A 372,222-nucleotide genomic window follows, 5' to 3' on the forward strand; every position below is an offset into this window, starting at 1 on the left:
CGTGCAAGCGTTCAGACGTGTCTGAGCCGATTAAACGCTGGCGGCGGTGCCAGAACAGCTTGCCCCATCCCCGCCAGTTCCCGGATGACGGCGCTTCGGGGTCTTGGGGAAACCGCGTGCGCCAATCGCCGGGCAATGGCAACCCGACGGCATTGGCCCGATCCAGCATCCAGACCAGCGGGATATTGGCAAGCGGTCTGGCCTCTTCGCGCCCCCGCAACTGACCCCCGATATCGCCGTGAACACCCTTGAACCACACCTGCTCAATATGGCCGGACCATCCGGGCGGGCAGGCCCAAAGCACCGGCGCATAGGCCATACGGGCCTCGTGATAGGCCAGTGCATGAAAGCCGTGTTCAATGGACGGGCCAAGCTGATCGCTGTGAAACGCATGCTGTTTTACGGTCAGGCGCCACAAAACCGGGACGTGCAGCCCAAGGGCCTTGACGGTGTCCCACACGCCAACCAGCGCAATCGGCGTTTCCTCGTGGCAGTGGATGCGCGCAATGTCTTGTGCGGTGGGGCTCTCGGGTGAATTTCGGTACAGGCGATAGGCCTGACGGATGTTCCGCTCTGTGGCGTGTTCGGCGCGCAGCAGGCCGATCCGGTCAATTACACCGGCCAAGGATCGTACAGCAAACGCGCCGCGCGAGTAGCCAAAAAAATAGATTTGATCGCCGGGTTTATAGCGCGAGGCCAGAAAACCGTATGCGCGACAGATCTGACGATTGATCCCGCGCCCGGTCAAGACCTGCGATATGCTGCGCCAGTCGGAAATCTGCAGCCCGGATTCGTAAAAGACAGACAGATCTTCGCCCGCGTCCTGCAAAAGCCGAAACAGCCGCCCGGCATTGGTTTCGTGCCCCGGCTCAAGTGACGACAGGGTTCCGTCCAGAATGATCACATGAATGCGTCGCCCGCGCCGCACCGACACTGACGACTGATCCGCCGCAAACCGTTTGCGAACCCAGCCAAGGACCTGATCACGCAGCCGCGACACGCGCATCGCGAAGCATCTCCCATACCCGGTGAGGGGTGAATGGCATGTCAGCCTGACGCACCCCCTGTTCCCAAAGCGCATCCTGTACCGCATTGGCAACCGCAGCCAGCGCCCCGACAGTCCCTGCTTCGCCGCAGCCTTTCATCCCCATCGGGTTGGTGGTTGACGGCACCGGTTCGGTTTCAAATCCGATCATCGGAATATCATCGGCACGCGGCATTGCGTAATCCATGAAGGACGCGGTGAGCAATTGACCGTCTTCGCTATGGACAACACGTTCACTCAGCGCCTGTCCGATCCCCTGCGCGACACCGCCATGAACCTGCCCCTCGGCCAGCATGGGATTGATAAGGTTGCCGAAATCATCCACCACCGAATAACGGTCAAGACGCACCTGCCCGGTTTCTGGGTCAACCTCGACCTCGCAGACATGCGCGCCGTTGGGAAAAGACCGCGCCTCCAGCGTTGCGCGTGCAGTAAAGATCAGCAGATCGTCGCGCCCCGCCTCGCGTGCCAGCTGCGCCGCTTCGAGCAGGGTGGGTGTCAGATTCGAGCTGCCTATGCGAAACTGCGCGTCGTCAAAGGTGACATCCTCAACCGCGACGCCCTGAAGATCAGCCAAAAAGCCGCAAAACCCGGTGATCATGGCGCCCACGGCTTTCAGGGTGACATTGGCTTGCACCGTCACCGACCGCGACCCGCCTGTGCCGCCCCCTTTTGGGATCAGGTCGCTGTCGCCTTGAACAAAACGAATTTTCGCGGCCGGGATACCTGTGTGGTCAGACAGAAACTGGACAAGTACGGTTTCGTGCCCCTGCCCGTTTGATTGCGTCCCAACATACATTGTGGCCCCTCCGTCCGCGTCAAAAGTGACTTTCACGTCTTCGGTAGGATCGCCCAGAATACTTTCGATATAGTAACACACGCCCTGTCCGCGCAATTTGCCGGATTTCGCCGATCTGGCGCGGCGGGTTTCAAACCCGTTGCGGTCGGCAAACCGGGCTGCGTGGTCTAGAACGCGGTCGAAATCGCCGACATCATAGGTTTCGCCAGTGGTCGTGTGATACGGAAATTGGTGCGGTTTGATAAAGTTGATCCGTCGCAGTTCCCACGGGTCGACGCCCAGATCGCGCGCGGCACGGTCCATCAGGCGTTCGATCAGGTAAATCGCTTCGGGCCGCCCTGCACCGCGATAGGCATCGACCTGGGTTGTATTGGTATAGACGCCTTCCACCCGCAGCCAGGAGGTTTGCACGTCATAGACACCCATCAGCACTTTGGCGAACAATTCGGTCTGGATCGCCTGGGCAAAATGCGAATTATACGCCCCCATATTCGCCACGCTGTGAACCCGGTACGCGGTGATCCGGTGTGTCTGGTCAAAGCCCAGCTCTGCGTGATGGCGCAGATCACGTCCGGCATTGTCGGACAGCATCGCTTCGGACCGATCCGACATCCAACGCACCGGACGCATCAATTCCCGCGCGGCAAAGGCCGTCAAGAAGTTTTCCGGATAGGGCATCGCTTTCATGCCGAACCCGCCGCCAGTGTCCGGATTGCTGACCCGAATATCGGCCTGCGGCATGTTGAGAACCCGCGCCAGATGGGCTTTGTGGCTCCAGACGCCCTGGGCATTCAGGGCAAGATGCAACCGACCGTCCACCATCTCGGCATAACAGCCGCGCGGCTCCATTGAATTCACGATGATGCGGTTGTCGTCCACATCCAAGCGGACAACGCGGTGCGCCGCCTCAAAGGCCTTTGCCGTTTCTTGTTCATTACCGATGCCCCAATCAAAGGCGCGGTTGTCAGGCGCGTCCTCATGCAACGCTGTCCCGCCTGCCGACAGGTCAAGATGCACCGGAAGATCATCGTATTCGACATCGATCAGCTCTGCCGCATCCTTGGCCTGTTGCAACGTCTCCGCGACAATAAACACCAGCGCCTCGCCGACAAATCGCACGCGATCCTTGGCCAAAAGCGGTCGAAACGGCGCGACCCCCTGCGTGCCGTCCAGGTTCGGCACGGTTGTCCCCCAAAGCCCCTGGGTGACACCCGCCGCTTCCAGATCAGCCTGTGTCAGCGCAAGGCGCACGCCATCCGCGGCGCGCGCGTCGGACACATCCAACGCCTTGATCCGGGCATGTGCCACTTGTGACCGGACCACATAGCCAAACAGGGCATCTTCGGGAACGATGTCGTCGACATAACGTCCGGTGCCTTTCAAAAAGCGAATGTCTTCGGTCCGGACGACGGATTGCGATTTGCCAAATTTTTCCATGCTGCTCTCGTGCCACGCGCCTGCGTCGGGTGTTACTCTTCTTCTGCGGTGCTATATTTCTGGATCACACCGGCTTGCGCGATAAAAAAGAAAAACAGCGCGCCGGTCAGGACGAAGGTTTCAAAATACACCCAAAACTCGGTTGTTTGCGTGCGCCAGACAATCTCGTTCGATGCGGCCAGCAGAAAGAAAAACGCGGTCATGCGTTTGGTGAGGATCATCCAGCCCTCATGCTCCATCGGCAGCAGTTCCCCCATGACTACCCGCAGATAGCTTTGGCCGCGCAGCAGACCAATCGCCAGCACACCGCCAAGCAGCAGATACACCATGGTGGGTTTCATCTTGATGAAGCGGTCGTCATTAAGCCAGACGGTCAAGCCGCCAAACACCACAACCAGAACCGCCGTCACAATCTGCATGCGGCTGATATGACCGGTGAGCCACCACAAAAGCCCCATGGAGGCCAGGATCACCGGGATGAAACCTGCGGTCACAATGATGAACCCGTCGTAATCTGTACCGCCAAAGGTGAACACCTCGTCTTTGAGATACAGATAGGCGATGAAAAAGCCGATCACCGGCCCCAGTTCCAGCCCTGTTTTCAGCCATTGCGGGGCGTTACGATGTGCCAAGCCCTACCCTCCTAATTCCACGATAACCGCCCCTATCGCGATCAGGGCCATAAGAGCAATCCTGCGCGGGCCGACGGTTTCTTTCAAAAAGACCCAGCCGATGAGTGCGGCAAAAACGGTTGAGGTTTCCCGCAACACCGCTGCCTCACCAACCTGATCCAGTCGCGTTGCCAACATAATGGAGCCAAAGCTGAAAAATGCCACCAATCCGCCAATCACACCTCGGAGAGCCAAAGGCCCAAGCGCGGGTTTGTGGTACATGTTGCGATATCGAAGTGCGGCAAGGATGGGCATGGCGATGCCATCAATCATGAAAAACCACGCCAGAAAGGTGAACGGGTCAGCAGTGGCGCGGATGCCATAGGCGTCAAAGGTGGTGTAAAGCGCCACAAACAGGCCGGTTGCTACCGCAAGCCCCAAAGCCATCGGCAATGTCGCCCGGTCAGCTTCGAGAAAGATCAGGTTGTACACCGCAAGTCCGAAAATCCCCGCCAGAAGAACACCAAGCCCCGCCCACTGGATCAGCGTAAAGCTTTCGCCAAACAGCAGATACGCGCCGATCACCGCGAAAAGAGGCCCCGTGCCGCGTACCACCGGGTAGACCACCGTGTAAGCGCCTTTGGTATAGGCCTGCGCCTGCAAGAGTTTATAGGCAAGATGAATGACAAAGGCCCCCGCAAAGATCACCCACATGTGCGGTTCCGGCCATGGCACCACAAACAGCGCAAACGGGGCCGCCATCAGGCAATAGCTGGCATCAATGGCCCCGCGCGACATCCACGGATCATGCCTGCCCTTTTGCAAGGCACCGAATATCGCATGAAGCACCGCAGCCAGAAGCGCCAGCATCAACGCAAGCTGATGACCTTGGGCTGTGCCTTCGAGTGAGATCAACCAGTCGCTGATCATATTACACGACCGACCGGTCGCGCATTACGCGTGGGGGGTATGGCTGCCGCGAACCTGTCCCGTTCTGCACGCACCCTGCGATCATTCGGTGGTTAACCCCGTCAGGGCAGCCGCAAATTCTTCTGGATCAAAGGCTTGCAAATCGTCAATCTGTTCGCCCACGCCAATGGCATGGATCGGCAGGCCAAACCGGTCGGCCAAAGAGACCAGGACACCGCCCTTGGCGGTCCCGTCCAGTTTGGTCATCACCAGCCCGGTCACGTCCGCCAGCTCTTGGAAGGTTTTGACCTGACTGACCGCGTTTTGCCCGGTGGTTGCGTCCAGCACCAGAAGCGTGTTGTGCGGGGCATCCGGATCTTTCTTGCGGATCACGCGAACGATCTTGGCCAATTCCTCCATCAGGTCGGCGCGGTTCTGCAAACGCCCGGCAGTGTCGATCATCAAAAGGTCGGCACCATCCGCCTGTGCCTGGGTCATTGCGTCAAAGGCAAGGCTTGCCGGGTCCGATCCTTCCGGCGCGGTCAGCACCGGCACCCCTGCGCGGTCGCCCCAGACCTGCAATTGTTCAACGGCCGCCGCGCGGAACGTATCGCCGGCGGCAATGACCACATGTTTCCCGGCAGCACGGAATTGGCTGGCCAGCTTGCCAATGGTGGTTGTCTTGCCCGAACCGTTCACGCCAACAACCAGAACGACCTGCGGCTTGGTTGGATACAGCGGTAAGGGGCGCGCCACTGGCTCCATGATGCGGGCCACTTCCCCCGCCAACAGCTCTTTGATTTCACGCACGCTAAGCTTTTTGCCATAGCGCCCTTCGGCGATATTTGCTGTCACCCGCAAGGCCGTGTCGACCCCCATATCCGCCTGTATAAGCAGCTCTTCAAGCTGTTCAAGCATGTCGTCATCCAGCTCGCGGCGCATTTCGCTTGGGGCCGCGCTGCGGCCAAGAATGCGGCCAAGCAGACCCGGCTTGTCAGCCTCCGGTGCTTCTTGCACAGCCGCATCCAGCCGCGGGGCTATAACATCCGTCCGAAACGGTGCCTCGCTTGGCGTGGGTTCCGGTTCCGGCTCTGACGGGGCAAGACCCCTGTCCTCTGGCGCTGGCGATAAATCAGGCGCGGCGCTGTCATCACTCACAGGGTCGAGCGGCGCGTCCGGTTCGGGTGATCCGCTTGGCCCATCATCGACGGGCATGTCGGCCGCGTCCTCCGTCGGGATGTCGGATATGGGCGGCGGCGTATCGGTCCTGGATGCGTCGGGCGGTGGCGCAACAGGGGGGGCCGGGTCGGGGTCTGAGACCGGCTCGCCTGGATCATCAACCGCGTGCGCAGGCTGCTCGGGGGTGTCGGGTTGCGTGCGCGGGGGCGTGTCCTGAACCAGAGGAAGATCCGGGGTCGTGGTTTCCTCCCCACCCTCGGAGACAATCGCATCCAATCCCTCGTCCAGTTTGGACGACGATTTGAAGAGTTTGCTTTTCAGCTTGCCAAAAAAGGACATACGCGGCCTTTGCGTTTCCAGAGATTAGTTCCTCAGTTAGTGGGTTGTCGCGAAAGATGAAAGGCCAGCAGCCGCAAAGCGTGACTTTGCACTGGTTGGATTTGGCCATTCGTCGAACAGCACCAGAGCCGTCCTTGCCCGACAGAACGGATCACAGAAAGTTTTCGGAGATATTATGGCAAAGTCATTTGTGAACCGCGGCTCTTGCAGATACGATTTCGTCTATGAAACAGATCTTGATAAGTGCCGCTGTGGTCGGCGTGTCGGCAGCTGCCGCTTGGGCGGCGGAACCGATGAACGCGGCCGAGTTCGAGGCCTATGTCACGGGCAAGACCTTGCACTTTGGTCAGAACGGTCAGGCCTACGGCGTTGAGGAATATCTGGACAACCGGCGTGTGCGTTGGTCATTTCTGGACGGGAAATGCAAAGATGGCGTGTGGTATGAAGATCGGGACATGATTTGTTTCGTCTATGAAGACACGCCAAACCCGCAATGCTGGTCGTTTTTCAAGGAAAGCAGCGGATTGAGGGCGGTGTTTGAAAACAACCCAAACGCCACAACGCTTTACGAGGCCCGGGAAAGCGATGAACCGATGGTGTGCCTCGGCCCTGACGTGGGCGTCTAAGACTGCCACTGGGGCCAATACCGGCGGTGATTGGAACAGCGTCAATGAAAAAGGCCGGTCCCAGAGACCGGCCTTTTCGCGTTGATGTTCAGTTGTTTTATTCGCGGCTGCCAAAGAGTTGCAGCAGGAACATGAACATGTTGATGAAGTTCAGGTACAGGCTCAACGCGCCCATGATGCCCGACTTCGCCATCCATTCGCTGTCGCCATGTGCGGCGTGCTGCAGGTAGGTGTTCTTGATGTTCTGCGTGTCATACGCTGTCAGACCCGCAAAGATCAGAACGCCCAGGATCGAAATCGCAAACATGATGGCAGGCGACTGCAGGAAGATGTTGACGATCATCGCCACAACCAGACCGATCACACCCATGATGAGGAACGCGCCCCAGCCAGAGATGTCTTTCTTGGTTGTGTAACCATAAAGCGACAGACCCGCGAAGGCGATCGACGTCACAAGAAAGATCTGTGCGATCGACATGCCGGTAAAGGCGACAAAGATCCATGCAAGGCTCAGGCCCATCACCGCAGCGAATGCGTAGAAGAACAATTGTGCGCCAGCGGCGGACAGTTTGTTGATCATGGCGCTCATGGTGAAGACCATGATCAGCGGCGCGAACATGACAATCCAGCCAAGGATGTTCGGCTGAAGCGTTGCCGGGTCACGGAAAACTGCCAACAGGTTCGGGCTTGTGCCAACCGCCCATGCGACAGCAAAGGTCAGCAACATGCCAATTGACATGGTCGCATAGACCTTATTCATATGCGCGCGCAGACCCTCATCAATCTGGGCGGCACGGGCGCCAGCAACGCCGGTCGTCCGGATTGTGTTAAACTCAGCCATTTATCCCTCCGAAATGAAACTCAGGTGTTCCCGCACTCACGAGAACGGATGGAACGAATATCGGGTGTCCGCCCCTGCTTTTCAAGCTTTGAGATGTGCAGGATGGTCTAAAAAGTATATCTGGATTGCATTTTTCGATAAAAACTTACCGAAACAGGCAAAATATTCAGCGTTTCCAGACGGAAGGTGCGTCCCAAACCGGGCGGGATGCCTCGGTTTTTGCGTCTTGCTGGCTGAGACCGACATCCGACAACAGATGCGGGTCCAATGTTGCCAGACACTTGCGGCTGCGACGAAGCGCCATAGCGGTGTTAAAGCGTGCCAAAATCGACCCTTTGGCAGTTTTTGCAGGTGCGTGGCCAAAACCGGTTCTATTCAAAGTCAACATCGCTACATCCTTTCCACTTTGTGATGGCCGCCGCCGAAATCATTAGCTTGCGTGATGGTTATGCGTCAGTTACGTTCATTTTTGAAACGAATGTTTTTGAAGACTTCCATCAAGGATCGTGATGAATGCGCAATTTGGACATCACAACGCTCAGATCATTTATCGCGGTCGCGGATTCGGGGGGCATCACGCGGGCGGCGTCATTCCTCAATCTGACGCAATCCGCCGTCTCCATGCAGATCAAACGGCTCGAAGACAGCCTCGGTGTGGCCTTGCTTGACCGACACGGACGCGGCGTGGCGCTGACGTCGACCGGGGCGCAGCTTTTGACATATGCACGGCGCATCGTTGAGCTGAACGATGTTGTGTACGGAAAGCTCACCAATACGGTCTGGGAAGGAGAGGTCGTTCTTGGGGTGCCGAATGACATCGTCTACCCCGCGATCCCGAATGTGATGAAAGCGATGCAGCGGGATTTTCCGCGTGTCAAAGTGCAGTTGATCAGCTCTTACACCAATGACCTGAAAGAACAGTTCGCGCGTGGCACCATTGATGTGATCCTGACGACAGAAACCAATCCGGACGGCGCTGCAGATGTGATGATGACTGTGCCGCTGCGGTGGTATGGTGCGCCGGGCGGTCAAGCCTGGAAGCTAAGCCCCCTGCCCATCGCCTTTGGCAATCATTGTTCCTTCCGTCCCGTGGCCTTGTCTGGCCTTGAAAAAAGCGGGGCCATCTGGGATCTGGTTTTCTCTTCGGACAGCGACCGGGCCATCGACGTTGCGATCAGCGCGGATTTGGCCGTCACCGCGCTCTTGGAAGGACACGAACCGCCGCAATTCGAGGCCGTGCCGGATACAGCCGACCTTCCCGATCTTGGTTACCAGTCGGTGGCTCTGTATCGCGGCACCGCCAGATCGCAGATCATCGACCCGCTATGCGAGTTGCTGCGGCGTGAATTCGCCGTGATCTCGGGAAATGACCTCAGACCGGCGGCGGAATGATGGTTAGTCCACCATCTGGATGACAACTTTGCCGGTCGACTTGCGGCTACGCAAAAGCTCCAGCCCATCGGCGACCTGATCGAACGGCAGCGTACGGCTGACATGCGGTTTGACTTTGCCAGCCTGATACCAGTCAAGCAAAGTCTTAAGGCTGTCTGTGACGATATCCGGACGGAATTGCAGATACCCGCCCCAATAGACCCCCAGAACCGAGAGATTCTTGACCAGAAGATGGTTCGACTTGATCTGGGGCACCGTCCCACTGGCAAATCCGATCGGCAACAAGCGCGCCTCGGGCTTGCAGGCCCGGAACGCGTCTTCGAACTGCGTGCCGCCAACCGGATCATAAACGACATCTGCGCCACCAAGAGCCTTGACCGTAGTGCGGATGTCTTCGGTTTTGGCATCAATCAGATGGTCGGCACCCGCCGCGCTGGCCGCGGCAAGCTTGTCCGCGCCCCGCGCGCACGCCACCACGGTGGCCCCCATAAGCTTGCCGATCTCGACCGCCGTCAAACCCACACCACCGGCGGCCCCCAACACGAGCAGCGTTTCCCCCGGTTGCAGCCGCGCGCGGTGGTCAAGCGCAAGGTGGCTGGTGCCATAGGCGATTTGAAACGCCGCAGCGTCTGTCATTGGCATGGCATCCGGCAGTCGCACCGCCCGGCGCGCATCAAAACAGCCATATTCAGCAAGACCGCCCTGCCCGCCAAACACCGCCACGCGATCACCAACAGCCAGACCGGCCACATCAGCGCCGGTCTCCTCGACCACCCCCGCGACCTCCATGCCCAGCGTGAACGGAAGCCTGGGGGTGTCCTGATAGGTGCCCTTTGCCATCAAAAGATCGGCAAAATTCAGACCGCAGGCATGAATCCGCACAGTGATTTCTCCGGCGGCGGGATTTGGCGTTAAGGTTTCCTTAATGCCTGGTGCGACATTGTGGCTGGTGACTTGGAACGCTTTCATAAGCTGGTCCTGCTGAAATTATCTTTTGATGGTCAAGGGTTACGCGCCGATGCTTGCCTTCGCAAGCGACCTGTGCAATTTGAGAGATACATTTCTGTAGCATCAAAAGAGACAAGTCCGTTAAGCAGTTTTATGCTTTCCCTAGCAAAATTCTTGCCCCAACTCCTGTCATGCTATAGCTTTGCAACATCAATAATCGGATAGGTTGTTTGTTTCCAGTACAGTTCGAATTGCGAAACACGGAACGCTATATAACACCAAGAAGACCTGATCGGTCGCACGAAAGGGAGCAAGATGGCACATCCTGTTGACGTACATGTCGGAAAACGGGTTCGACATCGGCGTTGGTTGGTCGGCATGACACAACAACAACTCGCCGAGAAGGTGGGAATCAAGTTTCAGCAGATTCAGAAATACGAAACCGGTGCAAACCGGGTCAGCGCGTCCCGGCTTTGGGATATCGCGGATGCCCTTGACGTGCCGGTCGCCTTCTTTTTCGAAGGCATCGAAGAGGCCCAGCAAGAGGACGCAACCGCATCATCGTCCGAAGCGGTGCCGTCAGACATTCTTGGCGATAAGGAAGCGCTGGATTTGGTCCGGTCGTATTACGCGATCCCCGAAAACCAGCGGCGTCGCCTGTTTGAACTGGCCCGCGTTCTGTCCGACGTCGCTTGAGCAGACCTGCCTCCTGAGGTAGCCCGAAACAAAGGGCAGCGCTCAGGAGGTACAACATGACAGAATTCACCAATGCCGAGGCCGATGGCCTTTGGTCCGTAGCAGAGCGCATCGCAGATGCCGCGCGCTCCGCGATCTTGCCGCATTTCCGTTCACGCGACCTGAGCACGGACAACAAGCTGTCCGATGGATTTGATCCGGTCACAATTGCCGACCGCGCCGCAGAAACCGCGATGCGCGAGGTTCTTGCAGATTTGCGGCCCGATGACGCTATTCTGGGCGAAGAACACGGCAGCGTTGATGGCACCTCGGGACTGACCTGGGTTTTGGACCCGATTGATGGCACCCGGTCGTTTATCAGCGGCACACCGACCTGGGGTGTGCTGGTGGCCCTGTCAGACCAGACCGGACCGCTGCTGGGATTGATTGACCAGCCTTATATCGGAGAACGCTTTATGGGCGGTCTGGGGCGCGCGCATTGGACCGGTCCGGGGCGCGACAGCCCGCTTAAGGCCGCAGCGACCTCTGACCTGGCTGATGCAACACTGTTCACAACCTTTCCCGAGATCGGCACAGCCGATCAATACGCCGCGTTTCACCGCGTCGCGAAAGAGGTACAGCTGACGCGGTACGGCTGCGATTGCTATGCCTATGCGTTGCTGGCAGCGGGGCAGATCGACATCGTGATCGAAGCGGGCCTCAACGCCTATGACATCCAGGCCCCGATTGCGGTGATCGAAGCGGCGGGCGGTTGTGTGACCGACTGGACAGGCGCGCCCGCGCATCATGGCGGCACCGCCCTGGCCGCCGCCACACCCGAACTACACGCGAAAGCACTGCATAAACTACAAGACACAAACCCATGAAAACGCTTATAAAAGACTGCTCATTTATCCTGACGATGGATGATGATGAAAGCGAGCTTTCACAAAGAGATATTCTGATCGAAGACGGGATCATCCGGTCCGTGGGCCATGACCATCCAAAGGCGGATCATGTGATCGACGGCTCGGGATGCGTCGTGACACCGGGGCTGGTGAACACGCATCACCATCTGTACCAAACCCTCACGCGGGCCGTGCCGGGCGGTCAGGACGCGCTGCTTTTTGGCTGGCTTCAGACGCTTTATCCCATCTGGGGGCGGTTCGGGCCGGAAGAGATGTATGTCTCGGCGCAGGTCGGCTTGGCCGAGCTGGCGCTGTCGGGTTGTACGTTGACCTCGGATCATCTGTATCTGTACCCCAATGGTGCCCGGCTGGACGATACGATCGCAGCCGCACAAGAGATCGGGATGCGGTTTCATCCAACCCGCGGCGCAATGAGCATCGGCGAAAGTGCCGGAGGTTTGCCGCCCGACGCTTTGGTTGAACATGAAGCAGACATTCTAAACGATTGTATCCGCGTCATTGATGCCCATCACGATGCGCGCGACGGCGCGATGGTCCGGGTCGGTGTGGCCCCGTGTTCTCCGTTTTCGGTCAGCCGCGATTTGATGCGCGACGCGGCGCTTTTGGCGCGGGACAAGGGTGTGATGTTGCACACCCATCTGGCCGAAAATGACGAAGACGTCGCCTACTCACTGGAGCAGTTTGGCTGCCGCCCCGGTCAATACGCCCAAGACCTTGGCTGGACCGGAGACGATGTCTGGCACGCGCATTGCGTGAAACTGGACGGGCAGGAAATTGATCTTTTTGCGAAATCCAGAACCGGAGTCGCGCATTGCCCGTGTTCGAACTGCCGGCTTGGCTCTGGCATCGCACCGGTGCGCGCCATGCGGGATGCGGGGGTTCCGGTGGGCCTTGGTGTCGATGGCTCTGCCAGCAACGATGTCGGAAATCTTGTATCCGAAGCCCGGCACGCCATGCTGTTGCAGCGGGTTGCCAATGGGGCAGATGCCATGAGCGCGCGAGAAGCGCTGTATATCGCGACACGCGGCGGGGCCGAGGTTTTGAACCGCCCCGACTGTGGACAGATTGCCGTCGGCAAACGCGCGGACATCGCCATGTGGGATGTGACCGGGATCGAAAGCGCCGGAAGCTGGGACCCGGCGGCATTGGTGCTGGCCGGACCGACGCGGGTCAAACATCTGCTTGTCGAAGGACGCCAGATTGTTGATGCCGGGCATGTCACGACGATTGATCTGCCCACCGTGATCGCACGACAAAACGCGCTCGCGCGGCAATTGGCCGGTTAAACGCCCAAGCCCCCTTTCCCCCGGCAAGCGATTTGTTAGTGTGCGTGCAAACCTATGCATTTTGAAGGGCCGAGCAGATGGCGCGCATCAAGACCACCCATGTGGGATCATTGCCACGCACGCAAAAAGTCGTCGATTTCATCTTTGCCCGCGAAAAAGGCCAGAACTACGACACAGCCGCCTTTGATGCCGCCATGACCGACGCCGCGGCACAGACCGTGCGCCGTCAGGTCGAGGCCGGGATCGACATCGTTTCAGATGGCGAGACATCAAAGATCAGCTATGCCACCTATGTCAAAGACCGCTACACCGGGTTTGACGGCGACAGCCCGCGCAACGCGCCTGCGGACCTCAAGCTGTATCCGACCTTTCTGGAGCGGCTCAAGGACGATGGCGGCACACCGACCTATGCGCGCCCGATGTGCGTTGGCGAGGTCAAATCCAAAGGCCAGGGAGAGCTGGAGACCGACATTGCCAATCTCAAGGCGGGGATGGCCGAACATGGCGCCGCCGAGGGTTTTATGAACGCAGCCTCTCCGGGTGTGATTTCGCTGTTTCTGCAAAACGACTATTACCCGACCCGCGACGCCTATCTGGCCGCGCTGGCCGACGCGATGCGCGAGGAATATCGCACCATCGTGGACAGCGGTTTGATGCTGCAACTCGACTGCCCCGACCTGGCCCTGTCGCGGCACATGCTTTTCACCGATCTGACCGACGCCGAATTCGTCAAGATCGCCGACGCCCATGTCGAGGCGATGAACCACGCGCTTGACGGAATCGACCCGTCCCGCGTGCGCGTGCATATCTGCTGGGGTAATTACGAAGGCCCGCATGTCTGCGACATCGACATGGATACGGTGTTTCCGACCCTGATGAAAGTGAACGCAAGCCAGGTGCTGTTCGAGACCTCCAATCCCCGCCATGCCCATGAATGGACCGTCTTTCGCGACCGCCGCGCCGAGATTCCGCAGGACAAGGTACTGGTGCCCGGTGTGATCGATTCGACCACCAATTTCGTCGAACATCCCGAGGTCGTGGCCCAACGGATCGAACGGTTTGCGGGCATCGTCGGGGCCGACCGGGTGATCGCGGGCAGCGATTGCGGGTTCGGCACCTTTGCGGGCTTTGGCGCGGTAGACCCCGAAATCGCCTATGCCAAGCTTGCCGCGCTCTCTGACGGGGCCGCGCGGGCGTCGGAGCGCGTTTGATCTATGATCGAACCGATTGTCTTTTTGCCCGGCATGATGTGCGACTCGCGCCTGTTCGAGCCGCAAATCCGTGCCTTTTCCGCCACCCACCCGGTGACGGTCGCACCGATCACCCATGGGCAACGGGTCGAAGAAATCGCGTCAAATCTGTTATCGGTGCTGCCGCCGAAATATGCTTTGGTCGGGCTGAGCATGGGCGGGATCGTTGCGATGGAGCTGCTGCGCCGCGCCCCGGATCGCGTTTTGCGCATCGCACTGATGGACACCAATTGTCTGGCTGAAACACCGCAGGTCGCAGCGAACCGGGAACCGCAGATCATCAAGGTGAAATCCGGCAAGCTGACCGAGGTGATGCGCGACGAATTGAAACCCAATTACCTCGCCCCCGGCCCGCGCCGCCCGCAGGTGCTGCAGACGGTGATGGATATGGCGCACACATTGGGGCCGGATGTGTTTGTGAACCAGTCCCGTGCCTTACAGCGTCGGCGGGATCAGCAATCGACCCTGCGCAAGATCAAGCAGCCCGCGCTGGTCATGTGCGGCGCGCATGACGCGCTTTGTCCGGTCAAACGGCATAGTTTCATGGCGGAACTGATCCCCCATGCGCGGCTGGTAGTGCTGGAAGAGGCGGGCCATTTGCCAACGCTCGAAGCACCCGACGAGACCAATGACGTGCTTTGGGACTGGCTGCATCAGCCCTACGTGCTGCGCTAGAATATCGAATGGGCACAGCCCATCCGACAAAAGCGAGGGGCGCCGCCCCTCGCGCTCCCCGAGGTATTTTAGGCCCAAAGAAGCGGCACGATCGGAATTGACCTGAGGGATAGGCGTGATTAGGTGGGGTTTGCGCGGAGGGCCGGACGGCCGCCCCTGTCACAAGGGGAGGAAAGTCCGGACTCCCTGAAGCAAGGGTGCCGGGTAACGCCCGGGCAGAGCAATCTGACGGAAAGCGCCACAGAGAACAGACCGCCCTGCATGCAGGGCAAGGGTGAAACGGTGGGGTAAGAGCCCACCGGGGGGCTGGCAACAGTCCCCGCATGGCAAGCCCCACCCGGAGCAATGCCGAATAGGGGGATCGCGCCGCGCGTCGGCAGGGTCGCTTCAGCCCAGATCCCCGGGTTGGCAGCACGAGGCCACTGGCAACAGTGGTCCCAGATGAATGGTCGTCCCTCCGTTCGCGGAGGACAGAATCCGGCTTACAGGCCCTCCGCGCGTTTTCGGGGCCATTATTTCTGGCCGATTTCGGCGGGAACTGACAGCTACGGGGTTGACTCGCCCGCGCGCCCGTTTAGAAGGCGCGTTCATACCGGAATTTACGAGGTGCCGCCACGGTGCAAGCCTCGATGCAGGAGACGATCCATGGCGAAGCCGACCACAATCAAAATCCGCCTGAACTCGACTGCGGGCACAGGTCATTTCTATGTGACCAAGAAAAACGCGCGGACGATGACGGAAAAGATGACAGTGCGCAAATACGACCCCGTCGTGCGCAAGCATGTTGAGTATAAAGAAGGCAAAATCAAATAAGCCTTCACCTTCACGGACAGTGAAGATTTGGCCGCGCGGGGTTTCCTGGCGCGGCTTTTTTGTGTGCCGCGAATGGCCGGTTGGAGGCCAAACTGTCCGATGCTGCACGTTGCTCCAAAGGCTGCTTTTGGATAAGTTAAGGTACTGCCGCGCATTGACCCCTTAATAATGGCGAAGGCGGTGGGCTTTGCTTGGAGGCAGCGTATGACACAGCGCCCTGTCATTCATTTGCGCGGTAGCGAAGTCTTTTACGGCGATACACTCCTTAAAGGTGTGTCCTCGGATGGCTTCGAATGTTTGGTTGACGACAAATACGGAATGTATGCCCAGAATGTGAAGGGCATTTGGTATTTCCAACAACACGGCGCGCGCCACACCACACGCTTTGTCACCGCAGATGCAAGTTGCTTTGAAGTTCTTGGTCACGGATATGCCGCTGACGCCGACACCGTTTTCTATTTTGGCATGCCGATCAAATCGGCGATGCCATCAAGTTTTCGTGTCGTGAGTGACCTTTTTGCGGCAGATGACGGGGCCGTCTATGTCGACAGCAGTGCGGCAGAGGGTTTTCAAATCTGGACCGATGTCGACGCAGCTAGCCTTCAGTTTTTCGATGCCGAAAAGGGATTTATATCGGAAATTTTTGCGGATCGGTTCCAGATGTATGTCTTTAACCATCATTTTGTTCAGTACGCCGATCCCCACAGCCCCCGCTACCGCAAGCAGAAAGAGGTGCTCAGGAAGAGGTTNTCTTCTACCATTTCAAAAAGCACGACGACCCCCGCGTCCAGTATAGCCTGCCCCTACACGATGATAGCTACCTGATCCTGCCAGACGCCGACCCCGGGACGTTCAAGGCCCTCAATGGCACCTACGGCCTCGACGAGACTCATGTCTATTGCCTCAATAAAAAGATCACCGCCGATACGGCCGCGTTTCAGGTTCTGGAAGATGCCTTTGGTCACGATTGTGCGGGTCTTTGGTACAATGGTTTCCACGTGCCCGCGTGCTGCGTTTCAGATGTGAAAATTCATACCACGGAACGAAGCACCTTCGCCTTGGACAAGGATCACCTGTTTTGTGTCAAGGAATGCGTCCGTATCGGAAAAAGTAAGGGCTATGCCCGTCAACTTCGACTTGAAAAGAAGGGAGACCCCGGAAGCTTCAAGGTTCTAAGCCCCGCGTTCGCCAAGGACAAAAACCAGGTCTATTGGTATGGCGAAGTGTGGAAGGCCCCCGATCCTGAAACGTTTGAATGGGTGATGGAAAACAGATGTTCCGAATTCGCCAAAGATCGCCATTATCTGTATCGGGCCGCCGGAAAAAAGGTGTTCAAGCAGGTCGACGGGGCATCTTTCCAGCTGATCAATGCGTTTTGGGCCAAGGACAAAAAAAGTGTCATCTACATGGGATGGGGCGGCGACGTCTTGCGCCATGCCGATTACGACAGCTTCGAGGTTCTGGATGATGCCGGTTCAGCCCAAGATGCGCGCAAACACTATTGGGTGAGCGGTGATGAGGTAAAGTCTCGGCCGCGCTAGGACCTCTTTACCTCGTCGGTCCAGCTGGCCACCAGCGGAATTGCCGCATTGCGTGTGTGATGAAAACTCATTTTGTGCGAGCTGACTGGAGCACAGCGTTACGTTCATTCGGACCAAGAGACCCACAAGCCGACGTTCAGGTTCAAGTTTTCAATGACCGCTTTGTCCCGCACACCCGCCATTCACACCCGCCGCTCTCCCATCACCCAGACGCCTTGCACCGCCCGGTCGTCGCCCATCATGATGGTTGGAAACACTGCCTCCCAAATGTCACGCGCCCGCGCGCTGCGTTGGGCTATGGCGGGGGTTGAGGCCAAGTCCAGCGTGATAAAATCCGCCTCGGTGCCCGGTGCCAGGGTCCCCACACGGTCCGCGATCCGCAAGGCGCGCGCCGAGCCTTCGGTCGCCAGCCAGAGCAGGGCAGACGGGTGCAGCGCCACGCCGCGCAATTGGGCCACCTCATAGGCGGCGGCCATTGTGCGGAGCATGGAAAAGGACGACCCGCCCCCGGTATCGGTGGCAAGGCCGATGCGCTGGCCCTGCTCTACCAGCCCGGCCATGTCAAAAAGGCCCGAGCCGATAAACGTGTTCGATGTCGGGCAATGCACCACGGCGGCACCAACCTCGCGCAGCCTGTCGCGTTCGCGCGGCTCTAGATGAATGGCGTGGCCATACAGCCCATTTGCCCCCAAAAGCCCATGGGTTTCGTAAATATCAAGGTAATCCCGCGCATCCGGGAACAGCGTTTTGACCCAGGCAATTTCGTCGGGCTGCTCGCTCAGATGGGTTTGCATCAGGCAGTCCGGGTGTTCCGCCCACAGCGCGCCCAGCGCGGATAATTGATCCGGCGACGAGGTGGGCGCAAATCTGGGTGTTATGACGTAAGACGCCCTGCCCCGCCCCTGCCACTGGGTCAGCAGCGCTTTGCTGTCCTCATAAGCGCTTTGCACACTGTCGCACAGGCCATCCGGCGCGTTGCGGTCCATACAGGTCTTGCCCCCCAGCACGCGCATCCCGCGCTGCTCTGCCGCCGTGAAATAGGCGGTCACGCTTTCCGGGTGACTGGTGCAATAGCTGCACATGGTTGTGGTGCCATTGGCCAGCGCAAGGTCAAGATAGCGGTTCGCGATATCGGCGGCATAATCAGGATCACCAAAGCGCATTTCTTCGGGAAAGGTGTAGGTGTTCAGCCAGTCGATCAACCGCTTGCCCCAACTGGCGATCATGGCGGTCTGCGGATAATGCACATGGGCATCCACAAAGCCGGGCAAAAGCAGTGCCGCGCCGTGATCGTAGCAAAGTGCATCGGGATAGGCATGTTGCAGATCCTCGGCCGTGCCACGGGCCAGCACACGCCCGTCCTGTACCGCCAAGGCACCGCGGGTTGTATGGCTGACGCTGTCGATGCCCTGAACCATCGGATTGCCCTGAAATGTCAGGGTCTGCCCCAAATGCACTGCGATCTTTGACATGGGTTGCTCTTTTTGATTTCGGTTCAATCAACTTATCTGGTTCTGTGTCCTTGGTAAATTCGGGCGGGGTTTATTCCCGGGCCGCCCTGTCGTATCGCGGGCAAACACCGTAAAGATAGCGCTACCGGACAGGTGAGGGGCAAGATGAGAGAAGACCAAATCACCCAAGCCCCCGAGGGCGAGGACGGCGATCAGGCCTATACGCTTGGTCGCAAGGACGTGACGCAGATCCTGCAGGCGGTTGATCTGAATGATCGGGATCAGCTGATTGCGTTGATGGAGCCGCTGCACCCGGCGGATATTGCGGACCTTCTGGAACAGATCAACGGGGTTGACCGGAAACGTCTTATCAAATTGTACGACAAGGCCTTTGACGGTGACATCCTGTCAGAACTCGACGAGTCGATCCGCGAGGAAGTCATTGGTCTGCTGACCCCCGAAGTGCTGGCCGACGCGGTGCGCGAGTTGGAAAGCGACGATGTTGTCGACCTTCTTGAAGACCTGGGCGAGCCGCAACAAGAGGCGATCCTCGGTGCGCTGGAAGACACCGACAGGGTGGCTGTTGAACAGTCACTGACCTTCCCCGAATACTCTGCCGGGCGCCTGATGCAGCGCGAGGTGGTGATGGCCCCCGAACATTGGAGCGTCGGCGAAGCGATTGACCACATCCGCAACACCGACAACCTGCCAGAACAGTTTTACCATGTGACTTTGGTCGATCCCAAGCTGCATCCTGTGGGCAATGTCACATTGGGCAAGTTGATGGGGTCGCGTCGCGATGTCTTGCTCAAATCCATTGTGGAAGAGGTGTTTCACGTCATCCCCGCAAATCAGGACGAGGGCGATGTGGCCTATGCGTTCAACCAGTATCACCTGATTTCGGCACCTGTTGTCGATGAAAACGACCGGCTGGTCGGTGTGATCACCATCGACGACGCGATGGCGGTGCTGGATGAAGAACACGAGGAAGATGTTCTGCGTCTGGCGGGTGTCGACAGTGAAAGTTCGCTTGCGGATCGGGTCACCGAGACGACAAAACGGCGGTTTCCTTGGCTGTTTGTAAATCTGATCACCGCTATTCTGGCAAGCATCGTCATCTCTCAATTCGAGGCGGCCTTGGCACAGATCGTGGCGCTTGCGGTGTTGATGCCCATTGTCGCGTCGATGGGCGGAAACGCGGGCACGCAATCCTTGACCGTGGCTGTGCGGGCGTTGGCGACCAAGGATTTGACCGGATCGAACGTCTGGCGCGTGATCCGACGCGAGGTTCTGGTCGGCTTGATCAATGGTCTGGCCTTTGCGATCATCATGGGCATTGTTGGCGTGGTCTGGTTCGGCATTCCAATGCTTGGCGTGGTGATCGCAGCGGCCATGGTGATCAATCTGGTTGTTGCGGGGCTGGCCGGGACGGTCATTCCTGTTGTGCTTGAAAAGCTTAGGATTGATCCGGCGCTGGCCTCGGGGGCCTTTGTGACAACGGTCACGGATGTGGTTGGATTCTTTGCCTTTCTGGGGCTTGCTGTGGTGGTATTGCTATGACGTTGGAAGACGTGAAATCTGCGGCGCGCAAGGCGGCCTTTGCCAGACGAGACGCCGCGCATCGGGATGGGCAACCGGGAACTGCCCGCCATCTGAGCGAGGTTCTGGCCGGTTATCGCGGCGCGCCGATTGCGGGCTATCTTCCGATCCGCACCGAAATTGATCCCTTGCCCGCCATGACAGAGGCCGCAGCGCACGGGGTGGTCTGTGTTCCGGTGATCCGCAAGGCACATCATCCCCTGGTGTTTTCTCAATGGGAGCCGGACTGCAGTTTGGTCGGCGGTCCGTTCGGAACGTCCGTTCCCGCGCAGGAACGTCTGATCACGCCAGAGGTGTTGATCGTGCCGCTGGTGGCTTTTTCCCGCGCGGGCGGGCGGCTGGGCTATGGCGGTGGGTTTTATGACCGGACCCTGGAAGCCCTGCGCGCCCACCGTCCGACGCTGGCCATCGGCTTTGCCTATGCCGCCCAAGAGGACCCGGACGTTCCGCTTGAGCACACCGACCAGCCGCTTGACCTGATCGTCACAGAGCGCGAGGTGATCGAGGTGGCCGGTTAGGTCCGGATCGGCCCTAATGTTTCGCGCGCGCAGCAAAAAGACCGGTTCGGACCAATTAAGGCGGTGTTAATGCGGCTTTTCCGCAGCTTCGCAGGCCAGATCCTGCGCGTCAGGCAATCCCCGTTTTCAGCCATGCCTCGGCAGAGTGCTCTTCTCCCAGATCGAACCCCTTGATGTCGATACCGGGAAACAGCGCGCCCTCAACCTCGGCGGCGGTTTTGATCCATGCGGCATCCGTGACAACCGCACAGCGGTCAAAGCGCCCAAGCAAACCAAACAGCTTGGGCATCCGCGCCATTTCGACCGCCAGAGCGCCAAAATCCGGAAACGCAAAACTGGTGATGCGGTACAGCATTGTTCCCGCATTCACGTCTTGTGACAGCTCCAGTAATTCGTCCAGACCGCGCGCCATTTCATCGGCGTCGATTTTGCCCGACAAGTCAATATCCACACGGTTCGGTTCGGGCTTGGTGATGGTCAGCATGTCAGTCCCCCTTGTGTAGGTCACAATTGAACAGGACCAGTGAAGAGGGCGCGATGACGCAGATCAAGCCGGTGATCCGGGTCTTGTCCGGCGGGCGGGCGACCTGAACGCATGGACGGGAATGGCAAAACGCGGAACATCGCGGCTGCTCAGAGGTTGATGAGGTGCCGCCGGTTAGGACGGCGGCTCAGAGCACAACCCAGACAGGAGACCCCGGACATGACCTTAAAAACGGTATTCTCAGCATCCACATTCGCCTTGGCCGTATCGGTCGGAATGGGCGTCGCACAAGACGCGGACGGCACATGGCGCGCCGATTTGACAGCGCTTAACCCAGATGCCACCCAGATGGCAGCCAGCGGCACAGCCACGCTCACCGTTTCCGGTGATACCCTGACCATCACGGTCGACGCCACCGGCACGGCACCCGGCATCATGCATCTGCAGCACTTTCATGGCTTTGCCGAAGGCGATGCGACATCCGCTTGTCCGGGTGCCGATGCGGACGCCAATGGCGACGGGATCGTCGATCTGATCGAGACAGAGCCGGTCGCCGGCGTGACCATGGTGCCCTTCCATGACGATCCCGCCAATCTGGAGATCGTCACAGAGACGTATCCGACCGCCGACGAGGATGGCCGCTACAGTTACGAGCAGACGGTTTCGCTCTCGGACCTCGAAGCGAGGTTTGCAGACGCGTTTCCGGGCCAGCAACTCGATTTTGATCGGCGTGTCGTGTTCCTGCATGGGGTGAGCGAAGACATGGATTTGCCCGAAACCGCACAATCCCTTGGCGATATTCCCGCGCATGTGACATTGCCGATCGCCTGCGGGACACTCGATCGCGCGGACGGATAACGCCGCAAGGGCCGAAGGATCGTTCAGACAACGCCGGGAACAAAGCTCCAGCTCGATCACAAGATCGGAGCGATGGCCAGTCTCTTAGCCCCGCCAGGTTGCCCCCGCCGGATCATCGGTGGAGCGCACGCGGTACATCGACGCCTCGCCCGTCATCGCAGGCGTCACGCCATGCGCAAGCCCCGGCGGTACGGCAACCGTATCGCCGGGGTTGAGCGCGGTCGTCCCGCCCTCCCAGGTCAGCCGCCAATGGCCGCGCATCGGCATCAGCACCTCGTGGCCGTCCACGGTGTAGCTGTCCCCGGGGACAGAGCAGCGCGTGATGAAATCCACCTCGAAGCCGGGCTTGTCCTTGAGCTTGGCCTCCGGGCCAATGACCTTGGCAGGCGCGCCGTCAGCCAGCGCCATCAGGTCCCAGTAGCGCGCGACATAGCCGGGCACGACCTCGGCGGGTGTCGGCTCGGGAAAGGCTTTCAGCTCCTCGTCGGTAAGTACCGGCATCGGCTTCACGCCGTCCGGCAAGGACTGCCCCGCCTTGGTGTCATACAGCGTGCCGTTCTCGCCCAGCACCAACCCGTGTGCCTGCGCGTCCTCGATCACCTGCGGCGCCCAGATCACGCCGCCGCCCGCATCGTCACCGCCCAAGATCGCCATGATCATCCCGTAATCGGTGCCGATGTTTTCGAACCCGCGAAAGATGCCGGTGGGGATGTTGAAGATGTCGCCCTCTTCCAGCACCACCTCGCCTGCGTCGCCCCAGCGGCCCCAGAAGAACCGCCAGCGGCCCTTGAGCACAAAGAACACCTCGGCGGTGCGGTGGCTGTGCAGCGAATTGCGGCACTTCGGCGGCTGGCCCGCCGCCCCGATGTTGAAGCCCGGCGTGTCGGTGATGTGAACATGCTGGTCCGCACTTTCAGACACACCGCCGCCGATGATGGTGAAGTTCTCTTTCTGGTCGCTGCCCGGCGTGTGCGCGTCGATAAAGGCAGTGCGGCAGGGGAGCAGATCGCCATAACGTACGATGCGGCTTTCCATGTCGAGCGGGGTCATATCTTGGTCCTTTCAGGTCAGCCCGCGTGGGCCAGGATCTGCATCCAGATCGCGGTTTCATCGTAAAGCGTCCATTCCCGACGCAACCCGCGCGGGCCGAACTCGGCATGGCTGATGCCCATGACATAAATGTCCGCCCCGGTCGGTGCCCCGAAATGGCCCCAGCCGTCATGTTTGCCGGTCAGCGACCACCGCACCGCAGCACGCGGTGGCATCATTGGGTCCTCAAGACCGATCTGATGGTTGATTTGAAAGCTGGCGGACGGAAACGCCGCGCGCAGGCCGAGCCAAAAGGCATCGACCTCTTGCGTGCCGTGAACACAGCGGCCACCCGGATAATCGGCCTGTACCGCACGGTCATACTGGTCCGGAATGACCGAGAATTCCGCATCCATAATGCGCGACAGCAGCATGGCGAAGGCCTGCCCCCACTGGTTGTCATTGCCCGTGCCGGTATAGGGCCCCTGCACATCAACCGCCGGGCGAAACGGCTGCGTATCGGGGTCAAGCATCGCCACGCGTTCCTGCGCCCAGTCTTTCACATCGAACCCCAGTTGACGCACCAACGCGCCATTGTCACGGATCAGCCATTCATCGCTGATCATATTGTTCTTGGCATAACAATCGGCCATCGCCCGGATGCGGACCGCGCGCCCGGTGGCCGGCCCGAAAGGGCCATCATTTCTATGCGTTGCGGTCGACAGGATACGGTGCGACGACAGCATCCCAATCTCGGGTGTGCCGGACCAGATCACATCTTCGCCCATCAGCGTGCGGTCGGGAAATTCATGCAGGGTCGCCATCGTCGCCTGCGTCATGCCCGGTTCGCCGAACGCGATCCCAGCCGGGGTGCGCACGATGACATCAGGGTGATAATAGTCCTTCATCCGCGCACCCAGCCCCCGATCTTCCCAGATTTCCCGTGTGATCCCAAGAATGTAATCGGGGAAATCCGCGAATTTGTCGTCAAAGCCTTTCATTGCAACCCTTCCGGTATGCGGGCCGATCCGCGCAGGATCAGCGGTCCGTCGATTTCTGTTGCCTCTGCTTTGGCGGATTTGCTTTCGATTTGGTTAAGCAAGGCGGTCACGGTGGCCTTGACCATCCGTCCGACGGGCTGGCGTACCGTGGTCAGATTGTAACCTGCAAAACGCGCCATTGGCACATCGTCATAGCCCACAACGGACACGTCCTCTGGCACCCGCAGGCCAAGCGAAAAGCGCAGGTGATCCATCACCGCAAACGCCATGTGATCATTGCCGACAAACACCGCATCAATGCCAGAGCGCACAAGCGCATCAATCGCCGTGCGGGCGGCCGCGTGATCGTATCGCCCCTCCTGCACGCCAATTACGGGATGGCCCAGTGCCTGTAGTGCGCCCAGAAAGCCTTCGGTGCGGTCACGCCCTGTGGATGATCCTTGCCAACCGCTGATATGGGCGATCCGGTCATGGCCACCCGCGACCAGAAACTCTGCCACCTTTCGGCCTCCGGCGCGATTTGCGGATGTGACCTGTGCAAGACGCCGGTCGACCTGCCCGCGATTGAACAGCACCACCGGAATGCCCGCATCTTCACAGCGCCGCGCCAGTGCATCGCCCAACCCGACACTGGCAAGAACGATGCCGTCCACCTGGTGATCCAGCATCTGTTGAATAACCCGGTCGGCATCCGCCTCAGTCGCGCTTTGTTTCAATGTGAAAACAAGAGTGTGGTAGCCTTCGTCCTGCAACACGCGGCTGAACCGTTCCAAAGCATCCGGATAAAACGGATTTCCCAAATAGGCGATCACCAGGCCGATGATCTTGCTCCGCCCGGTGATCAGGGACCGCGCCAGCACATTGGGCCGATAGCCCAGCTGTGCCGCAGCCTGTTTGACCTTGGCGATCGTGTCTTTACTGGCCGAAGCCCCTGAAAACACGCGGCTGACGGCAGATTGGCTGACGCCCGCAAGAGCCGCCACATCAAAGGATGTGACGCGCTTGCTCATCCTGCTGTCCAGCCGCCGTCAACCAATATGGACGTCCCCGTTACAAGCCCACTTGCATCGGACGCAAGAAAGACGCACGCCCCCATGATATCTTCGACCTGCCCGACCCTTGGAAGTTTGATTTTGCTATCAATCCACTCGCGTTTCTGAGGGTCATCAAAGGTGGCTCTGGTCAGGTCTGTCAGTATGAAGGTGGGACAGATCGTGTTGACGCGAATATTCTCCGGGCCCAGGTCGATGGCCATCGCCTTTGTCATACCCTCCACCGCGTGTTTGGTGCTGCAGTAAACGGCGCGATCCAGGCCGCCGACATGCCCCATCTGACTGCTGATCTGGATGATCGACCCGCCCCGGCCAATCATCTGTTTGGCCGCGGTCTGGGCCAGGAAATAGGCGGCTTTGACGTTGATCTCGCTCACCGCGTCAAAGTCTTCCGGTGTTGTGTCGAGCGTTTTGGAATGACGTGCCAGACCTGCGGAATTGACAAGAATGTCAAACGGTCCCTGCGCGTCGAACAGCGCCGCCGCAGCCCCCAGATCCGTCACGTCAAGCGCAACACCCTCGGCACTGAAACCGGCCTTGGCAATCTCTGCGGCGGCGCGATCAACCTGTTCGTGGCCACGCGCCGCGATCACGACATGCGCACCCGCCTCTGCCAAGGCCACAGCACATCCAAGCCCGATCCCCCGAGACCCGCCCGTCACCAACGCCCGCTTCCCATCCAGACGAAATGACGGCGTTTTGGGAAGTGTCACGTGGCGGTCCTCCGAGGCTTGCATAGGTGTGCAAAAACACGCTACCCGCGTGACCCGTGGCTGTCCAGCCCTCGATCACGACGGAGAGACGATGCCACGGAAGGTCGGAAAATCCCCATAGCGCGCGCGGCGCTCTTCTAACGGTTCACCGGGGGCTTGCCCAGCCCGAACCAACGTGCCGCGCGGTGCAATGTAACTGTCGATGCGTCGTTGCGGATCGGGCCGCCACGCAAGGTTGAAGGCGCAGAGCTTGGGAAAGAACCACGCTTCGGCAAAGGGCAAATGATCATACAGCCACCACGCCAGATCGCGCCAGTCGCGGCCCTGATCGTATTGGTCGGCAAACCACGGGATCACGATGCTGGCGCCTGCCACCTCGACCGCGGGCAGGTCCCAGATGTGGCATTCCAGAGGATAATCGTTGCGGGCGCAGTTCAGCCCGTGTTCGTTGCCAAACCGATTGAGCGTGGCCGAGCGATATCCGGACCGTACGGCAATCCGGCCAAAGGTCTCTTGCAGCGGATCAAGCAACGTCTCGCAAAATGCCCGCCCCCGCGCAATCGCCAGATCCGGCGTGTCAGGAATGTTCTGACGCTGATGAAAATTGCCGATTTCCGAATACAGGAATTCCCGCATGAAAAAGTGTCGCGACAGGCGCACGCGGCCCAGCGTTTCAAGGCTCCACATGGTTTGCGGGCGTCTCAATACCCGGTCCAGCGAAACGCGTTGTCGTCGTGGCGCAAAGGCGAAAACGGGTTATGCGCCACTTCCCAGATATGGCCTTCGGGGTCACTGAAATAACCGTGATAACCGCCCCAGAACACCTCTTGCGCGTCTTTCAAAACCGTTCCCCCTGCGTCAGAGACATGCGCCATAACAGCGTCCACCTCTTCGCGGGACCGCGTGTTGTAGCCCAGCGTCATACTGCCATGGCCCAACTGTGCCATGTCGATCCCAATATCCTCGGCCAGCTTTTCCAGCGGATAGAGGCCCAGCGTCTGACCCAGCAAGTCAAAGGCAATCACACCGTCCTGTGTCTCGACCCGGGCCCAGCCCAGCTTTTCGTAAAACGCCGCCACCGCGTCTGCATCGCGCACACCCAGCGTAATCAGCGATACCCTCTGCTCCATTTCAGCTCCTCCATCCGTGCAAACACATCAACGCCGATTTGCGCATATATGTCGAGCAAATCCACCAGCACCCAGTTTTCGCGGATCTTGCCGTTTTCCAATCGCCAGAAATCCAGACTGCGCAGCGTGATTTGCCTGCCAAGCGGCGGCAACCCCAACCAGCCATCCCCCGACAGCGTTTGGCACATGTCAGGCCAGCCGGTCACCCCGACATAGGCCCCTTCGGCCATGACATGATGCGTGGTCTTTTCGGGGTACTGCCCCCGATCCGGCATCGCGTTCAGGAACGGGATCTGATGACACCGGCGGAATTCCTCGATGCCGCAGGCGGTGCCAATGCCACAGGGGCCGTACCACATAAACTGCGGATGCCAGTAGCGCTCCAGCTCCATGACCTCTGGTCCGCCTTGTAAGGGATGGCGTATCATGGCGGTCAACATGTCGATCACATGCTGCCTGCTTGCTTCTGTCAGGGCCGCCGCATGCGGGCCACGCCCATCTTGTGTCATCGGGGCCGGCGCATGTTGAAACCGCCCGAGTTGCGGCACCATTGGCCACAGATCGGCCTGCATCATCATCTCGGGAATCTCCCAAACCGCCTGCATTTCAACGCAGGCTCCGCGTTCGATCCGGTAGAATTCGTGAAACCGCATCGTCGCAAAGCAGCCGGTTGCGGGGATACCAAGCCAATCCTGCACCCATTTCCCGGTATATGCCCCACAAGAGCCAACCCACATCGCGCCGTCCTGGTCGCGACCGGCGATCCGGATGACCTCTTGTCGCCGCAAGTCCTGCATGGCCTGTGCCAAGGGCAACAGCACCGCGTCGCAATAGGCATCGGCACCTTTCAATGTGCCAAAGGGATGGCACATGCGAAACACCGCCGCCGGTGCTGCCTTGGCCAATTCGGCCCGGACCGCATCGGGCTCAAAACCCCGCATCGCATCGAATACAGGCCCCATAACGCGTGTCGCAGTATCGTTATGTGCCATGCGCGTCTTCTTTTTCTAAATATGCAAAACCGGGGGCGCAGCCCCCGGACCTTACGGTGCCGACAGATCGCACCTTGGCTCAGGTGTGCCTGTCACTCTGCAGCCTCCCTATATGGTGCCGCTTCGCCGTAGGGCACATTAACACCACCATAGCGGCGCACCCGCACGTTGCACTGCTCGGCATGACCGACAAATCCCTCCAACATGCACAAACGCGATCCGTATTCGCCAATCAGCGTCGCCGCCTCATCGGTGGTGATCTTCTGATAGCTGTGCGTTTTCAGATACTTGCCGACCCACAGACCACCTGTGTACCGCCCGGCCTTCTTGGTCGGCAGCGTGTGGTTGGTGCCGATCACCTTGTCCCCGTTCGACACGTTGGTCCGCGCGCCAAGGAACAGCGCGCCGTAGCAGGTCATGTTCTCCAGATACCAGTCATCGCGGTCGGTCATCACCTGCACATGCTCTGAGGCAATGTCATTGGCGACGGCCAGCATCTCGTCATGGTCGTCGCACAGGATCACCTCGCCATAGTCGCGCCACGACACAGAGGCCGTGTCAGCCGTGGGCAGGATGGTGAGCAGGCGGTCGATCTCTTTCAACGTCTCTTCCGCCAGCTTGCGCGAATTGGTCACAAGAACCGCGGGCGAGTTATAGCCGTGCTCGGCCTGCCCCAGAAGATCGGTCGCGCAGATCTCGGCATCGACGGTGTCGTCGGCAATCACCATCGTTTCGGTCGGGCCTGCGAACAGGTCGATCCCCACGCGCCCGAACAATTGGCGCTTGGCTTCGGCCACAAAGGCGTTGCCGGGGCCGACGAGCATATGCACCGGATCAATCGTCTCGGTGCCAATCGCCATCGCGCCCACCGCCTGAATGCCGCCCAGCACGTAAATCTCGTGCGCGCCGCCCAGATGCATCGCCGCAATCACTGCCGGGTTCGGCTTGCCCTGCCAGGGCGGGGTGCAGGCCACGATGCGCGGCACGCCCGCAACGCTGGCCGTGGCGACCGACATATGCGCAGAGGCCACCATCGGGAACTTGCCGCCCGGCACGTAACAGCCCACCGATTGCACGGGGATGTTCTTGTGGCCCAGGATCACCCCCGGCATCGTCTCGACCTCAACGTCGAGCATCGAGTCGCGCTGCGCCTGGGCGAAGTTGCGCACCTGTTCCTGCGCGAACTTGATATCGTCCAGCTCACGCGGCGTCAGCTCTGCGATCAGCGCGTCGATCTCGGATTGCGTCAGGCGGTAGCTTTCGGGCGTGTAATTGTCGAACTTCTCGGCCAGCTCGCGCACCGCCGCATCGCCGCGTGTTTCGATGTCTTTCAGCGTGGCCTCAACAACCGCGCGCGTCTTTGCGTCGTCTTCGGCGCGCTCGGCCTCGGGTTTGCCGCGTTTCAGGTACTCAGCCATGTGGTCCTCCCAGATGTCGTGTTGTGCTCGAACATAGCAAGGGTTCAGGACCGCTCAAGCGATTTTTGCATACGTATGCAAATTGACCATGTGGAAACCGACGCTATCCGCCAACCGCGACAATCGCCTCTTCGATCAGCGTCAGGCAGTGCGGATCGGAAAAGCGGTGATCAACGCCCTTCACAAAGGTCAGATGCAGGTCGGGGCTGTCGATGTGATCCAGAAATGCCAGCGCCGTGTCGCGGGTGACGGCGGTGTCGTCCGTGCCTTGCATCAAGCGCACCGGGAACGGCATCGGCAATGGCGCACGCAACACCAGATGGTCGCGCCCGTCTTCGATCAGGCGCTTGGTTACTATGTAGGGATCGCCGTAATCCGACGGCAGCGCGACCGCACCATCGGTCATGATCGTCTCACGCTGCGCCTCGCTGAACCCGGCCCAAAAGCCGTCTTCCGTGAAATCAGGTGCTGCGGCGATGCCGACAAAGCCCTTCACGTTGGACAGGCGTTTGGTCAAGAGTGCCGCGATCCAGCCCCCCATGCTTGAGCCCACCAAAACCACCGGGCCATCCGCCACAGCGTCAATAACGGCATGCGCATCATCAGCCCAATCCCCGATGCACCCCTGCTCGAACACGCCGCCCGACACGCCGTGTCCGGAATAATCAAACCGCAGAAATGCGCGGCCAGTGTTTCGGGCCCAGTGCTCCAGATGCACCGCCTTGGTGCCTTCCATGTCCGATTTGTACCCCGACAGAAAGACGATGCACGGCCCCGTGCCATCGGTCTTTGCATAGCCCAGACGGCGGCCGTCGGGGCCTTCCAAAAATTCTGTAGTCGCCATAAACTTGCCTCTATGCCTTTTGTCGCAACGCACCCTAGCGCCTTGCTTTATCGTTGGAAATGCCCCGCAGCGCATCGCGCGACACCGCGCTGTGTCGCTGCTTTGTCGGGTAACTGTCGGGGTGGTGACGTGTTTGGCCGGGATCAGGACACATAGGTTTGTGCCTGAACAGTGGAAAGGATCAGGTCGTGATTGTCAGAAAGCTCCGCCTTGACCGTGGATTGTCACAAGAGCAACTGGCCGAAATGGCAGGGATCAGCACGCGCACTTTGCAACGGATCGAACGTGGTGCCCGCGCCAGCCCCGAAACGCTCAAGTGCATTGCCGCTGTTCTGGACACCGATTTTTCGTTGCTTCGAAAGGAACAGACCATGCCAGCCGAGCCAAACAGTCTCCCCCCATCAACCGGCTTAACCCCGGAAGAGCGGGACGCGATGGAATATGTGCGCGACATCAAGGGGTTTTACGGACATGCCGTTCAATATGCCGTTGTGATGGTGGTGTTGCTGTTGCTTAATCTTTTTACGAACCCGGATTATCTATGGGTCGTGTGGCCCGCGCTTGGGTGGGGCCTTGGAGTGGCCGTTCATGGAATGAACGTTTTCGAAGTTTTCAATGTCTTCGGCACCGAATGGGAAAAGCGCCAGATCGACAAACGACTTGGGCGCTAGGATGCGATGATCGCTTCGGGGCGCATAGCACGATGCGCCCCAACTGTTTCAGCCGCCGATATAGGCACCGGTTTTGGGGCGGTAGAATTTCTTTTGATTGTGGATGCGGCCCAACAGCTCGTTGATCCGCTTCATTGACATATCCACCCCGCGGGTGTCTTCGCAAGGACGCAGCGGGTCTTCCGCGGTCTCGATCAGATGGGTTCCGAGCGACCGCTTTGTATCGCGCAGCGCGGTTTCGATCAGATCAATGTCTTCAATCGTAAGTTCGAATGTCTTGTTGTAGCTGGCCATAGAGTGATCCTTGATGATGATGTTTCAACATGCGTTCGGAACAGTGTGCCCTATAAATTAACCCTCAAGACGCATTCGTCCAGCCCTATCTTTCGGCATAACTCATTCAAATAAAACGATTTTCAAACATACCTTTGCATACAAGCGGCGCGCATCGCACAACTGCGCGTCACAGCATCTTGACGCGCCGCAGCCCCGCTGCCAAAAGCCGCGCACGATACATAACCCGCAACCGGGCGTTCCGTGGGCGCCAAACTGACGAGGAGCTGCGCCAATGAGCCAGATTTCCCTGACCTTCCCCGATGGCAATTCACGCGACTATGATGCAGGGGTGACACCTGCGCAGGTCGCTGAGAGCATTTCCAAATCCCTGTCGAAAAAAGCCATCTCGGCCACCGTCAATGACCAGCATTGGGATCTGCAGTGGCCGATCCCGTCTGATGCGCGCATCGCGATCAATACAATGGCGGATGACACGCCTGCGCTGGAACTGATCCGGCATGACCTCGCGCATATCATGGCCCGCGCGGTGCAAGAGCTGTACCCGGACGTCAAAGTCACCATCGGCCCGGTGCGCGACAATGGTTGGTTCTACGATTTTGACCGGGAAGAACCGTTCACCCCCGAAGACCTCGGCGCGATTGAAAAGCGGATGAAAGAGATCATCAACGCCCGCGATGCCGTGCGCACCGAGCTTTGGACGCGCGACAAGGTGCGCCAGTACTACACCGACAACAACGAGCCCTATAAGCTCGAGATCCTCGACAAGATCCCCGAGGGCGAGGATATCCGCATGTATTGGCATGGCGACTGGATGGATCTTTGTCGTGGGCCGCATCTTGCCCATACTGGCCAAGTCCCCGCCGATGCGTTCAAGCTGATGAATGTCTCTGCCGCCTATTTCCTGGGCGACAACACCCGCCCGATGCTGCAACGCATCTACGGCGTGGCGTTCAAGAACCGCAACGACCTGAAACAATACCTGACCTTCCTTGAAGAAGCCGACAAGCGCGATCACCGCCGTTTGGGCAAGGAAATGAACCTGTTCCACATGCAGGAAGAAGCCCCCGGTCAGGTGTTCTGGCACCCCAATGGTTGGCAGATCTACACCCGGCTTCAGGATTACATGCGCCGCCAGCAGACCAAGGGTGGCTATGTCGAGGTCAACACGCCGCAGGTGGTGGACCGCAAATTGTGGGAAGCGTCGGGTCACTGGGAAAAATATCAGGACCATATGTTTATCGTCGAAGTGGACGAGGAACATGCCCGCGAAAAAGCGGTCAATGCGCTCAAACCGATGAATTGTCCCTGTCACGTCCAGATTTTTAACCAGGGATTAAAGTCTTATCGTGACCTTCCGTTACGTATGGCCGAATTTGGATCGTGTGCTAGATACGAACCTTCAGGTGCCTTGCATGGAATTATGCGCGTCCGCGGCTTTACGCAGGACGATGGGCACATTTTCTGTACAGAGGATCAGATCGAAGATGAAACAAAACGCTTTATCGACTTCTTATCAGACATCTACCGCGACCTTGGCTTCGAAAGCTTCAAGGTCAAATTCTCAGACCGTCCGGACATCCGGGCCGGATCGGACGAGACCTGGGACAAAGCCGAAGCCGCCCTCAAGAACGCCACGCTTGCCGCGGGTTGCGAGTTCGAGCTGAACCCCGGCGAAGGGGCGTTTTACGGTCCAAAGCTGGAGTTTGTGCTGACCGATGCCATTGGCCGGGACTGGCAGTGCGGCACGCATCAGGTGGATTTCGTTCTGCCTGAACGGCTGGACGCCATCTATATCGGCCAGGACGGCGGCAAACACCGGCCTGTGATGCTGCACCGCGCGACGCTTGGATCGTTTGAACGCTTCATCGGCATCCTGATCGAAGAACACGCGGGCAAACTGCCCTTCTGGCTCGCCCCGCGTCAGGTGGTTGTGGCCTCCATCGTGTCCGAAGCGGATGACTATGTCCACGAGGTCGTAGAGGCGCTGACCCAAGCCGGGGTGCGCGCCGAAGCCGATATTCGCAATGAAAAGATCAACTACAAGGTCCGCGAGCACAGTTTGGGAAAAGTGCCTGTCATTCTGGCCATCGGCCACCGCGAGGTCGAGGACAAGACCGTCACCGTGCGGCGACTGGGGGAAAAGCAAACCTCTGTAACATCGCTGACCGATATCGTGAGCAGCCTTGGCAAAGACGCCACGCCGCCCGATTTGTTGTAACAAAACGACACAGATCGCACCGTGTGGGGCCTCGTAATGTTACGGGGCCCCATTTTTTTGGGCGGAAATTACCGGAACAGGCGGGAATCGTCTCACCATGGCTCACTCCCACGTGATGCACATCGCCGTGAGTGGCGCGACCCGGCGTCGCAGGCCATTCTGCTGTCACCGGCGTTGCAGTCACGTCGCCATAAAACGTTCAAACATTTCACAACCAAAGGAAATATCCACATGTCCAACACAATGAAAACAGTCGCCATCGTCGGTGCCGTTGCCGCCAGCCTTGCCGCCCATACCTCTACAGCCACGGCGCAAGCCAAGGAAAAATGCTTTGGTATCTCGCTTGCCGGTCAAAACGATTGTGCCGCCGGACCGGGCACCACATGCGCCGGGTCGTCTACAGTGGATTATCAGGGCAACGCCTGGACCTTGGTCGATGCAGGCACGTGTAGCGAAATCGAACTGCCGGCCATGGCGGATGGTACGGAGCGCGTTGGCTCTCTTGAGGAACTGGAGCGTGATCGCCCCAGCTAACCCAAGCTGTGATATAAACCTGTAGGTCGGGCACTTGGCCCGGCTTGCCGATAGAAAGCCCGTGCCATGCCTGACGCCTCACATGATTTCCCCCACCTGCCCGCCGCCGCCGGCGTTGGGTACAAGGCGCAACATTTTAGCGACATTTTGAATGATCCTGCACCGGTGCAATGGCTGGAGATTCATGCCGAAAACTACATGGGCGATGGGGGCCGTCCGCTGGCGCAGCTGCGCGTTCTTGCCGAACGTTTTGCCATTTCGGTGCACGGGGTGGGTCTGTCGATCGGGGGCGAAGGCCGTCTTGACCGGGATCACCTCGCGCGGCTCGAACATCTGTGCGGCTGGCTCAACCCCGCCAGCTTTTCCGAACATCTGGCGTGGTCGACCCATGACAGCCATTTTTTGAACGATCTGCTGCCCCTGCCCTATACGTCCGCCACGTTGACCCGCGTCGCGGATCATATCGACGAGGTCCAAGAAGTGCTGGGACGCAAGATGCTGCTTGAGAATCCATCATCCTATCTGGCCTTTGACGAAAGCACCTATTCAGAGACCGATTTCCTGCGCGAACTCGTGCGCCGGACCGGGTGTGGGTTGCTTTTGGATGTGAACAACGTCTTTGTTTCGGCCACCAATCTCGACCACTCCGCTCAAAGCTATATCGACGCCTATCCACTTGATGCCGTTGAGGAGATTCATCTGGGGGGCCATGATGAAGACGCGGATGATCACGGCGCGCCGTTGCTGATAGACAGCCACGGTCACGCGATTGCAGATCCGGTCTGGGCGCTTTTGGACTATACGCTTGCGGCCTCCGGCCCCAGGCCTGTGCTGGTGGAATGGGACACGGATGTGCCGGATTGGTCTGTTCTGGCCGCAGAGGCCCGCCGCGCCGAAACTGCGTTGGGGCATGTGGTGGCATGACCGGCCAAACCGCCTTTCGCGCCGGATTGCTGAACCCGTCCCACCCCGTGCCTGACGGCCTGAGCGATGCACAAAACCGCCCCGCCAGACGCCGGTATGGGGTCTATCGCAACAATGTCACCGTCTCGTTGCGCGATGCGTTGGCCGAAGGGTTTCCGGCAATCGTCAGCTTGATTGGCCGCGAGAATTTTGACCACGTTGCACGCGCATATGTGCGTCAAGCCCCACCCACATCGCCGTTGATGATGCTGTATGGTGCGGGATTTCCCGAATTTCTAAGCAGTGTTCAGCAGTTAAAGCAGATCCCCTACCTTGCCGATGTCGCCCGCATCGATCTGGCCATGCGTCAAAGCTATCACGCAGCCGACAGCACCGGGATTGCACCCACAGCGCTGCAAGCGCTGGACGAACCAGCCCTGCTGCGTGCAACCTTTGCATTTGCGCCCGCGATGAGTCTGCTGCGTTCCGACTGGCCTGTCGGCGCGATTTGGCACTACACGCTGCGCGGCGGCGAACGCCCGGCAGGCGCGGCGCAGGACGTGTTGATTTTGCGCCCCGAATTCGACCCCGAGCCGTTTATCCTTGGCCCTGGCGCGGGTGATGTTCTGGCCGCGCTGCAGTCCGGTACGTCTTTTGGTCACGCTCTTGAAGCTGCGCCAGAGGCGTTTGACCTTGGTCGTCTTTTGGACCTTCTGCTGCGCCATCACGCCATTATTGGCCTTAATTAGAAAGCCTATCTTATGGATCGCCTCGTTTTTCTACATTCTTCTGTGTTTTCAGCCATCGAGCGGACGATGGATGATCTTGTCCCGCTTTTTGCCCGCTTTGTGTTTGCCGCCACGCTTCTTGGGTATTTCTGGGCGTCGGCCCTGACCAAGCTTGGCGATGGGATGATGGGGGTTTTCAGCCCGTCAACCGGGGCTTATGCGCAGATCTTCCCGCGACAGATGGAGGCCGTGGTTTATGACGTGTCCCAACTTGGCGTTTTCCACTGGGCGGTGGTGGTTGCGGGCACGTGGGCTGAGTTCATTTTGCCGCTGCTGATTGTCATCGGCCTTTTCACCCGGCTTGCCGCGATTGGCATGATCGGGTTCGTTGTTCTTCAAACCCTGACCGACCTTTACGGCCATGGCGGCATCGCGCATGCAGACACGTTGGGCGCATGGTTCGACCGGGTGCCGGACAGCTTGATCCTGGATCAGCGCGCTTTTTGGATGCTGATCCTTGTGACACTTGTGATCAAAGGGGCCGGGGCGCTATCGCTGGACCGCATCCTGTCGCGGCAGGTGCTGGGCGACACCGCCACGGTCTGACCCCTTGCGTCGCGCGCCCGGACCTTTATCTCAGAGGGTCAGGCACAAAGGGGCAGACATGTCAGATCGAACCATTCTACGGATCAGCGGACCAGATGCGCGGGACTTTCTGCAGGGGCTGGTGACAAATGATGTGAGCAAGCTTGACCAAGGGCTGGTCTATGCCGCGATGCTGACGCCACAGGGGAAGTACCGCGCGGATTTTTTCCTGCTGCCCATGGGGGACGCCATTGGTCTTGATATTGCGTCATCCCTCGCGCCCGGGATCAAACAGGCGCTGACGATGTACAAACTGCGCTCTGCCGTCGAGATTGAAGAGACCGACCGCCGCGTTTCGCGTGGGCTTGGCACGGCCCCCGAGGGCGCGTTTGCCGACCCGCGCGATGCGCGGCTAGGCTGGCGCGGGTATGATGGTCAGCCGGGCGACGCAAATGTCGATTGGGACGCCCTGCGCGTGGCGGCCGTCATTCCGGAAAGCGGCGTGGAACTGACGCCCGACAGCTATATCCTTGAAATGGGGTTCGAGCGTCTGAACGGCGTCGATTTCAAGAAAGGCTGTTTCGTGGGGCAGGAAGTCGTCGCGCGGATGAAGCACAAGACCGTGTTGCGCAAAGGGTTGGTGCAGGTCGCAGTTGACGGTTCGGCCCCAATTGGCAGCGAAATTCTGGCAGGTGACAAACCCGCCGGCACCCTGTTTACGCAAGCGGCTGATGCCGGGCTTGCGTATCTGCGATTTGATCGCGCCAAAGGCGACATGACCGCCGGTGACGCGCGGGTGCACTGGGATACGGACACGGCAGAGTGACCTGCGTTCCGAGAGATCGGACGACCCGTTTGCCTGTTTGATGCCCTCGCTCGGTAGGCGAGAGGGCTGGTGTTTCGAGAAGAAGCGGCGCCGCACCGTTTGGGTGACTGTTCTCTCATATATCCCCGATTCAACGGGCGACCTGTACCTGGGGGTGACCCAAGCCTGTTCAGAGACCGGTCTCTCATGGTCAGCCTTCCGGCAGATGAGAGAAATGCAAGTTTTGCGAAACCATGGATCGCCAATACCCTGCCGCGCAACGCGCACTCGGGACATTGGCAATACACGATGTTTGGTATTCGCAAACCTCGCGAGTCATGTGGTGTCGCGGCATGGGAGTGACCCTTCCCGCTCGATGCGCATCGTGGGCATGGGTATGTTCGACAGGTGGTTAACGACCCGACAATGGACCGTGCGGGGCCAAGACCTTTCGAAAGGTCTTGGCCGAGCCTGTGAAGGCTCGGGGGATGCGCTTTCGAAAGCGCATGTAAAGCCTGTTCGAACGGGCTTGCACGTCAGAGGCCAATCGTTTTGGATCTGAACACCGCCTGTGGGTCCGCGCCGATCTGTGTGTAGAACGCTGACGCCTCCCTGTTGCCCGCGTCCTGTGCAACCGTCCAGCGCGACAGACCACGCGCAGTCGCCCAGGTTTCGACCGCAGTGATCAACGCGCGCCCCAGGCCCAGCCCGCGCACCTGCGGTGCGATATACAGATGTTCGATCACCATCGCCGTCCTGTCATGGCGCAGCCCAGTCCGAGGCCGGTCTTCGGGCCGCGCGGCGACGTAGGACACAAGCCCCCAACCCGCGTCATGCGCGTAGAGCCGACCGCCCGTATCGCAGATGTCCTGCAGGACCGCCGCGTATTCTGCGTCGGTACCATCGCAATGATAGATGTCGGGCCGACGCTGCACATGATAGGCATGCAACGCACGAAACAGCGGCACAACATGCGTGATTTGCGGGCGAATGATGTCCATCAAAAAGGCCTCCAGGCGTATGCCGGAGGCCGTTTGTTCCTGTTGCGCCCCGGTCGGTTTCGGGGGATGTGCGCGCGGCTCCCGAGATCAGGCGCGTTCGGAATATTCCATAGTTTCGGTGTTCACCACGATCATTTCGTCCTGTCCCACAAATGGCGGCACCATGACTTTGACGCCGTTGTCAAGTAGCGCGGGTTTGAAGCTGTTGGCGGCTGTCTGGCCTTTGACCACCGGTTCGGTTTCCGTCACCTGACACGTCACCTTCTGCGGCAGCGTCGCGTTCAGCGCTTCGCTTTCGTAGAACTCGACCACGATCGTCATGCCGTCCTGAAGGAACGGGCGGCGTTCACCCAAAATGTCCGCCGGCAATTCGACCTGGTCGTAGGTTTCGGTATCCATGAACACCAGCATGCCGTCGCTTTCATAAAGAAACTGCATATCTTTTTGTTCCAGACGCACACGTTCGACCTTGTCGGCAGACCGAAACCGCTCGTTCAGTTTTGATCCGTTGCGCAGGTTTTTCATTTCGACCTGCGCAAACGCGCCACCCTTTCCGGGCTTGACGTGGTCGACTTTGACTGCGGCCCACAGGCCGTCATTGTGTTCCAGCACATTGCCGGGGCGAATCTCGTTACCGTTGATTTTGGGCATGGCTAAACTTTGGCAAAAGGTTGATCGTTCTGTGGCCACCCCTATATCTGGGTGATGCGAAGCTGTCCAGCCAACCAGATATCGTTTACCGCCGCGCGAGCCATGCACAAAGTGCATAAAAGGTATGCAAATCTAGGGTATCCGAATCGACTTTAATGCGCCATAAGGGGCTTCACGCCGGAAACACAAGACCCAATAATCACAGGACGTACCATGAAAGATTTCGTTGACGGTACCGCTTTCAACGCGGAGCAAGGTAATCGCGCACGCAAACTATTTGCTGCCGTGGTTCTGGCCGCGCTGGACGATGCGATTGCAGACGACAAGAAATACGGAAACGGGCCAGAGCAGATTGCACGTTGGGCGCGGTCGCGCGATGGCCGCGAGGTGCTAAGCTGCGCCGGGATCGACCCGAACGAACGTGTGGTGTCCGGGCTGATGGAATTTGTTGGAAAAGGTGTTCGTACCTCTGTTGCGCTGTCGCGCGAGGAAAGCGAACGCCGGAACGCTGCTGCTCAACAGGCCGAAGCGGCATAAAAGCCGGCCATATTGCAAAAAATGCGTCCGTTTCAGGACGCATTTTTTTTTTGCCTAATCGTAGTCAGTGATCAGCGGACGCGGTGCCGGTAACATCTATTCCAATTCCTGAGAAATCAGCATTCGGTGGATTTCCCGGCGCACCAATTTGCGCACATTCCGAGTGATCCTTTCGCCCAGCGCGCCCTGCAACTCCTGGCGGACGATATCTCCTACCAGATCGCGCAGCATCTGCTCGTCAATATCTATCGCGCTGGGTTCTGGTTGCTCTGGACTCGGCTCTGGTTCTTTTTCGACCGGATCATGCCTGCCAATCGCCTCGGGCCCGAACAAGGGCTTTCTGATATTCGGCCAGGGTGACGACGCATCTGGTTCAGCCTGCTCTTCGACTGCTGCCCTGTCATCTGCCGTGTCTGGCTGGGCGGTTGCGGACGGGTCATCGTCTTTGTGATCATCATTTTCGTGATCGTTCTGCGACCAGGCGACGGGTTCCGCGGCACCCTGCGCCGACTGTTCCATAGGTGTGTCGCGTTCTTCTTCGAATTCGCCGGTATCGCGCGCAACAAGCCGGCCCAACGCCGCAACCTTGTCCTCCAGCGTCAACAAGGGTGCGGCAGGTGTCGATGTCGCATCACCCGTTGGCGCGATGTCGCGATCCGGTGCGGGTGCAGCAGATGCAGGAGTGTCTGCCACGCTAGCCTCTGTCGGGTGTGCCGGACTGTCCGGAACATCCAACGCCTCCCAATCAACAGCGTCATCCGAGTCGTGAAATACATCGCTGTCATCCGGCGACGTCGCGGCAGCATCCTTGTCAGATGCCCCCAAAGCCGACGCGACTTCTTGTTCAATCAACCGCCCCAGCTCAAAGCGACCGCGCACAGCCTCAACCGGCGCGTCCTCTTCATCATCCGGAGCAACATGCACAAAGCGCGCGACATCAAAGTCATCCGCGTCAGGAAACGCGCGTTCAATGTCGCCATAATCGGCCAGCTTTGCTTCGCCGGGAATGTCATCAATCGGCTGATTGTCCGGCGGTGTGACCTCTTCCTCAGGCGCATCAACCCGCTCTGACAAAAACATCGGCTCCGAAGGCTTTGGCGGCTCTTCCACCCTTTGCGCCGGTGTCAGGACCAAACGATCCTGTTCCGCAGGCTTCCGAACAGGGGGTGTTGCCCGAGTTTCCTCGGCCACCAACTTGCGGATTGACGACAGAACATCTTCAATTTCCACGTTTGTCACGGGATCAGACATGGCTCACCACTGCTACCTCGGTTCCAAAGTAGCGCGACGTTCTGAATCGCACAACAGATACAAAGAAACTTAGTTTTTCCCTAGGGACTTCAGAACACGGTCAAGCTGCTGGCCCTGCTGGCTTTTCTGTATCGGGCTGTCCTTGACCAGGTTGTAATAATTTACCGGGTCGTATTGCTGGACGTTCAGGCTCAGGTCTGTCGCAGTCAGGCGACCCAATGTGGACAGAACTCTGTAGGCGGCAATATTTTCGTCAACCTGTGCCGAAATCTGCGCCGATCGGGCGTCCAGCAACTCCTGCTCGGCGTTCAGCACATCGAGCGTTGTCCGTGCGCCCAAGGCCGCTTCTTCGCGCACCCCACGAAACGCAACGGTGGCCGCGCGGACCTGCCGTTCGCTGGACACAAGACTGGCCCGTGCGATGCGCAGCTGCGCATAGGCATTGCCCACATTCTGCGCCGTTTGATCCACCACCTGAAGCAGCTGCCCACGGGTTGCATCCCGGTTTGCAATGGATTGTCGCACAAGCGATGTCAGCCGCCCACCTTGATAGATCGGACCACCGGCTTCGATTCCGATAGACCCGCCACGCGTGAACCGATCACTGTCCACCCCTTCGGTCACAGACAAACGCCCCGCAAGCCGCACCGATGGTTTCATCGCCGCTTTTGCCCGCAGGATGCTGAGCTCGGCAGCAGCAACCTGATGCTGAACGGACAGGATTTGAGGATGCTCGCGCACCGCGATGGCTTTGGCCGTGTCAACGGTATCCGGAAGCGTCGGAAGAGTCCGCGGCGTTTGCAGCGCCCCAGGCATACGCCCGACAACAGCCAGATATTCCTCGCGCGCGATGGTCAACGCACCTTGCGCCGCTGCAAGCTGGCTTCGTGCAGCCGCGAGACGGGCTTCTGCCAATGACACATCGGTGCGGGTGACCTCGCCCACTTCGAACCGCTCACGCGCCGCACGCAATTCCTGCGTGATCAGACGCACGTTGTTTTCCCGCAACGACACGTTTTCAATGGCACGGCGCACTTCCATGAAGGCTTCGACCGCAGACAGCAAGACCTGCTGTTCGACACTGACCAATTGCTGCCGGGTACTGAGCACGGATTCTTTAGCTGTCTCGATGGCCAATCGGCTGAGTCCATTGTCAAACACGGTCAATTCGGCGATCAGACTGGCGGACATGGTGTTCGACACGGTGCTGACGATCATACCACCGGTGGAACTGCTGCGGGACGTGCCGAACTGGCGGGTCGCATCCGACGCCCAGGACACAACCGGTCGCAGCGCGGCCACAGCCTGTGCAACATCTTCATCCGCAGCCCTGAGAACCGCTCGGTTCTGCTCAAGCAAACCACTGCTGTTATAAGCCCCGATCATCGCGTCGGCCAGCGTCTCGGCTTTTGCCACAGGCGCAGTCAATCCAACACCAATCGCCAGTGCAAACGCCGTTATGCTCGTCCGTATTGCCATTTCCGCTTTCCCCAAACACCTGTTGGTTTTTATCTTTTTCGAGACTGATCGCTACAATGAAAACTCGGCCTGTTTGACGAATCCCGGAATGACCGGCGCAGAGGCGTTGAAGGCAAACCGCCAGGACACCTCGTCCTCCAGCTTGTATCCGATTCGCGCAACCCCAAGCGCGCCCTCCATAAACACGCAGCCAATCCGCCCACCCTCTTTCAATTGAGACAGGATGGCCTCCGGAACGTCCGCGACACCACCCTGTATCACGATGGCATCATAAGGACCGTGATCGGACGCCCCCTGCACCAAGGGGCCTTTGTGCACGACAACATTATCCGCGTTCTGTTCGGTCAAAAGCGTTTGTGCCTCCGACGCCAGCGTCTCGTCCTCTTCCAGCGCGATCACGGCTTCAGCCATTTGGGCGATCACCGCGGACGAATATCCATAACCCGCACCAATATCGAGCACGAGCTCGTCTTTTTCGATGTTCAACGCATCCAGCAATTTTGCCAGGGTGCGCGGCTCAAGCAGCACACGGTTCGGCGCAATCTCGACATTTTCACTGACATAGGCTGCTTCAATCTGCTCGGACGGCACAAAAAGCTCGCGCGGCACGTCCAGCATGGCATCAATGATCGGAAACTTGGTGACATCGGACGGACGCACCTGGGTGTCGACCATCATCATACGTCGGGCAGCAAAGTCGCTCATATCCTAAACTCATTCGTTCAGTTGCACCCGCCAGTCTTGCCACAGCTGGCCGCCGTCAGCAATGCGCAGAACACGCGAAATACTGCCACATGGCCGACATGCGTCACCCACCGATAACCGCTTGACGCGCCCCGCGCGACATCCTAAGCAGCACATCACTCTGGCGAGTTGGCGGAGTGGTGACGCAGCGGATTGCAAATCCGTGTACACCGGTTCGATTCCGGTACTCGCCTCCAATAAGATCAAGCACTTGACGTGTTCTCACCGTCCAAAATCGCCATACACACTTGATGTACTCTTTTAGAGGTGTGTTGATGTGTTTTTGCGTGGCTGAATCACTGTGTTGGACAGAGTGTTATGGGTTACTGTGGGAACACAGTTTTCGCGACAAAGGTCTTCAACATAGTGTTTGGCACTCGAACCTAACCCCCTTGTAAAAACCAAAGCGTTGAGTCATCGAAGCTGGCAAACTGATCTAAAGCTGAGAAAGTGAAATACTTATAGGCCTCAATGACTTAAGGCACAAATCGGGTCGGAGCTGGATCTTGGAGCGTCTCCAGATAGCGGGCAATTGCGAGAAGTCCTGCAGGTGCTTTTTGACGGATGCCATTACCTGTGTCTAAACTCACGAGGTTGCCCTCAAGAAACTCATCATAGATCGGCATCTCAGTGCCTGGCAGGTAGCGCGTGGTGTAGCCATCAACGATGCTCATCACCTCAAGCACCGGCCAGACGCCATCTCTGCGCGCCGCAATCTGCGTCAGGTCAGGCGGCGCGGTCTCAAGCCCGGAGGCCAAAGGTCCATCACCCGTGCCGCTGCGTCCATGACAAGCCGCGCATTTGTCGAGATAGACTATTCGTCCACTGTTCGTGGATGTTGGAGTGCACGCTTGTAAAGCCAGCAAAGCGAGGACAGGTAGTAGGATATGCAGACGGATCATGGCTGACGTTTCCAAAAGTGGCGTCAGTACTCGGTCAGAACACTGGCGATCAGATTGTTTCTTCACACAGTGACAGATGAAGTGGGCACCGAGCAACAGACGATTTTGACGTCCTGCGGATCGCTCATACGGAGGGGTTAGACATCTATGTGATCGGTTTTTCCGCGACCAAATCAATCAGCGCGGATTGACCAGAATGGCCCCGCCCTTCCTGCACGTCACGCTCGTAGGCAGCAAGACGCAGTATGCGCCAGTCAGCAAAACTGTCGCTCAGCAACTTGGTCGTATACATATTCTCCGGGTTGGGTGGACCACCTGTACCAAGTTCTATCTGCTCAGGAGTATATCCATGAAGGACTAATCTTCCACCGGGCCGAACAGCTTGGCGAAGCGTTTCAAACTGCGCAATACGCTGTTCCGGCGGCATGAACTGAACATAGATGGCAAGGACGAGGTCAAAGGACCGAGACCAATCCCAACCATCCCAGTCGCTCACATGGGCATCTACGCGCACATCCGATTTCGCAGCCAGCTCAAGCGCCCTTCCGACAGCTGTGGGCGAAAGATCAAAGCTCGTGACCGCGAGCCCCTGCCTCGCCAGCCAAACCGAATTACGGCCCTCGCCATCTGCGACGCACAAACACGTGCGTGCGCCATCAATCATCCAAGGGTTCTCAACCAAAACTTGAGCTGGTTGCTCCCCGAAAAGGTAGTCGCCCGATTTTGCGTACCGTTCTTCCCACATTGCCTGGTTCCCTGTATTCACATGGTCGAGCTTGAGTGTTGCGTTTGTATAGAACCTTTGCGTCCTACTAAGACAACGGTCTTTATTACCAGCGCCGTCATGAGACAGGCGAATTCATCGCGCGGGCGTCCGTAAATCTGTTTCCTTTGCAAGCACGTACGTATGGCACGAAGCAACAAACCGCGTAAAACGCTCGGTTCAAATCAAAATGCGAGAGGCAATCGGCTATGGGATTCGATGGCGGCTGCGCTTGTGGGGCCCTCAGATATCAGATCACGGGCTCGCCCTTTTTGGCAGTGCATTGCCATTGTGAAAGCTGTCGCAGGGCGACCGGATCGCCGATGACCAGTTACTTTGGCGTAGGTCGGGCACAAGTGACATGGAAAGGCGCGCGCAGTTTTTACAATTCCTCACCGGGCGTCACACGCGGGTTTTGCGGTCAATGCGGCACGCCACTGCATTACATGAGCACGCGCTGGCCGGGAGAAATGCATCTACTCGCTGCAACTCTGGATGACCCAACACTGTATAAGCCAACCGCGCATGTGCATTGGGCGGAGCGTGTACCTTGGCTTATTTGGAACGATGGCTTGCCAAAACATGATGGGCGCGCACCATGACGCCAGCGTAAGCGGTGCGCCGTTCCCACACTTACGGCATTGCGCCTGATCTGCGAGTCATAGGCTTCTTTGGTTTGTGGGGAGTTTCTCGATGGGAGCTACAAGCGAGTTTTTGGCAAGTGTACCTCGTCGTGCGGATGGCAAGCGGAATTGGCCGCCTGAGTTGAAGGCGCGGATAGTGGCAGAGACGTTGATTGAACCCGTTGCGATTGATGAATATTATCCCACTTAGCACGCGCCATCTGCGCATCGGTCAGCCAGTAAAGATCGCTCGTGGCACCGCTCCTGTTTAAGAGCAGTGATTCAGATGTTCAGACCAAAATCAATGGGTCCTGACCCAAGCGTGAAAAGCGCCAGATCCTGTTCAACAAATGCGGACTTGCTCAAACTGCGATGTTCGGATGTGGAATTCTCGCCTTACAGAAATGAGCTATACATATTTGAAAATGGGTAAGTTGGTGACACTTAAGACGCAGCCTATCACGCCGATTTACGGGGCATGTGCGAGGCATCGCGGAAACATCACCTCAATACGCGGCGGTTTCTTTCGTTCCGGCTGAAAGATTTAATCCAATACCTCACATGCCCGAAACCCTTTTGCGTATTGAGGTTCGTGATGAGATTCACCAGTGGCACGCGGCCTATTGATCAAGCATCACCGATTTTCGCCCTTTTTTGAAATTTACCTTCTTTCTCAGATCGATAAGTGATTAAGCACACCGGCTGTTGGCCTGTCGCGGGTCGTCTGCGTGGGTATTTCATGGCAGCTCGGTGTCTTACAAGCTTGACACAATGCATTGCTGGGGCGAACATTTTGAAGAGTCCCGCCCACATTCTGCTGTGTGTGTATATTTAGTCGAAAGGAAGCCCATGTTTTCAAAAATCACTTTACGGATCGCGCTGGCTGCCAGTGTCGCGACCGCGCCAATCGCGGCATCGGCAAATGATGCTCTTATCGGGGGAATTGTGGGAGGTATTATCGGCGGGGCCATTTCCAGCCAACCGAAAAAACAAACGACAACCAAACGGGTTTACCGCCAAAAAGCACCTCGTAAAGCGGTGAATACGGCGCAGCGCGAGGCAAACCGTCAGACCCAGACGGCGCTGAACTATTTTGGATTCAATGCCGGCACTCCGGACGGAATTATGGGGCGAAATTCGCGGGCGGCTATTTCCGCGTTTCAAGCACATCTTGGATATGCACCAACAGGGCAGATCACGCAATTCGAGCGCGATTTTCTGATTTCATCCTACTACCGCGCGCAAGCGGGTGGTCCGGCCACCGCACAGATGGTGGCCCAGAATCCGCAGGGCGTTCGCGGGCTTTTGGTGGCGTATCGGGATGAAAAGCTGAACGGCTCGAGTGCCACGTCGTCGATCAGCGGTCATTATGGCATGCCTGCCGTTGTGGCAGCGGCCGTCAATGAAATCGCCAAAAGCTCTGATCCGTCCGCAGAACAGCTGATCCAGCGCAGCGGGTTTGTTCAATTGGCCGATATCAACGGGGACGGCCAGACAGATTACATCCTGGATACCTCGGTCACCGGATCGGCGTTTTGGTGCAATGCGCAAGCCTGCGCCGTGCGCGTATTCGCGTCCACTCCGGACGGGTATGAACGCAACGACTTCCAGGCCTTCAACGTCACGCCCGCGATGTTCTCTTGCACACGCGGCACATGCTCTAAAACCAATGATGGGACACAGCTTGCCACCGCGCAATTGATCCCGCAGCAGCCGCAGTCTGAACCGTCGCTTCCCAACACGCAAATGGCGGCAGCACAGGCCCCTGCAAATCTGGCCCCGGCTAATGTCGGCACGCCAGTCCCCACTGCACAGCCTGTCGTGCAAGGGGCCGCACCGGCACAAACCGCTCCGGCCACGGCAGCGCTTCCAAACTTCTTCGGAGGGGGCACTGCGCCGAACCAATCAATGACATCCTATTGTGCAAACGTGAATCTGATGACGAGCGCCAATGGCGGCTTTGTCACCGAAGCATCCTTCAGTGACCCGTCTTTCACCCTGGCCGAGCAAATGTGCCTGACCCGCACATCCGCTGTCGCCGCAGGCGATGCGCTCATGTCGAAGGTCAGCAATTTCAGCCCGGAACAAATAGCCGAACAATGCCGTTCATTTGGCCCGCTCATGAAAGACCACGTCGCTGCGCTGTCATTGAAACCGCGCGCGGACACAGTGGCGGGCACATCCGGGTTCATTCTTGCCAGCGGCATGTCCCCACAACAGCTTGCCGCGACTGCAAAGATCTGTCTTTCGGTCGGGTATCGCCTTGACGATATGGATGTTGCCATCGGCTCGGCCCTGTTGCTGGTGGCCTCGGGGGAACATGCCTATGGCGAGCTTTTGGGCCATCATCTGAGCCAGGGGGTCGGAGCCACAAAACGCATTGACCTTGCAGCAGAATGGTATGCGGCGACATTGACCGCGCTGGCGGATGGAGGCACCCCTGTTTTTGCCTCTGATCAACCCGAACGACTTGCGTTGCTGGAGCGCGCAACATCCGCGCTGAGCGGAGGTGCCGTCCGTCCTACAGAGTCCAACCCCAAAATTCCGGTACTCCTGCTGGAGCAATAACCGGTCTGGCTTCGGTCCCTGACATTTACAGCGGATCGAGGCCATTTTTACTCTTGAGGTGCCGCGTTCCAAAGGCTAATGACGCGCTACCAAGTCAAGACAGTGCGGTCGTGGCGGAATTGGTAGACGCGCAGCGTTGAGGTCGCTGTGGGGTAACACCCGTGGAAGTTCGAGTCTTCTCGACCGCACCAAAACAGACCTTAGGGTTTAGTAGCCCACCTATCTCTTTGAATAATAACGCCTTTTGAGTGGTTCTAGCACCCTCGAATCGGCAGTATGGAATGCGCTCGGTAAAGCATAGCTTCAGCACGAGTCGCCGGGCTTCAATCTGCCCTTTCTGCCATATTTTCCAAGGGTTTGAGAGGAAAGTCAGGGCTGGTTCTAGTTTTTCTTCGAACGTGCCCGCTGGCTCGACCTGATTTGTGATTTTCTCAGTCAGCACCGCACGCTGTCTCTCAATCTCAGAGAGCTTCGACTCGTAGGCATCAATCACGGCAGGATCACTTGCATCCAGAAGTCGCTTGATGAGTGCCTGCTTTTGCTTCTCAATATCCTTCAGCTTGAGCTTCGACCGGGTAACGATGTCCTGGGCCTGATCTTTTCTCATGTCCCACGCTTTGCGGAACATCTCACGCGCCAGTTGGATGAGACCGGGTGTCGGCTGGAGGGCTTTCACCAGATCACCAATCTCGTCTTCGATCTTATCCCTTGGAATGGATTTCCCGTAGTGATCGCACTCTTTGGTCTGGCAAAGATAATAGGCATAATTTTTATAGCGCCCCTTCGAATAGGATGAGCGCAGCGGGACATGGCATCCTGCACATTCGACCATGCCGCGTAGGGCAAAGCTGTCGCCGATATTCTTGCGCTTGGGAGCTTTGGCGATCCCCTCGCGCCTGGTCTGCACTTTCTCAAATGTCTCCAGCGAGATCAGCGCTTCATGCTGGGCCTTGAGCCACTGCACGTTGTAACGCTCGCTACAAATATAGCCTGCATAGATGGGATGGGTGAAGATATCTGTGACGCGTTGCTGCGTGAGAACGCCCTGATTGTTGCGCGGAAAGTCAGGGAACTGCTCAAGAAACCGCTTCACCTCAGCCTGCGTCTGAAACTGCCCTGAGGCATATCCCTCGAAAGCTTCTCTCACGATTGACGCGCAGGGCTCATCCGGCACCAGCAGTTTCCCGTGACCTTGCACAGTTTCATACCTGTATCCAACCGGGGCACGGTGCAGCCAGTACCCGGCCTGCATGCGCGCTGCCATTTTCTGCGAGACCTGCCGTCCGTTCTGCTTGCGCTCAAGCTCCCCCTGGGCTGCCATAATGGTCTCGATGAACGCGCCCTCAGGCGAGTCTTCAAACTTGAAGTTCAGACATTCAACCTCAGCGCCTCGTTGCTTGAAGGCGCGTCTGAGCTTGATGTGAAATTCTGTATCGCGGGCAAAGCGTTTCAGATCATCGAAGATGACAACAAAGTTTTGTTCAGGCTGTGCATCCAGAAAGCTCAGTAGCGCGACCATACCTGGCCGCTCCATAAAATCTTTGCCGCCGCTGATCGTATCCGGGAAGACCGCGACGACCTCATAGCCCTTTTCCTCTGCATACTGACGACAGCGTGTCTCTTGTGATGCGAGCCCATGCCCATCGGTTTCCTGCGCGCGGGTTGAGACACGACAATAGGCAAGGGCTAGTTTTCTTATGGTTTTTGCGTTCATGGCTGCTCCTTCTTGTTTATGGTTTTGGAAGAAGCCAGTGTTTCAGGCGCTGTATCGTCAATGCACAGGTAGTTTAGCACATCATCGAAGCCGATGTCGCTCCCATCTCCCAGCTTATCCCCAGCCTTGACGCTGAACCCCAGATCAACAAACGCCACCATGATCCGCCATAGGGTTGAGAGCAGTTCCTTTTGTTGATCCTCAGTTAGCTCCATATCACTTAGGTGATGTGCATAATCTCTCATCAGTCGTGCGTCCTGATCGAGCGGCCCGGCGCGGGAGGCCGGAAGGTGTGTCGGGGATGGGTGGTGTTTGGTCATTAGGTTTCCTCCTTATCATTCATGTGGTGTGTCAGCGCGGATGCGACCCCCAAGAGTCTGGCATCCGCGCGCTCTGGTTCATCGTCCTTCGAAGCGCTTAGGCCGCGCATTACGGGGACGCTGTTCTTTTGAAGTATCCCGCTCAGGTGATTTCTCAGTCGAGCGATCACGACGCAGGTCCAACATCTTGCCGCGCATCTCACGGGCGAGTTCGGAGACACGCAACAACTCGCTTTCTGAAAACGAATTGGTATCGCGCAGCTTGCCGTTCTGATCTTCGTAGGTTTTGGCAAGTGTGACAGAGTAATACTGGTCTCCATCGCGGTTTTCATTGCTCCACAGTACGCCTTTGAGGCGACCATCCCTGAGCGTTAAAACGGGTTCATTGGGCATAGATGTCTTGTCCATGGAAAGTCCTTTCTTCCTTGGTGGTAGGTTTGCGATTTGGGGTTTTTGGTCTCAGCTCATCCTGTGAGCACATGAGAACAATACATGAACATATCACATTGATACGCTCAAAATCAATGAAAAAGTGTTCTATACCAGCATATTAGCACCTCCTAATATCGGGACCTTGATTGGGCTTTGAGTCTCTGGATGTCCTGCTTCTTGCGTAGCGCTTTGAACTCTGTCCGGCTTAACGCCCGATCACTCAGCTCAGGAGCCAGGACCTGGAACCAGCCTTCATCAGGAGCCTGTTTGTGCGGCTCGGCGTAGGACGGATGAGGAGAGATCGGAACGCCGGATGAGCCCCGGCCTTGTGCTCGCGACTGGAAGCGTTCCGGCACATTGGGCACGATCTGCGCGTTATGCGAGACTGTGAATGCGGTTTTCGCTTTCCCCGCGTCTTTATAAAAGTCGCCCATTTCTCCCGGTACATCACCGTGGTGCCGATAAGCGTAGCTCACGCGATACGGGCCAAAGGACAGATCATTCTCAGACATCATTATCTCCTTTCAACATAGGACCAGGTCCCGCTGCGATATTGCGGCAGGTGCGCGAACTCGTTGGGAACAGGTTCCGTAATGATCTTGCGCCAGCGCTTGCCCCAGCGGGTCTGCACTTGGACGCGATCATAGGGCGGGTGATAGGGATTCGGATGATAGCGGCCCGCCATCCAGCGTTGTTCCCAATAGGGTTCGCGGCTGCCGATCACGCCGCCTGACAAACCATCTGCAAACAGGTAAAGGGCATTCTCAGGTCCAAAGCGCACCTCATCCGGCGTACGAATAGCACGGCGAACAAGACGCTGATGCGCCGCCTCGTAGGCGCTCTGCGCGATCTGCCCCGCTGCTTCAAACGGATCACTGCCAGCAAAGACCGATTGCAAGGTTGCGAGATGCTGCGTTTTTGCCCGTTGTTGGATGAGCGGGTCATCATGGTGAAGGGTTTCATAGCCGAGTAGGTTGGAGACCAGCTTTGCGGTGTTGTCATCCCGCACCCCGAAGAACAACTTTACCGCCGCGCTGGAGGCAATCAGTTGTGCGCCGCCCGGCATCAGCTTGTTGGCTTGTTCGAAGTCCTGAAACACGACGAACGGACGCACGCCGATGCCAGCACCGTCAGTGAACAACCGCACGATCTGGCTATAGCCGAACAGGCGACCCGCCTCATCGATCACCCATGTCTGACGGGGAGCCTCAGGGGCACGACGCTTGAGCGTCTTTGCACTGGCAAGGATCACCTTCACCATGGGAGCCCATGACTCGATCATATCTTCGGGCACCATCAGGTAGAGGTGATAGACCTGATCCTTGCGGCACAGGTCTTCCGGCGAGGCATCAAATGGTCCTGAAAGTGCATCCCGCAGACGATCATCGGACAGGCAGCCAAGGGCGGCTTCGAGTTCCCCAATAATGCCTCGGAATCCGCCACTCGTATCAGTGCGCGCCTCGTCGATCTCGGCTTCTACGCTCATGCATTCAGGAATACCGGAGAGATACATCTGGTAGGCAAAGTCGAGCCAGGGCTCCCCACCTGTCTTCATCAATAGCAAAGCACGATAGAGATCAGGCAGGGTTAATGTCCCGTTGAGTTTGGTGAGAATGACGCACAACGCCTCAGCAATCCGTGCAGCATTCAGCTCAAAGTACTTGGCCTGTGCAGCACCAGACTGCGGCAAAAGCCCTTCCAGCATGACCTTGATGTCCGAGATCAGAGTCAGGCTGGACCAGCGGATATGTGCGACAGGGTTCAGTTTATGCTGCGGCATGCCGTGCAGGCCATGCGGGTTGAGATAGAGGCAGGCTTTGCCGTCCGAGTTTTGGTCCTGCGAGGTAACCGCCAGTTCGCCTTTTATGTCGAAGATCAGAATGGTCTCGTTTGGCAGGACACCGGAGCAGATATTTTGCATCAGAATATCGCGCAGCTTGCCCGTCCTGGCACCTGCGGTCATGACATAGCCACCTGCAAAATCCAGCCAGAGGCGACGACCATAAGCTTTGCCGCAATAGATAGAGCCAGGCGTCCACTCGAACATGCCTGCGGCGACCATCTCCGCCTCAGTGGCAAGACTGGAAGAGCCAAACGGATTGGCGGCATTGTCGAAGTGATAGGACATAGCTTCTCCGTCACCGGAAGCAGAGTCCGGCGTTCAGCTTAGCAGGTTTAGGACTACTCAGATTGTTTAGGGCAGTAGGTCTGCGGATGTGTCACAGAACAGGGGCGCGGCATTCAGCCAGCATGCGACAACAGCACCACCCGTTAGATGTTCAGCCAGCAGGTCCACGCAAAAGGCCAAGAGGAACAGAGCGCCCAGCACATTTGCGCTATCGATATAACGGGAGTGGCGCGTCTCTTCTGACATGATCCGTCTGCCAGCCAGCGTTCCGATCTTCTTACGAACAACAACGCGCTGTTCAGTGTAGAACACATATGCAAGTGCCCGGCAGATCAATCTGGCTATCAATGTAGATGTCATGGCAAATCTCTCTTGGAACGGGACAGGGCTACAGTCCCAAGCCAAAGCCCGAGGCTGGCAAAGAGAGCATAGCTCAAAAGACGTGTAAGGTTGAAAAGAAAGTAGGCAAGCAGGCCGAGGAAGGCGAGACGGAAGAGCTCAACCCAATCAGCGCTGTAATGATGTCCCCCATACTGACCGACCCATCCAGCTCCCAGCGCGTAGAGTTGCGGTGCAAGCAGGAAAGCAATGGCAATGCCTGCAACGGCGGATAATCCACCAGCCGAAGATGCAAACACAGATGGTTGTTGAGGTTTTTGCGGTTGTCTCACGTCAGCCTCCCCAGAGGTTGAAGTTACATGAAGGCACTTACGCGCCGATGAGACTGTCCCGATAGAATCGCTTGTGAGTTCTGATGCTCACCAGTAACATAGCACATAGGGCCCTTTATGCAATGAGTATTAACGCTTGGGAATCGGAGGCTGCTCAGGCAGTTCATAATCGACCCCAAGGCTATGTAGCTTTTGCACGATAGCATCTTCGATCCAGGCAGTGCGATTGCCGTCACCAACCGTATCGTTGAGCACGTCTACTAGTTCGGGATTCAAGCGCACTTTGACTTCTTTGAACTTAGAGCCCTCACCGGTCTTTGCGGAGAAGCGCCGCTGCCGTTCACCGTGTTCTTCTCTTGCCTGGTCAAAATCCTCGTTCAATATTTTTTCTTTTATTATTTTATAGTTATGCAAGACCCTATCATAAAAAACACTGAGATCGCAAACCTCTTCAAGAGCGAAAAAGTGATCATCTCGCCCTGACACAACATCGCTGCGGAAGCAGACTTCTCGGACCGTCCATTCATCGGCCTGCGGCAGCAAACGGGCAAGCCAGTCGAAGCTGTCAAAGACGTGAGTGAGGTCAGCATCAGATATTCGGCCCCAGTACCGGTCTATTTTGGCAAAGCTGGTAATTCGGCCATGATTCAGAAGGGGAATAATGATCGATTCAACGCTTCCAAAGCTGCGATCAAGGTTGCGTGTTTCCTCTTGTGCCTGAAGATACCCACGAAACCTTTCAATTACATGTGCACGACCGTCTCCGTGCCGTAAGCAAAGTGGTAGGTGCGGCGTGTTCATCAAATCCTTTAGCAGCTTCTTCGCAAGTCTTTGACTAGTGTAGCGAGACAAAAACGCATCTTTTGCAATGAGATAGCGCTCACTATCCTCAGCTTTATGATCCATGCGGACTGTGGACCAATCCAGATCAGTCAGCCTGTCACGCTTAAGGGAAAAAATCATTCGGACTTATCGGCCACCCGCTTGTGCCGCCTTCGCTAATTGCACGTCGGGCCCTCTATATCAGAGTTCGACCTGCATGAACAGGGAGGCAACCTCATCTGACTGGATGCAGAGATATTCCAGCGTCTGTTGCTGGGTGGCATGTCCATAGGCTTCCATCAGGAGCGGTAGGACAAGATGCGGCGGGGTCTTGGTGTTGCCGCGTAGCTGATGATAGCCCCATGTCTTGCGCAAGGTGTGAGAGCCGTAGTTGCCTTGAAGACCTTCGTGCTGGCACCAACTTTTGACCATGTTGATGAACGGCGAGACCGTGAGGGCCTTGCGCGTTCTCTGAGAGATAAAGAGCGGGCAGTCGGGCTCTGGTTTCGGATGGGCCTTCAGCCAACCCTGGATTGCAATGACGGCGACCCCGTTCAGCATAATGCGCCGATACTGCCCTGTCTTGGACTGCATCAGGCTGAGACTGTCTCCGGCCTCAAGGTGGGCGATCTGTCCCACTTTGATGGAGAGGAGCTCATTCGCCCGGTAGGCCGTGTTGATCCCCAGCGTAAACAGGCACAGGTCACGCGGTTTTGAGGAAAGGGCTGATTTAATCGCCGCAATCGCTTCAAGGTCCCGAATAGGCTCAACCTTCGTGGTGCTGCCCTTCTTCGGATGGTTCGGATTGCGGAGTCTTTTCAACGGCATAGCTCAGCAGAACCAGCCGCTTACTCAGAAGTCAACTTTTATCCAAAACTTAACATACGGGAGTATTCACTGACTGGTCAATGGCTTCCCAGTCACTTAGTCGGGGCATAACCAGCCTTCAAATCAAGCTCTGATGCGGTCTTCGGGGAATAGCCCAACTTCTGGATAGAAGTTGATCTGGAGGGCGTGATCATGACCGAGAACCTACCTGCAAAATCCTTTCGCTTCGTGGACGGCGAAGGAATTGTCTATACAGCGTGCCTGCTGATTGTCCTGATCCTGGTACGGGCATGGGATGCAGCTCAGGCCGTCCTAGCGCCTGAAATGTTTGATGCATTTGTGCTCTACTACACCGCGCCCTCAAAGATCACCCAACTGGGGCCGTTCCTCTTCGCACTGGTGGTCATTGGTCACTACCTAAGCTGGATGACGAACATGCTACGGCAACGCCACGCAGATGAATTGCCGACACCCGGCACCGCGATCCTTCATCATCTGCTTCCCCCGTTTCTGTTCTATCGCCCTTTTGCGATCTTAAAGGCTTTGATGGGCGACAAGGCCAATGACACTGTCCTCAGCCTCTGGTGGGGTGGTCTATGGGGCGGAATTGCCCTCTACGCATTGCGCTTCGCCTTAACGCTAGAAAATGGCGCACCTGCCAGCATGATTTATTGGATGGTCACGCTTTTAATGTGGTTGCTTTTTGCCCTCAGCCTCGCCTGTCTTGCCTATGCGTGCCACATTGTGACGAAGCAGTGGAACACGGAGTAAACGGAGTACATGTCATCGCCGTCTGAATGGACACGTCAGCTTGACCGTTTGTCCCGTCATGCGATGGGGCAACGCAGCTTCATGAACGGCTTCCAGAAGATGACCGGATGCAGCAATGCGGAGCGGAATGAGATATTGCTGGAGAAGATGGACAGAGCCCGTCACGTGCTTTCGGTCCACATGACAGCCACCGGAAAGAAGCGCGAGCTATGATGTTTTAGCCGTTGGCACTCATTGCCTTCGCATCACGCGCGTCGCAAACACGCTTATGCGCGTCCCTTATGAGTTCCAGAAGTTTTGGCTGGGCACGTAGCTCAGGATAACCGGACAGAAAATCATGTCCGTCCCTGATATAGAGATGCCGCCTACGTTCGCTGACAGTCTGGATGCGATCATTTTCGTCTTGAGAGATCACACCGTCTTGAAGGGCCTCCTCAAGAACGTCATCATTCAAAAGGTGCGGCTTGGAAACACCATCCGTTGGCGTCAGGCTGCCCTTGTCCTGACGGAAGAAAAAGGTCTTGTCCTTGACGTCTCCGCTGTTGCCAAGACTAAAAGCAAGGTTGATCTCCAGATCACCGCGCTCCATCTGGTCGAAGCGATAGCGCATGGTTGGTCCGCGAAACTCACGCTTTAGAAAAAGTGTCACTTCTTCGTTTGCAGGGACTATGTATGGTTCCAGCGGCCCGTTCCATTGACCATTGAATTCGATTGTCTCGTCTGTCGCGGGCCTCTGCAATGTCGGTGTGGACATCAACATCGGACAACCATCCACGTATCGGAAGAACTCTACCTTCTTAAGTTTGAGAGGTTTTGAACCCGCCCCAATTGAAATATGGACGCTGGTGGAGATAAGCGGATTGTCCTCATTCTTGTCGCCTGAAACCAGATAAACCCAACTCGGCTCTGCACTGACATCAATGACAGGTTGCGCATCAATTCTGTCCTGCTCTTTCTTCCTCTTTTCGTCTATCCGCCAACCGATAATGAAGATCACAGTCCCTACGGTGATCAAACCCAACGCGACGATGATAGGCCAAATACTGTCTTCTGTCTCGTATGGAGGGATAGTTGCCGCAGTGAAAATCCAGTTCAGGAGTTCGATCAAGCGGTTGATGATGAACTCGCGAAAGTCCGGGACAAGCAGACCGACCCCCAGGATCACAAGACCGCTCGCAAACTTCGAGTAGACCGATCTCAGAATAACCCGCTCGATTACGATCTTGATAAATGCCTTTAGCTTTTCTCTCTTCACAGCAATGCCCCTCAAATAACAAGCACCAAACTAGCACGCCTCGGATATGTTTCGAAAGAATGGTCGCGTCTTTGACTGAAGTGTTGCACCGATCTACACCATGGCTGACCCAAGCGTTCAGATCATGGCTCTGCGTGAATTTGCAGGTTAGCGACGACCGCAAGATGTCCCCTGTAGTACAGGGGCCTCTTGGCAAGGGGACCCGCTGCGCGCCCCCGTTGCATCCCCCCGGCCGTGGCTCTTCCTGGGCATTGAACCCATTACAGAGCCAGCAGACCGTATCGCCGGTCAGCCACTCACAGGGCTTGGAGACGTCCCTCTCCACCTGCACCGAACCATGGATCAAAGGGCGTATCGCCGCCCCTTGAAACCCACTCGCAAGGAGACTTCGCTCTCCCCTGCACCCCATCGACTTGGGCGGCGTTCCTGCCCCCAAGACCCCAGACCACTTCATGGAGACGACATCATCGAGACCAAGGAAGGGAGCTGTCGCGCTGCCCTTATTTGGAACCATCCCATCGACCACGGGGCTGTCCGCCCCTTGGAGCCCCGACCACCCTTTCGCTGGCTGGAAAGCGCCTTGAAGATATACTTCAAAAGCTGCCCTGTGGATAACTTTGAAATCGAAGGTTTTGCTGATGCACGTGCAAGATGTGCCTGCTAGACTTGCAAAAATCACAACAATTTCCGGGCAGGATACACTTTGTACGAGAACGCATTTAACAAAATCGAAAGAGACCTTCGCGCGGAAGAAGGCATCGCCAACGAGCTGGATTACGTCGAACAGACCTCATGGGTGCTGTTTCTCAAATATCTGCACGACCTCGAAACAGAGCGCAGTGATCGCGCTGAGCTCGATGGTGAAGACTACACCCCAATCATTGATGGCGAATACCGTTGGGACACATGGGCCGCTCCGAAAAAGGATGGCGAGTTTGACCACAACGTTGCCCGCATCGGCGATGACCTGATCAAGTTCGTCGATCAGGAGCTATTCCCGTATCTCGCATCCTTCCGCCAATCCGCGACCAGCCCGCAAACAATCCAATACAAGATCGGCGAGGTCTTCACCGAACTGCGCAACAAATTCCGCTCCGGCTACATCCTGCGCGACGTGCTGGAAACCGTGGATGGCCTGTCCTTCAACACCCAAGCCGAACGGCACGAACTTTCGCAGCTTTACGAATCCCGCATCCGCCGCATGGGCAATGCGGGCCGCAACGGGGGCGAATACTACACACCGCGCCCGCTAATCCGCGCCATGATCAAGGTCACCGACCCCAAGATCGGCGAGACGATCTATGACGGCGCTGTCGGTTCCGCAGGCTTCCTCTGCGAAGCCTATGACTATCTGCGCACCGACAAGCTGTCGGCCTCCGAATACGAGACCCTGCAAACCAAGACCTTCTACGGACAGGAAAAGAAGGGCCTCGCATACGTCATCGGGATCATGAACATGGTCCTGCACGGCATCGAAGCGCCGAACTTGATCCACTCCAACACGCTCAATGAGAACGTGATGGATATTCAGGAGAAGGACCGCCACGACATCATCCTCGCCAATCCACCCTTCGGCGGCGGCGAGCGGCGCGAGGTGCAGCAGAACTTCCCGATCCGCACGGGCGAGACGGCCTACTTGTTCCTGCAACACTTCATCCGCAAGCTGAAGGCAGGCGGGCGCGCCGCTGTGGTGATCAAGAACACCTTCCTCAGCAACACCGACAACGCCTCCGTCGCGCTGCGCAAGGAATTATTGGAGGCGGCGGAGCTACATACCATCCTCGATTGCCCGCAAGGCACCTTCCAGGGCGCGGGCGTCAAGACCGTGGTGCTGTTCTTTGAAAAGGGCGCACCGACGCGGGACATCTGGTTTTACCAGCTTGATCCGGGGCGCAGCATGGGAAAGACAAACCCGCTAAACGACGACGATTTGACCGAGTTTGTGGAGCTGCAACGCACCCGCCCCAACGGGCCGAAAAGCTGGATCGTCAATCGCGCCGATCTTGACGAGGACACCTGTGACCTGTCGGTCAAGAACCCGAACGCGCCCGAGGCCGAGGCGCTGCGCAGCCCCGAAGTGATCATCGCCGACATGTTGGCGCGGGATGCCGAGACGGCGGACATTCTGGAGAATATCCGGGGGATGCTGTGAAGGCGGGGTGGGAAGAGGCATCTATGGGTGACCTTTGCGCACTTGTGCGCGGACCCTTTGGTGGAAGCTTGAAGAAGGCAATCTTTAAGCCCTCAGGTTATGCCGTCTATGAACAGCAACACGCAATCAGGGATCAGTTTGAAGATTTTCGATATTTTGTGGATCAAGCCAAATTTGAAGAAATGGCCCGATTTTCTGTCAACCCAGGCGACATTATCATGAGCTGTTCTGGAACAATGGGGAAAGTCGCGAAGGTACCCGAATCGGCCCCTGTTGGAATTATCAACCAAGCATTACTGAAAATTTCACCACTTGGAAAAATATATCCCGATTTCTTAATGTTATGGATGGAAAGTCCCGGTTTCCAAGATCAGTTGAGTTCAACCACCATGGGGGTGGCTATTAAGAACGTCGCTTCTGTGAAGACTCTCAAGGGAATGCCCATACCCCTCCCGCCGCTCGAAGAACAACAGCGGATTGTTGCGGTTCTGGACGAGGCCTTCGAGGGTCTGGCACGCGCCCGCGGCCACGCCGAAGCCAACCTCCAAAACGCGCGGGAGTTGTTTGATCGAGCGGTCTTTGAGCTTTTCGAAAACCTGCGCATAGAGCACCCGACACTTGAACTGAGCGAGATGGCCGAAAAAATCACGAAGGGATCATCTCCTAAATGGCAAGGTATTTCATACGTAGATGAACCAGGGGTTTTGTTCGTCACTAGCGAGAACGTAGGAAAAAATGAGATCGATCTCGCCAAGACAAAGTACGTTGAAAAGGCGTTTAACGAAAAGGACCGGAAGTCTATTTTGGCCAAAGGCGATGTGCTGACTAACATTGTGGGCGCTTCTATTGGTAGGACTGCTGTCTTCGAACTTGATGATGTGGCTAATATTAATCAGGCTGTTTGTTTGATCCGCTGCGATTCAAAGCGGCTGAACAACTACTTTTTGTCGTACCTGCTCAATTCTCCTTACTTCAAAGCTCAACTGCACGCGGGCGAAGTCAATATGGCCAGAGCCAACCTCAGCTTGACTTTTTTTAGAGAGCTGAAGGTTCCTGTGCCTCCTGTCGATATGCAGGAAGAAGTGGTGCAGGAGGTCGATGCACTTCGGCTGAAAACAGAGACCCTAGAGAAAGATTATCAATCGAAGCTCCAAGACCTCGACGACCTCCGACAATCCCTTTTGCAGAAAGCCTTCGCAGGCGAATTAACATGACTTGAGCGATAGATAAGATGAGCATTCACGACGAAACCGAAGCCGATACCCGCGCCGAGCGCATAGACCCCGTCCTTGCGGCGGCGGGTTGGGGAAAGAACGGCTCGAAGGTTCGCCGTGAGGTCATCTGCCCTGGGCGCATCCAGTCGGGCGGCACGCGCGGCAAGGGGCTCTCTGCCGATTACGTGCTGATCCACAAGGGTCAGAAGCTTGCTGTGCTGGAAGCTAAGCGCGCAGGCATCAGCCACCGCAACGGCGTCGGTCAGGCGAAGGACTACGCCACCCGTCTTGGCTCACGCTACGCCTACGCCTCAAACGGTTTGAACTGGTATCAGATTGACATGGCCAACGGGGCCGAGGGCGACATGGACTTGCCCTTCCCAACGCCCGATGAGCTTTGGGACCGCACCTTTGCCGATCATAACGAATGGCGCGAGCGCTTTGGTGCCGTAGATTTCGAGACAGATGGCGGCAAGTGGGAGCTGCGTTACTACCAGCACAAGGCGGTGAATGCGGCGCTTGAGACCTTGGCCAAGGGCGACCGTCGTATCCTCCTGACGCTCGCCACGGGTACAGGCAAGACCTCCATCGCTTTCCAGATCGCGTGGAAGCTGTTCCAGGCTAAGTGGAACCTATCGGGCGAGCCCACACGCCGCCCACGCATCCTGTTTCTCGCTGACCGCAATATCCTTGCTGATCAGGCCTACAACGCCTTTTCAGCCTTCCCAAATGATGCAGTCACGCGGATCGACCCCGACACGATCCGCAAGAACCGTGGCAAGCCACCGAAGAACGCCAGCCTGTTCTTCACGATTTTCCAGACCTTCATGACAGGCGAAGGGGAACCCGTTTACACACAGTACCCACCGGATTTCTTCGACTTCATCGTGATTGACGAATGCCACCGAGGCGGCGCAAAGGATGAAAGCGAATGGCGACGTTTGCTCGAATACTTCGAGCCGGCCGCTCAGCTTGGCCTTACAGCCACGCCAAAGCGCAAGCACAACGCCGACACCTACGCCTATTTCGGCGAGCCTGTTTACACCTACGCCCTGCGCGACGGGATTGAAGACGGGTTCCTGACTCCTTTTAAAGTGCGTCAAATGGCCAGCACCATCGACGAATATGTCTATGATGGCACCGATGATCTGGCTGCGGGCGAAGTTGAAATAGGTGAAACCTTCACAGAAGGCGATTTCAACACACGTATCATCATTCCTGAGCGCGAGCTAAGCCGCGTTCAGGAATTTATGTCTCAGATAGACCAACGCCAAAAGACCTTGGTGTTTTGCGCCACGCAAGAACATGCAGCACTGATTCGAGACCTGATCAATCAGGTGAAGAATGGGACCAACCCGAACTACTGCCATCGTGTCACTGCCGATGATGGTGCGGTCGGTGAGCAGCACCTTCGCGACTTCCAGGACAACGACAAAACGATCCCGACCGTGCTGACGACTTCGCAGAAATTATCCACCGGCGTCGATGCAAGGAACGTCAGGCATATCGTCCTAATGCGCCCGATCCGTTCCATGATTGAATTCAAACAAATCATTGGTCGCGGCACGCGCACCTATGAGGGCAAGGACTTTTTCACCATCTGGGATTTCGTCAAAGCGCACGAAAACTTCAACGACCCCGAATGGGATGGCGAACCGCTTGCCCCCGAGCCGCCGCGCGAACCACGCACACCACCCGCAGGACCTGAACCGGGACCAGGCGAACAGGGAGAACCCAACGGAGGTGGAGGCACGGAAGAACCACCGCGCGAGAAGATCGTGGTGACGCTCTCAGACGGCAGCGTGCGCAAGATCAAATACATCGCCTCTACAACCTATTGGAGCCCCGAAGGAAAACCGATTTCTGCGGCAGAATTCTTGGAGCGCCTGTTCGGCGATCTTCAAGGGATTGTTACGGATGAGGACCAGCTTCGAGCTGTTTGGAGCGACCCGGACAACCGTCAGCGCTTCCTCAATCAACTGTCAGATCGAGGTTATGACCAAGACCGTCTGAACGATATCCGTAGACTGGTTGATGCCGCTGATAGCGATCTCTTCGATGTGTTGAGCTATATCATGTTCACCAATCCTCCTAAAACGCGGCACGAAAGGGCCGACCACGTTCGCTCTGACGGGATGAAGGACGCTGATGGGGAAATGAAAGACCTCTTGCTCGCAATCCTTGGGGCCTACGAAGCGCGCGGCGAAGCGGAGCTGGCAACCAATAAGCTCGGAGCATTCCTGACGGCGCGCTATGGTAGCGTCAACGAAAGTAAAGCAAACCTCGGTGGCCTCGCGGCAGTCAAGGACGCCTTCCGCGCCATGCAAGCAACGCTTTATTCAGGTTAGAGCAAGCATGGATCAAACCGAACTCACAGCAGTAGTGTGCTTCCGCCCCCAAAATTTCGCATGGTTTTTGGGCGCTGGCGCATCGCGTTCTGCCGGGCTACAAACCGCGACTGATCTCCTTTGGGACATGAAGAGGCAATTCTATTGCCGTGAGGAAAACCAAGAGATTTCGCGTCAGGAGATGCAGGTTGAGGCGATCAGAGCAAAGATACAGGCATTTGTTGAGTCGAAAGGGTTTCCAAAACTGTGGGACGGTGAAGAATATCCCGTATGTTTCCAGAAGATATTCGGTGACGATAGAGAAAGACAGCGCAAGTACATTGCCGCAAAACTATCCGAGGATAATGTCTCTTTATCCGTTGGGCATCGCGTTCTAGGAGCCATGCTTGCGTCCGGTTTGACGCGGGCGGCTTTCACCACAAATTTTGACAGCGTTATTGAGAAGGCTGTTGCTGAAGTTGCCGGTAAATCGCTCGCCGCCTTCCATATTGAGGGCGCGAAATCAGCCAATGATGCGCTAAACAACGAAGAATATCCGCTCTATTGCAAGCTTCACGGGGACTTCCGATACGATAGCATTAAGAATATTCCGCAGGACCTGGCGGCGCAGAATGCGCAACTCTCCCAATGCATGGTCAATGCTGCCAATCGGTTTGGCTTTGTGGTTACCGGATACAGCGGGCGAGATCAGAGCGTCATAGGGCTTTTTAGAAACGCACTTGATTCCGCGAACCCTTTCCCGCACGGCCTGTTCTGGACGGGCATGAAAGGAAGCCAGCCGATTGAGCCTGTGCGGGAACTACTCGACGAAGCAAAGGCGAAGGGCGTAACGGCGGGGTATGTGCCTATCGAGACGTTCGACTCGTTGCTTTCACGCATATGGAGAAATGTGGAGGGGAAACCCCCAGAGCTTGACCGAAGGGTCCGGAAATCCGAAACGTCCGATGTCAGTATTCCAATGGTAAAAGCAGGTACGCAACCACCTCTGCTACGTTTCAATGCGCTTCCGATTAAAAAGCTCCCATCGAACTGCCTCCGTCTGAACTTTAGCAATCCCGTGGATTGGACCAGGCTACGCAAAGCCCAGCATGATACCGAGGGAGGCCTTGTCATCACCAAAGCAGCCGAGATTTGGGCTTGGGGAAAGCAGCGGAATATTAACGATCACTTTGGCTCCGTTCTCACATCGATAGATGACACCCCTCTGCCAGATGATCTTTGCGGTTCGGACACCCTACATCTTAGGGGGTTTATCGCCGATGCTCTTTCGAAGGCTTTGGCCCGCGGCAAACCGCTACTCGCCCGAACAAATCGCTCCGGCTCATGGCTAATCATCGACAGGCACAGCGAGGACGCAGGAGCCGTGGCCCCGCTTCAGAGCATTGTTGGAAAAACGTCGGGCGTGATCCCTGGGCTTTTCACCCAGCCAACGGAAAAACATCTGGAGCAAGACAGGGTATACTGGTCGGAAGCTGCCCGCATTTCGCTTGAAGTAAGGGAAAGCCGGAACTGGCTGACAATCGATCCCGACATCTGGATATGGCCGCCGAGGGCTCGACGGGATGCCACAGATTTCCTCGATAAACGAAAAGCCGACCGCTTTAATGACAGATACAACGCTCTTCTTAATGCCTGGATCGAGATAGCTCTCGGAACGAATGAACGGGCCGCCGAGATTGACGTAAGCTCCTTTGCAAGCGGGACCGAAAGCGAGAACCCGACTTTCACTATCGGAAGCCGCACGGCGTTTTCAAGGAGGCTTCCATGAGCGATGATAGTGAACTGGCTGGATATACCTGCCTTCCCGAGCCCGAGCTGATTTTTGACGGAGGCCGCACCCATGTGCATCCTCTCATGGGACTGCTGGCTCATGGACCTTACGGGCTCAAATTCGGAACGCTGCCCTCGGTTCGTTTTGCGCTTGTTGCTCCCGAGCAGGAGCTTGGCAAGCTGCACCGCCTGATCGGCGAGCTTCAATCGAAAGCGAGCCCTGTTGAAGCAAAAAACTACTATCCGGAGTACCCGGGGTTTGAGCAATTATTCCGGGCGCCCATTGCGAAGCTTGATGAAAGCCTGGTCCTTAAATTCCCTCAAGAGCTGGACGAATTTGCGAAGAAGCGGGCGAAGCTGGAGTTGGCGCAAGGGCTTTTTCGCTGCATATCAAAATTATCATCCCTGCGCAGTAACTTCGATGTTGCCCTCGTTTTGCTGCCTGACGACTGGGCAGCATGCTTTGAGGGGGAGAATTTCAACTTTCATGACTATCTTAAAGCATTCTGCGCCCCATCGGATATCCCAATACAAATAGTCCGGCAGACAAGCTTTAACCGTAGATGCCGGGCAAATGTCATGTGGGGTCTCAGTGTTGCGATCTACGCCAAAGCAGGAGGCATTCCATGGAAGCTTACAGGTCTGGCCCCAGATGAAGCATTTATCGGCATAAGCTACGCGATGAAGACCGATAAGAAGGCAGGAACACATTACAGCACGTGTTGTAGCCAGGTGTTTGATCCGGACGGGACGGGTTTCAAATTTGTCGCCTATGACACCAAGGACTTCACCGAAGACGCCAACAAAAATCCGTATCTCACATATTATGAGATGCAGTCGGTCCTTACGCGAAGTCTTGAGATTTATCAGCACGGGCACCTTGGCGCAGCGCCAAAGAAAGTAACGATACATAAAAATTCACCCTTTACCGACGAAGAAATTTTGGGAGCCTTCGACAGTTTTCGATCAGGGACGGAAATCGAGCTAATCCAAATTGTAAAGGGGGTGGATTGGAAGGGCGTCCGCTTCGGCGAAGGGTCGCCGCCCTCGCCGTATAATTATCCCATTCAGCGTGGGACATATCTTCCCCTGAGCGGAAATGAAGCCCTCTTGTGGACGCAAGGCAGCGTTCAGGGAGTTCACGTCCAGAGCGCTCGTTACAACGTCTATAAAGAAGGTAGACTCAAGCCGACGCCGTCGCCCTTACTTATCCGCCGCTTCTCAGGCGAAGGCGGTTGGCACGATACCTGTGCGGGCATACTCGGCCTGACAAAGATGGACTGGAACAACAATACCCTCTACAAGAAGCTCCCGGTCACACTGGTCTATTCCAAGGCCTTCGCTGACATCCTCCAGCAGAACCCTAAGATGGTCGACCGCATCTATGATTTTCGGTGCTTCATGTAGAAGCACGGGCTTGCCCGAAGTGGGTAAATCGGTCATACTCTCAGACGCTTACGGGCAGACTTCCTGCTGCGCATCGCGGCAAATGACAACAACGGTAGGCAGGCTGCTTACCTTCAGGTTCCCTTGCGGTATTTCCGGTTTTCCGGTGTATCGCCGACGCTCGCTTAAGAGTGCCCGTAAGCACCCAACCCAGAGTATAGACATTTGAGCTCGTTAGAAAAATTACAGAAGGCGCAAAGCCTCTCCGACCTTGCCAAGCTACTTGGCTTCACCCCGAAGGGCGTTAGCTACATCCTCTACAAGATGGACGCGGCCAAGAAGTACCGCTCCTTCGAAATCCCCAAGAAATCAGGCGGCGTCCGCACCATTCACGCCCCCGAGCCTCAGCTTGCCTTGCTGCAAACCCGCCTTGCGGAATTGCTCTATGCCTGTGTGCGCGAGCGAAAGCAGGAGAACGCGCGGTTCTGGTTTGCCTCCCACGGCTTCCATCAGGGCCGCACCATCATCTCCAATGCTGAGGTGCACAGGCGGCGGCGCTTCGTCTTCAATCTTGACCTGGCGGATTTCTTTGGCACCATAAACTTCGGGCGCGTGCGCGGCTTCTTCATTCATGACAAAATGTTTTCATTGGAGCTCAAGGTCGCCACGATCATCGCCCAGATTGCCTGCCACGATAATGCCTTGCCACAGGGCAGCCCGTGTTCCCCGGTGATATCAAACCTGATCGGAAATATTCTGGACTCGCGGCTGCTCGCGCTTGCCCGAGATGCCCGCTGCACTTACACGCGCTATGCGGATGATCTGACCTTCTCGACCAATGAAACGCTTTTCCCCACCGAGATTGCTGTGAACCTGCATGGCGCAGACTGGGAAGTCGGCACCAAGCTTGGGAAGGCAATTGAAAAGACAGGTTTCTTCATCAATCCCGACAAAACGCGCATGTCATTGCGCCAGTCTCGCCAGACCGTCACAGGACTGGTGGTAAACGCCAAGGCCAATATCAATCAGGATTACTACCGCGCAGCGCGGGCGATGTGTAATTCTCTTTTTCAGACGGGATATTATTTCCGCCCCGGCGATGATCCGGCAGATGCCACTGATAAGCTAGGCCCGCTGGAAGGCACGCTTTCGCACATCCATTTCGTCAAGGCGCGGCGTGATCGTCATCCAAAGATCAACAAGCTCGCCAAGGCCGCAGGAGATTTTCACCCGCCGCGCGCTCCGGAGGAATTGTACCGAAAATTCCTGTTCTACAAATATTTTGCCGCTCCTGCTGCGCCGCTAATCGTGACAGAGGGCGTCTCGGACATCACCTATCTGCAATGTGCGATCAGGGCTTTGGTTAAGAAGTTTCCCCTGCTGGCAAAGGAGGAGAATGGCAAGGTTATCAGGCTTCTGCACTTCCTAAAATCGTCGGGCACTTCGCGAGACCTCTTGAATCTCGGACATGGCGCTGCCGGGCAAGGAGCACTGATTTCACAGTACGAAAACGTCCTTAAGCGATATAAGCACAAGCCCATGGCGCATCCGGTAATTATCCTGTGCGACAATGATGATGGGCTAAAATCCGTGATCAAAAACGCGAAATCCAAGATTGGCAAAACGGTATCAACAACTACGACCGAACCCTTTTATCACTTAGGGCTCAACCTCTATCTGGTGAAAGTGCCGGAAGGAGCGCCGCCAGCCGATAAGGATATCGAGTCCCTATTTGATCCCACACTGTTGAAAACTATTCTTAAGGGAAAAAGCTTCAACCCAAAGAAGGAGCATGGAGACCACACCGAGTACGGAAAAGTTATCTTTGCCGAAGCGGTTGTACGGGCGAATGCGGGAACGGTGGACTTTTCAGGTTTTGAGGAGCTGCTTACTAGACTTGAAGATGTTGTGAAGCATTATGCGGCTCTGTTGACAGCAACAGCGGTTCCGGCAGCGGCAGCGCCTGGCGCAGCGGCGGCTCCTTAGTCCCCTTAACATTCCTTGGACAGGCGCACCCCGCCATGGCGGGGCCGGGCTGTCGTGAACCGAGCCTGTAGTCTAAGCCATCCGGCTTCCATCCCTTGCGCGGGACATAGTCAGCTTTTAAAAGGCTGACATTTTTCTTTCTATTGAAGTGGGGTTTGCAGCCCCCGGCCATCAAGACCTGAACGCCCTTTTGGGCGCGCGCGGCGCGTATCCCCGTCCTTCCGCATTCCTTCGTCATTTGTGCAGGGCGGGTGATCCCCCTCCCGCCGCTTGGGTCTTGACAGCCATCCCCCTGCTCATTGGCGCAAGCCTAGTTCGGTTGCATGCGCAACCAACTAACCAATGAAGGGAAAGTAAAATGAAAACAGATATTTATCAAAAGGTCACAGACAAGATTATCGCCGATTTAGAGCAAGGCGACCTGACATGGCTGAAGCCGTGGAACAACGGCAACATGGACGGGCGGATCATCAAGCCACTACGGCATAACGGGATCGCTTATAGCGGGATCAATGTTCTGATGCTCTGGGCGGCCTCGATTGAACAGGGGTTTATCTCATCCCACTGGATGACCTTCAAACAGGCGAAAGAACTGGGCGCAAATGTGCGCAAAGGCGAGAAAGGCAATCTAGTGTTCTATGCCAACACCATCACCAAATCTGAAGAGAAGGATAACGGCGAGACGGAAGAACGGAAAATCCCGTTCATGAAGGGCTACACCGTGTTCAATGTCGAGCAGATCGAGGGGTTGCCGGAACAGTTTTATGCAAAGCCCGAACCGGTCATTGATGATGTACAGCGCAACGAAGAAGCTGAGGCATTCTTTGCCGCAACCGGCGCTGTCATCCGTCATGGTGGTAATTCTGCATACTATAGCGGCGGCAGTGATCATGTGCAGATGCCGGTCTTTGAATCCTTCCGCTCGCCGGAAAGCTACTATGCCACGCTTGCCCATGAGCTGACCCACTGGACAAAGCACAAGACGCGGCTTGATCGTGAATTCGGACGCAAGAAATGGGGTGATGAAGGTTATGCCAAGGAAGAACTTGTTGCCGAGCTTGGCGCGGCTTTCCTGTGTGCTGATCTGGGTTTGACGCCTGAGGCTGGCCTTGATCATGCGGCCTATATCCAGAGCTGGCTGAAGGTTCTGAAAGATGACAAGCGCGCGATCTTCTGCGCCGCCGCGCATGCGCAGCGCGCAGCAGACTATCTGCACGCGTTCCAATCCAACCATCAAAAAGAAGGGGTTGCCGCGTAAGCGGCGACTTCTTCGCCTTGGAAGGCAAAGACATGGAAACGCACAATATCACGTGGCGCAGCATTGGGCTCGAGATCACCTTTACACCGGAAAAATTCGGCATGACTGATCATATCGAACTCAGAACCGAGGGACGGCATCCGCTGCCCGTGACTGAAACCGGATATCGCTCTCACTTCATGCCCTCGGGCACAGTCGAGGCGCACGGCGGCGCGGTCGCTTTTGTCACCTCATGGCTGGAGCATGAAGCAAAGCGCACCCGCTGGAGCGGCGCGCAGTTGTCACTTTTTTGAGGGTTAGGAAATTTTCGCGCTTGCTTGATGCGGGCACGAAAGGAGGAACGTCCCGTCCAGATGAGTGAGCCGACCTCAGTTCTGCGCTCGTCAACTTATCTTGACAACGGGGTATCATATTTGATAACATCAATGATGAGTTGGAAGATCACGTTCTATAGCGAGAAGGTGGAGAAAGAGACGCTGGCATTGCCAGCGGGTATTTTGGCCAACTTCCTGCGGATCACCGAGTTGATCGAGGAATTTGGTCCTGATCTGGGACGACCGCACACCGCGCCGCTTGGTAAAGGTTTGTTTGAAATCCGCGCCAAGGGCAAGGAAGGCATATCGAGATCAGTGTTCTGTACCGTGAAGGGACAGGAGGTCGTTATCTTGCTGACGGCGATTAAGAAGTCCAACACCCTGCCAAAACGGCAGATGGTGACGGCTAACAAGAGAATGAAGGAGGTTCAGGACAATGACTGAGCGACCAAATTTAAAAGAGATGCGCGTCAAAGCGCTGAAAAACCCCGAGGTCAAGGCGGAGTATGACGCCTTGGCGTCTGCCTTCGAGATGAAGCGGCAAATGATTGCTCTGCGCAAAGCGGCGGGGCTGACTCAGGAAGAGATGGCGGAAAGACTCGGCACCAAGCGCAGCAATATCTCGCGCCTTGAAAGCCTGAGCGCATCGAACTCACCGTCCCTTGCGACGATTGAGAACTATGCACGGGTTCTGGGATATTCTCTGCGCGTCGGCTTTGAGCCAGCCGCTGCACGCTAACCTAGCGTTCAAAGGTTGGACCATCGCGGGGACTATGAACGGCTTGTGATCTCAAATCGTCGAACCGTTGTCGATCCTGGCTCAGGGCAACGCGCTCTACTAGTTGCGAACGCTTCAACGCGCGTCTGTCTTCGAGATCACGAAACACTAGGTTATCCATTTGCTTTTGGTCGCGCACGTGAGCCTGCCATGCCTCCAACTCGTTTTCTTTTCTGATCCTGCCATGTTCGCCGCGCACACGATCCCAAAGTCCTTGCAGACCTGATCGAAACCTTGCCTGTCTTTGCTCGGCTTCAAATATACGCCTTTCGTTTTGCTTTGACTTCAAACGCTCGCGCTCAGCGCGTTGCCTCTTGACCAACTCGGCGCGAGCTTGATCCTGTTGTTCTTTCAGTTTTTGCTTTCTGGCATCCAGTTCTTCCTGCCAGCGCGAAAGGACAGGTTGCATGGTCTGTGCGATATGAACCTTCGCCTTATCAACTGAACGCAGGTCTTTGGGATCCCCCAGCTTATCTCTGACCTGCTTGGTTTTGAGCCCCGCCCATTTCGGCACAGCGAAGACCTCGCCGTGAACATCGACAGCGACAAAGCCGCGCCGATCACCACGCGCCAGCACATAGCCTTTTTCTTCGAGCGCATTGGCAAATGCCTCTTTGGTATCTGAGACCGCCCATGCCTCCTGAAACGTGCGTTTAATGTCGCGCGCATCTTTGCCTTGGCGTTTGGCTTGTTGCCATTCTGCAAGGGTAAAGTTCCTGGGATCACGGTTGCGCTTATCTCGGTATCCTTCCGGCAATCGCCAACCATGTTCTAGAAACAGGTCTTTGGAGACTTCGTTTAATCTGGTTTTGTAGAACGGTAGCTTGATGGCTTTCATTTCCATCACGTCGATGCGCGACCAAACCACATGAGCATGACGGCGTCCATCCTTCTCATGAAGGACAATTGCCCGCGCCTGATCGCTCAACCCCAGACATTCTTCAATCCGGTCAATGGCTTTCTCAAAATCAGCCACTGAGACCTTCTCAGTTTCGGGCGGGCTGAGACTCAGAGAAAACAGATATTGCTGGCAGCGCGTTCCCTTGGAGATCGCGTCTGCTTCCTGAAACGCGCCGTGAAGATCGTTTGCCGTGAAGCCCCGCAGATCATGAACCTCAACGTGATCATTGTCGCGATCATTCAGAAGGTGGGCCGCTAACTTTAAACCACCACTGCGCTGAGAAGCTTTTAGGATCACGAACAATCCTCGCAGTCATACCCAAGCGCCTTCATCAGTTCCATGCGGACAGCCAGAACAGCGGCGCAAGTTGCCATCAGTTCCTCTTCGACTTCTGGCGATAACGGCAGCGCGCCCATATTGGCAGCTTTGGCAAGCTGGTTGAGGTTGTTCGCTAGTCGCAGGTTCCCAAGCAACCCCAGCGCTTGTGCAAGGGCGGCATGATCTTTAACGGGTGCCTGTCCTCGTGTTTTGCGCGGCGACAAATCACCGTCAAATAATTTTGCTTTGATAAAAGGCCCGAGCGGCATGCCCGCCGCCGCCGTCTCCAGCGTTGCACGTTCTTCTTTGCTGAGGCGCAGGGAGAAGGGCGGCGGCGTTTTCTTGTGCGCAGATTTTGGCGAGATGTCTGAGAATTCTTGCCGGAGGTGGCTCATGGCTCCATCCCCGGCAATTCAACACCCGTAGTCGCTTCCAGAACCTGTGACATCTCTGGTTCTGAGTTGATGATCTCGGACCAATCCTCTAGCTCTTTTAGGAGTTCAGAGGCCGGAAATGGTTCTAGTTTGTTCTTCTGAGCTGCACCATTTCACATCATCATGTGATCCCCACCGAAGCGCAAAAATTGCAGACACGTGCGGATTTCAAAACCCACGGTCGCAGTCATAAGCATACCGATGCTCCATAGTGAAAGACCGGGCCTGTACCTTTTAAGCGGCCCGGATATTTGGCTCCTTTTCAAAGCTATCAAGTCAGGGATACCGTCAAATCCGCGCCCAAAGGTCCGTTGCAGAATGCCGTGCAATGATCGACAAACGTCTGGATCAGCCTTCGTTTTGGCCCTGGTGCGAAACCAAGCGAGATCGTGACGCCGCTTGTGCTGTCTGTGATTGGGAGGCACCGAACGGTGCTGCCCGCATATGTGGGCACATCCCGGGGCTTCATGTTCAACAGGGAAATCCCGATCTTTGATGCCACAAGCGAACGGACCATTTCAGTCGAATTCGCGGTTGCAATGATTCTGAGGTCCGCGCCGCCTTTTTCGAGAAGTTCCAGATAATACCCACGCGCTGCCGGACGGTCTAAAAGGATCAACGGCTCGGACACGATGTGCGACACCGTCACTGCATCATGTTGCGCCAGCGCGTGATCTTCGGGACAAAGACAATAGGTTGGCGCTTCAAGAAGCGGTTGCGACGCAATTTGTGGGTTTGGGATTTCTTCCACAAACAGGATCACATCGAATTGCCCGTCGATTAAGCCTTTCTGGACTGCAGTGTTGTCACCTTCGGTAAAGGTAAATGCCACGCCGGGATGCGCCGCCAGCATCTGCGCGGCAAGACCTGGCAGGAAAGCCGGTGCAACCGGCGCGTTGTATCCGATTGCCAAATTCCCCGACAGGTTTGCGTGCAGGTCGGATACATCTGTCAGTAATGTATCGTAGCGCTCCAGCAAATCACCAATGCGCCGTCCGACATCGCGACCGGCCGATGTGGGGTACACCCCCTTGGCCCGCGCGCGCGTCACCAGCGCCATGCCAAAGGCGGTTTCTGCCTGATCCAAAGCAGCGGCAATGGCCGATGGGGTCACATGCATGACCTCAGCGGCGGCCGTGATACTGCCATGATGCAATGCAGCGTGAACATAGCGCATGGCGCGTAAAGAGAGTGTCATGGGCAATACCTTGGAATTTCTGAGATTATACCTCGTTTAATACAATTTTTAAGAGGTTTGGAAATTTGCAAAGATATGAACGGCCAAGCATGGGGAAGCAGTTATGAAATCCAGAACCAAATGTGTCGTCATCGGCGGCGGCATTGCCGGCTGTTCGACCCTCTATCACCTGACCCAGGAGGGATGGTCCGATGTTGTGCTGGTAGAGCGGGATGAACTGACTTCGGGCACCACATGGCATTCCGCGGCGCAAGTGACCAATTTTGGCATGACCCAGACGATGGTTGGTCTCAAATCCCACTCCATCGCGCTTTACAAAAAGCTGCGCGACGATCCTGAATACCCTGTGGGCTATCACCACGGCGATGGCGGTATCCGTCTGGCAAATACCGAAGAACAGATGCAGGGCTATCGCCACTTTGCGTCCATGGCGCGGGGTATGGGCGTGGAGTACGAGGTCATCGACGCCGCGGAATGCGCACGTCGTCATCCCTTGATTTCAACCGACAACCTGCTTGGTGGGCTGTGGGACGGCGAAGACGGGGATATTGACCCCGCCCAATTGTGTCAGGCGCTGGCCTTTCATGCGCGCAAGACGGGCGCTGAGGTGTATCGCAACACGCCCGTGACAGGCTTGACCCAGCACAAGGACGACACCTGGACGGTTCACACCCAACACGGTGCGATTGATTGCGATATCGTCGTGAACGCGGGCGGCTACCGCGTGAACGAGATCGGCGCGATGATGGGGGTGCAGCATCCTGTGGCATCTATGGAGCATCAATATTTCATCACCGAAGACATCCCCGCCATTGCAGCAGCCGGACACCGTATGCCGCTGCTGCGCTGCCCGATATCAGACTATTACTCTCGTCAGGAAAAGGGCGGTCTTTTGGTTGGGTTTTACGAACAGGACTGCCGGAGCTGGGGCATGGATGGGATCAGCCCAAGCTTTTCGAATGACCTTTGTCCCGATGATCTGGACCGTGTCATGGATGTGCTGGAGGGCGCGTTTGAACGCATGCCGGCCCTGGCCGACGTGGGCATCAAGCGGATCGTGAACGGGCCGATCACCTACACGATTGATGGCGCGCCTTTGGTCGGACCCATTCCCGGCAAACGGAACGCCTTTTGCATTATCGGGTTACGCGCCGGCCTGGGCGAAGGCGGTGGCCATGGCTGGCTTTTGGCGCAGCAGATTGTGCAGGGCGAGGCGTGTTATGACACATGGGTGATCGACCCGCGCCGGTTCACCGGCCACGCCACGGTAGAAATGACGGCACTCAAGGCGATAGAGGATTATCAAAACGAATTCCGGTTTCATTTCCCCCATGAACATCGCCCCGCTGGACGCAATGCCAAGACAACACCGCTGACGCCGGTATTCGCCGCCGAGGGCGCGGAGTTCACCGTGGTAAACGGATGGGAGCGTGTCGACTACATCAAGCCGTCACCAGACTTTACGCCCTCCCTCAGCTTCAATTTCGATGAAACCTTCGACAGTGTCGCAGCCGAAGTGAACACCCTTGCCACAAATGTGGGGCTGGCCGAGGTCAACGGCTTCAACCGGATTGAGATCACCGGCACGGACCGGCACGCGTTCCTTGACCGTATGATGTGCGGACCTGTTTCAAAACGCGCGGGGCGCGTTGGATTGGGCTATCTGTTGAACGCGCAGGGCTGCGTCAAGGCCGAGGCAACCGTTGCCAACCTGCCCGCATCAGATCGCGGGCCGGATCGGGTCTGGTATGGATCGGCTGCCGCGTCGGAATATCACGATATGGATTGGCTGACCGCCCATCTTGACCCGGATGAGGACGTACAGTTACGCAGCCTGACGAATGATCACACCATCCTTGTTCTGGCCGGGCCGAAGGCACGGGCCGTGCTTTCTGATTGCGCGCGCGGCGACTGGTCTGCGGACGCTTTTCCGTGGCGGTCGGTGCGCGAAGGCTTCATCGGCTTTGCGCCCGCTGTGGTCATGGGGGTCAGCTTTTCAGGCGAACTGGCCTATGAGATCCACGTGCCCAACGCCTCGCTTTATGCCGCTTACCTCGCTCTGCGGGAGGCTGGCCGGGCATATGGGCTGTGCCTTTTTGGCGCACGCGCAATCGAGTCCATGCGGATGGAAAAGGGGTTTCTACACTGGAAAGCCGACCTGATCACCGAGTTCGACCCTTTCGAGACGGGGCTGTCCCGATTTGTGCAGCTTGATAAAAAAGACTTCGTTGGCAAGGCCGCCCTGCTGAAGCGGCAGGCAAACGGGCCAAATAAACGGTTGGTCACTCTCAAGATCGACACCCGCCACGCGCCTGCACATCCCGGTGCTTCGCTGATGCAGAACGACCAGGTGGTCGGCACGATCACCTCGGGCGATTACGGCCACCGTGTTGGCATGAACCTTGCCTATGCTTTCGTGGACCCCGATCTGGCAAGCACGGGTTCGACACTGGAACTGGACCTCTGCGGCGACCGGGTTGCTGCGCAAGTCAGTGATCCATCGCCCTATGATCCAGATTTCACACGGGTGCGAAGCTGATTGCTGAATTATGTCAGCATCGCGCGTCCCACCATCAGCGCGTGCGCCACGAACGAGCGACGGGCACACGCCCCTGTCATGGGACCGCGTTTTGGTCACAACAAACGCGTCACTTGCCATTTCAACTGCGCCAATCCGCATTTATAAACGACGCCAGCCACATGTCCCGCTGGACTCATATCTCAAAAGGCCGGGCGTTGGCCCGGAACCCGAATGGTTGAATGGAAAATTTCTGACGGTCTGACCGACTATGACGCCGCGGTGGCCGCGATGGAGGACCGCGTCAATGCGATCGCCGCGGGCCAGGCTGATGAGCTGATCTGGCTGTTGGAGCATCCCCCGCTTTACACCGCCGGCACCAGCGCCGACACCTCTGATCTGAAAGACCCGCACCGCTTTCCTGTCTACGCCACCAAACGCGGCGGGCAGTACACCTATCACGGCCCTGGCCAGCGGGTGGTTTATACGATGCTGAACGTCCGCGAACGGGGGCATGATGTTCGCTGTTTTGTCCAGGATCTGGAAAACTGGGTTATTGCCACTCTGGGCGAGTTCGGATTGACCGGGCATATCCGTCCGGGCCGGGTTGGCGTGTGGATCGACCGTCCGGACAAAGCCAGATTGCCTGACGGCCAGCTTGCCGAAGACAAGATTGCCGCAATCGGGATACGCATGCGCAGATGGATCAGTTTTCATGGCATATCCATCAATGTCGAACCAGATCTTAGCCACTTCGAGGGAATCGTGCCCTGTGGCATCACTGAGTATGGTGTCACGTCTCTGGTTGATCTGGGCATACCGGTGACGTTGGACAATGTGGACGTGGCCTTAAAACGCAGCTTCGACAGCGTGATGCACAGGCGCAGCAGTTGACTGATCCCAACAGCGACGCGGCCCGCCGCCAGTAGGATGGCGGCAAATCGGGTGTTTTGACTTAAGAACGCGGGTTAGCTTTTTGATAAACATTCAAAATTTCTGATAGGTTTCGATCGAAACCCAATCAGAAGCGATATGTAAGCTGCGACAATAAAGTTTGATCTAGGTCAAATAGATACGTTGCCGCCTGCCCAACGACCTTTTACAACGCCATGGGAACCTGAGGCACAGACAGCAAGAGTCGTGCCTCATCGTCAAATACATTCAGGAGGCAATTTATGGCAGACGCCGCCATTCACGGCCACGACCATGAGGACCAGCGTGGGTTTTTCACCCGGTGGTTCATGTCCACGAACCACAAGGATATCGGGATTCTATACCTGATCGCCGCGGGTCTTGCGGGCTTCATTTCAGTGGCCTTCACCGTCTATATGCGCATGGAGCTGATGAACCCCGGGGTTCAATACATGTGTATGGAAGGCGCACGCCTGACCGCAGCCGCCGTTGGCGATTGTACTCCGAACGGGCATCTTTGGAACGTTTTGATCACCGGTCACGGTATCCTGATGATGTTCTTTGTTGTGATCCCGGCCTTGTTTGGCGGGTTCGGCAACTATTTCATGCCTCTGCAAATCGGCGCGCCGGACATGGCGTTTCCGCGTCTGAATAACCTGTCGTTCTGGTTGTTTGTCGCGGGCACAACGCTGGCGATCTGTTCGGTGTTTGCACCGGGTGGGAATGGTCAGCTTGGATCGGGTGTTGGCTGGGTATTGTACCCGCCGCTGTCGACCAATGAAGGCGGCTTGTCGATGGACCTTGCGATCTTCGCGGTCCACGTCTCGGGTGCGTCGTCCATTCTGGGCGCGATCAACGTGATCACCACGTTCCTCAACATGCGCGCACCGGGCATGACGCTGTTCAAAGTACCGCTCTTCGCATGGTCGATCTTTGTCACTGCTTGGCTGATCCTTCTGGCTCTGCCGGTTCTGGCGGGCGCGATCACCATGTTGCTGACGGACCGCAACTTTGGCACAACCTTCTTTGACCCAGCGGGCGGTGGCGATCCGGTTCTGTACCAGCACATCCTGTGGTTCTTTGGTCACCCGGAAGTGTATATCGTGATCCTGCCGGGCTTTGGCATCATCAGCCACGTCATCGCAACCTTCGCGCGCAAGCCGATCTTTGGCTACCTGCCGATGGTGTGGGCGATCATTGCGATCGGGGCCTTGGGCTTTGTTGTCTGGGCGCACCACATGTACACTGTGGGGATGTCGCTGACGCAGCAGTCCTACTTCATGCTGGCAACCATGGTCATCGCGGTTCCGACAGGGGTTAAGATCTTTAGCTGGATTGCCACAATGTGGGGCGGCTCGATCGAGTTCAAAACGCCGATGCTCTGGGCCTTTGGGTTCCTCTTCCTCTTCACCGTTGGTGGTGTGACAGGCATCGTTCTGTCACAGGCTGGCGTGGACCGTGCATACCACGACACGTACTACGTGGTTGCCCACTTCCACTATGTGATGAGCCTGGGTGCGGTGTTTGCGATCTTTGCGGGGATCTACTTCTACTTCCCCAAGATGACCGGCAAGATGTACCCCGAATGGGCGGGCAAGGTGCACTTCTGGACCTTCTTCATCGGTGCAAACCTGACATTCTTCCCGCAGCACTTTCTGGGTCGTCAGGGCATGCCGCGCCGCTATATCGACTATCCCGAAGCCTTTGCGTTCTGGAACTATATCTCAAGCTGGGGCGCGTTCCTGTCCTTTGCATCGTTCCTGTTCTTTATCGGTGTGATTGTCTGGAGCCTTGTGAAAGGCCGCGCCGAGACCGCGAAGAACCCGTGGAACGAATACGCCGACACGCTGGAATGGACCCTGCCCTCCCCGCCGCCTGAACATACGTTCGAGCAGCTGCCAAAGCGGGAAGACTGGGAAAAGACCCACGCGCATTAAGGCGTCACCTTCAAAAGCCGAAAAGGCCTCAGCTTACGGCTGGGGCCTTTTTTCTGGCTTTCGCGCCGCAGCCCCATGACATGATCGCATCGCGCGTTACCTCGTTTCAGTGAAACAACACTTTTTTGCCTATGCCCTACACTTGGACCGAAGATTCGACAGATGCCTCTGAACTGCGCTTGTGGCCGCACAAATCCCTGCCCGCGCATGGGTTCGCGGCAACCATCCTTGGCATTTTCACCCTTTCCACGATCCCTCTTTACGGGCTTATCGGCACGGTCTTGCTGTGGGGTGTGTTGCCATTCATGCTGATGGCCCTGGGGGCGATGTGGTACGCGCTGCGACGCAACAATCGTGATCTTGAAATCATGGAGGTGCTGACATTGACCCCGGATGATCTGCACCTCACCCGGCAGACATTGAAAGGCGAAGCGCAGGAATGGCGCTGCAATCCTTACTGGACGCAGGTCAATATCCACCAAAAAGGCGGTCCTGTGCCCAACTACGTCACCTTGTCCGGTGCAGGCCGAGAGGTTGAGATTGGCGCGTTTCTGAGCGAAGACGAACGCAAAGCGCTTTACGCAGAACTAAATGACAAGGTTCGGCGCATCGCCCACCCTTGATCCGAGGCCCCATGGCACAGGTTCCCGCCGTTCCGAAATTCAAACGCGCGCAGCATCTTTTGCGCGCGTCTCTGTCTGGCGCGTTTGGACCGCCGGATGATCTGGTAGCGTCGGAAACCGCGGCACTGGCCCTGCGGGCGGCTCGTCTTCAACAGCAAACATCCGAGCAGGTCACCTTTCTGATCCCTCTTGTCGGAGCGCATCACGTCAAAGACTGGCCTGCGGTTGTGGATCGGCTGAACGCCACGTTGCGCAGCTTTATCAGGCAAGACAACCCAAACTGGACCGCGACCATTTGCTGTCAGCAAGAGCCTGACCTTCCGGATGACAAACGGATTGGCTTTCTGCCCTTCGATGATCCGACGCCTGGCAATGACAAGTGGCGCAAGCTGCGTGTCCTGGCGCAGTCTTTGCCTGCTTTGGCACCACGTCCGGGCTATGTGATGTCTTTTGACGCGGATGATCTGCTGCGGCAGGGCACCGTTACCGAAATGCTGAGACGCCAGAAACAGGGCGGATATCTGGTGCAATCCGGATTGGTCATGGACGTGGCCAAAGGGGATATTGCGTTGGCGGACAATCGCTCGCTTCTGACGCCGATGCGCAAACCTTTCTGGAAACTATGCGGCAGTTGCGCAGCCCTTTACCACGACCCCTCAGAGCCGACGTCCGGGGCCTTTCTGACCGAGATGACCCAACACGAACACCGGATGTTTCCCTATCTGTCCCGGCTGGCCGGGCAGCCGCTGACCCCGCTTGACCGTCCCTCTGTGCTTTACATGCTGAACCACGGCGACAATTTCGGCGCGCGGCGCGGGCGTGTCGGGTACAAAACCCGGTTCGTGCAAACCTACAAAATCCGCGACCCGCGCAAAATTGAGCAAATCAGGGACGACTTCGCCCTTGATCCCTAGGCGGCACTCAGGCGTTGGCCAATCGGTCTTTGACCATGGGGCCGACCGCCCCGAAATCCATTTGCCCGGTATATTTGGACTTGAGCGCCCCCATCACACGTCCCATATCGCGAATGGAAGATGCACCGGTTTCCGCCACAGCCGCATCAATCGCTTTGGCGACTTCTTCGTCGGATAGCTTGCGCGGCAGGAATTCATCAATCACGCTGATCTCGGACAATTCGCGTTCAGCCAGATCAAGCCGTCCCGCCTCTTCGTATGTTTTGGCCGTGTCTTTGCGCTGCTTGACCATTTTGCCAAGAATGCCAAGCACTTCATCGTCGCTCACCCCAACCTCGGCCCCGTCTCCCCGGGCTGCGATGTCGCGGTCCTTGATGGCTGCATTAATCAGACGAAGCGTTGACAGGCGCGCGCTGTCTTTGTCGCGCATGGCTTGCTTGATCGACGAAGTGATCCGAGTCCGAAGGTCCATGAATACCCATCCCCATGGTTAAACGAGCGCGCACCCTACGGGAGGAGCCCGCAAGACGCAAGCGGCCATCAAATAACGTAAGCTATTGATTTTAATATATATACCATTTTCAAGCCACCCTTGACCGCAAGACGCAGCACCCGTAGGTTCCAGACGATTTTACACCTGCGGAGTCGCGCCATGTCCAAGCTTTCAAACGACAAACCGACGGCGTGCCTTGCGCTGGCAGATGGGACGTTTTTCTACGGTCACGGCTTTGGCGCAACCGGAACATCGGTGGCGGAATTATGCTTTAACACGGCAATGACCGGCTATCAGGAAATCATGACCGACCCGTCTTATGCTGGCCAGATCGTGACCTTTACCTTTCCGCATATTGGCAATGTCGGCGTCAATCCGGACGATGATGAAACCGCCGATCCCGTGGCCGCGGGCATGGTTGTCAAATGGATGCCGACGCAAAGCTCCAACTGGCGTGCCACCGCAGAGCTTGGTGACTGGCTGGCGGCCCGTGGCCGCATTGCCATTGGCGGCATCGACACCCGCCGTCTGACTCGCGCCATCCGCCAGCAAGGCGCGCCGCATGTCGCGTTGGAGCACAATCCGGAAGGCACATTCGATCTGGAAGCATTGGTCGAAAAAGCCCGCGCGTTTTCGGGGCTGGAAGGTCTGGATCTTGCAAAAGATGTGACCTGCGCACAATCCTATCGCTGGGACGAAATGCGGTGGGCCTGGCCCGAAGGCTATTCGCGTCAGACTGCACCAGATCACAAGGTGGTCGCCATTGACTACGGGGCCAAGCGCAACATCCTGCGCTGCCTTGCAAGTGCGGGCTGTGATGTGACCGTTCTTCCTGCAACAGCCACAGCCGAAGAGGTTCTGGCACATAATCCGGATGGTGTATTTCTGTCGAACGGTCCGGGCGATCCTGCGGCAACCGGGGCTTACGCTGTGCCGATGATCCAGACGATCCTGAAGGAAACCCAGCTTCCGATGTTCGGGATTTGCCTGGGCCATCAGATGCTGGCCTTGGCGCTTGGCGCAAAGACCGTCAAAATGAACCACGGACATCACGGGGCCAATCATCCCGTTAAGGATAACGAGACCGGCAAGGTGGAAATCACGTCCATGAACCATGGCTTTGCCGTCGACAGCCAGACCTTGCCAGAAGGTGTTGTGGAAACTCATGTGTCGCTGTTTGACGGCTCCAACTGCGGGATTCGCGTGGCTGATCGACCTGTGTTTTCCGTCCAGCAACACCCCGAAGCCAGCCCCGGCCCACAAGACAGCTTTTACCTGTTTGAACGGTTTGCAGATTCCATGGCAAAGGCAAAGGCTGTCTCTGCCTAAGCGCTGTTAACCGCCGCTTAACCGATTAACGTTTAGCTGACCCCCGGACATATATTCGGGGACCAGCCGTGCAAAACCCAACACCTATCGCAGATTTGCCGTTCGTGCAGCCCAAGGCGCACCCGCCATCAGAGGATGTGGCAGAACAGGTTTTGCAAAGAGCCAATCAATTGGCCGCCAGCGCGCGCCGCCTTGATCCGGCAACAAACCCGCCTGACCCAAACCTGTCCAACCTACTGCCGCCCGAATTCTGCATTGAACACCGCGTTCTGCCCTGGGGCAAGCTGGGTGCTGCGACCCTTGTGGGCACGTCAATGGATGGCGACCGGACGCAACTGCGTGAAATGCTTGAGGATCAGATTGGCCCGGTGCTGTTCGGCACCGCAACCGAGGCCGATATTCATCATTACGTCACCGAACAACATCGCGATTACCTTGCGGATTTGGCGGAAAACCGGGTTCCCAGTGACCTGAGTTGCCGCGACATCAACAAACTGACAGTGCGCCGCGGCATTATGGCCAGCCTGTTTTTCGGTGTCAGCTTTGGAGTGATCTTTGTGTTTCCGAACGCGTTTTTTGTCGGCATCACGGCAGTCGCCATCACCAATCTGATCGCCTGCCAGATCTTCAAGATCTGCGTTTTCTTTGCGGGCTACAAGAAACCGGCCAAGATCACTTTGGATGTACCCCTGTCTGAAAAGCCGGTGGTCAGCCTGATGGTGCCGATGTTTCGCGAGGCCGCCATTGCCAACACCCTGGTCCAACGCCTCTCGCGCCTCACCTATCCAAAATCCCTGCTGGACGTGGTTCTGGTGCTGGAAAGCGATGATATCCAGACCAAGCAGATGCTTGCAGCCCAATCGCTGCCCAGTTGGATGCGGGTGATCGAAGTGCCTGATGCCTCGCTCAAGACAAAACCACGCGCATTGAATTATGCGATGATCTATACGCGGGGGGATATTATCGGGGTGCTGGATGCCGAAGACGCGCCCGCCACGGATCAGATTGAACGCGTCGTTGATACGTTTCATGCCGCGCCCAAAGATGTTGTCTGCGCGCAGGGCATTCTTGACTATTACAACCCGCATGCGAACTGGATTTCGCGTTGTTTCACAGTCGAATACGCCACCTGGTTCCGCATAATTCTGGCCGGTGCGGCGCGGCTTGGCTTTCCGATCCCGCTGGGTGGAACAACGGTGTTCCTGCGCCGCTTTGCGCTTGAGCATGTGGGCGGCTGGGATGCCCATAATGTGACCGAAGACGCCGATCTGGGCATCCGTCTGGCGCGTTTTGGCTATAAAACCACGCTTCTGCCCACAGTGACGCGCGAAGAAGCGAACAACCGGATGATCCCGTGGATCAAACAGCGGTCGCGCTGGCTCAAGGGGTACATGATCACCTATCGGGTTCATATGCGCAAACCGTTCCGGCTTTTGAAAGATCTGGGGCCGCGCAAGTTTCTTGGCTTTCAGTTCTTTTTCCTGACAACCATCCTGCAGTTCACGTTGGCACCGGTGCTTTGGGCGTTCTGGGTGGTCTGTTTCGGCATGTCCACGCCTTTCACAGACATCCTGCCGGATGGATGGACAGGGGGCCTTTTGGCCCTTTTTCTTTCGGCCGAGCTTATTTCACTGCTGATCGGGTTCGTGGCCGTGGCCCGGACCCAGCATGAAAAGCTGATGCCCTGGGTTCCGATGATGGTGTTCTATTTCCCATTGGGTGTGTTCGCCGTCTATAAAGCCGTGTCAGAATTGGTGTTCAAACCGTTTTACTGGGACAAGACCCAGCACGGCATTTCCAAGCCTGACCAGATCGGTGGCGACATTCACACCACGCATACCGGACCTTAATCCAGGGTTTGAGAGTCGAGCTTGAGCCGCGTAACAAACGCCACCGAAATATGGTCGCGCAACGCCTTGTAGGCGGCATCTTCATCCCGCGCCGTGATGGCATCGACAATCGCTTTATGCTCGGCCAAAGCGATTTCACCCCGCCCCTGCGCCGCAAGAGACGTTGTCGCCATCAACGCCATCGAGCGATGTACCAGATCCAGCTGCTGCACCAGAAACCGATTATGCGAAGCCAGATGGATCTGCTTGTGAAACCGCCGGTTTGCCCGCGCCAGCGCCGAGGGATCGTTCAACAAGGCCCGGTCATCATCGACCATGCTGCGCAGAACCTGAACCTCTTCTTCTGTCGCGTGACGGGCAGCAAGCCGTGCGGCCAGCCCCTCCAGTTCGGTGCGCACCACGTATAATTCGGCCATCTGATTGTGATCAAGCGATGCCACAATCAGCGACCGGCCATCGCGCGTCAAAAGAGATTGCGTCTCAAGCCGTTGTAATGCCTCGCGAATGGGTGTGCGCGACATGCCGAACCGTTCGGCTAGGTCGCTTTCAACCAGACGGTCGCCGGGTCGATACACGCCCACGTCGATCGCCTCGAGAATCGAGGAATACGCATCTTTCTGAGGTGTCTTTACTTCTTTCATACCGCGCCGCCTTTGCTGACCAGCGCCACGTTAACGGCGTCCTGACGAAAGACGCAAGTCTGGGCATTGCCGCGCCTCCAGGTCGGGCCTAGGTTAACGCTCATGGTAAAAGAAGCATTTGACCACGTGCGCCACTGGGTGTTCGATCTTGATAACACGCTATACCCGCCTGCGGTGCGTCTGTTTGATCAGATCGAGGTCCGTATGGTGAAATACGTGATGGACACCGTGGGTGTCGACCGGGACCAGGCCAACGCCTTGCGGGTGAAATACTGGCAGACCTATGGGACAACGCTGGCCGGTCTGATGCGCGAGCATGACGTCGATCCGGCACCCTACCTGTATGATGTCCACGACATTGATTTTTCGGTTCTGCCCAAAGACCCGGATCTTGCCGGCTATATAACCCAGCTTCCGGGCCGCAAGATTGTCTATACCAACGGCTCTGCCCCCTATGCGGAAAACGTCCTGAAGGCGCGCGGGCTGGACGGCATCTTTGATGCGATTTACGGCGTGGAACATGCTGATTTCCATCCCAAACCCGAACGCAGCGCGTTTGAAAAGGTTTTTGGCAAAGACGGGGTGAACACCAGCGCAGCCGCCATGTTCGAGGATGATCCACGCAATCTGGCAGCGCCGCATGACATGGGCATGCGGACCGTTCATGTGGCCGATGATGCAATCGACGCGCCACATATTCATCACCATACGGACAATCTGACAGAATTCCTTGCGCGGTTGTCCTGACGATTATCCACCGCCTTGCGGCAATTTGACAGTTTTGGTCAGGCATTTCGACCCTACCTCCTTTAATGACAAAAAGGAGTCTCAAATGTCTGTTTCCGATCCCAACCTGCGCGAACACCGCAGGCCGTTCTATTCCGCTGCCCTGACCGCGCTGAAAGAGGGGCAACCCGCAGCCATTTTTGTTCTGCTGGGCCTTTTTCTGACTGTTGTCGCGGCGGCGGTGATGACATGGGGCATCGTGGCCCTGTCGATGGTAGCCCTTGCCCTTGTGCCGATTGTCATGATCACGCTTGTGTTGATCACCGTCGGGAAATAGCACCGCGGGAAACCTGCCGCATCGCGTGTTGGGATGGTTCGGGCTAGACAGGGCGCGACCAGACCAAAACCCTGAGGGAAGACATGGATTACGATATCGTCGTTTCAGGAGGAGGCATCGCCGGATTGGCCGCCGCAGCGGCATTTGGATCGGATGGGTACTCTGTTCTTTGCATTGATCCCGCACCTCCAATCACGGATCGCGATGCAGAGGGGGCCGATCTGCGAACCACCGCCTTTTTGCAACCGGCCCGCGACTTTCTGGACGAAATCGGCCTTTGGTCGCGCCTTGAAAGCCACGCGATGCCGCTGCAAGTGATGCGCATTATTGATGCAGGCGGCGACGTTCCAGAACCCCGCGTCACCAAAGCCTTCAATGCATCCGACATTTCAGACCTGCCCTTTGGCTGGAACCTGCCCAATTGGCTGCTGCGGCGCGAATTCGTGGCGCATCTTGAAAGCATGGACACCGTAACCTTTCGGCCGGGCACAGGAACCGCCGCGCTGTTTACCCGAAACGCCGAAGCGCGGGTGACGCTGAGTGATGGCACCAAGGTCAGATGTCGCCTTGTGATCGCGGCGGATGGGCGCAATTCACCGATGCGCAAAGCCGCCGGAATCGGCGTTGAGACAACCCGGTTCGGTCAAAAAGCACTGGCCTTTGCCGTCACCCATCCGATCCCGCACGAGAATGTGTCAACGGAAATTCACCGGACCGGCGGACCGTTCACCTTTGTGCCGCTACCGGATCTGGACGGGCGTCCGTCATCGGCCATTGTCTGGATGGAAGAGGGCCCCAAAGCCCAAGCTTTGGCCGCGCTAGACACCGAAGCATTTGAAGACGCCATGACCACCCGCTCTTGCAGCCTGTTCGGGCCCTTGAAACTGGCATCGCGCCGCACGATCTGGCCGATTATCAGCCAACATGCCGAACGTCTGAGCTCTGAACGGCTGGCCCTGGTGGCCGAGGCCGCGCATGTGGTGCCCCCGATCGGGGCACAAGGTTTGAATATGAGCCTGACCGACTTGCGCGTTCTGCGCGACCTTATCCGCAAATCCGATGGCGATATCGGTTCGCGCAAGTTGCTGGATGCCTATCACCAGAAACGGATCATGGACATCCGCGCCCGTGTGGCCGGCATCACATTGCTGAACCGGACATCCATGCTCAGTTCACGTCCGCTGCGCGACATTCGGGCCAAGGGATTGGATGCGCTTTACACGCTCAAACCGGTGCGCAAAACGTTGATGCAACTGGGGCTTGGCGCGCGCGGCACCTAAGCCGCGCGGAAGCGCAAGCTTACGCCATTGATGCAATGGCGCTTGCCCGTCGGTTGCGGCCCATCATCAAAGATATGGCCCAGATGGCTGCCACAGCGGCGGCAATGGCATTCGGTACGGACCATGAACAAGGATCGGTCTGGCCGGGTGCCAATAGCATCAGCCTGGGCTTGCCAGAAACTTGGCCAACCGGTGCCGCTGTCGTATTTGTGCTCGGACGCGTAAAGCGCAAGATCGCAGCCGCGGCAGTGAAACATACCGGCCCGGTTCTCGGAATTCAGCGGCGACGTAAACGCGCGTTCTGTGCCGTGCTCGCGCATGACACGATACTCTGCCGGTGTCAGCATGGCATTCCACTCTGCATCGGTCCGCGTCACCTCAAAGGTGCCTTGCGAGGCCGTTGCCCCTTTGGCCGACGCAGTCAGGCCCAAAGCCGCGGCTGCTTTTAGAAAATGGCGTCTGATCATTCCGGCCTCCGTGCTGAGACCCTCAGATGGCCACTGGTGCCCGGTTTCTGCAAGGGCATCCGTCACACAATTGCGCGATGACGCGTGCCGTTTTGCCAGGTCGCTGTTTAGAAGCCCACCAGCACATTGCTTGAGACAGCAAGCCAAAGCACCAGAGCCGCGATTCCCCCGCCGACGGCATAGGGCCAGATCTGTTGCCAGATCGCGGTGCGCGGTGCGCTGAAGACATCCGCCTTCAATCGGCGCAGCAGTTGTGGCGGGGGCGTTTTGGGCGGGAGCGTGGCGAGAATAAACTCCGCCAACCGGGCGTGCCAAAGGGCAACCTCGGCCGCCGCCTCCGGCTCGTCTGCCAGCTTTGCTTCAAACTGTTCAGCCTCAAGTTCCGGCAAAAGGCACAGCGCATATTCCGCCGCCGTGACGGACACCGTCCTGTCTGGCATCAAACATGTCCCAACAGTGTTCAACGCTTTTTGCAACGACGCCCTGACGGTGCTGGCCTCTACATCAGACGCCGCAGCAAGATCGCCATAACCATCGCCATCCAGACAGACCCGTCGCAGCAAAAGCGCGCGTGCCGGTTGCAGATCCCGAAGGCAGGCGTCCAGCGTCATTGTGTCCTGTGTGGTTTCATGGTCTGTCCCCGGCCCTGTAAACAGATCCCGCGTATCCACCGTGTCAGTTGGTGAAAAGCGCACCCGTTTTATCGCAATCGCCGCTGCTCGGGCCTCGATCACCAGGCGCGCCATCGGGGCAAGATCACCGTCGCGAAACGCATCGGCATTCTGCCAGATCGCGGTGAAAAGATCCTGCAAGCAGGTTTCCGCCTCGGCGTGATCGTCAATCAGGTGATAACACAAACCAAACAACGCCCCGGAGGTCCGGGAATACAAAAGCTGAAAAGCCGATTGATCCGCCATTGCCACGCGTGCAAGCAAACTATCCGTCGTCTCTGGCACTGTCATGAACGAATTCCCGCGCCCTTTCCCTTGCTCCTCCGCCCATTATGTTGCACCACACGCGCAACACACCTATTGCAGAAGGATGTCCGCAACATGGCCGACGGGACGATCGACATCAACGCCAAACCCACCGAAGAAATCGTGGCTCGCGAGGTCTTTGGCATCGACTCGGATATGGTTGTGCACGGCTTCCCCGAGCGCACAGAGCGGGTGCCGGATATTGACAGCACCTATAAATTTGATCCCGACACGACATTGGCGATCCTGGCCGGATTTCGCAACAATCGCCGTGTGATGATCCAGGGCTATCACGGGACCGGAAAATCGACCCATATTGAACAGGTGGCCGCGCGTCTGAACTGGCCTTGCGTGCGCGTCAACCTCGACAGCCATATCAGCCGGATCGACCTGATCGGCAAGGACGCGATCAAGCTGGTGGACGGCAAACAGGTGACGCAATTCCAGGAAGGCATCCTGCCCTGGGCCTTGCGCAACCCGACCGCGATTGTGTTCGACGAATATGATGCGGGCCGCGCCGATGTGATGTTCGTCATCCAGCGGGTTCTGGAAACCGACGGCAAGCTGACACTGCTTGACCAGAACGCCGTTCTGACGCCGCATAAGTATTTCCGCATCTTTGCCACAGCCAACACCGTGGGGCTTGGCGATACAACGGGCCTGTATCACGGCACGCAACAGATCAACCAGGGCCAGATGGACCGCTGGTCGCTGGTGGCGACGCTCAACTACCTGTCGATTGACGCAGAGACCTCTATCGTCCTGTCCAAAGCGCCGCATTACAATTCGGAAAAAGGGCGCAAGACGGTCCGGCAAATGGTGACGGTGGCTGATTTGACCCGAACCGCCTTCATGTCTGGCGATCTGTCCACCGTGATGAGCCCGCGCACCGTAATCGCCTGGGCGCAAAACGCCGAGATTTTCCGCGATGTGGGCTATGCGTTCCGGGTGTCGTTCCTGAACAAATGCGACGAGTTGGAGCGCCAGACCGTGGCCGAGTTCTATCAGCGCTGCTTTGACGAAGAGCTGCCCGAAAGCGCAGCCAGCCTGAGTATCGCGTGATGGGTGTCGGATCGGCTGCGCCGATCCGATCCGCGNTCCGGGTGTCGTTCCTGAACAAATGCGACGAGTTGGAGCGCCAGACCGTGGCCGAGTTCTATCAGCGCTGCTTTGACGAAGAGCTGCCCGAAAGCGCAGCCAGCCTGAGTATCGCGTGATGGGTGTCGGATCGGCTGCGCCGATCCGATCCGCGCGCGCCTGCGGCGCGCGCGTTTTGCATATTTGGAAAAAGAAGACGCAGGGGCGGTTTTGTACAGCCACGCGGTGTATCCGCCTTCTGGCTTGTGACAATGACGGCTTTGCGGAACGATACGCGTTATGAACAAGCCAAGTGACAACCCCGCCGATCCGTTCAAGAAAGCGCTGGCTGAAGCCACCAAGGTGTTGGCCGATGATCCGGAATTGAGCGTCAGCTATTCGGTTGATCCCGCCGGACTGTCCGGTGATGCGATGCGATTGCCACAGGTCAGTCGCAGATTGACTCGTGACGAGGTGTTGCTGGCCCGGGGCACGGCGGATTCCCTTGCAATGAACCGGCGCTATCACGATGCCGGCACGCATTCGCGCTACAACCCGCAGGGCGAAATGGCGCGGGAGCTGTATGAAGCGATGGAAACCGCCCGGTGCGAAGCGATGGGCGCGCGCGACATGCCGGGAACGGCCGGGAATATTGACGCCAAAATCGGGCATGACGCGACCCGACGCGGGTATGACCAGATCACCGAAGCCTCCGACGCGCCGTTATCGGCAGCGGCGGGCTATCTTGTCCGGCATCTGGCCACCGGACGCGCGCTTCCCGAGGGTGCGCAGAACGTCATGGATTTGTGGCGTGGATTTATCGAGGATCAATGTGGCGGTAAACTGGACGACATAAACGACGTTTTGAACGATCAGGCGGCGTTTGCCCGCTTCACCCGGTCTGTCATCACCGATCTGGGCTATGGCGACCAGCTGGGCGATGATCCCGATGACATCGATGACGAGGCCGAGGATCAGGCCGAAGACGGGGCTGACGAAGAGCAGGAACCAGACAGCACCGGCCAGGACGACGATCAGGAACAGGATGCCGAGGCCAGCCCCGAGCAGACCCAAGAAGAGACGCAAGACCCGTCTCAGGCGCAGGTCTCGATGGACGAGATGGCCGATCAGGAGATGGGCGAAGAGGCCGAAATGCCCGAGGGCGAGGCCCCGCTTGAGCCGCCGCCCCCTGCCCCGATTTCCGAAGCCGACCCTGACTACAAGGTGTTCGACACCGCCCATGACGAGGAAATTCTGGCCGAAGAGCTTGCCGAACCGGTCGAGCTTGAACGGCTGCGCGCGTATCTGGATCAGCAGCTGGAGCCGCTGAAGGGGGCGGTAAGCCGATTGGCCAACAAGTTGCAGCGCCGGTTGCAGGCGCAGCAGAACAGGTCGTGGGAGTTTGACCTTGAAGAAGGCATCCTCGATGCGGGACGCCTTGCGCGCGTGGTCGCGAACCCAACAACGCCGCTGTCCTTCAAGGTCGAGAAAGACACCGAATTCCGTGACACTGTTGTGACGCTGCTTCTGGACAATTCCGGCTCTATGCGCGGGCGGCCGATTTCGATCGCTGCCATTTGCGCCGATGTTCTGGCGCGCACGCTGGAACGCTGTTCGGTCAAAGTGGAAATCCTTGGCTTTACCACACGTGCGTGGAAGGGCGGTCAGGCGCGTGAGAAATGGCTGAACGAAGGCCGCGAACAACAGCCCGGGCGACTGAACGACTTGCGGCATATCATCTACAAAAGCGCAGATGCCCCCTGGCGACGGACGCGCCCCAATCTTGGGTTGATGATGAAAGAAGGCTTGCTGAAAGAGAACATCGACGGCGAAGCGCTTGAATGGGCGCATAAGCGGATGATCCACCGTCCCGAGGCGCGCAAGATCCTCATGGTGATTTCCGACGGCGCACCCGTGGATGACAGCACCTTGTCGGTCAACCCCGCCAATTATCTGGAAAAACACTTGCGCGATGTGATCGCTATGGTCGAGCGGCGCAAGCAGGTCGAATTGCTGGCCATTGGCATCGGCCATGATGTGACCCGCTATTACGAACGGGCCGTCACCATCACCGATGTCGAACAGCTTGCGGGCGCGATGACCGAACAGCTTGCATCTTTGTTCGACAGCGACCCAAGGGCCCGGGCTCGGATGATGGGCATCAAAAAAGCCGTGTAGACGCGCGATGGTGTTCCGGCTTTGGCAAGCGACGCCTATCGTGTCGGGCGTGTGTGCCCCCAAAGTTCGAACACGGTGCAGGACGCAGTGAACGGCACAGAGAAAGGCCAAACCATGTTTCAGAGCTTTTCCGAAACCGCCTCGCCAGATCAGGGCCCGGCGCGGCTGTCCGCCCTCAGAGCGGTTTTGGAGCGGGAGTCCCTTGACGGGTTTATCGTCCCCCGCGCCGATGCGCATCAAGGCGAATACGTGGCGGCCCATGATGAACGGCTGTCCTGGCTGACAGGGTTCACAGGGTCGGCCGGGTTCTGCGTTGCGCTGAAAAAGACCGCAGGTGTGTTCATTGACGGGCGCTACCGTGTGCAGGTTCATGCGCAGGTTGCAGATGTGTATACCCCCGTGCATTGGCCTGAAACGTCGCTTGGATCGTGGATCGCGGATCAATTGCCCGATGGGGGTACCGTTGGGTTTGATCCATGGCTGCACACGGTGGCGCAATTGCGCGAGATGGAAACATCCGTTGGCACTGTCTCTTTGCTGCGCGTTGGCAATCTTGTAGACCGTATCTGGCAGGACCAACCCCCCCCCCNCGCGGATCAATTGCCCGATGGGGGTACCGTTGGGTTTGATCCATGGCTGCACACGGTGGCGCAATTGCGCGAGATGGAAACATCCGTTGGCACTGTCTCTTTGCTGCGCGTTGGCAATCTTGTAGACCGTATCTGGCAGGACCAACCCCCCCCCCCAAGCGCCCCGGCTTTTGTGCAGCCCGAAACCCTGACTGGTGACCCCCACGATGCCAAGATCGCGCGTCTGGCAGACACGCTGGGTGCGGCCAAACATGCCGTGTTGACCTTGCCCGACAGCATTTGCTGGCTTTTGAACATTCGCGGCGGAGATGTGCCACGCACACCGTTTGTGCACGGGTTTGCCCTGCTTCACGCCTCTGGTCAGCTGACATTCTTTGTCGATCCGGAAAAATGCACGAATATCGCCGATCACTTTGGAACCCGGGTTCGGATCGAGCCGGTGGATGCGTTTTTGCCGGCGCTGTCCTCTTTGGATGGATCGGTGCAAATTGATCCGGCCAGTTGTCCGGTCATTGTGGCTGACACGCTGCGCGAGGCGGACATTCCGCTTATCGAAGCGCCAGACCCCTGTGCGCTGCCCAAAGCTTGTAAATCAGCGGCCGAGCTAAGCGGCGCGCGGTCGGCACATTTGCGGGACGGGGCGGCGATGGCGCGGTTTCTGTGTTGGCTGGATGCGCAAACGCCAGGCACGTTCACAGAAATTGATGTGGTCAAAAGGCTGGAACGCGAACGTGTGGCAACCAATGCTCTGCGCGATATCAGCTTTGACACAATATCGGGTGCAGGACCAAATGGTGCGGTTGTGCACTACCGGGTCACCGAGGACACGAACCGGACCGTCGACACCGGGCTGTTGCTGGTGGATAGCGGCGGGCAATATGTCGATGGCACCACGGATATCACCCGCACCATCGCCATCGGTGCGGCAGGAGATCAAGAGCGATTGGCTTTTACGCTCGTCCTCAAAGGTATGATCGCAATATCGCGCTTGCGCTGGCCGTCCGGTCTGGCGGGGCGCGACATTGACGCTTTGGCCCGCGTTGCACTTTGGGAACACGGGTTGGATTATGCACATGGCACCGGGCACGGCGTCGGCTCTTATCTAAGCGTTCATGAAGGCCCGCAGCGTCTGGCCCGCGCCGGAACTGTGCCGTTCAAGCCGGGTATGATCCTGTCGAACGAGCCCGGGTTCTACAAAGAAGGTGCGTTTGGCATCCGGATTGAAAACCTGATCGTGGTGAAAGAGGCATCCGCGCTGGACAATCAGACGGTGACCGAGATGCTTGACTTCGAGACAATCACCTTCGCTCCCATCGACACGCGTCTGATTGATGCTACTTTGCTGACCGAGGCAGAGCGCGCTTGGCTGAACAGCTATCACACACTGGTATTTGAAAAGATCGGCCCGCTGGTGGACAGCGATGTTCGGTCCTGGCTTGAAACAGCCTGCGCACATATCTGACACACGGCAAAAGCGGTCACGGCACAGGCCGCACTTTATCACCAAAAGGGATGGAACATGCAGAAACATATTACAGTCAGGCCCGTTGAAGGCACTTGGGTTGTGCGCGCCGGTGGGGCGGTGATCGCAGAAAGCTCAAACGCGCTGGAACTGACGGAAGGCGACCGTCCCGCCGTGATCTATTTTCCTCGCTCCGATGTGGCCATGGCGTTTCTCGACAGCTCTGATCACAACACAACATGCCCTTACAAGGGTCGCGCGAGTTATTTCAACATCATGTCCAAAAGCTCGACCTTCGATAATGCGGTCTGGAGCTATGAGGCCCCGAAGGACGACGTGTCAGAGATCAAGGACCATCTGGCATTTGACGTCCAGGATGGCGTGACCGTCGAACAGCTTTGATGTCGGCATAGTCCGTCAACTGTGTTCTTCGGCGGCGGTTGCAGCCAGAGCCCGGTTATAAGCCTTCAGCGCATCGACATGAAAAAGCGCACCCTGCAGCACCGGGGTGCGATCAGGTCCGTCCAGACGCACCACCGGTAAAAACGCAACGCCCGATTTATCAAACAATGGCAGGGCGGTTTCGAGCGTGGCCTGGGCCTGCAGGTACAAGCCCTGTTCGATCATGGCATGACAGGCCGCTTCATCCGCCGCGTTTTCTGCTGTTGGCTTGCGCATCACGCCTTGAACCCGAAACATCGCCAAAAGATACGCTTGCGGCCCGGCGGCAAGATGCACCTTGCGACGTTCAAGCTGGGTCAAAAAGAACGACCGATCCACAAGCCGCGCCGAAACAGCCGTAGACATGGACACCGATATCATCACGGCCAATCCGGTTTGCCAGTCTCCGGTCAATTCGAACACGATCAGCGTGGTTGAAATTGGCGCGCCAAGAACCGCTGCGGCCACCGCCCCCATGCCTGCCAGGGCATAAAGCGTTGACGCGCCGGAATTGTCGGGGAACAGACCGGTCGCAATCAGCCCAAAGGCCAAACCGGTCAAGGCTCCCAGCATCAGCGACGGCGAAAACACACCGCCGCCCATGCGACCGCCCAATGTGATCGCGACAGCCACCACCTTGAGCATCGCAAACACAATCGCCTCGTGCCACAGCAACGCACCGGTCAGCGCGCGTGATGTTGTCTCATAACCGACACCAATGATATGCGGAAACCAGATAGCCAAGGCCCCCAGCATGACACCCGCAATCGCCGGGCGCATCAGGTGCGGCAGGTTCAAACGGGTCTGCAACCTTGTCCCCAGATCATCCGCCAGAAAAACCGAACGCATCATGGCAACGGCCACAAGGCCGCAGATCAGCCCAAGCAGGAAAAAGGCAGGCAACTCCAGATAAAATTCCACCGTGGTTGTGCCGGACAGGGTAAATTCGGTCACATCCCCGAAAACCAGGCGATTGATCACAGTGCCGGCAGCACTTGCCACAACAATGGGTGCAAAGGCATGAACCGCAAAATGCCGAAGCACAACTTCCAATGCAAACAGCGCCCCGGCAATCGGCGCATTGAAACTGGCCGAAACAGCCGCGGCCACCGCACAGCCCAAAAGATCGCGCCCGGTGATGCCATCGGCGCGGATTGTGTTGGACACCCAGGATGAAATCATCGCCGCGATGTGAACAACCGGCCCTTCGCGCCCCGAACTGCCCCCTGTGGACAACGTGATCCAGGAACAAACCGCCGAGGCAATCCCGGCCTTCTTCTCGACCCGCCCGTCATTCAGCGCCGCGCCTTCGATCACATCGGCAACCGTACGCACCCGCCCATCCGGCGTGAAGTAATGCAGAATGACCCCAACAGCCAAACCACCTAATGTGGGGATCAACAGCAGCATCCACCACGGCAAAGTGGCGGCATAGCTGTGAATGGTGGTGACGCTGGGCGTGCCATAAACCGTGGTCTGCAAGACTGAAATGGCAAGGCGGAAACCGGTTGCTGCCAAACCTGCTGCGATCCCGATCAAAAGGGCGATCAGCCAGAATTGAAACTGGGACGGTCCCTTATGGCGCAACAAATCCCAGCCGCGCCTGCCCTGTTTCTTCATTTCCAGAAATTGTAAATGCACAAGCGACGTCATACGCAGCGGCCCTCTCGGCACGTCAGAAACACGCCACGAACGGTTGTATTTCCAACGCTTAACCGAAGCGCCTTCCGGCTCCAACCCTTGGCCGATCAAAGCTTGTGACGGTCAATGTCAGAGTGCCCGCGAAACGGGTGTTTATCCAGCAAGAAGCGCCCGCGCGGCGGCGCGGGCCTCGTCGGTGATCGTATCGCCCGACAGCATGCGCGCGATCTCGCCCTCTCGGGCGGAACGATCAAGCGGAACAACCGTCGAGGTGGTCTGCGCATCGGCGACGCGTTTTTCAACCCGCCAGTGATGCGCACCCAACGCTGCAACCTGCGGCGAATGCGTCACCACCAGCACCTGCCCGCCATCCGCCAGCGCCGAAAGACGCCGGCCCACCGCATCGGCGGTCGCGCCCCCCACTCCGCGATCAATCTCATCAAAGATCAGGGTAACACCCGCGTCGCGCTGTTCTGACAGACAGACTTTCAACGCCAAAAGAAACCGGCTCAGTTCACCGCCCGATGCGATCTTGCCGATGGGGCCGGCAGGCGCGCCGGGATTGGTCGCAACCGAAAACGCCACTGCGTCATGCCCCTCCGGCCCGGCAGGCCCGTCTGTGATATCGGTCACGAACACCGCACGCTCCATCTTGAGCGGGGCCAGTTCTTCGCAGACCGCTTGATCCAGGCGCAAGGCCGCAGACACACGGCTGTGATGCAAGCCATCAGCAGCTTCAGAGAACGCGGCTTCGGCAGCCGCCACATCGGCCTGCAACTGGCCCAAGCGATCTGCGCCTTGATCCAGTGCCGCCAATCGGGTGCGCAATGTTTCGGCCAAACCGGCAAGGTCGTCAGGTGCGACATTGTGCTTGCGCGCCAACCCCCGCAAGGCAAACAGCCGTTCTTCTGCCGCTTCCAGTTCGAAGGGGTCAAAATCCAGCGTATCCAGACAGTGCGACACGCCACGCGCCGCCTCATCCAGCTCTGCCATGGCGCGGGCCAAAGCGGCAAGCGGGTCGTCCAGCTGACCCTCGGCTGCGTCGCTGACCCCTTCAAGCCATCGCAGCGCATCAGACATGGCCCCTTCGGCACCGTCCTGCCCCATGACCTGCGCCGCTCTGGAAATATCCTCGCGAATGCGTTCCGCCGCCTGCATCATACGCCGTTTGGCATCCAATTGCGCGTCTTCCCCCGGTTCCGGGGCAAGCTTGTCCAGTTCGTCAACGGCATGACGCAAAAAATCTTCCTCGGCCTGCGCCGCCTCATAGGCCGCCTCGGCGTCTGCCAATGTCTTGCGCGCGGCGGACAAAGTGGTCCAGGCGTTTTTGGTTGCCGACAAAAGCGCGGGATGATTGGCAAACTCGTCCAGCAGCGCGCGATGGCCCTTCGGGTTCAACAATCCCCGATCATCATGCTGGCCATGCAGCTCGACCAGGGTGTCGGACAGCGCGCGCAACATCTCGCCGCTGACACGACGATCATTGACCCAGCCCGTCTTGCGGCCATCCGCCGTATTCACCCGGCGGAGGATCAACTCGTCCGCATCTGCAAAGCCTGCATCCGCCAGAACGTCCCGAGCCGGATGCAGCAGCGGCAGATCGAAGACGGCGGTCACTTCGCCCTGTGCCGCACCGCTGCGGACAAGCTCGGCCCGTCCGCGCCAACCCAGAACAAACCCCAGACTGTCTAACAGAATCGACTTGCCCGCCCCGGTTTCGCCGGTCAGCACGTTCAAGCCCGGTTGGAACTCCAGCTCCAACCGATCAATGATCAGCATGTCTCTTATTTCAAGCGCGCGCAGCATTCTGTGCCGTCGGGTGCAGGATCACATGCACCACTCTCCGATCAAAGCCATTCACCCTTGACCATCTGGCGGTATACCTGACGCAGCCAGTTATCGCCCGTCGCCCGAAGCTCTAGGCCCCGCCCGGTCAAAAGCTTGAAGCTGTCTTCGTACCACTGGGTCGACTGATAGTTGAAGCCCAGGATCGCCCCAGCGGTCTGCGCCTCTTCGGTCAGACCAAGCGAAAGATACGCTTCGACCAACCGGTGCAATGCTTCGGCGGTGTGGGTCGTCGTCTGGAAATCCTCGACAACCACGCGGAATCGGTTGATCGCAGCCGCATAATGATCGCGCCGCAGATAATAGCGCCCAATCTCCATTTCCTTACCGGCCAGGTGATCAAACGCCAGATCGAATTTCAACACCGATGTCCGGGCATATTCGCTGTCAGGATAGCGTTCGATCACCGTTCGAAGGGCTTGCAACGCCTGGAATGTCAGACCTTGGTCACGCCCGACCTCTTCGATCTGATCATAATAACTCAGCGCCAGCAGGTACTGGGCATAGGCCGCGTCTTCATCGGTTGGATAGAAATCAATGTATCGCTGGGCCGCGCCCCGGCTGTTTTCGTAGTCTTTATTCTGGTGATAGGCATAAGCCTGCATGATCACTGCACGTTTCGCCCATTCCGAATAGGGATACAGTCGCTCGACTTCGGAAAAATAGAAGGCTGCATCTTCGGGATCACGCCGATCCAGCTCGAACTCTCCGCGTTCATAGATTTGTTCCGCAGTGAAATTCTCAATCGGCACGCCATCTGGCCCAAAGCCCGGACGCTCTGCATTGCCGCATGCGCTTAGCAACCCAATCAAGAGCCCCGCTCCGATCACAGCTTTCGCGTATCTGCCCGCTGCCATGCCCGTCACCTTCGTAAAACTGCCGTGGCTATCCATGCCACTTGTCTGCGTTCGGTCCTAGCACAGAAAATCCCAGTGCAAAACGCCTTTGAACCGCAATAGTTAGAGAGCAGTCATTACGTGGCGCAGCGCGCTCAGGCAACGGCGGGAATCTCATGGGCTTCAACACCCGCCCCGGGCAAGCGTGCCGCCAAAGAGGCATCGCATTCACGAATGCGATATCCGTCCGTTGTCGCGAACAATTCGCGCAGCAACATATTGGTCAAGGTATGTCCCGCCTTGTATCCTTCGTAATGCCCAAGAATCGGAGCCCCCGCCAGTGCCAGATCCCCCAATGCATCCAGCATTTTGTGACGCACCGCCTCATCGGCATGACGCAGACCGCCGGGGCTTAGAACGGTTTCGCCGTCAACGACGACCGCATTTTCCATCGTACCGCCAAGCGCCTTGCCCGCCGCGCGCATCGCGTCGACATCAGATGCCCGACAGAATGTTCGGCTGTCGCATAACTCACGCACAAAGGTGCCGTTCGCCAGATTGAGCGACTTGCTTTGTTTGCCAATGGCCTTGTCTGCAAAGTCGATATGGAAATCCATCGACAGCCCGGTGCCCGGCCCAAGCCGTGCCCAGCCCTGCGCTGTGTGCACTTCAACCATGCTCAGAACCTCGATCACGCGAATCGACGCCGACAAGGGCTGTATCCCGGCCGCCATGATGGCGCGCACGAAAGGTGCCGCGCTGCCGTCAAGCACCGGCACCTCTGGTCCGTCCACCTTGATCAAGGCGTTGTGAACCCCGCACCCTGCCAAAGCGGCCATGATATGTTCGATCGTGGATACCGAAACACCGGCCTCATTGACGATCAGGGTACATAATGGGGATTGCTCGGCATGATCGAACAGCGCGGGAATGCGCGCGTTGCCCAAACGGATATCTGTCCGCTGAAACACCACACCGTGATCAGCAGGGGCCGGGCATACGGTCATTGTGACCGGTAGTCCCGAGTGCAAACCGGTTCCTTCGAACCGGACAGATGATTGAACCGTCGTCTGCAAATGAACCTCTATCGGTTGCGTGCACACCCCCCAGCGCTGCACCTTCAAAACGTCATACAAACTGACTTAAGCTGCCTCAAATCAAAGTTTGTAACCGTCTGAAACACGGTCCAGAAAAATATAGGCGGAATCTTGCCTAAGGCCATAAGGCACTGATTTCAATAAAAAACGCCCCCAAATCCTGGGGGCGTTCCGTGCGCGGAAAGGCGCGAAATCAGTTGGCTTGGCGCCGCAAAAACGCCGGAATTTCGATGCGTTCCTGATCCGGATCGGCTTCGGGCTCTGCTGCGGGGGCCGCTGCACTTGTCTGGACCGGGGGCTGCGACGTGCGCCGCACGGGTGTTTCCTGCCCCTGCCCCGTCATACGATTGATCAGCGAATTGATCCCAAAACGCGGGCGTTCCGCATCCGCTGGTTCCGCTTCTGCCGGAGCGGCGTGGGCTGCAGGCCGTGCGCGCGAGGCCGCTGCCTGCAACCGCGCAAGGGCTTCGGCACTTGGCGTGCCCGGCGCTGGCGCGCGGGGTGCCACAAACTGCTCGGGATCGGCTTCGATGCTGTCTTCACGCGGGCTGAACTCGGCAACCTGGGGCCGGTAAGCTGGTGCAGGAAGCCCGTCTTCGTCGAGTGTTTCCTCGGGACGCGTCCGCTCTGTTTCGAAAATCGTCTCCATCTGCTCTTCGGCGGCCACCCGCTCGGCGTCCATGGTCCCGAACAAAGATGGCTCTTCCGCCGCTTCGGCAACGCGCGCGGCCACAGGCTCGGGCATCTGCTCGCTTTGCTCTGACTTCGCCTCTTCCTCAACCTGGGTAACCTGGGTCAACGGCGTCGCCAAAGACCGGCGCGGCACGGGAATGTCTGTCAGCACTTCGGTGGCATCAATGCCAGTGGCAACAACGCTGACGCGCATCATGCCCTGCATGTTGTCGTCCAATGTAGAGCCCACGATGATATTCGCGTCCGAATCGACCTCTTCGCGAATACGGTTTGCGGCTTCGTCCAATTCGAACAATGTCAGGTCGTGACCACCTGTGATGTTGATCAGAACGCCTTTCGCGCCCCGCAGACTGATTTCGTCCAACAGGGGGTTGGCAATGGCTTTCTCTGCGGCCTGAACCGCGCGATCCTCGCCCTCGGCCTCGCCGGTGCCCATCATGGCTTTGCCCATCTCGTCCATGACGGCGCGCACATCGGCAAAGTCGAGGTTGATCAGACCGGGGCGCACCATAAGGTCCGTGACACCCTTCACACCCTGATACAAAACGTCATCCGCCATCGAGAACGCTTCGGTAAAGGTTGTCTTTTCATTAGCCAGACGGAACAGATTCTGGTTCGGAATGATGATCAGCGTATCGACCACCTTTTGCAGCGCATCAACACCGTCTTCGGCCTGCTGCATCCGCTTGCCGCCTTCAAACTGGAACGGCTTGGTCACAACACCGACTGTCAGGACACCCAATTCACGCGCGGCTTGCGCGATGATCGGGGCGGCACCCGTTCCGGTGCCACCACCCATACCAGCGGTGATAAAACACATATGCGCGCCGGCCAGATGATCGACGATCTGTTCGATACTTTCTTCAGCAGCAGCGGCACCCACGGTTGCGCGCGCACCGGCCCCCAGCCCTTCGGTGACTTTCACGCCAAGCTGAATTCGGCTTCCGGAATGGCTTTGTTGCAGCGCTTGTGCGTCGGTGTTGGCCACGACAAAGTCAACGCCCTCAAGCGCCTTCTCGATCATATTGTTGACCGCGTTTCCGCCAGCACCGCCAACACCAAACACCGTGATGCGGGGTTTCAATTCTTCCTGTCCGGGCACCGAAAGGTTCAATGTCATCTATTTGTCCGCCTGCTACTGTCGCTCATTCAGAGCTTTTTCTGCACCTATTGCCGCAAGTATTATCGTCCAGACACCCGAAGGTCACGCAAAAAACACGAAATTGCCCCTAAATCTGGTCTAAAATCAAAGCCGTCTCGCGGAATTTCGCCAACTTGTCGATATATAGCGGAATTACTTCATCCAAACACAAGTCACCCGATACCACCCCACAGGATGCGGGTTTTCACGGATTCGTCATAAATATGGCCTGCTCGACCCTGCTTTTATTACCAAATCCTATAGCACACGCCGCGAAATTCTTCCAGCCCGGCCCAAATGAAAAGCAATGATTCCCCCGGACGATTGGTTGTGGCACTCCGCAATCATCCGCAGCTTACCAATTGTCCCGGAACCATTTTACCGCGCGCTTAAGAGATCGTGCCGGATAGCGATCCACCGGAATTTCGAAATCCCACCATTCGTCCTGTGGATGCGCTGCAAACAGGCACAAGCCCACCGCGGATGCAAATCCCGGCCCGGTGGCGGCTTGCGGCAACCCATGAACCCGCATCGGACGCCCAAGGCGCACCTGCTGGCCAAGGATCTTGGTCGCCAGCCCATCAAGACCGGGGATCTGGCTTGCCCCGCCGGTAAGCACGATTTGCTGGCTCGGCAGATGTTCAAACCCGGCAGCATCCAGACGCGCCCGCACCTCTTCAAGGATTTCTTCTACACGCGGGCGCATGATGCCAATCAGTTCAGCGCGGCTCACCGACCGCCGGTCGTGGTGCCAATCGCCGGTGTCACCACCGATTTCGATCATGTCGCGATCATCCATGCCGGTGGCCACAACGCCACCATGGAAGGTCTTGATCCGCTCCGCCACAGCCATGGGCACCTGCAGCCCCATAGAGATATCGCCGGTCACATGATCCCCCCCCATGCGCACGGCATCAGCGTAAATCATGTGCTTTTTCATAAAGATGGACAGCCCGGTCGCGCCACCGCCCATATCGATACAGGCCGCCCCCAGTTCCTGCTCGTCTTCGACAAGCGCCGAAACCCCGGACACGTAGGCCGAGCTTGCAACGCCTGCGAGCTCCAGATCACAACGCTTCATGCAATGCGCGAGGTTCTGGATCGCCAGCGCATCCACCGTCAGCATGTGCATATCGGTCGCCAGCTCCTGACCGATCTGACCGCGCGGGTCGATCAACCCGCTGCGATGGTCCAGCGCAAAATTCACCGGTTGCGCGTGCAGCACTTCGCGACCATGTCCGAAATCAGGCACGTCGCAGGCCGACAGCACGCGGGCCACATCCTGTTCATCAACGGTCGTGCCAGCCACTTCGACCTTGCCCGCCAAACCGTAACTGCGCGGGTCGGCCCCGGCAAAACAGGCAATGACGTGATCCACCCGGATTTGCGCCATCTTCTGCGCCGCCTGAACCGCTGTGCGGATCGCACGTTCAGTTTCGCCCATGGAATCGATTTCGCCAAATCGCACTCCGCGCGACCGCGTCGTGGCAGCCCCGATCACCCGAAACCCGGATTGCCCAGCCAAAGAGCCAATTGAATCGCTTTCAAGGCCACGATCCGTCCCGTCAAAGCGCAACACAAGGCACGCGATTTTCGAACTACCGATGTCGAGGATTGCAATCACACCTCGCTGCATCGCCACCCGCCGGATGTTTCGCATTGCCCGTTGAGACTCGTATAGCTCAATCATTCCACTGGTTCCCCTGCCTCAATCGCCCGGATGCGCAGCAACTCACGTACCGCGCCATCCGTCATTCTAAGTGTTGGTCGGGCGGGCAATCGCAGATCGACCCGCACGATATCCCGCTCCAGCATGTCCACCGCTTCGTCCATCGCAAGCACCCGTTCAAGCGCTTGAACCGCGTCCTCTTCGGGCAGCATGATCCGCTGATCCCGGTCCAGAACAACGTCCCAACGCCGTTCCCCCATACGCACCAAACCGCGCAGTCGCGGTGCCAAGGGTTCGACCGCATGGGCCAAATTCAACGCTTCCTCGACCCGCAAATTGGCCCCATCCCCGACGATCAGCGGAAGTTCCGGCCAATCCGCACGCAAAAACGCGGGCCCCACCAGAACGCCGTCTTCATCCAAAAGCTGCAACCCCCGGTCGTTGCGCCACAACACAACGGGAATGCGCTCTACAATATCGACCTGCAGAACATTGCCCTGACGCACATAAAGCCGCGCGGATTTTACCGGGGCCAAAGACACAACGGTTTCGCGCATGGCTTCCAGATCAAGGTCAAACGAACTGATCGGAAAATCGACCGGAAGCAGCTCGCGCACCCCTTGCGCCACCAGATCGCTGGCCCCGTCCACCGCCATCATATTCACCATGAACTCGGGGCGGCTTTCCACGTCAGAGCGCAGCTCGGCATAGGTGTCGACAATCATCTGCCGGTTGCTGTCGACCGACAGCCACCAGCTGGCAATCGCAAAAGTCAGCAAACATGGCAAACCAAACCGCAACAGGACCCGGAACAAGGGCGTCAGCATAAGACGCTCCATCCGGTATTTAAGCCGCGACGGGGCCGGATCGGGGCGCAGGTTCATCGGTGACATGACGCATCCTCAGCCATCCAGCGGCACAACGCGCCAAAACTCATTCCGACATGCGTGGCCTGCTCGGGCGTGAGGGACGTTGGCGTCATGCCGGGCTGTGTGTTGGTTTCCAACAGGATCAGCCCGTCCAGTCCGCGCGCCTCGTCCCAGCGAAAATCGGTGCGCGTCACCCCGCGACAGCCCAGCGCGTCATGCGCGCGGCGCGCGTAATCCAGACAGGCATTGGTGATCTCATCCGGCACCTCCGCAGGCACCACATGGCGCGACCCGCCTTCCTTGTATTTGGCGTCGTAATCATACCATCCATCGGTCAGGATATCGGTCACGCCCAGGGCGCGATCGCCAACAACCGTCGTTGTCAATTCCCGCCCCGGCGCAAAGGCTTCGACCATCACGGTCTGCGGCATCTCATCGCCCAGCGCCGGTGGCCCATTGGCCGCGTCGTGCACAAGATACACGCCGACGGATGACCCTTCATTATTCGGCTTCACTACATAAGGTGGGTCCATGACGTGACGCGCCTGCACATCCTGTTTCGTCGCCAACAGGCTCTCGACCACAGGCAGACCATGACGGCGATACACTTCCTTGGATCGTTCCTTATCCATCGCCAAAGCCGAGGCCAGCACCCCGGAATGGGTATAGGGCAGGCCCATCCATTCCAGCAGGCCCTGCACACAGCCATCTTCCCCCCATCGACCATGGAGCGCGTTGAAACAGACATCCGGAGACAAGGTTGTCAGAACAGAGGCAAGGTCACGACCCGCATCGACCTCATGAACCTCATACCCTTCATCCCGCAAAGCGGCGGCACATTCGCGCCCGGATGACAAAGACACCTCGCGTTCGGCCGAGGGGCCACCCATCAACACTGCCACTTTCGGGCTTGTCCTGCTCGACATACCCAAAATCGCCTCAAATCAGGGGGAAGCCCCCGCATCTGCCTGGGCCTTTGGCCCTTATAATTTTGCGCAACCTGCTCGTTGCACCGCCTCAACCTGCGAAGGTTTATCCTTCGTCAGACGGCATCGGTTCCCCGATACGTTTGATTTCCCATACTAACTCTATTCCAGAGTGTTGGAAAACCCTTTTTCTCACCTCTTCACCCAATCCCTCAAGCTCGGCTGCTGTGGCACCGCCCGTGTTGACAAGAAAGTTGGAATGCATCGGCGACATTTGCGCACCACCGCGTTGCGCACCGCGCATTCCGGCGTCATCAATCACCTTCCAGGCCTTGAGATCATGCACGTCATCCGCCCTGCCGGTCGAGGAAAAACCAGCCGGGTTGCGAAAGGTGCTGCCCGCGCTGCGATCCTTGGTGGGTTGCGTCTCGTCCCGTTTTCTCAGCTGTTCGGCCATTTTCGCGTGAAGCTCTGCCGGATCGGCCATTGCGCCTTCAAACACCGCTTCGATGATCACCGCCCCTTCGGGCAGCGCGCTTGACCGATAGGCAAGCTTCAGCTCAGAGGCGGGGCATGTCACAATATCCCCGGACCGCAAGACGGCACGGATCTCGATCAGGTGATCTGCAACATACGTTCCATAGCAGCCGGCATTCATGCAAACGGCACCACCAACAGCGCCCGGAATGGTCCGCAGAAACGTCAGATCGACGCCCGCATCCGCGGCCCTGCGCGCCACATGCGCATCCAACGCGGCAGCGCCAGCGGTCACACGGCCTCGTTCGACCGATATTCCATTAAATCCACGCCCCAAGCGCACCACAACCGCGCGCAATCCCCCATCGCGCACGATGAGGTTTGATCCAACGCCCATGGGAAACACCGGCATATCGGCAGGCAAGTCGCGCAGAAACGTGCTCAGATCGTCAGTGTCGGCAGGGTGAAACACCCAATCGGCTGGGCCACCAACGCGCAGCCACGTCAGTTCGGACAAGGGTTTTCCGGGGATCAATGTGCCCCGTACATCGGGTAGCTGTGTCATATCGGGCGTTTTGCCCTGACAGGGATTTGGCGTAAAGCCTCATTCCGCGCGGCGCGTCACCTGACGCACGATCCAGGCGATCAGATACCGCAGCGGCCAGCGAAACACGCTCGCCGCAGCCAGCGTGACCAGAAGCCCCGACACAACGCCGTTCTCCCAATATACCCAAACCAAAAGCGGGGCACCAACCGCCATCAGAAAATAGGCCCGACGCCAATGATTGTCGTTTGACGGCAAAGCCGCAAGAATGGCCGCCAGCACAATCCAGCTACAGGCAGCGCTCATCGAGATCGTCATTGCGGAAGCTCCACCTGTTGTCCCGTCAGTTTTTTCCAGAAGTATCTCAGCGGATTGCGATACATCGACACAAACGCAGCAGCCGCCGCCAAGGCCGGCCAAATGCCAATTCCCTGCGCGATCAGCACAATCAACACAGGAGCCGCAATCAACAACGCCACCCCCGGCACATATTGCAAACGCATCGGCAGCATCGCGACAATCGCGGAGGCGAAAACCCAAAGATTGCACAGCCAAAGAAGCATTGTTCTGACGTTCCGCTTGCTGCCGTTTCCATCACAGCGCGATTTTAACCAAAGCTTCTGGGCAAAAACGCGCCAGCAACAGGACAATCCCGTGGAATTGCAGCCTCTGCCACCCAGTCTGGGACCGTCGCGCCACACCAAAGAGACCGTGTATCAGCACTTAAGCGCTCAACCGCTCTGGCAACCCATTGGCCCAGGTCGAAATGGTGCCCGCGCCGAGGCAGACCACGATATCCCCCGGCCGCGCCTGTTCGCGCACAAGCCGCTCCAGATCGTCTTCGTTCAGGATGGCGCGGGCGTGGCGGTGGCCGTGGCGGATCAGCCCCGCCACCAGATCATCGCGCGACGCGCCCTCGATCGGCTCTTCGCCGGCGGCAAACACTTCGGCAATCGCCACCACATCGGCTTCGTTGAAACAGGCGCAGAAATCGTCGAACAAACTGGCCAGACGTGAATAGCGGTGTGGCTGATGCACGGCGATCACACGACCTTCGGACGCCTGACGTGCGGCCCTCAGCACGGCGGCTATTTCAACCGGGTGGTGGCCGTAATCGTCGATGATGGTGACCCCGTTCCATTCGCCCACCTTGGTAAAGCGGCGGTTGACGCCGCCAAAGGCGGCCAAAGCTTCGCGAATCTCGGTCTTTTTCATTCCCAGATGTCGCGACACCGCGACAGCCGACAGGGCGTTCGACACATTATGATCGCCCGGCATAGGCAGAGTACATCCTTCGATCACATCCTCTTCGGCCTGCAAGGCGATGTCGAAATGGGCAACACCTTTCTTATAGGTCAGGTTGATCGCCCGAACATCGGCCTGCGCATTGAACCCATAGGTGACCACCCGGCGGTCCGTCACCTTGCCGACCAAGCGCTGAACCTCTTCGTGATCGGTACAGCACACCGCCAGCCCATAAAACGGGATGTTCGAGACAAAATCCTGAAACCCTTCGCGCAGACGGTCGAAATCGCCCCAATGCTCCATGTGTTCGGGATCAATATTGGTGACCACGCCAATCGTCGCCGGAAGCCGGTTGAACGATCCATCGGATTCGTCGGCCTCGACTACCATCCATTCACCCTGGCCCATCCGCGCGTTCGATCCATAGGCGTGGATGATCCCGCCATTGATCACCGTGGGATCAAAGCCACCGGCAACCATCAGTTCCGCCATCATGGTGGTGGTCGTCGTCTTGCCATGGGTTCCCGCAATCGCAATGTTCGATTTCAGCCGCATCAGCTCGGCCAGCATATCGGCGCGGCGCACCACCGGCAGGCCGCGCAGACGGGCTTCGTCCAGTTCCGGATTTCCCGGTTTGATCGCGGTCGACACAACCACAACATCCGCCCCATCCAGATTTTCGGCGCGTTGGCCTTCAAAGATGCGGGCCCCCAGGTCGGCCAGACGGTTGGTGATTTTTGATGCCTTCAGGTCAGACCCCTGCACCGTATAGCCCAGATTGACCAACACTTCGGCAATGCCGGACATGCCAATGCCACCAATGCCGACAAAATGGATGGCCCCGATATCAACGGGCAGTTTGGTCGCGGCATTCATTCCAATGATCCTTCAGGGTCTTGCGGCCTGTGTCCGGCAAGGGTTTCCACCAGCGCGGCAAGATCGTCTGCCGCGTCCGGTTTTGAATAGCGAACGGCAGCCAGCGACATTTGCAAAGCGGCGTCCGGATTGTTCAGCACAGCCGCGATTTGTTCCGACAGGCTTTCGACGGTCAACATGCTTTCGGGAATGCGGATCGCGGCACCGGCCTCCACCAGCCCCTGCGCATTGGCCGTCTGGTGATCCCCAGTCGCCGCAGCGTAGGGCACCAGAATCGACGGGCGACCAATGACCGAGATATCGGCGACACTCGATGCACCAGAGCGTGAAATCACCAATTGCGCCTCGGACATGCGATTGGGCAGATCGTTGAAGAACGGCTGCACATCCGCCGTGATACCGTTTTCGGCATAATACGCCGCCACCCGCTCACCATCTTCGTCGCGCGCCTGATGGCTCACCCGCAGGTGCTGCAGCGTGTCCAGTGGCAATGCGGCAATTGCAGGCGGTACAACATCCGACAGAATCCGCGCGCCCTGGGAGCCGCCGATCACAAGGATCGACATCGGATACTCCCCTGGCGAAATATAGGCCGCCGCCGCCCGGTCCTTGATGCTCAGGCGGACAGGATTGCCGACATGCACAGCCGCAACACCGTCTGGCACGGCCGTTGGCCAGGTGCCGCAGGCCACCTGATCGACGCGGGTGGCAAAAATCCCGTTCACGCGGCCCAACACACCGTTTTGTTCATGGATCATCCGAGGACGCCGCAGCGCCCAGGCCGCACCCAAAGCCGGGATCGACGGGTAGCCGCCAAATCCCACAACCACGTCCGGTTTGTCTTTCAGCATCCGCGCCGCCATTGACGCCACACCACCGACAATCCGGAACGGCACCAGCGCCTTTGCTGTCACGCCGCCTCGCGCAAAAGTCGCGCTGCTGACCTGTTCGATCTCGGTCGAATGCGGAAATCCACCGGTATAGCGCGCCCCCCGCGCGTCGGTGGACAATTTCACCCGCCAGCCACGGCGCAGCATCACCTCGGCCAAAGCCTGCGCGGGAAACATATGCCCGCCAGTGCCGCCTGCTGCGATAACCAGATATGGTTTGCTCATAAATGCCCCACCCATGGATAGCAGGAGACAGACCCATCTGGCAGTGATTTGTCAACAAAGCGCAACGCGAAACACTCAAGATGATGTCTCTAGCGCAACCGTCCTCGCAAGATGTCGCCGATTTCGCCCTGTGGGCGGGTCCGCGTGAACGCCAGCAGCATCCCCACCGCAATGCCGCCCGCAATCAGCGACGATCCCCCGTAGCTGACAAAGGGCAGCGTCATGCCTTTGGCCGGCAACAAACGTACCGCGACCCCCATATTGATCATCGCCTGCACACCGAACATGCAGGCCAGCCCTGTTCCCGCCAAGCGGATAAACGGATCACGCTCGCGCATCAGGCGCATCAGCGACCGCACGACAATCGTGGCGTAAAGCGCAATGATGATCAGCACCAGAACCAGCCCGTATTCTTCGGCTGCCACCGCAATGATGAAATCCGTATGCGCATCGGGAAGCGACCATTTCACCTGTCCTTCACCGACCCCCACGCCAAAGAAGCCCCCTTCGCGAATGGCATTGGTGGCATAGCCAAGCTGCGTTGTCGGATCGACATCCGGGCTTAGAAACCCGTCAATCCGCCGCGCGAAATGTTCGGAATTCTGATAGGCCACGGTTCCCGCAAAGATCACCAGACCGGCCATCCCGATCAGCAACACCATCGGCGCACCGGCCACGAAATACATCACACCCCATCCAAACAGCACCAGACAGGCCTGACCAAAGTCCGGCTGTAGCGCCAGCATCAGAACGATGCTGACCGTCATGGCAAAGGACAGGGTTTTGCCCGGCGGCCCGCCCAGATCCTGACTGGCCGCCAACAGCCATGCGGCAACAATCACAAAGGTCGGCTTCAAAAACTCGGAGGGCTGCAGCGATCCAAAGCCGATGGAATACCACCGCACAGCGCCTTTTCCGAAATCGGTTCCGAAAAACGGCAGCAAACACAGGCCGATGAAGGCAAAAACGAAACCGATAACCGCAAATCTGCGCACCAGAACCGGGCTCAGCATCGACGTCACGATCAACACAATCAAAGCTGTCCCGCCAAAGAACGCCTGTCGCTGGACATAATGAAACGGCGCAAAACCATTGCGTTCGGCCAAGGGCGGAGAGGCTGCAAGCCCCAGCAACAGACCGATCCCGAACAGGATCAGAATGCAGGACAAGGACCACTTGTCGACCGTGCGCCACCACTTCGGCAACACAGGTTCCCCTGCGCGCGTCGGGACTGCGCCATAGACCATCTCTGTCATGGGTTCACCGCTTTATCTGCCTCAATCGCCCGGGTTGTCCCGGATCTATCGTTACATCTTACAGCATATGATTCGCCCAATCCAGAAGAATGATCCACACGCCATATCACTTGCGCATGGGCGCAATCCGTGGTGGGTGCGCCACATGCAGGTAAACACGCTTATTCTGGGGGCCGGAGCTGCGGGCATGATGTGCGCCGCACAGGCCGGGCCATCGACATTGGTGATCGACCACGCCAAGGCGCCGGGCGAGAAAATCCGCATTTCTGGCGGCGGGCGGTGCAACTTCACGAACATGCACACCGACCCCGCCCGTTTTCTGGGGGCCAATCCGCATTTCCACAAATCGGCCCTCAAACGCTACACGCAATGGGATTTTCTGGATCTCGTGGACCGTTACAAAATTGCGTGGCACGAAAAGACACTGGGGCAGTTGTTTTGCGACGACAAGGCGACCCAGATCATCGAGATGCTGCGCGCCGAACTGACCAAGGCCGGGGCAGAGCTGTGGCTCAAGACATCGCTGGTCGACCTCGACCATGATGGCACACATTACAAAGCCAGCCTCGACCGCGACGGCACCCGCCACACCGTCACCGCGCGCAATCTGGTGCTGGCGACGGGCGGCAAGTCGATCCCCAAGATGGGTGCCACGGGCCTTGCCTATGACATCGCCAAGCGCTTTGGGCATAGGCTCACGGAAACCCGCCCTGCCCTTGTCCCGCTCACCTTCACCGACCAGCGCTTTGCACCGCTGTCCGGGGTCGCCACACCCGTGGTCGCGCAAGCCAATGGCACCGCCTTTGAAGAAGCAATGCTCTTCACCCATCGAGGCCTCAGCGGACCTGCGGTGCTACAGATCTCAAGCTACTGGACCGAAGGTGACCCGGTCACGGTCAACCTGCTTCCCCACACCGATTTGGCTCAGACCTTGAAAACCGCACGCACAACCCACGGCAAACGCAACGTGACCACCGCGCTTGGCGATGTGCTTCCTGAACGGCTGGTTAGCTTTCTGGCAGACGATCTTCCGCTGGACGGCAATGTCGCGGATCTGTCGGACAAGCGCATTGATGACATCACGACACGCCTCAAACACTGGTCGCTGACACCCTCGGGCAGCGAAGGCTACCGCACCGCCGAGGTGACGCTGGGCGGTATTTCAACCGACCGGATAGACAGCAAAACCATGATGTCGCGCGATGTGCCGGGGCTCTACATGATTGGCGAAGCGGTGGATGTGACCGGCTGGCTGGGCGGCTATAATTTCCAATGGGCCTGGAGTTCCGGCGTCGCGGCAGGTCAGGCGATTGTTGCGTCATCTTGAAACCACCCTCAATCTGCGTCACATCTGCTTCCCCATGACGAGCGCCGAGATGACAGCACCCAAAGCCCCAAACGCCTTTCTTCGCGGTCCCTTGCGCGATCTGGCGAACCGGTTGGGCCAGGGCAGCACTGCGCCAAAGGCGCAGGAACGGATCTGGATCGACCCGTCACGCCTGACCTGCATTTACACCCGCAATCCGGCAGAAACCCCCGATTTTAAGCGGCGGCATTCGGGCATGGTGATTGACGGCGACTGGGATCTGAACGTCGAACCGATTGACGACTCTTGGAAAATCGCCGCATGCCTCGCCCATTTCCGGGACGGTGTATCTTGGAGCGACACAGATGTGTTCACGCGGATGCAGGCGATGATTGCAAAGCGGGGACAGTTCGACAGCTGCCGAACCATGGACGACATCCTCACCCGCTACGCGCAAATCGACCTCCTGTTCGACGCGATCCGCACTGACGGTTTCCGCGACGATACGATCATCAAACGCGGCACACCACGCCTGCCCGAAGGGGTGTTCATTCATATCGACCGCCATGGTGATCCGATCTTCGGTGCCATTGGCAACCACCGCATGGGCATCGCCCGCGCGCTTGGCCTAACCCGCATCCCGGCGCAGCTGGGCGTGGTTCATCCCGACGGCGCGCCGCATCTTGCCCGTTACAGAGACACCACATGAGCACGCTCAAAGAAGCCATCCGCGCCGGTGTGCATGTCAAAGCCCTGCGCGACATTGCCAACCGCCTGCGCTTTGGCCCGGATGCGCCGCAAAGCGATGAACTGATCTGGGTCCATCCCCGCGACGTGGTCAATTGGTACAAGCCCGACCCGCAAAACGGTGCCCCACGCTTTCGCAGGCGGCATTCCGGCATGGTCGCGCCCGGCGATTGGGACCGCTCTACCAAACCGTTCGGCAGCCACCTGAAGCTCAACAGCATCCGCAAGCATTTCGAAGACGGTGTCCCGTGGGAGGACACACCGCTTTTTGACTGGATGCTGAAAGAGATCGACATCCACGGGCGGATTGACGGCTGCTACACCCGCGAAGACCTGATTGCGCGCTACGAACGGCTGGATCGCATCTACGAGGAAACCAAGCACACGCGCCGCCTCCGCCCGCATGGGTCCGTCAACGACACGCGGCGCGAACATGGTGGTATTCTGGTGCACATTACCCGCGACGGCACGCCGTTGCGAGATGGCGGCGGCATGCATCGCTTTGCGATTGCCTATATCCTCGATTTGGAAAAAGTGCCCGCGCAATTGGGTGTCATCCACCCCGATGCGGTCGCCTCGGGTGTTCTGGCAAAACTGCGCGAGCCGCCCGATTAAGTCCCGTCAAGCGCCGCGTGCACCTGCGCCACGAAATCGTCACCGCGTTTCTCAAAGCTGTCATACTGGTCAAAACTCGCCGCAGCCGGGGCCAGCAACACAACATCGCCCGCTTCCGCCTCTGACACAGCGCGCTGCACGGCGGTTTGCATCGTACCACACGCCTCGGCCTCGACCCCTGTCAGTTGCACCGCAAATCCGTCCGCTTCGCGCCCGATCACATAAGCCTTGCGCACTTGGGTCAGGCCGGGGGCAAGCCCGTCCAGACCACCTTCTTTTTGCAACCCGCCGCAAATCCAGCGAATGTTTTTGAACGCCAGCAACGCCTTGAGTGCTGAATCCACATTCGTCGCCTTGCTGTCATTCACAAAGGTCACGCCGTTTGCTTCGGCCACGATCTGGCTGCGATGGGGCAAGCCGCCGAACGTGCCCAGCGCTGTCTCGATCGCGCGCGGGGCCACGCCCAGCGCGCGCACGGCGGCGTAGGCGGCACAGGCGTTCTGGTGGTTATGCGCGCCCGGCAACCCCTTGATGGGGCGCAGATCAATCGACGCCACCTGTCGCCCCTTGCGCCATTCCGTCAGAAAGCCCTTTTTCGCAAAAACCAGCCATCCCGGCCCGGTCAGCTTTTGCCCCGAGGACACCCGGATCACGCGATCATCTCCCGGCCCTTCGGCCAGTTGGTTGGCGATGTAGCGTCCTTCGTTCTCGTCCACACCGATCACCGCGCGATCCGGTCCGCCCTCGGCAAACAACCTGCGCTTGGCGGCAAAATACCCACCGAAACCCGCGTGTCGGTCCAGATGATCCGGCGACAGGTTGGTGAACACCGCCACATCCGGCGTCAGCGCGCGGGCAAGGTCGGTCTGGTAGCTGGACAGCTCCAGCACCACGACGCCGCCGTCACCGGGCGGATCAATATCAAGCACCCCGCGCCCGATATTGCCCGCCAATTGGCTGTTAAAGCCCGTTTCTTCCAGAATGTGATGGATCAGCGCCGAGGTGGTCGATTTCCCGTTCGATCCGGTGATCGCAATCACACGAGGCGCGGTGTCGAAACGGTCCCACTCGCGGGTCCCCAGCGAGCGGAAAAAAAGTCCGATGTCGTTGTCCACCGGCACGCCTGCATCCCAGGCGCGTTCAATCACCGGGTTGGGCGCAGGGTACAAATGCGGGATGCCGGGGCTGACGATCAGGCTGGCCACCGCATCGAACGCGCCGTCACGGGACAGGTCACGTGTCTCGAAGCCGTCCGCCTCTGCCGCCTCGCGCGCCTTGGGGTTGTCGTCCCAACAGACAGGCATCGCGCCGCCCGCCCGCAAGGCCCGCGCCGCCGACAGGCCAGACCGGCCAAGCCCAAGCACCGCAACCTCTTGCCCGTCAAATCCCTGAACCGGGATCATGCGTTCAGCTTCCGCAGGCGCGCTGTTACGGACAGCCCATGCGCCTCAAGCGATTCCGAGGTCGCCAAAGTCTCGGCCGCCGGGCCAATCGCCCGCAGCGCATCGGGCGACATCTTGGCCAGTGTGGTGCGCTTCAGGAAATCAAGCACCGACAGCCCAGACGAGAACCGCGCCGACCGCGCCGTGGGCAGTACATGGTTCGGCCCGCCCACGTAGTCGCCAATCGCCTCGGGCGTCCACTGGCCCAGGAAAATCGCCCCCGCATGGGTGATCTTGTCCGCCAACGCATCCGGGTCCGCGACGCACAACTCCAGATGCTCGGGCGCGATCCGGTCGCAGAGCTCTGCCGCTTCATTCAAATCCCTGACCGTCATGATGGCCCCGAAGTCGCGCCAAGACGCGCCGGCAATGGCCCGCCGTTCAAGCGTCTCAAGCCGTTTTGCCACCGCCTCGGCCACAGCCTGTCCAAAACCCGCATCGGTCGTGATCAACAACGATTGCGCGCTTTCGTCATGTTCCGCCTGGCTCATCAGATCCAGCGCGATCCAGTCCGGGTCGTTGTCACCATCGGCAATCACGAGGATCTCCGATGGACCCGCGATCATGTCGATGCCCACCTTGCCGAACACCCGCCGCTTTGCCGCCGCCACGAACGCATTGCCTGGCCCGGTGATCTTGTCCACCGGCGCGATGGTCTGGGTTCCATAGGCCAGCGCCGCCACCGCCTGCGCGCCGCCGATGCGGTAGACCTCGTCCACCCCGGCGATCCGCGCGGCCAGCATCACGAGCGGGTTCGCCACACCATCCGGTGTCGGCACAACCATCGCCAAACGGTCCACCCCCGCCACCTTGGCAGGCACCGCGTTCATCAGGACCGAGGACGGATAGCTCGCCAATCCGCCGGGCACGTACAGCCCCGCTGCCGATACGGGCGTCCAGCGCCAGCCCAGCGTGGCTCCTTGCGCATCGGTCCACATCTCGTCACTGGGCATCTGCCGTTCGTGGTAGGCGCGGATACGCTCTGCGGCTGTTTCCAAAGCAACGCGCTCCGCCTCGGGCACCTTGGCAATCTCGGTGTCAATCTCGGCCTCGGACACGCGCAACTGGTCTGCCGTAAGGTCAAGCCGATCAAACTTTGCCGTCAGCTCCAGAACCGCCGCATCGCCGCGCGCCCGCACGTCGGCGATAATGCCTGCGACTACGTCGTCTACATCTGGGCTGTCCTCGCGCTTGGCGGTCAGGATGGCCTGGAAACATGTCTCGAAATCAGGGTCTTTGGTCGACAGAAACTGTGGCATCAAAGCCTCCGGAAAAGGTGTCGGCAGACACTTAGACCGCAGCGCCCCAAGCCTCAACCCGGCCGGGCAAGATCGGCACCGTCCAAAGACAGGATCATCAGGACATCATCACGTGCGACACCGTCGATGATCACGGACCGGGGCCTGCGCCCAAAGACGTGAAATCCCATAGAGCTATACAACGCCCGTGCGGCAGTATTGTCCACATCCACCACCAGCTCTGCCTGCGCCACACCCACCTTACGCAGCTCATCCAGAAGAGCCTGCATCAAGGCGCGGCCATAGCCCTGGCGTTCGGCCTCGGCCCGCACATAAAGCGGGCCGATATCCGCCATGTGCCGCACCCGTTTCGGCCCGCCGCGCCGTGCTGCGACAAATCCGACAAGCCTTACAGTGTCATCATATGCCCCCAGCGTCAGCGATGTCTCAAGCATCCGCGCCACGTCTTTGTTCGGAATCGGGCGCACCTCTTCTGCACTGAACAGAAACGCATTTGGCACCCGCATCAACCCTTCGGCCCACAGCGCCCGATAGGCCGACAGGTCTTTCGGCGTCAGCCGCCGGATCATCATTCAGGATGGCCCGGCACTTTGCCAGAAACAGCCGCGTAAGGTTTGGTCACATCCCGCAGCGCCACTTCAAGGTCTTCAACAGACAGCCGAAGCGCGCCATCACCGGCCAGTGTCAGCAAAACGGCCTCTTCGGTGTCGTCATAATTCACCGCCAATATGGACAGGATGGTATCCGCATCGCCCCGCTCCACGCCCTGACTGGCCACACGCGACACATTTTCAATCGCCAGCACGGATTGCACCCGCTCGGGGGTCCGTCCGGCACGGTCCGCCAAGGGAATATCCTCCCAGCGGAAGCGATTGAGCAGGATACCAAACCGCTTTTGCTTGGGCTGCCACTGCATCTCGGTCGCGGGAAAGACCGCATCCTGACACAAGGCCGACAGCACCTGCAGATCCTCTTGATCCATCGCGACAAGCCGAAGCGGCCGCGCGTCCCCGTCTTCGAATGTGGCGTCTCTACTCATTGTTCTTTCACCCGCTCGATCCTGGCCCCGACGCCAGACAGCTTGCGCACAACATGTTCATAGCCCCGGTCAAGGTGGTACACGCGGCTCACAACCGTGTCGCCCTCAGCCGCCAATCCGGCAAGGATCAACGACACCGACGCACGCAAATCGGTCGCCATCACCGGGGCACCGCGAAGCCTGTCCACACCCGTCACTGTTGCATGCCCGCCCTGGACATCAATCTGCGCGCCCATCCGGATCAATTCCGGTGCGTGCATAAACCGATTCTCGAAGATCTTTTCCTCAAGAACACTTGTCCCCTCGGCCGTACAAAGCAGTGCCATCATCTGCGCCTGCAAATCGGTCGGAAACCCCGGAAAGGGCTCGGTTGTCACATCAACAGCGGACACACGCCCATTCCGGCGCGCAACTTTCACCCCGTTCGGCGTTTCCTCCACATGGATTCCGGCCTCGTCCAGTTTTTCGCAAAACGCCGAGACCAGATCTATCGTACCGCCCAGGCACTCTACCTCGCCACCACAAATCGCCGGGGCCAGCATATAGGTGCCAAGTTCGATCCGGTCGGTGACCACCCGGTGCGTCGCTCCGCCCAGACGATCCACACCCTGGATGGTGATCTCTGACGTGCCTTCGCCGTCGATTTGCGCGCCCATCTTTTGCAAACACCGCGCCAGATCCACGATTTCCGGCTCGCGCGCCGCGTTTTTCAGAACCGTGGTGCCTTTGGCCAAGGTCGCTGCCATCAACGCGTTTTCGGTCGCGCCGACAGACACAAAGGGAAAATCGACAAGACCACCGCGCAGACCACCCGCAGGGGCTTTGGCGTGGACATAGCCATCCCGCAGATCAAGCTCCGCGCCCATTGCCTCAAGCGCCTTGAGGTGCAAATCCACCGGCCGCGCGCCAATTGCACAGCCACCGGGCAACGAGACCTCTGCATGGCCGAACCGCGCTAGAAGCGGCCCGAGAACCAGAATCGACGCCCGCATCTTGCGCACAATGTCATAATCCGCCCGCTGCGAGGTCAGATCATGGCTGGACATCGCAAGCACCTGCCCCTCCTGCAACGCCTGCACCTCGGCACCCAAGGACTGCAACAACAGTGTCATGGTGCGAATATCGCTCAGACGGGGGGCATTGGTCAGCGTCAGCGGCTCTTCACTCAAAAGCGTCGCGGGCATAAGGGTCAAACAGGCGTTCTTAGCACCCGCGATTGGAATCTGGCCATTCAGCGGCCCGTTCCCCGTCACTATTATCTGGTCCATAGGTGTTAACTGCCCTCACTCGTTGGTTTTTTCTTTGTATTGATGTCATTTGCCCCCGCATCCACGGCCCGCGCGCGTGCCTGTGCCTTGCGCCGCGCCAGATTGGCTTTCAGCGCCGCCTTAAGCCTGTCTTCGCGCGCCTCAGCTTTGGATTTTCCGGATGAAGGTTTCTGCGTCATGCCGCCTTCCTATCGCAGAGGCGAAAAAGGGTCCAGATTGCCCTTGCACCGTTTCGGTTTTGCGTCTACTCACCCGCCACGCAAAACACCGCGCCCGGCGCTGCTGTAGCTCAGAGGTAGAGCACTCCCTTGGTAAGGGAGAGGTCGAGAGTTCAATTCTCTCCAGCAGCACCATCCAAACCTGAACAATATGCTGGATTTGTGCGATGGCCCACCGCATGATCGGGGCAGTTCATTTTGGATATGTGATTTTATGACACCGAGTGTTTCGGACACGGAGACACCGTCTCAGAGCGCCGCTGAACAAGAGCTGGAACAGGCGCGCGCGCGGCTTGATGCCGGAGACCGGGCAGCGGCACTGGCGATTTGCCGCAAATATTTATCGCGCGACATTTTGCTACCGGACGCCTGTGTCTTGTCCGTCTTGCTCCGCGACTTGGGAGAGACCGACGCGGCAGATCAGATCAGGAGTGTCGTGCTTGAAACGGTACAAGCCGAAGCGCGGCGCGACACAATTGCGACAGCCGGTGTTCTGTCGGGAACCGAGCTGTTGCTGTCCTTGGACGCCATTGACGAGGCGCTGGCACACTGCAAACAGGCTCATGCGCGCGCTCCGGATGATCAAGAGATCATGAACGCGCTTGTGTCGTTGTTGATCAATCTGGATCGGCTGGACGAGGCCCAGGCCGTCGCAGCGGCTTATTGCGACCGAAACAGCGAGAAATTTAACGTCCTCATACATATAGCGACAATTTTTTCGCATTTCGAGGCACGCGATTTCGCGTTGAAGCTTCTCAAGTTGGCCGAAGGTCAATGCACAGACAAAAACCAACGCGCCAAAATCGACTACTTGCTTGCGGCAAATGGCGCGGCCGTGTCGAACCTTGACCAACACGGCATGGCGGTGGGTCTTTTTGACGGGTTCGCAGACAGCTATGACGAGAAGTTGCAGACCCTTGAAAATAATGGCCCTGCCATGGTGTTGGCAGCGCTCCAAGATCTGGGTCTGCCCAAGCGAAAGACGCGTCGTGTGCTGGATGCGGGGTGCGGAACCGGGCTGTGCGCCGGTTTTCTACGGGGCTACGCCAAACATCTGATGGGCGTCGATATTTCTGTTGCGATGCTTGAAAAATCGCGTGCCCGAGGGATTTACGATCTGCTTGCGCGCACCGATCTTTCGATCCGGGCCACATATCCCGAGGATCAGTATGACATGATCGTCTGCGCGGATGTTCTGGTCTATTTCGGCGCGCTGGACACAGTGTTTGGGAATTTCCACGATGTTCTGGTGCCGGGCGGCTGGCTGGTGTTCACCGTCGAAAATGAAAGCGACCCGGCTGTGCAGGCGCGGTTCAAGCTGTATCCCTCTGGTCGCCATAAACATTCGCAGGACTACCTGTGTCAGACACTGACCCGCGTCGGCTTTCCCAAACCCAAGCTGATGCACCGCGTGCGCCTGCGAAACGAGATGACACAGCCCGTTATGGGCACGGTTGTCGCCGTGCAAAAATCGGCTTTGGCCTTCTGACAACATAGACGCCGACGTCTTGTCCGGACGAAACCGCAGGTCTGCCGGCAACACCTTGCTGGCAAGACCTTGCTGGCAACACAAGGCGCTGATACCTACGGCATGTTGTTCCTTTGGGCCATTTTCCATGCGCGCAGCGATCGCGACAGGCGAATATCATCTGGGTGGTGAGACCTTCATCAACCGCCATATTGAACACCTGTTCGGTGGCAATACCGTTGTGGTGTGCGGTCGTTTTCACGGCGACAACCCATATGGAAAATCCTATTTCGTGCGCCGTGACGGGTTGTCTGGCCGCGATGCGCTGGTCGCTCCGTGGTGGCTTTTGCGCAATCGTCTGCAGCACGGCACATCCCGACTGCCCTTCGGAGAAGCCAAAGACGCTCTGACGAAATTCCTTCGAGACGAAAAAGTCGACGTGATTCTGGCGGAATTCGGCACACAGGCGCTGGCGTTGGCTCCGCTGGCAAACAGCCTTGGTATCCCGATCTTTACCTATTTTCGCGGCACGGACGCCTCCAAGGCCATTCGCACGGAACGCATGCGCGCGGCCTATCGAAAAATGATGCCGCGGCTGACAGGCGTGTTCTCTGTGTCCCGGTTCCTTTTGGACAATCTGGAACGAAACGGAATCGTGCATCCCAACAGCAACGTGATCCCGTCGGGCGTCGACATCCGGAAATTTGCCCCGCAAGACAAGGTTCCGCTCAGTTTTCTGGCGGTCGGGCGTTTCGTCGAAAAGAAAGCCCCCCGGATCACGCTGCGCGCCTTTGCCGATGCCACCAGGGATTTGCCAGAGGCCCGGCTTGATTTCATCGGTGACGGCCCGCTGCTTGAACCGACCCGCGCCATCGCCGAAGATCTGGGTGTCGCCCAGAAGATCCGCTTTCACGGAGCCCAGCCGCACAACACGGTCCGTGACCGGTTGATGAGCACGCAGTTCTTTTTGCAACATTCCGTCACCGCGCGGGATGGCAACACCGAAGGCCTGCCAACCGCCATTCAGGAAGCGATGGCCTGCGGATGTATCACCGTCTCGACCCGCCACGCGGGCATCCCCGAAGCGATTGACGAAGGCGAAACCGGGTTTCTTGTGGACGAACATGACCAAGCCGGGTTTGCAGCCGCGATTGCCAAAGCGATTGCCGTTCAGGATTTGTCCGAGATGTCCAGACGCGCCCGCAGCACCGCGGAGGCGCGTTTTGACAATCATGTGCTTTTGAAGATTCTCGAAAAACACATTCTGGACACGCTGTCCGTCGCTGCTTGATGGACGCAGAAGACAGCTGAAAAGGGCCACTGATGCTGCTCTACCGCCTTTTGATGATGGTCCTCGCTGGCGGTATGGTCGGCAAGCTGTGCCTGCGACGCGACTGGACCACGCTGGGGGATCGGCTGGGGCGGTCCGGCCCGAAGGATGGGGTTGCACGGCTTTGGATACATGCCGCCTCCAACGGGGAACTGGGGTCGGTCAAACCTGTGATCGACGCGCTGATCGCCGACGGGTGGCATGTGCTGATCACCGTCAACACGCCCAGCGCACGTGATATGGCCATTCGTTGGGCATTGCCGCATACCGATATCCGCCTCGCCCCGGTGGACCTGCCCCATGTGGTGCAACGCATGTTCCGCGCCTGGACGGTCACGGCCTATATCACCGTCGAAACCGATGTCTGGCCCCAGCGCATCCTGACCTGTCCGGGGCCGGTTCTGGTGCTTGGAGGGCGGCTGACGGAACGGTCCGCCAAAGGCTGGGCGCGATTTGCGGCGCTGACCGCCCGTGTCCTTGACCGTGTCGACTACCTGTCTGCACAGGACGCCGCCTCGCAGACGCGGTTCCGCAAGCTGGGATTGCGCGACGCGGCAACCGGCCCGGTCTTCGATCTAAAAGCCCTTTATACCCCGCCGGAAATGCCCGTACCTGCCGATCTCGAAGACCAGTTTGATCGCCACAGCACATGGCTTGCCGCCTCGACCCATGCAGGCGAAGAGGCTGTGATCCTCGACGCGCACAAACGTGCCCGCGACTCGGTTCCGCAGCTCAAACTGATCCTGGCCCCTCGCCATCCAAAACGGGGCGATGACATCGCCGATCTGATAGAGGCAAGCGGGCTCAGCTATGCCCGTCGCAGCAAGGGCACGCCCCCGGACACCGCCGATGTCTATCTGGCCGATACGTTCGGAGAGATGCCGATCTGGTATCAGTTGGCGGGCACAACCTTTATCGCAGGGTCATTGTCCGATCGTGGCGGCCACACCCCATACGAGCCCGCAGCCTTTGCCTCGGCGCTGCTTCATGGTCCGGACGTGCATAACTTCCGCGCCGCCTATGGTCGCCTGCAGGACCATGATGCGGCGATTATGATCTCCTCGGCAGATGCGCTTGCCAAAGGGGTTGTTGCCTTGTCAGACCCGGCAAAACAGGCCCAGATGGGACAGGCCGCGCAAGCCGCATTGCGTCAGGACACCGATCTTGAAACACTCTTGCGCGACATTAACACCGCACTCGGTGCTTGATGTCCGCGCCACTGTGCCTATTCTTGATGGGTCACGAAAACAAACACGGCAGAGCAGCCGACAGAGACGCGCATATGATCCAGTTCACACTGAAATGCGAAAATGATCACCGGTTTGACAGCTGGTTCCAATCCGGCGCGGCGTTCGAAAAGCTGTTTTCGACCGGCATGGTCACTTGCGCGGTCTGTGGATCGTCCAATGTCAGCAAAGCCATGATGGCCCCGCGCGTCAGCACCAAGGACGCCACCCTGCCGACACCTGCCAAGCCCAAACTGTCGCAACCGGCAAGCCCGGCCGAGCAGGCACTGGCCGAGTTGAAAAAGCACGTGGAAAAAAATTCCGATTATGTCGGCAAAAACTTCGCCTCCGAAGCGCGGGCCATCCATTCAGGTGACGCGCCCGACCGCCCGATCTGGGGCGAAGCGCGCGGCGAAGACGCCAAAAAGCTGGTCGAGGACGGCGTCCCCATTGCGCCACTTCCGTTTACACCAACGCGAAAGACGAATTGATGGCCGTCCTGATTACAGGTGCCAATCGCGGCATCGGTGCCGCGCTTTTCGCCAAGGCCCAAGCGCGCGGGCATGATGTCATCGGGACCACCCGCGCAACAGACGATCCGACCTTGCGCCCTATGGATGTCACCGATCCGGACAGCGTCACCGCTTTGGCCGCACAGCTTGCCGAAACGCCAATTGACCTTCTGGTCTGCAATTCTGGTGTCTTTCTGGAAAAGGGCCAGCCCGCCGATCGCCTGACCGATACGCAACTTTGGGCCGACACATTCGCCACAAATGTCACCGGCGTGTACCTGACCGCGATGGCGTTTCTGCCCAATCTGGCATTGTCCAAAACCCCCAAGATTGCGATTATTTCCTCGCAAATGGGATCAAGCGAACGCGCTGGCGGTCAGAACTACGTCTATCGCGCGTCCAAAGCGGCGGCTGTCAATCTGGGGCGCAACCTGGCTGTAGACCTCAAGACCCGCAATATCGCTGTGGGCATCTACCATCCCGGATGGGTGCGCACCGACATGGGCTCCAGCGCCGCATCAATCAGCACCGAACAATCGGCCACCGGCCTGTTCGACCGATTTGACCACCTGTCCCTAAACACCACCGGGTGTTTTGAAATGTGGAACGGCGATCCGATGCCGTTCTGACCATACACGCACAGGCTTGATCATAAACCGCCCCGCAATGCGCCACCGCACGCGGCCTGCTCTTGCACCCTTGCGCCACCCCACGTAAAGGACCGGCAAGTTTGACCCCGGGGAGGCCAGAATGCCCATTCTCGTGATGAAATTCGGCGGAACGTCTGTTGCGACGCTTGATCGGATCAAGCGCGTGGCAAAGCGCATTGGCGTCGAGGTTTCCAAAAGCTACGATGTCATCGTCATCGTTTCGGCAATGTCGGGTGAGACGAACAAACTGGTGGGGTTTGTGAACGACACGTCTCCGCTGTTTGATGCGCGCGAATACGACGCTGTGGTCAGCTCGGGGGAAAATGTCACCGCCGGTCTTATGGCGTTGACACTTCAGGAAATGGATGTGCCGGCCCGCAGCTGGCAAGGATGGCAGGTGCCGGTCAAAACCACCTCGGCCCACGCCGCCGCGCGGATCGAAGATATCCCGCCGGAAAACATCTTGCAGAAATTCGATGAAGGCATGCGCGTTGCCGTGATCGCCGGATTTCAGGGCATCGGCCCGGATGGCCGCATCACCACGCTTGGACGCGGCGGATCTGATACCACAGCCGTCGCTTTTGCCGCGGCCTTCGGGGCAGAACGCTGTGATATTTATACAGATGTCGATGGCGTCTACACCACCGATCCGCGTATCTGTGAAAAAGCCCGCAAGCTGGACCGCATTGCGTTTGAAGAGATGCTGGAACTTGCATCGCTTGGGGCCAAGGTTCTGCAAACCCGCTCGGTTGAATTGGCGATGCGCTACAAGGTCAAACTGCGCGTGCTCAGCAGTTTTGAAGAACAATCAGACAAGGCCGGCACCTTGGTCTGCGATGAGGAGGATATCATGGAAAGCAATGTTGTGGCTGGTGTGGCCTATTCCCGCGACGAGGCCAAGATGACCCTGGTGTCAGTCGCCGATCGTCCGGGCATCGCGGCCGCGATCTTTACCCCGCTGTCCGAAGCCGGCGTGAATGTCGACATGATCGTGCAGAACATCTCGGAAGAGGGCCGCACCGACATGACGTTTTCATGCCCAACCGATCAGGTGGCGCGCGCAGAAAAGGCCATGAAAGACGCCAAAGAGCGGGGCGACATCAACTTCCACGACATTGTTGCCGACACAGCGGTCGCCAAAATCTCGGTTGTCGGCATCGGCATGCGCAGTCACACTGGCGTCGCTGCAAAAATGTTCGAGGTCCTCTCGGCAGAGGGGATCAACATCAAGGTCATTACAACCTCCGAGATAAAAATTTCCGTACTGATCGACCGGAAATACATGGAACTTGCCGTCCAAGCACTGCATGATGCGTTCGAATTGGAAAACGCCGCCTGATCACGTGACACAGCGCGTCACGCAGGCCGGTCCGCAAGGGGCACTACATGGTTGAGCGCGCCGAAAGCGAAAGCCGCAAACTGCTTGGGCGGCTGCGCGACACAATGGCCAACGAGACCGCCGGTCAGGAACGGTTGGATCAGATCACCCATCTGACCGCGGATTCGATGGGCACCGAGGTGTGCTCGATCTATCTTTTCCGCGATGAAGAAACGCTTGAACTGTGTGCAACGCAGGGTCTCAAGCCCGAAGCGGTTCACCAGACCCGGATGAAGCTGGGCGAAGGCCTGGTCGGGCGCGTCGCCCGAACCGGCAAAATCGTCAACACCGCCAACGCCCCGTCTGCGCGCGGGTTCCGGTATATGGCGGAAACAGGCGAAGAGATTTATTCCAGCTTCCTTGGCATCCCGATCCAGAGACTGGGAGAAAAGCTGGGCGTTCTGGTGGTGCAATCCAAGCAAGCCCGCGAATTTATCGCGGATGAAATCTATGCGCTCGAAGTTGTGGCCATGGTGCTGGCTGAAATGACCGAATTGGGCGCGTTTGTCGGCGAAGGGGCCGCGTTGCGCGCGCGCCACACCGAACCGGTCTTGTTGCGCGGCTCGACCGCACAGGAGGGCACGGCCGAGGGTCATGTCTGGCTGCATGAACCGCGTGTGGTTGTGACAAATCTGGTGGGGGATGATCCCGCACGGGAACGCGCGCGTCTGCTCGAAGCGGTCGAAAACCTGCGCATCAGCGTTGATCAATTGCTGGCAGGTGCCGTGGAAGACACCGAACAGGTTCAGGTGCTCGAAGCATACCGGATGTTCGCCAATTCCAAAGGCTGGCTGCGCCGCATGGAGGAAAACATCGACCGTGGCCTGAGCGCCGAAGCCGCCGTGGAAAAGGAACAATCCGACGTGCGCGCCCGCATGTCCCAGGCGAATGATCCATATCTGCGCGAACGCCTGCAGGATCTTGACGACCTGTCAAACCGCCTGCTGCGCATCCTGACCGGCCAAGGGGTGCAAACAGGGGCCGACCTGCCCGAAAGCCCGATCCTTGTGGCGCGCAATATCGGGCCCGGTGAATTGCTGGAATATGGGCGCAAGCTCAAGGGGATCATCCTCGAGGAGGGCTCGGTGGGCAGCCACGCGGCCATTGTCGCCCGTGCCCTTGCCATCCCGCTGGTGATCCACGTAAAGCGCATCCAGAACGAAGCGTTGAACGGCGATCATGTGATGCTGGATGGCGATCAGGGTATTGTCCATCTGCGCCCCGACGACACGGTGGTCACCGCGTTCCGCGATAAAATGGCGATGCAAGCCAAGGCGCAGGAACGCTATGCGTCGATCCGCGACAAATCGGCGATCACGCTCTGCGGCAAAACCATCCGGCTCGACATGAATGCAGGGCTGATGGCGGACCTTCCGTCGCTGGAAAGCTCCGGAGCCGAGGGCGTCGGTCTGTTCCGTACCGAACTGCAATTTCTGGTGCGCAGCCAGATGCCCAAGCGCAACGAACTGGCCGCCCTGTACGCTCGGGTACTGGATGCCGCCCAGGGCAAACGCGTAGTGTTCCGCACACTGGATATCGGATCAGACAAGGTTCTGCCCTATATGCAGGCGCAGGATGAACCCAACCCGGCCCTGGGCTGGCGCGCCATTCGGGTCGGGCTGGATAAACCGGGAGTGATGCGGATGCAGCTGCAAGCGCTTCTGCGCGCCGCCAATGGCCGCCCGCTGTCGATCATGTTCCCCTTTGTTGCGCAATACGAAGAATACACCGCCGCTCGCGCCGAAGTGGACAAAGCCATCGCCCGCGAAAGCAAGCTGGGCCACGTCCTGCCCGAACAGCTTGAAATCGGTGCGATGCTGGAAACCCCTTCCCTCGCCTTTGCGTGCAAGAAATTCTACGAGGAGGTCGAGTTTGTGTCGATCGGCGGCAACGATCTCAAGCAATTCTTCTTTGCTGCCGACCGCGAAAACGAACGTGTCCGACGCCGTTACGATACGCTAAATGTCAGTTTTCTGACATTCCTCGAAGATATCGTTGCCCGCTGCACGGCCACCAACACGCCCCTGTCGTTCTGCGGCGAAGACGCCGGACGCCCGGTCGAGGCCCTGTGCCTTGCTGCCATCGGGCTGAACGCCCTGTCCATGCGCCCCGCCTCTATCGGCCCGGTGAAACACTTGTTGCGCCGCTGCAATCTGGACGATGTACGCACGGTGATTCACGATGCACGCGACGCGGGCGAACAATCCGTGCGGCCTGCCGTTATGGAGTATTTGCGCGGACTTAGCTGACCGCTTCACGCCATCTGAGTGGCGGCATACAGCACATCTGGCCGTTTGAAGAGTCGGTATTTCAGGGGGTCATGGCCATGTCTCAAGCCCTTTGCTGACCGGACCGGTGTTCAAACAACCAAAAGAACCCGAACCGACCATTGCTCACGAATGCTTTCGAAAATTGGTGCACAAACGCGATCTTGATGCCGCCGCACTCGAAACAGGAAACAGGGTTCGGGCAAAGTCCTATCTTTGCCCGAACCCTGAGTTTACAATCCTCTGACTGCGCGCTTCAGCCCTTCTGGCTGATCAAAATCGGATGCTCCGCTTCGCGTGCTATCACAGTGATTGCGGGCGAACGGGTGCGCAATGGTCCGGTGCCGGATCATAAAGTGGCCCAAAGCGCCCCGTCCGCTCTTGCCCCGAAACCTGCCGGGAACATACTCAATTTGAGCTATTAACGTTAAGATATCGTGAAGCGGACGGGCGATTTACACAAATTACAGAGTTTTCAATGTCCGCTTCAGATCTTCCACCAACAGCGTCTCGGATTGACCGCTCTCAATCGCCAGACGCCGCAGACCGAAATGCACATGCGCCATTTCCTGATAATAACTGGTGAACGCATAATTTGTTGCCGCCCCCGCAGCAGCCCCCAGGATCGGCACGGTCTGCGCGGCAAGCTTTTGGCCCAGAACTGTCGCCAATCGTGGTGATACCGATTTCAGGATACCGTGAACAGCCGCCCCGGTCAGGGTCACACGGGTGCTGAAAAACGCGGTGTTCGCCCCGTCGTCGGCCTCTAATGGACCAGCGCTGGCAAACACAGTCAGGCAATCGGCAAGGACATCGGGATCATTGGGGTCAAAATCATACTCGGTGGCGATCCCCTGCACGGTTCGCAGCAAAACCGTTGTGGTCACCGGCAGCTCTGCCAGCGCCGTGGGCAACCCCCCGGCACCGCCAACAGCCCCCATCGCGGTTGTCACCGCTGTGTTGAGCCAGCCTTTCTGGTCCGGCACAAGCCCCCGCGATTGTTTCGCAGTGTGCAGCGCCACCATCAAAGCCCGTTCCGTCGCCCCCTCCAATCCGGTTTTCACCGGGTCAGGCAACCGCTCCAACAGGTTCTCGGCACGGCCGCCAATCATATTGAGGACTTGCATGCCAACGCCCCCTGCAGCCTTGTGACGGCGGGCAAGTTCGGCAATGGCGGTTTGTGTGTCCAGTTGGACAAGGTCAGATCCGGTCATAACCATAAGATTGGGGCTTTGGCCGCCCTTATCAAGACGCAGGTGTCACAGGCCCCTGAACGACATCCCAGGCACCAGGTTGCAAGGCCAGCCCCAGAACCCGCGCCGGGTTTGTCGGAGGCGGCATCAGCACGCCGCTTAAAGGCTGAAATCCAAAGCGCTGATAATATGGCGCATCGCCCACCAGCAGCACCCGTTCCCACCCGTCATTGCGCGCCTGATCAACGCTGTCGCGGATCAGCGCGCCGCCCAGACCTTCGCCTTGTGCGGTTGGGTGTACCGCGATGGGGCCGAGCAACAAGCTCTTGGCGTCCCCCACCTGAACCGGCCAATACCGGATCGCGCCGCCCAGAATGCCCTGATCATCGCGCGCCACCCGTGACAGCGCGCGCACCGGCTCTGCGGCGTCACGCAACCGATAAGACGACAACGCCTCTCGGCCCGGTGCGAAACACAAGTCATAGAGCGCTTCGACCTCCCACCAGTCTTGTTCGGTTTCCGGGTTCAGGGTGAACATAATCTCGGTCTGTTATTCCGCATGCACCCCCCGTGCATTCCGCTGTGAAACCGCCTATCACGCCGGGAAATGTTCGGCAAACAAGGAACCGGATCTCAATGTTCTACCGCCCCGAAGACGGCCACGGCCTGCCTCATAACCCGTTCAACGCCATTGTCACGCCTCGGCCCATCGGGTGGATTTCGACCCGCGGCTCTGACGGGCGGGACAATCTGGCCCCCTATTCGTTTTTCAACGCCGTGGCCTATGTGCCACCGCAGGTGATGTTTGCCTCGACCTCGGCCAAATCGGATCGTGGCGATACCAAAGACAGTGTGGCGCACATTCGGGAAACCGGTGTTTTTGCGGTGAATATTGTCGAATACGCGATGCGCGATGTGATGAACCAAAGCTCGGGCGCGTGGGACAAATCGGTGGATGAATTCGAACTCGCAGGTATCGACAAAGCCGAATGCGACACCATCGCATGTCCGCGCGTCGCCAACGCACCCGCAACGCTGGAATGCAAACTGACCCAGATCGTGCAATTGCCCGGTGAGGCGAATTTCACCGTGTTCGGCGAGGTCACTGGCGTGCATATGCGCGATGATTGCATCAAGGACGGGATCTTTGATGTGCTGAGTTTCAATCCTCTGACCCGCATGGGCTACCGCGATTATTCGGTGATCCGCGAGAAATTCAGCCTCAAACGGCCCGGAGAATAGGTCAGCACGCATTCCCAGGGCTCCGCCCATTCTCACCTCAAACCATTCCCCGGATGGTTTGTATGCCAGAGGAACAACCGGTTCGAATTGTTTCGCGCGCGAAACAAAAGGTCCGGTCCGGTCCTTTAACAAAAGGTTAATACGACATGGCACTCAAAAGACTTCTAACCGAATTTGGCATGGGATCATCGCTGCGGCGTCAGGATTATACCGAAGCGGCGTCGCGCGCCGTACGGGACGCGCTTTGGCACAATTCGATCAACCTGGCCGAGCTTTATGGCAAGGACAAATCCGAGATGCAGATCACGGTTGAGGTGGGTGTGCAGCAGCCCGATCAGATCGACATTGATACGCTTCGTACGCTTTTTCCGTACGGTCAGGTCACCGTCGTGCCGCGCACAGGCGGGCTTGACGTGCCGCGATCCGATGGTGGCACACCGACGGTCATTGCCAATGTCGCGATCTCGGTCGCGCTGGATGTGGAGGGCGCGGCATGAGCGATCAGCGCTTTATCATCGAGATGGGGATGGGCAACGACCAGTATGGGATGGATTACACCAAAGCCGCCGCCCGTGCGATCGAGGACGCGATCCGGCATTCGTCTATCCCGCTGTTCGAGGCCACGGGCCTGCCGCATGACCAGATGCGGGTGCAGGTGACCGTTGGTGTGGCTGATCCATCGCAAGTCGATTGTGCGGCCTTGGCAGAAAACCTGCCGCGCGGCCGGGCCAGTGTGCAGGCGGTCGAGGGCGGATTAAATGTGACCAACCCTGATAACGGGACCGTACTTGTCATGGCAACGGCTGCAGTCGAAGCGTTTTTGCCAATCCAGGTGTGAGCGATGCTTGTGGCGGCCATGCGGGACTTTGCTGCCGTTCAGCATCAACAAAACAAGGTCCGCTGTTCGCAAGGAGACTTTTTTCAGCACGGTCATTTTTGTTTCTCGAGATCAAACAATGACGCGAACTCGCTCCGCGACGAAAGTGTTACCACTGGAACGTTCGATCCGAAGCGATCAATGCCACTCGCTATGCGAGGCGCCACCCGCGTCTCGAAAGTCCAGATGAAGGTCAGGAACTCGCGATCAGGTAACTGCTCAGGGCATCCTTCGGCCATGTCGATCCGAACTCTGCCGTGGTTAGCGAGAACTCTTCGCGCGACTCCGCCCAATGCGACACGTCGCGGAACTCGAACCCATATCAAGAGATCAGCGCGAGGGAGACGGAGATCGAATGTCGATACAGTTGTGCCGTCCATGACCCACCGATCCCTTGTCACCAAATCGGCAACAATCACGCGTTGCTCCTCGCGGTCTCGGACTTGCCAGCCGGGCAGCCAGCGGACGTCTCGATCGTAGGATAGATACTCTAAGTCAAAGCGTTCCGATATCTTGAGAGAGAGCGTGCTCTTTCCGCCACCCGAACACCCCACCACGAGCACACGTTTCGCGGTTCGCAGCACTAAGGCCGCTTCAGGAATTGATACATATCTGGGCATTCCAGCGACTCCAATCCCGAACAACGCTCTAGGCGTATAGCAGCCATTTGCGACGGGTGCAGCATCGGTCACTCAGGGCTCGAAGCTGCCGTTGACTGGTGATGCCGCGCAATGATGCGGGCGTGCGGCTCTTTTAGAGCCACACGTTAATGGTCGCCGAGAATGCCGGTTTTTACACCGTAATCCACGGCCAGCGCGTAGTCCGGATCATCGTCGTTTTCGACAACAAGGTGGCCTGCCTTGGACAGCAATTTGTGGCAGTCGCGGCTCAGGTGGCGGAGTTGGAGTTGTTTGCCGGCGGCTTCGTATTTGCCTGCGACGGCTTCGATGGCTTGAAGCGCCGATTGGTCCACGACGCGGCTTTGGGTGAAATCGGCGATCACGAGGTCGGGATCGTTTGCGACATCGAAAATCTCGGTAAAGCCATCGGATGAGCCGAAGAACAGAGGCCCTTGAATCTCATAGACTTTCGCACCCTTCTCAGTCGTGCTGTCGCGGGTGATGGCGTGAATGCGGCGGGCGTTGTTCCACGCATAGGCCAGCGCCGACACGATCACACCGACAACCACCGCCACGGCGAGGTCTTCGAGGACGGTGACAACGGTGACCAGCAGGATGACGAACGCATCGGTCAGCGGCACTTTGCGCAGGATGGTCAGCGAGTTCCACGCGAAGGTACCAATCACCACCATGAACATCACACCCACCAGCGCGGCCAGCGGGATCAGTTCGATCAGGGGCGCGGCAAACATGATGAAGATCAGCAGAAACAGGGCTGCCGCGATACCGGCAAGCCGTGTGCGCCCGCCGGATTTGACGTTGATCATCGACTGACCGATCATCGCGCAGCCGCCCATACCGCCGAAAAAGCCGGTGACCGTGTTGGCGACACCTTGCGCGATACATTCCTGGCTTGCGCCGCCACGTTCGCCAGTGATTTCGCCGACAAGGTTGAGCGTGAGCAGCGATTCGATCAGGCCGATCGCAGCGAGGATGACGGCATACGGGAAGATGATTTCGAAGGTTTCCCAAGTGAGCGGAACCGTCGGGATGTGGAAGCTGGGCAAACCGCCCTGGATAGAGGCCAGATCGCCCACGCGCGGCACGTCAAGATTGAAGCCAATGACCAGAGCCGCGACAACCGCAATACCGACCAACGGCGCAGGCACAACGCGGCTGAGGCGCGGCATAAACCAGATGATCGCCATTGTCAGAACGGTGAGGCCCAGCATCAGATAGAGCGGCATACCAGACAGCCATTCGCCGCCCCCCATGCCGTGGCCGGTGTTTTCCACTGATCCCGGCACCTTGAACTGGCCCAATTGGGCAAGAAAGATCACGATGGCCAGGCCGTTGACAAAGCCAAGCATCACCGGATGCGGCACGAGTCGGATGAATTTCCCCCATCTGAGCGCCCCCGCGATGAGTTGCAGCACCCCCATGAGCACAACCGTCGCAAAGAGATATTCAACGCCGTGTTCCGCCACCAGCGCCACCATCACAACCGCCAGCGCGCCGGTCGCGCCCGAGATCATGCCGGGTCGCCCACCGATCACGGCGGTGATCAGACCGACGATAAAGGCGGCATAGAGGCCGACCAGCGGGTGGACACCGGCCACAAAGGCAAAGGCCACCGCTTCGGGCACCAGCGCCAGCGCGACGGTCAGGCCGGACAACAGTTCTATCCGGATACGCGCCGGGGTCAGACGCTCTTTCGGCATCAGACTGAGATCGGGAATGGCGAGGCGATTGGCAAAAGCTGCCAGCAGACCTTTGGGCATGAAGACTCACATACGGCTTGGGGGTTAAGGGACGGTTAGTGGGTTCGCGGGTAAAAAACCATTGTTGCAAGCGCGAGGCTGCTATGCGTTGCACGCATGTCACGGTTGTTCCAAGGTGACGGGGATGTGACAGTCGTGAAGGAAGGATATGTATGGCACAGCGCAAACTTGGGGTGATCGGAGGATCGGGGCTGTATGCCATAGAGGGGTTGACCGAGGCCGCCTGGCACAGGGTTGATACGCCCTGGGGAGCCCCGTCAGATGCGCTTTTCTGTGGCGTGCTGAACGGGCTTGACCTGGTGTTTTTGCCGCGTCACGGACGCGGACATGTGTTCAGCCCGACAGACATTCCCTATCGCGCCAATATCGACGCGTTAAAGCGGCTGGGTGTGACCGATGTGATCAGCGTCAGCGCCTGTGGCTCTTTCCACGAAGCAATGGCCCCTGGCGATTTTGTTATTGTGGATCAATTCATTGACCGGACCGTTGCGCGCGCCAAGAGCTTTTTCGGAGCGGGCTGCGTGGCGCATGTGTCGATGGCGCATCCTGTCTGCTCAACGTTGGGACAGGCCTGTGCCACAGCGGCGCGCGATGCGGGTGTGACGGTGCATGACGGCGGGACATATCTGGCCATGGAGGGGCCACAGTTTTCGACTTTGGCCGAATCACGGATGTACCGCGATCAATGGGGATGTGCGGTAATCGGCATGACCAATATGCCGGAAGCCAAGCTCGCGCGCGAGGCAGAGCTGTGTTACGCGAGCGTGGCGATGGTGACGGATTACGATTGCTGGCACCCGGAGCATGATGCCGTGGAAGTGACGGACATCGTGCGCGTTTTGACGGGGAATGCCGAAAAGGCCCGTGCCATGATCACCCGCTTGCCGGACCTGCTGGGGACAGAGCGGTCGGGCTGCACGCAGGGCTGTGATACCGCGCTAGAGCATGCCGTGATTACCACTCCGGAGGCGCGCGACCCTGACATGATGAAAAAGCTGGACGCGATCGCCGGGCGCGTGCTTTCTGGCGCGAGGACGTGATTTGCGGAGCATGTGATGCCGTTTGACCTTTGGCTGACATTTGTAGCGGCGTCGACCGCGTTGTTATTGATACCGGGACCGACGGTTTTGCTGGTCCTGTCCTATGCCTTGAGCCAGGGACGCCGGGTTGCTGTGGCGTCGGCCAGTGGTGTGGCCTTGGGGGATCTCATCGCGATGAGCCTGTCCCTGGCGGGGCTGGGGGCCATCGTGATGGCGTCGGCGACGGTGTTTACGGTGCTCAAATGGTATTGGTGCCGTCTATCTGATATGGCTTGGGATCAAACTGTTCCGCGCCGCGCCGGATGCCGGATTGCCGAACGCGCCTGATGCCTCTGGGGCGCGGACTGTGTTCGCGCATACCGCGTTGGTGACCGCGTTGAACCCGAAATCCATCGCCTTTTTCATCGCCTTTGTGCCGCAGTTCATCACGCCGACCGCCCCGTTGGGACCGCAATTTGCAATCTTGATCGCCACCTTTGTCGGGCTGGCGGCGCTAAATGCGTTTATCTACGCGCTCACGGCGGACCGATTGCGGCTTTGGATTGCAAAACCCGCCGTGATCACCGCCCTGACCCGTGCGGGTGGGGCCACTTTGATTGCCATGGGCGCTTTGACCGCCACGGCGCGACGCACAGCATGAGGACTGCATGACGCCGACCAAAACCGTTCGGGACTATATCCGGACAATTGTCGATTTTCCGCATGACGGAATCTTGTTCCGCGATGTGACAACGCTATTCGTCGATCCACGCGGGTTTCGGATGGCAATTGACCAATTGCTGCATCCCTATGCCGGTGTGCGGTTTGACAAGGTGGTCGGGCTAGAGGCGCGTGGCTTTATCCTTGGGGGCGCGATTGCGCATCAGTTGTCGGCCGGATTTGTTCCGATCCGCAAGAAAGGCAAATTGCCCGGCGCGGTGATCTCTGAGGAGTACACGCTGGAATATGGCGACGCGGTCATGGAAGTGCATGACGATGCCATTCAGGCCGGGGAAAAAATCTTGCTGGTGGATGATTTGTTGGCAACCGGCGGGACGGCAGAAGCCGGGCTTAAACTGATCGAACGACTGGGAGGCGAGACGATTGGCTGCGCCTTTGTCATCGACCTGCCCGAGCTTGGCGGGCGCGCCCGGTTGGAAGCGATGGGGATGGATGTGCACGCGCTATGTGCCTTTGACGGCGCATAGGCGCAGCCCCCTAAAGACACAAAAACCGCCACACCTCAAGGCCGCTGTGTGGCGGATGATCAGACGTTAAACGCGTCGGCCCAGTCGGGGTGTTTGCGACGTTGGGCATTCACAAAGGGGCACAGCGGCACGATCTTGAAGCCTTCGGCGCGGGCGTCTTCGACCAACCGCGTCACCAGAGCGAGCCCCGCCCCGGTGCCACGAAGCGCCTCTGGTACGCCGGTATGATCGGCGATGCGCATCGTCGGAGATGCGATCGAATAGGTCAGTTCCGCCTCCACCTCGTCGAGTTGAATGATGTAACGGCCCCTGGTGCCGTCTTCCTCGCGGGTGATGTTGAACTTAGACAATCGTGGCCTGCGTGGCAGCGCGCAATTCGTCCTCGGTGACACCATCGGCGGTTTCAACGATTTTCAGCCCGCCTTCGACAACATCCATCACACCCAGATTGGTGATGATCCGATCCACAACACCGGTCCCCGTCAGCGGCAGGGTACATTCCTTGAGCACCTTGCTGTCGCCGTGTTTGTTGGTGTGATCCATGACCACGACCACCCGGCCGACACCGGCGACCAGATCCATCGCGCCGCCCATCCCCTTGACCAGCTTGCCGGGGATCATCCAGTTCGCCAGATCGCCGTTTTCGGCCACTTCCATCGCGCCAAGGATTGCCATTGCGATCTTGCCGCCACGGATCATGCCAAAGCTGGTCGCGCTGTCGAAATAAGCGGTTTGCGGCAATTCGGTAATCGTCTGTTTGCCGGCGTTGATCAGGTCGGGATCTTCTTCGCCTTCATAGGGAAAGGGACCCATGCCCAGCATGCCGTTTTCGGATTGCAGTGTCACTTCGATACCTTCGGGAATGTAGTTGGACACCAATGTGGGGATGCCGATCCCAAGGTTCACATACCAGCCATCTTGCAATTCCTGCGCCGCGCGCGCGGCCATTTGGTTGCGATCCCATGCCATGATTTCATCCCTTCGGTTTTCAATGGCCGCACAGTGGCGGCGTCAGTCTTTGATATCGGTGAAGCCGACAGGCACGTCGACCAAAATCACGGTGCCCGCGGCACCGCGCACCACGTTCAGCGTCGCATCCAGGCCGTCAAGCAAGGTGGTCACCAGACGCCCCCCAACAGAATTGGCCGATGGAAAGCCGGTCTTGCCGGGGATGCCCACCCCGTCATCGGCGATGGTCATCCGCAACCCGCCCGCAGCCAGACGGTTGACGCGGAGTTCGAGATAGCCCTGATCCAACCCGTCAAAGCCGTGCTGAAACGCATTCGAGACCAGCTCGAATGTCATGAGTGCGACGCGAACCGCCGTTTCCAGGTTAACCTCAAGCGGTTCAACAAGCGAGACAAAGCGCACGCCGGGGCGGCCTTCGTTATGGGCAATCGTGTGCGAGATGCGCGACAGCAGCGAGCCAAGATCAATGCCATCGCGATCCGACTGGGTGTCGGCCAGCTTCATTTCTTCGTACACAAATTGCAAGCATTCGAGCCGACGCGGCAGCACTTCCAGAGTTCTGAGAACTTGCTGGCGGTCACGTTCGGATTGCGCGTTAAACAGGCCACCGCTCTGCACCAGAGAATTTACGATCAGGCCAAGGTCTTGGCTGACCCGCGAACACACCGCATCAAGATTAAGGCGCGCGGCGGCACCTGCCTGATCCTGTTCATCATCCCGCAGCTCTTTCTGGATACCTAGAAAGTAGATCGGTTGGCCGCTTCCATCCAGAATTGGGGCCATCAGCAACCGGTTTATGAAAGGTTCGCCATTTGCGCGGTAATTCAGGATGTCGACGCTGATATCCTCGCGCGCTTCGATTGCGCTGCGCAATTGGCGCACGGTGTCGGGATCGGTGTCGGGGCCTTGCAGAAAACGGCAATTGCGCCCGATGACGGAGGATCTTTGATAGCCGGTCGTGCGTTCAAAGGCGTCGTTCACATAGACAATCGGATTGTCCTGCGACAAAGGGTTCGAGATGACCATCGACACGTTCAACCGGGAAAAACCGGCCAACGCCTGACTGTCCTCAAGCACCGATGTCAATCGACGCCGCTGGGCAACGCGTTCCACTCTTGTGCCCTACCTTTTGTTCACGCGGCCGGACGCGGGCGGGTCGTGCGCTGTTCGATGCGCTTTTCGTGTTCGCCCTGGATGATGCGGTGAACATAGATGCCCGGCAGGTGGATGTGATCGGGGTCAAGCTCTCCGGGGCGCACGATCTCTTCGACCTCCAGAATGCAGACCTTGCCGCACATGGCCGCGGGAGGATTGAAGTTGCGGGCCGTTTTGCGGAAGACCGCGTTGCCTGTGGTGTCGGCTTTCCAGGCTTTGACGATGGACAGATCGGCAAAGATGCCCTCTTCAAGGATATAGGTTTCGCCGTTGAACTCCTTGTGGTCCTTGCCCTCGGCAATCACCGTGCCCACACCTGTTTTGGTGTAAAATCCAGGAATCCCCGCCCCGCCCGCGCGCATCCGCTCAGCCAATGTGCCTTGGGGATTGAATTCCAGCTCCAGCTCTCCGGACAGATATTGGCGCATGAATTCAGCGTTTTCTCCGACATATGAGCTGATCATTTTTTTGACCTGGCGCGTTTGCAGCAGGATACCGATGCCAAAGTCGTCGATGCCCGCGTTATTGGAGGCAAAGGTGAGGTCTTTTGCGCCGCTGTCGCGGATGGCGTTCAACAAAAGCTCTGGAATGCCACTGAGACCAAACCCGCCTGCCGCGACGAGCATCCCATCCGTCAGGACGCCATCCAGTGCCTCGGCCGCCGATCCATAGACCTTTTTCATCGACATTCCCCTTGTCATCTATATCGCGTTGCTTTTGGCAAGTCGTGCGGATCAAGTCAACGGGATCAGGTCATTTCCGGCCCTGTGCGAAGGTCGTAGGAGCGGCACCGTTTGTGTGCCGTGATGAGGCCGGTTGCACAGCAGGCCCCGACGCGGTTTTGCGTGGGACTTGCATCTGCGACGGGTCTGTGGATCTGGGGCGCGTCAGTCCTGTTTGGCGACCGGAGCCTTTTTCGCAGCAGGCTTTTTGGCGGCCGGTTTCTTTTTCGCAGTGGTCTTTTTGGCAGTCGTCTTTTTCGCCGTCGCCTTTTTGGCAGCCGGTTTCTTTTTACCGGATTTACTGGCTTTTTCTGCGATCAGAGCCATGGCCATGTCCATGGTCACTGCCTCTGGTTCCACATCTTTTGGCAGGGTTGCATTGACCTTTTCCCATTTCACGTAAGGCCCGTACCGGCCTTCCATGATCGCCACCATGCCGCCGTCCTGCGGGTGTTCTCCCAGTTCTTTCAACGGCTTGGCAGCGGCACCGCGTCCGCGACCGGGATTGGCGCGTTTGTGCGCGATCATTTCGACCGCGCGATTCATGCCGATTTCGAACACGTCCGCCGGATCTTTGAGATTGGCGTAGATCGGTTTCGCGTCCTCTGGACCTTTGTGCATGATATATGGCCCAAACCGGCCAAAATTGGCGCTGATCTCTCCGCCGTCGGGGTGTTCGCCCACCAAGCGCGGCAGGCTGAGCAGGGTAAGCGCCTTTTCCAGCGTCATTTCATCGGCTTGCCAGCCCTTGGGCAAACTGGCGCGTTTGGGTTTTTTGTTGTCTTCGGTAACTTCGCCACGCTGCACATAGGGGCCAAAGCGGCCGGAGCGCAGGGAAATCTCGTCGCCATTGTCTTCGCCCAGAACCCGGTCGCCTGCTTCGGCCGCATCGCCACCGATGGGGCGTGTATAGCGGCATTCCGGGTAGCGCCCGCAGCCGACAAACCCGCCCGAGCGCGAGGTTTTCAGATGCAGCTGACCTTCACCACAGAGTGGGCAGGAGCGCGGGTCGGTGCCATCCTCGCGGGGGGGATAGAGCTGTGGCGCAAGCGCGTCGTCCAGTACGTCAAGCACTTCGGTGATGCGCAATTCAGAGGTTTCCGAAATCGCCGCCGAGAAATCACGCCAGAACCGGCCCAGCAGATCCTTGTAGTCTTTTTCGCCCGCGCTGACATCGTCAAGCTCTCCTTCGAGCGCCGCTGTGAAATCATATTCCACATAGCGCTTGAAGAAATTCAGAAGGAAGATCGTGACGATACGGCCTTTATCCTCGGGGATCAGGCGGTTCTGGTCTTTGCGAACGTATTCGCGATCCTGAATCGTGGTGATGATGCTTGCATAGGTCGAGGGGCGACCGATGCCCAGCTCTTCCATCCGTTTGACCAAAGTTGCCTCGGTGTAGCGGGGCGGCGGCTGGGTGAAATGTTGCTTGCCCAGCACGGCCTCGTTTTCGGACAGAACGGCTGCACCGTTGCGGTTGGGGCCTTTTGCGCTGTCCATTGCTTCTATGACAGTGTCTGCCGCGTTGGGATCGGCGGTGCGGAACTCTTCGAAGTAGGATTTTTTCGCAAATCCCGCCGCTTCCCCTTCCGAGATTTGCGGCAGGCGCTTGTCGTCGTCATCGGCCGCGGCATCATCGCGGCCCTCTTCGTAGACCCGCAGGAATCCGTCGAACAGAACCACCTGCCCGGTTGCGCGCAGCACCACCTGGCCGTCATCGCTGCCCACATCGACCGTGGTCCGTTCAAGGCGTGCGGATTCCATCTGGCAGGCCAGCGTGCGCTTCCAGATCAGGTCATAAAGCTTGCGTTGATCCGCTTCGGTCAGTTTCAGTGAAGCCGCGTCGCGGGTCATGTCTGTGGGACGGATACATTCGTGGGCCTCCTGAGCGTTCTTCGCCTTGTTCTTGTAAATCCGTGGATTTTGCGGAACGTAGCTGTCGCCATACCGATCGGTGATCGCCGCGCGGGCCTCGTTGACCGCTTCGGGGGCCATGTCGATGCCATCGGTCCGCATGTAGGTGATATGCCCCGCCTCATACAGGCGTTGGGCGGCATTCATCGTCTGGCGCGCGCCCATTCCGAACTTGCGGCTTGCCTCTTGCTGAAGCGTTGAGGTCATGAAGGGGGCCGACGGGTTGCGCGTGCCAGGCTTGGCCTCGACCGATTGGACCGACAGGTCCCGGGAGGTGATCGCCTGAACCGCCAGCTCGGCCTGGGTTTCGTTTTCCAGATCGTAGCGGTCCAGCTTTTTGCCGGCGAGCACCGTCAGGCGGGCCTCGTAGTCCTGGCCGCGCGGTGTGGTCAGCAAGGCCTTGACGGACCAGTATTCGCGTGGATTGAACGCTTCGATTTCCATTTCGCGTTCGACGATCAGGCGCAGGCACACGGATTGCACCCGCCCGGCAGACCGCGCGCCCGGCAATTTGCGCCACAAAACCGGGCTGAGGTTGAACCCGACAAGGTAATCCAGCGCGCGGCGGGCGAGGTAGGCATCGACCAGCGGAACATCAATGTCGCGCGGATTGGCCATGGCTTCGGTCACGGCGGCTTTGGTGATTGCGTTGAACGTGACCCTTTTGACATCGGTCGATTTCTTGATCGAGCGCCGCTTGGTCAGGGCTTCTTTCAGATGCCATGAGATCGCTTCGCCTTCGCGGTCGGGGTCGGTGGCGAGGATCAGGGCGTCATCGGATTTCAGCGCCTCGGCGATGGCGGCGACATGTTTGCGGGAGTCATTGGCAATTTCCCATTTCATGTCGAAATCGTTCTCGGTATCGACCGATCCGTCCTTTGGCGGCAGGTCGCGCACGTGCCCGTAAGACGCCAGCACAGTATAATCAGAGCCCAGATACTTGTTGATCGTTTTGGCTTTGGCGGGTGATTCGACAACAACTACAGGCATGACGCTGACCTTTCCAAACAACCCGGAAGCGGCCCGGGTGGACCGCATATGGCGGCGCAAGATGTGGTGTGCAAGCGTGAATTGTCAATCGGGTGGCCCGGGGTGGCTTGTCGGTGCTGACGTGAGCCGAGCCGCGTTCAGGCGTGATGTTTCGCGGTGCACCGGGGCGCTATGTCTTGCGAAAATTGACGTATTTACAAGCAGTTCGCACTTAGCTGACCCGTGAAATGAGCCCACCCGGGTGACGGTGAACCCGCCCATCCAATTCCAGGTCGGTCAGCGCAGGCGACACCGCGCGGGATGTCGCACCCAGATCGCGGATCAGCTGATCCTCCCCAACCGGAGAGGGCCCGAGTTGATCGAGGATCTTTTGATGCAGGCGCGCCGCTTCTGCCAGCGTGTGCTTTGGTTTCGGCGGTTGTGCGGGCTGTTCCGGAATCGGCGCAACAAGCGGTTTTAACGCTTCGATAATGTCGTCGGCATTGCGCACCAGACGGGCACCGTCGCGTAAAAGCATATTGCAGCCGCCAGCGCGCGCGTCAAAGGGATGCCCCGGCACCGCCATCACATCACGCCCCTGATCCAGCGCGGTGCGCGCGGTGATGAGCGAGCCCGATTTTGGGGCGGCTTCAACCACCACAACGGCCTGTGCAATGCCGGAAATGATGCGGTTGCGCGCGGGAAAGTGACGCGCTTGTGGCTGTAAGCCCATAGGTTGTTCGCTGAGGCGAATCCCGCCCTGTGCAACGATATCTTGTGCCAGTTTGGCATTTTCCGCCGGGTATAACACATCGACCCCGCCCCCCAGAACCGCCACGGTTCCGGTGTCGAGCGCGGAAATATGGGCTGCAGTGTCCACACCCCGCGCCAGCCCCGAGACAATGACATATCCGGCATCGGCCAATTGACCGGCCAGCGCGCGCGCCATCCGGGTGCCAAGAGACGACGCGTTTCGCGCGCCGACCAGAGCGATCATCGGTTTTTCAAAAACGTCCGGCGTGCCCATCGACCAGAGCATCGGCGGCGCATCATCCAGATCGGCAAGCGCTTTGGGATAGTGGGCATCGCCACGACAGAGCAGGCTTGCGCCGACATCGCGTGCGGATTTCATCTCCGCCTGAACAACCGCGTCCGGGCAGGGTTCATAGGTTGAAACACCGGCGGCCCTGGCAATTTCGGGAAGATGCTCAAGCGCGGTTTCGGCGCAACCGTAATCGCCCATGAGCCTGTAAAACGTGCTCACGCCGACACGGCGGGAGCGCAAGAGACGGAGCCAGGCGACCTTTTGGTCTTCCGTGGTGGGTGGGATTAGGGGGTGAGTGGAAGAGTTGTGTTCCAATGGTTGCTGTCCCCGTCTTCTTGCAAGACCAGGAATAGCCAACCATTGGTTAATCAGCCGTAAATCACAGCCCTAGAAATTCTACAAAAACCACGCTCGCGACATAGCATGTTGTTTTCATAGTGAATCTTTATGCCTGAGCGCCGCCAACGGTCAGTCCGCCGATCATGACAGTGGGCTGGCCCACGCCAACCGGCACCCATTGGCCCTGTTTGCCGCAATTGCCCATGCCCGGATCAAGTGCCATGTCGTTGCCCAGCGCGCGGATCTGATTGAGCGCGGTTGCCCCATCCCCGATCAGGGTGGCCCCTTTGACCGGCGCGCCGACCTTGCCGTCTTTGACGCGGTAGGCTTCGGTACATGAAAACACGAACTTTCCGTTGGTGATATCGACCTGCCCGCCGCCAAATCCGACGGCCCAGATCCCGTCTTTCAGATCGGCCACGATCTCTTGCGGGTCGGCGTCACCGCCCAGCATATAGGTGTTGGTCATACGCGGCATCGGAATATGGGCATAGCTTTCGCGACGGCCATTGCCGGTCGGATCGACCCCCATGAGGCGCGCGTTCTGGCGGTCCTGCATAAAGCCCACCAGCTTGCCGTCTTCGATCAGAACATTCTTGCCGGATGGTGTGCCTTCGTCATCGACACTGATGGAGCCGCGTCGATCCGGGAGCGTGCCGTCATCCAGAACCGTGACGCCTTTGGACGCCACCTGCTGGCCCATCAAACCGGCAAAGGCCGAACTGCCCTTGCGGTTGAAATCCCCTTCCAGACCGTGCCCTACCGCTTCGTGCAGCAAAATACCCGGCCATCCCGGCCCAAGCACGATGTCCATCACTCCGGCCGGCGCGGGCACCGCATCAAGGTTCACCAAGGCAATGCGCAGCGCCTCGCGGGCCTTGTCCTGCCAACCGGCAGGCTCCAGCAAACCGTCGAGCATCACACGCCCGCCGCCGCCTGCGGTTCCTGATTCGCGGCGACCGTTCTGTTCGACAATGACGCTGACATTGACGCGCGTCATCGGGCGGGTGTCAGAAACAAGCGTGCCTTCGGGGCGCAGAATGGCCACTTCTTGCAAGGACGCGGCGATTGTTGCGCTGACCTGCACGACGCGCGGATCAAGATCACGGGCAAAGGCATCGATCTCGCGCAGGGTGTCGACCTTGACGGGGAAACTGTGCCCGGCGATCGGATCGGCATCGGTATACAGCTTGGTGTTGGTGCCTGACGGTTTATCCGCCAATGTGCCACCGCCCTCTCCGACGGCCAGCCTGGCGGTTTGTGTCGCGCGTTTGATAGCGGCCTCCGAGATGTCGGTCGAATGGGCGTATCCCGCAACCTCGCCGCGCACGGCTCGGAGGCCAAACCCTTCGGACGCATCATAGCTGGCGGTTTTGACCCGCCCGTCATCGAACATCAGCACTTCGGACCTGCGGCGCTCCAGAAACAATTCGCCGTCTTCGGCTCCGGCGACCGCCTCTTTCAGCAGCGACAAGGCCTTGTCCCGATCAATATGGGTTTCAAACGGTTGGAAAGACGACTCGGTCATGGAACCTCCGGGGAACAAATTTGATCTAGATCAAAGAAAGTGCGGTTTTGCCGCAAGCAAGCTTCTTTTCCTGATGAACAGAATATGGTTTTAAACATCGCCAAGACAACGGGCCTCCGGACGTGTGATGACATGACGCCGTCGGATTCCGAAACTCTATAATATTCGCAACCGATCAGGGTAAGACATGCAACTCAAATCATTGCTCCTGGGCTTGACTGCCGCTTTGGGCGCCGCACCCGCCTTTGCGCAGCAGACATTGGAAACCATCGGCCGTCCGGTCGATTCAGGTATCGGCTTTCAACCGGCCGCAACCGACCTCGCACGAGACCTTCAGTGGCTTGACGGTGTGATCCTTGTGATCATCACGGTTATTGTCCTGCTGGTGACCGGATTGCTGGCGTATTGCGTTGTACGCTACAACCGCAAATCCAACCCGAACCCCTCGACCTTTACCCACAACACTCCGGTCGAGATCGCGTGGACGATTGGTCCGATTCTGGTTCTGGTCTTTATCGGAGCGTTTTCGCTGCCGGTGCTGTTCAAGCAGCAAGAGATCCCGGAGGGCGATCTGACGATCAAAGTCACCGGGTATCAGTGGTATTGGGGCTATGAATATGTCGGCGAAGATCTGGAGTATGATTCCTACATGATCGGATCGCCGTTCACCGGCGGGGACAACCGCATGACGCCCGAAGTCGAAGCGCAGTTGATCGAAGCCGGGTTCGAGAAAGAGGACTTTCTTCTGGCGACTGACACATCTGTGATCGTACCGGTCGGCAAGACCGTTGTGATGCAGGTGACCGGCGCGGATGTGATCCATTCCTGGACGATCCCAGCCTTTGGCGTGAAACAGGACGCGGTTCCCGGCCGCCTGGCCGAGCTGTGGTTCAATGCGGACAAGGAAGGCATCTATTTCGGCCAGTGTTCGGAACTGTGCGGCATTGCGCATGCCTATATGCCGATCACCGTAAAAGTGGTCAGCCAAGAAGCCTATGACGCCTGGCTTGCTGTCTCGAAAGAGGCAGGCGGATATGTGGATGTTCGCACCGTTTTGACCAACTAAACCAAACGCGATGCGCGCAAACCCACTTGCGCGCATCGAGGGTCGCACGACCCACCCTGCCCTTATCTTGTTGAGACACACGTGACCGATACCAGCATCAACACCCAAGCGCGCAGCCAGGACACCGAAGCGCAGTTCAGCGATTACTACGCGCTGCTGAAACCACGCGTGATGACCTTGGTTGTGTTTACCGCCTTTGTCGGATTGCTGGCGGCACCGGCCCCGGTTCATCCGTTCATCGGGTTTTGTGCCATTTTATTCATCGCCATCGGCGGCGGTGCGTCAGGTGCGCTGAACATGTGGTGGGATGCGGATATCGACGCTGTGATGAAGCGCACCCAGCGCCGCCCGATCCCTGCGGGCAAGGTGACCGGGGATGAGGCCTTTGCCATCGGGATCGCACTATCGGCGTTTTCGGTTGTGTTCCTTGGGCTGGCGTCAAACTGGGTGGCTGCAGGGCTGCTGGCCTTTACTATTTTCTTTTACGTCGTGATCTACACGATGTGGCTCAAGCGCTGGACACCGCAAAACATCGTGATCGGTGGCGCGGCAGGCGCGTTCCCTCCGATGATCGGCTGGGCGGTTGCAACCGGCGGGATCAGCGTTGAATCGGTGCTGATGTTCTGCCTGACCTTCATGTGGACGCCGCCTCATTTCTGGGCGCTGGCACTGTTCATGCGCAAGGATTACGACAACGCGGATGTTCCGATGCTGACGGTCACACATGGCCGTCGCTCCACCCGCATTCACATTCTGGTCTATACCGTCTTGCTGGCGATTCTGGCGATTGCGGCCGGGTTCACCTCGATTGGCGGGCCTGTTTATCTGGCGATTGCGGTTGTTCTGAACGTCCTGTTCCTGCGCGGGGCCGTGCAGATCTGGAAGCGCGACGAGGAGATGTCGGAGGCTGACAATTTCCTTGCCGAACGCAAGTTCTTCAAACTGTCCCTGCTCTACCTGTTTGCGCATTTTGGCGCGATCCTGATCGAAGCCGGATTGGATAAGGTCGGGGTGTGGGCATGAGCCTGTCTAAACAACACGAACTGCACGAACGCCGCTATAGCCGCAATGTGGGCGTTGGTCTGGTCCTGGTGGGCGTGATTGCGATCGTTTTTGGCCTGACCGTCGTGAAAGTGACGCGCGGCGATTATGAACCTGCAGCAACGCAAACGGTGACACAATGAAGACACTTGATCCAAAGACCAAGACGGCCCTTCAAGGATTTGGAGTGGTTCTGTTCATGGGCGCGATGGCCTGGGCGTCGGTGCCTTTATACGATTGGTTCTGCCGCGTGACGGGCTATGGCGGTGCGACCAATGTCGCCGAGGCGGGCAGCACCGAGATTCTGGATCGCACCATCAAAGTGCGGTTCGACGCATCGCTTGAACGCGGCATGCCGTGGGAATTCGAGCCCATGCAGCTTGAGGTCGAGCTGCGTCTTGGGGAAGAAGGGCTGGCGTTTTACGAGGCCTATAACCCCACCGATCGCCCCATCGCCGGAACAGCCAGCTACAATGTGGCCCCGTTTGGCGCGGGACTTTATTTCTCGAAAATCGCCTGTTTTTGTTTTGAAGAGCAGATCTTGATGCCGGGAGAGCGGGTGGAAATGCCCGTCAGCTTTTTCGTAGATCCCGACATCATCAACGACTCGGACGCAAAACACGCGAAACACATCACCCTGTCTTATACGTTCCACGAGATCGAGATGTCTGAAGACATGCAGGCCATGCTTGACATCAACGCATCTGACAGCGGTTCTTTGAACTAACGCCTAGCCACGAGGGACAACAACACATGGCGCACGCAAAAGATCATGATTATCACATTCTGAACCCCTCTATCTGGCCATTTCTTGGCGCAGTTGCGGGGTTTGTGATGCTCTTCGGGGCGGTTCTGTGGATGCACGGAAGCGGGCCCTGGATGTTCCTTATCGGCCTTGTGGGCGTTCTTTACGTCATGTTCGGCTGGTGGGCGGATGTTGTCGCCGAAAGCCAGGTGGGCGATCACACGCCGGTGGTGCGGATCGGTCTGAAATACGGCTTTATCCTGTTCATCATGTCCGAAGTGATGTTCTTTGCTGCGTGGTTCTGGAGCTTTTTCAAACACGCGCTGTACCCGATTGATCCGGGCGGGATGAGCCCTGCGATTGACGGCCCGTGGCCCCCCGCCGGGATCGAGACCTTCGATCCGTGGCACCTGCCCTTGATCAACACGCTGATTCTGCTGTGCTCGGGTGCGGCTGCCACATGGGCGCACCACGCGCTGGTGCATGAAGACAACCGCGAAGACATGAAGTGGGGTTTGGTCATTGCCGTGGCTTTGGGTGTGATCTTTACCGGGCTTCAGGCCTATGAATACACGCATGCGGGCTTTGGCTTTGCCGGCAATATCTACGGGGCCAACTTCTTTATGGCGACCGGGTTTCATGGCGCGCATGTGATCATCGGCACGATCTTTTTGTTTGTGTGCTACCTGCGCCTGCGTCGCGGGCACTTTACCCAGGACAAGCATATCGGATTCGAGGCGGCTGCCTGGTACTGGCATTTCGTGGACGTCGTCTGGTTGTTCCTGTTTGCCTCCATCTACGTCTGGGGTGCCTGACCGCCGCGTTTGGTCGAATCCTGGGTTGAACCCGAACGACGACAAAGGATAAAGCAAGGCGCGCTGGTAAGGCGCGCCTTTTTCACGTCACGGAGCCTGTCGTGTCCCGATACATTGCCCCTTTGCTGTTTGGACTGGTCGGCACTGCACTCCTGCTGTGGCTGGGAACCTGGCAAATGCAGCGGCTTGCGTGGAAAGAGGGGATTCTGAATGAGATCGAGGCGCGCATTGACGGGCCGTTTCAGGACATTCCGCCTGTGACTGCGGTGCTGCCCGAACGCGACCGCTATCAGCCCGTGGCGCTGATCGGCACCATTGGCCGGGAAGAGCTTTTGGTGCTGGTGTCTCAAAAGCGCGTGGGTGCGGGGTATCGGGTGATTTCGCCCTATACCTTGAATGACGGGCGGCGGGTGCTGCTGGATCGCGGGTTCATCCCGGTGGATCAGCGCAATGCGGACAGGTCACGCGTGGACGAAACGGTTGAAGTGCAGGGCAATCTGCATTGGCCGGATGACCGCAACAGTTCAACACCCGAGAACGACATCGCTGGAAACACCTGGTTCGCGCGCGACATTGACGTGATGGCCGACGCGCTGAACACCGAGCCTCTTTTGGTGATTGCTCGCAACATGTCGCCACCTGATCCCGGTGTGACGCCCCTGCCGGTGGACACCAGCGGCATTCCGAACGATCACCTGCAATACGCAATCACCTGGTATTCGCTGGCCGTTGTGTGGCTGGCGATGACGGTCGCCCTTATCTGGCGACAACGCAAAGGCAAGGAAGGCACGGCCTGATGCAGTATATCTCGACCCGCGGCAAAGCCCCGGCGCTTGGATTTGAAGACACGATGCTGTCGGGCCTCGCCCGCGATGGGGGCCTCTATGTGCCCGAGACGATCCCGACGCTTTCGACAGACGACATTCGCGCCATGCACGGTCTGCCGTATGAGGAAGTGGCCTTCCGCGTGATGCGGCCCTTCGTGGGGGATGCGTTTACCGACGAGGTGTTCGCAGACCTGATCGCCAAGGCCTATGCCACGTTCGGCCACGACGCCCGCGCGCCCTTGGTGCAGCTGGGATCGGGGCATTTTCTGTTGGAGTTGTTCCACGGCCCGACGCTGGCGTTCAAAGACTTTGCGATGCAGTTGATCGGGCAGATGTTTCAGGAGGCGCTATCGCGGTCTGGCAAACATGTAACCATCGTGGGCGCGACGTCGGGCGATACTGGATCGGCGGCGATCGAGGCGTTTCGGGGGCTGGATGCGGTGGATGTGTTCATCCTCTACCCGCATGGCCGCGTGTCCGAGGTGCAGCGGCGGCAGATGACGACACCGATAGAATCCAACGTGCATGCGCTGGCGCTTGAGGGCGATTTTGACGACTGTCAGGCGCGGCTCAAGGATATGTTCAACGATTTCGACTTCCGCGATGGCGTGAAGCTGGCCGGGGTCAACTCGATCAACTGGGGCCGTGTTCTGGCGCAGGTGGTCTACTATTTCTCTTCCGCTGTGTCGCTGGGTGCACCGGATCGTAAAGTGAGCTTCACCGTGCCCACTGGCAATTTCGGCGATATCTTCGCAGGCTACATTGCCAAGCGTATGGGCCTGCCGATTGACCGGCTTGTCGTGGCCACGAACCAGAACGACATCCTGCACCGCTGCCTGAGCACGGGCGGCTATGTCACCGACAGCGTCACGCCGTCGATCAGCCCGTCGATGGACATTCAGGTATCGTCGAATTTTGAGCGCGCGTTGTTCGATGCCTATGACCGCGATGGCAATGCGGTGGCGCAGCTGATGGACGAGCTCAAGGCGGGCGGGTTCCATGTCAGCCAGGGCGCGATGCAGGTGCTGCGCGAGCATTACGACAGCGGGCGCGTGTCCGAGGATGAAACGCTGGCGATGATCGCCCATGCCAACAGGCATATGGGCGAGTTGCTGTGCCCACATTCGGCCATCGGTGTGCAGGTCGCGGAAGAGTTGAAGGACCCGAACGTGCCGATGATCACGCTTGCCACCGCGCATCCCGCCAAATTCCCGGATGCCGTGGAAAAGGCCAGCGGCATTCGCGCGCCCCTGCCCGAGCGGATGGCGGACCTGTTTGAGCGTGATGAGCGTGTCACGCGGGTGAAGAACGACCTTGGCCAACTTGAAACCCTTATCAAAGATCGGATCTCCTCTTGACCGTCCAGACCGCCACACTTTCTAACGGCTTCCGCATCGTGACCGAGCATATGCCCGGTCTCGAAAGTGCGGCTATCGGCATCTGGGTCACCGCCGGCGGGCGGCACGAACGGCCCGAACAGAACGGCATTGCGCATTTCCTTGAGCATATGGCGTTCAAGGGCACCGAGACGCGCAGCGCGTTGCAAATTGCCGAGGCGATCGAGGATGTGGGCGGGTATATCAATGCCTATACCTCACGGGAAGTGACGGCCTATTATGCCCGCGTGTTGCGCAATGACACCGGGCTGGCGCTGGATGTGATTGCGGACATCCTGCGCAATCCGGTGTTTGATCCCAAAGAGATCGAGATCGAGCGTCACGTGATCCTGCAAGAGATCGGTCAGGCTCTGGACACCCCCGACGATGTGATCTTTGACTGGCTGCAAGAGCGCGCCTATCCCGATCAAGCCCTGGGCCGGACCATTCTGGGCGAAACCGACCGCGTGTCGGGCTTTGCCGAGGGGGATTTGCGCACCTTTGTCACCGAACATTATGGCCCGGATCAGATGATCCTGTCCGCCGCTGGGGCAATTGATCACGACACGGTTGTCGCCCAGGCCGAAGCGCTGTTCGGCAATATGGAGGCGCGGCCGTCGCTTGTCGCGGACACGGCACAGTTTCAGGGGGGTGAAAGCCGTCAGGTCAAGGATCTGGAACAGGCGCATATTGCGCTGGCGTTTGAATCGCCCGGCTATCGCGATCCGAATTTCTATGTGGCGCAAGTGTATTCCGTCGCGCTGGGAGGCGGTATGTCAAGCCGCCTGTTTCAGGAGATCCGGGAAAAGCGCGGGTTGTGTTATACGATCTTTGCCCAGACCGGTGCCTATTCCGACACCGGTATGACAACGATCTATGCGGGCACAAGCGGCGATGAAATCCACGATCTTACGCATTTGACCATTGATGAAATGAAACGCGCAGCCGAAGATATGTCACCTGCCGAGGTGGCGCGCGCGCGGGCGCAGATGAAAGCCGGATTGTTAATGGGGCTCGAAAGCCCGTCATCGCGCTGTGAACGTCTGGCGCGCATGATCCAGATCTGGGGCGAGGTTCCGCCGCTAGAGGATACGGTGTCCCGGATCGACAGTGTCACCACCGGCGATGTGCGTGATTTTGCAGAGCAGCTGGTGCGCGAGGCCCCGGCGGCGCTGGCGCTGTATGGTCCGGTTGCGGAGGCACCTGATCTTGACGCGCTGCATCTACGTCGCGTGGCCTGATGCTTGGATTGCGGCGTAAACTTCGGCTCGACACCGAGCGGATGGTCTTGCGCCCACCGATGCACAGCGATTTCAATCCCTGGAGCGCGTTGCGGCTGGACAGCGAGGCATTTCTGGCCAAATGGGAACCCAGCTGGGCCGAAGACCACCTGACCCGGCGGGCGTTTACCAATCGGGTGTATTGGGCCAATCGCGCGATCACCAGTGGCACCGCCGTTCCGTTGTTCCTGCTGCGCCGCGAGGACAATATGCTCATGGGGGCAATCACACTGGACAATATCCGGCGCGGTCCTGCACAGGCCGGCACGTTGGGATATTGGGTTGGTGCCCCGTTTGCGCGCCAGGGATATATGCGCGAGGCGATTGAGGCGGTGGTCCACTATGCCTTTGATCGGCTAGATCTGAGCCGGATCGAAGCGGCGTGCTTGCCCGAAAATCAGGCGTCGCGTGGTTTGCTGGAAAAATCGGGTTTCAAATATGAAGGTGTGGCGCAAAGCTATCTGCAAATCGACGGGCGCTGGCGCACGCATGTTTTGTATGCGCAGCTTCGGATGGACCGGCGCGGCCGCACGGATGTCGGCTAGGCCCCGCTTTGCGATCCGGCTGTGCAGACGTGATTGAACATCCCGTGTGAGGCGGGTTTTCCTAGACCCGATCCAGAACAATGCTAGCTTTCCAGCAGGAGGGCTGATCATGTTTCTGAAACGTTTCGGACTTGCTGTCATCATGGCAGTCATGGCAACGGCTGTTGCCGCACAGGACAATCGGCGGCCAAGTCACTGTCTGGCGATTGCGGATGCCACGCCCGGTGCCGCCTTTGTGCAAAAAGCATCGTGGACGCAGCCCGTGCCTGACTTCAGCGTCCGGCTGCATTATGTTGGGCACGCGACATTCCTTTTGCAAACGCCGGGCGGGCTTAACGTGGCCACCGATTTTACCGGGTTTCTGGGAATGACCGAGATGATACCTGACGTGGTCACCATGAACCATGCGCATGAAACCCACTGGACGGCTTATCCAGACCCCGGCATTGACCACGTGCTGCGGGGTTGGGGCCCGTTCGGAGAGGGCATTGACCATCATCTGGACCTTGGTGAAATGTTGGTGCGCAATGTTTCGACAGACATCCGGTCGCGCCAGGGTGGTATCGAAGAGAATGGCAATTCGATTTTCATCTTCGAGGTTGAGGGCCTGTGCATCGGCCATCTGGGGCATCTGCATCATGAACCGAACGAACAGCAATACGCGGCGATAGGCCGGTTGGATATTGTCATGGTGCCGGTCGATGGCGGATATACCCTGCCCCGGGAAATGATGGTTCGGATTGTCGATCGGTTGAAATCCAGCATTGTGGTTCCGATGCACTGGTTTTCCGATTTCGCCCTGAACGCCTTTCTCGAAGAGGTGCAGGAGAGTTTTGTGATTGATCGCCGTGACAGTCCTTTTCTCGAAGTGTCGTTGCGTGACCTGCCATCGCGCCCTACGGTGGTGGTCTTGAGACCTGAAAGACTGCGCGACGCGTCAGACCCCTAATTTGGAGACCATCTATGCCCCGCGATTCGGCAGACCGGACATTTATCGAGACATTGTCCCAGCATTTCGCTGCGGATATGTTTACCCCGGCGGAGCAATCTTATCTTGATGAGCCTCGCGGCAGGTGGCAGGGCGCGGAGGGTTTTGTCGCCCGTCCGCGCAGCACCCAAGAGGTTGCCGATCTGGTCAAAGCCTGCGCAGAGGGTGGGATCGGGATCGTGCCATATGGCGGTGGTACAGGTTTGGTGGGCGGGCAGATCGCCCCCGCCAGCGACACCAACACCCCGTTGATCCTGTCACTGGAGCGCATGACCCGGATCAGGGCCATTTATCCGCAGGAGAATGTGCTGGTCGCCGATGCTGGCGTGATCCTTGCCAATATCCAGTCTGCGGCGGCGGACGCGGATCGGTTGTTTCCTTTGTCATTGGCGTCAGAAGGATCTGCCCGGATCGGCGGTTTGTTAAGTACGAATGCCGGTGGTGTGAATGTGTTGCGATACGGCAATGCGCGCGGACTGTGTCTTGGTCTGGAGGCTGTGATGCCGGATGGGTCGATCTGGCATGGGCTTAAACGACTGCACAAAGACAATTCCGGATATGATTTGCGCGACTTGTTGATCGGGTCCGAAGGCACATTGGGGATTATCACCGCCGCGTCGCTCAAGCTGTTTCCCCGCCCGGCGGCGCATGGAACTGCGTTTTTTGCCATCCGCGATGCGGATGCAGCACTTGGTCTGCTGTCTTTGGCGCGCGCCCAACTTGGTGAATCCATCAGTGGCTTTGAATTGATCCACAGGACCGGTTTGGATTTTCTGACCGAAACCTTACCCGATATCCGCCAGCCCTTTCCCGGTGCGCCGCCGGAATGGATGGTTTTGATTGATATTGGCCTGCCCCGCGGGATTGATCCACTGGCTGCGTTGGAAGAGCTTTTTATGTCCGCCGAGGCAGACGGCATCGCATATGACGCGATCATTGCCCAGTCCGAGGCGCAGCGACAAGAATTCTGGTCGGTGCGCGAACATATCCCAGAAGCAAACCGACGCATTGGATCGGTGTCCAGCCATGACGTGTCGGTGCCGCTTGGGGAATTGCCGAATTTCATCGCGCAGGTTGAACAGGCCATTGGACAGATCGGTGAATTCCGGACCAATTGTTTTGGTCATGTCGGTGACGGCAATCTGCACTTCAATGTCTTTCCGCCGCCGGGGCGGACGCGGAACGACTATCTAAAGGAACGCGACCAGATCAAGCGCGCGGTGCACGACATCACCCATGCGCTGGACGGCTCGATCAGTGCCGAACATGGTATCGGTCGACTTAAGAAAGCGGATCTGGCGCGCTATGGCGATCCTGTCAAACTTGCTGCGATGCGGGCGATCAAGGATGCGCTTGATCCCAAGGGCATCATGAACCCCGGTGCTGTTCTACCGTGAGGCCACCCGAAAGACGCAGCCATCCGTGACCAGTTGCGGCGGCGTCAGGCACAAGCCTTTCGCCGTCTGGAAGGCTTGCAGCACTTTCGGAATGTAAGACCGCGTCTCAGCATAGTCCGGCACACCTTTGTTGCGCAGCACCGCATTTTCGCCAGCGTTGTAACCGGCAAGCACGAGGATGACATCGTTGTCGAATTTCTCCATCAGGAAATCAAGAAACGCCACGCCCCCCTTGATGTTTTGAGCCGCCGACAAACGATCATCGACCCCGAACCGTTCTGCAGTGGCGGGCATCAGCTGCATCAGCCCCTGCGCGCCAACCGCGCTTTCGGCATCGCTGCGGCCCGCAGATTCGACAGATATTACCGCGAGAGCCAGCGCAGGAGAGACCCGCGTTCCCACTGTGTTCATCAAGATGTCCCGCCCATACCGTTCGGCGATGTTTTGCAGGTCTTGCAAACGGGGGGCTGCGACGCCTTGCCCTGACGGCGGATTGGAGAGCCGCACAAGGGCCGGATCAAGACGCCCCGGGGCCTGAGCATCCAGCGAGGGTGATATGTCATTCCAGAACCAGGACAACACATCCCCACCCCCGGCCCGTGGCTGGGCAGCCGGTGTTACAGGCACAGACGGGGTCACAGGTGCCTGCGGCGCAATCTGAACGGTGATGCGTTTCTTGGTTCCGGAACTTGGCGGCTTGACGCGTTTTGCCGAAAATTCCGGGAACGGTGCCGGTTCGGCCTGAATGTCGGACACGGAAAATGCCAAGGCGCAGACGGCCGTGATCAAAAAACGATTCATTTTCAGGTTCCTGCTCGATACCCGCTTTGTATGAGTATCGCACAATCTGATGCTCAACACCATTTCGTTTCTAATTCGGCTCCAATGGAATTCCGCGCCAACAGCCGGAGTACACCATTTAGAGAAAAATTAACGTATTTACTATTTTATTATCATTCTAAATCAATGGCTTAACGATTTATCCGTCAGTTTTTCACTAGGCTGCAAAATCGGACCAATCGCGTCAAACTGCTGCCCCAATGTGACAGCTATAACTACCCATCCAAGACGGAATGGAGCGAAAGAGAGAGCGCTCAACACAAAGTTCCGGGTTTGGTTAACGTGAGCAAAATTAGGACGAATGGAGACTACCATGATCAAGTTCATCAAAAACTTCCGCAAAGACGAAAACGGCGCCGTAACAGTTGACTGGGTTGTTCTGACAGCTGCGGTTGTTGGCCTTGCAGTTGCTGCCTACACAGCGATTGAAGACAGCAGCACCGGCCTGATCGGCGCGGCCGGTGGCGCGGTTACAGGCCAGAACGACGGCTTCGGCGCTCCGTAAGAGTTAAATGGGTTTGTCTGACAACCGTGGTTGTTGGCACCGCCATTGCTGCCTTGGTGGCAATGGCACTTCGTAAAGAAGACGTTCACACGATTTCTAAAACGATTGTCACTTCCCTGTTTTACGGTGTCAGCGTCCCGCAACTCTACTGGATAGCGATATCCCTCGGGAAAGATGCAGAGATTGCATCTTTCCCAGCTGCCGAGCACGAAGGAGTATAGCGTGACAAGTTTTTTAAATACGTTTCGCAAGGACGAAGACGGCGCAGTCACAGTTGACTGGGTTGTTCTGACTGCTGCAGTTGTTGGATTGGCCGTTGCTGCCTGGTCCACAATTGAAGACAGTTCGCTTGGTTTGATTGGTGCCGCTGGCGGTGCCGTAACAGGCCAGAACGACGGCTTCGGAAGCTAAAATGGCTCTTTGCTAAGATTAGGGTGCGCTCTCGCGCTCCCTTTTCGAGGGTGGGATACGTCGATCCGTCTCAAGAGGGTACCATGTGTGGTGCCCTTTTTTTATTTGAAACGGTCAATTTCTTTCTTCGGACACAATTGATCCAAGGCGACGCCACAATCCCTCGATACGTGTTTGGAAACAATTTGCTCCCTAAGCAGGTTTGTCTGCATTTGGGATTTGAAAGGAGACAATATGCGTATCGTCTTTGGCCTGGTCCTCTTGGCAGGTTTGGCGCTGGCCGGCTTCGCCGTTTATATGGCGCAGAACTATATCGGAGCCTACGAAAACGCCCTGAAACAAGAGCGTGATCGCGCGATCGAATCGGTGCCGACACAAAAGATTTTCGTCGCGACCCGAGCGATTGAATACGGTGAACAGATCACGCCAGAGGATGTCAAACTGGCGCATTGGCCAAAAGGGACATTGCCGGAAGATTTCTTTGACGAAGAAAAGCCAATCATATCAGAGGGCGAAAAGGCCCGTGTTGCCCTGCGGCGGATCGAACTGAACGAGGCGTTTATGGGCGTGAAAGTCAGTGAGCCGGGTGGCGATGCCGGTCTGACGTCCCGTTTGAAGCGTGGACAGCGGGCGTTTGCGATTAAGGTCGATGTGGCATCGGGCGTTTCGGGCTTTTTGCGCCCGGGAGACCGCGTGGATGTCTACTGGACAGGTCGTGTCAAAGTTATCGACGCCAATGTTCCAGATGGGGATGTGACCAAGCTGATTGAAACCGGTGTCGAGCTGATTGCAATCGACCAAACATCTCAGGTGGACGTCAACAATGCCACCATCGCCCGCACCGTCACTGTCGCGGCAAGCCCGCAGCAGGTTGCGGCTTTGGCGCAGGCGCAATCAACCGGCCGTCTGTCATTGTCGCTCTTGGGACGTCAGGATGATACGGTTTCTGGCGCGGTTGAGGTCAACCAACTGTCTCTTTTGGGGATCACTGCAACAGAAGAACGCGCCATTCCACAAGCTGAACAATCCTGCACAATTCGCACTCGGAAGGGTGGTGAAGTGATGGAAATCGCAATCCCTTGTACCAATTGACCGCGCAGCCACTTAATGTGGCGCGCTCTCAAACGGCTGTCTTTCGGAAGAGGCGCAACACATTGTTGCGCCTTATCCACATGAAGGGATGCACTGAAATCATTGATTCTTGCAATAAAACACGACTTGACGCACTTTGCTGTCAATACCGGGCGAAAAGACCCACTTCTGAGGCGTGTTCCGAAAGGCAGGTTACATGTATACGAGCAGACCCTTCAAGGCCGCCCTTCTGGGTGCGGTTCTTGCCCTCACTCCAATCGCGCATTTTGCAGCAGCAGAAACAGTGCGCGTCATCCGAACAAACACCGAAAGCGCGTTGAACGTCCCGATGAACCGCGCCGTGGTTGTTGAAAGCGAAGTCCCCTTTGCGGAGCTTAGCATCGCAAACCCGTCAATTGCCGACATCTCTTCCTTGTCGGAGAGGACAATTTACGTTCTGGGAAAAACACCCGGCACGACCACGTTGACCATTCTTGACGGCAACGGGCAGCTGATCACAAACGTAGATGTGAGAGTGGCACCGGACCTGAGCGAATTCAAAGAGCGTTTGCGGCAGATTATTCCGGACGAAAAGATCGAAGTTCGCTCTGCCAACGATGGCATTGTCCTGTCCGGCACCGTGTCCAGCACGGCACGGATGCAACGCGCCCTGGATCTGGCGCAGCGCTATGCGCCTGAACGCGTCTCCAACCTGATGAGCGTTGGCGGTGTGCAACAGGTTATGCTGAAAGTCCGGTTCGCTGAAATGCAGCGGTCCGTGTCCAAAGCCTTGAAATCCTCGGTTAGCCTGGGCGGTACAGTCCTTGACGGAGATCTTGGATTAGGAAGCGAAACAGGAACCTGGATCGACGGCAACAACACTTTGGGCCAGCCGGTTGACGTGTCACCGGGAACGGAGGGCGGTATTCTATTCGGCTTTACCTCTGGCGGGCTGGAAGTTGGAATTTTGCTGGAAGCGCTGGAATCCAAAGGGGTTGTGCGCACACTTGCCGAACCGAACCTGACGGCCCTGTCCGGGCAAGAGGCCAAGTTTTTGGCGGGTGGTGAGTACCCCGTTCCGGTGGCTCAGCAGGACGACCAAATTTCCGTCGAATTCAAACCGTTCGGCGTCGAGTTGAACTTTATTCCTCGGGTTATCGACGGGGATTTGATCAATCTGGAGCTGGAGGCGGCCGTGTCGTCGCTTGACCCCGACAGCGGTATTGATTTGGGTGCGATCCGCATTGACGGGTTCACACGCCGCGAGACGTCGACCACGGTGGAGCTGCGCGATGGCGAAAGCTTTGCCATTGCAGGTTTGTTGCAGGATGATTTCCGCGATCTGAACGGCCAGGTTCCATGGCTTGGTGACATTCCGGTTCTGGGTGCCCTCTTTCGCAGCGCGGAGTACCAACGCGAACAATCAGAGCTTGTCATTATCATAACCCCGCATCTGGTCACACCCACGCGCGGTGAAGCGCTTGCGCTTCCGACCGACCGTGTGCGCCCCCCCACCGAAAGCGATCTGTTCCTGTTTGGGCGGGTTGCCAATGATACCAGCCCACTGCGCGGTGCTGTTGGTGAAGTTGCCAAACAGGACTTTAGCGGCTCTTATGGCTATGTGATGGATTGAGGCGATGGCACTTCAGAAAAACCTCCGTATCCCTGCTGCTCTTACCGGTTTGGCGCTGCTTGCCGCCTGTGCTGGCAGTGACCCTGTCTACAGCGCATTCAGCCGCGAGGCTGGGGCGCTTGTTGATCCCGGGAATTTCGGCAACGCAACCATGAACAACATGCAAATCATGAATGGCGAGATGCGCTATACCTATGATTTGTCTCAGAGATTTGCCAGTGAGGTCATGACCACTGTCAATTTCGCCTTTAACAGTGCGGTTCTGGATTCCGGTGCGCGCGACACTTTGCGGGAACAGGCCCATTGGATTCGCCAGTTTCCCGAAGTGCGCTTTCGGGTCTACGGCCACACCGATGCTGTGGGCAGCGAAGCCTATAACAAGCGTCTTGGCCTGAACCGTGCGCATGCTGTGGTCAATTACCTGGCATCCCAGGGCATCGACAAGTCGCGGCTTGAAGCGGTCGTGTCATTTGGAGAAACGCAGCCCCTGATCGTCACGGAAGGTCGCGAGCGCCGAAACCGCCGGACCGTGACCGAGGTTTCGGGATTCGTGGGATCACATCCAACGGTTATGGATGGTAAATACGCCGAGATCATTTACCGCGAATACATCAACAGTGCTGTTCCCCGATCCCGCCTGTCGGGCATCCAGGGCAGCGACTTTGCCACCGAAGAATAAGGAAGCGGCCCCATCAGGGGCCATTCCATCGGCCTGAAATACCGTACAATTTCGGTATTTCGGCCCCAATGTTGCCAAGTTTTTCACCGACTTTCGGACCGTAGCAGTCCAACCCGACCGAGTCGGGTTCAATATCCGGGATGTGCAGAACGCACATGACTGATGTTGGAAAGTTGAGAGGAAACGAGGCAAATGACGAGTATCCTACCAAGCACACCGCAACCGGCACCGCTTGTCGCGTGTACAATAAGCCGGGATGTTCAGGAGTTTGATCTTCTGATCGAAGACATGGAGGCCGTGCTTGGCGAAGGTTGGGGAGATCTGGGATTCGATGAAGCCCTGCATTTCTTTTCACAGCCAGATGGCGAACAACTTGAATTTGTAGCCTTGGCCATAGACGCCGAAGATGAAGCGAATGTTGATCATCTATCGGCGATTATCGAGGCCGCCAAAGCGCAAAAAATCAAGGTTGTCCTGATCGCACATGACGTCACCCCGTCGGCTTTGCATCATCTGTTGCGTCAGGGGGCCGACGAATTTGTCCCCTACCCTTTGCCCGAAGGTGAATTGGCCGCCGCCATAGACCGTATGCGGGCACCGCCCATTCCTCAGATGGCTTCCGCAGATGGATCTCCGGTGACGCTTTCACATGATGGGGACGGCGTCATCATTGCCGTACAAGGCATGGCGGGTGGCTGCGGGGCGAGTACCTTTGCCACGAACCTGGCGTGGGAATTGGCAACCGTTGGCAAAGACAAGGACGCCGGGCCCAAAGTGTGCATTATCGATCTTGGCCTGCAGTTCGGAGCGGTGTCCACATATCTTGATGTGCAGCGCCGCGAATCCGTGCTTGAGCTGTTGACCGACATGGAATCCATGGATGACGATAGCTTTGCCCAGGCTTTGGAAACCTTTGAGGACAAGCTGCAGGTGTTCACTTCGCCGGCTGACCTGCCCCCGCTGGACATTGTGGGACAGGCGGAAATTCAGAAATTGCTGGATACTGCCGCACGTCACTTTGATTTTGTGGTGGTCGACATGCCGCCAAGCCTTGTTCAATGGTCCGAGACCGTTCTTTACGCAGCACAGGTCTATTTTGGCGTGATCGAGCTTGATATGCGTTCGGCACAAAACACGTTCCGTTTGAAAAGAGCACTTCAATCCGAAGATCTGCCCTTTGATAAAATCCGCTTTGTGCTCAATCGCGCACCGCGTTTCACAGATCTTCAAGGCAAGAGCCGTCTGAAACGGATGCAGGAAAGCCTTGATATCTCGGTTGATCTTCACATGCCGGACGGCGGAAAGGCTGTGGCCGAAGCCGGAGATCACGGACAACCTCTGGGGCTGCAGCAACCCAAAAACCCGCTCCGCAAAGAAATTGCAAAGCTGGCACAATCTTTGTTTGAAGTCGGTCAATCCGACGCCGAAGCCGCCTAGGGGAAAGACATATGTTTTCGCGCTACAAAAAAACCGGCGATGCGCCGATCGCGGCCGTGTCCGCCAAGGCACAGGCGGCAGCCGCCTCTGCTCCGCCGGATTCGGTTGACCCCAGCAAAGTCAAACGTCGCGTCATCTCCAAAAAACCAGGCGACGTGCAGCCCATGGATCGCGAGAAAAAGCGCAAAGAGCGGTTGAGCGAGATAAAGCTCGAATTGCACCGGGCGCTGTTGGACAACCTGAACCTCGCCGCGCTTGATCAGGCGACCGAAAACGAACTGAAAGAAGAAATCAACGCAATCACGTCCGAAAGCCTCCAGGAAAGAGGCATGGTTCTGAACCGTGAAGAGCGGATCTCATTGAACCAAGAGCTTTATGATGAGGTCAAAGGGCTCGGCCCGCTTGAAACGCTGCTGAAGGACGAAACTGTCAGCGATATTCTTGTCAACGGTCCGCAGCAGATCTTTGTGGAGCGCGAAGGTAAACTGCAACTGAGCGACGTTACCTTCAAAGACGAAAAACACCTGATGCGGATCATTGACAAGATCGTATCGGCGGTGGGTCGTCGTGTGGATGAATCGAACCCCTATGTTGACGCCCGCTTGCAGGACGGATCGCGTTTCAACGCGATGGTGCCGCCCATTGCGGTGGATGGCAGTCTGGTTTCCATTCGTAAGTTCAAGACCGACAAGCTGAGTATCGACGATCTTGTCAACTTCGGTGCCTTCACCGAAGAAATGGCCGTCTACCTTCAAGCGGCGGTTGCGACACGTCTGAATATCATCGTGTCGGGTGGTACCGGTTCCGGCAAAACAACAACGCTGAACGCGCTGTCGTCGTTCATCGACGACGCAGAACGTATCCTGACCATCGAGGACACGGCGGAACTTCAGCTGCAACAGACCCATGTGGGACGCATGGAAAGCCGCCCGCCAAATGTGGAGGGCAAAGGTGCTGTCAGTCCGCGCGACTGTCTGAAGAACGCGCTGCGAATGCGCCCTGACCGGATCATCGTTGGGGAAACCCGGGGCGAAGAAGTAATCGACATGTTACAGGCCATGAACACCGGCCACGATGGATCGATGACAACCATTCACGCCAACAGCGCCCGAGACGGTGTCAGTCGTCTGGAAAACATGATCGCAATGGCCGGTATTGAAATGCCGCTCAAAGCGATGCGATCGCAGATTTCGTCGGCTGTGAACCTGATCGTGCAGGCCAGCCGTCTTCAGGACGGTTCACGGCGGATGACGTCGATTACGGAAATCACCGGGATGGAAGGCGAAGTCATCTCGATGCAGGAAATCTTCCGCTTTCAACGTGTTGGTCTGACGCCAGAAAACAAGATCATCGGACATTTCACGGCCACTGGCGTGCGGTCCAACTATTCCGAACGCTTTAAGATGTGGGGGTATGATTTGCCGCCCTCCATTTATGAACCATTCAACGGGAACTATTGACCATGACACTTAGTGCAGAACCCATTGTCTATGGCCTGATTTTCATTGCCGTTCTGGTGCTGGTCGAAGGCGTCTACCTTGTCGCGTTCGGCAAGTCGATCAGCCTTAACAAACGCGTCAATCGTCGTCTTGAAATGCTCGATAGGGGCACAAAGCGCGAAGAGGTGCTGGCCAAACTCCGCAAGGAGATGGACCAGCATATGTCATCGCGCGGCCTGCCGCTGTATTCGATCCTGGCGGATCGGGCTCAGAAAGCCGCAATCGCCTTTACGCCCAAACAGCTCATTATGATTATGGTCGGCGTCAGCGTTGTGGCGTTTGTCGGCCTGACCATTGGCACCGAATCCGGGCTGGCCGTGCGCTTGCTAATGGGGGTCGCGCTGGGTGTGGGTGGTGTGTTCATGTGGGTGAACGGCAAAGCCAAAAAACGCATCGCGATGATCGAAGAACAGTTACCGGATGCGGTCGAACTGATGGTGCGCTCTTTGCGCGTTGGCCATCCGTTTTCGTCGGCGATTTCGATTGTGTCGAAAGAAATCAAAGATCCGCTGGCCACCGAATTCGGCATCATCGCTGATGAATCCAGCTACGGGCGCGATATCGGTGAAGCGTTGAAAGCCATGGCAGAACGTCTGGATATGCAGGACATGCGCTTTCTGGCGGTTGCCGTTTCGATCCAACAACAATCGGGTGGTAACCTGGCTGAGATCCTTGAAGGTCTTGCCAAAGTGATCCGCGCCCGGTTCCGCCTGTTTCGCCGCGTCAAGGCTATCACTGCCGAAGCGCAATGGTCCGGCAAATTCCTGTCAGCCTTTCCTCTTGTCGCTCTGGTCGTCATTCAGGTCAACGACCCCAACTACTATGACGAGGTTCTGGATCATCCATGGTTTATTCCGGCATGTTTCCTGGTCGGCGGGCTTTTGACGGTGAACCTTTTTGTCATGCGCATGCTTGTAAATATCAAAGTCTGAGGTCCGGATATGGAAGTCCTGAATGCAATAATCGTCGATAAACTCGGCCCTGCGGGACCGATGATTGCGATGGCGGGCCTTGGCGTCTTGCTATTGCTTTTGGCAATCCCGATGTTTTTCGTCTCCAACTCCAACCCGATGGACCGGTTGAACACCACATCGGGCCGCAACAAACTGGATGCTGAAACACGCGCTGTGTTGCGGGAGAAAGGCAAAAACGACAAGCTGAACAAATACGCGCAATTCCTTGAGCCGCAGAACGAAAAGGAATTGAGTGATATTCGCATGAAGCTGTTGCAGGCGGGGTATCGCGGCAAAGACGCGGTGCAATACTATTATTTCATGCAGTTTGCCTTGGGCATCGGCGGTCTGATCCTCGGTGTCGCTTACTTCACCCTGATCATGGATTCGTCTGAAGCGACAACGCAGCAGACCCTGATGTATACCCTTGGACCAGGTGCGGCCGGGTATATGTTCCCCAAATACTGGGTGACGAAACGGGTTCAGACCCGCCAGGAAGAGATCGAGGGCGGTTTCCCTGATAGTCTGGATATGATGCTCGTCTGCGTTGAAGCCGGGCAATCCATGGACCAGTCCATTGTTCGCGTTAGCAAAGAGCTTAGAGCGTCGTATCCAAGCCTTGCCGAGGAATTCGAGCTGGTCAGCTATGAAATGAAGGCCGGCAAAGACAAAACCGCGGTTCTGAACGATATGGGCGAACGCTGTGGTGTGCAGGATGTGATGTCCTTTGTGACCGTTCTGAACCAAAGTCAAAGCTTTGGTACACCGATTTCCGACGCGCTTCGGGTGTACGCGGCAGAAATGCGTGACAAACGGGTCATGCGCGCGGAAGAAAAAGCAAACAAGTTGCCCACCAAAATGACTTTGTGCACTATGATGTTCACCGTGCCACCGCTGTTGATCATCCTTGTGGGTCCTTCGGCGATGGGCATCCAGCAGTTGGGACAAATGGCAGGGCCGTAATCCTATGAAACTTGGCCGGTTTTGGGCCCTGTGCACGTGTTTTGGACTTGCCGCCTGTGGATCAGGCGGCTTTTCCACGTCAGACGACAGGGTGTTCGCGCCCAGTGTTGATCCGCGTGGCACCGCTGTCGATCCTTTGATTGTGGGGCATCGGCTGATGGCGGCGGGTGAATACGATCTTGCCCTCAGTTCGTTCCGGCTTGCTGCGGCGGATCGGGGTTTGACGCCCGAAATTGTCACATCTTTGGGGTCCGTCAACCTCGCGCTTGGTCGGCTTAATCAGGCGGAAGAGCTGTTACGGCGGGCGGTCAAGGATGACCCCGAAACGCCGGATGCCTGGAATAATCTGGGCGTGGTCCTGATTGAACGCAATAAAACCGCCGAGGCCGCGCAGGTGTTTCGTCGCGCCTTTGCGCTCGACAATGGCCAAAGTGTTGCAATTCGCGATAATCTTCGCTTGGCACTCGCAAAAATGGAAAATTCGCAGTATAAAGAAGATCAAGAACAAAAATATAAGCTTGTGCGGCGCGGCAGCAGTGATTTTCTGGTCCGTCCGACACAGTAAAGAGGCAGAGCAGTAAAAGGACGCAAAAATGCGCCATCCCTTTATCGTGACCCTGTGTGTGACAGGGGCGTTTGTCCTTTCCGGATGTGAGAAAGGTATCGACACAGAAGCCGTTGATCGCGAGTTTCAGGGCGTTAACGCCATTGATGGAACAAACCTCAATGATGTCATGCTGACGGTCTCTGACCCAAATGAAGCGGCATCCTATTTCCAACGCGCCAATCAAGCAGATCCAGATCGCATTGATTTGATGCGCGGTTTGGCGATTTCTCTTGTGCGCGCCAAACGGAATGTCGAAGGCGTTTCAGCCTGGGCCCGTGTCGTGGCCCATGAAGAGGCCACAAATACCGACCGCGTTGAACTTGCGGATGTCCTGATCCGCAACAACGAATGGGATCGCGCAGAAACCGTTCTGAACGCCATTCCGCCCACTCATGAGACATATAAACGCTATCGTCTTGAAGCGATGATTGCCGATAGCAATCAGCAATGGGACAAGGCCGACAGTTTCTACGAAACGGCCGTGGGTCTGACCACGACACCCGCCTCTGTGATGAACAACTGGGGGTTCTCAAAGCTGTCGCGCGGCGATTATTCAGGCGCAGAGCGCCTGTTCACCCAAGCCATCCAAAGCGACAACGCGCTTTTCACAGCGAAGAACAATCTGGTTCTGGCACGCGGCGCGCAGGGCAATTACGTCTTGCCGGTCATTCCCATGTCCCAGACCGAGCGTGCTGAATTGCTGCACTCCATGGGTTTGGCGGCTGTAAAGCGTGGCGATGTCATCACGGGGCAAGGCCTTATGCGGGAAGCGATCGAAACGCATCCGCAACATTTCGAGGCGGCAGCCCGAAGTCTCAAAGCGCTTGAATCCAATGTTGTGAACTGAGCGTCCTGATGGATATCTCGGCCTATTCCGCGTTGCTTTTCCTGCCATTCGCGCTTCCCATTTGCGTGTATGTGGCGTTTTCGGACATGCGCGACATGCGCATTCCAAACCAGATGGTTGTCTTGTTGTTTGTCGTTTTTGCGGTGGTTGGCCTTTTTGCCCTGCCGCTTGACGTGTACGCTTGGCGATATCTACACGTCATTGTGGTTCTTGTGGCGGGAATTGCCCTGAATGCCAGCGGCGTCATGGGGGCCGGTGACGCTAAATTCGCCGCCGCCGCGGCACCCTTCATTCAACTGGGCGATGTGCAGTTTTTGGTGGCGCTGTTTACCGCCAACCTTCTCGCGGCCTTTGTCACGCACCGCATAGGCAAATACACCGCGCTGAAAAACGCTGCCCCACATTGGGAAAGCTGGACAAATGCAAAATTTCCCATGGGTTTGGCACTGGGCGGCACATTGGCCTTGTATCTGTGTCTGGGGGTCTGGTTCGGCAAATGAACTGCCAATAACCCGTCCCGCCCTAGCCCTTGTGTTGCCACAATGACCTGACAGGTTTCCCGCAACTGTATCTGGCACAGCAGAACCGGGGCACAAAATGAACATGCAACCCAACGCCGTGATGGCACCCCCACCACCCAAGCGCATGGAAGACATGCAGCTGCAAGCGGTGATGATGCGTGACATCATGCTCAAGACGATCTTTCGCAAGAACGTCTCGACCACCACGGATATTGCAAAATCTGTGTGCTTGCCCGTGCCAATCACGCAAGAGCTGATCGACCATGCGCGCAGCCAATTGCTGCTGGAAGCCACCGGAACCCTGAACGCGAATAGCGGTTCCGAGATGGGCTATCAACTGACCGACGCAGGCAAGGCCAGGGCGCTCGATGCGCTGTCTCAATCGGAATATTATGGCCCGATGCCAGTGCCGCTTGACGTTTATTCCGAACAGGTCAAACGGCAATCCATCCGCAATATCCACATCTCCAGAGATCAGCTGACCGGTGCCATGGGGCATCTTATCCTGCCGGAAGATCTTTTGAGCAACCTTGGCCCCGCCGTAGGTGCAGGCCGATCCATTCTGATGTACGGCCCGCCGGGCAACGGGAAATCCTCTATCTCGAACGGCATCCGCGACGCGATGGGCGACAAGATCTATATCCCGCATGCCATCGAATATGCCGGACAGGTGATTACAGTCTATGACCCGATTGTCCATTCCGCCGCTGAAGGTGCGGCCAACAACACTGGGCTGCGTCTGACCAACAGGTTTGATACCCGCTATATGCTGTGCGACCGTCCATCGGTGATCACAGGGGGCGAGTTGTCGCTGGACATGCTTGACCTTGTCTACAACCCGACGGCTCGCACGTATCAGGCTCCGCTTCAGCTGAAATCGACCGGCGGCATCTTTATCGTCGACGACCTTGGACGTCAGGCCGAACCGCCGCAAAAGCTTGTCAACCGATGGATTGTTCCGCTGGAAGAAGCCCGCGATATTCTAGCCTTGCAGTCCGGTGAGAAATTCGAAGTGCCTTTCGACACGCTGGTGATCTTTTCGACCAACTTTCACCCAAACGAGATTTTTGACACCGCCGCCCTGCGTCGTATCTTTTTCAAGATCAAGATTGATGGCCCGGATCAAGCAAACTTCCTCAAGATTTTCTCGATGGTGGCGAAAAAGAAAAAGATCCAGCTGTGCGAAAAGTCACTGATTCACCTTCTCAAGACGAAATATCCCACAATCAACAATGTCTACGCCAACTATCAGCCGGTGTTCCTGATCGATCAGATGATTGCCGTGTGCGATTTTGAAGGCTGGCCTTACAAAATGACACCAGAACTGATTGACCGCGCGTGGGCAAATATGTTTGTGAAAGACGAACACATCGTCAAATAAGCGAAATTTGGCGATTGCCCCGATGGACGCGGCCTTCAGCTTCAATGGTTCATATTTTGCAAATTTCCGTCTTGACGACAGCCCATGTCGCCCGTAATCACGCGACGGTCTGGCGGTGTAGCTCAGTTGGTTAGAGCAGCGGAATCATAATCCGCGTGTCCGGGGTTCAAGTCCCTGCACCGCCACCATTTTCCTTAATGGTACCGAACATTGCGCTGAACGGGCAACTGCGGTCCCCGACTTCATATTTCCGTTGCGGTTGCGCATTTTTGACGTTGGTCAGCCTCACACCGTCTGAATAAATGCGCATGTCAAAACATCTGTCGTATCGGGGCTGTGCGCCAAAGCAGTTCCGGCACTGGAAAATTTCATATACGCGTCATTCATGGACATTATTCTTGTAACTGCGGTCATTGCATCGCTTTTTATGGTCATCGGTGCCGCAGAGCCGCTGGCCGCGCGGTTGCGCCTGCCTTTCACCGTTATTCTGGCGATTCTGGGCCTTTTGATCGGCACGGCAGCACTTTTTTTCCTGCGCACCGATTTGACCGATGCGTTGAACCCGGTTGCCGAAGCGATCCTTGGGCTGCCGATCAGGTCTAATGTTTTTCTTTACGTCTTTCTGCCAACCCTGCTGTTTCAGGCCACGTTGGGAATGAATCTGCGTCGGATGCTGGATGATTGGGTTCCGATCATGGTTCTGGCTGTCGTTGCTGTGGTCGTGGCGACATTAAGCGTGGGATACGCGTTGTCCTGGGCCAGTGCCTTGCCGCTTGCCGCGTGCCTTTTGATCGGTGCGATCGTATCGACGACGGACCCATCCGCGGTTGTGTCGATCTTTCGGTCAATTTCGGCCCCCCGACGCCTTTCCCGGATCATCGAAGGCGAAAGCCTGCTGAACGACGCCGCCGCTATTGCGCTGTTTGGTCTGTTCATGGGCTTTGTCATGTTCGGCGTGCCAGACCCCAAGCTTGGCGACGCTTTGGCACAATTTCCGGTGCTGATTGCCGGTGGGGCGCTGACCGGCTGGTTGGCCGCGCGTATTGCGATCTGGGTGATGGCGGTCTTTGGCGCGCATGAACTGGCGTTGATTTCTGTGTCTGTTGCCCTGCCCTATCTTGCTTATATCGGGTCGGAACAAATCGTTGGCGCATCCGGTGTGATCGCTGTGGTCGTGGCGGGTTTGACACTCAACTTAACAGGTCCGGGCCGCGTGCCGCCTCAGGCGTGGGTCAATCTGCGCGAAGTCTGGGATTTGCTGGCCCATTGGGCGGGTGCCTTGATCTTTATTCTAGCCGCCCTGTTGATCCCACGTTTGCTGGAAGATGTCCGCTGGAGCGATTTTGCCCTGCTTGGGGTTGTCATCCTTGCGGCAATTGCAGCGCGTGCCGTCATTCTGTTCGGATTGCTGCCGCTGCTCACGCGGTTGAAGCTGTCGCCGGATGTCGACCCACCCTATCGCGCCGCCATCCTGTGGGGAGGCCTACGCGGCGCGGTCACTCTGGCCTTGGCACTGGCAGTGACTGAAAGCCTGCGGGTTCCGGTCGAGGTCAAGCGTCTGGTGGGCATCCTTGCGACGGGCTTCACTCTTTTTACGCTTCTGGTGCAGGGAACGATGCTGCGTTCGGTGATCGGGTGGCTTGGCCTGGATCGGTTGTCTCCGTTGGATGAAGCGATGTCGCGACAGGTCATCGCCGTTGCCTTGCAGACCGTGCGCGAGGATGTGGCACGGACCACCGAAGATTACGCTTTGCCCCGCGATGTTGTACGGTCAGAGGCCAAGATCTTTGGCGCGCGATTGGAGGACGCCGTCAAAACCGCAGAAGACAGCGTGGATATCCAGGATCGTGACCGGATTACGCTGGGTCTTATTGCACTGGCGGGATTTGAACGGGACACCATTCTGAAACGCGTGCGAGAAAGAACGATTTCGGCGCGTATGGCGGAACAAACCTTGCTGGACGCGGATCGTCTGATCGAAGGCGCGCGCTCGGGTGGGCGCAGCGGGTATCGCCGCGCCGCGCGACGCTCGGTTGCTTATGGCCGGACCTTTCGCGCCGCAGTCTGGCTGAACAACAGGTTGGGTATTTCGGCCCCATTGGTGCGCATGACAGCGGACCGGTTCGAATTGCTGCTGTCGCAGCGCCTGACTTTGCGGGATCTGGATGCTTTTATTGACGGCCGCATTCGCCGCATTCATGGACGGCGCGTTGCGGATCTGCTGCTGGAGCTGCTGAGCCGGCGCATTGAAATGGTCGAAACCGCATTGGAAGGGCTGCGCCTGCAATATCCCGGCTACGCAGAAGAGCTGGAACGGCGCTTTATCCGGCGAACCGCCTTGCGTCTGGAAGAACGTGAATACGCCGCAATGCGCGAAGACGGGCTGATCGGCGAGGAAGTGTTTACCACACTGATACAGGATTTGGCTGGACGCCGCGCCGCCGCAGAAGGCCGCCCGCGACTGGACATCGCTTTGCAGCGTCTTGAACTGATCGCGCAATTTCCGCTGTTTGCCGATCTTGACGAGAAATCGGTCAAGCGTTTGGGCCGCGCGTTAAAGACCGAATATGTCAATGCAGGCAGCGTCATCATGCGCAAGGATACCAGGGCAAAAAGTGTGTTTTTCATCGCCTCGGGTGCGGTCGAGCTGGAAAGCGCGGGCCAGACATGGCGATTGGGCAGAGCGGAAATGTTCGGGCAAGTCGCGATCCTGATGCAAAAGGCGCGCCGTGCAGAAGTCCGCGCAATTGCACCAACCACGCTTCTGGTGCTGGACGTCACACGGTTCCGATCTTTATTGAACAAAAGCGCCGCCTTGCAAACCGCAGTCCGGGCCAGCGCCGAGAAACGGGGCATCGACCCGGATGTCCTTTTGAAAGAAAACACAGCCGACGCTTAGGCGGCTTTGGTGGCAGGTTTAGACTTTTCGCCGAGAATCCCCTCTGGGCTTTCAATGCGAATTGGCCGACACTGCGCGGACATGACGGGCGGCATCCGGGGGCCGCAGTCCTTTGACAGCTTGCAAACCAATGAGAGACATGGGCGTGGACGAAGCGAGCGAGACTAAACTAAAACGGCTCGAAGCTCAGTCTTTTTCAGTGCGTTATCCTGACGGCACGCGAGACGCCCATTTGTCAGGCGAACTGTCCGTCGCAACCGTAAGCCAAGCCGTCGGGGAATTTGATGCTTGGCAATCCGGCGATATTTCCAAAATCGACATGTCCGATCTGACCCGGTTGGACACGGCGGGGGCCTGGGCCCTGGTCACGTTGCAAGCGCGGCTGTCCGACGGGGGTGCGCCGGTTGAGATCACGGGGATCAGCGACAAGGCAAAAAGCCTGATCGAAACCGTCGAAGAGTCTATGCCGCATGTCAAAACCCCGCCGCAGAGCCAAAAATCTATTGCTGCCTTTCTTGACGCGGTTGGACAGCGCGTTGTCACAAGCGTTTTGTTCTTACGTGCCCTGACCGGGTACTTGGGCATTTTTCTTCAACGGCTTGCACGCGCGATCCGCCATCCCAGCGAATTCCGCCTGACGTCGCTTGTGCATCATTGCGAAGAAGTCGGGGTAAAAGCCGTGCCCATTGTCGCGCTGATGGCGTTTTTGATTGGGGTTGTTCTGGCTTTTCAAGGGTCCGTGCAGCTTCAGCAATTCGGCGCAGAGGTATTTGTGGTTGACCTCATCGCGATCTCTATTCTGCGCGAACTGGGTATATTGTTGACGTCGATTATCGTCGCGGGGCGAACGGCCTCTGCTTTTACGGCTTCCATCGGGTCGATGAAAATGCGCGAAGAAATTGATGCGATGCGCACGCTCGGGCTTGATCCGGCCATGAACCTGTTCGTCCCGCGCATTCTTGCGCTTTTGATCATGTTGCCCATCCTTGGGCTTATCGCCAATCTTGCCGGGCTGATCGGGGGCGGATTGATGGCATGGATTGATCTGGGCATTTCGCCTGCGATGTTTCAAACACGGCTGGTCGAGGGCACATCGGTTGATCATGTCTTCGTGGGGCTTATCAAAGCGCCGGTTTTCGCATTGATCATTGGGGTTGTTGGCTGTCATGCGGGCATGCAAGTCCAAAGCAACGCCGAATCGCTTGGTCGTATGACATCAAACGCCGTTGTCACGGCCATCTTTGCGGTGATCGTTGCCGATGCCGTCTTTTCAATCTTTTTCGCACGGGTCGGCATATGAGCACGGATGAAATCGTCATTCGCTTGCGCGGTATCCGAAACCAATTCGGAGAACAGGTTGTGCATGATGACCTGGACCTGGATGTGTATCGCGGTGAAATCCTTGGGGTTGTCGGCGGCTCTGGCACGGGAAAATCCGTTCTTCTGCGCACAATCACCGGTTTGCAAAAACCGGCCGCCGGAAGCGTGGATGTGTTGGGCACGAATGTGTTGACCGCCGATGAAGACACCAGGCAGGCGTTGGAAAATCGCTGGGGGGTAATGTTTCAGGACGGTGCGCTGTTTTCATCGCTGACCGTGCGCGAAAATGTCGAAGTGCCGATGCGTGCGGTCGAAGGTCTGGAACCGGAGATCCGCAAACGACTTGCCGACCTGAAAGTGTCGATGGTTGGCCTTGAATATCTGGCGGGCGACAAATACCCGTCCGAACTGTCCGGGGGGATGCGCAAGCGGGCGGGGCTGGCACGGGCGTTGGCGCTTGATCCGGATATCGTATTTCTGGACGAACCGACCGCCGGTCTGGACCCGATCGGCGCGTCGGCGTTTGATGAATTGATCCGTGGATTAAGCCATTCACTGGGGCTGACGGTTTTCCTTGTGACCCATGATCTGGACACTTTGTACGCAACCTGCGACCGAATTGCCGTGTTGGCCGAGCGAAAGGTGCTGGTGACTGGCACCATGAAGGATATGCTGGGCGTCGATCACCCATGGGTGCACGAGTATTTCCATGGCCCCCGCGCCCGCGCAGCGGCACAAGAGGGGCCGAACACAGGCGATCAGAAAGGCGATTGAGTTGGAAACCAAGGCGAATTTTGTTCTGATTGGCGCGTTCACACTTGCGGGCCTGTTGGGGATTCTTGGTTTCTTTTTGTGGTTCGCGCAGGTCGAACTCGACCGCCAGTTTGATTACTACGACATCCAGTTTTCATCGGTGTCCGGTCTGGGCAATGCCTCTGACGTGCGCTTCAGCGGTCTGCCGGTTGGCCAGGTGGTCAGTGTGCGTTTGTCGCCTGATCAAAGTGGAACAATCCTGGTCCGGATCGAGGTGGATGCAGAAACGCCGGTACGGACGGACAGCGTGGCCACCATCGAGGCGCAGGGCGTCACGGGCGTGTCATTTGTCAGCCTGAGCGGCGGTAGCCCCCAGTCAGATTTGCTGGAGCCGACAGAGGACCAACCCATTCCCGAAATCACCGCAGGACGCTCGACGCTGCAAAGCCTTTCGGAAGATGCGCCGCTTTTGTTGCAGGAAGCCTTGCAATTGGTAACCGATGTCAGCGAGTTGCTGGGGGCCGACAACCGCGAACGCATCACAAGCATCATCACCAATGTCGAAGCCGCCTCTTCGGATTTTTCAGAAACTCTGGACGGGTTTTCGGCGGTGACCACCACCGTCAACGATTTTGCCGAGCAGATCAATCGCTTCAACGAAACGCTTGATACATTGACGGGCGATCTGAGCGAGGTTTTGGCAACGGCGGATACAACCTTGGTGTCCATCGGAGAGCTGTCTGAGCAAGGCAAAGACGTTCTTGCCTCCAGTGACGAGACATTGACGCGCGCGCAATCGGCCATCACCCGCACCGAAAACTACATCAATGATGAGCTAAGCGCGACAACCGAAGAATTGCGCATGACGGCGGCCGCGGTGCAGACCGAAGTCACCGCTCTGGGCGCGGATGCACGGGCTTTGATGGACACATTAAACACAACCGGCGAAACTGCCACGGCGCGGTTGCAAGAAGCGCAGGCCACGTTGCAGGCCACCGATGCCGCCATTGGCCGGCTGGACGCCATGGCCGTCAGCATTGGCGAAACAGCGGACAATGTCGACGCACTTATTCAAGAAGAAGGCAGACCGCTTTTGTCAGAAACCCGGGCCATGCTGGTTGAGGCGGATCGCGCAATTGCTTCGGTGGCGACGATTGCCACTGACGATCTGCCGCTGATCATTGCCGATATCCGCCAGACAGCCGAAACCTTCCGAACCGTCGCGTCTGACGTCGGGGGTAATTTGACCGCATCCAGTTCCGCCGCCGAAGAGGTGTTGGAAACCGCGCGCGTCACATTGGAAGATGCGCGCGTGTCATTTGCCAATGCCAACGACACGCTGGCGGCCATCACCGATGCGCTTGACACAGGAGAGCAGGCGCTTGGCGCGGCGGAGCGCGCGTTCACCGGCGCGGATCGGATCATCAACGAGGATCTATCGGGCATTATCGACGGTTTTGAACAGTCGCTTGCCAGTCTCAATACCGCGATTGGGCAAGTGTCTGCGGAAATTCCCGGAATTTCCACCGATCTCAGGGCGGCCAGCCAATCCGCCGCCGAAACCTTTGCGGAATTACGTCGCCTGACGGATGCCGCATCGCCATCTATTCGCGAGTTTACCACAACAGCGCTGCCGCTTTATTCAAGGCTGGCGCAGGAAAGCCGGGCGCTGATTGCAAATCTGGATCGCCTCACCAGCCAAATCCAGCGAGATCCCACACGGTTCTTCCTTGATGCTGAAACGCCGGAGTTCAGACGATGATGAAAAAGACACTTGTGCGTTTGGGTTTGGTTTTGGTCGCCCTACCGCTTTTGACCAGCTGTGCCGCCATCTCTGCACTTAGCAGTGCAACGCAGCCACTTGACGTGTACGAGCTGCGCGCACCGGGCGATATTGTGTCCTCTGACGGACGCGCTGCGGCACAGGATGTGATTGTCGAATTGCCCACCACAAGCGGAGCATTGGCGACGGACCGGATCATGATCCGCCCGAATACACTACAGGCGCAATATTTGCCTGACGTCCGCTGGAGCGAACCGACCCCGGTGATGGTGCAGACATTGATGCTGCGTTCTATCGAAGCGACCGGCCGCGTGCGCTATGTTGGGCGAACACCTTTGGGAACCAGTGGTGATTTTGCGTTGGTTACGGAAGTGATTGATTTTCAGGCAGAACTGAGCCCGGACGAAGAGACGACAATCGTCCGGATCAAATTTTTGGTACGGATGGTCCGAGAGCGGGATGCGCGTATTGTGGCCAGCCGGACATTTGATGCCAGCGCCGCCAGCACGTCGACAGAAACCGCGGCCATTCTGGAAGCGTTCAGTTCTGCGTCGGATCAAGTTTTTGTCGAGTTCGCCAATTGGCTGCGGACAGCACTGTGACATGTTCTGCAAGACACACGTAACCCCTTATCATCCCGCCGGGACCGTAAAAAACATGGGCTAGCCAGAGCGAAACGGACGGGTCGCGTTTTGTGCCATCAGGACGTCCGCTTTGGCGAAAAGATGTTCGAGGCGCGGGTCGACATTGGTGGGCGGCCGCGCCACGTCATGCTGGCGCAAACGGCTGATCAGCCGAGACACCCCGCCTTTGCGACGCGCGCGTTTTTGCAACTCGCGTTCAGCGGCTTCACTGTCCAGTGACAGGTCCGTCGTTAAATCAATGACATCTACATCTATTGAAATTCGATGCCCCCCATTCCCGTTTATTGCATACGGGCTTTCGGTAGCTGCGCGCACAACAGCCATTTTCAGATCATCGAGGTTGAGCAGGTCTGTTTGTGACAGCGGCAATACGAGTGCTTTTCCACCAATCGCGCTTGCCAGATCGCATTGCGGCAGCATGTGTTGCAACCGCAAGTGCATCGCGGCAAGCAAGCGTTTCCGCATCACCGGAGCATTCCAAAACGACAACATATGCGTTGGGCGCAGTCGAATGACCAAGGCACGGGTATAGGAGCCATCTGCCAGAGCGGTAGCGCGGATCATGCATTCGCGCTGCATTCGGGCAAGTGTCATCAGCCCACTATCGTGATCAACCGCGACCGAAGCTTTCAACACCTGTTCGCGTTCGAAATTGCGCCGCTCTGCTTCGAGGATACGGGCCAAGAGGGGCACCGTCAGCAGGTTCAGAACCAGAATGGGCAGCGCTGCTTCGGTGAAAAACCAGAACGCCATTTCCGCTGGCAACATGAAAGCCGCTGTAAGGTGCAATGACATTATCATTGCCAAAACGATCAATTCGCGCATCCCCCGGTGATCGGTTTCTGTAAAAAGCTTCTGCCAGAACCGTCCTGCGGCCCATGCGATGATCATTGAGGCGATCCCCGCCCAAAGACCGACACCACCAATCCCGGCGCGGGCACATATGCCAATGGCCAGGGTCAGAAGCGCGCCGGGTGCTCCCAGAAAGGCACCGGCAAGGGCTATTGGAATATTGCGAAGATCAACGATCATCCCATCAAACGGTTCAATCGGATGATGCATCTCTAACAAGGCGACAAAGCCAAAACACGTCCCCAGCCCCAGCTGACCCAGCATTGGCAGGTGTAACAATCGTCGAAATCGGGCATATGCCGATGCCAGCGCAATAATAAGACCAAGAGCCGCGATCAAATCCAGCCATGCACCAAAAGTCGTACCCACAATACCCCCCACATTCGGTCAATGGGGCGTTTATCGCGCACAAGACTTAATCGTGCGTTAGCAGATAAAATGAGAATTGTTTTTTCCACACATAACCATGGCAAGGGCACGTCCATTGGGAACCGGGTGTCAGAGATCATTCCACACGTTCAATCCCTTGCGGCAAGGCCCGAAAACAGCGGCAGACACTGCCATTTTTACGCCTAGACGCCACCGTCCCGCTTGCGGGTCCAGCGGTGCAGCCAGACGGGGCTTTGCGCCTGTCCGCTTGCATCCCGCAGGACCAGTCGCAGCTCAAGCACACTGACATCACCGGGCGCGAGCAAAAACGTCACCCGAGAGCCGCGTTGGTCGGGCAGCGCGAAAAACCCAAGACCAAACACCGTGTCAGATGGCGCACCTGTCACCGAAAGATCCGGGGTCAAACCATTGGGTGCGCTGGCAAAATCGATGACAAATCGTCGGCTTCCGGGCTGGTCATGTTCACGTCCGCTTCGGGATTGACGAAGGGCAGCCGCGCTGTCTTGTGCCGGCGCGGACGTGGTCCAGGTCAAACGGTATTGATACTGGTGTTCCTTTTGGGCTGCCAACGGGGCGTCCGGCCGCCAGAACGCGACAATATTGTCGAGAAATTCGGTCGCGGTCGGGAGTTCGACCAGCATCACAGCCCCTGCACCCCAATCTCCAATTGGTTCCACCTTTGCCGATGGGCGGTCTTGATACTGCGCTTCGGTGTCCTCGAAATCCTCATAGTCTCTGGGTGTTTGATACAGGCCGAAACTGACAGGCGTCTGGTCTGCAAAGGCAGATGTCTCCACATGCCTGGGGTTTGCGATAGGCCGCCAGAGCGTTTCTCCAGCGCCGTTTTGGATCATCAACACATCGCTGTCATGAACGCGTGGACGGAAATCATCCGAAACCGCCGCGCGCATCGGTCCTTTGAGATACATCGACGTCAGCGGCGCTATTCCAATCGTGTCGATCCGGACCCGAGGCAGCACGGTAAGGGACACGTCCATGACGGTCTGATCTCCGGGGGTCAGGGTCATGTCGACATACCCCGCCAAAGACGGGCTATCGAGAACGGCTTCGATCCGGATGCGATCTCCTTGTCCTTCATGCAGACGGAACCGCGTAAAGCGCGGAAATTCTTCCGGAACAGCACCACCAGTTCCCAGCGCGACAGCCCGTGCCGACAAACCATAGACCATGGAGCGGCCAATCGCCCGGAAATAACTTGCTCCCTGAAAGACCGCCACTTCATCCATGACGTCAGACGCATTAAGGGGATGTCGCAGGCGAAACCCGGAAAACCCCGCGCCCGGCGCGGTGGCAGGAATGTTATCGAAATATCTGGGTTCAAACGTGAAAAGCGAGGGCGAAAATGGCAGTGTTTGCGGCACCCCGTCAGACTGTCTTTCGATCGTGACCGGATCTGGGAAATACAAACCGGGTGGCAGCAAATCGACCGTAAATCCATCCCCCTGGGGCAACATCGCGGCCTGCCCGTCTTTGGGTCGGATACCGCGATAGGCGTTGTAATCAAGGCCGTTAAACGGCGGTGGCAAGACCCCTTTGGGGGGCGTATATGGAAGCGCCGCGCTTTGGCGGGCCTCGTCCAACAATGATGAGGATGCCCCGCTATCCGCGCGCAAAGCAAGGGGCCAGGGCGATGCGCCAGCAGCCAACATTGCCAGTAAGGACCGTCTTGAAATCATCTGCGTGCCTCGGCTCATATTGCTACTGCGACGCGCCGGGCCACATGCGCGAAAAGATGCCGTCTTTCTTGATCAGCCCATGATGAAGCGCTGCCCCGACATGCAGGGCCGCCAGAAAGGCAATCGTCCAACCGCCATAAAAATGGATGGTTTTGGCCACTTCCGCCAACGTGTCAGATCGCGGGACCAAAGCGGGCACGCCCAGCGCGTCGAGGCTTTCAATCGGAAAGCCGCCAGCGCGAACACGGATATACCCGGCCAAGGGCATGATCAGCAAAAGCGCATACAGCACTGCATGGGTCATCCCTGCGATCCTGGCCTGCCAATCCGGCAGATGTGTCGGTTCTGGCGGTGGCGGATTGCGCCAGCGATACAGCAAACGCACTGTAATCAGGATCAAAAGCAGCACACCCACATTCTTGTGAAAGATAAACAAATTGTTCTGCAATGGACGGCTGAGTCCTTCGCGCACCATCAAAAACCCAACCGGGATCATCAGCAGCACAAGAAGCGCCATAGACCAATGAAGCCAACGGGCCGGAGCTTTGTAGGCTTGCGACGGAATTGTCATTTGGGGTGTCCCCGCTATGATTTATAAAAACAGGAGCAGATGATCGGACAAAACGCTCCTTCGCAACAGTTTCAATCCAATCCTTTGACGTAAGCAAGGGCAGAGTTCCCCGCGCAGAATATGATGGCCTCAAGCAAGTCTCACCAAGTCTCCGATGATGCCAGACCGCGGCGTGAACCGACCCGCGTGGCATCGGATTCGGGTATCAGAGCACAGTTTGCGGTCCTGTCTCTGATCGGTTTGTTCGGCTTTTGTGCCATGGTCTGGTCCCTGACCGGCGAAACATCGCCAAAAGCAATGGCTTTGGGCGGGGTCATTTACGGCATCGTGTCGGTGATCGCGGGAAAGGCTCTGACACGATCCTACCCCTATAATCGCGTTGGCTGGTGCAATGCGGTGACGGTTTTCAGACTGATGTTGACCGCAGCGCTGATATCCTGGCTGTGGGCAACGCCGATATCTGTCTGGGTGGTTTTTCTGGTCGCCCTTCTGGCGTTGGCCCTTGACGGTCTGGATGGCTGGTTGGCGCGCCACGAAGGGTATGTCTCGGCATTCGGAGCGCGCTTTGACATGGAGGTCGACTCTCTTTTGGCGCTGGTTCTGGCGATGCATGCCTATCTGACAGGCACGGCGGGGCTATATGTTCTGCTGCTTGGGGTGCCGCGCTATGTGTTTTTTGCTTTGCATATCCCTATGCCATGGCTGGCAGGCGATCTGCCGCCCCGGTTCAGTCGAAAGCTTGTCTGCGTCTTGCAAATCTCGGTGCTGATCCTTGCCGTCTTTCCGCCAGCATCACCCCTGTTTGTCACGCCAGCCGTCATATTCACCATATTGGCCGTGATGTGGTCATTCTGGATAGACGTGCGGTACTTGCGACGGACCTTTGCATGACCGGTTTGACCGCGCGAGGCATTGCCGCCCTGGGTTTGGCTGTGCTGGTTCTTCATATCGTTTTGATCCAGCCAAACCATCCGGCGGCGATGACGTGGCAAGCCTTGTTTGTCTTTCCACTCGAACTTCCGGTCATTCTTTTTGCACTGATCGCGCTTGGGCCAACCAAAGCGGCAGGGATACTCCGCGCTTTGCTTGCGGCGGCGCTGACGCTGATTGCGGTTCTCAAACTGGCCGATTTCATCAGTTTTACCGCATTGTCACGCGGGTTTAACCCGGTCACGGACCTGGCGTTGATCGAAGCGTTGATACGCTTGTCAACTGGTGCCATGGGGCCTGTTCTGACGGTTCTGGCGGTGATCGCAGTGCTTTTCGCCATCGCGGCCATGGTTTGGCTGTTGTGGTGGGCCACGGGCGTTTGGTCGCGCCTTGCTGTCCCGCGTATGACCCGAGGCGTGTCAGCGGTGGCTGCGATAGGCGCGGCGGTTGTAGCGACGGCAGAGATCGGGCAGGCCATGGGGCGCTGGAGCCTGCCTGCCCCCGCACCGGGTGCCGCGTTCACCGCGCGAGTGGGTGTCGAGCGGGCGGTGATGGTTCAAGAGACGCTTGCCGAATTGCGCGCCTTTCGGAACACCGTCACACAAGACCAATTTTCCGGAACAAAAGATCTTTTTGCAGCGATCGACCGCGATGTTCTGGTTGTCTTTATCGAAAGCTATGGGCGCACCAGTTTTGATACGCCGTTTTATGCAGAACTGCATCGCGCCACGTTGTCGGACTATAAAACCCGACTGTCACAGCTTGGCGTGGCGCAGCGCTCGGGTGTTTTGATGTCGCCAACCAAGGGCGGCCAAAGTTGGCTTGCACATGCAACCGTGGCCAACGGGCTATGGATCGACAACCAGATCCGTTATGGCGCGGCGTTGACCAGCGGGCGGGATACGCTTTTTCATCATGCACAGAACAACGGCTTTCACACCGCAGCAGTGATGCCGCAGATCACGCTCGATTGGCCGGAATCCAATATGATGGGTTTTGAAACCGTGCTGGCGGCCAAAGACCTTGGATATCAGGGAGAGCCTTTCAACTGGGTGACGATGCCGGATCAGTTTACGCTCACGGCACTTGACCGATTTTTGCGCAACCCGGTCACCGATCGGCATGTCTTTGCTCAGGTCGCTTTGGCATCCTCCCACGCGCCCTGGACCCCGGTTCCCCAGATTGTTCCCTGGGACCAGATTGGCTCTGGCGAGCTGTTCAACGAAATGGCCCGGTCAGGTGATCCGCCAGACGTTGTCTGGCGTGATCGCGACAGGGTGCGCCTTCAATACAAACTAGCCGTAAACTATTCAATTCAGGCGGTTTTTGAATATGCGATACACCACGCGGCTGACCCGCCGCTGATGATCATCCTTGGCGACCATCAAGCGGCGGAATTCATCGCACTGGATGATCGGGCGGATGTGCCCATCCATGTGATCGGGCCAGAGCATCTGGTGGCACGTCTTTCCGAGATTGCCCCCGCCGATGGGCTGATCCCGGCAGATGACGTTCCGGTGATCGCTATGGACAGGGTGCGCGACATCCTGTTGAACGCGTTTAGACATGAACAAATTCACGAGGTCGCCAATTGAGCATGCGGCTGTTCCGTCACCTTTCCCCGACTGTATCGCGGGTTTTGCAACTGACCGTTTTTGCAGGCCTCATCGTGCTTGTGTGGTATACCGCAGACGGGTGGGCGGCGGTGTCGCTTTTGCACACCGCCGATCCTGTGTGGTTGATGGGGGCGGTGGCGCTGCTGACCTTGCAAACGGTTTTGTCGGCACAGCGCTGGCGGATCACCGCAGACCAACTGGGGCTGACCATCCCGTTTTTCGAGGCGATCCGCGAATACTATCTGGCACAGGTTGTGAACCAATCCCTTCCCGGTGGCATCCTTGGTGACGCTGGCCGTGCCGTTCGGGCGCGCAAGGATGTTGGGCTAATGATTTCCGGGCAAGCCGTGGTGTTTGAACGCCTGGCCGGACAGATCGGGCTGTTGATGATCCTGCTGTTCGGTCTGGGCCTAAGCGTGATCGTCCCGGTCGGTTTCACTTGGCCTGTCTGGGTCATGGCCCCGCTCGGCATCCTCTTTACCGTTCTTATCATCGGTCTGATCGCGCTTGTCATGACCGCGTGGCGGACACCAGTACGCGACGGCACGTTGGGGGGATTTGCGGCCTCATTCATGCACGCAACTGCAGCGCCCAAAGTGTTGGGGCCACAGATTTTCCTGAGCCTGAGCACCGCATTTTGCAACATCGGCGCATTCGCCTTTTGCGCGGCGGCGCTGGGTCTTGGATTGCCGGTACTTGTGGTGGCCACGCTTGTGCCGCTGATCCTGTTTGCCATGGTCATCCCGCTGTCCATCGGCGGATGGGGGTTCCGCGAAGGGGCGGCGGCCCTGCTATTTCCGGTGATGGGTGCCGCCGCAAGCGAGGGGCTTGCCACCAGTGTCGCATTTGGTCTGGCGTTTTTACTGACCGTGCTGCCTGGCCTTTTGTTGACGTGGTTGCGACCAATTGCACCTGTTCCGGAACAACAGTGACCTAAATCACGTAAGACTATGACAGATCATACCCGTTTTACCCAACGCCAAGGGATTGAAACCGTATTAATCGAAGGAACGACGCGATGACCCCGTTTTACAAACCAACCCGGCGGCACCTTCTTGCAGCGGGCGCGGCCGCGTTTGGCACCGCGACGCTGGGCAGCCTACCCCATCGTGCACTGGCGCAAACACCGGTCAGCCTGCAATTGTCGTGGCTGCACTCAACCCAATTCGCGGGCAGTTACATCGCCCTTGATCAGGGCTGGTGGTCAGAAGCGGGTCTTGACGTGTCGCTTTTGCAAGGCGGCCCCAATGCCCCTGTGGAACCTCCGGTTGTGTCGGGGTCTGCGCTGATCGGGATATCGGCTGCAGATTACACCGCAGCGGCGGTGGAACAGGGCGCACCTTTCAAGATCCTTGGGGTGGCCATGCAGAAAAACCCGTTTGCGATCACCTCCCTGGCCAGCAACCCGGTCAACACTCCCTCCGATCTTGAGGGTCGGAAGATCGGCATGGCGCTGGCCAACATGCCGGTTTTGAAAGCGCTGTGCACGTTGAACGATGTGAATTTCGACGCGATCGAGATCGTTCCAACGCAATATTCGCCCCAGCCGTTGGTCGCGGGCGAGGTGGATTGCCTGCTGAGTTGGGAAACAGATTTGCCGGTCGCCATGACGGTTCAGAATGTGCCGAATGTGACGATGCTTATGGCAGATTACGGCTATTCGGTGCATTCGCAAACCTACATTACCACCGAAGACAGTCTGGCCAATCGCCGCGACGACATCGTTGCACTGATGTCCGGAGAGGTGCGGGGCTGGACCCGGTATCGCGATGACACCGATGCGGCCACCGAGCTGACTCTAAAGATGTTCCCGGATGCGGGTCTTGACCGCGATGTGCAGCGTCTTCAGGCAGAGCGGCAGGTGCCCTTGATGTTCTCGGAGCTGACAGATGCCAACGGCTTTGGCTGGTGGACGGATGAAACCGTGGCTGCCAATATTGAAACGCTCAAGCTTCTTGGACGCAACGTGACCGCCGATCTGTGGGACAGGTCAATCCTTGAAGAAATTCACGGCGCATAAAGACGCCATGTCGGTTCCGGTTATCTGTACCGAGGTTGCCAAAACCTTTCGCGGCTCCATAGAAGCCGTATCGCCGATGACAGTGTCATTCGCTGCGGGACAGACAACCGCGCTGGTCGGTCCGTCGGGATGCGGAAAATCCACATTGCTTCGGATGATCGCAGGGCTGGAGACGCCCAGCGCGGGCCAGATCACCATCGCCGACCAGCCACCCGAAGTGATCCGCCGCTCTGCGGGACTGTCTGTGGCATTTCAAGATCCGTCGCTTTTGCCCTGGCGCAGTGTGCGCAAGAATATTGAACTGGCGCTTGATCTGGCCCGGATGCCAAAGACCCCCAATCAGATCGAGCAATTGATCCACCTTGTTGGGCTTGACGGTTTTGCCGACACGCGTCCGGCCGAGCTTTCGGGTGGCATGCGCCAGCGCGCGGCCATTGCTAGAGCGCTGTCAACACGTCCCAAGCTCTTGCTTTTGGATGAACCGTTCGGTGCAGTTGATGAATTGACGCGCAAACAATTGGCAAATGATCTGCCCGGCATCTGGGAGGCCAGCGGCACGACAACGCTATTGGTCACCCATTCGGTCAGCGAAGCCGTGGCACTGTCGGATCGGGTGATCGTGCTGTCGGCAAGACCGGCGCAGGTGGTCGCGGATATCGATATCCCCTTCGCCCGGCCGCGAACGCCCGACCTTTTGTACAAGGCTGAATTTACCAAAATCATGGACGAGGTATATGAGGCTCTTGCCAAAGGGGTCAGCGGCACGTTGCCGAAAGCCGCCCAGTGATGTTCGCTCGCGCGGTAAAACCAGCTGCACGGCACCAGGTTGGGCCAATCCTGGGGCCGCTGCTTGTTCTGGTGATCTGGGAAATACTGGCACGCGCGGTCAGCGCGTCTTTTGTTCTTGCGGCACCCTCTGCCATCATTGTCTACCTCATTGAAAACGCAGGGCTTATGGGCCGTGCGCTTGGGGCAACCTTGTCTCATGCAACGCTTGGCTTTGTGATCGGCAATTCAGCGGCTGTCGCTCTTGCCGTTGTCGCCACCGTCCTGCCCAGAAGCGAAACGCTGATCCGTGGATTGGCGTTATTGGTGTTCTGCCTGCCCTTGGTGGCAACAGGACCAATCCTGCGTGTTGTCTTTGGGCCCGGACCTTGGCCGCAAATCACACTTGCGGCCTTGGCGGTGTATTATACCACGTTGATCCCCTTGCTGGTTGGGTTGCGTGCCGTGCCTTCGGGCTGGCTGGATCTGGTGCACAGCTATGGGCGCGGACGTCTGACCGCCTTGATCCATATCCGCTCTATGGCCGCCCTGCCCTATCTGGTGGCAGGATTGCAGATCGCGGCCCCGGCGGCATTTCTGGGGGCTATGGTCGGAGAGTTCACCGGAGCCGAGCGGGGCATGGGCGTGCTGACCATTCGCGCGATGCGAGGCATGAATGTGGATATGACGTGGGCGCTGGCCAGCGTCGCAACCGCGGTCGCCGTGATCAGCTATCTGGCCATTGGCTGGCTGGCCCAGCGCTTTTTGCGGGACGAGCCTCCGATCTTGCTGGCCCCTCCTGTGGCCGGGTCTGCATCGCACCGCCGATGGTCGGCTGTCCTTAACGGAGGACTGATCCTCTTGACGGCGGTTGCCCTGTGGGCGACCGCCCTGCAGGTGCTGGATCTCAACCCGTTTTTTGCCAAAGGGCCGCTAGATCTTTGGGACGCCTTGTTTGTGGCCCCCGATGCCGGCGAAACCCGCGCGGCGCTTGCCAAGGCGTTGGCGCAAACAGCGTGGTTCCTTGTGCCCGGCTATTTTGCCGGCCTGATCAGCGGCGCGGTTCTGGCGATGACGATTGTCCTGTTTCCGGCCTTTGCGGGAACAGCCATGCCGCTTGCCATTGCGCTTCGGTCGGTTCCGATCATCACGACAGCACCCTTGATCGTGCTGCTTCTTGGGCGTGGTGCGGTTGGAACAATCGTTCTGGTGGCAATCATGGTGTTTTTTCCCACCTTTGTCGCCTGTCTGCATGGATTGCGTCAGGCACCTGGCCGTATTCTGGATGTCTTTGACAGTTACGATGCCGGGCCTTTGGACAAGCTGTTGCGCGTGCGCATTCCCGCGATGTTGCCTGCGTTCTTTGCTGCCGCGCGTATGAATGTGCCCGCCTCGGTCCTGGCGGTGACAGTTGTGGAATGGCTGGCCACTGGCAATGGCATCGGCAGTCTTATGGCGCTATCCGCATCTTTGTCAGATTACGACATCTTGTGGAGTTCGGTTGTCATTGTCGCAGCGTTGTCGGCGGGGGGCTATGCGGCTGTTGAATGGGTCGAAAAGCGTATGCTGACCCTCTATGCGCCAGAGCAGCTGACATGACACTGCGCAGGACAGCCTTTGCAATTCCGGGCGATCTTAACACGGTGACGGGCGGGTATATTTACGAACGCCTGCTGCTTGAGACCCTTCGAACGCTGGGACATGACGTTCAGCACATTCAGCTTGGTGCCTCCTTTCCAAACCCGTCTCAGGCCGACATGGACCACGCGGTGCGCGCATTGACAGACCTGACGCCAGACAGACCGTTGATCCTGGATGGCCTTGTCTATGGGTCGATTGCGACACACGGCTTGGCACAGGTGCGCGCCCCGATTGTGGCGATGATCCACCACCCGTTGGCGTTGGAAACCGGCCTTGACCAGATGCAGCGCGACCACCTGTTCAGAACGGAGCGTGACAATCTGGGACTGGCGCAGCACGTGCTTGTGCCCAGCCCCCACACAGCGGATATTCTGGCGTCCGAATACGACGTACCGCGCAATCGGATTACCATCGCGCCGCCCGGAACGGTCCGACCAGATGCCACGAGGCAACCAATCGACCCGCCGATGATCCTGTCTGTCGGGATACAGCATGCGCGCAAAGGCCATGATGTCTTGCTGCGCGCGCTGGCCGAACTGGATCACCTGCGCTGGACCGCGACAGTGGTTGGCAGCGCCTATGATCCAGACCACAGCACCCACCTTAAAACGTTGGTCCGGCATCTTGGCCTGACTGACCATGTGACATTCACCGGTCAGATCCCTCAGAACACGCTTGACCAGCTGTATCGCCAAGCAACGGTTTTCGCCTTGGCGACGCGTTACGAAGGGTACGGCATCGTGTTTAACGATGCCCTCGCCTGGGGTCTTCCAATTGTGTCCTGCCGCACCGGGGCTGTGGGGCAAACCGTGCCGGACGACGCCGGAATTCTTGTTCCCCCAGATGACCCGGCAAGATTTGCAACCGCTCTGGAGACTGTTCTTTCAGACACCGTGCGGCGAACATCCATGACAAATGCCGCCTTGCGCCATGGGCAAGATTTGCCAAGCTGGACAGACACCGCGCGCATTGCCAGCGGTGTTCTGAACACGCTGCATGTGTAGGAAAACAATGTGCGAAAACCGACCACCCTGCCCCATCGTAACTTTCGCGTCAGGCTGGGTCTGAGATGACACGCCGCTCTGCCCTTGGGCGATCCTTCGATGTCTATTACCGCGATACGGCGCGGGCTGACCGGATGGATGCGCTGAATGCCCAGTTTGTTCCCAAGGGCGGTTTGGCCTTTGACATCGGCGCACATGTCGGGGATCGGACGGCCAGTTTCAGGCGGTTGGGGGCGGCGGTGGTGACGGTTGAACCGCAGCCAAAAGTCTTTCGCGCGTTGCGCCTGATCCATGGGCGCGATCCCAACGTGGCCTTGCGATGTCAGGCGGTCGGGGCGCAGATTGGCAGAATTGATCTTTACATCAATTCGCAAAACCCGACCGTGTCGACCGCGTCCCAAGATCTGATTGCCGCAGCTCGTTTCGCCGCGTCCTGGCAAAGAGAGCTTTGGGAGACAAAGATCTGTGTGCCTGTCACGACGCTTGATGAACTGATGTCCGAGCATGGCGTGCCGGATTTCATCAAGATTGACGTCGAAGGGCACGAGCTTGAGGCGCTTGAGGGGCTGACCACAGCTGTTCCCGCGCTGTCGTTCGAATTCACAGTCATCCAACGCAAACTGGCCCTTTTGTGTCTTGAACGTCTGGCGGAACTTGGGCGCTATGTCTTTAACTATAGCCTGGGCGAAGACCATCACCTGCGCCTGCGCCGCTGGGCAGATGGGAAACAGATGGCGCAGATCCTGCGCACATTACCGGACGCGGTGAATTCAGGCGATGTGTATTGTCGACGCGACTGTTGAAACGCCACTATCGGCGGTGCCCTTGGCTATTCTTGCCGCTGCAGGAACCAATGATTGTCGCCCACCCTGATCAGATTGCGCCGCGCATCGGCTTTCAGCCCTTGATTTAATAGCTGGTTAAGGTCGTCTCCGACTTCGGGGTTGTAGATATGATACAGATGTCCAGTCGGGCTGCGCACATGCAAATCGCTTGCATCAATCACCTCGACCCCGGCAAGGATCGACACGTCATTGCCCGCCTGTCCCAGCCTCGGATAGCCATGCACCTGTTCCGACAACAATAGCGGTGCATCCGCATCGGCAACGTAGATCGTGATGCTTTCGGATATATCGCGGATTCGGGGCAAAAGTCGTGAGAACAGACCAAAATCCATATCGGGGGCCAGCAAGGCAACATGCCCGACGCGCACCTCTGGATAGCGGGCGGCCACATCATACAGCGCCAGCACCATTCCGCGCCCGCCCAAACTGTGACCGGCAAGGTTGAAACCGCCACTCCCAAAGCTGTCATGCATCCGCGCGATTGTGTCTGCGATGTCAGGCACACTCCAATGCAGATCGGCTTCGTCACGGGTGTATTTCGTGACCTCACCATCGGAGGGCCAACTGAACCAAAGGAACCTGCCCTGCAACCCGGCGTTTTCCTGAAACACGGTTGCCCGACGACAGCCTTTGTCGAAATCGACGTAAAACCCATGTGTGTAAAGCGTGGGGGCATCCCCGGCGCTGGATGTTGCCAGATCTGCCAGCAGACGCTTCACCGTTGTTTCCCGCAGCGAGTCGAGCGTCAGAATTTCATCCGGAATCGGAAACGGGACCGCGTTTGCCATCGACGACAGAAAATCAAGACTGTTGTCCCGGATGGCACAAAACCCGGCGGATAGATCGCTCGCGCGTGTGTCGCCGTAGTATTTGCCGGGATCATCACTGCCGGTTTGGTTGCGTTGTGTCACATAGGGGACGCCCCGCTGGACCTGCTCTGCATGCGCGACGCGTAGGCCCGATCCGGTGGCCAATAGCGCAGTGATGCACATGATCCGGCACAGATCTTGCAAGGATCGATATCTCAACTGGTGGCTCCTATTTGGCACGTCACACCCAGACCAACCGATCCGCACAATAGAACCGCGCATGGCACCCACGCCCTGACCGGGTGCGGATCATCTGAGGCACCACCGTGGTCACAAAAGTGGCGCAAACAGGCGCGCGATGGGTGAACCGATGCGGATACGCAGGGATTGCTCTGCCAAGGGTTTGTCCAGAAGAAACGCATGTTTGAAATCCTGTTCCAAAAAGCTCTCAACCCGTGTGGCAAATCCAGTGTCAAACCCGACGGCCATCGCCTCAAAGTTGAGGCGGAATGACCGGTTGTCGAGGTTCGACGTCCCGATCGCAGCCAGATCATTATCAATAAGAACAACTTTCTGGTGCATGAACCCCGCATCATAGCGCCAGATCTGTACGCCAGCGGCGCGCAATTCGTCAAAATAGGCAAACGCGGCAAGCCAGGGAATGTAATGGTCGATCACTTCGGGCACCAGCAGCCTGACATCTTTGCCGGCAAGTGCAGCATGTTTCAGTGCACTCAGGACATCCGTATCGGGAACGCAATAGGGCGATGCAATCCACACCCGGTCCCGCGCCGCGGCGATGGCGGAAAAAAAGAACAATGCGCCGGTTTCCATCTCATCTCCCGGCCCTGTCGGTACAATAAGACCCGCGATGTTGGCGTCAGCACGCATCGTTGTCCAATTGAGAGACCCCGCAATTTCTTCACTGGTCGCGTAGTGCCAGTCCTCCAGGTAAACCAACTGCAATTGACTGACGATACATCCCTGCAATTTGAGATGTGTGTCACGCCACGCGCCAAAGGTTGGATCGCGGCCCATATATTCATCGCCCACATTCAAACCGCCGGTGAAACCCACCGTGCCATCCACGATCACGGTTTTGCGATGGTTTCGAAAGTTGATGGCGAAACGATGCTTGGCTTGTTTCCTGGACCTTGGGTCAGCCACCTGGACGCCAGCCTCGCGTAAAGCGTCGATATAGGCTTTTCCCAACCCCTTGCTGCCAACCGCATCCGTCATGAAGCGCACCGTTACCCCCCGCCGGGCCGCTGCGATCAAACGGTCCTGAAAGACGCGGCCGATCTGGTCATCGTGAACAATGAAAAACTGTACCAGCACATATGACTCGGCCGCATCAATGGCTGCGAAAATGGCATCAAACGTATCCGCCCCATCCAACAAGGGTATCATGTCATTGCCGCCAACAACCGGTAAGGCCGCGATGCGTTCAAATGGTTTGGCGTTGCGGGACAACGGCGCGTCAGGGGCATGCGCGATGGCCAGCTTTTTCACACCCTCGATTGTCCGCGCACTGGACCGTCTTGCCACCAGATAGCCGCGAAACCGGTGATGGCCCAGAAACAGATACGAAATCACTCCGATATAGGGGGCTGCCAAAAGGAATACGACCCAGCCCACCGCGCCTTGGGGCGTGCGCGCGCCTTTTATGGCCCGCCACGCACAGATCACAGCTGCGCCCTGCAGGGCCACCACGACGAAAATCGACAAGGGCAAATCCATGCGGGTCTCCAAGACATATGCAGGCGCTGGTCGTGCCTGCCGGATAGATGGTGCCATCGTAGAAGACGGCACTAACTTATCTATTCACAAAACACGCATTACCAGACCGAACCCGGCCGTGCGCTGCAAATTGCTATGCAGGATACACTGCAGGCCGCCAAATATCAGCGTGATGGGCGATCAGGCGCTAAAGACGGCGACCCGTCGTAGGATCAAAGACATGCGCCTGACCTTCCTGAATTTTGAATTGCATCGTGCCTCCCGCCTGCTCAAGCGGATGCACGCCGGGCAGGCTCACTGTGAACTGATCGGGATTTCCGGCAATGTTTCCGTGCAGAAGCGTGTTGGCCCCCAGAGGTTCGCTCAAATATACCGAGACCTTGATGGGTCCACTGTCATCCGGGTCAAGATGCTCTGGCCGAATGCCCAGCTTGACCGGCCCATTCCGGCCCGACGCCCGTGTAACAGGCACATCGTCAAGATACACTTGTCCCTCCCGAAGTTCGGCATCCAGTATGTTCATTGCCGGGCTGCCGATAAACTGCGCCGCGAAGAGGGTTTGCGGTGTTTCATATACGTCCAGCGGGGTTCCGATCTGTTCGGCGATGCCCGCATTCATCACGATCATTCGGTCGGCCATGGTCATCGCTTCGACCTGATCGTGGGTGACGTATAGCGATGTGATGCCCAGCTTGGATTGCAATTGCTTGATCTCAAGACGCATCTGCACGCGCAGTTTGGCATCAAGGTTCGACAGCGGTTCATCGAACAGAAAAACCGCCGGTTCACGCACAATCGCCCGCCCCATCGCCACACGCTGTCGCTGGCCGCCAGACAGTTCGCGCGGCTTGCGGTCCAGCAGCGCATCAAGCTGCAACAGCTTTGCCGCATCCTCGACCTTGCGATTGATTTCGGCCTTGGGCAGCCCCGCGATCTTGAGCCCGTAGCCCATGTTCTGCAGAACGCTCATATGCGGATAAAGCGCGTAATTCTGGAACACCATCGCGATGTCGCGATCCATCGGTTCTTTGTCATTGGCGCGATTGCCGCCAATCAACACATCTCCCGCCGTGACCGATTCAAGCCCGGCCACCATCCGCAACAGCGTGGATTTCCCACAGCCGGAGGGACCGACAATCACGATGAATTCGCCATCCGCGATCCGGGCATCAATACCGTGGATCACATCCGTCTGGCCAAAGCTTTTCTTGACGCCCTGAAGGTCAACCGTCGCCATAGTCTATTTCTCGCTGTCTACGAGGCCGCGAATGAACAGCCGTTGCATCGAAATCACCACGATCACCGGCGGGATCATCGCCAGAATGGACGTGGCAAGAATTGTCGGCCAATGCGCGAAATCATCGCCAGATGGGAACATTTGCTTAATCCCCATAACGATGGTGTTCATCTCGGGATCGGTGGTGATGAGGAGCGGCCAAAGGTACTGGTTCCAGCCATAAATGAACAGGATCACAAAAAGGGCCGCGATGTTGGTGCGGCTCATCGGAACCACGATGTCGCAGAAAAACCGCATCGGTTTGGCACCATCCACTCGCGCGGCTTCGGCCAATTCATCCGGAATGGTCAGAAAGAACTGGCGGAACAGGAATGTCGCGGTGGCAGAGGCGATCAACGGCAGGATCAGGCCAGAGTAACTGTTGAGCATGCCAAAGCCTGCCACCACCTCAAAGGTGGGCACGATCCGCACCTCGACGGGCAACATCAAGGTCAGAAAGATCATCCAGAAGAACGCGGTGCGAAACGGGAACTTGAAATAGACGATGGCAAAGGCCGACAAGAGCGAGATAATGATCTTGCCCACGGCGATCCCGATCGCCATGACAAGCGAATTGAACAGCATCGTGGCGACAGGGACATTCACACCCGAAAACAAAGCGTTCTTGTAGTTGATCAAGAACTGATCACCGGGCCAGATCGGCATCGGCGGCTGGATTATGTCTTGTTGTGTCACGGTGGACGCGACAAAGGCCAGCCAGATCGGAAAGAAGATCACCAGCACACCAAGGATCATGAACACATGCGTCAGCCACAGGCCGGAGCCGCGTTTCTCGACCATGCCGTCGGGTTGGGGTTTCGGCTTTTTCGGCGGGACCGCCACTGCAAGAGGGTCTGCGTTGGTCATCAGTAGTGAACCCGCTTTTCAAGATACTTAAACTGGACCACGGTCAGCAAACCGACCACGATCAACAGGATCACCGATTGCGCAGACGATGACCCAAGATCTTGGCCCACAAACCCGTCCGAGAAAACCTTGTAGACAAGGATGGTTGTGCTTTGTTGCGGGCCACCGGCGGTGATCGTGTGGATCACGCCGAAGGTTTCAAAAAATGCGTAGACGATATTCACGACGAGCAAAAAGAAGGTGGTGGGCGACAGCAGTGGCAACACGATGGTAAAGAACCGCCGCCAAAAGCGCGCGCCGTCTATGGCTGCGGCCTCGATCACCGATTTCGGAACCGCCTGCAGGGCCGCAAAGAAGAACAGGAAATTGTAGCTGATCCGCCCCCAGGCCGACGCCACAACGACCAGCCCCATTGCTTCGCCCCCGTTCAGCACATGGTTCCAGTCATAGCCCAGCTGGCCAAGATACCACGAAATCACGCCCACGCGCGTGTTGAACATGAAAAGCCAAAGCACACCTGCAACCGCAGGGGCAACCGCATAGGGCCAGATGAGCATTGTTCGGTAAACACCGGACCCTTTGATCAGACGATCCGCGATTACAGCAAGAAACAGCGCGGGGATCATCGAACAGAGCGTAACAAGGATCGAAAAAACCGCCGTTGTCACGAAGGACGCGCGGTAGAACCGGTCGTTCAGCAGGAATTCAAAATTCCCCAATCCGACGAATTGCGATGACAGACCAAACGGGTCGGGAATAAACAGGGATTGCCAGATCGCTTGACCGGCAGGGTAGAAAAAGAAGATGGCTGAGATGATCACCTGAGGGGCAATCAACAAAAGCGGCAAAAGCCAGCCACGGAATGTGACCTTTTTTTCCATGTCAAACGTCCCCTCGGTGACAGGCGGGCCAATACGGCCCGCCGCTGTGGTTCTGAGCCTTAGCGGTTGGCGCTTTCAAAGCGGCGCAACAACGCATCGCCACGCTCTTTCGCGCTGTCCATGGCTTCCTGAGCGGTCTTGTCGCCAGCCCAGATCGCTTCCAGCTCTTCGTCGATGATGCCGCGGATCTGATCAAACGATCCAAGGCGCAGACCTTTGGAATTGGCGGTCGGCTCTTTCGCGGTCATCTGGATCACGGCAATATCGGTGCCGGGGTTTTCTTCATAAAACCCCGCCTCGCGGGTGGCCTCGCCCGCTGCGGTGGTGATCGGCAGATAGCCGGTGTCCTGGTGCCACTGCGCCTGCACATCCGTGGAGGACAAGAAGGCCAGGAATTCGCCGACGCCTTTATACTCTTCGGCCTCGTGACCTTCGAGCACCCAAAGCGATGCGCCACCGATGATGGTGTTTTGCGGCGCATTGCCGACACCTTCCCAATAGGGCAACGGACGCACATCAAAGTCGAACTCGGCCTCTGCCGTGATACCCGCATAGCCCGCAGAGCTTTCGGTGAAGAGCGCGCATTCACCAGAGCGGAAATTGGCACCCCCTTCGTTGCGGCGGCCTGTGTAGATGAATTCACCGTCCTGCGCCCATTCGCCCATCGCGGTCAGATGCGCAACCTGCGCTTCGCCGTTCAGAGCCAATTCAGTGTCCAAACCGGCAAAGCCGTTGTCCTGGGTTGCAAACGGCACATCATGATAAGCCGAAAAATTCTCAAGGTGAATCCAGCTTTGCCACGCCGTGACCAGCGGACAATCTTCGCCACCGGCTTTCAACTGTTCAAGAACCGCGTCCACGTTTTGCCATGTCGACAGATCGGTATCGGGGTCCACGCCCGCCGCTTCAAACGCATCGCGGTTCACCCACAAAACAGGTGTGGACGAATTGAACGGCAAGGACAGCATGTCGCCATCGGTGGTGGTATAATAGCCTTTGACCGAACCGATATAGGCATCAGGATCAAAGGTCGCGCCGCTTTCGGCCATGACTTCGAACACCGGCTTGGTCGCGCCTTCGGCGGCCATCATCGTGGCTGTGCCCACCTCGAACACCATGAGGATATGCGGCTGTTCGCCAGCACGGAAGGCCGCGATACCGGCGTTCAGGGTTTCGGAATAGTTGCCCTTGTGGCTTTGCACGACAACGTAGTCGCTTTGGCTTTCGTTGAACTGCTCAACCTGAGCGGCCACCAATTCGCCCAGGCGACCGGTGAAGGCATGCCAGAACTGAACTTCGGTCGCAGCCGACGCCGCAATCGGTGTGAGCACGGTGCTGGACAGGGCGATCCCTGCAATCAATGTCTTTTTCATTTTCTCTCCCATGCGCCCTGTTTTGGGCGCTGTTGATGACGGGCATGACCTGCCCTTTATATGCGGTCGTGACGAACACCCGCGATATTGATGGTCTGGATATGCCGACTTTAGCAATCCATAAACCGATTGAAACATGCGTCTGTAACACCTCTTACGTCGCAGATATGTCAGGGACGTGTCAGGACATAATCTGGCGAAATGCCCGAAACCTCAATAGCTTGCGGTACGTCACTGTCAGCAAAAAATCCATATCCGGCAATCAGGGCAGATGACACCCCGGCCGCATGCGCGCCCAGGATATCGGTATGCAAGCTATCGCCCACCATGACGGTCCTAGATTTATCAACCGCGCCCAAACGCGCGAAGGCAAGATCATAGATATTGGCATAGGGTTTGCCGTAAAATTCCGGGGTGACCTTGGGCAATTTCGACAAACGATGCGCAAAATACCCTGGCTCGACCGTGAACCCGGTTTCGCGCGGCGCGACAATATCTGGATTGCCCACAAGAACCGGTCGCGCTTGCGCCGCCAGGGCCGATTCCAGACGCGCTTGCCGCGCCTCTGTCCACGTTCCGCTGCCGATCAAAAGAAAGCCCTCTGCTGCGGCGTATGCGGCCGGATCGTCCAGCAAGCAAACCGTGCGGACCGATCCCAGATCGTGCAGCCCGTCTACGTCGCCTCCCATCACACCCCAAAGGCGCTGGTCCTGATCGCGCAGGGCGGTTGCAAGCGATTGACGGCTGGTGATGATATCATCAGCCCCGAATGGATAGCCCAATCCTTGATACTTTTTGACGAGGGAGGCCAAAGGCACGCTTGCCGCGTTGGACACGATCAGCACCCGCTTGCCTGCAGCGATCAGCGTCTCGACGCGGTTTTTCACACCGGGGATTGCCGTCTCTCCGATATTCAGAACACCAAATGCGTCCAGCAAAAACACATCGTAATCCGCGCTAAGCTGCGAGAGATTGTCCAGATAGACGGTCTCGGGCGACACTGGCTGAACAGCAGGCAATACATGCCGGACGGCCTCGTATTCGGCGAAGGCCTGATCAACAGTCATGGAATTCAAATGATCGCGCCCCGTACCTTGGCCGACACCCACTCGCTAAGCACGACAGCCGCAAGAATCACCAGCAGAATCAGGCTGACCTGTGGCCATGCCAACACGTTGAGCGACGCCGACAATTGCAGACCGATGCCCCCCGCCCCGACAAGGCCAAGCACCGTGGATTCGCGAATATTGATGTCCCAGCGAAACACCGCGATGCCGGCAAAGGCGGGCATGATCTGCGGCACGATCCCATAGGCCATGACCTGCCAGCGGGACGCCCCTGTTGCGGTGATCGCCTCGACCTGGCTTTGGTCTATTTCCTCGATCGCCTCATACAGCAGTTTCGCACAGAAGCCGATGGACCGGATTGCAATGGCAATCACCCCTGCAAACACGCCCGGACCGATGATCGCAATCAACAGCAGCGCCCAGATCAAAGAGTTGATCGAACGGGTCGATACGATGATGAGCAGCGCGATAGGCCGGACAAACACCGCCGAGGGCGTTGTGTTGCGCGCCGCCAGAAATGCGACCGGCACAGCCAGAAACAGCGAAATAATCGTTCCGAGCGTCGCGATGTTCAACGTGTCCCAGATCGGGCGCCCCAGCTGTGTGATGTATTCCCAGCGCGGCGGCGTTGCACGTTGCCAGATGTCGTCGGCGATGCGCGGCGCGTCCCAGACAAAAAACCAGGTGGTTGCGTCAGAGATGCGCTGCCAGCACACAAGAAACACTGCCATTCCAAGCAACCAGCCAAACCAGCGCACAAGGGTTTCACGCGGTGTGCGTCTGCGCCAATCAACGCCGTCGTCTCTTTCGATAATCGGCATTACTGAACCCTCGCCCGGATGACGCCTGACAAATATTCAAGCGCCATGACAATGCCGATGATCAGCAACAAAATGGCGGCTGCCGTATCATATTCGTAACGATCAAATGCGGTGTTGAGCGTGGCTCCGATACCGCCCGCACCGACCAGCCCAAGGATCGCGCTTTCGCGGAAATTGATGTCGATCCGGTACATCGACAATCCAACGAGACGTGGCATCACCTGAGGCTGGACGCCGTAATTGATCCATTGCATCCACTTGGCTCCGGAGGCCTTGATGGCTTCGGCCTGAACCTTGTCCATCGACTCAATGTCTTCGGCCAACAGCTTGGACAGAAAGCCGATTGTCGCAAAAGACAGGGTCAGAAAACCCGCCAAAGGCCCAAACCCAAAGATTGCCACAAGCAGAATTGCCACAATGATCTCTTGCAGGGCGCGGCTGACAGCGACGATTCCGCGACAGATCATATAGACCGGCAAAGGCGCAATATTGCGCGCGGCCCCAAGGCCAATGGGAATTGAGATCAGAATACCCACAACGGATGCGGCAACCGTCATCACGATGCTTTCCAGCAGCCCGCTCCAGATGTCGCCGGCGCGCGACGTAAAATCGGGTGAGGTGAACGCCAGCACGAATTGCGCCCCTCGGTCCAGCCCTTCATAAACACGCGACCAATTCACCTCGATCGTCATGAAGGCGGCGATAAGGTAGGCGATAAACCCGATGATCAGCGACCAGCGCAGCGTCGGGTTCGGTACAAAGCTGGGTTTGCGCCATTTTGTACCCAGCATGTCATCAAGTTCACGATGGCTCATTCCGCAGCCTCGATTTCGTCTTCGTCATCAACCTTTTCGATGGTCGCTTCCCAGTCTTCCTCACCGTAAATCTCGGTCAGCTTGTCTGGAGTCAGACCGGTGGGCAGGCCGTCATAGACAATCTCGCCAAAGCGCAGGCCGACGACGCGGGGCACGAACATCTGTGCCAACGCCACGTCATGAATGTTGATGATTGCCGCAAGCCCACGCTCCTGACACAGCTCGGTGATCAGACGCATGATCTGGCGGCTTGTCTTGGGATCAAGCGATGCAGTGGGTTCGTCCACCAGCAGCAGCTTGGGGTTCTGGATCAACGCCCGGCAAATGCCGACGCGCTGACGTTGGCCCCCGGACAGTTCATCTGCCCGCTTGTCTGCCATATGCAACAGGCCAACCCGGTCCAGCAGCCGGAACGCCTCGTCGATGTCCGATTGCGGATATTTACGCAGGAAACTGCGCCAGAAGCCGACATAGCCCAACCGCCCGGACAAGACATTCTCCATGACGGTCAGCCGTTCGACCAGCGCGTATTCCTGAAAAATCATCCCCATCTTGCGCCGCGCCTTGCGCAACGCACCAGACCCCAGTTTGGTCAAGTCCACATCGTCCAACAGGATTTCCCCGCTGGTCGGTTCCACAAGCCGATTGATACAGCGGATCAAGGTTGATTTCCCTGCACCGGACGGGCCGATCAACGCCAGAACCTGGCCTTTGGGTACATCCAATATGATAGATTTCAGCGCTTGGTCGCCCGTTTTATAGGTTTTCACAAGCTTGTTTAGGCGCAGCATAAAAGGCCCCCAGACGGGTTGGTGACAGGCCCGTGTTTGGGCCCGTCAGTCAAGGTTTCACGCGACTATTCGCAGCTGTAGCTGACGCCGTTTGCTTCGTCGATCTGACGAATCACAGCCCAGAATTCCTTGTAATTCATGGGAAGGAATTGACCTTCGTTAGACTTGGAAAATTCCTCCTCAAGCGACGTGCCTTCCCATTCAAAGTTTATGAAGGCATCGCGGATCTGCTCCTGCAACTCGGGTGTCAGGTTATGCGCGGTGCCGTAGCCCGTCGTCGGAAAGGTCTGAGAGGTGTAAATGGACACAATCTGATCTTCGGACACCACGTCGCGTTCGGTCATCCGGTGAAGCACCGAATTGGCGATTGCCGCCGCCGGGTAATCCTGGTTCGCCACACCCAGAATCGAATTATCATGTTTGCCTGAAAATACCGGCTCGAAATCCCGCTCTGCTTCCATGCCATATTCCGCCTTGAGGATCGCGGACGGCGCCTTGAAACCGGAATTGGATGTCGGCGCGGTAAAGGCCATCTGACCGCCCTTGATATCCTCGACTGTCTCAATGCCACTGCCGGGATAGGTGATGATCTCCATCTCGTAGCCGAAACTGCCATCGGTTGCCGCCATCAGGGCAAAGGGGCGGAACCCCGCACAGTTCACCGCCAATGGGTTTGATCCTGTGTTGAAACCAGCCACGTGCAGGCGACCCGACCGCATCGCTTCAATTTGCGCGGCATTGCTCTGGACCGGGAAAAAGACAACGTCTTTACCTGTCACTTCGGACAAGTGATCAATAAAATCCGCCCAGGCCTCGGCGTAAACGGCGGGGTCTTCGACAGGTGTGTAGGCGAAAACCAATGTGTCGGGATCTACAAGATCAGCAGCATCGGTCGGAATATCCGCAACCAGATCGCCGTCCACATCACAGTAGCGCTCATCCAGTGTGCCACGCGGACAGTCTTGCGCAGACGCAGCGCCGCCAAGGGCGACAAATGCCGCGACCGATGCACTTAGCACAAGTTTTGTATCTAGTTTCATATGTCTTTCCTCCCAGGTGAACCGGCGTTTTCGCCGTTTATGCAAATTTTGCTTCGCTTGTGCGGCCGATGTTCAATCCGCAATTTTCAATGCGACTTCCGACGCATCGAGCGCGGTCAAAAGACGGCCGTTTGGTTTTTGGTCAACAACAATTGTCGTAAGGTCATCCAGCTCGCTTACACTAGCAAGCCCTTTTCGGCCAAACTTGTCGGAGTCGATCAGCAGATGTCGGTTGGTCGCTCGGCGCAACATCATACGCTTTACCGCAGCAAACCCCTGTACGGTTTCACTTGGCCCTTCTTCGGTCAGACCTGACGCCCCGATAACGGCATGGTCCACATGAAACCGGCCCAGAAATTCGAGGGTTTCGGTTCCAATCACAGCCGATTCCGCCGCCAGATACTGGCCCGGACACATCAAGACATCACAAACGCCATGGCCCAACGTCATCGCCACGGGGATTGAATTGGTCACAACCGTGCATGGGGTCTCCAGATATGCCAGTGACCGCGCCATCTGGATCGTGGTTGCGCCGGAATCGATCATCACGGTCTCGCCCTCGCGGACGAGTTGTGCCGCAGCGGCCCCTATGCGTTCGCGTTGCGCGGTGCGCGCCGTTGCTCGTTCATTCAGGCTGGGATAATGCCCCTGTGCCGGTGCCGTTGCGCCACCATGCGCCCGATTGATGAACCCATCCTGCGCCAGCGAATCCACATCCCGGCGGATGGTTTCTGCTGATACATTGAACCGCTTGGCCAATTCTGTGATGCGGACATGCGGGCTAAGCTTCAACTCAAGCAGGATCTGCTTGCGCCGGTCCGTTTTTTTCAGCCGTTTGGCCCCGTCAAGGTCTTTGGATATGTGCAGGTTTTGGTGTGTCATCGGCTCGGCTGTGAAACAGGTTGCACTAGGATTGTGAGGTTTACACAAGTTTTGCAACAAATTTTGTTGTTTTAGCCTCGGATTCTTGCGGCTTCATTGACGAGTATGCAAACCTGGCCGGGTCGCACGGCTTTGGTTCATGCGCTTTTTTCCGGTACTTCCTTCGCCTGCTCCGCGTAACTAATTTATGCGTAAAAACGAAAACGCCCGCTCGGATGAGCGGGCATTCTGTGCAAAGCTTCGTTTTTTATACAGATGCGGATTTCGAACGCGGGCCAGCAATCAGCCAGATGATAAAGCCAACCAAAGGCAAAACCAAGACAAGCAGCGACCAGCCAACTTTCGAACCGGTGCTGGCGTTCGACCCAATGATCGAAACAAGCGCCCATATATTCAGAACAAGCAGGATCAATCCGCCAATTCCTGTTACTTCAACTCCCATCTTACTCTCCTTTTATGTCGCTTAGGCTTTTTGTACTTCGGTACAGCTTTTGAGCACTTCATCGCCGTCTGATTGTTCAATGAGATACGCAGGCTCTTTCTCGCTGGCATGTCGGGTCACGCCGGTGCCTTTGATGGTTTTTGTGACCTTTTGCGTATAAATCTGGGTCACAGAACCTTCTGCGGTTCCATTGCCCCACTCCCAGGTGACAGTATCGCCAATTTGAATTGCCATCACTGCGACCGCAACGCATTGATCAGTTCATCTTTGGTCATGTCAGATCTGCCGTCTATGTCCAATTCCTGCGCACGTTCATAAAGATCATCCTTGGTCCAGTCTTCATAGGGTGACGCCTTACCACCTTTCCGGGATGGGTTTTGACGATCATTCGCCTGCGCGTTTGCGATACTTGCCGCTTTCTCTTTGCCGTAACCTTTATCTCGCAACGCCTCGTAGGTGTCGTCGTCTTTGATGCTGGGGCCGTGATCTTCTACCATGAGATGCTCCTTTCAAGCCCTGAACGCGCAGAACGCCAAAAGGTTCCACAGCTGGCTCCCAATTCGAACGTTTTCGGCTTTTTTGAAAGCATCTTCGGCACTCGTTGAATACAGCAGTCCGTTACTAAAACGCATCCGTTTGATGTGATCTAAGCGCTCTCTGAAACGGCGCGCACGGGAACCGGTTCATTTACCGTCAGTGTTCGATAGGGGAACGGAATTTCGATATTCGCGTCATCCAACGCGCGTTTGATGGCTGCGACAACCTGATCGCGGCTGGCGCGAATATCGACCGGCTGTGATCCAGTCCACCATGTCACCTGAAAATCAATCGAGCTGGCACCAAATGCTTTGGCAAAGACCTGAACATCGCGCACATCATCCCGTACCATATCAACGGCACGCACTGCTTTGATAATGACGTCGCGTGCTTCATCGACATCCGCACTATAGGCGACACCGCAGATCAATTCAGCGCGGCGCAGCTCTTTGTCGGTGCGCACAGTTACCGAGTTATGGAACAATTGCGCGTTGGGAACGACCACCAACTGTCCGTCGGTTTTTCGGATATGCGTGTCGCGAATTGTGATCGCCTCAACTTTGCCCTCCGCCCCTTCACACTCGATATGATCGCCAAGCGCAAATGGTTCGCGTAACAAAAGCAAAATGCCCGCAAGAAAGTTTTCAAAAGTATCCTTGAATGCAAAACCGATCGCGACTGATCCCAGCCCCAATGTCGTCAGGGCACGGCCAGGCGTGATCGTGGGAAAGACAATCGTCAGCGCAATCAGCCCACCTGCGAGCCATAAAATTGTACTGCTCAACAATTGGAGCACTTCAATCAGATTACGGCGCAAAGAAGCCCGCCGCCCAAGATTGGCCACCAATGACCGGACACCCCAAACCACACCGGCCGTAAGTGTGAGAATAACAATTGCAATAAAAACACGCGGGGTCGCTGCCAAAAGGCCAGAGAACCAACCCTGCATCTGCTCTAACATCGGTTGCGGCAGTGTATTGGCCACCAGTTCGTCAATATTTTCCATGCCGGGCAAACGCGAAACTTGGCAGTTTGTTCCAGGCGACGGAACCTTTTTCGCCATCGCGCATTGGGGTTTGGCATTACTTGGAGACACATATGTCCGAAGCATCCGGTCGATCCCTGACGGAAGAACGCAAGGAAGACGAAGCCGTCGAAGAGGCCGCACATCTGTCCCCGCGGCTGATTTTCGAAGCTATTCGCAGAAGCGGCGAAGAAGAATTAAAGCGCCCCATGCGCGCCCTGTGGTACTCGGGTATCGCGGCGGGTATCTTGATTTCCTTTTCGGTCTTGGGCGAAGCGCTTTTGAGGTCTCACTTGCCCGATTCAGAATGGCGTTATGTCATCGAGAATGCCGGGTACACGTTCGGGTTCCTTCTGGTGATATTAGGACGGATGCAGCTGTTCACGGAAAATACCATTACAACGGTTGTTCCGGTTGTCATCAATCCGAGCAAATCCGCATTCCGCCGCACTGCGCGGCTCTGGAGCGTTGTTCTTATTGCAAATGTCGTGGGCGCATTTGCTGTTGCGACCTTTTTCGCCTACAGCCCTGTTCTGGCCGATGACGTGCGTCAGGCGTTTATGGACCTGTCTTATCACGCAACTGGCATGCCGCCCCTGGAAGGGTTCTTACGGGGAATTCCTGCCGGTATCCTCATTGCGGCACTGGTTTGGATGTTGCCGAGCAGTGAACATAACCAAGTGTCTATCATTGTCATATTCACCTGGCTGATTGCCCTTGGCGATTTCACCCATATCGTCGCCGGATCAGTTGAAATGGCGTTTCTTGCCGTGCAGGGACTGATCGGGGTTCAGCAAGCCGTTCTTGGGTTTTTCATCCCTGTGCTTTTGGGCAATGTGGCGGGCGGCACTGTGATCTTCACAGTTCTGGCCTGGGCCCAGATCAAGCCAGAGGTCGATGGGTAATCCCCAGATAAACTCTGAGGCAGGCCCCTGAAATGACAGCGTCAAGCGTTAGTTCCTGTTCAGTCAGGAATTGGATGTCACCAGTCCTTATCTCAAAAGAGCCACTGCAGTGCCTGAACTGCAGTGGCTTTGTACGACTCTGTGCAGTAAAGTCTTGTGGCTTTAAACGCGGTAAGACCCGGTTATATGGGCACCACGAATGCTTTTACGCGCTTTGTCATCAGTCAGACGTCTCTCGGTGCGGTGTGCTCAGAAAAGCGAAACTTTGGCAGATTGTGTAATTTAGACCGGTACACCTGTCACCACATCCACATTCAACCCTCTGTTTCTTCGGTAGAGATGAGTTGCTCGACGTCATCTTCAGATGTGCCCGTGACAGACACGAGAAACGCGATCAAAAGTATACCTGCGAACGCAACAACAGCACCGATCCCCCACAAGGCGGGGCGATGACGCTTGGCTTGCTTTTCGACATTGGTTTTCTCGGCAGACATGTGACTCCTTTCAATTGCTCAATAGGCAAACCAACGCGGAATAAATTTGTTCCAAAAAATCTGGAACCGATGCGACCGCGATTGCATTGATCAAGGAATATTGCCCGCACAATGGCGAAAACACAAAAAGGGTCCAACGTATTGATGCAAAAGACACCAAACCGCATTGTTTTCTGTTTGGGGTTTAGAGACCCGTCAAACGGGTGCTGCGTGTCGGTCATTGTAAACACATCGCAGGAGATGCTGGAGCAGACGTCAAATTTTGCCTCGTAATTTGCGCGTTTGACCAGATGCAGGGGTCGCCCGATGGCGACCCCTTTTTGTGCATTAACCGAAAGGACAAACCCTTGGCAAAGAAATACCTGACAGACGGCCCGGTATGGCACGCGTTGGCTAGTGTCTCTGCTCCAATGACGTTTGGCATTTTAGCGGTTTTAAGCGTCGGATTGGCAGACGCGTATTTCCTTGGCCAGTTGGGCCAGGCTCCGCTTGCTGCAATCGGTTTTGTCTATCCTGTGACCACCGCCATTACATCGTTATCCTTGGGTCTGTCCGCCGGGGCAAATGCGGCGGTCAGTCAAGCCATCGGAAAGGGCTCTGATAGTGATGCGCCGGCGCGTTTGGCGCTCCACGCGTTGGGGCTGGGTTTGCTATTGGCGATTGCGGTCGCTGTCGCGTTCTGGGCGCTGTCTGCGCCTATCTTTGTTTTGATGGGGGCAAGCGACGCGGCGTTGATCGAGGCCAAGGCCTATGCGCCGTTCTGGGCCGTGTCCTTTCCGTTTCTTGTCGTGATGATGGTCACCAACGCGGCATTTCGCGCCAACGGGGACGGCGCGACATCAGCGGCCATCATGGTTCTGGGGGCTTTGATCAACATCGCCCTCAACCCGCTACTGATCTTCACCTTCGAGCTTGGCACCCAGGGTGCTGCGATCGCAACGGCGATCGGGCGTGCGTTTGGCGCTGTTGTCGCCGTTGTCTATGCGTTTCACACCGGCGTGCTGTCACGATGCGCAAATGTGTTGTCTGGCGTGGCGCATTCGATCAGACAGGTTTTAACCGTGGGTGTCCCGGCGGCGCTGTCCAATGCGATCAATCCTGCAGGCATATCACTGGTCACAGCAGCGGTTGCGACACTGGGCGATGCCGCTGTGGCCGGTTTTGGTGCTGCGACCCGCGTTCAATCGGTGGCGTTGGTGCCGCTTTTTGCGCTGTCTGCAGGCATTGGGCCGGTTGTCGGGCAAAACTGGGGGGCCAACAAACGTGACCGGGCGCGCACTGGCGTGCGGGACGCGTGGGTCTTTTGCGGCGGGTATGGTGTTTTGCTTGCGATTGTCCTTACCAGTTTTGCAAACCCGCTGGCCGGAGTGTTCATCGAAGATGGAAAGGCCAAACAATACGCCGCCCAATACCTGTCCATCGTCGGGTGGAGCCTGTTTGGCTACGGTGTGCTTGTCACGGCCAACGCTGCGATGAATGCCCGCTCGAAAGCAGGGTATTCGGTGGGGTTAAGCCTTGCGCGCATCTTTGCAGTATATGTGCCGCTGGCCTGGTTGGGATTGATGACGTTTGGCTATTCAGGCATTCTTGCCGCGGCGGTTATGGCAAATGTTTTTGCCGTTGGAGGTGCCTGGTGGTCGACGCGCAGGACGGGCCTGCACCCGTTTCACGCCTGAGAATAGTGTCAGGCGTATTTCGCATCGGCCATTGCAGCGCGCGTTTGTTGGCGATGATCCCGATGCGCCCGTCCGGCATTGACCAGGGCCCTGAAGATGGCGCGCTGACGGTGCGCATAGAACAGATGTTCAGGATGCCATTGCACCCCCAGCGCAAAGGGATCACGCACGCGTTCGACCGCCTGAACCATACCAAAGCTGTCGCGCGCCGATACGCGCAGCCCGTCGCCAAGACCCGAAATCGCCTGCGAATGCAGGGCATTCACATACATCGGGTCCGGGCCGCAAAGTTGCTCAAGGCGCGTGCCCGTTTCCAAACATACCTCTCGTTTTGGCAGAATTGTTGTAATCTTGCGGGCGGCGGCAAATGTCGTCCAGGCATCCTGATCCAATGTGCCGCCCAAGGCGACATTCAGCATCTGCGCGCCTCGGCATATGCCAAGCACGGGAATGTTCATGTCCAACGCGTCTTTTGCCAGGGCGAGTTCGAAGCAGTCTCGTGCTGGATCTAGCCGGGCGGAAAGACCGATTTTGCCACCATAAAGTTCGGGGCCGACATCATCCCCACCCCCGATAATCACGCCATCAACAGCATCGAGGTCAAAATCGCGCGTCGCATCGCAGCGTAGCGCACGGCCACCCGTCAGCCAGACATTCAATGCGATCAGGGGAAACACACGCCACCCCGTGCGTTTGGACACGCTTACACCGATCAGCGGGCGGGTCATTTGAGGTCTCCCAGATTATATTCAGACAAAATCTCAGCCGACGTTTCGGCCCAGTCATTCATGCGTAAAAACCCGGTTTTTCGGGTGGCCCATGCTTGGGTCAGTTTTCGCATCAGTGCCGAATTGGCCGCCACCATTTCAACCAGATGCCAAAGCGCCCACGGCTGTCTCAAATCCCAGGACGGCTCGTCAATCCGACAATCCGGCATACGAAAATGAAAGGTTGGACGCGCCGCAGTTTTGGTCTTGGAAAACGACGCGGCAAACGTCTCTGGACAGGCAAATTTAAGCAAAGGCAGCAGATCCAGCCCATGATTTCGCGAGTGGATATGTTTGGCGGTGACCTTAAGGACATCTTCAATGCCGGTAATTTTGTCCTCAAGCATTTCGGTGACAAACTCGGCCGGCCATGGTGCCACAAACGGCAAGGCACGCCGGGTCAAATCAAGGTGTTCAACATGCCGTAGGTGATCTTCCAAAAGCCCAAACGCCCGGATTGTCGCCAAACTGTGCGGATCGTCCGGGTCAACCACTTCGGGATTCAAATGGACGCCAAAGCCCAATAACACGCCTGCGCGTGATCCGGTCGCCCCGGCCTTGCGCAGTTTGGGCAAAAACGCATTAAAGCGTTCAAGGCCCTCCATATCCAGCGGATCGGTGATGATCTCAAGCGGGACAATTCCGGTTGCGGCGTCCAGCCCTCTGCGCACAATCTCATTGTCACTATCCTGTCGCGCCGGGGTGTCCAATTCAACCGTCACATCGCCAATCTGTGTCCCGACCACTTTGCGAAGGAACGGGTCTGTTCCTTCAAACTCACCGCCAAGCGTGTCTTTCACGATAGCGCAAATGTCTTCGATATCCAGCCCGGCCAATTCAATTTCCACCCCGGTTTTCCGGGGCACGCCGTTTTGCGTGTCGGGGTAAGGCAAAGGCGCAAAGCCTGAGGCGGCATGCATGGGATCTCCAGATTTATCAATCTATTGCAGGGAAACGCAGGTTCGATACACATAGTTCCGCGCTCAGGCGGCTTTGAGTCTTTGGTCGCTTTCTGGCAGACGATCGTCCCCCGGAGCAGTGATCAGCGCCGTGACCCAAACCAGAACCGGCAACGCGACGATCCCGCCAATGGGGCCCCAAAGCCAAAGTCCAAAAAGGATACTGACAAACACCAGCAGCGGATTGACCCTCAGCCGCTGCCCCACCAGGGCCGGCGTCACAAATTGCGCTTCGGTCAGGTTTAGCAGAAAAAACGACAAGGCCGGGGCAAAGGACATGAGGCCGTTGAACTGAATGATCCCGGCCACAAACAGCGCCGCAATAAGCGAGATCGGGCCAAGATATAGCACAAAGTTCATCAAAAAGGCCGCGGTTCCCCAAAGTACGGCATTGGACAGGCCAATCAACGTCATGACGCCAAACACGGCCAGTCCCAGCCCGGCATTGATCAGCGCTATGGTCATGAAATAATGTGAAACCGCCCTGTCAGCCGTATAAAACGCAGCCCTGTGGGTTTGTGACACCGCATAGATTTCGTCTCGGGTCAGCAGGAAAAAGAACAGTGTGCCCGCAAAAATCATCACCTGCGCCATGAAATTCGGGGCCAGCCACAATGCGTCGATGATGTTCGGCATTGCCGAGGCAACCGCATCTTCCCCATTCAGGCCCAGCGTTTCCTCAAGGTCCGGTCCGATCCCGTCAGCCCCTTGAAACAAAGCCGCAATGTTTTGCAACCACAGCCGCAGTTCCCATTGAATGCGCGGGATCTGATCAATTAGTTCGGTGATCATCGGCCCCAGCGCAATCAGCAGGACAACGATTGCGGCACCTGCAAACAGAAGCGCGGAAAACGCGCTGACAACAACAGGAACGCCAATCCGGCTTAGCTGTTTGACCAGCGGCGCCAAAACCACGCCGATGACCAGCCCCAAAACAATGGGCGCGATAAGCGTCTGCGCCAGCTTAAGGGCGGTGACACTTGCGATGATCGCAATGATCAGCAAAGACCATCCCGCAGTGCGCGGTGGCGCAGGGTCCATCAGGCGGCTTCCGTATCTGAGGTGAACGCTTTTTCACCTTCACGCGCAGCAGCATCAATCGCGGCTTTGCCTCGGGCTTCGATCTCTGCCAACTCGGCTTTCAGCGTGGCCTCGGCGGACCGCAACAATTGATCGCGCTTGGCCCCCAGCAATGCACCTTCGGTTCGGGTGGATGGCAAAAGTGCGCCGATCAAGGCACCGACACCGGCAACGGCCAAAGCAGTTGTCAAAGGCTGGGCCTGATGCGCCTCTCGGGCTTGCGCCGCCAATTTGCGGGTGTTGCGCTCGACCGCTTCTTGCGCATCAAGCGCCTTGAGCCGCGCGTCTATCACGCGCTCCCGCGCCGATGGTGGCAATTGATCCAGACCGGAATCCAGCATTTTACGCATTTTCGATGCCGATTGCGGCGGTGCCTTCGAGGTGACCCGCGCGCGCGCTTGAAGCTGCGCATCAGCACGCGCAATGCGCTCTGCCTCGGTTCCCAATGCGTCGGGTTTGGGCGTGGACGGGCGGTTGAGCGCAACCAACGCAACCCCCAACCCGATCAGTGCCAGACCCGCCGGATTGGCCCGTGCGTGATGCAACGCGGCTTGCGCAATATCCTCGGACGCGCCGGATGCCTTTTCCACCGCCTGATGTCCCAGCTTGCTGGGCGCAAAGGCACGGATCAAACTTGCCAGCGCCGTGTGCGCCTGTGCGCGATGATGGTCGGCTTTGCTTTCAAGTGATTTTAGATCGTCAGACACGGGTGGCCTCCTCGAATGATGAAAGATCGGTGCGTAGATTTTCCAAGGTACGTTTCGGCGCAAGAGAGCTTTGCTTGATCATGCGTGATCCCACCAACGCGAATATGGCAGCGATACAAAGCACAAGCACGCTGGTTGCAAGTGCCGCCCAGACAAGCGGAATTCCAAGCGCTGCCAGCGCAAGCACCCCCGTCAGGGCAAGTGCATGAAACGCCACCAAAGCAAACAACAAGGCAACTGCCAGGTACACGGCCCCGGTTCCGGCCCGATTGATCGCTTGTGACATCTCTGCCCGCGCCATGTTGAGTTCCGCCATGATCAAGCCACGCAGGTGTGCAATGAACGCCCGGATCAGGTTTGGTGCAGCGCTGAGGTCAGGATCTGGCTTCTGTGTCATCGTGCAGACCCTCCTGTATTTGAAAGATGATCGGTCCATGGATCATGCACATCGTCATCCGCATGTGTCGGAGAGGATTTCAGAAACCGCGCGGCGGCAAATCCGGCAAGCGCTGCCCCGCTCAGAAACAACACCGGGTTGCGACGTGCAAACACTGCAACATCGTCAACCAGCCCATCAATGGATCGGTCCCGAAGCGTCTGTGCCATACCCTCTATCCCCTGTGCCAGCTGCGCAAGCGCTGCGGCCTGCAACGATCCGGGGTCAAACGCGTCAGAGGCGCGCTGCGCTGCATCGGCTGTTTGATCAGCTTCCTCAACAACGCGATCCTGAACGCCTTCTGCAGTCTCGCGCGCGGTGTGTTGGGCTTGCGCCTTTGCGTCATCAAGCGCTTCTTGCGCTGTATCAGCAAATGAAGATTGGGTCATTTCCGTCTCCTATGCCTTGGCCGGTACGGCCAGTATTTCTATTTTTGAAGATAGCGCATTGCGCTGTGTTAATAGGATTTCGTTCAAATCGCCACGGTGCTGCATTCCATCAACGGCTTTATCCTCATCGAACAGCATCCGATACTGGCACTGCTCCACAGCATCTAAAAGGTCGTAGCCGTCATTCATGTCAACACAGGCGTCCACTAGGTTGTGCAGGGCGTCCCGTTTCTGTGGAACTTCGAACCGGGTCATCTGGTCCTCCATGATATTTGACGGGTAACGCATTGACACGGCATTCGGTTCCCTGACCTGACAAAAGCTTGGTGTTGACACCACACCGACGTCCATGTGCGGACCGCGATTTATATCAAGGGGCGTTTGGGCAAATCCGGTTCTGTGACATGCGCCAATCTGGCCAGCTCGGCCGGTTTCAGAACGATCAGCCGACCGTCTGACCAGTCTGCAACACCCGCATCCCGCAGTTTGCCCAGTGTTTTATTCGTGTGAACCAGCGAAAGGCCCAAAGCATCTGCCACGTCTTGTTGCTTGTAAGGAAGCGGCACACCCTTGTTGCGCTCCAGCCGCAAGGCTGTGAGACGCGCATGAAACCTGTGCAGCAACCAAGCGATTTTGCCGGTTGCATCCAATTGGCCAACGGCAACCAAAGCTTCGCCCAAAAGGTTCTCTTCGGTGGCGGACAGGTGGGTCATATCATATGCCCGCGCGGGTTGGGATTTGAACAAGGACCACAATTCAGACCGATTGAAAACACATAGCGACATAAGGGTCGTAGCCTCTACGGTGTGGCCCATTTCGCCCATAACACCGCTTTGCAAGCCGATGAAATCACCGGGTAAAACAAATCCAACCACCTGTCGCTCTCCGGTGGACAATGTCTTGTAACGCAACCCCATGCCGGTCAGCACCGTGAACAACTGGGCCGAAGAGGCACCTTCGACCAATATCTCGGATTTGGGCTCTGCTACAAATTCACCGGTTTTGAAACGTTGAAGGAACGCGGTCTCCTCCTTTGTAACATCGTCGAACAAAGGCAACGCGCGTAATGGGCAATTGTCACATTTGGTGGTCATGTTTTCCTTTTACTATGTCACAGTTTAATGAAGACCCGCCGCGGACATGAGATACCCCGCTCCAAAGATTGGAGCGTGACGTGACCGATAGTTTCTGGATTGAGGATGTGAACCTCGCTGTCCTGACCGATAGCCCCATCGAGGCGACTGACATCGCTGATATGGCCCGCCTTGGCGGGTACGGCCCTGTTGCCATATTCCGAAGCCCCACTGCAATAGCAGCGCTGCTGAACGATGGAGAGTTGCGCCCGACAGCCGTCATATTAAGTCGAACACTCAGCACTGACGAGATATCGGCCTGCCTTGCCGGTGCGCGACTGGTAGGTGCCACGTCGATCCTTGTGGACAACGCGGCACATACCAGTCTTGTGGATCAATCCTTGCAATTGCAACGCCCGTTTTCCATGAACCAACTGCAAGCCGCATTTGACATTGCAGGCCTGCTGCGGCGTTAGTCGCGACCACGCATCGCCATTCCAAGCAATACGCCGACACCTACAGCCCCCAACAAGGCGAGACCTGGGTTTCTGCGCACGGCCGACATAGCGCTGTCCTGTGCGGACATAAACGTATCCTGTGCCTCTGAAAGCGCCTTTTCGCCCTCGTCCCGCGCGGTCGCGACAGTGCGCTCAACAGATTTGCGCGCGGTTTCAACGGCTTCTTCGGCACGCTCTTTCAGATCCGATTGGGACGAAGCAGTATGCGTTTCAGGGGCTGGAGTTGAAGTATCTGTCTTTGTCATTGTGCTGTCCTTTCGATTGTCTTTGTCTGTGTAACGACCAACCCCCCAAGAAGTTCCATGGAACATTCCCAACCGCGCCACGTTATTTTTCTGATCGAGCAATATATCGGAGAAATACCATGCTTTATTGGGCCATTCTATTTTTCGTCGTCGCTATTGTTGCGGGTGTTTTTGGATTTGGCGGCATCGCCAGCGCGTCTGCTGGTATCGCGCAGATCCTATTCTTTATCTTTATCGTCTTGTTTGTCATCGCACTTCTCGTGCGCGCCTTGCGCGGAAAAACGCCACGATAAACACGCCGCATCCCCAAGATGCCGGGCCCTGATGATCCGGCATCTTTTTGTATTTCAAACAGGAGTTTACATGAATCGCCGAGACGCCCTTACCCATGCCATTTTGACCAAACTCCCCTTCGACAACGACACGTATGCAAACCTCATTCAGGCGCATGAAGACATTGCCGCGCCTTTTGTGACCCAGAACGGCCAGTCTGACGGTCGCGTCGATTATGTCAAAGGGGCCAACATCGTCGGTTGTCATCACTTGGCTAACGCCATTTCCACGCAAGGCACACTGCAATGAAAGATGCGCACATGACCCGATACAGAACCGGGGCGGTTGCGGTGTTGGAGGCGCTTGAGGCGCATGGTGTCAACACGATTTTTGGCGTGCCGGGCGAAGAAACGACAGCGCTTATGACGGCCATCGAAGACAGCGCTCTGACATTTGTGCTGTGCCGACATGAACAAGCCGCCGCGTTTATGGCGTCTGTTCATGGCCGATTGACCAACACACCCGCCGTATGTTTGTCGACACTAGGACCGGGGGCCACAAACCTTGTCACCGGTGTGGCCGATGCGCAGCTCGATCATGTGCCGTTGATTGCGCTGACCGGTCAGGCAGGGCGCGATCGTCTCAAACGGGAAAGCCATCAGGTCATCGACCTGGAAGCGCTCTTTGCGCCGGTCACGAAACAAAGCCGCACGCTGCTGATGGCAGACGATATCCCCAGTTCAGTCGCCGAAGCGGTCCGTCTAGCCAAGCATGAAAAACCGGGCGCGGTTCATCTGTCCCTGCCCGAAGGTGTGGCGGCCACGCAAACAAATGCACCTATCGTCCAGGCCCGTTACACACGACCGGGCGCGGCGCATACCGACAGCCTGCGTGATGTGGCAAAGGCCATAGGCGCGGCCGAACGTCCCATCGTCGTCGCCGGGGCCGGTGTTTTGCGCGACAAAGCTGTGGATGCCGTAACAGCGTTTGTCGAGAACACCCAAATCCCGTTGGTCACAACCTTTATGGCCAAGGGCATTCTAGCAAAAGATCATCCCCAGATGTTGTTCTCGGTTGGACAACCCCAGGACGATATCATCGACCGCGCCTTGCAAGCCGCCGATTTGATCGTGGCCATAGGTTTTGATCCCGTGGAATACGACACAACAAAACTGACACTGGGCAAAACTCCGGTTGCAGCCATATCGCTTGCCCCCTCACCTGTTGACAGCGGCTGGCACATCACCGCCGAAGCGGTGGGTGAATTGTCCCACACGCTCAGCAGCGTCACCGCGCATTTGAATGAAGCACGGTGGCCGACATGTCCGACATTTGCGTCTGTCCGGGACGACATGATCCAACATTTGTCGCGTCCGAACGGATCAGACCGGAATGGGCTCATGTCGCCCCATGATTTATGTGCCAGCGTGTCCGATGTGATCCGTCCGGAGGACACCGTTATCAGCGGTGTCGGTCTTCACAAACTTTGGGTCGCGCGGCAGGTGATCGCCAAACGAGCCGGGCAAGTGATCGTGCCTAACGGATTGGCCGGGATGGGCCTTGCCCTGCCCGGTGCCATAGCCGCAGCCCGCGTTCAAACAAAAGGACGTGTTCTTGCCATTTGCGGCGACGGCGAGGTGATGATGAACCTTCAGGAAATGGAAACCGCGGCCCGACTGGGTTTGCGCCTGACCATTATGGTCTGGGAAGATGGCGGATATGGCCTGATTGACGAACATCAGGACGATGACCGTCCGGAGTTCAGTTTCAATAATCCCGTCTGGTCAAAACTGGCGCATTCATTCGGCTGGACACACGCCCATGCCAAAACCGCGCATGATGCGTATCAGTTGCTGCACGCGGGTCTGACTGCAGAGGGTCCAACCCTTGTTTCCGTTCGGGTGGACTATGCATTGGGTGGTGGACTGCCCACCGCCGAGAACGCGGCCTGACGGAACACAACACCGATTGCGACGTTGTTTGAGCAGGTAACGAAGGAGATGACCCATGAAAGACGCACTGCGCGTAATGCCAAGCACTGATGATGTATCCACCGGGGTGCGCGACACTGCCACAATCGCAAATGCAATTGGGGATGTCCTCTCGGATACGTATCGGCTTGTCTTCAAAACACATGCCTATCACTGGAATGTTGAAGGCCCGTTGTTTTATTCCATCCACAAACTGACCGAAGAACAGTACGAGAATATGTTCACCGCCGCCGACGAACTGGCAGATCGTATTCGCGCGCTGGGGCAACTGGCCCCATCAGCAATGGCCGATATTGTGGCCCGTTCCAAGATCGAGGATCGCAGCACGGATTTGACCGCCGCAGACATGGTCGAAGACCTTGCCGCCGATCACGAACGCGTTGCACACCGGTTGCATGCCTTGATCGGTTTGGTGGAAGGCAAGAAAGACCCGGTGACCGAAGATCTGGCGACCGAACGAAGTGCCTTTCACGAACAAGCCGCATGGATGCTGCGGGCTATTGCCAAGTCATAGACGGTGTTGATTGTAGCGAAAGGGGGCGGCTTTCACCGCCCCTTTTTTGTTAAACTTTAAGGGTTTCCGTCGAAGAAAAGAACATCGCCTGACTGACCGCCGCACGAACCTGATCTTCGGTATAGGGTTTGGAAATAAGGAATGCAGGCTCCGGACTATCGCCTGTCAACAAACGCTCCGGGAAAGCTGTGATAAAGATCACAGGGATATCCGGCGTTTGCTCAAGGATATCGTTTACCGCATCAATACCGCTGGAGTTGTCTGCCAGCTGAATGTCAGACAGGATCAGATTTGGCAGTTCCTTGTCGAACAGATCCAACGCACTTTGCGCTGTGCGTGCAACCCCGGTGACCTGATGGCCCATATCGCCAACGATGGCCTCTAGATCCATCGCAATAATCGCCTCATCCTCGATGATCATCACCTTACCGGCCACCGATTTCGCCATTTCTGTATAGGCAACATCAATCAGTTCCCGGATCTCAGCCTCAGAGCGGTTCATCACCGTCGCGATATCGTCGAACGACAGCTCCTCAATGGTATGCAACAGCAACGCTTCGCGGGTGTCGCGGGTCAGGTTTGACAGATGCTCAAGCGCCTTGGCTTGCGCGCCGTCCTCTTCGGGTTCAAATTGGCCGCCACTTGTCGACCAGATGGATTGGAATACTTTATAAAGCGCAACACGCGGTGATAGATCACCGTCAAACAGGCTCATATCGGCCAAGATCGCCTCCAAGGTCAGGATGGCATACCGATCCCCGGATGTCTGTGATCCAGTCAAGGCACGTGCATACCGACGCAGATATGGTAGGTTTTCGCCGATCCGGGTTGTGATGTCGGCTGATCCGTTGGCGGTCATGGATGTAACTCCCTCAAAAAAATTTCCACTCTCATGGAACCAAACGCTCGGAACCGCGTTAGGTTCCAGAAAAATAGCAAATCTGTGTGAGAAAATGAACCAGCATCCGTCCAGACCAAACCTGTCTGAAGAGATCGACGCAAATCTCAAGCGTGCGTTTGATCAGATCAGCAAGGAAGAGGTTCCCGACCGTTTTTCTACCCTGCTCGCCCAGCTTCGTGCAGCTGAACAGGCGCAGGCTGGCAAGGAGCAACACTGTGACACTTGATCCCCGTGACGAGCTGATGGAACATTTGGGTGCAATGCGGGCGTTCGCGATGAGCTTGACGCGCAACCCGGCCCTTGCCGATGACATGGTACAGGATTCACTGGTCAAAGCCTGGACCAAGATTGGCACGTTCGAGCCAGGCACAAACATGCGGGCGTGGTTGTTCACTATTGTGCGCAACACTTATTATTCTCATCACCGCAAAGCCCGCCGCGAAGTGGCGGATGTAGACGGGGTGTTGTCCGAAGGGTTGGCACAAAAACCAGATCATGATGGCCGTTTGCAAATGCGCGATTTCAACACCGCATTTGATCAACTGAACGATGAACAGCGCGAAGCGCTGGTGCTGGTCGGGGCTGCCGGTTTTTCGTATGAAGAGGCAGCAGAAACCTGTGGCGTGGCCGTAGGCACAATCAAAAGCCGGGTCAACAGGGCCCGCAGCCGCTTGACGGAACTGATGTCTATTGACGAAGAAAGCAGCATGGAAATGACTGACTCTGTAACCGCTGGTATCGTGGCCTCTCAGCGCAGCGTTGCCTGATCACACTGCATGTCGGTGTCGCGTTTCCTGCCCAAGAGATTGATCACAAGGCTGGTGTTTCTCATGACACTGGCCTTGTTGCCGCTTGGCTTGATCTCGATCTGGCAGACCAGTGTTGTCGTGCAAGAAGCCGAGGCCCTGTCGCGGGCGTCTCTCTTGTCGCGGACCAAAGATGAAGCCAGCGAAGAACAGCGACTGGTCCAACAGGCCCTCGGCGCGGCACAGGGTATGGCAAGCGTCGCATTATCCCTGGATGCCGAACGGTGCAGCCGGGCAATGCAGCGATTGGTCGATGAAAACCCGGACTATATTTTCGCAGGATTTGTCCCGTCCAGCGGACGCATGTCCTGCAGCTCTGTTGACGTGCCCGTCGACTTGACGTCCGAGCCTGGCTTTGACACCTTCATCAATCGGTCAGAACCATTTGTAGAGGTTAGCGCCTCAGGTGCTGTTACCGGGCAACCGGTTTTGATCATAACTCATGCTGTTGTCGATGACAGCGGATTGCAGGGGCGCATTACGATCTCGATTCCGCATTGGCGGGCACGTGAAACGCTGAACGAACGAGACGCGGCATCCGGCCTGAAAATTGCATCCTTCAACTCTGCCGGGGATTTGATCGCCACAACCCAGGGCGTGAAAGATCCTGTCGGATATCTTCCTCAAGACATCGCATTGGAAGATCTGCCCGCCCGCAGCAACACCACATTCCGCGCGCTATCGAATGACGGGCGACAGCGGCTTTTTGCGGTCGCACCGCTTGTCCCCGGCACGCTTTATCTGGTGGGAAGCTGGCCCATCAAAGCCTCCAACAGCATTGCTCCGGGTTTGGCAAGCGTCAGCCCCATCCTTTTCCCCGCTTTGATGTGGGTTGCCGGATTGGGTGTCGCTGTTCTTGGCCTGCAGCATCTTGTGATCAGGCACATCACCGTGTTGAGATCCGCAATGCGCCAGTTCGGTTTAGGAGAACGGGACGCCGACGGGCTTGAGCTGATCAATCCACCCCGGGAATTCGAAGATACAGAGCGCGCATTCAACAGGATGACCAGAATTCTGTCCGAAGCAGAGGCGCGTCAGAAGGCAGATTTGCGCGACAAGGAGGTGCTTCTCAGAGAAGTTCACCACCGCGTCAAAAACAATCTTCAGCTGATCGCATCCATCATGAATATGCAGATGCGCCGTGCCCAAAGCACGGAAGCCAAACTGCTTTTGTCAGGGTTGCAGCAGCGCGTGCGCGGGTTGGCAATGCTCCACCGGACGCTTTACACAACCACAGATGTCTCGACCATCGACAGCAAAGAGCTGGTTGAAACCGTCGCGATGGATGCGTCAAACCTGATCCCGGACAGCAAGATGGAGGTTGTGACCGATCTTCAGTCCTTCCCGCTTTACCCGGATCAGGCCGTTCCGCTGTCCATGCTCGTTGCCGAAGCGCTGACCAATGCGTTCAAATACTCGGACGCGTCCGAGGTCGACACAGTCATTCGCGTGATACTGGAAGAGCACGCGAACAACGTCGCGCGTCTTATGATCACCAATCCGATTGGGGACGTGGAAGACGATTACGAAATCGACACAGGCGACAAGCTTGGCTCTCAGCTGCTCAAGGCGTTCATTAGGCAGCTGGATGGCACAGCACATTCCGGCATTCGCAACGGACTGTTCGTCTTTGAAATCACATTCGAACGTCGGGATTTTGAGGGTCACAGGAATGCCGGATGATTTTGAAGTTCTCATTACGGCAAACGAAGCCTGGCCCGCATTCGAACGCGCCGTTCTGAACGCGCGCCAAGAGGTGATCGCGGGATTTCGCATCTTTGACATGCGCACGAAACTGCGGTCCGCCGAAGCCCGCAAGATCGGTGACGACTGGTTCGATCTGCTGGCGCATGTCGCCAATAATGGCGTGTCCGTTGACCTGACAGTCAGCGATTTTGACCCCGTCGTCGGAACCGATCTGCACAAAATGGCCTGGAGTACAGTGCGCCAGGGCAAGGCTTTGGCCGAAATCGTAAACGCCGATGCCGGTGCCGTTTCGGTCCGCGCGCATTTGCACCCGGCCCAGGCCGGAGCACTGCCCTGGATCAGCCTTCTTCCCGCCGTTCTGAAACGCAGATCGTCCCGTCTTTCGGCGCTGGACCCGGACGAACGTACGCGACAGGCTGTTGGGCTTGATCTGGATGACTTGCCGCAAATCTACACAGTGACGCATCACCAAAAACTGGCGGTGATTGATGGCGAAATCCTGTATTTGGGGGGCCTTGATCTGAATGAACGCCGCTGGGACACGCAGTCTCATGATCTGCCTGCCTCTGAAACCTGGTCCGACGTTCAGGTTCTGATGCGCGGCCCCGAGGCCGCAGAGGCGCGCGCCCATCTTCAGACCTTTGCGCAGGCCTGCGCTGGGACACGCGCCCCCTCGAAGGCGCAGCATTTGAAACGCACCCTTTCAGCCCCCCGGCGTCTTCAGTTCCCCTTCATCTCGCCACGTTCAGTGCTGACGGAAATCGAAACCGCCCATTTCGACGCTTTTAAACGCGCGCGGCGACAGATCTATATCGAAACCCAGTTTTTTCGGTCGTCCCGGATCGCGAACGCTCTGGCGGACGCGGCTGCGCAAAACAGCGATTTGCAACTGATGGTCATACTGCCCTCGCTGCCCGAAGAGCTGGCCATACACGATCAAAGCGACGTAGAGACGCGCTATGGCATGGCGCTGCAAAAGGCCGCGATGGACATCATTCGCCACGGCTTTGAGAACCGGTTGACCCTTGCAACACCCGTGCGCCCCAGTCTGGCCGCGCGGGATACAAAAAAGACGCTGTGCGGCTCTGCGATCATTCATGTTCACAACAAGGTTCTGATTGCGGATGATGATTTTGTCCTGATCGGATCCGCAAACCTGAATGGCCGGTCCCTGCGCTGGGATACAGAGGTGGCGATTTCGACGGACACGCCCGCGCGCGTTGCACATGCGCGCCAAAAACTGTTTCAGCATTGGTGGTTTGATGCACTGCCTGCCGAGGCCATGAACGTCGTGCAGCAGCGTCAATGGTGGCACGACCAGATTGCACGAAACGGCGTAGCGCGCCCGGAAAACAGAACCGGGTTTCTTGTGCCGCATGATCCGGCAAACCACGCGGACATGGCACAGCCCCTTCCCGGGGTGACCGAAGATTTGGTTTAGGGAACCATGAGGATGGAAAATCCGTTCTTTTTTCAAGACTTTCGGACCAACGGAGACTGATATGACCCACGGACGTAAGGCATACCGCCCCTCGGAAATCCCGGCTCCGGGGCTTTTAGATGTCGCAGTGCGCATTTGGCAAAGGCAGGCCGAAGCCAATCTTGGTCTGATTGCCGCCGGGATTGCATTCTATGGTCTGTTGTCCTTGTTTCCGTCCATCACCGCCAGCGTGGCCATCGCCGGTCTGATCATGGATCGCAGCGTCATTGTCGAAAACTCGGCTGATTTTGCCGCCGTTCTGCCGGATGCTGCGCAAGATATTATTCTGGGACAAATGCGCGATGTAACGGCCGCCGATGGCAAAGCTCTTGGGTTTGCCGCCATCTTCTCTATTTTGCTGGCGCTGTATTCTGCGTCCAGGGCCATTGGCAATTTCATCTCGGGGCTGAACATCGTTTACGAAGAAGATGAAAGTCGCGGTTTCATCTATCTCAAACTGTTGACGCTGGGTCTGACCCTGCTCGTTCTGATCAGTCTTATCCTGGCACTTGGGGTTGTCGCCATTTTGCCCGCGATTGCTGCATTTGCTGATATCGTGCCGCTTGTCGCCGATGCCATTATGTATGCACGCTGGCCCATTCTGTTTCTTGTCGGCGCGGCCTGCATTGCCCTTTTGTACCGTTTCGGGCCAGACCGTCGCGCCGCCAAATGGCGTTGGTTGACGCCCGGAGCCGTGATTGCCTGTCTGCTTTGGGTGGCCGGCAGCATCGGATTTAGCCTCTATGTCCAGTCCTTTGGCACGTACAACGAAACATTCGGGGCGTTGGGCGGTGTCATCATCCTGCTGACTTGGCTTTGGCTGTCGGCTTTTGTCGTGCTTCTGGGAGCCCTGATCGACGCTGAACTGGAAGCCCAAACCGGCCGTGACAGCACAATAGGTGCGCCACGCCCGCGCGGTGAACGTGGTGCCTACAAAGCAGACAACCTGGGAAAATCGCGGTCTGACCCTGCCGAATGACGCAGAAATAATATTCGAGAGTTGAACAAATTATTTCAGGAAAACCGGAACCCAACCGCACCCTTCTGAGTTTAGCCCATAGACACAGGAGGACTTCGACATGAAGATCGGATTAGTCATCGCAGCCGTTGTTGCGGTCATCGCTATCGCATTCGGCGTTTACATGATCGACATCGACCAGACGCAGGAAGCACAGCTTCCCGAAGTGACTGTTGAAGGCGGCGAACTGCCCGCTTTTGATGCCGAAGTTGGCGACATCAACGTGACAGAAGAAGACATGACCGTCACCGTTCCCAACCTTGAAGTAACACCCCCCGACGATGCCAATGCGGCATCCGATTGACGACGAAAAGGAGAAATACGATGGATAAAGACCGCATTGAAGGCAAGTGGACCGAAATCAAAGGCCAGCTTCGCGAATCCTATGGTGACCTCACGGATGATGACATCGAAGAGGCCAAGGGCGACCGCGAACAGATGATCGGCACGCTTCAGCAAAAGCTTGGCCAAACAAAAGATGAAGTCCGCGAAACCGTGGACCGTATCCTTAACAACATCTGATAAAATTGCGCCCGAACCATCAAACCAGGTTCGGGCGTTGTCGCTTTGACCGCCGCGTGGCCCGCCTATCGCGTGATGCGAAGCGTGACAATTTCAAACCGGCCAACCTCCAGCAAGACGCGTTTGCCGGAAACCTGCGGTTGTTTTGACAACTCTACACCAAATAAATCGGTTCTCCGAACATCAGCAGGTTCATCGCGGAATACCAGTTCCGCTTTTTGCGTCTGTCCCCGGGATTCGAACAGGCGCAGATCATAGGTGTTTAGCTTGTTTGACGGAACAAGCGTTTCAATCAGGATACCCGGCGTTAAACAGCGCACAAACGCATCCCGGTTTGACGACGCAGGCGCCTTGCGCGGCGCAACCACGCGGGCTGGCGCATTCAGATCATAGGCTGCATGATCCAGCAGCGACCGATCCTGCCCATCATATGCCAACAGCGCATAAGTAAAGGCGTGACGCCCCTGATCCGCCTGGGGATCTGGCGAGGTTGCGCTTTTTATCAGGGTCAGTCGCAGCGTATTGCGATGAACATCATAGCCGTATTTACAATCATTAAGCAGCGCGACAGCCCCGGTTTCATCCGAGATCTGTGCCCATTTCTGCGCTGGCACCTCGAACCGGGCTGCGTCAAACGCCGTATCGCGTGACGTGGCCCGCTCAATAGTGCCCCACTGGATGTCGAACACCGCTTTGGGGGCCGTGATCGCCACCGGAAACGCCACCTTCAGCAGCATATGCGTTTCGTGCCAATCCACGTCCGTCACAAAATCAAGCCGCCGCGATCCGGTATATAGGCAAAGCGTTTGCGTAATAACACTGTTGCGCCAGTGATGGACCACCCGAACGCTTGCCCGGACGGGGCCGGTTTCAACCACGTTTATCGTGCTGGATGTCGCGATAACCTCTTGGCGATCTTCGATATACGGGTCGATATCCCAGGCGTCCCAACAGATCGGGCGATCTTCAAACACCTGTAACTGGTTGCCCAGCGCTCCGTCCGCCAGAATGTCCCGTCCTGTCGTTTTGTCGAACAGCCGCGACAGCGCGCCGGTTTTCTGCACTTCTACACAAAGTAGGTCATTTTCCAGAACCGCGATCCCGTCCTTGATACGCGCACTGGCAGGGTGCTCTGGCAAACATGCTGTAGACAACGGCACGTGCGCATAGCTGGGAACGTCGCGCAACAAATACACCGCACCGTTTTTTGTCGGTTGACCCGGCGCATCAGACGGGATGTCAGTTTCAACAATTCGGTCCCCGCAGGTCGGTAACGTGCTCAGGACCAATGGCTCTGAACCCGCCAAATGCTGTGCAGCTACGCGGGCGGCTGCGTCGGCCGCTCCGAAAATTGTATAGAAATCTTGTTTCGCATTCTCATAAACCGCACCAATCGACGTGCCGGTGACGATGTCATGAAACTGGTTCAGACACAGGAGTTTCCACGCATCCGTCAGTTTTGGAACAGTTCCTGCCATCACAGCAAGTGCCTCGGCCTCGTGCAGCGCCGCCTCGGCTTTGCGGTTGGCGCGTTTGATCCAGGCCTGAGAGGTGAAGACGCCGCGGTGGCCTTCCATGTAATGTTCTCCCTGCCAGATCGGCATCTTGTCCCAAGACGCCGCCAAGGCGGTCATCGCCGCACGCACCGTACTCATTTTCAACCGTGGCATTCCGGGCATGGCGGCATAGGCATGGGCTTTGGCCAATAGGTCGTCAGTCGGGCCGCCCCCGCCATCGCCATAGCCGAAACAGATCGGCAGATTGTCCCGCAGCGCGCCGGTCGCATGGGTCAGGGTGCCCAAAACTTCGGTGGCGCTCAGATCGCTTTTGTAATTTGTGGGAAAAGGCAGATATTGCACGTCACGCGGCGTTGTCAGGATATGCGCCAAGACCCGGCTGCCATCAATGCCTTCCCAGATATGGCTGGACCACGGCACGCGGTTGATCTGGTTCCAGTTCAGCTTGTTGGTGACAAACCACTCTAGCCCGGCCAGCCGCATCAATTGCGGGATCTGTCCAGGAAATCCGAACGTGTCAGGCAACCACAACACCGGCGTTTCCACATCGCCGAACTCGCGTTTGAAATAATCGCGGCCCAGGATCAGCTGCCGCACCAATGCTTCACCGCCCGGAATGTTCAGGTCCGGCTCGACCCACATGCCGCCCATGACTTCCCATCGCCCTTCAGCCACCCGATCTTTGAGCCGTGCGAACATGTCGGGATAGTCCTGGGCCATCATCTCGTAGAGCGCGGGTTGCGAATGGCTGAATCGAAACTCAGGATCACGCGCCATCAAGCGCAAGACATTCGAATAGGTCCGGGCATTTTTCAGGCGGATCTGATCAATGGTCCACAGATAGGCAATGTCCATATGCGCATGACCAATACCATGCAGCACTGTCTCAAGCGGCGCACCCGCCTGTGATATTCCGGCCTCAAGCCGGCCGAGCGCCTCTGGCACCGACGCATAAAACGCCTCTCCCATCGGATCGCGTGTGTCCAACACCTGAAATGCCTCGTTCAAGGCATCCAGCAAACCGGCACCTTCCGGCGTTTCGATGCCCAGCACACCAACTGTATCGAACGCAGCATTTGCCTTGCGCAGAAAGGCCACCGTGGTCGGACATTGTTCCACAAGTCTCGGCTTGCCCATGAACAGCTTGGCCTTGTGGTCGGGGTCCGGCGGCCAACCGGCCAACCCCGTCCATCCGTGCAACGACACGTTGTGATCCGCGCCATCAGCGATATCCGCATTTAACGGGATCGTGTTGTGATACCGGTCCGCCGAAGCGACGGGAACGTGGTCAATATGCACCAGCGCTTCGGGATGGTTAAAAATGTCACCCAAGACCCCCAGCGGCAAATACAAGGCAAGGTTGTGCGCGTCCCACCCGCGCGGCACCGTGATATGGCTGCGCATAACAAAATTGAGATCTGCGCGTCCCCAATAGCTGTCATGCGCGATTATCTCGACCTGTTCAGGATCATGGCACATCGCGGCATCAACGCGCGCCGAGGGCAGCGCCACCAGCTTGAACGGAGGCAAAAGCTGAAACCGCCGATGCACCAGCGGCGCGATCAGCTTGAGCCGCGCGCCGATCTTTTCTTTTGTCAAACGCCAGTGATGATAGGGCGCGACCACCACATTCACTCCTGTATCAGCGAAAAGCCGGCGATGGTTCCACGCATCACGGTTTTTGAACGAGCCAGGGTCTGCACATCCGTGCTCTGGTCCGATTCACTTTGCCCCCAACTGCGGTTCAGGTCGGGCCAGGGGATAGAGTCGATCAAAAGCTGAGTATAGGGATGCTGCGGCGAGCCGATCACCTGTTTGGGCGGCCCGGCCTCGACCACATGGCCTTTATACAGAACCATCACGTAATCACTGACGTGATAGGCCGTGGCAAGGTCATGCGTGATGTAGAGGATCGAGATCCCGTACTTGTCCTTCAAATCATAGATATTGGACAGGATCGTCGCCCGCAACGATGCATCCACCATCGACACCGGTTCATCCGCGATCAACAGCTTGGGCGACAGCATCAAGGCCCGCGCCACGATCAGGCGCTGCCGTTGCCCACCCGACAACTGGTGCGGATAGCGCGACAGCACCAGATCAGGGTCCAGCCCGACAGCCGCGCACGCCTCTTCCATCGCGGTTTGCGTATGCCCGTCGGACTTGGCCAGACCAAACTGCTTGAACGGGAATTTCAGCGCGTGGTTCACGCGGTAGAATGGGTTGAAACAGGCATAGGGGTCCTGAAACACCGCCTGCACGTTCTTGCGAAACTCCAAGGATTGCGCAGCGGACATCTTCTGGATGTCCTGCCCCTCGTACAGCACCTGGCCTTGGCTTGGCGGGTTAAAGCCCAGCATGATCGACCCCATCGTCGACTTGCCCGACCCGGATTGCCCCACAATCGAAATGATCTGCGGCGTGTCGCCCTGCAAGGTGAACGACAGCGGATGCAACGCGGTCACATCGCCGTAATCCTTGCGCACGGTCTCAAACCTGAGCAGCGGTTCCGAACTGTCCCGTTTCGGCGCATCAGCATTGCGTTCGGGGTTGAGAAAACTCTCGCCCCCCACCAACGGCACGGACCGGATCAGGTCTTGCGTGTAAGGATGGTCAGGCGCTTCGATGATCTGTTTGACGGTGCCGTGCTCGACCAATTCGCCGTCCTTCAAAACCGCAAGCTCATCTACAGACTGCGCCATGAGCCCCATGTCATGCCCGATCAGGATCAGCCCCGATCCAATCTGCGCCTGAATGTCCTTGAGCGTCTGCATCACCTGCCGCTGCGTGACCACGTCCAAAGCACTGGTCGGCTCATCCGCGATGATCAGGTCGGGGTTCAGGATGATCCCCATGGCGATGCAGACACGCTGCTTCATGCCGCCGGACAACTCATGCGGATACAGGTTCGCTGTGTGCGCGGGGAGACCTACGCTGGCCAGCGCCTCATCGGACCGGCGTTTCAGCTCTGCTTCGCCAACATTGCCCTCATGCGCGATGATCCCGTCCCACATCTGCGGCTCGATCCGCATCACGGGGTTGAGAGAGTTCATCGCGCCCTGCGGAATGTAAGCGATGCGCGACAGGCGGGTGAGGCGCATTTCCTCCTCAGAGAGCGCAAGCACGTCGATGCCCGCCAGATCAATCGAGCCCGACGCCACACGCCCCGGCTCTGCCAGCATCTGCATCACGGCAAGCGCGGTTGTTGTCTTGCCGGACCCGCTTTCGCCGATGAAGCCCACGCGGCGGCCTTGTTCGATGGTCAGGTCGAGGTTCTTGACCGCCTGAACGATGCCCTTCGGCGTGGGAAACTCGATCGACAGGTCCTTGAGCGTGAGAACAGGTTTATCCGTCATGACAATTTCCTCAGACGCGGGTTCGACACCTCGTCCAAACCGAGGTTGATCAACAGCAACCCGATGAACATCACCGCCAGCAGAATCGTCGGGATACCCCACCACCACCACAGGTTCTGGATCAAAGCGCCCGCATTGATGGCCTCGTAGATCGTCCGGCCCAAAGTCGGGATACGCTGCGGACCAAGCCCCAGAACCTCCAGCCCGACGGCGGTGACAATCGAGGTCGTCACCGACGCGATGAACGACCCGAACAGATACGGCACAAGGTTCGGCAGCATCTCGCGGAACATGATGTGGCTGGTCGACGCGCCCGAAAGCTGCGCCATCTGCACATAGCCCGACTGCTTCATCGACAGCACTTGCGCCCGGATTAGGCGGGTCGGCGACTGCCAGACAAACCCGGCAATCAAGAGCGCCATCATGGTCAGCGTCACATCACCAAAGGCCGACTGGAACACCACGAGGATCAGAAGCGGCGGGATGGTGATCATCACGTCCGCCAGAACGCGGATCGTGTCATCGATGCGCCCGCCCAGAAACCCGGCAGAAAAGCCAAGGAAGATGCCAATCGACATCCCGATCAGCGACGCGAGCAACCCGACGAAAAGCGTGTTCGGCGCGCCCACGATGATCATGGCCAGCATGTCGCGCCCGCCGCCATCGGTGCCCAGGGGGTAGTCCCAGATGCCTTCCTGCCGCCGCAGGTTTTCAAATCCGACAGGGGGCAGCTTCAACGGGGCAGACCCGGTGAACACCAGATCGGGATCCCAGAAAATCCGCCCCAATAGCCCCAGCGCAACAATCGCCAGCAGCAATCCCACGCCCCAAAGCAGCTTTGGGTTCATCCACGGAGTATCAAACCGCCTGATCCGCTTTGCCTGACGCTTTTCGGCCCGCGTCATAGGCACATTTTCTTGCGTGCTCATGCCTTCGCCTCATGCCGGATACGTGGATCAATGAACGGGTACAGCAGATCGACCAAAAACACCGAAATCGCGGTCATCAGGATAATCACGTAAGAGACCCCCTGAATGACCGGGAAATCCTGATTGAGGATCGCGTCATAGAGCAGCTTGCCCATCCCGTTATAGGCAAAAATGCGCTCCACCAGCACCTGCCCCGCGATCAGCAACCCGACCTTCAGCGCAAAGGCGGTGATCTGGGGCAGGATCGCGTTGCGGATCATGTAGCGGTAAAGGATATACCGGGGCCGCAACCCCTTGGCCTCGGCCAGCTTGACGTAATCTTCGCCTTGAACAGAGATCATCAGCCCGCGCATGCCCAGCGCCCAGAAGCCGAAGGTCACGATCACAATCGACAGCGCGGGCAGGAAGCCGTGATGCAGGACCGACAGGACAAAATCCCAGGTCCAGCCCGGCTCTACCATGATCCCGTAGGCACCGGTGAGCGGGAACCATTGCAGCTTGGCCGCAAAGATCCACATCAGCAGCAGCCCCGACAGGATCGGCGGGATCGAGGTGAACACCATCGCCGCCGGGATCGCCACGCGCACCAGCTTGGGCGACCGGTCCCAGACCATCAACGCGCCCAGCAGGTTACCGATGAAAAACGTGATGACCAGCGACAGGATCATCAGCCCCAATGTCCACGGCAGCGCGTTCAGGATCAGCGTTGACACAGGCGTCGGAAACGCTGCGGTCGACAGGCCAAAATCAAACACCAACGCGCCGGTCAGGTATTTGACGTATTGAACGATCAGGGGCTGGTCGATCCCCATATTGGCCCGCAGTTGCGCCAGGATTTCTTCGGAATTTGCCACCGACCCCGCCCCGGCCGCCATCCGGCCCAGCGCAATTTCAGCCGGGTCCACAGGTGACAGTCGCGGGATGATCCAGATGATCGTTGCAGCGATCAGGATCGTCAGAAACAGCGTTACAACACGGTTAATCAGATAGGCGCGCGGTATGCGTCCCATGGGGCAAACCTCCGGGGCAATCGGCGTGTGCGGGCACACGCCCTAAGGCACGGGTGGGGTGCAGAGAACCCGCACCCCAAAAGCGTTACATCATTCAGCTTTTTCGAGGTTGTGAATGATCTGGTGCGTGTGGTTCCACCAGAAGAACGGATGGTTGTAATAGTTGTCCGCCGTGGGCCAACCCGTCCAATAGGTGGTGTTCATCGGCAGCAGCTTGGCGGCCTGCACCAGCGGGATAAACGGCATTTCGGCGTCCAGATACTGATAGGCGTCGGCCACCAGTCCCGGCACCGCCTCATCCCCCAAGGGACGCGCCGCGATATCGGCCATGATCGCGGTATAGGCCTCTGCCGCTTCGCCATCCCACCGGGCGGTGTTGTTGAAGCCGGGGCTGCGTTCGCCAACCGGCACCACATCTGCCGTGGTGTAGCGGCCCATGGATGCCCAGGGTTCGTTCACAGACCCGCAGGACAGCCAGCTATAGGACATCTCATAAGATCCAAACGGCAGAACCTCGCCCCAAAACACGCCGTTTTCCACCGGCACTGCGCGGGCATCAATCCCGGCGCGCTGCAACTGTTCGACGATCACGTCGATGGTGCGCGTGTATTCGGTCGAGGCCGAATTGACGTGGATGTTCACCGACAGCGTTTCCCCGTCCTTGGTGTAATAATCCCCGTCTTTCGTCCAGCCTTCGCCTTCGATCAGCGCCTGTGCCGCCGCAGGGTCGGCATTCGGCGACAATCCATAGCCCGCATCCACAACCGCGTTGATAAACGGATCCATTGATCCGTATTGCGCAAACATCGTCTGGCTGGCTTCGGTCGTGCCTTCGTAAGCGATGTTGACGATCTGGGTGCGGTCAATCAGATGCGCCACCGCTTTACGCATATTGGCATTGTCCCAGGGGGCCACGGTGGTGTTGATCTCAAGCTGGCGCGCACAGGGGTCGGATGCCGCGTAGGGATACCCATCATGCCAAGCAATCACGTTGGGGTTTTGCGCCTGTATCGCTTCGAACGTGCCGATGGTCACGTTCTGCGCCGCATCCAGCTGGTTGGACAGCATCAACTGCGCGCGGCTTTCCTCACCACCGGATTCCAGGAAGATCACCCGTTTCGGCGCGGGCAGGTCCATGAACCCGGTCTTTGCCCCCCACCAATCATCATTGCGATCCCAGATCGCCCGGTTCGAACTGGCCGACGTAAAGGTATAGGGCCCGGTGCCAATCGGGGGATAAAAGGCAAATGTCGCGGCGTTTTCGCCGCTCCAGATATGTTCTGGCATAATCAGGAAAGATCCAAAGATCCGCACACCGAAGTTTTCGACCAGAAACCGAGGGTTCGGGTTTTGCAGGATAAAGGTGACGGTCAGGTCATCCACCTTTTCCACGCTCGCCACCTGGCTGCGGATGGTTGACGCTTCGCGGGATGAAATCTCTTCATTGGTCATCGCCAGATTGACGGTAAACACCACATCATCGGCGTTGAATGCCTCGCCATCGGACCACTCCACACCATCGCGAAGAGTGACCGTGAATTCGGTGCTGTCCGCATTCGATTCAAACCCGGTTGCCAACCACGGATCAAGCTCGCCCGAACCATAGTTCAGAATGAACAGCGGCTCCCACATGGTCTGGTGTGCGCCATGCATCCGTTTTGTGCCGGGCGTCATCCAATTAAAGTTCTCCGGGTCCTGAATGGTGCGATCGAGGTCAAAAATAACCGTGTCTTCGCGCGCCACGTCCTGAGCGAGCGCCATACCGGCAAAGGCAGCTATCGCCAGCGCAGAGGCGGCCATCCGCAAAACAGGTGTTGTCATAGTCTTCCTCCGTGTTGTGGGGTCGTTGCCCCGATACAATGCGACTTTACACGAATTGTGCAGCCGTTATCGCACATAATCCATCACCAGAACCCGGGTACGTTCTGGCAGCGTCTGCTTGGTGAGTTCCGCCGTGGACCCAAAGCTGAAATCTACATCTTCATCTTTGAAATGGCTAAGAAAGCTCTCGATCCACATCGTGTTGCGCGGGCGGTAAGTCAGCGTGCGAAAATGCATCGGAATGACCAGCCTGGGCTTCACCCGATGGATCATCTCCATCAGATCGGGCAACTCAATGGTCAGATACCCGCCTGCCAAAGCGAACAGAATATCCGTATCTTCAAAAAAGACCTGCTGCGCATCGGTCAGTGGGTTGCCCACATCCCCCATATGCGCACATTTGATACCATCCACGGTGAACCGGTACATTCCGTTTTGGCCCGGCACCGCGTGTTCCGGATGATGATCCCATTCCGCCGCCTCGATGGCGGTGATCTCAACACCTTTGGCCGTCTGCGCCCCACCCGTTTGCGCAACGGTCAGGGCGTTCACCACTTCGGGCGCACCGGCAATCAGATCGGCGCGGCAATGGGCGCTGTCATCGTCGGACGAAATGATCACCAGATCGGCTGGATCTTTGATCGGGGCGTATCCCACACCCTCTGGTGTATACGGGTCGGTTATGATGCGGGGGCCGTTTTTGGGATCAAGTCCAAAAGACGCATGTCCGTACCAGGTAATCTTCACGCAGCGCGATCCTCCAATATTGCCGGGCATAGGCCGGGCGCTTGTCGTGCTGGTGTCAGTTTTGTCCGGTCACGGGTGCGGCGTCCAGTCCTTTGGCCTGTTTCGGCGCAACACCGCTGCCACATGAACGGCATCTAGCGGGTTTCCTGGATACTTTCGATATATTCAAGCAAAGCCACCAGCTTGCGAGGCGTGGGCGTCATAACGCCCCCGCCGGTGTCCAGAGGTATCAGATCACCCTGCAACAGCGCTCCGAATTCCGGCATATTCGGTCCGGTCATGTCCGACTGTGCATAGCCATCAATAGCCGACAAGACCTCGACCCTGGGGAACACATTGTCATTGCGCACTTTGATCAATGTCAGGTCCGCAGGGGCCACATCCATTGCCCGGGCCATGGGACCGTTGCCTTTGCCATCGGCACCGTGACAGACCGCACAATTTTCCATGAACAACACGCGTCCGTCACTGGCCTGCGGCATTTCTTCGGGTCCGCAGGCGGCAACAAGCAGGCATGTTGCGCTGGCCACCAAAAGGCTTTTTGTCTGTGCGGGCATGTTTGGGCCTCCTTGCTCGATCCCGGTCAGAGTGCCTGTCTTTCAAGGCGCGCGCAACCGGGCCCGCGCAACGCGGCTGACGCTTGCCGGTCCGGGCTGTCAGTCCACGCGCAATCCACTGATCGACGCTCTGATCCGGGTGTCGGTGTCATCGCTGTCACCCGACAGGGCCACCCCCACAAGCGCCGCACCGCCGCCGCCAAAGGCATTGGCATAGTCCCGTCCCAGATTGACAGTTTCCGAAGCAGACCCGGTGCCCGCCCCGCGCAGAACAATCGTTTTTCCCCGAGACCCCAGATACGGGCTGCCCAGCACCGCACCACGTTTGTGGGCCCCGCCCCAGACATAGACAAGCACCCGCGCTGCGTCATTGGTCAGCAGCTTACGCACACTGGCCCCCTGCAGCGCCTGCGCCTGATCTGGCGGGAGAAACACAAAGTAAAGCGCCAGATTGCGATCATCCCCACCCTTTTGGCGCAAGTCGGTGGCCGGAACCCCTTCGTCAACGCGCCAGGACCACTGCGCCGATGTCGCGTTCCAGTATGACGTGTCAAGCGGGCGATAGGCCAAAGACACCGATCCGTCCGATGTGACCGACACCGAATTGCCGTTGAACCCGTATGTGTTCGATGAAAACAAAGAAAACTTCTGCGTTTTCCAGGCCCCGTCAAACGACACCGGGGCGGCGGAAACCGGCACCGCCATCAGCGACAGGACAATAACGGCAGCATAGCGCAACATAGGACAGACCTTTCTGATACGCCTTGTCCTAACAAGGGCACGCCCTGTTTCGCACCAAACGTTCCCGTGAAGTCAGTCTTTGCGCGCGGCCAGACGGCACGTTGCGTCCCACAAGGCATCGGGCACATCCACTGTCTCATGCAGGCGTTTGCCACGACCCGGCATGCGTGCGCCGTCGTCCTGCAGTACCGCGTCGGCCAGTCCGGCAACCATCGCATGAAAGTCCGGCCGCACACCGGGATCAATCAGCAAAAAGCAATGACCAAGGTCATGCGGATGACCTTCCGGTGCCTTGAGCGGCCTCACATCGCGGCTTGCGGTCCCACCGGCCAGACCTGCGGCCATGATTTCCACCATAAGCCCCAGGCCCCAGCCTTTGTAGCCTCCGACACTGCACAGCGATCCGCTCAGGGCTGCCTCTGGATCGGTTGTCGGATGACCTTCGGCATCCACCGCCCAGCCTTCGGGAATTTGCTCTCCTGCGGCCTTGGCCATGGTGATCCGGCCAAGCGCCACGGTTGTCGTGGATTGATCAAACATCATCGCCACGCCACCATCGCCATCCGGCACCGCGAATGACATCGGGTTTGTACCAATCATCCGCGTCTTGCCGCCCGGAGGGGCCACAATAGGCGATGCGTTTGTGTAGCCCATCCCGATCAATCCCGCGCGGGCGATCGCATCAGTGAACCAGCCCAAAGCCGTGCAGGTATGCGCATGACGCACCAGAATGCTGGCCAGCCCGTTCTCTCGCGCTGCTGTCCTGCCTGTGTCAAATGCCTTGGCAAACGCCGGTTGCGCAAAGCCGTATTTGGCATCCACCTCGACAATACCGGGACGCGGTTTAGAGACCTCTGGAACAGCCTGTCCCTTGACCCGGCCTGTCAATAATTGCTTGCAGTAGCTTTCAAGATAATACAGCCCGCAAATCCGGTTATCGCGGGCTTCGGCCCACGCAATGGCATCCGCCATTGTGGTAGCAACCGTGTCACTGGCCCCATGCGCGACCAACGCTTGCCGTGCGACCGTTTCGATTTCCGAAATTGCAATCTGTGTCATCATCTGCCCTCCGTCAGCGCCGCCACATCGCCCACGGGACACGCAGGGTCAAGCAGAAGTCAGGCTGCCCTCGTCCAGACGCAGCTGACGATCCATGCGCCGCGCCAAATCCATGTTGTGGGTCGCAATCAGGGCGGACAGCCCCGTGGTGCGTACCAGGGTCATCAGCGCGTCGAAGACGGTGTCGGATGTCGCCGGATCAAGATTTCCCGTCGGCTCGTCCGCAAGCAGCAATGATGGCCTGTTGGCAAGCGCACGGCAGAAGGCCACCCGCTGTTGTTCGCCCCCCGACAATTCGGCAGGCCGGTGATGTGCCCGTGCGCCCACCCCGACACTCTCAAGAAGCTCTGTCGCGCGGTCTTGCGCCTGCTGCCTGGACCGGCCCGCGGCAAGCTGAGGCAGAACGATGTTCTCGGACGCGCTGAATTCCGGCAAAAGGTGATGGAACTGATACACAAACCCCACCTGATCCCGCCGCACCACGGTGCGCTGTCGATCGGACTGGCCGGTTACATCCTGTCCACCGATCTCGACCGTTCCCGTGTCCGGCGTATCAAGCAGACCTGCGATATGCAGCAACGTGGATTTACCCGCACCGGATGGCGCGACCAAAGCCACGATTTCCCCCTTGGCCAAGCGCACATCAACGCCGCGCAAAACCGTCACCGCGCCGGGTGTTCCGGCGTTGTAGGTTTTTGTGATCCCGGTCAGCCGCAGCGCAACATCATTCATAGCGCAATGCCTCGACCGGATTCATCCGTGCCGCGCGCCGGGCGGGAAAAAGTGTCACGATGAAACTCAGCCCCAGCGACAACGCAACTGCGCTCAGAACATCGGCAAGGTTAAGTTGCGCCGGAAGCTGATAAATCCCACGCACTGCCGGGTCCCAGACCCCGCCACCGGCGACATAATTCACAAACGAAAAGATCGGATCGATATAAAGCGCAAAGAGGCAGCCAAAGACAACGCCCGCGACCGTCCCTAGAATTCCGGTGAACGCGCCACAGATGAAAAAGACCCGAAGGACAGACCCTTCGGTCAAGCCCATTGTGCGCAGGATTCCGATATCCCGGCCCTTGTTTTTCACCAGCATGATCAATCCCGAAACGATATTCATGGCGGCGATCAGAACAAGGATCGACAAAATGATGAACATCACATTGTCCTCGATTTCCAGCGCGCGCAGAAAACCGCCGCTGGCGTCCTGCCAGGTCCAGACAAGCGCACGCGGTCCGGCCACCTGAATAATGGGCAGCACCATCGCGTCCACCCGGTCAGGGTTTTCGACCATGACTTCGATCTCGTCGGCCACGCCGTCGCGATTGAAGTAAAGCTGCGCCTCAGCGAAGGGCATGTAGATACGGGTGCGGTCGATGTCATAGCGACCTGCGGTAAACACATAGACCACCTCGTAGGCCTTCACCCGCGGACTTGTTCCGAAGGCGGTGCGCACACCGTCCGGAGAGATCAGCTTGACCCTATCGCCCAACGCGACACCCAGTTCGCGCGCAACGCCCGAACCGATGGCGATCCCTTCGGTAAACCGGCTCAGATCCCCCTGCGCGGTGTCCGGGTTTGCGACGCGGGGAACGGTTGCCAAATCCTCTTGCGCGATGCCGAAGACCTCGACACCGGCATTGCGGCTGTTGGCGGTGGCCATGACCTGCCCCTTGACCAACGGCGCGGCGCGGGTCACGCCGGGCACCGCAGCCACTGCCTGTGCCACAGCGTCATAATCGGCGATGGTACGCGCCACGCGCCCCGATTGGTCACGTTCCGCACTGTAATAGACGGTCACATGCGCGTTGGAGCCAAGAATTGTATCCACAAATTCGGCGCGAAATCCCGAACGCACGGCCAATGTCGCAATCAGCGCAAACACCGCCAGCGTGATCCCGATCAGACTGATCCATGTCATGACGCTGACACCCCCTTCAGCCCGGCGCGCGCGCAGGTAGCGCCATGCGATCATCCATTCAAACGGGGCAAAAGGGGGCGGGGTCTGGGCCATTACGGGTCTCTCACTGCTCTGAGTGCTAAGTGGCGGCTAGGATGCAGCGGGTCAAGCACCTCTGCTTAGGTCCGGATTGGACCTAATGTTTCGCACGCGAAACAATGGGTCAGGGTCGCTGCCCCATACAACACCGCTTAGACGGCGACTTGCCCCATCCCGTTGCAACCGGCATAGAGACGGCATGACAGGACCTCGCTATCCCAAACTTATCGCCGACCTTCCCTCCACCGTGCCATTTGTGGGCCCCGAAGTGCAGGAACGCCAACGCGGCGCACCGTTCAAAGCGCGGCTGGGGGCCAATGAAAGCGTGTTTGGCCCGTCACCCTTTGCCGTTGCCGCCATGCAGGAAGCGACAGCGCAATGCTGGCAATATGCGGATGCGACCAATTACGATCTTATCCAGGCGCTGTCTGCGCGGCGCGGTGCGCGCGCGGACAACATCATTGTCGGCGAAGGCATTGATGGCCTGCTGGGCTATCTGGTCCGGCTGCTGGTGGCACCCGGCGATCCTGTGGTCACGTCGGACGGGGCCTATCCGACCTTCAATTATCATGTCAGCGGGTTTGGCGGCGTGCTGCACAAGGTGCCCTACTCCAACGACACAGAAGACCTTTCGGCTTTGATTGAAAAGGCCCGCGAGGTGGATGCAAAACTGATCTATTTCGCCAACCCGGACAATCCCATGGGCAGTTGGCACAGCGGCAGCAGCATCGAGAAAGCGCTCGACACATTGCCAGAGGGCACCGTGCTTTTGCTGGATGAGGCCTATATCGAATTTGCCCCGGCGGGCACCGCTCCGGTGATTGATCCTGACGACCCACGCGTCATTCGCTTTCGCACCTTTTCAAAGGCGTATGGCATGGCCGGGGCCCGCGTGGGCTATGGTATCGGGGCACCCGGTTTGATCAAAAGCTTTGACAAGGTGCGCAATCATTTTGGCATGTCACGCATCTCTCAGGCGGGCGCATTGGCTGCATTGGAAGACGACGCGTGGCTGGACGAGGTGGTCGATCTGGTCAAGGATGCCCGCACCCGCATCGCCTCCATCGCAAAAGCGAACGGTCTGAAGCCGCTGCCATCTGCAACCAATTTCGTCACCATAGACTGCGGCAAAGATGGTGCCTTTGCGCGGGCGGTGTTGGCCCAGCTGATTGCGGATGGGGTGTTTGTGCGTATGCCGTTCACCCCACCCGGAGACCGGGCCATCCGGATCAGCGCCGGGCGTCCGTCCGAGCTCGACATTCTGGAACAAACCTTGCCAGGCGCGCTAGAGGCGGCACGCGGCTGACCAGATGCGGACCTTTCCGGGAATTTTTGAGATATCTGTCAGTTTCACTCTGACATAGGCGCAATATGCGCTATCGTCCTGCCGCAACACGCAGATATGTGTCGGAGGCAAAGATGGACAATCCGCATCCCAAACGGGTCGAAGATTACACCACGGCCGCTCTCTTTCTGATATTCATAAATATGCTTTGGATCTTTGGTATGATCTGGGCCAAGTTCGGCCTTGTTGCCGTGATCGTAACGGGATGGGCGGTTAACTTTTTAATCACACGACTGGATCACTACCGCGCCAGCCGCGAGATAAAATGGTCCCGCTCAGACGCCTGAAATCACCTTGGCCGCCGCGCTTGCGCCCCCGGCCCGATGCGGAATGTCCAACGCGCCAAGCCCGGCCTCGACCACACCAAGAAGTCCCAGGATCATATGGGCGTTGACGTGACCCATATGGCCAAACCGGAAGAACCCGTCGCTTTGTGGGTCCTCCGGCGTGCCCATTCCCAGACCGATTCCCAATGTGACCCCGGCAGTATCCGCGCACCAATGCCGCAGCTGGGTGCCAAGCGGCTTACCGATGGACAGGGCCGTGACGGCGTGGCTGCGCAAGGCACGATCCGGCACGGTCAGGCGCAGCGGGCCGTCTTGACCCCAATGTTCGCAAGCGGCCCAGATCGCGCGGGCCAGCGTTGCGTGACGGTCCCAGACGGCCTCCAGTCCTTCGTCGTGGATCAAATCAAGCGCGGCGCGCAATCCATAAAGATGATGGGTTGGGGCCGTTCCGCCAAAATATTGATAGAACGCATCGGGGTCGGCACGCTGCGTCCAATCCCAATAGGTGCTGACCTGTTTCATTGATTTGCGCATCTCGGCGGCGCGATCATTGAAAAAGACAAACCCCACGCCCGGAGGACACATCAGCCCCTTCTGTGATCCGGTCATCGCCACATCAACACCCCACGCATCCATCTCAAACCGGTCGCAGCCCATTGCCGCAATGCAGTCAGCGATAAGCAAAGCAGGGTGGTTCAGGTCGTCGAGAATGGCGCGCAACGGGGCGAATTCGTTCCGATTTGAGCTTGAGGTGTCGACATGCACCGCCAAAACAGCCTTATAGCTGTGCGTTTTGTCAGCCGCGAGCGTGTCGCGCACGCGGTCCAGATCGAAAGTTCCGCCAACGTCGAACTCCAGGACATCGACCTCGATCCCGCAGGTTCTGGTCGTGTCGGCCCAGCGCTGTGCGAAAAAACCGGTGGCCAGAACCAGCACCTTTTCACCTGCCGCGACCGTGTTCGCCAGCGACGCCTCCCAGGTGCCGTGACCATTGCAAATATAAATGGCCGCATGACAATCTGTCCGGGCAACGCGCTTCAGATCGCGGATCAGGTCCGGCATCATATCTGGCAATTCGCCATCATAAATGTTGGGCGATGCACGGTGCATGGCACGCAGCACCGCGTCCGGAACCACGGATGGGCCGGGAATGGCAAGATACGTGCGACCATTGGCAAGAGACATGAAGAACCTCAAAAAAATGGGGGGCGAGCAGCGAAATGCGCAGGCTGAGCGGACCGTAATCAATTGTGGCGCATCGTCAATAACCCCACGGCGCTTGCCAGCGTCGGCCGCAATCTCTACATCCGCGCCTGATGCGAAAGGAACAGCATGCTGGGACGGCTTTGGACAAAGATCGAAGATGCAGAGCGTAAACTGCGTCGGTCGTTCGGGAAAGACATCACCACCCCCCGCGCGCGCCGTTGGTCAAAGTTTCATTACCATTTTTTCGATCATGCCTTTCTGCGCATGTTCTGGACCAATTTCTTTGAAATCGCACCGGGTGTGTACCGTTCAAACCAGCCCACCCACGCCCGTTTCGAGAAATACAAAGCGATGGGGATCAAGACCGTGATCAACCTGCGCGGGGAGGACAAACACGCCCATTATCTCTTTGAAAAAGAGACCTGCGACGCGCTTGGCCTGACGCTTTTGAACGCCAAGTTGCAAGCGCGCCATGCGGTCAGTCGGAAAAAGATCGTGCATGTCATCGACACTTTGCGGCAGGCGGAAAAGCCCTTTGTGTTTCACTGTAAGTCCGGCGCCGACCGCGCGGGTTTTGTGGCGGCGCTCTATCTCATGGTGTTCGAGGACCAACCCGTTGACGTGGCGCGCAAGATGTTGTCGCTCAAATATATTCACCTCGATTTCACCGCCACAGGTGTGCAGGACTATATCCTTGACGTGTATGCAGCACGGGTTGCGCGATGCCCTATCGGCTTTGAAGACTGGATTCGCACCGAATATGACGGTAAGGCCATTCAGGCCGGTTTCGACAGCAAAACCCCAGCCGACAAATTCACCTTCGCACCTGCGCTTGTGTCATGACCGACGCGTCGATCAATCCAAAGGGCCTGCTTCTTTGGGTGTGGCGCGGCTATCTGGCCAAACATTGGCGTCTGCTGATTGTAGCGATGGTGTTCATGGCGCTCGAAGGCGGGATGTTCGGCGCGCTCAGCTATATGATGAAACCCATGTTCGACCGGGTGTTTGTCGGAGGGGATGCTGACGCGATCCTGTGGGTCGGTCTGATATTTCTTGGAATTTTCGTCGTGCGGGCGGTGGCAAGCATCGTGCAAAAAGTGCTTCTGACCCGCATTTCGCAATTGTCCGTTGCCGACATCCGGCAGGATCTGCTGGCGCATCTGATGGTGCTGGACACGGCCTATCATCAGACTCATTCGCCCGGCTATCTGATGCAACGCGTCGAAGGCGACGTGGACGCGATCAGCAAGGTCTGGCGCACGATCATCACCGGCGCGGGGCGGGATGTGATTGCGCTGATCTCTCTTTTTGCGGTGGCGATTTCGGTGGATTGGCGCTGGACGGTTGTGGCCCTTTTGGGGGCTCCGATCCTGATCGCGCCATCGGTGTTTCTGCAACGCTATGTGCGAAAGGAAGCCCGCCGCGCACGGGATGTGGCCGCACGGCTTTCGGTGCGGTTGAACGAGGTCTTTCACGGCATCACGCCGGTGAAACTCAACGCGCTGGAGCGCTATCAATCGGACCGCTACGGCAAGCTTACCCGGGAACGGGTGCGCGTGGAAACCCGAAGCGCGCTGGGTCAGGCCACGATTCCCGGCATGATTGATATCATGGCCGGTCTCGGGTTTATGGGGGTGCTGTTCTACGGGGGTCAGGAAATCCTGTCAGGCGACAAAACAGTTGGCGATTTCATGGCGTTTTTCACCGCAATTGGCCTTGCGTTTGAACCCCTGCGCCGTCTGGGCAATGTCGCGGGGGTTTGGCAGGTGGCCGCGGCGGGCATCGAACGCATCCGACAGATCCTGGACACCGAACCTACGCTGCGATCTCCGGCCAAACCGGTGCCTCCCCCAAGCGATGTGCCGGATCTGGTGTTCGAGGATGTCACGCTCAATTATGGTGACACGGGTGTTTTGCAGGGGTGCAGCTTTACCGCAGAGGCGGGCCAGACAACCGCTCTTGTCGGTCCCTCAGGCGCTGGAAAATCGACAATATTCAATGTGTTGACGCGGCTGGTTGACCCAATTTCGGGATCTGTTCGCATTGGCGGGGTTGCGGTATCACAGATGGATCTTGGCGCGTTGCGCGGTTTGTTTTCGGTGGTGTCACAAGAGGCCCTGCTGTTTGATGACACCGTGCGCGAGAACATTCTTCTGGGCCAGCCCGATATCACCGAACCCGCATTGCAGGCCGCGTTGGACGCCGCCCATGTAGCGGATTTTCTGCCGCAATTGTCCGACGGGCTGGACACACCGGTTGGCCCGCGTGGATCGGCATTGTCCGGCGGGCAGCGCCAACGTGTCGCCATTGCACGGGCGCTTTTGCGCAACCGCCCCATCCTGTTGCTGGACGAGGCCACATCGGCGCTTGATACCGGGTCAGAAGCAAAAGTTCAGGCGGCGTTGGACGAATTGTCCAAGGGCCGCACCACGTTGGTCATCGCGCATCGCCTGTCGACGATCCGCGATGCCGCAAAGATCGTCGTGATGGATGAGGGCCGTGTGATTGAACACGGCACACATGATCAGTTGATCACCCAGGCCGGAACCTATGCCGCGCTGCACCAGATGCAGGTGCGCCGCTAGACACCCAGCGCCGATTGGGTGGCTTTGTCCCAGCCCAGATACAGAGTGCCGTTGTCGGAAATCAGCGGTCGTTTCATCAGTTTGGGATGCGCCACCAAAAGCGCCCTGGGCTCGGTCGCGCGGTCTGCCTCATCCAGACCGCGCCATGTGGTGGACCGTGTGTTCAGCAGTTTATCGCCAAATTGCGCAAGCGCGGCATCGAGCGTATCGCCCGGCACCGGCGTGACGGACACATCCACAAAATCCGCATTCGGCAACGCCTTCAACGCTTTGCGGCATGTATCGCAGGTCTTTAATCCGTATATGATCATTGCGTCCTCATTGATTGGTCACAGGCCCAAGTGCCGACAGATGTAAAAAGCGACCACTCCCCTTGCCTTCGCAGCTTTGCGGCCAATGTTTTTATTGTGACCGGACGTCGCACAGCGCGCCGCCTGTCGCAAGTAACCATGACCCGACCGGGTCAGACGTGACGAAAAGAGGAGACGCGGACCCATGCCCACCGGCACCGTGAAGTGGTTCAACACCACAAAAGGCTATGGCTTCATTTCGCCCGAAGATGGCGGCAAAGATGTCTTTGTCCATATTTCCGCCGTCCAGCAATCTGGCCTGGATGGCCTGACGGACAATCAGAAAGTCAGTTTCGAAATGGCAGAAGGCCGTGACGGGCGCATGATGGCCTCTGACATCCAAGCGATATAGTCTCAAGCGTTCTGAAGCCGCGTCGCCTCTTGCCGGGCCAACCTGATGAGATCGGCCACAAACGGCTTTTCAGTGTCAACCGTGCGGGTTGCGGCGTACAGCCTGCGGGTTATGCCGTCTTGCGTCAGCGGCCGTGTGACGTAGTCAGAGCTGTATTTCACCTCGCGCACCACCCAATCGGGCAGAACGGCGACACCTCTGTTCGAGGCAACCAGCAACAGGATCACGGCGGTCAGTTCGACCTGCCGAACAAGCCCGGGTTCGACCTTGGCCGGGATCAACAACTGGCTGAACACGTCCAGCCGGGATCGTTCGACGGGATAGGTGATCAAGGTTTGCCCCCTGAAATCATCGGCATCGATATAATCTTTGGCCGCCAAAGGATGCGTCGCAGCGGCCACAAAGACGGCTTTGTAATCAAAGAGTTCGGTGAAAGTCACACCGGGCAGGTCCTCGGGATCGGACGACACCACCAGATCGACATCCTCTTTTTGCAACGCTGGCAAAGCGTCAAAGGCAAGTCCCGGGCGAATATCGACATCCACGTCGGGCCAGCTTTTGCGAAACGCCTCAAGCACGGGGAAAAGCCATTCAAAGCAGGCATGACATTCAATCGCGATATGCATGCGGCCAGACGATCCGTCCCGCAGGCTTTGAAATTCCGCCGACAGCGCCTCGACCTGCGGCAACACCTGATTGGCCAGCCGCAACAGCCGCATCCCGGCAGCAGACAGGCGCATGGGCTTGGATCGCCGGACAAACAACTCAACCCCGGCCTGATCCTCCAGCGCCTTGATTTGATGGCTGAGTGCGGACTGCGTGATGTTCAACTGCTCTGCAGCGCGCGCCACGCCGCCACACTCGTAGATGGCCTTGATGGTGCGCAGGTGACGGAACTCGATGTGCATTATCAATCAGCTTCATGTTGGTGATTAGATTTATGAGTTTGTTTCACATAGCGACACATGCGACAAGACCCCAGAGCTTTTGGAGACTCTTCTGATGACGACACCGGCCATATCCTTTGAATTCTTCCCGCCACAAACCCTGGAAGCCTCTTTTCGGCTTTGGGACACGGTACAGGTGTTGGCCCCGCTCGATCCGCGGTTTGTATCTGTGACCTATGGCGCGGGCGGCACAACCCGCGATTTGACCCGCGAAGCTGTGGCGACCTTGCACAAATCCTCTGGCCTTCCGGTAGCCGCACATCTGACCTGTGTGAACGCGACCCGCGAAGAGACATTGGGCATTGCACGGGATTTTGCCGCCTGTGGCGTGACAGATATCGTCGCACTGCGCGGCGATCCGCCTAAGGGATCAGAGGGTTTCGTACCGCATCCCGACGGGTTTGCGTCAAGTATTGAGCTGATTGAGGCCTTGAAAGAGGCCGAGGATTTCAACATCCGCGTCGGCGCATATCCGGATGTTCATCCGGAAGCCGCAGATGCGCAAGCCGATGTCGCGTATCTCAAGCGCAAGTTCGACGCGGGCGCAGACGAGGCGCTAACACAGTTCTTTTTTGAAGCAGACACATTCTTTCGGTTCCGGGACGCCTGTGAAAAAGCCGGGATTGATGCCCCCGTGACACCGGGCATCTTGCCGATTGAAAACTGGAAAGGCGCTGTGCGCTTTGCCAAGCAATGTGGCACCCATATCCCGTCCTGGGTTGTCGACGCGTTCGAGACCGCAGAGCGCGACAATCGCGAAGATCTGTTGGCCACGGCGATCTGCACAGAATTGTGCTCGAAGCTGCTGGACGGTGGCGTCGACAAACTGCATTTCTACACCCTGAACCGGCCCGAGTTGACGCGCGACGTTTGCCACGCTTTGGGCGTGACACCGAATGTAGATCTGAAAAACGTCGCATAAGGCACAGGACCGCGCCACTGTTAAAGCGAAACAGCACACGCAGCGGCGCTGACGGCAGGTATTTGTATTGCAGCCTTATGGCGTCCCGGCCCTACGGCAGACTGTAAAGGAACCGCCACCGTCGCGTGGATTGCGGGGAAAGCGGCGATTGTTCCGATACAAAAAACACTTTTACTATCGGAAACATTCAGAGTTGATATGCAGCCCGGAGCATAGACATGCTGACATCGGGTTAGGGAAACGCATATGCGGCTTGTTATTCACGGATTCGGACGGATTGGGCGTGTTATTCTGCGTCAGATTCTGACGTCACCGGAACATGCGGATGTTGAGGTGGTTGCGATAAATGACATCGCGCTTCCCGAAACCTGTGCGTATCTGTTCAAATATGACAGTGTGTTTGGCCCCCTGCCCGGCGGCGCGGATTTTGCCGATGGCATCCTGCACGCAGCGGGGCGCGCCATTCCAATGCTGACCGGCGTGGCCATGGCGGATCTGCCTTTGAAAGACGTGGATCTTGTGCTCGACTGCACCGGAGCCCTTAAAGACCGGGCCACAGCACAGGCTGCACTTGATGCAGGGGCGCGGGCGGTTCTTGTGTCGGGTCCGTCTGACATTGCGGACACAACCATTGTGTTGGGCGCCAACGAAAAGAAGATCGGCGCGGCCAAGATCGTGTCCAACGCGTCTTGCACCACCAATGCCATCGCCCCTTTGCTGCGCGATCTTGATATCCGGTTCGGGGTGAAACAAGGACACATGACCACGGTGCATTGCTATACCGGCAGCCAACCCATGGTAGACGCTCCGCGCGGGTCTGACCTTGCGCGCAATCGCGCGGGCGCGGTCAGCATGGTGCCCACGACAACAAGTGCCGCAAAGCTGGTGGACCGGGTTCTCCCCGAATTGGCTGGACGCGTCACCGGGGCTGCAATTCGGGTGCCTGCGATCAGCGTGTCAGCTGTCGATCTTGTGGTCCGGCTGAACACCCCGCCCGAGGATGCGAGGCAAGCACTTCGTGATCTGACCAGGGACAACCGCGTCCTTGGTCTGGTGGAAGACCCTTGCGTGTCGGTCGATCTGCGTGCGCGGCCGGAATCTCTGGTGATTGCGCCCAATGAAACTTTGGCCACCGGCGATCAGATCCGCATCTTTGGCTGGTATGACAACGAGTGGGGGTTCTCGGCCCGGATGCTTGATGTCGCGCGGATGATGCATAAACGCGCCGAGTGAGTCGCGATTTCTTGCCAGACTGCCTGATTTGACCTCTAATGCCGACGGGATAACCGGCGAAAAGCCACCAGAGGCCATCGGAGCAGCAGATGGGCGCAAAGACTGACATACGCACGCATGCAGGTGTGGCGCATATCGTGCTGGACGCAGGCCCAGCCTCGCGGTTGAGCTTGGCATGTCTCAACGCCCTCAAAACCGCGCTGCCCCCCCTCTGCGATGATGACGCGGTTGACTATATCGCGCTGAGCGGCAAAGGCCACGCGTTCCCGTCAGGGATCACTACGCCATGCGGCGGTGGTGATGATCACGACAATCAACTGGCCGATATTTGCCTCATGCTGGAACTGTGTCCAAAGCCTGTGATCGCCGTTCTTACTGGCGCGGTCATCGGCGGGGGTGCCGAACTGGCCCTTGCGGCGCATTACCGGATCGCGCACCGCACGGCGCGTTTCGGATTTCCCCATGCACGACTGGGGCTTGTGCCAAATGCGGGGGCGACGCAGCGGTTGCCACGGCTTGTCGGCGCGCAGGCCACGCTGGACCTTTTGTTGCACGGAAAGCTGGAGTCGTTGTCCTCTGACGCGATGAAACCCCTGATCGACATGGGTTTTGACGATACCGTCGATGATGCCATTAACCGGTTCGCACACACCCTGCGATCAAAAAAGGCAGGACTGCGTGCGACAGCCGACAGGCGGGATGGATTTGCAGACACACAAGGCTTTCAGACCGCCATTGCAAAGGCCCGTGCAGACGTGGAAACATCCGGTGAGTTTGCCCACAAACAGATCCTCTCCGCAGTCGAAGCATCAATCATGTTGCCGATCGACGCGGGCTTGGCCTTTGAAGACGCGGCCGCAGAGGACTGCGCCGAAACGTCCGAAGCAAAGGCGCTGGCACATTTGTTTCGCGTCGAACAAAGCGTCAGCGCGCAGACACGCCGGGTCGGCCCTTTGCCGTCTGACAGCATCGCCGTGCTTGGCGGTGGCCCTCTGGCGGCACAGATTGTTGCAACCGCCCTGGTGTCGGGTCTCAAGATCAACTGGTCCATCAAGGACAAGGCCTTGCAACGGGAAAGCGCTGAGCTTGTGCAAAAGGTGCTTCAGGACATCCTGTCACAAGGTCATCTGAGCCGCCAACAGGCCCAGCATTGCAAGACCGCGTTGCAGATCGGAAATGGGCCAGAGATGCTCGAAGGGGTGACGATGGCGCTGCGGGCCGCGCGTGGTCAGCGCAACCTGCCCATCCCCCAGGGTCTGACAGTTGCCCATTGTCTGCCCGGTCCTGACCCAAGCCTGGCCTTGAACTTTGTCCAACCGGTCGAAACCGCACCTCTGGTTGAAGTCGTGTTGGGACCAGATCACACCGACCGCGACGCAGAGCTTGCGCTGGCCCTTGCCAGACGGCTGAACAAGATGGCGGTGGTGGAAACCACATCTGCAGACAGCGTGTCCGAGCGGCTGAAACACACATTGTGGCGCGCCGCTGATGCGCTCGTCGATCTGGGCCAATCGCCTTTTGTCATAGATGACGCGCTGCGCAAATGGGGCATGACACAGCCCCCCTATGAACGTGCGGATGCCTACGGGCTGTCTGTGATTGCCAGACAGGCACGGGCCAGCGGTTGCACAAACTGGTCCGCTCTGGTTCTGGACACCGGCCGAGCCGGGCGCGCTGCAAATCGTGGATTTTACAAGTATGACCAGACAGGCACAGCCACCCCCGATGCGGACATTCTGTGCCACATCGAGACCAGACGCGCTGCGCAAAAAGACCTTTCCCCCGACCAGATTCAGCGCCTGATCATCGGGGCCATGTCCAATGCTGGGGCGAAACTGCTCCGCGATCAGGTGGTGCCCCGCGCCGGTGACATTGATGTCGTATCGGTTTTCACACGGCTGATCCCGCGCACCCGGGGCGGCATTTTGCATGCGGTGGGCGCTATGGGTCTGCTTCAGACGCTTCACGCGATGGACGCGCTTCAACACAGCGACACAGACCTGTGGTCGCCCGATCCGATGTTTCGCGAATTGATCAAATATGGCCGCAGCTTTGACGCGCTTTGAGCGTCAGCTCAGAAAGATCCCAAGGATCACCATCATCAACCCCAAAACAGACACAAACAGCGATCCAAGATTGATCGGCATAACAGATTGCACAGCCGCGCGCAGATCGTCATCGCTCAACCCGGCTTTGCGCACTTTGGCCACACGCACGATGGAGTAGATCAGGCCAATCAGGCCCAACAGCGACACCGCCGCACCCGACCAGATCAGAATATCCATGTCGTGTTCTCCAAGTCTGTTGCGTTATGGGCGCGGTAATTCATCATCGGGGATATGACAAGCCCTTGAAGGCCCCCCCGCCCATCGCTACGACAGCGCAGACAGCCAACAGGAGCCGACCCATGGACGACAGCGCAATCGAAGCCAACTACCGCGTGACTGCAGATGAGCTGCGCCAATTCATCGAACGCATTGAACGTCTTGACGCCGAAAAGAAAGATATCGCCGAACAGCAAAAAGAGGTGATGGCCGAAGCCAAGGCGCGCGGCTATGACACCAAGGTCATGCGCAAGGTCATCGCCCTCCGCAAACGCGAACCCGATGATATCGCCGAAGAAGAGGCCGTTCTGGAGATGTACAAAGAAGCCTTGGGGATGCAGTAACCGCTAGGGCGCGATCAGCGTAACCCCGGGCATGCGACCGATGGCAAACACGTCGTCGTCATAATCATCCGTCAAATCCTGAACGATATCTGCGTCCCAGCCCGCAACGTCCAGTTCGGCATCAACCTTGTCTGGGTCCGCGTATTTGTCCAGAAACGCCACCATCACCCGACGAATTTGAATTTCGGTCAGATCCGGTCGTTCAGCCAGATACGCGCGAAAGCGGGTCATGCCCTCTTTGGTCATGATATCGGACAATCGGGAATAGGCCCCGATGATCGGATGCGTGGGGGCAACGCCGACCATCTCGCGCACAAGCTCTCCCCAGACCAAAGGACTGTCCTCATCGCACCACACGGTGATCGGAACTCCGGGCACAGCCTCCAGAATGCGCGATACAAGACCGGACCAGCGAAGCTCGAACGGGTCCAGACCGTTCAACAGCTGATCCAGAGTGTCATGCGGCGTCGCATGAAGCAACGCAGGAAGGAACGTCGCCGGATTGCGCAGCGCCAGGAAAATCTCGAAATCATCCTCGGCAAAAAGCGTCTGGCAGATGCGCAAACGCTGCTCAGCCTTGCGATACACAACGCCCCCCTGAAAGGCGATCTTTGGCACGGAAAACAGATTTTCATGCAACAGGATCAGCCGGTCAACATGCCCAACCTCCTGATCCAGAACACTGTCCAGCAACACATCCCGCGCACCGGGTGCAGCCTCACCACTGCCAAGGCTGTTCAACATCTCTGATATCAACCGGCGATACCGCCCCGGTCCCGGAACCGCCGTTCCCAAAGGGCGCACCCCGTCACGATTGCGCAACAGCGTTTTTAACAACCGATCACTGTCTGTCGCGTGAACACCGGCGTGAAGAACAACCTGCATATGTTTTCATTTTTCTGACTGCCTAACGACAGTATAGACCGTACTGGCCTGATGAAAACCGGGTTTCCACCCTTCGGAAAAATCCTTGAAAAATCCCGAAATTGCCTCTTGCACCGACACGCAAGTGCCAGTAATCAGCCCCTCGAAGCCCCTATAGCTCAGCTGGTAGAGCAACTGATTTGTAATCAGTAGGTCCGCGGTTCGAGTCCGTGTGGGGGCACCATTTTCTTTCTATAAATCCCTCGGACCGAAAGCGCTGCCGTGTCGCCGCTTTGTACGCATGACGCACGGGTCAATGTCCACCTGCTATATACCTCAGGCCCACATCATACCGCAGATGGGCGGCCGCCTGAATAGGAATATGGCGGGTTTGCCGCGTGGTTGTACCCTAGCCTCTTGGCTACGACCACGCCGCGTTGGTGGCTGAGAGTTTGGCAATAATCAACCGCTCAGCCGCATTTGCTATGTCCACAGGATGCGCAGGTCATGCACCCTTCTTGCATATGCATGTCATATTGACCGCAGGCTGGACAGGCCCGGCCGCGTGGACCGTCCAGGTTGACGACTTGCGCCCTGGGATCGGATTTCAGCCCCATTCCCTCGCCTTCAAGAAAGCCGATGGAAATCATGTGCTGTTCGATCACACCGCCGATCGCCGCCAGGATCGACGGGATGTACTTGCCCTGCACCCAGGCTCCGCCACGGGGGTCAAACACGGCTTTCAGTTCTTCGACCACAAACGACACGTCTCCGCCGCGCCGGAACACCGCCGAAATCATCCGAGTGAGCGCAACGGTCCAGGCAAAATGTTCCATATTCTTGGAGTTGATGAACACTTCAAACGGACGACGATGCCCGCCCACGATGATGTCGTTGATTGTCAGGTAAATCGCGTGCTCGCTGTCTGGCCATTTCAGCTTGTAGGTCTGCCCTTCCAACGCGCGGGGCCGGTCAAGCGGTTCGGACATGTAGATCACGTCTCCATGCGGCTGTTGCGGTGCGTCATCGGCAGCTGCCATCACCTCGGGCGCGTCTTCGTCCGTCTTCTCTGCCGAAATACTCAAAACCGATCCTGTCACATCGTTTGGTCGATAGGTTGTGCAACCTTTGCACCCGCTTTCAAACGCGGCCATGTACACGTCTTTGAAGGCGTCAAAGCTGATATCTTCGGGACAATTGATGGTTTTGGAAATCGACGAATCTACCCATTTCTGCGCGGCGGCCTGCATCTTGACATGGTCAAGAGGTGCCAGCGTCTGGGCGTTCACGAAGTAATCCGGCAAGGCCCGGTCACCGAACTTGTCGCGCCACATCTGGACCGCGTAATCGACCACCTCTTCCTCGGTGCGCGTGCCGTCTTTCTGCAAGACCTTGCGGGTGTAGGCATAGGCAAAGACCGGCTCGATGCCCGAAGACACGTTGCCCGCGTACAGCGAAATCGTTCCCGTTGGCGCAATCGATGTCAGCAAGGCGTTGCGAATCCCATGCGTGCGAATGGCTTCGCGCACGTCTTCATCCATGTGCTGCATCGCACCAGAGGCCAGAAACGCGTCGGCGTCAAATAGCGGAAAGGCACCTTTCTCCTTGGCCAGATCGACCGACGCCAGATAAGCGGCGCGGGCGATAGCGTGCAACCAGTCTTCGGTCTGTCGCGCCGCCTCGTCCGAGCCGTAGCGCAGGCCCAGCATGAGCAAAGCATCCGCCAGCCCGGTCACACCCAGCCCGATCCGCCGTTTGGCCTGCGCCTCTGCCCGCTGTGCGTCCAGCGGAAAGTTCGACGCATCGACCACGTTGTCCATCATCCGCACCGCGGTCGCCACCAAATCGCTCAGCGCGTCCTTATCCAACATCGCCGCCTCCTCGAACGGCTCTGACACCAACCAAGCAAGGTTGATAGAGCCCAGCAAACAGGCCCCGTAAGGCGGCAATGGCTGTTCGCCACAGGGGTTCGTCGCCGCAATCGTTTCGCAATAGTTCAGGTTGTTGGCGGCATTGATCCGGTCGATAAAGATGACCCCCGGCTCGGCATAATCATAGGTGGCTTTCATGATCCGGTTCCACAGATCCACCGCCTGAACCGTGCGGTACACCTTGCCGTCAAAGACCAGATCCCACGACCCGTCGGTTTTGACCGCCTCCATGAACGGATCGGTCACCAATATCGACAGATTGAACATGCGCAACCGCGCGGAATCGGACTTGGCGGTGATGAAATCCTCGATATCCGGGTGGTCACAGCGCATGGTCGCCATCATTGCGCCACGGCGCGAACCGGCAGACATGATCGTGCGGCACATCGCATCCCACACATCCATGAAGGACAGCGGGCCAGAGGCGTCCGCCGCCACACCTTTGACATCCGCGCCCTTGGGGCGGATGGTGCTGAAATCATACCCGATCCCGCCCCCTTGCTGCATGGTCAACGCCGCTTCTTTGAGCATCTCAAAGATGCCACCCATGCTGTCCGGGATCGTGCCCATCACAAAACAGTTGAACAGCGTCACCGACCGCGCAGTGCCCGCGCCTGCTGTGATCCGGCCAGCAGGCAGATATCTGAAATCATCCAGCGCCGCATAAAACCGGTCTTCCCAGATCTGCGGTTCATCCTCGACCGACGCCAACGCGCGCGCAATGCGACGCCATGTGTCCTCGACCGTTCCATCCAGAACGGCACCATCCGCCTCTTTCAGACGGTATTTCATATCCCAGATTTGTTCAGCGATCGGAGCAGTGAAACGGGTCATAGCGGCGATTCCCTCATTGGCGCAGACAACGAAGATAGCCTGAACGTCGAAAACCACAACGTTTAGGTTTGACAGAGCTGCACTCTACCACATCAAGTATCATCTGGGGAAGACTCTGTGGATAACTCCATGAATATGTCGTTCTGTTAACGAAGTCCTTGAACAGCGTTTCCCGGCGGCTACTCTTAGCGGGCAAAGGGGCACGATATGACAGGCACCATTCATCTTATAAAACTCTCGGTCGGGTCTGACAGCGTTGAACAGATCGAGGACTGGCAACAAAACCGGTCAAAGCAACGGATCAACGGGGCGTATTTTCACCTGACCCGGATGTGGCCGAAACGTGAAAAAGAGCTGCTCAATGGCGGGTCGATCTACTGGGTGGTCAAGGGCTTTCTTCAGGCCCGGCAGCGCATCGTGGGTCTGGAGGAAATGATCGGCGATGACGGTATTCGCCGCTGCGGTATTGTTCTGGACCCCGACATCATCCGCACCACGGTCGCGCCGAAACGCCCATTTCAGGGGTGGCGCTATCTCAAACCGGAAGACGCGCCGCAGGATCTTGGTAAATCGCGCAAGAATGACGACCCGTTGCCACCCGAACTGGCAGGCGCGCTGGCCGATATCGGCGTGCTCTGACCCGTCCGCACAGATGCTGCGCAGGTGCGCACTGGCGCTTTGACATCAAGGCGTTACTTTGCACATGACCCCACCACCGATAGGACTATCACAATGACCGACAGCTATACGCCCCCCAAAGTCTGGACTTGGGACAAGGAAAACGGCGGCAAATTCGCAAGCACCAACCGCCCGATTTCCGGGGCCACCCATGACGCACCTCTGCCGGTCGGAACCCACCCGTTTCAGCTCTACAGCCTTGCCACACCCAACGGCGTAAAAGTCACCGTCATGTTCGAAGAGCTTCTGGCCGCCGGTCATGCGGATGCAGAATATGACGCCTGGCTGATCAAGATCGGCGATGGCGACCAGTTCGGTTCGGGTTTTGTAGAGGTGAACCCAAACTCCAAAATCCCGGCCCTTGTGGACCGGTCCGGCCCTGAACCGGTGCGGGTGTTCGAATCCGCCGCGATCCTGATGCATCTGGCAGAAAAGTTTGACGCGTTTCTCGGCCCCAAAGAAAACCGCGCCGAAATGCTCAGCTGGCTGTTCTGGCAAATGGGCAGCGCGCCTTATCTGGGCGGGGGGTTTGGGCATTTCTATGCCTATGCGCCGGAACCGATGGAATACCCGATCAATCGCTTCGCCATGGAAACCAAGCGTCAGCTGGACGTGCTGGACAAACAATTGGCAAAGACATCCTTCATCAGCGGCGAGCAGTACACGATCGCAGATATCGCCATCTGGCCCTGGTATGGCGGGCTGGTTCTGGGCCGTCTTTACGACGCGGCAGAGTTTCTGGATGTGGACAGCTACACCCATGTGATGCGCTGGGCAAAAATGATCGACGCCCGCACACCGGTTCAGCGGGGGCGCATGGTCAACAAACTGTCGGGCGATCCACGCGAACAGCTTCACGAACGCCACGATGCATCCGATTTTGACACCCGGACACAAGATAAAATCGCTCCAGCGGACTGATAAAATCCAGACATCGCGCGGTGACAGAGCCGCGCGATGTGTCGTCAAAGGATACATTTATGGCCACAACTGCCCTCATCACCGGAGCGTCTTCCGGCATCGGCAAAGAACTGGCGCGCGTACATGCCAGCAAAGGCGGCAACGTGATCCTCGTGGCCCGTCGCGAAACGTCGCTTTATGAACTCAAAACCGAACTTGAAGCCAAACATGGCATCACCGCTCATGTATTTGTGGCTGACCTTGGGTCGGAAAATGGCGCAGAACGCTTGTATACTGCGGTTTGCGACGCCGGACTGACGGTTGACATCCTGGTCAACAATGCGGGGTTTGGCGGCCATGGCGTTCATATTGACCGCGACTTGACCCATGAACTTGCGATGATCGACCTGAATGTGAAAGCGCTGGTCACGCTCACCCACCGCTTTGGCGGTGACATGGCCGCGCGTGGGAGGGGCAAAATCCTCAATGTCGGCTCGACCGCCGGCTTTCTGCCCGGTCCCAATCAGGCGACGTATTTTGCCACCAAAGCCTTTGTGAACTCCTTCAGCCAAGCGGTGGACCATGAATTGCGCAGCAAAGGTGTGACCTCAACGGTTCTCGCGCCGGGATTTGTCACCACGGAATTCGCCAAGGTCGCCGACCTCGAAGGCACCAGACTGGCCAACGGCAAAGGGGCCACGGCTCAAAGCGTGGCTGAACACGGCTATGACGCCATGCTGAAAGGCAAGCTTGTGACAGTAAACGAAAAAATGCTGAGCCTCGCGCTCACATGGCTGGCTCCAATGATGCCGCGCCGGTTGATGCTCAAGGTTATGAGCGACATGCAAAAGAAGTCCACCTGAGAGCTATTGCTCTGCGCGGCTGACGGCTTAAATCCGTCTTTATGACCGACGTCACTGATCCCCGCAGCAGGCCCGTTCCAACCGGACGCACGGCACGGGCCGCCCGCATGGGCGGTCTGGCTGGCGGCTTGCTTGGATCTGCGGCCGTCACCGGTGCCAAACAATTGCTGCGCGGGCAACGCCCCTCGCCTCGCGACATGTTCCTGACCCCGTCAAACGCGCAACGGCTGACACAGCAATTGTCCCAGATGCGCGGCGCGGCGATGAAGATGGGCCAGCTTTTGTCGCTCGAAGCCGGGGATCTGCTCACACCCGAGCTGGCCGCTGTGTTGCGCCCCTTGCAATCACAGGCCCATTTCATGCCGCCTGCACAGCTCAAGCAGGTTTTGACAACCGCATGGGGCCGCGATTTCACTCGGCATTTCAAACGGTTCGATGTCCGCCCCATTGCCGCCGCATCAATCGGACAGGTCCACCGCGCCCAAACCCGCGACGGGCGTGATCTGGCCATCAAAGTGCAATATCCAGGTATCCGCGACAGCATCGACAGCGACCTGAACAATCTGGCAAGTCTGATGAAACTCTCTGGCATGATGCCAAAGGGGCTTGATCTCAAACCCTTTTTGCAGGACGCGCGAGATCAATTGCACGAAGAGGCCGACTATTGTCGCGAGGCCGCAAATCTGCAACGCTTTGGCGCGTTGCTGGAAGGCGACACGCGTTTCGTTGTGCCCCGCTGGCACGCGGATCTGAGCACCAAAGACATCCTGGCGATGGATTTCATTCCCTCAGATCCCATCGACACCCTGGAACAGGCCGACCAGACCGCCCGCAACAGCGTGGCGCGGCATCTCATCACGCTTATGATGCGCGAAGTGTTCGACTTTCACCTTGTCCAAACCGACCCAAATTTTGCCAATTATCGCTGGCAGCCAGAGACCGGCAGGATTGTCCTTCTCGATTTCGGGGCCACACGCCCGCTCACGCCCAACCTGGTCACCCGATCCCGCGCGGTTCTCGCCCCCTCCCTTGACAACGATCTAGACCAGATTGCCGTCGCTCTGACAGATCTGGGGCTCCTGTCCCCCGCGCTGCCGGACACGGTGCGCAGCGAAATCCTTTCGATGGTCAAAATGGCCAACGAACCCATGCTGTCTGCTCACGGGTTTGATTTCGGGAATACCGGTTTGGTGTCAGACCTTCGAGACCGGGGCATGGCCTTGGGTCAAAACCGGTCGATCCAGCACATCCCACCGACCGAGGTGCTTTACCTTCAGCGCAAGGCAGCCGGTCTGTTTCTTTTGGCGACCCGTCTGCGGGCGCAGATCAATCTCCGGGATCTGTTTGTGACTTACGCCCGCTAGACCCGCCCGGGGCCGTTAAAGCCCAAGCGCATCCACCAACGCGCGCAATGCCTCACGCTCGACGTCCGACCTGTGTGCAATGCGGCTGCGGAACAGCGTTGCCTGACTTTCCAATATCGGCGGTTCTTCCAATATTTTCAGATGGTTGGCCCTTAACGTTTCACCGGTTGACGTAATGTCGGCAATCGCTTCAGCGGTCAGGTTCTTGACCGTACCTTCGGTCGCCCCCTGGCTGTCCACCAACTGATAATCCGCCACACCGCCCCGGCGCAGATATTCGCGGGTCAGCCGGTGATATTTGGTCGCGATCCGCATTCTAAAGCCATGCTTGGCGCGAAACGCCGCCGCGGCACCGTCCAGATCATCAAGCGTATCCACATCCACCCAGCACTGAGGCACCGCCACGATCAGCGTTGCATGGCCAAATCCCATCCCGGCCAGCGGTTCGACCTTTTGATCCCACTGAACCAGCTTTTCCTCGATCAGGTCATTTCCTGTCACACCAAGGTGAATCCGCCCTTCCGCCAATTCGCGCGGAATTTCCCCTGCCGACAGCAGCACCAGTTCGACGCCCGTCACCCCGTCAACAGCGCCGGCATATTCACGCTCTGACCCGGTGCGGCTTAGCGTGACACCCCGCGCGCCGAACCACGAAAAGGTCTTGTCCATCAGCCGCCCCTTGGACGGCACACCCAATTTGAGGCTCATACAGTGCCCCCCAAAGCCAAGACCAGATCAGGACGGATCACACCACCCACGGCCGGTATTGCGCGCCCGTGACCCAACCGATGGGTCAGCGCATCGTAACGCCCTCCAGTTGCGACCGGGGGCAAATCGGGCCGTGCATCGGCGTAAAATCCAAAGACAAAACCGTCATAATATTCCATCGAACTGCGCCCGTGGGAGGCTTCGAACCGAAGCGTCTCCACGTCGACGCCACGACGCGTCAGGGCCTCGCAACGCGCTTCGAATTTACTCAGGGCGGGATTGATCCCCGGCAGATCGACGGCAATATCCCGCAGCCGACCCAATGCATTGGGACAGGTTTCGGCCACGGATAAAACCGCTGAAATCAAATCGACATCTTCGCCACACATAGGCGTGTCCTCGGCGTCTGCGCGCAGTGCGGCGATCCGTGAGACAATCTCGCTTTCACCGCGCAAGCCAACCATTGGGCCCGCATCGGCCATCGGATCAGACCGTTCCAAAAGCGCCTTGCGCGAGGGCGGTGTCGGGATCACCCCGGCAAACCGTTTGACCAGCGAGGTAAACCGCGCCGGTCGCCAGATATGGCGCATCAATGCTGCTCGACGCGCATCCGAGACGCGCAAATTCGACACCATTGCGATCAGAATGCCAATGTCCCCGGTAACGGCATGCAGGTTAAGCGGTTTCAACGTTTCTGCGAACACCGAAAATACTTCGGCATCGGCAAGGGCGGCATCGCCGCCGCCGAACAGCTCGTATCCCACCTGCATGAATTCGCTGCGCCGATCAGGATGGTCCTCCTGTTTGCGGAAAACTTCGCCAAAATAGGTGTAGCGCGCGGGCGTTTCATTTCGGTCCATATGGTATTGCACAACCGGGACGGTGAAATCCGGTCGCAACATCATTTCGCCCTGCGCCGGGTCAGAGGTGACATAGGCCCGCGCGCGAATATCTTCGCCATAAAGATCCAGCAGGACTTCGGCCGGAAATAGGATATCCGCCTCAAACCGGTCTGCCCCGGTCGCGGCGAACTTGTCGCATAACTGCTCTGCTGCGCGTCTGACCTGGCTTTTGCCGGGACGGTCGTTCGTTGGCTGTGCAACCATCACGCATAGCTTTCAAGAATGTCACGCACTTTAGTGACCAATTCAGAACGCGGCACCTCGAACTGGTTGGGACGATCCTGCCATTCCTCAAGCGATGCGCTTTCGGCGATTTTGGTCCCGAGGATCAGATCCTTGATCTGCACAACACCGTTTGCCTTTTCATCCGCACCTTCAATCACCGCCACCGGCGCGTGCCGCTTGTCTGCATATTTCAGCTGATTGCCAAAATTCTTGGGATTGCCCAGATAAACCTCTGCCCGGATGCCGGCGTTGCGCAGCTCGGCCACCATCGCCAGATAATCCCCCATCCGGTCGCGATCCATGACCGTGACCACCACTGGGCCATGGCTTTGGCGGCCAATCCGCCCCTTTTCGCGCAGGGCTGCCAACAATCGGTCGACACCGATGCTGACACCGGTCGCGGGAACCGATTGCCCGGTAAACCGCTTGACCAGGTCATCATACCGTCCACCGCCCGCGACCGAGCCGAATTGCCGTTTGCGACCTTTTTCATCAAGGATATCAAAAGTAAGCTCGGCCTCGAACACCGGGCCGGTATAGTACCCAAGACCACGCACAACGGAGGGATCAATCTCGATCTGATCCGGCCCATAGCCGCCAGAAGCCAGCAAATCAGAAATTTGCTCAAGCTCTGCCACACCATCCGCGCCAATCGCACTGTCACCAACCGCAGTCCTCAGATTTCCAAGGGTTTGCGCAGCACTGTCGCCTTTGGACGTTAAAAAAGCGATAACCGGCTCTGCCTGATCCGTCGTCAATCCGACACCGTCAATATACGCGCCCGAACTGTCCAGACGCCCTTTGCCCAGCAACTCGCGCACACCGGCTTCGCCGACCTTGTCGAATTTGTCGATTGTCCGCAAAACCGCGTCGCGTTGCGCGTCGTCGTTCAGGCCCATTGCCTCAAGAACGCCATTCAGCACCTTGCGGTTGTTGACCCGCACAACGTAATCGCAACGCGGAATGCCCACAGTTTCAAGGCAGTCGGCAAGCATCGCACAGATTTCCGCATCAGCCGCAACAGAACCAGTGCCAACCGTATCTGCATCGCATTGATAAAACTGACGATATCGCCCCGGCCCCGGCTTTTCATTACGCCAGACCGGGCCCATCGCATAGCGCCGGTAAGGCGCCGGCAGGTCGTTGCGATGCTGCGCATAGACGCGGGCCAGCGGTGCGGTCAGATCATAGCGCAGGGCCAGCCAATCACCGTCATCTGCCTCTTGCCAGGCAAACACACCCTCATTGGGGCGGTCTATATCGGGAAGGAACTTGCCCAGCGCTTCGACCGTTTCGACCGCAGCACTCTCCATCGCGTCAAAACCGTAGCGATGATAAACCTGCGCAATCGCGGTCAGCATCTCGGCGCGCTCGGTGACATCCGCGCCGAAATAGTCGCGGAAGCCCTTGGGCGTTTGCGCCTTGGGGCGTGGAGCTTTCTTTGGCTTGGCCATGGTCAAATCCCGACTGGGTGAGCATCACGCGTCCTCTAACGGCTTGGGCCGGAGGGGGCAAGAACGTCGCTTGGGAAACGCCACCGGCCCTACCATTGGACACTGACCAGCGCGTCCCAGCGCGTATCTTACGAAAAGGTTAATAGGTCCGGTCCGGCCCCAATGTTTCGCGCGCGAAACAATAGGCACGCCTTGTTGACCTATTTCCCCTTGCCTTTGCGCGTGACGATGCGCATCTGTCCGGCATGGATATAACGGCCCTCGAAGAACGTATCGCTCATCTGTTGCGTGTGACCGACGATCTGTCAGACACCGTGGCAGCCCAGGCCAAGGAAATCGACCGCCTGACCGCGCGGGTCGAGATGCTGATGATGCGAGAAGCCTCGCGCGAGGCCGAAGGCTCGGGAGGGGTTGTGTTGGGGGATGAACGCCCACCACATTATTGACCGCACACGCGGTTTGAACCGCCTGCGCTAATTGCCGCGGATATCGGTTTCCACAACTTCGCCATCATGGATCAGGATTGTTTTCCAGATCGGGTTCGATCCGAACTGTTCGTAGACACTGACAAACACCGTATCACGCGACAGGCGCGGCAGGGCTGATCCGCAGGGTTTCCCGCGCGACACCCGGCAAATGCGCGATTTCAGACGTTCATAAGCGGCATCGGTTTCCGAATAAGGCTGTACTTTCGCAGGCAGCCCATAACGCAGCTGTTCATGTGTTTCCGCCGATCCAAAGACAGCCAGTGCCGCGGTAAACTGGCGGGCGCAGCGGTCTTTGAAGCCGGTCACGTAAAAGGTGTGTGGTGCGGTGTTGCCCGGCTGGGAATCATAAAGCGCATATGTGCCGCGGTTTTCCGGGTAACGATCAACGCGGGTTCCCAATTGGGCCGACCGCACATTGCACACCCGCGCCAGCGTGCCATAGGGCAGCTGTGTTCCAAGCTCAACGATCTGGAAGTCGGGATCGTTCGGCGCCGGCGCGGAACTGCGCCCGAAAATACCCCCCGACGTGGCGGGCGCGGTAGCCTCTGGCGCATCCGGCAAAGCGGCAATCTCGTCAGTCTCTGATGTGTCGGAAGACCGGGCGTTGTCCGCCGCCCGGCGCAAAAAGCCCAAAAGCCCCCGGCGCGGTTGGTCTGCCTGCTCAGGGAGTGCCGTAGTTGCAGAGCTTTGGGAAACGAGCGGTTCGGAGGCATCCTCTGGCTGCGCTCCGATTGCAGCCCGGATGTCTGTCTCGCTGACATCGGTCTGCGACAGCCGGGGAACATTGCCCAACGGATCGCTGGCACAGCCTGCAAGCAGGCCTGCGGCGCACAGGATCGCAGCGAAACGCGACATGATCTCTCCTAAATGGATCGCGGCAACCTAAACAAAACGCGCGCCTCAGTCCAGCGATCGCGGGCGCGACCTTGCGGCATCGGCGGCTTAAAGCTCTTCCACTTCAAGCACACCGCCCAGCGATTTGATCGCGCCCTTGATTTCGGGCGTGACCGGGAAATCCCGGCCAAGAGCCACGTCTACCTCGCCGGGCAAACCCGGTGCATTCAGACAGCAAATGCGAATGGGGCCCTTGCCCGCTTTTGGCATCTGATCCGCCGCCCGTGTCAGAACGGATGCGACATGCGGCACGGCATCTGGCGCATCCACAAAGATGCGCAATCCCATGCTCGCAGCATCGGCAACGGCAATCTCCACCGGCGCAACCGACCGGCCCAACAGCTTTAGCTGATCGGATTCCAGAGTGGCCTCGACCGTGACCATCACCTTTGATCCGGTTTCAAGGTGATCACGCGCGGCGTCCAGCGTGTCGGAGAACAGCGTGACCTCGTAGGCACCGGTGGGATCGCTGAGTTGGGCAAAGGCAAAGCGGTTGCCACGGGCGGATTTGCGTTCCTGTCGTCCTGCCACCACGCCTGCCATTTTGGCAACACATGGCCCGCCTTGCGCCTTGGCCAGCACATCATCCAGCGTCATCGCGCCCTTGCGTTTGAGCGCGGTCATGTAGTCATCAAGCGGGTGGCCAGACAGGTAGAATCCAACGGCCTTGAACTCTTCTGACAGGCGTTCGGCGGGCAGCCAGTCTGTAACCGGTGATAGGCGCGGTTCTGGCAAATCATCCCCGGCCTCGCCAAACAGCGACACCTGAGCCGAGGCGCGTTGATCATGGATCGCTGCGGAATAGGCTACCAGCGCATCAAGGCTTTCAAAAACGCGGTGGCGGTTGGGGTCAAGCTGATCAAACGCCCCCGAGCGCGCCAGCATTTCCAGCGGCCGCTTGCCGACACGTTTAAGATCGACCCGGCGGGCGAAATCAAAAAGTGTTGCAAACGGTTTGTCGCCCCGGCCTTCGACCACCAGTTTCATCGCCTCGACGCCGACATTCTTGAGCGCGCCCAGCGCGTAGACGAGTGCCCCGTCCTGCACGTCAAACATCGCCTGAGATCGGTTCACGCAGGGCGGCACCCAAGGCAGGCTTAACCCTTTTTTAACCTCTTCAAAGAACACGCCCAACTTGTCGGTCAGGTGGATGTCGCAATTCATGACGCCCGCCATGAATTCCACCGGGTGGTTCGCCTTGAGCCACGCGGTCTGGTAGCTGACCACGGCATAGGCGGCAGCGTGGGATTTGTTGAAACCGTAATTGGCGAATTTGTCGAGAAGGTTCCAGACCTCGATCGCCTTGGGTTCATCGACGCCATTCTCGGCCGCGCCTTTCAGGAATTTCGGACGCTCCGCATCCATGGCTTCCTGAATCTTCTTGCCCATCGCACGGCGCAGCAGATCCGCGCCGCCAAGCGAGTATCCCGCCATTTCCTGCGCGATCTGCATCACCTGTTCCTGGTAGACGATGATGCCCTGCGTTTCGTCAAGGATGTGGTCAATCGACGGATGCAACGTTTCGCGCTCGGACAGCCCGTTTTTGACCTCGCAGAACTTTGGGATGTTCTCCATCGGGCCGGGGCGGTAGAGCGCGACCAGAGCGATGATATCCTCGATACAGTCGGGCTTCATCCGCTTGAGCGCGTCCATCATGCCCGAGCTTTCGACCTGGAACACGGCGATGGTTTTCGCGGCGGCGTAGAGTTTGTAGCTGGCTTCGTCATCCAGCGGGATATGGCCGATGTCGTTCTCGGCCCCCTCGGCCGGTTCGTAAAGCTGCGTCCCGTCAGCGGCGATGTGCAATGGGCGGCCCGTCTTGAAGATCATGTCGAGCGCGTACTGGATCACCGTCAGGGTTTTCAGACCAAGGAAGTCGAATTTCACCAGACCTGCCTGTTCGACCCATTTCATGTTGAACTGGGTCGCGGGCATGTCGGACCGGGGGTCTTGGTAAAGCGGGACCAATTCATCAAGCGGACGGTCGCCGATCACCACCCCGGCGGCATGGGTTGAGGCGTTGCGCAGCAAGCCCTCGACCTGCTGGCCATAGGTCAGAAGGCGGTCCACCACCTCTTCCTCGCGCGCCGCTTCGCGCAGGCGCGGTTCGTCCTTGAGCGCCTTTTCGATGCTGACGGGTTTGACGCCCTCGACCGGGATCATCTTGCTGAGGCGATCCACCTGACCATAGGGCATCTGCAAGACGCGCCCCACATCGCGCACCGCCGCCTTGGACAAGAGCGCACCGAAGGTGATGATCTGGCCCACCTTGTCGTGGCCGTATTTCTCTTGCACGTAGCGGATCACCTCTTCGCGGCGGTCCATGCAGAAGTCGATGTCAAAGTCCGGCATCGACACGCGTTCGGGGTTGAGAAAGCGTTCGAACAGAAGCTGGTAGCGCAGCGGATCAAGGTCGGTGATGGTGAGCGCATAGGCCACCAAAGAGCCCGCGCCCGAGCCGCGCCCCGGCCCCACGGGAATGTCGTGTTCCTTGGCCCATTTGATAAAGTCTGCAACGATCAGGAAGTAGCCGGGAAAGCCCATGCCTTCGATGATGCCCAGCTCGAATTCGAGCCGTTTCTCGTACTCTTCCACCGGGGCGGCGTGCGGGATCACGGCCAGCCGCGCTTTTAGCCCCTCGCGCGATTGCCGCTTGAGCTCTTCCACCTCGTCATCGGCGAATTTCGGCAGGATCGGGTCGCGCCGGTACGCCATGAAGGCGCAGCGTCGAGCGATTTCGACCGTGTTTTCAATCGCTTCCGGCAGATCGGCAAAAAGCGACGCCATCTCGCGCGGGCTTTTGAAATAGTGCTGCGGTGTCAGGCGGCGGCGCGGTTCCTGCTGGTCGACATAGGCCCCATCCGCGATGCAGATCAGCGCGTCATGCGCCTCGTACATATCCGGCTTGGGAAAGTAGACATCATTGGTGGCGACCAATGGCAAACCCATGGCATAGGCCATTTCGATAAAGGGTCGTTCTGTCTGGCGTTCGCTTTCGGGCGGTCCGCTGTCGCCCGGGTGGCGTTGCAATTCAACGTAAAGCCGATCACCGAACATTTCCGCCAACCGGTGCATGACAGCCTCGGCCGCACCGCGATTGCCCTGCTGAAGAATGCGTCCGATTGCGCCATCCGGGCCGCCACTTAGGCAAATCACCCCATCGCTAAACTGCGCCAGTTCGTCGAGCGTGACATGGGGCAATTCGCCATCCCGACGCAGATACAGGCAGGAGTTGAGCTTCATCAGGTTTTCGTAGCCCGGTTCGGATTGCGCCAAGAGAACCAGAGGGGCCGGGGGTTTTGGCCTTTCGCCCGGCGCGGGATCGGCAACGCGCAGATCGACCTGACATCCGACAATTGGCTGCACACCGGCAGCGGCTGCAGACACGGAAAATTCAAGTGCTGCGAAAAGGTTGTTGGTGTCGGTCAGGACGACGGCGGGCATACCTTTGTCGGCACATAATCCGGGCAGCTTTTTTAGCCGCATGGCCCCTTCAAGCAGGGAATATTCGGAATGGACACGCAGGTGGATGAATCGGGGATCAGACATGCGCGCACCGTAGAAACCTGCGGCCTTGGGGGAAAGCGCAAAACATGCACGCACACCCAGATCCGCAATTTCAAAGGTGTATCAGGGTCACCACCGCTTGCGCGGGCAAGGTGCGGCTGAATGCGCACTCCTCTTGAGGATTGTCCTTACTGACAAAAAGAGTCAGAAATAAGTACCTGACAAAAGGAATCAGAAATGCTCAGATCTTTCAAAATCACGCTGGCCTCAATCCTTCTTTCCACCTCAATGGCGGGCGCGTCTGACTCTGGTGACCCTCAGGCGCTGGAGACGAGTGTTCTGGAAAATGGGGTGATGTCCTATCAGATTTTCGAAGCCTCGATCAAACATGTCGATCTTGAGACATGTCCAGCAGATGTGGATGGCGATAGCACATTCTGCCGTATGACCCTGGCCTCGGACCTTGCGCATGTGTTTGTGTTCTCTGATGACGGCGAACAACCTTTGCTGTCCGTGAGATCCTATGAACTGGGCGATGGCTTTTTGCCGTTTTGATCAGCGACGCTGCAGCACCCCGATAAAAGCAGCGCCGCGTGGCGCTGTTTTTCTCTTGCCAACACGGATACTCTGCGCCTAGCTTTATCGCCGGAACAGGGAAAATCCGCGCGCTTTCTACGCCGCATCGAGGGCGCACAAAACACGGGTGTTTGGTAAGGCGGCAGGACTTTTCACATGGATGTCACCTTTCTTCTGAATGGAGAGAGCGTGGAGTTGCACGATGTATCCCCCACCGTCACATTGCTGGATTGGCTGCGCGAAGAGCGGGGTCTGACCGGCACCAAAGAGGGGTGTAACGAGGGCGACTGTGGTGCGTGTACCGTTATGGTCACAGATGCGCGCGGGGCCCGAGGGTTGAACGCGTGTATTCTGTTTTTGCCCCAGCTTGACGGCTGTGCGGTGCGCACTGTCGAAGGCATATCTGGTCCTGACGGCACATTGCATCCGGTCCAAGAGGCGATGATCACGCATCACGGATCTCAATGCGGGTTTTGCACGCCGGGCTTTGTGGTGCAAATGGCGGTTGCCCATCGTAAGGGTGACGTGACCCATGATGATGCTTTGGCCGGGAACCTGTGTCGGTGCACCGGGTATGCCACGATCATCCGAGCGGCGGATGCGGCGGCGACAGCACCAGTGCCAGACTGGGTTCAGGACAGCGCAACCGGTGTGACCGATCAGATGTCACTGGACGAATTGGCCACCGAATACGAGGCCCGCCCCAATGCCACGCTGATCGCCGGGGCAACGGATGTCGGACTTTGGGTCACCAAGACCCTGACAGAACTGGACGACGTGATCTTTCTGAACCGCTGCACCGAACTGCAAGAGATCACCCTGACCGACGACACTTTGCGCATCGGCGCTGGCGTGACGATGGACCGCGTGTTGGACCTGATGCGCGACCGGCACCCGGGCTATGCCGAAATGATCCGCCGTTACGGATCTGCGCAAGTTCGCGCCGCGGCGACCATCGGGGGCAATATCGCAAACGGCTCGCCCATCGGAGACAACCCGCCCGCATTGATCGCCTTGGGCGCAACCTTGCATCTGCGCAAAGGACCAGACACGCGGGACATGCCGCTTGAGGATTTTTTCCTGGCCTATGGCAAGCAGGACCGCGCAGCAGGGGAATTTGTCGAAGCGGTGTCAATCCCGATACAAGAGGACCGACTGAAGGTTTACAAGCTGTCGAAACGGTTCGATCAGGATATCTCTGCAGTGTGCGGGGCGTTCAATATCAAGGTAGAGGACGGTCAGATCACCGATGCACGGATCGCCTTTGGCGGAATGGCGGCAACCCCGAAACGCGCCGACGCTGTCGAAGCCGCTTTGATCGGCGCGACATGGACAGAACACAGCATACGGGCCGCGATGGAGAAAATGTCTGACGATTTCACGCCTCTTTCAGATATGCGCGCTAGCGCCGAATATCGTTTGAAAACCGCCAAAAACATGCTTTTGCGGGTCTGGATCGAGGATCAGGGCCTGACGTCAGATGTGCTGGATGTCGGCGCATGAGTGTCGCCAAGCCCCTGCCCCACGACGCCGCCAGGCTTCACGTCACCGGTGCGGCGCGGTATGTGGATGATATTCCGGTGCCCAAAGGCACGCTGCATCTTGCCTTTGGCCTGAGTGCGATTGCTGCCGGTCGAATTTCCGAGATTGACCTGTCCGACGTGCGCGCGGCCCGGGGCGTGGTTCAGGTCTGGGACGCCGCCGATTTGCCGTCAGACTGCGACTGTTCACCCTCGGCGCAGGATGAACCCCTGCTGTCGGGTGCTACGATCCAGTATTTTGGCCAACCGGTTTTCCTTGTGGCCGCGACCAGCCATCTGGCTGCCCGCAAAGCTGCGCGTTTGGCGCAGATCACCTATGCAGAACGGGATGCGATCCTGACGATTGACGACGCTCTGGCCGCTGATGCGCGGTTCGAGGACGGCCCGCGCATTTGGGAAAAAGGCGACCCCGGCGACGCCATAGACACCGCGCCGCGCCAGATATCCGGTGTGATCGAGATCGGCGGGCAAGAGCATTTCTATCTTGAAGGCCAATCCGCCATGGCCCTGCCGCAAGAGGGCGGCGATATGGTTGTGCACGCCTCGACCCAGCATCCCACAGAGATCCAGCACAAAGTGGCGCATGCTCTGCATCTGCCGATGCATGCAGTCCGCGTCGAGACACGGCGCATGGGCGGCGGGTTTGGCGGCAAAGAAAGCCAGGGCAACGCCTTGGCCATTGCCTGTGCCGTTGTGGCCGCCGCCACCGGCAGGCCTGCGAAAATGCGGTATGACCGGGATGATGATTTCATGATCACCGGCAAGCGGCATGATTTCCGCATCGCCTACCGGGTCGGTTTTGACGAGGCCGGGCTGATCCGGGGTGTCGAATTCGAACAATACGCGCGATGTGGCTGGGCGCAGGACCTGTCGCTTCCGGTTGCGGATCGCGCAATGTTACATGCCGACAATGCCTATCACCTGCCGCATGTGCGGATCGAAAGCCACCGGCTGAAGACCAACACTCAAAGCGCCACGGCATTTCGGGGCTTTGGCGGTCCTCAGGGGATGTTGGGCATTGAGCGGGTCATGGACCATATCGCACATGTGCTGGATATGGACCCGGTCGCGGTGCGGCGCGCGAATTTCTATCGCCCCGATGTCGAGGGGGCGCTGCCCCCGCCTGCGGCCCCCCGAGGTATTTCGAGCCCAAAGAAACCCGACAGCGATCTGGCCTCGCGCGGGTCAGTGGAAATGGTCGAGGATACGGGCGCGCAGGCGGCAGAGGCCGCGCAAACAACCCCGTATGGTCAGGTGGTCGAGGATTTCATTCTTGGCGACATGACCGACCGGCTGCTGGAAGATGCTGATTACACCGCGCGGCGCGGCGCTGTGGCCCGGTGGAATGCGACCAATCCAGTGGTGAAAAAGGGCCTGGCGTTTTCGCCGGTCAAGTTCGGTATATCGTTTACACTGACCCATCTGAACCAGGCTGGTGCGCTGGTGCATGTCTATCAGGACGGGTCGATCCATATGAACCATGGCGGGACGGAAATGGGGCAAGGGTTGTTCCAGAAGGTCGCCCAGGTTGCGGCGGACCGGTTTGGGGTGCCGCTCCAGATGGTGAAGATCACCGCGACCGATACCGCCAAAGTGCCCAACACGTCTGCCACCGCCGCGTCGTCCGGCTCTGACCTCAATGGAATGGCTGTGAAGGCCGCGTGCGATACCATTCGGGATAGGATGGCTGTGCATCTTGCCGATCTGCATCAATGCCAGAGCAGCGATGTCACCTTTGCCGATGGCCGCGTGACGGTGGGCGGCGAAAGCTACAGCTTCAAGCAAGTGGCGCAGATGAGCTATGAGGCGCGCGTCAGCCTGTCGGCGACGGGATTTTACAAAACGCCGAAACTCAGCTGGGATCGGATCAAGGGTCAGGGCCGTCCCTTTCTTTACTTTGCCTATGGGGCGGCGCTTAGTGAGGTCGCGATCGACACCCTGACCGGAGAGTATCGCATCCTGCGGACCGACATTCTGCACGATGCGGGCAGCAGTCTGAACCCGGCGTTGGATATTGGACAGGTCGAAGGAGGCTTTGTGCAAGGCGCTGGCTGGTTGACCACCGAAGAGCTGGTTTGGGACGCGGCCGGGCGGCTGCGCACCCACGCGCCATCGACTTACAAGATCCCCGCCTGTTCGGACCGCCCGGACGTGTTCAATGTGTCTTTGTGGGACGGACGCAACCGGGAAGAGACGATTTATCGCTCTAAGGCGGTGGGTGAGCCGCCCTTTATGCTGGGCATTTCAGTGCTGCTGGCTTTGTCGGATGCGGTATCCGCCTGTGGTGACGGATATCCCGATCTGACTGCGCCCGCGACGCCCGAGCGTCTTTTGGCCGCTATCGACAGGGTGCGGGATGGCGTTTGATCTGGGCGCATTGCGATCCGCCGTTGAGGCGCATGGCCGCGTCGCGCGGGTGGTGATCGCCAAGGTTGCAGGCTCTTCTCCGCGGGACGTTGGGGCGTCGATGTTGGTCTGGGATGGTGGGCAATCCGGCACCATTGGAGGGGGCGCGCTGGAATTCCAGGCCGCGCAACAGGCCTTTGATCGCTCTGGGTTCAGCACACACCCGCTTGGGCCTGAATTAGGCCAATGCTGCGGCGGGGCAGTGACGCTTTTGACCGAGCAGTTTGACGCCGCCGCCCTGGATCAGTTTTCGACCGAGATGGCGTTTGCCCGTGGGCCCGGTGACAGGCCGCTTGCTGTGGAGCGGATGCTGTCCTGCGCCCGAAGTCAGGGCGTCGACCTGCGCCCCCGCATGGTGCAGGGCTGGTTTGTGGAGCCGATGGCCGTGCCTCAGCGCCCGGTGTGGATTTGGGGCGCGGGGCATGTCGGACGGGCTTTGGTCGATGTGCTGGCACCTTTGCCGGACATCGAGATCACCTGGATTGACACCGCCCTGGCACGATTTCCCGATGTGATCCCCGACGACGTGAACATCTTGGCCGCCAGCGACCTTTTGCGCGTGGTATCGCGCGCGCCAAAAACCGCCCAGCACATCATTGTGACCTATTCCCACGCGTTTGATCTGGGGCTGTGCGACGCGCTGCTGCGCCATGGGTTCGGGTCCGCCGGAGTGATCGGATCAGATACGAAAAAGGCCCGCTTTGCGTCGCGCTTGCGCAAAATGGGGCATTCAGAGACAGATATTTTGCGTATTCGTTGTCCAATTGGGCAAAAAGCGCTCGGAAAACACCCGCAGGCGATTGCGGTGGGGGTTGCTGCGCAGCTACTGTCTGACACTATGACAAACGCAGGTGCCCCGTGGCAAACGACCTCCTTCGCCTCTCGGGGCTGACCAAAGCCTATCCCGGCGTTGTTGCCAATGACGATGTGTCTTTTGACATTCGCGATGGCGAAATCCATGCGCTTTTGGGGGAAAACGGCGCGGGGAAATCCACGCTGGTCAAAATGATCTACGGCCTGGTCAAACCCGATAGCGGCACGATGTCCCTGCGCGGCGTGTCCTATGCGCCGTCCGAGCCGAGTGCAGCCCGACAGGCCGGAGTGGCGATGGTGTTCCAGCATTTTTCGCTGTTCGATGCGCTGGACGTTGCCGAGAATGTGGCGTTGGGCATGGAAAACCCGCCTGCCCCACGGGATCTGGCACAGCAAATCCGCGAGGTGTCTGAAACCTATGGGTTGCCGCTCGACCCGTCGCGCACGGTTGGCACGCTTTCGGCAGGCGAACGCCAGCGCGTTGAAATCATTCGATGCCTTTTGCAAAATCCGAAACTTTTGATCATGGATGAACCAACCTCGGTGCTGACGCCGCAAGAGGTTGAGATCCTGTTCGAGACGCTGCGCAAGTTGAAAGCCGAAGGCACTGCGATCCTGTATATCTCGCATAAGCTGGAAGAAATCCGCGCGCTGTGTGATCACGCAACGGTGCTGCGGCTGGGCAAAAAAGTGGCGACCTGCACGCCCTCGGAAACCACAGCCCGCGAGATGGCAGAGATGATGATCGGATCAAGCTTTGCGGCACCAGCGGTGAAAACCACAACCCCCGGTGACGTATTGTTACGGGTCGATAACCTGACGATGGCGGCCCCCGGATCGTTCGGAACCCCGTTGCGCGGCATAAGTTTCAGTGTCCGCGCGGGCGAGGTTCTGGGGTTCGGCGGCGTTGCGGGCAATGGCCAGGACGAACTGCTGCTTGCGCTGTCCGGAGAACGGCTGTCGGACAAGGGCACGATCTGGGTCAAAGGGGCCGATGTCAGCCGGGATGGTCCGGTGGGGCGACGTGCGGTCGGATTTTTATGTGCGCCGGAGGAACGTCTTGGCCACGCGGCAGCGCCCAATATGACCCTGACCGAGAATGCGGTTCTGACCGCGGGCCGGCGCAAGAAGCTGGTGCGCAACGGGTTTATAAACTGGGGGCTGGCCGACCGGTTTGCCGCAGAGATCATAGACCGGTTTGATGTGCGCACTCCCGGCCCCCATGTAGCGGCCCGAGCGCTTTCGGGTGGAAATTTGCAGAAATTCGTGATCGGGCGGGAAGTGGCACAGAACCCGGACATGCTGGTGGTGAACCAACCGACCTGGGGTGTTGATGCCGCGGCCGCAGCCGCGATCCGGCAAGCGCTGCTGGATCTGGCCGAAAAGGGCGCGGCAATCCTTGTTGTCAGCCAGGATCTGGACGAGGTACTGGAGATATCGGACCGGTTCGGGGCCTTGAACGAAGGACGTCTGTCTGCCTTGAAACCTGTGCGTGATCTTGATCTTGAAGAGATCGGTCTGATGATGGGCGGAGCGCATGACATGGAGGTGGCCCATGTTGCCGATTAGGACACAGAGCGCAGTGCATGAACGCCATTTGCCGGGTTCGCCCGGTTCGGGAAACCTGTCGGGGGGTGCGTTGCGGTGATCCGGTTTGAAAAGCGCCCACAGCCGTCGAAAATGTGGATCTACCTGACACCGGTTTTGGCCGTGCTGCTGACCATGGTGTTCGGGGGCATCATGTTCGGGCTGATTGGTACGTCACCGGTCGAGGCGATCCGCACGATTTTTTGGGACCCGCTGTTTCATCCGCAGTTCGCGGGCTTTTCACGGCCTCAGTTGCTGGTGAAGGCCGGGCCGTTGATCCTGATTGCAATCGGATTGTCGATCGGATTTCGCGCCGGGATCTGGAATATCGGCGCTGAGGGTCAGTACATCATGGGCGCGATTGTCGGCGCGGCTGTTGGACTGGCCCTGTATCCGCTGGACTCTGCCTTGATCCTTCCGCTGATGATTGTTGCGGGGGCGCTGGGGGGATGGGTGTGGGCCGCGATCCCGGCCGTGCTCAAGGTTCGGTTTGGGACCAACGAAATTCTTGTTTCCTTGATGTTGGTCTATGTGGCCGAGACGATTCTTGCGGCTGCCGCGTCTGGCTTTCTGCGCAGTCCGGATGGAATGGGCTTTCCCGGATCGCGCAACCTGGCGCAATGGACATCCTCGCAGAACCTTGAGGTAATCCCCGGTACCGGGATGCATCTGGGGGTACTGACAGCGTTTCTGGCGGTGATCCTCGCGTATGTTTTACTGACGCGTCATATTCAGGGGTTCAACATTCGGCTGTCTGGCGAAGCCCCGCGCGCGGCGCGATTCGCTGGTGTGTCTCCTGCGCGGACGGTGTTTTTCTGTCTTGGCCTGACGGGTGTATTGGCGGGGATGGCGGGTTTGTTCGAAGTTACCGGACCGGCGGGGCAGATCACAATCGACTTTGGATCAGGCTATGGATTTACCGCCATCATCGTGGCCTTTCTGGGCCGTTTGCACCCGGTTGGCATTTTGCTGGCGGGGCTGTTGATGGCGTTGACCTATATCGGCGGGGAACTGGCGCAATTGATGCTGGGCGTGCCGGGCGCGTCGATCCAACTTTTTCAGGGGATGCTGTTGTTCTTCTTGCTGGGTGTGGATGTCCTGACCAATTACCGTATGCGGTTCGGCAGTGCAGAGGCGCGCGTATGACGGACGCGCGTCTCACGACAGGTCTGGCGCTGTGTGCCGCGCTCTCAGGTGCGGTCCTACGGCTTGCCGACAGTGTCGCGCCCGGATGGTACGTGACGGCGTTCGCAATCATCGCAATCGTCCTGTTCGGGTGGATCGCGGTAAAAACACGCTTTTCCTCCCGGCGCTACACACCAGCCATATGGCGCGTGCAATGGGCTGCGATTGCGTTTGTTTTTGGCTTTAATCTTACCAATTGGCTGGAAGGGTTTGCCTGATGGATCTGAGCAGCATTAATCCGACGCTTCTGGTGGCTTCCTTGATGGTGTCGGCCACGCCGATCCTGCTGGCCGCCATTGGCGAGATGGTGGTCGAGAAATCCGGCGTTCTGAATCTTGGCGTCGAAGGCATGATGATCACCGGTGCGGTGATCGGCTTTGTTGTTGCGATCAACACAGGCTCTCCGATTTTGGGGTTTGTGATTGCGCCGCTTGCGGGGGCGTTGGTGTCTTTAAGCTTTGGCATCCTGACGCAGGTCTTTTTATCCAATCAGGTGGCGACCGGTCTTGGGCTCACGCTTGTGGGGCTTGGCCTGTCTTCTCTGATCGGCAAACCCTATGAGGGTATGAAAACCGAAACGCTGCCAAAGCTTGATATCCCTGTTCTTGGGGATCTGCCGGTTGTGGGTCAGATGCTGTTCAGCCATGACATCATGGTTTACCTTAGCCTGCTGCTGGTGCTCGCGGTGTGGGCGTTTCTGAAATATACGCGGCTGGGCCTGATCCTGCGTGCCGTGGGCGAAAGCCACGAATCGGCGCATGCTTTGGGGTACAAGGTGATCCGTGTGCGTCTGGCCGCCATCATGTTCGGCGGAGCCTGTGCGGGATTGGGCGGTGCCTATCTGAGCCTTGTGCGTGTGCCGCAATGGACCGAAGGTATGACCGCCGGTTCGGGATGGATTGCCCTGGCGATTGTTGTCTTCGCAAGCTGGCGCGCCGGTCGGGTGCTGGTGGGCGCATATCTTTTCGGCGGCATCACGGTGTTGCAGCTGAATCTGCAAGCGGCGGGGCTGACGTGGGGCGTGCAGTACTTGTCCATGTCCCCGTATCTGATAACGATCCTGGTGCTTGTTCTGATTTCGTCCAATCGCAAAAAGGGCAGCCATAACGCGCCCGCCAGCCTTGGCCAGACATTCCACGCGACCCGCTGACACAACCGGGCGCGATATACCAACGGGGCATCTGCCGCCCCATCAACAGGGAGACCACCCATGATCCGTAGAACTTTGCTTGCGACCGCGGCTGCCGCCGCCACGCTGGCCGCCGCCCCCGCCCTGGCGCAAGACCCGACCGAGGCGTGTTTCGTCTATGTCGGCCCCATCGGCGATGGCGGCTGGACCTATCAGCACCATCAGGGCGCTTTGGCGTTGAAAGAAGAGTATGGCGATGCCGTCAATATCCGCTGGCAGGAAAGCGTGCCGGAAGGTGCCGACGCCGAACGTGTGATCACGCAGATGGCCTTGTCCGGCTGTGACATCATCTTCACCACATCGTTTGGCTATATGGATGCGACCAATGCGGTTGCCGCCAAGTTTCCCGATGTCATGTTCGAACATGCCACCGGCTATAAGCGCGAGCATCCGAATGTGTCGACCTATAACGCGCGGTTTTATGAAGGCCGTGCGGTGTTGGGCCATATTGCCGGCAGGATGACCAAGACCAACAAGATCGGCTATATCGCGTCGTTCCCGATCCCAGAAGTGATCATGGGCATCAACAGCTATTACCTGCACGCGAAAAAGGCCAATCCCGATGTCGAGCTTGTGGTGACCTGGGCCTATACGTGGTTTGATCCCGCCAAAGAGGCCGACGCCGCGCGCGCCATGCTGGATCAGGACGTGGATGTGATTACCGCGCATACCGATTCAACCGCACCATTGGCGGAAATCGCCAAAGCGGGCGGTTCAGCCATTGGCTTTGGTCAGGCATCTGACATGTCAGCCTTTATGACCAATGACGACGGCACTCCGGGGCCGCGTGTGGCATCGATCATCGACGAGTGGTCGCCCTACTATATCAAACGCGTCGGTGAGTTGATGGATGGCACCTACGAGCAAATCGACAGCTGGGCGGGCATGCCGGAAGGCGAAGTTGTCATCGGCGAAATGACCGAAGCAATCCCGGAAGACATCCGCGCCGAGGCCCAGGCCCTGATTGATGCCATCACAGCAGGCGAATACCACCCCTTCACCGGGCCGATCAACAAACAGGACGGAACACCCTGGCTGGCCGAGGGAGAGGTTTCGGACGATGGCACGCTTCTTGGAATGGGGTTTTATGTCGAAGGGATCACCGGAGATATTCCGAACTGATCTGGCCGACAAGCACACATGCGCGATCCGACGGTCGGTTTTTTGCCTACCAGGCACGCGCCAAGACCAAAAACCCCGCTTCGGCGGGGTTTTCTTTGGTTCGGTGCGACAGAGTTTTACAAGACCCGCGACGCGTGCTGTCCTAGTCAACCTGCACGGACATCAGATATCCAACCAGATCGGCAATCGGTTCTGACACAAGCATCGGCTGGCCGGTGGGCAATTTCATCGGTGTGTTCGCAACGCCCTCGAAATATGGTCCGTAGACCGGCATCGGAGAACCATGGCTGACCAGGGGATCGGTGCCATCAATCCGCTTGAGGACACGCTCTAACGGAAACTCACCGTCATTCTTGGCCGAAAGTTCGGTCAGATTGCTTGGTTGCAACACCAGCGCCGGGGCCAATGGACCCAGCCCATCGGCGTCGCCGCCATGACAGTTTGCGCAATGCGTCTGAAACAGCGCGCGGCCTTGGTCGACGTCTTGCGCGGCAAGCGGCATGGCCGACAGGCAGAACGCCACGAAACAGCCTATGGATCGTCGCATGGGATATCTCCTTCTATCCAGAACCACTGTCAGGCTAAAGGATCGTCCGGATCTTGGCGTTGATTGGGATCAATGCCCCAGGATCACATACCAACAGTCCAAAGGGCCCACTGTTCTTGCGCAGGTTTTCGCCTGGCGTGGGGTGCCCCCTAGTCGTCAAGCGATCCATGCACCGCCAGCAAAGCCATATCGGCCTCTTGCGGCTCGATCACGCGAAAGCTTTCCTTGACCCCCACTTCGGTCAATTCGCGCGTGACCGTCAACAGCGTGTTGGGGCGGTGTTCCTCGCACAGATCGGCCATATGCGCGATTTCGGCGTCAGCCACGGCCCTGGCCGCGTCGACCGACGGCGCGCCATAAAGATCAACGAAATGCTGTGCCACGCCAGACACCAGCGCGTCACGTTCGGCGGGTTCGATTTGCGTGACGGCAACAAAGCTCACCCGTCCAAAGGTTTCGGCCCCCAGCCACCCATTGGTGAAGGATTGTTTGGCTTTGCCGCTCAGATCCGCGTCTGTCCAGTTGGAAAACTCAAAACCGCCGGATATGCACCATTCTCCGGTGCGGGCTGGCGAATGAAAGACGCGCTGATCGCTCTCGTCAAAATGAATGGCGCGGGCGAGGTTCATCTGCGGGTCTCCAATATGGTGGTCAGTGGCAAGAGCATGGTCTTGTCATCGTTCCGAAGCAAGAGGCCAAGCTGTTCATCCAGTCCCAGGAAATGGCCCGTCTGTCCAAGACAGGTGATATCCTGTCCCATCCCATGCGCCAGACCGGCCCATTCGCGGTGGACCGGTGCGATGCCGTCTTCCTCCCAACGATTGACCCAGTTCAAAAGGTGACGTGACCAGCTTTCCAAAAACTGGACCGGATCAAAACCGCCGCAGCCTTCGCTGTGCAGATCGGTTTCACCCGGCGTGTCACCACCGTCCATATTGGGGCGGGCGAACACCAGTTCCACGCCGGTCACCAACCAGGCTGGGTGCGCATCGGGTGTGACGGTATCCGTTGCCGCCTTAACATGCCCACAGGTCGCGCCATTGACGCGGACCGCTCCGCCCCACTCAAGATGGACCGCCAGTTCAGAGGGGCCCAACGCGCCAAGGGCGTTTTGCACGGCAATTCCCGTGATGGGCAGCATAATGGCAGCCGCCGACGCCGACACCTCTGGGGCAAACACAATAGCCGCGCGGCACGTTTCGGGCGTGATGTCGTACAGAACTGTTCCGGCGTCACAGCCGGTGATCGCCTCGGAACAGGCGGCGTCAAACGGATCGGCACCCGCCGCATGGATGCCTTGCATCAGCGGCGGGAACGAAGGTTGAACCATCATGCTTTGCCGGCATCAATCAGATCGCGGGCCAGCTTGCGAAACACGTCTGCCTGCGGTGCGTCGGGTTGCGACACGACAATCGGCGCACCGCCATCCGCCGCCTTGCGGATATCAAGGTGCAACGGGATTTCCGCAAGCAGTGGCACACCAAGTTTCCGCGCCTCGGTCGCCACGCCGCCATGCCCGAAAATATGTTCTTCGTGCCCGCAATTGGAACAGATATGCGTGGACATGTTTTCGATCAGACCAACGATGGGAACCGACATCTGGTTGAACATATTAATGCCTTTGCGCGCATCCAGAAGCGCAACGTCCTGTGGCGTAGACACCACGATCGCTCCATCGACACTGGCCTTTTGCGACAGGGTCATTTGCACGTCACCGGTGCCGGGCGGCAAATCAACCAAAAGCACATCAAGCGCGCCCCATTGCACCTGCATCATCATCTGTTGCAACGCACCCATCAACATCGGGCCTCGCCAGACAACGGCCTGACCTTCGTTCACCATCAGCCCCATCGACATCATCGTCACGCCAAAATTGCGCATCGGCAGGATGGTTTTGCCATCCGGGCTTGCGGGCCGCCCTGACACGCCCAGCATCCGCGGTTGTGACGGACCATACACATCCGCATCCAGCAGACCGACCCGGCGGCCTTCGGCAGCCAGTGCGCAGGCCAGGTTTGCCGACACGGTGGATTTTCCGACGCCGCCTTTGCCCGAGGCGATTGCCACAATGCGGTCGACACCCGGGATGCGGTCCGGCCCCGATTGTTTCGGCTTGCCAGCCGCTTTGAGATCGGGCGGAGGTTTGGGTGCGGAATGTGCCGTCATCACCGCCGATACAGAGACAGCCCCGAGCGCCTTGACCGCGTCTTCTGCGGCTTGGCGCACCGGCAGATACGCCTGGGATTGATCCTGCGCCACCTCCACCACGAACCGGACCGAATCGTCGTCCACATTCAGGGCGCGCACGATTCCGGCGGACACGATGTCCTGGCCCGTGGCCGGATCGGCCACAGTTTTCAATGCGGTCAGAACCGCGTCACGTGTGAGTGCCACGTTAGTCCTGTCCTGTGATTTTGCCCGTCACGACATGTTCCAGATCCAGCCCGTCGACCGTCAGAACAACTTTGGCGTCAAAGGTTTTTCCGCTTGTGTCAGCGTCGCGCATGGCGTCTTCGATGGCTTGCTGGGATGTGACGCCCACTTGTTTGAGAAATTTGCGCATGGACATGTTGAATTCTTCGCTCATCGGTTCCCTCCCTGATGCTAGGACCATTCGCTCAAGAGCAAGAGCGTTGACGGGTGTAAGCCACCACCCTTAGGCTTTCAAGCAAGGAGGCGGCGCGGAATGGACAGATTTGCAAAAGATATATCTTGTTTCGCACTTTTTTGCACAATCGTGGCGCTTCCTGCCGCCGCGCAGGACTTTCCCAAGAACAAGGCGTTCACCATGACCGCGCCAGCCGCATTGATTGAAAGTGGTTTGCTGTCTTATATCATGCCGCGCTTTTCGCTAAAAACCCAGACGCGCATCACGCTTGTTGATCCGGGTGTGGCTGCTGATGCCGCCTTTGGCGATGTCGGTTCTGCGGCTTTTGAAGGACTGGATCAAGTCTGGCACCTGGACACCAAAGGCGACCCCGACGCCCAAGCCTTTGCCAAATGGCTGCTCTCGGATGTCGGGCGTACCACGGTGGACAGCTACCGGATCAATGGCACCCAGACATTTACATCCCGGATCGAGATCAAAGAAGAGGGGGTTGCCGTCACCTATGACGGAGATGCCCTGCGCGGCGAAGAGGTGTCGTTGTCCTATTGTGGACGCTGCCATGTGGTGAACGAGAAAAACCGGATGAATTCCATAGGCTCGACCCCGTCTTTCGCGGTCCTGCGCACGTTTTCCGATTGGGAATACCGGTTTCAGGCGTTTTATGCGCTTAACCCCCATCCCGCTTTTACGCAAATCGCGGATGTGACCGCGCCGTTTGATCCAACCCGACCGTCCCCCATTCAGGCGTTGGAGATGACATTGGATGATCTGGATAACATCATGGCCTTCGTTCAGGGGATCGCCCCCGCCGATCTGGGGCGTCCCGTCCAGACATTGCATCCCTGATCAACAAACGGCCCGACCAAAGCCTGGATTGTGTGTTGCGACTTCGGTGTCAGTGGTCGCGTCGTTTGGAAGACGGTTCTATCTGGTCGCGGTCTTTCAGATAGTCATCCGTGGTGCGCGGCACACGCGGTTCACCATTTGAAAACGGATTGTTCTGGGAATGGTACTGCGCCTGGATGCGGCAATTGTCACACATCTGGATCATCTTGGCGGCGTCGTTCGTGGCGAACATCGCATGTTTACCCGCCAGCTTTTCAGTGATCCTTTCGATTGTCGACTTCACGCCGAACAATGCGCCGCACTCGATACAGGCGAACGGTTCTTCTTCGTTCAGAACAACCTGCGACAGCGCAGTGTCTGTCAGGTTCATGCGCGGTTCAAGGCTGATGGCGTCTTCGGGGCAAATATTGGCGCACAGACCGCATTGAAGGCAGGCATCTTCCTGAAACAAAAGCTGCGGCAGGTCGGGGTTGTCGCCCAGCGCGCCGGACGGGCAAAGCGACACACAGCTCAGGCACAATGTGCAGGCATCCGTGTTCACCAGAACCGCCCCGTAAGGCGCATGTTCCGGCAGCTCCAGAACGTCTTGATCGGGGTTCAACGTCCTGGCCGCAAGGCGTGCTACCTGACGGCGCGTGCCGATTGGCAAGGCGAAAGGCGCGGCTTGCGCCGCTTCCGATGTTGCAAAAAGGTGGTCGCTCAGGGCCTCGGGATCGGGTAAGTCCAAAAGCTGCACACGCCCTTGCCCTGCCAAAGCACAGGCCAGACGCGCTTCATGATCCGGGGTGTCGCGTTCGGTTCGCGGCGACAGCAAAACATCGACATGTGCAAAACCGGTACTGAGCGCTGCCACCATTTCGGCATGACCGAACCCGGCCAGGTTTTCGGTTTCAAACGGGATCACATCGGCTGGCAATCCCCGGCCAAAACGGGCCGCAAGGCGGATCATTTCGGCCCCGTGCTCTGCATCATGCACCAAGAGACGCGGCGAGTGCCCGCCCGCTTTGCGATAGGTCGCCGCAAGCGTGTCCAGCCGGCGGAACACCACAGAGACCGGCGGGGCGTCATAGGTGATGGCCCCTGACGGGCATAGCGCGGCACAGGCCCCGCACCCGGCGCAGATCATCGGGTCAACCGACACATGATCACCCGCTGGCGTGATCGCGCCGGTCGGGCACACATTCAGGCATTTGGAACATCCCGATTGCTCCGCGCGGCTATGGGCACACAAGGCCGGCTCAAGCGCGATATAGAGCGGTTTTTCAAATGTTCCGATCATCTGCACCGCATCGGCCAATAGCGCCGCAACAGCGCCGGGTTGCCGCGGGTCGGCGCGCAAATAGCCGTGGCGTTTATGCGGTGCCGGGACCATCGCGGTCCCACCTGTCAAATCCACGACAATGTCGCAATCGGACACCGCCCCGTCCTGCGCAGGCGTGAAGTCAAAGGCCCCACGACCTCCGGGCTGCAGCTGTGAAAAGGCGTCGATCCTGACCGAAAAATCGCCCAACGCACCGGTCAAGGACCGCACCGTACCACGCACAACGTCAAACCGGCGGTCCACCGGAACCTCGGTGCTGTCGGTTTGAAGTACGGTCACCGCCAGCGTGTCGCAAAGCTGCGCGGCGGTGTCGAAGACAGTGTCGCCTGCGCCGACCACAAGACAGGTGCCTTCACTGATCACATCCACCGATTTTGACATCGGGATGTTAAGCGCGGCCTCGGCGGCCAGTGCGGCTTGTTTCGGGCCTGCCATGTGGCCCTGATCGCTCCACCCTGCGCGATCCCGCAGATCGACAAAACCGGGAGCATCCACGTCAAGCTCGTCTGCCAGCATCTCGAAAAACGCGCGTTCCTGCTGACAGGCCACAATGACATCACCGTCCGAAAGCGCCTTGGCTGATATGTTGGCCTCGCTGCCGCACAGGTTGGTATAAACGCGTGACGGCTCAAGCGATGTGGCCTCAGCGATCTGGCTGGCATCAAGGGTTTGGCTGCCAAGGCAATCGCATAAAACAAGTTTGGTTCCCATCACGGCCCTTTCCCGGCGCTGCGTCTTGTCCGAAGGTCGGAATTTTTCCTACCCAATGTGTATGCTATCCAGAAGTCAACCGCGCCCTTGGTGCCGGATAGGGAAGGACACTGTTTGACGACACGCGACAGCCGCTCGATTGAAATGCCGGTGGGCGTCACGTTACAGCGTAAACCCGGTGTGACGCGTTGGCAAAAATGGATTTGGGAACCAACCGCGCTTTTGCCTGGTGCGGGTCCGGCCGATTGGAAACTGTTGCGCCAACACGGGGATATCGCCGAATATCACATCGGGACGCTGCCGCTGACGCTTTGGCGGACCGATGCCGAAGCGTATCGCGTCAACCTCGCTGAACCGGTGGTCTGCGCTTACGTCGTTTTACAACCAAGCGACGGCGCATGGCCCTATGCGTTAAAGCTGGTGACCGCCAATCCCAACGAAGCCATGCAATATGCCGAAGGGGGGGACGATCTGGTCGAGAAAGTGCCGATGCCGCCCGCCCTGGTTGCCTGGGTTCAAGACTGGACCGATCGCCACTTTGTCGAAGAGCCTTTCAAGAAGCGCAAACGCAAACGGTATCTTGAGGACAAGGTCGAAGATGGCATCGGAGATCACCGCATTTCGCAGGACAGCGATGTGTACCGTGCCCCGTCACGAGACAGGAAGCTGGGGTCATCATGAAACAACGGTCCAATTTCTGGTCACGCCGCAAACAGGCGGTCGAAGCAGAGGCGCTTGAAGAAAAAAGGGACGCGGCAGACGCAGAAAACAGAGCAGTTCAGGCAGAGCTTGAGGAAAAACCGGACCAAGAGGTTCTGGAAGAGTTGGGCCTGCCCGATCCGGACACACTTGAACCGGGACAGGACATTTCCGGTTTCATGCAAAAGGCTGTGCCGGAACGATTGCGGCAACGCGCCTTGCGGCAGTTGTGGAAGCTGAACCCCGCGCTCGCAAATCTGGATGGGCTGTGTGACTACAATGACGACTTCACCAACGCCGCCACCGACGCTCCGGGCGTTGCGACGGCCTACCGGGTGGGCAAGGGCCTTCTCAAGCATATCGAAGCGCTAGAGGCCGAAGAAACGCGGACACGGGCAGAGATCGCGGCCAAAGGCCTGGATAACCCACAGAATCTCTCGGATTTGCCATCAGATGACGGCGACACGGAAGAAGCGGAATTTGTGCAAAAATCGGAAACCTTGCAGGATTCTGCAAATGCCGCGCCCGCATCTACGACCATGGTCCCAGATGCCGCAGAATATCCGGATGGCACACCATTGGATACAATGGAACAAGAACATCTGCGTCCCAGACGGATGCGCTTTAGAATAGAAAGTGAAACAGGATGAGCATGAGCACCGCTCAAGCAACGCCTTCGGTTTCGGAAGAGGATCGCCTGCGCGCCGATCTGTACAATTTTCTTGGCTTGATCCTGTCCGGCCCCCCCGATGAATTGCTGCTTGCCCAGACCGCAGGGTTGTCCGGCGACGAGACAGAGCTGGGAACGGCCATTGATCGGCTTGCCGCCTGTGCCGGAACAACAAAGCCCAAACAAGCGGAAAGGGAATTCAACGCCTTGTTTATCGGTCTGGGTCGCGGTGAACTGTTGCCCTATGCCAGTTTCTATCTGACCGGGTTTCTGCACGAAAAACCGCTTGCCGTGCTGCGCAATGACCTGTCCGCGCGACGCATTGAACGCGCGCCGAATGTGTACGAACCCGAAGACAATATCGCAACTTTGATGGAGATCATGGGCGGGCTGATTGTTGGGCGCTTTAGTGATCCAGCAACACTTGATGATCAAAAGACCTTTTTCAATCGCCACATCGCCCCCTGGGCCGGGCATTTTTATGCCGATCTCGAAACGGCGAAAACAGCCATGCTTTACAGCGCCGTTGGATCGGTCGGGAAGGCATTCATGGAAATTGAACGCGAAGCGTTCAGACTGACCTCGGCCTGAGCCGGGATCGAAACCGGCGGGCAACCGTCACCCTTAGCGGCCCCCGCCGCATCATTTGGAAGAAAGGAAGGAGACTTCCATGACAGAGAAACCCGACGCGACATCCAGTCGCCGCGATTTTCTGAAACTGGCTGGCACCGCAGCCCCGGCCGCCGTTGCGGCTGTTACCATTACAGGCACGCAAGCTGCGGCTGACGAAACACCAGTTGCAGACGGAAAAATGCAGGACACCGCACATACCCGCGCGTATCTGGAAAGCACTCGGTTCTAACGCCGCGTGCCTCACCTCTTCCTGACGGCAGAACAGACGTTACCGCCGCAGGACGCAACCCAGCTTTAGGGCGCCGCGCGCTCAGGTAGCCAACGAGGGACATCATGCTTAGAAAGAAAACCGGAGGTCTGGCACGGCGCACAGCGCGCACTGGTCTGATCTCGGATATCTCCAATAAATCTGTCGACAGACGCGCATTTCTGCGGGGGTCAGGGCTTGCCATCGGTGGTTTGGCCGCCATCAGCGCCACGGGCGGAACCGTCACACAAGCAAGCGCTGCCGGGGCCGTCAAAGGTGCAGTAGAGACGGTCAAGTCCGTCTGCACGCATTGCTCGGTCGGCTGTACGGTAATCGCCGAAGTCAGCAACGGCGTCTGGATCGGGCAAGAGCCCGGTTGGGACAGCCCGTTCAACCTTGGCGCACATTGCGCCAAAGGCGCTGCTGTTCGCGAACACGCCCATGGTGAACGTCGCCTCAAGTACCCGATGAAGAAAGAGGGTGGTGAGTGGAAGCGCATTAGCTGGGAACAAGCCATTGACGAGGTTGGTGACAAGATGCTGGCCAGCCGCGATGCGCATGGACCGGACTCGGTGTATTGGCTCGGCTCGGCCAAGCACAATAACGAACAGGCGTATCTGTTCCGCAAATTCGCGGCCTACTGGGGCACCAACAATGTCGACCACCAGGCGCGGATTTGTCACTCAACCACTGTTGCGGGCGTGGCGAACACATGGGGCTACGGTGCCATGACCAACAGCTACAATGACATCCACAATTCCCGCGCGATCTTTGTCATCGGTGGCAACCCGGCCGAAGCGCATCCGGTGTCGCTGTTGCATCTGCTCAAAGCCAAAGAGCAGAACAATGCGCCGGTTATCGTTTGCGACCCGCGCTTCACACGCACAGCTGCGCATGCGGACGAATATGTCCGCTTCCGTCCCGGCACCGACGTGGCACTGGTTTGGGGCATCCTGTGGCACATCTTTGAAAACGGTTGGGAGGATAAGGAGTTTATCCGCACCCGCGTCTGGGGGATGGACCAGATCAAAGAAGAGGTTGCCAAGTGGACCCCCGAGGAGGTCGAGCGCGTCACCGGCGCACCCGGCTCTCAGCTTGAGCGCGTGGCCCGCACCATGGCCAACAACCGTCCGGGCACCGTCATCTGGTGCATGGGCGGGACCCAGCACACCAATGGCAACAACAACACGCGAGCGTATTGCGTGCTGCAGTTGGCGCTTGGCAACATGGGCACCTCGGGCGGCGGAACCAACATCTTCCGCGGCCACGACAACGTGCAGGGCGCGACGGACCTTGGCGTTCTGAGCCACACCCTGCCAGGCTACTATGGCCTGTCGGCAGGGGCCTGGGCGCATTGGGCCCGTGTCTGGGGCGAAGACCTTGACTGGCTCAAGGCGCAGTTCCATTCCGAAGGGTCCGGCGAAGACGCCAAGAACCTGATGAACAGCACGGGCATCCCGGTGTCACGTTGGATCGACGGAGTTCTGGAAGATCCCGAAAACATCGACCAGCCCGACAATGTCAAGGTCATGGTTTTGTGGGGCCACGCGCCCAACTCTCAGACCCGTATGACCGAAATGAAAACAGCGATGGAAAAGCTGGACACGCTTGTCGTGGTTGATCCGTTCCCGACCGTTTCGGCCGTTCTGCATGACCGGACGGATGGGGTGTACCTTCTGCCGGCGGCGACGCAGTTTGAAACCCGTGGCTCTGTCACTGCGTCGAACCGGTCTTTGCAGTGGCGCGACAAGATCATGGAACCGCTGTTCGAGGCCAAGACCGACCACGAGATCATTGGCCTGTTTGCCAACAAGTTCGGCTTTGCGGACCGGTTGTTCCGCAATATTGAAATGGAAGACGAAAACACCCCGGTTGTTGAAAGCGTCACGCGCGAATTCAATAGAGGGATGTGGACGGTCGGCTACACAGGCCAGTCGCCAGAGCGGATGAAGCTGCATATGGCGAACCAGCACACCTTTGACCGCACAACGCTTCAGGCAATTGGTGGTCCGGCAGATGGCGATTACTACGGTATGCCATGGCCCTGCTGGGGCACTGCCGACATGAAGCATCCGGGCACACCAAACCTTTACGATATGTCCAAGCCGGTCTCAAAAGGGGGTCTAACCTTCCGTGCGCGCTTTGGCGTCGAACGGGATGGCGACAATCTTTTGGCCGAAGGCGTGTATTCGGCAGGATCGGAAATTCAGGACGGGTATCCGGAATTCACCTACCAGATGCTCAAGGATCTGGGCTGGCACACCGATCTGACAAACGAAGAACGCGCCTTTATCGCCAAGGCCGCGGGTGTCGAGGGGTTTGCCGACTACACCAAAGAAGTTGGTGAGGCCGGCATGTCGCCCTTCCCGTCCGACTTTGACGATCAGGTTGCCAAAGTGAACTGGAAAACCGACCTGTCCGGGGGCATCCAGCGTGTCGCAATCGCACATGAATGCGCGCCGTTCGGCAACGCCAAGGCCCGTGCGGTGGTCTGGACGTTCCCCGATCCGGTGCCGCTCCATCGCGAACCGCTTTACACGCCGCGCTACGATCTGGTGGCGGATTACCCGACCTACGAGGACAAGAAATTCTACCGCCTGCCGACGCTTTACAAGTCGATCCAGGCCAAGGATTTCTCGGGCGAGTATCCGATCATCCTTACATCCGGCCGTTTGGTCGAATACGAGGGCGGCGGGGACGAAACCCGGTCGAACCCATGGCTGGCTGAACTTCAGCAAGACATGTTCGTCGAGATCAATCCGCGTGACGCCAACAACCTTGGTGTGCGGGACGGCGCGCAGGTCTGGGTCGAAGGCCCGGAAGGCGGCAAGGTCAAGGTGATGGCAATGCTGACCGAACGGGTTGCACCGGGCGTCGCGTTCATGCCGTTCCACTTTGGCGGTCATTTCCAGGGCGAGGACCAGCGGTCCAAATATCCGGAAGGGGCCGATCCCTATGTGCTGGGTGAATCGACGAATACGGCACAGACCTACGGCTACGACTCGGTGACGCAGATGCAGGAAACCAAGTCGACGCTTTGTAAAATCGTTGCAGCGTAAGGAGGACCAGACACATGGCACGCGCTAAATTTCTTGTCGACGCCGAACGCTGCATCGAATGCAACGCCTGCGTCACAGCCTGTAAGAACGAGCACGAGGTTCCGTGGGGGATCAACCGCCGCAAGGTGGTGACGATCAACGACGGCAAACCCGGTGAACGGTCAATCTCGGTCGCTTGTATGCACTGTTCAGACGCGCCCTGTATGGCCGTCTGTCCGGTGGATTGCTTCTATCAGAACGAAGAAGGTGTGGTCCTGCACTCCAAGGACCTGTGCATCGGCTGTGGCTACTGCTTTTACGCCTGCCCGTTCGGCGCACCGCAGTATCCGCAAGCGGGCAACTTCGGATCGCGCGGCAAGATGGACAAGTGTACCTTCTGCGCCGGTGGCCCGGAAGAAAACCACTCGACTGCCGAATTCGCAAAGTACGGCCGAAACCGCATCGACGAAGGCAAACTGCCGATCTGTGCGGAAATGTGTGCAACCAAGGCGCTTTTGGCGGGTGACGGAGATGTGGTCTCTGGCATCTACCGAGAGCGGGTTGTGGCACGCGGCTTTGGTTCTGGCGCGTGGGGATGGGGCACTGCCTACGATCAAAAAGGCGGCTGATCTTTCCGTTGATCGAAATCTGAACGCATATCGCCCCGGTGGAAACGCCGGGGCGGTGTGAGTCACTGGGCGGCCGGGTCAGCCCGAGGATGACGGGCGCGGCGGGTAAATCTGTGCGGCTTACCGCACCAATTCCGCGTCCATCCAAATGGGCAGGTGATCCGACGCGCGACGGGCCTCGCCCTTGAGAAGCACACCGGAATCCTGATGCCGGAACGACTTACCCAACGCGAACCGGTCCAAGGGGGCCAGCAATTTGCTGGCGTGAAAGCTGGGTCCGGGGACGATTAGGTCAAACTGATCCTTGAGCAAATCAAACCCGATACGGGGTGACCATTCGTTCATATCGCCCGCAATGATCGTCCGGGGCGCGCGTTCATCAATCGTGTCGCGCAGGTGGGCCAGTTGTAATTGCCGGCATCCGCGCCGCAGCCCCAGATGGGTTCCCACGACCGTGACATCGCCTTCTGGTCCGCTGATATCCGCCACAAGCGCACCGCGCGGTTCTATTCCCGGCAGCACAAGGCGTTCGGCGTCATGCACCGTGAAACCGTCGCGCACCAAAAGCGCATTGCCATGCCACCCCGAACTTGGCCCGTCGATCACATCGACGATGCGCAGACCGGTGTGATCATACAGCAATTCGTCAGGCAACACCGCAGGCCGAGCCCCAAGCCGTTTGTCCGCCTCTTGCAAGGCCACAACATCCGCATCCAGATCAGCCAGAACCCGGATGATCCGCAGCGGATCGCGACGCCAATCCAAACCGACGGCTTTTCGAATGTTGTAACTGGCAATCCGCATCGGACCTCTCTTTTGATGGACCTGTGTAAAATTTGGCCCCGGGACTGGCAATATGTGACTCTTGTTTCACGAAATTTAAGACACGCCCCATTAGATATCATTCTAAAGTCGCAGGACAGACGACTAGGAGCCACGCCCATAGCAAGATAGTGTATACGCAGTGACATGCGCTGTGACCATCGTGATACCCGGTTTGGTCGCGCACTCACAAAGAAAGGACAGACTTTCATGCGTGACGTTCGATTTACTCTTCGGTGGCTTGTGTTGAGTGTGTTCACATTGGCCAGTTTGCTGCTCGTTCTGGGGCCAGACACGGGAATGGCGCAGACGGCGGACACCGCCAGTGCGATTGAAACGGACAGGTCCGCCACCGGCGGGGCACCGACGCTGGAAGATATCATGCGGCGACAAGAGGGGCTGGCCGTCGATAACACGCATCGCGCCGAAAATATCGGCAATCCCAAGGCGGCGGCCGGCATGCGCGAACAGCTGGGCACCCTGGGTGGAGCGTCCGATCCGGACCTTTGGCGCGGAATGCGGTTTAATGCGGCTGATGTCACGACCCAGATACGCGGCCCGGCGGCAGAGGTTCTGATCCAGGATCGCGGGATGTGGTGGCTACAGTTCCGCGAAGGCCCGTTGCTGACCTATGGCGGGTATCTTTTGCTTGGCACGCTGGGGCTTTTGGTTTTGTTCTACCTGCTACGAGGTCGGGTGATGATCGACGGTGAAAAAACCGGGCGGCGGATTGAGCGGTTCAAGAATTTTGAACGATTCGGTCACTGGCTGCTTGCGGGCTCTTTCATTCTGCTTGGTCTCACCGGTCTTATTTCACTGATGGGGCGCAAATTCCTGATCCCGGCCTTTGGTCACGAACCCTATGCATGGATTGCCGGGTATTCGAAATGGGTTCACAACAATGTCTCGTGGGCCTTTATCATTGCCTTGGTCATGATCCTGATCATGTGGGTTGTTCACAACCTTCCGGACCGGACAGATATACGTTGGCTGGCCAAAGGTGGTGGCTTGTTTGGCGGGGAACACCCTCCGGCCAAAAAGTTCAATGCAGGTCAGAAATTCATTTTTTGGTCGACAATTGTGTTGGGCGGGTCCATCGCGGTGTCCGGTGTGTCCTTGCTGTTCCCGTTCGAGTTGCCGCTGTTTGCCAAGACATTTGGCCTGTTGAACATGACCGGCCTGCCCGAGCTTTTTGGATTTGGTGTGCTACCCGAAGTTTTGACGCCGCATGAAGAAATGCAATATGCACAGCTTTGGCATGCCATTGTCAGCTTCGTTCTGATGGCGATCATTCTGGCGCATATCTATATCGGCTCTGTGGGCATGGAGGGGGCCTATGACGCCATGGGGACTGGTCTGGTGGAAGAACAATGGGCCAAGGAACATCACAGCCTTTGGGTGGAAGAGGTGAAAAAGCGCGAAGGAACCCCACCGGGTCATGTCACTCCGGCCGAGTGACATGCGCTTTGGTTTCGCCCTTGGCGCGGCACTGATCTGTGCATCACCTGTTGTGTCGGAAGAGTTTTTCACTCTGAAAGGGCATGGCGGACCTATCATGGGTATCGCCGTGTCTGACACCGACCAGATCGCAACTGTCAGCTTTGACAACGCCGTTGGCCTATGGTCCGCCAAGACCGCACAGTGGCTGGACGGCCATAAAGCTGCGGTCAATGCCGTCGTTTTCGGTGCGGATGGCACGCTCTATTCGGCGGGCGACGATTTCGACATCCGGGTCTGGCCGGCAGATGGGCAGCCTTCATCGGTCTGGTCTGGACATCAGGGCAAAATCGTCGCTTTGGCGCTATCGCCCGATGGCACGCGGCTTGCATCGGCAAGCTGGGATGGCTCTATCGGGCTTTGGCCGCTTGATGGCAGCCCTGCAAGTTTTCTGAAGGGCCATAACGGGCCGGTCAATGATGTCGCCTTCACGCAGGATGGAGAACGGTTATATTCTGCCTCTGCAGATGGCAGCATCCGACTGTGGGACATCGCCTCCGCCGTTGAACTTCAGCGCGTGGTGGAACACGGTTTTGGCGTGAACGAGATCGAAGTGAATGCCGCCGCTGGCTGGATCGCCTACGGCGCGGTGGATGGCGGAACCCGCGCCCTTGATCTGACAACGGGACAAGCCCTTGCTGACCTCACGCTGGACAGACGTCCGGTTTTGTCAATGGCACAAGACACGGATGGCCGCCAACTCGCTGTTGGGGATGGCGAAGGCTATATCATGGTGGTCGACACGGTCACCTGGCACATCAAACGTGATTTTCGCGCGGCAGAGCGTGGCCCCATCTGGGCCTTGGCGTTTTCAAGGGACGGCACCAATATTCATGCGGGGGGACTGGACCCCAGACTGTACTCCTGGCCAATCTCCACAATGGGCGATCTGGACCCTATGGCAACCGATGCGCCAGGTTATCTTGCAGACCCGAACACGATGCCGAATGGAGAGCGCCAATTCATGCGGAAATGTTCGATTTGCCATAGCTTGACCCCGGGCAGCGCACGGCGCGCGGGCCCCAGCCTTTATGACCTGTTCGGGCGCAAAGCCGGGACTGTGCGCGATTATACATATTCAGACGCGCTGACGGGATCGGCGCTGATCTGGGACGAAACCACAATTGATGCCCTTTTCGACATTGGCCCGGAAGAGTACATTCCCGGCACCAAGATGCCGATGCAACGGATCACCAATGCGCAGGACCGTGCGGATCTGGTGACATATCTGCGTCGGGAAACCGCGCCAAAGGAGAGATCGAAGTGAAAGCCATGATCCTGGGATTTGTCGCCATCGCCGTTATTGCCGTACTCGGAGACCTCGTCTTGCACGAAATGGGCTGGAGCGCAGAGGAACAGGGATCGTCTTCCAGCAATGTCCGGCTGGATTAACTATGTTCCGACCTGCAAAACCGCGCTGTGCTGACGCAGCAAGGCGATAACGCTTAACGCGGTGATCTTGCCCGTTGCCGGGTTTTCCGCACTTGGGCGGTTTTCGATCGACATGGTGAAATCAGAACTGTCCGACCTCACCCGCACCGAATGCAAATTGCGTTCAAGCGACGGATCGGCCCAGACCTCCATGCGGGTTTTGTCGGGTCCGATGCCAGCAAGGCTGACTGCTGCGGCAACGTTGACATTGGCCGGAAAGACTTTGGCGATTTCTGACACAGCCCCTTCGATGATCTGGTACGGCTTGGTCAGGCCGGTAAGATCCAGGTTTTGTTGCTGAACATAGGGCGCATTGATCAAGCCCGCGACCGGCTTGCGCGTTTCGATCACAACCGAATGCACCGTGCCAACCGCCACCGCCTTGATCGCATCAAGCCCCAGCATCGCACCAGAGGGGATCTGAAGTGTGGCACCGGTTTCAGCCGCCATATCGAAAAGAGCCTGCTGGCCCAACAGCTGACTTGCAGACAAGACAATCAGCGTCTTGCCCGCCTGAAGAACGGGCCGCGCAAGATCAAGAAACAGTTGCGGTGGCAAGCATTCAATCACGGCATCGCAATGCCGGGCCATGTCGTCAAACGCGTAATTTGACACCGGTTTAGACAGTTGTGCATTGGCCTCGGCGGCGCGTTCGGCGTTGCGCACTGACATTGCTGCAAGTGTGCAACCGGGAATCCCGCCGCGATCAAGCTCTTGCGCCACGCGCAGGCCAATGGCCCCCATGCCTGCAATCCCAATTTTCATGCCTGATACCTTTTGACCATGTCGACAATGCGATGCGCCGCCGCAACCGAAGCAGCGTGGTCTTGGGAAAAGTTCAAACGGATGCTTGAGGCCGTATGCGGCGCAAATTCCGACCCCGGCGTCACTGTGACACCCGCCTGAATCCGCAGCAGTCGCACAACATCCTCGGGCGAAACAATAAGTTTGGGCAATTCGGGGAACAGATAGCTGCCCGCCTGGGGTGTGGCTGTCGGAAAACCGGCCGCGCGGAAAATGGCAAGCAGATCATCCCGGATCGCCTCGTGTTGCGCGATCCGCGCCTCCATCCAGCCCTCGGGTTCATGAAACCACGTCCTGAGCGTAGATTGAGAATACCCAGCCGCACGCAGTGAAACGATCGCCTGCAGCTTTTCCATCCTGTCAATCAAAGACGCAGTGCCAAAGGCGACGCCCAATCGAAAGCCGCTTAGGGATTCGGTTTTCGATGGCCCCATGATCGTGACAAGATTGGCGGGCCGTTCGGTGCAGGATCTCAGATGGGTGTAGGTCTCTCCGCTGTAACGCAAGCGCGAATAGAGCTGATCGACAATGACCGTCACGTCATGCTGTCTTGCCAAAGCCGCTATCGCGGTGATTGCCTCTTGTGAATAGACCTGCCCTGTTGGGTTGTTTGGCGTCGAGAACACAAACACCTTTGCACCGGCTTCAAATGCGGCCTCAAGCGCTGTGATATCCAGACCGGCCCTGTCGTGATAGTGTAATGTCACCGGCAGGATCGTTCCGCCGAAAAAGGTCACAAGTTTGCGGTTTGCGAAATAGTCGGGTTCAACAATCGCAACCTTGGTGCCGTGATCGACAACCGCGCCAAGCGCCAGAAAAAGAGCCCCCTGCGTGCCAGGTGTGATGATCAACTCGTCGACCGCATCCACCGGCGCGCCAGTAAATCCCGCCAGACTGTCTGCGACCTGATCGCGAATGACGGACGCGCCGCGATATTCGGTGTAGGCTTGGGCACCGCCCATTTCAAACCCTGCCTCCCAGGCCTCGCGGGCCCCCGGTGTCGGGGCAAACGCATCTACATCGCCATGGGAAAAATCGACGGGTTCGCCCGTCAAGATATCGCCGATCATCATTGATTTCAGATCATCTGCGCTTTGACGCACTTCCTGCCCCGGTGCATTTTCCGCACCAAGATTGGCAAATTTCGTCTCAAGCTTGCTCATGATCCACTCCTGTCTCAGATGCGGTATCTCTGGGCGATTTTGCATCAGGATGCCAGAGCCAAGCAGATCGGTTATTATCCAGATGTCCGCCGCGCCGCGCTGAGGGCTTCTTCCAACACGTCATTCCGGCCGATATGATTGGCTAAAATCAGGATCAAACGCGCGTTCAGCGCATGCATCTCTGGCTCGTCCAAGCCATCATGTGCGGCAAGCAGAGCTGCATAAAAATCGTCGGAATTGTCAAAATTCGGCTCGCGTATAAGGCCCGCCATCACAGATCCTTTCCCATCGCTATGCGGTATGCCGCCCGAACTGCGCCATGATCAAAGTGATCCCATCGCGCGACAACATGTTGATCGGGCCGGATCAGATAGACCGCCGTGTCATGTGAACCGAGATAGCGGTCTGACATCTCATCACCGGGCTGTGACGTAACATGCACAACAGGAAGCACGGTCTTGTCGACCACGCACTCGGTCAGGTTTGGCGCATTGATCGCAAGAAGACCAAACCCGGTTTTGAGGTGATCCAGCAGAAACCCACGCTCTAACCGGGCATCGGGACAGGGGCTTCCGGGCCGGGACCGCGCCGGACCATTGACCAGACCGTCAACGCCATTCAGTGCCGAGCCGTCATAGGTACACGGCATCGACAAACGGCCCGAATTGACCATCGGGCGCGCGAAGGGGTGGTCTTCGACAAGATCCAGAACGGCATCGCGGAACAACGCATGTGCCGGGTTCCGCGGTGTCAGAAAATCCGCCGACCGGCTGGAATTCTTGATATTCTCCAACGCACCGTGTTTGCGTTCGGCGTGATAGCTGTCCAGCAATCTGTCCGGTGCCTCCCCCGACAGCACAGCGGCAAGTTTCCAGCCAAGGTTGTCGATGTCCTGAATGCCACCATTGGCACCACGCGCGCCAAAGGGGCTGACCTGATGGGCGCTGTCGCCGGCAAAGAAAACCCGTCCGTGCCGGTAATCCTTCATCGTGCAGCAGCGGAATGTGTAGATTGAGGTCCAGACCAGATCAAAGTCGATCTCTTCTCCGATCATGGCCTGCACACGAGACCTGATTTTGTCAGGGTCCATCTCTGCCTCGCGGTCAATGTCCCACCCCAATTGGAAATCAAGTCGCCAGACATCATCGGGCTGTTTGTGCATCAAGGCTGTTTCACCGCGATTGAAGGGGGGATCGAACCAAAAGCGGCGCTCGACCGGGAATTCCGCCTTCATCTTGATGTCCGCGATCAGGAAATTGTCTTCAAACACGCGCCCATCGAAATCAAGGCCCATCAGCCCCCGGATCGGAGAATTTGCCCCATCACAAGCGACCAGATAGTCAGCCTCGATCTGGTAGGGGCCGTCGGGTGTGTCAACATCCAGAAGAACGTGGTCTTCCCGGCGTTCCAATGCCGTGACGCAGTTTTGACCACGAATGTCGATAGGTGCGCCATTGGCCTGTTGTTCGCGGATTTTCTCTACGATGAACTGTTCGAAATAGGGCTGTTGCAGATTGATAAAGGCAGGCTGCTTGTGCCCCTCTTCGGGAAGAAGATTAAAGGTGTAGATCTCTTTTTCGTCCCGAAAAACGCGCCCAAGGTTCCAGACGACACCTTTGTCGACCATCGGATCGGCACAGCCAAGACGGTCGCAGATTTCCAGCGTCCGCTTGGCAAAGCAAATCGCGCGGCTGCCCATGCCAACACCGTCATGATCGTCCAGAACGACGCAGGATATCCCGCGATTTCCAAGGTCAAGGGCAAGCGCCATGCCAATCGGACCACCCCCGACAATCACAACCGGATGACGCACTGGCGTCGCCCTGTCCTGGTCGGCAACTTTCTCGTAGGGATACAGCCGAAAGGCGGTTTGGTATCGAACAGCAACCATGGCGTTTACCCCTGCAAAGCGGCCCACATTTCAAGATCACGCTTATCTGTCCAGATGCGCGGATGCCAAATGCCGCGCGCTTCGTCATAGGCGCGGGACACGTTGAACGGCAGGCAATGTTCGTAAATGGCAAAATCCTTGAATTTTGGGTCACAGACCTCGCGAACGGCGTCCCAGGCATCTTTCAGGCTTCCGCCTTTGACAGCGACCTTAGCCGCCGGTTGGTACGTGCTGTTAACGAAATCCCGCGTGCTTTCGATGGCCCGATGCACGGCATCCTTACCGATCAAAGCACCACCCCGCCCCGGCGCGATGGCATCCACATCATAAGCTTTGATCGCGTCCAGCGTGGTGCCCCATTCGCCAAAATACCCGTCCCCGCAATAACATGCGGAATGGTCTTCAACGATATCGCCTGTAAACATGACGTTTTGATCCGGCACATGGATTACGGCGTCTCCGGCTGTGTGCGCACGGCCGATCTGTTTAATGTCAACGCGGCGGTTGCCCAGATACACGGTCATGCTGTCTGAAAACGTGGTCGTCGGCCAGGTCAGGCCCGGAATGCTCTCGTGGCCTTCGAACAGGCGCGGGAAGCGTTGGAATTCACTGTCCCAGTCCTCTTGCCCACGCTCCGCCACCATTGCGCGCGCGGTGTCCGACATGATGATCTGATCCGCGTTAAAGGCCGATGCCCCAAGAACCCGCACTGCGTGATAATGCGTCAGGACCACGTGAGAGATGGGCTTGTCCGTCACCTCGCGGACTTTTTCGATTACCTTGTGGGCCAGTCTTGGCGTGGCTTGTGCTTCGACAATCATGACGCTGTCATCGCCGATGATCACACCCGAGTTCGGATCGCCCTCGGCGGTAAACGCCCAAAGGCCTTCGCCGATTTCGTCAAAGGTGATGGTTTTTTCGGTCATGTCCCCTTGGGACGCGAAGGCCTTACTCATGTCAGCTCTGCTTTCTGTGTCATTGGTCCCAGGCACCGATGCGCCTGTTCTGTCGCGATGATCCTGCCAAACTCACCAGAAAAACGGCGTGTTTTTGGCCCGGAGATTGTGCGGATTGCACGTTTCATTTTTTGCCCGGCGTCCCGTCGAATTTTTTCTCAAGGCTGTCCCAGCAATCAATATAATCGTCCTGCAACGGAGCCTCTTTACCGGCAAACGCCGTCAGGTGCTGTGGGAAACGGGTTTCGAACATAAAGGACATGGTGTTGTCCAATTTCTCTGGCCCCAGATTTGCGTTTGACGCGCCTTCAAAGGCGTTTTTGTCCGGCCCGTGCGGTAGCATCATGTTGTGTAACGAGACCCCGCCCGGCACAAAACCTTTCGGTTTGGCATCATATTGGCCGTAGATGTTGCCCATCAATTCAGACATGATGTTCTTGTGATACCAAGGCGGGCGGAATGTGTCTTCAGCCACCATCCAGCGTTCCCGGAAGAGGACAAAATCAATATTGGCCGTGCCCGGTTGACCGGATGGCGCGGTCAGGACGGTGAAAATAGACGGATCAGGATGATCGAACAGGATGGCCCCGACCGGACAATAGGTTTTCAGATCATATTTCAGCGGCGCGTAATTGCCATGCCAAGCCACCACGTCCAACGGGGATTGTCCGATATGGGTTTCGTGAAACTGGCCGCACCATTTGATCACAACCCGGCTGGGCACGTCACGGTCTTCGAACGCCGCAACGGGTGCCTTGAAATCGCGCGGGTTGGCCATGCAATTGGCACCGATTGGGCCACGCCCCGGCAATTCGAATTTTTGACCATAGTTTTCGCAAACAAAACCCCGACACGGCCCGTCCAGAACCTCGACGCGGTACAACAAGCCGCGGGGCAGGATTGCAATTTCCTGCGGCGCGATGTCGATCACACCCAGCTCGGTCGCAAACCGCAGACTGCCCTCTTGCGGGACCACCAGCAATTCGCTGTCGGCGGAAAAGAAATAGTCGTCGGTCATGCTTTGGGTCACAAGATAGACATGGGTCGCCATGCCGACCTGGGTGTTGACGTCGCCCGCGGTTGTCATTGTGCGCATACCGGTCAGCCATGTGAGGGCGTCATCTGTATGCGGCACAGGATCCCAGCGATACTGCCCAAGCGATGTTACATCCTCGACCACATGCGGGGCTGACTTCCAATATGGCAGATCAATCCGTGTGTACCGATGCGAATGTTTGACAGAGGGCCGAATGCGATAGCACCAGGTACGCTCTGGCCGTTCGTGGGTAAACGCTGTGCCAGACAGCTGTTCGCCATAAAGGCCATAGTTGCACTTTTGTGGGCTGTTCATGCCTTGAGGCAAGGCACCGGGAAGCGCTTCTGTTTCAAAATCATTGCCAAAGCCCGGCATATACCCGTCGGTTGTGCCAACAGGACTTACGGCACTGACCAATCCGTGTGGTTTCGAAACCTTGTTCATCTGACGCCTCCCCAGGAAATACCCGTGCTGGGTATTGGTTGTATTTGTAACTATCAATGGTTTATTTTACAGGCATGAATAATAAAGCACCCTTTCAGCCGCAGGACTTCATGCCGTATCTTCTGGCGCAGGCCGCCGAGAAAACGAGCCTGGAATTCCAGAAATATTACCGCGTGACCTACGGGATGCTGCGCACCGAATGGCGGGTCATGTTCCATCTTGGGCGGTATGGGGCGCTTACGGCAACAGAAATCTGCGAACGCGCCACCATCCATAAAACAAAAGTCAGCCGCGCGGTGACGGCTTTGGAAACGCGCCGGTTTCTGTCACGCGAACGCCAAGCACAGGATCGGCGGCGCGAAGTGCTGTCGCTTACGAAATCCGGACAGACGGTTTTCCAGGATCTTGTTGTTGAGGCAGAACGCTACAACACCCGGTTGATGCAGTCGTTCAGCAAGGATGACGCCGAAACCGTCCGCCGTGTCTTGTTGCAGATTGCGGGGATGCCGCCGGAATAGGTCTAGAAGACCGACCATCGCATGGCATTGCTCAAAAGCGCTGCGGCCCGCGTGCCTGCTTTGGAATTGCCGTAGTGATCCAGACCCGGAGACCAGATCCCAATCGACGCGCGCCCCGGGGCGATAACCAACAACCCGCCCCCAACGCCGCTTTTGCCAGGCAAACCCACGCGGAATGCGAATTCGCCTGACCCGTCATAGTGCCCACATGTCATCATCAGCGCATTGATGCGTTTGGCCCGGCGCAGCGGCAAAACGCTTGGAGCATTGGCAAAACCCGCCAGACCGCGACCGGCACGCGCCAGTTGCAGCGTGGTCATTTCGATTGCGCACTGATGGAAATAGGTGCCGAGCGTCAGTTCAGGTTCGCTGTCAAGGTTGCCATGACTGTCCAGATAATGGGCAAGTGCCTTGTTGCGGGCACCGGTGGCTTTTTCGGAGCGCGCGACAGAGGCATCGATGTGGATGTCGTCGTCGGATGCCATCGCCCGAACGATACCGATGATCTCGGCCAGCGCCAGACGCGGTTCCCGCCCAGACAAAAGAGCATCCGTTGTCACAATGGCCCCGGCATTCACAAACGGGTTGCGCGGACGCCCCTTTTCACTTTCCAGCAGGATAACAGAATCGAATGACGTCCCGGACGGCTCGCGCCCCACACGATTCCACAGCGCATCCCCGACCCGGCCCAACGCGGCGATCAGCGCAAAGACTTTTGAAATCGACTGGATCGAAAACCGCGTGTCGGACTGGCCCGCCGAATATTCGGCACCGTTTTCCAGGCAGACGGAAATCGCAAACTGCGCCGGATCAATTGCGGCCAGCTGTGGAATATACTGTGCCGGCGCGCCCCAATCAGCCTCGTCACGCACGGTTTGATCAATCTTTGTGAGGGCTGCTTGAAGTGCCGTGTTTTTCGGTCCTGACATGTCGTCCAAAATCCACCTCCTGCCGGGCTTTCCGGCGTCCAATCACCTCATTACAACGCCGCCTCACGGCATATCACAAGGCCGGTCAGGTGGTTTTTCATATAAGCGCCTAGGAGCTACTGATTTCTTTCAAAAGCCACTCTGCCCGCGCCACATGTGTTCGTGCCACGCCCAGTTTCCGCTCTAACCGCGCTTTCTTTTCGGTCGACTGCGTCAAGGCGATCTTGGCTTCAAGCTCGTCCGCCTTTTTCCGGAGTTTGGCCAGAACAGACGCGACATGGTCAGGTTTGATTTTGCTGGCCTTCCCGCTTTCAAGGCGCTCATTGTATTCGACCACTTTGGCCGCAAGCTTTTTCAGACCCATTTGGCGACTCCGATTTTTTCCAAGAGCATACCCTAGATGCGTTTCATGACAGTTTTGTGCGCGCGGCCTGCGGCACATCTGTACCCGCCGGTGCCTCGTCCTGTTGCACGGCTTCGTCAAATTCGTCGGGATCAAGTGCCAAAAGGCGTTCCACTTCGGCCATAGAGCTGTCCCTTTCGATGTAATACCTGCGCGCCGCTTCGATAAGCTGACGCATGGCGCTGTAGGCGTAGGTTGAATCATTCATGAAAGATGTCGCGGCCGCTGGGCTGAGATCGCCAGCCCGGATCAGGGCGTCGACGCGCCGGGTGGTCATGCGAACCGCGTCCTCGATCTGTGCACGTTCCTGATCCAGCCACAATCCACTTCGGTCTTCTGGTGCAGCAAGCCCCATATTCCGGATCTCTACCGTGATCCGGGCCAGTTCGGTTCTGAGGCTGTCATACAATTCAGTGACAGCGCCCTTGTTATACGTGGTGTAATTCAGAATGTTCTTGCGCAAGTGTTTCACAGACTTGACGGCCTGGACCATATCACTGGCGACATCGCGCAGTTCAAATACCCGGTCAGCAACCTCTGCGGGAAGACGCTTGTCTCCGGCGCGGGTCGCAAATTCAACGATTGCCGAATAAAGCGTCTTCACCCGCGCTTCGTATCCATCGCCGAGATCAAGTTCGAAGGGCACACGGCTTTTGCGCACTGTCGCTGCGATATTGTCGGATGCAAACACCTCGTTCTGATGCAGATTCAGCCCATGCAGGATCAATTCAATCGCATTTTCTGAAAGATGCGCCACTTCCTTGCTCAGTGCGATTTCAAGCGTTTGCGGGAATTCGTCAGCGGCTTCGTTGAGGTAACGCGGGCGGCTGACATCGGGCTGGGGTTCGACAATACGACGTTCAAGCAGCGCAATCAGGCGTTTCAGGAATGGCAGCATCAACACCACGCCAAGCACATTGAAGATGGTGTGAAACACCGCCAGCTTGAGCGCATAATCATCGGGTGCTATGCCGACCAACCCGCTAATGGCGTCAACAGCATCGCGAAGTTGGCTGATAAAGATCAGCGCGACCCCGGCAGTCACGGTATTGAAAATCAGATGCGCCAACGCAAGACGCTTGCCTTGATAATTGGCCCCAAGTGACCCGATGATTGCGGTAATGGTCGTGCCGATATTGGCACCAACAGCCAGCGCCAGCGCGTTTTCATAGCTGATTTGGCCAGCAGACAGGGCGGTCAGGATCAAGACCATCGTCGCGTGGCTTGATTGCATGATGACCGTCGCCATTGTGCCGATCAACGAATAGACAACCAGTCCAACCAATCCCGAAAGCGCAAAGCGTGTCAGATCAATCTGGTCCTTGAACGCATCGAAGCCCTCTTTCATGTGGTGGATGCCAAGAAACAGAAAACCAAGCCCCGCCAGCGCATATCCAATCCCCCTTAGGGGCTTGGACCGCTGGAACACCAGCACGATGCTTAGGGCAATCATCGGCATGGCGTAAGCTGCGATATTGACCTTGAGCCCAAGCCCCGCGACCAGCCATGCGCCTGTGGTTGTGCCGATATTCGACCCAAAGATGATGCCGACGCCGCCGATGAGTGAAATCAATCCAGCGCTCAAAAACGATATGGTGATGACAGAGACCAGGGAGCTTGACTGCAAGAGCGTTGTGGCCAGAACCCCGAAAGACAGCGCCCGCGGCGTGGACGCCGTCGCGCGTTCTAACAGGCGTTCCAATGTACCTCCGCCGAAAAGCTTGAACCCATCTTCGAGCATCAACATGCCAAACAGGAAAATCGCGACCCCGGCCGCAATTTCCTGTGCGTCCGGGCTGAACCAGAAGGTGATCAGCAGCGCTGCGATTGCGACAGGAAGATAAAACCGCGTCATGCGCACCGACCATCCAGAGCGTTATCCTGGCTGCGATAGCGCGGGTCTGACGATATCTCCGGCAACCGGTCAACCAGAGCAGTTCGAGCGTGATCGTTCTGGTGCATGACCCAGCTCTCCTTTTAGCGGCGTTGCACATTTGAGACATATAAGACACGTCAAACCCCGTCCATGACCTGGCGCATATTGCGTCTGTGAGGTTCACGGATAATCGCGTCTGTCCAAAGCGCATCAAAGGGGGTCGGGTTGTGCTGAAGATCGAAAATGTCGAGACAGCGGTGCAGAAGAACCGGGCGGAGCTGTTCCGGTTTGGCACGGCATTGCTTTTCATTGTCGGGATCATGCTGTTCACCATAGTGCGCACTGACGGTGGGGTGGATGGCATATTGTTGGTCGCCGCAGCCATGATAGGTGGGTACATGGCGATGAATATCGGTGCCAATGATGTCGCCAACAATGTCGGGCCTGCGGTCGGGTCACATGCCATCACGCTGACCGGGGCGATTTTCATCGCTGCCTTTTTCGAAGCGGGCGGCGCGTTGATTGCTGGCGGCGATGTTGTCGGGACAATCAAAAGCGGGATCATAGACCCGGATCTGGTGGCCGATCGCGACACCTTTATCTGGCTCATGATGGCAGCTTTGCTGGCCGCCGCGGTCTGGCTGAATTTCGCAACAGTTATTGGCGCACCTGTGTCCACCACTCATTCTATTGTCGGCGGTGTCCTTGGTGCGGGAATCGCCGCCGCCGGCTGGGGCATCGCAGACTGGTCGGTGATGGGGCAAATCGTGACAAGCTGGGTGATTTCACCCGTTTTGGGCGGGCTGATCGCGGCGGGTTTCCTCTATGTGATCAAGCGCACAATCACCTATAAAAAGGACGTTCTGTCCGCGGCCAATCGCATGGTGCCGATCCTGGTGTCGATCATGGCCTGGTCTTTTGCCACATATCTGATCCTCAAAGGTCTGACCAAGGTTGTCGTGATACCGTTTCCGCTGGCGCTGCTGATCGGGTTTGGGCTTGCCATATGCGTCTATGCCATTCTCCGGCCCCATATCGCGCGGCGGACTGCCAATCTTGATAACCACAAATCAAGCGTAAACGACCTTTTCACCATCCCGTTGATATTCGCCGCCGCGTTGCTGAGTTTCGCGCATGGGGCAAATGACGTGGCCAATGCGGTGGGGCCGCTTGCCGGGATCAATGATGCGATTGTCGGCGGCGACATCATTGTGAATGCGTCGATTCCGCTATGGGTCATGGCGGTGGGGGCGATTGGCATTGCCTTGGGTTTGGCGCTTTATGGGCCGAAACTGATCCGGACAGTCGGCAGCGAGATCACCGAGCTTGATAAAACCCGGGCCTTTTGCATCGCATTGGCGGCGGCCATCACGGTGATCATCGCGTCGCAGCTGGGGCTACCGGTCAGCTCGACCCATATCGCGGTTGGCGGTGTCTTTGGCGTCGGGTTCTTGCGCGAATATATCAAGTCAAACTATGCGGATATGCTGGACCAGATCCGTGATCACCATGCCGACACTGATCCAGAAGCGGTGGAACAATTGTTGGCAGAATTCGAAGCCGCGGACGTCGCCACGAAAGGGGATATGCTGCGATCCATGAAGGCTCAGTCATCAAGTGATCGGGTGCTGGGCAAACGCGAACGACGCGAACTTGGCCGGGTGCATCGGGTTGAGCTTGTCAAACGGAACCTTTTGCTGCGCATTGCGGCGGCCTGGATCATCACCGTCCCGGTTGCGGCGCTTTTGTCTGCCATGTTCTTTTTCATGATCCGCGGCATGATGTTGCCATAAAACACGCGAACAGGTGACCGGCTTTGTGTGCATTGGCGCACCTTTCCTGTGGAAATATCACATTTGTGTTCGGAATGGTGAAGGCTTAGGTGACGGGTACACCGGCAACGTCACTGAGACGCCAATTGACCACCAAAGGGCAGCAACGTCTGACACGATAAGCAAAATGAATATGCGATATCGTCCGGACTGCCTTAGATGAATGATCCATAAAGGGAAAAACCATGTCTGTTAAACTCGCGATCGTCTATTACTCCAGCTACGGAACCAACTACCAGATGGCGTCCATCGCTGCCGAAGCGGCCAAAGCGGCCGGTGCCGAAGTGCGCCTGTTGAAAGCACCCGAGACGGCCCCCGCAGAGGCGGTCAACAGCCAGGACGCATGGAAAGCGCACGCGGAAGCCACCGCTGACATTCCCGAAGCCACCGCCGAGGATATGGAATGGGCCAACGCCTATCTGATTTCATCCGGCACGCGCTTTGGCGTCATGGCCAGCCAGATGCGCGCCTTTATTGATACGCTGGGCGGTGTCTGGTTTCAGGGCGGCCTTGCCAACAAACCTGTCTCGGCGATGACGTCGGCGCAAAATCCCCATGGCGGGCAGGAAACAACCCTCAGCTCGTTCTACATGACCGTGATGCACTGGGGCGGTTTTGTTGTGGCTCCCGGGTTCACCGATGACGTGATCTTCAAGACAGGCGGCAACCCCTACGGGTATAGCCACACGCAGGGTGCTGAATTCACCGACGACGTCAAAGCGGCGATTGGCCATCAGGCGCGTCGTTTGGTCGAGGTTGCTGGCAAGCTGGCCTGATCCCGACCTCAGCGAATGTCGCTGATAGATATGGCTGGCACGATTGGTTAAAATATGGCCAATCGTGTTGGCATATACGCGACCGCGCGCGCAGCACCATATCGGTTTTCGCAATCAGACAAAAAACCTGCTAGATCAAGGGCTGACAGCCCGTGTTTCAGGATGGTGCAGACATGATCGAAAAGTCCAAGATTTCAAACATGACCCGGCGGCGGGTGCTTGTTGGGGGACTGTCACTTTTCGCCATGCCCATCTATTTGCGCGCGGCACCGCAGGCGCTTGACGCGTTGCAGGGCGGGGGGCATGTCATTTATTTTCGACACGGCGCGACCACATGGTCGGGGATCGACAACATCGATTGGCCCCGCGCACGGCAACGGCTTCTTTCTAACGAGGGAATTGCCCAATCGCGCAGGATCGGTACCGCATTCACGCGTCACGCCATCCCGGTCGGCGACGTGCTGGCCAGTCCCTTTGCTCGGTGCCGCGACATGGCGGAAATCGCGTTTGGCCGTGTTGAAGAACGGATGGAATTGCTGGGCCTTTTGTCCGACGAAGACGGCCGCGAGGCGCGTGTTGCCTATCTACGAGATCGAATGAGCACGCCACCCGACGACGGGACAAACCGCATCATTGTCGCGCATAGATCGAATATTGCGACGGTCGCCAATGTCCAGCTGGCCGAGGGCGAGGCAGTGATTGTCCGCCCGACCGGATCGGGTTTTGACGTTCTTGAAACGCTGATGCCCGAGGCGTGATAATGGCAAATCACCCAGCTTGTTGATCAGCGTCACGTGTTTTGCAACGAACGACCCAAGTTCCGGCGCACCTTCCTCGTCTTGATCATAAAACCAGCCCGCGTCAGTCGCTGAACATCAACTCGGGCACCTCTCTCAGATAAGAATCGAAATAGTCGGTAAAAGTCGCCACAAGCGGCGGTAAAACCTCGTAAGGCGGATAGAACAACGTCAACCAGAGCGGGGCAATCGACCAATCTTTCAGAACGGGTGTCACGTCGCCTGTTGCAAGGCCATCCTTGACGATGAACTCTGGCAGCAAGGTCATGCCATTGCCCAACTTGGCCAGCGAATACAGGAAATCGCCATTGTTCGAGATGACCGAAGACCCGGCGGTGACCTGTCGTTTTGCCCCATCCTTACGAAGCGACCAAACCTCCGCTTGGCCAGAGGCCGAGTAGGACATGCAAAATCCCGGGTCCAGATCGTATGGTGTCTCCGGGATCTGCATCCGCTCGAAAAGGCGGGGGGCTGCGATGATCTTGCGAGGCACTTCACAGACTTTTCGCCAAATAGTCGATTTATCTGATGGCGGGCCGGACACCCTGATAGCCAGATCGCAGTTATCCTGAACGATATCAACAAGCGCGTCCGTCAATGTCACTTCAAGCGAGATGTTCGGATAGGCCAGACGAAAACTGTCAAACAGGTCCGGCAACAGCCGCACTCCAAGGGACATGGGCGCATTGATGGCAAGCCTGCCGCGATCCGGGCGGGCCGCCCGGGTGATTTCATCCGTCACCCGATCAAAGTTGTCGATAACCGGACGGAACCGCGCCGCAACAATAGCCCCCGCGCTTGTCAATGCGACTTGCCGGGTTGTCCGCACCAAAAGCTGCTGACCCAACTCCTCCTCAAGTTTTGCGACAATGCGGGTGACGGAGGCCGGCGTCATATTCAAGGTGCGCGCCGCTGCTGCAAAGCTGCTCAGCTCGGCCACCTTAAGAAAAACGCGAATGGGTTTGATGTCCTGCATTTGCCATTATTGCGCCAGGCGCAACAGTGAATGCAATACTGCTTCTATTCTGATCAATTCGTCTTTGTCCTATTTCTACTGCAACACAGATTTCAGATGGAGAGGCGAATACCATGATTACGGATATCAAAGGCTTGCACCACGTCACCTCGATGGCGGCAGATGCAGCAGAAAACAACACGTTCTTTACCGACACGCTGGGCCTGCGCCGGGTGAAGCAAACCGTGAATTTCGACGCCCCCGAGGTGTATCACCTTTACTATGGCGACGAAGTTGGCACGCCGGGATCGGTCATGACGTATTTCCCTTTTGGGAATATGCCCAAGGGCCGTCGCGGCACTGGCGAAGTTGGCACGACGGAATTTGCAGTCCCCAAAGGCGCGCTGCCGTTCTGGAAAGAGCGTCTGAGCAATTACGGTGTGACCGGCCTGAAAGAGAACAGCTTTCTAGGTGAAAGCCGTCTGCAATTCGACGGGCCTGATGGGGATGGCTTCGCGCTCGTTGAAAGCGATACGCGCGGACGGAGCCCCTGGACCGGGACGGATGTGCCGGAAGATGCGGGCATTCTGGGCTTTCACGGCGCACGCTTCACGTTGCGCGACGCCGCCGCAACCGGAGAGCTGCTGACCTATATGGGCTACCAAAAGGATGAAACCGAAGGCACGGTCACCCGCTACCGCGTCGAAGGAGGCAACGCGGCTGACACCATCGACCTCGAAGAGATATCCAGCGTCAGAACCGCTGGCCAGGGTGCGGGGTCCGTGCACCACATTGCCTTTGCCGTCGAAAACCGCGCCAAACAGTTGGAGGTCCGCAAGGCGCTGATGGACACAGGCTATCAGGTGACACCAGTGATCGACCGTGACTACTTCTGGGCGATCTACTTCCGCACGCCGGGGGGCATCCTTTTCGAGGTCGCGACCAACGAGCCTGGCTTTGACCGTGACGAAGACACCAAACATCTTGGCGAAGCGTTGCAATTGCCCGACCGCTACGAGCCGCATCGCGCTCAGATTGAACAGCTTTTGCCACCGCTGACCGCATAAAGGAGAGGTCACATGGCGACAGATAGCTATCATGCATTGACCAAAGCCCCCGCCAAGGGCGCGCCCATCATCTTTGCTTTCCACGGCACGGGCGGGAACGAGCACCAGTTCTTTGATCTGGCGCAGCAAATTCTGCCCGACGCCGGCGTGGTATCGCCGCGTGGGGATGTATCAGAGTTTGGGGCCGCGCGGTTCTTCCGGCGCACCGGTGAAGGCGTCTATGACATGGACGATCTGGCCCAACGGACCGAAGCGATGGCGGCCTTCATCAAAGCGCAGGCAGCGTCTGCTCCAACTTCGCCGATCTACGGCTTTGGCTATTCAAACGGTGCCAATATCCTGGCCTCTGTCGCGATGTCATATCCAGACCTGTTCGATCGCATCGGTCTGCTGCATCCGTTGATCCCCTGGGCACCCGAGCCGGTGCCTGCCCTGTCCGGCACGCGGGTTCTGATCACCGCCGGACAACATGACCCGATCTGCCCATGGCCGGAAAGCCAGCGTTTGATCGACTGGTTCGGCGCGCAAGGCGCACAGGTGACGACCGAAGTTCACGAGGGCGGCCACGACTTGCGCCAGCAAGAAGTGCTGGCGCTGCAAACCCTGCTCACCGCCCCCTGACCAGCCGCGATTTCGCGCGTCCACCGCAGAAGGCTGGCCGTCATTTGCCATACAAATCGCGTTATCCCGCCCGTTGGCCAGCACGGAACAGTGCTGGCCATAGGGCGGGTGAACGGGGTGTTACACTCAACCGTAGGCCTACAAGACCAAGCTTTGCACCGGGGAAGAACGGCTAGAGGCGGAATGGACTCACGGCTTTGGGCTGCTCCGTATCGTGTTTCTCTGTGCCGATGGGCGGACACTGTGCCAACGTCCGGTACCTGGGATTGATGATCTCTGTCGCGCAAGAGGGAGATGCATCGCAAGTCACGACCACCGTCAAAACTCCGAAATAGACGCCGGCGTCAGGCGCTTTCCGGTTTTTCGGCCCAGTATCCCGGTACGCCGCCGCAATAGCTTGGCACATTCACGGTGTCCTCGATGGCCGCGTACATCAGCGCCTGCGCATAGGCAAAGCGCTCGGGAGGTTGACCTTCGGGGCGATGCATGCCGGTGTAAAGGGCTTTCAGAACTGTCTTGTCCACGTCCCTGGCGGCAGTACGACCAGCCACAAAAGCGCGCTGCTGCATTGTGTCCAGCTGAGTGCGCGCACCGACCATCAGGTTACGTGGGACAACGTCAAACCCAGAGATCGCACGGGCGCGGGCTGCGAAATTTTCGAACGGAATGCCCGTTTGCGCCAATCCCGTCGCAGGCATGAGCGCGGTCATGGACACGCCTGCCATAAAGCTGCGTCGTGTGACCTGTATGCGCTTATCCATCGGAGTCCTCCTTCTGCGGTTGGGACGTTGGTGCTTCGGACAAAGGTCCTGTGTCTTCACGCCACGCCGCGTAATAGGCCGCAATCTCTGAAATCTCTTGCTCGGTCAGTTTTGATGCAAACGCGCGCATACGGCCCATCGTGCCGGATTGACGTGTGCCCTCGGCATAGGCGGTCAACTGCCGTGTCAGATACGATGCAGGATGCCCGTGCAATCGCGGCGAAAGACGCGCGCGGTCATCCGGGTCGCGCGCATGACAGCTGTTGCAAGACGGCAATCCCCGTGACCAATCGCCCTCATAGACCAAGCGTTGTGCTGCGGCGTGCGTGTCGTCGTTTTCACGAAAAACCAGATCGGGTGCAGGTGCATCTGAATACATACGCGCCATGGCAGCGGCCCCGTCACCCAGGGCTGTTGCGGTGGCTTGCATCTGCGGATGCTGGCGCAACCCCGTGCGATAGGCGTGCAACTGGCGTTCAAGATACCGTGCGGATTGACCGTTAAGGTTTGGATACGGGGCCGGTGGAGTCTGGCTCAGTTCACGCTTGGGGATATCTGGCGCAAGGGTATGGCAAGAGGTGCAGTTCAGCAGAACATTGGCACCCTGCCCGCCTGCCCCATGGGCCAGACCGAACGAAGCCGTTGTCGCTGCGATCAGGATCACATGTCTCATGGCCGCGCCTCTGCTGCGATGGTTTCGCCGATCCGCACCGCCAACGCCGCAATGGTCAGCGTGACATTCACGCTGGAGACCGACGGAAATGTCGAAGAAGACGCGATCCACAGATTCGGGTGATCATGCGTCCGGCAATCGCTGTCGACCACGCTGTCGGCAGGATCGTCGCCCATAATCGTGGCACCGGTGATGTGGTTGTTTGGCAAATATCCATCGTAATGCCACACGCTTTGCTTGGTGGCCCCAAACGCGACCGCCATTTCCTCGATACGTTTGCGCGTATCTTCGGCTGCGCGATGGACGTAATCGTCAATGTCGTAATGGATTTCCGGCCGGGGAATGCCCAAAGCATCGGTCAATCCCTCGGTCGAGGGAACGATCCGGTTTGTGGGGTCAGGCAATTGTTCATTAAAGCTGAACACGATCTGCCGCCGTGCCGCGCGCTCTCGAACAGCGGTGCGCAGGGCGTCGCCGGTTAGACCTTCGTCAATGGCTTCGATGGTGACTTCTTCGACATGGGTCTTGTTGTCCGGCATAAGTTTACGGGCTGCCATGCGGTCCCGCCACGGCCCATCGCGCAGATTGACAATGCCCGACAGGATATTCGGGCCCCGCCCCGGCCAAAGTGGGTCTGCACTGTCGAATTTCGACATGGTGCCGGGATGATCCATCAGGTTGCGCCCAACCATATCAGACGAATTGCCAACACCATCCGGCGCGTTTTCTTGTTTGGACATGAGCATAATCTTCGGACCTTCAATGCCATTTGCGGCAAGCGCGAAACGGTCCGCTTGGATGCGAAACTCGGTTCCGTCCGGTTTCAGATATCGTGCGGCGGTAATGCGGCGGTCAGGTCCAACCTCGAGCCGATGCACCACCGCATCCGTGATCAATTCCGCACCGGCGGCCTGCGCCTTTTCGACGGACATATTTCCAGAATATTGCGCGCCGATGGGGCAAATGGGCATGCAGTTGGCATTGCCACAGCAGGGCGGACGCCCGTCATAGATTTGTTGATTGTTGCGGCATTGTGGTGCGTGAATGACATCGTAGCCAAGTGCAGTCAGCTTTTCATGAAACACCTGATCAAGATAGGAAAACGGGGCCTCTGGCATTGGGTACGGCTTTGATCGGGGCGCATCAAAGGGCGCGTTCTCTGGCCCAGCGACGCCCAGTTCGACCTCCGCTTCATAGTACCACGGTTCGATCAGGTCATATTCAAACGGCCAGTCCCGTCCGACGCCATAAAGCGTCTTGAGTTTCATATCGCTTGGCAAATACCGCCAGGTCGCGGCCCCCCAGTGCCATGTCGTCCCGCCAACCGCACGAATATATTGCTGGTCGTAGGGATATGGCCCTTTCTGGATGAGGTAATCGTCGGTCCGGTTGACCTGGGGCTGCGGGGCATGGGGAACAAGGGGATAGGGCGACATCAGGCTTTGCGGATCAGCCTGCCGGAACCGATCCACCAGATCAGCGCGGTCAAGCTCTGGGCCATCGCAGAGAACAGTCACCCTAAGCCCGGCTTCGGCCGCGCGTTTGGCGACAAGCCCGCCGGCGACGCCCGCGCCGATGACGACAAGATCGGGGGATTGGGGAAGTGTCGTGACCATGGGAACTCCAATGTGGCTTTGGAGGCTAACGCATGTGATCTCCTGTCGGTTCCTGAACCATGTGCGGAACCCAGACTGTCACCGGTTCGTTGATGTTACAGACGTAGATTTCATGAAAAGGACCTGATCATGGCACAAAATGCAGCCCGAAAGCCCCGCCCCGTGAACGACCCCGTCGACCCGACAGATCATGCGCACAACCCGGATGCCGACGAAGGCACCCACCCGGCAGCCGCTCCGTTGGGAACCGATGAAGAGGCTGGGCGTCAGGGAAAGCGACTTCCCCCCAAAAAGACATATGTTGTCAACAGCCGGGGTGATGTGCGCGCCGGCCCCGGTGACGCCGGAATGCAGGACGCACCACGCGTGATGGACGATCCGCAAGACAAACCGAAACGCGGGCGTGGACCGGTGATTGCCATGTTTGTCGGTGGTTTGGCGGCGCTGATCGTCATCTGGTTGCTGACCGCATAAACGCCGCTACGATCGATCCAGCGCATGGTCCAGATCCTTGTCCGTGCGCTGGTTGCTCAAAAGCAGCGCCAATGGGCGCAGCGATGCGATATGATTGAACGTGACAAGCAGGCTGAGCATGATGGGCGTGGCAAGAAACGCCCCTGCCACCCCCCAAAGCCATCCCCAGAACAGCAATGACACCAGTATGACCACGGGCGACAAAAGCACGTATTTGCCAAGTATCTTGGGATCAATGAAATTACCAACGACCTGTTCGATGACCAGCAGCCCTGCGGCCACGCCAAGAGCTGTGCCCCAGTCTTTGGTGATCAACGCATAAAGCACTGGCAGCGTGCCCGCGATGACGGAGCCGAGATTGGGAATGTAGGTCAGCACAAACGTCAGGACTGCCCAGACCACCAGCAAATCAACACCGAACAGCCAAAGCCACAGCACATAAAGCAGCGCTTGGAGGAGCCCGATACCGCTGCGGATCAGCAGAAACTTTCGCAGGCTATATGCAATGGTGGAAAGCGTCTCCACCCAGACAGTTTGGCCCTGTTCCGGCCACAGCGTTTTGACCTTCCCGCGCCAGGTGTCGCTTTCTGTCAGGGCCAGAAGGATCAGAAAGAAGACGATCACCAAGGTGGAAATGAAAATTCCGGTCATGCCCGCGATGGCGCGCGCGATGGTTGTGACTTGATCGACCATCCAGCCGCTGAATGCGCTGCTAATCGTGTTCCATATGTCTTTCAACTGCCCGTTCAGTGCTGTGTCGCTGTCAGGGCCGGGTTGCAGAATTTGCTGTATCTGACCCACCGACGGCACTTCTTGCAGCACCCGTTCCGCCGCGAAAACCAATGCCGCGACCATCCCAACGATGACCGTCATCACGAGCAGCATCACAAGAACATGGCTGACCCACCGCAGCGCCGATGGCAACGCGGTCGCCAGCCTTGCATGCAGCGGCGCAAGCACAAATGTGATGAGTGTGGCAAACACGACAGGGATTGCCACGGATGACATCGCCCGCAGCGCGGCTGCAACCGCGATGACAAATACGCCGCCGACGATCCATGTCATAGCGCGCGACCGCGAACTGCGTGCAATGCTATGACCATGCGTCGTATCAGTCTGTGATGTGCTTTGATGTGTCATGGTGCACCAGAGGGTGATTAAGCTGCAATACGTTCGGCTTCGACGAGAGCGTCCAGAAAGCTGTCTGTCCACCACGAGATATTTTGCCGTCGCAAGACAGACATTTGCTCTGCGTGTCGCTCCTGCCGTTCCTTCAGCGGCATTGCGAGTGCCGCGCGGATCGCTTTTGCGACATCCTCGGTGTCGTAGGGATTGACGAGAAGGGCCGCCTTCAACTGTTCGGCCGCTCCGGCAAAGTGCGACAGGACCAAAACGCCCGGATCAGACGGGTCCTGTGCCGCGACAAATTCCTTGGCGACAAGGTTCATCCCATCGGCAAAGGGCGTGACCAACCCCACGTCTGCACGGCGATACAGGCCCGCAATGCGAGACCTTGGAAAGCCCCGGCACAGGTAACGGATCGGCGTCCAATCAAGCTGACCAAACGTGCCGTTCAAACGCCCGGCCGTCGCTTCGAGCGCGGCGCGAATGTCCTGGTAGGTGTCGATCTCACCCCGGCTGGGTTGTGCGATCTGAAGAAAGGTCGTACGCGGATCATCCTCTTGGCGCTGCTCAAGAAACGCCCCGAACGCCTCAAAACGGCTCACCAACCCCTTGGTGTAATCCAATCGATCCACACCAATGACCAGCCGTTCGTCCGATTGCAGCCCAAGCGACGCGGCACTGTCCGAGCTGTCGGCTTGTGCAATGAAATCATCTACGTCAATGCCAATCGGCATGCTCCGCACCGCGAATTGACGACCGCCATGTCTTAATTCCCCGGTCCGAAGCTGTTCGGCATGTTCGGTCCCACGAAAGAGTTCGAGCAAGGCGGCAACATCGCGTTGTGTCTGCAAACCGACCAGATCATACGACGCCAGCCACCGTGTGAAATCGTCTTTTTCGGGAAGCGCCAAAAGATCGTGGGCATGGGGAAACGGCGTGTGAAGAAAGAACCCGATCCGGTTTTCCACACCACGTTTGCGCAGCGCATCGGCCACTGGAAGAAAATGATAATCATGCACCCAGATCACGTCTCCGGGGGCAATTTCATCTTCCAGCATCCGCGCCACGCGCGCATTGACGGCGCGGTAAACCGCTGCGTGATGTGTATCAAGATCAATCAGATCGCTGCGCCAGTGGAACAAAGGCCAGAGGACCGAATTGGCATAGCCCAGATAGAAACCCTCGTGTTCGTCCCTGGTCAGGTCAAAGGTCAGGCGGCGATAGGCGTCGTTGCCAATCTCGGTCAGCGTCGATGAGGGGTGATCAACCGTCGTTTCGGCGGACCCCACCCAAACACCGCCGCGGGCGGACAGGCAATCGTGCAAGGCAACGATCAACCCTCCCGAGGGCGTTTCAGTGGTGGGAATGCGATTGGACAGCATGAAGAGCCGGCTCATGATTTTATCCTCAGGCTGCTAAAGGTTTTCGATCCCGGCGGCGCGATCCGTGCCGACGACATATTGCGACAAAGGGCGGTCATGGACCGGCAGCCTCTCATTCGGGATAGATTTGGTCGCGGGCAGCAAGCGCGTTCCGCGGCCGTCGACAGGTAGACTGGTGATACGGATCTGGGATTGCATATGGTGTCTGTGTCCTCTGGCAGTGACTGCCAAAGGACAACGCTGCACCTGCAGCATAGGTTCCGCCTTTTGCCCGGCTTATCGCGCTGGTTCAGTGGCTGTGTCGCGCAGGAACTGGAAAGCCAGCTTGCCAAGAACAGCGAGAAACAAAAGGCCACCCGCAACCCACATGAGAGCGCCCGCAAATTGCTGATCCCCAAGAGGCGTAATGCCATAGGGAATCGTGGTCAGAAGATGCCAGTCGTGCCACGGCGTTGGGGCCAGCGTCAGTGTGACGGCGAACAATGTAAGCTGTGCCCCAGTGAACGCGGCGGCCATGACGGATTTTTCCGGTGTCGCCCGAAATGCCCCGAAAAGCAGGGTTGCTGCGCCAAAAAGGGACAGGTGCATCGCCCAATATGTCAGATCGCTTTCCAGGGTCGCCTGGTACGGTATTGGCACATGCCAGAACCAGAAGAGGGCGGCGAAGACCAGTGCAAGCAGCATTGGCGGTAGCCGCAATTTTGGCAAGGCCGACGCCAAAAGCGGCGCAGCAACCAGCGTCAGCAAAATGTGCTGTGCAACTCGTGCCGAAAACAGCGCCATCGAGGCGGCACAAAGCGGCGACACGAACAGGATTGCCACCAATGCCCAGGCCCCGGAAAAGCGCGATGTGTTGGCGGCAAAACGTATGCCGACACCCCACGCCAACAGCAGTCCCACAATCAACAGCGGATCGAAGGTCCAGCGCGTCAACAGTTCGGTTGGAAGCGGCGGCGTGCCACAAAAGGGGGTATAATCATCCATGAGAGCCTCTCTTTCTGTCACCCGGAGCAAGACGCCAGCGTCGCAACCGGCCAAAGATTTGCGAAAATCGCCATCAGCGAGATCCCCGCTGACCACAGCGCCGCGATCACCAGCGGACGTTCCTCGGCGTCACCCGACACGCGGCGCGAGCTTCGCATGGCCTGGATCAGCCAAAACAGCATCAAAAGACCTGTCGCCAATGTGCCAAGGGTGGCAACCGCGCGCATCACGTCGGTCTCCATCAGCCCACGCGGCGCACAAGCCGCTGAAATCAGAGCGTAAATAGCAATGAAATGCAGCGACCAGAGCGTGATCGGGCGGGCGATATGAAACATCAAACGGGTCATTGCGGCGTCCCCGCGAACAAAAAGGCAATAGCCGTGATCCCCGCCATGATTGCGGTGGCCTTGCCAAAGCCACCCAGCAACAGATCAGGCAGCCCTTGCCCAAGCAGAACGCGTCCTGTCGCCTTGCGCAGCGCGTTGAACACGGTCCAGTAAAACGACACCGCAAGAAGCGCGCCCACATAAGCGCCCATGGCCCAGCCGACGGCCGCAAACGCTGTTCTGTAGGGGTCAATCGGCAACAACGCCCAGAAAAAGCACAGGCCAAGCGCCACCGTGACCACGCCGGTCAGAAGGTTGATGAACAGGCCAACCGCCAAAGATCCTTGCAGCAACGCCCGCCGACCGGTCATCCAACAGAGGGCGAAAAGGATCACCGAGAGCCCCCCCGCCAACAAGGCAAAGATACGGGCAGGCCGGTCGGTCGCTTCGGCGAAACTTGGTTGGGTGTTCCAAAGGTACAGGCCCGCGAACACCAGTGAGGCAAACAATGCAAACAGGATCAGGATTGTAATAATCGTGCCCACATGCAGATGGCTTTTGTGATCGACCACGTTCACCGGCAAAGACGCGTGGTCATGTAATCCTGTCTTGCGCATCACACCACTGTCGGAGGGTTCCCAGATCCAGCCAGTCAGCCCGATCAGAGCGATCACGCCACCAATGGCCGACAACCAGTACAGCGACGCCAACGTCGCGGCAAAGAGCACCGCAAGGCCCGACGCGGCGATCAACGGAAACCAAGTGGGATGCGGCAAGCGCACAATCTGGATCGGCTCCCCGCTTACCGGATCACACCCGATGGTTTCACGCCGGTGGTCGTAGTTGATGCGCAACGCACCCTCGACCTCTGCGGCGGGACGGTCGGTCAATTCGGGCTGATCCCACAGCGGCTCGCGCGAGGTGATGGTTGGGATGGCCCGGAAATTGTAGCCAGGCGTGCGCGGCTCATAGAGCCATTCAAGCGTCGCAGCCCCCCAAGGATCTCGTTTGGCCTTTTGCCCGGTACGTTGATGTCGAAAGAAATCCACAATGAACACGGCGATGCCAGCGGCCAGAATAAATGCCCCAATGGTCGACAGCATATTGAGCCGGTCCCAGCCAATCCCTTCGGGATAGGTTGCGATGCGTCGGGGCATGCCGCGCAAGCCGGTCAGATGCATCATGAAAAACGCCAGGTTGAACCCAAGAAACATCAACCAGAACGCCCAGCGCCCCAGCGTGTCTGACATCATCCGTCCGGTAAAATGCGGCACCCAGTAATACAGCGCTGCAAACATCGGGAAAACGAAGCCCCCCATCAGAACGTAGTGCAGATGCGCGACGATGAAGTAACTGTCATGCGCTTGGAGGTTGAACGGCACAGCGGCAATCATGACGCCGGTGAACCCGCCGATCACAAAGATGAACAGAAATCCGAGGATGAACAGCATCGGCACGGTCAGCCGTGGCCTGCCCAGGGTCAGTGTGGCGATAAAACAAAAGACCTGCACGCCGGTCGGCACCGCGACCATTGTCGACGCAGCAGAAAACAGCGTAAGCGACATGACAGGCAAACCGGTGGCGAACATGTGATGCGCCCAGAGACCAAAGCTCAGAAAGCCCATGGTGATGACAGCAGCCACCGCAAAGCCGTAGCCAAAAAGCGGCTTGCCCACAAAGACAGGCAACATTGTTGCCACCATCCCGGCCGCAGGCAGAAAGATGATGTAAACTTCCGGGTGGCCGAAGATCCAGAACAGGTGCTGCCACAGCAGAGGATCACCCCCCAAGGCCACGTCAAAGAAGGGCAGACCCAGCAACCGTTCCGCCTCCAACAGGATTGACCCGATGATAAGCGGCGGAAAGCCGACTGCGATCATGAAGGCGGTGACCAGCAGATACCACATCAGGATCGGCATTTTGGTCAGGCTCATACCCGGCGCGCGGGTACAGAGGATCGCGGCGATGATCTCGACCGCCGCGGTGACGCTTGCAATCTCGGCAAGAGTGATCCCGATCAGCCAGAAATCCGCGCTCAGCCCTTCGGTGTATTGGCTGGTCGACAGCGGCACATACATGAACCAACCGCCCGCCGGGGCCGCATCAAACAGGAAAGACGACAGCACGATGATGCCACCGAACAGGTAGCAATAATAGCCGAATGCTCCAAGACGCGGGAACACCAGATCGCGCGCGCCAATCATCAGCGGGATCAGATACACCGCAAACCCTTCAAGCATCGGGATCGCGAACAGGAACATCATGATCGTTCCGTGCATCGTGAAGACCTGGTTGTAAGTCTCGCTGTCAAGAAACGTGTTTTCAGGCACCAGAAGTTGCAACCGCACCAGAAGCGCGAGCACACCAGCGATCAGGAAAAAGATGAACCCGGTGATCAGAAACCGTTTGCCCACCACGCGATGACTGACCGAGGACAGCACCCTTGCGCCTTCGGGCGTCGCCCAAATCTCTTCAAAGTCCTTTTCGGGCTCACCCTTGGGCGCGATGTCGTAAGCGCCATCTCGCGGCTTTGGGACAGGCGTGGGGTTAAACGGTGCATCAGTCATTTCAGGCTCGCCAGATAGGCCGAGACGGCGCGCAATTCAGGCCCGCTCAGGTGGTTGTAAGACGGCATCTGCGCGCCGGGCTTCATATCGCCGACATCGGCGATCCACCCGGCAAGGTTGCCTTGGTTCATGCGCCACATCCCGGCACCGAGACTGGCGCGTGCCCCCACGCGGGTCAGGTCAGGGCCAAGGCGACCACCCTCGGCAACGCCGCGGATTTCATGACAGGCCGAACAACCTTCGTCGATGAACACCTGTTTGCCATCCAGAAGCTCGGGCCGGGCCATATCGCGTGCCTCTCCCTGAGTGGTCAGCAGCCACGCATCGAACGCCTCGGGTTCCAGAACGACCACTTCAAACGCCATCCGCGGATGGCTCAGGCCGCAGAACTCGGCACATTGCCCCCGGTAACGGCCCGGCTCTTGGGGGCGAATGGTCAGGGTGTTGATACGCCCCGGGATCATATCCATCTTGCCCGCGATCGACGGCACCCAGAAAGAATGGATCACATCGTTTGACTTCAGACGGAGCGTCACGGCGCGGTCCGCAGGCAACACAAGCTCGTTTGCGTCGCGCAGTGCGATCCCGTCTGGATCGTACACAACATCCCACCAGAATTGATATCCGGTCACGTCTATGACCAACGCCTGATCATCACTGCGGGTGCTGGCCACCAGGATCGCGGTCGAGGCGGTCATCAATGTGACAATGGTGACAACCGGCAGAATGATACCGCCTGACCAGACCCACCAATGACCTGCCGGTGTCTCGCGTCGCCAGGCAAAGACCAGAAGCGCCATGACGAAGACAAAGACGACGCCAAAGAATACGGTCATGACCAGCGTCAGATCATAGGTCATTGAAGCCCCGAATCCCGAGGGCCGAAGCGCGGATTGAGACCCGTACATATCCAGGGTCGAAGTGTCGGCAAGCGGTTCCATCATCCCCCTCGCAATGTGTAGAGATAGGCCGCCATGTCCCGCGCCTCGGCTTCGGTGACGCCAAGGTCGGGCATCGCGGTCTGAGGCGCATGAAGCGGCGGATTGATCAGCCAGCGCACCAGATCACCGGGTCGGTTCGGCAGAACCCCGGCGACATAGGCGCGGTCACGAAAGCCCTCAAGACTGGGGCCGACAGACCCGCGCGCGCCGGCAACGCCGGGGATCGCGTGGCACGATCCACAGCCATATTGCAACATCAGCGCCGCGCCATGATCGGCATCAGCGTCATACATATCAAACGCGGCGGCTTCCCAATCGGGTCGGCCATCCGCCGGACCTCTTCGAAACCAGTCCGCCGTTGCGCGGATCGCGTCTTGCGTAACAACGTAGGCCTGTGTGCCGATCCCGTCTCCGGGCTTGATCGCAGACCACGCCATCGCGCCAACGCTCGCGGCCGCGATCAACGCGACGGTGGTATATGTGCGCATGGTGGCCATCGGGATCAGTCGGCGATTTCGGGAATATCAATGTCGGCCGCTACGGGGACAACCCTGTCAACCATGGGCCTTACGCGGGCATAATATTCGGACACCGCGCGCATATCCTCGTCGGTCATTTTCTTGGCAATCGACGACATGACATTCATCGCGTCATTGTCGCGCACGCCTTCGCGCCACAGCTGAAGCTGATAGGTCATGTAATTGGCGTATTGACCCGCAAGGTATGGCACGGAAGGTGGATTGCCGGTGCCGGACGGGCCATGACAATTCACACAGGCCGGGATTCCCCGCTCGGCTGATCCGACAGCGCCGAGTTGACCACCCCACTGTAACAAGCCCGCATCCACATCGCCCGCGGCCGGACGATAGGGTGCTTCAACGGCAGCGTAATAGGCGGCCACGGCCTCCATTTCGTGTTCGGTCAGGCGTTGTGCCACCCCTGACATGACCTTGTTGGGCCGCGCGCCCGACGCGTAATCCACCAGCTGCTTGTAGGTGTACCACCCGGCCTGCCCTGCCAGTCGTGGGAACGCGCCTGAGCCGTCACCCATGCCATTGGCACCATGACAGGTGATGCAGGCCATCCCGGACCCACCGTTTTCAGCACCGCCCATCGCCACCAGCCGACCGAGTTCAAGTAAGTCATCATCAACCGGCTCTTCGACGGTCGCATTGAAAAGCGCGCGCTCGTCCAGCAGGTTCGCTTCAAGTGCTGCGATGCCGGGTTGCGCCTCGCGGTCTTGGGCATAACCGACGAACGGAAGCGCGATGATCGCACTCAGGGCAGCGGCGATCCCGGCAGGTTTGACGTATTTGCGCTGGGTCATCGGTCTCTCCTTCAGGCGTCCATCAAGGGGCGGGGGTTGGTCAGGTAATCGGTCTTCATGTGCTCAAGCGTCCAATAGGCCAGCCCCATCAGCGGGCCTGTCGGGTTGTAGCCAAGGTTCTGCGGGAACAGGCACGCGCCGAAGACAAAGACGTTGTGATGGTCCCACATCTGGCCATAGCGGTTCACGACCGAGGTTTGCGGGTCGGTCCCCATCACCGCACCGCCCACGTTATGCGTCGTCTGGTACGGCACGATCGAATAGTCATTGCCCACAGCGGCCAAGTTGGTCGATGACACGGACGTGACGTTGTCCATCTCCTGCGCGATCTCGACCGCACGGTTCATCACGTAATCGCTCATCTTGCGGTCATTGTCGGGGAAGTTGAACGTCATCCGCAAAAGCGGACGGCCGTACGCGTCGGTCCAGGTCGGGTCGAGGTCGAGGTAATTCTCGTGCGTGGACACCGATGAGCCGTGGATCACCAGATCAGCATGTCGGTTGTAATTCTCTCGCACGGCGCGCTTCCACTCGGCCCCCCATCTGGGCGTGCCGTCTGGCACCGGCTGATAGCTGATCGGACGGCCATGGTACTGCTTGCAGGCGATGTAGCCGCCGCCCAGAAAGCCCAGCTCGGAATGATCGAAATTGTCGCCGTTGAAATCATCAACCACGACACCCAGCGCCCCGGCCCCCATGAACGGGTTAGTGGTGACGCTGTCATCAAAGAACGCATCAACCGCCGCGATGGTCTGATAGGCATAATTGCGCCCCACCGTCCCGGTGCGCGTTTCCGGGTCATAGGGCGTGCCAAGGCCGGAAACGAGCATCAGGTGCACGTTCCAAAGCCCATAGGCATTCAGGCACACGGTATCGGCAGGCTGGAACACCTCGACCCCGTTTTCGTCCAGATAGGTCACGCCCGTCGCGGTCTGGCCATCGGCTGATTTTTCAACCCGCAGCACCTGCGCCTCGAACCGGATCTCGAAATTCTCGTGATCCTTGATGCGGTCGTAGACACAGATGATTGGGTCCGCCTTGGCGAAATAGCCACAGCCGAACCGTTCGCAAAAGCCGCAATAGGTGCAGGGATGAAGCTGCGCGCCATAGGGGTTTTCATAGGCCCGCGTGACATTCGCCGAGGGCATCGGGAACGGATTGTAGCCCAGCTTTTGCGCCGCCTTGCCAAACAGCGTGTTCGAGATCGGCTGCTTCATCGCGGGGTTGGGGTAATCGGCCTTGCGCGCCCCCTCAAACGGGTTGCCGCCATCCTGTGGTTCTCCGTTCAGGTTGCCCGCCGCCCCCGCAGCACCGCAGACGCGCTCAAAGAAATCCAGATGCGGCTCAAGCTCATCATAAGTGACACCCCAGTCCTGAATGGTGAGGTCCTCGGGGATGAACTGGCTGCCATAACGGTCCTCGTAATGGGTGCGCATCTCCAGATCGCTGGGCAAGGGCCGCCAGATTTGCCCATTCCAATGAATACCCGCGCCACCAAGGCCACTGCCCGGCAGGAAAGATCCAAGGCGACGCATCGGCAGCGCCTGCTGGTCGCGAGTGTTGCGGAAGGTCAGGGTCTCTTTCTTGACGTCCTGCATATGCCCGTAGCGCAGGGCGTATTTCAGCTCGTCATGCTCTTCGGGTCCGGCGAAAGAGGTTGCGGTGTGGCGGTCGCGACCGCGTTCGAGAACCACGCAACGCTGCCCGGCATGGGCCAATTCATAGGCCGTCGCAAGGCCGGTCCAGCCACCGCCGACAATCACAACATCGGTTTTGGGAAGGGTCCGTTGTACCATGACTTAACCCTCCTGCCCGATGGGCCGGGGCAGCGTGTGGTTCATCTGACCATGCGCAATGCCCATGGGCGGCTGGGTGGTGGGTTTGTTGTCACCGACGCGTTCAGTAAAATAGGCGTGCGCCCCTGGAAACCCGACCATGCGCCAGCCTGCATATTCGTGATTGCCGCGATAGATCGGATCGGCAAAATAGCCCTCATTGGTGAGGCTCAACACCTCATTGAAGAAGATCGCACTCTCATCGCGTTCAGAGAATTCCTGAACCCAACTTTCACGCTCGGGCAGCGGTGTTGTGGCAAGGTCGATCTCGCTGCGCGCGGCATTGATGCCAGCGCGCAAAAGCTCTGCCGGGCTCAGCGGCAACTGATAGCCTTGCTGCGGGGTGCCTTCGGGAAACGGGCCTTTGAGATAAAGCCCCTCGCCCGTTCCATACCCGGTCGCCATCTGCAGATCGATATAGTCGACGACACCGGCCTGACTGGCGCTTGGAAATTCATCTTGCGGGATGAACACATCGGCAATCGCGGCAAGCCATTGTGCCTCGTCATCGGTCAGAAAGGACCAGGGTTCGCTGTCAAGATTGGCGAAGGCGTGGTGCGGCGGGGTTGTCGCCAGCGCGGCTGTACCGGCAATCTGTGCAAGCACCGCTCGGCGCGAAAATAGCTTTGGCATACAGTAAATCCCTAGCGGTTCAGTTGTCGTTCAACGCAGCCCATCGGCGTGAGGTTCCAGAATTGATTTGAACAAATGCGCATCATGGTGCGTTCACTGCTTATGTTCGCGACGATGCCTCTTGTTTATTTGCTTGTGATTGGTGGCGTCGCCGCCGGAGTAATCCTGATCGCCGGATTGCGCATGACCGACCTTGCCGACCGGATCGCCGATCGCACAGGTCTGGGTGAGGCGGTCGTCGGCGGGGTTCTTCTTGGGGCCGCCACGTCGTTTTCGGGAACGATTGTGTCCCTCACGGCAGCGTTGGACGGTCGAGCGTCATTGGCGTTCAGCAACGGGGTCGGCGGCATTGCCGCGCAGACGGCATTTCTGGCCATCGCGGATATTCTGTACCGGCGCGCCAACCTTGAACACGCCGCAGCAGAGCTTGCGAATATGTTCCAATGCGGTTTGCTGTTGTTGTTGCTCAGCGTTCCTTTGGCTGCATATGCGACGCCGGATTTCAGCGTCTGGGGTGTTCACCCTGCCTCTGTGATTTTGGTGGCGGTCTACGGCTTTGGGGTCGTCGCAACAGCCAGATTGCGCAAAGAGCCCATGTGGGAACCGGTTGAAACAGGCGAGACGCGCGCCGACACTCCGGGCGAAGGCGACGACCCCGGAAAACCGGCGCGCGGACTGATCCTGTGGTTTCTTTTGCTGATGGCAGTTATGGGCGTTGCGGGCTGGGTGATCAGCCGCATCGGGGCGGAGATCACGGATCGTATGGATGTCTCGGCCTCGCTTGTCGGAGCCTTGATGACCGCTGTAATTACATCGCTGCCGGAACTTGTGACGACAATCGCGGCAGTGCGCCGTGGCGCATTACAATTGGCGGTCGGCGGAATTATCGGTGGCAATACGTTCGATACATTATTCCTGACGATTTCCGACATTGGATACCGCGATGGGTCGCTCTACCACGCGATTGGAAAAGGTGATTTGTTCTGGCTCACCGTCGGGTTTTTGATGACCGCGATCCTGTTATTGGGTCTGCTGTATCGCGAACGCCAAGGACCGGGCGGAATTGGCCGTGAAAGCCTTACGATCTTGCTGGTGTATATCGCTGCAATCGCCATTCAGGCGAGTATGGGTTGACAAAAACACGGCTGCAGACATGCCGCAAAAAATACTCGTAAATTAGGCAGTAAAATGCGCGTCTTATTGAACTGATCTGCGATCTTATCAGACGGTCACCCACGTTATTCTCACAAATCTATGAAACCGATTTCCGGGTCGCGGAGTTGGGCCAGGCAGTCAGCATACTGCAACTTATATAATTCCCGCTTCAGGAGTATCCTATGGCCCAGTTTCTTTTGACATCCGCGAATATCCTCCGGGATGCCCACCGCATATTCGGTTTGATCGTCATCGGCCCGGCGGGTCTTGGCCATGCGTTTGCGTTGCAACCCATCGAACCAAAAATCCGCCAGAAAGGTCGGCTTCGACCTTACTGACGTGACCTGAACACCAATTCCAGGCATCGCGGTTCCCTCCCAAATTCATATGCGACGCCTGGTCGGCGGGGGCCCCCTCCCCCGCCAACTTTCCACAGGATTTTCGACCTATCACGAAAGGATACCACCATGGGCGATGCAAAATTTGATCTTCATTGGATAGATTACGCAATTGTCGTAGTTTACTTCATCGGTGTCATCGCCCACGGAATTTATATTTCCCGCAAATCCGGCGGAGGATCTGACGATTACTTCCTCGCCGGGCGGTCGCTGCCCTGGTATTTGATCGGCTTTTCGCTTTTTGCCTCGAACATGTCGGGGTCCAGCTTTGTAGGCTTGATGGGCGGCGCATATGCCAATGGCGTGGTGATCTTCAACTACGAATGGACGGCAGCACTTGTTCTGATCCTGTTTGCTATCTTTGTTCTGCCGTCTTTCCTGCGCGCCAAAATTTCGACCGTGCCTGAATTCCTCGAAGAGCGTTATGACGTTCGGTCCCGGCGAGCCTTTTCGATTTTCACAATTCTTGCCATTCTTTTCATTGACACCGCCGGAGCACTTTACGCAGGCGGGCTTGTGATTTCCAATGTCACTGGATACCTGAACCTGTGGAGTGCCGTTGCGGTGCTGGCCTTGGTGGCGGGTATTTACACCATTCTTGGCGGTCTGTCGGCGGTGGTTGTCACCGACACCGTTCAGGCCATTCTGCTGATCATCGGTGCCGCCATCCTGTTCTGGATCGGCCTTGATGAGATCGGCGGATGGAAGCAGCTGTTCATCGACGTACCGGAAGAAAAGACCAAGCTTATCCTGCCGGCCAACGATGATTTCCTTCCATGGACCGGGCTGTGGGGTGTTGTCCTGCTTGGCTTTTATTACTGGACCATCAACCAGTTCGTCGTGCAGCGCACGCTGGGTGCCAAGAACCTCAAGGAAGGACAGATCGGTGCCTTGTTTGCAGGGTTCCTTAAATTGCCGAACCTGTTTCTGATGATCCTGCCGGGTCTGATTGCGCTTAAACTCTACCCCGAGCTGGAGACGCCGGACCTTGCCTTCCCCACACTCGCATTCGAACTAATGCCGATCGGGCTGCGCGGATTGATCATGGCAGCGCTGATCGCGGCGATCATGTCATCGCTCGACAGTGCGATGAACTCTGCCTCGACCTTGGTGGTCAAAGACTTCGTCGAGCCCATCTGGAATGTCAGCGAAGAGCGGCAGGTCTGGCTGGGCCGGATCGTGACGGGTGTCGTCATGGTGTTCGGTGCAATCTATGCCCCGTCCATCGCCGGGTTCGAAAGCCTGTTCAGCTATTTCCAATCATCGCTAAGCTATATCATTCCCACGATCGTCGTCGTTTATATCCTCGGCCTGTTTATCCCTTGGCTGAACGGCAACGGCGCGTTCTGGACGATCATTCTGGGCCTCGTGGTCGGTATCCCGCTCTTTATCCTGAAAGAGGTGACCGGCATCTGGGCAAACCTTGGACTGCCCGAGATCCATTACACGATCATGTCGACCATCATGATGTTGCTCGGTATCGCAACGCATATGGGGATCTCGGCCATGACCTCGGCAGAGGAAAAAGAAAACCTGGACGATCTGGTCTGGTCCGGTTCGGAGGCCCGTAAGGTGTTCACTGAATGGGAAAGCCCGCTATGGCAAGACCGGACGCTGTGGGCTGGCCTGCTGATCCTTTCAACCGCCGGCTTTGTCATCTGGTTCTGGTGATCCTGGATGAACTGGGCAGACATCGAAACCTTCATCAGCAGAGTTGAAGCGCTGGCAGACAATCTGCCAGCCTTCATCGTGCCGGTCTTGGCCGTGATTGCTGCAGTCTGTCTGGGTCTTCTTATTCACTTTCTTGTCTTTCGAACGCTGGTGCGCGTGCTGGATGTGGATGTCGGGATGATGGGCTCACTTGTGCGACGCGCCCGTCGTCCGATGCGACTGGCTTTCGTACTTCTGGGTCTTGTGATCGTTCTCCCACTGGTGCGACTTCCTGTGCTCTGGCGCGACGGGCTTCAACACATCGCCCTTATTCTGCTGATCGTTTTGATCGGCTGGACATTGATCCTTTTGGTCAACCACTTTTCGGACCGATCCATGCGGCGCTATCGGATGGATACCGATGACAACCTTGCTGCACGCAAATACGTCACCCAAGTGCGCGTGTTGCGGCGAACCGCAGTGATCGTTCTGGTCATCCTGACAACGGCCGCCGTTCTGCTGACATTTGAAAGCGTACAGAAATACGGTGTGAGCCTGTTTGCATCGGCAGGGGCTGCCGGGCTGATCCTTGGTCTGGCGGCGCGTCCGGTGCTGGCGAATCTGATTGCCGGTGTTCAGATTGCGATCACGCAGCCCATTCGTCTGGATGACGTCGTCATCGTGGAAGGCGAATGGGGGTGGATCGAAGAGATTTTTGCCACTTACGTCGTTGTCCGTATCTGGGACTGGCGGCGCATGGTCGTGCCGCTTTCCTACTTTATCGAACAGCCATTTCAGAACTGGACCCGCGAAAGCGCGACGATCATCGGTGCCGTGTTCTGGCATCTTGATTACACCGTACCGGTCAGCAAAGCGCGAACGCGACTTGAAGAACTGGTCAAAAAATCTCCGCATTGGGATGGGCAGGTTGTCAATCTTCAGGTGACCGACACCGACAAGGACACGATCACGCTGCGCGGCCTGATGAGCGCGCGGACCTCGCCGCAGGCATGGGATCTGCGCTGCGAAATTCGTGAGAAGATGATCGACTGGTTTCAGCAGGAATACCCCGAAGCGCTGCCGCGGCTGCGTGGAGAACTGGCGGTCTCTGGATCGTCGTCTAACCCGGGCATTTCACACAAAGCACAACAGACGCATTCAGAAAATGGCAAAGGACAGACCCGATGAACGGAGAGATAGACGCAGATCTGGCGATGATCGACTACATTGTCATTGCTGGATACCTTGGTTTGGTGATTGCCATCGGGGTCTGGGTGTCGCGCCAGACCAAGACCGGCGAAGACCTGTTTCTGGCCGGGCGATCTCTGGGATGGGGTGTGATCGGGTTCTCGCTTTTCGCCTCCAACATCTCGACCTCGACACTCGTTGGTCTGACAGGCAGCGCCTACGAGGGCGGGCTGGCTGTATCGGCTTACGAATGGATGGCGGGCATCCCATTACTGCTCATGGCCTTTGTCTTTGCGCCGGTCTTTCTCAAATCCCGCATCTCCACGACACCTGAATACCTTGAAAAACGCTTTTCACGCCGGGTGCGGCTTTATTTTTCCGGTCTCACAATTGTGTTTACGGTGATCGTCGACACAGCGGGCGGGCTTTATGCCGGGGCCGTTGTGATGCAGGTGTTCTTTCCTGATATCGACATTTGGATGTTTTGCGTCGGGATCGGCATTTTTGCGGGCATCTACACCGCGACCGGGGGTTTGCGCGCCGTTGTTTATACCGATGTGCTGCAAGCCGTGGTCCTGATCCTTGGCACCGCGCTCACCGCGTTCCTGATGTTCCAATCCGTCGATTTCTCGTGGGCGACGGTGGCCGACCAGGTGCCCGAGGGCAACTTGAGCATCGTACAGCCAATTGATGATGCCACCCTGCCGTGGCCGGGTCTGTTTACCGGCGTATGGCTGCTGGGCTTTTGGTATTGGGTCACCAACCAATATATTGTTCAGCGCATCCTGGGCGCAAAAGACCTCTCGCGCGCACAATGGGGGGCGATCCTGGGCGGTATCCTTAAAATCCTGCCGACATTCTTTATCATCCTGCCCGGCGTGATGGCGGTTGTTACCTTGCCCGACATCTCAGAGCCGGATCAGGTGTTTCCGATCATCATCACACAGGTGTTGCCCGTGGGTCTGACAGGTTTGGTCATGGCCGGTCTGATTGCCGCGATCATGTCGACGGTGGACAGCACGCTGAATTCATCATCGACCCTGCTGGTCAACGACTTCCTGATCAAGCGCGACAAGGAACCGACGCCAGAGCAGCAGAAGACATGGGGCACACGCGCCACGCTGGGCTTTATGGTGATCGCTATCGCATGGGCACCGTTCATTCAGTATTTCGGCGGTCTGTGGTCCTACATTCAACAGGCGTTTTCGGTCCTCGTTCCGCCCCTGGTTGTCTGCTTCACTCTGGGCGCATTGTGGCCCCGGGGCACCGCGAATGCCGCATTCTGGACGCTGATCAGTGGCCATCTTCTTGGCCTTGGGGTTTTCGTCACCAATCAGTTGGGAATCTGGCCTTTGCACTACACGATCAATGTGACCATCATGACGGTCATCTCTGCCGTGGTTTTTGTTGCCCTCAGCCTGATGGATGAACAGGCGGACGTTGACAAAGACAGCCTCTGGTCGCGAGAGACCGCGTTCGACACGAAAGCCTGCAACGCACCTGTCTGGGCCAATGTAAAAACACATGCTGTGATCCTCACGGCGTTGATGATCGGAACGCTTGTGCTGTTCTGGTGACCGCGGCCCGCTGGCCAAGGAACTGCTTGGACAGCGGGGCGTTGACCTCTGGACACTCCAAACAACCGAACAGAAAGGCTGGATTATGGATTATGGATTGAACGGAAAAACCGCTTTGATCACCGGGGGCGCATCGGGGATTGGACGCGCCACGGCGCAGGCTTTGTTGACCGAAGGTGCCAAAGTGATCCTTGTGGATTTGAAAGGCGACGCTGTCTCTGACGCGGCCTCAGATCTTGGCGAGGGCGCATCTGCGTTGCAAGCCGATCTGACCGATCCGCGCCAAATCGAAGGGTTGGCCGCGTCGGTGGAAGAACGGTTCACCATGCCGGACATTCTGGTTTGCGCGGCAGGCGTCACCGGAGCCAAAGGCCACCCGCTAGAGCTTAAGGATGCCGATTGGCAGCATGCGTGGGAGACGGATTTCATGTCCGTTGTCCGCACGATGCGCCAGTTTGTACCGCCGATGGAACGCAAGGGATGGGGCCGCGCCGTTGTCGTCACCAGCGAAAACGCCGTCCAACCCTATCCCGAAGAAGCGGTCTATAATGTTGCCAAGGCAGGGTTGCTGAATTTTACCAAATGTCTGTCGCGCGTCACCGCCAAGAACGGCGTGCTGATCAATGCCGTGTCACCAGCCTTTATCGAAACGCCGATGACAGACGGGATGATGGATCAACGCGCCGAACAGCAAGGTGTCAGCCAGGATGAGGCAATCGAAAGCTTTCTGGACGAAGAGCGCCCCTATCTGGAACTGAAACGCCGGGGCAAACCCGAAGAGGTGGCCGCCGCGATTGCGTTCCTTTGCTCTGAGAAAGCAAGCTTTGTGGTGGGAGCAAACTACCGCGTTGACGGTGGTTCAGTGGCTGCGATGTCCACATGACATACGGCGTAGTGTGATCATTCCCACGAGCATATGAGTACGCATTCCTGCCAATCGGTTTCGCGTTCGAACCCGATCAATCCGCAGAAAAACACAGCCCCAAAGAGTCGGGCTGTGATGACCTGCTAGGGGAGACAGGTTTGTTCCATGAGATCGTTCAATAGGTAAACCATGCAAATGCCATTGGCATTGTGTGCCGTGTCACCGCCATTCACGCGCACCGGTTCGCTTGGGTCTTCATGGAACATGAGCCAACACGCGGCGCGTTAAACGGTCAACGGCGAGACGCCATCACAATTCCAGATCAGAAAGGGAAATCGACTATGTCGGAACAAGTTGCCATTGTGGCGGGCGGAACTGCTGGGGTTGGCCGCGCGGTCGTCTCTCATTTGATCAAAGACGGGTATCGCGTTGGCGTTTTGGCGCGCGGACAAGAGCGTCTGACAGAGCTTGAGACTGATTATGGCGATCAGGTTCTTGCGCTAAGTTGCGACGTCGCCGACGCCAATGCCGTTGCGCGTGCCGGGGCTGCGATTGAAGAAACGCTTGGACCGGTATCTGTCTGGATCAATGCAGCAATGATGACCAGTTTTTCGCCCTTTCCGTCGATGAAACCTGACGAATTCAAGCGCATCGTCGATACGACATTGATGGGCGTCGCAAACGGAACACGCACGGCGCTTGCCCTGATGGAGCGGCGCAATCGGGGCCGTATCGTGAATGTCGGCTCGGGGCTTGGTTACCGGTCTGTGCCCTATCAATCCGCCTATTGCGCCTCCAAACACGCCATTAACGGCTTCACTTCCTCAATCCGGTCCGAGCTGATCCGGCAAGGATCGAACGTGACGGTCAGCGTCGTGCAATTGCCAGCAGTGAACACACCACAATTCGATTGGGCGCTGAACCGGTTGCCCAAGAAACCACAGCCAGCCCCGCCCATCTTTGATCCCGATGTGGCAGCCCGCGCGATCATGCGTGCTGTGAAAGAGGGACGGCGCGAATACTTCGTCGGCAGTTCGGTGCTGCAACTCGTGTTCGGCAATATGGTTCTGCCCGCGTGGTTGGACAGCAAACTTGCCGATAGCGGGGCCGAGATGCAAAAGTCGGATGAGGACGAACCGGGGGGACGGCCGAACAACCTGTCGTCGCCGGTCAGCGGGATCAGCGCACAGGCCGAGGGGCGGTTCACAGAGAATGCACGCGACTCTGCGCTGATCGTCGATGCCGATCGCGCCCGGATCATCGCGTTTGCCGCTCTGCCAGTGGCGGCATTGCTGCTTGGGTTGTTACTGGGGTAGCAGTGCCCTCTGGCGCTCACCATCCTGAGCGGTGAGCGACACCAGTTCGTCTAAACCTTCACACCATTGCGGATAGGATGGCTGAATGCCGCCTGTCACTCCTCGCGGTACCACACAACACTGCGTGGCGCGATCTGGTCGGAAACCGGTTGTTCCGCGCTTGAAAGAACAGGTGCAAGGTCACCCGCAAACGGCACATCCTGCGGACCCGCAGACAGGTTTACAGCTACGACGACCGTTGCGGAGTCAGACGTGATTTTGGCGATAAATACATGGTCTTCGGCAAGACGCACATCTATGTCACCCTCCGCCAAACCCAAAGCACGGCGCTTTTGCAGCGCGGTTTGATAGAACCGCAAAACCGACGCGTCGTTCGCCCACTGCTCCGCAGCGGCTCCATCGGGCGGGCAGCTGACCGGCAACCAGGGTGACGCGGTTGAGAAGCCAAAATTTTCAGCATCGCGATCCCAAACCATCGGCGTTCGCGCCCCATCCCGGCCCGGCGGGTTCGGCCAGTATGTTTTGTCGAAGGGATCGTGCAACTTATCAAAGGGAATGTCAGACTGCTGCAGCCCCAGCTCTTCGCCTTGATAAAGCAGGACAGGCCCTGGCAATGCCAGCATCAACGCCGCAAACAACCGCGCATCGCGCGGGCTACCATCACCCTCTCGGCTGACATGGCGCGCCTGATCATGCGACGATAACCACCACGCAAGCGGCCCCGGCGGCCCCAGCCGGTCTATCATCTCAGCCAGCAAAATACCCGACACGCCGCGTTCCGGCATATCCACAACATACCCGGCATCAAGCCGGTCCGGGGCAGTGAATTTATGCAAAACCTCAATGGATCGCGGCCCTTCGTTCACTTCGCCAATGAGATAAGTATCCTGACCTGCCCACTTGCGAATATCACTCGCAAAGGCGGCACAATCGTCCGGCAGCATATCATGCTTATGCTGTTGCATCGTAAACGGATTGCTTGGCGGCCCGGGAATGCGCGCCCGAGCATCTCCGGACGGGGGATTGTCCCGAAATTCGGGATCGTAATAAAAGCTGGTCACCGCATCATAGCGAAAGCCGTCAACACCCCGCGCGCGCCAGAATTCTGTAATTTCGCGCAAGGCGTCATGCACTTTGGGGCTGTGGTGGTTGAGGCTTGGTTGACATGGCAGAAACGGATGCAGGCAATACTGCGCCCGCTGCGGGTGCCATCGCCAAGCCGGATGCCCAAAGAACGCGATCCAATTGGATGGCGGGCTGCCATCCGGGCACGGATCGGCCCAGACATAGATATCCTCAAACCCCGGTTCGCGGTGTAGGGATTTCTTGAACCACGGATGCTGATCGGATGTGTGATTGAACACCTGATCAATCATCACCCGCAGGCCCAATTCATGCGCCTGTTCAATCACAGCATCGAAATCGTCCATCGTACCATAGCGCGGATCGACCGCCCTGTGATCGACAACGTCATATCCGCCATCGCATTGCGGCGAAACAAAGAAAGGCGACAACCAGATGGCATCGACACCCAGGCGCGCAATATGATCAAGACGCGTTGCAACACCCTTCAGATCCCCTTCGCCGTTGCCGGACGTATCCTGCAACGACCTGGGATATATTTGGTAGATGACGGGGTTCTTTGGCCAAAGACCGCGCGGCGAGGAGGAATCAGCTACCAACGATCATACCACCGTTTGGATGCAGCGTCTGACCAGTGAAGAAATTGCCGTCATCGCAGGCGAGAAACAAATACGATGTCGCCACTTCCCAGGGCTGCCCTGCACGGCCCATCGGAACCTGGCTTCCGAAATCCTCGACCATATCTGCAGGCATCGTGCCGGGGATAAACGGCGTCCAGATCGGGCCAGGTGCCACACAGTTCACACGAATGCCGGTATCGGCCAGTTGGCTTGCCACCGACCGCGAAAACGCAGTGATGGCCCCCCGCGTGGCAGAGTAATCGACCAAGGTCGCGTTGCCCTTGAACGCGTTGACGCTGGCTGTGTTGATGATAGCGCCACCTTCGGGAATATGGTTCAGCGCGGCCTGCGTGCAAAAGAAATAACCCATCACATTGCTGTCAAACGTGCGCCGAAGTTGGTCCTCCGTGATATCACGCAGATCGGTTTGCAGATATTGTTGGGCGGCATTGTTGACCAGAATGTCCAGCCCACCCATCTTGTTGATCAACGCCTCCATGGCCGCAAACGCATCCGCGCGACTGCCGATATCGGCTTTCTCAGAGAAGCCCGTGCCGCCTTCATCTTCGATCGCAGCGATGGTGTCTTGCGCGTCGCGGTCTTCCTCAAGGTAAATGATTCCGACCGTCGCACCTTCGCGCGCGAAAAGGACAGCCACGGCACGACCGATGCCACTGTCGCCCCCAGTGATAATTGCACATTTGCCTTTCAGCTTTCCCGCGCTCGGATAACGCGGCGTCCAGTCCGGGGCCGGGTCCATCTTGTGTTCGTCGGCGGGCATGCTGTCCTGGGATTGCGGCGGTATCTTCGGATGCTCGGTCATTTTATGCTCCTGTGAAGCTGTCTTTTTATCAACGGCCATCCTCCGCGGCGGTTCCTTGAAGAACGTCGTTTTTCCTGAGATCCCGCACATGCATGGTGAATATAACTGTGCCGCCCCCGATGTTTCCGGCCAGAACAGGCAAACCACCCACAGCTTTGCGATTACCGCGGAACCATGGCGCGCCTGATGCGTTAATTTTTATGTTTTTAATGCCACCAACCTGTCAGATTTCATTCAGTGCCTAAACAGTCGAAAAGCGTCTTGCGCAGTGGTCAGGCAGCGGTTGCTGTGCGCGCTCGGGTTCCTGTCGTTGCGCAGGCGCTGCTGAAGCAAACGCCGGTTCTGGCTGTGCTGGTTGGTGCGCCCGGGATTGCCGCCCTGATCGAAAGGCAACGCGACTTGTCGCTCGCGCTTTTGACCCCGACCGTTGCGCTGATTGCGCTGGGTTTCATTTCGCGGCAGTACGAGACCCAAAAAGATGTCCGCCGGATCGAAGCGGTTGCCACTCTGGCGCTTATATTTGTGATCTCCACGCTTTTGGCGGTGCCTGCGTTTATGACGCTGAACATGTCACCATGGGACGCCATGTTCGAGGCTGCGTCGGGCATAACCACCACGGGTCTGTCCGTCGCCACCGATGCCGAAAGCTGGCCGATCTCTGCGCATTTCCTGCGCGCATGGATGCAATGGTGCGGGGGCGTTGTGATTGCGATCGCGGGTGTTGCGCTGCTCATGGACTCGGGGCGGGCGGCAAAGGTTTTGGGCAATCAGGCGGTCGGCGGAACGGATTATTTCGCCTCGACCCGCGCAAAGGCGCGGCTTGTGCTGACCGCCTATTCGATCATCACGGTCCTCGGCGTTCTTATCTCGATCCCGCTGTTTCCCGGCTGGTGGGAAGGCCCGATGATCGCGTTGACCGCTGTATCGACCGGAGGATTTTCGCCCCGTGACAGCAGCTTGGCGGATTACTCTGCGGGCGCGCAAGCCTTCGCAATATTGCTGTGCATCACAACATCCGTGTCGCTGTTGTTTTACGCGGTCGCCGTCAAACTCGGGCCACGCTCTGCCCTGTCGCGGGGAACCGTGCCGGTCACGCTTGGCATCATTCTGGCAGGAAGCCTGATCTATCTTGTCCTGCACGTGATCATGCAGGGCTGGAACGGAAAGGCCGTCTTTTTGGGTGTTCTGAACCATATTAGCGCCCAAACAACGGCCGGGTTCTCAACCTCGCCGGTCGCATCGTTCAGCCCGATCATGCTTCTTTTCATCCTGGCGATGGTATTGGGAGGTGATGTCGGATCGACCACAGGTGGCTTGAAAACAGCGCGCGTCACCATGCTGATCCGCATGGCAGGATTGGTGTTCCTGCGATTACGGTTGCCCGCCAGCGCGGTGTCCCATCTCAAGATTGGCAAAAAACGCGCTGACTCCGAGGCCATTCTGTTCTCGGGTGCGTTGTTGGTCATCTACCTGGCCAGCACGCTGGTCTTCTGGACCGCCTTGTGTCTTGCCGATCATCCTCCCCTTCCCGCGCTGTTCGATGCCGTCTCGGCGCTATCGGGTGTCGGCCTGTCCGCCGGTGTCATCGGGCCCGACCTTGGGACGGGACTGAAAGTGATGGCTGTCTTTGCTATGCTTGTGGGGCGTCTCGAGTTTTTCGTCCTGATTGCATTGTTTCTGCCCTCGACCTGGATCTCAAGGAGTTAACCGCGCATGCATATTACCGTTTTGGGCGCATCCCGATTTGGATTGGCGACCGTCAGACAGCTTATCGAAGATGGACACGAAGTTGTGCTGATCGACATCGACGAAAACCGTTTGGACGAACTGTCCGACGGTCTGGACGCAGCAATGATCTGTGGAGACGGCACCTTACCGTCGACTCTGCGCGATGCCTATGGCGACGGGTCGGACGCCCTTGTCGCGCTCACAAATAAGGACGATGTGAACATCCTCTCGGCGATCGTCGGCAGATCGGTTGGGTTCGAAAGGGTCGTCCCGCAAATCGTGCGGTCTGAATTGCTGTCCGTGGCGGATGAATTGAAACTCGATGACATCATCACGCCACATGAAAGCCTTGCGCGGTCTATTGTGACGGGTCTTACCCAAAACAGCGAAATGGACACCGACCTTGCCCTGCATCGGGAGTTGCGGATTACAAATCACACAGTCCCGCCAGAAATGGACGGCAAACAGATCAAGGATCTGGATCTGCCTGAAAACGCCCGCCCGATTGCACATGCCGGAGAGGACAGGGAAACTTTTGCCGATCCGGACGTGTATCTGACCAAGGGCGACCGCATTCTGTTTGTCGTATCACAGGATGACGCAGATGCGCTTCAAGCCGTATTCAGCGAGGATTGAGCGATGGCTCATCTGTCGCGGTGTCAGGCGCTACAGATGGCGTTTTTCCAATCTTCACCGCAAGCGCGATTTGCACCGCGCCCCAGGCGATCAGGTCAACGCCAAGCATCACGCCCGGCACCCAGGCCGCACTGAAGGGCAAGCCAAAGAACAACAGCAGCGCAAGCAAAAACGACAACAGGCCGGTCGCCACCATCCACGCGCCACCGCTGCCAAATGATCGCGCACCGTAGAAGATCCGCAATATGCCACTTGCCGCGAAATATCCGATCAGAACCGTTGTCAGCGCAAAGACGCCCGCAATGGGTTGCACGATCATCAGAACACCGCCGACGAAAGACAGCAGCGCCATCGCAAAGGCAGCCGCCAGCGCCCAACCTTCCTTGCGGCGTATGGCGGTCACCAGCCCCACAGCGCCGCTGGCGATCAGCACCCACCCTACGACGAGCGCCGCAGTAAGCGACGCCAGAAACGGCATGAGAAGCGCAATGGTGCCCGCAAGAAGTGTCACCGCCCCAACCAGCAGCAGAAGCCACCGGTTCTCTGCCGCGACTTTCCCCGCGCGAAACGCCTCATCGGGCGCGGCGGTCTGATCGGTTGCATTATCAACAGTCTGCGATGTGCTGGTCATGGTTTACTAGCCTTTTGCGGAATAATGTGAGCGCAATTGGTGGGTGTCGTCACTTGTTCGGCGCATCTTTGGCCAAACGTGATTTAGGCGCGCTGTCATCTTCCATGCGCTGTTCTGTGCGTGTCTTGCTGACCAAAGCAAAGATGATGACGGCCGCGATCGTTCCAAGAGCCAGGATGCCAAGCAGGTAACCAATATCCATTACGTCCTCCTTTAAGGGTGTCAGTGATGTATGTGACGTGATGAAGGAGAAACGCAGAACAGTCCGGCTGGGTTCCCAAAACGTCTCACTCTAAACCAGAGCGTCGGGAACCAGCGGCAGATATCGACCAAATGCTTTGGCCGGTTCGGGGTCATGTGGCAAAAGAAGGCCACGGCGCTTGGCGGGATCACGTTCCGTATTGTCCTGCGCCATACCGCGCCAGTGTGCCACCGCTTGCGACAATTCATAATACTCCGGCCCGGCCTTGGGCCAGAGCCAGTGTTTGAAGGTCCGCATGCGCAAATCGTTCACATCATCAGTGTCGTCAAGCGCGACCCCGGCTTCGGTGTCCCACGTCATGCTACGCGCATTCAGGTTCGCGGACGACACAATGGCTTGCGCGTCGTCAAAGATTGACACCTTGGCGTGCACATACACGATTGGCGATCCATTCAGCGTATCACGCCCCGTGCCGGTCAGTCGAACGGGCCGCGCAGGAGAAAACAGCCCAAGGCGATCACCAAACGCATCCTGCACAGACGCGACGCACCGGGCTTGCTGATATTCCCCAAACCGTGCATCAGATGATGTGTTGCCATCGAAGGCGACGTCTTCGGGGGCTGCCGGCAAAACGACGATCAAACCCAGGTCGGGACGATCCTGTGCTGCTTTCGCAAGTGCATCCGCAATCCGTTGATCGCGAAAAAACTGGGTTTCCAGATAAATCAGGGTCCGCGCCTGCGCGATCATCCGGAGATGCGCATCGGCCAGTTCACAGATCTGCGGGCGCGGACCAAGAAAGGGGGTTTCAAACGTGCGACGCGTCGAAATGGTACGCAAAAGATGCTCGGTCTTCGGCACGGTGCCATTCCCCGCCACGGTGTGCAAAAAAGTTTCAAGGTGCTTTTGCGCTTCTTCGACGACTGGACCGGAACACATCAACTGAACGTCATGCCATGTTTCGTCACGCGGGCGGTCGTGATCTTTACCATCATAGCGTCGTTCATCCAGATCCAGCCCGCCAATACACAGCAGGCTGCGGTCAAATACTGCCAGTTTCTGATGATGCGTGCCCGGCACCAAGGGGGGCGGCGGCCATTTGCGCGCGCTCAATGTTCCTCCGGCGTCCGAATGTAACCACGGGCGAAGGCCCGGACTGCATTCAAGCCGCTTGGCCCGCTGTTCCGAAGACATGGCGTTCAAAGACCGCGCAAGCCGGGATATTTCGCGCACGGTACGCGGCCACAACAAAAGGCGTGGCAACCAGCCAATGCGTGCCGAATGAGCTGCATTTATGATGTTCAGGTTGGCATTTGGACCGGCTGCTTCCTGGGCCGCAATAAACGCGCGCCGCGCCGCCCAGGATGCGCGATGGAGCTTTGGGCCGATGATCGGGTCGAAATCGGATAGGATAATGCGCAATGCGACGCCGCGTTCCAGGGTATGAACGATCAGGTCGAACCATGTGTCACCTATGGCGCGGCCCTCATCGCTGCGCAGCTTGGTCTTCAGGTCAAACACGCGGTAACCGGCCCAGATTTCGGTCTGAGCGTTCAAAAACGCGCGTTCCATTGCAGGATAGACTTCTTCTGCGGTGATTAAGACCTGAACATCGGTCAGAGCTTCAACGCCATTGGCAACGTCATCGGCGGTGCTTTCGCTGTCTTGTGTCATGTCACCGCCTCCTTTTGTCTGCTGGACCAACCATTCCGGCCGCCTTTGGTTCCCGATCAGCGCGGAAGGTGTAGAAACACAACTCTGACGGTCATGCCGTCACACCCGGGATGATTGGTCGGCACGGCCCGGCAACTAGATGCGACAACCCGTTTCAACCACGTCCGAGGTTTTTCCGAATGGCACTTGGACCCAGAGGCACGAAATGCAAGCCGGGCAATATCCCGATACGTCCTGAAACGGATGCCCATCTTGCGGCGTTGGGTATCAAAGCGCCTGGGCGCGGCTACCATATGGAAATCTGTCCATTCAAAACGGCTTTTGTCATCTTGTCTCTTGGCAAGATGCCCCGGCCGGTTTCAAAATCCAAAAGCGACTGCAATCGTCGGCGGGCCCTGTTGATCCGGCTTTTGATCGTGCCAGGTGCCACACCGCAGATCTCGGCGGCCTCGTCATATGTGAAACCGTGCGCGCCAACGATAAGCAGTGCTTCGCGTTGTTCATGGTTCAGTGTCGCGAAGGCCCGCCAGAAATCTGCCAGTGCCAAGCGTCCGTCATGTGAGGGTTTTTCGCCGATATTGATCATGATCTGTCCGCCCGCATAAGACACCTCACGGTCCAGCGTGCGCAGTTCAGACGAATAAGTGTTGCGAAGAATTGTGAACAGCCAGGCGCGCATATTAGTGCCTGGCTGAAAGCGATTGATATTTGTCCAGGCTTTCTCGAACGTCATCTGAACAAGATCGTCAGCCCGAGCTACGTCATTCACCATGGACAACGCAGATGCCCGAAGAAAGGCAAGGTGAGCAATCAGCTCTTCCCTCGGATCAGGCGCGGGACACATGTCAATTGACATTTGCCTTGCTGCGCAGTGCAGCAAGCAGCTTTTCAAAGGTCTCAGGCAGCGGCGCATGCGGGTCCGGCGGGCAGAATGCCGCCCTCAGTGGCACGACAATGTCTGCCAAACGACCCGTGTCATATTCCACTGTGCGATCCTGTTTCATTCTTTTGGGCATCTTCCTTGCAAATTTCGTGAACTGAACGCCGACTTTCCGCGTTTTGTTCCCGTTGGAAGAGACGAAACGGTATAAAGATGAGCACCAGAGACGCCACAGAGACACCCGCAGACCAAGATCCCAGCGTTCTTGATCGCCTGGCCCAGCACCGCACCGGCCTTGCGGCCATATCCTTTGCCGAAAGCACGGTGGTGCCGATCCCTTTAGAGACGATCGTTGCTCCTTTGATGGTCGGCCATCCGAAACACGCTGTGACAATTGCCATCGCCATCTGGTTGGGGTGTCTCGCGGGTGCTTTGGTGTTCTATGGCTTTGGTGCCTGGTTGGCTGAACCCGTCGTCCGCCCGGCGCTGTCAATGCTTGGCCTTGAGGACAACTTTACGAATATGATCGATAGGCTTGGCACTGAAGGATTGTTCTGGACGGTCTTCCTCGTCTCTTTCTCACCAGCGCCGATGCAGATCGTCACACTGGGTGCCGGTGCCGCCAAAGCGAACGTCCTCAGCTTTTTGGTAGCCATCGCGCTGTCACGAGGTCTGCGCTATTTCGGCCTTGCGATTCTGGCCCAGATCATCGGGCCGCGTATCACCGAGCTTGGCGTGCCCAAGCGGATTCTCATTCCGGGAATGATTTTGCTGCTGGCTGTGATCTGGGGCATCATGCAGTTGGTTTGACACCCTGAGCATTCAACCAGCCAGACAGAACATTCAGCACTTGGGCTGGAGATGTCACACGTCGTGCCGCCGACGTCTCCCCTCCGCCCACCTTGACAGAGATGCCGCCGACAGAGCGCACATGGGCCAGCGCGGGTTCGTCGGTCAGATCGTCTCCGAAAAACACAGGTGTACGCCCGGCAAACGGAGCCTGCCGCATCCAAGCTTTGATCACATGATCCTTGCCCACATCACGCGGGCGCAACTCAAACGCCATTTTCGCCGGATGCCACTCAAAGTCCGCGTGCCTGTCGCTGATCTTGATCACCGCATCACGCAGAATGTCCGCCAAGTGCGGCACCGCGCGGTAGTGAACAACAGCGCCAAGCGGCTTTGCTTCGGTCACCACGCCATCGTATTGCGCCCCTAATTGCTGGATGTCGTTTTGAATGTGTTCCACCGTGGCACTGTTGGTCAGTCGGTGGTGCCACACGCCACCCGGCGTCTGCCATTCGCCTCCATGGCATCCCGCGATCCATTCTGCACTTTGCGGCAGATGATATGTCAGATCGTCAATGCTCCGCCCGGTGATGACCGCCAATGCGCCTCCGGTGGCACGATGCAACCGCTTGAGCACCCCCACCAGCTGTGGGGGCACGGTGATTTTGTCTGGCGCGGCCGCAATATCGACAAGCGTTCCGTCAAAATCAAAGAAGATCGCCGCGCGTTTGGCGGGGATGTGCTGTAAAAGGTTTGTACGTTCTTGCATGCAACGTAACTCCCCAATCGGTTGTTTGTTCCATTCCTGCGCTGCGAAACCAATGAACCTTTTGGCGCTCTGCGCGTTGGGGTGCGGATTGAAAAGGAACACGCAGATGAGCTCTTCCAAATCACATGATGAAATCTGGAATGAATGGCAGGACTTGGTGAATATGTCCCCTTCGGAAATTGAGGATTGGTTAAAAACGGATGATAGCAAATCGGTCGGCGACACCGGCGATGCGTCCTCAACCGGGCGTGAGTCTGGACGCAGAATCGTGGCGATCAAGCGTACCAGGAAGGCCGATCTTTCGGATGATCAATGGGATCACATGGCAAAGGTCATCGGATACATCAAACGTCACTGTAGCCAAGGCGGGCCGGACGAAGACGTACAAAGCAGTAAGTGGCGGTATTCGCTGATGAATTGGGGCCACGATCCGTTGAAATCAGATGGTTGCGCGGATGCCGAGTGACAATGAGCGTCATGGTTACGACTGGTCCTTGAGCATCGCTTCGGCCGAATATGGCGGGGGGTCGGACAGTTCTACGATGATGCTGTCCTCATGCGATGTGACATGACGGATCGTATCTATTGCGTAGGGCGTGCGCCTGTCCTCGTCCTCGGCTGCAACAAGGGTCAGGCAAAGCATCTTGTCGGGATCAATGACGAAATCGGCCAGATGTCCAACCGGTCCAGAGCTGTCAAAAAGCGGCAGGCCATGAAGCGTCTCGAACCAGAACCAGTCGGAATGCGACTGATCAATCTCCGGGCGCTCGATGCGGTCTTTGCCGGTCAGGGCGTTAAACAATGCACCGGCAAGCATGGGTGACACGGTGTACCCGAAAGGCCCAACAAGAACCGGCGGCATGGTGTGCAGGTTCAACGGCCGCGTGTCTGCATCGGATTGATCGTTGTTTGAAGCGGCACGATCTTGGTCCGATACATGCGCAAGCCATCGCCCGTCGTTATTTGTCAGCCGCGCCTGTGAAAGCAGAAAATGTGTGTGCGTCCACTTGTCGACCGGGTCGATCAAAACATAGCGAAGCGCGCCGGACTCGATGTCTATCAGAACATCCACTATTTTGCCTGACTTCGCGCCACTTTCAGGGTCGTATACAGGTGCGTCGATTACATCGGTCAAATAGAGAGCCATGGCGGTGTCACCTCCGATCCAAATGATCGTTCAGCACAGCTTGGCAAGCGACGACACAATTCAGATGGCCATCTGCTTTCGGCAGGCCCAAACCATATTTGGCGTGCATCCCTTGTGATACCTGCCCACACCCCCCGACGCTGTGTTCCCCGGCAATGACATTAAGGTCGGAATGATCATTCGCGATGGATCGTTGCAGCGTGCGCCACCGCATTCGGGTGTCGTTCAGGGTCATCTAAGTTCTCCCATTTAATTGAAAGGCTAACTCATAGATGCCCGCTTTGTTCCATACAGAGTGGAAAAAACTGTTCTTTATGTGTCCTTAAGCGATGGCGGCACACTGGGCTGCTCGGGTGTACTATCGTCAGGCGATTTTGCGCTTTCCTTGCGCAAGCGCTCGACCAGTTGCAAGAGCCTGTCGGGAAGTGGCTCCTGCGTCAACTTATCAAAAGCTATCTTCATGTTACGATCAATTTCTTCGTTGATCTTTTGTTCCCGTCGCCGCGCCATTTCATTCCTTGTCTTTTGGCAGAACTGCTTGGCAGTTTCTTCGCAACGCTTCGGTCAGGTCAATGGTGGAATGAAAAATCTATGGCCGTCCACCAGACAGTGAACGGCCGTTTTCACGATTTATCACCCATCGTTATCCTGCGTGGGAACGGCGATGAACTGGTAAGTTCCGCCGCGATATACTCTAAGCAGCACCGGTCGATTTTCAGACTGAGCGGCCTCCATCGCGTCTCTTACAACAGACACACTATCGGCGACCTCATTGTCAATTTCGACGATGACATCACCCCTCGACAAACCGGCCTGCGCAGCGACGCTGCCCGGTGCGACGCCTTGAATGAACAGCCCGTTTATCGTGTCGGGCAAGCCAAGCTGCGCCCGCAATTCAGATGTCAGGGGGGCAACACTGGCACCCAGCCTTGGCTCACCAGCATCGCTGTCTGTATCCATCTGGGCCGCCACATTCACCGAGCCGGGTTGACGCCCAATCTCCACCGCCAACTCTCTTTCCTGCCCATCGCGCCAGACGGTCAGGGATGCTTCTTGACCGATGGCAAGATCTGCAATCGAGAAAATCAGATCGCGTGGGTCCGCGATGTCCGATCCTTCGACAGACAAAACCACGTCACCCGATTGCACACCTGCTTCGGCGGCAGGTCCACCCTGGGTCACATCGTTGACAAGCGCACCACTTGTATCGCCAAGACCCAAGGCGCTTGCGATGGCGTCGCTCACCGGTTGTATCTGGACACCCAGCCAACCACGATCCACCTGACCATCATCGCGCAGATCATCGACAATGCGCTCCGCCACATGCGATGGGACTGCGAACCCGATCCCAACACTGCCGCCGCTGGGGCTGTAGATTGCCGTATTCACGCCGATCACGCGCCCCTCGGCATCGAATAAAGGACCGCCCGAATTACCACTGTTGATGGCAGCATCGGTCTGGATAAAGTCATCATACGGCCCGGAATTGATGTTGCGCGACTGCGCGGACACGATGCCGGATGTCACAGTGCCGCCAAGGCCAAACGGGTTACCGATGGCCACAACCCACTCCCCAATCATCAGATCACGAGAGTCCCCCCATTCTACAAACGGGAACGCCTCGTCCTGATCCTCGACTTTCAGCAAAGCGATGTCTGTGGCGGGGTCTGTTCCCACCAGATTTGCCGTGATCCGTTGATCATCCTCGATTGTCACCTCGATCTGCGATGCACCCTCGATGACATGATTGTTGGTTACGACATATCCGTCCGCCGAAATGATGAACCCAGATCCCAGCGCCCGACGCGGCCCGGCCGGTGGAGCATCCGGGCGGGGCATACCGAAAAAGTCCTCAAGACCTGGCGGCAGCTGTGGCCGTGGACGTTGCGCCTCGGTTGGTTCAGCGCCGGTTGCGATGATACCGACCACAGACGGCAGTTTCGCTTGGACCATGGCAGAAAAGTCCTGTGGGGCCGGAAAGGTTTCGGACTGCGCCACGGCCGTAACCGGCATCGCGACTGCCGCGGCGATTGACATGGCTGAAACTGCATTGCGAATGGGGGACGGGACACAGGTCATCATTGGAAAAATCCTTTTTGCTGTTCTTTCAAATCGCACCACGTCGCGCGCGGCCTATGATTTAAGAACGAATGGGGACAAGATGGGTTCCGGGACCGTCGACCGCGGGTATGACCCAAATTGGAACCGAACATGTGACGCTCTTGTTGATTAATGCGTCATCCCTGCCCTGACGGCGTTCGGTCACGTCGCGGGGTTTTCTCTGTCAGGAGGTTTTATGCGACATCCCTGCGCTGATAGCATTACAGACAGCCTTCCGCGTAGTGTCACCCTGAAATCCGGGGCACGCATGACGGTGCGGATGGTGACGCGGGAAGATCACACGCGGATTCAAAACGCGTTTGCGCATCTGTCCGATGACACGCGATACATGCGGTTCTTGTATGCGCGACAGGATTTGCCTGCATCCGACATCGACCATCTGACAAATTGGCAGCAGCGGGACGATGTGGTGCTTGGTGGGGTGATTGAAAAAAGCGAAACCCCGGTTGGGTTGGCACGATTCATGCGGCTTATGCCGCAGGGAACAAAGGCCGAATTTGCGGTAACCGTCGTCGATGCGTTTCAGGGCGATGGAGCAGGATCACACTTATTGTACGCATTGGCAACTGTGGCAGAAGGCTGTGGGATTGAGACGTTCACGGCGCTGATACACCGCAACAACCATCGCATGCGGCACCTATTGGCCCGGTTTGAAGGCTGTTCATTTTCGTTCCAGGGGATGGAATTAAACGCCTCAGTACCGGTCGCAAGCATATTAAATTACGAAATTTCAGGAACCTAGCATCACAATACAAAAAGGGGCCCGAAACGAGCCCCTTCTTTTTGTCAGACTGCAACACCTGCTTAGTTCCAAAAGCCTTCGTCAACGCTTTGCATCGACTCCAGATCTTCTTCATTATACTTCGTCACATAGGCATAGGTCTGATCGTCGACCGCCACGAGGTTCAGGTCTTGAACAGAAATCACGACATGCTTATCGCCGACATCAAGAAACCCTCCGACCTCTGCGACAATGCCGGTTACTTTGCCATCTTCGGTAAGAACAAGGTCTTCAATCTCGCCGATCTCATTCCAGTCGGTGTTGACTTCATCCCACATCACGGATGAATCCCACCCTTCGTCGTTGGCTTCGTTCATCGTGTAAATCACGCCACCGGTAACGTCGCGCGATCTGATCAGATTGCCTTCGGCTTGGGCCAATTCCTCGGTGGACATCGCATCCATCGCAGTGTTGTTGTGCATGCTGGTGCGAGTGTCGGATGTATGCATATCGGCCAGTGCACCGGACGCGGCGAATGCGATAAGTGCGGCTGTTGTTGTCAATGTACGTTTCATCATCTGTCTCCTGTGGTTTCGGATCACACAGTCCAAACGCAACGTCGTCGGCGCGAGTTCCGCCGAAACAGCAGTTTTCGAAAATTAAGCCCTGAGCGTTTCTGTCGATGAAAAGAACATTGCCTGACTGACCGCAGTACGCACCTGTGTTTCGGTAAAGGGTTTGGTGATCAGAAACGCCGGTTCCGGCCTTTCCCCGGTTAACAAGCGCTCGGGAAAGGCCGTAATAAAGATTACGGGAACAGGCCCCAACGCTTTCAAAAGGTCTGTGACCGCGTCAATTCCCGACGAATTATCCGCCAACTGGATATCCGCCAATATCAAATCCGGCGGGTCTTTCCGGCCTAGGTTGACCGCATCGTCATGCGTCCGCGCGATGCCGGTCACACGGTGGCCACTTTCCGAAACCAGAAATTCAAGGTCCATCGCGATGATGGCTTCGTCTTCAATAATCATGACTTTGCCAGCCACCGCATCTTCCATCTCGCGGTAGGCGGTTTTGACCAGCTTGTCGGCGTCTTCGACGGACACATCCATAATCTCGGCAATGTCTTTTATCGCAAACTCCTCGACCGTTGATAGCAACAACGCCTCGCGTGTGTTAGCCGTCAACTTGTCCAGATGCTTTTTGGCCGCTGCACGCAAGCCATTCTCACGTCCCTCACTTGGCGCACCCCCCGAATGCCAGATGATATGAAACACCCGGAACAACGCCACTTTCGGAGAAAGAGACCGATCAAATGCTGTCTCATCGGCCAGCACTGCTTCCAATGTTGCCGCTGCATAGGCATCGCCGGTGCTTTGACTGCCGGTCAATGCACGTGCGTAGCGGCGAAGATAAAGCAAATTCGGGCTGATCGCATCGGCAAGATCGGGCAGAGCTGCATCAGATGTCATAAGAAGCCGTCCTTTTCAGATAATCATGGAACTTAACGCCCAGCTCACACGTTAGGTTCCCGGTAGGGCAAGATTCTTTGAAGCAGAAGGCACAGATTATGGGTGAACACGAAGAGGACGACAGGTCACAGGCTTTTATTGATGAGAACCTCAAACGGGTTTTTCAACAGACAATAGACGAAGATTTACCAGACCGTTTCAAAGAGCTTCTTGAAAAGCTGCGTCGCCAAGAAGATGCAAAATCCGACGATGTTCCCAAGATTAATAGTGACCCGCAATGAGCACCACCGATCCTCGTGAAGAAATTGTCGAACATCTTCCGGCATTGCGCGCTTTCGCAATGAGCCTGACGCGCAATGCGTCAACAGCTGATGACGTGGTGCAGGATTCAGTTGAAAAAGCTTGGAAGAACTTTGACAAGTTTCAGCCAGGCACCAATCTGCGTGCCTGGTTGTTCACGATTTTGCGCAACACGTATTATTCAAGTCGTCGCAAGGTGAAGCGCGAAGTGTCCGATCCGGAAGGCGTGTTTGTCGGACAAATGTCCGAGAAGCCAGCGCATGACGGGCATTTGCAATTCGAGGAATTCCGCAAGGCCTTTGCCAAATTACCCGACGAACAGCGCGAGGCGCTGACGCTTGTAGGGGCGGGTGGATTTTCCTATGAAGAAGCCGCAGAAATGTGTAATTGCGCGATCGGCACAATCAAAAGCCGCGCCAATCGCGGGCGAAGCCGGTTGGCCGAATTGTTGCACTTGCGCGAAGATGAACCCTTGGAAATGACTGATGCGCAAACGACCGCTGTCGTATCGCAAAGGTCTGTTGGTCGGATTTAGAAAACCGGCATTCAAGTGTTTTCAAAGCATATCAAGAATTGGATGTTTTCCACAGTACCGCGGTATACGCTACCGGGTAACCCATCCAATTGATGAACGGCCACTTCTCATAAATGTGTCACCGCCCTGTGCGACCCGATCCAGATATGCGCAAGCGCCGGTGTGGTATGGTACCCGAAGACGCACGCCGCACGACATGCGCGCGGCGTGACACCCGTTTTGTCATGGGATCACCGGCGGGCGATGATGTAGACGGCATGAACGATGCCGGGAACATATCCCAGAATTGTCAGTAGAATATTGATCCAGAAATGCTTGCTGAACCCCACTTCGAGAAACGTTCCCAAAGGCGGCAGCAGCACTGCGATGATGATGCGGACAATGTCCATTGCTATGATCCTTCTGTAATCGTGTTCAGCTGGCCAACGTGGAAACTGCGATGCGGGTTCCTTGCTTTGTGACCACGTTTTACGGCACATTCCGCGTCGCGTTTCGACCTGTAAGCGCACGGATCATCCAAAACGTTCCGGGAACCTCTTTCACGACAGTGGAGTTTGGCTAGCGAACCGTACAATTTCGAAGGAGGAAAAAATGGCCCAGAACACAGAAAAGAAGATGACCGATCAAGCGATGGATGCCGCCAGGGATGTGGCCGATGATGTTGCAGATGCCGCATCGGCAAAGGCAAAGGTTGAGGCAGAAAATGTCCGCGATACCGCAGCCGAGGAGACCGAAAAAGTGGCGAATGCCGCCCATGCCGCCTCCGAGGAATTCGATAGCGGCTCCATGCAGGCGCAGGCTATCGAACAGGTGGCCAAGCAGGTCGATCACATTGCCAATCAAATCCGCAACACCGACATTGACCGTTTTGCCCGCAGCGTGGGTGACGCCGCCCAGCGCAATCCGTTGATGTTTGTTGCGGGTGCTGCGCTTGCTGGCTTTGCCGTGACGCGATTTTTGAACGCGCGCGACCCGTCCCCTTCGCGGTCGATGGGGCATGACGATCCGTGGCAAACCCACACCCGACCCGGTCAGGGCGGCTACGAATATCATCCGACAGCGCAGCGTGGGGTGTAAATCATGTCCCGTCAGTCTGACCTGAAACATACGCCGTCGTTGGTGCTGACCGCCTTTCGGCAATTCACCCAGTTGATGCAAGACGAGGTTGCACTGGCCAAGGCGGAAGTGTCTCGCAACGTAAAAAGCGCAGGCGCGGGGCTGGCCATGATTGGCGTTGCTGCCATTCTGGCGCTTGTCGGCCTTAACGTGCTGGCGGATGCCCTGATCGGCTATCTCGCCTTGGGCGACATGTCACTTGGCACAGCTGCGCTTATCGTTGGCGGTGTCTTGCTGGCTCTTGCCATCGTGCTGGTCTTCGTCGGGCGCAGCAAGCTGTCCTCCGACGCACTGCGGCCGGACCGAACCTTGCACAATACGTCCAAAGATATCCAAGCAGTAAAGGAGGCCACCCATGCCTGATGGAACACTGCCTGAAATAGAAAAGAAAGTCGCCCGAGACCGCGATGCCTTGGAGGCGTCTTTGGCCAGTCTGAGCGATACGCTCGACCCAGACCGCCTGAGGAACGATCTATCCCAATTGGTGGATCGCTACGGAACCGAGCTTGGCGGGCAAGCGTGGAATGCCGCGCGTGGCAACCCGGCTGCCTTTGCTCTTGTCGGGGCCGGTCTTGCGATGCTGCTTAGCGGAACGGGACGACGCGGCGAAAACACGCGGCAGGGAACAGCATATCACCATGATACCGCTGACCTGCACGACGATGGCGCAGATAGCACCATCGCGGAAGCCAACGCGTCGCTGCGTGAAGAAACCGGGGCCGATTTCGAGCGCCCCAATTCCCATCGCTTGCGCGCGGCGTTACATGATGGGTTGCATCGTCTGTCGCCAGAGGCCCGGGCGCGGGTGCTCAATGCCCGGCATTCCGCGCTGCGTGCACAGCAGAATATCGAATTGCGTGCCGCGCAAACCCGTCAGAAAGCAGACCGCATCGTGCGTGAACGCCCCATTGCCACCGGCGCTGCCGCCTTTGGTATCGGCGCGTTGATCGCAGCGGTTCTGCCGTCGACCGACCACGAAGACGCGATGTTGGGCAAGCAGCGTGATGCGCTGATGAACCAGGCGCGCCAGGCACTGGAAGAAGAGCTTGCGCATCTGCGGCAGGCCGCAACATCGGCGATAGAGGGGGCTCAGGACGAACCCTCGCCGTATCAGATTCCGTCATGATGCATCTGCGCGTGGCGGCAACTCCCTGCGACGCTTGGCGATACAGTTGATCGGCTTGGCACCGCGCGTGCCCGGTCGGTCAAGCAGCTTGCTCCGGGTCGGGGCTGCGGGTGGCACTCAAATGTCCGCTTGTGGAATGTCCGCTTCGAACTTTGCAGGATTCCGGTTCGCTTTCCCTTTGAGCTGCCGCGATTTTTACCCTGCTGTCGGGCAATTGGCGACCGGATCTTCAATGCGGACTATCGGTTTTCGGTCAACGATCAAGTCTCGTGGAACAAGTGCAAAGGCCATAGCGTTTAGGGCATGAAAGGAGATCCAACATGACCACTTATCATCCCGACACGACCTATACGCCGAGCTATCAAACCAACGGGCAAGACCGGCACCACAGCATGGCGGACACCGCCCGCGAGACGTTCGATCAGGCCCGCACTCATGTGCGGGACACCACCGAAGCGGCGCGCAGGCAAGTCAGTACCTCGACGCAAAACGTATCCTCTGAAGGTGCAAAATTCGTCCGCGAAAACCCCGCATTGGCACTGGCCGGGGCCGCCGGTATTGGAATTCTTCTCGGCATTGCCTTACGCGGCCGCTGATCAAAAAACCGGCCTTGGAAAGCTGGCAGAGTGCGCGCGGGCCGTTCCCGTGCGCCTCTGCCAACTTTCACTCAAATTACGTCACGGGTGAATTTCTGTTTTCGATACACCATTTCCACCCCGTCAAAAAATCTCGAAAACCCGCCCGACCCAGCGCGAGGTTGGTTGCCTGACAAGCCCCAATCTCAGTCAATTTGTCAGACAAGATTTCCCGCCCAGAACATGCACAAGCGTAAAAGCGCTTGTCTCTTGAACCAGATCGGATTGTGACCTTTTCCAATGAATTAAGCCCCCATCCGGCCTTACAGTCACGCCAACTTGCCGTTTTCAGGAACATTCGATTGAATGGTTGAACATACATTTCAAAGGGAGTTAGCGTGCAACAGGCATACAGAGCATTGGTCGGCATCGGCGCGTCTGCGGGAGGGCTGGAAGCGCTCCAGCAATTTGTTCAGGCGATCCCCAAAGACAGCGATATTGCATTTGTCATCGTGCAGCACCTCGCACCGGATCATCCGTCGATTATGGACAAGCTTTTGGCGGCGCATGCAAAGGTGGATGTGCGGCAGATTCAGGATGGTGACCCCATCCAAGCCGATGTGGTGCATGTGATCCCACCCGGACCGTTTCTGGAAATATCCGATGGCCGGTTCAAACTGCATGATCATGCGCGCGAAGAAGGCGTGCGCACGCCAATTGACCGGTTCTTTACCTCTTTGGCAAACGAATCTGGGCGAAAAGCGTTCGGGATCGTCCTCTCTGGCACCGGATCGGATGGAACTCTTGGGGTTCGGGCGATCAAATCGGCTGGCGGAGCCACGATGGTTCAGGAAAGCAAAAGCGCACGGTTTCCCGGCATGCCGGACAGCGCGGCTGCCACCGGGCTTGTTGATTTCGTTTTGCGCCCTTCGGACATGCCGGATCGTATTCTCGACATTCTGGACTACCGCGAGCAGCTGGAAAGCGGCACATCCGGAGAGGACATCAACGAAGACATCCTGTCGGCGCTGGATGACCTTCTTGATCTGCTGGACCCTGAACAACAGCACGGCTTCAAAGACTACAAACCCCCAACCCTCGTACGGCGTGTCCAACGCCGTCTGTCCTTATTGCGCCAGCCTTCGGTCGAGAAATATATCGAAAAGCTGAAATCAGACCCCGAGGAACGGAACACGCTGATCCGCGATTTCCTGATCGGCGTGACAGAGTTTTTCAGAGACCCCGAGATTTATGACATCGTTCGCAAACGGGCGATCAGGGACATTGTCGCTTCCGATGCGGAATCCCTTCGCGTCTGGGTTCCCGGATGTTCCACCGGCGAAGAAGCCTATTCCCTTGCTATCGTCTTTCTTGAAGAAATGGCCCGGCAGGATCGGAAACGCCCGCTTCAGATTTTCGGAACAGATGTCGATATCAACGCGCTGCGTCATGCACGTATTGGCGCGTACACAAAAAGCGCCCTGACCCATGTCAGCGATACTCAGCTAAACCAATATTTCAGCAAAGATAACGGCTCTTACAGGATCATATCGGCGATACGGGAAATCTGCGTTTTCGCACCGCATAACCTTTTGCGCGATCCACCGTTTTCGCGCCTGGATATGATCTCTTGCAGGAATGTCATGATCTATCTGACGGGCGACGCGCAGAAAACGGTCTTGCCGCGCTTTCACTATGGCCTTGTTCCCAAAGGCATCCTGCTTTTGGGGCCGTCCGAGACATTGGGGCGTAATGATGATCTTTTTGAAAGCATAGACCGAAACGCGCGGGTGTTCCGTCGAAACGACAGCACCAAACCGCGGTTCACCGCTTTGGACGGCAGTCCGATGTCGCGCGGGATATCGCGCCCCCTGCCTATAAAAGTGCCGCAATCGCTTTCGAATGGCGATGCCATATTGCCCCAGACGCTTGAACAGCGGGCAGAGCAAACCTTTCTGCAACAACACGCCTCGCCATTCGCCGTGGTCGATGCGCGCGGAGGGATTCAGTATCTATCCGAAGCGATGACGCGCTTTGTCCGACCCGTCAGCGGCGCGCCCGAGATGACCACCGACAGCCTGCTAAGCCGCGAACTGCGCTTGCCGGTTCATGCAGTATTGTCCGAAAGCCGAGACACCGGAACGCAAGCGGAGGTGCAGAATGTCGTCGTCGAACGGGACGGCACTACGCATCTTTTCGACATCAGTGCGGCCCCCATGCCCGAAGGGTCTGGCGGGCATTTGGTGGTGCTTCACGAAGTGCGCCAACGCGAAGGACACGAGATCACGCTCGACGCGGATCAGGCCGCCAGTGCCGCCGTGGTGCAGCGCGAGTTGACCCTGGCCAACCGGCGGCTTGAAACCGTCGAACGGGAATTCGCAAGCGCCACCCAGGAAGCGCAAAGCGCCAATGAAGAGCTTTTGTCGATGAACGAAGAGCTGCAAAGCGCCAATGAGGAGCTCGAAACCTCGCGCGAGGAATTGCAGTCGATCAACGAAGAGCTTGAAACCATCAACGCCGAACTGACCGAAAACAACCGCCAACTCAGCCGCGCCAACAGTGATCTCAAAAACTTTCTCGAAAGCACCGATATCGCGACCCTGTTTCTTGATGCCGACCTGCGCGTGCGGCGCTTCACCCCCGCCCTTTCGGAACTTTACGGTGTCCGCGAACGCGATCTTGGCCGCGAAATCGCCGACCTTGCGGCGCGCGTGGACTACCCCGAACTTGCCGAGGATGCGGCGCATGTCCTGGAAACGCTTCAGCCTTTTGAACGTGAAGTGCATGTCCCTAAAACGCGGCAAAGCTTTCAGGTGCAGGTCAAACCGTACCGCACGATTGATGACCGCCTTGACGGAACCGTCATCACGTTCATCGACATCACGCGGCGCAAACACAATGAACAGCAGTTGAAGGACAACGCCCGCGTGCTGCGCGAACAATATGCCGAACTGGAAACGCTTTATGACAGCACACCGGTCGGTTTGTCATTGATGGACAGGGAGTTGCGCTGGCTGCGGATCAATTCAGAACTGGCGGCGATCAATGGTTTCCCTGTCGAAGACCATATCGGCGTACGCCAATCCGATTTGATCCCGGATATCGACAGTCGCATAAGCGATATCCAGATGCAGGTTCTGACGACCGGAGACGCTATCAGGGGCATAGAGGTCACAGGCGAAACACCCGCCGAGCCGGGCGTGTCACGGGAATGGATCGTGGATTATTACCCGATCAAGGATGGGGACGAAACCTTTGCCGTGGGTACCTGTGTGCGCGAAATCACAGACGCGCGGCGTATGGAACGAGAAGCTGTTGCCGCCTCGAAACGCGCTGAGGAAAGCGCAGCACGGCTACACCGCATATTCGGTGCCACACCTGCCTTTATCGCCATGCTCGAAGGGCCGGATCATGTCTTTACCTACTGCAATCCCCAACAATTAACCTTCTTTGAAGACCGGGAACAGCTGGGGCGCCCCTTGGCAGAAGCCTTCCCCGAACTCAGAGAACTTGGGCTCTACGACGCATATGATCAGGTCTTCACCACCGGCGAAGCACTTGAACGGGAAGAATTCGAGGCCACGTTCGGCCAGCCCGGATCAGAGAAAACATCTTGGTTCAGCCAGACCATTCAACCATGGTTCGATGAAGATGGAAACGTCGGCGGTGTGGTCACCTATGCGTTTGAAGTCACCGAACTGGTCAACGCGCGCAAAGAACAGGAAACCTGGGCGAAACGGTTGAAGGCCAGCGAAGCACGCATGGCGCGGTTGTTCGATCAGGCCCCGGCGATTATTTCAATTTTCGAAGGCCCAGAACATCGCTACATCTACACCAATCCCCTGCACGACAAGGTGATGGGCCGTAGCGATCTGATCGGCAAACCGATGCGAGAGGCGATGCCCGAACTTGAAGGGCAAGGCATATTCAAGCGGATCGAACAGGTTTGGAAAACCGGCGAACCAAGTTTGACTGACGAACTCCCAGCGAAACTGGAAGGGCCGGATGGCTCAACCACCTATTATCAACAGATCATTCAACCGTGGTTCGATGAAAAAGGCGCTGTGGCTGGTACGATGTCGTTCAACACCGATATCACCGATCTCGTGGTGGCACGCGAAGCGTTGCGCACGACGACGCACCGTCTTGCCGGAATTCAAAACAGTCTTGGCTCTTTCCTCGGCCTCTTGAACACAGACGGCGTTCTTTTGGAAGCGAACGAACACGCCCTGACTGCAGGCAATCTTGACCGCGAAGACGTGATCGGGAAACCGTTCTGGGACGGCTTCTGGTGGCAGCACGATCCGGACCAACAGCAGGAGTTGCAAAACTGGGTTGCCGAAGCGGCGACGGGCAAGACCGTAAAAACCGAATGCACGATCCAGGTGGCAGGGGGCAACAAGCGGGTGCTGGAATTGAAACTTGTGCCGAACCTCGATGATGACGGTTCAGTCAAGGAAATCGTCCCCTCCGGCATCGACATCACCCCGTACAAGGAAGCCGAAGCGCGCAAAGACACGCTTTTGGCCGAATTGCAGCACCGGGTCAAAAACTCGCTGGCCACGGTGCAGGCGATTACACGGTTTACAGAAAGGCACAGCGACACCAAAGCCGATTTGGTTGCATCGCTCAGCCAACGGCTGGCGGCGATTTCTCGAACCAATGATGCTCTCACACGCACAGATTGGAGCGGGCAATCCATCTACGAGATCATCCAAGACGAGATGGCAGCCTATGTCGATATTCAATCCGACCGACTTGTCCTTGAAGGAAAAGACGTTGTTGTTGATGCGGACAAAGCGCAGTCTCTTTCGCTTGGAATTCACGAACTCACAACAAATGCCGCGAAATACGGCGCGCTGAAAAACGATACCGGACAGGTGCGCGTGACCATTACCAGCGCGAATGGCATGCTGAAAACTCTGGAATGGCAAGAAAGCGGCGGACCCAAAGTGACACCCCCGGCTCAAGAGGGGTTCGGGTCATTCCTGCTCAAGCGGATCTTGCCGGAGGATTTTTGCGCAAGTGTGGAAATGGACTACAACCCTGAGGGGTTCCGGTGTAAAATTGTAACAAATGATCACAAAGAGTGAAAAACATGCGTGATTCGGCCAAAAAGACATCTGTGCTTGTCGTCGAAGACGAAATCATCGTTGGTCTCGACGTCGCAATGACTTTGGAAGATTACGGCTTCGTCGTGCAGGGACCGTTCAAAACGTCAGACGCCGCGTTGGAATCGATCAAAGACCAAAAACCCGATTTCGCCGTATTGGACCTGAACCTTGGTGGCGACAAAACCAGCGAAGCGGTGGCGCAAAAGCTGACGGAATTGAACTGCCCGTTTTATTTCCTCACAGGATACGGCGCATCCTCTCATCCGGTGATTGAAAAATATTCTAGCGTCAAATGCCTGACCAAACCGATTGACCCCCGGCGCGTCGCCAAAATGATCGACGTCGCGATGGCATAGAAAAACAGCGGCCCGATATAAGCCGCCGACGCTCTTATCGCTGCTTTGTTGATCCCATCACCCGCAGGATCGTATCTCGCCGTCTCGCTCGTTGCATCTGTTTGGATACGCCTGCAAGCGCGCGACAGGCTTTGCCCGATCGGGCCAATTTGCGAATGTGAGACAACAGACAAACCTATTGTGCCTGTGATGTTGTCTCGACACACAGCGCCGCACCTCAATCGTTCGAAACGCACGATCAAATACTTCCCACGGCATGGAACCCGCCTCGCAAGACAACCGTTCTTGAACCAGGAGGTTCATGATGGACAGACTGAGTATCTACCTGACAATGATGACCGGCGCGGTTCTGACCGGCACATTGGTTATTATCGCGTTTACGTTCGGCTATTACGGCTGGGTGCCAATTCTGGGCGCGGTCGCGATTGGCTATGCGCTGTCATGGCCGGTTGCCTATGTCATTTCCAGACAGATCAAACGCAATGACCCGAACTGGGATCATACGCGCAAAGACCGCACCGACGCGGTCCCCCGCGTGAATGAACCCGAGGTCTAGGACAAAACGCCCTTCGCCGGGCGACCGTTTAGAGATTCATGGCGATCCGTGACGCAGCACTGGCAGAAGCGCTTTTGCTATCCCCGCGCTCAAAGGTCGACACCCTGTTTTCAACCTTCGCCGCGTCCATCGCAGCGCTGTAATGCGCTTCATATGCCGACAGCATACGCTCTGCCGACAGGCGGAACCGCGCGTCCCGAGCAACTGCCAACCGGTCCTTGGATAGCGCCTGCGCGATGGCCCCAGTGAGGGCCTGCGTATCGCCCGCCGCCGCCAATGCGCCGCCGGTCTCGCCGATCACCTCGCGCACTCCGCCCTTGTCGAACGCGGCAACGGGGGTTCCGCACATCATCGCTTCTGCCGCGACAAGGCCAAAAGGTTCATCCCACAGCGGCGTGAACACAAATACAGACGCGGCACTGACAACTGATGCCAGATCATCGCTGGACACGTGACCGCCATAGCGGATGTTCTGCGACAAAAGCGGGCGCAGTTCGTCTTTGAAATAATCCTCATGTTCGATCACGCCGAAAATCGTCAGCGGAATCCCCGCCATCCGGGCCGCGTGCGCGGCCATATGCGGAGCTTTGTTCGGTGTGATCCGCCCAGCCCAGACCGCCTCTCCATTGCCTCGCTGCGACACCGGCCAGCGCGACGTATCGATCCCGTTGGGCACAACACACGCGCGGTGCGTCATGCCATCGGGCCAATAGCTTTGCAGCAGATGATCCGAACAGGCCGTATAGCGTATCCAGGGCGCATCCGCATAATGAACCGCGCGTTGCAGCGCACCGAACGGCGGAACATGCAGTGACGTGATCATGGGGATGCCGACGCTGTGGGCGTGGCGCGGCGGAAAGCGGTGCAGCGAGTTGTTGTGCACCACGTCAAAGCCTGCAAGTTCGGGCAAACAATCTTCAAACGCCGCATCAAGATGCGCATTAAGCGCGTCGGTGCCGTGAAAATCATGCCACGGATATACGGCATCGTAATGCTCCGGCACCAGGGGGCGCAGGGCCACATCGACGACACTGTCACCCGACGCAAAGAGCGTCACATCATGGCCACGATCCGCTAGCCCATGCACAAGCTGATGCGCATGTGCCTCCATCCCGCCGCGAAACGGCTCTGCGATGGGGTGTCGGATATGTGCGAGAACGGCAATGCGCAGCGGGCGCATGGGGTTACTCTGCTGCCCATGAGGCATCCTGGCCGCGCTTGCGATCTGCAATCCGCCAGTCGCCGTGTTCCAGCGTGTCCAACGTGCGTCGCGTCGTGGCGAACGGCTCATCCGATTGCTGGGCGCATAACGCGAAATCCCTGTCATCGGGCAGACGCACAACCTGCAAGCCGTCTTCGGTGTCGTCGATCAGCCCCATAAGACGGAACGCGCGCAGCCAGTGTTCCATCGTACGATGCCCCCATTTATCGGCAAACACCTCTGCATTGCGCAAAACCGAATGAATATGGTGCACCGGCGGCATCGCATGCGGGTGGTACTGATGATAGACCTTGGCCCCTTTGGCCCACCAGATCGGGATCGCTCTGGCATCAAGCGTGCGGCCAAAATCGGTGTCCTCACCGCCATAGCCCACATACCGCGTGTCGAACCCACCCGAAGCGCGCCAATCGTCTTTCGAGATTGCAAAGTTGAGCGACCAGAAACACCGGTAATCGTTGCACCGCCGAAGCCCGTGTGGCGGCGGGCCTTGCCTGTCCGGATGCCTTTGCCCGACGCGGTCGAATGCGTCGAAATTCATCCCGCCTGACGTGGCCCCTTTGGGAAGATACGCAACCTCTCCCATTATCAGACCTGTTTGGCCCGACAGATGATCTATGCAATCGGCAACGAAATCCGGGTGTGGGATGCAGTCGACATCCACAAACAGCATGTGATCCCCCTGCGCCGTGTCAGCGACGCAATTGCGCGCTGCGGCAAGTGGCAGGGCATCGCCAGGTACGCGGACCTGCAAGATCGGGAACGGCGCATTGGGCAGATCGGCATAAGGGTCCTGATCCATCACGCCAATGATCAATTCGTCAGGCAGGTATGTCTGTTTACAAAACCCTTTGATCACATTCTCCAGATGCGCCTGGCGGCCTTTGCCGATAGTCAGGGCGGAAACCGTTGGGGTGTTCATGACAACTCTCCTGTTCTGGAATGAAAGGGACGGTCGGCCTGATCGCCCCAAAACCGGGCGATACGGGATTCAAGCCATTCAGCGGCCTTGGTCGCGGCATCGGGATCGTAAAGCGCTTTCGCGCACGCTCGTTCGTGCGTGTCCAAAGTTTCAGCCAGCGCCTCTCGCCAGGCCTGAGCGGATGATGGCGCATGGCGGCGCACAGTGGCCGCGTTTGCCCGCGCAAGGGCCTTGGCCTTTTCGACCTGTTCATCGAAATAGCGCCACTCGGGAATGGTCAGCCATGGCACCCCTGCGGCCAGAACCTGATGACAGGTTGTATTGCCCGTGGACGAGATCACGATATCCGCCGCAGCAATCCAGGCTTCGGGGTTATTGACCCAGCCCTGATGCACCAGGTTCGGCGGTTCGGTCGCATGCCAGTCGCGCGCAATATTGCCGATCGTGGCCCAGCGCATACCTGGAAACGTGCGTGCGCCAACGGCAATGGGGGCTTGTGATAGGCCGGATGGATCGCCACTCGTAACCACCACGGCCAGCTTTTCCGAAGCGTCAATCCCCAGACTGCCCCGCGCGGTCTGGCGCGAGGGCATGTCGGCAACCACGCCCAACCCTCCGGCAAAGAACGTCTGATTGAGCTGGCGCTTGGGCCAATCCGGCTGCGCTAGCGCCTGATCGAACGGCGCAAGCATTCCAATCGCCGCATCATAGGCCGCCTGGTGGCCCGGATCATCGCGCTGGCCGTGCTGGCGGACCATGATATGCGGCACCGAACAGATGCGCGCGAACAGGGCCAGTTCGGCGCTCACATCGCTGATAAAAACCGCCGGGTCCGCGGCGTCGAACCAGTGCGCCAACCGCGCGGTTGCGGCCCTGATCCCGGGCCACCCGACCGGCGCGCAGTGCAAGACATCCGGCGTCGCCACGCCATCCATTTCACAGGCTTCGTCGCCCGTCGGCTCAAACAGCGACGGCAGGGCAACCACCTCAACCCCAGGACGCAAAGCCGGGAACGCAGCGGGCCGCGCGCAAAACAGCGTCACCGGGCGCCATTCGGGCAACGCGTTGGCCAAGTCCGACGCGCGTTCGATATGCCCCCGGCCCTGATGATGCACAAAAATCCCAATCGGGCGCGGCCCGGTTTGTCGTGACTGATCAAACATCCGCCTACTCCGCCGCCACCAATGCGTCCGCAGATGCGTCCAGCGCACGGCGCACACAATCAAGTGTTCCGGCGGCAAACCGCTCCGAACTGCGTAGAATGTGCCGGCCTTTCAACCCGTCCAGCTCGGGCAGCGCATTGGCTGGTAAGACCGCACACCCTGCGGCTTGCAGCATATCGGCATCATTGCCGCTATCCCCGCACGCGATGCAATCTCGCGCGCTCAGCCGATGTTGCGCCGCCACATGCGCCATCGCCGCAGCTTTCCCAGCCCTGACGGGCAGGATATCCAGAAAGCGCCCATGCGAATGGATAACGCGCACCGCCAGACCAACGGTTTGCAACATATCCCTGATCTTGCCAGCGGTTGCCGCATCCGCAAAATACGACAGTTTCCAACGGCGCTGATCATGCGCTGGCTGCGGTGTCACGCCAAGCGCATTAACCAGAAAGCGGATACGCTCCGGCTGCCAATCCTGGCTCATCGCTTCGACATGATCGTGATCCAACGCATAGGCGCTTTGGCCGCTATGGTGCCAGATTTCTGAACCAACCGACGCGATGATCGTATCCGGCTCTGGCAACCGCCATTCGGCCAACACGCGGCGCGCCTCGGATATCGACCGACCGGTGGCCACGGTAAAACCAACGTCACGCCGATGCGCAAGGAAGTGCACCAGATCGGTTGCTGCCTGTCGATCCCCGGTCAGCGTACCGTCAATGTCCGACACGATCAGCCGACGCAGCGGTCGCGTCACAGCGGCAGGCCGCCTGAGATCGCGGTACACCCGCACCGACCGATCCGCCCATCGCGCCCAGCTGAACAAACGCTCCGCACGTTGGGCCGCTTGGGTCGTCCGCGCCGACCGATCCGGGTCGCGCAACAGATCAAGACAGGCCGCCGCGATGTCGTTCGGTTTTTGCGGGTCAATCACCCGGCCATAGCCGATGTCTTCCAGAATTCCCGGCGGACCGCCATAACAGGTTGCCACCACCGGGCATCCGGCCTGCGCGGCCTCGACCACGGTCAGGCCAAAAGGCTCGGTCACGGCAGGATTAACAAACACGCCACTCTGCGCCGCCAGCGCATAAAGCGCGCGCACGTCGCGGGCGGTATGCGACGCAGGCAAAGCAACCTGTCCCGTCAGACCGTGTCGCGCAATCCGTGCGCGCAGATCGGTCAGCACTTGCGCCGCCTCTGACTCTCCTCGGGACAGGCCCGCATGCTGGCCCGCAAGGATAACCAGATTTGCCGCCGCGCGCAGATCCGCATCAGCCGCATATGCCTCGACAAGCGCGGCCAGGTTTTTCTTCCACACAGGCCGCGCGATGGCGAGAAGGATGGGTTTTTCTGGCCGGGTCAACCGAGGTGCGATCAACGCCCGTGCGCCATCTGTCCCCACGTCGGATAGCAATGTCACTCCGGGGCTGATCCGCCGCACCCGACCGGCGGCAGAGGCATCGCCCGCCACGATCTGACGCTCGGCCTCGTCCCGCGACGACGCGATAATCGCCCCGGCACCCCGGATCGCATCACATTCGCGCGCCACACGTGCCGGATCGGCATTGCCCGACTTCTCCATCGCCAAAGAATGTGACGAGAACACCCAGGGAATGCCAAAAGTACGTTCCGCAGCGCGCGCCAGCGTTGCAGCATCGCTGAAATGCGCATGTATGACATCAGGCTTGGGTCCGGCTCGCAAGTGCTCAAGGAAAGCCATGATCAGCGATGGCAGGTCCGCAACCAGATCATCCTTCTCAAGATAGCCGCGCCGCCGCGACCAGATCCGCGATATCGTGCCGTTCGGGTGAAACGCCTCACGCTCTTGCGCGTGAATGCGCCCAAGGCCAGCATCGTCAAAAGCGCGTGTCACAATTTCGACATGCGCGACATCGGCACGCTCTGCCTGCGCGCGCGCGGCCCCCATGACATAGGCGATATGCCCGCCCGTATCTTCGGTTACGCCGTAATCAATGTCGCCGCCATGCAGGCACCCACCAAGGGCCACATGCATAATGCGCAGGCCATTCTGCCTGACTATTCCGGTCCGCATCACGACACTTACTCTGCCGCGATCGCGGTTTGGCGGTCCGCCCTGCACAGCTTGAAATACGCGTTCGAGGCATTCAGTAGACCCGACTTGCTACCGCAATCGAACCGGGTTTCGGCGATCGGAAACGCGTGCAGCCCGCCCATCGCGTCAATCGCATCGGTCAGTTGAATTTCATCACCCGCACCCGGCGCGGTTTCTTGCAGCTGGTCAAAAATCGCAGGCGTCAGAACATACCGCCCGACAGCCGCAAGACGCGACGGGGCGTTTTCCGGATCGGGCTTTTCCACAATTCCACGGGCGGGATGTGTCGCGCCTCCAGTCTTCTGGCAATCGAAGATCCCGTATTTGCTGGTCTGATCCGCAGCAACCTTCATTGCCCCGACAAGGTTGGTGCAGCCCGCCACACCATAGGCCTGCCCCATGTCGCGCAGACACCGGCCGCTGAACAGCACATCATCTGGCAGGATCACACCAACCGGACCGTCAAGAATGTCCTCTGCGCCGCATAGAACCGCATGGCCCAGCCCTTTCGGGGCGTCCTGATACACCACGCGCACATCCACCTTGTCAGGCAGTTGCATCGCGCGCAACGCGTCCGCTTCGGTGGTTTTACCACGCCGCATCAGTTCTTCGATGGCGGCCAGATCATCGCGCAGAAAATCCTCGATCGCGGATTTCTCGGGGTGCGAGACCAGCACAATCCGTTCCGCCCCTGCTGCAACCGCCTCTTGCAATGCGAAGTGCAAAAGCGGCGTATCGTAGACAGGCAAAAGCTCTTTTGGCATCGACTTAGTGGCGGGCAGCATACGGGTGCCTTGTCCGGCAACCGGCAAAATGACAGAGCGAAGCGGCATGATCGTGCATCCTTTGAAAACCGGAGATGCAAGCCCAACGGCCCGACGCGCAATCGGGTTCCCTGCAGTGCCCGTCGCACGAAAATATCACGGAGAGATCAGCGGATTGCAGCCACTTGCAGGGTCAAGCAAAGCCGCCGTGCCCTCGCGCACAGCGCGGAACACATGCCGGACTGACACATCAATCGGCATGGGGCCGTTAGGTCGCAAACTCTCTGCCGCGTAGCCCAGCGTCAATGCCACAGGCGGCAGCGGATGGTCAGGCCACGGCGCATAGTTCGCAGTGCCGTCGCGCAGATCCGAGACCGGCACCGGCACAGTCTCAAGATCAAGAAACCGCATCGCGGCCGACAGAGTTCTTTGCGGATCGGCACACAGATCCTCGTAGCGCAGAACAAGCGCGCAATGCAGATATGTCAGATCGGTCAACACGATCTCATGCGCCGCCTGCCAATGATCCATCAGACGGCCTGCCCCGGCATCCGACCATTTGGCCGTGGCCTGTGATACCGCCGCAGGATGTCGTGTGATCACGATGAAATGCGCCATCGGAAAAAGCTGCTGATAGAGCCGCATACGCAACAGGTTGACCGGTGACTTCTCAAGCCGCCACAGCGTAGCTTTGGCAAACCAAGGGGACCAGTCCTGCCTGATCCTGTTTGCCACTTCATTGGTGTTCCAGGGGCTGTGTTCGGTCAGATGCTGATCCGGATCAAACGCAAACGCGCCCGGAACACCGCACCGAGCGGTGTGCGGAATGGCCCCTTGCAAATAGGCCCCTTCATCCTCGGGCACATAGGGGCAGGTTAGCGGCGCAATGTCGGGATGCGCGCCCAGAAGACGCGCCAAAAGCGTCGTGCCAGACCGATGCAAGCCGGCGATAAAGCAATAGCGCGGAGTGTTTGTGCGCCGGGTGGACTGATCTGTAATGACATGCTGCATCCGGGGTAACCCGATGAAACCGGATCGGGTTCCGCCAAAACGCCGTTATGGCATCCCCAAGGCGCCGCGTTTAACGGTTGAAACGGGCCGTAAATCTTAGACCATCAGGCAGGAATTCAATCGAGACCTCCGCATTCAGATCGCGGGTCAGAACCTTTTCCAGAACAAGACTGCCAAACCCCTTGCGCTCGGGTGTGGTGTCGATTGGCGGTCCGCCGACCTCTTTCCACGTCAGGGTCACATGGGTGCTGCCATCCGCGTTGGGTGTCATCTCGGTTACGATCCGCACCCGGCCCTCGGCCTCCGAAAGGGCACCGTATTTGGCGGCATTCGTTGCCAGTTCGTGCAACGCCATACCCAAGGACACCGCCTCGCTGGATGTCAGGTTCAGGCCCGGTCCGTGGCGGTCATACCGCATCTCACCGACGCGGGCGTAGGGGGCAAGTTCGGCCTCAACGATCTGATCCAGCGTGACATCCGTCCAATCCGCCTTGGTCAAAAGATCATGGGTGCGCGCAATGGCACGGATACGGCGCATCAGGCGCTCTTGGTATTCCTCGGCACTGTCGCCGGGTTTGAGAAGCAGCTTTGAAATGGCGTTGATCGTCGCCAGTGTGTTCTTCACACGGTGCTGCAATTCCCCCATCAACAGTGTCTGACGCTCGGCCTGGGCGGCAAGTTCCTGCATCATGCGCGATTCCTTCGTGACCTCGCGCACGCACACCCCAACGGCATAGACCTCGCCATCGACCCGGACAGGATAGAAATCCCCGATGAAATGGCGCAGCTCATCCCCGGTTTCGGGCAATGTCGTGTTGATCTCGACATCAAGACGCGGCGTTCCGGTGCGGAACACCTCTTCGTAAAGCGGCAGTACCTCTTCGGCGACCTCGGGAATGACATCGGGGATGGTCTTGCCGTCGTAATCCTCGATCGGTTTGCCATCAATCGCCGCCAGCGTCGTGTTGATCCGCAGGTACTCAAACGACCGGCCAATCAGCGCCAGCCCCACAGGCGTGGTGTCGTACAAGTTTTCGAGTTCCGCATATTGCTTGGCCAGATCCTGACGGTTCCGTTCAAGCGTATCCTCATAGCGTTTGCGGTTCGTGATATCGACAAGGGCAAGCGCGTAGCCGTCGATCACGTTCTCGACCGTTCGGTAGGGTTTCATTCGCAGCAGATAGGTTTCGCCGGTGGCGTCAATCTGCACTTCACGCTCCAAACCGCGCAGGCTTTCGTCCACGGTGCGGGCGTCTTCCATCAGGCCGGGATAATCCATCTTCGACGACAGGTCCGAAATCGGACGGCCAATGTCGCGCGGGCGAATGCCGAACAGCTGTGTCGTGGCAGGCGTGAAATTGCGCACACAGAAATTGCGATCCAGGAACAAAACCGCCACATCGGTGCTTTCAAATAGGTTCTTTAGATCACTGTTCGCCCGCGTCAGAAGCCCGTTGTTTTCCTGCAGCTCTGCATTGACCGTCTCAAGCTCTTCGTTGATGGATTGCAGTTCTTCGCGGCTTGTCTCCAACTCCTCGTTCGAGCTTTGCAGCTCTTCGTTCATCGACAGCAGTTCTTCGTTCGAGCTTTTGAGCTCTTGCGCAGACCCTTCGAATTCCTGCAAGGCCGAGGACAGTTGCCGCCGCAGGTTGAAATTCTCGATCTCCAGCATGTCCTGATCAGACGCATCGCGCTTTGCGATGGCGTCGCTTGCGGTGCCCGGTTCGACATGCCGCACCAGATTGAGCGACAGCAGGTACAGCCCGTCATCCTGCCGGGTGCGGCCGACGCTAATATCCACAAACATCGGCGTGCCTGCATCGTCGATCAGGATGTTTTCGAACTTCACGATCTCGCCCGTCTCTTTCGCTTCGCGCATGGCGTTGCGCACCGGCAAACGCAGTTCGCGTTTAAGATAGGCATCAATGTTGCTGGACGGCACACCATGTTCGGGGGCCACGAAATCGGTCATGCGGGTCGATAGATACACAATATCACCGCTGGCTGTGATCAGCGCAAAGGGCGCGGCAAAGCGGCTGAGGAATTCATGCTCGGCCACCGCTTCGCGCGCTTTTTCCGACTGCGCAGACGAGACCGACATCATGGCATCCCGCGTCACGCTATGTTCAAGCGGGCGCGGACGCGGCACCGGATCTGTGAGCGCCGAATAGCGCGTGCCGGTATTGTTGTTGCGCGCGAAAATGCGGTGCGTCTTGTCAACCACGCTGAACAAATCGTCCTCGCCCGAAATACCCTCGGACGGGCCCAGGAACAGATGCCCCCCGTCGCGTAAGGCAAAATGCATGCGCGGAATGACACGCTTTTGCAGGTCCGACGACAAATAGATCATCAGATTGCGGCACGAAATCAGGTCAAGCCGCGAAAACGGCGGGTCCTGAACAAGATTGTGCGGCGCGAATACGCAGGTTTCCCGCAACGTCGGTTTTGCGCGGTAGTGGCCCGCGTCGACCGAAAAGAACCGGTCCCGCCGTTTTTCGCCCATGACCTCGACCGCAGCGGGCGAAAAGACCCCGGCCCGCGCCGCGATTAGGGCTGGCACATCAATATCTGTGCCAAAAACCTGCAGGTTCTGGCGTGTGCCTGCGGCTTCGATCTCTTCAAGAAACAGCATCGCGATGGAATAGGCTTCCTCTCCCGAGGAACAGCCCGGCACCCACACACGAATGTTGCTCTGATCGCGCGTGACCAACGGGCGCACGACCTTTTTGCGCAGCGCCTCGAACGCTGCGGGATCGCGGAAGAACTGGGTCACGCCGATCAGAAATTCCTGCGCCAAAAGCTCGGCCTGCGAAGGGTCGGCGCGCAAGGTTTCCAGAAACTGCTCAACCTTGCCGATCCGCATCAGATTCATGCGCCGTTCGATCCGCCGGACAAGCGTTCCAGGCTTGTATTCCGAGAAATCATTGCCCGACGCGTCTGCCAAAAGCGCGGTGATCTCGCTCAGGTTTTTCTCGACCGTGTGCCGCAAGGCCTCTTGCGCCTCATCGCCCATCAGACGGCGACGGTGATGCATGATTTCGGTCAGGCGTCCTGGGATTTGCCCCGCAGGCAGCACCATATCGACGAGCCCTGTGGCCTTGGCGCTGTCCGGCATGCCGGGGAACCGCGCGCCGCCGCTGTCTTGCACCAGCGCATAGCCCCCCTGCGCTTTGACGGTCTTCAACCCTTCGGTGCCATCGCTGCCCGTCCCGGACAGGACGACACAATAGGCGTCCCTGCCCTTCACCTCGGCCAGCGATGTGAAAAACAGGTCGATAGGCCGGAACACAGCACGGGTCTTGTTTCGCTGGTCCAGCTTGAAATGATCATCCGTCAGGCGCAGCGTCACACCCGGCGGCACGATATACACGTGATCGGGTTTCGCCTCTTCCCCGTCGGTGATCTGCGTCACCGGGATCGCGCAATCGGGTTGCAGAAGCTGATCCATGATCGACTGCTGATCCGGGGAAAGATGCTGCACGATCACATAGCATGCACCGCTTTGTTTCGGGATTGCCCGAACAAACGCATGCAGCGCTTCCAGCCCACCAGCAGAGGCACCAATGCCCACGATGGGTGTGTCGTTTGAAATGTCGCGAGGAGTCATGGGCCGCAGGTCCGTAAAGGCAGGGAGCGGCGTGGCACCAAAGGCGCTTCAGAAGATCCGAGCAGATAGAGTGTCAACCAAGACTGACACACCCCCAGTGACGTGTCACGATAAATTTACGCCTGTCATACATATTTTCAACCGGCCGTTGGTGATCGGAGTCCGGCGTAGGTCTCTTCAATTTTATCTGGGAACCGGAAAGACATGGCGGGTGTTCTATCAGCAATGAAACCTGTCCCGCTTGCATATTTCCTGCGGGCTTGATCGCTTAGGAGGTTGCTGAGATGAGCACATTTAAACACGGGTCGATATCCAAGATCGAAACCACGGCCCCCAATTTGCACGCATTCCGGATCACTGGCCATGTCGATGACGACGATCTTGAGGCAATGGCCGAGTACATGAACAAGGTGTTCGACACGACCGAAGACAAGGTCGACATGCTGATCGACATGGGCGGCATGACCGGGCGCGACATGGACGCGATGTTTGACGGGGACGTGATGAAAGCGCATATGCGGTCGTGGTCCAAGGTCCGGCGCTATGCCGTGATCGCAGCCCCAGACCGGGCCGGCAAGATGATTGAATGGTCCGACAAGGTGATCCCGGTCGAAGCCCGCGCCTTTGATGCAAGCGAAGCAGATAATGCCTGGGCCTTTGTCGGCGCACGCCCGACATCTGATGCAACCACATCCACGCCAGCCTGATCTTTCCAACCTACCCCAAGGAGCGTTTCACCATGGCGACAAAACCCGATCCCGAAGACATTTCGACCGACTATCCTGGTTCGAAAAATCACCATTCGCTGAAGTCCGACGCGGGCAAGCACGGCGATCCCACCCATGCGGACACCGACGGGTCTCCGCCGGAAGATGTGGCTGCGGCTATTGATGACGCCGATGCAGATACCGCCCTTGCCCAAAAGCTGAAAACCGCGATCGAGGAAGACCCGAACGAACGCGGCTGATGGCGTGACACACAAGCGGCGGTCCGGGCGCGAGTGTCACGTGCAATCCAGCCAAGACCGCTGCTTGCGCCCCACGAATTGGAGGCACCCGTGCCAAAAACTCCAGATGACGCAAATGGGCAAGGAAACCATGAGCCGCGCATTTACGCCGAACACAAACGCAATCGTGCGCTGCTGATCGGAATGGCAATCGGTGCCATAGGATTTCTATGCGTCTTGCTGTTCTTCGAAGGACGGATCATCGCAATCCTTCCTTGACGCTCCAATGGGGTTTTGCTGGCCCTATGTGTCAGCAACAAAGCACCACACATTCCGATATCCGACGGCCCGGATCGAATTGGTGTTTGATCCATTTGTCTAAAGTAGAACGCGCAAAGAGGGAAACATGGCTGCGCCAAAGATCTTACTATTGGAAGATGAAGCAATCATCGCCATGGACATGGAATTGACCCTTGAAGCACGGGGATACGCCGTTCTTGGGCCGTGTCGGTCACTGTCAGAGGCGCGCAAGGTTTTAAAGACAAACCGACCTGATCTTGCGCTTCTTGATGTAAACCTTGGTCGCGATGAACACAGCCTTCCCGTCGCACTCGAATTGCAGGAAATGGGTGTGCCGATCGTGTTCCTGACCGGCTATTCTCCAGAAATTATGGACATGCCTGACCCCCTTAAATCTGCAAAACGTCTGGCGAAACCCGTCAACGAACAAGACTTGATGCAAACACTTGAGCAGATTTTGTCCACCTCGGCAAAATAACACGAATTCATCGTACCAAACAGTTTCCGGGCCTGCACATCTGAACCTTCGGCCCTGCGTGAATTCGGGCTGACACAGTGAACCGATGTCAAGCGACGGTCACGATGATATGCGCAATACCGCTCATTCAAGGCGACATCATCCATTCGGGTCAAATCAAGGGTCGAATCTGTTACGATCCGCAAAGAAGGCAATAAAGTGGCGTGGAACGCGCCATGCGGTACGCTTGTCCCGGTTCCAATCGCTCTCTGCCTCACAGGGGAGGACATATCATGCGGCACCAAGTGCATCATGCAGACAGGGTCATCCGCGCGGTCGAGTCCGGGGCCGATGCGGCGCGGTCGCCTTTGGCGGCCTCCTGGCGGCGCTCGATGGAGCATTATGGCCTCGATCCGTCCAATGACAAAACGCCTTATCTGATCGAAACGCACGAGTTGGACCGACGTCGGGAGGAACTCGGCCGGCTACTTGCGCTGGCAACGCCGAAGCTGGATCAGCTCTTCAACCTTGTCGCCGCGTCAGGTTGCGGGGTTCTGTTGACCGATGCGGTCGGGATCGTGCTCGACCTCAGATGCACCGATGCGGATGCCGATACCTTCCGCGATTGGGGGCTGCATCCCGGTGCCGACTGGAGCGAGGCGCGCGAGGGCACGAACGGGATCGGCACCTGCCTGGCCGAAAAGCGCCGGGTGACCATCCACAGGGACGATCATTTCTTCGCGCGCAACACGGCCCTCAGCTGCATGGACGCGCCGATCTTCGGAGCGGATGGGCATATTCTGGCAGCACTCGACGTCTCGTCTGCGCGTGTGGACGAAACCGAGGGGTTCAACCGGTTGCTGTCCGCCGCGGTATCGCAGTCCGCCCAGGCCATCGAAACCTGCCATTTCAGATCGACCTTCCCGAATGCGCGGATCGTCATGGCGGGCCCGGACAGGGCGGATTCGACAGCGCTTCTGGCGGTGAACGAAGACGATCTGGTGATCGGTGCCACCCGCACCGCGCGCCGCATGTTCGGGCTGGAGCCGACCGGACCGATCAAACCCCGACCGACGGTTGACCTGTTCGGGCGAGGCGACGGCCCGACGGGTTTTGAAAAGGCCGAACGGGCAACGGTCATGCGGGCGCTCGCGCGCGCGGATGGCAACGTCTCGAAGGCGGCCCGTCTGCTCGGGATCGGACGCGCCACGCTCTATCGGCAGATGCGCAAACTCGGAATCGAACGGTAAGACCAGCCAACTGTCTCACTGATGAGACAGGACGGCCCAACGGTCCTGCCTGGCTGCATTCCGCCGCCCGATACCTCTGTGACATGCTGGATATCGAACCGGGAGGAGGTTCCGGTTCGTCAAAGGAGGAAAACCATGAACGAGATGAGCAAACCCGAAAGCGTTTACGCCTCACCCTTCCGGGACCGATACGACAATTTCATCGGCGGCAAATTCGTGACACCGGTCGACGGTGCCTATTTCGACAACATCACCCCGATCACCGGGCAGACCCTCTGTCAGGTCGCCAGATCGGGCCGGGCCGATGTCGACCTGGCCCTCGACGCCGCGCATGCCGCAAAGGCGCAATGGGGCGCCACTTCCGCGACGGAGCGGGCGAACACAATTCTCAGGATCGCAGACCGGCTGGAGGAGAATCTCGATCTTCTGGCGCGAGCGGAAACCTGGGACAACGGAAAGCCGATCCGCGAGACGACGGCGGCCGATATCCCGCTCGCCATCGACCATTTCCGCTATTTCGCCGGGGTGCTCAGGGCGCAGGAAGGCACGATGTCCCAGATCGATGCCGATACCGTGGCCTATCATTACCATGAACCGCTCGGCGTGGTCGGCCAGATCATCCCATGGAACTTCTCGATCCTGATGGCGGCTTGGAAGCTCGCCCCGGCCTTGGCGGCTGGCAACTGCGTCGTTCTGAAACCAGCCGAGCAGACCCCGGCGGCGATCCTCGTGCTGGCCGAACTGATCGCAGATCTTCTGCCGGACGGCGTGCTGAACGTGGTCAACGGCTACGGCGGCGAGGTCGGCGCGGCGCTGGCCGAAAGCCCGCGCATCGCCAAGATCGCCTTTACCGGCTCGACCGAGACTGGCCGCAAGATCATGCAGGCGGCGACCAAAAACCTGATCCCGGTCACACTGGAACTTGGCGGCAAGTCGCCCAACGTCTTCTTTTCAGACATCATGGCCGAGGATGACGTCTTCCTCGACAAGGCGGTCGAGGGGTTCGTGCTGTTTGCCTTCAATCAGGGCGAAGTCTGCACCTGCCCCAGCCGTGCCCTGATTCAGGAAGATATCTACGAGGACTTCATCGAACGCTGCATCGCGCGGGTGAAAGCCATCAAGCAAGGCGATCCGCGCGACATGGAAACCATGGTCGGCGCTCAGGCCAGCGAGGAGCAGCGCGACAAGATCATGTCCTACCTCACCATCGGTGTCGAGGAAGGGGCCGAGGTGCTGACGGGCGGCGGTATCGCCGATGTTTCAGGCGACATCTCCGGCGGCTTCTACATCGAGCCGACGATCCTGAAGGGCCACAACAAGATGCGCGTCTTTCAGGAAGAGATCTTCGGCCCAGTCGTGTCGGTCACGACCTTCAAGGACGAGGCCGAGGCTTTGGCGCTGGCCAACGACACCATGTACGGCCTGGGCGCCGGTGTCTGGAGCCGCGACGCCAACCGTTGTTACCGCATGGGCCGGGGGATCGAGGCGGGCCGTGTCTGGGTCAACAACTATCACGCCTATCCCGCCCATGCCGCGTTTGGCGGCTATAAACAATCCGGGATCGGGCGCGAGAACCACAAGATGATGCTCGATCACTATCAGCAGACCAAGAACATGCTGGTCAGCTACAACCCCAACAAGCTTGGCTTTTTCTAAGGAGGAAAAACAATGTCGAAAACAATGAAAGCTGCCGTGGTCCGCGAATTCGGTGCACCTCTCCGGATCGAGGAAGCCCCAATCCCCGAGGTCGAACCCGGCATGATCCAGGTGGCCATTCAAGCCTCGGGCGTCTGCCACACAGACCTGCACGCAGCCGAGGGCGATTGGCCGGTCAAGCCCGAACCGCCCTTCATTCCGGGCCATGAAGGGGTCGGGTTCGTCTCGGCCGTCGGCAAGGGTGTGACCAACGTAAAAGAGGGCGACCGCGTCGGTGTGCCGTGGCTCTATACAGCCTGCGGTCACTGCCGCCATTGCCTGGGCGGTTGGGAAACGCTGTGCGAAAGCCAGCAGAACACCGGATATTCCGTGAACGGCGGCTTCGCGGATTACGTCCTGGCCGATCCCAACTATGTCGGCCATCTGCCGGGCAATATAGACTTCAACGAGATCGCGCCGGTTCTTTGCGCTGGCGTGACCGTCTACAAGGGTCTCAAGATGACGGATGCCCGCCCGGGCGACACCGTCGCCATCTCCGGCATCGGCGGGCTTGGGCATATGGCGGTGCAATACGCCGTCGCCATGGGGTTCGACGTGGTTGCGGTCGATATCGACGATGCCAAGCTCGACCTTGCCCGACGCCTTGGGGCCAAGATCACCGTCAACGCCCGCACGAGCGAGGATCCGGCAGCCGAGGTCAAACGCGAAACCGGCGGCGGCGTTCAGGGCATCCTGGTGACGGCGGTCAGCGAAAAGGCCTTCGAGCAGGCCATTGGCATGGTGGATCGCGGCGGCACGGTTGCCCTGAACGGCCTGCCGCCGGGGGATTTCCCGCTCAACATCTTCGGTATGGTATTGAATGGCGTTACTGTGCGCGGCTCCATCGTGGGCACACGGCTCGATCTCCTGCAATCGCTCGATTTCGCCAGCGACGGCAAGGTGAAAGCCACGATCGAAACGGCCTCGCTGGATGACGTCAACACGATCTTCGATCGGATGAAGGCCGGAAAGATAGAAGGCCGAATGGTCATGGACCTCTCGGCCTGATCTCACTGTCGCAGTCGGCCCGGAGACTGTCCGGGCCGACCATCGCAGCTTTACGACCCACACCACTGTCCGGGCCAAAACCCGCTATGCGGGCGACGCTGGCGTTTACTGAGGCGGCTCGAATATCTGCTCATCGGTCAGCCAGAAAAGGTCGCTCATGTTACCGCTCCGTTTTCCGAGCCGTGAAACACGCAACGCGTTGAAAATCAATGCATCCTGACCCTAGAACCCCGATAAGGCACGGCCCTGCACCTATGCCGGGGCGCGGTGCAGGTCAGCACATGTAGGAGCGGGGCTGGCCATTATTCTTTTTGCCGTGCGCAGGTGATTCACCTTGAAGCTGGCAAGACATGTAATCGCGGCACCATCCGACTGCAGGCATTTTCTGTTGCCCCAGACGTTACCCCAAGCCTCAAACCACCCAAATGCCACTTGGGGTGATTTAAGGTAAGCGCATGATCTTCTTGGTTTGTCGAATGTCGTGCATTTCCGACTCTTCCCGGCGAATTTTCTGAACCTTGTAAGTGGGCCGTGCCAAGCAATTCCGACCCAAATGCCAAGCATTTCCGACCCAACCGGACCTTCGGCATCAAGGCGCCAGAAGGTTCGTTCTGCGCAGGAAGGGAGCATGGTTCCCGGGAGGTCTGCCCTCACGTCTCCTAACGCTCCCGGCCCATTGTCGACATTCAATTTCAGTTTAACGCCGCAGTACAGCTTCTCAAAAGCGGCCATCTGTCGACGAGCAGAAAGTTTTGGGCGGCCGAAGACAATGTCAGCCACTTGTCTCTTGTCTCTATTGTCTCTCTTGTCGCATTTCGCCACGTCGGTACGATTTTCGACGTTCAACGAAAGCAATGTCGCCCTCGTTTCGCACATTGATCAAGGCAGATGGTATCCAGATACGTTTTCCATTTGGTAGGATACGTTCGTGAGCACGACGCAGGTGAGGGATCGGGCTTGCGTGGGCCCCGCCGCGATCTGCTGTGTTTTTTGCAGAACCGAGCGCAGTGAAATACTCAGATGCGTCAACGGCATAATGTGCAGGTATCGCTGTCTTGCCCTGCCGCTTACGTCGTGCGTTTTCAATATTTGGCGCACGTCTTAGGTCGATGCTGCATCCACGGGTGTTTAGCATTGCAATTGCCGGTGGGTAAAGTGATCCAGCGACGCGGTCCTCCTGGCTCCCGTCGCCTCCCGCGACATTTACCGTCGTTCCGGCAGGTGTATGTCGGAACAGAAATTGCTTCATCAAGCGCAGACCTTTGGGCATAGCTATGAAGTCTTTGACAACCACAGAGCCATCAGCTTGAGGCCAGACAACCCCCACAACCGTTATTGGGGAAGTTCTACCGTCTTGTTTGAATGTTGAGATGTCGTAGAGGAAGGCCCATGGGTGCAGTTCAAAGGGCTGGCCAACATGTTCCCTAAGGCCTTCTACTACATCCACAACACGACCGTGCAGGTGCTCTTCATTCACGAAAACGCCCAGTGAAAATATGCGCCCCTCGTCAATGACCCCCTGTGGGATCACACTGCGGCTTGCAAGATCAGACAGTTTTTCAAGAACGCGCTTAAGCTTCATTTTTTAGCTATATCTGTAGCGCCTCGCCGAGGAAATGGGCAAACAGTGAAATTCGGGTTAGGCAGACTCGGCCCAAAGAAGACATCCAAAACCGTCCCGTAATGCTGCAGTTGCCGCCCTCATAAGCTGTCATTCGTTTGGCGGGTCGTGGTCAGACCAACGCTTCGATCTGTTTGGCTTCAACCATCGCACTGATTTCAGTGTAAAGGTCGACGGGCTGTCCTGGCGCGGAAATCGAAATCACCAACGCATAGCGCCCCTTGTCATTGAAACGCTTCTGCCCTGAATGGGTCTTCCACCACCCGGTGACAGGATAGACCGCAATCGCGTCGTGCAACGCGAGGTCAATCGCCTTGCCCCGCCACAGGTCACAGTGGAGCGAACCGGCTTGCACCGCTTTTGGGCCAAGGAGCCAACAATCCTTTTCCGTCTCCGCAGGCGGGGTGCCCTTTTCCTGATGCCCAGAAACGCGCCGTAGGAACTGTTGTTTTGTATCCGAGCGTTTCTTTATGGCAAATCGAAGCCCGAACGAACGGTAAGTCTCGGGGCGGGTTGCGGCGCGGCCAGAAAGATTCGGCTCAATGAAATAGGAAAGAGTGACCTTCATCATGACAATGCCATTTTCAATCTCTTCCAGGGCTGCCTTCGGCCACGGGAGGTCATAAAAGTGCATTTCGTTGAAAACTGGCGGGCCGCCTGCATCACTGGGGGCGAAGGGCTGAATCGGAGCCTGCGCCACAAGCGTCACATCGTTCTGCGCCGAGAACACGGCTCGTTGAAGGTTCGGAACACCATAACCGAACTCACGCAGGGCCTTTTGCTTCTTTCCTTTGCTCCCGCCTTTCCAATGCGCACCGCGCGGACCAATAAAGTGCTTTCGAATCGGCTCGGGCCACGAGGCAGAATCTACAGTCAACGCCCGGTGCGTCTCGGGCCACAGATCAGGCAGGGCAGCCTGCAAGCCACCCACGAAATTCCCCGCCATCCCTGCAGCCGCACTGGTCGCCCAAAATGGCACAAGCGGTTGGTTGAACACATCGGAGCCGGGGGCAAGCAGTGATAAGGACGGTTGCCAAAGGCAGAAATTGAATGCATCAACCGACATGTTGCCAGCTTCGAACAAAACCTCGGGCTTGATCGGCGTCAAATCATTTGCAAGTTCTGTTGAGCCTAGGCTGAAAGGGCTTCGATGATTTGCCGGAACCGCCACACCAAGGCCCGGCGGCGTGACAGGAGGTGTTTCTTTTCGAGTAAACCCACCAATGGTGAGCGAGTTCCAGCTTTGCGATGGGTCTTCTAACGGATGCGTTTGAATTACGTCATCCAGCATTCCGCCGAGCATATTTCCGGCAGCAACCACAACCATGCGCTTAGGGCGTTCTGCGGCTTGGACCCCCGGCTCCTGATCACCGGGCATTGCCCCTGAGGTAATTTGATCTAGAGCTCCACTCCAAGTTGACGGACGGTCGGGTGGGTAGAAACCAGATGAATTTGCGATACAAAAGACCCGCCGCACATTCGGTCGCTCTACCTCGACAAGAGACACGGCACCCTCAGTGACCACACCACGATTGGGCGGTGCAGTATCCGCAAATCCGGGCGGCGGCAGGAGCTTCATTGACTCGACTGCATGGGAAAGCTCCACCTGCCGCATGTCGTTCATTAGGGCCTCTAAGTCCCCATAGAGCGCCAGTCCGGCCAGCGGCGTGCCATGTCCGCCATCTGGATGGTGATCATCGGTCCCCCAAGCCGCATCATAGGCCCAAGCCCCGCGCAGCCCGGGAGCGATCAGCGGGTGCCCACCCGCAACACCAGTGTCCAATGTGCAGACCGCATTTGCGTCCGCAGGCGGCGGGTTAACCCGATTCACAAGATCGGCAACCCAATCCTCCGGTCCGACACCATTGCCCTGCCTGTCGAGGAAAGGCTCAATCGTGGCGGTTGACCTTCGCACTTCCACAAGCGCTCCCAGCACCCTGCCAGCGAAATCCGCTGCCGTGGCCGCCAATCCGTGCACGAAAAGAACGGTCGTATCCGGGAAAAAGAGGCGGTCCTGATGAACCTCAAGGTCTGCATGCTGAGCCGCCGCAGAGACACCTTCGGCTATATTCGCGCCACCGCGCACCCAGAGTTCCCACCAAACGGCATCGGAAGAATCGAAGTCCGCCGGACCAACGAAGAGGGACCGTGCCACTGCGGATTGGATCGTCTCAATCCGCTCAAATCGGTCAAGGTCCTGCCGTGCCTGGTTTCCAGGGTCTTTTCCATACCCCTGAAGCCTGCCCCGCAGAAAAGCGCGGGCGTCATCCGGTACAAAAATGAGGGCGCTTTCCGTTCGGTCGTCTCGCCGATCTGATCGAAGCACCACCACATCTTCCTGCGGAAACTCGAAGTTCTTAGGCAGTTTCACCGCGCCAGAGCGGGCAGATTGCGGCGGCATGGTGCCCACCTCAACAATCTTCCCGGGCTTCAGCCCCTCGACGGGCAAACGGTTGTCGTGCCCCGCCCCAGGTATCTCACCCAACGCGGCAGCCAATTGGTCGAGAAGGTTCTGGGCGTGTGCCGCGTAATCTTCCCGAAGCGGCTTCTTGTCCATCTTTTGCTTCGGGTAGGAATAACCAACCTCGTCCCGGAACACGTCGAACGGGATGTGTACATGCTTACGCGCGTCGAAATCACTTTGATCCGCCATCAGACCCTGCTTCCAATTTTATTGGGTTCACCATTCACGCTCAGCGTGCACGGCTATAGGTTCGCGCCTTTGCGAAACTTCCCCTTAAGGGTCTGGCGATCATGCAGGGCCGAGCGCAGGGAGTCAGCCGAAATCTTTGTCACGCCGTCAATAATTGCGTCCTTCACCACAGAGTCCGTGGCGCGTACAAGCTCGCCCGGGCTCAACCCGGCCAATGCCGGCTCCAATGAGGACCAAGACCTCGCGCTCAACTTGAACTTGCCAAGCCGCTTTTCAATAATCGCCCGCGCCGCTTCGGTTTTGGGCTGCGAATATTCCACCACCTCGTCAAACCGGCGAGCCAAGGCCTCGTCTAGAATTTCAACATGGTTTGTCGCGGCCAGCACAACGCTATCCGTCGAATTCGGTTCTTCCATGAATGCGAGAACCGAATTCAGGACCCGGCGAATTTCGCCAATGTCGTTCGGATCACCTCGGCGAGCGCCTATAGCGTCGAACTCGTCTAGAAGATACACGCCACGCATCTGGGCAATTTGATCGAACAGCATCCGGAGCTTGCCTGCGGTCTCCCCGAAGAACCGGCTGAAAAGGGACTCAAGCCGAACGGTGAACAAGGGCAACCGAAGCTCACCGGCCAACGCCGAGGCCGTCATTGTCTTGCCTGTTCCGGGAGGCCCAACGAGAAGCAAATGGGTTGTGGGCTTCTGACCGAATTGACGCAACGTGGCGCGTTCTTCTTGCTGACGGACCACACGGGCGAGTCGGTTCCGCACATCGTCGGTCAGCACCATGCTGCCCAAGGTAATCTTTGGGAAAGTGCTCTCGACAAGCCCCTGAAGTTCGGCCCGTGGGCGAGCCATCGGAATCGGCGTCTGTACCCCTGTCGGAGCGCCAAGCCGCCGCTGATCGCGCGCCTTCTGCACGACACGCTTTAGCTTCTCCGCGTCATCGGCCCGCCCCTCGCGCGCCTGTTGCGCGGCGATCTGCAAAGCCACTGAAAGGAACTGATCTTCGTCGCCCTCGATGTGCGAATTGAGGAGGGCAAGAATCTGTCGTGTAGTCATCACCTGCTCCTCCTTTCCGAAAAAGCTCATTGCTCCAAGGCCTGCGTCGAAATCAAGATGACGGTTCAGCTTGCGATAGCTTCTACCTCAAACGGAGAATCTGCACCATCGAAAAGGTCGTGGAGCGACTCCAGAACTTGAGAGAGTGGCGATAATGTGTTCAGTGCGGTCGCTTCAATCTCGAATGTCGGAAATAGCTGAACTTCCTCCGATTTTTCGCTCCCGCGGCAAACGGCAGCTTCCCGCCGATTCTGTGGAAAAACTAACGTTTGCGAGCGCAGAAAGTGATGCGCTGAACAGAGCGCGAGCGCCTTTCTGGTCAGGCTTTGCGCGTTTGCTGCGGTGCGGGAAAGATCTTGGCC

At 57.9% G+C, this 372,222-nt stretch carries 370 protein-coding genes, 5 tRNA genes, 1 other RNA gene and 2 pseudogenes (1 of these 378 only partly in view); 192 read left to right on the forward strand and 186 right to left on the reverse strand.

The features are described 5' to 3' along the window. The 5 genes from ACG74X_RS09890 to ftsY form a co-directional block, all read right to left on the reverse strand. On the reverse strand, positions 1–1,006 hold the 5' portion of the coding sequence (locus ACG74X_RS09890) for a DUF2235 domain-containing protein (protein WP_411234457.1). It extends 59 nt beyond the left edge of the window; only the first 1,006 of its 1,065 coding nucleotides appear in the window; its start codon is at positions 1,004–1,006; its stop codon lies off the left edge, out of view. After that, on the reverse strand, positions 984–3,281 hold the full coding sequence (locus ACG74X_RS09895; RefSeq protein ID WP_411234459.1) for a xanthine dehydrogenase family protein molybdopterin-binding subunit: 2,298 nt from the start codon (positions 3,279–3,281) through the stop codon (positions 984–986). The genes ACG74X_RS09890 and ACG74X_RS09895 overlap by 23 nt, the downstream gene beginning before the upstream one ends. A gap of 32 nt (positions 3,282–3,313) precedes the next feature. Continuing rightward, positions 3,314–3,913 (reverse strand): inner membrane-spanning protein YciB, encoded by a 600-nt coding sequence (locus ACG74X_RS09900; RefSeq protein ID WP_411234460.1) that lies wholly within the window; start codon positions 3,911–3,913, stop codon positions 3,314–3,316. A 3-nt stretch (positions 3,914–3,916) separates the two neighbouring features. Next, entirely contained in the window at positions 3,917–4,819 is a 903-nt protein-coding gene (locus tag ACG74X_RS09905) for an EamA family transporter (protein WP_411234994.1), read from the reverse strand. An 84-nt stretch (positions 4,820–4,903) separates the two neighbouring features. Next, complete coding sequence (gene ftsY, locus ACG74X_RS09910) at positions 4,904–6,319, reverse strand: signal recognition particle-docking protein FtsY (RefSeq protein ID WP_411234462.1); 1,416 nt, start codon at positions 6,317–6,319, stop codon at positions 4,904–4,906. A gap of 224 nt (positions 6,320–6,543) precedes the next feature. Here ftsY and ACG74X_RS09915 point away from each other — a divergent pair, with 224 nt between their 5' ends. Further along, on the forward strand, positions 6,544–6,945 hold the full coding sequence (locus ACG74X_RS09915) for a hypothetical protein (RefSeq protein ID WP_411234463.1): 402 nt from the start codon (positions 6,544–6,546) through the stop codon (positions 6,943–6,945). 97 nt (positions 6,946–7,042) lie between these two features. On the opposite strand, the gene ACG74X_RS09920 is transcribed toward ACG74X_RS09915, so the two are convergent. Together ACG74X_RS09920 and ACG74X_RS09925 are read right to left on the reverse strand one after the other, a co-directional pair. Next, entirely contained in the window at positions 7,043–7,786 is a 744-nt protein-coding gene (locus tag ACG74X_RS09920) for a Bax inhibitor-1 family protein (RefSeq protein ID WP_411234464.1), read from the reverse strand. Positions 7,787–7,952: 166 nt separating this feature from the next. After that, positions 7,953–8,174: a DUF1127 domain-containing protein gene (locus ACG74X_RS09925; RefSeq protein ID WP_411234466.1), complete on the reverse strand. Its 222-nt coding sequence runs from the start codon at positions 8,172–8,174 to the stop codon at positions 7,953–7,955. A 125-nt stretch (positions 8,175–8,299) separates the two neighbouring features. Here ACG74X_RS09925 and ACG74X_RS09930 point away from each other — a divergent pair, with 125 nt between their 5' ends. Continuing rightward, positions 8,300–9,178, forward strand: coding sequence for a LysR family transcriptional regulator (locus ACG74X_RS09930; protein WP_411234467.1), 879 nt, complete (start codon positions 8,300–8,302; stop codon positions 9,176–9,178). Between the two features lie 3 nt (positions 9,179–9,181). Here ACG74X_RS09930 and ACG74X_RS09935 read toward each other — a convergent pair whose 3' ends face one another. Continuing rightward, positions 9,182–10,147, reverse strand: coding sequence for an NADPH:quinone oxidoreductase family protein (locus ACG74X_RS09935; protein WP_411234469.1), 966 nt, complete (start codon positions 10,145–10,147; stop codon positions 9,182–9,184). A gap of 294 nt (positions 10,148–10,441) precedes the next feature. Between ACG74X_RS09935 and ACG74X_RS09940 the strand changes: the two genes are divergently transcribed. The 8 genes from ACG74X_RS09940 to ACG74X_RS09975 all read left to right on the forward strand — a co-directional run bounded on the left by ACG74X_RS09940 (position 10,442) and on the right by ACG74X_RS09975 (position 16,579). Then, the gene (locus tag ACG74X_RS09940; protein ID WP_411234471.1) at positions 10,442–10,822 is read left to right on the forward strand and encodes a helix-turn-helix domain-containing protein; all 381 of its coding nucleotides are present in this window, start codon (positions 10,442–10,444) and stop codon (positions 10,820–10,822) included. A 56-nt stretch (positions 10,823–10,878) separates the two neighbouring features. Further along, entirely contained in the window at positions 10,879–11,688 is an 810-nt protein-coding gene (gene hisN / locus ACG74X_RS09945; protein ID WP_411234472.1) for a histidinol-phosphatase, read from the forward strand. Then, positions 11,685–13,016: an 8-oxoguanine deaminase gene (locus tag ACG74X_RS09950; RefSeq protein ID WP_411234473.1), complete on the forward strand. Its 1,332-nt coding sequence runs from the start codon at positions 11,685–11,687 to the stop codon at positions 13,014–13,016. Before hisN ends, ACG74X_RS09950 begins: the two co-directional genes overlap by 4 nt. A 77-nt stretch (positions 13,017–13,093) precedes the next feature. Next, complete coding sequence (locus tag ACG74X_RS09955) at positions 13,094–14,227, forward strand: cobalamin-independent methionine synthase II family protein (RefSeq protein ID WP_411234474.1); 1,134 nt, start codon at positions 13,094–13,096, stop codon at positions 14,225–14,227. A gap of 3 nt (positions 14,228–14,230) precedes the next feature. Beyond that, on the forward strand, positions 14,231–14,941 hold the full coding sequence (locus ACG74X_RS09960) for an alpha/beta fold hydrolase (protein WP_411234476.1): 711 nt from the start codon (positions 14,231–14,233) through the stop codon (positions 14,939–14,941). A 134-nt stretch (positions 14,942–15,075) separates the two neighbouring features. Beyond that, an RNA gene (rnpB, locus tag ACG74X_RS09965) (RNase P RNA component class A) lies at positions 15,076–15,442 on the forward strand. Between the two features lie 144 nt (positions 15,443–15,586). After that, a complete protein-coding gene (rpmG, locus tag ACG74X_RS09970; RefSeq protein WP_007799108.1) occupies positions 15,587–15,754 on the forward strand; it encodes a 50S ribosomal protein L33 in 168 nt (55 codons plus the stop codon). A gap of 204 nt (positions 15,755–15,958) precedes the next feature. Further along, a complete protein-coding gene (locus ACG74X_RS09975; protein ID WP_411234478.1) occupies positions 15,959–16,579 on the forward strand; it encodes a DKNYY domain-containing protein in 621 nt (206 codons plus the stop codon). On the opposite strand, the gene ACG74X_RS09980 is transcribed toward ACG74X_RS09975, so the two are convergent. Next, a complete protein-coding gene (locus ACG74X_RS09980; protein ID WP_411234480.1) occupies positions 16,558–16,752 on the reverse strand; it encodes a hypothetical protein in 195 nt (64 codons plus the stop codon). The genes ACG74X_RS09975 and ACG74X_RS09980 overlap by 22 nt on opposite strands. A gap of 60 nt (positions 16,753–16,812) precedes the next feature. Here ACG74X_RS09980 and ACG74X_RS09985 point away from each other — a divergent pair, with 60 nt between their 5' ends. Next, positions 16,813–17,295 carry a DKNYY domain-containing protein gene (locus ACG74X_RS09985; protein WP_411234481.1) on the forward strand — a complete coding sequence of 161 codons (483 nt, stop codon included), beginning with the start codon at positions 16,813–16,815 and terminating at the stop codon, positions 17,293–17,295. Positions 17,296–17,477: 182 nt separating this feature from the next. On the opposite strand, the gene guaD is transcribed toward ACG74X_RS09985, so the two are convergent. After that, on the reverse strand, positions 17,478–18,767 hold the full coding sequence (guaD, locus tag ACG74X_RS09990; protein WP_411234482.1) for a guanine deaminase: 1,290 nt from the start codon (positions 18,765–18,767) through the stop codon (positions 17,478–17,480). Between the two features lie 144 nt (positions 18,768–18,911). On the opposite strand from guaD, the gene mgtE reads away from it, so the two are divergent. Both mgtE and ACG74X_RS10000 read left to right on the forward strand, forming a co-directional pair. Beyond that, positions 18,912–20,306 (forward strand): magnesium transporter, encoded by a 1,395-nt coding sequence (gene mgtE / locus ACG74X_RS09995; RefSeq protein WP_411234484.1) that lies wholly within the window; start codon positions 18,912–18,914, stop codon positions 20,304–20,306. Then, a complete protein-coding gene (locus ACG74X_RS10000; RefSeq protein WP_411234485.1) occupies positions 20,303–20,863 on the forward strand; it encodes a 5-formyltetrahydrofolate cyclo-ligase in 561 nt (186 codons plus the stop codon). The genes mgtE and ACG74X_RS10000 overlap by 4 nt, the downstream gene beginning before the upstream one ends. A gap of 109 nt (positions 20,864–20,972) precedes the next feature. Here ACG74X_RS10000 and ACG74X_RS10005 read toward each other — a convergent pair whose 3' ends face one another. Next, the gene (locus ACG74X_RS10005; RefSeq protein WP_411234487.1) at positions 20,973–21,347 is read right to left on the reverse strand and encodes an STAS/SEC14 domain-containing protein; all 375 of its coding nucleotides are present in this window, start codon (positions 21,345–21,347) and stop codon (positions 20,973–20,975) included. A 219-nt stretch (positions 21,348–21,566) separates the two neighbouring features. Here ACG74X_RS10005 and ACG74X_RS10010 point away from each other — a divergent pair, with 219 nt between their 5' ends. Continuing rightward, positions 21,567–22,205 (forward strand): hypothetical protein, encoded by a 639-nt coding sequence (locus ACG74X_RS10010; RefSeq protein WP_411234488.1) that lies wholly within the window; start codon positions 21,567–21,569, stop codon positions 22,203–22,205. 84 nt (positions 22,206–22,289) lie between these two features. Here ACG74X_RS10010 and ACG74X_RS10015 read toward each other — a convergent pair whose 3' ends face one another. From ACG74X_RS10015 to ACG74X_RS10055, 9 genes are all read right to left on the reverse strand, one after another. Then, positions 22,290–23,255, reverse strand: coding sequence for a cupin domain-containing protein (locus ACG74X_RS10015; protein ID WP_411234489.1), 966 nt, complete (start codon positions 23,253–23,255; stop codon positions 22,290–22,292). Between the two features lie 17 nt (positions 23,256–23,272). Continuing rightward, positions 23,273–24,235, reverse strand: coding sequence for an ester cyclase (locus ACG74X_RS10020; RefSeq protein ID WP_411234490.1), 963 nt, complete (start codon positions 24,233–24,235; stop codon positions 23,273–23,275). Further along, positions 24,232–25,245 (reverse strand): LacI family DNA-binding transcriptional regulator, encoded by a 1,014-nt coding sequence (locus ACG74X_RS10025; RefSeq protein ID WP_411234491.1) that lies wholly within the window; start codon positions 25,243–25,245, stop codon positions 24,232–24,234. Before ACG74X_RS10025 ends, ACG74X_RS10020 begins: the two co-directional genes overlap by 4 nt. Continuing rightward, positions 25,242–26,000 (reverse strand): SDR family NAD(P)-dependent oxidoreductase, encoded by a 759-nt coding sequence (locus ACG74X_RS10030; protein WP_411234492.1) that lies wholly within the window; start codon positions 25,998–26,000, stop codon positions 25,242–25,244. Before ACG74X_RS10030 ends, ACG74X_RS10025 begins: the two co-directional genes overlap by 4 nt. A gap of 75 nt (positions 26,001–26,075) precedes the next feature. Beyond that, positions 26,076–26,687, reverse strand: a complete 612-nt coding sequence (locus tag ACG74X_RS10035) for a hypothetical protein (RefSeq protein WP_411234494.1) — start codon at positions 26,685–26,687, stop codon at positions 26,076–26,078. A 14-nt stretch (positions 26,688–26,701) separates the two neighbouring features. Then, the gene (locus tag ACG74X_RS10040) at positions 26,702–27,130 is read right to left on the reverse strand and encodes a VOC family protein (protein ID WP_411234495.1); all 429 of its coding nucleotides are present in this window, start codon (positions 27,128–27,130) and stop codon (positions 26,702–26,704) included. Further along, positions 27,109–28,122, reverse strand: a complete 1,014-nt coding sequence (locus ACG74X_RS10045; protein ID WP_411234497.1) for an ester cyclase — start codon at positions 28,120–28,122, stop codon at positions 27,109–27,111. Before ACG74X_RS10045 ends, ACG74X_RS10040 begins: the two co-directional genes overlap by 22 nt. A gap of 92 nt (positions 28,123–28,214) precedes the next feature. Next, positions 28,215–29,540, reverse strand: coding sequence for a histidinol dehydrogenase (gene hisD / locus ACG74X_RS10050; protein WP_411234499.1), 1,326 nt, complete (start codon positions 29,538–29,540; stop codon positions 28,215–28,217). A gap of 103 nt (positions 29,541–29,643) precedes the next feature. Continuing rightward, positions 29,644–30,384, reverse strand: a complete 741-nt coding sequence (locus tag ACG74X_RS10055; protein WP_411234500.1) for an alpha/beta hydrolase — start codon at positions 30,382–30,384, stop codon at positions 29,644–29,646. Between the two features lie 188 nt (positions 30,385–30,572). Here ACG74X_RS10055 and ACG74X_RS10060 point away from each other — a divergent pair, with 188 nt between their 5' ends. Then, positions 30,573–31,055: a 2TM domain-containing protein gene (locus ACG74X_RS10060; RefSeq protein ID WP_411234502.1), complete on the forward strand. Its 483-nt coding sequence runs from the start codon at positions 30,573–30,575 to the stop codon at positions 31,053–31,055. 48 nt (positions 31,056–31,103) lie between these two features. Here ACG74X_RS10060 and ACG74X_RS10065 read toward each other — a convergent pair whose 3' ends face one another. Then, complete coding sequence (locus tag ACG74X_RS10065) at positions 31,104–31,349, reverse strand: hypothetical protein (protein ID WP_411234504.1); 246 nt, start codon at positions 31,347–31,349, stop codon at positions 31,104–31,106. A gap of 274 nt (positions 31,350–31,623) precedes the next feature. Here ACG74X_RS10065 and thrS point away from each other — a divergent pair, with 274 nt between their 5' ends. From thrS to ACG74X_RS10095, 6 genes are all read left to right on the forward strand, one after another. Continuing rightward, positions 31,624–33,570: a threonine--tRNA ligase gene (gene thrS, locus ACG74X_RS10070; RefSeq protein ID WP_411234505.1), complete on the forward strand. Its 1,947-nt coding sequence runs from the start codon at positions 31,624–31,626 to the stop codon at positions 33,568–33,570. Positions 33,571–33,801: 231 nt separating this feature from the next. Further along, positions 33,802–34,104 (forward strand): DUF2282 domain-containing protein, encoded by a 303-nt coding sequence (locus ACG74X_RS10075; protein ID WP_411234507.1) that lies wholly within the window; start codon positions 33,802–33,804, stop codon positions 34,102–34,104. A 66-nt stretch (positions 34,105–34,170) separates the two neighbouring features. Next, positions 34,171–35,028: a DUF692 family multinuclear iron-containing protein gene (locus ACG74X_RS10080; protein WP_411234509.1), complete on the forward strand. Its 858-nt coding sequence runs from the start codon at positions 34,171–34,173 to the stop codon at positions 35,026–35,028. After that, entirely contained in the window at positions 35,025–35,756 is a 732-nt protein-coding gene (locus ACG74X_RS10085) for a putative DNA-binding domain-containing protein (protein ID WP_411234511.1), read from the forward strand. The genes ACG74X_RS10080 and ACG74X_RS10085 overlap by 4 nt, the downstream gene beginning before the upstream one ends. 66 nt (positions 35,757–35,822) lie before the next feature. Further along, the gene (locus ACG74X_RS10090; protein ID WP_411234512.1) at positions 35,823–36,341 is read left to right on the forward strand and encodes a DoxX family protein; all 519 of its coding nucleotides are present in this window, start codon (positions 35,823–35,825) and stop codon (positions 36,339–36,341) included. 58 nt (positions 36,342–36,399) lie between these two features. Continuing rightward, positions 36,400–37,146, forward strand: a complete 747-nt coding sequence (locus ACG74X_RS10095) for a YgfZ/GcvT domain-containing protein (RefSeq protein WP_411234514.1) — start codon at positions 36,400–36,402, stop codon at positions 37,144–37,146. Positions 37,147–37,661: 515 nt separating this feature from the next. Here the strand turns inward: ACG74X_RS10095 and ACG74X_RS10100 are convergent. Then, on the reverse strand, positions 37,662–38,126 hold the full coding sequence (locus ACG74X_RS10100; RefSeq protein ID WP_411234516.1) for a GNAT family N-acetyltransferase: 465 nt from the start codon (positions 38,124–38,126) through the stop codon (positions 37,662–37,664). Between the two features lie 87 nt (positions 38,127–38,213). Continuing rightward, entirely contained in the window at positions 38,214–38,777 is a 564-nt protein-coding gene (gene efp / locus ACG74X_RS10105; protein WP_411234518.1) for an elongation factor P, read from the reverse strand. 213 nt (positions 38,778–38,990) lie between these two features. On the opposite strand from efp, the gene ACG74X_RS10110 reads away from it, so the two are divergent. Beyond that, the gene (locus ACG74X_RS10110) at positions 38,991–39,314 is read left to right on the forward strand and encodes a DUF6280 family protein (protein ID WP_247080892.1); all 324 of its coding nucleotides are present in this window, start codon (positions 38,991–38,993) and stop codon (positions 39,312–39,314) included. Positions 39,315–39,410: 96 nt separating this feature from the next. Here the strand turns inward: ACG74X_RS10110 and ACG74X_RS10115 are convergent, their stop codons facing one another. The 3 genes from ACG74X_RS10115 to ACG74X_RS10125 form a co-directional block, all read right to left on the reverse strand. Continuing rightward, positions 39,411–40,565, reverse strand: a complete 1,155-nt coding sequence (locus tag ACG74X_RS10115) for a hypothetical protein (protein WP_411234520.1) — start codon at positions 40,563–40,565, stop codon at positions 39,411–39,413. Positions 40,566–40,634: 69 nt separating this feature from the next. Beyond that, positions 40,635–42,044, reverse strand: coding sequence for a TolC family outer membrane protein (locus ACG74X_RS10120; protein WP_411234522.1), 1,410 nt, complete (start codon positions 42,042–42,044; stop codon positions 40,635–40,637). 51 nt (positions 42,045–42,095) lie between these two features. After that, on the reverse strand, positions 42,096–42,749 hold the full coding sequence (locus ACG74X_RS10125; RefSeq protein ID WP_411234524.1) for a protein-L-isoaspartate O-methyltransferase family protein: 654 nt from the start codon (positions 42,747–42,749) through the stop codon (positions 42,096–42,098). Positions 42,750–42,911: 162 nt separating this feature from the next. Between ACG74X_RS10125 and ACG74X_RS10130 the strand changes: the two genes are divergently transcribed. Beyond that, positions 42,912–42,985, forward strand: a tRNA-Cys gene (locus ACG74X_RS10130). Positions 42,986–43,264: 279 nt separating this feature from the next. Here ACG74X_RS10130 and ACG74X_RS10135 read toward each other — a convergent pair. Continuing rightward, positions 43,265–43,690 carry a c-type cytochrome gene (locus ACG74X_RS10135; RefSeq protein ID WP_411234526.1) on the reverse strand — a complete coding sequence of 142 codons (426 nt, stop codon included), beginning with the start codon at positions 43,688–43,690 and terminating at the stop codon, positions 43,265–43,267. 145 nt (positions 43,691–43,835) lie between these two features. Next, positions 43,836–44,435 carry an SAM-dependent methyltransferase gene (locus ACG74X_RS10140; RefSeq protein WP_411234527.1) on the reverse strand — a complete coding sequence of 200 codons (600 nt, stop codon included), beginning with the start codon at positions 44,433–44,435 and terminating at the stop codon, positions 43,836–43,838. Positions 44,436–44,662: 227 nt separating this feature from the next. Between ACG74X_RS10140 and ACG74X_RS10145 the strand changes: the two genes are divergently transcribed. The 3 genes from ACG74X_RS10145 (at position 44,663) to ACG74X_RS10155 (ending at position 47,835) form a co-directional block, all read left to right on the forward strand. Next, complete coding sequence (locus ACG74X_RS10145) at positions 44,663–45,055, forward strand: GFA family protein (RefSeq protein ID WP_411234528.1); 393 nt, start codon at positions 44,663–44,665, stop codon at positions 45,053–45,055. Between the two features lie 870 nt (positions 45,056–45,925). Then, positions 45,926–47,644, forward strand: a complete 1,719-nt coding sequence (locus ACG74X_RS10150; RefSeq protein WP_411234529.1) for a peptidoglycan-binding domain-containing protein — start codon at positions 45,926–45,928, stop codon at positions 47,642–47,644. A gap of 104 nt (positions 47,645–47,748) precedes the next feature. Continuing rightward, positions 47,749–47,835, forward strand: a tRNA-Leu gene (locus ACG74X_RS10155). 497 nt (positions 47,836–48,332) lie between these two features. Here ACG74X_RS10155 and ACG74X_RS10160 read toward each other — a convergent pair. From ACG74X_RS10160 to ACG74X_RS10200, 9 genes and pseudogenes are all read right to left on the reverse strand, one after another. Then, positions 48,333–49,358 (reverse strand): annotated as a pseudogene (locus tag ACG74X_RS10160) (recombinase family protein); the annotation flags it as partial. Beyond that, positions 49,355–49,678: a hypothetical protein gene (locus tag ACG74X_RS10165; protein ID WP_411234530.1), complete on the reverse strand. Its 324-nt coding sequence runs from the start codon at positions 49,676–49,678 to the stop codon at positions 49,355–49,357. The pseudogene ACG74X_RS10160 and the gene ACG74X_RS10165, both read right to left, overlap by 4 nt. Before the next feature lie 78 nt (positions 49,679–49,756). After that, a complete protein-coding gene (locus ACG74X_RS10170; RefSeq protein WP_411234532.1) occupies positions 49,757–50,086 on the reverse strand; it encodes a hypothetical protein in 330 nt (109 codons plus the stop codon). Positions 50,087–50,238: 152 nt separating this feature from the next. Further along, positions 50,239–50,622 (reverse strand): hypothetical protein, encoded by a 384-nt coding sequence (locus tag ACG74X_RS10175; protein WP_411234533.1) that lies wholly within the window; start codon positions 50,620–50,622, stop codon positions 50,239–50,241. Positions 50,623–50,624: 2 nt separating this feature from the next. Next, a complete protein-coding gene (locus ACG74X_RS10180) occupies positions 50,625–52,238 on the reverse strand; it encodes a type IV secretory system conjugative DNA transfer family protein (RefSeq protein WP_411234535.1) in 1,614 nt (537 codons plus the stop codon). A 66-nt stretch (positions 52,239–52,304) separates the two neighbouring features. Next, entirely contained in the window at positions 52,305–52,598 is a 294-nt protein-coding gene (locus ACG74X_RS10185) for a hypothetical protein (RefSeq protein WP_411234537.1), read from the reverse strand. Beyond that, positions 52,595–52,909, reverse strand: coding sequence for a hypothetical protein (locus tag ACG74X_RS10190; RefSeq protein WP_411234538.1), 315 nt, complete (start codon positions 52,907–52,909; stop codon positions 52,595–52,597). The genes ACG74X_RS10185 and ACG74X_RS10190 overlap by 4 nt, the downstream gene beginning before the upstream one ends. A gap of 129 nt (positions 52,910–53,038) precedes the next feature. Continuing rightward, positions 53,039–53,815, reverse strand: coding sequence for a hypothetical protein (locus tag ACG74X_RS10195; RefSeq protein ID WP_411234540.1), 777 nt, complete (start codon positions 53,813–53,815; stop codon positions 53,039–53,041). A gap of 117 nt (positions 53,816–53,932) precedes the next feature. Next, a complete protein-coding gene (locus tag ACG74X_RS10200) occupies positions 53,933–54,559 on the reverse strand; it encodes a tyrosine-type recombinase/integrase (protein ID WP_411234542.1) in 627 nt (208 codons plus the stop codon). A 192-nt stretch (positions 54,560–54,751) separates the two neighbouring features. On the opposite strand from ACG74X_RS10200, the gene ACG74X_RS10205 reads away from it, so the two are divergent. After that, on the forward strand, positions 54,752–55,330 hold the full coding sequence (locus ACG74X_RS10205; protein WP_411234543.1) for a hypothetical protein: 579 nt from the start codon (positions 54,752–54,754) through the stop codon (positions 55,328–55,330). Between the two features lie 9 nt (positions 55,331–55,339). Next, on the forward strand, positions 55,340–55,543 hold the full coding sequence (locus ACG74X_RS10210; RefSeq protein WP_411234545.1) for a hypothetical protein: 204 nt from the start codon (positions 55,340–55,342) through the stop codon (positions 55,541–55,543). A gap of 4 nt (positions 55,544–55,547) precedes the next feature. On the opposite strand, the gene ACG74X_RS10215 is transcribed toward ACG74X_RS10210, so the two are convergent. Continuing rightward, on the reverse strand, positions 55,548–56,585 hold the full coding sequence (locus tag ACG74X_RS10215; RefSeq protein WP_411234547.1) for a hypothetical protein: 1,038 nt from the start codon (positions 56,583–56,585) through the stop codon (positions 55,548–55,550). Positions 56,586–57,288: 703 nt separating this feature from the next. On the opposite strand from ACG74X_RS10215, the gene ACG74X_RS10220 reads away from it, so the two are divergent. The 10 genes from ACG74X_RS10220 (at position 57,289) to ACG74X_RS10265 (ending at position 69,752) form a co-directional block, all read left to right on the forward strand. Then, on the forward strand, positions 57,289–58,737 hold the full coding sequence (locus ACG74X_RS10220; RefSeq protein WP_411234548.1) for an N-6 DNA methylase: 1,449 nt from the start codon (positions 57,289–57,291) through the stop codon (positions 58,735–58,737). Next, entirely contained in the window at positions 58,734–59,951 is a 1,218-nt protein-coding gene (locus ACG74X_RS10225; protein ID WP_411234550.1) for a restriction endonuclease subunit S, read from the forward strand. Before ACG74X_RS10220 ends, ACG74X_RS10225 begins: the two co-directional genes overlap by 4 nt. A gap of 17 nt (positions 59,952–59,968) precedes the next feature. Next, entirely contained in the window at positions 59,969–62,299 is a 2,331-nt protein-coding gene (hsdR, locus tag ACG74X_RS10230) for an EcoAI/FtnUII family type I restriction enzme subunit R (protein ID WP_411234552.1), read from the forward strand. A gap of 7 nt (positions 62,300–62,306) precedes the next feature. Next, a complete protein-coding gene (locus ACG74X_RS10235) occupies positions 62,307–64,067 on the forward strand; it encodes an SIR2 family protein (RefSeq protein WP_411234553.1) in 1,761 nt (586 codons plus the stop codon). Continuing rightward, positions 64,064–65,476 carry an argonaute/piwi family protein gene (locus ACG74X_RS10240; protein ID WP_411234555.1) on the forward strand — a complete coding sequence of 471 codons (1,413 nt, stop codon included), beginning with the start codon at positions 64,064–64,066 and terminating at the stop codon, positions 65,474–65,476. The genes ACG74X_RS10235 and ACG74X_RS10240 overlap by 4 nt, the downstream gene beginning before the upstream one ends. 204 nt (positions 65,477–65,680) lie before the next feature. Then, on the forward strand, positions 65,681–67,441 hold the full coding sequence (locus ACG74X_RS10245; protein ID WP_411234556.1) for a retron Ec67 family RNA-directed DNA polymerase/endonuclease: 1,761 nt from the start codon (positions 65,681–65,683) through the stop codon (positions 67,439–67,441). A gap of 358 nt (positions 67,442–67,799) precedes the next feature. Then, positions 67,800–68,699: an ArdC family protein gene (locus tag ACG74X_RS10250; protein ID WP_411234558.1), complete on the forward strand. Its 900-nt coding sequence runs from the start codon at positions 67,800–67,802 to the stop codon at positions 68,697–68,699. 17 nt (positions 68,700–68,716) lie between these two features. After that, positions 68,717–68,992, forward strand: a complete 276-nt coding sequence (locus ACG74X_RS10255; RefSeq protein WP_411234560.1) for a hypothetical protein — start codon at positions 68,717–68,719, stop codon at positions 68,990–68,992. A gap of 135 nt (positions 68,993–69,127) precedes the next feature. Beyond that, entirely contained in the window at positions 69,128–69,457 is a 330-nt protein-coding gene (locus ACG74X_RS10260; protein WP_411234562.1) for a type II toxin-antitoxin system RelE/ParE family toxin, read from the forward strand. After that, positions 69,450–69,752: a helix-turn-helix transcriptional regulator gene (locus ACG74X_RS10265; protein ID WP_411234563.1), complete on the forward strand. Its 303-nt coding sequence runs from the start codon at positions 69,450–69,452 to the stop codon at positions 69,750–69,752. Before ACG74X_RS10260 ends, ACG74X_RS10265 begins: the two co-directional genes overlap by 8 nt. Before the next feature lies 1 nt (position 69,753). Here the strand turns inward: ACG74X_RS10265 and ACG74X_RS10270 are convergent, their stop codons facing one another. From ACG74X_RS10270 to ACG74X_RS10280, 3 genes are all read right to left on the reverse strand, one after another. After that, positions 69,754–70,989, reverse strand: a complete 1,236-nt coding sequence (locus ACG74X_RS10270; protein ID WP_411234564.1) for a relaxase/mobilization nuclease domain-containing protein — start codon at positions 70,987–70,989, stop codon at positions 69,754–69,756. Next, a complete protein-coding gene (gene mobC / locus ACG74X_RS10275; protein WP_411234566.1) occupies positions 70,986–71,405 on the reverse strand; it encodes a plasmid mobilization relaxosome protein MobC in 420 nt (139 codons plus the stop codon). The genes ACG74X_RS10270 and mobC overlap by 4 nt, the downstream gene beginning before the upstream one ends. Before the next feature lie 310 nt (positions 71,406–71,715). Then, positions 71,716–72,642 carry a LysR family transcriptional regulator gene (locus tag ACG74X_RS10280; protein WP_411234568.1) on the reverse strand — a complete coding sequence of 309 codons (927 nt, stop codon included), beginning with the start codon at positions 72,640–72,642 and terminating at the stop codon, positions 71,716–71,718. A 103-nt stretch (positions 72,643–72,745) separates the two neighbouring features. Here ACG74X_RS10280 and ACG74X_RS10285 point away from each other — a divergent pair, with 103 nt between their 5' ends. From ACG74X_RS10285 to ACG74X_RS10305, 5 genes are all read left to right on the forward strand, one after another. Continuing rightward, positions 72,746–75,181 (forward strand): GcvT family protein, encoded by a 2,436-nt coding sequence (locus tag ACG74X_RS10285; RefSeq protein ID WP_411234569.1) that lies wholly within the window; start codon positions 72,746–72,748, stop codon positions 75,179–75,181. A gap of 213 nt (positions 75,182–75,394) precedes the next feature. Next, on the forward strand, positions 75,395–76,054 hold the full coding sequence (gene lipB / locus ACG74X_RS10290; RefSeq protein ID WP_411234571.1) for a lipoyl(octanoyl) transferase LipB: 660 nt from the start codon (positions 75,395–75,397) through the stop codon (positions 76,052–76,054). Between the two features lie 281 nt (positions 76,055–76,335). Further along, positions 76,336–78,009, forward strand: a complete 1,674-nt coding sequence (gene ctaD, locus ACG74X_RS10295) for a cytochrome c oxidase subunit I (protein ID WP_411234573.1) — start codon at positions 76,336–76,338, stop codon at positions 78,007–78,009. 131 nt (positions 78,010–78,140) lie between these two features. After that, positions 78,141–78,632 (forward strand): DUF2244 domain-containing protein, encoded by a 492-nt coding sequence (locus tag ACG74X_RS10300; protein WP_411234574.1) that lies wholly within the window; start codon positions 78,141–78,143, stop codon positions 78,630–78,632. A gap of 11 nt (positions 78,633–78,643) precedes the next feature. Next, complete coding sequence (locus ACG74X_RS10305) at positions 78,644–79,546, forward strand: hypothetical protein (protein ID WP_411234576.1); 903 nt, start codon at positions 78,644–78,646, stop codon at positions 79,544–79,546. A 7-nt stretch (positions 79,547–79,553) separates the two neighbouring features. Here ACG74X_RS10305 and ACG74X_RS10310 read toward each other — a convergent pair whose 3' ends face one another. Further along, a complete protein-coding gene (locus ACG74X_RS10310) occupies positions 79,554–80,018 on the reverse strand; it encodes a GatB/YqeY domain-containing protein (RefSeq protein ID WP_411234577.1) in 465 nt (154 codons plus the stop codon). A gap of 180 nt (positions 80,019–80,198) precedes the next feature. Between ACG74X_RS10310 and carA the strand changes: the two genes are divergently transcribed. Continuing rightward, complete coding sequence (carA, locus tag ACG74X_RS10315; protein ID WP_411234579.1) at positions 80,199–81,368, forward strand: glutamine-hydrolyzing carbamoyl-phosphate synthase small subunit; 1,170 nt, start codon at positions 80,199–80,201, stop codon at positions 81,366–81,368. Between the two features lie 68 nt (positions 81,369–81,436). Further along, positions 81,437–83,218, forward strand: coding sequence for a glycosyltransferase family 2 protein (locus ACG74X_RS10320; protein ID WP_411234581.1), 1,782 nt, complete (start codon positions 81,437–81,439; stop codon positions 83,216–83,218). Here ACG74X_RS10320 and ACG74X_RS10325 read toward each other — a convergent pair. Then, positions 83,215–83,859, reverse strand: coding sequence for a GntR family transcriptional regulator (locus tag ACG74X_RS10325; RefSeq protein WP_411234583.1), 645 nt, complete (start codon positions 83,857–83,859; stop codon positions 83,215–83,217). The genes ACG74X_RS10320 and ACG74X_RS10325 overlap by 4 nt on opposite strands. 102 nt (positions 83,860–83,961) lie before the next feature. Between ACG74X_RS10325 and ACG74X_RS10330 the strand changes: the two genes are divergently transcribed. From ACG74X_RS10330 to ACG74X_RS10340, 3 genes are all read left to right on the forward strand, one after another. Continuing rightward, a complete protein-coding gene (locus tag ACG74X_RS10330) occupies positions 83,962–84,606 on the forward strand; it encodes a pyrimidine 5'-nucleotidase (protein WP_411234585.1) in 645 nt (214 codons plus the stop codon). 85 nt (positions 84,607–84,691) lie between these two features. Then, positions 84,692–84,922, forward strand: coding sequence for a hypothetical protein (locus ACG74X_RS10335; RefSeq protein ID WP_411234586.1), 231 nt, complete (start codon positions 84,692–84,694; stop codon positions 84,920–84,922). Positions 84,923–85,005: 83 nt separating this feature from the next. Continuing rightward, entirely contained in the window at positions 85,006–86,202 is a 1,197-nt protein-coding gene (locus ACG74X_RS10340; protein ID WP_411234588.1) for a UbiH/UbiF family hydroxylase, read from the forward strand. On the opposite strand, the gene msrB is transcribed toward ACG74X_RS10340, so the two are convergent. Both msrB and ACG74X_RS10350 read right to left on the reverse strand, forming a co-directional pair. Continuing rightward, positions 86,199–86,669, reverse strand: coding sequence for a peptide-methionine (R)-S-oxide reductase MsrB (gene msrB, locus ACG74X_RS10345; protein ID WP_411234590.1), 471 nt, complete (start codon positions 86,667–86,669; stop codon positions 86,199–86,201). The two genes, ACG74X_RS10340 and msrB, sit on opposite strands and share 4 nt — an antisense overlap. 107 nt (positions 86,670–86,776) lie before the next feature. Beyond that, positions 86,777–87,631, reverse strand: a complete 855-nt coding sequence (locus tag ACG74X_RS10350; RefSeq protein WP_411234592.1) for a hypothetical protein — start codon at positions 87,629–87,631, stop codon at positions 86,777–86,779. Positions 87,632–87,721: 90 nt separating this feature from the next. Between ACG74X_RS10350 and cobS the strand changes: the two genes are divergently transcribed. From cobS to ACG74X_RS10370, 4 genes are all read left to right on the forward strand, one after another. After that, the gene (gene cobS / locus ACG74X_RS10355; RefSeq protein ID WP_411234594.1) at positions 87,722–88,708 is read left to right on the forward strand and encodes a cobaltochelatase subunit CobS; all 987 of its coding nucleotides are present in this window, start codon (positions 87,722–87,724) and stop codon (positions 88,706–88,708) included. A 315-nt stretch (positions 88,709–89,023) separates the two neighbouring features. After that, on the forward strand, positions 89,024–90,901 hold the full coding sequence (gene cobT, locus ACG74X_RS10360; RefSeq protein ID WP_411234595.1) for a cobaltochelatase subunit CobT: 1,878 nt from the start codon (positions 89,024–89,026) through the stop codon (positions 90,899–90,901). Between the two features lie 114 nt (positions 90,902–91,015). After that, positions 91,016–92,953 carry an aminopeptidase P family protein gene (locus ACG74X_RS10365; protein WP_411234597.1) on the forward strand — a complete coding sequence of 646 codons (1,938 nt, stop codon included), beginning with the start codon at positions 91,016–91,018 and terminating at the stop codon, positions 92,951–92,953. 57 nt (positions 92,954–93,010) lie between these two features. After that, a complete protein-coding gene (locus tag ACG74X_RS10370; protein WP_411234599.1) occupies positions 93,011–93,355 on the forward strand; it encodes a DUF427 domain-containing protein in 345 nt (114 codons plus the stop codon). 15 nt (positions 93,356–93,370) lie between these two features. Here the strand turns inward: ACG74X_RS10370 and ACG74X_RS10375 are convergent, their stop codons facing one another. From ACG74X_RS10375 to ftsW, 14 genes are all read right to left on the reverse strand, one after another. After that, positions 93,371–95,047 (reverse strand): chloride channel protein, encoded by a 1,677-nt coding sequence (locus tag ACG74X_RS10375; protein ID WP_411234600.1) that lies wholly within the window; start codon positions 95,045–95,047, stop codon positions 93,371–93,373. 141 nt (positions 95,048–95,188) lie between these two features. Beyond that, positions 95,189–96,841, reverse strand: coding sequence for a DNA repair protein RecN (recN, locus tag ACG74X_RS10380; protein WP_411234602.1), 1,653 nt, complete (start codon positions 96,839–96,841; stop codon positions 95,189–95,191). Between the two features lie 41 nt (positions 96,842–96,882). After that, the gene (locus ACG74X_RS10385; protein ID WP_411234604.1) at positions 96,883–97,737 is read right to left on the reverse strand and encodes an outer membrane protein assembly factor BamD; all 855 of its coding nucleotides are present in this window, start codon (positions 97,735–97,737) and stop codon (positions 96,883–96,885) included. 134 nt (positions 97,738–97,871) lie between these two features. Further along, entirely contained in the window at positions 97,872–98,792 is a 921-nt protein-coding gene (lpxC, locus tag ACG74X_RS10390; protein WP_411234996.1) for a UDP-3-O-acyl-N-acetylglucosamine deacetylase, read from the reverse strand. A gap of 214 nt (positions 98,793–99,006) precedes the next feature. Beyond that, positions 99,007–100,626, reverse strand: a complete 1,620-nt coding sequence (gene ftsZ / locus ACG74X_RS10395) for a cell division protein FtsZ (protein WP_411234606.1) — start codon at positions 100,624–100,626, stop codon at positions 99,007–99,009. Positions 100,627–101,002: 376 nt separating this feature from the next. After that, a complete protein-coding gene (gene ftsA, locus ACG74X_RS10400) occupies positions 101,003–102,337 on the reverse strand; it encodes a cell division protein FtsA (RefSeq protein WP_411234607.1) in 1,335 nt (444 codons plus the stop codon). Further along, positions 102,334–103,209, reverse strand: coding sequence for a cell division protein FtsQ/DivIB (locus ACG74X_RS10405; RefSeq protein WP_411234608.1), 876 nt, complete (start codon positions 103,207–103,209; stop codon positions 102,334–102,336). Before ACG74X_RS10405 ends, ftsA begins: the two co-directional genes overlap by 4 nt. Then, the gene (locus ACG74X_RS10410; protein ID WP_411234610.1) at positions 103,197–104,117 is read right to left on the reverse strand and encodes a D-alanine--D-alanine ligase; all 921 of its coding nucleotides are present in this window, start codon (positions 104,115–104,117) and stop codon (positions 103,197–103,199) included. The genes ACG74X_RS10405 and ACG74X_RS10410 overlap by 13 nt, the downstream gene beginning before the upstream one ends. Positions 104,118–104,217: 100 nt before the next feature. Further along, positions 104,218–105,153: a UDP-N-acetylmuramate dehydrogenase gene (murB, locus tag ACG74X_RS10415; protein WP_411234611.1), complete on the reverse strand. Its 936-nt coding sequence runs from the start codon at positions 105,151–105,153 to the stop codon at positions 104,218–104,220. 39 nt (positions 105,154–105,192) lie between these two features. Further along, the gene (locus ACG74X_RS10420; RefSeq protein WP_411234613.1) at positions 105,193–105,450 is read right to left on the reverse strand and encodes a DUF2484 family protein; all 258 of its coding nucleotides are present in this window, start codon (positions 105,448–105,450) and stop codon (positions 105,193–105,195) included. Next, on the reverse strand, positions 105,447–105,695 hold the full coding sequence (locus ACG74X_RS10425) for a DUF2484 family protein (RefSeq protein WP_411234615.1): 249 nt from the start codon (positions 105,693–105,695) through the stop codon (positions 105,447–105,449). Before ACG74X_RS10425 ends, ACG74X_RS10420 begins: the two co-directional genes overlap by 4 nt. Positions 105,696–105,855: 160 nt before the next feature. Next, positions 105,856–107,253 carry a UDP-N-acetylmuramate--L-alanine ligase gene (gene murC / locus ACG74X_RS10430; RefSeq protein ID WP_411234617.1) on the reverse strand — a complete coding sequence of 466 codons (1,398 nt, stop codon included), beginning with the start codon at positions 107,251–107,253 and terminating at the stop codon, positions 105,856–105,858. Then, positions 107,250–108,368, reverse strand: coding sequence for a UDP-N-acetylglucosamine--N-acetylmuramyl-(pentapeptide) pyrophosphoryl-undecaprenol N-acetylglucosamine transferase (locus ACG74X_RS10435; RefSeq protein ID WP_411234618.1), 1,119 nt, complete (start codon positions 108,366–108,368; stop codon positions 107,250–107,252). The genes murC and ACG74X_RS10435 overlap by 4 nt, the downstream gene beginning before the upstream one ends. Positions 108,369–108,457: 89 nt before the next feature. Continuing rightward, positions 108,458–109,624 carry a putative lipid II flippase FtsW gene (ftsW, locus tag ACG74X_RS10440; RefSeq protein WP_411234620.1) on the reverse strand — a complete coding sequence of 389 codons (1,167 nt, stop codon included), beginning with the start codon at positions 109,622–109,624 and terminating at the stop codon, positions 108,458–108,460. 145 nt (positions 109,625–109,769) lie between these two features. Between ftsW and ACG74X_RS10445 the strand changes: the two genes are divergently transcribed. Genes ACG74X_RS10445 through ACG74X_RS10455 form a run of 3 tightly spaced genes read left to right on the forward strand, consistent with a single transcriptional unit; the run spans position 109,770 to position 112,292 of the window. Next, complete coding sequence (locus ACG74X_RS10445) at positions 109,770–110,951, forward strand: NAD(P)/FAD-dependent oxidoreductase (protein WP_411234622.1); 1,182 nt, start codon at positions 109,770–109,772, stop codon at positions 110,949–110,951. Between the two features lie 34 nt (positions 110,952–110,985). Continuing rightward, positions 110,986–111,639: a hypothetical protein gene (locus ACG74X_RS10450; protein ID WP_411234624.1), complete on the forward strand. Its 654-nt coding sequence runs from the start codon at positions 110,986–110,988 to the stop codon at positions 111,637–111,639. Continuing rightward, positions 111,636–112,292 carry a hypothetical protein gene (locus tag ACG74X_RS10455; protein WP_411234626.1) on the forward strand — a complete coding sequence of 219 codons (657 nt, stop codon included), beginning with the start codon at positions 111,636–111,638 and terminating at the stop codon, positions 112,290–112,292. Before ACG74X_RS10450 ends, ACG74X_RS10455 begins: the two co-directional genes overlap by 4 nt. Here ACG74X_RS10455 and murD read toward each other — a convergent pair. Genes murD through ACG74X_RS10485 form a run of 6 tightly spaced genes read right to left on the reverse strand, consistent with a single transcriptional unit; the run spans position 112,289 to position 117,479 of the window. After that, positions 112,289–113,695 carry a UDP-N-acetylmuramoyl-L-alanine--D-glutamate ligase gene (gene murD, locus ACG74X_RS10460; protein ID WP_411234628.1) on the reverse strand — a complete coding sequence of 469 codons (1,407 nt, stop codon included), beginning with the start codon at positions 113,693–113,695 and terminating at the stop codon, positions 112,289–112,291. The two genes, ACG74X_RS10455 and murD, sit on opposite strands and share 4 nt — an antisense overlap. Further along, a complete protein-coding gene (hisD, locus tag ACG74X_RS10465; RefSeq protein ID WP_411234630.1) occupies positions 113,692–114,993 on the reverse strand; it encodes a histidinol dehydrogenase in 1,302 nt (433 codons plus the stop codon). Before hisD (ACG74X_RS10465) ends, murD begins: the two co-directional genes overlap by 4 nt. Before the next feature lie 53 nt (positions 114,994–115,046). Then, positions 115,047–115,562, reverse strand: a complete 516-nt coding sequence (locus ACG74X_RS10470; protein WP_411234632.1) for a GNAT family N-acetyltransferase — start codon at positions 115,560–115,562, stop codon at positions 115,047–115,049. After that, entirely contained in the window at positions 115,562–116,032 is a 471-nt protein-coding gene (locus ACG74X_RS10475; RefSeq protein WP_411234633.1) for a DUF2948 family protein, read from the reverse strand. The genes ACG74X_RS10470 and ACG74X_RS10475 overlap by 1 nt, the downstream gene beginning before the upstream one ends. Continuing rightward, a complete protein-coding gene (gene murA / locus ACG74X_RS10480) occupies positions 116,029–117,300 on the reverse strand; it encodes a UDP-N-acetylglucosamine 1-carboxyvinyltransferase (RefSeq protein WP_411234635.1) in 1,272 nt (423 codons plus the stop codon). The genes ACG74X_RS10475 and murA overlap by 4 nt, the downstream gene beginning before the upstream one ends. Before the next feature lie 5 nt (positions 117,301–117,305). Further along, complete coding sequence (locus ACG74X_RS10485; protein WP_411234637.1) at positions 117,306–117,479, reverse strand: hypothetical protein; 174 nt, start codon at positions 117,477–117,479, stop codon at positions 117,306–117,308. 99 nt (positions 117,480–117,578) lie between these two features. On the opposite strand from ACG74X_RS10485, the gene ACG74X_RS10490 reads away from it, so the two are divergent. The 8 genes from ACG74X_RS10490 (at position 117,579) to ptsP (ending at position 126,331) form a co-directional block, all read left to right on the forward strand. Continuing rightward, positions 117,579–117,653 (forward strand) — tRNA-Thr (locus tag ACG74X_RS10490). A 79-nt stretch (positions 117,654–117,732) separates the two neighbouring features. Then, positions 117,733–119,007, forward strand: coding sequence for a methyltransferase domain-containing protein (locus ACG74X_RS10495; RefSeq protein ID WP_411234638.1), 1,275 nt, complete (start codon positions 117,733–117,735; stop codon positions 119,005–119,007). 127 nt (positions 119,008–119,134) lie between these two features. Then, on the forward strand, positions 119,135–120,277 hold the full coding sequence (locus ACG74X_RS10500) for a glycosyltransferase (protein WP_411234640.1): 1,143 nt from the start codon (positions 119,135–119,137) through the stop codon (positions 120,275–120,277). A 32-nt stretch (positions 120,278–120,309) separates the two neighbouring features. Next, positions 120,310–121,524: a 3-deoxy-D-manno-octulosonic acid transferase gene (locus ACG74X_RS10505; RefSeq protein ID WP_411234642.1), complete on the forward strand. Its 1,215-nt coding sequence runs from the start codon at positions 120,310–120,312 to the stop codon at positions 121,522–121,524. Between the two features lie 74 nt (positions 121,525–121,598). Further along, on the forward strand, positions 121,599–122,033 hold the full coding sequence (locus ACG74X_RS10510) for a DUF1178 family protein (RefSeq protein ID WP_411234643.1): 435 nt from the start codon (positions 121,599–121,601) through the stop codon (positions 122,031–122,033). Further along, entirely contained in the window at positions 122,033–122,683 is a 651-nt protein-coding gene (locus ACG74X_RS10515; protein ID WP_411234644.1) for an SDR family NAD(P)-dependent oxidoreductase, read from the forward strand. Before ACG74X_RS10510 ends, ACG74X_RS10515 begins: the two co-directional genes overlap by 1 nt. Positions 122,684–122,804: 121 nt before the next feature. Continuing rightward, entirely contained in the window at positions 122,805–124,043 is a 1,239-nt protein-coding gene (locus ACG74X_RS10520; RefSeq protein WP_411234646.1) for an aspartate kinase, read from the forward strand. Between the two features lie 47 nt (positions 124,044–124,090). Further along, positions 124,091–126,331: a phosphoenolpyruvate--protein phosphotransferase gene (ptsP, locus tag ACG74X_RS10525; protein ID WP_411234647.1), complete on the forward strand. Its 2,241-nt coding sequence runs from the start codon at positions 124,091–124,093 to the stop codon at positions 126,329–126,331. 482 nt (positions 126,332–126,813) lie between these two features. On the opposite strand, the gene ACG74X_RS10530 is transcribed toward ptsP, so the two are convergent. Both ACG74X_RS10530 and ACG74X_RS10535 read right to left on the reverse strand, forming a co-directional pair. Further along, positions 126,814–127,563 (reverse strand): EcsC family protein, encoded by a 750-nt coding sequence (locus ACG74X_RS10530; RefSeq protein ID WP_411234648.1) that lies wholly within the window; start codon positions 127,561–127,563, stop codon positions 126,814–126,816. Positions 127,564–127,594: 31 nt separating this feature from the next. Then, positions 127,595–128,080 (reverse strand): GNAT family N-acetyltransferase, encoded by a 486-nt coding sequence (locus ACG74X_RS10535; protein ID WP_411234649.1) that lies wholly within the window; start codon positions 128,078–128,080, stop codon positions 127,595–127,597. Between the two features lie 98 nt (positions 128,081–128,178). On the opposite strand from ACG74X_RS10535, the gene ACG74X_RS10540 reads away from it, so the two are divergent. From ACG74X_RS10540 to ACG74X_RS10550, 3 genes are all read left to right on the forward strand, one after another. Beyond that, positions 128,179–128,784, forward strand: a complete 606-nt coding sequence (locus tag ACG74X_RS10540) for a flavin reductase family protein (protein WP_411234651.1) — start codon at positions 128,179–128,181, stop codon at positions 128,782–128,784. Positions 128,785–128,930: 146 nt separating this feature from the next. Beyond that, the gene (locus ACG74X_RS10545; RefSeq protein WP_411234653.1) at positions 128,931–129,281 is read left to right on the forward strand and encodes a Lin0512 family protein; all 351 of its coding nucleotides are present in this window, start codon (positions 128,931–128,933) and stop codon (positions 129,279–129,281) included. Beyond that, entirely contained in the window at positions 129,278–129,622 is a 345-nt protein-coding gene (locus ACG74X_RS10550) for a Lin0512 family protein (RefSeq protein ID WP_411234654.1), read from the forward strand. The genes ACG74X_RS10545 and ACG74X_RS10550 overlap by 4 nt, the downstream gene beginning before the upstream one ends. Before the next feature lie 92 nt (positions 129,623–129,714). On the opposite strand, the gene ACG74X_RS10555 is transcribed toward ACG74X_RS10550, so the two are convergent. After that, positions 129,715–130,281 (reverse strand): hypothetical protein, encoded by a 567-nt coding sequence (locus tag ACG74X_RS10555; RefSeq protein ID WP_411234655.1) that lies wholly within the window; start codon positions 130,279–130,281, stop codon positions 129,715–129,717. A 146-nt stretch (positions 130,282–130,427) separates the two neighbouring features. Continuing rightward, positions 130,428–132,062 (reverse strand): SulP family inorganic anion transporter, encoded by a 1,635-nt coding sequence (locus ACG74X_RS10560; protein WP_411234657.1) that lies wholly within the window; start codon positions 132,060–132,062, stop codon positions 130,428–130,430. A gap of 152 nt (positions 132,063–132,214) precedes the next feature. On the opposite strand from ACG74X_RS10560, the gene ACG74X_RS10565 reads away from it, so the two are divergent. The 3 genes and pseudogenes from ACG74X_RS10565 to ACG74X_RS10575 all read left to right on the forward strand — a co-directional run bounded on the left by ACG74X_RS10565 (position 132,215) and on the right by ACG74X_RS10575 (position 134,289). After that, complete coding sequence (locus tag ACG74X_RS10565) at positions 132,215–133,102, forward strand: S-methyl-5'-thioadenosine phosphorylase (RefSeq protein WP_411234659.1); 888 nt, start codon at positions 132,215–132,217, stop codon at positions 133,100–133,102. A 15-nt stretch (positions 133,103–133,117) separates the two neighbouring features. Beyond that, positions 133,118–133,742 (forward strand): annotated as a pseudogene (locus tag ACG74X_RS10570) (LysE family translocator). A 7-nt stretch (positions 133,743–133,749) separates the two neighbouring features. After that, positions 133,750–134,289, forward strand: coding sequence for an adenine phosphoribosyltransferase (locus ACG74X_RS10575; protein WP_411234660.1), 540 nt, complete (start codon positions 133,750–133,752; stop codon positions 134,287–134,289). Between the two features lie 59 nt (positions 134,290–134,348). Here ACG74X_RS10575 and ACG74X_RS10580 read toward each other — a convergent pair whose 3' ends face one another. The 7 genes from ACG74X_RS10580 to tldD all read right to left on the reverse strand — a co-directional run bounded on the left by ACG74X_RS10580 (position 134,349) and on the right by tldD (position 142,930). Next, positions 134,349–134,639 (reverse strand): GNAT family N-acetyltransferase, encoded by a 291-nt coding sequence (locus tag ACG74X_RS10580; protein WP_411234662.1) that lies wholly within the window; start codon positions 134,637–134,639, stop codon positions 134,349–134,351. Next, positions 134,632–135,258 carry a CoA transferase subunit B gene (locus tag ACG74X_RS10585; RefSeq protein WP_411234664.1) on the reverse strand — a complete coding sequence of 209 codons (627 nt, stop codon included), beginning with the start codon at positions 135,256–135,258 and terminating at the stop codon, positions 134,632–134,634. The genes ACG74X_RS10580 and ACG74X_RS10585 overlap by 8 nt, the downstream gene beginning before the upstream one ends. Before the next feature lie 42 nt (positions 135,259–135,300). Continuing rightward, positions 135,301–136,371 carry a PAS domain-containing protein gene (locus tag ACG74X_RS10590; protein ID WP_411234665.1) on the reverse strand — a complete coding sequence of 357 codons (1,071 nt, stop codon included), beginning with the start codon at positions 136,369–136,371 and terminating at the stop codon, positions 135,301–135,303. A 20-nt stretch (positions 136,372–136,391) separates the two neighbouring features. Continuing rightward, positions 136,392–137,096 (reverse strand): CoA transferase subunit A, encoded by a 705-nt coding sequence (locus ACG74X_RS10595; RefSeq protein ID WP_411234998.1) that lies wholly within the window; start codon positions 137,094–137,096, stop codon positions 136,392–136,394. Between the two features lie 204 nt (positions 137,097–137,300). Beyond that, positions 137,301–140,039: a type I DNA topoisomerase gene (gene topA / locus ACG74X_RS10600; protein WP_411234666.1), complete on the reverse strand. Its 2,739-nt coding sequence runs from the start codon at positions 140,037–140,039 to the stop codon at positions 137,301–137,303. A gap of 211 nt (positions 140,040–140,250) precedes the next feature. Continuing rightward, positions 140,251–141,348: a DNA-processing protein DprA gene (dprA, locus tag ACG74X_RS10605; protein ID WP_411235000.1), complete on the reverse strand. Its 1,098-nt coding sequence runs from the start codon at positions 141,346–141,348 to the stop codon at positions 140,251–140,253. Positions 141,349–141,508: 160 nt separating this feature from the next. Next, positions 141,509–142,930 carry a metalloprotease TldD gene (tldD, locus tag ACG74X_RS10610; RefSeq protein WP_411234667.1) on the reverse strand — a complete coding sequence of 474 codons (1,422 nt, stop codon included), beginning with the start codon at positions 142,928–142,930 and terminating at the stop codon, positions 141,509–141,511. 187 nt (positions 142,931–143,117) lie between these two features. On the opposite strand from tldD, the gene coxB (ACG74X_RS10615) reads away from it, so the two are divergent. The 11 genes from coxB (ACG74X_RS10615) to ACG74X_RS10665 all read left to right on the forward strand — a co-directional run bounded on the left by coxB (ACG74X_RS10615) (position 143,118) and on the right by ACG74X_RS10665 (position 153,010). Continuing rightward, positions 143,118–143,996 carry a cytochrome c oxidase subunit II gene (coxB, locus tag ACG74X_RS10615; protein ID WP_411234668.1) on the forward strand — a complete coding sequence of 293 codons (879 nt, stop codon included), beginning with the start codon at positions 143,118–143,120 and terminating at the stop codon, positions 143,994–143,996. A gap of 81 nt (positions 143,997–144,077) precedes the next feature. Then, positions 144,078–145,019: a heme o synthase gene (cyoE, locus tag ACG74X_RS10620; protein WP_411234670.1), complete on the forward strand. Its 942-nt coding sequence runs from the start codon at positions 144,078–144,080 to the stop codon at positions 145,017–145,019. Further along, positions 145,016–145,180: a hypothetical protein gene (locus ACG74X_RS10625; protein WP_411234671.1), complete on the forward strand. Its 165-nt coding sequence runs from the start codon at positions 145,016–145,018 to the stop codon at positions 145,178–145,180. Before cyoE ends, ACG74X_RS10625 begins: the two co-directional genes overlap by 4 nt. Further along, positions 145,177–145,764 carry a cytochrome c oxidase assembly protein gene (locus ACG74X_RS10630; RefSeq protein WP_411234672.1) on the forward strand — a complete coding sequence of 196 codons (588 nt, stop codon included), beginning with the start codon at positions 145,177–145,179 and terminating at the stop codon, positions 145,762–145,764. Before ACG74X_RS10625 ends, ACG74X_RS10630 begins: the two co-directional genes overlap by 4 nt. 26 nt (positions 145,765–145,790) lie before the next feature. Further along, a complete protein-coding gene (locus ACG74X_RS10635) occupies positions 145,791–146,597 on the forward strand; it encodes a cytochrome c oxidase subunit 3 (RefSeq protein ID WP_411234673.1) in 807 nt (268 codons plus the stop codon). Positions 146,598–146,698: 101 nt separating this feature from the next. After that, positions 146,699–147,394: an SURF1 family protein gene (locus ACG74X_RS10640; RefSeq protein WP_411234674.1), complete on the forward strand. Its 696-nt coding sequence runs from the start codon at positions 146,699–146,701 to the stop codon at positions 147,392–147,394. After that, complete coding sequence (gene thrC, locus ACG74X_RS10645) at positions 147,394–148,782, forward strand: threonine synthase (protein WP_411234675.1); 1,389 nt, start codon at positions 147,394–147,396, stop codon at positions 148,780–148,782. Before ACG74X_RS10640 ends, thrC begins: the two co-directional genes overlap by 1 nt. Beyond that, the gene (locus ACG74X_RS10650) at positions 148,779–150,041 is read left to right on the forward strand and encodes a M16 family metallopeptidase (protein ID WP_411234676.1); all 1,263 of its coding nucleotides are present in this window, start codon (positions 148,779–148,781) and stop codon (positions 150,039–150,041) included. The genes thrC and ACG74X_RS10650 overlap by 4 nt, the downstream gene beginning before the upstream one ends. Beyond that, the gene (locus tag ACG74X_RS10655) at positions 150,041–150,625 is read left to right on the forward strand and encodes a GNAT family N-acetyltransferase (protein WP_411234677.1); all 585 of its coding nucleotides are present in this window, start codon (positions 150,041–150,043) and stop codon (positions 150,623–150,625) included. Before ACG74X_RS10650 ends, ACG74X_RS10655 begins: the two co-directional genes overlap by 1 nt. A gap of 109 nt (positions 150,626–150,734) precedes the next feature. Continuing rightward, positions 150,735–151,574, forward strand: a complete 840-nt coding sequence (locus ACG74X_RS10660) for an MBL fold metallo-hydrolase (protein WP_411234678.1) — start codon at positions 150,735–150,737, stop codon at positions 151,572–151,574. A 14-nt stretch (positions 151,575–151,588) separates the two neighbouring features. Beyond that, positions 151,589–153,010, forward strand: a complete 1,422-nt coding sequence (locus ACG74X_RS10665) for an FAD-binding oxidoreductase (RefSeq protein WP_411234679.1) — start codon at positions 151,589–151,591, stop codon at positions 153,008–153,010. On the opposite strand, the gene ACG74X_RS10670 is transcribed toward ACG74X_RS10665, so the two are convergent. Next, positions 153,002–153,811, reverse strand: coding sequence for a lytic transglycosylase domain-containing protein (locus tag ACG74X_RS10670; protein ID WP_411234681.1), 810 nt, complete (start codon positions 153,809–153,811; stop codon positions 153,002–153,004). The genes ACG74X_RS10665 and ACG74X_RS10670 overlap by 9 nt on opposite strands. A 352-nt stretch (positions 153,812–154,163) precedes the next feature. Between ACG74X_RS10670 and ACG74X_RS10675 the strand changes: the two genes are divergently transcribed. From ACG74X_RS10675 to ACG74X_RS10765, 19 genes are all read left to right on the forward strand, one after another. Continuing rightward, positions 154,164–154,355: a hypothetical protein gene (locus tag ACG74X_RS10675; protein WP_411234682.1), complete on the forward strand. Its 192-nt coding sequence runs from the start codon at positions 154,164–154,166 to the stop codon at positions 154,353–154,355. A 222-nt stretch (positions 154,356–154,577) separates the two neighbouring features. Continuing rightward, the gene (locus ACG74X_RS10680; protein ID WP_411234683.1) at positions 154,578–154,766 is read left to right on the forward strand and encodes a hypothetical protein; all 189 of its coding nucleotides are present in this window, start codon (positions 154,578–154,580) and stop codon (positions 154,764–154,766) included. Between the two features lie 234 nt (positions 154,767–155,000). Beyond that, a complete protein-coding gene (gene cpaB, locus ACG74X_RS10685; RefSeq protein WP_411234684.1) occupies positions 155,001–155,858 on the forward strand; it encodes a Flp pilus assembly protein CpaB in 858 nt (285 codons plus the stop codon). A gap of 196 nt (positions 155,859–156,054) precedes the next feature. Further along, positions 156,055–157,470, forward strand: a complete 1,416-nt coding sequence (locus tag ACG74X_RS10690) for a type II and III secretion system protein family protein (protein WP_411234686.1) — start codon at positions 156,055–156,057, stop codon at positions 157,468–157,470. A 4-nt stretch (positions 157,471–157,474) separates the two neighbouring features. Continuing rightward, positions 157,475–158,149, forward strand: coding sequence for an OmpA family protein (locus ACG74X_RS10695; RefSeq protein ID WP_411234687.1), 675 nt, complete (start codon positions 157,475–157,477; stop codon positions 158,147–158,149). Between the two features lie 192 nt (positions 158,150–158,341). Beyond that, on the forward strand, positions 158,342–159,586 hold the full coding sequence (locus ACG74X_RS10700) for a CpaE family protein (protein ID WP_411234688.1): 1,245 nt from the start codon (positions 158,342–158,344) through the stop codon (positions 159,584–159,586). Positions 159,587–159,597: 11 nt separating this feature from the next. After that, on the forward strand, positions 159,598–161,046 hold the full coding sequence (locus ACG74X_RS10705; RefSeq protein WP_411234690.1) for a CpaF family protein: 1,449 nt from the start codon (positions 159,598–159,600) through the stop codon (positions 161,044–161,046). A gap of 2 nt (positions 161,047–161,048) precedes the next feature. Continuing rightward, positions 161,049–162,017: a type II secretion system F family protein gene (locus tag ACG74X_RS10710; RefSeq protein WP_411234692.1), complete on the forward strand. Its 969-nt coding sequence runs from the start codon at positions 161,049–161,051 to the stop codon at positions 162,015–162,017. A 9-nt stretch (positions 162,018–162,026) separates the two neighbouring features. Continuing rightward, on the forward strand, positions 162,027–163,001 hold the full coding sequence (locus ACG74X_RS10715) for a type II secretion system F family protein (RefSeq protein WP_411234693.1): 975 nt from the start codon (positions 162,027–162,029) through the stop codon (positions 162,999–163,001). Positions 163,002–163,005: 4 nt separating this feature from the next. Beyond that, a complete protein-coding gene (locus ACG74X_RS10720) occupies positions 163,006–163,566 on the forward strand; it encodes a tetratricopeptide repeat protein (RefSeq protein WP_411234694.1) in 561 nt (186 codons plus the stop codon). A 28-nt stretch (positions 163,567–163,594) separates the two neighbouring features. Further along, positions 163,595–164,455, forward strand: coding sequence for a tetratricopeptide repeat protein (locus ACG74X_RS10725; protein WP_411234696.1), 861 nt, complete (start codon positions 163,595–163,597; stop codon positions 164,453–164,455). A gap of 8 nt (positions 164,456–164,463) precedes the next feature. Further along, entirely contained in the window at positions 164,464–164,955 is a 492-nt protein-coding gene (locus tag ACG74X_RS10730; RefSeq protein ID WP_411234697.1) for a prepilin peptidase, read from the forward strand. Positions 164,956–165,052: 97 nt separating this feature from the next. Then, positions 165,053–166,357, forward strand: coding sequence for an ATPase (locus tag ACG74X_RS10735; RefSeq protein WP_411234698.1), 1,305 nt, complete (start codon positions 165,053–165,055; stop codon positions 166,355–166,357). A 111-nt stretch (positions 166,358–166,468) separates the two neighbouring features. Beyond that, positions 166,469–166,545: transfer RNA gene (locus tag ACG74X_RS10740), tRNA-Met, on the forward strand. Positions 166,546–166,742: 197 nt separating this feature from the next. Then, positions 166,743–169,256, forward strand: a complete 2,514-nt coding sequence (locus ACG74X_RS10745; protein ID WP_411234699.1) for a cation:proton antiporter — start codon at positions 166,743–166,745, stop codon at positions 169,254–169,256. Between the two features lie 130 nt (positions 169,257–169,386). Further along, the gene (locus tag ACG74X_RS10750; protein WP_411234700.1) at positions 169,387–170,556 is read left to right on the forward strand and encodes an ABC transporter permease; all 1,170 of its coding nucleotides are present in this window, start codon (positions 169,387–169,389) and stop codon (positions 170,554–170,556) included. Next, complete coding sequence (locus ACG74X_RS10755; protein ID WP_411234702.1) at positions 170,553–171,350, forward strand: ABC transporter ATP-binding protein; 798 nt, start codon at positions 170,553–170,555, stop codon at positions 171,348–171,350. Before ACG74X_RS10750 ends, ACG74X_RS10755 begins: the two co-directional genes overlap by 4 nt. Next, the gene (locus ACG74X_RS10760; RefSeq protein WP_411234703.1) at positions 171,286–173,091 is read left to right on the forward strand and encodes an MlaD family protein; all 1,806 of its coding nucleotides are present in this window, start codon (positions 171,286–171,288) and stop codon (positions 173,089–173,091) included. Before ACG74X_RS10755 ends, ACG74X_RS10760 begins: the two co-directional genes overlap by 65 nt. After that, positions 173,091–173,714 carry an ABC-type transport auxiliary lipoprotein family protein gene (locus ACG74X_RS10765; RefSeq protein ID WP_411234705.1) on the forward strand — a complete coding sequence of 208 codons (624 nt, stop codon included), beginning with the start codon at positions 173,091–173,093 and terminating at the stop codon, positions 173,712–173,714. The genes ACG74X_RS10760 and ACG74X_RS10765 overlap by 1 nt, the downstream gene beginning before the upstream one ends. Before the next feature lie 60 nt (positions 173,715–173,774). Here ACG74X_RS10765 and ACG74X_RS10770 read toward each other — a convergent pair whose 3' ends face one another. The 3 genes from ACG74X_RS10770 to ACG74X_RS10780 all read right to left on the reverse strand — a co-directional run bounded on the left by ACG74X_RS10770 (position 173,775) and on the right by ACG74X_RS10780 (position 177,266). Beyond that, positions 173,775–174,977, reverse strand: a complete 1,203-nt coding sequence (locus ACG74X_RS10770; protein WP_411234707.1) for a LytS/YhcK type 5TM receptor domain-containing protein — start codon at positions 174,975–174,977, stop codon at positions 173,775–173,777. Positions 174,978–175,180: 203 nt separating this feature from the next. After that, a complete protein-coding gene (locus ACG74X_RS10775) occupies positions 175,181–176,713 on the reverse strand; it encodes a glucan biosynthesis protein G (RefSeq protein WP_411234708.1) in 1,533 nt (510 codons plus the stop codon). A gap of 4 nt (positions 176,714–176,717) precedes the next feature. After that, positions 176,718–177,266, reverse strand: coding sequence for a cytochrome b (locus tag ACG74X_RS10780; RefSeq protein ID WP_411234709.1), 549 nt, complete (start codon positions 177,264–177,266; stop codon positions 176,718–176,720). A 186-nt stretch (positions 177,267–177,452) separates the two neighbouring features. Between ACG74X_RS10780 and ACG74X_RS10785 the strand changes: the two genes are divergently transcribed. The 8 genes from ACG74X_RS10785 to ACG74X_RS10820 all read left to right on the forward strand — a co-directional run bounded on the left by ACG74X_RS10785 (position 177,453) and on the right by ACG74X_RS10820 (position 186,045). Next, entirely contained in the window at positions 177,453–178,157 is a 705-nt protein-coding gene (locus ACG74X_RS10785) for a CDP-alcohol phosphatidyltransferase family protein (protein ID WP_411234711.1), read from the forward strand. Further along, entirely contained in the window at positions 178,154–179,791 is a 1,638-nt protein-coding gene (locus tag ACG74X_RS10790) for a sulfatase (protein ID WP_411234712.1), read from the forward strand. The genes ACG74X_RS10785 and ACG74X_RS10790 overlap by 4 nt, the downstream gene beginning before the upstream one ends. Positions 179,792–179,793: 2 nt before the next feature. Continuing rightward, on the forward strand, positions 179,794–180,744 hold the full coding sequence (locus tag ACG74X_RS10795) for a lysylphosphatidylglycerol synthase transmembrane domain-containing protein (protein ID WP_411234713.1): 951 nt from the start codon (positions 179,794–179,796) through the stop codon (positions 180,742–180,744). An 86-nt stretch (positions 180,745–180,830) separates the two neighbouring features. After that, positions 180,831–181,832, forward strand: a complete 1,002-nt coding sequence (locus tag ACG74X_RS10800) for an ABC transporter substrate-binding protein (RefSeq protein ID WP_411234714.1) — start codon at positions 180,831–180,833, stop codon at positions 181,830–181,832. A 7-nt stretch (positions 181,833–181,839) separates the two neighbouring features. Further along, on the forward strand, positions 181,840–182,619 hold the full coding sequence (locus ACG74X_RS10805) for an ABC transporter ATP-binding protein (RefSeq protein ID WP_411234715.1): 780 nt from the start codon (positions 181,840–181,842) through the stop codon (positions 182,617–182,619). Beyond that, positions 182,619–184,196, forward strand: a complete 1,578-nt coding sequence (locus ACG74X_RS10810; RefSeq protein ID WP_411235002.1) for an ABC transporter permease — start codon at positions 182,619–182,621, stop codon at positions 184,194–184,196. The genes ACG74X_RS10805 and ACG74X_RS10810 overlap by 1 nt, the downstream gene beginning before the upstream one ends. After that, a complete protein-coding gene (locus ACG74X_RS10815) occupies positions 184,193–185,242 on the forward strand; it encodes a glycosyltransferase family 4 protein (protein ID WP_411234716.1) in 1,050 nt (349 codons plus the stop codon). The genes ACG74X_RS10810 and ACG74X_RS10815 overlap by 4 nt, the downstream gene beginning before the upstream one ends. 65 nt (positions 185,243–185,307) lie before the next feature. Then, entirely contained in the window at positions 185,308–186,045 is a 738-nt protein-coding gene (locus ACG74X_RS10820) for an FkbM family methyltransferase (RefSeq protein WP_411234717.1), read from the forward strand. A 26-nt stretch (positions 186,046–186,071) separates the two neighbouring features. On the opposite strand, the gene ACG74X_RS10825 is transcribed toward ACG74X_RS10820, so the two are convergent. From ACG74X_RS10825 to ACG74X_RS10900, 16 genes are all read right to left on the reverse strand, one after another. Next, positions 186,072–187,115 (reverse strand): alpha/beta hydrolase, encoded by a 1,044-nt coding sequence (locus ACG74X_RS10825; protein ID WP_411234718.1) that lies wholly within the window; start codon positions 187,113–187,115, stop codon positions 186,072–186,074. A 111-nt stretch (positions 187,116–187,226) separates the two neighbouring features. Then, positions 187,227–188,636: a cardiolipin synthase gene (cls, locus tag ACG74X_RS10830; RefSeq protein WP_411234720.1), complete on the reverse strand. Its 1,410-nt coding sequence runs from the start codon at positions 188,634–188,636 to the stop codon at positions 187,227–187,229. A gap of 187 nt (positions 188,637–188,823) precedes the next feature. Beyond that, entirely contained in the window at positions 188,824–189,873 is a 1,050-nt protein-coding gene (gene ugpC, locus ACG74X_RS10835; protein WP_411234722.1) for a sn-glycerol-3-phosphate ABC transporter ATP-binding protein UgpC, read from the reverse strand. A gap of 3 nt (positions 189,874–189,876) precedes the next feature. Next, positions 189,877–190,713: a sn-glycerol-3-phosphate ABC transporter permease UgpE gene (ugpE, locus tag ACG74X_RS10840; RefSeq protein ID WP_411235004.1), complete on the reverse strand. Its 837-nt coding sequence runs from the start codon at positions 190,711–190,713 to the stop codon at positions 189,877–189,879. 65 nt (positions 190,714–190,778) lie between these two features. Beyond that, positions 190,779–191,660: a sn-glycerol-3-phosphate ABC transporter permease UgpA gene (gene ugpA, locus ACG74X_RS10845; RefSeq protein WP_411234723.1), complete on the reverse strand. Its 882-nt coding sequence runs from the start codon at positions 191,658–191,660 to the stop codon at positions 190,779–190,781. Between the two features lie 59 nt (positions 191,661–191,719). After that, positions 191,720–193,033 (reverse strand): sn-glycerol-3-phosphate ABC transporter substrate-binding protein UgpB, encoded by a 1,314-nt coding sequence (ugpB, locus tag ACG74X_RS10850; RefSeq protein WP_411234725.1) that lies wholly within the window; start codon positions 193,031–193,033, stop codon positions 191,720–191,722. Positions 193,034–193,203: 170 nt separating this feature from the next. Beyond that, positions 193,204–194,100: a TIGR01459 family HAD-type hydrolase gene (locus tag ACG74X_RS10855; protein WP_411234726.1), complete on the reverse strand. Its 897-nt coding sequence runs from the start codon at positions 194,098–194,100 to the stop codon at positions 193,204–193,206. Between the two features lie 5 nt (positions 194,101–194,105). Then, positions 194,106–194,921, reverse strand: coding sequence for a phosphonate ABC transporter, permease protein PhnE (gene phnE / locus ACG74X_RS10860; RefSeq protein ID WP_411234727.1), 816 nt, complete (start codon positions 194,919–194,921; stop codon positions 194,106–194,108). Next, positions 194,921–195,736 (reverse strand): phosphonate ABC transporter, permease protein PhnE, encoded by an 816-nt coding sequence (phnE, locus tag ACG74X_RS10865; RefSeq protein ID WP_411234729.1) that lies wholly within the window; start codon positions 195,734–195,736, stop codon positions 194,921–194,923. The genes phnE (ACG74X_RS10860) and phnE (ACG74X_RS10865) overlap by 1 nt, the downstream gene beginning before the upstream one ends. After that, positions 195,733–196,527: a phosphonate ABC transporter ATP-binding protein gene (gene phnC / locus ACG74X_RS10870; protein WP_411234730.1), complete on the reverse strand. Its 795-nt coding sequence runs from the start codon at positions 196,525–196,527 to the stop codon at positions 195,733–195,735. The genes phnE (ACG74X_RS10865) and phnC overlap by 4 nt, the downstream gene beginning before the upstream one ends. Positions 196,528–196,592: 65 nt before the next feature. After that, a complete protein-coding gene (gene phnD / locus ACG74X_RS10875; protein WP_411234732.1) occupies positions 196,593–197,567 on the reverse strand; it encodes a phosphate/phosphite/phosphonate ABC transporter substrate-binding protein in 975 nt (324 codons plus the stop codon). Positions 197,568–197,639: 72 nt separating this feature from the next. Beyond that, positions 197,640–198,449 (reverse strand): DeoR/GlpR family DNA-binding transcription regulator, encoded by an 810-nt coding sequence (locus tag ACG74X_RS10880; protein WP_411234733.1) that lies wholly within the window; start codon positions 198,447–198,449, stop codon positions 197,640–197,642. A gap of 247 nt (positions 198,450–198,696) precedes the next feature. Continuing rightward, positions 198,697–198,891, reverse strand: coding sequence for a PLDc N-terminal domain-containing protein (locus tag ACG74X_RS10885; RefSeq protein ID WP_411234734.1), 195 nt, complete (start codon positions 198,889–198,891; stop codon positions 198,697–198,699). A gap of 21 nt (positions 198,892–198,912) precedes the next feature. Next, positions 198,913–199,125 carry a DUF2945 domain-containing protein gene (locus ACG74X_RS10890; RefSeq protein ID WP_411234735.1) on the reverse strand — a complete coding sequence of 71 codons (213 nt, stop codon included), beginning with the start codon at positions 199,123–199,125 and terminating at the stop codon, positions 198,913–198,915. Further along, the gene (locus tag ACG74X_RS10895; RefSeq protein ID WP_411234737.1) at positions 199,125–199,388 is read right to left on the reverse strand and encodes a Rho termination factor N-terminal domain-containing protein; all 264 of its coding nucleotides are present in this window, start codon (positions 199,386–199,388) and stop codon (positions 199,125–199,127) included. Before ACG74X_RS10895 ends, ACG74X_RS10890 begins: the two co-directional genes overlap by 1 nt. 149 nt (positions 199,389–199,537) lie before the next feature. Next, positions 199,538–200,389 carry a mechanosensitive ion channel family protein gene (locus tag ACG74X_RS10900; protein ID WP_411235006.1) on the reverse strand — a complete coding sequence of 284 codons (852 nt, stop codon included), beginning with the start codon at positions 200,387–200,389 and terminating at the stop codon, positions 199,538–199,540. 137 nt (positions 200,390–200,526) lie between these two features. On the opposite strand from ACG74X_RS10900, the gene ACG74X_RS10905 reads away from it, so the two are divergent. Together ACG74X_RS10905 and ACG74X_RS10910 are read left to right on the forward strand one after the other, a co-directional pair. Further along, complete coding sequence (locus tag ACG74X_RS10905) at positions 200,527–201,357, forward strand: formate/nitrite transporter family protein (protein ID WP_411234738.1); 831 nt, start codon at positions 200,527–200,529, stop codon at positions 201,355–201,357. Positions 201,358–201,389: 32 nt separating this feature from the next. After that, on the forward strand, positions 201,390–201,638 hold the full coding sequence (locus ACG74X_RS10910) for a hypothetical protein (RefSeq protein WP_411234740.1): 249 nt from the start codon (positions 201,390–201,392) through the stop codon (positions 201,636–201,638). A gap of 33 nt (positions 201,639–201,671) precedes the next feature. Here the strand turns inward: ACG74X_RS10910 and ACG74X_RS10915 are convergent, their stop codons facing one another. Further along, positions 201,672–201,851: a hypothetical protein gene (locus tag ACG74X_RS10915; RefSeq protein ID WP_411234742.1), complete on the reverse strand. Its 180-nt coding sequence runs from the start codon at positions 201,849–201,851 to the stop codon at positions 201,672–201,674. Positions 201,852–202,198: 347 nt separating this feature from the next. Between ACG74X_RS10915 and ACG74X_RS10920 the strand changes: the two genes are divergently transcribed. Further along, entirely contained in the window at positions 202,199–203,527 is a 1,329-nt protein-coding gene (locus tag ACG74X_RS10920) for an MATE family efflux transporter (protein WP_411234744.1), read from the forward strand. Between the two features lie 8 nt (positions 203,528–203,535). Here the strand turns inward: ACG74X_RS10920 and ACG74X_RS10925 are convergent, their stop codons facing one another. From ACG74X_RS10925 to ACG74X_RS10960, 8 genes are all read right to left on the reverse strand, one after another. Next, positions 203,536–204,255, reverse strand: a complete 720-nt coding sequence (locus tag ACG74X_RS10925) for a gamma-glutamyl-gamma-aminobutyrate hydrolase family protein (protein ID WP_411234745.1) — start codon at positions 204,253–204,255, stop codon at positions 203,536–203,538. Beyond that, a complete protein-coding gene (locus ACG74X_RS10930; protein ID WP_411234746.1) occupies positions 204,252–205,214 on the reverse strand; it encodes an amidoligase family protein in 963 nt (320 codons plus the stop codon). The genes ACG74X_RS10925 and ACG74X_RS10930 overlap by 4 nt, the downstream gene beginning before the upstream one ends. 63 nt (positions 205,215–205,277) lie before the next feature. Then, positions 205,278–206,294, reverse strand: coding sequence for an AI-2E family transporter (locus tag ACG74X_RS10935; RefSeq protein WP_411234748.1), 1,017 nt, complete (start codon positions 206,292–206,294; stop codon positions 205,278–205,280). Continuing rightward, on the reverse strand, positions 206,294–207,040 hold the full coding sequence (locus ACG74X_RS10940) for a hypothetical protein (RefSeq protein WP_411234749.1): 747 nt from the start codon (positions 207,038–207,040) through the stop codon (positions 206,294–206,296). The genes ACG74X_RS10935 and ACG74X_RS10940 overlap by 1 nt, the downstream gene beginning before the upstream one ends. Further along, entirely contained in the window at positions 207,033–207,437 is a 405-nt protein-coding gene (locus tag ACG74X_RS10945; RefSeq protein ID WP_411234750.1) for a phage holin family protein, read from the reverse strand. Before ACG74X_RS10945 ends, ACG74X_RS10940 begins: the two co-directional genes overlap by 8 nt. Then, entirely contained in the window at positions 207,434–207,865 is a 432-nt protein-coding gene (locus tag ACG74X_RS10950) for a hypothetical protein (protein WP_411234752.1), read from the reverse strand. Before ACG74X_RS10950 ends, ACG74X_RS10945 begins: the two co-directional genes overlap by 4 nt. Positions 207,866–207,874: 9 nt before the next feature. Further along, on the reverse strand, positions 207,875–208,120 hold the full coding sequence (locus tag ACG74X_RS10955; RefSeq protein WP_411234754.1) for a hypothetical protein: 246 nt from the start codon (positions 208,118–208,120) through the stop codon (positions 207,875–207,877). A gap of 110 nt (positions 208,121–208,230) precedes the next feature. Next, entirely contained in the window at positions 208,231–208,959 is a 729-nt protein-coding gene (locus ACG74X_RS10960; protein ID WP_411234755.1) for a Crp/Fnr family transcriptional regulator, read from the reverse strand. An 80-nt stretch (positions 208,960–209,039) separates the two neighbouring features. On the opposite strand from ACG74X_RS10960, the gene ACG74X_RS10965 reads away from it, so the two are divergent. Next, positions 209,040–209,414 (forward strand): hypothetical protein, encoded by a 375-nt coding sequence (locus ACG74X_RS10965; protein WP_411234756.1) that lies wholly within the window; start codon positions 209,040–209,042, stop codon positions 209,412–209,414. Here ACG74X_RS10965 and ACG74X_RS10970 read toward each other — a convergent pair. Continuing rightward, the gene (locus ACG74X_RS10970) at positions 209,411–209,701 is read right to left on the reverse strand and encodes a hypothetical protein (protein WP_411234757.1); all 291 of its coding nucleotides are present in this window, start codon (positions 209,699–209,701) and stop codon (positions 209,411–209,413) included. The genes ACG74X_RS10965 and ACG74X_RS10970 overlap by 4 nt on opposite strands. A gap of 119 nt (positions 209,702–209,820) precedes the next feature. Between ACG74X_RS10970 and ACG74X_RS10975 the strand changes: the two genes are divergently transcribed. From ACG74X_RS10975 to ACG74X_RS10990, 4 genes are read left to right on the forward strand one after another with little or no spacing between them, the layout of a single operon-like run. Beyond that, complete coding sequence (locus tag ACG74X_RS10975; RefSeq protein ID WP_411234759.1) at positions 209,821–209,994, forward strand: DUF1328 domain-containing protein; 174 nt, start codon at positions 209,821–209,823, stop codon at positions 209,992–209,994. A 31-nt stretch (positions 209,995–210,025) separates the two neighbouring features. Continuing rightward, the gene (locus ACG74X_RS10980; RefSeq protein ID WP_411234760.1) at positions 210,026–210,283 is read left to right on the forward strand and encodes a hypothetical protein; all 258 of its coding nucleotides are present in this window, start codon (positions 210,026–210,028) and stop codon (positions 210,281–210,283) included. Between the two features lie 11 nt (positions 210,284–210,294). Next, positions 210,295–211,926: an acetolactate synthase large subunit gene (locus ACG74X_RS10985; RefSeq protein WP_411234762.1), complete on the forward strand. Its 1,632-nt coding sequence runs from the start codon at positions 210,295–210,297 to the stop codon at positions 211,924–211,926. A gap of 55 nt (positions 211,927–211,981) precedes the next feature. After that, complete coding sequence (locus tag ACG74X_RS10990; RefSeq protein WP_411234764.1) at positions 211,982–212,479, forward strand: Dps family protein; 498 nt, start codon at positions 211,982–211,984, stop codon at positions 212,477–212,479. Between the two features lie 49 nt (positions 212,480–212,528). On the opposite strand, the gene ACG74X_RS10995 is transcribed toward ACG74X_RS10990, so the two are convergent. Then, on the reverse strand, positions 212,529–213,338 hold the full coding sequence (locus ACG74X_RS10995) for a response regulator (protein WP_411234765.1): 810 nt from the start codon (positions 213,336–213,338) through the stop codon (positions 212,529–212,531). On the opposite strand from ACG74X_RS10995, the gene ACG74X_RS11000 reads away from it, so the two are divergent. The 7 genes from ACG74X_RS11000 to ACG74X_RS11030 all read left to right on the forward strand — a co-directional run bounded on the left by ACG74X_RS11000 (position 213,337) and on the right by ACG74X_RS11030 (position 218,913). Next, positions 213,337–213,606 (forward strand): NepR family anti-sigma factor, encoded by a 270-nt coding sequence (locus ACG74X_RS11000; RefSeq protein WP_411234766.1) that lies wholly within the window; start codon positions 213,337–213,339, stop codon positions 213,604–213,606. The two genes, ACG74X_RS10995 and ACG74X_RS11000, sit on opposite strands and share 2 nt — an antisense overlap. Beyond that, entirely contained in the window at positions 213,596–214,147 is a 552-nt protein-coding gene (locus tag ACG74X_RS11005) for an RNA polymerase sigma factor (RefSeq protein ID WP_411234767.1), read from the forward strand. The genes ACG74X_RS11000 and ACG74X_RS11005 overlap by 11 nt, the downstream gene beginning before the upstream one ends. Before the next feature lie 63 nt (positions 214,148–214,210). Continuing rightward, positions 214,211–215,869 (forward strand): sensor histidine kinase, encoded by a 1,659-nt coding sequence (locus ACG74X_RS11010; protein ID WP_411234768.1) that lies wholly within the window; start codon positions 214,211–214,213, stop codon positions 215,867–215,869. Beyond that, complete coding sequence (locus ACG74X_RS11015) at positions 215,859–217,334, forward strand: phospholipase D family protein (protein WP_411234769.1); 1,476 nt, start codon at positions 215,859–215,861, stop codon at positions 217,332–217,334. The genes ACG74X_RS11010 and ACG74X_RS11015 overlap by 11 nt, the downstream gene beginning before the upstream one ends. 61 nt (positions 217,335–217,395) lie before the next feature. Then, positions 217,396–218,352 (forward strand): YihY/virulence factor BrkB family protein, encoded by a 957-nt coding sequence (locus ACG74X_RS11020; protein ID WP_411234771.1) that lies wholly within the window; start codon positions 217,396–217,398, stop codon positions 218,350–218,352. A gap of 100 nt (positions 218,353–218,452) precedes the next feature. After that, on the forward strand, positions 218,453–218,695 hold the full coding sequence (locus ACG74X_RS11025) for a hypothetical protein (protein WP_411234772.1): 243 nt from the start codon (positions 218,453–218,455) through the stop codon (positions 218,693–218,695). Positions 218,696–218,715: 20 nt separating this feature from the next. Next, a complete protein-coding gene (locus ACG74X_RS11030) occupies positions 218,716–218,913 on the forward strand; it encodes a CsbD family protein (RefSeq protein WP_411234773.1) in 198 nt (65 codons plus the stop codon). 65 nt (positions 218,914–218,978) lie between these two features. Here ACG74X_RS11030 and ACG74X_RS11035 read toward each other — a convergent pair whose 3' ends face one another. The 11 genes from ACG74X_RS11035 to ACG74X_RS11085 form a co-directional block, all read right to left on the reverse strand. Further along, positions 218,979–222,056: an alpha-mannosidase gene (locus ACG74X_RS11035; protein ID WP_411234774.1), complete on the reverse strand. Its 3,078-nt coding sequence runs from the start codon at positions 222,054–222,056 to the stop codon at positions 218,979–218,981. 5 nt (positions 222,057–222,061) lie between these two features. After that, a complete protein-coding gene (locus tag ACG74X_RS11040) occupies positions 222,062–223,786 on the reverse strand; it encodes an ABC transporter ATP-binding protein (RefSeq protein WP_411234776.1) in 1,725 nt (574 codons plus the stop codon). After that, a complete protein-coding gene (locus ACG74X_RS11045; RefSeq protein WP_411234777.1) occupies positions 223,783–224,715 on the reverse strand; it encodes an ABC transporter permease in 933 nt (310 codons plus the stop codon). The genes ACG74X_RS11040 and ACG74X_RS11045 overlap by 4 nt, the downstream gene beginning before the upstream one ends. Next, complete coding sequence (locus ACG74X_RS11050) at positions 224,712–225,725, reverse strand: ABC transporter permease (RefSeq protein WP_411234779.1); 1,014 nt, start codon at positions 225,723–225,725, stop codon at positions 224,712–224,714. The genes ACG74X_RS11045 and ACG74X_RS11050 overlap by 4 nt, the downstream gene beginning before the upstream one ends. A gap of 90 nt (positions 225,726–225,815) precedes the next feature. Then, on the reverse strand, positions 225,816–227,546 hold the full coding sequence (locus ACG74X_RS11055) for an ABC transporter substrate-binding protein (RefSeq protein WP_411234780.1): 1,731 nt from the start codon (positions 227,544–227,546) through the stop codon (positions 225,816–225,818). A gap of 66 nt (positions 227,547–227,612) precedes the next feature. Next, the gene (locus tag ACG74X_RS11060) at positions 227,613–228,293 is read right to left on the reverse strand and encodes an MBL fold metallo-hydrolase (protein ID WP_411234782.1); all 681 of its coding nucleotides are present in this window, start codon (positions 228,291–228,293) and stop codon (positions 227,613–227,615) included. 134 nt (positions 228,294–228,427) lie between these two features. Then, positions 228,428–228,850 (reverse strand): c-type cytochrome, encoded by a 423-nt coding sequence (locus ACG74X_RS11065; RefSeq protein WP_411234783.1) that lies wholly within the window; start codon positions 228,848–228,850, stop codon positions 228,428–228,430. A 99-nt stretch (positions 228,851–228,949) separates the two neighbouring features. Further along, positions 228,950–229,591: a DUF3047 domain-containing protein gene (locus ACG74X_RS11070; RefSeq protein ID WP_411234785.1), complete on the reverse strand. Its 642-nt coding sequence runs from the start codon at positions 229,589–229,591 to the stop codon at positions 228,950–228,952. A gap of 72 nt (positions 229,592–229,663) precedes the next feature. Further along, complete coding sequence (locus ACG74X_RS11075) at positions 229,664–230,650, reverse strand: Ldh family oxidoreductase (RefSeq protein ID WP_411234787.1); 987 nt, start codon at positions 230,648–230,650, stop codon at positions 229,664–229,666. A 48-nt stretch (positions 230,651–230,698) separates the two neighbouring features. Then, on the reverse strand, positions 230,699–231,382 hold the full coding sequence (locus tag ACG74X_RS11080) for an ABC transporter ATP-binding protein (protein WP_411234789.1): 684 nt from the start codon (positions 231,380–231,382) through the stop codon (positions 230,699–230,701). Then, a complete protein-coding gene (locus ACG74X_RS11085; protein WP_411234790.1) occupies positions 231,375–232,661 on the reverse strand; it encodes a lipoprotein-releasing ABC transporter permease subunit in 1,287 nt (428 codons plus the stop codon). The genes ACG74X_RS11080 and ACG74X_RS11085 overlap by 8 nt, the downstream gene beginning before the upstream one ends. Positions 232,662–232,845: 184 nt before the next feature. On the opposite strand from ACG74X_RS11085, the gene ACG74X_RS11090 reads away from it, so the two are divergent. After that, positions 232,846–233,952, forward strand: coding sequence for a pyridoxal phosphate-dependent aminotransferase (locus ACG74X_RS11090; RefSeq protein ID WP_411234792.1), 1,107 nt, complete (start codon positions 232,846–232,848; stop codon positions 233,950–233,952). Positions 233,953–234,065: 113 nt separating this feature from the next. Beyond that, positions 234,066–234,278: a histidinol phosphate aminotransferase gene (locus ACG74X_RS11095; RefSeq protein WP_411234793.1), complete on the forward strand. Its 213-nt coding sequence runs from the start codon at positions 234,066–234,068 to the stop codon at positions 234,276–234,278. On the opposite strand, the gene ACG74X_RS11100 is transcribed toward ACG74X_RS11095, so the two are convergent. Continuing rightward, a complete protein-coding gene (locus ACG74X_RS11100) occupies positions 234,267–235,463 on the reverse strand; it encodes a pyridoxal-phosphate-dependent aminotransferase family protein (RefSeq protein WP_411234794.1) in 1,197 nt (398 codons plus the stop codon). The genes ACG74X_RS11095 and ACG74X_RS11100 overlap by 12 nt on opposite strands. 147 nt (positions 235,464–235,610) lie before the next feature. On the opposite strand from ACG74X_RS11100, the gene ACG74X_RS11105 reads away from it, so the two are divergent. Both ACG74X_RS11105 and ACG74X_RS11110 read left to right on the forward strand, forming a co-directional pair. Then, a complete protein-coding gene (locus tag ACG74X_RS11105) occupies positions 235,611–236,327 on the forward strand; it encodes a tyrosine-protein phosphatase (protein WP_411234796.1) in 717 nt (238 codons plus the stop codon). Next, positions 236,324–238,069 (forward strand): ABC transporter ATP-binding protein, encoded by a 1,746-nt coding sequence (locus ACG74X_RS11110; protein ID WP_411234797.1) that lies wholly within the window; start codon positions 236,324–236,326, stop codon positions 238,067–238,069. The genes ACG74X_RS11105 and ACG74X_RS11110 overlap by 4 nt, the downstream gene beginning before the upstream one ends. On the opposite strand, the gene ACG74X_RS11115 is transcribed toward ACG74X_RS11110, so the two are convergent. Next, positions 238,066–238,380 carry an arsenate reductase family protein gene (locus ACG74X_RS11115; protein ID WP_411234799.1) on the reverse strand — a complete coding sequence of 105 codons (315 nt, stop codon included), beginning with the start codon at positions 238,378–238,380 and terminating at the stop codon, positions 238,066–238,068. The two genes, ACG74X_RS11110 and ACG74X_RS11115, sit on opposite strands and share 4 nt — an antisense overlap. Before the next feature lie 184 nt (positions 238,381–238,564). Between ACG74X_RS11115 and ACG74X_RS11120 the strand changes: the two genes are divergently transcribed. Continuing rightward, on the forward strand, positions 238,565–238,771 hold the full coding sequence (locus ACG74X_RS11120) for a cold-shock protein (RefSeq protein ID WP_411234801.1): 207 nt from the start codon (positions 238,565–238,567) through the stop codon (positions 238,769–238,771). Between the two features lie 2 nt (positions 238,772–238,773). On the opposite strand, the gene ACG74X_RS11125 is transcribed toward ACG74X_RS11120, so the two are convergent. Next, complete coding sequence (locus ACG74X_RS11125; protein WP_411234802.1) at positions 238,774–239,679, reverse strand: LysR family transcriptional regulator; 906 nt, start codon at positions 239,677–239,679, stop codon at positions 238,774–238,776. Positions 239,680–239,773: 94 nt separating this feature from the next. On the opposite strand from ACG74X_RS11125, the gene metF reads away from it, so the two are divergent. The 3 genes from metF to ACG74X_RS11140 all read left to right on the forward strand — a co-directional run bounded on the left by metF (position 239,774) and on the right by ACG74X_RS11140 (position 243,939). Further along, positions 239,774–240,640: a methylenetetrahydrofolate reductase [NAD(P)H] gene (gene metF, locus ACG74X_RS11130; protein WP_411234803.1), complete on the forward strand. Its 867-nt coding sequence runs from the start codon at positions 239,774–239,776 to the stop codon at positions 240,638–240,640. Positions 240,641–240,886: 246 nt separating this feature from the next. After that, the gene (locus ACG74X_RS11135) at positions 240,887–241,873 is read left to right on the forward strand and encodes a type I glyceraldehyde-3-phosphate dehydrogenase (RefSeq protein WP_411234804.1); all 987 of its coding nucleotides are present in this window, start codon (positions 240,887–240,889) and stop codon (positions 241,871–241,873) included. Between the two features lie 89 nt (positions 241,874–241,962). Next, positions 241,963–243,939, forward strand: a complete 1,977-nt coding sequence (locus ACG74X_RS11140; protein WP_411234806.1) for an enoyl-CoA hydratase-related protein — start codon at positions 241,963–241,965, stop codon at positions 243,937–243,939. A 3-nt stretch (positions 243,940–243,942) separates the two neighbouring features. Here the strand turns inward: ACG74X_RS11140 and ACG74X_RS11145 are convergent, their stop codons facing one another. Then, positions 243,943–244,158, reverse strand: coding sequence for a hypothetical protein (locus ACG74X_RS11145; protein WP_411234808.1), 216 nt, complete (start codon positions 244,156–244,158; stop codon positions 243,943–243,945). 122 nt (positions 244,159–244,280) lie between these two features. On the opposite strand from ACG74X_RS11145, the gene ACG74X_RS11150 reads away from it, so the two are divergent. Further along, a complete protein-coding gene (locus tag ACG74X_RS11150; protein WP_411234809.1) occupies positions 244,281–244,541 on the forward strand; it encodes a DUF2312 domain-containing protein in 261 nt (86 codons plus the stop codon). Positions 244,542–244,544: 3 nt separating this feature from the next. Here ACG74X_RS11150 and ACG74X_RS11155 read toward each other — a convergent pair whose 3' ends face one another. Continuing rightward, entirely contained in the window at positions 244,545–245,426 is an 882-nt protein-coding gene (locus tag ACG74X_RS11155; RefSeq protein WP_411234811.1) for a hypothetical protein, read from the reverse strand. A gap of 147 nt (positions 245,427–245,573) precedes the next feature. On the opposite strand from ACG74X_RS11155, the gene ACG74X_RS11160 reads away from it, so the two are divergent. Beyond that, a tRNA-Thr gene (locus ACG74X_RS11160) sits at positions 245,574–245,649 on the forward strand. A gap of 226 nt (positions 245,650–245,875) precedes the next feature. On the opposite strand, the gene ACG74X_RS11165 is transcribed toward ACG74X_RS11160, so the two are convergent. Continuing rightward, complete coding sequence (locus tag ACG74X_RS11165; protein WP_411234812.1) at positions 245,876–248,170, reverse strand: adenosylcobalamin-dependent ribonucleoside-diphosphate reductase; 2,295 nt, start codon at positions 248,168–248,170, stop codon at positions 245,876–245,878. Between the two features lie 207 nt (positions 248,171–248,377). Here ACG74X_RS11165 and ACG74X_RS11170 point away from each other — a divergent pair, with 207 nt between their 5' ends. The 4 genes from ACG74X_RS11170 to ACG74X_RS11185 all read left to right on the forward strand — a co-directional run bounded on the left by ACG74X_RS11170 (position 248,378) and on the right by ACG74X_RS11185 (position 251,975). Continuing rightward, positions 248,378–248,809, forward strand: a complete 432-nt coding sequence (locus tag ACG74X_RS11170) for a DUF1489 family protein (protein ID WP_411234813.1) — start codon at positions 248,378–248,380, stop codon at positions 248,807–248,809. A 93-nt stretch (positions 248,810–248,902) separates the two neighbouring features. Next, positions 248,903–249,769 carry a glutathione-dependent disulfide-bond oxidoreductase gene (yghU, locus tag ACG74X_RS11175; protein WP_411234814.1) on the forward strand — a complete coding sequence of 289 codons (867 nt, stop codon included), beginning with the start codon at positions 248,903–248,905 and terminating at the stop codon, positions 249,767–249,769. Between the two features lie 59 nt (positions 249,770–249,828). Further along, positions 249,829–250,611, forward strand: coding sequence for an SDR family NAD(P)-dependent oxidoreductase (locus tag ACG74X_RS11180; RefSeq protein ID WP_411234815.1), 783 nt, complete (start codon positions 249,829–249,831; stop codon positions 250,609–250,611). Between the two features lie 41 nt (positions 250,612–250,652). Continuing rightward, positions 250,653–251,975, forward strand: a complete 1,323-nt coding sequence (locus ACG74X_RS11185; protein WP_411234817.1) for an ABC1 kinase family protein — start codon at positions 250,653–250,655, stop codon at positions 251,973–251,975. A gap of 15 nt (positions 251,976–251,990) precedes the next feature. On the opposite strand, the gene hisG is transcribed toward ACG74X_RS11185, so the two are convergent. Genes hisG through hisS form a run of 3 tightly spaced genes read right to left on the reverse strand, consistent with a single transcriptional unit; the run spans position 251,991 to position 255,264 of the window. Further along, positions 251,991–252,683, reverse strand: coding sequence for an ATP phosphoribosyltransferase (hisG, locus tag ACG74X_RS11190; RefSeq protein ID WP_411234819.1), 693 nt, complete (start codon positions 252,681–252,683; stop codon positions 251,991–251,993). Continuing rightward, entirely contained in the window at positions 252,680–253,789 is a 1,110-nt protein-coding gene (locus ACG74X_RS11195) for an ATP phosphoribosyltransferase regulatory subunit (RefSeq protein WP_411234821.1), read from the reverse strand. The genes hisG and ACG74X_RS11195 overlap by 4 nt, the downstream gene beginning before the upstream one ends. Further along, positions 253,789–255,264, reverse strand: coding sequence for a histidine--tRNA ligase (gene hisS / locus ACG74X_RS11200; protein ID WP_411234822.1), 1,476 nt, complete (start codon positions 255,262–255,264; stop codon positions 253,789–253,791). Before hisS ends, ACG74X_RS11195 begins: the two co-directional genes overlap by 1 nt. 251 nt (positions 255,265–255,515) lie before the next feature. Between hisS and ACG74X_RS11205 the strand changes: the two genes are divergently transcribed. Continuing rightward, positions 255,516–255,710 (forward strand): SlyX family protein, encoded by a 195-nt coding sequence (locus ACG74X_RS11205; protein ID WP_411235008.1) that lies wholly within the window; start codon positions 255,516–255,518, stop codon positions 255,708–255,710. Positions 255,711–255,737: 27 nt separating this feature from the next. Here ACG74X_RS11205 and ACG74X_RS11210 read toward each other — a convergent pair whose 3' ends face one another. After that, positions 255,738–256,607: a hypothetical protein gene (locus ACG74X_RS11210; protein WP_411234824.1), complete on the reverse strand. Its 870-nt coding sequence runs from the start codon at positions 256,605–256,607 to the stop codon at positions 255,738–255,740. 87 nt (positions 256,608–256,694) lie between these two features. After that, on the reverse strand, positions 256,695–260,195 hold the full coding sequence (dnaE, locus tag ACG74X_RS11215) for a DNA polymerase III subunit alpha (protein WP_411234825.1): 3,501 nt from the start codon (positions 260,193–260,195) through the stop codon (positions 256,695–256,697). A gap of 195 nt (positions 260,196–260,390) precedes the next feature. Between dnaE and ACG74X_RS11220 the strand changes: the two genes are divergently transcribed. The 9 genes from ACG74X_RS11220 (at position 260,391) to ACG74X_RS11260 (ending at position 270,572) form a co-directional block, all read left to right on the forward strand. Then, complete coding sequence (locus tag ACG74X_RS11220) at positions 260,391–260,708, forward strand: hypothetical protein (RefSeq protein ID WP_411234827.1); 318 nt, start codon at positions 260,391–260,393, stop codon at positions 260,706–260,708. 177 nt (positions 260,709–260,885) lie between these two features. Then, positions 260,886–262,232: a xanthine dehydrogenase small subunit gene (locus ACG74X_RS11225; protein WP_411234829.1), complete on the forward strand. Its 1,347-nt coding sequence runs from the start codon at positions 260,886–260,888 to the stop codon at positions 262,230–262,232. Beyond that, positions 262,229–264,637 carry a xanthine dehydrogenase molybdopterin binding subunit gene (gene xdhB, locus ACG74X_RS11230; RefSeq protein ID WP_411234830.1) on the forward strand — a complete coding sequence of 803 codons (2,409 nt, stop codon included), beginning with the start codon at positions 262,229–262,231 and terminating at the stop codon, positions 264,635–264,637. The genes ACG74X_RS11225 and xdhB overlap by 4 nt, the downstream gene beginning before the upstream one ends. Beyond that, positions 264,627–265,568: a xanthine dehydrogenase accessory protein XdhC gene (gene xdhC, locus ACG74X_RS11235; protein ID WP_411234831.1), complete on the forward strand. Its 942-nt coding sequence runs from the start codon at positions 264,627–264,629 to the stop codon at positions 265,566–265,568. Before xdhB ends, xdhC begins: the two co-directional genes overlap by 11 nt. Continuing rightward, on the forward strand, positions 265,535–267,058 hold the full coding sequence (locus ACG74X_RS11240; RefSeq protein WP_411234833.1) for an ABC transporter ATP-binding protein: 1,524 nt from the start codon (positions 265,535–265,537) through the stop codon (positions 267,056–267,058). The genes xdhC and ACG74X_RS11240 overlap by 34 nt, the downstream gene beginning before the upstream one ends. A gap of 75 nt (positions 267,059–267,133) precedes the next feature. Continuing rightward, positions 267,134–268,222, forward strand: a complete 1,089-nt coding sequence (locus tag ACG74X_RS11245) for an ABC transporter permease (protein WP_411234834.1) — start codon at positions 267,134–267,136, stop codon at positions 268,220–268,222. Then, the gene (locus ACG74X_RS11250) at positions 268,219–268,479 is read left to right on the forward strand and encodes a hypothetical protein (protein WP_411234836.1); all 261 of its coding nucleotides are present in this window, start codon (positions 268,219–268,221) and stop codon (positions 268,477–268,479) included. Before ACG74X_RS11245 ends, ACG74X_RS11250 begins: the two co-directional genes overlap by 4 nt. Then, positions 268,479–269,411 (forward strand): ABC transporter permease, encoded by a 933-nt coding sequence (locus ACG74X_RS11255; RefSeq protein WP_411234837.1) that lies wholly within the window; start codon positions 268,479–268,481, stop codon positions 269,409–269,411. Before ACG74X_RS11250 ends, ACG74X_RS11255 begins: the two co-directional genes overlap by 1 nt. A 60-nt stretch (positions 269,412–269,471) precedes the next feature. Next, the gene (locus ACG74X_RS11260) at positions 269,472–270,572 is read left to right on the forward strand and encodes a BMP family ABC transporter substrate-binding protein (protein ID WP_411234838.1); all 1,101 of its coding nucleotides are present in this window, start codon (positions 269,472–269,474) and stop codon (positions 270,570–270,572) included. A gap of 142 nt (positions 270,573–270,714) precedes the next feature. Here ACG74X_RS11260 and ACG74X_RS11265 read toward each other — a convergent pair whose 3' ends face one another. The 5 genes from ACG74X_RS11265 to ACG74X_RS11285 all read right to left on the reverse strand — a co-directional run bounded on the left by ACG74X_RS11265 (position 270,715) and on the right by ACG74X_RS11285 (position 273,706). Beyond that, positions 270,715–271,119 carry a c-type cytochrome gene (locus ACG74X_RS11265; protein ID WP_411234840.1) on the reverse strand — a complete coding sequence of 135 codons (405 nt, stop codon included), beginning with the start codon at positions 271,117–271,119 and terminating at the stop codon, positions 270,715–270,717. A gap of 149 nt (positions 271,120–271,268) precedes the next feature. Beyond that, the gene (locus tag ACG74X_RS11270; protein ID WP_411234841.1) at positions 271,269–271,748 is read right to left on the reverse strand and encodes a DUF6505 family protein; all 480 of its coding nucleotides are present in this window, start codon (positions 271,746–271,748) and stop codon (positions 271,269–271,271) included. Beyond that, positions 271,745–272,452, reverse strand: a complete 708-nt coding sequence (locus ACG74X_RS11275) for a DUF4444 domain-containing protein (protein WP_411234842.1) — start codon at positions 272,450–272,452, stop codon at positions 271,745–271,747. Before ACG74X_RS11275 ends, ACG74X_RS11270 begins: the two co-directional genes overlap by 4 nt. Then, positions 272,449–273,513, reverse strand: coding sequence for an Mrp/NBP35 family ATP-binding protein (locus tag ACG74X_RS11280; protein ID WP_411234843.1), 1,065 nt, complete (start codon positions 273,511–273,513; stop codon positions 272,449–272,451). The genes ACG74X_RS11275 and ACG74X_RS11280 overlap by 4 nt, the downstream gene beginning before the upstream one ends. Position 273,514: 1 nt before the next feature. Further along, entirely contained in the window at positions 273,515–273,706 is a 192-nt protein-coding gene (locus ACG74X_RS11285; RefSeq protein WP_411234844.1) for a DUF6494 family protein, read from the reverse strand. A gap of 150 nt (positions 273,707–273,856) precedes the next feature. Between ACG74X_RS11285 and ACG74X_RS11290 the strand changes: the two genes are divergently transcribed. Then, positions 273,857–274,573, forward strand: a complete 717-nt coding sequence (locus tag ACG74X_RS11290) for a hypothetical protein (RefSeq protein ID WP_411234845.1) — start codon at positions 273,857–273,859, stop codon at positions 274,571–274,573. A 49-nt stretch (positions 274,574–274,622) separates the two neighbouring features. On the opposite strand, the gene ACG74X_RS11295 is transcribed toward ACG74X_RS11290, so the two are convergent. Next, complete coding sequence (locus ACG74X_RS11295) at positions 274,623–276,605, reverse strand: 4Fe-4S binding protein (RefSeq protein WP_411234847.1); 1,983 nt, start codon at positions 276,603–276,605, stop codon at positions 274,623–274,625. Positions 276,606–276,719: 114 nt separating this feature from the next. Here ACG74X_RS11295 and ACG74X_RS11300 point away from each other — a divergent pair, with 114 nt between their 5' ends. From ACG74X_RS11300 to fdh3B, 6 genes are all read left to right on the forward strand, one after another. After that, the gene (locus ACG74X_RS11300; RefSeq protein ID WP_411234848.1) at positions 276,720–277,286 is read left to right on the forward strand and encodes a DUF3305 domain-containing protein; all 567 of its coding nucleotides are present in this window, start codon (positions 276,720–276,722) and stop codon (positions 277,284–277,286) included. Continuing rightward, complete coding sequence (locus ACG74X_RS11305; RefSeq protein WP_411234850.1) at positions 277,283–277,954, forward strand: DUF3306 domain-containing protein; 672 nt, start codon at positions 277,283–277,285, stop codon at positions 277,952–277,954. Before ACG74X_RS11300 ends, ACG74X_RS11305 begins: the two co-directional genes overlap by 4 nt. Continuing rightward, positions 277,951–278,565, forward strand: a complete 615-nt coding sequence (locus tag ACG74X_RS11310) for a molecular chaperone (RefSeq protein WP_411234851.1) — start codon at positions 277,951–277,953, stop codon at positions 278,563–278,565. The genes ACG74X_RS11305 and ACG74X_RS11310 overlap by 4 nt, the downstream gene beginning before the upstream one ends. Before the next feature lie 79 nt (positions 278,566–278,644). Then, positions 278,645–278,836: a twin-arginine translocation signal domain-containing protein gene (locus ACG74X_RS11315; protein WP_411234852.1), complete on the forward strand. Its 192-nt coding sequence runs from the start codon at positions 278,645–278,647 to the stop codon at positions 278,834–278,836. A gap of 104 nt (positions 278,837–278,940) precedes the next feature. Further along, positions 278,941–281,913, forward strand: a complete 2,973-nt coding sequence (locus ACG74X_RS11320; RefSeq protein ID WP_411234853.1) for a formate dehydrogenase subunit alpha — start codon at positions 278,941–278,943, stop codon at positions 281,911–281,913. A gap of 14 nt (positions 281,914–281,927) precedes the next feature. Continuing rightward, positions 281,928–282,521 (forward strand): formate dehydrogenase FDH3 subunit beta, encoded by a 594-nt coding sequence (gene fdh3B, locus ACG74X_RS11325; RefSeq protein ID WP_411234854.1) that lies wholly within the window; start codon positions 281,928–281,930, stop codon positions 282,519–282,521. A gap of 120 nt (positions 282,522–282,641) precedes the next feature. On the opposite strand, the gene ACG74X_RS11330 is transcribed toward fdh3B, so the two are convergent. Beyond that, positions 282,642–283,325, reverse strand: a complete 684-nt coding sequence (locus ACG74X_RS11330) for an endonuclease/exonuclease/phosphatase family protein (protein WP_411234855.1) — start codon at positions 283,323–283,325, stop codon at positions 282,642–282,644. 228 nt (positions 283,326–283,553) lie between these two features. On the opposite strand from ACG74X_RS11330, the gene ACG74X_RS11335 reads away from it, so the two are divergent. From ACG74X_RS11335 to ACG74X_RS11345, 3 genes are read left to right on the forward strand one after another with little or no spacing between them, the layout of a single operon-like run. Continuing rightward, the gene (locus tag ACG74X_RS11335; protein ID WP_411234857.1) at positions 283,554–284,801 is read left to right on the forward strand and encodes a formate dehydrogenase subunit gamma; all 1,248 of its coding nucleotides are present in this window, start codon (positions 283,554–283,556) and stop codon (positions 284,799–284,801) included. Next, complete coding sequence (locus tag ACG74X_RS11340; protein WP_411234859.1) at positions 284,782–286,107, forward strand: c-type cytochrome; 1,326 nt, start codon at positions 284,782–284,784, stop codon at positions 286,105–286,107. Before ACG74X_RS11335 ends, ACG74X_RS11340 begins: the two co-directional genes overlap by 20 nt. Continuing rightward, entirely contained in the window at positions 286,104–286,232 is a 129-nt protein-coding gene (locus ACG74X_RS11345) for a hypothetical protein (RefSeq protein WP_411234860.1), read from the forward strand. Before ACG74X_RS11340 ends, ACG74X_RS11345 begins: the two co-directional genes overlap by 4 nt. Here the strand turns inward: ACG74X_RS11345 and ACG74X_RS11350 are convergent, their stop codons facing one another. The 6 genes from ACG74X_RS11350 to hmgA form a co-directional block, all read right to left on the reverse strand. After that, positions 286,233–287,036 carry an aspartate dehydrogenase gene (locus ACG74X_RS11350; protein WP_411234861.1) on the reverse strand — a complete coding sequence of 268 codons (804 nt, stop codon included), beginning with the start codon at positions 287,034–287,036 and terminating at the stop codon, positions 286,233–286,235. After that, positions 287,033–288,238, reverse strand: coding sequence for a pyridoxal phosphate-dependent aminotransferase (locus tag ACG74X_RS11355; RefSeq protein WP_411234863.1), 1,206 nt, complete (start codon positions 288,236–288,238; stop codon positions 287,033–287,035). The genes ACG74X_RS11350 and ACG74X_RS11355 overlap by 4 nt, the downstream gene beginning before the upstream one ends. A gap of 74 nt (positions 288,239–288,312) precedes the next feature. After that, entirely contained in the window at positions 288,313–288,510 is a 198-nt protein-coding gene (locus ACG74X_RS11360; RefSeq protein ID WP_411234864.1) for a DUF2783 domain-containing protein, read from the reverse strand. Further along, entirely contained in the window at positions 288,510–290,129 is a 1,620-nt protein-coding gene (locus tag ACG74X_RS11365) for an FAD-dependent oxidoreductase (RefSeq protein WP_411234865.1), read from the reverse strand. Before ACG74X_RS11365 ends, ACG74X_RS11360 begins: the two co-directional genes overlap by 1 nt. A gap of 5 nt (positions 290,130–290,134) precedes the next feature. Beyond that, positions 290,135–291,085 carry an MBL fold metallo-hydrolase gene (locus tag ACG74X_RS11370; protein ID WP_411234866.1) on the reverse strand — a complete coding sequence of 317 codons (951 nt, stop codon included), beginning with the start codon at positions 291,083–291,085 and terminating at the stop codon, positions 290,135–290,137. 124 nt (positions 291,086–291,209) lie between these two features. Then, entirely contained in the window at positions 291,210–292,565 is a 1,356-nt protein-coding gene (hmgA, locus tag ACG74X_RS11375; protein ID WP_411234868.1) for a homogentisate 1,2-dioxygenase, read from the reverse strand. A gap of 74 nt (positions 292,566–292,639) precedes the next feature. Between hmgA and ACG74X_RS11380 the strand changes: the two genes are divergently transcribed. Further along, a complete protein-coding gene (locus ACG74X_RS11380) occupies positions 292,640–293,083 on the forward strand; it encodes a MarR family winged helix-turn-helix transcriptional regulator (RefSeq protein ID WP_411234869.1) in 444 nt (147 codons plus the stop codon). Positions 293,084–293,085: 2 nt separating this feature from the next. Here the strand turns inward: ACG74X_RS11380 and ACG74X_RS11385 are convergent, their stop codons facing one another. The 3 genes from ACG74X_RS11385 to ACG74X_RS11395 form a co-directional block, all read right to left on the reverse strand. Then, positions 293,086–294,012 carry a glutaminase gene (locus ACG74X_RS11385; RefSeq protein WP_411235009.1) on the reverse strand — a complete coding sequence of 309 codons (927 nt, stop codon included), beginning with the start codon at positions 294,010–294,012 and terminating at the stop codon, positions 293,086–293,088. Positions 294,013–294,121: 109 nt separating this feature from the next. Then, positions 294,122–294,376, reverse strand: coding sequence for a hypothetical protein (locus ACG74X_RS11390; RefSeq protein WP_411234870.1), 255 nt, complete (start codon positions 294,374–294,376; stop codon positions 294,122–294,124). A gap of 43 nt (positions 294,377–294,419) precedes the next feature. Beyond that, positions 294,420–296,270: a Na/Pi cotransporter family protein gene (locus ACG74X_RS11395; protein WP_411234871.1), complete on the reverse strand. Its 1,851-nt coding sequence runs from the start codon at positions 296,268–296,270 to the stop codon at positions 294,420–294,422. A gap of 248 nt (positions 296,271–296,518) precedes the next feature. On the opposite strand from ACG74X_RS11395, the gene ACG74X_RS11400 reads away from it, so the two are divergent. From ACG74X_RS11400 to ACG74X_RS11410, 3 genes are all read left to right on the forward strand, one after another. Beyond that, positions 296,519–298,084 (forward strand): inorganic phosphate transporter, encoded by a 1,566-nt coding sequence (locus ACG74X_RS11400; RefSeq protein WP_411234873.1) that lies wholly within the window; start codon positions 296,519–296,521, stop codon positions 298,082–298,084. A 224-nt stretch (positions 298,085–298,308) separates the two neighbouring features. After that, positions 298,309–298,899 carry an NAD(P)H:quinone oxidoreductase type IV gene (gene wrbA / locus ACG74X_RS11405; protein WP_411234874.1) on the forward strand — a complete coding sequence of 197 codons (591 nt, stop codon included), beginning with the start codon at positions 298,309–298,311 and terminating at the stop codon, positions 298,897–298,899. 173 nt (positions 298,900–299,072) lie between these two features. Further along, positions 299,073–299,657, forward strand: a complete 585-nt coding sequence (locus tag ACG74X_RS11410) for a histidine phosphatase family protein (RefSeq protein WP_411234875.1) — start codon at positions 299,073–299,075, stop codon at positions 299,655–299,657. A gap of 103 nt (positions 299,658–299,760) precedes the next feature. Here the strand turns inward: ACG74X_RS11410 and ACG74X_RS11415 are convergent, their stop codons facing one another. Continuing rightward, positions 299,761–300,672 (reverse strand): LysR family transcriptional regulator, encoded by a 912-nt coding sequence (locus tag ACG74X_RS11415; protein ID WP_411234876.1) that lies wholly within the window; start codon positions 300,670–300,672, stop codon positions 299,761–299,763. A gap of 113 nt (positions 300,673–300,785) precedes the next feature. Here ACG74X_RS11415 and ACG74X_RS11420 point away from each other — a divergent pair, with 113 nt between their 5' ends. After that, positions 300,786–301,718: a ring-cleaving dioxygenase gene (locus ACG74X_RS11420; RefSeq protein ID WP_411234877.1), complete on the forward strand. Its 933-nt coding sequence runs from the start codon at positions 300,786–300,788 to the stop codon at positions 301,716–301,718. A 12-nt stretch (positions 301,719–301,730) separates the two neighbouring features. Next, positions 301,731–302,339: an alpha/beta hydrolase gene (locus ACG74X_RS11425; protein WP_411234878.1), complete on the forward strand. Its 609-nt coding sequence runs from the start codon at positions 301,731–301,733 to the stop codon at positions 302,337–302,339. A gap of 344 nt (positions 302,340–302,683) precedes the next feature. Here ACG74X_RS11425 and ACG74X_RS11430 read toward each other — a convergent pair whose 3' ends face one another. Genes ACG74X_RS11430 through ACG74X_RS11440 form a run of 3 tightly spaced genes read right to left on the reverse strand, consistent with a single transcriptional unit; the run spans position 302,684 to position 305,389 of the window. After that, positions 302,684–303,100 (reverse strand): sugar dehydrogenase complex small subunit, encoded by a 417-nt coding sequence (locus ACG74X_RS11430; RefSeq protein ID WP_411234879.1) that lies wholly within the window; start codon positions 303,098–303,100, stop codon positions 302,684–302,686. Further along, positions 303,093–303,773, reverse strand: coding sequence for a c-type cytochrome (locus ACG74X_RS11435; RefSeq protein WP_411234880.1), 681 nt, complete (start codon positions 303,771–303,773; stop codon positions 303,093–303,095). The genes ACG74X_RS11430 and ACG74X_RS11435 overlap by 8 nt, the downstream gene beginning before the upstream one ends. Continuing rightward, complete coding sequence (locus ACG74X_RS11440) at positions 303,770–305,389, reverse strand: GMC family oxidoreductase (protein ID WP_411234881.1); 1,620 nt, start codon at positions 305,387–305,389, stop codon at positions 303,770–303,772. The genes ACG74X_RS11435 and ACG74X_RS11440 overlap by 4 nt, the downstream gene beginning before the upstream one ends. Positions 305,390–305,518: 129 nt before the next feature. On the opposite strand from ACG74X_RS11440, the gene ACG74X_RS11445 reads away from it, so the two are divergent. After that, entirely contained in the window at positions 305,519–305,863 is a 345-nt protein-coding gene (locus ACG74X_RS11445) for a hypothetical protein (protein WP_411234882.1), read from the forward strand. 6 nt (positions 305,864–305,869) lie between these two features. Here the strand turns inward: ACG74X_RS11445 and ACG74X_RS11450 are convergent, their stop codons facing one another. The 11 genes from ACG74X_RS11450 to ACG74X_RS11500 form a co-directional block, all read right to left on the reverse strand. Further along, complete coding sequence (locus ACG74X_RS11450; protein ID WP_411234883.1) at positions 305,870–306,928, reverse strand: AI-2E family transporter; 1,059 nt, start codon at positions 306,926–306,928, stop codon at positions 305,870–305,872. Between the two features lie 92 nt (positions 306,929–307,020). Further along, complete coding sequence (locus tag ACG74X_RS11455) at positions 307,021–308,385, reverse strand: trehalose-6-phosphate synthase (RefSeq protein WP_411234884.1); 1,365 nt, start codon at positions 308,383–308,385, stop codon at positions 307,021–307,023. A gap of 18 nt (positions 308,386–308,403) precedes the next feature. Then, positions 308,404–308,568 carry a hypothetical protein gene (locus tag ACG74X_RS11460; protein WP_411234885.1) on the reverse strand — a complete coding sequence of 55 codons (165 nt, stop codon included), beginning with the start codon at positions 308,566–308,568 and terminating at the stop codon, positions 308,404–308,406. Between the two features lie 78 nt (positions 308,569–308,646). After that, positions 308,647–309,354, reverse strand: a complete 708-nt coding sequence (locus ACG74X_RS11465; RefSeq protein WP_411234886.1) for a cytochrome c oxidase assembly protein — start codon at positions 309,352–309,354, stop codon at positions 308,647–308,649. Positions 309,355–309,371: 17 nt separating this feature from the next. Continuing rightward, the gene (locus ACG74X_RS11470; RefSeq protein ID WP_411234888.1) at positions 309,372–309,701 is read right to left on the reverse strand and encodes a hypothetical protein; all 330 of its coding nucleotides are present in this window, start codon (positions 309,699–309,701) and stop codon (positions 309,372–309,374) included. Beyond that, positions 309,698–312,247 carry a cytochrome c oxidase subunit I gene (gene ctaD / locus ACG74X_RS11475; RefSeq protein WP_411234889.1) on the reverse strand — a complete coding sequence of 850 codons (2,550 nt, stop codon included), beginning with the start codon at positions 312,245–312,247 and terminating at the stop codon, positions 309,698–309,700. Before ctaD (ACG74X_RS11475) ends, ACG74X_RS11470 begins: the two co-directional genes overlap by 4 nt. Further along, positions 312,244–313,188, reverse strand: coding sequence for a cytochrome c oxidase subunit II (coxB, locus tag ACG74X_RS11480; RefSeq protein ID WP_411234891.1), 945 nt, complete (start codon positions 313,186–313,188; stop codon positions 312,244–312,246). The genes ctaD (ACG74X_RS11475) and coxB (ACG74X_RS11480) overlap by 4 nt, the downstream gene beginning before the upstream one ends. After that, positions 313,188–313,676, reverse strand: a complete 489-nt coding sequence (locus ACG74X_RS11485) for a c-type cytochrome (RefSeq protein WP_411234893.1) — start codon at positions 313,674–313,676, stop codon at positions 313,188–313,190. The genes coxB (ACG74X_RS11480) and ACG74X_RS11485 overlap by 1 nt, the downstream gene beginning before the upstream one ends. 14 nt (positions 313,677–313,690) lie before the next feature. Then, on the reverse strand, positions 313,691–314,515 hold the full coding sequence (locus tag ACG74X_RS11490) for a c-type cytochrome (protein ID WP_411234894.1): 825 nt from the start codon (positions 314,513–314,515) through the stop codon (positions 313,691–313,693). A gap of 11 nt (positions 314,516–314,526) precedes the next feature. Beyond that, positions 314,527–316,311 (reverse strand): GMC family oxidoreductase, encoded by a 1,785-nt coding sequence (locus tag ACG74X_RS11495; RefSeq protein ID WP_411234896.1) that lies wholly within the window; start codon positions 316,309–316,311, stop codon positions 314,527–314,529. Positions 316,312–316,314: 3 nt separating this feature from the next. After that, positions 316,315–316,983 (reverse strand): gluconate 2-dehydrogenase subunit 3 family protein, encoded by a 669-nt coding sequence (locus tag ACG74X_RS11500; RefSeq protein ID WP_411234897.1) that lies wholly within the window; start codon positions 316,981–316,983, stop codon positions 316,315–316,317. Between the two features lie 102 nt (positions 316,984–317,085). Here ACG74X_RS11500 and ACG74X_RS11505 point away from each other — a divergent pair, with 102 nt between their 5' ends. The 7 genes from ACG74X_RS11505 to ACG74X_RS11535 all read left to right on the forward strand — a co-directional run bounded on the left by ACG74X_RS11505 (position 317,086) and on the right by ACG74X_RS11535 (position 325,132). Beyond that, the gene (locus ACG74X_RS11505) at positions 317,086–318,117 is read left to right on the forward strand and encodes a sodium:calcium antiporter (RefSeq protein ID WP_411234899.1); all 1,032 of its coding nucleotides are present in this window, start codon (positions 317,086–317,088) and stop codon (positions 318,115–318,117) included. Positions 318,118–318,320: 203 nt separating this feature from the next. Next, a complete protein-coding gene (locus ACG74X_RS11510) occupies positions 318,321–318,476 on the forward strand; it encodes a hypothetical protein (protein ID WP_411234900.1) in 156 nt (51 codons plus the stop codon). Positions 318,477–318,605: 129 nt separating this feature from the next. Then, on the forward strand, positions 318,606–320,207 hold the full coding sequence (locus tag ACG74X_RS11515; RefSeq protein ID WP_411234901.1) for a sodium:solute symporter: 1,602 nt from the start codon (positions 318,606–318,608) through the stop codon (positions 320,205–320,207). Positions 320,208–320,213: 6 nt separating this feature from the next. Then, positions 320,214–321,374 carry a mechanosensitive ion channel family protein gene (locus ACG74X_RS11520; protein WP_411234902.1) on the forward strand — a complete coding sequence of 387 codons (1,161 nt, stop codon included), beginning with the start codon at positions 320,214–320,216 and terminating at the stop codon, positions 321,372–321,374. Next, a complete protein-coding gene (locus tag ACG74X_RS11525) occupies positions 321,371–322,951 on the forward strand; it encodes a sodium:solute symporter (protein WP_411234904.1) in 1,581 nt (526 codons plus the stop codon). The genes ACG74X_RS11520 and ACG74X_RS11525 overlap by 4 nt, the downstream gene beginning before the upstream one ends. Positions 322,952–323,036: 85 nt before the next feature. Continuing rightward, positions 323,037–323,834: an SDR family NAD(P)-dependent oxidoreductase gene (locus ACG74X_RS11530; RefSeq protein WP_411234905.1), complete on the forward strand. Its 798-nt coding sequence runs from the start codon at positions 323,037–323,039 to the stop codon at positions 323,832–323,834. A 323-nt stretch (positions 323,835–324,157) separates the two neighbouring features. After that, on the forward strand, positions 324,158–325,132 hold the full coding sequence (locus ACG74X_RS11535; protein ID WP_411234907.1) for an SDR family oxidoreductase: 975 nt from the start codon (positions 324,158–324,160) through the stop codon (positions 325,130–325,132). A 95-nt stretch (positions 325,133–325,227) separates the two neighbouring features. On the opposite strand, the gene ACG74X_RS11540 is transcribed toward ACG74X_RS11535, so the two are convergent. Then, positions 325,228–326,739: an alpha-amylase family glycosyl hydrolase gene (locus ACG74X_RS11540; protein WP_411234908.1), complete on the reverse strand. Its 1,512-nt coding sequence runs from the start codon at positions 326,737–326,739 to the stop codon at positions 325,228–325,230. Positions 326,740–326,803: 64 nt separating this feature from the next. Beyond that, on the reverse strand, positions 326,804–327,658 hold the full coding sequence (locus tag ACG74X_RS11545; RefSeq protein ID WP_411234909.1) for an SDR family oxidoreductase: 855 nt from the start codon (positions 327,656–327,658) through the stop codon (positions 326,804–326,806). 237 nt (positions 327,659–327,895) lie between these two features. Between ACG74X_RS11545 and ACG74X_RS11550 the strand changes: the two genes are divergently transcribed. Together ACG74X_RS11550 and ACG74X_RS11555 are read left to right on the forward strand one after the other, a co-directional pair. Next, positions 327,896–329,365: a TrkH family potassium uptake protein gene (locus ACG74X_RS11550; RefSeq protein ID WP_411234911.1), complete on the forward strand. Its 1,470-nt coding sequence runs from the start codon at positions 327,896–327,898 to the stop codon at positions 329,363–329,365. A 6-nt stretch (positions 329,366–329,371) separates the two neighbouring features. Next, positions 329,372–330,022 carry a potassium channel family protein gene (locus tag ACG74X_RS11555; protein WP_411234912.1) on the forward strand — a complete coding sequence of 217 codons (651 nt, stop codon included), beginning with the start codon at positions 329,372–329,374 and terminating at the stop codon, positions 330,020–330,022. On the opposite strand, the gene ACG74X_RS11560 is transcribed toward ACG74X_RS11555, so the two are convergent. From ACG74X_RS11560 to ACG74X_RS11580, 5 genes are all read right to left on the reverse strand, one after another. Further along, positions 330,009–330,653, reverse strand: a complete 645-nt coding sequence (locus ACG74X_RS11560) for an HdeD family acid-resistance protein (RefSeq protein WP_411234914.1) — start codon at positions 330,651–330,653, stop codon at positions 330,009–330,011. The genes ACG74X_RS11555 and ACG74X_RS11560 overlap by 14 nt on opposite strands. A 49-nt stretch (positions 330,654–330,702) precedes the next feature. Further along, entirely contained in the window at positions 330,703–330,855 is a 153-nt protein-coding gene (locus ACG74X_RS11565) for a hypothetical protein (RefSeq protein WP_411234916.1), read from the reverse strand. 90 nt (positions 330,856–330,945) lie between these two features. Further along, the gene (locus ACG74X_RS11570) at positions 330,946–332,529 is read right to left on the reverse strand and encodes a phospholipase D family protein (RefSeq protein ID WP_411234917.1); all 1,584 of its coding nucleotides are present in this window, start codon (positions 332,527–332,529) and stop codon (positions 330,946–330,948) included. 286 nt (positions 332,530–332,815) lie between these two features. After that, a complete protein-coding gene (locus ACG74X_RS11575; protein WP_411234918.1) occupies positions 332,816–333,385 on the reverse strand; it encodes a sigma-70 family RNA polymerase sigma factor in 570 nt (189 codons plus the stop codon). Then, positions 333,375–333,533, reverse strand: a complete 159-nt coding sequence (locus tag ACG74X_RS11580) for a hypothetical protein (RefSeq protein ID WP_411234920.1) — start codon at positions 333,531–333,533, stop codon at positions 333,375–333,377. Before ACG74X_RS11580 ends, ACG74X_RS11575 begins: the two co-directional genes overlap by 11 nt. Before the next feature lie 89 nt (positions 333,534–333,622). Between ACG74X_RS11580 and ACG74X_RS11585 the strand changes: the two genes are divergently transcribed. Next, complete coding sequence (locus ACG74X_RS11585; RefSeq protein ID WP_411234921.1) at positions 333,623–334,219, forward strand: YqaA family protein; 597 nt, start codon at positions 333,623–333,625, stop codon at positions 334,217–334,219. Here ACG74X_RS11585 and otsB read toward each other — a convergent pair. Beyond that, the gene (otsB, locus tag ACG74X_RS11590) at positions 334,203–334,967 is read right to left on the reverse strand and encodes a trehalose-phosphatase (protein WP_411234922.1); all 765 of its coding nucleotides are present in this window, start codon (positions 334,965–334,967) and stop codon (positions 334,203–334,205) included. The two genes, ACG74X_RS11585 and otsB, sit on opposite strands and share 17 nt — an antisense overlap. 106 nt (positions 334,968–335,073) lie before the next feature. Here otsB and ACG74X_RS11595 point away from each other — a divergent pair, with 106 nt between their 5' ends. After that, positions 335,074–335,433, forward strand: a complete 360-nt coding sequence (locus ACG74X_RS11595; protein ID WP_411234924.1) for a DUF3140 domain-containing protein — start codon at positions 335,074–335,076, stop codon at positions 335,431–335,433. Positions 335,434–335,448: 15 nt separating this feature from the next. On the opposite strand, the gene ACG74X_RS11600 is transcribed toward ACG74X_RS11595, so the two are convergent. The 4 genes from ACG74X_RS11600 to ACG74X_RS11615 form a co-directional block, all read right to left on the reverse strand. Continuing rightward, positions 335,449–336,114: a PRC-barrel domain-containing protein gene (locus tag ACG74X_RS11600; protein WP_411234925.1), complete on the reverse strand. Its 666-nt coding sequence runs from the start codon at positions 336,112–336,114 to the stop codon at positions 335,449–335,451. A gap of 7 nt (positions 336,115–336,121) precedes the next feature. Then, the gene (locus ACG74X_RS11605) at positions 336,122–336,349 is read right to left on the reverse strand and encodes a hypothetical protein (RefSeq protein ID WP_411234926.1); all 228 of its coding nucleotides are present in this window, start codon (positions 336,347–336,349) and stop codon (positions 336,122–336,124) included. Positions 336,350–336,426: 77 nt separating this feature from the next. Then, entirely contained in the window at positions 336,427–336,624 is a 198-nt protein-coding gene (locus ACG74X_RS11610) for a NepR family anti-sigma factor (protein ID WP_411234927.1), read from the reverse strand. Positions 336,625–336,747: 123 nt separating this feature from the next. Beyond that, a complete protein-coding gene (locus ACG74X_RS11615; RefSeq protein ID WP_411234928.1) occupies positions 336,748–338,151 on the reverse strand; it encodes a Do family serine endopeptidase in 1,404 nt (467 codons plus the stop codon). 259 nt (positions 338,152–338,410) lie between these two features. On the opposite strand from ACG74X_RS11615, the gene ACG74X_RS11620 reads away from it, so the two are divergent. Further along, positions 338,411–338,977 (forward strand): GNAT family N-acetyltransferase, encoded by a 567-nt coding sequence (locus tag ACG74X_RS11620; protein ID WP_411234930.1) that lies wholly within the window; start codon positions 338,411–338,413, stop codon positions 338,975–338,977. A 62-nt stretch (positions 338,978–339,039) separates the two neighbouring features. Here the strand turns inward: ACG74X_RS11620 and ACG74X_RS11625 are convergent, their stop codons facing one another. Together ACG74X_RS11625 and ACG74X_RS11630 are read right to left on the reverse strand one after the other, a co-directional pair. Then, positions 339,040–339,531 (reverse strand): PRC-barrel domain-containing protein, encoded by a 492-nt coding sequence (locus ACG74X_RS11625; protein WP_411234931.1) that lies wholly within the window; start codon positions 339,529–339,531, stop codon positions 339,040–339,042. Positions 339,532–339,615: 84 nt separating this feature from the next. Further along, the gene (locus tag ACG74X_RS11630) at positions 339,616–340,428 is read right to left on the reverse strand and encodes a response regulator (protein WP_411234933.1); all 813 of its coding nucleotides are present in this window, start codon (positions 340,426–340,428) and stop codon (positions 339,616–339,618) included. Positions 340,429–340,526: 98 nt separating this feature from the next. Here ACG74X_RS11630 and ACG74X_RS11635 point away from each other — a divergent pair, with 98 nt between their 5' ends. Both ACG74X_RS11635 and ACG74X_RS11640 read left to right on the forward strand, forming a co-directional pair. Continuing rightward, entirely contained in the window at positions 340,527–340,709 is a 183-nt protein-coding gene (locus ACG74X_RS11635) for a NepR family anti-sigma factor (RefSeq protein WP_411234934.1), read from the forward strand. Next, a complete protein-coding gene (locus ACG74X_RS11640; RefSeq protein WP_411234935.1) occupies positions 340,706–341,263 on the forward strand; it encodes an RNA polymerase sigma factor in 558 nt (185 codons plus the stop codon). Before ACG74X_RS11635 ends, ACG74X_RS11640 begins: the two co-directional genes overlap by 4 nt. 230 nt (positions 341,264–341,493) lie before the next feature. Here the strand turns inward: ACG74X_RS11640 and ACG74X_RS11645 are convergent, their stop codons facing one another. Then, positions 341,494–341,652: a YqaE/Pmp3 family membrane protein gene (locus ACG74X_RS11645; protein WP_411234937.1), complete on the reverse strand. Its 159-nt coding sequence runs from the start codon at positions 341,650–341,652 to the stop codon at positions 341,494–341,496. Positions 341,653–341,854: 202 nt separating this feature from the next. Here ACG74X_RS11645 and ACG74X_RS11650 point away from each other — a divergent pair, with 202 nt between their 5' ends. The 7 genes from ACG74X_RS11650 to ACG74X_RS11680 all read left to right on the forward strand — a co-directional run bounded on the left by ACG74X_RS11650 (position 341,855) and on the right by ACG74X_RS11680 (position 350,106). Beyond that, positions 341,855–342,340, forward strand: coding sequence for a hypothetical protein (locus tag ACG74X_RS11650; RefSeq protein WP_411234939.1), 486 nt, complete (start codon positions 341,855–341,857; stop codon positions 342,338–342,340). A gap of 3 nt (positions 342,341–342,343) precedes the next feature. Continuing rightward, the gene (locus ACG74X_RS11655; RefSeq protein WP_411234941.1) at positions 342,344–342,742 is read left to right on the forward strand and encodes a phage holin family protein; all 399 of its coding nucleotides are present in this window, start codon (positions 342,344–342,346) and stop codon (positions 342,740–342,742) included. After that, positions 342,735–343,505 carry a hypothetical protein gene (locus tag ACG74X_RS11660; protein WP_411234943.1) on the forward strand — a complete coding sequence of 257 codons (771 nt, stop codon included), beginning with the start codon at positions 342,735–342,737 and terminating at the stop codon, positions 343,503–343,505. The genes ACG74X_RS11655 and ACG74X_RS11660 overlap by 8 nt, the downstream gene beginning before the upstream one ends. Before the next feature lie 320 nt (positions 343,506–343,825). Next, entirely contained in the window at positions 343,826–344,101 is a 276-nt protein-coding gene (locus ACG74X_RS11665) for a hypothetical protein (protein ID WP_411234945.1), read from the forward strand. Positions 344,102–344,478: 377 nt separating this feature from the next. After that, positions 344,479–349,173, forward strand: coding sequence for a PAS domain-containing protein (locus tag ACG74X_RS11670; RefSeq protein WP_411234947.1), 4,695 nt, complete (start codon positions 344,479–344,481; stop codon positions 349,171–349,173). Positions 349,174–349,178: 5 nt separating this feature from the next. Then, positions 349,179–349,550 (forward strand): response regulator, encoded by a 372-nt coding sequence (locus tag ACG74X_RS11675; protein WP_411234949.1) that lies wholly within the window; start codon positions 349,179–349,181, stop codon positions 349,548–349,550. Between the two features lie 304 nt (positions 349,551–349,854). Next, on the forward strand, positions 349,855–350,106 hold the full coding sequence (locus tag ACG74X_RS11680) for a hypothetical protein (RefSeq protein ID WP_411234951.1): 252 nt from the start codon (positions 349,855–349,857) through the stop codon (positions 350,104–350,106). 28 nt (positions 350,107–350,134) lie between these two features. Here ACG74X_RS11680 and ACG74X_RS11685 read toward each other — a convergent pair whose 3' ends face one another. The 7 genes from ACG74X_RS11685 to ACG74X_RS11715 all read right to left on the reverse strand — a co-directional run bounded on the left by ACG74X_RS11685 (position 350,135) and on the right by ACG74X_RS11715 (position 360,866). Beyond that, a complete protein-coding gene (locus ACG74X_RS11685; protein ID WP_411234953.1) occupies positions 350,135–351,286 on the reverse strand; it encodes a glycosyltransferase in 1,152 nt (383 codons plus the stop codon). 4 nt (positions 351,287–351,290) lie between these two features. Then, on the reverse strand, positions 351,291–352,247 hold the full coding sequence (locus ACG74X_RS11690) for a glycosyltransferase family 2 protein (RefSeq protein WP_411234955.1): 957 nt from the start codon (positions 352,245–352,247) through the stop codon (positions 351,291–351,293). Continuing rightward, on the reverse strand, positions 352,244–353,410 hold the full coding sequence (locus tag ACG74X_RS11695) for a glycosyltransferase (RefSeq protein WP_411234957.1): 1,167 nt from the start codon (positions 353,408–353,410) through the stop codon (positions 352,244–352,246). Before ACG74X_RS11695 ends, ACG74X_RS11690 begins: the two co-directional genes overlap by 4 nt. Positions 353,411–353,414: 4 nt before the next feature. Next, complete coding sequence (locus ACG74X_RS11700; RefSeq protein WP_411234958.1) at positions 353,415–355,463, reverse strand: HAD-IIB family hydrolase; 2,049 nt, start codon at positions 355,461–355,463, stop codon at positions 353,415–353,417. Between the two features lie 8 nt (positions 355,464–355,471). Further along, the gene (locus ACG74X_RS11705; protein ID WP_411234959.1) at positions 355,472–356,317 is read right to left on the reverse strand and encodes a UTP--glucose-1-phosphate uridylyltransferase; all 846 of its coding nucleotides are present in this window, start codon (positions 356,315–356,317) and stop codon (positions 355,472–355,474) included. 87 nt (positions 356,318–356,404) lie between these two features. After that, a complete protein-coding gene (locus ACG74X_RS11710) occupies positions 356,405–357,259 on the reverse strand; it encodes a sulfotransferase family protein (RefSeq protein ID WP_411234961.1) in 855 nt (284 codons plus the stop codon). A 70-nt stretch (positions 357,260–357,329) separates the two neighbouring features. Further along, positions 357,330–360,866, reverse strand: coding sequence for a chemotaxis protein CheB (locus ACG74X_RS11715; protein WP_411234962.1), 3,537 nt, complete (start codon positions 360,864–360,866; stop codon positions 357,330–357,332). Between the two features lie 284 nt (positions 360,867–361,150). Here ACG74X_RS11715 and ACG74X_RS11720 point away from each other — a divergent pair, with 284 nt between their 5' ends. The 7 genes from ACG74X_RS11720 (at position 361,151) to adhP (ending at position 366,522) form a co-directional block, all read left to right on the forward strand. Next, entirely contained in the window at positions 361,151–361,573 is a 423-nt protein-coding gene (locus ACG74X_RS11720; protein ID WP_411234964.1) for an STAS/SEC14 domain-containing protein, read from the forward strand. A 32-nt stretch (positions 361,574–361,605) separates the two neighbouring features. Beyond that, positions 361,606–361,833 (forward strand): hypothetical protein, encoded by a 228-nt coding sequence (locus tag ACG74X_RS11725; RefSeq protein ID WP_411234966.1) that lies wholly within the window; start codon positions 361,606–361,608, stop codon positions 361,831–361,833. A gap of 90 nt (positions 361,834–361,923) precedes the next feature. Beyond that, on the forward strand, positions 361,924–362,091 hold the full coding sequence (locus ACG74X_RS11730; protein ID WP_411234968.1) for a hypothetical protein: 168 nt from the start codon (positions 361,924–361,926) through the stop codon (positions 362,089–362,091). A 127-nt stretch (positions 362,092–362,218) separates the two neighbouring features. Beyond that, positions 362,219–362,590 (forward strand): response regulator, encoded by a 372-nt coding sequence (locus ACG74X_RS11735; RefSeq protein WP_411234969.1) that lies wholly within the window; start codon positions 362,219–362,221, stop codon positions 362,588–362,590. A 272-nt stretch (positions 362,591–362,862) separates the two neighbouring features. Continuing rightward, positions 362,863–363,819: a helix-turn-helix domain-containing protein gene (locus tag ACG74X_RS11740; RefSeq protein WP_411234970.1), complete on the forward strand. Its 957-nt coding sequence runs from the start codon at positions 362,863–362,865 to the stop codon at positions 363,817–363,819. Between the two features lie 135 nt (positions 363,820–363,954). Continuing rightward, positions 363,955–365,475: an aldehyde dehydrogenase gene (gene adh / locus ACG74X_RS11745; protein ID WP_411234972.1), complete on the forward strand. Its 1,521-nt coding sequence runs from the start codon at positions 363,955–363,957 to the stop codon at positions 365,473–365,475. Positions 365,476–365,499: 24 nt separating this feature from the next. Continuing rightward, the gene (gene adhP, locus ACG74X_RS11750) at positions 365,500–366,522 is read left to right on the forward strand and encodes an alcohol dehydrogenase AdhP (protein WP_411234974.1); all 1,023 of its coding nucleotides are present in this window, start codon (positions 365,500–365,502) and stop codon (positions 366,520–366,522) included. A gap of 793 nt (positions 366,523–367,315) precedes the next feature. On the opposite strand, the gene ACG74X_RS11755 is transcribed toward adhP, so the two are convergent. Beyond that, the gene (locus ACG74X_RS11755) at positions 367,316–368,104 is read right to left on the reverse strand and encodes a hypothetical protein (protein ID WP_411234975.1); all 789 of its coding nucleotides are present in this window, start codon (positions 368,102–368,104) and stop codon (positions 367,316–367,318) included. 151 nt (positions 368,105–368,255) lie between these two features. After that, the gene (locus ACG74X_RS11760; protein ID WP_411235010.1) at positions 368,256–370,229 is read right to left on the reverse strand and encodes a S8 family peptidase; all 1,974 of its coding nucleotides are present in this window, start codon (positions 370,227–370,229) and stop codon (positions 368,256–368,258) included. On the opposite strand from ACG74X_RS11760, the gene ACG74X_RS11765 reads away from it, so the two are divergent. Continuing rightward, positions 370,161–370,460, forward strand: a complete 300-nt coding sequence (locus ACG74X_RS11765) for a hypothetical protein (protein WP_411235011.1) — start codon at positions 370,161–370,163, stop codon at positions 370,458–370,460. The two genes, ACG74X_RS11760 and ACG74X_RS11765, sit on opposite strands and share 69 nt — an antisense overlap. A gap of 389 nt (positions 370,461–370,849) precedes the next feature. On the opposite strand, the gene ACG74X_RS11770 is transcribed toward ACG74X_RS11765, so the two are convergent. Both ACG74X_RS11770 and ACG74X_RS11775 read right to left on the reverse strand, forming a co-directional pair. Then, complete coding sequence (locus ACG74X_RS11770) at positions 370,850–371,890, reverse strand: AAA family ATPase (protein WP_411234976.1); 1,041 nt, start codon at positions 371,888–371,890, stop codon at positions 370,850–370,852. Between the two features lie 35 nt (positions 371,891–371,925). Beyond that, the coding region (locus ACG74X_RS11775; RefSeq protein ID WP_411234978.1) for a hypothetical protein at positions 371,926–372,222 on the reverse strand (297 nt) is incomplete at its 5' end.

The sequence above is a fragment of the Marivita sp. S0852 genome (assembly GCF_046591575.1).
Classification (GTDB): Bacteria; Pseudomonadota; Alphaproteobacteria; order Rhodobacterales; family Rhodobacteraceae; genus Marivita.

Coding starts and splice junctions, on each gene's coding strand:
- ACG74X_RS11170 (WP_411234813.1), top strand. CDS start 248,378: ATGACAGGCACCATTCATCTTATAAAACTCTCGGTCGGGTCTGACAGC.
- ugpB (WP_411234725.1), bottom strand. CDS start 193,033: ATGAAAAAGACATTGATTGCAGGGATCGCCCTGTCCAGCACCGTGCTC.
- ACG74X_RS10520 (WP_411234646.1), top strand. CDS start 122,805: ATGCCCATTCTCGTGATGAAATTCGGCGGAACGTCTGTTGCGACGCTT.
- ACG74X_RS10555 (WP_411234655.1), bottom strand. CDS start 130,281: ATGCCCAGATATGTATCAATTCCTGAAGCGGCCTTAGTGCTGCGAACC.
- ACG74X_RS10795 (WP_411234713.1), top strand. CDS start 179,794: ATGCGGCTGTTCCGTCACCTTTCCCCGACTGTATCGCGGGTTTTGCAA.
- ACG74X_RS10110 (WP_247080892.1), top strand. CDS start 38,991: ATGAAAGATTTCGTTGACGGTACCGCTTTCAACGCGGAGCAAGGTAAT.
- ACG74X_RS10800 (WP_411234714.1), top strand. CDS start 180,831: ATGACCCCGTTTTACAAACCAACCCGGCGGCACCTTCTTGCAGCGGGC.
- ACG74X_RS11210 (WP_411234824.1), bottom strand. CDS start 256,607: ATGTCGCGTTTCGCTGCGATCCTGTGCGCCGCAGGCCTGCTTGCAGGC.
- ACG74X_RS10890 (WP_411234735.1), bottom strand. CDS start 199,125: ATGGCAATTCAAATTGGCGATACTGTCACCTGGGAGTGGGGCAATGGA.
- hisN (WP_411234472.1), top strand. CDS start 10,879: ATGACAGAATTCACCAATGCCGAGGCCGATGGCCTTTGGTCCGTAGCA.
- phnE (WP_411234727.1), bottom strand. CDS start 194,921: ATGCCGATTATCGAAAGAGACGACGGCGTTGATTGGCGCAGACGCACA.
- ACG74X_RS11440 (WP_411234881.1), bottom strand. CDS start 305,389: ATGGTCACGACACTTCCCCAATCCCCCGATCTTGTCGTCATCGGCGCG.
- ACG74X_RS10040 (WP_411234495.1), bottom strand. CDS start 27,130: ATGGAGCAGAGGGTATCGCTGATTACGCTGGGTGTGCGCGATGCAGAC.
- ACG74X_RS10100 (WP_411234516.1), bottom strand. CDS start 38,126: ATGGACATCATTCGCCCGCAAATCACGCATGTTGTGCCGCTGTTTCGT.
- ACG74X_RS10200 (WP_411234542.1), bottom strand. CDS start 54,559: ATGCCGTTGAAAAGACTCCGCAATCCGAACCATCCGAAGAAGGGCAGC.
- yghU (WP_411234814.1), top strand. CDS start 248,903: ATGACCGACAGCTATACGCCCCCCAAAGTCTGGACTTGGGACAAGGAA.
- ACG74X_RS10945 (WP_411234750.1), bottom strand. CDS start 207,437: ATGACACAGAAGCCAGATCCTGACCTCAGCGCTGCACCAAACCTGATC.
- ACG74X_RS11355 (WP_411234863.1), bottom strand. CDS start 288,238: ATGAGCAAGCTTGAGACGAAATTTGCCAATCTTGGTGCGGAAAATGCA.
- cobT (WP_411234595.1), top strand. CDS start 89,024: ATGAACAAGCCAAGTGACAACCCCGCCGATCCGTTCAAGAAAGCGCTG.
- ACG74X_RS10170 (WP_411234532.1), bottom strand. CDS start 50,086: ATGGACAAGACATCTATGCCCAATGAACCCGTTTTAACGCTCAGGGAT.
- ACG74X_RS10960 (WP_411234755.1), bottom strand. CDS start 208,959: ATGACCACCAAATGTGACAATTGCCCATTACGCGCGTTGCCTTTGTTC.
- ACG74X_RS11080 (WP_411234789.1), bottom strand. CDS start 231,382: ATGAATGATGTTGCGCTGCGGCTGACCGGGATCACAAAAACCTACAAC.
- ACG74X_RS09955 (WP_411234474.1), top strand. CDS start 13,094: ATGGCGCGCATCAAGACCACCCATGTGGGATCATTGCCACGCACGCAA.
- ACG74X_RS10180 (WP_411234535.1), bottom strand. CDS start 52,238: ATGTCCTATCACTTCGACAATGCCGCCAATCCGTTTGGCTCTTCCAGT.
- hmgA (WP_411234868.1), bottom strand. CDS start 292,565: ATGAACAAGGTTTCGAAACCACACGGATTGGTCAGTGCCGTAAGTCCT.
- ACG74X_RS11320 (WP_411234853.1), top strand. CDS start 278,941: ATGCTTAGAAAGAAAACCGGAGGTCTGGCACGGCGCACAGCGCGCACT.
- murD (WP_411234628.1), bottom strand. CDS start 113,695: ATGATCCCGGTTCAGGGATTTGACGGGCAAGAGGTTGCGGTGCTTGGG.
- ACG74X_RS11690 (WP_411234955.1), bottom strand. CDS start 352,247: ATGAACACCCCAACGGTTTCCGCCCTGACTATCGGCAAAGGCCGCCAG.
- hisS (WP_411234822.1), bottom strand. CDS start 255,264: ATGGCCAAGCCAAAGAAAGCTCCACGCCCCAAGGCGCAAACGCCCAAG.
- ACG74X_RS11335 (WP_411234857.1), top strand. CDS start 283,554: ATGCGTGACGTTCGATTTACTCTTCGGTGGCTTGTGTTGAGTGTGTTC.
- ACG74X_RS10370 (WP_411234599.1), top strand. CDS start 93,011: ATGCAGAAACATATTACAGTCAGGCCCGTTGAAGGCACTTGGGTTGTG.
- efp (WP_411234518.1), bottom strand. CDS start 38,777: ATGCCCAAAATCAACGGTAACGAGATTCGCCCCGGCAATGTGCTGGAA.
- ACG74X_RS11630 (WP_411234933.1), bottom strand. CDS start 340,428: ATGACATCTGATGCAGCTCTGCCCGATCTTGCCGATGCGATCAGCCCG.
- ACG74X_RS11525 (WP_411234904.1), top strand. CDS start 321,371: ATGAACGGAGAGATAGACGCAGATCTGGCGATGATCGACTACATTGTC.
- recN (WP_411234602.1), bottom strand. CDS start 96,841: ATGCTGCGCGCGCTTGAAATAAGAGACATGCTGATCATTGATCGGTTG.
- ACG74X_RS11620 (WP_411234930.1), top strand. CDS start 338,411: ATGCGACATCCCTGCGCTGATAGCATTACAGACAGCCTTCCGCGTAGT.
- ACG74X_RS10730 (WP_411234697.1), top strand. CDS start 164,464: ATGGATATCTCGGCCTATTCCGCGTTGCTTTTCCTGCCATTCGCGCTT.
- cobS (WP_411234594.1), top strand. CDS start 87,722: ATGGCCGACGGGACGATCGACATCAACGCCAAACCCACCGAAGAAATC.
- ACG74X_RS11050 (WP_411234779.1), bottom strand. CDS start 225,725: ATGGGACGCATACCGCGCGCCTATCTGATTAACCGTGTTGTAACGCTG.
- ACG74X_RS11135 (WP_411234804.1), top strand. CDS start 240,887: ATGCGGCTTGTTATTCACGGATTCGGACGGATTGGGCGTGTTATTCTG.
- ACG74X_RS11065 (WP_411234783.1), bottom strand. CDS start 228,850: ATGCCCGCACAGACAAAAAGCCTTTTGGTGGCCAGCGCAACATGCCTG.
- ACG74X_RS09950 (WP_411234473.1), top strand. CDS start 11,685: ATGAAAACGCTTATAAAAGACTGCTCATTTATCCTGACGATGGATGAT.
- ACG74X_RS10535 (WP_411234649.1), bottom strand. CDS start 128,080: ATGTTCACCCTGAACCCGGAAACCGAACAAGACTGGTGGGAGGTCGAA.
- ACG74X_RS10035 (WP_411234494.1), bottom strand. CDS start 26,687: ATGTGGAGCCTTGAAACGCTGGGCCGCGTGCGCCTGTCGCGACACTTT.
- ACG74X_RS11365 (WP_411234865.1), bottom strand. CDS start 290,129: ATGGTTGCTGTTCGATACCAAACCGCCTTTCGGCTGTATCCCTACGAG.
- ACG74X_RS11140 (WP_411234806.1), top strand. CDS start 241,963: ATGGGCGCAAAGACTGACATACGCACGCATGCAGGTGTGGCGCATATC.
- ACG74X_RS10815 (WP_411234716.1), top strand. CDS start 184,193: ATGACACTGCGCAGGACAGCCTTTGCAATTCCGGGCGATCTTAACACG.
- ACG74X_RS11720 (WP_411234964.1), top strand. CDS start 361,151: ATGAGCACATTTAAACACGGGTCGATATCCAAGATCGAAACCACGGCC.
- ACG74X_RS10080 (WP_411234509.1), top strand. CDS start 34,171: ATGCCTGACGCCTCACATGATTTCCCCCACCTGCCCGCCGCCGCCGGC.
- ACG74X_RS11725 (WP_411234966.1), top strand. CDS start 361,606: ATGGCGACAAAACCCGATCCCGAAGACATTTCGACCGACTATCCTGGT.
- ACG74X_RS10670 (WP_411234681.1), bottom strand. CDS start 153,811: ATGAATCGTTTTTTGATCACGGCCGTCTGCGCCTTGGCATTTTCCGTG.
- ACG74X_RS10055 (WP_411234500.1), bottom strand. CDS start 30,384: ATGGCGACTACAGAATTTTTGGAAGGCCCCGACGGCCGCCGTCTGGGC.
- ACG74X_RS10500 (WP_411234640.1), top strand. CDS start 119,135: ATGCGCGCAGCGATCGCGACAGGCGAATATCATCTGGGTGGTGAGACC.
- ACG74X_RS11310 (WP_411234851.1), top strand. CDS start 277,951: ATGAGCATGAGCACCGCTCAAGCAACGCCTTCGGTTTCGGAAGAGGAT.
- ACG74X_RS10420 (WP_411234613.1), bottom strand. CDS start 105,450: ATGACGATCTCGATGAGCGCTGCCTGTAGCTGGATTGTGCTGGCGGCC.
- ACG74X_RS11275 (WP_411234842.1), bottom strand. CDS start 272,452: ATGATGGTTCAACCTTCGTTCCCGCCGCTGATGCAAGGCATCCATGCG.
- ACG74X_RS11285 (WP_411234844.1), bottom strand. CDS start 273,706: ATGAGCGAAGAATTCAACATGTCCATGCGCAAATTTCTCAAACAAGTG.
- coxB (WP_411234668.1), top strand. CDS start 143,118: ATGCAACTCAAATCATTGCTCCTGGGCTTGACTGCCGCTTTGGGCGCC.
- metF (WP_411234803.1), top strand. CDS start 239,774: ATGACGACACCGGCCATATCCTTTGAATTCTTCCCGCCACAAACCCTG.
- ACG74X_RS10065 (WP_411234504.1), bottom strand. CDS start 31,349: ATGGCCAGCTACAACAAGACATTCGAACTTACGATTGAAGACATTGAT.
- ACG74X_RS10020 (WP_411234490.1), bottom strand. CDS start 24,235: ATGAAAGGCTTTGACGACAAATTCGCGGATTTCCCCGATTACATTCTT.
- ACG74X_RS11510 (WP_411234900.1), top strand. CDS start 318,321: ATGGCCCAGTTTCTTTTGACATCCGCGAATATCCTCCGGGATGCCCAC.
- ACG74X_RS10930 (WP_411234746.1), bottom strand. CDS start 205,214: ATGCATGCCGCCTCAGGCTTTGCGCCTTTGCCTTACCCCGACACGCAA.
- ACG74X_RS11755 (WP_411234975.1), bottom strand. CDS start 368,104: ATGAAGCTTAAGCGCGTTCTTGAAAAACTGTCTGATCTTGCAAGCCGC.
- fdh3B (WP_411234854.1), top strand. CDS start 281,928: ATGGCACGCGCTAAATTTCTTGTCGACGCCGAACGCTGCATCGAATGC.
- ACG74X_RS11015 (WP_411234769.1), top strand. CDS start 215,859: ATGCCGGATGATTTTGAAGTTCTCATTACGGCAAACGAAGCCTGGCCC.
- ACG74X_RS09930 (WP_411234467.1), top strand. CDS start 8,300: ATGCGCAATTTGGACATCACAACGCTCAGATCATTTATCGCGGTCGCG.
- ACG74X_RS10595 (WP_411234998.1), bottom strand. CDS start 137,096: ATGAAAAAGGTCTATGGATCGGCGGCCGAGGCACTGGATGGCGTCCTG.
- ACG74X_RS11105 (WP_411234796.1), top strand. CDS start 235,611: ATGCTGGGACGGCTTTGGACAAAGATCGAAGATGCAGAGCGTAAACTG.
- ACG74X_RS11770 (WP_411234976.1), bottom strand. CDS start 371,890: ATGAGCTTTTTCGGAAAGGAGGAGCAGGTGATGACTACACGACAGATT.
- ACG74X_RS11575 (WP_411234918.1), bottom strand. CDS start 333,385: ATGTCAATTGACATGTGTCCCGCGCCTGATCCGAGGGAAGAGCTGATT.
- ACG74X_RS11700 (WP_411234958.1), bottom strand. CDS start 355,463: ATGCGGACCGGAATAGTCAGGCAGAATGGCCTGCGCATTATGCATGTG.
- ACG74X_RS10340 (WP_411234588.1), top strand. CDS start 85,006: ATGGATTACGATATCGTCGTTTCAGGAGGAGGCATCGCCGGATTGGCC.
- hisD (WP_411234499.1), bottom strand. CDS start 29,540: ATGGCTGAGTACCTGAAACGCGGCAAACCCGAGGCCGAGCGCGCCGAA.
- ACG74X_RS10635 (WP_411234673.1), top strand. CDS start 145,791: ATGGCGCACGCAAAAGATCATGATTATCACATTCTGAACCCCTCTATC.
- ACG74X_RS11030 (WP_411234773.1), top strand. CDS start 218,716: ATGGATAAAGACCGCATTGAAGGCAAGTGGACCGAAATCAAAGGCCAG.
- ugpE (WP_411235004.1), bottom strand. CDS start 190,713: ATGGTCGAGAAACGCGGCTCCGGCCTGTGGCTGACGCATGTGTTCATG.
- ACG74X_RS10935 (WP_411234748.1), bottom strand. CDS start 206,294: ATGGACCCTGCGCCACCGCGCACTGCGGGATGGTCTTTGCTGATCATT.
- cls (WP_411234720.1), bottom strand. CDS start 188,636: ATGGATTTGCCCTTGTCGATTTTCGTCGTGGTGGCCCTGCAGGGCGCA.
- ACG74X_RS10720 (WP_411234694.1), top strand. CDS start 163,006: ATGAAACTTGGCCGGTTTTGGGCCCTGTGCACGTGTTTTGGACTTGCC.
- ACG74X_RS11370 (WP_411234866.1), bottom strand. CDS start 291,085: ATGAGTAAGGCCTTCGCGTCCCAAGGGGACATGACCGAAAAAACCATC.
- ACG74X_RS10505 (WP_411234642.1), top strand. CDS start 120,310: ATGCTGCTCTACCGCCTTTTGATGATGGTCCTCGCTGGCGGTATGGTC.
- ACG74X_RS11350 (WP_411234861.1), bottom strand. CDS start 287,036: ATGAAAATTGGGATTGCAGGCATGGGGGCCATTGGCCTGCGCGTGGCG.
- ACG74X_RS10585 (WP_411234664.1), bottom strand. CDS start 135,258: ATGGCATGGGATCGCAACCAAATGGCCGCGCGCGCGGCGCAGGAATTG.
- adh (WP_411234972.1), top strand. CDS start 363,955: ATGAACGAGATGAGCAAACCCGAAAGCGTTTACGCCTCACCCTTCCGG.
- ACG74X_RS10545 (WP_411234653.1), top strand. CDS start 128,931: ATGGCACTCAAAAGACTTCTAACCGAATTTGGCATGGGATCATCGCTG.
- ACG74X_RS10385 (WP_411234604.1), bottom strand. CDS start 97,737: ATGGCAGCGGGCAGATACGCGAAAGCTGTGATCGGAGCGGGGCTCTTG.
- ACG74X_RS11315 (WP_411234852.1), top strand. CDS start 278,645: ATGACAGAGAAACCCGACGCGACATCCAGTCGCCGCGATTTTCTGAAA.
- ACG74X_RS11420 (WP_411234877.1), top strand. CDS start 300,786: ATGATTACGGATATCAAAGGCTTGCACCACGTCACCTCGATGGCGGCA.
- phnE (WP_411234729.1), bottom strand. CDS start 195,736: ATGAGCCATCGTGAACTTGATGACATGCTGGGTACAAAATGGCGCAAA.
- ACG74X_RS10090 (WP_411234512.1), top strand. CDS start 35,823: ATGGATGATCTTGTCCCGCTTTTTGCCCGCTTTGTGTTTGCCGCCACG.
- murB (WP_411234611.1), bottom strand. CDS start 105,153: ATGACACAGCTACCCGATGTACGGGGCACATTGATCCCCGGAAAACCC.
- ACG74X_RS11645 (WP_411234937.1), bottom strand. CDS start 341,652: ATGGACATTGTCCGCATCATCATCGCAGTGCTGCTGCCGCCTTTGGGA.
- xdhC (WP_411234831.1), top strand. CDS start 264,627: ATGGCGTTTGATCTGGGCGCATTGCGATCCGCCGTTGAGGCGCATGGC.
- ftsZ (WP_411234606.1), bottom strand. CDS start 100,626: ATGACATTGAACCTTTCGGTGCCCGGACAGGAAGAATTGAAACCCCGC.
- ACG74X_RS10705 (WP_411234690.1), top strand. CDS start 159,598: ATGTTTTCGCGCTACAAAAAAACCGGCGATGCGCCGATCGCGGCCGTG.
- ACG74X_RS11120 (WP_411234801.1), top strand. CDS start 238,565: ATGCCCACCGGCACCGTGAAGTGGTTCAACACCACAAAAGGCTATGGC.
- ugpA (WP_411234723.1), bottom strand. CDS start 191,660: ATGGAAAAAAAGGTCACATTCCGTGGCTGGCTTTTGCCGCTTTTGTTG.
- ACG74X_RS10665 (WP_411234679.1), top strand. CDS start 151,589: ATGCCCCGCGATTCGGCAGACCGGACATTTATCGAGACATTGTCCCAG.
- ACG74X_RS11560 (WP_411234914.1), bottom strand. CDS start 330,653: ATGACCAGCACATCGCAGACTGTTGATAATGCAACCGATCAGACCGCC.
- ACG74X_RS10495 (WP_411234638.1), top strand. CDS start 117,733: ATGACACCGAGTGTTTCGGACACGGAGACACCGTCTCAGAGCGCCGCT.
- ACG74X_RS11445 (WP_411234882.1), top strand. CDS start 305,519: ATGGCACAAAATGCAGCCCGAAAGCCCCGCCCCGTGAACGACCCCGTC.
- ACG74X_RS11260 (WP_411234838.1), top strand. CDS start 269,472: ATGATCCGTAGAACTTTGCTTGCGACCGCGGCTGCCGCCGCCACGCTG.
- ACG74X_RS10265 (WP_411234563.1), top strand. CDS start 69,450: ATGACTGAGCGACCAAATTTAAAAGAGATGCGCGTCAAAGCGCTGAAA.
- ACG74X_RS10310 (WP_411234577.1), bottom strand. CDS start 80,018: ATGGACCTTCGGACTCGGATCACTTCGTCGATCAAGCAAGCCATGCGC.
- ACG74X_RS11415 (WP_411234876.1), bottom strand. CDS start 300,672: ATGCAGGACATCAAACCCATTCGCGTTTTTCTTAAGGTGGCCGAGCTG.
- ACG74X_RS11165 (WP_411234812.1), bottom strand. CDS start 248,170: ATGACCCGTTTCACTGCTCCGATCGCTGAACAAATCTGGGATATGAAA.
- adhP (WP_411234974.1), top strand. CDS start 365,500: ATGAAAGCTGCCGTGGTCCGCGAATTCGGTGCACCTCTCCGGATCGAG.
- ACG74X_RS10235 (WP_411234553.1), top strand. CDS start 62,307: ATGGATCAAACCGAACTCACAGCAGTAGTGTGCTTCCGCCCCCAAAAT.
- ACG74X_RS11195 (WP_411234821.1), bottom strand. CDS start 253,789: ATGGTTGCACAGCCAACGAACGACCGTCCCGGCAAAAGCCAGGTCAGA.
- ACG74X_RS10470 (WP_411234632.1), bottom strand. CDS start 115,562: ATGATCCGGCGGCTGACGCCGAAAGACCTGTCGGCCTATCGGGCGCTG.
- ACG74X_RS10955 (WP_411234754.1), bottom strand. CDS start 208,120: ATGACCCGGTTCGAAGTTCCACAGAAACGGGACGCCCTGCACAACCTA.
- ACG74X_RS10350 (WP_411234592.1), bottom strand. CDS start 87,631: ATGACAGTGCCAGAGACGACGGATAGTTTGCTTGCACGCGTGGCAATG.
- ACG74X_RS10985 (WP_411234762.1), top strand. CDS start 210,295: ATGACCCGATACAGAACCGGGGCGGTTGCGGTGTTGGAGGCGCTTGAG.
- carA (WP_411234579.1), top strand. CDS start 80,199: ATGTCCAAGCTTTCAAACGACAAACCGACGGCGTGCCTTGCGCTGGCA.
- ACG74X_RS10805 (WP_411234715.1), top strand. CDS start 181,840: ATGTCGGTTCCGGTTATCTGTACCGAGGTTGCCAAAACCTTTCGCGGC.
- ftsA (WP_411234607.1), bottom strand. CDS start 102,337: ATGATTGAGCTATACGAGTCTCAACGGGCAATGCGAAACATCCGGCGG.
- ACG74X_RS11185 (WP_411234817.1), top strand. CDS start 250,653: ATGACCGACGTCACTGATCCCCGCAGCAGGCCCGTTCCAACCGGACGC.
- ACG74X_RS10755 (WP_411234702.1), top strand. CDS start 170,553: ATGAGCACGGATGAAATCGTCATTCGCTTGCGCGGTATCCGAAACCAA.
- ACG74X_RS11615 (WP_411234928.1), bottom strand. CDS start 338,151: ATGTCAATCGCCGCGGCAGTCGCGATGCCGGTTACGGCCGTGGCGCAG.
- ACG74X_RS11250 (WP_411234836.1), top strand. CDS start 268,219: ATGACGGACGCGCGTCTCACGACAGGTCTGGCGCTGTGTGCCGCGCTC.
- thrS (WP_411234505.1), top strand. CDS start 31,624: ATGAGCCAGATTTCCCTGACCTTCCCCGATGGCAATTCACGCGACTAT.
- ACG74X_RS11075 (WP_411234787.1), bottom strand. CDS start 230,650: ATGACACAGATTGCAATTTCGGAAATCGAAACGGTCGCACGGCAAGCG.
- ACG74X_RS10425 (WP_411234615.1), bottom strand. CDS start 105,695: ATGCTTCTTTGGCTGTGCAATCTTTGGGTTTTCGCCTCCGCGATTGTC.
- ACG74X_RS11650 (WP_411234939.1), top strand. CDS start 341,855: ATGGCCCAGAACACAGAAAAGAAGATGACCGATCAAGCGATGGATGCC.
- ACG74X_RS10085 (WP_411234511.1), top strand. CDS start 35,025: ATGACCGGCCAAACCGCCTTTCGCGCCGGATTGCTGAACCCGTCCCAC.
- ACG74X_RS11070 (WP_411234785.1), bottom strand. CDS start 229,591: ATGTTGCGCTATGCTGCCGTTATTGTCCTGTCGCTGATGGCGGTGCCG.
- ACG74X_RS11455 (WP_411234884.1), bottom strand. CDS start 308,385: ATGAGCCGGCTCTTCATGCTGTCCAATCGCATTCCCACCACTGAAACG.
- ACG74X_RS11515 (WP_411234901.1), top strand. CDS start 318,606: ATGGGCGATGCAAAATTTGATCTTCATTGGATAGATTACGCAATTGTC.
- ACG74X_RS10990 (WP_411234764.1), top strand. CDS start 211,982: ATGAAAGACGCACTGCGCGTAATGCCAAGCACTGATGATGTATCCACC.
- ACG74X_RS10405 (WP_411234608.1), bottom strand. CDS start 103,209: ATGTCACCGATGAACCTGCGCCCCGATCCGGCCCCGTCGCGGCTTAAA.
- ACG74X_RS11495 (WP_411234896.1), bottom strand. CDS start 316,311: ATGGTACAACGGACCCTTCCCAAAACCGATGTTGTGATTGTCGGCGGT.
- ACG74X_RS11360 (WP_411234864.1), bottom strand. CDS start 288,510: ATGGCGGGCCTTATACGCGAGCCGAATTTTGACAATTCCGACGATTTT.
- ACG74X_RS11270 (WP_411234841.1), bottom strand. CDS start 271,748: ATGAACCTCGCCCGCGCCATTCATTTTGACGAGAGCGATCAGCGCGTC.
- ACG74X_RS11625 (WP_411234931.1), bottom strand. CDS start 339,531: ATGAAACGTACATTGACAACAACAGCCGCACTTATCGCATTCGCCGCG.
- ACG74X_RS11090 (WP_411234792.1), top strand. CDS start 232,846: ATGACAGGACCTCGCTATCCCAAACTTATCGCCGACCTTCCCTCCACC.
- ACG74X_RS10185 (WP_411234537.1), bottom strand. CDS start 52,598: ATGACATCTACATTGATAGCCAGATTGATCTGCCGGGCACTTGCATAT.
- ACG74X_RS10745 (WP_411234699.1), top strand. CDS start 166,743: ATGGACATTATTCTTGTAACTGCGGTCATTGCATCGCTTTTTATGGTC.
- ACG74X_RS11640 (WP_411234935.1), top strand. CDS start 340,706: ATGAGCACCACCGATCCTCGTGAAGAAATTGTCGAACATCTTCCGGCA.
- ACG74X_RS11505 (WP_411234899.1), top strand. CDS start 317,086: ATGTTCGCGACGATGCCTCTTGTTTATTTGCTTGTGATTGGTGGCGTC.
- ACG74X_RS10725 (WP_411234696.1), top strand. CDS start 163,595: ATGCGCCATCCCTTTATCGTGACCCTGTGTGTGACAGGGGCGTTTGTC.
- msrB (WP_411234590.1), bottom strand. CDS start 86,669: ATGATCAGACGCCATTTTCTAAAAGCAGCCGCGGCTTTGGGCCTGACT.
- ACG74X_RS11535 (WP_411234907.1), top strand. CDS start 324,158: ATGTCGGAACAAGTTGCCATTGTGGCGGGCGGAACTGCTGGGGTTGGC.
- ACG74X_RS10970 (WP_411234757.1), bottom strand. CDS start 209,701: ATGACAAAGACAGATACTTCAACTCCAGCCCCTGAAACGCATACTGCT.
- ACG74X_RS11410 (WP_411234875.1), top strand. CDS start 299,073: ATGATCGAAAAGTCCAAGATTTCAAACATGACCCGGCGGCGGGTGCTT.
- mobC (WP_411234566.1), bottom strand. CDS start 71,405: ATGAGCCACCTCCGGCAAGAATTCTCAGACATCTCGCCAAAATCTGCG.
- ACG74X_RS11125 (WP_411234802.1), bottom strand. CDS start 239,679: ATGCACATCGAGTTCCGTCACCTGCGCACCATCAAGGCCATCTACGAG.
- ACG74X_RS11605 (WP_411234926.1), bottom strand. CDS start 336,349: ATGACCCTGAACGACACCCGAATGCGGTGGCGCACGCTGCAACGATCC.
- ACG74X_RS11465 (WP_411234886.1), bottom strand. CDS start 309,354: ATGGATGATTATACCCCCTTTTGTGGCACGCCGCCGCTTCCAACCGAA.
- ACG74X_RS11000 (WP_411234766.1), top strand. CDS start 213,337: ATGGATGTAACTCCCTCAAAAAAATTTCCACTCTCATGGAACCAAACG.
- dnaE (WP_411234825.1), bottom strand. CDS start 260,195: ATGTCTGATCCCCGATTCATCCACCTGCGTGTCCATTCCGAATATTCC.
- ACG74X_RS11305 (WP_411234850.1), top strand. CDS start 277,283: ATGAAACAACGGTCCAATTTCTGGTCACGCCGCAAACAGGCGGTCGAA.
- tldD (WP_411234667.1), bottom strand. CDS start 142,930: ATGACCGAGTCGTCTTTCCAACCGTTTGAAACCCATATTGATCGGGAC.
- ACG74X_RS10115 (WP_411234520.1), bottom strand. CDS start 40,565: ATGTCTGATCCCGTGACAAACGTGGAAATTGAAGATGTTCTGTCGTCA.
- ACG74X_RS11655 (WP_411234941.1), top strand. CDS start 342,344: ATGTCCCGTCAGTCTGACCTGAAACATACGCCGTCGTTGGTGCTGACC.
- ACG74X_RS10550 (WP_411234654.1), top strand. CDS start 129,278: ATGAGCGATCAGCGCTTTATCATCGAGATGGGGATGGGCAACGACCAG.
- ACG74X_RS11010 (WP_411234768.1), top strand. CDS start 214,211: ATGACACTGGCCTTGTTGCCGCTTGGCTTGATCTCGATCTGGCAGACC.
- ACG74X_RS10015 (WP_411234489.1), bottom strand. CDS start 23,255: ATGACCCCGCTCGACATGGAAAGCCGCATCGTACGTTATGGCGATCTG.
- ACG74X_RS11685 (WP_411234953.1), bottom strand. CDS start 351,286: ATGCGCCCGCTGCGCATTGCCGTTCTCGCACATATCCGACACCCCATC.
- ACG74X_RS09960 (WP_411234476.1), top strand. CDS start 14,231: ATGATCGAACCGATTGTCTTTTTGCCCGGCATGATGTGCGACTCGCGC.
- ACG74X_RS10510 (WP_411234643.1), top strand. CDS start 121,599: ATGATCCAGTTCACACTGAAATGCGAAAATGATCACCGGTTTGACAGC.
- ACG74X_RS11610 (WP_411234927.1), bottom strand. CDS start 336,624: ATGGCGCGGCGACGGGAACAAAAGATCAACGAAGAAATTGATCGTAAC.
- ACG74X_RS10300 (WP_411234574.1), top strand. CDS start 78,141: ATGCCCTACACTTGGACCGAAGATTCGACAGATGCCTCTGAACTGCGC.
- ACG74X_RS10150 (WP_411234529.1), top strand. CDS start 45,926: ATGTTTTCAAAAATCACTTTACGGATCGCGCTGGCTGCCAGTGTCGCG.
- ACG74X_RS11040 (WP_411234776.1), bottom strand. CDS start 223,786: ATGACGGATAAACCTGTTCTCACGCTCAAGGACCTGTCGATCGAGTTT.
- ACG74X_RS10790 (WP_411234712.1), top strand. CDS start 178,154: ATGACCGGTTTGACCGCGCGAGGCATTGCCGCCCTGGGTTTGGCTGTG.
- ACG74X_RS10305 (WP_411234576.1), top strand. CDS start 78,644: ATGGCACAGGTTCCCGCCGTTCCGAAATTCAAACGCGCGCAGCATCTT.
- ACG74X_RS11430 (WP_411234879.1), bottom strand. CDS start 303,100: ATGGATAAGCGCATACAGGTCACACGACGCAGCTTTATGGCAGGCGTG.
- ACG74X_RS10915 (WP_411234742.1), bottom strand. CDS start 201,851: ATGTCTGCCGAGAAAACCAATGTCGAAAAGCAAGCCAAGCGTCATCGC.
- ACG74X_RS10450 (WP_411234624.1), top strand. CDS start 110,986: ATGACGAGCGCCGAGATGACAGCACCCAAAGCCCCAAACGCCTTTCTT.
- ACG74X_RS10660 (WP_411234678.1), top strand. CDS start 150,735: ATGTTTCTGAAACGTTTCGGACTTGCTGTCATCATGGCAGTCATGGCA.
- ACG74X_RS10565 (WP_411234659.1), top strand. CDS start 132,215: ATGGCACAGCGCAAACTTGGGGTGATCGGAGGATCGGGGCTGTATGCC.
- ACG74X_RS10735 (WP_411234698.1), top strand. CDS start 165,053: ATGAACATGCAACCCAACGCCGTGATGGCACCCCCACCACCCAAGCGC.
- ACG74X_RS11580 (WP_411234920.1), bottom strand. CDS start 333,533: ATGAAACAGGATCGCACAGTGGAATATGACACGGGTCGTTTGGCAGAC.
- xdhB (WP_411234830.1), top strand. CDS start 262,229: ATGAGTGTCGCCAAGCCCCTGCCCCACGACGCCGCCAGGCTTCACGTC.
- ACG74X_RS10210 (WP_411234545.1), top strand. CDS start 55,340: ATGTCATCGCCGTCTGAATGGACACGTCAGCTTGACCGTTTGTCCCGT.
- ACG74X_RS10145 (WP_411234528.1), top strand. CDS start 44,663: ATGGGATTCGATGGCGGCTGCGCTTGTGGGGCCCTCAGATATCAGATC.
- ACG74X_RS10575 (WP_411234660.1), top strand. CDS start 133,750: ATGACGCCGACCAAAACCGTTCGGGACTATATCCGGACAATTGTCGAT.
- ftsW (WP_411234620.1), bottom strand. CDS start 109,624: ATGACAGAGATGGTCTATGGCGCAGTCCCGACGCGCGCAGGGGAACCT.
- ACG74X_RS10240 (WP_411234555.1), top strand. CDS start 64,064: ATGAGCGATGATAGTGAACTGGCTGGATATACCTGCCTTCCCGAGCCC.
- ACG74X_RS10750 (WP_411234700.1), top strand. CDS start 169,387: ATGAGAGACATGGGCGTGGACGAAGCGAGCGAGACTAAACTAAAACGG.
- lipB (WP_411234571.1), top strand. CDS start 75,395: ATGGTTGAATGGAAAATTTCTGACGGTCTGACCGACTATGACGCCGCG.
- ACG74X_RS11155 (WP_411234811.1), bottom strand. CDS start 245,426: ATGCAGGTTGTTCTTCACGCCGGTGTTCACGCGACAGACAGTGATCGG.
- ACG74X_RS11150 (WP_411234809.1), top strand. CDS start 244,281: ATGGACGACAGCGCAATCGAAGCCAACTACCGCGTGACTGCAGATGAG.
- ACG74X_RS11460 (WP_411234885.1), bottom strand. CDS start 308,568: ATGCAATCCCAGATCCGTATCACCAGTCTACCTGTCGACGGCCGCGGA.
- ACG74X_RS11225 (WP_411234829.1), top strand. CDS start 260,886: ATGGATGTCACCTTTCTTCTGAATGGAGAGAGCGTGGAGTTGCACGAT.
- murA (WP_411234635.1), bottom strand. CDS start 117,300: ATGGACCAGATAATAGTGACGGGGAACGGGCCGCTGAATGGCCAGATT.
- phnD (WP_411234732.1), bottom strand. CDS start 197,567: ATGAAACTAGATACAAAACTTGTGCTAAGTGCATCGGTCGCGGCATTT.
- ACG74X_RS11095 (WP_411234793.1), top strand. CDS start 234,066: ATGGACAATCCGCATCCCAAACGGGTCGAAGATTACACCACGGCCGCT.
- hisD (WP_411234630.1), bottom strand. CDS start 114,993: ATGCCACAGTTTCTGTCGACCAAAGACCCTGATTTCGAGACATGTTTC.
- ACG74X_RS10165 (WP_411234530.1), bottom strand. CDS start 49,678: ATGACCAAACACCACCCATCCCCGACACACCTTCCGGCCTCCCGCGCC.
- ACG74X_RS10760 (WP_411234703.1), top strand. CDS start 171,286: ATGGCCCCCGCGCCCGCGCAGCGGCACAAGAGGGGCCGAACACAGGCG.
- ACG74X_RS11520 (WP_411234902.1), top strand. CDS start 320,214: ATGAACTGGGCAGACATCGAAACCTTCATCAGCAGAGTTGAAGCGCTG.
- wrbA (WP_411234874.1), top strand. CDS start 298,309: ATGTCTGTTAAACTCGCGATCGTCTATTACTCCAGCTACGGAACCAAC.
- ACG74X_RS11385 (WP_411235009.1), bottom strand. CDS start 294,012: ATGTCAGGACCGAAAAACACGGCACTTCAAGCAGCCCTCACAAAGATT.
- ACG74X_RS11055 (WP_411234780.1), bottom strand. CDS start 227,546: ATGACAACACCTGTTTTGCGGATGGCCGCCTCTGCGCTGGCGATAGCT.
- topA (WP_411234666.1), bottom strand. CDS start 140,039: ATGCCTGTAGTTGTTGTCGAATCACCCGCCAAAGCCAAAACGATCAAC.
- ACG74X_RS11545 (WP_411234909.1), bottom strand. CDS start 327,658: ATGACCGAGCATCCGAAGATACCGCCGCAATCCCAGGACAGCATGCCC.
- ACG74X_RS11765 (WP_411235011.1), top strand. CDS start 370,161: ATGAACCTCAAGGTCTGCATGCTGAGCCGCCGCAGAGACACCTTCGGC.
- ACG74X_RS10995 (WP_411234765.1), bottom strand. CDS start 213,338: ATGACCGCCAACGGATCAGCCGACATCACAACCCGGATCGGCGAAAAC.
- phnC (WP_411234730.1), bottom strand. CDS start 196,527: ATGCTGCGCCTAAACAAGCTTGTGAAAACCTATAAAACGGGCGACCAA.
- ACG74X_RS11570 (WP_411234917.1), bottom strand. CDS start 332,529: ATGACACAAGACAGCGAAAGCACCGCCGATGACGTTGCCAATGGCGTT.
- ACG74X_RS11265 (WP_411234840.1), bottom strand. CDS start 271,119: ATGCGACGATCCATAGGCTGTTTCGTGGCGTTCTGCCTGTCGGCCATG.
- ACG74X_RS10560 (WP_411234657.1), bottom strand. CDS start 132,062: ATGCCCAAAGGTCTGCTGGCAGCTTTTGCCAATCGCCTCGCCATTCCC.
- ptsP (WP_411234647.1), top strand. CDS start 124,091: ATGGTTGAGCGCGCCGAAAGCGAAAGCCGCAAACTGCTTGGGCGGCTG.
- ACG74X_RS10810 (WP_411235002.1), top strand. CDS start 182,619: ATGTTCGCTCGCGCGGTAAAACCAGCTGCACGGCACCAGGTTGGGCCA.
- ACG74X_RS11220 (WP_411234827.1), top strand. CDS start 260,391: ATGCTCAGATCTTTCAAAATCACGCTGGCCTCAATCCTTCTTTCCACC.
- ACG74X_RS11595 (WP_411234924.1), top strand. CDS start 335,074: ATGAGCTCTTCCAAATCACATGATGAAATCTGGAATGAATGGCAGGAC.
- ctaD (WP_411234889.1), bottom strand. CDS start 312,247: ATGACTGATGCACCGTTTAACCCCACGCCTGTCCCAAAGCCGCGAGAT.
- ACG74X_RS09895 (WP_411234459.1), bottom strand. CDS start 3,281: ATGGAAAAATTTGGCAAATCGCAATCCGTCGTCCGGACCGAAGACATT.
- ACG74X_RS11020 (WP_411234771.1), top strand. CDS start 217,396: ATGACCCACGGACGTAAGGCATACCGCCCCTCGGAAATCCCGGCTCCG.
- ACG74X_RS11450 (WP_411234883.1), bottom strand. CDS start 306,928: ATGACATGGATCGTCGGCGGCGTATTTGTCATCGCGGTTGCAGCCGCG.
- ACG74X_RS11390 (WP_411234870.1), bottom strand. CDS start 294,376: ATGGGTCTGAAAAAGCTTGCGGCCAAAGTGGTCGAATACAATGAGCGC.
- ACG74X_RS10005 (WP_411234487.1), bottom strand. CDS start 21,347: ATGCTGACCATCACCAAGCCCGAACCGAACCGTGTGGATATTGACTTG.
- ACG74X_RS10485 (WP_411234637.1), bottom strand. CDS start 117,479: ATGACGCAGAAACCTTCATCCGGAAAATCCAAAGCTGAGGCGCGCGAA.
- ACG74X_RS11585 (WP_411234921.1), top strand. CDS start 333,623: ATGAGCACCAGAGACGCCACAGAGACACCCGCAGACCAAGATCCCAGC.
- ACG74X_RS11295 (WP_411234847.1), bottom strand. CDS start 276,605: ATGGGAACCAAACTTGTTTTATGCGATTGCCTTGGCAGCCAAACCCTT.
- ACG74X_RS10710 (WP_411234692.1), top strand. CDS start 161,049: ATGACACTTAGTGCAGAACCCATTGTCTATGGCCTGATTTTCATTGCC.
- ACG74X_RS11660 (WP_411234943.1), top strand. CDS start 342,735: ATGCCTGATGGAACACTGCCTGAAATAGAAAAGAAAGTCGCCCGAGAC.
- ACG74X_RS10135 (WP_411234526.1), bottom strand. CDS start 43,690: ATGATCCGTCTGCATATCCTACTACCTGTCCTCGCTTTGCTGGCTTTA.
- ACG74X_RS10515 (WP_411234644.1), top strand. CDS start 122,033: ATGGCCGTCCTGATTACAGGTGCCAATCGCGGCATCGGTGCCGCGCTT.
- ACG74X_RS11340 (WP_411234859.1), top strand. CDS start 284,782: ATGTCACTCCGGCCGAGTGACATGCGCTTTGGTTTCGCCCTTGGCGCG.
- ACG74X_RS11380 (WP_411234869.1), top strand. CDS start 292,640: ATGAATAATAAAGCACCCTTTCAGCCGCAGGACTTCATGCCGTATCTT.
- ACG74X_RS10330 (WP_411234585.1), top strand. CDS start 83,962: ATGGTAAAAGAAGCATTTGACCACGTGCGCCACTGGGTGTTCGATCTT.
- ACG74X_RS11255 (WP_411234837.1), top strand. CDS start 268,479: ATGGATCTGAGCAGCATTAATCCGACGCTTCTGGTGGCTTCCTTGATG.
- ACG74X_RS11710 (WP_411234961.1), bottom strand. CDS start 357,259: ATGCAGCATGTCATTACAGATCAGTCCACCCGGCGCACAAACACTCCG.
- ACG74X_RS10075 (WP_411234507.1), top strand. CDS start 33,802: ATGTCCAACACAATGAAAACAGTCGCCATCGTCGGTGCCGTTGCCGCC.
- ACG74X_RS10175 (WP_411234533.1), bottom strand. CDS start 50,622: ATGTCTGAGAATGATCTGTCCTTTGGCCCGTATCGCGTGAGCTACGCT.
- ACG74X_RS11705 (WP_411234959.1), bottom strand. CDS start 356,317: ATGCCGCTTCGCTCTGTCATTTTGCCGGTTGCCGGACAAGGCACCCGT.
- thrC (WP_411234675.1), top strand. CDS start 147,394: ATGCAGTATATCTCGACCCGCGGCAAAGCCCCGGCGCTTGGATTTGAA.
- ACG74X_RS10455 (WP_411234626.1), top strand. CDS start 111,636: ATGAGCACGCTCAAAGAAGCCATCCGCGCCGGTGTGCATGTCAAAGCC.
- ACG74X_RS10880 (WP_411234733.1), bottom strand. CDS start 198,449: ATGACACACCAAAACCTGCACATATCCAAAGACCTTGACGGGGCCAAA.
- ACG74X_RS10120 (WP_411234522.1), bottom strand. CDS start 42,044: ATGGCAATACGGACGAGCATAACGGCGTTTGCACTGGCGATTGGTGTT.
- ACG74X_RS11110 (WP_411234797.1), top strand. CDS start 236,324: ATGACCGACGCGTCGATCAATCCAAAGGGCCTGCTTCTTTGGGTGTGG.
- ACG74X_RS11500 (WP_411234897.1), bottom strand. CDS start 316,983: ATGCCAAAGCTATTTTCGCGCCGAGCGGTGCTTGCACAGATTGCCGGT.
- ACG74X_RS10625 (WP_411234671.1), top strand. CDS start 145,016: ATGAGCCTGTCTAAACAACACGAACTGCACGAACGCCGCTATAGCCGC.
- ACG74X_RS10475 (WP_411234633.1), bottom strand. CDS start 116,032: ATGAGTAGAGACGCCACATTCGAAGACGGGGACGCGCGGCCGCTTCGG.
- ACG74X_RS10700 (WP_411234688.1), top strand. CDS start 158,342: ATGACGAGTATCCTACCAAGCACACCGCAACCGGCACCGCTTGTCGCG.
- coxB (WP_411234891.1), bottom strand. CDS start 313,188: ATGGAACCGCTTGCCGACACTTCGACCCTGGATATGTACGGGTCTCAA.
- ACG74X_RS10445 (WP_411234622.1), top strand. CDS start 109,770: ATGCAGGTAAACACGCTTATTCTGGGGGCCGGAGCTGCGGGCATGATG.
- ACG74X_RS11665 (WP_411234945.1), top strand. CDS start 343,826: ATGACCACTTATCATCCCGACACGACCTATACGCCGAGCTATCAAACC.
- ACG74X_RS11045 (WP_411234777.1), bottom strand. CDS start 224,715: ATGAGCACGCAAGAAAATGTGCCTATGACGCGGGCCGAAAAGCGTCAG.
- guaD (WP_411234482.1), bottom strand. CDS start 18,767: ATGTCAAAGATCGCAGTGCATTTGGGGCAGACCCTGACATTTCAGGGC.
- ACG74X_RS10980 (WP_411234760.1), top strand. CDS start 210,026: ATGATCCGGCATCTTTTTGTATTTCAAACAGGAGTTTACATGAATCGC.
- hisG (WP_411234819.1), bottom strand. CDS start 252,683: ATGAGCCTCAAATTGGGTGTGCCGTCCAAGGGGCGGCTGATGGACAAG.
- ACG74X_RS11695 (WP_411234957.1), bottom strand. CDS start 353,410: ATGTTTGATCAGTCACGACAAACCGGGCCGCGCCCGATTGGGATTTTT.
- ACG74X_RS10820 (WP_411234717.1), top strand. CDS start 185,308: ATGACACGCCGCTCTGCCCTTGGGCGATCCTTCGATGTCTATTACCGC.
- ACG74X_RS10010 (WP_411234488.1), top strand. CDS start 21,567: ATGACCTTAAAAACGGTATTCTCAGCATCCACATTCGCCTTGGCCGTA.
- ACG74X_RS11565 (WP_411234916.1), bottom strand. CDS start 330,855: ATGGATATTGGTTACCTGCTTGGCATCCTGGCTCTTGGAACGATCGCG.
- ACG74X_RS09935 (WP_411234469.1), bottom strand. CDS start 10,147: ATGAAAGCGTTCCAAGTCACCAGCCACAATGTCGCACCAGGCATTAAG.
- ugpC (WP_411234722.1), bottom strand. CDS start 189,873: ATGGCGACGGTTGACCTTCAGGGCGTCAAGAAAAGCTTTGGCCAGACG.
- ACG74X_RS10250 (WP_411234558.1), top strand. CDS start 67,800: ATGAAAACAGATATTTATCAAAAGGTCACAGACAAGATTATCGCCGAT.
- ACG74X_RS10125 (WP_411234524.1), bottom strand. CDS start 42,749: ATGAGCGACTTTGCTGCCCGACGTATGATGATGGTCGACACCCAGGTG.
- ACG74X_RS10655 (WP_411234677.1), top strand. CDS start 150,041: ATGCTTGGATTGCGGCGTAAACTTCGGCTCGACACCGAGCGGATGGTC.
- ACG74X_RS10765 (WP_411234705.1), top strand. CDS start 173,091: ATGAAAAAGACACTTGTGCGTTTGGGTTTGGTTTTGGTCGCCCTACCG.
- ACG74X_RS09915 (WP_411234463.1), top strand. CDS start 6,544: ATGAAACAGATCTTGATAAGTGCCGCTGTGGTCGGCGTGTCGGCAGCT.
- ACG74X_RS11635 (WP_411234934.1), top strand. CDS start 340,527: ATGGGTGAACACGAAGAGGACGACAGGTCACAGGCTTTTATTGATGAG.
- ACG74X_RS11600 (WP_411234925.1), bottom strand. CDS start 336,114: ATGGCTCTCTATTTGACCGATGTAATCGACGCACCTGTATACGACCCT.
- ACG74X_RS11085 (WP_411234790.1), bottom strand. CDS start 232,661: ATGGCCCAGACCCCGCCCCCTTTTGCCCCGTTTGAATGGATGATCGCA.
- murC (WP_411234617.1), bottom strand. CDS start 107,253: ATGAATGCCGCGACCAAACTGCCCGTTGATATCGGGGCCATCCATTTT.
- ACG74X_RS10925 (WP_411234745.1), bottom strand. CDS start 204,255: ATGACCCGCCCGCTGATCGGTGTAAGCGTGTCCAAACGCACGGGGTGG.
- ACG74X_RS10280 (WP_411234568.1), bottom strand. CDS start 72,642: ATGACACTCTCTTTACGCGCCATGCGCTATGTTCACGCTGCATTGCAT.
- ACG74X_RS10780 (WP_411234709.1), bottom strand. CDS start 177,266: ATGACAATTCCGTCGCAAGCCTACAAAGCTCCGGCCCGTTGGCTTCAT.
- ctaD (WP_411234573.1), top strand. CDS start 76,336: ATGGCAGACGCCGCCATTCACGGCCACGACCATGAGGACCAGCGTGGG.
- ACG74X_RS11435 (WP_411234880.1), bottom strand. CDS start 303,773: ATGAGACATGTGATCCTGATCGCAGCGACAACGGCTTCGTTCGGTCTG.
- ACG74X_RS11330 (WP_411234855.1), bottom strand. CDS start 283,325: ATGCGGATTGCCAGTTACAACATTCGAAAAGCCGTCGGTTTGGATTGG.
- ACG74X_RS09940 (WP_411234471.1), top strand. CDS start 10,442: ATGGCACATCCTGTTGACGTACATGTCGGAAAACGGGTTCGACATCGG.
- ACG74X_RS10855 (WP_411234726.1), bottom strand. CDS start 194,100: ATGACTGTTGATCAGGCCTTCGCCGAATACGAGGCCGTCCGGCATGTA.
- ACG74X_RS11145 (WP_411234808.1), bottom strand. CDS start 244,158: ATGGATATTCTGATCTGGTCGGGTGCGGCGGTGTCGCTGTTGGGCCTG.
- cpaB (WP_411234684.1), top strand. CDS start 155,001: ATGCGTATCGTCTTTGGCCTGGTCCTCTTGGCAGGTTTGGCGCTGGCC.
- ACG74X_RS10045 (WP_411234497.1), bottom strand. CDS start 28,122: ATGGCACATAACGATACTGCGACACGCGTTATGGGGCCTGTATTCGAT.
- ACG74X_RS10715 (WP_411234693.1), top strand. CDS start 162,027: ATGGAAGTCCTGAATGCAATAATCGTCGATAAACTCGGCCCTGCGGGA.
- ACG74X_RS10140 (WP_411234527.1), bottom strand. CDS start 44,435: ATGTGGGAAGAACGGTACGCAAAATCGGGCGACTACCTTTTCGGGGAG.
- ACG74X_RS10910 (WP_411234740.1), top strand. CDS start 201,390: ATGACAGCGTCAAGCGTTAGTTCCTGTTCAGTCAGGAATTGGATGTCA.
- rpmG (WP_007799108.1), top strand. CDS start 15,587: ATGGCGAAGCCGACCACAATCAAAATCCGCCTGAACTCGACTGCGGGC.
- ACG74X_RS10975 (WP_411234759.1), top strand. CDS start 209,821: ATGCTTTATTGGGCCATTCTATTTTTCGTCGTCGCTATTGTTGCGGGT.
- ACG74X_RS11115 (WP_411234799.1), bottom strand. CDS start 238,380: ATGATCATATACGGATTAAAGACCTGCGATACATGCCGCAAAGCGTTG.
- ACG74X_RS10435 (WP_411234618.1), bottom strand. CDS start 108,368: ATGAGCAAACCATATCTGGTTATCGCAGCAGGCGGCACTGGCGGGCAT.
- ACG74X_RS11100 (WP_411234794.1), bottom strand. CDS start 235,463: ATGTCTCTTGCCAATGGTCGCACGTATCTTGCCATTCCCGGCCCATCC.
- ACG74X_RS10675 (WP_411234682.1), top strand. CDS start 154,164: ATGATCAAGTTCATCAAAAACTTCCGCAAAGACGAAAACGGCGCCGTA.
- ACG74X_RS10095 (WP_411234514.1), top strand. CDS start 36,400: ATGTCAGATCGAACCATTCTACGGATCAGCGGACCAGATGCGCGGGAC.
- ACG74X_RS10885 (WP_411234734.1), bottom strand. CDS start 198,891: ATGGGAGTTGAAGTAACAGGAATTGGCGGATTGATCCTGCTTGTTCTG.
- ACG74X_RS11025 (WP_411234772.1), top strand. CDS start 218,453: ATGAAGATCGGATTAGTCATCGCAGCCGTTGTTGCGGTCATCGCTATC.
- ACG74X_RS10690 (WP_411234686.1), top strand. CDS start 156,055: ATGTATACGAGCAGACCCTTCAAGGCCGCCCTTCTGGGTGCGGTTCTT.
- ftsY (WP_411234462.1), bottom strand. CDS start 6,319: ATGTCCTTTTTTGGCAAGCTGAAAAGCAAACTCTTCAAATCGTCGTCC.
- ACG74X_RS10000 (WP_411234485.1), top strand. CDS start 20,303: ATGACGTTGGAAGACGTGAAATCTGCGGCGCGCAAGGCGGCCTTTGCC.
- ACG74X_RS10895 (WP_411234737.1), bottom strand. CDS start 199,388: ATGGTAGAAGATCACGGCCCCAGCATCAAAGACGACGACACCTACGAG.
- ACG74X_RS11740 (WP_411234970.1), top strand. CDS start 362,863: ATGCGGCACCAAGTGCATCATGCAGACAGGGTCATCCGCGCGGTCGAG.
- ACG74X_RS10325 (WP_411234583.1), bottom strand. CDS start 83,859: ATGAAAGAAGTAAAGACACCTCAGAAAGATGCGTATTCCTCGATTCTC.
- ACG74X_RS11470 (WP_411234888.1), bottom strand. CDS start 309,701: ATGACCCGTTTGATGTTTCATATCGCCCGCCCGATCACGCTCTGGTCG.
- ACG74X_RS10695 (WP_411234687.1), top strand. CDS start 157,475: ATGGCACTTCAGAAAAACCTCCGTATCCCTGCTGCTCTTACCGGTTTG.
- ACG74X_RS11680 (WP_411234951.1), top strand. CDS start 349,855: ATGGACAGACTGAGTATCTACCTGACAATGATGACCGGCGCGGTTCTG.
- ACG74X_RS10195 (WP_411234540.1), bottom strand. CDS start 53,815: ATGGATCATAAAGCTGAGGATAGTGAGCGCTATCTCATTGCAAAAGAT.
- ACG74X_RS10285 (WP_411234569.1), top strand. CDS start 72,746: ATGAAATCCAGAACCAAATGTGTCGTCATCGGCGGCGGCATTGCCGGC.
- ACG74X_RS10025 (WP_411234491.1), bottom strand. CDS start 25,245: ATGAGCAAGCGCGTCACATCCTTTGATGTGGCGGCTCTTGCGGGCGTC.
- ACG74X_RS09920 (WP_411234464.1), bottom strand. CDS start 7,786: ATGGCTGAGTTTAACACAATCCGGACGACCGGCGTTGCTGGCGCCCGT.
- ACG74X_RS10950 (WP_411234752.1), bottom strand. CDS start 207,865: ATGACCCAATCTTCATTTGCTGATACAGCGCAAGAAGCGCTTGATGAC.
- ACG74X_RS10205 (WP_411234543.1), top strand. CDS start 54,752: ATGACCGAGAACCTACCTGCAAAATCCTTTCGCTTCGTGGACGGCGAA.
- ACG74X_RS11675 (WP_411234949.1), top strand. CDS start 349,179: ATGCGTGATTCGGCCAAAAAGACATCTGTGCTTGTCGTCGAAGACGAA.
- ACG74X_RS10630 (WP_411234672.1), top strand. CDS start 145,177: ATGAAGACACTTGATCCAAAGACCAAGACGGCCCTTCAAGGATTTGGA.
- ACG74X_RS10900 (WP_411235006.1), bottom strand. CDS start 200,389: ATGTTAGAGCAGATGCAGGGTTGGTTCTCTGGCCTTTTGGCAGCGACC.
- ACG74X_RS10540 (WP_411234651.1), top strand. CDS start 128,179: ATGTTCTACCGCCCCGAAGACGGCCACGGCCTGCCTCATAACCCGTTC.
- ACG74X_RS11180 (WP_411234815.1), top strand. CDS start 249,829: ATGGCCACAACTGCCCTCATCACCGGAGCGTCTTCCGGCATCGGCAAA.
- ACG74X_RS10375 (WP_411234600.1), bottom strand. CDS start 95,047: ATGACGTCGCTTGTGCATTTACAATTTCTGGAAATGAAGAAACAGGGC.
- ACG74X_RS11425 (WP_411234878.1), top strand. CDS start 301,731: ATGGCGACAGATAGCTATCATGCATTGACCAAAGCCCCCGCCAAGGGC.
- ACG74X_RS10260 (WP_411234562.1), top strand. CDS start 69,128: ATGAGTTGGAAGATCACGTTCTATAGCGAGAAGGTGGAGAAAGAGACG.
- ACG74X_RS11555 (WP_411234912.1), top strand. CDS start 329,372: ATGCATATTACCGTTTTGGGCGCATCCCGATTTGGATTGGCGACCGTC.
- ACG74X_RS11735 (WP_411234969.1), top strand. CDS start 362,219: ATGGCTGCGCCAAAGATCTTACTATTGGAAGATGAAGCAATCATCGCC.
- ACG74X_RS11485 (WP_411234893.1), bottom strand. CDS start 313,676: ATGCGCACATATACCACCGTCGCGTTGATCGCGGCCGCGAGCGTTGGC.
- ACG74X_RS10775 (WP_411234708.1), bottom strand. CDS start 176,713: ATGAGCCGAGGCACGCAGATGATTTCAAGACGGTCCTTACTGGCAATG.
- ACG74X_RS10905 (WP_411234738.1), top strand. CDS start 200,527: ATGTCCGAAGCATCCGGTCGATCCCTGACGGAAGAACGCAAGGAAGAC.
- otsB (WP_411234922.1), bottom strand. CDS start 334,967: ATGCAAGAACGTACAAACCTTTTACAGCACATCCCCGCCAAACGCGCG.
- ACG74X_RS11715 (WP_411234962.1), bottom strand. CDS start 360,866: ATGACTCCTCGCGACATTTCAAACGACACACCCATCGTGGGCATTGGT.
- ACG74X_RS10530 (WP_411234648.1), bottom strand. CDS start 127,563: ATGACCGGATCTGACCTTGTCCAACTGGACACACAAACCGCCATTGCC.
- ACG74X_RS11395 (WP_411234871.1), bottom strand. CDS start 296,270: ATGACGCGGTTTTATCTTCCTGTCGCAATCGCAGCGCTGCTGATCACC.
- ACG74X_RS10335 (WP_411234586.1), top strand. CDS start 84,692: ATGTCTGTTTCCGATCCCAACCTGCGCGAACACCGCAGGCCGTTCTAT.
- hsdR (WP_411234552.1), top strand. CDS start 59,969: ATGAGCATTCACGACGAAACCGAAGCCGATACCCGCGCCGAGCGCATA.
- ACG74X_RS09925 (WP_411234466.1), bottom strand. CDS start 8,174: ATGTTGACTTTGAATAGAACCGGTTTTGGCCACGCACCTGCAAAAACT.
- ACG74X_RS11490 (WP_411234894.1), bottom strand. CDS start 314,515: ATGACCCAGCGCAAATACGTCAAACCTGCCGGGATCGCCGCTGCCCTG.
- ACG74X_RS11530 (WP_411234905.1), top strand. CDS start 323,037: ATGGATTATGGATTGAACGGAAAAACCGCTTTGATCACCGGGGGCGCA.
- mgtE (WP_411234484.1), top strand. CDS start 18,912: ATGAGAGAAGACCAAATCACCCAAGCCCCCGAGGGCGAGGACGGCGAT.